Genomic DNA, 461,373 nt, shown 5'->3' on the forward strand with positions numbered 1-461,373 from the left:
GACGTGCCTGCAGGGCTCGGGCTTCATCAGCCTGACCGGCCAAACCCAGACGACACAGCTCTGACATCTCTGCCGGCGCAATGTTCGCCGTGACGGAGATATTTCCGTGACCACCTGCCAGAATCAGCTCAATCGCCGTAGCATCGTCGCCGGAATAGATCGCGAAATCTTTGGGGCAATGTTCAATCAGCCAGCGGGCACGGTCCAGATTGCCGGTGGCTTCCTTAACACCGACGATATTTGGCACAGAACTCAGACGCAGCACTGTTTCCGGCAACATGTCACAGGCGGTGCGGCCAGGTACGTTATACAGGATCTGAGCCACATCCACGGCTTCAGCCACCGCTTTATAATGCTGGTACAAACCTTCCTGAGTTGGTTTGTTGTAATAAGGGGTCACCAGCAGACAGGCATCGGCACCCACTTTTTTAGCTTCTGCCGTCAGCTCAATCGCTTCAGTCGTGGAGTTCGCACCCGTACCAGCGATCACAGGCATACGACCCGCTACACGGTCAACAATACGTTTGATGACTGCACAATGTTCCGAGCAATCCAGCGTGGCGGACTCACCCGTGGTACCCACAGCAACGATAGAATCCGTGCCCTTCTCCAGATGCATATCCACCAGCTTGTCGAGACTGTCCCAGTCGACATCACCGTTCATATGCATTGGGGTAACAAGAGCAACTATGCTGCCAGTAATCATGCTTTTCTCCATCGCGAGAGGAATGGTTTTTAAGGCAAGCGCCAAAAGTACTCTGCCACCGGCGCTATTACAACCTTATCATCCAATCCGGATCTGGTATCGTATATAAGGGACGCTATTTTAACGACTTTCCCCTATATTGAGTAGCCATCAAACACGATCTAAGGAAGCCTTATGAGCAGCATCAGCCTCAACCAACCGGTCCCCGATTTCACCGCACCCGCCACCAGCGGTTCTGAGTTCTCTCTCAGTGCACTGCGCGGTACCCAGGTGGTGATTTATTTCTATCCAAAAGACAGTACGCCGGGCTGTACCACTGAGGGTCAGGAGTTTCGTGATGCTATTGAGGATTTCAAAGCCGCAAATACGGTGATCTACGGCGTCTCCCGTGACAGCCTGAAGTCACACGAAAACTTCAAATCAAAACAGTGTTTTCCGTTTGAACTGATCTCTGATCCGGAAGAAACCGTGTGTAAGCTGTTTGATGTGATCAAACTCAAGAAACTCTACGGCAAAGAATATATGGGCGTGGACCGTTCAACCTTCCTGATTGATGCAAAAGGTAACCTGAGTCAGGAATGGCGCGCGGTGAAGGTTAAAGGCCATGTGGCCGAAGTACTGGCTGCGGCTCAGGCACTCAATAACGCCTGAGCCGACAAGGTCATTACTGAGGCAGCTCTGATGGAACCTGCTCTTCAGTAATGACCTGATGTGCCCTGGGCCAGGCGTTCATCACCGCTTTGAGCAGCGTCGCCAGTGGAATCGCAAAGAACACGCCCCAGAAACCCCAAAGCCCCCCAAAGACCAGTACCGAGACGATAATAGAAACCGGGTGCAGATTGACTGCTTCTGAGAAGAGCAGCGGCACCAGCACGTTGCCATCAAGTGCCTGAATAATTGCGTACGCGATCATCAGATACATAAAGTCGCCGCTCCAGCCCCACTGAAAGAAGGCGATCAGTGCTACTGGCAAGGTTACCAGCGCCGCTCCAATGTAAGGAATCAGCACCGACAGGCCGACCAACAGTGCCAGCAACGCTGCGTAATTAATGCCCAGCAACAAGAAGGTGACATAGGTCACTGAACCCACAATCACGATCTCAATCGCTTTGCCGCGGATGTAATTGGCAATCTGCTGATCCATTTCCAGCCAGACCTGAGTCATCATGACCTTTTTTTCCGGCAGGAATGAGGTCCACCAACGGGCCAGGGATTTCCCATCCTTCAGAAAGAAAAACACCAGGATAGGCACCAGCACCAGATAGATCAGCAACGCGATGATGTTTGTGATGGAGTTAAGCGAGAAGGTCACCAGTAACTGGCCCATTTTTGACAACTCGCTGCCCGCCAGATTGGTTAAATCCTTTACCTGTGCAGCCGTGATAAGCCCCGGGAATCGTTCAGGCAACAGCAGCAACACATTCTGCACTTCCGCCATAATCCTAGGCAGCTCATTAAACAGATTCACCGCCTGTTTCCAGGCCAGCGGCATCACGAACAACATAAAGGCCATCAGAAAACCGACAAAGGCCAGAAACACCAAGATGACCGAGAGGGTATGCGGCACTTTCAGGCTGGAGAGGCGCTCAACGCCACCCTGCATCAGAAACGCCAGGATAATACCCGCAAAAACCGGGGCCAGCGTTTGCCCCAAGGTAAGAATAATAACCAGTGCACCGGCCAGCAGAATAAACAGTAACAAAGCTTCTTCGTCTGAAAAGTAACGATCAATCCATTTGCTGAATATCTTGCGCATGGGCGATTCCCGGATAAATTAACGTTGTTAAAGCCGACCTGACACCCTTAACCCCGACGAATAATATAGGTGTAAGGTTCAGATTCTGTGAACATTTCCAATAACTGATGGTCTGACTGATCGGTATAGGCCTTGATATCACGAATCGACCCCGGATCTGTTGCCAGCACCTTCAGAACTTGACCTGACGCCATGGCATTCAGTGCCTGTTTTGCTTTCAATAGTGGCAATGGGCAACGTAAACCAGAGGCATCAAGTATTTGATCGATTGAATATTCAGACATGTAAAAACACTGGTTGTAGAGAGACTGCAACTTCCGCACTATATACCAGAGCCAAGGGATTAGCACCGGGTATACATTGAATTTATGCTTAAACGGACAGTACAGAACATCGCCCTCTGCCTTATTGCGCTGCTCTCTTCTGCGCATGCAGACACCTCGCTGCCTGAGCTTGGTGGTGGCTACAGTGCTATCAGCAGTGAACAGGAGTATCAGTTAGGTGAAGCCTGGGCACGCATGCTGCGCGGCAATGGTCGCCTGTATGAAGATGCTCAGGTCACCCAGTATCTTGAAGAGCTGACCTGGAAACTGGTGACCTACAGTGAACTCAGCGACAGACGTCTGCAAATTATTGTCGTGGATAATCCAACTCTGAATGCATTTGCCGTCCCCGGCGGGATTATTGGCATCCATGCAGGCCTGTTACTCTATGCCGAAAATGAAGCACAACTGGCATCAGTACTGGCACATGAGCTGGCACACCTGAGCCAACGCCACTTTGCCTCACAGCTTGAAGAGCAACGACGCAATCATCCGGTCATGCTGGCCTCCATTCTGGCCAGCATTCTGGTAGCCGCTGCAGACCCTCAGGCCGGGGTTGCCGCCATACAGTCATCCCTGGCGGCATCCGTCTCTTCCCGTCTGGCATTCAGTCGTCAGAATGAACGTGAAGCCGATTATATTGGCATGCAGACACTGGCGGCATCAGGATATGATCCCAATGCGATGCCAGACATGTTCGCCCAGATTCAGCAGACTACGCGTTTCAGCCGGACACCGCCCGAATTCCTGCTTACGCACCCAATTACCCAGGCCCGAATTGCAGAAAGCCAGAACCGTGCCGCCCGACTGCCCGAAGGCAAACGCAACAGCAACACGCTTGATTTCAATCTGGTTAAAGCCCGGATTCAGGCCCATTACGCCGATAAACCCGAAGAGCTATATGCCCACTACCAGGCCGAAAAAGATCAGGATAATGACAGCTTACGTTATGCTCTGGCCTACTCTGCCATGGAGCTGAAGAAGTTTGACGAAGCCAAACAGTATCAACAGGCCTTCAGCGAACCTTTCAAACAGCAACTGGCCAGTCGTCTGTTGGCAGCTGAGTTGTTGATGCAGCAGGAACAATTCTCTGCTGCCAATGAACAACTGCAATCCTTACATCAGCTCTATCCAGACAGTCAGGCGGTTTCTTTTCTGTACGCAGAAAGCCTGACAAAATCAGGCCAGGCCGCTCAGGCCGTGAAAATTTACCGCAACTATCTGAATAACCACCCCAGAGATTCTCGGGCATGGTATCTGTTGGCCGAAGCTTACGGGTTGGCCGGAGACATTGTCGGTGTACACGAAGCACGCATTGAGTTTTTTCTGCTGACCGCCAACGTTGACCGGGCCCTGCAGCAGATCGATTTTGCCCTGCGGGAACCGCAACTTTCCGACTATGAAAAAGCGCGCTTTGAGCAACAAAAAGAGGAAGCACTACAAGTGAGAGAATCGCTGAAGATGGATTTCTAAACCTCTTCAGCGATCAGGTTCAGCGTTTCAGACTGGCAGAGAAATCCAGCATCCGCTGTAACGGACGTCTTGCATCTACAATCAAAGACTCATCAACCAGAATCTCGTCCTGACCGGTTTTCAAAGCCTGCAGCAAATTATCCAGACCATTCATCGCCATCCAGGGGCAATGCGCGCAGCTTCGACAGGTGGCGCCACTGCCACCGGTGGGTGCCTCAATAAAGGTTTTACCGGGTGCGGCCTGGCGCATTTTGTAGAAAATCGCCTTATCGGTTGCGACGATGAACTGCTCATTTGGCAGATCATGTGCAGCCTGAATAAGCTGGCTAGTAGAACCCACCGCATCAGCAATATCCACGACTGCATCCGGTGATTCCGGGTGCACCAGAATTGCCGCATCGGGGTAAACATTTTTCAGATCAAGGATACCCTTGGCCTTGAACTCTTCATGCACAATGCAGGCACCATCCCACATCAGCATCTCAATGCCGGTTTTACGCTGAACATAGGTACCCAGATGTTTATCCGGTGCCCAGATAATCTTCTTGCCCTGATCCGCCAGATGCTCCACCAGCGGTAGTGCGATACTGGAGGTGACAACCCAGTCAGCACGGGCTTTAACGGCTGCTGATGTATTGGCATACACCACCACTTCATGATCCGGGTGGGCATCACAGAACGCGGAGAATTCATCAATCGGACAACCAATATCCAGAGAACAGGTCGCCTCCAGCGTTGGCATGATCACCTTTTTCTCAGGTGTCAGTATTTTTGCCGTTTCACCCATAAACTTCACCCCCGCCACAATCAAAGTTGTAGCAGGATGCGCGTTACCAAAACGAGCCATCTCCAGAGAATCGGAGACACAACCGCCGGTTTCATCCGCCAGTTCCTGCAACAGCGCATCCGTGTAGTAATGCGCAACAAGGCAGGCGTCTTTCTCTTTCAGCAGTTGTTTAATTTCTGTTTTGTAGACAGCAACCTGAGCCGCTGTCATATCATCTGGCAGGTGTTCTTTGGCAAAATGCTCCTGAACCAGAATGCGGTCGGAGATATCCTGTTTACTTAGCATGGCGGGCCATCATCTTTAGGTTGGCACTCTCCACTGATGGACACTCAGGCTGGCGGGTTGTTCCGGACAGTGAAGCGGATACAGATCGGCAGGTCTTGAGCTTTAAAGCAGCCATCAGCGTCAATGGTGGGTCGTATAGGATTCGAACCTATGACCAATTGGTTAAAAGCCAACTGCTCTACCGACTGAGCTAACGACCCTCGACAAGAGGCGCTATGTTACCGATGCAAGCAGTAAAATCAAGATTAAGCGTAACGTGTGGGGTCTTCCAGGCCTGCGGCAGCAAAGCCCTGGGCACGCAAGCGACAGCTGTCACAACGACCACAGGCACATCCATCCGCATCAGCCTGATAACAGGAGACAGTATCCGCATAATTAAGCCCCAGCTGGGTACCGGTGAGGATAATGTCCTGTTTAGTTAGATGAATCAGGGGCGTTTCAATACGAATCACCTGGCCTTCAACCCCGCGTTTAGTCGCCAGATTGGCCATGGTCTGAAACGCAGCAATGTATTCAGGCCGGCAATCCGGATAGCCGGAGTAATCAACCGCATTGACACCGATAAAAATCGCTTCAGCATCCAGCACTTCAGCCCAACCCAGCGCAAGGGACAAAAATACTGTATTGCGAGCAGGAACATAGGTGACCGGAATCTCTTCGCTGAGCTGATCCGGAACCTCTATGGCATGATCCGTCAGCGCGGAACCACCAAAATCTTCCAGGTGCAGACGTATAACCCTGTGATCGGCAACATGTAGCTGAGCGGCCACGCGGCGGGCAGCATTCAGCTCCGTTACCGAACGCTGGCCATAATCAAAACTCAGCGCGTAACAGGTAAAGCCCTGATCAGTGGCAATTGCCAGTGCAGTGGCGGAATCCAGGCCACCAGACAAAAGCACAACAGCTTTTTTGGGTATCGGTTGGGACATCAAACTATCCGGTTATTGCGTGCGTTGAAACTCTTTAGCCAGACGTGCGGCAGCAGAATCGGGATACTGTTTAAGTACCAGATCCAGATATTGTGAAGAGCGAGCCGGATCCCCAAGCTTTTCATACACGGTCGCCAGCTTGTAGGCTGAATCCGGTGCTTTGCTGCTTTGAGGGAATGAATTCAGCACGGTGGTGAATGCATCCCGGGCAGCTTCAACATTTTGCTGCACCAGATAAACCTCACCCAGCCAGTAATGTGCATTTGCCAGCCTTGGACTCTGAGGATACTGCTGTACAAAGGCATTAAACGCTGCAATAGCAGGGCCATAAGACTTGTCACGCACAAGTGCAAAGGCTTCGCGATAAGCGCGCATATCATCTTCAGTCGGCGCAGGCTGAGCGGCGGTGACTGAAGTGGCATCTGCAGAGGAAGGCGCTGCACTGTTGGCAGATGTTCCGGCAGACTGAGTATCGCTAAAAACCGGCTCTGCCGGTGGGGGCAGACCCGCATCTGCGTTGGCAGACAACAGCACTGAAACCCGACGATCCAGATCACGGTAACGATCCAGCTGTTCCTGCTCCATCTGTTTGAGACGATAGGATTGCTGCTCGACCTGACCACGCAAGCTGCGCACTTCATCCTGCAATTGCTGGATCAGCATAAGCAGCTGGCCGTTCTGAGAGAGGGACTGCTGAGGCGGGGTCGCCACATTAATTGTGTTAGCGCCACGCTCGGCACCCAGCTCAATCACCGGAACGTCTTCCGCGAAGGTATTGGCACTGCAAAGCAGTGCCATACCCGCGTAAGCGAGAGACTTACAATACCGCATCAACAATTACTGCGCGGTGTATTTCAGTTCGACACGACGGTTCTGGCTCCAGCTGGTTTCGCTGTGACCCACAACTGCCGGTTTTTCTTCACCGAAGCTGACAGTTTCAATCTGACCGCCAGAAACACCGTTTACCTGCATGAAGCGGGCAACAGACAGTGCACGACGTTCACCCAGTGCCATGTTGTATTCACGGGTACCGCGCTCATCAGCGTGGCCTTCCAGAACAACACGTGCAGACGGGTGCTGAGCCAGATAAGCAGAGTGCTTTTCAAGATCTGCATAGCTTTCGGCTTTCAATGTCGCCTGGTCAAAATCGAAGTAGAAAACTGTGCGCAAAGTGGCCAGATCTTCGATTGTGACACCGGTAACACCTGAATCAACACCTACACCCTGAGTAGCGCTGCCGTCAGTTTCCGTACCAGTGGTCGCTGTATCGGTTGTAGATGTAGTACTACAACCCGCAGCCCATACAACGCCAAATGCCAGTGCTGCTGCTTTAGTTAAGTTGGATGTACGCATTTATGACTCCCCTGTATCCTACTGATTATTCAGTAGTAAAGTGATTGCAAGCCGCCCATGTCCTAGCAGCTGTTAAATTAAAGTCTTATTGCATTTATTGCAAGTATGAACTCCAGGCCGGCTCACGGACATCACCTGCCGGAGCTGGCAGTAGGAAACGAACCCGTCCATCAAGGGTTACGCCGCCCAGTACACCGCGTGTACCTTTTTGTGTTGCATAGAGGATAATGCTGCCATTGGGTGCAATGGTTGGAGACTCATCCAGCAGCGTATCTGTCAGCACATCTAATCTGCCGGTTTTCATATCCCGAACCGCGATATGAAACTGGTTATCGCCTCCACGATGCACCAATGCCAGAAAACGTCCGTCAGGCGTTAGCTTGGCACTGGCGTTGTAATTACCCTCATAGGTGATTCGTTCTATATCCCGACTGGCCAGTCGAATACGATAAATCTGTGGCTGACCACCCCGATCTGACGTAAAGATGAGAGACTGCCCATCCGGGGTCCAGCTCGGTTCGGTATCAATGCCATAGTGATGTGTGATGCGGTTGAGCTGACGCGACTGCAGATCCAGCACGTAGATCTCAGGGTTGCCATCTTTAGACAGCGTCAGCGCCAGACGGTTACCATCCGGAGACCAAGCCGGAGCGCCATTCAGGCCTCGGAATGACTGCAGCTTCTCACGCTTACCTGTCGACAGATACTGGATATAGATAGCCGGCTTGCCTGACTCGAAGGATACATAGGCTAGCTTGGTGCCATCACGAGACCAGGCGGGCGACATAATCGGCTGACTCTGTTCACGAATAGTGATAGGGCGCGCACCATCTGCATCAGCCATCTGCAGCTGATATTTCACATTACCGTTACCAAACTGCTGCGCCGTGACATAGACAATACGCGTTGAGAATGCACCACGAATGCCGGTCAGCTTCTCATACACTTTGTCAGCGATGTAATGCGCCACATCACGCAGATTATTGTTGTTGCCAGTTACCCGCTCCACCAGAATTCGCTGCTGTTTCAGCACATCATAGAGTTCGAATTCAACCCGCAACTGACCATTTTCAATCGCCTGTTGACGCCCGATGACCAGAAACTCAGTACCCCCTACCCGCCAGTCACGGTAAAACACCTGATTCTGCTGGCTGGGGAAACTCAACATGTTATTGCGTTTCATCATGCTGAACAGGCCGGTACGACCCAGATCATCTGACACAATCTGAGCGACATCCTCTTTCAGTGCAAAACTGCCCCCCCAGGCAAAGGGTACCACCGCAATCGGTGTCGGTTTATCGACACCCTGCGTGATCTCAATTGTCAGTTCTGCATGTGCCATTACTGACATCAGCATCAGGACACAGCTGATTAAGCTCTGTTGAATTCTGTTTACCACCGCAAGTCCTCCGGTCTGAATCGCAGGGTGAATCGTCTGTAATATCGGTCAAACACAACTGGATCAAGCTCCTGAAGCTTGTCGAATCGGTCGACCCGCTGCACCGCTCTGATAGCATCCTGATCAACGCGGCTATCACCACTGCTTCGGGTTACCTGAACATCCACCACCTTACCGGTGGGCAGCAGTGATATAGATAATTCGATCACTATCTCATTACGGGTACCAGGAGAACGGCGCCAGTTTCTTGAGATAAGATCCTTGATGTAACCTTCATAGGAGGCCGCTGCCTGACGTTGTGCTTCAGCCCGACGTGCCGCTTCCTCCCGTTTGGCGGCAAGCTCCCTCGCCTGCCTTTCCTGTTCTTCGCGTTTGCGCTGTTCCGCTTCTGCCTGCTGTCGTTTTTCTTCGGCTAAGCGTTTTTTCTCCGCATCCGCTTTTCGTTTGGCATCAGCTTCTTTCTGCTTACGCTCTGCCTCAGCCTTTTTCTTCGCTTCTGCTTCCGCTTTTTTCTTTAACGCCAGTGCATCATCCTGTTTTTTCTTTTCTGCAAGACGCTGTTTTTCGGCTTCCGCTTTTTTCTTCGCTTCAGCGGCTTTTTTCTCATCAGCCTGACGTTTGGCCTCAGCATCTTTTTTCCGCTGAGCGTCCTGCTGTTTTTTCAGTTCTGCCTGACGCTGAGCTTCTTTTTGACGCTCCAGCTCGCGTTTATCCTGTTCTGCCTTGGCCTTAGCCTTGGCTTGTGACTCTTGAAGTTTTTCAGCCTCGCGTTCGGTGAAGTCCACCAGCTGTGCCTGAACATGACGTGGCACCTGACGATGCTCCGGTTCAGCCATAAACCAGCTTTCAGCCAGCAGCACAATCACCACCATATGCAGCAGTGCGGCAAAAACCGTTGGAATCAGGTAACTCGTACTTTTCACTGTACGGTCCTATTCCGTAACCAGACCGACGCTTGGAGCACCTGCCTGCTGTAACAAGACCATCAACTGAACAACCTTGTTGTAATCAACATTCTTGTCGCCGCGCACCAGTAACATTTTCTCAGGGTTGCTGGATAACACCTTGGCTACGCGATCACTGACAACCTCACCCGAGACCGGTTCATCCGGGTTGCCGCCAATATCGATGTAATACTGACCCTGCGCATCCACCGTAACAATCACAGGTTCATTATCTTTATCGTCAACCGGTTCTGCCGCCGCCTTTGGTAACTCGACATCAACACCCTGAGTCAGCATGGGCGCGGTGATCATAAAAATCACCAGCAACACCAGCATCACATCGATGTAGGGCACCACATTGATGTCCGAATTCAGTTTACGTTTTTTGCGCTGCCGTCTGATCATGACAGACTCCAATTAGTTAGAGCCGTGCAGGCGACGGTGCAAAATGGCAGAGAACTCATCTGCAAAGGTTTCGTAGTTACCCAGCAGGTAATCCACTTTGGCTGAATAACGGTTATAGGCAATCACCGCAGGAATCGCCGCAAACAAACCAATTGCTGTTGCCACCAGTGCTTCAGAGATACCTGGCGCCACTGAGGAGAGGGTTGCCTGATGCACATTCGCCAGTCCGCGGAAGGAGTTCATAATCCCCCACACAGTACCAAACAGACCCACATAGGGGCTGGTTGAGCCGACGGTTGCCAGAAACGGCAGGTGACGTTCCAGCTTGTCCTCTTCGCGGGCAAGCGCAACGCGCATACTGCGCTGGATACCGTCCATCACAGCATCACGGTCATAGCCGGGCTGTTGCGTCAGGCGGGTGTATTCTTTGATGCCGGCCCGGAAAATATTTTCCACGCCACTGTCCGGATTCGGACTCTGATTAATCTCCCGAAACAGCTGACCCAGGTCGACACCGGACCAGAATCGGTCTTCAAACTTGGTCATCGCGCGACGCGCCTGACCCAGCACACGCTGACGCTGAAAAATCATGACCCAGGAAAGAAAAGACGCCAGTAAAAGACTCAACATGACCAACTGGACCACAAAGCTGGCATTCGCAACCAGGCTCCAGATCGACATTTTCTCGACCACTCTATTTCCCTCTCAGTGTCCGAACAGGAGATTATTTTAAAAGGAGTTGGAGTCTTACCAGGAGACAAAGTTCAGCTGATTTTGCACCCCAAAGACCAGCTGCAACAATACCAGCCGCAACAGGATATACAAGCAAAAGAGATATTGCTCAGGCAGGATAACCAGAGAAAAATGAACGGCGTCTGAAGGAACCTGTCGCCATTAGACGACTTTTTTTAAAGACTGGCAGCGCAAGCAGCATGAAGTCACGGGAGAGGCCACCAAACGGCTTAATTCCACCTCTTCGCCACAGGCCACGCAGACACCAAAACAGCCCTGTTCAAGCCGGTAGAGTGCAGCCTCGCAGGCCTCAAGTTCCGCATGCAATGAGGCAATGAACTCACGGCTATCATCCTGACTGATGGGGTTGGCTACTGTTTCATTCACAGTACGACCCACAACTTCAGCCTGCAATTCCAGACGCAGTTGCTGGCGTAGCTCAAGCAACTCGTTTTTAAAATTCTGGAGTTGTTTTAGTGTTAGAAAAGTAGACATGAACAGCGCGGCCGAAGGAAGACTAAAGCATCATATAACCGCGACTGATGAATTAAATTGATCCGCGTCACACTCTGGTGCGGTTCAACCCGATTAGTTGTCGGTGCTGTTTTTTTGCAGGCCGAAATGCCGATAGGCATGATCCGTGACCACACGACCACGTGGTGTGCGCATCACAAAGCCCTGCTGGATCAGGTAAGGCTCAAGTACATCTTCGATAGTGTCCCGTTCCTCACTGAGAGCGGCTGCCAGACTTTCGACGCCGACCGGTCCTCCGGCGAACTTTTCAATCATCGCCAACAACATGCGACGGTCAAGATGGTCAAATCCTAACTGATCCACATTCAGCATATTCAGGGCTTTATCAGCCATTTCACAGGTAATAATGCCATTCCCTTTGACTTCGGCATAATCGCGCGCACGGCGTAACAGACGGTTGGCAATACGCGGCGTACCGCGAGAGCGCTGAGCCACTTCCCGTGCACCAGCAGCTTCAATTTCAGTCCCAGACAAAGCAGCAGACCGGCTGACGATATGTGTCAGGTCTTCGACATTGTAAAACTCCAGGCGCTGCACAATGCCAAATCGATCCCGTAGCGGCGATGTCAGCAAACCTGCGCGGGTGGTCGCACCGACCAGGGTAAACGGCGGCAGATCGAGTTTAATAGAACGCGCGGCAGGCCCCTCGCCGATCATAATATCCAGCTGATAATCCTCCATGGCCGGATAGAGTACCTCTTCCACATTCGGGCTCAGGCGATGGATTTCGTCGATAAACAGCACGTCGTTAGGTTCAAGGTTGGTAAGCAGTGCCGCCAAATCTCCCGCCTTTTCCAGCACAGGGCCCGAGGTGGTTTTGATGTCCGAGCCCATCTCGTTGGCAATGATATTGGCCAGTGTCGTTTTACCCAGCCCCGGTGGGCCAAAAATCAGGGTATGATCCAGTGCTTCACGACGATTTTTAGCCGCCTGAATAAAAATCTCCATCTGCTCACGCACCACGGGCTGGCCAACATAGTCTTCCAGACTTTTCGGCCTGATCGCACGGTCATGCGCTTCCTCAACCGGGTTGCTTGATGGGGAAATAAAACGGTCTGCTTCAATCATCAATCATTCAACTCTTAAACGATTACGCTACCATCGCTTTCAGGGCAGCACGAATCAGTGCCTCACTGGTAGCCTCAGCCCCCAGCAGCTTCTCGGCCTGTGCAATGGCCTTGGTTGCCTGCACCGGTTTGTAGCCCAGTGCTACCAACGCGCTTTCTGCCTCAGTACGGCTATCAACCACGGAACTTATCTGTGGCGGGATATCATCGCCAATGACACCCGACTCCAGCGTAAAGTCAGCCACATCCCCCAGTCCCAGCGCTGACAGCTTGTCCTTCATCTCGACAATCAGACGTTCAGCGGTTTTCTTACCCACCCCCGGCAGGCGTACCAGTGACGCGGTATCCTGCTGCTGAACACAACGCACAAATTCACGGGTTGAGATGCCGGAAAGAATCGTAATCGCCAGCTTGGGACCAACGCCGTTGGCTTTGATCAGGGTTTTGAACAGGCTTCTTTCATCGCGATCATAAAAACCATAGAGCAACTGCGCATCTTCTCTCACCACAAAGTGGGTAAAGAGAGTAACCCGCTGGCCACACTCCGGCAGGCGATAAAAGGTATTCATCGATGCTTCAACTTCATACCCCACCCCGTTCACATCCAGCAGCAACTGAGGGGGATGTTTTTCTACCAACTCGCCGGTTAAACGCCCTATCACGGTAACTTATCCTGTTCCTGTTTTGGCTGTTCATGTCCTGCCATAATAAACTCTGGCAGCCGCAGATTGGCAAATATTGCCGCCAGGCGCAGCAAAAAAACAATCAACGCAGCCAGCGTTAATTGCAGGGTTGTATTCATCCAGCCATCCGCCAGCACATAGAACAGCGCTCCGGCTAGGGCACAGGTAGCATAAAGGGACCCGTCGCGCTGCAATATCAGCGGAATCTGACCGGTCAACAAATCGCGCATCATGCCGCCAGCCGCACCGGTAATGACCCCCATCATCACTACGATGATCGGCGCCAAGCCTGCGGCCTGGGCTTTTTCAGCCCCCAGAGTGGCAAACAGCGCCAGCCCCATCGCATCCAGAATCAGCAAGGTACGTTTAGGGTAATTCAGGTAACGGCAAAAGATGAAAGTGAAGACGGCGGCGGCCACCGCCACCCAGAGGTAATTATTGTCAGCAATCCAGACCAGTGGATAACTGTCCAGACTGATATCACGGATAGTACCGCCCCCCAGTGCAGTGACGATTGCCAATACCACCACACCGAATATATCCAGTCGTTTACCCTGAGCAGACAGGGCTCCGGCAATGGCAAACACGGCTACACCGGTCAGCTCAGCAGCATAAAGCAGATCAATTCCATCCATCAGAGGTTGCGCCATGTATGTTTTCTCGTTTGCGTAGAACCAGATGCCCGAATCAGGCTGGAGCGACTATGCGCATGACAGAGCGCAATGGCCAGCGCATCGGCAGCATCGGCCTGAGGCAGACCCGGTAAACGCAGGATATGCGCCACCATATGCTGTACCTGGACCTTATCGGCAGAGCCTTTACCCACCACAGACTGTTTTACCTTACGGGCAGAGTACTCAAACACCGGCAGTGCTGCATTGGTACCTGCCACTATAGCGACCCCTCGTGCCTGCCCCAGTTTCAGCGCCGAATCGGCATTGCGGGCCATAAACACCTGTTCGATGGCCATCTCCTGTGGGCAGTAACGCTCAATCACCTCAGCCACACCGGCATAGACCTGATGCAACCGATCAGCCAGCTCGTCGCCCTTAATACGTATACAGCCACTGGCAATATATTCATTGCGACTGCCAACACAATTAATGACGCCATATCCGGTAATACGTGAGCCCGGATCTATTCCCAATATGAGCATGACTCTCCAGTCGGTTGTGCCTGAAACGAAAAAGCCGAGGATAACAGCCCCGGCTTTTGATGTCGTTAAGAGACTTGTGCAGTCATCTAATCTTCCATCGACTCTGCCGGAATCACCGCATTATGGAAAACGTTTTGAGTGTCATCCAGATCTTCGAGTGCATCCAGCAGTTTCAGCACTTTTCGGCCACTCTCAGTATCCAACGCCACTTCAGTGGCTGGAATCATCGCAACCTCTGCATTCACCGGCTCAAGACCTGCCTCAAGCAATGCCTGCTTTACATCCAGATAGTCAGTGACATCGGTCAGCACATCCACAGAACCATCATCATGGCTGATAACATCTTCAGCCCCGGCCTCCAGTGCCTGCTCGATGATAAGTTCTTCATCGGCATCCTCAGCAAAGGTGATCTGCCCCTTTTTCTCAAACAGGTAAGCCACCGAACCATTCGTGCCCAGATTACCGTTGTGTTTGTTAAACGCTGCACGAACGCCTGACACCGTGCGATTGACGTTATCGGTCAAACACTCCACCAGAATGGCGACCCCTTTCGGACCGTAGCCCTCATAGGTCAGCTCATTGTAGTTACCACCCTCATTGCCACCCACACCGCGCTGAATCGCTTTTTCAATGGTGTCTTTTTTCATGTTGGCACTGAGCGCTTTATCCATCGCCGCACGCAGACGCGGATTATCTTCCGGCAGGCCGTCGCCCTCTTTGGCTGCAACCACCAGTTCACGAATCAGTTTGGTGAAAATTTTGCCGCGTTTAGCGTCCTGAGCCGCTTTGCGGTGTTTGATATTGGCCCACTTGGAATGACCGGCCATGGCTGACGTCCTCGAATCAAGGCGGGGTAGTTACCCCGCCGAGTCGAATAGTTTTTAGCTTAAGGGGTTTTACGCAGTCTGATGTTCAGTTCGTGCAACTGAGCCGCACTCACTTCGCCCGGCGCTTCGGTCAGCGGGCAGCTTGCAGTCTGAGTTTTCGGGAAGGCAATCACTTCACGAATTGAGTCAGAACCGGTCATCAGCATCACCATGCGGTCCAGACCAAACGCCAGACCACCGTGCGGAGGCGCACCGTACTTCAGTGCGTTCAGCAGGAAGCCAAATTTCTCTTCTGCTTCTTCCTTACCAATGCCCAGTACTTCAAATACGGTACGCTGCATCTCCTGATCGTGGATACGCACAGAACCACCGCCCAACTCAGTACCGTTCAAAACCATGTCATAGGCACGGGACAGACACTCGGTCGGATTCGCTTTCAGCTCTTCAGGTGCACAGCTAGGCGCTGTAAACGGGTGGTGCAATGCGGTCAGTTTGCCACCATCCACTTCTTCAAACATCGGGAAGTCAACGACCCACAGCGGCGCCCATTCGGACTGCAGCAGGTTCATGTCATGGCCGACCTTGATACGCAGCGCGCCCAGGGCTTCATTAACCACCTTCTCTTTATCAGCACCAAAGAACACGATATCGCCATTCTGAGCACCCAGACGCTGCATGATGTTCATGGCAACGTCTTCGCCCAGGAATTTAACGATCGGTGACTGCAGACCTTCTGCGCCTTTTTCCAGTTCGTTAACCTTGATCCAGGCCAGACCTTTAGCACCATACACACCGACAAACTGGGTGTAATCGTCAATGATCTTACGGGACAGTTCAGCACCACCCGGTACCTTCAGCGCCGCAACGCGGCCTTTAGGATCTTTTGCAGGACCAGCGAATACTTTGAATTCAACGCCTTCCATCAGGTCAGCCACATCCACCAGTTCCAGCGGGATACGCAGGTCTGGCTTGTCAGAGCCGTAACGATTCATCGCTTCGGAGTATGGCATCTGTGGGAAGTCACCCAGCTCGACGTTCAGCAGGTCTTTAAACAGTTGGCGAACCATGGTTTCAGCCATGCCCATGATGCCGGCTTCATCCATAAAGGAGGTTTCGATGTCCACCTGGGTAAATTCAGGCTGACGGTCAGCACGCAGGTCTTCATCACGGAAACACTTAGCAATCTGATAGTAACGGTCAAAACCGGACACCATCAGCAGCTGTTTGAAGAGCTGGGGCGACTGAGGCAGCGCAAAGAAGCAGCCTTCATGGGTACGGCTTGGTACCAGATAGTCACGCGCACCTTCCGGAGTAGCTCGGGTCAGGATTGGGGTTTCAATGTCCAGAAAGCCGTTTTCATCCAGAAAATTACGGATCGCGATGGTCACTTTAGAGCGGAAACGCAGTTTAGCCTGCATCTCTGGACGGCGCAGGTCTACAAAGCGGTTTCGCAGACGTACATCTTCACCCACCTGCTGGTGTTCATCCAGCTGGAACGGAGGGGTCGCTGCACGGTTAAGAATCTTGAGTTCTTTACCCAGAATTTCAATTTCACCGGTCGGCATATCGGCATTGGTAGTGCCTTCCGGACGGTTGCGCACCAGACCCTTCAGTTCAATAACAAACTCACTGCGACAGGTATCTGCAAGCTGGAAGCTCTCCTGACGGTCAGGATCAAAGACAACCTGAACCAGGCCCTGACGGTCACGCACGTCCAAAAAGATCACTCCACCGTGGTCACGACGACGATGTACCCAGCCACACAGAGTAACGTCTTCACCAATATGTTCTTTTCGAATGTCGCCGCAATAATGACTGCGCATAATGTCTGGTTCCTGTTGGCTTAAACCGGGCACCTGAGGCCCGGGCATGTAAATCAGTTACGATATCGGCGCAACACATACGATCCGGGCTTGAAAAAAGCCCCGCGCCAATAATAAGAGATCGCGGATTATACCTGATTTGCACGGTGGTAACAGACCCCAGAACAGGGGTCTGCCGATCATTGATCAGTTATGCGGGGCAAACGACAGCTCGCCTTGCAAAAGAAGCTCTAAACGCTGACGAATCGACTCGATTTTCTCATCCGTGTAGGGCTGTGCCGGTACTTTTCCCCAGACCGGACCCGGCCAGGCGGGGTCTTTCTCATAACGCACGATATGATGCACGTGTAGCTGAGGCACCATATTACCCAGTGCAGCAATGTTCATTTTGCGGGCGGCAAAGGCATCCGCCAGTGTTTCCGCCACAAAGGAAGATTCCCGCGTCAACTGAATCTGATCCTTGCCTGACAGATGGTAAATCTCAGTCACCTCTGCCCGCCGGGGTACAAGAATAAACCAGGGATAGTTCGCATCGTTCATCAGCAGTAACCGGCACAGTGGCAGATCACCCAACACAATACAGTCAGCCTGGAGTTGCGGGTGTAGCTCAAATTCTAATTCCAGCTCGTCCATCGGTTTACTCCTGCAAATAGGGACAACTTAAGTTTAGCGTTTCTTAATCCGGCGTGGCATGATCGCAGCATGGAGCTGACCTATCAAATCTGTAATGCAATCGCCGAGATTGAGCCTGAAGAGTGGGCACGGTGCTGCCTCCATGACTACCCTTTCACTCGCTATGAATTTCTGCACGCTCTGGAAGCCTCAGGCGCAGTCAATGCCGAGACAGGCTGGCAGCCTGTGCATCTGAAGATCATGCAGGGCAGTATAACCCTGGCCCTGTTACCTATGTATCTGAAATCACACTCCTACGGTGAGTATGTTTTCGACTGGGCCTGGGCTGACGCCTATCATCGGCACAAACGGCCTTACTATCCGAAACTGGTCACTGCCATTCCGTTTTCTCCAGTTACCGGACCACGCCTGCTGACACAGATGGACCCGGCACAACTTTCACCACTGCTGACGCAAGTCATTCCGAATATCGCGTCCAGACTGGGGGCTCATTCGTGGCACGGTTTATTCTGGGAAACACCGCTTAAGTCAGTGCTGGCTGAGCAGTTCATGATCCGGCAAGGCTGTCAGTATCACTGGTTTAACCGGGGCTATACCAACTTTGATCACTACCTGAGCCATTTTAATTCCCGTAAACGCAAAACCCTCCGCAAGGAACGTGAGAAAGTTCGAGCTCAGGGAATTGAGCTAAGACGGAAAAGTGGGTCACAGATACAGCCAAATGATATAGCCGTGTTTTATCAGTTTTATCAGGCCACCTACTGGAAACGCGGGCAACGCCCCTACCTGCCGCTCAGCTTTTTTCAAATGTTGCTTAACACCATGCCGGAGCAATTACTGCTGATCGAGGCATGTCGTGAAAACCAGCCAGTAGCTGCAGCGCTTTGCTTTGAAGACGCCAATACCCTCTATGGCCGCTACTGGGGCTGTCTGGATGAATATGACAGCCTGCACTTTGAAACCTGTTATTACCAGGGTATCGAATACTGCATTGAGAAAGGTTTGCAGCGCTTTGATCCCGGCGCGCAGGGTGAACATAAAATTCAACGCGGTTTTGAACCGATTGAGACCTACTCTACACACTGGCTTGAAGAGCAGGGTTTTAATCAGGCGATCCGCGACTATCTGGAAGAGGAGCAGGCATTACTGGCAGAAGAGATGGAGCGCCTTAAAGAGCGCCTGCCTTTTAAAAGCACTTTAAACTCCTCTGAATGAACACATTTCAATTTTTGCACCTGCGTAATGATTGATTTTCATTTATGAATAAAAAAAGGTGAAATATCGTCCGACAAAAGTATTAGATAATAAGACCACCCTCGCCTAGACTTGAGCTGCGGTTACGCCATAACCGTGTTAGCTGACATAAAAACAACAAGATCACCATGCTAAAGCCAGAGGGATAAGTAACAATGTTGACGTATGAGGAATGCTTAGAGTTAAGCGATCTGACTGCTGACGAAGTGGACGCGATTGCAGAACATGAACATACCAATGCCATGATTGCCATGGGATTGGGACACTACCTGATCACCCATCAGGGCGAACAAAAAATCAAGAAGATCATTCTGGACGACATTGAAAAAGCTAAGCGCCAGAAAAACTATGCTCATGCAGAGATGCTGCACAAAGTACTGAAACACTTCATAGCTACGCATCCTGAAAATAGATCTACGAAAGCTGCCTGATTGCATCCTGTTTTCAATAAAAAAGACCCAATTTTGGGTCTTTTTTATTGGCCAGCTTTCAGGCGCGTCTTTCCACCACTGTGGTCGGTAAACTTGCAGTCTCAAAAGCAGTTGAACACTGTTTCATCAACAGCAATGTCATTAGCAATGCAACAATAAAGGCAATCACACTGGCCCTGGATAACATGCAAGCACTCCCATGCGGTTTCAATGCTTTGATGAGTGCCAGCGATAAAAATTCAACTTTTCTTGGTGTGCCCTACATCATGCTAAGATGGCCAGCCAACGCTGCATAATTCTGACGCTGAAAGATTTAAATCATGAAGAATGACTATTACCTTGCCCTGGAAAAGTCCGCACAGGGCACCTCCGTTAATCTCGAAGACGCCCTCAACAATCTGAACTTCAATGCAGACGGTCTGGTGCCCGCCATTGCTCAGCAGCATGACACCGGTGAAGTGCTGATGCTGGCCTGGATGAACCGGGACTCTCTGGCAGAAACACTGCGCACCGGACATGTCTGCTACTGGTCTCGTTCCAGACAGAGTTACTGGCGCAAAGGTGAAAGCTCAGGACATGTTCAGCATCTGGTTGAGCTACGAATTGACTGTGATGGTGATGCCATTTTATGTCTGGTTGACCAGTCCGGACCGGCCTGCCATACAGAACGACGCAACTGTTTCTATCTGGCGGTCAAAGATGATCAGCTCACCTTGATTGCTGATCCGCTATAACCCGAGTTCAGACAAGAATTTTTTGCGCTGATGGACGCTGACGCAGCAGCTCGGTATAGCTGACAATATTTGGATATGCCTGAGCAACTGCCTGCGTTTGCGGCCATTTCAGCAGATAATCGAGCATCGGTAACAGCAACAGATCGACCATCGTCAGCTCATCACCCAGCAGATAAGACTTACCATCCAGCTGAGACTCAATAAACTTGAGCATCTTATGTACCTCCGGTAGCGCCCGCTCGACCCTGTCCTCCCGCACTACGCCGCCTTCGCCCTTGGGAAACACAAATTCAAGCAGGTAACGGCGAATCAATGCCTGATCGAGATAGAGGGAAACAAACGAGCACCACTGATCAAGTTGCGCACGTGCCCATGGATCTGAGGGTTGTAGAGGTCTATCTGGACAGAGGGCTTCAAGATAACGCAGGATTGCCGTCGTTTCACACAGAGTTTGCCCCCGGTGCAGCAGCACCGGCACTTTGCCGAAAGGATGGAGTTTCATATGAGGGGCACTGTGCATACCTACCGGAACACCGTCCGCCTCCATATGTTGCCGGTAGGGGATTCCCTTCTCTTCACAGGCCAGCATGACACTGCGAACGAAGGTGCTGAAGTTAGGTCCGAATATTTCCACTTCTGCCATGATCCCCTCTTTTTATTATGTTTATTACCGCATAGGCGCAGCCGGACTAAAACCCAGTTGAGTACCCAGTGCCTTGGCAAAGCTGACACCCAGTTCACCAATAATCTGTTTCCAGGGTTCCGGACGCGGCGTGTAATCCACTATCTGCTCAGCACCAATCCGGTCACGCGCCAAAGCGCTGCTGCTGGATAAACCATCCACCAAACCGAGTTCAACGGCCTGTTCCCCCGTCCAAACCAGGCCCGAGTATAGATTAGGGTCTTCTTTCAGACGCTCGCCCCGCCCCTGCTTCACCTGGTCGATAAACTGCGCATGGGTCGTTTTCAGAACCTCCTGCCACAGCTCAGCCTCCGATTCATCCGCAGGTGAGAAAGGATCAAGAAACGCCTTATGTTCACCGGCAGTGTAAAGGCGGCGTTCAACGCCCAGTTTATTCATCAGTTCGACAAAACCAAAACCACCGGACACCACCCCAATGGAACCAACCAAGCTGGCTTTATCAGCATAGATCTCATCTGCCGCTGCCGCGATATAATAAGCACCTGATGCCCCAATATCTGTGATCACAGCGTACAGCGGTTTTTGCGGATACAGTGCCCGCAGGCGTTTGATCTCATCATAGACATAACCTGCCTGCACCGGACTGCCGCCCGGGCTGTTGATGCGCAAAATAACCGCTTTGGCATTCGGCGCTTCAAATGCATCTCTCAGACCGGTGATGATATTGTCTGCGCTTGCCTCATCATCCGCACTGATAGTGCCTCGAACTTCAATCAGTGCCGTGTGCGCTTGTGGATGAATGCCTGTCTCCAGATCTTTGCCCCCCATCACTATGGCAAGCAGGGCAAACAGGTAAACGAAGGTGAGACCTTTGAAAAAAATGCCCCAGCGACGGGCACGGCGCTGTTCTATAAACAGCCCGTTGAAGGATTTTTCAATCAGTTTCCACTCGCGACTGTCACTGCCTTTCTCCTGCGCTTTTTCGATCAGGGGTTTAGCAGGCGTTTCAGACGCTGAAGTTGCGCCAGTTTCAGGTTCATTCCAGGGATTATCACTCATACGATGTCCTTAATTCGTTACCAGCCCAGTGTAGGCGCCAGCCAGTGTTCCAGCTGAGTAAATTCATCCACTTTCAATAGCGGATTGTAGGGTTCCAACCGATGAACTGCGTGAGCACCATAGCTGACTGCCACCAGCCCGGTACCGGCACGCTGCCCCATCTCAAGATCATATTCGGTATCGCCGATCATCAGCGCTTCATGAGCAGCCACGCCGGTTTCTGCCAGAATTTCATGCAGCATATGCGGGTCCGGCTTGGAGGTTGTTTCATCTGCGCAGCGAGATGTCTCAAACAGGTGGCCCAGTCCGGTCTGCTCGTAACCCCGATTGAGACCTCGGCGGCTTTTACCTGTTGCCACCGCCATGCGCACACCGCGCTGGTGCATCCGTTCCAGCGATTCTCTCACCCCCGGAAACAGCGGCATCGGCGTTGTATTGGTTTCCAGAAAGTGTACGCCGTACCGGGCACGGACAGCCTCAATATCTGTCTGTTTAATCCCCGGAATTAAAATTCTGATCGCTTCCGGCAGGCCTAAACCGATGATATCGCGCACCGCGTCATCCGTAGGTACCGGCAGTGAACAGTCACGAGCAGCCGCTTGCATACTGGCAATAATCTTTGCGGCTGAATCAATCAGCGTGCCATCCCAATCAAAAATCAACAACTTGTACACAATAACAACTTCCTGCACTGCGAAAATGAACTGACCACCGTGTGAACGGAAGATTCAATATGGGGTCACACAACCAATACTCAACTAAAGCTGAGTTGCTTTCAGCTTGGGCAAAACGTATATTCTAATTGCATCTTTATAGCAGATACTCTCATGCAGTTAAGCCGATTTACCGATTATACCCTTCGTGTATTGTTCTTTGTGGCAGCCAACAATGACCGTCTTGTGACGCTGTCTGAAATTGCCACCTACTATGATATCTCTGTCGAACACCTGCGTAAGGTGGTACATGCCCTGTCCAAGTCAGGCCATCTTGCTACTTTCCGCGGCAAACATGGCGGTATTCGCCTTGCCATCGAGCCAGGTAAGATCAATATTGGTCAGGTGGTTGCTCAGGCTGAGGGCAATGAACCCCTGATTGACTGCAGTAAACAGGGTTGCCGTTTAACCGGTTCCTGCTCTTTGCAGGGCGTGCTGGATCGGGCCCAGCAACAGTTCATGCAGGTATTGGAAGAGTACACGCTGGCGGATCTCACCCGGAGTCCGACCATGCGCCAGCAATTGATGCTGAAAGCCGTCTGATCCCCAGACCAGACGGCTCGCCAGATCAGCCTTCAGCCAGTTCCAGCTTCTCTGCAGATACCAGAATACCGTTGTTATCAGCGTATACGTATTCACCCGGACGGAAGGTCACACCACCAAAGGTGACTTCAACGTTCAGATCACCCAGGCCACGTTTATCGGTTTTCATCGGGTGCGCACCCAGTGCCTGAACACCAATATCCAGATCGCTGATCGCGTTAACATCACGGATGCAACCATAGATGATGATGCCTTCCCAGCCGTTTTTAGTGGCTTTTTCCGCCAGCATATCGCCCAGCATTGCCCGGCGCATAGACGCACCACCATCTACCACCAGCACTTTACCTTTGCCGGGCAGCGCAACCTGCTCACGTACCAGTGAATTATCTTCGTACGCTTTCAGGGTGACAATTTCACCACCAAAACGTTCGCGGCCACCGTAGTTGCCAAACATCGGCTCAACCACCTGCACTTTTTCGGGAAACTGATCACACAGTTCTGGCAATAGATCTTCCACGTTCTTCTCCTTACTAGGGGGTTAAACCCCGGGTGTTTATAGCTTAAAAAGTATTACCCATCTGTTTATGGTGCTGCAGTTGTTTCAGCAGCGCCTGCAATGGGTGAGGAATCTGTTGCTGATCAAGCCGCTTCACCTGACTACGACAGGAGTAACCCGTGGCGACTAGTTGCGGGCGCACAGCCTCATCATTCACCAGCGGACTCCAGCTCAGATCATAGATCCGGCGTGAAGTGTCGAGATTGGCTGTTTCATGCCCATAGGTACCAGACATGCCACAGCAGCCCACCGCTTCAACACTCAGGGACAAACCTGCTGCTTCAAATACCTGCTGCCACTGGCGAATGGACGGCGCCGCCGTGGTTTTTTCGGTGCAATGTGCCAGCAGTTTAAAACCCGCACCCTGCGCAATATCGCCCTTAAAAGGTGCCAGACGATCCAGGTGTTCGACCAGCCACTCCTGCAGCAGCTGTACCTGAGCCTGAGCGCCATCTTCAAGTACAGAGGCATACTCCTGACGGTAGGTCAGGGTCATAGAGGGGTCAATCCCGACTAATGGGATACCACTCTGCTGCAAGCGATGTAGCAGGTCAGCGTTACGTTCTGCCGCCCGTTTGAAGGCCGCCATAAAACCATGTACATGCAGCGGTTTGCCATTGGGTCTGAACGGCGCCACCAGCACATGAAAACCAAGTCCGGTCAGCAGATCACACAGATCAAGTACCAGTTGGGTCTCAAAGTAACTGGTAAACGCGTCCTGTACCAGAATCACAGCATTCTCACGCTCTTCCGCTGTCAGTCGCTTTAACACAGCCGGAGTTGCAAAATCGATACCGCGGGCATGCAGGCCAGACACCAGACTGTTCCGACAGATCAGCGGACTGTCCACCATGCCCACCTGGCGTTTGAAGATGCCCTTGATCAAAGACTGACTCATCAGCCAGTTGTAGGGCGCCGGAAAACGCGCCATAAACGGAATCATGTATTCCAGACTGCCGACCAGATAATCTTTTGCCGGCCGCAGATAACGGGCGTAATACAACTCAAGAAACCGCGAACGGAAATCCGGCACATTGACCTTGATAGGACACTGACCGGCACAGGATTTACAGGCCAGACAGGCCATCATCGACTCATGCACTTCGTGGGAGAAGTCATACTCACCCTGACGTTTTTTCAGGGTGTTTTTAATACGTGAAGGTAATGAGACCAAGCCAAAACCGCGTTTGGCCCGTGCACTCTCCTGCGTCAGATCTGTACCCTGCCGCTCCATCAGGCGCAGCCATTCCCGAATCAGAGAGGAGCGGCCTTTGGGCGAATGAATACGCTGCCGGGTGCCTTTCCATGAAGGGCACATGGCATCATTAGGGTCATAGTTGAAACAGGCGCCATTACCGTTACAAAACATGGCCGAATCATAGGTTTTGCGGGTTTCCGCGCTGACCTGACGGTCAAACTGGCCGCGAGTAGGCACCTGATCGATCTTCAGCAGTTCAGCCCCCTCAATCGCCGGCGTTGCAATTTTTCCCGGATTAAACTGATTGCGTGGATCAAAACAGGCTTTGACCCGTTGCAGTTCAGGATACAGCTCGCCAAAAAACGCCGGCGCGTACTCAGAGCGCACACCCTTACCATGCTCACCCCAGAGCAGACCGTGGTATTTCTGGGTCAACGCCACCACTGCATCGGTCACTTCACGAATCAGCGGTTCCTGTGCCTTATCTTTCATATCGATGGCCGGGCGCACATGCAGTACACCGGCATCCACATGGCCGAACATGCCATAGGCCAGATTGCGATCATCCAGTACCTTACGGAACTCCATGATGAAGTCGGCCAGATTTTCAGGTGGTACCGCGGTATCCTCGACAAACGGAATCGGCCGCTCCTCACCTTTGGCATTGCCGAGCAGGCCCACCGCTTTTTTACGCATGGTCCAGACCTTATTGATCTCTCCTGCGCCATAGACCACAGAAAAACCAAAACTTTTGCCCGGCTGACCGGCAACGGCATTCAGGTGCTGTTCCAGCTGCTCTACCCTTGCACGCAGGGCATCGGCATCATCATCGGTGTATTCAACCAGATTGATACCGCGAATCTCAGGCTCACCCTCAGACTGCGGGAAATACTGACTGACGGTATCCCAGACAATATCGCCCATCGCCAGATTCAGCACCTTGGAGTCGATGGTTTCAATGGATGTCGGCCCCCGGGACATAAGATCCTTGGCATCACGCAGGGAGGCTTCAAAGCTGTCGTATTTGATATTGACCAATGCCGCATGCTTGGGAATCGGCAGTACATTGAGCTTGGCCTCTGCCACAAAACCCAACGACCCCTCGGCGCCACAAAGAATATTATTCAGATTGAAGCGGCCCTGCTCATCGCGGATATGAGCCAGGTCGTAACCGGTCAGACAGCGATTCAGTTTCGGGAAACGAGCATCAATCAGCTCTTTTTTCTCAGTGAAGATCTGATCCAGCACGGTATGGATTTCACCGATGCGACCCTCTATCTGTTTGTTTTGCTCAAGCTCATCATCAGACAGCGCTTTGGAGTGCCACAGCTCTCCCCCCAGCAGCACAGTATGCAGCTCCAGCACATGGTCCCGGGTTTTGCCATACAGGACAGAACCCTGCCCACTGGCATCGGTATTGATCATGCCACCAATCGTGGCGCGGTTACTGGTGGACAGTTCCGGTGCAAAAAAAAGCCCGTATGGCTTGAGGGCGCGATTCAGCTGATCCTTGACCACACCGGATTCAACTCTGACCCAGCGCTCTTCCGCGTTGATCTCCAGTACTTTGTTCATGTACTTGGACACATCAACAATCAGGCCATCGGTCAGGGACTGACCATTGGTGCCGGTACCACCGCCACGGGCACTCATTTTCAGGTCGGCAAAACGCGGTTGATCAGCCAGCGTGGCGATCAGCGCCAGGTCTTCGCTGTGACGTGGATAGAGAACCGCCTGCGGCAGCATCTGATAGATACTGTTATCAGTGGACAGCACAATTCGGTTGGCGTAATCCGCATTCAGATCACCGGCAAATCCATCCTTGCGCAGTTCATCAATAAAATTCAGGTACAGGGCTTCGGTGGTTTCCACCTGCGAGAGCCGCGGGATCATGGCAGTGTTCCTCTATTCTTGCGTAAACGCCGAATTGTCAGTCAGCGGGCTATGATGCAAAATTGTTATTTATCAATCAAACGATAAAATTCTATAAATTAATTGATTATGTCGAATAATATCTCTATCCGTCATCTGCGCGCCTTTTCAGCTATTGCTCAGAGTGGCAGCTTTACCCGTGCTGCGGAGAGCCTGCACCTGACCCAGTCCACACTGACTGCGACCATTCAGCAACTTGAGCAGCAGGTCGGGCTAACCCTGTTTGACCGCACCACCCGACGGGTGATGCTGACGCGCGAGGGTGATCAGTTTCTACCAGTGGCCGAAAAACTGCTGTCCGACTTTGATACCGCACTGACTGACCTGCAGGCTATATCAACCCGCCAACGCGGTCAGGTTGCGATTGCAGCCTCTCCTTCTGTCATCAGTTGCCTGATGCCAGAGGTGGTACAGCAGTACAACCGGGCACACCCCAATATCAAACTGCAGCTACGGGATGAGAATGCCGGCGCAATTGAGCAGTGCGTACTGGAGAATAGCGTAGATTTTGGCATTGGTGGCAATCACTCAGATCACCCAGAACTAAGCTATCAGCCGCTGCTGAAGGACCGATATGGAGCCGTTCTGCCTTCGCAGCATCCGCTGGCTCAATCAACACAGCTGAGCTGGCCTGATATTTCGGCCTTGCCTCAACTTCAGCTAACCGCCGACAGCGGCATCCGCAGTGAGCTGCAGCAGTGGTATCCATCAGAGCAACTGACAGCACCAATGATTGAGGTATCCAGTCCTGCAGCACTGGCAGAATTGGTACGCATGGAAATGGGGATATGCCTGTTGCCAGCACTCGCAGCCAGCACCCGTGGCTTTGAAGGGCTGGCATTCAGACCGATAGAACCGATTTTCTATCGCAGTATCTATCTGATCAGCCGTCGCGGCCGGGCTCTGAGCCCCGCCGCTGAGTCGATGCTGCAAACTCTGATGGAGTATTTGCAGCAACAACCCCTGTCGACCTTTGTGGATCTGATCAGGTAAGGCGGTTTATACCTTATCGTTGGCGAGGAAGAACCAGGTATCCAGCACCGAGTCAGGGTTCAGGGACACACTGTTAATGCCCTGCTCCATCAGCCAGCGAGCCAGATCAGGATGATCCGACGGCCCCTGCCCACAGATACCAATGTATTTGCCCTGTGCCCGGCAGGCACTGATCGCCATGGACAGCAACTTCAGTACTGCTTCATTACGTTCATCAAACAGATGCGCAATGACGCCTGAATCACGGTCCAGACCCAGCGTCAGCTGCGTCAGGTCGTTAGAACCAATTGAGAAGCCATCAAAGTGTTCCAGGAACTGCTCTGCCAGCAGTGCATTGGATGGGATCTCACACATCATGATCACCCGCAGGCCATTCTCACCGCGCTTCAGACCATGCGCCGCCAGCAGTTCAACCACCTGCCGCGCTTCGCCCGGTGTGCGCACGAATGGCACCATCACTTCAACATTGGTCAGATGCATCTCATCACGCACCCGTTTCAGGGCACGGCATTCCAGCTCAAAGCAGTCACGAAAACTTTCAGAGATGTATCGTGCGGCGCCCCGGAAACCCAGCATCGGGTTTTCTTCCACAGGTTCGTAGGCATCACCACCAATCAGGTGACTGTACTCATTCGACTTGAAATCCGACATACGCACGATGACCTTCTTCGGATAGAAGGCGGCAGCGAGTGTGGAAATGCCCTCAACCAGACGGTCCACATAGAAATCTACCGGATTACTGTAACCGGCAATACGACGATCAATGGTCTGCTGCAGCATCGGCGGCTGAGTATCGTAATTCAGCAATGCCTTGGGATGGATGCCGATCATGCGGTTGATGATGAACTCCAGTCGCGCCAGACCCACGCCGGCATTTGGCAGCGCCTGAAAATCAAAAGCACGATCGGGGTTACCCACGTTCATCATGATGTCGAAAGGCAATGGCGGCATCGATTCAACACAGCTGGACTGATGTTCAAAATCCAGTTTCCCTTCATAGACACGACCTGTATCCCCCTCGGCGCAGGATACGGTTATCAGCTGACCATCACGCAGACGATCAGTTACATCACCGCAACCCACTATCGCCGGAATACCCAGTTCGCGCGCGATGATCGCAGCATGACAGGTACGGCCGCCGCGGTTGGTGACAATCGCCGCCGCACGTTTCATGACCGGCTCCCAGTCCGGATCGGTCATATCGGTGACCAGTACTTCTCCCGGCTGCAAACGGTCCATCTCACTGATGTCATGCACAATGCGCACCGCACCGGAGCCAATCCGGTGACCGATAGAACGACCTTCTGCCAGGACTGTACTGGTCTCTTTCAGCAGGTAACGTTCAATGACGGTCTGACTGCTGCGGCTTTTGACGGTTTCAGGACGCGCCTGAACCACCAGCAGCTCACCGGTATCGCCGTCTTTGGCCCACTCGATATCCATCGGACGGCCATAGTGTTTTTCAATTTCAATGGCGATGCGGGCCAGTTGCTGCACTTCAGTATCGTTGATAGAGAAACGTTGGCGCTCCTCCATACTGACTGGCACCGTTTCAACGGCATGGGAGCCTTTGGCTTCTTCGGCATACACCATCTTGATCGCTTTGGCGCCCAGCGTCCGGCGAATAATGGCAGGCGCACCCTGCTTAAGGGTGGGCTTGTAAACGTAAAACTCATCCGGGTTTACCGCACCCTGCACCACCGTTTCACCTAAACCGTAAGCAGACGTGATGAACACCACATGGTTGAAACCTGACTCTGTATCCAGCGTAAACATTACCCCGGAGGAACCGGTTTCACTGCGCACCATGCGCTGAATACCCGCCGACAGGGCCACTTCGCTATGCTCAAACCCATGGTGCACGCGGTAGCTGATGGCACGGTCATTATAAAGAGAGGCAAATACTTCGCGGATTGCATGTTTTACCGCGGATAAACCACGAATATTCAGGAAGGTTTCCTGCTGACCCGCAAAGGAGGCATCCGGCAGGTCCTCAGCCGTGGCAGAGGAACGTACCGCCACCGCCAACTGATCATTACCCCCGGCCAATTCCTGCCAGGCCGCAGTAATTGCCTGGTCCAGCTCAGGCTGGAACTCTGCGTCTAGTATCCACTGACGCACCTCTTTACCGGTCTGCGTCAGGGCCTGGATATCGTCTGTGTTCAGCTGGCTCAAAACGTCATGAATACGTTGTTCCAAACCACTGTGCTGCAAAAAGTCACGGAAGGCGTCTGCTGTAGTGGCAAAACCGTTGGGTACCTGTACACCGGCACCACTCAGCTCCTGGATCATCTCGCCAAGAGACGCATTTTTTCCACCAACCTTGTCAACGTCATTCATGCCAACCTGATCAAGGCGTAAAACGTAACTCTGCAAAGTTATTCTCCTACTCTGGACCGTTATTAACTATGCGCAAGACTGCGAAATCGCTACTGCATTTTGTTATAGTGGGCGGTAATAAAGGGCCACCCTTCTGGATGGCAATACTATATCCCATTTAAATGTAACAAAGATGAAACGGACTGCATTTTTTATTTCCGACGGTACTGGTATTACGTCTGAAACCCTTGGCCACAGCCTGCTTGCGCAGTTTGATGGGATTGAATTTGAACAGATCACCCTGCCCTATGTCGACACACTGGAAAAAGCCGATAAGGTGGTTCAGCAGATCGACCAGGCAGCACAGCGTGACAACGAACGTCCTCTGATCTTCGACACCATCGTCAATGAAGATATTCGGGCGCGCATCGCACAGGCGGACGCCTTCCAGATCGATGTATTCTCCTCCTTTCTGAAACCACTGGAGCAAGAGCTGAAGGCGCGTTCGAGCTATTCAGTCGGTAAGTCCCATGCCATTGTAGAACGCCATAAATACAAAGCGCGTATCGACTCAGTCAACTTTGCGATCGATAATGACGACGGTGCACGTATCCGCCAGTACGATCAGGCCGACATCATCCTTGTGGGCGTATCACGCTGCGGCAAGACCCCCACCTGTCTTTATATGGCGATGCAGTTTGGTATCCGTGCCGCCAACTACCCACTGACTGAAGACGATCTTGAATTTGGCCAACTGCCAGAATCCCTGCAGCCACATCGGCATAAACTCTATGGTCTGACCATTGACCCTTTCCAGCTGGCAGCAATCCGTCATGAAAGACGCCCCAACAGTCGTTATGCTTCGCTCGATCAATGTGACTATGAGGTGCGGGAAGTGGAGCGCTTGTTTAAAAAGCTGACCATTCCGTTTATTAACACCACGAATTTCTCCATTGAAGAGATCGCAACCCGCGTGATGGCTGAGGCCGGACTCGAACGACGGATGAGTTGATCGGGAGTTATACAACAATGAAACGGGGCTGAAATCAGCCCCGTTTTTTTAGCACTGTAATGATGGTGGATCAGTTACAGAGCGTACAGGAAGCAGTGTCATTGTCGGATACTGGCGAACCAGACAGAACACCGGTTGCAGCAACATTAGCTGTATTGGTAAATGTTGCAGTCTCCTGGGCCACCAGTGAGCCTGCATCAATACTACTTGGGACATAGGTTGCTTTTACTTTGACCTGATCACCTACTTTCATGACACCGGTACAGGTAGTAGCACCGCAGGTGACATTCGAACCGACGGGTTTATCCAGAATCGTCAGCGAATCTGCTTTGTTGTCAGAAATCACAACATTCAGATTTTCACGGTCTGGATCGGCAGACGCAGGGTTGGTCACGACAATTTCATTCGTGATTCTCACTGCAACCACGCCACCGATGATTTCAAGAGATACACCGTCATCATCGCCGTCTTTACAGACTTTAGTCAGCGTTACATCCTGAGACAGAATCAAAGAACAGCTGGCAGTAGCAATATCCGAAGCAGTTTCTTCAAGTAAACCACCTTCATAGTATTCACCACTGGCTGTGACCTGGTCAGAGTGGCTGGTGACTGCATTACTGGTCACAGTACCGCTGTAACCGACATAGCCACCTACAGACAGATCATCAACACCCAGAGTGAAGCTGAGTTCACCAACCTCTTTAACACCGTCACCATCGTCATACCAGGCATCAAAGCTGGCAGGTACCAGTCCGCTACCATCGGTTGCGATATCAATCAGGCTGATGTTTTCCAGTGTGACGTTACCGGTATTGCTAATAAGCCCGCTCAGGATGCCCTGGAAGGTATCACCACCGGTCAGAGACGCATCACAGTTTTTGGTGACATCAATGGTTGGGTTAGGTGCGAAACAGTTAGCGGTATCGGATTTTGGTTCTCCAATCGGCGAACCGGTCAGAGAGTACGCGGTAGCCTGAACTTCATCCGAGAAATTCAGATCTGCCAGATTCGGATTCGCAACTGTGTAGGAGCCCTCATAGCGTACGGTAGTGTCACCGGGAACAATGATGGTCGCATTGGTAGCCGTACCAGTATTGGTCACCGCGACATCAGTACCCGTGCCACACTCATTATCACCGTCATCAATACAGAAGGCAGTGAAGGTAGCATTACCACCAGGGGTGACATCAACCAGATCAATTTCCAGTGATGCAATGCCGGTATTTTCAACTTCACCCGAGAAGGTGATGGTTGCAAGATCGTCAGCAACATTCAGGTCAGCTTCACAGGATTTACTGACTTCAAAACCACAAAGTGGGAATGAGCCCAGCACAAAATCTTTCAGGGTTGCTGTGAAGGAGTGAGAACTTCGGGTTTCCGCCATAAAGCTGGCAAAACAGCTTTCGGTACCCAGTAACTGACTCAGGTTGATACCCCCTTCGAAGAAGGTTTCATAAGGGAAAGCATCAACGGTTCCATCTTTTGCCACATAAGGCCAGGGAGATGGGGTAGTTGGTGCATTAGGACCGCCTTCTGCGTTAGTAATAGCGCATACTGGCAAATCCGGCACTGTACCGCACACAACACCGGTACCACCTGCATCCATCGCTGCACGTTTGTAAAGCAAACGCAGGTTTTTAGCCGAACATTCACCCTGTAGAGGGTTATTGCTGGTGGATTTTGGGCAACTTGTATCCCACATCACTACTTCAATGTAAGGTACGGCATTGTTGGCCTGTGGAAACTCAACCACTGTCAGCAAGTCACCAGCAAAGTCGATTTCACCGGGGTCCAACCGATCGTTAGCGTTATCATCTGTCCATATCACCGAAGTATGTTGACCCGTGAAAACACCACCGCTGGGGTCTGGGTCTCCCGGGTCTCCCGGGGAGGGGTCAAGTCCAACTTCGGACACGAAGAACCACCAGCCAAAAAACGCATCACCCTCGTTGGTGATACGGTCAGCGCCAAAATAGACAATCAAATCATCATCTGAGTTGTTATAAGCCGCCGCATAGGCATTGGTGATATCGTTTTTATCCGGGCCATTACCAAATTTGCTCCAGCTCCAGTTGGTAATATCCTGAATATCTTTTTTACCGCCATCAAACACTGTGTAGTTATCCGGCTCAGTTGCAAAAGCAAAGACTGACTGACCACCGGACGCGGGATTGTTGTATAACGTTTCCCAGTCATCTCCTGCCAGCCCTTCTTCAAGCGCGTTACCGTCCAGTTCAAACAGGCCCTCTTCAGCGACCCCAACTGACCAGGCGGGTAGCCCCAAACTGAGTAAACCGCTAAACAACCCAATTTGGAGCCACGTACATGGTTTTACCTTTAACATGATCCACCTCCTGCATCCCTGTATTTATTGCCAAGCACAGAGACTCCCTTTTCGATTAACTCAACACAGCGGGTGTGACGTTCAATCCTCGTAACATCCGTGCTGAGCCCTGACATTTCATCGTCCTGTTACCTGAACATTCGCCCATTGAAATGTTCAGACAGCATCAGGGGGAGCAACGCAATATGCGTACCATGTAATTAAACCTATGTTTTTTATGGCTTTTTTTAGATAGCTCTGCATGCAGGCTAAACAAAGTGTTAACAAGAGCTAACGCTCAGAAAAATGCGCGGGTAGAAAGTTGACCTTAGGTGTTAAGAAAGCCGGTAGAAGAAAAGAAGTAAGACTTTGATTAAACGTTATTTTTAGTGCTGATTCTGACAACAACACCAGAGTGACACCTGATTATTAATCTAGCTGTTAAGGCAGCGATACAACTGAGCAGAACCACAAAAAAAGAACCCATAAGGGTTCTTTTTGAGGATCGAAATAGAGAATCGACTAGGGTTTATTTTTCACACCTGTCAGATCAATATCCCGCAGCTTCTGCTGATATTCACGTGTGACATCCCGAGCCTCCTCCTGAGAGGTTACGGCGGTTGGGGTGATCATGACCACCAGCTCTGTACGGTTAACATTTTTGCCTTCACTGCCAAACAACCAACCCACCACCGGCACATGCCGTAAGCCGGGCAGTCCCTGAGAGCTTCTGTCACGATTTTCTTTAATCAGACCACCCAGCACCAGTGTTTCACCGCTCTGGACGGCAACGCTGGTTTCGATCTGCCGCTGAATAATGGTCGGAGAATCGATACCAGACGACGTGGTCAGATCCACATCATTCACTTCCTGCTTGATATCCAGCACCACCATGCCACCGGCGTTTACACGCGGCGTCACTTCCAGCAACACCCCGGTATCCTTGAATTGAATCGTACTGGTGGTATTCAGATTATCACTGCTGGTTGCCGTTGTTTCTGAAGTACGGACCGGCACCTGATCACCCACCCGGATAGTGGCAGTATGATTGTCCAGCACCATCAGTGAGGGAGAAGACACCACTTTCAAACGCGAGTCCTGCGCAAGGGCATTCAGTAACAGTCGGGTGCCGGTTGCATCAAAGATCTCAAAATTGCCGGTCGGGAAAAATTCACTCGGCGTGGAGATGGGCAACGAACCCAGAGAGCCGATAGCTGTTTTGGAGCCACCATCCAGACTGGATTTAAAGAACCACTGCAAGCCGTAACGCAGTTCATCCTGCAGCGTCACTTCAACAATGGTGGCTTCTACCAATACCTGAAGTGGCAGGACATCCAGCTTCTGGATCGCTTTATGGACTTTATCGTAATCATTGGCAGACGCCATAATCAGCAGCGCGTTGTTTTCTTCATCCGCAATAATACTGACTTCGCCCACATCAAGATTGGAACCATCCCCACCGGAACTGTTCAGGTTTGCCCGGACTGATTGGGCTGGCTGAGCATCTGTGGTTGGCTCCCTACCCTGGTCACGGACGTCCGCAGTACCTGTGGTGCGATTTCGACTCTGATTACGGTTATCCGAGTCTGATGCAGAGGGCGGATTGCCAAACAGCTCACCCAACATGTTTGCCAGATTTTCAGCTTTGCCGTTCTGCACGTAATAGACGTACATGTTCCGGCCACGCACATTCTGGGAACGATCCAGACGTTTGATCCAGACTCTGGCATCACGCAGGTATTTTTTCTGCGGAGTGATCACAAGGATCGCGTTGAGTCGTTCAATCGGCACAAAACGCACCAGCCCTGACAAAGGACCATCGGTTTTATCACCAAAGATCGCTTCCAGCTCTTCAATCATTACTTCAGCTTCGGCAGATTCCAGACGAAACAGACCAACAGACATGCCCTGAAGCTGATCAACGTCGAAAATGCGCACCGTCTCCCGGATATTCACCAGTTCAGATGAACTGCCCGCCACCATCAACAGATTACGGCGGCTGTCCGTTTCAATCACACCCTGTTTGGGTTTAATCGGCTCCAGAATTTTCAGCATTTCGCTGGCCGCAATGTAACGCAACGGCAGGATCAACAGCTGATAACCACTGCCAACCTTCAATCCAGACCCCGGTGCGACACCGCCATTTAACGCACTTTCTGACGGCAGTACTTCATAAAAATTCTCAGTTTTCAGCAACACTGCGCCGTTGATATGCAGCAGCGTTTCCAGGGCGGGAATCAGCTCATCACGGGTCAGCGGGCGACTGGTCTGCAGGTTAACAGCACCCCGCACCCGGTCATCCATGACATAGTTGACCTGTAGAATATCGCCCAACACGGTTTTGATCACTTCCGAGATTTCGGCCCCCTGAAAGTTCAGGGTGATCTCCCCCTGACTGTCAGGCAACGATTTGAGAGTGGGCGAGTTCAGATCCACCATCACACCGGAGGCTTCATAAATCTCTGCTTCTGCCGGAGATGCTGTTGTGCCACCACTGGATTGATTCTGGAAACGCACATTATTGTTCGGGCGTGTTTCTCTGGCTTCACCGTTTTGCGTGGCTGATACCTGCATCTCTTCAGAGGGCGTCCCCCAGGGGTTATCCAATGTTGATCGGCCGCCACCTGGCGATAGGGTACAGGAGGCAATAAAAACACTGCCTAGCAACACCCCGGAGGCTTTAATAAGCATTTTATTTTTCATTTATTTCGTCTCCCGTACTACCGCTGCCGGGTTGCTGTTCCTTTTCTTCGAGCTTCTCATCAAGCGCTTCCCTAATAATTCTTCGCCGGTCTTTTGGCGGTTCAGGCGGGGCCGCTGGACGTGGCTCCCACAGATCAAACCGAACTTCTTCATCGACATTGCTGACCACTACATGATCAGCAGCAATCACACTGACATCCCATCCTGAATCCAAAGGCATGCCCTGCGTCAGACGCAGTTTTTCTTCACCCTGGCGCTGCGCAAAGAGCGCAACAGGTGCCCCTTCGTCATTAAACACCACACCGGTCAGGCGCCAGGTTTCCAGAATTTCAGCATTGTTGCCCGCCTCCGCTTCCTGATCAGCTTTGGGACGACGCGAAGCGTGAAATAAGGGACGCTGAACAATGCCATCAAAGGCATCGATAGCCGGGAATCCGGCTGCATCAATTTCGTTTGCCAACGGAAGATCCTGTTGCGGAGGCGATGTTAATTGCTCATCGGCCCAAACAGTATTGGCCAGCAACGAGAAACATAGGCTGTAAAAAACTTTCCTGATCAGGTTGCGTTGCATGTTAACTGCCCCCCTTCACGGTGTAGGCGACCAGATCAAAACGCAGATCCAAGGAGGGCAAAGCAACGCTGCGTCTTAGTTGAGCCGTGCGCCGTGTAATACGGGCCCGTTGATTATCATTTTGGGCTGATGAAGTCAGCATCAGATTCTCCACAAACATCACGGGTTTATGGGTCTCAACGCTGTACAACAAGGCAACCAGTTCATCTATTTCACAGCGTAGACGAACCTTGATAGCAACTGCAGGCAAAGCCTCGGATTTGGGACTGTCAATAATCTGCGTACTGACCAGTTGCCCGCCGGAGCTGCCAACAAGCCGATTTAATATTTGTTGTAATTCAGCCGCAGCCAGTGTTGGGCGAGACTCTGTCAGATACATGCCGGCAGAAGGGTTGCTGGCACGCAGTTGGCGGAGCTTTTCCTGTTGCTGTTCCAGATCGCCGGAGACACGCTGATAGACAGAAAGCTGATGTTCAAGCCGGTCAATCTGATCAGCATTTTCCAGATATTTGTGCAGCAAAGGGCCCAGCAACACCTGATAGATGACAACCACGACCAGCACCAGAAGCAGCAGAGCCAAAATACGTCGCTGTTTGAGTGTCAATTGCATCACAGCTGCTCCTTGCTCAGATCGGCCACAATCGCAAAACGCTCTTTAGTGGTCCGGGCATTGAGCGTAACCGGAGAGGAGAAACGCACGTTACGCATATACCGTGTGCTCTCCAGTACACTGATCAAAGCAGATGCTTCTCTGGACTCACCCTGCAACCGAACACTGGTATCGTCCACCTGCAGGTTACTGATCCAGGTATGATCAGGCAGCACTTCAGTCAGCTCGTTCAGCAACATCAAATTAGAAACCGAGCTGCTTCTTTTCCTCTCCAGAAACCCCTGGCTCTGGGTCAGTGCATTGATCTGTTCATTGATCGCACGCGCTTTTTCAGCCTGGATACGCGGCTGTTCCATCTCAGCTTCCAGAGATGAAATGGCCTGGGCCTGATAATACAGCGGTAACCAGAACAACAGCGCAACCGCTAGGAGCATTAACAGCATCCGGCCGCGGGCAACCAGTTGCTGCCGATTAGAGCGCGATCCTTGTAATGCTTTGGGCAGCAGATTCATGCTGTACAGGGTGTTGCTGGCTTCAGCCGCAGGTGCGACTACGGTAGGCGACATGCCGAGATTAGCGAAGGTATTGAGAATGGGATCGAGACGCTGACGCGTAATCAATGCAACCCGTACCAGCAGTGTTTGAGCTTTGAGATCACGCTGCAGAATTCTGAATCCGTAATAGACCTGCTCGGCCTTGAAAGGCGTATAGCGGTCCATTTCAAACTGCAGCACGTTATTCAGGTTAGGAGCAGTCGCCAGGGGCAGTGTGATCTCCCGCACCAGTAACAGCCCGGGGGGCAGGAACAGGATCGTTTCATCCGCTTTAGCGGCTTCCTCAGCAAAGCGGCGACGCCACTGTGCCGTCTCCAGAGTATCGAGCTCGAAATCACCTAAAGCATCAAAGTCACCACGCTGGCCAAAGCGGAAGCTGCATTTTATGTCATGCAACTCAGCCAGCAGATAGCGACCCCGACCCTGTATTTTGGAACTCAAAGCCGGAGGCAACATACCCATCAGTTCTGCAACCCACCATTGCCAGAGCTGAGCCAACAGCTCCCGGTAGCCCTGCAGGACCGTTCTTAGATTGGTTTTAACCTGACTCTGCGCGTTATCCATGTGCTTTAATCTTCCTCTGAACAGGGTACTTCATCGCAGTTGTCCTTGATGCTGGATCGTTCATCGACAATCTCCATCACCCTGAAGTAGGCTTCGCTTCCCCGACCACTTCGCTGTAGCAACACCTTTTGCCCTACCCTGGCATGGGGGTAGAGTCTACCCTCTGTTCTCACAGTGTAGTAGACGCCTGAAGTAGAAGAAGAAATAAAGCGTGCATCGGAAACCGGAGGTGTCGGCTCGGGCAAGCCATCAAGACGAAATCGCCGACGTTGTTCAATGTATTGATCAATCAAAGGTTCATTGGCAGCGGGCAGTGACATCAGAACTAATTTGGGTGCTACCAGAGGATTGATCCCCTGACTTCGGGCATAGACACTCAAGGCCGGAGCAATCTTTTCATAGGTCTCAATATCCATGCCCAATACCTGTTTCAATTCATCCACACGTTTGAAGCGATCATCCCGCGCTTCATAATCAAGGCCTGCTGCCCGATAGTCCGCATCTTCGGCTCCGTTAAGCCGTTTCAAATCATCTTTATCACGCCAGTCCAGAATACGGTCGATCAGTATATTGGCTTTTTCTTCATCGATTGTTGCCGCCAGAAACAGCCTTTGAAACTGCTCAGCTTGCAGTGTGTTGAGGTCAAATTTCCCATTTTCATCCTCGACTGAAACCATAACGCTGAGCGCTTCATCCAGTTGCATCTTTTGCCAGCCACCATCTGCAAGCCAGCCCTGCCCCTGCGGCAACGTCAGATTCCAGATAGCCCATTGCACACCCGACTCAGCACCATAACTGGCCTGCGTCGCTGCACGCAGATTCTCCGTCAGCCTGGCTTCGCTGCGACTCACATCTGAAAGGTATAATGCGATCACTGACAGCAAGACCAGAAACCACAACACCATGACCAGTGCTATCCCTCGCTGCCGGGCCTTGTTAGTTAGCACGTTTAGCCACATATGCATCTGCCTTTGGGCGCACCTTCAGAGTCGGCCATGGCGCAACCTCCCCTTCCTTAAACTGAACGCTGATCAGACTGGGCAGGCTGTCCTGATAAACCCATTCCGGTTCCCAGGCTGAAGGCCGATCCGGCTCCGTCTTTAAATATGAAATGCTGAACTCATCAAACTGACCCGCCATAAGTAACGATTTACGGGCATTCAGAATCAACTCATTACGTTTAAGATCCCAGTTAAGTTGCGTACTCGACAGCCCCTGTGTTTGGTTGAGATCCTCTTCCGAGACACCACTGTAAGGCTCATATGCCAAATACAGCCCTTCAGGTTCATCTGGTTGCCGGGAATCAAGTCGACCCAGCCAAATCCAGTAGAGGTCATCACCGCCGCCGTTCTGTTGCAAAGGCGCAACCCAGATCAACTCCTCAGCGGAACCATGAAAGGCCAGTTGCCGCCCCTTATCATCACTGTTTACAACAGACCGGTTGGCAGCGCCCAGCAAGCGTCTCAGTGCCTGCTGAACCAGAAACGCATCGCTTTCCGTCTGCTGATGACGATCCATCCCCTCCCAGCTGCGAATACCCAGATTTAAACCCCCGCCAATAACTACAGTCAGAAGACTAAGCAGCAGCAGAGCCACCAGCATCTCAACCAGGGTAAATCCCCTTAGATAGCGTCGTCCGGTCATAACCCCGACTCTTCAATCAGAAAGAGGGTTGTCAAAGTAACCGGACTTGCTGTTCCCTGCAGGCCTTCAACAGTGACGCTGATTTTGTAGGGTTCAAAACGATAATCGGTGATCCGGTCCTGATCGGGAAAATCCCAGGCATCAATCTCTGCCCGCCAACGCCACTCATCATTAAATGACCCTTGCTCAACACCGGGTCGAATCCGGCTTTCAGCCAGCAGTTCAGAGAGTTTTGACTGCGCCAGTTGCACCGCCATCTGTTGCTGGGTGGCACTGTGGGCTGTTCTGAGAGAAAGTGAAAAAATATGCATAATGACTCCCAGCGATACCGCCAGAATCATAAAAGCAACCAGCACTTCCAACAGGGTAAACCCATTCATTCGCCGGTTTTTCCGGGTATTGTGTCGGGCCGATTCAACAGGATTAGTCATTGCTGCTCACCCGTCCTGTCAGCCAGTCAATCCGGATTTCACCCATTCGTGATCCATCCGAAAGCTGTAACGCCCCACCGGTAGAACTGCCATCAGGGAAAAACAAAATTTTCTTTTCATTTCCAACCTGATGATCCACGGAAACCGTTACATTGATGTTATCGGGTAACTGATAAGGGGTATTTTCAGACGAGAGCCAAAGCAAACCGTCCTCTTCCTGTTTTTCAAAGCTGACAGCCTCACCCCTGACGATCGCAACACTGCGAGCATGGCGCATCATCGCCGCCATTTTGCGTGTTTCAGCTTTAAACTCAGCGCCGGGCACTAATCCCGCAAACTGTGGCACCATCAGCGTCAGTCCCAGACTGGCAATCACCAGCACAACCAGCAGTTCTATCAGGGTAAAACCACGCTGGCAGCGCTTGGGGTGATGGCACACAGCGTTCACGTTGCGACCTTATTGCCAGCTGACCACATCGCGATTTTCACCTTCTCCACCGGGCTGTTTATCTGCGCCTAATGAATACAGATCAAACTCACCATGTTCACCGGGAAAGCGGTAAAGATAAGCATTGCCCCACGGGTCATCTCGAATGACTTTTTTCTTCAGATAAGGCCCGTTCCAATTGTCCACGGCAGGCGGTTTTTCAATGAGTGCACTCAAACCCTGCTCAGAACTCGGATAGCTGCCCACTTCCAATCGGTAAAGGTCCAGCGCCGATGACAATTCACCGATCTGTAGTTCAGCGGTTTTCGACTTGGAGCTCGATAATTGTTTGAAGACCTGTGGTCCAACCAGACTGGCCAACAAGCCCAGAATAACGAGAACCACTAATATTTCGAGCAGGGTGAAACCCTTCTGATTCAGCTGACGATCAGCACCCAAGCCCGTTTTTTGCTCCTGTTTCATAACAACTCCGTATCAGAGGGGAATCTGGTTAATGCTCATAATGGCCACAAGAATGGACATGATGATGCCTGCAATAATGACACCCAGAGTGACAATTAACGCCGGTGTTAAGATCGCCAGCATCCGCTGAATCGCGGTGGCCACTTCCTGGTCATATACATCCGCAACCTTGAGCAACATCTCTTCCAGTTGGCCGGTTTCCTCACCCACCTGGATCATCTGCATTGCCAGGGCAGGAAAGGCTCCGGTCGCTAAAAGCGGCGCCGCAAGGTGGCGCCCTTCCTTAAGACTGCTGGCAGCGCCACCCACCGCTTCACCCAGCCAGCGGTTAGACAGGGTTTCCTGAGCGATACCCAGTGCTCTGAGCAGGGGGACCCCGCCACGGACCAGTGTGCCTAAACTGCGACTGAAACGCGCCGTTTCAATACGCTGGATCAGACCACCCAGCAGGGGCAGGGAAAGCTTTCGTTTATCCCAGCGCAAACTGAAAGCGGGTTGCGTCAGCAGATAACGCCAGTAAAAAAACGCCACCAAAATTAAGACCAGTATCAACGGCAGGTAGTCACGTAAAAATTGTGCCACCCCTATGACCACTTGTGTTGATAACGGGAGCGCGCGGCCCATATCCGAGAACAGCTGCTCAAACTGAGGCACGACATAGGTGAGAATAATGATCAGGGAGAATGCTGAAACCAGCAGCAGGATGACCGGATAGATCAGCGCTGAGGTCACCTGATCACGTAAGCCTTTGCTTCTCTCAAGATAGTTGGCCAGTGTGGTCAGACCCTGCCCAAGATCCCCAGAAACCTCAGCTGCCTGGACCATGCTGATATAAAAACCGCTAAAGCCTACATTCTGTTCATCCAGCACAGCGGACAATGACTGCCCTCGCCGCACACCTTCCTGAATGGGACTGATAACCTCGCGCAATTCCGGATCATCGGTAACGCGATGCATGATCTGCAGCGCCCTGTCCAGTGCGATGCCCGCCTGCATCAAAGCAGCCAGTTGTCGGGTAAATCCGAGTAGACGGGCTTCACTCAAGCCTTGTCCGCCGCCAACTTTCATCTGCAGCAATTGCTGCAGACTGAAACCGCGAATGCCGGATTCAACGGAGAGTGGAATTAAGCCCTGAGCCTGCAGTTGCTTTACCACCGCCTGCTGATCAGGGCCCTCAAGCTGCCCGGTTCGGGTTTCGCCTGAAGCGGCCACTGCCTGGTAATGAAAGACAGGCATCTCAGCTCTCCTGCGTGACGCGAATGACGTCTTCGATACTGGTCAGACCCTGAAGCGCCTTCAGGCAGCCATCCTCATACATGGTCCGCATCCCTGCTTCGCGGGCGGCGGCATGTATGGTGCCCGAATCGGACCGGCTCATGACCAGTTTACGCAGGGTATCGTTCATGATCAGCAGTTCAATAATGGCCACCCTGCCGCGATAACCACTGCCACCGCAGTGCTCACAGCCTTTAGGGCTATAGAGGGTGATCGGCTCACCGCCAGAGAATTTTTTCAGCCCTAGTTCTTCAACAATTTCCGGTAACGGTGTGTAGGGCTCACGGCAATGCATGCACAGGCGTCTGACCAGACGTTGACCAATGGCGGCATTCAGGGTGGAGGTCAGCAGATAATCTTCAACACCCATCTCAAGCAAACGCGTCACACTGCTTGCGGCATCATTGGTATGTAGCGTCGACAGGACAATATGCCCCGTCAAAGCAGATTGCACACAGATACGGGCGGTTTCCAGGTCACGCATCTCACCCACCATGATCACATCCGGGTCCTGACGCACAATGGCCCGCAAGGCACCGGCGAAGTTAAGCCCAATCGAAGGTTTAACCTGAATCTGGTTGATACCCGGCAGCTGATACTCCACTGGATCTTCCACGGTGATCAGCTTGCTCTGTTCTGTATTGAGTTTGCTGAGGGCGGTATAGAGCGTGGTGGTTTTACCGCTACCGGTGGGGCCGGTGACCACCAACATTCCATGGGGAATGCTGAGGACTTCATACAGCTTTTTCAGCAGCGCCTCGTCCAGTCCTAACGCGCGGAAATCGAGACTGACTGTCTCACGATCCAGCAGACGCATCACCACACTCTCACCATGCATAGTGGGTACAGTGGATACACGAATATCGAGGTCTTTACCCTGCAGCCGCATTTCTATTCGTCCGTCCTGAGGCAAACGCCGCTCAGCAATATTCAGACGAGACATGATTTTGATACGCGAAATAACTGCAGGCGACATCTTAACCGGAGGGGCTTCCCCTTCTTGCAGTACACCGTCAATGCGGTAACGGACTTTCAGACAATCCTCAAAAGGCTCAATATGAATATCCGACGCTCGCGATTCAACCGCACGCTGCATAATCAGATTCACCAGTCGGATAACCGGTGCCTCACTGGCCATATCTTTGAGGTGTTCAATGTCCTCTTCATCATCACTGGCTTCAGTTGCCGATACACCTGCCAGGATATTGCCCATCTGGCTGGTACCCTGTCCGTAGAGCTTTTCAATGGCATTATCCAGTTCAGTGGCCAGCGCCACACGCTTTTGTACCCGGTAACCACTGGCAAGCTCCACCGCTTCCACCGCAAACTGGTCCTGAGGATCAGCCATCGCCAGCACCAGCGTCTGATCATCCAGATTCAACGGCAATACGTGGGTATCTTTCAGAAACCGATAAGAGAGCGTATCGGGTAATAGCGCGACAGGAGGGAAATCCTTTGGCTCAACTTTAGGCAGATCAAGCAGCTCGGCCAGATGTGTGGCTATATTCGTCTCGGAAACCAGACCCAGCCGCACCAGCAGATTGGATAGAGAACTGCGTTTCTGTTTGACCTCTTCCATCTGCAGGACACGTTGCAGATCTGTTCCTGACAGGCAACCGGCCTGGACTAACGCCTGTCCTAACTGCTGATACTCAGCAGAGTGAAGCTGCTCAGATGGCTGTTCCATAGATCATTCCTTAACCAATTGGTGATCCGGTGTATCCCACCAGCGTGATACTGAAACTATAGTTGATCACAACCAACCCAACCGGTTTCCAACAAAACGCTAACCATAACTTTCAAGATCAGGTGTCTAAGCCTGTTCGCCTTAAATCAGCAGGCGTTTTGCGACGGAAGTGATACCGTATTTTTTCTGTTTCTCAGATCACAGCCCACCTGAAATATAACAAATAACATTTTATTTTTTCAGTTTATTTTCAATGACAAAAGCGTAGAAAAAGTTTTATGCCTGATACACACAATCATCTCCTTAACAGCACAATCAAGCAGCAAGTAAGCTCACACTGAACCCAGCCGTGACGGTTCTGTCGTAAGAAGAGTGTTGCCATTCATCCGGGTTCTACCAACTCGCGTTCGACTTGGCCTGCCGAGCTGGACTTGGATCACAGCGCTACCTAAAATCGAGAAGCGCCCTCATTCGGGGGCACGGATGCCTCAAGAGTTCTCAACCATGCGTTTACTGTTTATCGCTGTTCTAACAGGCCTGACCTTCCTCAGCGGATGTTCCGACGATCAGCCTGCCAACAAAAAAACCGCAGCTGTTCATCTCGTCGAGGCAGTACCCACCCGACTTGCCAATGTCGCTGTCTTGCGTGAGCGGACAGGTTCACTAAGAGCGTTCAGAGAGATTCAGATCTTCAATCAGGAAGAGGGTCGCATTACTGCATTACCCTATTATGAAGGGGACACAGTACAGGCCGGTGATCTGTTGGCCAGGCTGGATGATCGTCTGTTGTTGGCCGAACGTAACCGCATTAGCGCTGAACGTAAAAAAGCTGAAAAGGATCTGATGCGAATTCGTGATCTGGCAAAACGCAAACTGGCAGCGGAAACGGACCTGACTCGTGCGGAAACCGATCTGGCCGTATTGCGTGCAGATGAACAGATCATCAATACCCGCCTTGAATACACCCAGATAGACTCGCCCATTGATGGCATCATCAGTGCGCGCCTTACAGAGCCTGGCAACATTGCTGAACGTTACACCCACCTGCTGACGGTCTCCGACCAGAGTCGCCTGATCACCGAAGTGCAGGTATCAGAACTGCTGCTGAACAAACTGCATCTTGGCGATCCTGTCACCATGACCATTGATGCGCTGACCGTTGCGGCGCAGGCAGAACCCCTGCAGGCCAGCATTACCCGTATTCACCCCAACCTGAATCCACTGACCCGCACCGGCACCGTCGAAATTGCGCTTAGCCCGGTACCTCCGGGCGCCCGCCCGGGTCAGCTGGCACGCATTACCCTGCAAACCGAAAAATCCGAACGCCTGCTGATTCCATTTGTGGCGCTAAGACGTTCCTCAGAAGGTGAGTTTGTCTACCTGGTGGATGATCAATTCAAAGTTGAATCCAGAGCCGTACGCACCGGATTACGCATTGGTGATGATATTGAAGTACTGGCCGGTCTAAGTGCAGATGAGAAGGTCGTGATTCGTGGCTTCACCGGACTTCGGAACGGTCTGGAAGTCAGCCTGCTGCAACCCGCCGGTGCAGCCGAATGAAGTTTCGCAGCGGCGGCCTGGCGGCCTGGTCAATCCGGCACCCCGTCGGGGTCAGCATGATCGCCCTTGCCGTACTGGTATTGGGTCTGTTTACCTTAAGCCGGCTTGCCATCGATCTGTTGCCGCACATCATCTACCCGGAAATTCGGGTGCGAATCATTGATAGCGGCGTACCGGCCTCCGTTATGGAAGATCAGGTTACCCGACAACTGGAAGAACAGCTGGCCATTACCGAAGATGCTATCAGCGTGCAGTCCAGTACCAACCGCGGCCTGTCCACCGTCGATCTGGCATTCAACTACGGTAAAGATATTGATATCGCCTTGCGGGATGCGAGCACCCGACTTGACCGGGCAAAACGCTTTTTACCCGACACCATTGATCCCCCCGTGATCTATAAACTGGACCCCTCCCAAATTCCGGTGATGGAGTTTGTCATTAGTTCACCCCTGCGCAGCAGCACAGAGCTAAGAACCTGGGTTGATGATATTTTCAGCAAGTGGTTTTTAAACCTGCCAGGCGTTGCCGCCGCAGAAGTGGGCGGCGGGCAACTGCGTGAAATCCAGATCATCCCCGACCAGAATCGTCTGGCAGGGGTGGGCATTACCTACAACGATGTCATAGAAGCACTGCAAACATCCAACAGTGATGAACCGATTGGCCGCCTGCAGATGCCCGCCCATGAAATTACCGGGCGAATCAGCGGACGCCTCACGTCGATTGATGCTATCCGCCAACTGCCGGTTGCCAGCCATCTGGGTAACACCGTCCTTCTGGCCGATGTCGCGGAAGTGATCGACAGTAGCGAAGATGAGCGCATCAAGGTGCGCGCTGACGGCGTGGCCGGCATAAAACTGTCAATTCAGAAACAACCCACCGCCAATACCACAGCCGTGGTTGCAGCGGTTAAAGATCGACTGGACTGGCTGCACGAGCAGAATCTGTTACCCGAGGATATTAATGCAACCGTGGTCGCCGACCAGTCAATCTATGTATTGCAGTCGCTTAAAAATGCCTCTCTGGCGGCAATCAGCGGAGCCTTTCTTGCCATGGCCGTGGTGTATATTTTCCTCGGCAACCTGCGCCGCACTCTGATCATCGGCAGCGCCATTCCCATAGCCATCATGTTTACCTGCGTGCTGATGGGTCTGGGTGGGCTGACACTTAATGTGATGACGCTGGGTGGTTTGGCGCTGGGTATTGGCATGCTGGTCGACAACACCATCGTGATGCTCGAGAACATCTATCGCCACCAGCGCAAACATGAAGCCGCAGAAGCGGGTGCAGTACAGGCAGCCACTGAGGTCAACGGTGCGATTGTCGCAGCCACCTCTACCAACCTGGCGGCTGTTCTGCCCTTTTTGTTTATTGGCGGCTTGGCCGGACTGTTGTTCCGCGAGCTGATTTTCACCATTTCAGCCGCTATTTTTGCCTCCATGATCATCGCTCTGACACTGGTGCCAGCCTATGCTTCGCGCGTGCATCAGATCAGCAAAAACCGCCTGCGCCGGATCGTTGATGGCAGCATCGACTGGCTGCAAGACCGCTATGCCGGATGTATTTCCCGGGCACTGCCGTTTCGCTGGCCATTGATCATTCTGTTCCTGCTAGGGCTCGGCATCAGCGCCCCCGTTTTTCTTAGCGGAAAACAGATTTTTCTGCCCACGCTGGATGACGGTCAGATACGCGTGATCGTATCAGCGGATATCGGTATCTCTTTAGAAGAGATGGATCAGAAGACCGCTCAGATAGAAGCCCTGTTTGCCGCTCAGCCTGAAACGGAATCCGTTTTCACCCTGGTTGGCGGTTCTATTTTTGGCCGCACGCAACGGGAAACACCCAGCCGCTCCACCATCACCGTCCAGCTTAAACCCCTCAGTGAACGTTCTGTGAGCAGCGAGCAGTGGATGCAACGCACACAGACACTGATCAATGATCTGCAACTGGCCGGTTTTAAGGTACGTATGTCACAGCGGGGTATCCGGGGAATTCGCACTAACCGAGGTGATGATGACATCAGTCTGCGACTGCAGGGAAACGACCCTCAGACACTGAAATCAATTGCTGACCAACTGGCCGAAAAAATGCGGACCCTGCCCTCGCTCTCTAACATCACACATTCAGCCGAAGACGAACAGTTGGAAATAGCCATTACTCTGGATCGACAGCGCGCAATACAGCTGGGACTGAATCTGCAGGATCTGGCGCAGGCCGCAAAAATCGCGCTGGAGGGGCAGGTTGTCAGCGACTATATCGACGGTGACCGGGCCTATGATATCCGCCTGAGACTGGCACAGGCGACCATGAGCAGCCCCCAGGATCTGGAATCGATCATTCTATTCCCGGCAACCGATGAGCGTCAGCCGGTCTACCTGGGGACAGTTGCGAAAATTGAACTGCTGGAAACCCCGGCAACCATCAAGCGCGATAACCAGATGCGCATTGTTGAGATCACGGCCAGTCTGAAAGAGAACTTTACGCTTGGCGAGGCGTTACAGGCGCTGGACAGTCTCAGAGAAAATACCGCGTTACCAGAGGGCTATGCGCTCTATGATGGCGGTTCGCGCAAGGCGCTGGAGGAACAACAACAGCTGGCGGATATATTACTCTTGCTGGCCCTGTTTCTGGTGTTTGTGGTGATGGCAATCCAGTATGAGTCACTGCTGAATCCGCTGATCATTATCCTCAGCGTTCCTTTTGCGGCGATTGGTGTGGCCTTGGGCATTGAATGGCTGCAGTTGCCCCTCTCCATGCCGGTCTGGCTGGGCATGATCATGCTGGTCGGCATCGTGGTCAACAATGCGATTTTGCTGGTCGAATACATCGAAATCGAACGTGAGCAGTATCCCGATCTGCATCAGGCCATTATAGAAGCTGCACGCCTGCGTCTGCGGCCTATTCTGATGACCACACTGTCGACCGTGGTTGGCATGCTGCCACTGTCACTCGGCTGGGGTGATGGCGCTGAGATGTTGCAACCCCTTGCCATTACAGTGGTCTGGGGACTCTCTTTCTCAATGCTTGTCAGTTTATTGCTGGTGCCCCTGATGTACCTTACCTTCCACCAATGGCACCTGAAGATCAAAGGATAATATCCTCTGGTTCAACCAGACAAAGCACAGTAAAGTTAGCCCGTTTTTTATTGCTCAGGAATCAACTCAATCCATGAATTTCTCCGCACTCCAGGACCGCTTCTACCAACTGCGCTCCAATAAAATTTTTGAAAGCTTTGTCATTGCGGTGATCATTTTTTCGGCGCTGGTCATCGGGGCCAAAACCTATGATATCCCAACGCCTGTTCTGACACTTATCCGCTGGATCGATCTGTTCATCACACTTTTTTTCCTGGTCGAAATCAGTATCCGCTTTCTGGGAGAACCGGATAAGCGCAATTTCTTCAAAAACGGCTGGAATATTTTTGACACCCTGATTGTTGTGATCAGCCTGATCCCTATCGACGACAGCGAGCTGGCCCTGATTGGCCGACTGGTGCGTATCTTCCGGGTCTTGCGAATGGTGTCGATGGTTCCGGAGCTGCGCAACCTGCTGAACTCACTGCTGATCGCCCTGCCCCGGCTTGGCTACGTCGTGTTGCTGATGTTTATCATCTTCTACATCTATGCCGCGATCGGCGCGTTTTTCTTCGCTGATATCAACACAGAACTTTGGGGAGATATCACCATTGCCATGCTGACTCTGTTCAGGGTGATGACCTTTGAGGACTGGACCGATGTGATGTATGAAACCATGTCGGTGTATGGTTTTAGCTGGATCTATTACCTTAGCTTTATCTTCCTGACCGCCTTTGCTTTCCTTAACATGGTGATCGGGATTGTGGTCAGCGTGATGGAAGAAGAACATGAAAAAGCACGCCATGCTGAAGGTGAACCATCCCGCGAGGAGCTATCTGCCCAGATCAGCGAGCTTAAAGCACTGATTCTTGCGCAACAGGTTTGTCCAAAGTGCCAGGAACATGACAAAAACTGAAACAGAACAGACAGTGACACATCACGCTGCACGGTCTGTTTTTCAGGCCCAGCAGCGCTGGCACCTCTTAAATGAGCCACTGAATAACAACCCGGCAAATGCACTGCACAGAGACACCCTCTTATTAAAAGAGGTCGCCAGTGGTGCCCGTCAAGCCACGGTAAGGATTTGGGAAAATCCGCAGTGCCTGGTCGTGACCCGCAAAGAAACCCGCTTTCCTGCTTTTGCACAGGCAAAACAGCAGCTTGAACAACAGGGGTGGCCGGTGATTGTACGTGACAGTGGTGGCACTGCGGTCCCTCACCACCCGGGCATTCTGAACCTCAGTCTGATCCTGCCCCAGTTTCACGCACCAAAATTTGATCTGGACAGTATCTACCTGGCACTGTGTGAACCGATTATTCAAGCACTAAAATTCTTTGGCTTAAAAGCAGAATATGGCGAAACACCCGGTTCCTATTGTGATGGTCGTTTTAACCTGAACATTGAGGGTTTGAAGATCACAGGCACCGCTCAGCGAATGATGCTGGCAACCGGTAACCAGGACCTGATCAGCCACGGCATTCTGGCACAGGCGATGTTGATGGTTGAGGCCGATGCGGCAGCCGATACTGAGATCGTGAATCAGTTCTACCGTCTGGCCGGAATGGATAGACAGTTTGCGCCTGATGTCGCTACCAGCCTGAATCAGTTGGACATTCCAAATCACTCAGATACCACACTGACCCATTTAATCCGCACTAAACTGATTGATAGCTGCGCCAGCCTCTGCAAAAGCAATGCTGGCGGACCTGAAACCTGACATCGGGTTTACGGTCCAATCCTGCAGAAGGGAGATTGCTATCATGAAAAAACTTGCCTGCCTGATCGCCAGCACAGGGCTGATCGCTGCATGTTCAGTGCAAACCCCTCGTGTGTTACCTCAGGATAGCTATCTGATAGACACACAACTTGGACTGATGTGTCATGTATCCGAATGTTACTACCTGTCGCTGATAGGGCTCTCCTGGCAGGAGATCGATATTGCCCTGGCGTTAGGGTTACCCGCTAAAGCCTACAGCTGGAGTGTGGATGAGTTTGTCAGCCTGCTGGTCACGCCACCAGAAGGACGCTATGGCGTTGAACAACTGTCCGCCACAGAGTTTAAACTGCCGCGAAACCGAGCCACAGAAGCCGCATTTAACGCGCTTGAGCAGGAAGATCTGCAGCTATACCGGATTGGTGGTGAAAGCCATGCGTTTTGATTAGAGATTTCGATTATTCCAGACAAAAAAACGGCCCCAGAGGGGCCGTAACAAAAACGCAAGAAGCTATGCGATAGCTCTTGGAAGGGATACCAGAAGGACAGCAACTGGCACCCTTGGAGGCTCTATTAGAAGAAGCCGAGCGGGCTAGTAGAGTAGCTAACCAGCATGTTTTTGGTCTGCTGGTAGTGATCCAGCATCATTTTGTGAGTCTCACGACCTACACCAGACTTCTTGTAACCACCGAATGCAGCGTGTGCTGGGTACAGGTGGTAGCAGTTCATCCATACACGACCAGCCTGGATGCCGCGACCCATGCGGTAAGCACGGTTAACATCACGGGTCCAAACACCAGAGCCCAGACCGAACTCAGTGTCGTTAGCGATTGCCAGTGCTTCAGCTTCATCTTTGAAAGTAGTAACAGATACTACTGGGCCAAAGATCTCTTCCTGGAAGACACGCATGTCGTTGGTGCCTTTGATCAGGGTAGGCTGAATGTAGTAGCCGCCTTTCAGGTCATCACCAACCTGCTCAACGCCACCACCCATCAGGATCTGAGCGCCTTCTTCACGACCGATGTCCATGTAACCCAGGATCTTGTCGAACTGTTCCTGAGATGCCTGAGCACCAACCATGGTTTCAGTATCCAGCGGGTTACCGCGCTTGATCAGCTTGGCACGCTCGATTACTTTCTCGATGAACTGGTCAGCGATTGATTCGTGAACCAGCAGACGGGAAGGACAAGTACATACTTCGCCCTGGTTGAAGTAAGCCAGAACTGCACCTTCAATACACTTGCTCAGGTAGTCATCTTCGAAGTTCATTACGTCTTCAAAGTAGACGTTTGGAGACTTACCACCCAGCTCAGTAGTGGAAGGAATGATGTTCTCAGCAGCACATTTCATGATGTGAGAACCAACTGGAGTAGAACCAGTGAACGCGATCTTAGCGATACGCTTGCTGCTAGCCAGTGCCTGACCAGCTTCTGCACCGAAACCGTTAACAACGTTCAGCACGCCTGGTGGCAACAGGTCGCCGATACATTCCATCAGAACCAGAATAGACAACGGAGTCTGCTCAGCAGGTTTCAGTACAATAACGTTACCCGCAGCCAGAGCAGGTGCCAGTTTCCAAGCACCCATCAGCAGAGGGAAGTTCCAAGGAATGATCTGACCTACAACACCCAGTGGCTCGTGGAAGTGGTAAGCAACGGTAGTTTCGTCGATTTCACCGATAGTACCTTCCTGCGCACGGATACAGCCAGCAAAGTAACGGAAGTGGTCAGCAGACAGAGGAACGTCAGCAGCCAGAGTTTCACGAACAGCTTTACCGTTATCCCAGGTTTCTGCCACAGCCAGTTTTTCAAGGTTTTCTTCGATACGGTCTGCAATTTTCAGCAGCAGATTGGAGCGTTCTATAGTAGAAGTTTTGCCCCATGCATCTTTAGCAGCATGAGCAGCGTCCAGCGCCAGCTCGATGTCTTCAGCAGTAGAGCGCGGAATTTCGCAGACGGCTTCACCGGTAACAGGGGTGTGGTTGGTAAAATACTGGCCTTTTACAGGCTCAACCCACTGACCATTGATATAGTTGCCATAACGGGATTTGAATGAAACAACAGAGCCTTCTGCACCTGGCTTAGCGTAAATCATCTTCTAATTGCCTCTTTGTTTTTATCAACTCACTCGATAAGGGGAGAGTGACGGTTAGATTACTAGTAGATAGTAGCTACCCACGCCAAAATACAGGAATAATCCATTGGGACTGAAAATTTACTTATTTGGTACTACTTTTAAAATCCTCGCAAAATATCAGTCATTTAGTGGAATAATCTGTACTCAACCAAGGCATAAGAACAGACGATAAACGCCTAATACCAGCGGAATAACACCTTATATAGAACACTGTGTAACAGACCTGTACAGTGGCATATAAAATAAAAGAAGGAACACAGGTGAACCATGAGCCGTATCCACTATGTAAATACCTGGCAGGAATTCCTCGATCTGGTTGAAGCCTCTGACCTGAGAGGTTGGGCATTTCGCGGACAAAAGGACGCCGCCTGGCGGCTGGAAAGCTCCCTCACCCGCTATCTTGGCAAATATGTTCCGGATGGACGCTGGGCGCAGCAGGAAGATCGTGCCATCCGTGTATTCAAGCGCAAAGCACATTATTTCCTGAATGACACTTCCGCCCTTGAAGATGATTTTCGCTGCCTTGCCCTGATGCAGCATCATGGCGCACCTACCCGCCTGCTGGATTTTACCAAGTCGCCCTATGTTGCTGCTTTTTTTGCGCTGGAGTCAGCCACCAAGGAAGCGGCGGTTTTTGCCGTGAACACTCCGGCCCTCTGGCATAAGGCTACGCCACCCGGTGCACCTGAACTCAACCGTGAAGCGATTGACCCCAGACAGGGCAACAACCTGAAAAAATTCTATCTGTCTAACCGCTACCCGGTGGTATGGCCGGGCGAACCCTGGTCAATGGATCGCCGGATCGTGGCGCAGAGCGGTACCTTCATGCTGCCGGGCAAAATCACCGAAACACTGGAAGATCTGCTCGCGACCTATGAATACAACGAGCCACTGGTAGCCAAGATCGTGCTCAATCCTGCTATACGTGCTGACGCCATGGAAGCGCTCTATCGTATGAACATTACCAGCGCTACCCTGTTTCCAGATCTTGACGGCCTTGCCCGCTCAATCGGTTATGAGCTTGAAGTGCGCTGGGTAGGCGCATCCATTAACGGAGGTTAAGAGCACTCCACTTTGTGTAGTTCCGGGATAAACACAACAAAAAAGCCAGCACAAATGTGCTGGCTTTTTGCTGGGACAAAACCGGACTGCTATGCAGTCCGGCGCAAGTCATAAGACTTACTTAGGCAGTTTGAAGGTCCAAACCGCGCCACCCTGGTTCAGGTGTTTAACGCGCTTAGCAACTTCACCACCCCACAGAGGTACTGCACCACCCCAACCGGAAACTACGGAGATGTACTGCTCACCGTCCTGTTCCCAAGTGATTGGAGAGCCTACGATACCAGAACCTGTGTTGAACTGATAAACCTGCTCACCTGTCTTAGCGTTGAAGCCTTTCAGGTAGCCTTCTGGAGTACCGATGAATACCAGGTTACCCGCAGTAGTCATAGCACCACCCCACAGAGGAGCGTAGTTTTTGTAGCTCCATACCTCTTTACCAGTCTTCGGATCCATTGCACGCAGCACACCGATGTACTCATCGTTGGTTGGGTGAATAGTGAAGCCAGCACCTAGGTAAGCTGCGCCTTTTTTGTACGCAGTTGGTTCGTTCCAGATATCCATCTGCCATTCGTTAGAAGGCACGTAGAACAGCTCAGTGTCTTTGCTGTATGCGATAGGCATCCAGTTTTTACCACCCAGGAAGGATGGAGCTGCAACAACTGTCTGGCCTTTTTTGCCATCTTTGGAATCAGCTGGGTTACCTGGACGGTTAGAATCGTCATAGATTGGACGACCAGTTTTTGGATCCAGACCTTTAGCCCAAGTGATCTTGTCTACGAACGGGAAGCCACGGATGAAGCTACCGTTTTCGCGGTTCAGGACGTACATGAAGCCGTTACGGTCAGCAGTCGCAGCTGCTTTGATGGTTTTGCCGCCTTCGTTCAGGTCGAAAGAAACCAGCTCGTTAACACCATCGTAATCCCAGCCATCGTGTGGAGTAGTCTGGAAGTGCCATGCGATTTTACCAGTATCAGGGTCGATCGCTACGCGAGAAGAGGAGAACAGGTTGTCACCAGGACGCAGGTGAGAGTTCCATGGTGCTGGGTTACCAGTACCGAAGAACATCAGATCGGTTTCAGCGTCGTAAGTACCGCCCAACCAAGTTGCTGCACCACCGGATTTCCACAGGTCGCCAGGCCAAGTTTTGCCCGCTGCACCACCGGAAATACCGTTTTCAACTTTCTTGCCGTTTTTCCACATGTAACCCATGTGACCTTCAACGGTTGGACGAGTCCAAACGATGTCACCGGTTTTAGCGTCGTAAGCTTCAACTTTACCTACGATACCGAACTCACCACCGGATACACCAGTGATCACTTTGCCCTTAACGATGATAGGAGCAGCAGTGATGGAGTAACCAGCCTGATAATCTTCAACAGTTTTCTTCCAAACTACTTTACCGGACTTAGCGTCCAGAGCGACCAGTTTAGCGTCCAGGGTACCGAAGATAACCAGATCATCATACAGAGCAACACCACGGTTGATCACGTCACAGCAAGGCATGATGCCGTCTGGCAGACGCGCATTGTATTCCCACAGTTCTTCACCAGTTTTGGTGTCAATAGCGAATACGCGAGAGTAAGACGCAGTAACGTACATTACGCCGTCTTTCACCATTGGCTGGGATTCCTGGCCACGCTGTTTCTCACCACCGAAAGAGAATGCCCATACAGGACGCAGGTCCTTAACAGTGTCTACATTCACTTTGTCCAGGGAGCTGTAACGCTGACCCTGCAGACCCATACCGTTAGTGACTACGTCATCAACGGTTGCGGCGTCATTCATGATATCTTTATCTGTTACACCGGCGTTCGCCAAACCAGCTACAGACATTGCTGCTACCAGGGCTGAAACTGCAAACCCTTTGCTGCGGCCAAATTTTTTCATTGTAGGCTCCTCTACGGATATTTTTATTGGCGTTCAGGAGAGAGCCGGGAATTATTCCCGGATCGTGGATCTCATTGTTTTAGTTTGCCGAATTACCAACAATTAAACGGCAGAACTAGATTTGTTATCACTTGGTAGTAGTACCGGTTTAATTGCAATGCTGCAGGCAAATGACAGAGACATTACATAACCGGCCCAGACCCACTGATAATGGTGATGCGGGCATTTATTAATGCCCGCTAAATCACTGCTTTTTCTACTACCTAGGGTGTAATCCTGAGCTCTAAGAGCTATATCCATGCTGAGGCGCCGAATGCGCTCCAGCAGAGAAAGAATAGACGAGAAAACCAGTTTCGAATCAATTAAATGCAGCTTCTTCATATTTTGGATAGAGGTGCGCAACCGTGCGGACAAATTCCCGCTGGGTCAGCGCAATGCCTTTAAACTGATCCGGAACGGGTAATTCAATCACTTCCGTCATGCTCAAACCGGCATCTGCCGCTTCAGTAAGCGTGTTATCAAGCCAGGTCAAATAGGCTTCCATCTGATCAAATGCCCGCCCATCATTGACCATGGGCCCATGACCAGGCACCAGCAATTTATGCTCGGTCGCCCTCAACTGCTGAATCTCCTTCAGCCATATTTTCAAACCGGGCGTATGGGGCGTGGTAAGTGCTCGCTGGTAAAACACCATATCTGAGGCAAACATCACGCCCGTTGCGTGATCCAGAATCACCAGATCGGAGCCGGTATGCCCGGTTAACGCCATAAAGGTGAGCGTGTGTTTGCCGAGTGAGAGCGGCTTGAGGTTCATCACCTTATTCGGCATTGTGGATTCAGTAGAACGCATCCAGTCACCCACCAGCCTATACATGTTTTCTGCAAACGCATTACCATTTTCTGCAATCTGCCGCCCTGTCTCAGGTAACGCCCAAATGGTGGCATCTTTAAACGCCTGGTTACCCAGATAATGGTCCGGGTGGCTATGGGTAATAAATACGTGTTTTACCGGCTTATCCGTGATCTGCTCAATTGCTTGGCGCATCTCGCGTCCGTAGCGAAAAGACGGTCCAGTATCAATTACGATAACGCCCTCGTCCGTGACGATAAACGCGGTATTAACGATATTACCGCCGTTATGCAGGGTAAAGTCTTCCAGCTTACCCTCGAGCAACCAGGTATCTTCAGCAATCTTTTGCGGTTTGAGGTCATAACTGAGAGGCGCAGCTACTGCAACGGACGTGAAGAGAGCCAGAGTGATAGAGATCAGATTCCGAGTATTAAATATATTCATCATGACCGGTCATCCTTTACAGGGTCTGCTTAAATTCATTGCCACCGTTATCACGCATCCAAATGATATGTTTCTGGCCTGCGTTGCGCACATCAAAAGAGATAACCGGATTTTCACTCACTGGCTGAGATAACTCGAGTCGAGCCAGGTCTTCACCTGCCTCATTACGCAACACCACCTGCTGGATATAAAACTCAGGAATACCATCCGCCAGACCCGTATCCATTGGATGAATCACCTTCAGCTTGTAGCGACCGGTTTCACCACGTTCGAACAGTCGGGTTTGCATCTCCCCGAGGTGACTCTCCCAATAGGGATTGGCATTACCCATGCTCGGCGTCGTACATCCACCACCCGCCGCATCCAGATACTGTCCACCCACATGCCAAACCCCATCACGGGTCTGAACCGCAGCGCGCACAGCGGTGCCCTGCTGCACTTTGATTCGCAGAGAAATACGCGGAATCACATCAGGATGAGGAAAGTAGGTAAAAATATGTTGAATGGGATTCAGGTCAGCCCAGGCAATGATCTTCTGAATTTGACCAGAATAGGCAGACGCATCAACGGTAATGGGTGCCTGGGTTGGGTCTTCAGCAAATACAGGCACATCCACCACCACTTTGTCATCAAAGACAAAGGCGTCTTCACCAATGAAGATATTGCGCATGTAATCCCACATCGGGGAGTTGAGAGGATCATCACTCTGGGCCGCCATCAGCGGAAATGAAACCAGACAAGACACCATCATAGCGATCAATCTACGCTTCATAAGCACTCCTGCATGTGCACCCGGCCTGATTAACCGGTTGTAATTATTTTTAAAGTGTAGCCAGAAACAAAAGCCCCGTTAGAACGGGGCTTGGTTATCGGGATAGAGCGTCTATCAGGGATTAAGTTCCTTATAGAACGCTGGTTTTTCATAGCGCAGACCATACTGCTTGAAAACCTCTTCCATCTGTCCTGAGCGTACCATTTTATCCACGACATCTTCGACGGCATAACCGAGCTGACGGTAACTATGCTGAATCGCCATACCAATATCCCACTGCTGTTTACCCATCGCAGGATAGGAGTTTTCACCCAGTTTATACGCTTCATTCGGACGGCTAAAAAGCAACCAATCCACTTCAGAACGCATTGCCATTACGGCTGAGACTTCACCCTTTTCAAGGCCTTCATATGCAGCAGTTGCATTGACATAGTGATGGGTTTTTTCGCGCATCCGTCCGCCATTGGCAGAGGTCAGATAAAACGCCGGAAGACTGTCGATCTCTACGCCAATCGGATGGTATTGAAACACAGCGACCGTAGTGACATGTTTCATCTTGCGGCTGTCATAAGCAACCTGCCAACTCTCACTCTGATAGGGACCAAACATCACTACCTGTTCGTTAATCATCGCACCGGTAGAGTCACGCATGTAAGAAAACTCACGATCATAGGGCACCCGCATCATGACATCTGCCAGATTTTTAAGTGCCATCGGGTTTTCTTCGTCCTTGTCGAGGTAGTGCCCCTTCCAGACATTGTTTCGCAGATCGTCTTCGAGGTTTTCATCAGGTGTAATCCAGTGGACCTTGAATTTCACACCCAATTCTTCAGCAATCTTTTTGCCGATCTCAATATCCACACCGGCAGGCTGCCCATCCTTTTCAAAGGAAAAAGGCGGAAAGTCTCTATAAACACCGATGTTGATATAACCACTGCTAATAACGTCGTCGTAAGAACGAGAATGCGCCAGGCTGCTGAGCAGGCTGGCGCAAACTAGTAATCCAACGCTAAGGCGTTTATTACTCATCAACAGCTACACTCTCCAGGTATGCACGGATCGCCCACAGTGCTTCCTGACTCAGGTGTTCCGCCATTTTTGGCATGTATACACGGCCATCACGTACCGCACCGTTACGCACGCGGTATACATACCACTCATCACCGTCCAAACCAGGCGCCAGGTAACGCAGGTCTGGTGCAATACCACCAGAGATAGCGTCCAGACCGTGGCAACGCGCACAGTTCTGAGTGTATGCAGAAGAACCGATTGAAATTGCCAGTTCACGGTTTTCGTAATCAGGGCCGTATGGCTGTGATTCCAACCACTCTTCACCAAGAGGTTTAAGGCCAGTTACATCAACGTTCTGAGGTGTCACATCACCGTGCGCCAGCACCTGTGCGGACAGGGTCGCAGTCATGAGACCTGCTACTGTAAGACCAACAATTTTTTTATTAATAGACATTCTTCATCACCACTTAATATTGAATAGACTCTACGAAGCCAGTTTTACCTACCCGCAACTTAACTCTTCCTTAAGCTTCCACTGTAAGTCTGGGCTCGGATTCAGTAGTTCTTATTATGTGTCTTAACTGACCAGATCTGAGATTGGAGCCGCCATGGACTGTGCCGGTATATGATATTGGCTGAGCAAAAAAGGCAAGAATTATACTTTGGCTTCCATAAACTACTCCATTAGTACCCTTTTGATTTGTTACCCCTTTCCTGATGACTCTCCCACAACCGCCACAGGACAATATACAAACCTTTTTTCACACTTTTTATCAGGAGTATTTCCTCCGACTCCGGGGCAATTACACAATTCCGCGAGGAGATACACCGTGTCGCTCGAACTAGGCGGCGATCAAAATGATTCCGCGGTTTTTACCGTTTAAAAGGATAAAAACATAACAGGATCACAACCATGAAAAAAACAATCTCCCTGTCGATCAGCCCGATCTGCCTGGCAATAGCGCTGGGGATTATGACCGGCCCGGCACAGGCAAAACCGGTTACCTGGGAAGACATCAAAAATGATGCCGCCACCCCTGAAGATGTTCTGGGTTATGGCATTGGCCCCAAAGCACAGCGCTGGAGCGATTTGAATGCAATTAATACCAAAACGGTCGGCAAACTGACGCCAGCCTGGTCTTTCTCGTTTGGTGATGAGAAACAGCGCGGCCAGGAGACTCAAGCGCTGGTCCATGACGGCATTTTATATATCACCGGTTCCTATTCGCGATTATTTGCTGTCGATGCACGCACAGGTCAACGCCTCTGGTCCTATTCGCACCGCCTGCCGGAAGATATCCGTCCCTGCTGTGACGTGGTGAACCGGGGGGCTGCGATTTTTGGGGATATGGTCTATTTCGGCACGTTGGATGCAGCCATCGTCGCGCTCGACAAAAAAACCGGCAAAGTGGTCTGGAAGAAAAAGTTTGCAGACCACACCGAAGGCTACACCATGACCGGCGCCCCCACCATTATCAAGGATCAGAAAACCGGCAAGGTTATGTTGATCCACGGCTCATCCGGTGATGAATTCGGCGTCGTTGGCAAACTATTCGCCCGGGATCCGAAAACCGGCGAAGAGATCTGGATGCGTCCCTTTGTGGAGGGCCATTTTGGCCGTCTGAATGGCGAAAAAAGCACGCCTACAGGCGACCCTAAAGCCCCATCATGGCCGGATGATCCAAATTCACCGACCGGCAAGGTAGAAGCCTGGAGTCATGGTGGCGGAGCACCATGGCAGTCCGCCAGTTTTGATGTTGAAACTAACACAATTATTGTAGGCGCCGGCAACCCGGCGCCCTGGAACGGCTGGGCCCGTACCTCTCCGGGTGGTAATCCTGCGGATTATGACAGTCTGTACACCTCAGGCCAGGTGGCGGTCGACCCATCTACCGGGGAAGTGAAATGGTTCTATCAGCACACACCTAACGATGCCTGGGACTTTTCCGGTAATAATGAGCTGGTCCTGTTTGAATATCAGGATCAGGGTAAAACCATCAAAGCCACCGCCCATGCCGACCGCAATGGTTTCTTCTATGTCGTCAACCGTGAAAATGGCCAGTTTATCCGCGGCTTCCCCTTTGTCGATAACATCACCTGGGCAACAGGCATTGACCCTAAGACCGGTCGTCCAATAGAAGTTGAAGGTCAGCGCCCTCCGCTACCTGAACCGGGTCAGAAACACGGCAAATCCATCGAGGTATCACCACCGTTTCTGGGCGGTAAAAACTGGAACCCAATGGCCTACAGTCGTGATACTGGCCTGTTCTATCTGGGTGCCAATCACTGGAAAGAAGATTACTGGACCGAAGAGGTCACCTATACCCGCGGAGCCGCGTATCTCGGGCAGGGATTCAGGATCAAGAAGATGTATGACGACCATGTCGGCGTCCTGCGCGCTGTTGATCCTGGATCAGGCAAAATCGTCTGGTCGCACAAAGAAAAACTCCCCCTCTGGTCGGGCGTACTGGCCACTAAAGGCGGAGTGATTTTCACCGGCACCGGCGACGGCTACTTTAAAGCCTTTGATGCCAGGTCGGGTAAAGAGCTGTGGAAGTTCCAGACCGGCTCCGGCATTGTCTCCTCCCCCATCACCTGGGAGATGGATGGTGAACAGTATGTTGGTATCGCCAGCGGGTATGGTGGCGCCGTGCCACTGTGGGGCGGTGATATGGCGGATCTGACAAAACCGGTACCGCAGGGTGGTTCGTTCTGGGTCTTTAAACTGCCTAAGCACTGATCATTTCAGACCAGAAACCGCGTTCAGGGCGATCCTGTGCGCGGTTTTTTTAGGAGTCATGTATGAAAACACTTTTTGCCACACTGTTACTGTCAACGTCGGCTTATGCGTTTGCCTCTGAGCAGCCCGATCCATCCTGTTTAGTTGCGCCCGACGGCCAATGTCGAAACATAATGATGAGAGGCGTCGATCTTTCCGGGCGAGACCTCAGAGGCATTGACCTCTCAGGTGCGGTGTTAGCCGATGCCGATCTGCGCGGGGCCGATCTCAGACATGCCAGACTCAGACAAATTGATCTCAGTGGCGCTCAGCTGCAGGGAGCCAATCTGACTCTTGCTGATCTGCGACACGCCAATCTAAGGGGTGCCAACCTGACCAATGCATTATTGGATGCCATACAGGGCTGGGCACTGTTTGCACAGGGAGCAACGTTTAACCATGCCAGCCTGCGCGGTGCCAACCTTGAATTTGCCCGTTTCAGCAATGCCAAAATGCGCCACACCAATCTGCAGGCGGCCAATCTGGAGATCGCCTGGATGAACAAAGTCGATCTCAGTGGTGCCAATTTACAAAACGCTAATCTGCAGGAAGCCAAACTCAACGCTGCCAATCTGGAAAATGCGGATTTCCGTGGCGTCAGAAAACACTATGCAACGTTTCAGGCTACCTTTATGGAGGGTTGCCTCGCATGTCCTTTTGACTGGTAATTGCTGTCGCTGCGTTGGACCACAGGGTTCAATGCAGCTGATTACCGACTTTGACCAACCCCGCCTCTATTGCCAGATGCACCAGCTCAGTCAGGCTTGTCACGTCGAGTTTACTTTTAATTGCTGTGGTGTGATTCGCCACGGTTTTGCCACTGATACAGAGCTGCTCTGAAATCTCCTGGGTACAGGCACCCTTGGCTAACTTGATGAAAATTTCCAGTTCCCGCTGGGTTAACTCCTTTAACTTATCATCAACCCGCGCCACCTTGTTCATGGCCAGTTTCATGGCCAGTTCGTGCTCAACATAACAGTGACCGGCCACAACCCGCTTCACCGCATCCACCAGCACTTCAGGGCGACAATTTTTGCTGATATACCCTTTGGCACCGGTTTCGAGTGCTTTTTGCACCAACGGCGTTTCATCATACATGCTGAAAAAAAGCACATTACAATCCGGGTAACGCTGTAGCAGACGTTTGGTCGCTTCAATACCGCTGATGCTTTTCAGGCCGACATCCATAATCACAAGATCAGGCAGTAAACGGGGAAAAAGGCTCAATAACTCCTCACCGCTTTCCGCTTCAGTGACACTACAATCCTCCAGCATACTGCTGAGCAGACTGGTATATCCCTGACGAACAATCGCGTGGTCGTCCACAATCACTATTTTCATGCTGACGCTCCCTGTTTTACCGGCAATGACAGCAATACCTCTGTACCACCCTCAGGCCGATTTCCAATTTCAAACACTGCATCTATGTAAGCTGCACGCTCACGCATAGACCGTATTCCCACACCTACGTTGCGCGCCAGCGGATCAAACCCGACACCGTTGTCACGGATCGACAACGTAAGACCGTTATCATCGCTGCAAAGGGTGATATCAACCCGGTTGGCCTGGGCATGACGGGCAATATTATGCAACGCCTCCTGCACTATCCGGTAAAGGTGTGTATTCACAACATCAGACAATTGCGGCAACACCTTGGTCAGCTCAGTCTCAACCTCGATCTGATGCGTCTCAGACCAGTTCTCAACCAGTGTGTTGATCGCTTCTCTAAGCCCCAACTGTTCCAGGATGACCGGATGCAAGGAGCGGATTAACTGCCGGAAGCTGAGCTGCATCGCTTCACAGTTCTGGATAATCTGCTGGCTCACCCGCTCTATCATGTCCGGCTTATCCTGCAGTTGACTGACCAGATACGCCTGAGCTCTTATCCCGGTCAGGTACTGCCCGAGATCATCATGCAATTCTCTAGCTAAATGTGACCGCTCGGACTCCTGCAGATTCATCAAACGGTTGGTCAGCGCGCGATTTTCCAGCTCAACCGTTTGTAACTCCCCCGCCATCTGATTGAAATGTTCTGCAATCTGATTAACTTCACGCATGGAGTACTGGCCAAGGCGCGCATTATAATGCCCCAGTTTGATCTCACTTAAAGCCGACAGCAGATCAGCTACAGGTTTGAGGCCAAACCGGACCCCCAAAAAGATGGCCAGATTAGACAGCATTGCAGCCACCAGAAACAGGATGAGGATCTGTTTGGTGGACTCCCAGACCTCCCCCACTTCATCTGAAATGTCTGCCCGCAGACGCAGGGCTCGTCCGTCTGGCAGGTAACGGAGGTAATATCGATCTTCCAGGTTTTGAATGCCCGGGATCACACCGGCAAACCAGTCAGGCAGGTCAGGTGCGACCTCTTTCTTGAATCGGCGTTCACGCAGCACATCCGGGTCAATGGTAATGCCCGTGTATTGATCCGGATCTTCAATCACTTCAAGGTGCACATGGCGGATATGGCCTTCCAGAAGGCTGTCGATAAGCTCAGGATAATTAGCTACAACTCCCAGCAATTTCTGGGTAAACCCCACACCTGAGTTGACCTCGCGGGAGATATCTTTTGATGCCTGTTGCAGCATCCCCCAAAGGGTGAACCCAAGTGCCATCGCAAACACCAGAGTGACAATAAGATTCAACCGCAACACCGCACTCATAAACCGTATGCCTTTCTCAGGAGTTGTCCGAGCCAGCAGCACCAAAGCGCGGCGGGAGTTTGATAACGCCGGCATCAATACCAAAGTGCACCAGCGCTGCTGTAGAGCTGATACCTAACTTGGTTTTAAGCAAGGTGATGTAATTGGAAACGGTTTTTGTACTGATATCGAGATGACTGGCGATCTCCTGAGTACTTTCACCTTTGACCAGCATGACAAACACCTCATATTCCCGCTGGGTCAGCTGCCGAAGGCGATCTTCATGCTCTTTATTATTTGAAGAGGCCAGTTTCATAATCAGGTCATACTCAATAAATACTTCACCCCGGGTCAAAGCTGCCACAGCATCCAGCAGCACCTTGGGTGAACCTGATTTACTGATGTATCCCATGCCACCGGCATCCAGTGCATGTTTTACCACCGAGGCTTCATCGTACATCGAAAAAAACAGAATCCGGGCCTGGGGGTTAATCTCACGAATCCTGCCTGCAGCCTCAATACCACTGATGCCCGGCAGGTTTATATCCATAATAACGATGTCAGGCTGTTGCTGAGTGTAAAGCTCAACCGAAGCCTCCCCGGTGTCAGCCTCGGCGATTTCGCATCCTTCCAGCATACCGCTCAACAGGCTAGCATAGCCCTGTCGTACCACCGCATGGTCATCCACTATCAAAATTTTCAATTCACTACTCCTGAAACAGTACGCGATTTTTTATTGTGCGAAAGTATCGCACTTATCATTGCATCAGAGACTCAGTCCACTCAATCCGACACGGGGAACTTAACCCGGAGCATCGACTCTACTGTAGTCAGATTGGCGTAAAACCTGTATTTACAGTGAAAGAACATGCATTTACCCTAGTCGGTCATGCTAGCGCCGGACTCGGGCAAGAGTATAGTACTTAGGAAGTATTTGATTTCTACTTTCTACATATTCCGTACCCCTGAAATGCCCCTTATGCTGGCCAGAATAATAATCACAATTGAAGCGTTACTATGAAATTTATGAGTACCCGACTGGCTGCCACTGTGTTGGCAAGTCACCTGCTGATCGGAACAGCCCACGCTGAACTGGATGTTAAAGTCAGCTACCTTGGGCAGTTTATCGATCAGGGTCCCGTTCTTTCGAATCTGTTTCCAGAACCTGAAGACAGTGGACTTCGCGGCGCCCAACTGGCTGTTGATGACAGCAACACCACCGGTAAATTTCTCAAGCATCATTACAGCTTTACCTCTGCAGTTGAAGAAGATCCTGCCAAACTGATTGAGGCTGCCAAACAGCAGTATGCACAAGGCCTGCGTTACTTTGTTGCCAACATGCCGCGGGCCAGCCTGCTGCAACTACAGGCGGCGCTGGGTAAAGATGCCATTATTTTCAATGCTGGCAGTTATGACGACACCCTCAGAAATCAGGACTGCCGTGCAAACGTACTGCATACCCTGCCCAGCCGGGCAATGCTGACCGATGCACTGGCTCAATGGCTCAAAGCCCGCCGCATCGGCAAAGTGCTGTTAATTACCGGCTCCACCGAGGAAGATGCCGCTTATGCTGCTGCGTTTAAGCGTGCCAGCAAGCGATTCGGTATCAAGATTGTCGATGAAAAATCCTGGACGTTTGAGACCGACATGCGCCGGACCGCGCAACGTGAAATGCCACTGTTCACCCAGGCCAAAGAGTATGACATGGTGATCCTGGCTGACGAACGTGGTGATTTTGGTGAGTATGTCCTCTACAACACCTGGTATCCAAGACCTGTCGGCGGGACACAGGGCCTGAAACCAGCAGCCTGGGATCCGGTGATTGAACAATGGGGGGCAGCTCAGCTGCAAAGCCGGTTTGTCAAACTCACTAACCGCCGCATGAATGCGGTGGATTACGCCGCCTGGGCAGGCGTGCGCAGTATTGCCGAGGCTGTGACCCGAATCAACAAAGCCGACCCGGCGTCTGTTTTTGCTTACATGACAAGCGATCAGTTTGAATTGGCTGCCTTTAAAGGCCGCAAAATGGACTATCGCAGTTGGAATCACCAACTTCGTCAACCCATCCCTCTGGTTCATTCACGCTCAGTAGTCTCCCAGTCGCCTCAGGAGGGTTTTCTTCACCCTACCAACGAGCTGGATACACTGGGTTATGACAAACCTGAAAGCAGCTGCAAATTTTAATGAGGACTACTATGAAGCTTAACAAACTGCTAACACCTATTGCCGCTGCGATGCTGCTGACGACAAGCCTGGCTCAGGCTGAGATCGCTTATGTTTCCAACGAAAAAGACGATTCCCTGTCTCTGATCGATCTCAGTACGCTTGAGGTGATAAAAACAATCTCTGTTGGACAGCGTCCACGCGGGATTATTTTTTCCAAGGATTACAGCAAGCTTTATATCTGCGCCTCCGACTCAGACACTGTTCAGGTGATGGATACCACCACACACAAAATCATTGCCACCCTGCCGTCTGGTGAGGACCCTGAGCAGTTTGCCCTGCACCCGGATGATGTTCATCTCTACATCGCGAACGAAGATGATGCTCTGGTAACGGTCGTTAACACACAAACCCATGAGGTCGAAGCCCAGATCGATGTAGGTGTAGAACCTGAAGGCATGGCTGTCAGCCCGGACGGTGCCTATGCAGTCAACACCAGCGAAACCACCAATATGGTGCACTGGATTGATACCAAAACCCATGAGCTTGTTGACAATACACTGGTCGATCAGCGTCCGCGCCACGTGGAGTTCAATCACGATGGCACCCTGCTTTGGGCCAGTTCCGAGATCGGCGGCACGGTATCCGTCATCGATGTAGCTACCCGTAAGATCGTCAAAAAACTGCGTTTCGAAGTGAAAGGCGTACACCCGGATAAAATTCAGCCGGTCGGCATTAAACTGACCAAGGACGGCAAGTGGGCCTATGTCGCACTAGGACCGTCCAATCACGTTGCCGTTGTTGACGCTAAAACGTTTGAAATCGATGACTACATTCTGGTGGGACGTCGTGCCTGGCATATGACTTTCAACACCGATGAAAGTCTGTTGCTGACTACCAATGGTATCAGCGGCGATGTCTCCGTCATCGATACCAAAGCACACAAAGCGATCAAAACCATCAAAGTAGGTCGTTACCCTTGGGGTGTTGTGGTAAAACCATAATAACTATTTCAGTAAGCACCGGCCTGCACTGCAGGCCGGTATTTTTTTGGGTGCCTTGCCATGAGCATTGAAGTCAACCACATCAGTTTTCGCTACGGTCCGCGGCAGGCGTTAAAAGACGTCAGCTTTAAACTGACCGAAGGCGGATTTCACGGTTTGCTGGGACCAAACGGTGCCGGCAAATCCACCCTGTTTGCATTGATGACACGCCTCTATGCACTGCAACAGGGTGAGATCACCATCCACGATCAGAGCATCCGCAAACAACCGGCGCAGATCATGCGACGCCTGGGTGTTGTATTTCAGCAGAGCACGCTGGATCTCGATCTTACCGTCAAACAGAACCTGCTCTATCACGCCTCCCTGCATGGCATCTCCGCCAGAGAAGCCGCGCCACGAATCGAGCAGGAGCTCACCCGGATGGAGATGATGGATCGCGCCAACGACAAGGTACGCGGCCTCAACGGCGGTCACCGACGCCGGGTAGAAATTGCCCGCGCCCTGCTGCACCAGCCGAATATTCTCTTGCTGGACGAACCCACTGTAGGGCTTGATCCGCAAACCCGCCGGGCCCTTAATCAACACGTGCGCAAACTCTGTGCTGAAGATAATCTCACTGCACTCTGGGCAACCCATCTGATGGAAGAGATTAAACCCGATGATCCGGTGATCCTGCTGCACAAAGGGGAAGTCATGGTCGATGGTCAGGCCAGTCGCCTGCTCGAACTGGCCAATGAAACCGATCTCACTGAAGCGTTTCACAGCCTGACTGGCACCAAGGAGGTAGCATGACGCTGAGTAGCAGCTGGCACTGTTTTAAAGGCATTCTGGTCAGGGAATTTCTGCGGTTTGTTCAGCAGCGCTCCCGATTCCTCAGCGCACTGATCCGCCCCCTGCTCTGGCTGATTGTTTTCGCTGCAGGCTTCCGGGCTGCACTGGGCATCGCCATCATTGAACCTTACGAGACCTATATCACCTATGAGGTCTACATCGCCCCCGGTCTGTGCTGCATGATCTTGCTGTTTAACGGCATGCAGAGCAGCCTTTCGATGGTGTATGACCGCGAGATGGGCAGCATGCGTGTGTTATTGATGAGTCCTCTGCCACGCCCCTACCTGCTGTTATGCAAAATGGTGGCAACCGCACTGATCTCACTGACTCAGGTCTATGCGTTTCTGGTGATTGCACTGCTGGTAGAGGTTGAACCACCGCTGATCGGTTATCTGACGGTGCTGCCTGCGCTGATGCTGGTAGCCATGATGCTCAGCTCGCTGGGGCTGTTGCTCTCAACCCGCATTAAGCAGCTGGAAAACTTCGCAGGCGTGATGAACTTTGTCATCTTCCCGATGTTCTTCCTCTCGTCAGCACTCTATCCGCTGTGGAAGATGCAGGAGGCCAGTGAGTGGCTTTACTGGCTGTGTCAGGTCAATCCGTTCACCCATGCGGTAGAACTGGTGCGTTATGCACTCTACTCACAGCTCAACACTGATGCCCTGATCATTACCGCAGGTGCCACCCTGCTGTTCAGCGCAGTAGCGGTCACCGGCTTCAGCCCACAGAAAGGCAATGGCCGCGGCTGATCATTCAGCCTGCTGACGCGCAAGCCAACGCAGGCTCAACATGCCAAGTACAGGTCCCGGAATAAGCAGCCACATCAGCCAGGCAACCGGGACCTGCGCTAAAAATATCGCACTCAGCTGCACTGAAACGATCGCTATCGAAAAACCAATACAGTTAATCATGGTCAGGGCGCTACCGACGACAGCGGGCGGTGAGGTTTGGGCTGAGAGTGCCGAAAACTGAGGCGAATCCCCGACGATGGTAAAGCCCCAAAACCACCAGAAAATCAGCATCAGCAGCATGGGCCAGTGGAAGGCCAGTGGTGAAAGCAGGCAACACAGCCCCGAACCCAGCAGCATATAAAATGCGACCTTACGACTACCCAGTTTCACTGACCAGCGTCCGCCCATCACGCACCCCAGCAACCCTGCTGCAATCACAGTAAACGACCAGAAGGCAATATTGATGGATACCTGCTGACTCTCGGCCCAGGCTTTCAACCAGAACGGCACCAGCGCCCAGACGGCATACAGCTCCCACATATGGCCAAAATAACCTCCGGCAGATGCACGTAGCGGTTTGTGCTGCAGAGCGATCCACAAATCTCGCAGTGACAACGCTTTACCACGATGCAGGGCCGGTCCATCAGGCACCCCCAGCAGAATCAGCCAGCCGGAGATAAAAGCAGCCAGACTGACGGCATAGATTACCGGTTGCCAGCTGGAAAACTGCAGCGCAGATACGAAATGTGGAGATGCTGTACCCAGCGCAAGAGCACCAACCAGATAACCCAGCGCACGCCCGAGGCCTTCCGGATACCAACCGGTAGCAATTTTCATCCCGACCGGATAGACACCCGCCAGCATCATGCCACCGAGAAAGCGCAGTACCAGGACGTCATTCAGATTATCAGCCCAGAGTGCGATCAGTACATTCGCCAGAGCACTGCCGGTAGCGCAGAGAAAAAACAGCACGCGGGGAGAAAAACGATCAGCCAGTGCCAGAATGGAAAACAGCAGAGCACCGCAGATAAAACCAAATTGTACCGAGTTTGTCAGCGGAGCTACGGCGCTGTCAGGAAGATTCCAGGCAGCCTGCAGTAAAGGCAAAATCGCATTACCGGCAAACCAGGTCGAGGTACCCAGGAACTGCGCCAGTATGATTAACGGAAGAATCCGACGAGGGCGCTGCTCCATACTTGTTCCCCGAGGCCTTTATGCCACTGAATTGAATTGCTCTTGTAGCTTATGCTCCAGAATTTCGCGTGACAACTCACCACTGCGGGCACTGAACACCAGTTGCGCAGGTTTTCCTCCCAGTACGGAGATACGGTCACCCATTTGCAGCGCTTCTTCAAGATCGTGGGTAACGTAGATCAGGCAACGGGTAGGATGATCACAGACCAGCCGTTTAATCAGCCTGCGCATCTGCGCCGCAGTGGGCGTATCCAAAGACACAAGCGGTTCATCCATCAGCACCAAATCAGGCTCCATCAGCAAACAGCGGGCCAGTGCCGCTCTGCGCGCCATGCCGAGTGAGATCCGTGAAGGATAATAGTCGCCATAGCCTTGCAGATTAACCGCTTCCAGCATCTCATCTACGGCTGGAAGGTCATCTTTTACCAGCAATAGATTTTCACGCAGGGTGCGCCAGGGCAATAGCCGCGGTTGCTGGAAAAGATAACCAATATGGGGTTTCCCACTCTTCCAGTTGGCCTTTACACCATCCACATCCAGATCAGCCAGAATATTCAGCAGTGTTGTTTTACCAAAACCAGACGGTCCGATCAGGCAATGACTCTCACCTGGCGCCAAAGACAACGAGATCTCGCCCAACACGGGTTTATCGTTAAAACTGCGACCGGGAATTGACCAACTGATCATGACGATGCCCCTTTTTGCCAGCGACTTGAATACCGCTCTAACGGTTGCAGCACAAACCACTCTATCAGTTGCACCACCGTGATAAAGGCAAAGCTGTATGCCAGAATTGTTGCCACATCAAATAACTGAAACGCCAGATGTAGCTGAAAGCCCACGCCATCCGAGCGCCCCAGCAGCTCAACCACCAACACAATTTTCCAGATCAGGGCCAGACCACTGCGGGTAGCCACCATCACATAAGGGAACAATTGCGGCCACCAGATATGACGAAGACGCTTCTGCCAGGAAAAGTGATAGGCTTTCGCCATCTCCTCCAGCTCAGGATCGAACATACGTGCACCCTCTCGCAGGGTGACCGCCACATTGGGCAATTTATTGATAATCACCGCAGCAACCGCTGCCGCTTCCACCAGACCAAACCAGATATACAGCAGAATGATAACCACCAGCGCCGGAATGTTTAGCAGCATCACCAACAGAGGATCCAGGATCCGGTTACAGAGCGAAAACCGCCCCATCACCACACCCAGTATAATTCCCAGAAACATGGCTGATACAAAGCTGATCACAACACGTTGCAGCGTGATCATCAGATTGGGCAGCAAACGGTCCTGCTGCCATTCAATCAGCAGTTTGTCGGCCACATGATCTGGGCCCGGCAACATCGGATTCTGCAGCCAGGCTGCAGCGAGGTACCAAATAAGGATAAAAACTGCCAGCGCCAGCAGTTGATCTCGCAGGCGACTGGTCGTCATAATTCAGCCCGATAAAACACCACAGGATCGAGTTTTTCGCCAGTTGGATTGGGATCAAGAGAATCAATCAAACTGAAGAACCGCTTGGCATCCTCAATCTGCTGTTCAGAGATCCGCTCAGGAGTACCCTCAAGGTACTTCACTTTAAGCGCGGTAAAAATTTCATCGCTTTCAGCGTTCATCAGCGGGCGTATAGCATTCCAGCCCGCTTCATCAACCGCCAGACGCTGTTTCGCTTCTGCCACGGCAGCGGCAAAGCCTGCCACTGCATCAGGCGACTGCTCGGTTAACTGCGCATGAAACAGATACCCCAGAATCGGGAGACTGCTCTTCATACCCAACTCATGCATCAACTGCTGCATGCTGACCAAAGGCTTAAAACCTTCAGCCTCCAGACGCGCGCCAAAATGCCAGAAAGTTGCCAGCACATCGACCTGGCCGCGCTTAAGTGCCTGACTCAGCAAAGGCGGTGCAGCAAACTGGATAGAGGCTTCTTTTTGCAGATCGATACCTTCAGCCTTGGCTGCTGCCTGCAGCAACACCCAGCTTTTATTCATCGGTCCACCAGCAACTCCGATTTTTTTACCGCGCAGGTCCTGCAGCGTTTTGACTGCACTGTCTGTCGGCACAAGCACACTGCCGATCTGACTGGAAAAGGGGATAAAACGCAGGGTTTCGCCCGCATTGTTGCGTTTGCCAGCCCACAGCCAATCAGACACCATCATATCGGCGCCGCCACTGGTCAGCGCCAGTTTTGCCGCAGGCAAGCTGGCCACTTTAATCATTTCAAGTTTGAAACCGTGAGCCTGATCAAGCTTTTGATCAAGGATATACTGGAGTTCCCAGTTCACAGTACCTGATTGCAAAACGGCAACCCGTAACTGAGGAAGAGTGGTTTCAGCGGAAACCGTCAAGGAAAAGAGCGCAAACATCAGCGCTAAAGCACGTGTAACAAACGTCATAACATACCCGGCAGCAATTATTTTTATTGTGGCTGGATTCGCGTTGCCACGATCCGCCATGAAACTCTGTCAGTTTTACCCTGCGCAAAGTTAATACTCAGGCAGTTAAAACCGACAGATGTTCCGTAAAAACTTCATTACCAAAATACGAGTACGCTAACGGGTCAAAAATACTACTTTTGGTCTTGAGTATTAGTCCATTAGTACTACATGCATTCCCGCTTCGGAATTACAGGTCAGTATTTATTCAGCAGAAGCCTCTAGCTCAGCAATAATCTCTGCATACTGCTCTGAAAAGTCGCGGAAAGACTCATCATGCAAACCGCAGCAGCGGATACTGCCGGATTTGATGTCATAGACCCATCCATGAATGGAAAGCTTGTTGGTCGCAAGTTTGGCCGCCACCACAGGGTGGGTACGCAGATGCTGAACCTGCTGCAACACATTCTGTTCAATGGCTTCGTTGAGATAAGACGCATCAACACACTGATCACCCGGTAGGCTGTTGCGTTCACGCACAATCTCCATTGCAGAGCGACAATGCCCCAGCCACTCCTTAACATGAGGCAACCCTTTCAGACTGCCAAGATCAAGCGCCCCTTTAATCGCGCCACAATCAGTATGGCCACAGACAATCACATGCTGCACTCCCAGCACGGCTACGGCGTATTCAATGGAGGCGGTCATACCGCCCGTTTCATTGCTGTGCGGCGGGATGATATTGCCTGCATTACGACAGATAAACAGATCTCCCGGACTGGAGCCGGTGAGCAAGTTTGGATCAATTCGCGAATCCGAGCAGGTGATAAAAAGCACTTCCGGGCTCTGACCCATATCGGCCAGTACCCCGAAAAGGTCTTTACGCTCCGGGTAAATGTCCTGCTTAAACTTCAAAATACCTTTAACGATCTGTTCCATTACTAAAACCTGTCCTGCATTAAAAAGCGAAGGCACCCCGCTTGGGAGGTGCCGCATACTACTGGGATTTATCCAACGATTTCAATCAATACCTCGCCCGGTGTCACCCGGTCACCTTTTTTCACATGCACAGCCTGAACGGTGCCTGCGATATTGGCGTGGACTTCCATCTCCATTTTCATCGCTTCAATCACCATCACGCCCTGACCGGCAGAGACTGAATCGCCCTCTTTAACCAGTACATCAACCACATTGCCAGGCATTGCTGCACTGACATGGCCCGGATCGGTGGCTTTTTTACGCCCTTTACCGCCCTCTTCTGCCACATATTCATTCAGCGGCTCAAACACCACCTCTTCAGGCATGCCGTCCATCGACAAATACAGCTTGCGCTTGCCGCAACCGGAATCGCCCACACCGGTGATGGCGATTTCATAGGTCTCGCCATGCACATCAATTTTGAATTCAGTTGCAACCGCCTTGCTGGCACCTTTCACAGCAGCGGCGGCCTGATCAACGGGCTGCAGCACTTCCGGCTGTAGGGTTCCATCCTGGCGTTGCTGCAGGAACTCACGGCCCAGATCCGGGAACATGGCAAAGGTCAGCACATCTTCATCAGACTGTGCCAGGGCACCAATATCAGCCCGCAGCTTATTCAGCTCCGGGGATAATTGATCGGCCGGGCGCCCTTCAGTCACCGGTTCGTTGCCAATGGCTTTTTTGCGCAGATCTTCATTCACCGCTGCCGGTGGCTGACCATAGCCCCCCTGCAGGTAACGTTTTACTTCATTGGTGATCGTTTTATAACGCTGACCTGACAACACGTTATACACCGCCTGCGTACCCACAATCTGCGAGGTTGGCGTTACCAGCGGAGGGTAACCCAGGTCTTCACGCACCCGGGGAATTTCGGCAAACACATCACGGATAGAATCCAGTGCATTCTGCTCTTTCAGCTGGTTTGCCAGATTGGACATCATGCCACCCGGTACCTGATTGATCTGAACAGAGACATCTTCACGGGTGAATTCACTTTCAAACTGATGATACTTCTTACGCACATCACGGAAGTAATCCGCAATTTCAGAAAGCAGTTCCAGGTCCAGACCCGTGTCATACGGTGTACCTTTCAGTGCCGCCACCTGAGATTCTGTTGCAGGATGACTGGTACCCGCGGCAAACGAGGAGATCGCCGTATCAATGCGGTCAGCACCGGCTTCGATGGCTTTCATCTGGCACAAAGGTGCCAGACCCGATGTACTGTGACTGTGCACCACCAGCGGCAGGTCAACAGCGCCTTTGATCGCCTGCACCAACTCAAATGTCGCATAGGGTGTCAGCAGGCCTGCCATATCCTTAATGGCGATAGAATCCGCGCCCATTGCCTGCAGGGTTTTGGCCTGCTCAACAAACAGCTCCGGCGTGTGAACCGGGCTGGTGGTGTAACAAATGGTACCCTGGGCATGTTTGCCGGCCTTTTTGACGGCTTTCATGGCACGCTCGACATTACGCAGGTCATTCAGTGCGTCGAAGACACGGAACACATCAATGCCGTTTTCCGCCGCTTTCTGCACAAAACTGTCTACCACATCATCCGCATAGTGGCGGTAACCTAGCAGGTTCTGACCACGCAACAGCATCTGCAGCCGAGTGTTTGGCAGCGCCGCTCGCAACTGACGCAGGCGCTCCCATGGATCTTCCTTCAGAAAACGGATGCAGGCATCAAATGTTGCACCACCCCAAACCTCAAGTGACCAGTACCCGACCTGATCCAGTTTTTCACAGATCGGCAGCATGTCTTCGGTACGCATTCGGGTTGCAATCAGTGACTGGTGCGCATCACGCAGAATGACATCGGTGACTTCAATTTTTTTTGTCTGACTCATGAATAAATCCTCTGCTTGTTACCAACCGGCATGCGCTGCAATCGCACTGGCAATGGCCAGAGCCACTTCGCTGGGGTGACGTTTAACTGAATAATTGAGCAGCTCCGGATGGCTGGGCACGAAACTGGTATTAAAGTTGGCACCCTGAAAATCAGGATGCTTGAGAATCTGCTGATAATACTGCGCCGTCGTTTTGATGCCGTGCAGACGCATATCATCAAGGGCACGCTGGCCACGTTCGATTACGTGATCCCAGTTCAAAGCCCAAACCACCAGCTTCAGACACATGGAATCAAAGTACGGCGGAATCTCGTAGCCGGTATAGATGGCGGTATCAACCCGCACACCCGGGCCGCCCGGAGCATAGTAGTGACTGATACGTCCAAAACTGGGGAGAAAATCGTTTTTAGGGTCTTCGGCGTTGATACGGAACTGCAGCGCAAAACCACGGTAATGAATATCTTTCTGCGCAAAGCTCAACGGCATACCGGATGCAATTTGTAGCTGTTCACGGACGATATCTACGCCAGTAATCTGCTCGGTGATCGTGTGCTCGACCTGAACACGAGTATTCATCTCCATGAAGTACACTTCATTACCCGAAATCAGAAACTCAACGGTACCGGCATTCTCGTAACCCACCGCCTGAGCCGCTTTCACACCCAAACCACCAATATATTGACGCTGTTCCGGCGTCAGTTGCGGGCTGGGCGCAATCTCTATCAGTTTCTGGTTACGACGCTGAATTGAGCAGTCACGCTCATACAGGTGCACTACATTGCCGTGACTGTCCGCCAGAATCTGCACCTCGATATGCAACGGATCGACAATGCACTTCTCCATAAACACTTCGGCGGAACCAAAGGCCTTGGTCGCCTCGGAAATAACACGCGGATACTGCACTTTCAGCTCTTCCGCAGAATCGCAACGACGGATGCCGCGCCCGCCACCCCCTGAAGTCGCCTTAACCATCACCGGATAACCGATCTTCTCTGCCAGCTCCAATGCTTCATTCAGGTCTTTCAGGTTTCCGTCAGAACCGGGCGTAACGGGAACACCCGCAGCGCGCATGCTGTCACGCGCCTGCGTCTTATCACCCATCTTATGAATGACACTGGATTTAGGACCGATAAAAGTGATGCCTTTCTCTTCACACAATTTAGCGAAGTTGGCGTTCTCCGACAGAAACCCATAACCCGGATGGATGGCATCACAGCCGGTTTCCAGAGCCAGATTCACAATGCGCAGCGGATCCAGATAGCCCGCAAGCGGTTCTTCACCCAGAGAATAGGCTTCATCGGCCCGTTTTACATGCAGCGCATATCGGTCAGGTTCTGTGTAGATCGCCACCGAGCGGATATTCATCTCGGCACAGGCCCGCACGATTCGCACCGCAATCTCACCACGGTTAGCAATCAATACTTTTTTCAACATATCCATTCCTCAAACGAGTATGTATACAAGCGTAGATAAGGCTTAGGCAAAGTTAAAATTGATATTACTTAGGTTTTGTATAACCTATTACTTATACATATCTGATTAAGCGTGTAACCAAACATGATTCCCAGACTTGCCAGCCGCCTTACCTTTAGACAATTACAGGTCTTTCAGGCGGTTTACCTGAATAGGAGTTATAGCAAAGCCGGGGCACAACTGGGGCTGACTCAACCGGCTGTCAGCAGTCAGATACGCCAACTGGAAGAGACTCTGGGACTGCCATTGTTTGAGTATGTTGGGCGCCGTCTGTTTGTCACCAGCGCCGGTGAGACACTGGTAAAACATGCCGAACAGATTTTTGGCGAACTTGAGCATCTCCAATCCGACATTAACCGCCAGCGTGGCGTGGTAGCCGGCGAGCTACGTCTGGTCGCCGTGAGCACCGCCCAATATGTCGTGCCCTATCTTTTGCGTGCGTTTCTGAATCTGCATCCCGATGTCAAAACCAGTGTCAGCGTAGTAAACCGGGCCACTGCTTTGCAGCGTCTGGAGGAGAACAAGGACGATCTGGTGATTATGGGTATGGTTCCGGATGACAAACCGCTGGTAGCCCTGCCATTCCTGAACAACGAACTGATACCGGTTGTGCCACCCGGCCATCCCCTGCTGCAGAATCCCTCACCAAAAACTCAGGACTTCCTGAACAGTGAACTTCTGCTTAGAGAACCGGGGTCCGGCTCACGTCTGGCGCTGGATCACCACTGCCAGCTTCACCGTCTGCGCCTTCACAGCGCCATGGAGCTTGGCTCAAATGCAGCGGTTAAACATGCTGTTATGGCCGGGCTTGGGGTTGCGGTACTGCCCCGGCTCAGTGTGATGTCGGAATTAAGATTAGGTGCGCTGGAAATACTTAAACTTCCGGGTTTCCCCCTAAATCGCTCATGGTGCCTCGTCTACCCTCAGGCAAAATACCCAACGCCGACCATGCGTGCTTTTGTTGAATACGTGCAGCAGAACCTTAAACAACTGGAAGATTTCTTTGGGCGGCACGCTGAAATAGCGTCATCCACCCCAAACATGACCGGAAATGTAATAATTCATACTTAAGGTCCCGGCGTTTGACTCGTTAGTAGAATGTTTGACGAACAGCGCTCAGGGTGTAATAAAGCCACAATCGTATAGGCCGGATTGTTATATGTATTTTCTGTTTTTGCTGGTTGCACTGAGCACATGGACAGTGGCGGGGCCCGGTGCAGAGATACAGCCCAGTGGCAATCAATACTGGCCCGGCGTCGCTGAAGATGATTTTGAACTGTTCAGCTATGACGGCTATCGATTGCTGCGCTACCGCAGCCCGACACCGCTTTCAAGCGATTACGCCCAGACGGTGAATACGCAACAACTGATCGACCTGTTGCAGCAAACACCCAAGCCGGCGCTGCTGGATGTACAGCCAATTCCCTGGAATGGGGTGTTCATTGAAAAACAACCCCGCATGCATCTGCCCGGCAGTATGTGGTTGCCTAATGTTGGCCAGGGTGAGCCTGAAGAGCGCTGGCTTATCTATTACCAGAAAAACCTGAATAAATTACTGAAGGGTAACAAAAATGACCCGCTGGTAATTTACTGTACCGCTGATTGCTGGATGTCCTGGAATGCCGTAAAACGGGCGGCTTCATGGGGCTACAGCAATCTATATTGGTTCAGAAATGGCACGGACGGCTGGATTGAACATGACCAGCCACTAGAACAGGGAAAGCCAGAACCCTTCCCACCCTGACGATTTAAAGGTAATGTCAGTGTTTCAAGGGGTTACGGCTCTGAGAATGACAAAACAGCCACAGGCAAGCATAATTAGGCTGTATTACAAAAACCTGCTGGAGAGAGATCGTGTATAAAATCCTCATAGCCGATGATCATCCGCTGTTTCGTGAAGCAATTATCAACGTTATCCAAAACAGTTTTCCAGGCTGTGAGACACTGGACGCAGAAGATCTCGAAAGCGCTCTGGCCATTGCCCAGCAGGAAGAAGAGCTTGATCTGATCCTGCTGGACCTCAACATGCCCGGCATGAACGGCCTGAACGGCCTGATCACCCTGCGCAATGATATGCCGACGGTGCCGGTAGTGATTGTTTCTGCCGAAGAAGACAAGCAGATCGTACTGCAAGCCATTACCTACGGTGCTGTTGGCTTTATTACCAAGTCCTCTCCACGCGAACAGATGACAGAAGCGCTGGAACAGATTCTGGCCGGTAACGTTTATCTTCCCTCGGACATCATTCGCGCCAGCCAGGTTGATAGCCGTCGCACTCAGCGCAAGGATGACAATCAGATCCCTCCAGAGCTACTCTCCTCTCTGACCCGTCGACAGCTGCTGGTACTTGAGCGCATGTCCAAGGGCGAGTCCAACAAACAGATTGCTTACAACCTGAACATTGCTGAAACTACGGTCAAGGCGCACGTCTCTGCTATCCTGCGCAAACTGGGCGTTCACAACCGCATTCAGGCAGTCCTGTCAGCCGGTAATATCGACTTCAACGAATACCTTAAACGCTGATTAGCACACAAAAAAACCGGGCAGTGCCCGGTTTTTTTTGGTTCGCAAATTAACGGTTGAAGCTTTTTTCCAGCATATGCGTCATGGTGGTTTTCAGCTTGAGCGGCTTAACCGGCTTGTTGATCATCAGGAAACCCAGGTCGCGAATCTCCTGATTTAACTCAAGACTGTAATTCGCCGTAATCATCAGTACCGGCAGGTGATCGCCAATCTCGCCCTGCACTTCCCGCGCAGCATCAAGACCATTCTCACCGTCATCCAGATGATAATCTGCAATCAGCAGATCAACCGGATCCTCGGCAAAGTCAACTTTGCTGCGCAGATCCTCAACCGACAAAGCAGTCACTACATTACAGCCCCAGCCTTCAAGCAAAACGCGCATGCCATCACAGATCGCCTGATCATTATCAATCAGCCAGATATTGGCATTCACCAGATGCTCTGCAAGGACTGGCATACGCGGCCCCATCGGCACTGACGGCATAAGCTCGCCGCCCATCGGGACCTCAACCGAGAACATGGATCCCTTACCCTCAATAGAACGAACGGTAATGTTATGGCCCAGTACCCTGGAGATCTTATCGACAATCGCCAGACCCAGCCCCAGACCTTTATCCTGGCCATGCTGAGGTTTTTTAAGGCGCTTAAACTCCTGGAATATCTCAGTCAGTTTTTCCTGCGGAATGCCTGGACCGGTATCCCATACCTGAATAGAAAGCACCCCAGGACGGCGGCGACAACCCAGCAAAATCCGGCCCTCCTGGGTATAACGCATCGCATTGGTCAGGAAGTTACGCAGAATACGCGCCAGTAACTGAGAGTCAGACTTAACAACACAACTGCTACCGACATAATGGAATTTAAGCCCTTCCGCACCCGACAGCCGACTGAACTCTGACGCCATCGTATCCAGCAATCGCTGCACACTGAAGGGCACGATATCCGCTTTTACGACACCGGCATCCAGTTTCGAAATATCCACCAGCGTTCGCAGCAGAGACTCCACATCATCCAGTGAGTTTGAAACCGACTGCACCAGAGGTTCAGCGGTATTTGTGCGCAACTTATCGTGTAATGCAGCCGAAAACAGACGTGCTGCATTCAAAGGCTGCAGCAGGTCGTGACTCACCGCCGCCAGGAATTTGGTCTTGGAGAGGTTGGCAACCTCAGCCTCTTGTTTTGCCTCACGCAGTCGCGCTTCCACTTCGGCACGCTCTTCGATTTCAGAGCGCAGCTGATCATTCAGTGATTGCAGCTCTGCGGTACGCTCCTCTACTCGTTGCTCCAGCAACTGGTGGGACAATTTAAGGGCTTCAGCAGAACGGCGTCGTTCTGTGATATCCCTGATCATAACGAAGAAGCCGTCAGATTCGCCCTGGGCACTCACGTTGGCAACGTAGGATTTGAGCATATAACGCTGCTCTCCACGGGCATTACTCTGCCAGACCTCAAAGGTCTGACTCTCACCGGCAAGGGCTTTTTCTACGTAAGGTGCCAGTTGGGCATATTGCGCATCATCATAGGCATCATGGATGCTTTTACCATTCAGCGCGCCACGTGGCAGACCAAACCATTCGTCATACACTTTATTAGTGAAGCGATAGACAAGATCCGCACTCAGATACGCAATCATCGCCGGAACGTTATCGGTAATCAGGCGTATCCACTGCTCACTTTCACGCAGCGTTTCTGCGTAACGGTGTCGTTCAGTAATATCGGTATAGGTGTTTACAAAGCCACCCTCAGGCATTGGATGGGTTCTGACCTCCACTACCTGCCCTTTCTCACTGCGCTGTTCAGAGGCCAGTACTTCACCCTGCTGAGCAGCCGTCAGCGCATGCTGCAAAATGGTGTGGTTATCCAACATCAGGGCTGCGAACGGAGGACTGTTATCCAGCTGATCGCGAGGCACCCCGGTCAGCTCAATGAAACGATCATTCCACAGCTCTACCGTTCCTTCCGGATTGATCAGCACGACACCTTGCGACAGGTTATCGACGGTTCTCTGCAGCAGCTTGGTTTTCTCAGCCAGGGCATATTCACGTTGTGCCGTTTCACTGGCTTTGAGTGCGGTGATATCGGTATAGAGAATGACCAGGCCCTGATCCTGAGTCTGACGTTCACTCATCTGCACCCAACGGCCATCCGCAAGACGATAAACTTTACTGGCACCGTCAGTCGCCGGGTACTCCTCGACTATCAGCCCGCTCTCTTTTGCAAGGCGGGAAATATCCTGAATTGTGGTACCGGTTTTGATCGCCAACCCGGTGGGACGCCAAACGTCCGCAAACTTACTGTTAAACAGAATGATGCGGCGCTGATCATCGAACAACACAAAGGCATCGGAGATACTTTCAATCGCGTCTACCAGGCGCTGATTTGCCAGTGCAGCCTGCTGATTCGCACTTTTGAGGGCGTAGTGGCTGGTTTTCAGCTCTGACAGTACATGGTTCAGAGCATCGGTACGCTCTCGCACCTGCTCGGCGAGGATCACCGAGTGCTCAAACGCGGAATAAGGGTTTGTTCCCTGTGAACTGCTGGAGGATTCAACACGCTCAATCAACACCTTATTGATTTTGAGCAGTTTGGCATTTTCCTCTTCTAATGCTTTGAGGCGCTGCTGTAACGCCTCCTGAAACTGATCAGTCATGACGACGTTTTCCAATGGCCACTCCGGTGAATGTCTGATTGATGTGCATACCCGCCAGCTGCTCCCCGTAGGTATTGAAGCCGATCACACGGTTACGCACGTAGACCTCACAAACATCCCGATTGAATCCGCCCAGCTGGGCCTCCAGCCTGCGCAAAAAACAATCACAGCCAATAATAATCTGTGGTTCGCCGATCTTTTCCCTGATCTCCACCAACTTCTGCTCCAGATTTTCCAGCATGTCTCGAGGTTCCATGACTGTCAGTACAATGCCATTCTCGACCGCGCAGTAAAATTTAAGACTGAGATCATCCCCCACCTGCTGAATCGAGCGTCCAAAATAGTCATCACTCAACTTAACGGCCAGTGGGTGTAAGGCAAACATATCCGGGGTGAGCTGATCCAGCTCCAGGCCCGTCACCCGGGCATATTCCACTGCAGCGGGTTCTGCATTCAACTCAAAAACACACCGACTGGTGGCATCCGCTCTGGTCACCACCAGCTTTTCAGGAAGACGTTGCAGGTGATGGGTGCTGAACACTTCAAATTCAAAGCAGGTATTCACCAGCATCACTACCGCTGCGTCGGTATGAAAGGCACCATTAAAGAAAACATGGGTTTTTGCCAGATGGACATCATCCCCGGCCGAACCACCAAAGTTAGGAATACTGCCCAGGGCTGAATTCAGATTCATCAGCACCATCTCTTCCTGTATTGATAAGCCGTCCAGCAGGGTCAGCGCAAAGGTGTTGCCTTTTATAGCCGCCACTTCATGTTCATTGCAGCTATGAATTAACTGATCTACCAGTGTTTGAGCATCCGTCAGACTGAAATCATCCAGACACTCAATTGACGCAGCCTCAATTGCAAAATCAGCACGATCAAAACCAATTGCAGTAATACAGCCCTGACCATAACCATCCGGCGTAATCTCCCCTGCCGTAGTACAGCCAACCACCACCATATCGGTAAATTCTGCATTGATCGCATCAGCAAGAGCAGGAAGATCATATTCCGCGGAGCAGAAAAACAGCACAAAAGCGATGCCCGGATCAGTGAACTGCATATGCAATTCTTTTGCTGCCACATCAGGAATACGACTGTAAGAAACAACAGACTTGATTGAGTGGGGGTTATTCACGGCTGGAACTCCGTTTTTTTAATTATTGTTTCAGGCATATCACGTTGCGGCCCGATCTACGCAGTGCCTTAGCATACCACTGCTTTATTGATGAACGGCAACACTTCAGCTCGGTTATATTTCAGACTTTTTCCAACACACTTAGTAAAGGCTAAATTCGTTTTTAACTAAAAATGAACTTTAAAATGCTTACCTTGTCATCTTAAAACAGGTATAAATAGCGCCCCTACCCCATTTGGTGCACTGCACCAAAATACAGCACTTTGGTATCAGTACCAGTACTAGTCACGCCCGACTAATACCTTTCATTATTTCTCTCTAATACAAAACGCCTTAAAGTCTTGTAAACCCAAGGTTTAATCAAATGCCTACTCTGGCTGAATACTTGATTTTGCGTGGGTTTTTGATAATCGACTCCGAACGTTAACAACAAAACCGAACTAATCGGGGGCGACATGAAAAATAACAAGGCTAAATTGCTAGCTGCTGCAGTTGCTATGGGCATCTCTGCTCAGGCAAGCGCTGCAATCGAACTATACAACACCGAAGGCACCACCTTCTCTGTAGACGGTTACTTCAACACTTTCTATGTACATTCAAGCGTTGACGGCGGCCCACAGGGCGACAACGACCAGTCTCGTGTAAAAATGGGCTTCCTGCCAAACTACATCGGTTTTAACTTCAGCAAGAAAATTGACGACCTGACTGTTGGTGGTCGTTCATCTTTCTGGGTTACTATTAACGATTCTGACGCGACTCGTGCGGGTGAAGCTGGCCGCGGCGATAGCCTGGGTACTGATTCCGGTATCGACGTTCGTCAGTTCTACGCAACTGTAGACGGTTCTTTCGGTCAGATTCTGATCGGTAAAGACTTCGGCCTGTTTAACCGCGCTGTAATCCTGGGCGACGAACTGCTGATCGGTTACGGCCAGTCTTCTGACACCTTGGGTCTGGTAGACGGCGGAAACGTATCTTTCGGTAACATCGCTACCGGTTACACTTATCCGTTCCCGAAAGCCCAGATCACTTACCGCACCCCTGCGACTAACGGCTTCCAGTTGGCTGTTGGTCTGATGGACCCTAACAAGAGCGATGTTAATTCTGAAGAAACTGCTCCACGTTTCGAAGCAGAAGTAACTTACGCTGGTGAGATGTTCTCTGCCAACATCAGTACTCTGTATCAGTCTTCTGACTCCACTACTGGCGGTGAAGATGTAGACACTACCGGTGTTGCTGGTGGCGTTAAATTCAAAGCTGCTGGTTTTGCACTGGGCCTGTCTGCATTTAGCGGCGAAGGCATGGGTACCCTTGCTGGCCTGGATACTCTGACTCTGTCTGAAGACAATGAAGTTGAAGGTTACCTGGTACAGGCTTCTTACACAGCTGGCGCTACTCGTTTCGTAGTTTCCTACGGCAACTCCGAAAGCGATGCTGATCCATTGCTGGCGGGTGCTGATGCTGAAACCGAAAATACCGCATTTGGTATCTTCCACTCAGTTAACAGCAACCTGATCCTGATCGGCGAGTACAACATGACTGAAGTTGAAGTCAATGGTGCCGAGTTCGAAGAGAACGATACTATCGCACTGGGTGCTGTAGTACTGTTCTAATCAGTTTCACTTAGAAAGCTGATAGTTGGCCGCGCGCTGCCCCCCTTCGCAGCGACGCGGTCTTCTTTTTTTGTAGCACTCACTTCCTCTGCGATTTCTTATCAATCCAGCCTGTCTTATAAAGCGTGTCGTGATTGATGGGTTTTACCCTTAGCATTGAACACTGACTCATTCTCTCTTCCTGATCCCACCCTCTTTTTTACCACCTCATTTTTCACCACTTTATTTTGCTTAAAAGCGAAACCTTATCTGATTACAGCTATACCTGAATAACAGCCAGTCATAACAATAAGCAGCGGTAGCGGCAGTGGCAGTGGTAAAAGTAGAAACAGAATAATCAGGACAAAAAAAAGCCTGCAATGCAGGCTGTAATATGACGGTTAGAGCTCTTAGATAGATAACTCAAGTGCCAGAGTGGATATCATATGGGCTGGCTGACCCATATGCTCTAATTGTTAAATATGTTACGGCTGAATACGACGCTGCTTGCGAGTGAATTGACCTTATACTTTAGGTCTTAAGCCAAGGACTGAGCCAATTAGTCAGTCAGCACAGGGTCAGCGCAACTGAAAATTAACCGGCACTTCCACCCATGAAGCCACGGGTTTGCCATCCAGCAGGGTTGGCTTAAACAGCCATTTTTCCACGGCCTCCAGCGCTGCCTGATCAAGAATCTCATGGCCACTGCTGCGGTGTACCAGTACCTGCTGGTTAAGACCCTCTGCACTGACCAGCACTCTTAGCAGCACCTCACCTTCAAGCTTACGCCTCAGAGCCTTGCGCGGGTATTCAGGCGCTCTGGGCGATTCTCGATACTGCGGTGAACGCACAACCTCCCTTAGAACGCCTTTAACTAAGGGAGAGGGCCTCTCTATCACCGGTTTGGGCTCCGGCTTTGATTCCGGTTTAGGCTCCGGTTTAGGTTCCGGTTTAGGTTCCGGTTTAGGTTCCGGTTTAGGTTCCGGTTTAGGCTCCGGTTTAGGCTCGGGTTTAGGCTCGGGTTTAGGCTCGGGTTTAGGCTCGGGTTTAGGCTCGGGTTTAGGCTCGGGTTTAGGCTCGGGTTTAGGCTCTTCTATCACCGGCTCAGGAGCAACCTCCTGCTGACGCAGAGTAACATCAACAGTGTACGTGATGATTTCAGGGATGACGGGAGGAATGCTTGGCGTATTAATCCAGTAATACGCCAGAACGGAATGTGCCAGCAACGACAACGTCATTGCTGGCACAAAATTTACTGCAGGTAAAAAGCTGCGTGTCATTCAGATCAGACCCACAGCTTTTTGGCATGAATCAGAAGCGGACCCGCATGCCAACCACACCTGAACGTGGCTTACCGGGGCCAACGAAACGGACTTCATCGTCAAAGTCATCTCCAAGCACTTCTTCCGCTTCGCCATAGACACCAAAGGTTTCATACTCTTTATCAAACAGGTTGTCGATCTTAGCAAAAAACTCAACATTTTCAGAGGCTTTATAGAGACCTCTTAGATTAACAACAGCAAATCCATCCAGCTTGTCGTCATCATTGGACTCGTCACCCCGGAAATACTGACTGCTCTGATAAGAGACTTCCAGCCCCAGGTCAAATGCGGGCGTCACATTCCAGTCTGCAACCAGCTTTACCACATGTTGCGGCAAGCCCGGAATATCATCACCACGCTCAACCTGACGGTCTCCACCCTGTGGATGGTTAGGGCTAAAACTGACATAAGGCGTGCGGAAGGTCGCCTCCAGCCAGGTATATGAAACCCCAAGCGTCACTTTTTCGTATTGCTTCTGCGCTCCCAATTCCAGACCTAAACGGCGGGTTTTACCCACATTGGCAAAGTAACCTTCTGATGGGCTATCACCTGCCTGCTGGAAAATAATGTCATCGTGGTTAATGGTGTGGAAAACACCCGCATTCCACTGATAGTCAGAACCGTTGCCACGTACACCAAACTCAACTGTTTTGGCGACAACCTGCTTTAACGGTGGATCTGATACAAAACCATTTGGTAACTTACATGGGTCATCCGGATCCGCACAGCTCAGCTCAGCCGGAGTTGGTGCACGGGAAGCCTCACTGTAACTGGCATACCAAGAACGCTCATCCGTGGGGTGCCAGGCCAGACCGACAGCCGGATTAAAGCGGTTGAAGCTGTGACTGCCATCCAACGAGCCTTCACCATCTTCAATCAGATCTTCCATCTTCACGCGAGTACGGTTGTAACGGCCTGCAACTGTAAGATCCAGTTCATCGTTCAGAGCCAGCGTGTCGGTAAAGAACAAACCAAAATTAAATTGTTTGGCATGTAGTCGAACCTGTGACTCCGCGTCGTACAGACCAATACCGGTCACGCCTCGGTCGTCAGTAATCACATCGTTACGGAGTTCAGCAAACTGGGTATCAGAACGGAACTTAATATCAGCCGCATCATAGTTAAAACCGACGGTCAGCTGATTTTCACGATCAAACATATCCCCAAGGAAGGTCAACTGCGAAGCCAGACCCAAACTCCGCTGCTTGGTTTCTGAGGTGTTCAGGGTACCGTCAAGTTCATCAGGATCCAGTGAGGGGTCAATTTCCTCAAGCGTCATACCTTCGTAACCAACAAAGGTTACTGGCTCCAGTGACATCGGATCATCTTCATCCCCTTCACACAGGGTCTCCAAGCCACCGTCATCACACTCTTCGTAGTCACTGTCATCGCCATTGAGGGTGTTGATCTTGTTCTTGCGGTAATACACATTACCACTCCACTGAACATCATCAGACACCCAGGTATCGCCCGACAGCGCGAACAGGTTCATCTGCGTTTCAGTACGATCCGGCTGAGTGTAGATGGATTCGCGCCCCTGAGTATCAAGCAGCAGTTCAGGTGCAGCGCCATTACCGATCAGCTCGTTATCATTGGCCGCCATGGTCAGCTCTAATGAACTGTCCTCACCACGCCAGCTCAGATTTGCCAGCCCCTGCCTTACTTCGCTGGGTGAATGATCACGCCAGCCGTCCTCTTCGTAATAATTGCCAATCACGTAATAACCGAACTGACCGTCATTACCCCCCGTCTGGGCCTCAAGGTTGAATCGGCCATCATCGCCAATCGATGTTTCAATCTGACTGCCCGGGTGATCAAAACCATTTTTAACCCGAATTGAGAGCGCGCCACCCAGAGTATTCTGACCAAACACAGGATTGGAACCCGCAAACAGGTTAATAGAGTCGATCGCACCTTCCGGCAAAAGATCCCAGTTAACCGTATCACCGAATGGCTCATTAAACCGGACACCATTCACATAGACAGAGAGTCCCTGCGGCAAACCTAAAAGAGGTGAGGCAGTAAAACCACGGTACTGTACGTCAGGCTGATAAGGGTTACTGACCGCTTCGTTGATCGTAACACTCGAGAAGTTGGCACGCAGGTGCTCAGCAAGGTTCAACGCCTGGCTTTTTTCAATCGCCTCATTATTGGCTGTCTGAACCGCCGCCGCGACCCGTTTCTTTTCCAGTCCGGCACCATGCAAAGGCGTGGTACCAATAACTGTTACACCCTGAAGTCGGGTCACTTCTTCAGCATAAAGACCCGGACTCATAACCAAACAACCTGCCAGCAGGGGCAGTAACACATTCCTGTTGTGATTCATTTTCAATCCGCTAATTTTTATTAGGCTTTTATGTATTGCCATAATCTTGGCATGTTAATGATTTTGTAACTTTTTGAGGAGATGTGAACTTCTGCAGGAGTAGCAAAAACAACTCTATCCTTCCCAGCCAATTTCGGGAATTTTTCCCAATAAATCATGGCTCCATTAGCGACTGATAAAACTGTAATTCAGTTTGTAACACCCGTATCTGGTTATCCAGTTGTCGGAAGCCATGCGCTTCCTCAGAAAAATAAACCGCCTCAACACGCAGACCAGATGCTCTAAGTGAATCCACCATGGATCGGGTTTGTTCCGGCACCACGACCCGATCGAGTTCCCCCTGAAAGAAAATCACAGGCGCGGAAATTTGAGCGATTTTGTTGATTGGCGCTACCGCGTCGTAACGTTCAGGCTCCTTAGCAGGATCAGCGATCAACCAGTCCAGATAATGCGATTCAAACTTATGAGTGGCCTGCCCCAGTGCCATTGGATCTGTTACACCGTAGAGACTGGCACCACCTGCAAAGCAGTCAAGATCGGCAAGGGCGTTAAGCGCACTGAAGCCACCGGAACTGTTCCCCCTGATAAAGACGGCTGCAGGGTTTATTCGATCCAACCGGGCAAGCTCCTGTACTGCCAGATCAATATCTTCAATTTCAACCCGCCCCCAGCTACCGGCCAGTGCCAATCGATAATCGCGACCATAATTGCTGCTGCCCTGGTAGTTGAGATCAAGCACCGCAAAACCACGCTGAGTCCAGTACTGTAACTTGAGATTCAATACAGGATAGGTTGCGGCGGTAGGGCCCCCATGCAGAAACACAACCAAAGGCGGCGCCCTATCAGACTCAGGATATGCGCTGTTCTGCGGCGGATAGAAATAACCGTAACAGGCATGTTGTTTTGTTTTAAAACAGATCGCTTCGGGCACAGCGCACTCAGCAACAGGCAAGGGATACTCACCCCCGACCAGAAGTTTCAACTCGCCCTTCTCATTCAACAGCGCTACCGCTGGCAAACGATCCTCAGCGGCGACAATCAGCAACACCTGATCACCAGAAACAGCTAGATTACGTATCTGGTTAAAGCCCTCGAGGAGGATTGGTGACTGATCGACCGAAAGTTCAACTGACTGATGCTTAAGCGCAAGGCTAACCCAGCTACCATCGTTGCGCTGGCCGAAGTGCCGCAAGCCCCCTTGCCAAGGCGCATTAATACAATCTGCCGCCGTCTTGATCAGCGGTGTATCAACAATTCGATCAGCATCTATGGTGTGGATCTGCCAAAATCCGCTCTGATCACTGACTAAATACAACCGGTTATCCGATGCAAAATAGGGCTGAGATAGTGCAACATCGTTGCATTGACCACTCACTTCGTTAATCGAGCCTATAGCGCCAGACTCAGATACATCTGCAGCAAAACAGCGAGTTTTCAGCCAGGGTTGATAGGGGTGATCCCAACTTATAAATGCGATCTGGCTGGCATCGTCTGACAGGGTTGGATAAGCATAAAAATCATGACCCGCATGCAGGACAGTGACACTGCCTGTTTCCAGACAAACAGAGATCAGGCGGTTTTCAACTTCAGTGGAATGATGAAGTTCTTCAATGCAGATAAGCCGATTTCGTACCGGGTCATAAACGGGCTCAATAAACCGGCTAGCTGGAGCGTTCGTCAGCGCAACCGGTGCTTCTACTACAAGCCCGGTGACTTGAGTATAAAGCTGCTGGTCATCAGCATTCACAAAAGCCAATCGGTCATGGCTGATAAAACACCAGGCCTGCCCGCCATATTCATGGACTTTGCTTCGAACACTGAAACCTTCTGGGGTCAGGTACTGCACCTGATCATTCTGATACCGACACAGAGTGTTTACACCGCCACGTTCTGGCAGAGTCGCAACCCAGTATGGGACACCTTGCGGACTGATCAGCGGCTGAGAAAATTCAACCGAAGCAGCAACAGCGGTGAGCTCGTCCAGTGCGGACTGCCAGAAACCATGTTGTTGAATAGAGTCAGTCATCTGGCATGCATTAGAAAAGGCGGGCTTTAACGCCCGCCAGAGTTAGCCTTTTGCAATGATGCGGGAGTTTTTCTCATTGCGGTAAACAAACTGTTCTGGATTGTTTACCACATGCTCAGCATTTTCCCGCGCCTGAACTATCAGATCGTGATGGGGTGACTTACCACAAACAGGGTCCGCATTATGCGCATCGCCCGTTAGCATATAGGCCTGACAATGACAGCCACCCAGATCTTTCTCGCGCTCATCACAGCTGCGACAAGGCTCTTTCATCCAGTCCAGACCACGGAAATGATTAAACCCAGGACTGTCATCCCAGATCTGCTGCAGTGTCATCTCACGCACATTTGGGAACTCGATCGGCAACATCCGCGCGCTATGGCAAGGCAGTGCTTTGCCATCCGGTGTCACAGTGAGAAACACTTCACCCCAACCATTCATGCAACGTTTTGGACGTTCTTCATAATAATCAGGCGTAACGAAGATCAGCTTGATCGGGTTGCCGGCAGCGGCGAGCTTTTCACGGTATTCATTGGTAATTCGCTCAGCACGTTCCAGTTGCGCCCGGGTCGGCAGCAGCTGCTCAACATTTTCATACGCCCAGCCGTAGTACTGACAGGTAGCGAGCTCAACGTAATCAGCTTCAAGCTCAACACAGAGTTCGATAATACGGTCAATGCGATCAATATTGTGCCGATGGGTGACAAAGTTAAGCACCATCGGGTAACCCTGCGCTTTTACTTCACGCGCCATCTTCAGCTTCTGCTGGAACGCCTTTTCCGAGCCGGAAAGCATGCTGTTGACGGACTCATCACTGGCCTGAAAACTGACCTGAATATGATCCAAGCCCGCCTGATGGAACTCGGCCATCTTACGTTCGTTCAGCCCAACACCGGATGTGATCAGGTTGGTGTAATAGCCCATTTCATGGGCACCACCAATCAGCTGAATCAAGTCCTGACGTACCAGCGGCTCACCACCGGAAAAACCAAGCTGGACTGCTCCGAGATCACGACCCTGTTGGAACACATCAAGCCATTCCTGGGTTGTCAGTTCGCCGGCAAAATCAGCAAAATCCAAGGGATTTGAGCAATAAGGACACTGCAGCGGACATTTATATGTCAGCTCAGCCAGCAACCATAAAGGCTTGCCATGGGTTTTAGTCGATTCAACTGCACCCAGATTGGGCTGGGTGGGTTGACCGTTACAGGGTGATCCAGTGTTGCTCATGGGCATCCCCCAAGAAATCGATAATGTCTGCACTGATATCACCCGCATCAGCAAACTTAGCCTGCAACAACGCGGTTATTTCAGAGACATTTCGTTGACCGTCAACCAGCGCAAGAATTTCACCCGCAGGTCCATTCAGCTGGATCATGCCTTCCGGGTATAACAGCACATAACAATCCTGCGCTTTCTCCCACTGGAAACGGAACATTTTGTTAAGTGCCGGAATTGAATCCGGCACAATCTCAGTCTGTGACGACATTAAAACAGACCTCGGTGATACACTTTTTCATCGGTGACGGTGTGGAATGGAGGACGATTCAGCTCATACGCCATCGTCATTGCATCCAGCATACTCCAGAGCACATCCAGCTTGAACTGGAGAATCTGCAACATGCGTTCCTGCTGTTCACGGGTGGTATAGAAATCCAGCGTGATATCCAGACCGTGTTTCACATCACGTCGAGCTTCGGTCAGACGGTTACGAAAATACTGATAACCCTCTTCCTTGATCCACGGATAGTGAGATGGCCAGCTATCCAGGCGGTTCTGATGAATGGTTGGCGCAAACAGCTCAGTCAGTGAAGAACTGGCCGCTTCCTGCCAGGTAGCACGACGAGCAAAATTGACGTATGCATCAACCGCAAAGCGTACACCCGGTAGCACATGCTCTTGCGACAGGATCTCCTCACGGGTCAAACCCACCGCTTCTCCGAGCTGCAGCCAGGCCTCAATACCACCGACAGCACCATCATATCCATCGTGATCAAGAATGCGCTGTATCCAGTGACGACGAACATCACGGTCCGGGCAATTCGCCATGATAGCGGCATCTTTTACCGGAATGCTGATCTGGTAATAGAAACGGTTGGCGACCCAGCCACGAATTTGTTCCGGGGTACATTTACCCTCGTACATAGCGATGTGATATGGGTGCTGAGTATGATAAAACGCGCCTTTCGCACGCAATGCAGCTTCAAACTCTTCCCGTGACATCGGGGCGCGATCATCGGTTTTGCAATTCATTATTCTGATAGCCTCTATGCAATAACCCTAGTTAGCAGACTGACAGGCGCGCTCAAAGTTCGATGGACATACCATCATAAGCGACATCAATCTGATGCCTGGCAAGTTCAGCGCGTTGCTCTGAGTCTTCATCCAGAATCGGGTTGGTGTTGTTAATGTGGATCAGCACCTTACGTGGTTTTTCCAACGTATCCAGGTACTCAATCATGCCACCCTTTCCTGACTGCGGCAGATGCCCCATAGCTACCCCCAGCTTGTCACCAACACCGGTAACAATCAGTTCATCCTCCTGCCAGATGGTGCCATCCACCAGCAGCAGATCGGAGTCTTCCATAACGGGGCGCAGATGCGGTTCAATCTGACCTAGGCCAGGTGCATAGAACAGTTTTTTGCCGGTCCGGGTATCTTCGATTTGGATACCGATATTATCGCCCGGATGCGGATCATTACGATGCGGTGAGTACGGTGGTGCACTGCTTAGCAGCGGCACCGCCGTCAATTTAAGCTCAGGAACCTGAGGGATCACAAAACTGTTGTCAGCCTGTCCCACAGGAATTCGATTAACGTGATTTCCACCATTCCAGTGCTTCAGCATGTTGAAGACAGGGAAACCCGTGGATAGATCCTGCTCAACCATCTCAGTGCACCAGATATTATGCGGGCACCCTTCACGCAGCATCAGCAGACCTGTGGTGTGGTCAATCTGGCTGTCCATGAACACGATGGCAGAAATACCGGTATCACGTATTGAGCGCGCTGGCTGCATAGGCGAAAAATTTGCCAGCTGCTCACGGATATCCGGTGAAGTATTAAAGAGAATCCAGTGCTCGCCGTCAGCGCTCACAGTGATTGAAGACTGGGTACGGGGTTTGGCATTGATGGTACCGGCACGAACGCCAGCACAATTGCGGCAGTTACAATTCCACTGAGGAAAACCACCACCAGCCGCGGAACCTAAAACTTGTACTTTCATGTTTACGGTATCTGGTTATCTGTCTTATGGAAGGAGCATTCAGAGCTGAAGATTAGAAAAATAAAGGCTCTGACATAAATTACCCCGGCGTACCGGGGTAATTAGGACATACGCGGAAAATCTGGCGTATTAACGGTTAGCGAAGTACATAGTAACTTCGAAGCCGATACGCAGATCTTGGTAAGCAGGCTTAGTCCACATAGCTATTTCCTCTTTTTGTTATTGAAAGACAACCTTTAGGTTGAATCATAGAAAAATGACCCCGCCGGCTAACATGGTACTTTGGGACGAAAAGCATAATCTTTTGGTTAAGATCGCTTCCCGGGAAATTTTCCCGACCTTTCGCATAAGCGAAACCCAGGTACGGCGCGGCCTTGAGCTGAGTTGAACATAACATCTCAGACTCACAATATCTATCATCTATGAACTATTTTTTTACGCAATATAAGATTTTCAATCGGCACTATAGTTTCATTAAATCCAGAATCCGCAGCAACAAAGTAGAGACAGTGTTCACTCCAGTTACCTGCCAGAACTTTCTCGCAAACAAAAAAAGGCAATCCGAAGATCGCCTGCACAGGGCCAAGGGGTAATGAAATTCGGTCTTAAGCGTTACATACCAGACCGTTATTTGACATAATTTCTTCAATTTCCGGCAGGCTGGCCGGATCATCAATCGTAGACGGTACAGTGTAGGCCTGACCGTCGGCTATCTGGCGCAGCAATTTACGCAGGATTTTGCCGGAACGGGTTTTCGGCAGACGCTGCACAACGATGGCACGCTTGAAGCACGCTACCGCACCGATCTCACCTCGCACCATGGCTACCAGCTCCGCCTGCAACTGAGCTTCATCAATATCCACACCGTCTTTAAGCAGAACCAGGCCAATTGGCTCCTGACCCTTCAACGGATCATTGATACCAATCACCGCGCACTCTGCAACCGCAGAATGGCCCGCCACAATCTCTTCCATTTCGCCGGTAGACAGTCGATGACCCGCTACATTGATTACGTCATCGGTACGCCCCATGATAAAGACGTAACCGTCTTCATCCTTGTAACCACCATCACCTGAGCTGTAGTAACCCGGAAACTCGGTTAGGTAGCCGGTACGGAAGCGCTCAAAGTCACCCCAGACGGTAGGCAAACAGCTTGGCGGTAATGGCAACTTGATCGCAATTGCACCCTGCTCACCCGGTGGCAGCTGGTTGCCTTCTGTATCCAGTATCTGCACGTTGAAACCGGTGACAGGCACTGTCGCCGATCCCGCTTTTGGCGGCAGCGTTTCAATACCGGTCATATTGCCGCAGATCGCCCAACCCGTTTCGGTCTGCCACCAGTGATCGATAACCGGCTTACCGGTTTTCTCAATGGTCCAGTGATAGGTTGGCGGATCCAGTCGCTCACCTGCCATAAAGATGGCATCCAGAGATGACAGATCATAATTAGCCAGCAGAGATGCTTCCGGATCTTCTTTTTTGATCGCACGGAACGCGGTGGGCGCAGCAAACAGCACCTTAGCTTTATATTCCTCACACACACGCCAGAAGGCACCTGCATCCGGTGTACGTACCGGTTTGCCTTCATAAACGATCGTGGTACAGCCCGCCAGCAGCGGTCCATAGACAATATAGGAGTGCCCCACAACCCAACCTACGTCAGACGCAGCCCAGAATACATCACCAGGTTTTACGTTGTAGATCGACTGCATGGAGTACTTCATGGCAACAGCATGGCCACCGTTATCACGCACCACACCCTTGGGTTTACCGGTTGTGCCAGAGGTATAAAGGATATAAAGCGGATCTGTACCTTTAACCGGCACGCAATCAGCCGGTTCGGCAGCAGCAACAGCTTCATTCCAGTCCAGATCACGACCCGGTATCAATTCAGCTTTGGCCTGAGGGCGCTGCAGTACAACCACACTGTTTGGCTTGTGGGCCGATTTTTCGATCGCGTTATCAAGCATCGGCTTGTATTCAATCACTTTGGCAATTTCGATACCGCAGGATGCCGTCACAATCACTTTAGGTTCAGCGTCATCGATACGTACTGCCAACTCGTGTGGCGCAAAACCACCAAATACAACAGAGTGGATTGCACCCAGACGAGCAACCGCCAGCATCGCCACCAGCGCTTCAGGCACCATCGGCATATAGATAACCACCCGGTCACCTTTTTCAACGCCCTGTGCTTTCAATACACCAGCGAACTTCGCAACATCATCGCGCAGTTCACGGTAGGTAATTTTGCGTTTCTGATTCGTAACCGGTGAGTCGTAAATGATCGCCAGATTGTCGGCCAGACCATTCTCTACGTGATAGTCCAGTGCCAGATAGGCTGTATTCAGCTCTCCGTCAGCAAACCAACGATAGATGCCATTTTCATCTGTGGACAGGATCTGCTCCGGCTTTTTAAACCAAGCAAGCGCCTCGGCTTTTTCACCCCAGAACAACTCGGGGGTTTCAATGGATCGTGAATACTCTGCTTGATAGGACATGTGCTTAGGCCCTTTGATTCTTATGGTTAACTAAGGCAGGAAGCTATAATTATTGTAGACACTTCCAGGATGTGCCCACACTTTAGCTGAGTTTAAGCGCGAATAAACTACTACATAAGGCGTAATAGTCGCGATAAAAGTGCACATATTAGCCTTTCGTCCAAAAACAAAGCATCAATAATCACACACTTAAAATCAACATTGTCGACAATCTTAAAGTTAACTCACCATTCCCCTGTCACAACACACGTCTCTATGAAGCGACATCAGGAAAGCGATATACTGATTTGCCCGTTAGAGTTCATTTAGGGCGACAGCGCCGAAAATAACAGGCACTAAGGAATTCTGATGCACCCTGCTCATACTGAAGCCCCCCAGCCCCACCCGGTCATCCGCGAAGCGCAAAAACAGGATGCCGAATCACTCTGGATGCTTGAGCAGTCTGTATTCGAAATAGACCGACTCTCAAAACGTCGGATAAAGTTCTGGATCGAAGCTTCGCACCGGATATTCCTGGTCGCCGAACAACATCAGCAAATCTGCGGTTACGTCCTGGTCTTACTACACCGCGGTACCCGCCTGGCCCGACTTTACTCAGTTGCAGTCATACCCGAATACCGCAACAAAGGCATCGCAAAAGCGCTGCTCAACCAGGCCGAACACAAAGTTGCGGAACGAAATCGTTTTTTTATGCGGCTAGAGGTTGCGCGCAACAACCACCCCGCCCTGAGCCTCTATCAGCAGATAGGCTACAAAGTCTTTGGAGAGCTTGAGGATTATTATGAGGACCATCAGGACGCTCTTCGCATGCAGAAAAAGGTGCGCACCCTGTCTGAATCCCCCCTTCACAGAGCGATCCCCTGGTATCAGCAGACCACTGACTTCACCTGTGGCCCGGCATCATTAATGATGGCAATGGCCAGCCTGAGCAGCCAACCGACGATGAGCCAAGCCACCGAATTAGCAATCTGGCGTGAAGCAACCACGATTTTCATGACGTCTGGCCATGGTGGCTGCCATCCCATCGGCCTCGCTCTGGCTGCGCATCATCGAGACTTTAAAGCGGATGTATATCTGAATATAAAAGACACGCTTTTTGTGAACGGCGTACGCGACCCCGCTAAAAAAGAGATCATTCGCTCGGTTGACCAACAGTTTCACCTGGATGCCGCAGAGACAGGCGTCGCAATTCATTATCAGGACGTAACGCAAAACGATATTGCCAACTGGCTTGAGAACGATTGTGCCGTGATTATTCTGATCAGCACCTATCGGATGGATGGGCGCAAAGCACCCCATTGGGTAACCGTTTCAGGCTTTGACGAGAGCTGCCTGTATGTCCATGACCCTGACCCGGAGGAAGGCAAACAGGACGCTGTTGACTGTCAGTACATGCCTATAGCACGGGAAGATTTTGCTCGGATGTCGAGCTTTGGCGCGGAAAAATTACGTACCTGCGTGGTAATCTCAAAGCCGAAAAATAAAACGCACTCACTGAATTGAAGAACATTTTCTCTTTCGCGGCTTACTGAGCACCATTTTTATCACCGCCAGTCTGCCGCTGCTGCCACTCTTCCAGTGCTTCATAATAGGTATCCCAGACACAGGGTGAACAACCACTCTCGCAGCAGTCGTGATCGCCCGGCGGAGTCGGTTTTTTGTGCGCGTCTTGCACAGATTCAGTTCTGGAATCATCGGCCACAGCTACCTGAACCCGCACACCTTTAAATTCAGCCCACGAATCTGAACTCATACCCACACCTTTATTCTGAAAACACCTGACAAACCAAACACACTCTTTTAATCCACCAGCTGCAGACAACGATAGGCTGCACCCTCACCCTGGGCCAGCACCCGGGTCAACTCAGGCAACAGCTCAGACATAAATTCAAACAATTTCCAGGGCGGATTCACTACAATCATACCCGATCCGGTCATACCACGACCTTCAGTATCTGCTTTTACAGAAAGTTCAAACAATTGAATCTGCCCTATTCCACTCTCAAGCAGCGCTTTTTCAATTTGATCAATCCGAGACCGCTCAACCACCGGATACCAGATCGCGTACACCCCGGTTGCAAAACGCCGGTGCAACTGCTGCAGCGTTTTCACCACCCGATCATAATCTTCCTTTAGCTCATACGGGGGATCAATTAAGACCAGACCTCTGCGACTGACTGGAGGCACCTGCGCCAGCGCACCTTTAAAACCATCCGCCTGCTGGACGACAACCCGCGCATCCCCCGCAGCAAACTGCCTTAGGATATTTACTTCATTTGAGTGCAGCTCAAATAACCAGCTTCGATCCTGAGGACGCAGAAAATACTGCGCAAATGCCGGGGAACCGGGATAAAGCGTGGACTCTTCGGCATTAAAGGCGTCAATCGCTGCAAAATAGTCAGCCAACTGCGGGAATTGTGTCAGCGACAGACGCGCAACCCCATCCAGATATTCAGCCCTGCGGTTCTCAGAAGACTTAAGGGTATACAGCCCGCCACCGGCATGGGTATCAATATAATGGAAAGCTTTGTCTTTCTGCGTCAGGTAGTAAAGAATCTCAACCTCAACAATATGTTTCAGGACATCTGCAAAGTTGCCCGCATGATACGCATGTCGATAACTCAGCATGCAGCTCCTCCAATGACCCTAAAACCGGAAAGAATCGTAAAGGTGCGGATCATTCCACACCCTCAGGCCAAGGTCCATGACTTTGTTCAGACCACTTTAGACCAAAGTTAGAGCCCTATTGACCCTGTTATTTGTAGTAACTTGTAGTGAATTCCAGCCTACAATTGCCCAAAAGTGGCACAACACACCACTCCAAAGCGGTCAGAAGCGGAAAAAGTTGTAAAAACACAACAGATATTAGCCTTAAGTGCATAGTCCTGACGTATGACCATCGGGGCTTTTTCTGTATACTGATGCGCCGAAACACGACCATCTGGCTCGCTAAAGTAGAGACAGGCGACCAAAAGTTGCCTTGACCCGAGCCCTTGGCCTAACGCCATAAATTATTTGGGGAATACAATGACTACAAATAAGCAAACCATCTATTACACCCTGACCGACGAAGCTCCATCTCTCGCTACCTGCTCACTTCTGCCGATTGTACGCACCTTCACTTCCCGTGCTGACATCAATGTAACCATCACCGACATCTCTCTTGCAGGTCGCGTTCTTTCCGCATTCCCCGAAAACCTGAGCGATTCCCAGCGTGTTGAAGATGGTCTGGCGTTTCTGGGTGACCTGACTCAGGACCCGAATGCCAATATCGTAAAGTTGCCAAACATCAGTGCTTCTGTACCTCAGTTAAAAGCCTGTATCACCGAGCTTAAAGCGCAGGGTTATGATATTCCTGACTTCCCGGAAGACCCTCAGACTGATGAAGCCAAATCCATCCGTGACCGTTATGCGAAAATTCTGGGCAGTGCTGTAAACCCAGTTCTGCGTGAAGGCAACTCTGACCGTCGCGCGCCCGCAGCCGTTAAAGCCTATGCCCGCAAGTTCCCTCATTCCATGGGCGAGTGGAGCAAAGCATCCCGCACCCACGCTGACTGGATGCGTGGCGGTGATTTCTTCTCTGCAGAAAAATCCATCACCATGGAAGAAGCTGGCGATGTTCGCATTGAATTTGTTAACGCCAGCGGCAATGTCGAAGTAAAAAAAGAGCTGTCCCTTGAAAAAGGCGAAGTGCTCGACAGCATGCGTATGAGCTGCCAGGCACTGCGTGAGTTCTTTGAAGAGTCTCTGAATGACGCTAAAGAAACCGGCGTAATGTGGTCGCTGCACGTAAAAGCCACCATGATGAAAGTCTCTCACCCGATCGTATTCGGACATGCGGTCACTGTGTTCTATAAAGAAGTGTTTGAAAAACACGGTGAGCTGTTTAAAGAACTGGGCGTCAATCCGAACAACGGTCTTGGCAGCGTGTACGACAAAATTGCTGACCTTCCACGCTCCAAGCGCGAAGAGATCGAAGAAGATATTCACGCCTGCTACGAACACCGCCCTGAACTGGCGATGGTAGATTCCGTTAAAGGCGTCACCAACCTGCACGTACCTTCTGACGTAATCGTCGATGCCTCCATGCCTGCCATGATCCGTAACGGCGGCAAAATGTGGGGTCCTGATGGTAAGCCAAAAGACACCAAGGCTGTAATGCCAGAATCCACCTATGCCCGTATGTACCAGGAGATGATCAACTTCTGCAAAACCAACGGTGCATTTGATCCGACCACCATGGGTTCAGTCCCTAACGTTGGTCTGATGGCGAAAAAAGCCGAAGAATACGGCTCACACGACAAGACCTTTGAACTGAAAGAATCCGGCACCATGCGTGTAGTGGCAGCAGACGGCACCGTTCTGATGCAGCACGAAGTGGATAAAGGCGATATCTGGCGCGCCTGCCAGACCAAAGATGAAGCGGTACGTGACTGGGTTAAACTGGCAGTCAACCGTTCACGTCAGTCCAACACGCCAGCAGTATTCTGGCTGGATCAGGAACGTGCGCACGATCTGGAACTGACCAAAAAAGTTCAGAACTACCTGAAAGAGCACGATACCGAAGGCCTTGAGATCTACATCAAATCCTACAACCAGGCGATGCGCTACTCTCTGGACCGCCTGATCCGCGGCAAGGACACCATCTCCGTTACCGGTAACGTGCTGCGTGACTATCTGACCGACCTGTTCCCAATCATGGAACTGGGTACCTCCGCCAAAATGCTGTCCATCGTACCAATGCTGAACGGCGGTGGCATGTATGAAACCGGCGCCGGCGGTTCTGCACCTAAACACGTGCAGCAGGTCCAGGAAGAAAACCATCTGCGTTGGGACTCTCTGGGAGAGTTTCTGGCACTGGCGGTATCTCTGGAAGATATGGGCATCAAAAACGATAATGCCCGCGCCAAGATTCTGGCTAAAACACTGGATCAGGCAACAGGCAAACTGCTGGAAAACAACAAGTCACCTTCTCGTAAAACCGGTGAACTGGATAACCGTGGCAGCCACTTCTATCTGGGCATGTACTGGGCAGAAGCCGTGGCCAACCAGAGCGAAGATCCTGAACTGGCAGCTCAGTTTGCGCCTCTGGCCAAAACACTGGCTGAAAACGAGCAGAAAATTCTGGACGAACTGGCAGCGGTTCAGGGTCAGCCAGCCGAGCTGGATGGCTACTACCACGCCAACCGCGATACTGTGAAGAAAGTCATGCGCCCAAGCGCGACACTGAACAACATTCTGGCAGCGGCAAACGCCTGAGCCTGAATGATCGCACAAAAAACCCGGCAGATGCCGGGTTTTTTGTGAGCTGATGACCGGGACAGAACAGCCCGGCCTTAGGGTTTTAAGCTAAATTACTTCCAGCTGTCCCGAAGTGTAACGGTGCGGTTAAACACCAGTTTTTCGGCAGTACTGTCAGCATCAACAGCAAAGTAACCTGTGCGCTCAAACTGGAAACGACTCTCAACCGCCGCACCCTGCAAGCCAATTTCACAACGACTGTTATTCAAAACAACCAGTGAATCCGGATTAATACATTCCAGGAAATCCCGTTCCTTATCACCCGCTGGGTTTTCAACCGTAAACAAACGATCATATTCGCGCACTTCGCAGGGTACGGAATGCTGTGCACAGACCCAGTGAATCACCCCATTCGGCTTGTACCCCTCAGGATTACTGCCTTTAGTGTCAGGATCATAGCTGCATTTCAGCTCAACCACGTTACCCTCGGCATCCTTGATCACCTCATTACAGGTAATCACATAAGCACCGCGAAGACGTACCGCTTCACCCGGCGCCAGACGCTTCCATTTACGTGGTGGTTCTTCCGCGAAATCTTCCTCTTCAATCAGCAGATTCGCGCTGAAAGGCACCTGTCGCTGCCCCATGGTTTCATCCTTTGGATGATTTGGCAGCTCAAACCACTCCTGCTGATCTGCGGGATAATTAGTCAAGGTCACCTTGATTGGACGCACCACACACATTGCACGCGGTGCAGTTTTATCCAGATCATCGCGAATGGCCGCTTCCAGCATACCCATATCCACAACCCCGTTAGAACGGGTCACGCCGACGCGATCACAAAATTCACGTAGCGCGGCAGGTGTGTAACCACGACGACGCAGGCCGGAAATGGTTGGCATGCGCGGATCATCCCAGCCAGCCACATGCGCTTCATCCACCAGCTGTTTCAGACGACGTTTGCTGGTGATGGTGTAATTCAGCTCAAGGCGGGAAAATTCATATTGTTTCGGCGCACAGGGAACCGGAAGATTTTCAATGAACCATTCGTACAGCGGACGGTGATCTTCAAATTCAAGGGTACAGATTGAGTGGGTGACACCCTCAATTGCATCAGATTGCCCATGGGCAAAATCATACATTGGGTAGATGCACCACTGATCACCGGTCTGGTGATGACGGGTATGCATGATACGGTAGATCATCGGATCACGCAGGTTCATATTCGGCGACTGCATGTCGATCTTAGCGCGAAGTGAACAACTGCCTTCGGCAAACTCACCGTTTTTCATTCGGGCAAACAGCGCCAGATTTTCCTCAACAGAACGATCACGGAACGGACTGTTACGACCCGGGGTGGTAAAGTTACCGCGGTACTCTTTCGCCTGTTCCGGTGACAGATCACAGACGTAGGCCTTGCCCTGCTCAATCAGGTAGACCGCCCAGTCATGTAGCTGCTGAAAATAATCAGAGGTGTAACGCACCTCGCCCTGCCACTGATACCCCAACCAGTTCACATCACGAATAATCGAATCAATATACTCCTGACTCTCTTTTTCCGGATTGGTATCGTCAAAACGCAGATTGCAGGCACCCTGATATTTTTCAGCGGTACCAAAATTAAGACAGATCGACTTTGCGTGACCAATGTGCAGGTATCCGTTGGGTTCTGGCGGGAATCGTGTAACAACCCGACCGTCGTGAGTGCCCTGCTGCAGATCCTTTTCTACGATCTGATGAATAAAATTAACCGGTTTACTGCTCTCTGCTGTACTCATAGGTTGGTATCTTGTATCCCGCAACTGTCAGATATCATGGCCAGCACTGGCCGATAGCGGACCACATTATAAACGGATGCCCGCCCTAATTGGCAGTTAAATCAGGCGTATTATCTTCACACAGGCAATCGTACTCATTCTTAGGAAGTACAATTTCAACCCCAAAGAATAAAGGGGTAGTGCTTTCAGCTAAGACTTGAGTATAATGGCGCGGACGAGTGCGAAGAAAATGGACATTACAACAATGATTATTCTCCATACCAATTTTGGCGATATCAGTATTGAACTCGATCACAAGAAAGCTCCTGTCACCGCTAAAAACTTTGAACAATATGTCAGTGACGGCTTCTACAACAATGTGATCTTCCACCGTGTCATCAACGGCTTCATGATTCAGGGCGGCGGTTTTGAACCAGGCATGGTTCAGAAAGAAACCGGCGAACCGATCAAGAACGAAGCCGATAATGGCCTATCCAATCTAACCGGCACCATCGCCATGGCTCGCACCATGGACCCACACAGTGCTTCAGCACAATTTTTCATCAACGTTTCCGACAATACCTTCCTGGACCATACAGCTAAAACCACTGAAGGCTGGGGTTATGCGGTATTCGGCAAGGTAGTGGATGGCATGGACATCGTTAATCGTATTAAAGTGGTACCAACCACCATGCGTGCAGGCCACCAGGATGTACCTGCCGAAGATGTGATTATCGAATCCGCCGAGATCATTGAAGAACAGGTCGCAGAAGCTGCCAATAACTGATCTTCGATGGCTATCTACTTCATTTCAGATCTGCATCTGAAACCACAGCGCCCGGACCTGAACCGGGCGCTTCTGTGTTTTCTGGATCAAATAACGCCTGATGCAGAAGCATTGTATCTGCTGGGCGATATATTTGAGGCCTGGATTGGCGATGACGCCCCCGATCCTGCGCTTGAAGAAATCTACAACCGCCTTGCAAGACTAAGTCAGAATTGCCAACTGTATTTTCAGCATGGTAATCGCGATTTTCTGGTCGGAAATACATTCTGCCAACAGATCGGCGCCTCTTTACTGCCCGAATATGCGGAGATTGATTTACCCTTCGCGAAAGCCCTTGTTCTGCACGGCGACCAACTCTGCACCGATGATACAGACTACATGGCATTTCGCGCGATGGTGCGTAACCCCGAGTGGCAGCAGGCATTCTTATCTAAACCGGTTACCGAGCGACTGGCCATTGCCAAACAGCTCCGGGATGCAAGCCAGGCTCAGGGTGCCATGAAATCCTCGGATATCACCGATGTGAATAGTGCGACGGTACTGGCGACCTTTGCAGAACATCAGGTGAGAGTGATGATTCATGGCCACACACACCGGCCAAAAATCCATCACCACACCCTGCCCTCAGGCGATACAGCTGAGCGCATTGTACTGGGTGACTGGGATCAGCTCGGTTGGTACCTGCGTGCAGACAAACAGGGATATAGCCTGGAAAGCTTTCCGATCAAGCCGGACTGACAGGGCTCGCTACAGAGGCGAGTGGACCACTATGGAAACGGAAGCAGTCATCTTCTCTCTGAATGAGCTCAACTTCCTGCTGTCTGAAAAACTCAATCCGTTCATCAATCGGCTCACCCGCATAAGTCTCTGCCAGCCCCAGGTAATCCTGATAGTGACGCGCTTCTGACTTAAGCAGCGAACGATAAAATTTTGCCAGCTCTTCATCCAGATAGGGTGCCAGCTTGGCAAAACGTTCACAGGAGCGTGCCTCAATAAAAGCACCAATAATCAGCACATCAATCAGATGCCCCGGCTCCGACGTTCTGACAAACTGCCGCAAACCCTGCGCATAACGCGAGGGAGAAAGATGATCATAGACCACCCCCCGGCGCTGCATAATATCGAGTACTTGCTCAAAGTGGATAAGTTCTTCCCGGGCCAGGCGGGACATTTTATTCAACAGATCAATCCGCTCAACATAACGAAACATCAGACGCATCGCCGTTGAAGCTGCTTTTTTTTCGCAATGAGCATGATCAATCAGCAAGATAGCCTGATTTTGCAGGGCCGCCTCAATCCACTCAGATGGTGTTTCGCAGCCAAGAAATGCATGGATTTGATCTAATTCGCGCACAAAAAAAGCCCCCTGTTTGAAGGGGGCCATTATACGCATCGGACCTGAAAAGGTAAGCCACCTCATGCCGTGCAGTTGGTGGCCCTGAAACCTTTAAATCAGAGCAATTTGCCGATTGCCTGAGAAGCGCGTTTCACATCCAACAGAATCAGGCCTAGACGCACACTGGGTTTGGCAACCACTGTCAAAACGGAATCCCGGTTAGCATGGGTCATCAGAATATAACCATGCTCCCCCTTGATGAGCACCTGCTCAAGTTCGCCTTTCGCCAATTCCTGCGCAGTACGTTCACCCAAAGACAACATCGCAGCACTCATAGCACCAATACGATCTTCATCCATTCCGGATGGCAGCAATGCAGCAATCATCAAACCGTCTGTCGAAATTACCGCAGATGCTTCAATGTCCGTTGACGCGCCATTCAAGTCACTCAAAATCGAGGTCAACATTTCTGAGCGCATTAGTACTCTCCTATCATTTTTTCTTGTTCCGGCTCACTTGAACCGGAATGTAAAATTCTTGCTTAATAATTCAGGTATCGTCTAGCCAGGATACTGAGCAAGTCCACATAAACCTGCTGGTTCAACCGGGGCATTTTTTCGATGACCAACACAAAACGCTGCTTCCCGAGATACAGCATCCAAAAACCTACCTGACTGAGACCCACAGGATCCAGCAGGCCCCAACTCTCGCCCATCAACGACAAATCACCATTGAGCAGGCTATTGTGTCGTCCATGGAGTGAACTTATATCCGCAGCCAGAGCCGCCAGCTCTTCGCTGTGACTCTCTTCATAGCCACTCGACGCCAGACAAAAACCTAGATCGTCAGCCAGAACCACCTTCCCTGCACTGGAAAGATCCGGCAGCAGCGTAGGCAGCACCGACTCAAGATTGTCATTAATCATCTCTGGCGGCGTCGGTTTTAACTCAGCAAAGCCACGGTCCAGAAGTTTCTGAAACATTGCTTCAGCCTCTTCTTTGGACAGACCCGTTAATTTGCTGATTAAAAGCGGGGTATACGGAATCGGCACATCGGCACTCAGCAGTTGCAGCAAAAAAGCACGCGCGCTGTCTGGCTCCGGACAGACCGTTGCAAAAAACGCCCCCGCTGGCGTTATCTGGATAAATTGATTTGACTTAATTTCTTCTGTCACACGACAACTCCCGCAACCTTAGCCGGCTCGGCCCTCAGCATCTAACCAACCCAGAAAAAATGCTGCAGAGGAAAATGCAAACACCTGACGCTGAGGAAGATCCAATATTCTTATGATATCGACCACTGATAAGGAATGGTTAAACCATATGTCAGCTATCTGATGAAAACAATCCAAACTGAGAAATTGGCCGCTTTCAGGCTGATGCCGCAACGCATACGGTTTGTACGGATCCAACCCAACTAACAAACGGCCCCGGGCGCTCCACAAAGCCAGCAACCAGAGAAAAGCAATTTTCTTAACCTGATGGCCCGACGCAATATAAGGATCCAGCGAACCTTCTGCAGGCGTCTCAATCAGCAGTTCACCAAAACGAAAACGTCGCTGCGCGATTTCGGACAGTTCTGTATCCGAGTAGGTATGAACAAATTCAGCAGAATCAGGCAGATAGACAATCTGAACCTGATCACCTTTCAAGAGTACTGCACTGCCCATCTCCTCACCTTTACTCACCAGATGCTTGAGCAGATTGAGGATATAACCATCCGGGTTAAAAGTGATTTGCTGGCGTGTTTTCAGATTATCCAGATCGACATCTTCCAGATTACCGCAGCAAAGCAACTCCAGTTCAGCCTGCGGAATACCCGCCGGTACCACCGGTGCCTCGACCGCAACATCCTCAATCACCACGGATGCGACCATTTCAGCCAGGGCCGATTTTTTCTGTCCACCCAACTGCGCCAACAACCTGTCAGCTGCATTGACGGTAAGATCGCCGACTTCTAACTGCGCCTTAAGCGCTTCGTTCTGCTTATCAATCGAAAACTCAGAGGGGTCATACACCTGCCCCTCTGAGCGGGATTGGATACCTGTAGCGACAGCCTCTAAAGCCTGCTGCAATGTTTCACTTGTGTACGGCTTACAAACCCAGTGATAACCAACCCACTGATGTTTGGATAACCCCAGCACAACACCCTGAGGTGCCTTTGGATAATCATTCTTGAGCTGAGTCAGGGAACTGTAGCGATCACCATTGACGATGAAACAATTAGCCTGATCAGCCGGAACAGGTTTCTTGCCCAGTTTACGCTGTAAAAAATACTCAATCGCCGCCGACTCGCTGACGGAGAAACCCACCAAAGCAGGATTAATTTTTCTAAGCAGTAATTTAGCGTCTGAGCTCATGGGCGGGGTTCCATCCTTAGCGCCACGGATTAGATTATAAGCTGTTTAGGAAAGTTGCCGCGGGATAACACCGAGTGCTGCTGCGACAGGGCAAGCAGCTTATCTAATGAATCCTCAGACTGAGCAGACATAATCAAATTAAAATGCGACTCACCAATGACTGGCTTGGCCTGCTCCAGCAATCGGTGAAACAGAGGATCACCTTTACCTGATAACGTGATTAACAGATCAGCAAACGCACCCATCACCTCATCACTGTCATAAGACGCCACGGCCAGATAAATTCGCTTCACGTGGTATCTCAATGATTTTGGGTCTGATGCAACCATACGGGCAAAGTGGTAGAGCAAACGCTTACCCTGTCGACCCCGATAGATAAGATATCGCGAGTGCTGAGCGTCAAAGGCAGCCTGAATCCTGTCCGTATTAAAACTGTACAATCCCGTGCCTTTAACAGGGCTAGTGTGTTCAGTCAGTTCCACTTTCCATCACCGAGCGTTTATATCGTTATTTGAGACCGCTGTGAGAGTAACCTATCGGCCAGCCAGGATAGATCTTGAAGCAGTTTAACCCGCCATTTCTGCAGCGTCACATCACATTTTATTAAAACTGGGACAAATCGGAGTTGGATTATCCGGCCAGAACACCCGAACTTGTTTATTTTTCAACTCCGTTTTCAGCAACCACGGGGCTCGCCATAAAAGATTATCTAACACCCTGTTTTTAATATATTTAAAGCCTTTTTTTTGAAGAGCCGCCTAAAGTCTCTGGTTTTCATCAGAAAGTATTACTCCCACGCGCCGTGCTGAACTTAACTTTACCTGCTATCTTCGGTAGAATTCGGTTCCGCCAATCAATATTCGACTCCTTTCGATAAGCCACCGGCACACTATCCTGTTCACGATCGGTGGTACCACAATGATGAGGGCTCTAACGTGCTTGAAGCTTACCGTAAACATGTAGAAGAACGCGCCGCTGAAGGCGTGCCACCAAAGCCACTGGACGCAGAACAGACCGCTGCGCTGGTTGAGCTGCTGAAGAACCCGCCTGCTGGCGAAGAAGCTTTTCTGGTTGACCTGCTATCTAACCGCGTACCTGCGGGCGTAGACCAGGCTGCTTACGTTAAAGCCGGCTTCCTGGCTGCTGTAGCCAAGGGTGAAGCAACCTCTCCACTGGTTTCCAAAGTTAAAGCAGTTGAACTGCTGGGCACCATGCTGGGCGGTTACAACATTCAGCCTCTGATCGAAGCACTGGACGACGCAGAGCTGTCTGCTACGGCTGCTAAGGCACTGTCTCACACCCTGCTGATGTTCGACGCGTTCTACGACGTTAAAGACAAAGCTGACGCAGGCAACGCTGCCGCTAAACAGGTTATGCAGTCCTGGGCTGACGCTGAGTGGTTTACTTCCAAACCAGCCGTTGCTGAAAAAATCACCGTTACCGTATTCAAGGTTCCTGGCGAAACCAACACCGACGACCTGTCACCTGCACCGGACGCCTTTACCCGCCCAGACATCCCGCTGCACGCCAATGCCATGCTGAAAATGGCCCGTGAAGGCATTGAACCTGAAGTACCAGGTGTAAAAGGCCCGATCGCTCAGATCGAAGCTGTTAAAGCCAAAGGCCACCCTGTTGCTTACGTTGGTGACGTTGTAGGTACCGGTTCTTCCCGTAAGTCCGCTACCAACTCCGTACTGTGGTTCTTCGGCGATGATATCCCAGCCGTACCAAACAAACGTGCTGGCGGTTACTGCTTCGGTGGCAAAATTGCACCTATCTTCTTCAACACTATGGAAGATGCAGGCGCTCTGCCAATCGAAATGGACGTTTCCAAAATGAACATGGGTGATGTCATCGACGTTTACCCATACGAAGGCAAAGCAGTTAACGCTGAAACTGGCGAAGAACTGTGCACTTTCGGTCTGAAAACTCCTGTTATTCTGGACGAAGTTCGTGCTGGCGGCCGTATCCCGCTGATCATCGGCCGTGGTTTGACTGCCAAGGCACGTGAAGCAATGGGCCTGGGCGAATCTGATCTGTTCCGTAAGCCAGAACAGCCTGCCGACACTGGCAAAGGCTTCACCCTGGCTCAGAAAATGGTTGGTAAAGCCTGCGGTCTGGAAGGCGTGCGTCCTGGCATGTACTGCGAACCCAAGATGACCACTGTAGGTTCTCAGGACACTACCGGTCCTATGACCCGTGACGAACTGAAAGACCTGGCATGCCTGGGCTTCTCTGCTGATCTGACCATGCAGTCTTTCTGTCACACTGCTGCGTATCCAAAGCCAGTTGACGTTGAAACTCACCACACCCTGCCTGACTTCATCATGACCCGTGGTGGTGTTTCCCTGCGTCCAGGCGACGGTGTAATCCACTCCTGGCTGAACCGTATGCTGCTGCCTGATACCGTAGGTACCGGTGGTGACTCTCACACCCGTTTCCCAATCGGCATCTCTTTCCCAGCCGGTTCTGGTCTGGTTGCATTCGCAGCTGCCACTGGCGTAATGCCACTGGATATGCCTGAGTCTGTTCTGGTTCGCTTTAAAGGCAAACGTAACCCTGGTATCACCCTGCGTGACCTGGTACATGCGATTCCTTACTACGCGATTCAGGCAGGTCTGCTGACTGTTGAAAAAGCCGGTAAGAAAAACATCTTCTCTGGTCGCGTACTGGAGATCGAAGGCCTTAACGACCTGACCGTTGAACAGGCTTTCGAACTGTCAGACGCCTCTGCAGAACGCTCTGCTGCAGGTTGTACTATCACCCTGAGCGAAGACTCCGTTGCTGAGTACCTGCGTTCTAACATCGTAATGCTGAAGTGGATGATCGCTGAAGGTTACGGCGACCCACGCACCATCGAACGTCGTATCATTGCGATGGAAGAATGGCTGGCTAACCCAAGCCTGATGCGCGCTGACGCTGACGCTGAATACGCTGCAGTCATCGAAATCGACCTGGCCGACATCAAAGAACCTGTTCTTTGTGCACCTAACGACCCGGATGATGCCCGTCTGCTGTCTACTGTTGCAGGTGAGAAGATTGATGAAGTGTTCATCGGTTCCTGTATGACCAACATCGGTCACTTCCGTGCGGCAGGTAAACTGCTGGATGCGGCAGGTGGTTCTGTACCTACCCGCATGTGGATTGCACCACCAACCAAAATGGACGCAGCTCAGCTGAGCGACGAAGGTTACTACAACATCTTCGGTAAAGCCGGTGCGCGCATGGAGATGCCAGGTTGCTCTCTGTGTATGGGTAACCAGGCACGTGTAAATGACAACAGCACTGTTGTTTCAACCTCTACACGTAACTTCCCGAACCGTCTGGGTACCGGTGCAAACGTTTACCTGGCATCTGCAGAGCTGGCCTCTGTAGCTGCAGTAACAGGCAAACTGCCGACGGTTGCCGAGTACATGGAATACGCGAAGAACATCGACAGCATGGCTGGCGAAGTTTACCGCTATCTGAACTTCGATCAGATGGAAAACTACGTTGAGAAAGCTGCAGGTGTAAACCTGTCCGCCTAATCTCTTAACGTTGAAAAAACCCCGCTCTGCGGGGTTTTTTTTGGCCTGAAGCCTGAGCAACCCTGCTATCAGGTCGAAAAGCAAGCCAGTTCCAGTGCATGAAATTAATTTTGAAAAAAACAGACTTATTGAATAAGATAAATTTTCGTCTTACGCCATGGCACTGGTTTACCGAGAACAAAAGGCACCAGCCCGGATCTTCTCAACATTGCAGTAATTAGCAACAACAAAGCCATCAAAGTGCAGACGGGCTTAAAACTCGAAAAAACAGATAACTGTCACAACGAGCATTAGCCGATACATACCCCGGTAATCGGGTAAGCCCACATCACTTCAGGATACACATATGGCCATTTTGCCCCGAGGCGCAGAAGCAATCTGTGATTTGCTCGAGTGTGAAATCATTACAAAACATGAAGTGTGCCCGATCACGCTGAGTGTGGTCAGGGTCTATGCGCTGGGCATGCATCCCGATTCGGCAGTTGGCGAAACCGGCTACGTTCTGACAGACTTTTTCAAAAGTGAAGCCGGTTTGCTGGCATTCTGCATGACGGATGCAGGCCTTGAGGCAATAGCGGAATCAGTTAGCCAGATATTCCCCGACTGGGATCTCGATTCAGACAGCTTCACGCAGCTAGCCTGATATCCAAGACAAACGCCCTGCTTAAAAAACCTCTATCATCAGCCAGGCATTGCCGACTCAACCAGAGATTCAACCCACGCTAGCGGGCGATGCCCAAACCACTGATCAACAATCTCCATCTGATCATCAAACAGTACCCAGCTGGGCGTACCCTGAAACTGGTTATTGAGAAAGGTCCTGCCTGAACACAATACAGACTGCAATCGTTGCGAGATAAGCTGCCGGGTCTGATCTGTGACGGACTGATTCAATCCGGTGTCAGACAGTGTTTTTGTGATCGCTTGATACAAATCGTCTATCTGATCTGGACCTGCAAACCGGTCCATCAGCACGGGGACATTAATACTGTAAGGCAGCACAGCATGACCCAGGCGGGAAAAATAGCGGGCCGATGCCAAGGGCAAACGCCCTTCATGCAGCAGCTTTTGAGTATTTTCCAGAGTATTCAGCGCAAAATCTTCAAACGCCGTCGATAAACCAAAACAATTCAGTTCCGGGAACTGTGTCTGTAACGCATCGAGCTGAGGCAGTGCCTGGCTCAGACACCCGGGGCAGTTGACCTGAAACACGAGCATAAGGTTCAGCGCTCTGATTTCAGCCCTACCCTGAAGCACCGACCCCATAGATAGCTGCAATAACGCCATAAGCTATAGCAACCCTCAGAGGTCCGGTAATTCCTGCCCGGCAAAAAGTTCATCAATCTCCTGCCGGGTGCTGCAGGCTAATACCTTCTGAACCACATCCGGTGTCAGGTGAGGTGCAAACCGCTGGATAAAGTCATACATATAGCCACGCAGAAAAGTCCCTTTGCGAAAGCCAATTTTTGTCGTGCTGGGCTCAAACAGATGACTTGCATCCAATGCCACCAGATCCTGATCTACCTCGGGTTCAAACGCCATGGTGGCAATGATCCCCACGCCCAGACCCAGACGGACATAAGCCTTGATGACATCTGAGTCCACCGCGGTGAAAACGACCTTGGGAGAAAGGCCTTCACGACGAAACGCCTCATCCAGCTTGGACCGCCCGGTGAAACCGAATACATAGGTGACAATCGGATGCGCCGCCACATCGGCCAGCGTAAGACGGGAAACCTGAGCCAGAGGATGGTCCTTTGGTACCACCACTGAACGGTTCCAGCGATAGCAGGGCATCATGATCAGGTCTGAAAAGTGTGACATCGCTTCAGTGGCAATCGCAAAGTCCACCGTGCCATCCGCCGCCATTTCAGAAATCTGCATCGGGGTACCCTGATGCATATGCAGAGAAACATCCGGATATTCCTGAATAAAACCGGTAATGGTTTTAGGCAGCGCATAACGCGCCTGTGTATGGGTTGTTGCCACATCGAGACTGCCCTTACGTTCATCACTGAACTCCTGAGCAACCTGCTTAATATTCTCAACCTTTTTTAGAATCTCACCCGCAACATCCAGAATGGCCTGCCCAGCCGGTGTCACACGCGTGAGGTGCTTGCCACTACGGGCAAAAACCTCTACGCCCAGCTCATCTTCAAGTAAACGAATCTGCTTGCTGATGCCGGGTTGAGAGGTGTACAGACTCTGAGCCGTGGCCGAGACATTCAGGTCATGCCTGGCAACTTCCCAAATGTATCGCAACTGTTGCAATTTCATTATTGACTCCGTAGAGGCAGCTGAACCATCAGAGACAACCCAGCAACCCCGGGAAATGTTTTTTTATCGTTATCACCTGTCACAAAACACAGGCGTCTTATAAATTAGCGCTGTTCAAAGCGTTCTTATAATAACAGCATAGAATAAGAACGCCGGAGAGAAGGCAGTTTTGCCCGTTTATGCGTCCCGGGATTTCAGGCGACGTATCTCTTCATCCTGAACGATCAGTTTTTTCTCCAGCGCCGCGAGCTTACCAAGGGTACGCCCCAGCTCTTCATCTTTATCTTTGTACTGAATCCGCACGGAGTTTTCACGACGCACATGTTCATTGCTGGCGGCCATCTGCTTTTGCCGCTGCATTTTCATCTCTTCTTCCAAGCCCTTGATTCTATCTTCTAAGCGCTTGTTTTTATTAATCTCTGCAAGCAACTGACTGTTAAGCTTTGAGATCTCACGGACATGCGTACCGTGATCATGTTTCACATGTTTGAGGTGCTCATCCAGATTTTTGATCTGGGTTTTCTGCATATCCTGCTTCACATCCTTGCGCGCAATTTCCGCCTGAAGCTCCTGAATATTACGCGTCAGCGCGGCTTCTTTTTTACCCGCTTCTTCTCTCAGCTTATCCAGAGCCATCCGATAATGACGTGCATCGGCTTCTGCTTTGCCAATGCTGTCCATGGTATGGCGCTGCTCATCCTTGATACGCATATCAAATTTGCGTTTATGCTCTTCATGCACTTTACGCAGATGACTCAGTTCCTGCTCCATCGCACTGTATTTTTGCGAATCTTTATTTCGCAAAATCGTCTCATTATCGAGACTGTCCTTGAGCACTTTTTTCTCGGCCTCAAGCGCCTTGATCAGCGTTCTGAACTCTTCATTCAAAGCCGTTTCGGTGCGAAGCTGCTCCTCAAGATTCAGTACTTTATCGCGCGCTTCAGCAAGCTGGCGGTCAGATTCACGGGCCAGACTATCAATTTCCAGGCTACCATCATGATGAAACTGATTATGAATGGAGTTGGTCGCCTCCTGCACAGCGAGCTGCCACAAACGACTGAAAGACTGGTGCAGAGTGTCGGGCACCTCAGGAAAGGCCATATCAACCGGTGTCAGCGCCAATCGCTCGGGTGCCATTTTCCACCAGGACCGGAAACCTTCGGCCACAGCAGCTTCCGGCAGACCCATTGACTCAGCGATCAGGCTTTGTGTAGGTTGCAAACCAGCCAGCAATAGGCGGTCTGCTGTCGAATAGATAACTTCGATATCCACTGAATCATTCATGCTTACTTAATCCCTTACTCACTACTTTCCAAACGCGCCAGTGCATCTGTCAGCCCTGACTCCAATGGCGCCTTAATAATTTCCCGCCCCCCTTCCGGCAGAGGAAACCGCAGTTCAGCTGCATGCAAAAACAACCGGTTAAAACCCAGACTTTTCATCTCGTTGTTTACCCCGTCTATACCATACTTGGGGTCACCAATAATCGGGTATCCGGCAAATTGACAATGTACCCTGATCTGATGGGTACGACCGGTAATGGGTCTTGCCTCAATCAGGGTGGCAATCGCGCCAAAACGCTGCAGTACCCTGAACTCAGTTAAAGAAGGTTTACCATCAGGCGCGACCTTAACGACCCGCTCACCGGATTTAAGTTCGTTTTTTCGCAGCGGTGCATCTACCTTGTCGCGGCGCTGCGGCCAGCGGCCATCAACCAGCGCATGATAAATTTTAGTCACCTGTTTGCGCTGCAGCGCTTCATGCATAAATTTCAGCGCACTGCGTTTTTTGGCCAACAGAATACAGCCAGAGGTATCACGATCCAGACGATGCACCAATTCCAGAAACTTAAGCTGAGGGCGCATCTGACGGAAACACTCGATCAGACCCAGGCTGACACCACTGCCACCATGGACTGCCAAACCCGATGGTTTGTTCACTGCAATATAGTCACGATTTTCAAACAGAATTGCCTGCTCCAGCAACGTTGTCAGTTGCTCACTGACTTTTGGAGCTTCAGCCCGCTCAGCTACCCGAAGCGGCGGCACACGCACTAAATCATCGGCTTGCAGGCGATATTCAGGTTTGACGCGTTTTTTGTTAACCCGCACCTCACCCTTGCGCAAAATACGATATACCAGGCTTTTTGGCACACCTTTAAGCGCGGTAATCAAAAAATTATCGATGCGCTGACCGGCCTGCTCTGGCTCAATTTCTAGAAAACGCACCTGCTCAGATACAGGTTTTGAAGTGACCGACATAAATCCCGACTAAATAGGGTTAACGAATTGATGCATATGGGGTTTGCTGCTATATTCTACCGCTGCCGTGATGCGATGGCTTTACTTTTTTCGAATCCCGCTTCAAGGCATGTCTGCCGCACAGGATACAGATAGCAGGCCAGACAGCAAAGAAACCTGAATTAACACAGCTTTTCACCCAGCCGGACACGTGTCGGTTGGCGGTGGAGATGCACCCGAACCAGGAACCTGCCCCTGATAAGTGGCAGCCACAACCAGTTAGAAGAAAAACTTTGGTTCGGGATTCCTCCATCAGGACATCCAGCCTGCCAGTTGCAGGGGGTCCCTCTAAATCCGCTAGCAGCATCTAGCACCGTTGAATGGTCTCCAGCCAAATATGCCCGAGATCCACTCCGGTTCTGTCGTCTGCCGCTAGCCCTGGATCGGTCCAGAAACCGAACACGGGCAATGTTGCTCGTTCGATGAGTGAAAAGCGTTCACAAGAGAACGCTATGAAAAGAATGCTGATTAACGCAACCCAGCCAGAAGAGTTGCGTGTAGCACTGGTTGATGGCCAGCGCCTGTATGATCTGGATATCGAATCCGATTCCAGAGAACAGAAAAAAGCCAATATATACAAAGGCAAAATCACCCGTATTGAACCCAGCCTTGAAGCTGCATTCGTTGACTATGGCTCTGAACGTCATGGTTTTCTGCCGCTGAAAGAGATTGCGCGCGAATACTTCTCACAAAAACCGAGCCGTGGCAGCCGCCCCAACATCAAAGAGGTGCTGAAAGAAGGCACTGAAGTGATTGTGCAGGTTGATAAAGAAGAGCGTGGCAACAAAGGCGCTGCACTGACCACCTTTATCAGTCTGGCCGGCCGTTATCTGGTTCTGATGCCAAACAACCCGCGTGCCGGCGGTATCTCCCGTCGCATTGAAGGTGACGAACGCACTCAGTTAAAAGATGCTCTGGCGGGTGTAAATATCCCTAACCAGATGGGCATTATCATCCGTACTGCGGGTGTAGGCCGTTCCTCTGAAGAGCTGCAATGGGATCTGGATTACCTCAATACCCTGTGGGAAGCGATTACTCAGGCCTCTAATGAGCGTTCCGCTCCGTTCCTGATCTATCAGGAAAGCAACGTGGTAATTCGTGCCGTGCGCGATTACCTGCGTGCCGATATCGGTGAAGTCCTGATTGATGATGCTCAGGTATTCGAAGAGGCTAAAACCTTCGTTAAGCAGGTGATGCCAACCTACGAGCACAAAATCAAGCTCTACTCTGAAAAGACGCCGTTATTCAACCGCTTCCAGATTGAGACTCAGATCGAAACAGCATTCCAGCGCGAAGTGACCCTGCCCTCTGGCGGTTCCATCGTAATTGATCCAACTGAAGCACTGGTATCGATCGATATCAACTCCGCCCGCGCAACCCGCGGTGGCGATATTGAAGAAACCGCTCTGCAGACCAACCTGGAAGCTGCGGAAGAGATCGCTCGCCAGCTACGCCTGCGTGATATTGGTGGCCTGATCGTTATCGACTTTATCGATATGACACCGATTAAAAACCAGCGCGAAGTGGAAAAACGTCTGCAGGACGTTTTGAAGATGGACCGTGCCCGGGTACAGATGGGCCGTATCTCCCGCTTTGGCCTGCTGGAGATGTCACGTCAGCGTCTGCGTCCTTCACTGGCTGAAACCCGCGGTGTGGTCTGCCCACGCTGTAATGGCCAGGGTACGATTCGTGACACTGAATCTCTGGCGCTTTCTATTCTGCGTCTGATTGAAGAAGAGTCCGGTAAAGAGCGCACCTCACAGATTCGCGCAATTCTGCCGGTCACTGTGGCGACCTATCTGTTGAATGAAAAGCGTAAGGCTGTTCATGATATTGAGCTGCGCCAGAAAGTCCGGGTTGTCATCGTACCGAACCCGAACATGGAAACACCGCATTATGAAGTCGTTCGCCTGCGTGATGACCACACAGTATCTACCACCAACGACGCCAGCTACACCCTGCAGCCTGAGGCTGAAGAAACCGATCTGGTTCAGGTTGCTACCACACCGGCCAGCACTGGCCGTGAGCAGGCGGCCGTGCGCAGCGTCGCTCCGACTGCACCCGCTCCTGCAAGCACTGTATCTGTAGCGCCGGCTGCGACTGCTCCAGAAACCAGCAAGCCCGATCCGAAAAGCTCTCTGGGCCACAAGGTACTGAAGGTCTTCAAAGGCCTGTTTGGTTCACCTGCACCGGTTAAACCGGCTGAAGAGAAAGAGGATAAACCACAGCCAAAACGTGCACGCAGTGAGCGTTCGTCCTCTAACAACCAGGGCAACAGCAATCGTCGTAACCGCCGTCGCGATAATGACCGTCGTAACAAGTCTGATCGCCAGAATGATGAAATCATCACCCTGGAACCGGAAACCAACCTGCCACCGCTGGGTGAACAGGAAGAAAAAACCAAACGCCGTCGCCGTCGTCGTCGCGGAGAGCGCCAGGGTGAAAACGAAAACACCCCGGTGACTGAAACGCAGGACAAAAACAGCAGCGAAAATAAAGCAGCTGAAAGTGAAACTGATGAACGCAATCCACGTCGTCGCGGTCGTCGCCGTCGCGGAGGCGAACGTCAGGCAGAGCGTTCCGGTCCGGCTCCGGTAATTGAAGTTGAATCCACTCAGTCTGAATCAAACAGCGAAACACCTGTATCTGAGACTACTGAGAGCACTACTACCGAAAGCCAGCAGACTCAAAAACCTGTTGCTGAGATGCCTTCAACCGAGCAGGTTGCTGATACGGATACAGTAGCTGCAGAGCAGGAACAGACCCCGGCGGAAGCTGTGGACCTGAATACTGATGCTGCTGAATCGGTGAAAGCCGTTGAAGCTGAAGCGACAACGCCAGAAACCGACACTTCAGAACAGACTGAACTGACGCAGTCCAGTGAAACGCAAACAGGTGATGAACCGGTTGCTGCCGACAACACTGCAGAGCCTGAAGCTGTTTCAAGCCCTGAAAGCGTTGCTGAAGAGAACGTACCTGCTGAAACACCTGAACCACAGCAGTCGCTGCCGTTGACGTCTGAAGAGGTCGAAGCCCCTCAGGCCAATGAAGCTGACAGCCAGGAAGTAACGGCCACTGCAGAGGTTGAAGCACCTGAAGCAATCGTGACACAGGAAACCGTTGAAGCTGTACCTGAAACCAATGTTACCGAAGCTGAAACCACCGCCGAAGTGACTCCGACTGAAACAGTTCAGGAAACTGCTGAAGAGGCTCCACAGTCTGAGGCCGAGGCACCCCGCGTACGTAAACGTCGCAGCCGAGCCCCGAATGACCCTCGTGTCAAACGTCAGGTTGGGGAAACAGAAACAACCTCGGATGAAAGCAGCTCCAGCTGATTCGGAGGACAAAAAAAAGCCGGCATCGCCGGCTTTTTTATTATCTATTCAAAGGGGAGGATAAATTCTCGGCTCCATCTCCAGCGACACACCAAATCGACTGTAAACCGATGCCCTGATCTCCTCTGCCAGTTCCAGCAGCGCCTCAAATGATCCTTCAGCATAATTGACCAGCACCAGGGCCTGTTTATCGTACACACCCACATTTCCTTTACGCTGACCTTTCCAACCCGCCTGATCGATCAACCAACCCGCCGCCAGTTTGTATTTTCCGTCGGGCTCAGGATAGGCCACCAGATCAGTAAACGCCTGCTTCAAAGCAATATATTGTTCGGCCGATACACGGGGATTTTCAAAAAAACTCCCGGCATTACCCAACTGATCCGGGTCTGGCAACTTGGAACGTCGGACAGCACAAACCGCAGCAACCAGCTGAACCGGTGTAGGTGACGACTGCCCCTGCGCGTCCAGATACTCCTGTAATGCTCCATAATGCAGTTTTGGCGCAAAACATGTACTCAGCCTGAAACGCACTCGCCAAATGACATAGCGTCCCGGCTCGATTGACTTAAACAGGCTGTTCCGATAACTCAGCTGACACTCCTCTGCCATCAACTGCACCACCGTTTTTTCCTGCCTGTCATAGGCGATAACACTGTGCAGGCAATCCGAGACTTCTACCCCATATGCACCGATATTCTGCACCGGCGCAGCCCCTACGGTACCGGGAATCAGCGCCAGGTTCTCCAGTCCATGCAAACCCAGCGTCAGCAGATGACAGACAAACTGATGCCAGTTTTCTCCGGCACCGACTTCCACAATGGCGTTTTCGTTATCGTCAGCCAACAAATGCACACCTGCAGCAGCGATCCGGATCACAGCCCCCGGCAAAGATGGCTGCAACACCAGGTTGCTGCCCCCACCGAGAATCAGGAGTGGCCACTGTTTGGCTTCAACCTCATTCAGCGCTTCAACCAATTCAGTGAGCTGGTTCACTTCAATAAGACGCTCAGCGGTAACCTTTAGACCCAGGCTATTGGCATTGCTTAAATCCGCATGGTTAATCCACTGAGTCATGAACGTGGCAACTCCTGTTGCAGGTGATGTATCAACCCTCTGGATGCATCAATCACCAGATTAAGCACCTTTTCAAAACCATCAGCGCCGCCATAATAGGGGTCCGGCACCTCAGATTCGGGGGCCTGACAAAAATCGAGAAACAATCCCAGGTGCCCCTGAAAACCCGCCGGGCATCCTCGCTTAAGCTCTGCAAGATTCTGTTTATCCATCGTGAGAATGTAATCAAACTGCTGATAGTCATCGGGACTGACCTGCCGCGCTCTCAAATGATCAAGCGGAAAACCGCGCTGCTTGGCTACCCGGGCCGAACGACTGTCTGGCGGATTACCGATGTGATAAGCCGCCGTTCCGGCAGAATCAACCTCTACAAACTCCGTCATCCCCTGCTGCCGGATCAGTTCTTCAAATACACCATGCGCAGTCGGTGAGCGGCAGATATTGCCAAGACAGACAAACAGAATCCGCGTCATTCTCAACCCGTGGCCTGTTCGAGAAGCTGCTGCAAACGTGCCAGATCCTCTGGCGTATCGACACCCGTTGGTGGCTGTTCGTCTGCTTCAGCAACGTGAATACGCGCACCGTGCCACATGGCCCGCAACTGCTCGAGGCATTCGGTCTGCTCCAGCGGAGCCGGAGGCCATTTCACAAAGTCATTGAGCAGCTTGACCCGATAGGCATAGATGCCGATGTGTCGCTGCCAGCTATACCCCTGTGGTAACTGCTGGCGACCCTCTGCCGTCGCAAAGGCATCACGTGGCCAGGGCATCGGTGCCCGGCTGAAATACAGTGCAATCCCATTAGCATCAGACACCACCTTCACCACGTTGGGATTAAGCAGAGACTCTACATCCAGAATCGGCTCACTCAGTGTCGCAATGCTGGCGCTTTGTTCAGCCTGCAGGTTATGCGCGACCTGATTGATAATACGGGGCGGAATCAGCGGTTCATCACCCTGCACATTCACTACAATGTCGTCGGCATAAAAACCCTGTTTACTGACCACTTCCTGCAGACGATCAGTACCTGAGGGATGACCCGCAGAGGTCATCACGACCTCAGCACCAAAACCGGCGGCGGCCTCGGCTATACGATCATCGTCGGTAGCAATCATGATCCGCTGCGCTTCGCTTTGGCAGGCCCGCTCATAGACATGCTGCAACATGGGTTTCCCCTGCAGCAAGGCTAATGGTTTACCCGGAAAGCGACTGGATGCATAACGTGCCGGAATGATTACGCTAAAACCCATGATTCTACCCCTGTCAGCTTATTTGGCTTCACGCTCTTCAGCGGTCAGCTCCCGTGCCTCGGATTCCAACAGCACCGGAATATCGTCACGTACAGGATACGCCAGTCCGCTGGCGCGGCAGATCAATTCATTGGTTTCAGCATGATATTCCAGAGGCGCTTTGGTCACCGGACAAACCAGAATATCGAGCAGTTTTTTATCCATGATGTGTTTTACCTTTGCTCTTCAGTGACGCCAGTTGTTCTAACAACTGACGTGTAAAATTATCAGGCAGCCGGGCTGAGACTTCCACATACCAGCTGTCATTCAGATCAAATTGACGCAATTTTACCGCATCTTTTTCCGTCATCAGTAATGGTGCCCGAGGCTCAAACACCAGCTCCTCAGGCTTGAAATGATGATGATCAGAAAATGGATGGCAGTGGGGATGCGCCCCGAGTTGTTCCCTGACCAACTGAAAAAAACGCTCGGGATTACCGATGCCGGCCAAAGCATGCACCGCCTGGCCGCTGAAAGCATCCAAAGACGTCTGCAGATCACCCTGTAGACTGCACAACCGCTGCGGCTGCAGGATCATCGTAAACGCCCGCTGCAGTAGCTCAGCATCAAGACGCTGGGACTCTCCATTGACGACAACAAAATCAACCTGAGACAGGCGACTGGCCGGTTCTCGTAACGGACCGGCGGGTAAACAATGGCCATTACCCAGGCCTCGGGCACCATCCAAAACCGCGATTTCCAGATCACGCCCCAGCGCATAGTGCTGCAGACCATCATCACTGATAATCAGGTCACAGTCCGTATGTTCCAGCAGATATTCAGCCGCCGCGACCCGATCCGGTGCAATCACCACAGGGCAGCCACTGCGTTGCGCCAGCAGTGCCGGTTCATCACCGGCAAGATTTACCGCGGTGTCAGGTGTTACATGAAAAGGAAATGAGGTAACCGCGCTTTTATAGCCACGGCTGATGATACCGGGTTTATATCCCGCTTGAATAAGCTGTTCACACAGAAACAGCACCAGTGGGGTTTTGCCTGTGCCACCGACACTAATATTGCCAACAACGATGACAGGGACTGGTGACTGCCACTGGGATGCCACTAATTTGGACCTGCGCCGAGCGGCAGCACGCTTAAAGAAGCGCTCCAGTGGCAGGAGCCAGCACGGCGCGGGCTGATCCGAGTACCAGCGCCGGAGCAGCCAGTTCATTCAGCCGAGGGTTCCTGTGTCGTGATACTGAGCTTACTGAAGCCAAGTTTGCCAGCCACGTCCATGGCAGTCACCACCGCCTGATGCGGCGTTTGCGCATCGGCCGTGATAATCAGCGGCAGTTCGCGGTTGTCACCGGCCAGTTCACGCAGTGCCCGGCTCAGGGTATCTGCCTGAGTGTTAACCAATACCGCACCGTTAACGCTGTACTGGCCATCGGCAGCAATCAGAATCTCAAGTACCAGATCCTGATCAACCGACTTCTCACCTGTCGCTTCAGGCAGATCGATTTCAAGATGGGTTTCTTTGGTAAATGTGGTCGAGATCATAAAGAAGATCAGCAGCAGGAATACCACATCGATCAAAGGCGTCAGGTTAACACTGACCTCTTCCGGTTTCTGTCGTGGAAACTTCACAGCCTTTCCTCCTACTGCAGATCCACGTCCCGTTCACCGTGCATCACTTCAATCAGCTTGATAGTTTCCTGCTCCATGGTAACAACCAGTGTATCCACACGGCGCTGGAAAAAACGGTGAAACATCAGCGCAGGAATCGCCACCGACAAACCGGCCGCGGTGGTAATCAGCGCCTCGGAGATACCGCCCGCCAGTACATTCGCATTACCGGTTCCCTGAATCATGATCTCAGTGAACACCTTGATCATACCGATAACGGTACCCAGCAGACCCAGCAGCGGGGTGATGGCAGCAATGGTGCCCAGCGCATTCAGAAAACGTTCCAGTTCATGGATCACCTGAGAGGCCGATTCCTGGATACTTTCTTTCATGATTTCACGACCGTGGGCCGCATTATTCAGGCCTGCCGCAATAATCTGTCCCAGGGGGCTGCTCTGTTTCAACTCACGTAAACGATCAGGTGTGACCTGGTGTTTTTTCACCATGGTCCATACTTCTGCCAGCAACCCCGGAGGGGTAACCCGACTGGTACGCAACGTCCATATACGTTCAAGACAGATAGCAAATGCGATAACCGAACAGGCGATGATTGGCACCATCAGCCAACCGCCAGACTGAATGAGTTCAAACACGTTTTATTCTCCTTAACCAGTGCTGCTGTACTCTAACACAGGCTGGATGGCGAAACCTATCGCCAGAACCGAGGTTGTTGATTATTAAACGATTGGGACAGACATTTTCCATCTTTAGCCGTCAGATGAATGGCACCATCCACAGCTGTTGACCACTGAATTGAGCCGATCTCAGCGTACCGTCGAACCACATCCGGGTGTGGGTGATTATAGGGATTACCAAAACCCGCACTATGGATGACAGTTTCAGGCCGCCAGCGTCTTATCACATCCGGCCCATTTGAGTAGCGACTGCCATGATGTGAAGAGAGCAGCCATGTCAGCGGTTTTTCAAACACCGGCAAGCCCAATTCCGTTGTTTGATCGATGTCGCCCGTCAACAGCAGAGAACAGGCGCCATTGGTCACATACAACACACATGAGCGTTGATTATCTTTCACTCCGGTACTGCCAGAGAGAAACCTGAAAAACACGCCGTCCTGTTGCCACTGCATGCCAGCCCTGCAGTGTTGCGATTCCTTTTCTACCAGCGGATAGGAGGCATAAGACTGTTGTACTTCAAGGCTATTTTTCAGGGCTGCATAACCACCGGTGTGATCAGTGTCGTTATGACTGAGCACCAGCGTATCAATCGACTGAATGCCCCTTGCCCTGATGGCGGGCAGAACTGACCATTCAAAAGCACTGCTGCCGCTGCGAAATCCGGGGCCCAGGTCATACAGCAGATTATTGTTGGCAGTATTAATCCAGACCGCAAGCCCCTGCCCTACATCAAATACCCAGACATCAAACGCTCCCTGCGGTTTCACCGTGGGTTTGGAAAACAGTAGAGGCAGTAACATGACAAGGGCCAGCCACTTGAAACGCATGCCTGCGGGTAAAATCAGCAACACTGCACCCAGCATGGCCAGCAGAAGAACTGAAAGGTCAGGCGAAGGAACTGATTGGTAGATGACGGGCCACTGCTCTAGCCACTCCAGCGCAAACCAGAATGCCTGAGCCATCAACTCAACCACAGGCTGGAGCAATTCAATACCCAGTAGATACAGCAACTGATCCAGCAACAGCACTGGCACCAGAATGGAGATCCAGGGTATCGCCAATAAGTTAGCCAGCGGCGAAACCCACGACACTCCGGAAAAAAACATCACGGTCAATGGCATTAGTGCAGGCAATAACAGCAACTGAATCTGCCAGAGTTGGCAACCCGATCGGCTGGACTGATACAGGATGATCAGCACCGCCACCACTATAAACGAAAGCCAGAAGCCAGCATTGTAGATGGCAATGGGTGACAGGGTGAGCACCACCGCCAGTGCCAGCCACCACCGCGTCCAATGCTCCACCTGCTGTAAACGCCACCCGGCGCCTAACAATACTGCCAGCATCAAAAAAGCACGCTGCGCCGGAATGCCAAAACCAGACAAATAAAGATAAAAAGCGGCTGTCACAATGGCCATACAATAGGGAGGCCAGCGTTGTCCCTGCAGCTGAGGCATCAGGCCTATCACTCTGCCCAACCACCAGCCCACCAACGCCAGTAAACCGATGTGCATCCCACTGATCACGGCTAGGTGCAGGGTGCCACTGTGTTGCAGCATTAGCCATTGATCGTCTGACAGCGCGCTGCGTGTACCCGTAGTCAACGCCTGTAACAATCCCACCCACTCTGCCGGATAACGTGCAGCCAGCTGCTGATTCACCTCATGCCTCAGCCCGGTAAAACTGTTTAGACGGGTGGTTGCGACCGACTCCAGAGACAACACATAACCCGTCGCACCGATACCCCGCTCAATCAGCCATTTTTCATAATCAAAACCCTGAGGATTGTACTGGCCATGCGGGCGTTTCAGGCGTGCACGCAGACTCACTCGCATCCCCGCACTGAGAGACCGTTCAGGTTCATACCAGCTCAGACGCACTGTTTGGGGCGTAAAGCTGGCGCTCCCCGAGAGCTGTGTAGCGGATTCAACGCGGAGGTTAAATCGCAGTCCTGATCCGGTCTGCTCGAGCAGACCACTGATCACCCCGGTCAATAGCCAGTCTGTTCGATTGAGTGATTCGGGCAACTGTGCCTGCAGTTGCCCATTGATCCAGAAGGCACCCCATAACAACCCGACTAATCCGGCAGAAAAATAAAACGCCCTGAGCTTGATCCCAAGAACCACGACCAAAAGGGCAATGAAAATGCAACCTGACAGCGGTATAAACTGTGTCAGAGTGAGTGCGCAGATAATTCCGGCCACATAACAGATCATCCATGATCGCATAAGTTGGCTAACCTGAATTGTAAGTGCATAATATGGCCGAGCCGCCAAGGCTTGCCCCTGCCGATGACCAAAACAGCTGATGCCACGTAAATTTTTTAAGAAATACATGCCAGATGGTGAGCAGTTCAAGCGCCACAAACATCTGAGCTGGTTGGGCGATCACCTGCATGACCCAAACCTATGGCATCTTACCCGCCGTTCAGTTTCCAAGGCTTTTCTGATTGGCGTGTTCTGTGCCTTTCTGCCGATTCCACTGCAGATGCTGCTTGCCGCCGTTATTGCGATTATCTTTCGCAGTAACCTGCCGTTTTCCGTCGGGCTGGTCTGGATCACCAATCCATTGACGATTCCACCCATCTTTTACTTCACTTATAAGATAGGCACCTTTTTGCTGGGCGCAAACGCACAGGAAGAGGAGTTTCACCTGTCACTGCAATGGATCACAGAGAGTCTGGCGCATATCTGGTGGCCACTACTGCTGGGTTCGGTGTTGACAGGCGCCGTGCTCGGTATCGCCAGCTACTTTATCATTCAGCTTTTCTGGGCATGGCATGTCGGTAAAAGCTGGCGCCAGCGCCCCAGCAGAAAAGAACGCAAAACGCCCAACAATCCGGACTGAGTGGATTCGCTTAAGCGGATACGACCAGCTGACCTTCCTTCAGCTCCAGTATTCTCGAGGTTCGGGCAGCCAAAGCTGTGTCGTGGGTAACCAGTATAAAAGCGATACCTTTATCCTGATTGAGCCGGTCGATGACCAGCTGAACATCTTCGGCGGTGTGGCGGTCAAGGTTACCGGTGGGTTCATCCATCAGAACACAAGCAGGTTCTCCCACCAGTGCTCTGGCAATGGCGACGCGTTGTCTTTCTCCCCCACTGAGTTGTGCGGGCTTGTGAGTCAGGCGGTGAGCCAGACCTACTTCAGTCAGCAGTTCTGTTGCTTTTGCCCTGACCTGCTCGATGGGCTGTTTTCGCAACAAAAGCGGCATAGCGACATTCTCAAGTGCGCTAAACTCCGGCAATAGATGATGGAACTGATAGACAAAACCCAGCGCCTGATTGCGTAGCGCCGCCCGCTGCTTTTCAGAACAGGCATACAGATCCTGCTGATTGATCATCACCTGACCGGATGACGGAGTATCTAAACCACCCAGCATATTCAGCAGTGTGCTTTTACCGGAGCCGGAGCTGCCAATGATGGCCACCTGCTCCCCTGCCTGCAGGCTGAAATCCAGTTGATCAATCACCGTAATGCTGCGTTCACCATCGCGAAAGGTTTTGTTCAGACCTTTGGCCTGCAGAACGATATTACTCATAGCGCAGCGCCTCTGCCGGTTCAGTTTTGGCTGCCCGCCATGAAGGGTAAAGTGTGGCCAGGAAGCTGATCAGTAGTGACGCCAGCGCAATAACAGTTACATCTCGCCATTGCAGTTCAGACGGCAGGTAGCTGATAAAGTAGACATCGGCGTTCAGAAACTGGATGCCCAGGGTATGTTCAACCCAGGCAATAAGATCAGAGATGGTCAGCCCCAGCGTGACGCCCAGCAGCACACCCAACAAGGTGCCCATCACACCAATCACCGTGCCCTGCACCATGAAAATGCGCATGATCTGTCCGGCCGTAGCCCCCATTGTGCGCAGAATGGCTACATCGGATTTCTTATCGGTCACCACCATTACCAGCGTTGACACAATATTAAAGGCAGCCACCAGAACGATCAGGAACAACAACAGACCGATCATCCGCTTTTCCAGCTGAATGGCATGAAACAGGTTGCCATGGGTCCGCGTCCAGTCACTGATCCGGAACTTCCCGTCCAAGCCGATCGCAATCTCCTTGACCCGTTTAGCCGCCTGGAACAGATCTTCAAACTGCAGACGAATGCCTTCGACTTCACCCTCTTCCATACGTTTTAAGGCGGCGGCATCACGCAGGTGGATATAGGCAAGACTGGCATCCAGTTCTGCCCCTACCTCAAACACTCCGACCACGGTAAAACGCTTCAGACGCGGCACAACCCCGGCCAGACTCACAGAGGCTTCCGGCAGGACCAGTGTTACCTTATCTCCGGGTCTGACGCCCAGATAACGCGCCAGCAGATCACCCAGCACGATGCCAAAACGGGTTTCGTTAAGGGCATCCAATGACCCCAGTTTAATGTGCGCAGGCAATATCGAAATTTTGCTTTCAAGTTCGGGATCAATCCCGTTAATCAGCGCACCACGCACCACCCCTTTGGCGGTGAGCATACCCTGATTCGAAATAAAGGGCGCAGCGCCCAGTACATCCGGCTGTTGCTCGACCTGAGTGACCAGGTCCGGCCAGTTGGTCAGCGGCTGCTGATAACCCGTGATGGTCGCGTGGGGCACCATGCCGAGGATGCGTTGTTTCAATTCACGGTCAAAACCGTTCATGACCGACAGCACCACAATCAGCGCAGCCACACCCAGCATCAATCCCAGCATCGAAGCCAGTGATATAAAGGAGATGAAATGATTGCTCCGCTTGGCAGCGGTGTAACGCAATCCTATATAGAGCGACAAGGGTTTAAACATGGCGGCGATTAAATCACAGTTACTCTGACCTGTAAAAATAAAGCTAAGCGCTTGAGTGTGCTTGGAAACTCAATACGAATCAAACAGATCCTACGCCACAGCAGATGCTTTTCATATCAAATCTCCCTATACTCTTTGGCAGTTTCAAATCAGTTACGAGTATTTGTCATGTCGGGACAGGAACGTCGTCAGTATTTCCGTATTAACCAGAAAATCGCATTGGAACTGAAGCAGGTCGAAGAGGCCGATACCGCTGTTCCTCCGATACCCCGACAGTTTGATGTTTCCCCAAACTTCCTGCTGCTGAGCGAGTTGCAGGAGATGGACACTGAAAGCCAGCTTTTGTTGCGCCGCATTGCTGAAAAAGATGCTCAGCTGGGCAGTTTTCTGACCATTATGCACAACAAGATGGAAAAACTGGCCCAGGCTGTCGCCTCCAGTGAAATGGAGATCAGCCCCTCTGCCATTCAGGAAGTCAGCCTGTCCGAAGGGGGCCTGCAGTTTAATACCCTTACGCCCTATCCGGATGACAGTTACCTGTGTGTCAAACTGGTCTTCCCTGAATCCTGCCTGGGTTTGCTGCTCTATGCTAAATGCCTGCGCTGCACACCCACAGATCCTGAGGGGTATACCATCGCCGCAGAATTTATCAGAATGCCGGAAAACTGCCGCACCCTGCTGGCCAGACAGATACTCGAAAGCCAGGCTCGCGAACGTCAGCAGGCTCAATTAGAACAGAACTCAGCCACAGAGCAGTAACATGTCCTCACCCGAACACACCCCTGCTCAGAAGCAGCGTAAACTCCTGCATCATATCGCCGTCGGTGGCGGTTTTCTGGGCCTGATCCTGTGGTTTTATGTTGGCCGTGAAATTGGGGTTCTTGACTGGGCGACAGCGCTGATGCCCGAACAGCATGCGGGTGCAGGACTGATGCTGGGTATTATGCTGGTGATGACACCCGGCTTTTTTATCTGGGCCCGCTACAATCGCTGGGTGGAACAAAAACTCGCAGTGCGCGGTTTTTATTACGAAACCGCATATGACGCGGAACAGGCAGAGTTGCTGGCCAAAAAAAAGGCTGAAAAATCTGCAGAGCGGCATGAATAACCACCATCAGACCTGCGCTATTCAATCAGATCTGCACATAAGCAGCCCCTTCTAAGACTCAATGTTGAACTAAATTCAAGCAAACCGGCTTGCTTAAACCCTGTACAGCAACTGTACTAAGTGTTACCCGCAGGCAGAATTCCGCCCGAACACTGCAAATCCTTTCTGATACTTCGCAGTCACACGAGAGCCTGCTGGCGCAGCGCCACGCGGAGGCACATCATGCTGAAAAGGAGCACATTAGGTTATCTGATTGCAGTCACTGCTTTGCTCATACCCCACGCACAGGCAGTCGATCTTGCAAATCTGGACAGCCATACCCTTCCATCTACGTTGACCACTGACGAGGTACCTGCACAGCCAATCTCCTTTGAAACAACGCGTAAAACGTCCCTGCTGGATGCCATTCATCAATATGAACAGTGGGTCAATCTGCCCTGGGAAAAATTGCCAAATGGCCGCTCTCTACACGCAGGCGAAACTGCAGCCATCGTGCCACTGGTTAGAGATCGGTTACGGTTACTGGGTGATTTAAAGTCAGTGGAGGCAACACCAGACTCAGATCAGTTTGATAGCGAACTGGAAACCGCGTTAAAACGTTTCCAGGCCCGGCATGGACTCGAGCCAGATGGCATTCTGGGGCGTAAAACACGTATGGCGTTGAACGTATCCCCGACCGAAAGACTTCAGCAACTGGAAGTCAATCTGTTGCGGCAGGAACAGTTCAGCCGCATCACAACCCCACTCTACGTTCAGGTCAATATCCCTGAATACCGCCTGCGCGTGCTAAACCAGGACCAGGTTGCTCTGGAGATGAAAACAATCGTGGGCCGTAAGTCACGTAAGACACCGGTCTTCAGTAGCGAGATCGATACCATGGTGGTAAACCCGTCCTGGTATGTGCCAAAAAGCATCGCCTTCAAGGACATTCTGCCAAAACAGCAGGCAAACCCTGAGTATATGGCACAGCATAACCTGAAAGTAATAACCGGCTGGGGCAATGGCATTCAGGAGATACCGCTGGATCAGGTTGACTGGAATAGCCTGTATACATCACCTCAGGCGCCCCGCTTATGGGAACCCCCCAGTGACGGCAATACGCTCGGACAGGTTAAATTCCTGACCCCTAACCGGTATGCGGTTTATCTCCACGACACATCGGCAAAAGCATTATTTAACAAACCCGACCGTGCGTTCAGCTCAGGCTGCATACGTGTTGAACAACCCCGATTACTGGCGGACCTGCTGATGTCTCTCTCCAATCAGTGGGCACCCGAACAGGTAAACAGCTTATTCGAATCGACTGACACGCAGAGGATTAATCTCGCAAGACCCATCCCATTGCACATTACGTACTGGACCGCCTGGATCGATAATGAACAACAACTGCAATTCAGAGAGGATATCTACCGACGGGACAAAACTGATTTATCCGCCTTACAAATTGATAATCAATCTGCACAAATTTCATCAAATTGATCATTTAGTGTACATCTGTAAATACATTCGGCATAATGCGGCCGTTGTTTTATATTTGTTGTACACCTTATGTCTGAAACTCTTGTATCACGTAGAAAGCTTCTTGGTTACATGGCCGTCGGCGCATCCGGTCTGTTGATTCCACATACGGCGATGGCGGTTGCGGCACCTCAGTCAGAAAAAAAACTGGCACTCCTCAATTTACATACAGGGGAGTCGCTCAGCACCACATTCTGCAGTACTCAGGGATATCAAGCTGAGAGTCTCGCGGAGATCAATCAGTTGCTGCGGGATCACCGCAACAACAAGCAGTGCACCATGAATATTGAGTTACTGGAACTGCTGTTTGACCTGCGTCGGGTGCTGGATACCAACAAACCCTTCCATGTCATCTCTGCTTACCGTTCACCTGAAACCAATAAAATGCTGAGTCAGAAAAGCAGCGGTGTAGCGAAAAAAAGCCTGCATATGCAGGGTATGGCAATTGATATCCGGGTTCCCGGAGTCGACCTGAAAGACCTGCATGCAGCGGCTCTCGCCTTGCAAGGTGGCGGTGTAGGCCTATACAGCAAAAGTAACTTTGTCCACCTTGATGTGGGTCGGGTCAGACGCTGGGGAACCTGATTCAGGTCATCAAGCCCCGCTCAACCAGATCTTCTAATGCTGCAAAACAGGTCTGGTCAATTTGCGTACCCAGATGCTCTCGCATCATCTCCAGCGCCTGCGGCACCGGTATAGCACCTCGGTAAGGTCGTTCTGCCGTAATGGCATCAAAAATATCAGCCGTGGTGATAATCCGGGTTTCCAGAGAGATCTCTGCATCACACAAACCATGCGGATAACCAAAGCCATCCAGCCGTTCATGATGCGCCTGACAGACCTGTGCCAACTCCTGCATCGGGCCTATCCGCGATAAAATTTCTCCGGTATACCGGGCATGCAGTTTAATCGCCTCGTACTCGTCATCTGTTAATTTACCGGGTTTATCGAGAATCGCATTACTGACACCCAGTTTACCCACATCGTGTAACAACGCTCCCCTACGGACCAACTGAGCTGATGCATGACTCAGTCCCAGTGTATTTGCTAGCTGCTCGGCATAAAAGCTGACACGCTCACAATGCCCGGAGGTGTATGGGCTTTTGGCATCGACAACCTGACCAAATGCCAGAGCAATATCGTCAATATAACTTTCAGTGAGCGGTACTCTGTGCTTTGCTGGCTCCATCGCAATGACATATCGGGGCAGTGCGGGGCTGGCCAGATAACGCCAGAAATCAGCCTGCCTGGCAACCTTGTTAAAATGCGAAACCAATTGTGGGTCAAACCATTTTCCAGCGCGTTTATTGATCTCTTGTTCTGCCCTCTCCTGGCCGAACCCTATGAAAAACACATCCGCCACCTGAGCCAACAGGGCGATTCGGGAATAGAGAGGGATCGCCTCGCCTGCAAGCCCATAGGGTTTGCCCCGACCATTCCAGTGTTCATCCAGCCCGCGAATACCCTGCGCAACGTTCTCAGGCAAACGGAGTTGTCGCGCAATTTCAGCGCCACGTTCACAGCGGGTTAACATCAGATCCTGCGCCCACTGTTCCCCGTGCGAAAAAACGTTCAACACTTTACTACAACGGGAGACTAGGTCCTCACCAGCCCCGGTATGCTTCACCACAAAATGCATTACCTGGTGGAGTTGATCATCCACCAGTTTATAATCCCGCTTGAAACTCAGGTCATCAGTGGCATAGAGCTGACTTATGCGAGCAGCATTACTGCTGCAACCCAGGTCTTTAAGAAGCAGAGTGTAGTAAAGCTCCCAGAGCGATTGAGATGGGAGGCCGAGGGATTCGCCGATTTTGAAACCGATCCAGCAGACCCGGATACAATGACCTTTAGGCTGACCTTCAGTCATGTCCAGTGCATGACTTAAAGACCCTAACAGTTCTGACATCAGCAAGGATTCCTGGGCAGACTCCTGCACAGGAAAATGCTTTAAAGCGTAAGCAACCCCCATGGGATCACCTCCTGCAAAACGACTTTGCCAGACTTAAGCAATCCCTTGGCAGCTGACGTTTTACATAAGGACAAAACTTAACCTGATGAATTCAGGGTCATATCCACACGATTTTCATATAGCATCGGTGACATTTGGCCACCTTACATAAAGCTGCATTTTTCAGCCTACGTACTTATACGCAAACGCACAAAGTTTATCGCCCAAAAGAATTAAAACGTAAGTTTTAATTTTGGCCAACTGATATAAAAAATCCCCAAAAAAAAGCGCCCATAAAGGCGCTTTTTTGTATTAAAACAATAAGTTAGTTGAATTTGAACTGTTTGATTTGCTGATGAAGGCGAGATGACATCTGCTTAATTTGTTCACTCGCCGCCACAATCTGACTGGAGTTATCACTGTTCTTACGGGCTGCATCAGCAATACCCACGACATTTGCGTCAAGGCTGGAAGAGACATGCGCCTGTTCATCGGCGGCGTGAGAGATCAAATCCATCTTGTTACTCATGCTTTCAATACCCGCAACAATCTCCATCAATGCCTGTCGGGTCAGTTCACCTTCTTCGACACTGCGGTTCGCTTTTTCATAGCTGGCATTCATCACATCCGTGATGGTGTTAACACGTGACTGCAGGCCTTTGATCATGGAGCTGATCTCCTCAGCAGAAACCTGGGTTCTGCTGGCAAGTGTGCGCACTTCATCTGCTACCACGGCAAAACCCCGTCCCTGTTCACCGGCACGTGCTGCCTCAATCGCCGCATTCAGTGCCAGCAGGTTGGTTTGATCCGCAATATCCGCTATCACCTCGATAACCGAACCAATTTTACGACTGTCATCACTGAGCGAGTTCACAACATCGGTAGCTTTATGAACATCTTCAGCCAATTGCGAAATGCTGTGCAAACCATGGTTCAGCACCTTGGCGCCCTCTTCCGCCCGCGTCGTGGCGGCTTGCGATGTCTCTCGTGTCGACCGAACATTGCCACTCACTTCCTGCGAACTGGCCAGCAATTCGTTCATCGCGGCAGCAACCATCTCGGTATTTTTCAGCTGTTCCTGAATTTCATAATTGGTCTGAGAGGACATAGCCGCCAGATGCTGTGTCGCATCATTGATCTGTTCTGCACTGAGATCAACCGTGTTCATGGTCACCTGCAATTTTTCCAGCAGGGTATTTACTGATGCCGCAATGTGACCAATCTCATCTGCACGGGCGATATTCAGACGGCGGGTCAAATCCCCTTCACCCTTCGCCAGATCAGTCGTCACATGCTCAAGTTGCGCCAGCGGTGAAAAGATAATGGCACGTTGAAACAGCACATACAGAATCAGGCCAACAATAAAAATAAAACTGAAAATCAGTGTCCAGGTATCGATTAACTGAATCTGGCCCTGCTGGGAAGCCAAAGTCGCTGCAGTTTCCGACAGGGTAATGCTCATCAGCTCTGTAATACTGTCCGTAATTGCCGTTGCTGCTGCATCGAATGATGACATGGACTGGTTACCGACCTCCGGGCCGAAGTCCACATAGGCCTGCGCCATGCTTTTACCAGCACTGTAGAACGCTTCAAATTTTGGCAGGATCTGTTGATACAGTTCTTTTTTAGCCGGGTTCAGCGTTATCAGCTTGGTCAGTAAGCTTCGGACCAGTACTGCATTCTCTTCAGCCTGCTGGAAGCCATCATCCAGCCCGTCCATACCCCGGGTGGCACTGATATCCGTCAACCACTGCTGCACCTGAATGACAGCGATCTGCAGTTGATAGGCTGTATCGACGATCTGATTCTGGACCGCAGAGTCATTAATCAGACTGTCTGAGAGCCGGTGGGTTTTGGCCACGATAAATACACCCTGAATGATCAGACCCAGCATGATCAATACAGAAACCAACAGAACTTTGCCTTTGATCGTCTTAAGGAACATCTTTTCTGCCTGTTATCGAAAATGGAGTGTTACGGCGTGTTAGCCGATAAACGTGGTTGATGCTCCTAGCTCCGGAATTTCAGATCCGCAAAACCACATCATGCCTGCCTAGTCTGTTTAAGAAGGCCCGCAAGAAAATTACAACAAAGCCATCCCAAAGGATGGCTCGGTCCAGACTACCTGATTAAAGATTTGCAATCCGGTTCAAACCAGCAATTGCCGCCACCCGGTAGGCTTCTGCCATGGTGGGATAATTAAACGTGGTATTGATGAAGTATTTCAGCGTATTGGCTTCACCTTTCTGGCTCATGATGGCCTGACCGATGTGTACAATCTCTGAAGCATGTTCGCCGAAACAATGAATACCCAGTATTGAGAGTGTTTCACGGTGGAACAGGATTTTCAGCATACCGACTGGCTGACCGTAGATCTGGGCACGGGCGGTGTCTTTGAAGAACGCCTGGCCGACTTCATAAGGTACGCACTCCTCAGTGAGCTGCTCCTCGGTTTTGCCAACAGAGCTGATCTCAGGAATGGTGTAAATACCGGTGGGTACTTCGTTGATGTAACGGAAATCTTCAGCATCCAGCATATCTGCGGCGGCGGCCCGGCCCTGATCCAGTGCGGCCGATGCCAGACTTGGCCAACCCACTACATCGCCTACAGCGTAGATTCCTTCACAGGCGGTACGGTAGTGGTCATCCACCTCAATCTGACCACGGCTGTTGGCGGTCAGACCAATATTGTCCAGCTTCAGGGTTTCTGTATTACCACTGCGGCCATTACACCAGAGGAACGCATCCGCACGGATTTTTTTGCCGGATTTAAGGCTTAAAGTCACGCCCCGGTCATCACCTTCAACCTTGTCATACACTTCGTTATGACGAATTTTGACCGCATTATTGCGCAGGTGATAACTCAAAGAGTCGGAGATTTCTGCATCCAGAAAAGACAGCAAACGACTCTGAGCATCCACCAGATCCACTTTGACCCCCAGACCGCTGAAGATGGAGGCATATTCAGAACCGATAACACCCGCACCGTAGATAATCAGGGTACGTGGCGTGTGACTGAGTTTAAGAATGGTATCGGAGTTATAGATACGAGGATGGTTGAAATCAATATCCGTCGGACAGTAAGGGCGAGACCCTGTGGCAATCACGATATTTTTGGTCCGGAGCGTTTCATCACCCTGCGCGGTACCCCGCACTACAATGGTGTTTTTATCCTCAAATTCAGCCTTACCAAAAAACACATCAATCCGGTTGCGGGCATAAAAATTGGTCCGCAATACCACCTGGCTGGAGATAACTTTTTCCGCCCGCTTCAACACTTTGGGGAAAGAAAACCAGCGCGGTTCACCAATGTCACGGAACATCGGATTGGTGTTAAATTCAATGATCTGTTTAACTGAGTGGCGCAACGCTTTTGAGGGGATAGTGCCCTTATGGGTACAGTTGCCACCCACAAACTCCTGCTCTTCGATGACAGCAACACGGCGGCCTTTCTTGGCTGCATTCATGGCAGCACCTTCACCTGCCGGTCCAGAACCGATCACAATGACATCATAGTCATACACCGCCATCTCTTTCCCCTTACGCTCTTTCTAAATTATTGTTTAAGAAGTCTTTTAGCCAAAAAAGATACCCCTATAAGGGGCATCTGCAATTAGTCTTTGGCCTTAACTTCATACGCCAGATCAGCGTTTACCTTATCGACAGACTGTTTTTCCTGTTCTTCTTCACATTTCTGCCGGTCACCACCACAAATCTCACAGCTGGTATCGATGCCAAGGTTGGCCATCCCACCGCAGGAGCCGGAGATAGGCTTGCGGCCCAAAAGGACCCCGACCGACATGGCAACGACAATCAGCAGTAAGCCGACAAATGCAAAAATCATGGTACTCATAGCAACCTCACTTCACCAGGAACGCTTCAAACCCCGGTGACATACGCTCTTCAAATCCGTTATCTGTTTTAACCAACATAAAGACTTTGATGCCTTTGGCACTGGCAAATTCCATCCCCCGCTCAGGTCCCAACACCATCAAAGTAGTCGCCAAACCATCTGCCTCTGCACAGGTAGGAGCCAGTACAGTAACTGATGCCAGACGATGATGAATCGGCGCAGCCGTCGCAGGATCTATTGTATGTGAAAACCGCACGCCATTTTCTTCGAAATAATTTCGATAGTCTCCGGACGTAGCAATCCCGGTATCACGCACCTCTATAATACGCTGAACTGTTCGCTCTATTTCAGAGGTAGGGGATTCAATGGCGATACGCCAGTGCTGACCATTTGGCTTGACTCCTTTCGCCCTCAGCTCACCACCAATCTCCACCAGATAATTGCTGATACCGGCCTGTTCCAAGACCCCGGCAACCTGATCCACACCATAACCTTTGGCGATGGCTGACAAGTCGATATAACTGGCTGCCTGCTTAGTCAGCATCCGGCTTTCAGCATCATAATCCAGTTTATGATAGCCAACCCGTTCTCTGACCTCTGCAATTTTATCTTCACTCGGCGCATGGGTAACCCGGCCATCGGGCCCAAAACCCCACAAATTCACCAGAGGCCCCACCGTCACATCAAAAGCACCGGAACTGGCATCCGCAATCTGCAAAGCCAGAGCCAATACTTCGCCTAACTCTTCAGAGACCTGAACCGTACTGGCAGCAGGTTGCTTGTTTAGCAACGACAGTTCTGAATCCGGGATGTAGGTTGACATGCTCTGGTTAACTGCCAGCAACATGTTATCAATTTGACGTGCCAGATCTGACTGCACCGTATCAGGCGTTGCGACCCATTTCACAGAAAAGGTCGTACCCATGGTCATGCCAGCGTGGGTCTGGAGTTGCGGACCCGGTTCAGAACAACCGGAAACCACAAAAAAAACAATGGCCAGCAGCAACGCTGCTGACCATTTTTGGCGGTATCTGAAACAATCAGACACCGTGGACTTAGCCACCGAAGTCATCAAGGAAGATGTTATCGCGCTCAACACCAAGATCCAGCAACATCTGAATCACAGCTGAGTTCATCATCGGAGGCCCACACATGTAGTATTCACAATCTTCAGGTGCTTCATGATCCTTCAGATAGTTTTCATACAACACATTGTGAATAAAGCCTGTCATACCCGTCCAGTTATCTTCCGGCAACGGATCTGACAATGCCAGATGCCACTTAAAGTTGTCATTCTCGTCCTGCAGCATGTCGTACTCTTCGTTATAGAAGGACTCACGCAGGGAACGCGCACCATACCAGAAGGTAATCTTACGCTTGGAGTTCAGACGCTTAAGCTGGTCAAAAATATGACTGCGCATTGGCGCCATACCTGCACCACCGCCGATAAACACCATTTCACAGTCGTTTTCAGTGGCAAAGAATTCACCAAACGGTCCGTAAACAGTGATCTTATCGCCCGGTTTCAGGCTGAACACGTAAGAAGACATGATACCCGGCGGGAAATTAGTACCCGGTGGTGGTGACGCGATACGGATGTTGAATTTAACAACACCACGCTCTTCCGGATAGTTCGCCATGGAGTAAGCACGAATCGTCGGTTCAGTCACCTTGGATACGTACTGCCACATGTTGAACTTGTCCCAGTCACCGCGGTAATCGGTATCAATTTCAAAGTCTTTGTAGTGCACTTCGTGTGGCGGACATTCCAGCTGAACGTAACCACCGGCACGGAAGTCAACGTTTTCACCTTCAGGCAGACGCAGGGTCAGCTCTTTGATAAACGTTGCAACGTTGGGGTTTGATTCAACTGTACATTCCCACTTCTTAACACCAAAGACTTCGTCTTCGATTTCCAGTTCCATGTCCTGTTTAACAGCAACCTGACAGGAGAGACGCCAGCCATCCTTCGCTTCACGCATGGTGAAATGTGACTCTTCCGTTGGCAGCATGGAGCCGCCACCGGCAAGTACCTGACATTTACACTGAGCACAGGTACCACCGCCACCACAGGCAGACGGGATAAAGATGCCTTTATCCGCCAGGGTTTGCAGCAGTTTGCCACCCGCAGGCACAGTAATAGTTTTTTCCGGATCTTCATTGATGTGAATAGTCACATCACCTGAACTCACCAGTTTCGAACGCGCCGCCAGAATCACTACGACCAGTGCAAGCACCACCGCAGTAAACATGACAACGCCGAGAATGATTTCAGCATTCATAAGCTAATCCTTCTTCTGTTGACCATGTTGACAGCATTAAAGCTGAACCCCGGAGAACGACATGAAACCCAGAGACATAAGGCCTACAGTGATAAAGGTAATACCCAGACCACGCAGACCCGCAGGCACATCGCTGTATTTCAGTTTTTCACGGATACCCGCCAGTGCAGTGATAGCCAGCGCCCAGCCTACACCCGCGCCTACGCCATACACCACAGACTCACCAAAGGTGTAGTCACGCTCAACCATAAACAGCGCAGCACCCATGATGGCACAGTTCACGGTGATCAGCGGCAGGAATACACCCAGCGCGTTGTACAGAGCAGGCACAAACTTATCCAGGAACATCTCCAGAATCTGCACAATCGCCGCGATTACACCGATGTAAGAGATATAACCCAGGAAGCTCAGATCCACTTCAGGGTAACCGGCCCATGCCAGCGCACCTTCACGTAGCAGGTGGTTATAGATCAGGTTGTTAACCGGGGTTGTGATGGCCAGCACCACAACAACCGCAATACCCAGACCCAAAGCTGTCTGTACTTTCTTGGAGATCGCCAGGAAGGTACACATGCCCAGGAAGAAGGCCAGCGCCATGTTCTCAACAAAAATCGCCTTAACGGCCAGGCTGATATACTGTTCCATTACACAGCCTCCTTGTTGGTGTTGTGAGCCAGTTCAAACTCAGCCACTTCCACCTGGTCTTTGTTGAAGGTACGTACCAGCCAGATAAAGATGCCGATAATAAAGAAGGCACTTGGCGGTAACAGCAGCAGACCGTTGGCCTGATACCAGCCACCATCATTGATCAGTGGCAGTACTTCAACACCAAACAGTTTGCCGGCACCAAACAGTTCACGGATAAAACCAACAAACATCAGTACCACACCGTAACCCAGACCGTTACCGATACCATCCAGGAAAGAGATACCTGGTGGGTTCTTCATGGCAAAGGCCTCGGCACGACCCATTACGATACAGTTGGTAATGATCAGACCAACGAATACGGAAAGCTGTTTTGATACGTCATATGCGTAAGCTTTCAGAATCTGGTCAACCACAATTACCAGCGACGCAATGATGGTCATCTGACAGATGATTCGGATACTGCTTGGCATCTGGTTACGGATAATTGAGATAAACATGTTCGAAAACGCGGTTACCACAGTTACCGCCAGCGTCATTACCAGCGCAGTGTTCAGGTTTGATGTTACCGCCAGAGCAGAACATACACCCAGGATCTGTAGACCGATTGGGTTATTCTTGAAAATCGGGGTAACGAGTACTTGTTTAGCTGCAGACATCGTTTACGCCTCCCCTGCTTTCAGGTTTGCAAGAAATGGGGCAAAGCCATTCTTACCCAGCCAGAAATGCACCAGATTGGTAACACCATTACTGGTCAGCGTGGCACCAGACAGGCCGTCAATCTGATGCATCGCGTTTGGAGATGCCGGATCAACATTGCCTTTAATCAAGCCCAGCGTAGGTTCCATTGAACCTTCAGGGTAGACTTTTTTGCCTGGCCAGATAGCTTTCCAGTTAGGATTATCAACTTCGCCACCCAGACCCGGTGTTTCAGCATGGGAGTAGAAGCCCAAGCCCACAACCGTATTCAAGTCACCTTCCAGTGCCAAAAAGCCATACAGAGTGGACCACAGACCATAACCATGTACGGGCAGTATGATCTTTTCGATATTGCCATCCGCTGTTTCAATCAAATACACAGGCATCACATTTGCCTGGTATTTAATGGATGCGATATCAATATCCTTGCTTAGGCTCTTGCCCAGCTCCTTATCCTTGGCAGCCTTCTTGGCATCGTAACGAGCTGGATCAGCCACTTCAGTGTATTTGCCCGTTTTCAGGTCAACAAACTTCTTGGTGATCGTACTCTCGAATAACTCAGGTATATTCTTACCCTGATAATCAATACCTGCTGCCGCCAGAATATTAGTCTGACGATCCAGATTTTTATTCGCAACCTGCTGTGGTTTTAGAATGACCGCAGCAGCAGACACGATTACCGAGCAAACCACACAAAGAAGAACGGTAACGGTAATCGTTTTTCCGATAGAGTCATTACTCGCTGACATCGCGTTTCATCCTCCGTTTGATATTGGCCTGAATCACAAAGTTATCGATCAACGGCGCAAACAGGTTACCGAACAGGATCGCCAGCATCATCCCTTCCGGGAATGCCGGGTTAACCACACGAATCAGCACCACCATGATGCCGATCAGAGCACCAAAGTACCATTTGCCGATATTGGTCATGGACGCTGACACAGGATCGGTCGCCATAAAGAACATACCGAAAGCAAAGCCACCCAATACCAGATGCCAGTAGAATGGCAGCGAGAACATCGGGTTAGTGTCTGAACCAATCAGGTTAAACAGCGTGGACGTAGCTACCATGCCAAGAAATACACCGGCGACAATACGCCAGGCAGCCAGCTTGGCAATCAGCAGGGCAAAACCACCAATCGCAATCGCGAAAGTTGAAACCTCACCCACAGACCCCTGAATACGACCAATAAAGGCATCAAACCAGGTAATGTTCTGCGCCAGGATGGCATCCACACCACCCGCTGCAGCCAGACCCAGCGGAGTCGCACCGGAGAAACCGTCAACCGCAGTCCAGATAGCATCACCGGACATCTGAGCCGGATAGGCAAAGAACAGGAATGCACGACCGGTGAGCGCAGGGTTCAGGAAGTTTTTGCCGGTACCACCGAACACTTCTTTACCGATAACCACACCAAAACTGATACCCAGTGCAACCTGCCACAATGGAATGGTCGGCGGCAGAATGAGGGAAAACAGAATGGAAGTTACGAAGAAGCCTTCGTTCACTTCGTGGCCACGTTTCATGGCAAACAACACTTCCCAGAAACCGCCCACAATGAAGGTTACGATGTAGATCGGTAACCAGTAGGCCGCACCGTGGATGATATTGTCCCAAAGGCTGTTAGGGTCAAAACCGGTCAAAGCAGCAGCAATCGCACCCTGCCAGGTGGTCGGTTCGGTCACACCCAGGCTGGCCATCGCCGTGTTTGCCTGCAGACCCACGTTGTACATACCAAAGAACACAGCCGGGAAGGTACACATCCAGACCATGATCATCATACGTTTCAGGTCAACACCGTCGCGCACGTGTGCAGCCGTTTTAGTGACCTGACCCGGGGTGTAGAAAATGGTATCTACCGCTTCATACAGCGCGTACCAGTTTTCATACTTACCGCCTTTATGAAAATGCGGCTCCATTTTGTCGAGGATTGTTCTAATGCTCATGCTTAGGCCTCCTTCTCGATACGCGTAAGGTTGTCACGCAGGATCGGCCCGTATTCATATTTACCCGGGCAGGCAAAGGTAAACAGGGCGAGGTCTTCTTCATCCAGTTCCAGACAGCCCAGCTGCATGGCCTGAACAATGTCACCGGTTACCAGCGCACGTAGCAGCTGAGTTGGCAGGATATCCAGCGGCATCAGTTCTTCGAACTGACCTACCGGTACCATGGCGCGCTCAGAGCCGTTAGTGGTGGTAGTGAAGTCAAACAACTTGGAGGAGTTCATGAATGAACTGAACACATTCAGCACAGAGAACTTATTGCTGCCTGGTGTCAGCCAGCCCATAAATTCACGCTTGTCGCCCTCTTCCAGAATGCTCACCTGGTTGGCATAACGTCCCAGATAGCCCATCGGGCCTTTGGCGGTACGGCCATTCCAGACAGAACCACTGATAACGCGGTTATGTGAGCCGTTTTCAGCCCCCTGCAGCAGCTCGACCAGATTAGCGCCGATACGAGTACGCAACAGGCCTGGCTTAGCGGCTTTAGGACCAGCAACAGCCACCACACGATCAGTCGGCAGGCGACCTTCAGTGAACAGCTTACCAAAGGCGATAACGTCCTGATAACCGATGGTCCAGACTGTTTTCTTCTGAGAGACAGGGTCCAGGAAATGGATATGCGTACCTGCGTTACCCGCCGGATGCACACCACCAAACTCTTCTACGGTAACACCATCAACTGTAGGCAGGTCCGCACCCTCTGCTTTACACAGGAATACTTTGCGACTCAGCTGTTTCAGCACCTGCAGGCCATTTTTGAAAGCATCGGCCTGTTCGCTGATGATGACAGCCGGATCAGCCGCCAGCGGATTGGTATCAATCGCGGTTACAAAAATAGAGTTCGGTTCACTGCCGGGCGCAGGGACCTTACTGAAAGGACGGGTACGCAGCGCAGTCCACAGACCGGACTGAACCAGATTATCCTGCACCTGTTCGCGTGTCAGACCGGACAACTGTCCTGCGTCATACTTAGCAAACTCAACAGCTTCATCACCCTCAAGCTGAATCACCACAGATTGCAGAACACGGCGGTCGCCACGGTTGATAGCGGTTACGACACCCGCACCTGGCGCTGTATATTGAACGCCTTCAGTTTTTTTATCGGTAAAGATCACTTGACCGAGTTTTACCCGATCTCCTTCCTTGACGGCCATAGAGGGCTTCATACCCACATAATCAGAGCCGACAATGGCGACTGTGCTCACAGCAGGGCCATCGGTGATGGTTTGCTGTGGTGCACCGGAGATCGGCAGATCCAGACCTTTCTTGATCCTGATCATACGCCTCACCAAATTGCAGTAAACTTTTCCAGGACAGCCAACTCAGTTGGTAAATGTACGCTCTGCCCCCCCAGAACAACACACCCACCTTTTATTATTGGCAAGTTGGCCTACCCCACCAAAAAATCCGACAAAGTATACCCGAGCAAAGACCGTTTTTTCTACTGAACAAAGGGTTATTAAGGGGTTGAGCGAACAAAAAACCCACAACTCAATATAGAATTAATGGTTATTTGCTTATTCCAATAAAAAATATTAAACCTTAGCCAAAAAAAAGCCGCTGTTAAGCGGCTTTTCGAATTTTCTCAGTCAGCTCAAAAGCTTAAACTGATTTTGGGTAGGCTGGCAGTGTGCACTGCACCATTTTCTGAACCATACGCACAACCTGGCAGCTGTAGCCAAACTCGTTGTCATACCACACATACAGAACGCAACGTTTGCCATTGGCAATCGTTGCCAGCGCATCAACCACACCCGCTGCACGAGAGCCGACAAAGTCAGTAGACACCGCTTCAGGAGAGTTGCTGTAGTCGATCTGCTTCTGCATTGGACCAAACAACGCCGCTTCACGCAGGTAGCTGTTCAGCTCTTCCTTATCGGTTTCCTTCTCCAGATTCAGGTTCAGGATCGCCATAGAGACGTTTGGAGTCGGTACACGAATCGCATTACCGGTCAGTTTACCTTCCATTGCCGGCAGCGCCTTGGATACTGCTTTAGCTGCACCGGTTTCGGTGATAACCATGTTCAGGCCAGCCGCGCGGCCACGACGATCACCTTTGTGGTAGTTGTCGATCAGGTTCTGATCGTTGGTATAAGCGTGAACAGTTTCAACGTGACCGTTTTCGATACCAAACTGGTCATACACCGCTTTCAGTACTGGTGTAATCGCGTTGGTAGTACAGGACGCTGCTGACAGGATAGTGTCATCAGATGTGATATCACCATCGTTAACACCCATTACGATGTTCTTAACACCTTTACCCGGCGCAGTCAGAACCACACGGCTAACACCTTTTGATTTCAGGTGCAGAGACAGGCCTGCCTCATCACGCCATTTACCGGTGTTATCGATAACCACCGCGTCGTTAATACCGTATGCAGTGTAATCAACCGCGTCAGGCGCATCCGCGAAGATCACCTGAATCACATTACCGTTGGCAGTAATGGTGTTATTTTCTTCATCGATGGTGATGGTGCCTTTGAAAGAGCCGTGAACAGAGTCACGACGCAGCAGGCTGGCGCGTTTTTCCAGGTCATTGGTTGCGTTACCTTTACGCACAACAATCGCCTTCAGGCGCAGAGACTGGCCACCGCCGGTTTTTTCGATCATCAGACGCGCCAGCAGGCGGCCGATACGACCAAAACCAAACAGAACAACGTCAGTACCACTGCAGGTTTCAGCGCCAATGGCATCGGCCATCTCTTCTTTCAGGAAACCTTCCAGGTCAGCAGCACCGGAATTAGCAAACTTAGCAGCCAGTTTACCGATATCAACATGCGCGTTACGCACATCCAGCTTGTCAACCGCCTGCAATACGGGCAGCGTTTCAAATACAGACAGTTCATTGCCTTCAACCTGACGCACATAACGGTGTGCTTTCAGAATATCGATAACAGAACGTTTGTTGAGAACACGTCCGTAAACAGAGGTTTCAACGTTCTTTTCGCGGTGAAGGGATCCGATCAGCGGCACCATAGCTTCGGCCAGGGCTTCGCGTTCTTTCCAGTCTGTGAAAACTTGATCTTGGTTCACAAGCAGCTCCGAGTCATAAAGTTATTCAAACACTGAAAACAGACAGGTCAGGTGATGCAGATGCGTCCCCCGTGTTGCAATTACCGGCGCGAACGCAGGCAATATGCGGGTTCTGTTCCCAGGTCCTGAAAAAATTTGCGCGCATTATCCCCTTTTCCACACCGTTGGGCAAATGCAGAAAAGTCATAATTTTCTGGTAGTCATCACTGCGTTTTAACATCACCTTGGTTACACTATGCCGCGAACTAAGCACAGCTGGAGTTAAGAGTTTGTTTCAACAGGATTATTCACTGCCCACCAAAGCCGCAGACCGCAAATCACTTGGTCAGGTTCTAGGCGCAGCCCGGGGCCTGGTCATCGCTGATGCGGCGGCACGGCATAACGGGACCACACTGGTGATCTGTAACGATAGCAGTGAAGCCCAGCGTTTGCTGGATGAGATCCGCTTTTTCTCGAGCAATACATTGGAACTGCTCGCGTTTCCCGACTGGGAAACCCTGCCCTATGACTCGTTTTCTCCTCATCAGGACATTATCTCTCAGCGTATTGCTACCCTGGCACGTTTACCCAGCTTAAAACAGGGTGTTCTGGTCGCTCCCATCAGCACTCTGATGCACCGCACTGCACCGGCTGAATTTATTGCCGGACACTGCTTCAATCTTCAAACCGGACATCAGATAGACCCGCAAGTGTTGCGCAAGCAGCTGTCTGATGCGGGTTACCACAGCGTAGACACTGTTATGGAACAGGGGGAATACGCCGTCAGGGGGGCCATCATTGATCTGTTCCCCAGTGGCTGCAGTTTTCCTTTCCGTATTGAGCTGTTTGATGACGAAATAGAAACCCTGCGCACCTTTGATCCTGAAACACAGCGATCCCTGGAGCAAATGGACGCCATTGAGTTGCTCCCCGCCAAAGAGTTTCCACTCGACGCTAAGGCTATTCGTGATTTTAAAAGCCGCTGGCGGGAGCAGTTTGATGTCGACTACCGGCAGTGCCCGATCTATAACGACATCAGTGACGGCCTGGTCTCGCCGGGTATTGAATACTATCTGCCGCTGTTTTTTGATGAACTGAGCACGCTGTTCCATGCTTTGCCTCAGAATACTCAGGTGATCAACGACCACGATCTTGAGCAGTCTGCACAACAGTTTTTGCAGGAAGTCGACAGCCGTTACGAACAGCGTCGTTTTGATGTGCGCCGTCCACTACTGAAGCCTGCACAGCTTTTTATCGGTCTTGATGAGCTCTTCCAGCAACTAAAACAGTATCCGAGAATTCAATTGCACGCGGATACTCTGGACGAAAAAGCCGGTCGCTCCAACCTGCCCTGCCTGACACCTCCAACGCTCACCGTTGATGCCAAGAAAAAACAACCCCTGGCCGAGCTGGAGACATTCCTGCGTAATAGAGATGGCCGGGTACTGTTTTGTGCTGAATCGTCGGGTCGCCGGGAAGCGTTGCTGGAACTGCTGGGCCGTCATCACATCAAGCCAGTTCAGGTGACCAACTGGTCAGATTTCATCGAACAGGAACTGCCACTCGCCATTACTCAGTTCCCTCTGGAACGCGGCCTGTCGCTGCCCGGCCGGGTACATCTGATCACCGAAACCCAGTTGTTTGGCCATCAGGTATTCCAGCGCCGTCGACGCAGCCGCGAACAGGAGCAAAATGAACAGGTTATCCGCAACCTGTCAGAACTGAGTGAAGGCTCACCGGTGGTACATCTGGAGCATGGTGTGGGCCGTTATCTTGGCCTGCAGACCATTGACCTGGATGGCGAAACCAACGAGTTCCTGACCCTGGCGTATGCAGACGGTGCCAAACTCTATGTACCTGTCTCCGCGCTGCACCTGATCAGCCGTTATACCGGCAGCAGCCCTGAAACTGCGCCACTGCACCGCTTAGGCACAGAGCAGTGGAGCAAAGCACGCCAGAAAGCAGCAGAAAAAGCGCGTGATGCTGCCGCCGAGCTTCTGGATATCTATGCCCGCCGTGCCGCCCGTAAAGGATTCAGCTTTAATGATCCCGACGAGGATTACCTGCAATTTACCGCCTCTTTCCCGTTTGAAGAAACGCCGGATCAGGCCGCTGCGATTGCCAGTGTGATTCGGGATATGACAGCCAGTCAGCCTATGGATCGACTGGTCTGTGGCGATGTCGGCTTCGGCAAAACGGAAGTCGCCATGCGCGCCGCCTTTATTGCAGTTCAGAGCGGCAAGCAGGTCGCCATTCTGGTGCCCACCACGCTGCTGGCGCAGCAACACTACCAGAACTTTCTCGACCGTTTTGCCGACTGGCCGGTTACAGTTGAACTGATCTCCCGTTTCCGCAGTGGTAAGCAGCAGGAACAGATTGTTGAAAAACTGGAGTCCGGCCAAGTCGACATCATTGTCGGCACGCATAAATTGATTCAGGGCGGCATCAACTTTAAAAACCTTGGCCTGGTGATCATTGATGAGGAACACCGTTTTGGTGTGCAGCAGAAAGAACGCCTGAAATCCCTGCGTGCCGAGGTGGATATTCTCACACTGACCGCCACACCAATCCCGCGCACCCTGAATATGGCCATGTCAGGCATACGTGATCTGTCCATCATTGCCACTCCACCGGCACGACGGCTCTCTGTCAAAACCTTTGTCCGCCAGCATGATCCCAGTATGGTCAAGGAAGCGATCCTGCGTGAGCTACTGCGTGGCGGACAGGTGTATTACCTGCACAATGAAGTCAAAACCATTGAACAGACCGCTGCCAGCCTGCGCGAGCTGGTACCGGAAGCCCGCATCGGTATTGGCCACGGTCAAATGCGTGAACGCGAGCTGGAACAGGTGATGTCGGACTTCTACCACAAGCGGTTCAATGTACTGTTGTGCACCACCATTATCGAAACCGGTATCGACGTGCCCAATGCCAACACCATTATTATCGACCGGGCGGATAAGTTTGGTCTGGCTCAGTTACACCAGTTACGCGGTCGTGTAGGTCGCTCTCACCATCAGGCCTATGCCTACATGCTGACGCCAGACAGCCGCATCATGACCAAAGACGCGCAGAAACGGCTTGAAGCGATTGAAACCAGTCATGATCTGGGTGCCGGCTTTACCCTTGCCACCCATGATATGGAGATCCGCGGTGCAGGCGAACTGCTCGGTGAAGAACAGAGCGGCCAGATTCAAACGGTAGGTTTCAGTCTCTTTATGGAGATGCTTGAGCAGGCCATTGAAGCAATTAAACAGGGCAAAACACCGAACATTGATCAGCCACTGCATCAGGGCAGCGAAATCAATCTGCGTATCTCAGCCCTGATTCCGGAAGATTACCTGCCCGATGTACATGCACGCCTGATCATGTACAAACGCATCGCCAGCGCGGACTCTGCGCAGGCCCTGAAAGAACTTCAGGTTGAGATGATTGACCGGTTTGGTTTATTACCAGAGCCCCTCAAACACCTGTTCCGTATCACTGAACTGAAATTAACCACTGAGCATCTGGGCATCCGCAAGCTGGATGCCGGGACCGAAAGCGGTCGTCTGGAATTCAGCTCTCAAACACGGATCGATCCACTTACATTGGTTAAAATGGTTCAAAACCAGCCACAAATCTATAAACTGGATGGCGCTGATAAACTGCGTTTTAACCAGCAGATGGACACTGCAGAGCAGCGGTTCAACACGGTAGAACAACTGCTGACACGACTGGCGGGACACGCTTAATGAAATACATAACGAAAATACTGATTTGTCTGGCATGCTTCAGCGCTTCTCTGGCGCAAAGCCAGGAGCTGGATAACTGGTACAGTGTAGAGATCCTGATCTTCAGCAACGAAGACAGTTCAGCGCTGTCGGCCGAAGCTTGGCCACTACTGCCAGAGCCAAATCGACGTGACGCTGTCAGTCTGCAAGCTGCCAGTGATGATGCCGCGCCTTTCAGCCTGATGAAAGCGGACCAGATGGTACTGAAATCACCCAGTGCTCAACTGCAACGCACGGGACAGTACCGCACCCTGCTGCATACCGGTTGGATTCAACCGGTAGCCCGCACCCAAAATCCAACGCCGGTGCGCATTGTTGCGGGTAACATCCTGGATAATGGCCGTTATGAACTGGAAGGTTATATCGGCATTGGCCGGGGTCAGTACCTGCACGTACGCCCGGACCTTTATCTGAACCGACTGCTCACGCCCTCACAGGCCAGCGCCCTGAACCGAGGCTCCCGTACGGATACCAGTTCAGAGGCTGCCAGCAGCTATGATTTTGCGATGCCAGAGATCCTCAGCGTACACCTGGATCAGCCACGCCGCATGCGCTCTGGAGAAATCCACTACATCGACCATCCCCTGTTCGGCATCCTGGTGAGCATTAATCCACTCTAATAAAAACACCGGCTGAGGCCGGTGTTTTTAATTCAATACAGCGCTACCACTTCAACGGAATCATCAGCAGACGATCCTGCTTGAATAGCGGCACCAAGACCCGGCTACGTTTAGTATCCAGATCAATATCTGCCGGAGCATCAAGCCCGGTGACTAAAGGTTGTACCTCACCCGCTGCAGACATCTGATACAGGGTCGATTCACCCCAACCGGTGATCAGACGCTGGCCATCTTTAAGGCCAACCAAACCATCCAGGCCGGGCGCCAGAGCTACCGGGCCGGACTTGAGTTCACCACTCAGGCTGTACTGGTAGATATCGCCGCTGCCAAAGGTCACAACGGTAATGCCGTTTGCGTCTGCCAGCACCCCATTCGGTCCGCCGAAGCCTGACATATCGATCAGTTTTTTATAGTAACCATCCGGCCAGACCTGATAGACCGCATCATTACCGGCCGGTGAAAAATCCGCGTTCACACCAGTATCTGTCACCAGTACGGAACCATCCGGCATGGGGGTAATGCCATTCAGAAAGGAACTGCCTCTCACCTGAATGGATTTAACCATGCCACCTTCTGGTAGCTGGAATATACGCACCGCATCAATATCCGTGACAAAGAGGCGGTTACCGATAATGGTCATCCCTTTCGGGGCATTCAGGATCACACCGTCTTTTTCACCATCGAGCCACTTAAGCTCGATGACTTTACCTTCAGGACTCACCTTTGAGATAAAACCATTACGGTCTTTTTCAGCCGGGTGACCATTGATATTGGTGACCAGAATCAGATCTTCAGCAGCATAATATTCAGCCGACTCCGGTGTCGCGAAACCGACATCCTGCATTTCAATCCGCCGATCAGCAGTCGCATTCTGTGCCAGCAAAAGCGCCATAATCAGCGCTGAGCACTTCAGTCCGTGGTTCATATTTCAACTCCTTGACTTGTCCTGACACGGTTCTGCCAGAACCAGTTCACTTAATCCAGTCATTGATGGTTCAACACAGGGTGCTGCCTTCATAAACAGCGCAAAACGTTCCGCTTCCGGGGGAAAATACACTTTCAACCGACAGTGTAGCTGCCCCTCCGATTCATGCCGCTGCCATAGCCTGACAGAATCATGCGCGCCAAATGCCTGCCATTGCTGCTGCAAACACTCCAAAGCGTCAGCTGCCAGCCACGCATCCCCCAGATCCAGACTCCACCAGGCCACGCATTAAACCTGTGCTTCAGTCGGCTCAGGCATGCTTGCCAGATGCAGAGTGGTGGTCGGAAAGGCAATTTCAGCACCGTGCTGATCAATGATCTTCATAATCTTAACCAGCACATCCTGCTTAATCGCATGAAACGTGGCCCAGTCTGTCGTACGGGTAAATGTGTAGACAAAAAAGTCCAGTGATGACGGCCCGAAACGGTCCAGATTAACCATCAGAATCAGGTCATGGTCGATCGATTCATGTACTGCCAGCATCGCCTTAACATCATCAATAATGCCTTCAACATGAGCGGCATCATCGTAGCGCACACCGATATATTCATAGATGCGCCGGTTGGTCATGCGCGATGGATTTTCTACAGAGATATTGTTGAACGTTGAGTTAGGCACATACAGCGGACGTTTGTCGAAGGTACGGATACGGGTCTGGCGCCAGCCAATCTCCTCTACCACACCCTCGATATTTTTATCCGGCGAACGAATCCAGTCACCGACTTTAAACGGACGGTCCAGATAAATCATCATGCCGCCAAAAAAGTTGGCCAGTAGATCCTTGGCCGCAAAACCTACGGCAATACCACCGATACCACCAAACGCCAGAATACCGGAGATGCTGTAGCCGTAGCTCTGCATCACTATCAGCAGCAGGATAATGCCAATGATGATCCGCAACACCCGACCCAGCGCACTGACGGTGGTTGGGTCCATGGGTTTGCTGACCCTATCCGGTTCCACCAGCACCTCTTCCATGCGCCGCAAAAACCGCAAACAGCCCCAGGCACCAATGATGATAAAACTGAGTCTGGGCAACGGGTTATCCGCAGCCAGCACTTCAATATCAAAATGCTGCTGCAGTATCTGCAACAGGGCAAACGCAGCCACCAGCCAGATGAAGGCCAACACCGGTGCATTCACTGCATGCAGCAGCAGGTCATCCCAGAGCATTTTTGTTTTGTCGGCTTGCCGGATCAGCCTGGTAAAGATGGCGCGCAGCAACACATCCAGAACGACTGCCACACAGGACACCACCGTACATAGAATAAGCCAGGAGGACTCGGCCTGCTCCGGCAGGAGCTGTTCAAGCCAGTTCTGCAGTAATTCAACCATCTGTCAGCTCCAACAACTTAGCTGCAATAAGCCGCGCTTGCTGCAAACGTTCTGTATCATGGCTCCAGCTACGACCCCTCAGCGCCGCAAGATTGTGTCCCGGACGCGCGCCCTGCTGTTTAAGGTACTCAAGCACTTCCAGCGACCCCTGACGGTCATTACAACAGAGCAGGACATCGCAGCCAGCTTCTACCGCTAACGCCGCACGCTGGGTATAATTACCGGCACAATGGGCCGCTTTCATACTCAGGTCATCACTGAAGATTACACCTTGAAAAGCCAGATCACCGCGCAAAATCTGCTTGAGCCAAAAAGCAGAGTAACCCGCGGGCTGCTCATCACAGGCCGAATACAGCACATGTGCCAGCATCATCGCCTCAAGTCCGCGATCAATTGCGGATTTAAAGGGAGAAATATCCAGCTGCATCAGGGTTTCAAAGTCACGTTCGTCGAGGGCATCCGCCAGATGGGTATCCGCATTAACCCAGCCATGGCCCGGGAAATGTTTACCGGTTGCCGCCATACCGGCATCCGACATCCCAGCTATATACGCAGCGGAGAGCGCCGTGACCGATTCAACGTCAGTGCCAAACGCCCGGTCACCAATGACCTCGTTATGGCCATAATCAATATCCAGCACCGGCGCAAAGCTGATATCCACATCCAGCGTCCGCAGCTCCGCGGCCATCAGATAACCCAGTAAACCGGCCTGCTTTAGCGCCTCAGCAGGGTTATGCCGATAAACCGGCAGCAAGGTTTGCACCGCTGGTAACCGGGCAACCCCCTCTTTCAGGCGCTGTACCCGACCACCCTCCTGATCAATGCTGATGATCAAATCAGGATTACAGGCACGTATCTCAGCCGTGAGATCAGCCACCTGCTGGGCATTGATTGTATTTCTGGCAAAAAGAATGACACCACTGATCTCAGGCTGAGCCAGCAGTTGCGCTTCCTCGCTGGTCAGGCAAGTGCCTTCCAGATCAAGGAACAACGACGCTTCAGGCATAGATGAATTCCGTTATTCGAGAATGTCTACCGCAGTTCCAACGGCAATTTTATCAAAGAGTTCGAGAATATCCTGATTACGCATGCGAATACAGCCATGGGAACGTGGCACACCCATCGGTTCTGAGTCCGGCGTGCCATGGATATAGATATAACGACGCATACTGTCTACCCCGCCCAGCCGGTTCCGACCCGGCTCCCGACCACATAACCAGAGGATACGTGTCAGAATCCAGTCCCGATGCGGGAACTGTTCAGCCAGCTGCGGGGAGAAGATTTCACCGGTAGGACGACGGGCTACAAACACCGAGTTAACCGGCAGTCCCGCGCCAATTTTTGCTCTGATGTAGTGAGCACCCCGTGGCGTGCAACCACTGTTATTCTGCTCACCGGGACCATTCAATGCCGTAGAAACTTTGTATTGAGCCAGCGTATCCGGCCCTTCAAACAGGGTGAGAGATTGATCGGCTATGGAAATTTCCAGGCGCTGGGACATCAGATACGACAGAAATAACTCTTGTCGGCACGCGCCTGCAGACCCGCCGCCAACACAGGAATCATGCGATGCATGATTTTTTCCACTTCAGCATCGCTGTGGTACTCAGTTTTTTCAATGGCGCTCAGGGTGTGGAAGTTGGACAGCGTAAAGGTGATTGAGCCAAGCAGGAAATGCAGCCGCCAGAAAAATTCATCCTCTTCCATGGGGGCTGCATTGACACGCAACAGATGAATGTAGGGTTGCAGCTTACTGTGATATCGCTGCATCAGAAAACTGCGCAGCTCTTCCTGGCTTTTCATATAGGCCAGTTCCAGCAACCGCATAAACACCGACAGAGCATGCAGGTTCTCATGGTGCACAGAAAGCAATGCCCGCATCAGTATCTCTAGCAGATCCTCCAGCGAGATCTCCTGGGCTGATTGCATCTGAAAGTCATTCAGCATCCGCTCCAGCGAGTTGCAGAGCGGAGTCAGAAATTTCTCGGCAACGGCCTGAATCAGGCCTTTTTTGGAACCAAAATGGTAATTGATAGAGGCCAGGTTTACACCCGCATGATTTGTGATCTGGCGCACTGTAGTTTCATTGAAGCCCTGTTCAGCGAACAGCTCTTCAGCCGCTTCCACAATACTGGAAGGTGTCCCTTTATACGCCATAGTAATCCCAGCCTGTTGTTTTAAACCTGATTGCCATCAAGCCAAAAAGCGTCACAAATTACAAGCAATTTTAACTAAATCTTATCTTTTCGTGCTTACCGGAACCAATTTCGGGTTTCACCCAACTTGCTAATTGCACGCCAGAATACCCGATCCACGGCCTGCGCGCTGAACTCTGCCAGCCTGTCCTGAAGCGTCTTTTTCTGTTCATAATGAACAATATATATATCAGCATCATCAGCACACTGCATAAGGTATTCATCGGATGTCATCAACTCATCCACCAGCTGTTTATCCAGTGCCTGACTACCAAACCAGATCTCACCTGTGGCGACTTGCTCAATCGCAACCTGAGGCCGATGCTGAGATACGAACGTTTTAAACAATTCGTGGGTTTCTTCCAGCTCTTCAATAAACTTAGCACGACCTTTGTCAGTATTCTCACCAAACACGGTCAACGTTCGTTTATATTCGCCGGCGGTCAGCACTTCAAAATCGATATCGTTCTTGCGTAACAGCCGATGAAAATTAGGCAGCTGGGCGATAACACCGATGGAGCCAACAATGGCAAAGGGAGCCGACAGAATCCGGTTAGCCAGACAGGCCATCATGTAACCACCGCTGGCGGCAACCCGGTCAACACAGATGGTCAGCGGGATATTTTTACGGCGAATACGCTCCAGTTGAGAGGCTGCCAGACCGTACTCATGCACCATCCCCCCCGGGCTTTCCAGACGCAGCACCACCTCATCCTGAGGTTCTGCCAGCATCAATACGGTAGAGATCTCTTCCCGCAGATTTTCAACTTCTGAGGCTTTAACGTCCCCGTCAAAATCGAGAACATAGATGCGTTTACGACGCTCATCGGCATCCTCTTCTGCTTCATCAGTGCGTTTTTTGGCCAGCGCTTTGGCCTGTTTTGCTTCTGCCTTTTCTTTCTTCCGTTCCGCTTTTTGCAGCGCTTTGAATTCAGCCTTATCCAGCACCGCGTGTTCCAATGAGGCCTTCATCTCCTGAAACTCTTCATTAAGATGAACAACTTCGATATTGCCGTGCTGCGCCTCCCGTCGGGATCGCATCGCCACTGCGGCAATACCTATCACCACAAACAGAATTGCAATCACTACGGTGACTGACTTAGCCAGAAACAATCCGTATTCAGATAAAAAGTCGGCCACAAAAACCCCATTCGCTATCAGCAAGAAAGTCGCTAATGTATCATAAAACCCCTGTTATCAAAGCTGGATCTGGAGTCCGATGCTATGAGTGAAGCGCTGACCGTCAGCCGTGTTGTCGAGAAATTACCCAGTCGTTTCATTCCTGAGGCTGCGAATGATCTGGAAGCGGTTTTTCAATTCAAGCTGGAAGACGGAGATGATTTTTATATCGAGATACATGAGAGCAACTGCTCAACCAGTCTTGGCAACCATCCAGACCCCAACGTTACGTTGCTGATGAGCGCAGAGACTATGTTCGCCGTTATCAGCGGTGAGAAAGACGGTATGAGTGCATTTCTGACGGGCAAACTGCGCGCTGAGGGCAACGTGATGCTCGCAACACGACTCGGAAAGTTATTCAGTCGGGAAAAACGGAGCTGATTCCTGCGGCACATGGCCGTACTGTTCCATAAAAAACTGATCCAGTAACTGACGGGCAATTGAAAAATGCGGTGGCAGAATTGGCAAGTCATCAAGGCCAAACCAGTCAGCGTGGGTGATTTCCGTCCCGTCAGGTTGAATCTCCCCACCTGCATAGTCGGCAAAAAAACCTAACATCAGCGAGTGCGGAAACGGCCAGGACTGGCTTTTGATGTACCGCACATTGGTTACCCGAATACCCACCTCTTCCATCACTTCCCGGGCGACCGTGGCCTCTGCACTCTCCCCCGCCTCGATAAATCCGGCCAGCAGACTGTAGCGTCCATCCGCAAAGCGACTGGCATGGGCCAGCAGGCAACGATCACCTTTGCGCACCAGGACAATCACACAGGGATTAATCTTGGGATAATGGCGGTACTGACAGGGTTCACAGACTCTTGCCAGTTCATCCTCGGCACTTTTAAGCGGAGTAGCACAGCGCGGGCAATGCCGAAACTGATCCAGCCATGATACCAGTTGCGCACCGCGCGACAGTGCAAAATAAGTCTCGTCATCTTCAGCCTGAGCCAACAGTTGTCTCAGGTTGGCCGGCTCTGCTGCCGGGTACACCTGTGTTTCGCTCAGGATCGCAATCTGTGGCAACGCAGGATCATCCGTCACTGGAATGATGCTCTCTACAGCAAGCCCTGTCAGCGCTTTTTCTGCAAGGCAGATAATGCCTGCTGAATTCATCAGCAGTTTGCCGCGCTGTGCCAGCCAGAATGTTTTTGTCATATCACACCTTGATTGCGCCCAAAGTACCGGATCTTAAGCCTGACTCAATGCCTTGACGCTGAAACCCTACTCAAGTTCAGGCTTACATCCGTTAATTGCTCAGGTATTCTTCAGCTTTACCTAAGCAACTGATACGCTTGGCTTTAAAAGTCACATAAGAATGGCTCTTATAATAGGAACCTGTCATGAGCAACTCATTACCGCAAGCCTTTGTGAACAACTTTTTGGGAAATTCTCCCGTCTGGTACAAACAGGCTATTATCGGTTTTTTGATCCTGAATCCCATCCTGCTGGCCACACTGGGCCCGGTTGTAACCGGTTGGTTACTGATTTTTGAATTCATCTTTACCCTGGCCCTGGCGCTCAAGTGTTATCCGCTTCAGCCCGGCGGTTTGCTGGCGATTGAAGCCATCATTATGGGTCTGGCCTCTCCGGAAGCGGTTTCACATGAAGTGGAAAGCAATCTGGAGGTCATCCTGCTGCTGATGTTCATGGTGGCAGGCATCTATTTTATGAAAAGCATGCTGCTGTTTGTATTCACCAAAATCCTGTTAAGAGTACGGTCTAAAAAATTACTGGCGTTGCTCTTCTCGATTTCAGCAGCATTTTTGTCAGCATTCCTTGACGCCCTGACAGTCACCGCCGTTTTGATCAGTGTGGGTGTGGGTTTTTATGCTGTCTATCACAAAGTCGCCTCCGGCAAGACTTATCAGCATCCGAATCACGACCATGCGGATGATGCCAGTGTGATGCAAAACCACTCTGCCGACCTGCATCAGTTCCGCGCGTTCCTGCGCAGCCTGTTGATGCACGGCGCAGTGGGCACAGCACTGGGTGGTGTTTGTACGCTTGTGGGGGAACCGCAGAACCTGCTGATCGCTGAGAAAGCAGGCTGGGATTTTGTGGAATTTTTCGTCTACATGGCACCCATTACCATGCCGGTTCTGGCTGCAGGCCTGATTACCTGTCTGTTGCTGGAGCAGTTCAAAGTTTTCGATTACGGTGCCACCCTGCCTGAGAATGTGCGTAATGTCCTGATTGACTTTGACGGTGAAGAAAGCGCCAAACGCACCACAAAAGACAAAGTTGCCTTGGTTGTTCAGGCGATTGTCGCGGTGTATCTGGTATTTGCGTTGGCTTTCCATCTGGCGGCTGTTGGCCTGATCGGTTTGACCATCATCATCATCCTCACCGCAATGAACGGTATCGTTGAAGAACACCAGATCGGTAAAGCCTTTGAAGAGGCTCTGCCCTTCACGGCACTGCTGGTGGTGTTTTTCACAATCGTTGCAGTGATTCATGAACAGCACTTGTTCCAGCCGATCATTCACCATGTATTGCTGATGGACCCGGCACAGCAACCTGGCCTGTTCTTTATCGCCAACGGTCTGCTCTCCGCGATCAGTGACAACGTATTTGTTGCCACCGTCTATATCAATGAGGTATTGGCCGCTCTGGATGCAGGCGAGATTACCCGTCAGCAGTTCGATCATCTGGCCGTTGCCATCAATACCGGCACCAACATTCCGAGTGTGGCTACACCGAATGGTCAGGCAGCCTTCCTGTTCCTGCTAACCTCTGCACTGGCGCCGCTGCTGCGCCTCTCCTATGGCAAGATGGTGCTGATGGCCCTGCCTTACACCGTGGTTATGAGTGTTGTGGGTTACATCGCGGTAGTGGTTGCACTCTGATTCACCCATTTAAATCTGAAGGGCCGGCTTATGCCGGCCTTTTTTGTGCAACAAACTTTTGTGCAACAAACAATTCCGGAGAGATCACTAGAGTCGTTATGATTCTGTCACTACACTGGGTTGACCCTGCGGAGAACATCAGATGACCACTGAAACCACTTATCCAATTGAAGGCAGTTGCCAGTGTGGCAATATACGCTTGCGTTTACTGCGAGCGCCCAAACTGATCGCCTGCTGCCACTGCCGCGAATGCCAGAAGCTATCCACCAGCGCCTTCAGCATTACAGCTGTTGTAGATGCCTGTGATGTTGAGATTGAGGGCGAGTTAAAACATTGGGAGCGGAAGGCGGAGAGTGGGAATACCATTGCGGCGAAATTCTGCCCACACTGTGGAAATCGAATTTACCACTATCATCCGGACAAACCGGATGTTATCCGGCTGAAACCGACTTACCTGGAAGATACCCGGTTTATTCAGCCCACAGCTCATATCTGGGTCAGCGAAAAGCAGGACTGGTTTACTCTGCCCGAAGACGTACCCTGCTATCCGAAACAACCCGGCGGTTAATCATCCACCGGGGCTTGTAGCCAGACGCATTCACCGGATTTGTCCAGCCGTTTGAGAAACGCTGCATGCGCGGTCAGCTCGTCCTGATCAGCGCTGATGACCGGCAGGTCGATGGAGCCTTCCAGACGCCGAATCCGGCTACCGCCCTCTTCATCGGCACCATCACCCGACGCGAGAGACAAGTTGGTCTGACCGCCTGTCAGCGCCAGATACACATCTGCCAGTATTTCAGAGTCGAGCAACGCGCCGTGCAATTCACGATGGCCATTATCAATGCCGTAACGTTTACACAGGGCGTCCAGATTATTTTTCTGGCCCGGATGTTTTTTACGTGCCAGCAGCAGGCTGTCTGTGACCAGACAGATATGCGAGATGCGTTCCGGATGATTGTTGCGCTCCAGCTCTGTATCGATAAAGCCAATATCAAACGCAGCGTTATGAATGATCAGCTCTGCCCCACGGATAAACTCAATAAACTCATCCATCACCTCGGCAAAACGGGGCTTGTCATCCAGAAAATCATTGGTGATACCGTGGACCTGAACCGCTTCTTCATCCACCTCACGGTCCGGCTTAACGTACTGGTGATACGTTTTACCCGTCAAACGACGGTTAAACATCTCAACACAACCAATCTCGATAATATTGTGCCCCTCAGAGGGCTCCAGACCGGTGGTTTCGGTATCCAGTACAATCTGTCTCATGGGTTCAGTTCCTCGGCTCCCCGGTTAGCCAGTTGGTCCGCCAATTCATTTTCCGGATGACCACTGTGCCCTTTGACCCAGCGCCAGTCGATTTTATGTTGCTGTGTGGCAGCGTCCAGCCGTTGCCAAAGGTCAGCATTTTTAACCGGTTTATTGGCCGCAGTTTTCCAGCCTTTGCGTTTCCAGCCGGCAATCCACTCGGTTATGCCCTGGCGTACGTATTGTGAATCTGTGGTTAAAATCACATTGCAGGGCCGGTTAAGAAGCTCCAATGCTCGGATGGCCGCCATCAGCTCCATACGATTATTGGTAGTATCCGGCTCACCACCATAGAGCTGCTTTTCAGCATCACCGTAGCGTAATACCGCACCCCAGCCACCCGGTCCCGGGTTACCCTTACAGGCGCCATCGGTATAAATTTCAACGGTTTTCACGCATCTGTCCCCTTGCGGTCGGTTTGGCCACGGGGATATTGATCAGCCGACGCAAACCCCAGCCTGATCGAATCGGGGTCATGCCTGCAATATCCTTCCGGGCCAGCAGCAGTGAAAAAGCACCGTTGAGTGCTACACCACCACGCTCATAACGTTCCAGCCAGCGGCAGCGTGAGCGCCAGCGCTGATTCTCGAATGGGGGCAGATAATACCCGGAAAGGTGTTTGAGTTCAGTCAATTCAAGTAACTGTAACCAGTCGGACAGACGCCGGTGGCTGATAAAGTGAGCACACCAGGGCAAGCGGGTTCGGCGATCACGACAGATACGGCGTAATCCCCAGAGACTATATGGATTAAAACCAATAATGACCAGATGTCCACCGGGGCGAAGTATACGCGAGGCTTCACGCAGGACCTGATGCGGTGCCTGGGTAAAATCAAGGGCATGATGCAGCAACACCACATCCATCGATTCATGCACTAAAGGCACTTCATGGCTCAGCGCAACCAGATGCGAGGTATCTAACCCAAGCTCAAATTGGGGTGAAATAGAAAAGCAGTGTCGAACCGGACTCGCATCCCAAAGTTTGATACGGCTATCCACCGAAAACTGCACCAGCTCCATGCCGAACAGCCCCGGCAAAACCCGGTCAAGCAGTTCGCGTTCACGCTGCAGCAACTCCTGGCCAAGCTCTGAGTCAAACCAGCTGCGCAAGGCTGGCAGCAATGTCTGCAAAGATGGTTGAACCTGAAAGCTCATATGTTGACCAAACCCCATTATTTTTCTGACACCACAAGCCATTCATCTCGGTGTATGATGAATCCTAACCGTTAAGGTTTTTTAAGACCAGTATTCACATTTGAGGTTAAGCATGTTTCAGGTGAGCCCCATCCCCGCCTTTCAGGACAACTACATCTGGCTGATTAAGTCGCCGGAGAGTCAGCAGGTGGTGGTGGTCGATCCCGGCGATGCAGCTCCCGTAGAAGCCTATCTGAAAGCGCATGACCTGACGCTGGCAGCAATTCTGATCACCCATCACCACCCGGATCATACCGGTGGCGTCGCCGACCTGACGGCTGAGCGCACCATTCCGGTCTATGGCCCTGCCAACTCGCCGTTTAAAGGAATTTCACGTGCGCTGCGGGATGGCGAAACCATCAACCTGTTTGGCCACACGCTTGAGATTAAAGCGACTCCCGGCCACACCCTCGATCATATCTGTTATTTCAAACCGGGCACCCAACCTCAGCTATTCTGTGGCGATACCCTGTTTCTTGCGGGTTGCGGCCGCCTGTTTGAAGGCACTGCGGAACAGATGCTGGACGCCATGAACTATTTCCAGTCACTGCCGGAACAGACCGAGGTGTATTGTACCCATGAGTACTCGCTGGCCAACCTGAAGTTTGCAGCTGCCGTAGAGCCTAACAATCAGGCGATCAGCACCATCACTGCGCAATGCCAAGCACTGCGCAGTGAGAATCAGCCAACCCTTCCTTCCCACCTGATTACAGAACAACAGATCAATCCGTTCATGCGTACCGCGCAAGACGATGTGATTGCGGCCGCTGAAACCTTTTCCGGCAAAACCGGTCTGAGCCAAATTGAAGTTTTAGCAGCGATTCGGGAGTGGAAAAACCAGTTCTGAACAAGGTCTGTTGACCCTTGGCAACTCACTGTTAGAATGGCCGGATAACTCTACTTATAACAGCGAGTCGCATGCTTTCTATACCTTCACGATTTTCTGCCCTGCTTTTGGCGGGTTTCGTTCTTTCCGGTTGCCAGACGATGGTGCTGCAACCGGAACAAACCACCGACGCATCCCATCCGGCTGAGATCGATCCTGAAACATCACAGGTGATTGCAACCCGACCGAATATCAAGAAGGCAAGCCAGCAACCAACCGCAACACTCCCACAAGAAGAAACCACCTCTGACCTGTGGCAATTAACCCGCGCTCGACTGAATCTTGACCCTTCACTCGAGCAATCAAGGGTACAGCAACAACTTAACTGGTACCGCAAACACCCGCAGTATATGCACCGTACCCTCAGCCGTGCGGCACCCTATTATCACTACATACTGGAGCAGACAGCGGCACGAGGATTACCCGCCGAACTGGCTTTGCTGCCGATTGTAGAAAGCGCCTATGACCCATTTGCCTACTCTCATGGGCGTGCCGCCGGGGCCTGGCAATTTATCCCATCCACCGCTGAGCACTTCGGGCTGAAAAAAACCTGGTGGTACGATGGACGGCGCGACATCCTGGAATCCACCGATGCCGCCCTCAACTACCTGGAACAACTGAACCAGCGTTTTGAGGGTGACTGGCTACTGGCGCTGGCCGCTTACAATGCCGGTGGTGGTACCGTGTCACGCGCCATCCGCAAGAATAGTGAAAAAGGTCTGCCGACTGATTTCTGGTCACTCAAGCTACCAAAAGAAACCCAGAAATATGTGCCAAAACTCCTGGCTGTGGCTGAACTGTTACGACATCACGAACAGTACGACCTGACCCTGCCAGAGCTGCCTAACCAGGCCTATTTTGAGGTGGTTGAAACTGAGAGCCAGATCGATCTGGCCTGGGCCGCCAAGCTGGTCGACATGGAACTGGACGACCTTTACCGTTTAAACCCTGGCTTTAATCGCTGGGCCACCGACCCCAGCGGCCCTCATCGGTTGCTGATTCCGGTTGAAAAGTCCGCTCTGCTTAAAGCCGGACTGGCCGAGACTCCGCCAGAAAAACGCTTGAAATGGCAACGCTATACCATCCGTTCCGGTGACTCATTACTGTCCATCGCTAAACGATTCAATACCACGGTGGATGTTCTGCGTACCAGCAACAACCTGACCGGAAGTCGCATCAGAGCAGGCAAAACCCTGCTGATACCTTCCGCCAGTGAGCAGCCTGAAGCCTACGTACTCAGCCAAGTGCAGCGCCAGCAAAGCCGCCAGAACAGTGTTAAAGCCAGTGCCGCGCGGACCCATTATCATACGGTCCAGTCCGGCGATAACCTCTGGCAACTCGCCCGGACCTATAATGTGGATGTGAAATCTCTGGCACGCTGGAACAGCATGGCCCCCGGCGACACCCTTAAACTGGGAACCAAACTGATCATCGTCGCTGACAACAGCAGCCAATCTAGCGCCAGCGATCTGCGGGCCAAAAGCCGCAAGATTGGTTATCAGGTACGTTCAGGTGATTCACTGCATAAGATTGCCGGACGCTATAACGTCGCGGTCAATGATATTCTGCGCTGGAATAAACTGAGCGGGTCAGAGTATCTGCAGCCGGGTCAGCAGCTCACCCTCTATATCGATGTTCGTAAAGCACGTTAATCACAGGTAGATCCGGATGGACGCCCTCAGCATCTTTATCATTGTTGTCTCGGTTGTTCTCGCAATCGCTTTCAAATGGTTTCTGTTCAGCCGCATTCAGCAGTGGATGGATCAGGACCTTATTCGGGGGCTGTCTGAAGGCAATCCCGTCAAACACGAGTATCTACAGCAACACTACAGCCAATTGCGCAGTCGCAAGGTTAAGCGCCGCCAGTTGGCGCAGATACTGACTGACTTAGCCGCAGAATTTGAACAAAAACAGTAACCTGCTGTCTCTTTTCACTGTGGCAGCTGCTGGCGGTTCAGCCCGGCGCCTGATATAACAGTGTTTTCGCTGAAATCTCGAAGATAAGGAATTTCTCGCGATGCAATCGGTTCTCCGTTTTGTTGCCAAATCTGATGCTACCCCTGAAACACCCTGGCCAATGCGGCTCTTTTCAGGTATTTGCCTGCTTCTGATAATGAGCCTGCAGCCGGTCAGTGCAGCAACACCGCAGCATGGCATCGCAATGCACGGTGATCTCAAATACCCTGCCGACTTCACCCATTTCGATTACACCAACCCGGATGCGCCCAAGGGCGGCAAAGTTGTTCAGGCCTCTATTGGCACCTTTGACAGCTTTAACCCCTTTATCATCAAAGGCACGCCTGCGGATGATGTCGGCCTGATCTACGACAGCCTGCTGACCAAAGCGCAGGACGAGCCGTTTTCCCTCTACGGCTTACTGGCACAGTCACTGGAAGTCGCCGAAGACCGCAGCTGGATTATCTTCAACCTGCACAGCGAGGCGCGCTTCTCTGACGGCAAGCCCGTCACCGCAGACGATGTCGTGTTTACGTTCAATTTGCTGCGGGAACAGGGTGCGCCCTTCTATCGCGCTTATTATGCCGATATCGAGACGGTAGAAGCGTTAGCCCCACAACGGGTTAAATTCAGTTTCAAGCACAACCAGAATAAAGAACTGGCGCTGATCGTTGGCGAAGTCGGGATATTGCCCAAACACTATTGGCAGGACCGTGACTTTACCAAACCCGGTCTGGATATCCCTGTGGGATCAGGCCCCTACATTCTGGCCAGCTTTGATGCTGGGCGCAGCGTAACGTTTAAGCGAAACCCGGATTACTGGGGTGCTAACCTGCCTGTAAACCGTGGTCGTTACAACTTCGATACCCTTGTTTATGACTATTACCGCGACGGTACGGTAGCAATGGAAGCCTTTAAGGCCGGTGAATACGACTTCCGTCAGGAAAACAGTGCCAAGCGCTGGGCTACGGATTACACCGGGCAGGCGTTTGATAGCGGTGATATTCTGACTCAGGCCATTGAGCATAAAAATCCCACCGGCATGCAGGCTTTTGTCCTCAATCTTCGGCGCCCGCAGTTTCAGGATGCCCGGGTGCGTGAAGCCCTGAACATGGCATTTGATTTTGAGTGGACCAACAAAAACATTTTCCACGATGCCTATACCCGTACCCACAGCTATTTCTCCAATTCGGAAATGGCCGCCACAGAACTACCCACCCCGGAAGAGCTGAAGATCCTTGAACCTATTCGTGATCAGATCCCTGCCGAGGTATTTACTCAGGTGTATCGGGCTCCTGAAACTGATGGTAGCGGCCGCATCTACAAACAACTCAGAGAAGCGAAACGCCTGTTGCAGCAGGCCGGCTGGGAGTTCCGTGACGGCAAGCTGATCAACACAGAGACCAACGAGCCGTTTATTTTTGAAATGCTGCTGGTGCAGCCTGCATTTGAGCGGGTTGTCGCACCCTTTATCCGCAATCTGGAGCGTCTGGGCATTCAGGCCAGCATCCGGATTATTGACGTGTCTCAGTACATCAACCGACTGCGCAGTTTCGACTTTGATGTGATTGTCAGCAGTTTTGGCCAGTCCACTTCACCCGGCAATGAGCAGCGGGATTACTGGCACTCCTCGCTGGCCGACGAGCCAGGCAGCCGTAACATTATCGGGATTAAAAATCCCGCCGTGGATTATCTGATTGAACAGATCATCTCGGCACCGGATCGCAAACAGCTGGTCCTGCGCACACGCGCCATGGACCGTGTCTTGCAATGGAATCACTATGTGATCCCTCAATACCATATCAACAAATATCGGATCGCCTTCCGCTCCTTTATTCAGATGCCTCAAGTCCGGCCGGACTACAGCATCGGTTTTGATACCTGGTGGGCCGCCCCCACCCTCGGAGGGGACACTCAGTAATCATGACCGCCTACATACTGCGCCGGTTGCTGTTGATTATCCCCACTCTGCTGGGCATTCTGACCATCAACTTCATCATTGTTCAGGCCGCCCCGGGTGGCCCTGTGGAACAGGCAATCGCCCAGCTTGAAGGGCTTGATGTGGGCGCCACCGCACGTATCAGTGGTTCACAAACAGACCTCAGCAGCCAGGGCCCGGGCAGTAACGGTAGTAATGACAGCAATTACCGCGGTGCCCGCGGCCTGGACCCTGCGCTGGTGCAGGAGATAGAGGCGCTTTATGGATTCGACAAACCCGCCCATGAGCGCTTCTGGGATATGCTGAAAAGTTATGCCCAGTTCGATTTTGGCAAGAGCCTGTTCAGTGACAAATCCGTGGTCGAGCTGATCATCGAGAAGATTCCGGTCTCCATCACCCTCGGCTTATGGACCACCCTGATCACCTACATGATCTCGATCCCCTTGGGTATTCGCAAAGCAGTGCGCGACGGCACGCCTTTCGATATCTGGACCAGCAGCGCCATTATTGTCGGTTATGCGATCCCCAACTTCCTGTTCGCGATTCTACTGATTGTGGTGTTTGCAGGCGGTACCTGGCTGGACTGGTTCCCGCTTCGCGGCCTGACCTCGCCGGATTTTGACCAACTCACACTCTGGGGCAAGGTTGTCGATTATTTCTGGCATATCACCCTGCCGGTGCTGGCATCGGTCATCGGCAGTTTTGCCGCCCTGACCATGCTAACCAAAAACTCCTTTCTGGATGAGATCAACAAGCAATATGTACTGACCGCCCGCGCCAAAGGTCTGTCTGAAAATCAGGTGCTTTACGGTCATGTGTTCCGCAATGCCATGCTGATCATCATCGCCGGTATGCCCGCGGCACTGATCTCGATTTTCTTTACCGGCTCCATGCTGATTGAGGTCATTTTCTCGCTGGATGGGATCGGACTGCTGGGCTACGAAGCCGTGATCAACCGTGACTATCCGGTGATATTCGGCACCCTCTATATTTTTACCCTGATCGGCCTGTTGCTCAAACTCATCAGTGACATTACCTATGTCCTGGTAGACCCCCGCATCGATTTTGAGAGTCGGGAGCACTGAGCATGGCCATGAAGATGAGTCCCCTGAATCAACGTCGTATTGCTAATTTTCGTAACAACCGCCGCGGTTACTGGTCGTTGTGGATTTTTCTGGCGCTGTTTCTGCTGTCACTCTTTGCTGAGCTTCTGGCCAATGACCGACCTTTGCTGGTTAAATTTCAGGGCGATCTGTATTACCCGGTACTGACAGATTACACCGAACTCACCTTTGGCGGTGATTTTGAAAGCCCTCCTGATTACAAAGACCCGTATATTCAAGAGCTGATAAAAGAGAAAGGTCAGGGTTGGATTCTCTGGGCACCGATCCCTTTCAGCTATAACACCATCAATTATGATCTACCGATTCCGGCCCCCTCTCCACCGACACTGGAGAATCTGCTGGGTACCGATGATCAGGGCCGGGATGTGCTGGCCCGGGTAATTTATGGCTTTCGGATATCAGTATTGTTTGCAGTGGTGCTGACGCTGGCCAGTTCCGTCATCGGCATCATTGCCGGGGCTGTGCAGGGTTATTACGGCGGCAAGGTCGATCTGCTGTTTCAGCGCTTTATCGAGATCTGGTCCGGCCTGCCAGTGCTGTTCCTGCTGATCATTCTGGCCAGTGTTGTGGAACCAAATTTCTGGTGGCTATTGGGCATCATGCTGCTCTTCTCCTGGATGAATCTGGTGGATGTAGTGCGCGCCGAGTTTCTGCGCGGCCGCAACCTTGAATATGTGCGCGCAGCCCGCGCCCTGGGGTTGGGTAACCGCAGCATCATGTTCCGGCATATTCTGCCGAATGCCATGGTCGCCACCCTGACCTTTATGCCGTTTATTTTTAATGGCTCGCTCGTCACTTTGACTGCACTGGATTTTCTGGGGTTTGGCCTGCCGCCGGGTTCTCCATCACTGGGTGAACTGGTGGCTCAGGGCAAAACCAACCTGCATGCCCCCTGGCTTGGCATCACCGCTTTTGTGGTGCTTTCGCTGATGCTCAGCTTACTTATTTTTATTGGTGAGGCTGTCCGTGACGCCTTCGACCCAAGGAAAGTGCAATGACAGAGCCACTGCTTCAGGTAAATCATCTGGCCGTTGATTTTGTGCAGGGTGAGCGCACGGTGCACGCAGTAAAGGATGTCAGCTTCCAACTGCATAAAGGTGAGACGCTGGCGCTGGTAGGCGAATCAGGCTCCGGCAAATCGGTCACCGCCATGTCGATTCTGAAACTGCTGCCCTACCCAAAAGCACGGCATCCACAGGGCGAGATACTGTTTCAGGGGCAATCACTGCTGCCGCTGGAAGAAGCTCAGATGCGTCAACTGCGTGGGCGGAAAATCAGCGTTATCTTTCAGGAGCCGATGACCTCACTGAATCCGCTGCATACAATTGAAAAACAGATTGGCGAGGTCCTGTTCCTGCATCAGGGTCTGAATGCAAAAGCCGCTCGGGCCCGTATTATTGAACTGCTTGATCTTGTAGGCATTCCCGACCCGGTAAGCCGTCTGGGCAGTTACCCGCATCAACTGTCCGGCGGCCAGCGCCAGCGGGTAATGATCGCCATGGCACTGGCGAATAACCCGGAACTGCTGATTGCAGATGAACCCACCACGGCACTGGATGTGACCATTCAGGAGCAGATCCTGCAACTGCTGCAAGAACTGCAGGCAAAACTGGGCATGGCCGTGCTGCTAATCACCCATGATCTGAACATTGTGCGCCGCTATGCCCATCAGGTGTGCGTGATGTATCAGGGTGAACAGGTTGAATCTGCCGCCACAGCTCAGCTTTTTTCGGCACCACAACACCCCTACACTGTAAAACTGCTGGATGCGGAACCCTCTGGCGAAGCCCCTGCGCTGCCGGAGCAACAATACAGATTACTGCAGACCGAAGCCCTTAAAATCTGGTTCCCGATCAAACAGGGTCTGCTGCAACGAACGGTGGATCACTTCCGCGCGGTTAACCATGCAGACCTGATCCTGCATAAAGGCGAGACACTGGGCATTGTGGGCGAATCTGGCTCCGGCAAGACGACGTTGGCGCTGGCCATCCTGAAACTGATTCGCAGTGAAGGCAGAATTGTACTCGAGCAGACCGACCTGTCCGCCATGAGCCAGCGTGAAGTAAAACCGCTGCGGCGTAAAATGCAGATTGTGTTTCAGGACCCCTTCGGCAGTCTCAGTCCGCGCATGTCCATCGCCGAGATCATTGCAGAGGGCTTGAAATTCATTACCCGGAGCAACAAAGTCAGCATGACAAGATGATCTGCGAGGTACTGGCTGAGGTAGGCATCGACCCGGCAAGCCGATATCGCTACCCCCATGAATTTTCCGGCGGACAGCGCCAGCGTATCGCCATCGCACGGGCACTGGTATTGCAACCGGAACTGATCATTCTGGATGAGCCCACCTCTGCACTGGACAGAACCGTGCAAAAACAGATTATCGACCTGTTACGCCGCCTCCAGCAGACCCATCAGCTGAGTTATCTGTTTATCAGTCATGACCTGGCGGTGGTCCGAGCACTGAGCCATCGAGTCATCGTGATGCATCAGGGGGATGTGGTTGAACAGGGCACCACTGAGCAAATCTTCAATGCGCCACAACAGCCTTACACGCAAAAGCTGCTGCATGCTGCCTTCAGCAACAGCTAAAGCGAGAATTAAGCACCCACTTTAGGCTGTGCACCCATTAGACCGGTGAAGTCATTCTTTAGAGCAAAATTATCTAACAGCTATTTTTTTGCGTTAGAATACCACCTTAGTTTTACCCTGCCCGTTTGTGCGCTTGAGAATTATCGGACTGCCCTCCGCGCAGCTCACTTTGGTGGCCAGTCCCATGATTCTACGAGGTAACATAATGAACAACACGCCACATCACATCGTCGTGGTCGGCGGAGGAGCCGGTGGTCTGGAGCTGGCCACCCAGCTAGGCCATCGCTACCGCAAAAATGACCAGATCAATGTCACCCTGGTCGACAAAAAACGCTTCCATATCTGGAAACCGTTATTGCATGAGGTAGCCACAGGCTCACTGGATACCAACCTTGACGGTGTTGTGTATCACGCCCACGCAGCGAAACATCATTACGAGTTTCAGCTGGGCTGTTTCTGCGACCTCGACACCGATAATCAGACCATTACGCTGGCTGAAACCTTTGATGATCAGGGTGAACCGGTACTGCCTGAGCGCAAGTTGCCTTATGACACTCTGATCATGGCACTTGGCAGTGTCAGCAACGATTTCAATACTCCGGGTGTTAAAGATCACTGCTTCTTCCTGGACACCCCTGAGGAAGCAGAGCGTTTTCGTGAGGCCCTGCTGAATAACTTTATGCGCGTTAATCAACAGGATAACGGTGTACTGGATATTGCCATCGTCGGTGGCGGTGCAACCGGTGTTGAGTTGTCAGCAGAGTTGTACAACGTCACCGATATGCTGAAAGCCTATGGCATGAAACGTATGACTAATGATCAGTTGCGAATTACGCTGATTGAAGCCGGTCCGCGTATCCTGCCTGCGCTGCCTGACAATATCGCGCTGTCTGCCCTTAAAGCACTGGCTGAACTGGGTGTTACCGTCCGCTCGAATACGCTGATTAAATCGTCCACTAAAGATGGTTTTATCACCGCTGATGACGAACTGATCCCGGCTAAAATGCAGATCTGGGCTGCCGGGGTAAAAGCCCCCACCTTCCTTGCAGATCTGTACAAGTTTGAGCTCAACAAAGTTAACCAGATCATGGTTAAGTCGACTCTGCAGAGCACGCTGCATGAGAATATCTTTGTGATTGGCGATTGCTGCGCATGCCTGCAGCCAGACGGTACCTGGGTACCACCACGGGCACAGTCAGCGCACCAGATGGCCTCACTGGTACTGGAAAACATCCGCCGCCGGTTTGAAGACAAACCGCTGAAAGACTACCTGTACAGGGATCATGGCTCTTTGGTGAATCTGAGCCGCTACAGCACTGTAGGCAGCCTGATGGGTAACTTGAGTCGCAGCAGCATGTTTATTGAGGGACGTATTGCCCGCTTTGTGTACCTGTCGCTTTATCGTATGCACCAATTCGCGATACACGGCTGGGCCAAGGCACTGATGGTTATACTGGCCGAAAAAGTCGGCAAGGTAGTTCGGCCAAAGATGAAACTGCACTGAGCATTGCTGATACCGGCGTCCCAGACTACTGACGACGCCGGTCTATTTTGCCGCAGATGACCAGATAAACTCTTCCAGCTTTTTGTCGATCCGCATGATATGGCGGGTCAGCCACTCGGTCAGAAACTCCGATAATAACCGTCTCAGCTCCGCATCATAGGTATGATGCTCCTGCTGCATTCGCTTCAGTTCTTCACGAAATTTATTGTGTGCTGCTGTGTGCTGGTCGCACTCGGGGTATCCCAACTGCTGCATGTAAGCTTCTTCTAACGAGAAGTGGTGCTCAGCATATTCATATAAACGGCTGAATACTTCGGCATCGGCATGGTTGCACTTAATATCATCAATTAAGACAAACAGCCGCTGGTGCTGCTGATCCTGCCAGATCAGTTCACTGGTTTTACTCATTGGCTGCTCCTGTTGTTATTATAAAGCCCCAGTAAAACAGTTTCGCAGATTGTCAGAAATTCATCATTGATCCATATCAAGCAGGCTCGGTTCACTCTGGCGACGGCTGATGCAGTTTAACGACCACTCCGGTAAGCAACATGATCATCAGCACAGCCCCTGCAAAGAGATACAGGCCCGGATGCACTTCGATTGAAGCAAACGCACCGAGTTTGACCATCACCACCAGCACCGCCACTACCAGCACATCCAGCATCGCCCAACGGCCATAGTCATGCATCAGATATAGCAGACGTTTCAGACGTACAGTGCTGAGCCGACCATGATTAACCAGCCTGAAAAGCAAGCCCATCTTCAGCAGCGGCACACATACGCTGAACGCCAGCAATAACAGGCCAAGCAACAGGTTACCCCGCTCAAACAGACCGGAAATACCCGAGATCACCGAAAACGTATTATCAAATATCAGCAGTTGGGTCAGCGTCACCATGGGCAACCAAAGCCCTGCCAGCAACAGGCCCAGTGTCAGCAAAAGCAAAAAATTTAACACCAGCCGACGGCAATTCAGTCGTAGCAGCAACGCTGTAATCAATTGATAACCCTATGTATCAGGGTTCAAAGTGGTAGTAGGCACGGTTCAGATACGCTGCAACGTCCTCAACATCATCAGGAAACCAGCCTGCATCGAGATTGGTATTGCAGCGCTCAACCATTGCGACCAGCGATGGATAGGTTTTAATGATCCGGTTCTCGCGCTGATAAACCTTGGCTGAGTGACAGGTTTCACAGTTGGCATCCTTGAACGTCAAGCCGTTCAGCGTCATTTCAACGGAAACGCTGTTATAGAGTTGCTCGCCGTTATCTGCATCGGCAGCATAAGCCGGACCGCACAATAACGCGATCACCAACCAGGCGTTTTTAATAGATAGTTGCATCTGTAACCTCCGACAGCCTCAGCGCAATACGGCAATATGCTGGGTAAACTCCGCTGGTGACATCACCCCAACCACCGTTAGCTCAGGACGCAACGAGCCCTGTCCGTCATAAAAAATCAGCGCTGGAGGACCGATAACTTTGTATTGTTTGCTCAGCGCTTTCGCTTCCGCATCATTAGCGGTGACATCCACCTTGATCAAAGCATAGTTCTGCAAAGCCTGCTGCACCGAAGGATCGGAAAAAGTAAAGGTATCCAGTTCAACGCAGGCAACACACCAATCTGCATAGAAATCCAGCATCACCGGTTGTCCTGCCTGCTGTGCCTGAGCAAGCGCCTGTTCCAGTTCCGCCTGCGTGGTCAGTTTACGCATCGCCAGATTGCTGGAAGCCTGCGCAGAAACCGATGCAATTCCCTGCAGCGGGTAAAGCAGGTTTCTGCCACCAGACAAAGCCCCTACCATTAGTGCCGCGCCGTACAAAAAAATAACCAGACCAACCCCTTTTGCAAGGTGTTGTATCGCGTGGTCCTGTTTCTCGAGACGGTGAAATGAACCCATAAACACCGCAGTTACAATCAACACAATCGCCAGCAACCACATAGTCACCGCGGTTGGTACGATACGGTCCAGCATCCAGATCGCCAGCAACAGTAACGCCACACCAAAAGCGGCTTTCACCTTCTCCATCCACAACCCTGCATGGGGCAGCAGCTTACCGGCAGAAGCACCGATCAGTAACAACGGTGCCCCCATACCCATGCTCAGGAAAAACAGCGCCAGTCCACCCAGCACCGGGTCAGCCGCTTGTCCGATATAAATCAGCGCACCTGCCAGCGGTGCTGCGACACAGGGGCCCACAATCAAAGCGGACAACAGTCCCATAATAAACACACCGGTCACAGTACCGCCGTGCTGGCTGTTACTCAGGCGGCTCAGGCGACTCTGCAAACTACTCGGTAGCTGCAGTTCATAAAAACCAAACATGGAGAGTGAGAGCAGCACAAACACCAGGCTGAACAGGCTGATCACCCAGGGATTCTGGAACAGTGCCTGAATGTTTTCACCAAACATGCCCGCAACTACACCCGCCAGGGTGTAAGTCAGGGCCATGGCCAGCACATACACCAATGACAACATAAAACCGTGACGACCCGAGAGATGTTTACCCTGGCCGATAATGATGCTGGACAGGATGGGAATCATTGGGAATACGCAGGGGGTCAATGACAGCGCCAGACCCGCCACAAAAAAGGCACCCAGCGTCAGTAGCAGATTGCCGTTTTGAAGCAGAGCGGCAAACTGATCCTGTTCGCTGACAGGGGGCAAAGCAGTTAACGGAGCGCCGGTCTGGGGAGAGGCGACATTGTAGACGGGGCGAGTGGATGCGGCCGGTAAATCCGCAGGAATCTGACTAAGCTGGATCTCTTTGGTCACAGGCGGATAACAGATACCGCCCTCCCAGCATCCCTGATAGGTTACCTGTAACAGATCATCAACGGGCTCACCGGTGGTACTTTTCAGCAGTAACTCTACCTGCGCCCGGTTGTGGTAGACCCAGACCTGCCCAAACAGCGGGTCTTCCTTTAATTCAGCAGGGGCATTGGTTCGTTGCACAATCTCGCTGTGCTGCAAACCCTTGAACTCCATCCGGTCACGATAGAGGTAATAATCTGCCGGCATATCCCAATAAAGCGTCAGTACACCGCCTTCCTGGATGTGATTGAGGGTATAGGCTTTTTCGACTTCCAGCGGACCATCGGCACCCAGCCCACCCTGATCAAACAGACCCGCCGCAGCAGGCAGCACAGAGAAACACAAACACAATGTGATAAAGGCGCGCCAAAGCGGTTGAGTGAAACGATTAAACACTGACATTCCTTATGAAAGATCGGGATAGTTGATTGACCTGCAGTCCGCTCGCAAGTTCGGAACAGCCCCCGATATGATAAAGCAGATTATCCGATGCAGCATCCTGCAGGCTATTTTGCAGCACAGACTGGGGTTCGAAAAGGACGATACCCTACTTTAGTTACGTGCGTGAGCTGACTCGGATCAGACAAAGTGACAGTTTCACTTATGAATAGGGTTTTAGGCTTATAACAGCCGCATGATTGTGGTACAAAAGGCGTCTCCCTGATACAGAGGGATGTGTTCACAGCAGGATTGACAAGATAATGACCGATACACGCGTTGAAGACCTGAATATAGAATCCACCACTGTCCTGATGTCACCGGACACCCTGAAGGCTGAACTGCCCCTGACCGAAGCGGCTGCGGCTGCCGTTATGCAGGGCCGTGCCGTTGTACGTGACATTCTGGATCGCAAAGACCCGCGTCTGCTGGTGGTAATTGGCCCCTGTTCTATCCATGACACCGATGCGGCCATCGAATACGGCAAAAAACTGGCCGCCCTGCAGGAGCAGGTAAAAGACACCCTGTATCTGGTGATGCGCGTCTATTTTGAAAAACCCCGTACCACTGTGGGCTGGAAAGGTCTGATCAACGACCCGCATCTGAATGATTCTTTTGAGATTGAAGAAGGCCTGCACATTGCGCGCAAGCTGCTGATTGATTTGTCTGAGCTGGGCCTGCCTCTGGCCACCGAAGCCCTGGATCCGATCTCCCCGCAGTACATCCAGGACCTGATCTCCTGGTCTGCGATCGGCGCGCGTACCACTGAATCCCAGACTCACCGTGAGATGTCTTCCGGTTTATCCTGCGCTGTCGGCTTCAAAAACGGCACCGACGGTAGCCTGGATGTAGCCGTTAACGCGCTGAAATCTGTCAGCGCGCCCCACCGTTTCCTGGGTATTAACGCTGAAGGACAGGTAGCCATTGTGCATACTCGTGGCAATGCTTATGGCCATGTTGTGCTCCGTGGTGGTGGCGGCAAACCGAATTATGATTCCGTCAACGTTGCACTGTGCGAACAGGCACTGGAAAAAGCCGGTCTGGCGCAGAACATCATGGTGGACTGCAGCCACGCCAACTCCAACAAAGACCCGGGCCTGCAACCATTGGTAGCTGATAACGTGGCCAACCAGATCCTTGAGGGCAACAAGTCCATCGTGGGTCTGATGATCGAGAGCAACCTTGGCTGGGGTAGTCAGTCGATCCCGGCTGATCTTTCCGAGCTGCAGTACGGCGTGTCTGTGACCGACGCCTGTATCGATTGGGCTGCCACAGACAAATGCCTGACAGAGATGCACGAAAAATTGAAACCGGTTCTAGCCAACCGGTAACTGATAAAAAGGATCGCCACGGCGGTCCTTTTTTATGTCAAACGAACCGGTAGAAGAGGTTTTTTAACTGCAAAAGGATTAGCACAACCTATTCAAAAACGCTGCTCATTAGCATTCATTTATGTATATGATATTCTGAAGTACGCCAAGAACCTCCGGGATTAAAATAACAACACTGGGTGCGGATCAACTTTGTAATGTCCACGTCTGATAACACTCATAAGCCCGTTTCAAACCTGACTGATACCTACTGGCACAGTGCTGACTTTCAGCGACGCATCAATATCTCGTTCAAGTTAACCATCGCCCTGTTCGCCATGGGCCTTATCTGGCTATCACTCTGCATTTATTTTTCACTTTTTTACGGCACCATCCTGGCCATCGCAGCCACCTTTTCGTTTTTGCTTAGCATCCTGTTACACCATCTCGGCTTCCATATCAGTGCCCGCAGCATCTGGCTGCTGGTGTTTTCGATCGCCGTTTTTCTGGGGGACTCCATCGGCGGCTTTGAAAACAAAATGAACTCCATGCTGGTAGTGACGCTGGCGATCCCGGTCCTGATCTTTTCCTGGCAGCATGAACGCCGCTTTATCTACTTCTTTGCCTGCCTCTCTCTAACGCTCTGGTTTATCACCATTATTACTGATCATGCGGTACTGCCCATCCGGGAGGTCACCCCGGATGTCGCAAAAAACATTTTTGCCACAGCAGCCGATCTGTCCGTTTTTCTGGCGATTGCAATTGTGCTCTACCACTTTGCAAAACAGTCAGAACTGTATGAAAACTCCTTGGCTGAAGCGGTAGAAACAGCCAAAGCCGCCAATGCAGCCAAATCAGAATTTCTGGCCAACATGAGCCACGAGATCCGCACCCCGATGAACGCTGTCATCGGCATGTCCGAGCTGGCGCTGAAAACACAGTTGGACCCAAAGCAGTTCAATTACATCTCCAAGGTCAATCTCTCAGCCCGCAACCTGCTGGGTATCATTAACGACATCCTCGATTTCTCCAAAATTGAAGCCGGCAAACTGGATATTGAACAGGCGCCTTTCAAACTGAGTGAGGTGCTGGACAACCTGGCCGGTGTCTTTGGCCTGAAAGCGACCGAGAAGTCTATCGAACTGATGTTTGATGTTGCAGCTGACGTACCGGATAACCTCACAGGTGACTCTATCCGGCTCTATCAGGTGTTAACAAATCTGTGTAGTAATGCCCTTAAATTCACACCGGAAAACGGCGAAGTACTGCTCAGCATAAAGCGGCTGCCCGGTGACCGTCAGCATCAGGTAAAACTGCATTTCTCAGTGTCTGACAGCGGTATAGGTATCAATAAAGAACAGCAGGCACGCTTGTTCAAACCCTTTACCCAGGCGGATGAATCCACCACCCGCCAGTTTGGCGGAACCGGACTTGGCCTGGTGATCTGCAAACGACTGGTCTCCATGATGCAGGGCGAAATATGGCTCGAAAGCCAGGTAGACGCCGGAACGACCTTCCACTTCACTGTAGTCCTGACACCGGCTAAGGCCCTTACCAGCGACCAGCACCGCGTGCCTCTTGATCTGAAACACAAGCGAGTGCTGGTAGTTGATGACAATGCCACAGCCCGGGAGGTGGTGCGGAATATGCTCACAGCCCTTGGCATGCGCGTGGACTGCTGCATCAATGGCGAAGATGCACTGCGACGACTGATGCATAAAGAGGTGTTGAACCAGCCCTATGACCTGATCATTTCTGACTGGGTGATGCCGGGTACAAACGGCATCGAAATGATCAAGACGATCCAGCATAAGTTCAGCTTGCAACATCAGCCTGCTGTGATTTTGATGACTGCACATGATACGGATGTAGAAGAGATTGAGGCTCACAAGCTCAACGTCGCCTCAGTCATCTCCAAACCGATCACCAGCGCGTTACTCCACCAGGCCTTGGCGCTGGCACTGGGTGACGAACCATTACCCCAGGCAGAACCGGTATCCCGCACCAGTAAAAAATTGGACAAAACCCTTCAGCTACTTAACGGCGCAAAAATTCTGCTGGTCGAAGACAATCAGATCAATCAGGAGCTGGCGAATGAGATTCTGATCAGTCATGGGATGCAGGTCTGGTGCGCCGAAAATGGCCAGAAAGCGCTGCTGATGCTGGAACACAATCACTTTGATGGTGTGCTGATGGACTGTCAGATGCCCGTGATGGATGGTTATGAAGCGACCCGCCGGATCAGAGCCAACCCCAAATTTAAAGATCTGCCTGTGATTGCACTGACCGCCAATGCGATGGTGGACGATCACAGAAAAGGCCTGGCCTCAGGTATGAACGATTACATCGCTAAGCCGATTAACATTGAAGAGATGCTCACCACCATGGCCAAGTGGATCAAAGGCTCTGGTAGAACGCAGATTCAGCAAACCTCCCGCCACACACCAACAATGGGAGACCTGCCCGGCATTGATATTGAGGCCGGACTGGCAACCGCAATGCAAAATGAAGTTTTTTTCCGTCGCATGCTGATCAAATTTCAGCATAACTATGATGAATTTGAACAGCACTTCCGACAGGCTCAGCGCTCAGGGGACCACGAGACCCTGATCCGTTTAGCCCATACCCTGAAGGGGGTAGCAGGTAGTCTTGGCATGATGGAACTGTTTCAGGTTAGTTCCGCGCTCAATGAGGTCTGTCAGAAAGAGGAGGATCCCGACCTCTGTCTTGGAGCGACGTTACAGGAACTTAATCGCGTGCTTGATGGGTTGAAATCGCTCAGCTAAACGCCCCCCGACAGCGCTGCCCATAAAAAAACCACCCGCAACGGGTGGTTTTTTATGGTTCGGTTGCGAGTTAATCTTTACCCGCCGCCTTTGCCTGTTCAGCATTTTCGTAGATCAGGATTGGATCGTTATCACCGTTCACTACGCCTTCGTCGACCACGACTTTGCTGACGTTGGACATAGAAGGCAGCTGATACATGATATCCAGCAATGCCGCTTCCAGAATGGAGCGCAGACCACGAGCACCTGTTTTACGCTCCATGGCTTTTTTCGCCACAGCGCGCAGGGCTTCATCGCGGAAGCTGACCTCAACCCCTTCCATCTCAAACAGCGCTTCATACTGTTTGGTCAGGCTGTTTTTAGGTTCAGTCAGAATCTGTACCAGTGCCGCTTCATCCAGCTCGGCCAGCGTTGCCACCATCGGCAGACGACCGACAAACTCAGGAATCAGACCAAACTTCACCAGATCTTCTGCTTCCAGATCCTGCAACGTATCGGTGATGGTTTTCTGCTCGTCTTTGCTTTTCACCACAGCACTGAAGCCGATAGAACTCTTTTCAGTACGATCGCGGATGATCTGTTCCAGACCGGCAAACGCACCACCACAGATAAACAGGATATTGCTGGTATCAACCTGCAGAAACTCCTGTTGCGGGTGTTTACGACCACCCTGCGGTGGCACAGATGCCACAGTGCCTTCAATCAGCTTCAGCAGTGCCTGCTGTACACCCTCACCTGACACGTCACGGGTAATGGACGGGTTGTCAGATTTACGTGAGATCTTGTCGATCTCATCGATGTAAACAATACCGAGCTGTGCTTTTTCTACATCGTAATCGCATTTCTGCAGCAACTTCTGGATGATGTTTTCAACATCCTCACCCACATAACCGGCTTCAGTCAGGGTGGTGGCATCAGCGATGGTAAACGGCACATTCAGCAGACGTGCCAGCGTCTGGGCCAGCAGGGTTTTACCGCTACCCGTTGGACCAATCAGCAGAATGTTACTTTTGCCCAGCTCAACGTCGGTTTTGTTGTTTTCCTGAAAACGCAGACGTTTATAGTGGTTGTAAACAGCGACAGCCAGTACCTTTTTGGCGCGTTCCTGCCCGATAACGTACTCTTCCAGCGCGGCACTCAACTCTTCAGGCGTCGGCAGCTTGGCGCCCTGCTCTTTGGGTTCAGCATCCTGAATTTCTTCACGAATGATGTCGTTACACAGGTCGACACATTCATCACAGATAAACACAGAAGGCCCGGCAATCAGCTTGCGGACTTCGTCCTGGCTTTTACCGCAAAAGGAGCAGTACAACAGTTTGCCACTGTCTCCTTTACCTTTAATCTCGTCGGTCATTCGACCTCCTTACAGTCTGACTGGTCACTCGGCGTGCGCGTCAGGCACATTTATCCAGCCACTTTCAGTTTCGTACAATCAACACCTAGAGAGTATAGCCGTTCACTCTGGTGGATGTTCAGTCGGTCTGATTACTCAGCGTCGCGTTTGTCCAGAACCTCATCAATCAGACCATACTCTTTTGCCGCGTAAGGGTCCATGAAGTTATCACGGTCCGTATCACGGGAGATGGTTTCGAGGTCCTGCCCGGTATGTTTCGCCAGCAGCGTATTCAGCTTGTTACGGATGCTGAGAATCTCTTTGGTATGGATCTCGATATCCGTAGCCTGCCCCTGATAACCACCCAGCGGCTGATGGATCATGACGCGGGAATTTGGCAGGGCAAAACGTTTACCTTCAGCACCACCTGCCAGCAGGAAAGCGCCCATACTCGCCGCCTGACCCAGACACATGGTAGACACATCCGGCTTGATAAACTGCATGGTGTCATAAATGGACAAACCTGCAGTCACAGAACCGCCAGGCGAGTTGATATAGAGGTGAATATCCTTGTCCGGGTTTTCCGCTTCGAGGAACAGGAGCTGGGCAACCACCAGATTGGCCATATGATCCTCTACAGGGCCAATCAGAAAGATGACTCGTTCTTTAAGCAGACGGGAATAAATATCATATGCTCGTTCACCACGGGCACTCTGCTCCACCACCATGGGTACCAGGCTGGAGAGAGGACTGAGATCCGTCATTCGGTGCTCCTTATTCGGTATTCTTGGATATTCTTATAGACACTTGATAATACTACGTTGCACCTTCGGCACAAACCCCAGTTGTTATGGATGGGTCGCAAAGACGTGTTTTTCAAGGTGCATCGGGATAAAAAAACGACAGTCAGGTGACTGACTGTCGTTTTCTGTATTACCCCGGATCTGAGCGGAATTATTCGGCCGCTTCAGTCTCTTCTTTGGCTGCTGGTGCAGGCTGTTCTGGTTTGATCGCGTCTTCGTAGCTGACGGTCACTTCAGTCACCTGTGCCTGAGACAGCAGGTGATCAACCACCTGATCTTCCAGTACCAGACCTTTGATCTGATCCAGCATCTCTTTGTTGTTCATGTACCAGTCGATGACCTGCTGAGGATCCTGATACGTTTCAGCCATCTCTTCCAATGTCTCACGCACACGGCTTTCGTCGGCTTCCAGTTTGTTCAGTTTGATCACTTCCTGCAGCAGCAGGCCGATGCTTACACGACGCTCAGCCTGCGCAGAGAACAGCTCTTTAGGCAGACTGTTAGGGTCCATTTTGCTGTTAGCACCACCGAACTGCTCAACCGCCTGACGACGCTGCGCATCAATTTCACGGTCGATCAGGGCAGCAGGAACGTCAACACTGTTAACGTCGATCAGCTTGGAGAACACCTGGTCCTTCAGCTTCATCTTCAGTGCCTGTTTCAGTTCGCGGGACATGTTTTTACGAACTTCAGCGCGGAACGCCTCTTCAGTCAGCTCATCCAGACCGAACTTGCCGAAGAATTCGTCATTCAGTTCAGGCAGCTTCTGTTCAGAAACGGATTTTACAGTCACTTTGAAGGTCGCAGCTTTACCCTGCAGGTGTTCAGCCTGGTACTCTTCAGGGAAGGTCACGTTCACGTCGATCTCAGCACCTGTTGCGGCACCGACGATACCCTCTTCAAAGCCAGGGATCATGCGGCCGGAACCCAGCACCAGATCCATACCTTCAGCTTTGCCGCCTTCAAACGCTTCGCCATCGACAAAACCTTCAAAGTCGATCTTAACGCGGTCGCCATCAGCAGCTGCGCGGTCAGTTTCAACCCAGGTTGCCTGCTGCTTGCGCAGGGTTTCAATCATAGTGTCCAGATCGGCATCAGCGATTTCGGCAGTTTTCTTCTCGATGCTTACTGCAGAGAAGTCAGCCAGGCTGATTTCCGGATAGACTTCAAAAGTAGCGGTGTATTCGAAATCTTCACCTTCTACTTCTTTTTTAACGTCGATGGTTGGACCACCGGCTGGGTTCAGCTGCTCCTGCTGAACTGCGGCATAGAAAGTTTCCTGTACCACCTGGCTCAGAACTTCTTCGCGGATGCCTTTGCCGTAACGCTGTTTGACAACTTTCATCGGTACTTTACCCGGACGGAAGCCATCGATTCGAACGTTGCGAGCAGTCTGCTGGATGCGTTTGTTAACATCCTGATCGATGCGTTCTGCAGGAACAGAAACCGTCATCAGTCGCTCCAGGCCAGAAGTTGTTTCAACGGAAACTTGCATGTAATGCCTCACAAATCTTGTTTTCTTTAATCTTCAACAGACCGGCATAGCTTGATGGGCCGCGAGATCTGCACAGTTGACCGAATATCCGGCCATAAAACGAAAGCGCAAAATTTTCCGGCAAGCCAGTAAATTAGTCAAGGAAGAAAACGTAATAATGGCTGCAGGATGAAAAAACGACAGGAAAGAGTAATACAAGGGGGAATGGGGTGGACAATGGGGCTCGAACCCACGACCGCCGGAATCACAATCCGGAGCTCTACCAACTGAGCTATGCCCACCACAAAAAATGGTGCGGACGGAGAGACTCGAACTCTCACACCGTTAGGCACCAGAACCTAAATCTGGCGTGTCTACCAATTTCACCACGTCCGCATTGCTGAGAGAATGGGGTGGACAATGGGGCTCGAACCCACGACCGCCGGAATCACAATCCGGAGCTCTACCAACTGAGCTATGCCCACCATAATCTCTTTACAGACGGCTGGCGCGCCCACCAGGGTTCGAACCTGGAACCTACGCCTTAGAAGGGCGTTGCTCTATCCAATTGAGCTATAGGCGCCCGACATACCGTCCGGTCTTCCTGAACCACTCAACAGAATAACCGGAAAAGTTAATCCTGCAAGTGCCTCAAAGCGAAGAGGTGCGCATGATATACAGGAGTTTTGGGAGGGTCAACACCTTTTTATTGAGCAAAATAAACGGTTTATTCGTCAAAAAAGAAGCGGATTCAGGTACAGCGTGCTGCCGCTACTTGGCCGTTCATGACAAGCATGAGAGAATTCGCACCAATTGAAATTGATTAAGGATCGCAGCCTACTATGAGCGCAACTATTATCGACGGCAAACAGATTGCCGCAGATGTCCGGCGTCAGGTGGCAGAGGGTGTTCAAGCACGCATTGAAGCGGGTAAATCCGCCCCCTGCCTTGCCGTCATTCTGGTTGGACATGACCCCGCCTCTCAGGTCTATGTTCGCAACAAGAAAAACGCCTGTGTCGAAGTCGGCTTCGAGTCCCGCTCATATGACCTTCCGGCTGAGACCTCTCAGGATGCCCTGCTCTCGCTGGTCGATGAACTGAACCTTGATGAAGGCGTCAACGGTATCTTGCTGCAGTTGCCTTTACCTGCGCACCTGAACAGCGATGAGATTCTGGAACGTATCCGCCCCGAAAAAGACGTGGACGGTTTCCATCCGTTCAATCTGGGTCGTCTGGCTCAGCGTATGCCAGTGCTGCGTCCCTGCACACCCAAAGGGGTGATGACCCTGTTGAAATCCACTGGTCTGCGTTTGCAGGGCATGGAAGCGGTTGTGGTTGGCGCCTCCAATATTGTCGGCCGCCCCATGTCACTGGAGCTTTTGCTGGCGGGTTGCACCGTTACCACCACGCACCGTTTTACCAAGGATCTGGCCGGACATGTGAGTCGTGCTGATATTGTTGTGGTTGGCGTGGGCAAACCCGGACTGGTTAAAGGCGAATGGATCAAACCCGGTGCGATCGTGATAGATGTGGGTATCAACCGTCTGGACGATGGCCGTCTGGTCGGTGATGTTGAATATGCACCGGCTGCAGAGCGTGCAGGCTGGATCACACCAGTGCCCGGTGGCGTGGGTCCCATGACCGTCGCCACCCTGATGGAAAACACCCTCGAAGCGGCTAATATGCAGGACAATTAAAACAGTCTTGCTTAAGAACTGAACACTATAAAAGGGGCAACAGCCCCTTTTTTATTTCATCCCTGCTGCTTAACGGGTCAGGGTATACACCAGCAGCTCAACTACCTGCTCAGGGGTCGTGGCCCAGGCCATGGCCTGGGCATCCACTTCTTTCAGCGGATGAATCAGGGCTTCATCATGCAGCGTGATATAGGGTTTGCCCAGGGCTGCACAGTAACCGGCATCAAACGCCGCATTCCACTGTTTGTATTTATCGCCGAAACGGATTATCGCCACATCGCAGCTTTCAATCTGGGTCTTGATGCGGATCGCATTCACCTTGGCGGATTTGTGATCGCGCCAGAACTGTTTCTCTTCCGCACCCAGCAGATCACCCGCCGCATCACTGGCGTCATGATCGGTCACGGCTGATGTGAAGCAGATATCCAGGTCATGCTTCTGACATCCCTGAATGATTTGTTCGCGCCAGTCGGTATGGATCTCACCGGAAAGATAAACATTCCACTGCATAAGTTACTCACCTTAAAAACTTGGGTTACTAAACACAAAGCCGGTAACTGTATCAGGTCGGATAGCGTCCGCGAAACATGCCGGGCGTTTTCAGGAACCGGTATAGTTTGAAACCTCGATCAGGTTGCCATCCGGATCCCTGAAATAGACCGACAGAATGTTTCCCGCAGCACCGGTCCGGCTGACTGGACCTTCCAGCACGGGAACATGCAGGGATTCCAGATGCTTAATGGCTGACGCCACCGGCTGCTCAATAATAAAACACAGATCCGCGCTGCCGGCGGCAACATTAGCCGCTTTCGGCTCAAACTCACCACCCAGCGGATGCAGATTGATCTTCTGCTGACCAAATACCAGCGCAACACGGCCTTCTCCAAACACGACCTTCTGCATACCCAGCACTTGCGTATAAAAATCCACCGTGGTTTCGATATCCCGTACCGTCAGTACCAGATGATCCAGCCGATTTACCTGCATGTTTATTCCCCAAAAAACTCCAGCAATGCCTGGTATACCTCCTGCGGAGTCTCCTCCGGCAGAAAATGTCCTGAGTCCAGCGCCCTGCCCTGCACCTGATCGGCATAGTCAGACCAGACCCGCAGCACATCATACGTCCGCTGGACAAAACCTTTTGCACCCCAGAGCACCAGCAGCGGACAGTGTACCCGTTCATTCCGGCTGGCCGCATCATGCTGCATATCGATACTGGCCGCCGCGCGATAATCCTCGCAACTGGCATGAATGGCTGCAGGATCACTGAAACAACGCAGATATTCCGCCACCGCTGTTTGGTCATACGCAGCCCCCGGCGCTGCCCAGCGGCGCAGTTTCTCTTTAAGGTAATAGGCAGGATCGGCGCCGATCATCCGCTCTGGCAGACCGTCCGGCTGAATCAGAAAAAACCAGTGATAATAGCCGGTGGCAAAGGCCTGATCCGTATGGCTGAACATATGGTAGGTGGGCGCAATATCCATCACACAGGCTTTTTGGACTTTCTCAGGATAATCCAGTGCCATCCGATGGGTAACCCGCGCCCCGCGATCGTGTCCGGCAACGCAGAACTGTTCATACCCCAGCATCTGCATCACCTCGACCATATCCTGGGCCATGACACGTTTAGAATAGTTACTGTGATCTGGCTCACCCGGTGGTTTTGAACTGTCACCATAACCCCTCAGATCGGGGCAAAGCAGATGAAAATGCTGCGCCAGCATTGGAGCTACCCGATGCCACATCACATGGGTCTGCGGATAACCATGCAGCAACAGCAATGGCGGGCCGGAACCACCGTGCACCAGATTGATTTCAGCGTCTCTGGTGTTGATTTTTATCTGGGTGAAAGTATCGGGAAATAGCATGTAAACGGACCCTTAACCGATGGCATATAACTAAGGGTAGAAGAATTTCAGAAAATTCCGTTGAATGAGGGTTATGCCTGCTTCTCTTCCGCTTTTTTGACGCGTATTTTGTTTCTGCCAAGCAGCGTATTGTTCAGATTTTTCATCGCAGCTTTGGCTTCACCAGCCTTGGGCATTTCAACAAATCCAAATCCCTTGGATGTCCCGCCCACGGGATCAAGCACCAGCTTGCAGGACTGAACACTGCCAAACCCCTCAAACAGTTCTTTCAATTCAGCTTCAGTGGTTGAGCGATCCAAATTACGTACTAATAGTTTCATGTTGTTAACTCGACTGCCTATTTGGAATGTCCCCAAGGGGATGGTGGTGCAAATGTCGAGATATACAAACGCTCGACCTTGTCTCTGGCCCACGGAGTTTTACGCAGGAATTTCAGCGAAGACTTGATGGACGGGTCACTCTTGAAGCAATTGATGTCGATGCGCTCCGCCAACCCACTCCAACCGTAACGCTGTTCCAGCTTGGTAATGATCTGCTCAAGCGTTACACCGTGCAATGGATTGTTGGGCTGTGTCTGGCTCATATTGTGTTAACACCCTCATGCTTCTTGGTTTTACCGGCAATAAGGTTTTGCCGAGGAACTGATGCTTAGCAGTCAGCTCAGGTTGGCCCGGAAAACCCGGCGTAACTCAGCGGCGGATTATGAGGCTTTCGTGAGGCTAGAACAAAGCAGCGATTAAAACTATTTCGTACAACCCAAACGAAAAACAGCAAGAGTGAGTTCAGAAGCGTCCGAAAACCTCACCTATCGGCAATGATGCCAAATAGACAACTTATCTCTACCTGTCAGATCAACACAACAATAGTATCCGCAGTTAACCCGCCATCTCCCCCGCCATCTGCACCTGATTCCGGCCCAGTTTTTTCGCCCGGTACAGCGCCATATCCGCTTTATGCACCAGATATTCAGCCCCCCGCACGACTTCCGGCACCATCGTGGCGATACCGGCACTGATAGTCACAACTTGGCCTGTGGGTGAATATGCGTGTGGAATTGCCCGCTGTTCAATTGCATCTCGCACTTTTTCGGCCACCTGTTCAGCGCCCTCCTGCCCCGTGTCCGGCAGAATCAGCATAAACTCTTCACCGCCATAACGTGCAACCAGATCTGCAGGGCGGTGAAGCTGGGCACGGATGGTGTCAGCCACTGCGATCAGACATTTATCCCCGGTCTGATGTCCGTAGTTGTCGTTGTAGGCTTTGAAATGATCGACATCCAGCATGATGACAGACAGTGGCCGTTGTTCCCGCCGCAGACGTATCCAGACCTCCACCAGATAGGCATCACCACGACGACGGTTGGCGACACCGGTCAATCCATCATGATCTACCAGACCCTGCAGCTCTTCGTTTAACTGCTCCAGGCGGGCGGTACGTTCTGCCACCTTATGTTCCAGATTACGGGAGTATTCCTGTAATTGTTCATAGAGTTGGGCATTTTCTATTGCTACCGCTGCCTGAGCGGCCAGCAGCCGGATCACTTCGACTCTGGACTGGGTAAACACTCCGCTGGCGAGGTTATTTTCCATATACAGCACCGTTTCAAAACGGTCCCGCCGGATGGGTACACAGCACACAGACGCGGGCCTGAAACTGAGCATATAAGGATCGTTCACAAACACACCTTCATTGACAGCATCATGCAGTACCACGGCTTCACCGTTGTGTAATACCTGACTGATCAGGGATACCGGCAAAGGCTGTTTGCCTTTAACCGAGTCACAGACCCATGAATAATCGGGCAGACCTTCAACCTGACAATGATCTTCTGGAAACCGCGCCGTTTTAACCTCCAACCGGCCCTCATGTCTGACGACCAGACAACCCCACTGACCACCTGCGTTTTCCAGCAAAATATCCATCGTGGTGTTAAGCAGTTTCTCCAGCACAATCTCACCTGAGATCTGCCGGGATGCCTTCATCACTGAGGCGAGATCAAGATCACCCCGCTCCTGTCGCCCCACCGCCAATTCAATACCACCGGCCAGTTCACGCAATACCGGAAACTCCTGCTCCAGTAGCGCGACCTTGCGATGCGCGCCCCAACGGTCATAAACACGGTATGCCCCGCGCAGATAACCTTCTGCACTACGGCGTCGACCCAGCGCCAGCAGATGGCGCGCAGCACGTTCAAACGCGGTGGCTTCGTCTCTTAAAAATCCGCTGAGACGCGCTGCATCAATGGCCGCGTCATAACGCGACAGCGCCATCTCGCAATCGCCCTCAAGCACGCAGAATTCGGCTTCCATGAGGTACTGCAGATGACGAAAATTGTCTGCACAATTGTCGGCCCAGCGTGTCATGCGAGCCAGATCCCGTTCCAGTCGCTGTCGTGTTTCTGTCTGTTCTGCGGGACTCATCGCCGGATAACGACTGACCAGCGTCAGGTAGGCCACTATATAGAATCGCACCAGTTGGGGCAGTGACATGGCTGACTTGATCAACTTGTCCTGCGCCCTGACATATTCCAGTGCCTGCTCAGTATCACCGTACAGCAGACAGATCTCGGCGTGATAGATCTGGTAATTGGCAATGCCCGTCATGAATTGACGCTGTCGCATCCCCTCAAGACAGGCCTGTTCATCAAAGTTATCGTCGCTCAGACTGAAGGGGGATTTGGTCAATCCAAGCAAGTTTCGTTGCAACTGCAGAAACAGCGTGCCGGAATCCAGAGAGTCCTGATAGGCGCATTCACGTACGATTTCAAGATTTTCCGCATGCAACTGGCTGGCCGTTTCCAGATCCAGAGTCGGATCCCAGATCACACAGTCCTGCGCACTGTAGGCCAGATAGAGCAGATCGCCGGTCTGGTAGCCTGCTTCAATCCCTTTGCGAAACCAGCCGGTCAGACTGGACCAGTGATTACTCCAGTGGTTCACGAACATGGCGTACACGTAGATCACCCGTGCCCGCAGGGCCTGATCGTCAAGACGTTCATTGATGGCCAGCCCGACTTTGGCATATTCATAGCCCAACGCCGGTTCATCCAGTTCCCCACACAGCAGCATGCCGTAAGCGGCATAGGCAAAGGCAGACTCAGGACAGTTGCCATGACGCAGGGACAGATTGACCGACTTCAGCACCAGATAGGGAAACAGATTGCCACTGCCGGAAAGAAACGCCGCCGCAAAAATCTCCATCAGCAGGCGCATGGCGGTCAGGGTCGCTTCATCCTGAACCAGTGGCGCATCCACCAGCCCCGCGATGCTCCGTCCCCCCAGATTAGCCAGCACCTGCTGTTTTTCTTCTGCAATATGTTCGGCGGTGGGGTGATCGGTAAACTGAATACCCAGCAGTTCCAGACCCTGAATCGCGGACTGGATGGAGGCTTCCATCCGGCCAAGGGTGGCGTACTGCCGGGTACGTGTCGCCAGAATATTGCTGCGTTCAAGATCGGTGCGGGCATGCGTCAGCATCAGACCGATCCAGTGATCAGCCTGTTCAGCCTGGCCGGTCAGATAGGCACACTGCTGAAGCTCTGCTGCCAGTACCGGCATCAGTTCAGGTGCTGTTTGCCATGGGTTATCGGGTAAGAGCGTCTGGGCCACCTGCAGGTAACTCAGTGCGTTCTGATAGGCCGACGACTGTTTGGCGCGGACACCCGCCCGCAGGTTGAGTTGCGCCAGTTGATACTGTTCGGCACTGGAGGATATCAGCAACCTGCCTTCATTAAGATGACTGACAATATCGATAACCCGGTCTTCCGGCACCTGATCCCCGACGGACTGCAACATCAGTCGCCCTATCGACAGGTGCACTTCACGCAGCCGCTGTACATCAATCAGGGCATAGGCGGCCTGCTGCACCCGGTCATGCTGAAACCGATAATTGGGATTGAATAGCACCGGCTCGTTGTTTTCTGCGGCCAGATGTTTACCCACCAGCCGGTAATCGCTATGCAATGGCAGCACCGTATGCTGTTTCAGCGCTGGCAGCAGGGCGGCGGCGGTGTCTGTGACCGACTGCTCATAGATGACAGACAAGGTGTGCAGATCGAAGCTACCGCCAATGCAGGCCGCCAGTTGCAGCACCCGCTGAGTTTCAGGGGTAAACTGGCGCAGGTTGTCCACCATGAACGCGACGACGTCATTGCTGACGCCGGACCAGCGGGCTGCATCCAGATCCCACTGCCAGTGGCCAGTGACCGGATCAGGTGCAATGGCGCCCTCTTTATGCAATTGGCGCAGCAACTCATTGGTAAAGAAGGGATTACCCCGCGCCTTATCAAACAGCATATCGCTCAACGGTCGTGTTTCATCCGGTTGGCGGCATAACGCCCCGGCCACCAGCTGAGCCACTGAATCACGATTCAGGGGCCCCAAAGGCAGTTGTCGGATCTCTTTTTTATGCTGCAGGTCCTCCAGCAAAAGCCGTAACGGATGCCCGACACCCACTTCATTACTGCGATAGGCACCGATCAAAAGCAGGTGAGTCAGCTCATGGGAGCTGACCAGCCGGCGCAACAACTCAAGCGTGGGAGCATCGCTCCACTGCAGGTCATCCAGGAACAGCACCACCGGGTGCCCTTCTCCCGCAAAAACGCGCAGAAAAGTTGTCAGCACAATCTGCAAACGGTTACGTGCTTCAGCCGGAGGCAGTGCCACCACAGGGGGTTGCGGACCAATCATCAGCTCCAGCTCGGGCACCAGATCAACCACCAGTTGGGCGTTAGGCACCAGCGCTTCAAGCAGCCGCTCCCGCCACTGGGCAATCAACGCTTCCGGCTCTGCTAATATCTGCTGGACTAATCCGCGAAAGGTGGCCGCCAGTGCAGTGTAGGCATCACCCTGCTGGAACTGATCAAACTTGCCCTGAACCAGAAAACCCCGTTCCCGAACCAAAGGCCGGTCCAGTTCATTCACCAGTGCTGACTTCCCGACGCCGGAATAGCCATGAACCAGACAGAATTCGTTACTGCCAGCCACAGCAGCCTCAAACAAACCCAGCAGCTGATCCAGTTCACGTGCACGACCATAAAGCGTCTGGGGTATCAGGAACTTCTGCACACCATCCTGTTGGCCCAGCGGGAAAGGCTCAGGCTCATGCCCCGCCGCCAGTTGGTCAGCACATCCCGTCAGGTCATGTTTCAGGCCAGATGCACTCTGGTAACGCGCTTCGGGATTTTTTTCCATCAGTTTGAGTACGATGGCAGAGACAATCTCCGGCACATCTGCACGTAACTCATGGGGTGCAGGTGGCAAGCGGCTGATGTGGCTGTGCACCCACTCCAGCAGACTGTCAGCCTGAAAAGGTTGTCTGCCGGTCAGCAGTTCAAACAACAAAACACCCAGCGAATAATAGTCAGAACGGTAATCCAGATCCCGGTTCATGCGCCCGGTCTGTTCCGGTGAGATATAGGGCAGCGGCCCTTCCAGCCGACGCGACATCTGCATCGCCTGACGTTCCTGATCCAGCTCAGAGGCAATACCAAAACCGGCCAGCGCGACATGGCCCGTTGATGGTTTAAACAACACATGATCGGGTGTCAGTGATTTGTGTACCAGATCCCGGGCATGGATTTCACCCAGGGTGTTTACCAATTGCAGGGCTATATCCAACACCTCGGCCAGAGGCATTCCCTGATGACCGGTTTGCTCTAAACAGGCACGTAATGAGCTTTCAACCGGCTCCGCCACCAGCGCCAGATTACCGCTGCCGTGGGGTAACACCTCATAAACCCGACGTACTCCCGGGATATCCGCCAGGCCAATCGCAATAGATCCTTCACGGCGGATTTCTGCCACCTGATAACGTTCGGGGTATTCCACATCCAGGGTTTCCACCACCAGGGGTTGATCATCCACAAGACGCCGGGCACTGTAGATAACCCTGTCACCGGCACGACCCACTGCGGGGCCGATTTCATAACCTGTTAACTGCAAACCGGTGGAATCGATTGTCATTGATGGGCTATCCGCTTCAGACACTGAACATACGTCGGAATGTAGCACTGTAGTCCTCATGTGCGGTATTGCGCAGCGGTTGTCCGTGACCGCACAGGGCATGACTGAACGCCAGCAACTTGAGCCGGGTGAAATCCTCACCAGTGGGGGCTGCGGCCTGCACCCAGACAGGGCCCAGATTAGCCGGAGAGAAAAAGCCCATCTGCTGCATCAATGCAGAGGAATCCTCAGAAAAGAAGTCATCCGGCGCATGCCAGTTCTGCAAGGCATCGCAGGCGATAACAATACCGTCAGAACGATCCAGATGAAGTATCGCTTCAGGGATATGCGTCGTTTGGAAGCTGAACAGACTGGCATCCGAAATCGGCAATTCTGCATCAGGCGTCAGGCGATCTGTCACCTCCAGTCCGGTTTCATGTTCGATGCCGGGCAAGGCCCAATACTTAGCGCCATAGCGGCTGACATAAAAAGGATCATCCCGGCCATGCAGCGCACCCAGCCGGATTACATCGGTCACCCGGCCCAACCGCTCAAGCTCCGCCAGACCAGCATCATCCAGACGTACACTGTTGATAATGATCAGGCGATCAGCGTCGCGTACCACGGTCATATTACGGCTGAAACGCCAGTCCAGCCCCTGTAATACGGTTTCCATCGCTCCGCTGACAAAAAACACATCCGGAAACACCTCTTCGATGGCACCATGGGGCAAAGCCGGTGGATACTGATCCATTATGATTGTCCTCATTCCTCGTTGTACGTGAAGCGACCTACGTAACGATACTCCCGGGCATATTCATTCAGGTAGCTGTTCAGGTAGTGTCGCTGAGCCGGGTTGAGGCGTCCCTGCCGGATATCATCCAGAGATTCTTTTCCATCACTGCTGTCCAGACGCTTGATATGAAACAGTGTCATATCCCGCCCGCCGAAAAACTGCTTCAGATATGCATGTAACGGCCGCGCTGCGGACATATCAAATACCGCACCATACAACGCTGTATACAACGGTTGCTGCGCCAGAGAGTGGCTATCAAACACAGGAAATTCACCGGGCGGTGGTGTAAACACAGGATAGTCTTGCGGGCTATGAACCGGGTGTGACAGCAATTGCTGTATATAGCTATCCTCAATTCCGGCATGGCGGGCCCCGGCGACCAGCAAATTCAGGTAACGCTGACTGGGCAGGCAGGTATTATCAATAAACTCCGGCATGCCGATGTAGGTCAACGCAGAAACCGGTGCTCCGTCTCTGTCCACCTCAACCGTAATCCGGTCGTAACCGTGGCCACAGGCTTCAGCCGCATCCAGTGGCACCAGTGCGGTTTCCGGGCAGTCATACAGCACACCCCGTACCCGGTCGCCGGGCTGGCCAGTGTATTCAATATTGCCCACGCCACCTTCATGCCGGAAGAAATGCTGCACATTAAAACGCAGCCGCCAACCAGGCAGGACTGCAGTGCACGCTGACAACGGTTCCACCCCTTTCGCACGAAGCGAAATGATGTTCATATTGGAACCAAAGCCAAAATAGCGAATCATCTTAAAATCAAACACCGTTTGGAGTGCTGTGCAGTTCAAAGCGCGTTTGAAACAATAACACTACCCAGGTCAGGCACAAAACCCATCCGGCATTTTTTCTGGCCAGCGCGCACCCGTCAAAGCCTAATTCTACAGACCTCAGAACCGGTTAACGTTTGCCATCGCTACCCGCTTTCAACAATACATAGTCCAGCCAGCGGCCGGGCAATAAGCGTTTTAAAACAGCAAATAAGCGAGTCGGGAAGGTCACCCGGTAACGTATCCGGGATTTGGGACTTTGCAGGGCATGCAGCAGTGCTTTTTCCACCGCCCCCGGCCCCAGCGTGAAGGGAGCGGCGGGGCCTTCCATCTCAAGCCGGTCGATAATGGCCTGATACTGGGCCTGATGCACACTGCCCTTTAGTGGTATCCACTGTTTGAACTGGGTAAAGGCATTCTTGCGAAAATCTGACAGGATCGGGCCAGGCTCAATCAGACTGACCTGAATATTATCCTGACGCAGTTCCAGACGCAGGGTATCGGCAAAGCCTTCCAGTGCGAATTTGCTGGCATTGTATGCACCACGATACTGCATGGCGGCAAATCCCAGAATGGAGCTGTTGTAGATAATCCGGCCATAACCCTGTGCGCGCATAATCGGCACCAGCCGGTTGGTCAGCTCCTGGGTACCAAACACATTGGTATTGAACTGATGCTGCATCGCTGCACGGCTCAGGTCTTCCACCGCACCCGGCAAGCCAAAGGCACCGTTATTAAAAAGGGCATCCAATTTGCCGCCGGTGAGCTTCAGGGTCTGCTCGATGGCATGACTGATTGAGTCACTATCCGCCAGATCCAGCACAATGGCGGTCAGTCCCTCGGCTTGCAGCCGGGTTACATCTGACAGGGTACGGGCGGTGGCAATGACTTTGTAGCCCTGTTTTTGCAGAGCATGCGCACAGTGATGGCCAATACCAGAGGAGCAGCCGGTAATCAGAATAGAACTTGGAGGTAAGAGTCGTTGTTTCATAAAAGCAATCATAGTGAAGCGGTGATGAGAAGATCACCGCTTCAGGTAGTTAATTACCGGTCGTCATTTTTTTCAGGGTACGGTCGCCCAACACCCGGTGGTGATAAAGCGCTGCACCGGCATGACCCAGAATCAGCATCCACAACAGAAATTCACCCAGAATCGCCTTGTGAATCAGATCAAACGGTTTCTCAAATTCTTTAAAGGTCATTGTCGGGGCAAACTGCTGGGCAAACAGTGCAGTATCTTTGAAGCTGGGGATCTCAAACAGAAAGAAGAAGTTGGTTGGCGCTCCGGTGCCCAGATAACCGGTGATCGGCATGACTATCATCAGCAGATAAAGCAGACCGTGTCCGATTTTGGCGGCCCGCTGCTGCAGTGGTGTACCCTCAGTTGCAGGCGCCGGATTGGTGAGTTTCCAGATAATCCGCAAAATCACCAGTACCGCCACTGTGACCCCAATGGAAAAGTGCAGCTGGATAGCAGTGATATTCTCAGGTGTTTTCGGCTCTGTGAAGAACTCCCGGTAGTAAACCGTGATGTAAGAACCCAGAAACAGCAGTGCAGTCGACCAGTGAATCCATTTGGCAATGCTGCCGTAATTTCGAGCGGTGTTGCGTAAACTCATTATGACTCCTTTCAATAAGCAGATGGGCAAACGCCATCTAAGCACAGCCGAATAAATTCCATAAGCACTTTTACGCCATCAACGCTGTGTTGCTATTTTTATAACAATATCAGTCGATTAACAGCTGCACTCAGCAGCTGTACTAATAACTGTCATTTTCTGTGAGCACCACCAGCTCCGGTTCCCCACTCGGTGATGGGGTGACGTGAAACACAATCGGCCGACAACAGACCTGGCAGTCTTCGATATACTCCTGCGCCTCATCCAGCGCCTCTATCAGCACGGTGATGCTCTCGCCACAGTAAGGACAGTCGATCAGCCTTTCACAGAGTCCATACATGCCATTGCCTCCGATTATTTAAAAAGACAGTGCTGAGCGGCTTTTGTATAAAGAGGGAATCGCCACTGTAACACCCGTCAACGGGACAGTTTCATTGTTAGCTTCAGTTTATGTTAATTCCTACACAGGCCTTTCCAAACAGCAGGACCAACCTGTACAAAAAACTGCCCAACGTGCTGCTTTGGCCACATAAAAAAGCCACCGACATGACTGAGGGTGGCTTTAAGTGGCATGCGGAACTGCTGACTCAGCTTTCGCGGTACCAGCTAGTACCTTCGCGGCTGTCTTTCAGCACCACGCCCTGATCCAGCAGGGACTGACGAATTCGATCCGCCTCGGCATAATCTTTATTGGCCTTGGCACTGGCGCGGTCAGCAATCAGCGTTTCAATCTGCTCCGCCGTCAGTTCACCCTCTTTCGCCTCACCCTGCAGGAAGCTGGCAGGATCCTGCTGCAGCAATCCGAGAATAGCGCCCAACTGAATCAGACGGGTAGCCAGCACACCGGCTTCCGGGCTTTGTTCTCGCTTGACGCGGTTCAGCTCGTTCACCAGATCGAACAGCACAGCAACCGCTTTCGGGGTATTGAAGTCATCGTCCATCGCGTCATAAAAACGCTGTTCAAACTCACCTTCAGACTCAACTGCAGTCGCCTGCACACCTTCCAGTGCCTGATAGAAACGTTCCAGCATGGTGCGGGCTTCCCGCAGGCTGTCTTCGCTGTAGTCGATGTAGGTACGGTAATGCACGCGGGCCAGGAAAAAGCGCACCACTTCGGGGTCATACTCTTTCAGTACGTCGCGAATGGTGAAGAAGTTACCCAAAGACTTGGACATCTTTTCTGAATTCACCCGCACCGGACCGGCATGCATCCAGGTGTTGACGTACTTCACGCCATTGGCCGCTTCGGACTGCGCGATTTCGTTTTCATGGTGCGGGAATGGCAGATCCGGTCCACCCCCGTGGATATCAAAGGTATCGCCCAGACAGCATTTAGACATGGCGGAACATTCAATGTGCCAGCCAGGACGGCCTGGTCCCCAGGGAGACTCCCAGCTTATTTCACCGGCTTTGGCCGCTTTCCAGAGCACAAAGTCCAGTGGGCTCTCTTTGGCTTCACCCACTTCAACCCGGGCACCGGAGCGCAGCTCATCAACATTTTTGTTGGTCAGGCGACCATATTCCGCAAACTTCTCCACCCGGTAATAGACATCACCGTTACTGGCAGCATAGGCAAACCCTTTTTCGATCAGGGTTTCCACCAGCGCAATAATATCCTGCATATGGCCGGTAGCACGGGGTTCCTGGTCCGGGCGCAGCACATTCAGAGCGGTTTCATCTTCATGCATCGCTGCAATCATGCGTTCGGTCAGCTGCGCAGGTGCTTCACCATTCTCAGCCGCACGTTTGATGATCTTGTCATCCACATCGGTGATATTGCGCACATAATTCACATCCCAGCCACGGGCGCGCAGGTAACGGGTGATCACATCAAACGCCACCATGACCCGGGCGTGACCGATATGACAGAAGTCATACACGGTAACGCCACAGACATACATCTTGATTTTGCCCGCTTCCAGGGGAGTAAACGGCGCCTTGCTTTTGGTCAGGGTGTTATAAATCTGCAGCATAGTGGGTCAGTAAGATGGCTAGCGAAAACAAAGGCGGCATTATAGAGGAATTCATTCCGGCTGTCGGCAGGCAATCACAGTTCATCATTGGCCAGACGCGGGGTCATAATGCCCCGGCTGACGCCGAGCAGCGGGCTGTCCTCACAGCTCAGCAGCAGGCGACCATCCTCAAGCCATTTGACCGCCTCCCACTGCGCATAGATCTGCAGCGTGATCCGTAGGGCACGGCTCCAGTCCGGCAAACCATCAACCGGCACCAGCCAGATAAATGAATAGCCCAGCAGACGTTGTCTTGAATAGCCCAACAGCACCAGCTGTTGAGTCTGTGGATTATAATCAGCACCGGTGATCAGCCCCGCCACCGGGTATGATGCAACCGGTTCGACGGTCTGTTCTGGTTGATGTTTATCGAGGCGATACAGCCGGGTCTGACCATCGCCACGGTTTTTGCTGAACAACCAGAGTTCATTGCCAACAACCGTTAGCCCCTCGCAATCAAAATTGTGCAGCCGGTTCTCCGGCGGCTGATAATCCGCCAGCCGTACCTGCAGCCTGGTCACTGCCACCTCCCCGCCAGAGGGAGCCTGCTGCAGTGCCGCCCAGCTCACCCGGTAAAGGGTAAACCGCTCGCGCTTACCCCGATTGTTGCCACAGTCAGCCACATAAAGAGCTTCTTCATCCTGCGCCATCGCTTCCCAATCGATATTTTCAGCACCGGTCAGAAAAACCTGTTTAATCAGCCCACCTGCATCATCAATCGCTAACAGGCTGGCAGGGTTACCACTGTCATTCAGTGTCCAGTTGAGTCCCTCATAACGGGCAAGTCCCGACGTTTCTCTAACCTCGCCAGGCCAGCGCTGAAGTTCAACATCGCCCTGAAAATCCGGTTTTTCCGGCAGGACGGCCACCTGCGCGCAACCGGCAAATAACAAAATCAGCAAGAGCATAGCCAACCGGCCAACAACAGCATGAGTGATTTTCACGATCAAAATGAACTCCTTTTTTACGACCGACGACCCCGGTAATTCCCTCTTTAATACGTAAACTTTGTGAGGTAATTGAACAAAATCTGACCTATCAGCGCCGCAGTTGAATAAATATCAACATATCAGCAACACCTTCAACAATACTGTATGAAGAACAACATAATAAAAACAGAACACCGTGGAGGCATTAATGGAAGCAGCACGTCCAGGCCAGAGTCTCCATACTTTGGCAAAACATGATTTAGCCCAAGATGCCGCAGCACAGAGTATCGCCGTGAGCAGTCTGATTTTTCAACGCAAAGTAACCCATGAGTTCGACCTGTTGCAGCAGGTCTGTCAAAGCACATCCAATCATGTCAGTCAGGCACTGATTCTGGTCTATAAAACCACGCTGGATGAAATCAACGAACTCCTTTGTCAGGAGTTGGAAGAACGCTTACTGGATAACACTCTGGATGCCGGCTGGGAGCCCACCGCAGAGATGGTGGCCGACCGGCTCGTTAACATGGCAATTGAAATTTTTAGTTTTTATCTCTCTGCTCACCCTGAGCTCAACGAAGATGTTGTACTTGAACGTTTTATGAATCAAATAACGGAAGGCGTCGTGCAGGGGGTCGCAGAAGCCCGCGAAATCCTGGATGGTGTTAACAGCCTGGATGAGGAAACCGAAAGTCAGATCGATCAGGCCTTTGACCTGACGCTGGAGGGTCTGGAGAATTTCCGGGAGAGTTTCAGCTTTGACAGCATCGACCCCGAGGAGGCGCTCTTCAATGAGCTGGGGGATGCAGAGGACTATGAGGGTACGCTTTCTCTGGATGAAATGATGGCGGATTATTAAGCAGCCTGGCTGCTGTCCACAAAAAACGCCGCATTGCGGCGTTTTTCATTCCCATCAACGCTTAGTGCAGTTCATCGTACTTGCGACGAATCGCCACCAGTTTGGGCTGAATGTCCAGTGGAGCATAATTCATGGCCTGTTCAAACAGATCCTTGTTTTTATCAGACAGGCGCTCCTCCTCTGTCATTGCTGACAGCTTCTCCATTGCTTCGAGGAATTTTGGGTGGATCTTTTCATGCTGAGACATTATGTGCCCTCCTCGGTTGATACTGCCATGCGTGAATAAACCTTTGCCTCACTGATAGACAGTTTTTATGGCAGAGGTTCAGTGACAGGGACAGAACACTCCTGTCTGCACCATCATAACAATGCAGTTAACGAGTGCCAGTAAAAAATTTCATATCCGGATAAAGTCACTGCAATTCCCTTCAGTCACCTGCAACTACAGGTAAACGATACCGTATCTTTAATTACCTTTACGTAACTATTTAAGAGCCTTTTTTGGCTTAATATATCTATATTGACTATATTTTATTTACGTTTAAGTAAACTTATTTTGCGATGTCAAATCAAACATATACCACACGGTCGCTCTGTAAAGAGTTTGCAATTACCAGCCGCAGCATCCGCTTTTATGAGGATCAGGGTTTACTGTTTCCAACCCGCGACGGCCAGAACCGCGTTTTCAGTCGGCAGGACCGGGTGAGATTAATCCTGATTCTGCGCGGCAAACGGCTTGGCTTTACGATCGCGGAGATTCGGGAGTTACTCTCCCTGTGGGACGACACACCGGCCGGAAGTCGCTTACAACTGGAAGAAACCCTGCGTCGGATTGCCACCAAAAAGACCCAGCTGGATCAGCAGTTGAGAGACATTGCCATATTGCAACTGGAACTGGAGCAGGCCGAGACCCGCTGCAGGGAAGCTCTGCTTCAGTATTGATTCCTCATCAGCCCAGTGCTGAAAACCGGAGGAAACAGTCATGTTTTATACCGAACCCGATTTCGGACTGGATGAAACTCACCGCCTGCTGGCCGAGCAGGTAACGCAGTTCGCCCGGCGCGAAATCGCCCCGCTGGCGGCACAAATCGATTTGGATAATCAGTTTCCTCAACCGCTCTGGCGCGCCATGGGCGCACTGGGTTTGCTGGGCGTCACCGCACCAGAGGAGTATGGCGGTGCGGGCCTGGGATATCTGGCACAATCGCTGATCATGGAAGCGTTAAGCCGTGCCAGCGGTTCAGTGGCACTTTCCTATGGTGCCCATGCCAATCTCTGCGTTAATCAGCTTGTCCGCAACGGTTCCGACATTCAAAAACAGCAGTTTCTGCCCGACCTGATCAGCGGCAAAACGGTCGGCGCACTCGCCATGTCTGAACCCAATGCAGGGTCTGACGTCATGTCGATGCAACTGAAAGCCACCCCAGAGGGCAGCGGCTACCGACTGAATGGCCATAAGATGTGGATCACCAACGGACCAGATGCCGATCTGCTGATTGTGTATGCCAAAACCAGCACCTCACCTGATCATCCCGCCATCACCGCGTTTCTGGTAGAGGGCAACAACCCGGGGCTGACCCGCCTGAATAAGCTGGATAAGCTGGGAATGCGTGGCTCCAATACCTGCGAACTCTGCTTTGATGACTGTTATGTAGCGGAAACCGCGATACTCGGTGCGCGCGATAAAGGCACTGAAGTCCTGATGAGCGGGCTGGACTATGAACGTCTGGTGCTGGCTGCTGGCCCGGTTGGACTGATGCAGGCAGCACTGGATACCTGTCTGCCCTACTGCCGGGAACGACACCAGTTCGGCAAACCGATTGGCGAGTTTGAACTGGTTCAGGGCAAACTTGCGGATATGTACAGTCGCACCACAGCTGCACGCGCTTATCTCTATACCCTTGCCCGTGCCGCAGACACTGGCCCACTGCAACGTAAGGATGCCGCCGGTGTAATTCTCTACTGCGCTGAACTGGCCACACAGATAGCACTGGATGCAATTCAGTTGCTCGGAGCCAACGGCTACATGAATGAGTACCCCTGTGGACGAATACTGCGCGATGCGAAACTCTATGAAATTGGCGCCGGCACTTCTGAAATTCGTCGCATGCTGATTGGCCGTGAGTTGATGCTTGGGCATTAACAGGAGGTTGATATGCTTCCCCTTGAAACGCCTTTAAACCCCAACAACCCAGGTACTGCTGAAAATGAAATCTGGTTACGGGGCCTGACCGATGCGTTGCATCAGACCCTGAAGGAGATTGAAAGCGGCGGCGGTGACCTTTATCAGAAACGCCATTGCCAACGTGGACGCCTGTTACCCCGCGACCGGATAAGAGCAGTGCTGGATGAGGGCAGCCCCTTTATTGAACTCTCCTCCCTGGCGGCCTATCAGGTCTATCCGGAACCCGTCGCTGCGGCAGGCATCATCAGCGGGATCGGTTATATCCACCAATTCCCCTGTATGATCGTGGCCAATGACCCCACGGTTAAGGGCGGCAGCTACTACCCCCTGACTGTTAAAAAACACCTGCGCGCCCAGGCCATCGCGATGAAAAACCGCCTGCCCTGCGTCTATCTGGTGGATTCCGGCGGCGCCAACCTGCCTTATCAGGCAGAGGTTTTTCCCGACCGAGATCATTTCGGCCGCATCTTTTACAATCAGGCGCGCATGTCCGCTGAAGGAATTCCCCAGATTGCTGTGGTGATGGGACCCTGCACCGCCGGTGGTGCTTATATCCCCGCCATGGCGGATCAGACCATCATGGTCAAACAGCAGGGCACCATCTATTTGGGTGGACCTCCACTGGTAAAAGCCGCCACCGGTGAAAGGGTCACCGCCGAGGAGTTGGGCGGTGCAGAACTGCACTGTCAGCACTCGGGTGTGGCGGATTATCTGGCTGAGAATGATCTTGACGCCCTGCAACAGGCAAGGGATTGTCTCCAACCCCTGCTCTCCCCCGTGCCGCCCTTGCACGATACTCACCCGCCCCGCTATGCAATCAGTGAGCTCTACAGCCTGATACCCAGAGATATGCGCCAGCCCGTGGATATGCGTTCGCTGATTGCACGGCTGGTAGATGATTCAGAGTTTGACGAATTTAAGCGCCTGTTCGGACGCACCCTGATCACCGGTTTCGCCTCGCTCTATGGACAGCCGGTGGGCATCATCGCCAACAACGGTATTCTTTTCAGCGACAGCGCCCAAAAGGGTTGTCAGTTTGTCCAACTGTGTTGCCAACGTCAGATTCCCCTGCTGTTTATCCAGAACATCACCGGCTTTATGGTGGGCCGTAAATACGAGCAGGAAGGGATCGCCAAACATGGCGCCAAGATGGTGACCGCTGTTGCCTGTGCTGAAGTGCCTAAGCTTACCCTGATTGTGGGTGGCAGCTACGGTGCCGGTAACTATGCCATGTGTGGCCGTGCCTATGACCCTGACTTTCTCTTCACCTGGCCAAGCGCCCGAATCGCCGTTATGGGTGGCCAACAGGCCGCATCAGTCCTCAGCGATGTCCGTCGTGAGCGTCTCAAACAGCAAAACCTGCATGAGGACCAGGCGACCACAGATGCCTATCATCAACAGATCAGTGACCGCTTTGATGAGCAGAGTCACCCCTACTATGCCTCCGCACGACTCTGGGATGACGGAATTATCGATCCGGCAGCAACCCGCTTTGTGCTGGGCCACTGCCTGCATATCTGCATGCTTTCACCACGACCTCAAAGCCGCTTTGGCATCTTTCGAATTTAAGGAGGTAATGATGCAGAACTGGATTACACAATCAGAACCCCAGCCAGGCCGGGTAATCCTCAGGCTCAACCGTCCTGAAAAACGCAACGCACTCACTGGTGACATGGTTCAGCAACTTCTGGGGTATCTGGAACAGCTTACCCAGCGTTCTGACCTCTGGCTGCTGCAACTTGAGGGTGCAGGTCACTGGTTTTGCAGTGGTGTTGACCTGAACTGGATGCAGCAGATGGGACAGGCTGAATGGTCAGAAAACCTGAAAGATGCGGAATTACTGGCCAATGTACTGGACCGCTTATGGCATTTCCCCTGTCCAACCCTTTGCAAAGTGCAGGGCGGCGCCATGGGTGGTGGCCTGGGACTGCTGGCCTGCTGTGATACGGTGCTGGCCACTAGCGCCAGCCGTTTTGCCTGCAGCGAAGTGCGTCTGGGGCTGATTCCAGCGGTTATCGCCCCCTATCTGATGCACAGCATGGGCGGGCGGCAGTCCATGCAGCATATGCTCTCGGGAGAACCCTTTTCAGCCGCCGAAGCTTTCAGAGCCGGGCTGGTGAGTGAGCTGTGTAGAGATAACGATGCGCTGGAACAACAAACCCAACTGCGCATTAAACAGCTACAACAGGGCCACCCTCAGGCATTGCGCCAGTGCAAACAGCTGATCCGTCAGTTACAACCGCTTTCACTGCCGTTGGCTACCGGTCAGTGGCTGGCCGAGATACGCCGTTCAGTACCCGCCCTTGAAGGTGTCGCAGCTTTTCTGGCAAAACGCCGGCCAAACTGGTCCAATTGAGCCAGCCTCTGGAGAATCATATGGCACACAATGCACTCCCCAAGCGGGTCAGACTGGTGGAAGTAGGCCCACGGGACGGCCTGCAAAATGAACCGGCTCTGCACTTGAATACCGCCCTCAAGGTAAAACTGATTGAGCGGCTGGCCGCCTGTGGGCTAACCCATATTGAATGCGGAAGTTTTGTTTCTGCCAGCAAAGTACCGCAAATGGCCGATTCTGCCGGGGTTTTTCAGCAGATCCGACGGCATAACGGTGTGCGTTATGCCGCATTGACGCCCAACCTCAGGGCCGTTCAGGACGCCATCAACACAGGTGTCAGCGAGGTCGCGGTATTCACTGCAGCATCAGATGCCTTTAACCAGCACAACATTCACTGCACCACCGATGAAAGCCTGCAGCGCTTTGCTCCGGCGATTGAATTAGCACAGCAGCATCAGTTACCCGTGCGGGCCTACATCTCAACGGTGATCGAGTGCCCCTACAGTGGACCAACAGATCCCGTGACTGTTGCCAACCTGGCAGAGCAACTGACAGCCATGGGCTGCTATGAGATTTCACTGGGCGATACCATTGGCACAGGCACTCCATTGCAAACGGCAAGACTGCTTGAAACGGTTACGCAGCAGGTACCCGTTGAGCGCATTGCGGTGCATTTTCATAACACCTACGGTCAGGCATTGGCCAACATTCTGACCGCTTTGCAGTTTGGTGTCAGTGTGATTGATACCTCAATTGCAGGTCTGGGTGGCTGCCCCTACGCCCCCGGCGCCAGCGGCAATATCGCCACTGAAGATGTACTCTACATGTTACAGGGTATGGGCATTGAAACCGGCGTGTCACTGGAAAAACTGGTAAGCACCAGTCACTGGATCTGTCAGCAACTGGCAAAAGAAAACGACTCCAGAGTCAGTCAGGCTCTGAAGCCGTTAGCGGGGGTCAAAACCTTTACTCAGAGACAATGACGTTCAGCCATCGTCCCGGTTTTCATAAATACAAACCGATCCAGATCTGACTGGCGATAGAGACGCTGCTCACGGGCAGTCCGCAGATCATTCGGGTCGGGAACAGCGGCATACTGTCGGATGCGCTTGATGTACTGCTGCGGTAGACCTGCGGCCTGTGCACCGTACAATACATGGGTCATATACCAGTCATACGGCTGCAGACTGCAATCGATCTGCAGTGCTACATAGGTGCAGGCCCGGCATTTACGCCCAAACTTATCCAGCACCGTCACCGGAACCGTTTCATAACCCACACCGGCATCTTCAATACCATCCAGACGGCTTTTCAACTGCGGGGACAACTCATACAGCACACCGTAGACCCTGTCCTGTTTGTTCCCGGTATACAGGGCATCGCCTTTAGCAGAACCATCGGTGCCTTTTTTATGGAAACGCAACTGGTAGCCTTGTAACTCGGCCGGGCCGAGATAATTCACTTCTGGCAGACGTGCCAGCAATCGCGGCAGGCTCATGTTTGAGCCATAAGCAAAATACAGCATATCAGCCTCTCTTGATCTTATTTTTTAAGGGGTCAGAAAATTATAGATCGGTGCGGAGGGAGCGAAAGTTTATTTTTATTCGTTTTTGTTATAACTGATCAAAAACTGAACATAGCATGAATAAGAGAAGCCATAAAAAAAGCGGAGCAAGGCTCCGCTTTTTTCAAGAAATGCTTGATCAGATATCGATCACTTCGAATGACACATCCGGATTTACATCAGCGTCATAGTCAACGCCGTCAATGCCAAAACCAAACAGCTTCAGGAACTCATCCTTGTAAAGCTGATAATCGGTCAGATCAAACAGGTTCTCGGAGGTCACCTGAGGCCAGATCTCGCGGCAGGCATTCTGCACGTCTTCACGCAGTTCCCAGTCATCCATACGGAAACGGTTTTTCTCATCCATTTCAGCAGAAGCACCATACAAACCGGTACTGAACAGACGATAGACCTGCTCCATACAGCCCTCATGCACGCCCTTTTCACGCATCACTTTGAAGCACATGGCCAGATACAGTGGCATCACGGGAATGGCAGAGCTGGCCTGAGTGACAACGGATTTCAGCACACCAATGTTGGCCTGACCGCCGGTGGTTGCCAGCTTGCTGTTAATAGCCGCCGCCGCACGGTCCAGATCCTGCTTGGCTTTACCCAGAGCACCATCCCAGTAGATTGGCCAGGTGATATCAGAGCCAATGTAAGAGTAGGCAACTGATTTACAACCCTCAGCCAGTACACCTGCGTCTTCCAGAGCGTTCATCCAGAGTTCCCAGTCTTCGCCACCCATTACAGTGACGGTAGCCTGAATCTCTTCTTCAGTCGCCGGTTCAACTTCAGCGTTGATGATGACATCCTTATTGGTGTCAATCGCAGTTGAGCGATACGGCTGACCAATCGGTTTCAGACAGGAGCGAATCACTTCACCGGTATCCGGCATTTTACGGACCGGAGAGGCCAGCGAGTAAACCACCAGATCTACCTGACCCAGGTCTTCACGAATCAGATCGACGACTTTCTGTTTAGCTTCATTGGAAAACGCATCGCCATTCAGGCTCTTGGCATACAACCCCTCTTCGTGGGCTGCTTTTTCAAAGGCCGCTGAGTTGTACCAGCCAGCAGTACCGGGTTTGCGTTCTGTGCCGGGCTTCTCAAAAAACACACCGATAGTCGCCGCACCACTGCCGAATGCAGCAGCAATACGAGAAGACAGGCCGTAACCACTGGATGCACCAATTACCAACACCCGTTTGGGTCCATTTTCGATAACACCCTTCTGACGGGTATATTCGATCTGTTCACGAACATTGGCTTCACACCCGGTTGGATGGGTGGTGGTGCAGATAAAACCGCGGATTTTTGGCTGGATAATCATGGCAACGGAGATCTCAATTCCAATAGTCAAATCGCCCCGTAAGATACAGGATTTGACCTCAAGTTGACAGACAATCGCACCCACCCCTTGACAGAGGATGAGGTTTTGCGGTTTTTTGCCACACTGACGGCAGTGCAATCATCCCGTATCGATGACAATGAGGATTATTTTTTATGCAAACGATTCACGGTTATTACCTTGAAGATCTCGAAGTGGGCATGAGCGACAGCTTTGCCAAAACGATTACAGAAGCGGATGTCTGCCTGTTTGCCGGAATCTCCGGCGACACCAATCCAATTCATATCAATGCTGACTATGCGGCCACCACGCAGTTTGGTCAGCGCATTGTGCACGGCATGTTCAGCGCCGCCCTGATCTCAACCGTGGCTGGCACCAAACTGCCGGGACCCGGAGCCATCTATGTGGACCAGCAGGTGAAATTCCGTGCTCCGGTATTTATCGGAGACACCGCAACCGCCTCAGTAACGGTCACTGAAATTGATGAGCGCCGCCGTCGCGTCAAATGCCGCACTGATGTGCATGTCGGCGAGAAGCTGGTCGCCACCGGCGAAGCGACCTTTATGGTCGACAAACGGGAAAGTTAATATCTCTTTTAAATGGCAGGCAGCACTCGCTAACCTGCCATTTTTTCTCACCTTTTCGCACTTTTACCCCCCTTTTAGTGACAGAATACGACTTTTGCAGATTTGCCTTGTCCTTCAGGATGAGTAAAATGCCGCAAAAAATAACAACTGTTCACGCCATGAAAAAAATTCTTATCAGTGCCTGCATGCTGGGTGAAAAGGTCCGCTACGATGGCAAACACCAGCTACTGGAGCACCCGATTCTGCAGTTATGGAACGCTCAGGGGCGATTGGTTTCAGTCTGCCCGGAAGTCTCCGGTGGCCTTGGCGTTCCGCGCCTGCCTGCTGAGGCTCAGTGCAAACACCCTATCCTGGTCGTTAACTGTGAGGGTGAAGATGTCACTCCGGAATTTCTGACCGGTGCGGAAAAAACCCTCGAAACTGCGCAAAAAGAGCATGTGTGCTGTGCGCTGATGAAATCGAAAAGTCCCTCCTGTGGTAATCAGCAGATCTACGATGGCAGTTTCAGTGGCCAGCTAACCTCAGGACAAGGGATTGCCGCCGCTGAACTGATGCGTCACGGCTATCCGGTTTTCAATGAACACCAGCTGGATCAGCTGTTCGACTTTGTCGAGAACTACGATCACTGAGTCCCCGCCGGGATAAATTCCCGGCATCACACTTGGCAGCTCCGCCAGTGCCCCCTACAATGTGGCGGTTTTCCGTCTCCATTCTCGTTTTCAGGTTTAACTTATTATGCGCGCCAGTCAGTTTCTGATCTCTACCGTAAAAGAAACCCCGTCCGATGCCGAGGTGATCAGCCATCAGCTGATGATCCGTGCGGGTCTGATTCGAAAGGTCGCGTCTGGCCTCTATAACTGGCTGCCACTGGGCCTGCGGACCCTGCGCAAGGTAGAGCGCATTGTGCGTGAAGAGATGGATAACGCTGGCGCCATGGAAGTATTAATGCCCGCGATCCAACCTGCTGAACTGTGGCAGGAATCAGGCCGCTGGGAGCAGTACGGTCCTGAACTGCTGCGCGTGAATGACCGCCACAACCGCGAGTTCTGCGTGGGTCCCACCCATGAAGAGGTTATCACCGACCTGATTCGCCGTGAGATTAAAAGCTACAAACAGCTGCCGGCCAACTTTTACCAGATTCAGACCAAATTCCGCGACGAAATCCGTCCCCGTTTTGGTGTAATGCGCTCCCGCGAGTTCATCATGAAGGATGCATACTCTTTCCACGTAGGTCAGGAAAGTCTGCAGCAAACCTATGATGTTATGCACACCGCCTACAGCAATATCTTCAACCGTCTGGGTCTGGACTTCCGCCCAGTACTGGCAGATACCGGCTCCATTGGTGGCGCCAAGTCCCATGAGTTCCACGTGCTGGCGTCCTCCGGTGAAGACGATATCGCCTTCTCCAACAGCAGTGACTATGCCGCCAACGTGGAACTGGCCGAAGCGCTGGCTCCGGCTGGTGAGCTGGCTGCACCCACGCAGGAGATGGTCACCGTTGATACCCCGAATGCAAAAACCATTGAAGAGCTGGTAAACGGCTACAATCAGCCGATCGAAAAAACCGTCAAAACCCTGATTGTGGTGGCCGCCGAAGAGTGCGAGGCTGAGTTTATCGCGCTGCTGGTACGTGGTGATCATGAATTGAATGAGATCAAAGCCGAGAAGCTGCCCCAGGTGGCTTCACCGCTGCAGTTTGCTACAGAAGAGCAGATTCGCGCCGTGGTTGGCGCAGGCCCCGGCTCTCTGGGTCCTGTTAACCTGCCAATCCCCTGTATCGCAGACCGTACCGTAGCGAAAACCTCGGATTTCAGCGCCGGTGCCAACATTGATGGCAAACACCTGTTTGGCATCAACTGGGGCCGCGACGTCGAACTGCCGGAAGTTGCGGATATCCGCAACGTAGTTGAGGGCGACCCAAGTCCGGACGGACAGGGTGAACTGGTTATCAAACGCGGCATTGAGGTGGGTCATATCTTCCAGCTTGGTCAGAAATACTCTGCCGCGCTGAATGCCGAAGTGTTGGACCAGAACGGTAAAACCGTGGTGATGGATATGGGTTGTTATGGCATCGGTGTCACCCGTGTTGTGGCGGCCGCGATTGAACAGAACCACGATGAGGGTGGCATCATCTGGCCGGAATCCATTGCACCCTTTAATGTTGCGCTGATCCCGCTGAACTATGACAAATCAGAAGAAGTGAAAACGCTGGCTGACCAGCTGTATCAGGATCTGCGCGCCGCTGGCTACGATGTCATCATGGATGACCGGGATAAGAAAACCAGCCCCGGTGTGAAATTTGCTGATATGGACCTGATGGGCATTCCCCACCGTGTAGTGGTATCCCCCCGTGGCATTGAAGCAGGCACCTTGGAATACAAAGGCCGCCGTGATAGCGAAAAGCAGGATGTGGCCATCGCTGACCTGCTGCAGGTTCTGGCAGAAAAAAGCAGCCGCTAAGTGTGACCTCTTACAAAAAGCGATCACCAAAGTGATCGCTTTTTTATTTGCACCTCAGGCCACAAGCAGGAATACTGACAGCGTCAGCAAACGATCTTAACCGTATGAACCGACGCCAATTTATCTGCCTCACCGGCGCCCATCTTTTGCTTCTGCCCTGCACTCATGTGCAGGCCGTCGCTGCTGTTCCCGAGCAAATAGATCCGGAGATACTCTCCGCTCTTAAAGAGCGTTTCGCCACAGCGGAAAGCTTCACCGACCGGTTTGAAGCCGAAGTCTGGCTGACCGATATCTCCGGACGTATCCAGCGTTATGTGAAAAATGACCTGAAACGAATTGAGTTGCTGAAAAAGATCCATGCTGAAGCGACTCAACAGTCACTGCCGGTTGATCTGGTATTAGGTGTGATTCATACCGAAAGCCTGTTTGACCGCTTTGCCATTTCGTCTGTTGGCGCGCAGGGACTGATGCAGGTAATGCCCTTCTGGAAGAATGAGATTGGTCGCCCTGACGACAACCTGATGAATATCGACACCAATCTGCGCTATGGCTGTACTATTCTCAACCACTACCTGAAACGCGCCAAAGGGAATCTAACTGAAGCACTGGCGCGCTACAATGGCTCCTACGGCAAAACCTGGTATCCGGAAAAGGTGTATCGCAATCAGCGCCGCTATAAAAGCTAGCGCCTGACTTCAAATGGGAATGAGCAATCATCAACCTCTTCCCTGACAACACTCTCTACATCTGCCACCAGCGCCAGTTCAGGCCCCTGCCACAACCAGGCTTCCAGATGACGCACCGCTATTTCATCACCGCAGATCAAAGCCTCGACCCGACCATCATCCAGATTACGCACCCAGCCTTTTAATCCAAGTCTCTGTGCTTCATCACAGGTGCTTTGTCGATACCAGACTCCCTGTACCCGACCACTGACCCAGACCTGAAGACATAGCTCCGACATCACTGTTTCCTTTCTTTCTGTTCCGGTGACTCGACAGTGTCGGCTGTTTTCTGACCCACCTCAAACAATTGCTCCAGCGACACTGAAAACTGATCCGCTTTAGCCGCTGACACGCTTTCAAGTCGCCGATTCAGCTCACGCTGCCAGGGCTGCAGGCTGGTAATATCCAGCGGTGCAGGCACCGGCCAGGGCAAGGCACGGTCCAACTGGGCGATGGACAACTTGCTCAGATCACGACAAAGCAAATACTCGCCTTTGTCGCTGCGCGTGATAATGCCAGCCTGCTGCAGCAACACCTGATACTGATCCCAGCGCCCCTGATCCAGCCCATCTACCTGCTTTAACAAAATACGATCACGCACCGCATGACCGTTGGCCTGAGCCTTCCATAACCTGTTCAACACATCGAGAATGACAACCAGGTGTGGCACCTTATCGGATTCATCCTCCAGCCGGTAAATCGCCAATGCCCGGGTCAGCTCACAACCCATCAAAATGATGACCCAACTGATAAATATCCACATCAGGAACAGCGGCACTGCGGCAAACGCACCGTAGATCAGTTCATAGGAGGGGAACTGGGTCACAAACGCCGCAAAACTTCGTTTCGCGGTCTCGAACAACAGTGCCACCACAACACCACCCACCAGGGCACTTTTAAACGGCACCCGACAATTGGGGACCGCCACGTAGAGTAGCGTAAAGGCCGCCGCCGAAAGGAGCATCGGCAATAAAGCCAGCAGGCGCCCACGTCCAACCAGCTCAGTCGCGCTGGTAAAAACCGACAATGACGCCAGATAAGAGGTTAGCAACAGACCCAGACCGATCAAAATCGGCCCCAGACTCAGCACCGCCCAGTACAACAGAAAACTCGATAACCCCTTACGCGGTTCACTCACCCGCCAGACCCGGTTAAACGCGGCTTCTATATTTTTCATCATCATGATGGAGGTAATCGCCAGCACCGCCACACCGATGCCGGTTAGCTTGCGAGCCTGACTGGAAAAGTCCGCCAGATAGTCCTGCACCACCTGCCCCGTCGCCGGGACAAAATTCTGGAAGATCCAGCCCTGCAACTCCTGCCCGACATCCTGAAACGAAGGAATTGCCGCCAGCATGGCGTAAGACACCGTCATCAACGGCACCACCGCAAACAGCGTGGTGTAGGTCAGCGCTGCTGCGTTCAGAATCCCCTTGTTGGCGATGAACTGCCTGAACAGGTACAGCACAAACAGCAGTGAACGGTGATCCAGCAACTTTCTCATCGGGGTTCCTTTTATCAGATGCATGCGCGGTTCCGCCATGGGCCTCAGATGTATACAATATCGCTAAACCGCAGCCATCTCCATTTGCGACTGCTTTCAAATAATTAGGGGACTGGCTGCCCTATTCAGCATAAGTGAAAAACCGATGACTGACATTACCATCTACCATAATCCACGTTGTTCCAAATCCCGCCAGACCTTGGCATTGCTGGAAGAACAGGGCATCACCCCAACGGTGCGCAAATATCTGGAAGATATTCTCACCGCTGCAGAGATCAAAGAGCTCACCGGTTTTCTGGGTATCAGCCCGCGGGAACTGTTACGGACCAAAGAAGCTGAATACAGCGAGCTTGGTCTGGATAATCCTGCCCTGAGTGATGACGAAATTATCGCTGCCATGGTGAGCTGCCCGAAACTGATCGAGCGTCCTATCGTGATTAAGAACGGTCAGGCGCGGATTGGCCGTCCACCTAAAGCTGTACTGGACATCCTTTAAGTGAGCACGCCCTACGTTCTGGTCCTCTATTACAGCCGCCACGGGGGAACCCGGGCGCTGGCACAGCATATTGCCCGCGGCGTGGAACAGGCGGGGATCGAGGCACGCCTGCGTACAGTGCCGCCAGTCTCCACTACCTGTGAAGCCGTAGACCCTGCAATTCCGGAGGAAGGTGCGCTCTATTGCACACCGGAAGAACTGGCAAACTGTGCTGGCCTGGCCATGGGCAGCCCAACACGGTTTGGCAATATGGCCGCCCCGCTGAAATACTTTCTGGACGGCACCAGTAGCTTGTGGGTGTCAGGGGCGCTGATTGATAAACCCGCCTGTGTATTTACCAGCAGCACCAGCTTGCATGGGGGGCAGGAAACCACTCTGCTGAGTATGATGCTACCCTTGATCCATCACGGCATGGTGATTGCTGGTTTGCCCTACAGTGAAAAGGGCTTACACACCACAACCGGCGGCGGTTCGCCTTATGGTGCCAGTCTGGTATCCGGTGAAACCCGTCGTATGCCGGATGCCACCGAGCTTGAACTCTGTCGGGCACAGGGCAAACGCCTGGGACAGTTGGCGCTGGCGCTTATGAACACTCAACGATAAAAGATCAACGACCTTGAAACCCTATATCCCTGACGACCACGACTATCAAAGCAAAGCCCGCCTCGGGCGCGTAGTAGTTGTAACCTCATATCTGCTGTTGCTGTTCTGGTTTACGCTCTGGCATCTTTATCTTGGGCCTGCACCGACAGCAAACCCCTGGGTAATCTGGCTGGTGCATATGGTGCCGTTTTTGCTGTTTGCCCCCACCATCATCAATGGCAACCCGCGGGGACATGCCTGGTTCTGTTTCTTCCTGCTGCTGTTTTTTATTCAGGCGGTTCTCAGTGCCAGCAACCCCAATACTGCCAGTTACGGTCTGGGTTACACTCTGCTGATCAGTGTGCTGTTCAGTAGCGCCATGATGTATGCGCGCTGGCAAAGCCGTTACCTCAAACAGCAGGCTCATCAGGCCGCTCAATCCGGCGCCGACCCTGAAGATGACCTCGCTACCCGCTGATCCTGAACAGTATCTGGCACGGCTGCGCAACAGTTTTCCTGTGCTCAGCCAGCAGGTCCGACAACAGCCGCTGGTGTATCTGGATAATGCTGCTACCACGCAAAAACCAGAGTGCGTGATCCGCGCTATCGAACAGTTTTACCGCCAAAGCAATGCCAATGTACACCGCGCCAGTCACCACTTGAGTGCTCAGGCCACTCACCTGTTCGAACAGGCACGCAAAGATGTTGCCCGTTATCTGAATGCCGCCAGCCCCAATGAGATCATCTGGACCCGGGGCACCACCGAAGGCATCAACCTGGTAGCCAACAGCTGGGGACAGCGCCTGCGGCCCGGTGATGAGATCCTGATCAGTGCGTTGGAACATCATGCCAACATTGTGCCCTGGCAGCTGCTGGCACAACGCTCCGGGGCAGCAATCAAAGTCATTCCGCTGCTGGAATCAGGTGATCTGGATCTTGAGGCCTACCAAACTCTGTTGAATGACCGCACCCGTCTGGTCGCCATTACCCACGTATCGAATGCACTGGGGACCATCAATCCGCTGGCACAGATCATCCCCCTCGCCCATCAGGCGGGAGCCAAGGTACTGATAGACGGAGCCCAGGCCCTTCCTCATCTGAAGGTTGACGTGCAAACGCTGGGGGCTGACTTTTATCTGTTTTCAGGCCACAAGGTGTTTGGCCCCACTGGCATCGGCGCCCTCTGGGCCAAACAGCGTATTCTCGAAGAGATGCCACCCTGGCAGGCCGGGGGTGAAATGATCACCCATGTCAGCTTCACCGAGAGCCAGTTCCAGCCACCACCGTTCCGGTTTGAAGCTGGCACACCCAACATCGCCGGCGCTATCGGGCTGGCGGCAGGCTTAAACTGGCTGGCGAACCAACCCCATACTGTGCTGGCGGATCATGAGCAGAAACTTCTGCAACGAGCCCTGCAGGGCATGGAACAGATCAAGGGGCTGACACGGATCGGTCAACCGGCAGCCAGTGTCAGTCTGGTTTCCTTCACCCTGCAGCAACAGCATCAACAGGATATCGGCATCTTGCTGGACCAACAGGGCATTGCCGTACGCAGCGGTCATCACTGTGCGATGCCGCTGATGCATTGCCTTGGTCTGAGCGGCACAACCCGGGCATCCTTCGCGTTCTACAATACGGAAACCGAAGTCGATCTACTGTTGAGCGCGCTGGACCAGATCAGTCGCCCGGTACAATCGGCCCAGCGCCATACTGAACAACCCAGCGCATCGCTTTACACCCAACTGAAAGCGCAACCGGACTGGAACAACCGCTACCGTCTGCTGTTACTGGCCGGTAAAGCACTGCCTGGCCTGCCAGAATCCGATAAAATCGACCAGAACAGAGTGCTGGGCTGTGAAAGCCATACCTGGCTGGTGCAACGCTCGGGATCAAGTGAAGCACTCCAGTTTCAGGCGGACTCAGAAGCCAAGATTATTCGTGGGTTGATCGCCCTGTTACAGGAACGTTTTAACGGGCAATCAGCGCAATCGATTATTGATACCGATATTGATACCCTGTTCCATTCGCTGGGTCTTGAGCAACACCTCAGCCCCTCCCGCAGCAATGGATTACATGCCTTGATAGAAGGCATTAAAGCTCTGGCCCAGGCCAGTGTTCAGCAGGCAAACCCTTAACTGGAGAGAGCATGAGCAATTTCACCGATGTATCCTATCTGAACAGTGTTTTCGGCAACCCACGGGGTGAACAAAACGCGCCTGACTGGAAAAAAGCCAGCAAGCAGTTGCACCTGATTCAGGAAGAGCTGGCCGAACTGGTGGAAGGGATTGAAAACCACGATGTTCAGGAAGTGCGTGATGCGATTGCCGATGTGCTGGTGACCACCTACGGTATGGCACATATTCTCGGCATTGATGCGGATGAAGATATGGCCGCCGTGCAGGCCAGCAACCTGTCAAAACTGTGCAAAACGACCTCTGAAATTGAAGAAACCATCCGTTTTTATGAGCAGGAGAAGGGGCTTCAGGTCTATGCCGGCGGTGAACTGCCTGAGGCCTACATTAAATCAGCCTGCGATCAGACCGGTTCTGACGGAAAATTCTATCCGGCACATAAGTTTCTCAAGTCGATTAACTGGCACGAACCTAAATTCCGTTAAAGCCGGACTCGCAAAGGCCGAAGCATTAAGGATTAACAGCAATCTTGGGCGCCCCCGGCTTTGCGTCGGGGGAAATATGCCTTAGACTGCAGACAGGCTGCAAAGTAAAAGGAATACAACGATGCGCAACTCCATACTGTTGGCTCTGGCCTTCGGACTTACACTTCCCCTGACGGCTGCGGCCGAGATGCTCAACTACACCTGCAGTTATACAGAGGCCAGCTACACCGCTCCATTTCAGTCTGCTGCATCCATACGTAAGTGCCCTGAAGGCAAATGCACCTATGCCATCAGCATTGATGGCGGTGTAGGCAGCGTCAATGGCGTAAGCGGTTTCTCCGTCGACAGCAACGAACAAAGCATTACTCTGCAACGTACGGCAAAAGACCCGGTCATGGGTGGTCTGGATACCACAGTGATTACCATATCCAAATCAGACATGAGCTTTGAAAGCCGCAAAACCACGACCCCTTCCGTCACCTTGACCACCCGGGGACAGTGCCAATAAACATCTCAGGACAACGGGGCACACGCCTGCTCCGTTCCACCTGCCAGAACTGACTGTACTCGATGAATCTGAATGATATCCGACTGTTTATTCATGTCATTGAACAAAACAGTTTTACAGCAGCCGCAGAACAGTTAAATCTGCAAAAATCCACTATCAGTCGTCGTATCGCCCAGCTGGAAGATGAACTGGGTGTTCGACTGCTACAGCGCACAACCCGTAAGCTGAGCCTGACCGAAGAGGGGCATGATCTCTACCATCGGTGCTTACCGCTGTTTAATGAGCTGTCCCATATCACCGATCAGGTTGCTGCGCGGCGACATGAACCCAAAGGGCGTCTGAGAATCACCATGCCTCCAGAGATGGGCATCTTCATCATGAATGATGTGATCGGCTCGTTTATGGAACAACATCCCGGTATTCAGCTGGATGTTGAGCTCAGCGCACGTCTGGTAGATCTGGTGGAAGAAGGGATCGATTTGGCACTGCGGGTTGGCGAGCTGGTTGATTCCAGCCTGATCGGCCGCAAACTGGCTGAATCAGAGATTGCCCTGTATGCCAGTCCTGCTTACCTGATGCGCCATGGCACACCGGAAACTCCCGCCGACCTGCAACAACACAGCTGTATCGCTGGCCTGCTAAACCACACTGGCTGGGCATTTACCAACTGGAACGACGGTAAACAGGTCAATCTGGATTTCAGAATGCGGGCCAACAGTCTGAGTTTTTGTCGCGAGATGATACTGCAGAACATTGGCATCGGCCGGATGCCGAAAGCGTTCTGCGAAGAAATGGTCAAAGACGGCAAGCTGGTCCATTTACTGGAAAACTATCACCTGCAGCCGGTGCAGATTCATGCGCTTTACCCCAGCCGCCGCCATCTGAACCCCAGAGTGCGACTCTTTATTGATCACATGCTGAGCATGATCAAAGATCATCCCTGGCTGATTGCGCAGTAACAAAAACGCCCCTGACGGGGCGTTTTTTATGGGCGTTTATATCAGGTCGTATGACGCTTCCAGCGCAATTTGCGCTCGATCGCTTCCAGCATCATCCCGGCGATGTCCTTACCGGTGGCGCCTTCAATCCCTTCCAGACCGGGCGACGAGTTAACTTCAAGTAGCAACGGTCCCTTGCTGGAGCGGATAATATCCACACCGGCAACACTCAGACCCATGCACTTGGCAGCCTGCACCGCGATGCGTTTTTCCTCGGCGGTGGGCCGGATCACACTGGCGGTACCGCCCTGATGGATGTTAGCGCGGAACTCGCCCGGTTCTGCCTCTCGCTGAATTGCAGAGACCACCTTATTACCCACCACAAAACAGCGTATATCTTTGCCATCGGCCTCTTTGATAAATTCCTGCACCAGTATATTGGCTTTCAGGCTTTTGAAAGCGTTCACCACACTCTCTGCTGCCTTATTGGTTTCAGCCAGAACCACGCCTTTACCCTGGGTGCCTTCCAGCAGCTTAACGATCAACGGCGCACCACCCACCATGCTGATCAACTCATCGGTCTCCAGCGGGGAGTTGGCAAAACCGGTGATTGGGATCTGAATGCCACTTTCCAGCAACAGTTGCAGAGAGTGCAGTTTATCGCGGGACTGGGTGATTGCCGCCGCCGTATTCAGACAGTAGACCCCCATCGACTCGAACTGGCGTACCAGCGCACAGCCATAAAAAGTCATGCTGGGACGGATGCGTGGAATGACGGCATCCAGGGTGTCCAGTACTTTACCACCGCGGTAGTGAACCTCGGGCTGAGTAGCATCCATTTTCATGTAGCAGTGTTTAATGTTCAGAAACACCATCTCATGGCCACGCTGCTCGCCCGCTTCAATCAATCGACGGTTGCTGTACAGGTTAGGATCACTGGCCAGCAAAGCGATACGCAGCCCACTGGGTGGCTGCTTCTTGATCAGATACATGCCTTTCAGAGCTTCATCAGAGATCTGTCCGGTGCAAAAGCTGGCGCTGGGGTCCACTACAATACGTCCTGCCATCGCCTCACGCCCCAGCAGCATGCGATACCCCATGGCATCACGGTCAGTCAGGGTCAGTTCAATCTCCCAACTGGAATCCGCCACCCCAAGGGTGGTTCTGATCACATAACGTTTTTCAGAGATAGCACTGGAGCTTTTAACCCGGCGCTGGTCAACGATAGGCGCTTCGCAATGCACGACGGTTTTGCGGTTGTGTTGCAATGGGCAGACATCAAATCTGACCCAGGGCACACCTGCCCGTTTGAAGGGTTCAATGTTGATGGCGTGCAGGGATGAGGTTTTAGCACCTGAGTCCACCCGGGCCTTGACCGCAGGGATGGTCAAGTCAGGAAATCGACACCACTCCTCAGCGCCCACCAGCATTTTGTTAGAACTCATATCCGACCCTCAAACCGAAAAAATTTGGCGCAATTGAATACATTTTCAAGATGACAAACAAGTGAAATTTGCGTTTTTTACAACAGCCTTTTTGACCCACTCAGGCTACGCTCTCCCATACTGGCAAGGTCCGCCCGATCAGGCTTTTCAGGCTTTCGACCCCCATCAACGCAATTGAATCACGGTGTGTTATGAGCACCGTAGGTACTTCACTGAAACGTGGCGGCAACGGTTCCAGCTTCAGCGCTGAAAAATAGGGGGACTGTTCAGCCACATGCCGAGGTAAGAGTGTGACCCCAAGGCCCACGGCAACACAACCCAATATACCTTCCTGGGTACCCATTTCCAGCATCTGGGTGCCAACCTTACCCCGCTCCTGCAGCCATGCCTTGGCCCGCTGACGGTAGGCACAGCCCTCTTTAAACATAATAAAGGTGTTCTCTACCACACCCTCTTTGGCCGAAACTAACACCAGGGTTTCTGTTACCACCGGAGTCGAGTGCAATAACGGGTGATCCACGGGACCGCCGACAAAGGCGCAATCCAGCCTATGTTCCAGCACCGCATCAATCAACTCAGCACTGGTATCACTGCTAATACGCGGGTGCAGCTTAGGGTGGCGACGGCGCAGGGCCTGCAACAGTCCCGGCAATCGTCCGGCAGCAAAGGATTCCATTGCCCCGATCCTGAGTTCACCACTGGCTGAACCCATCTGATGCAGCGCCTGAATGGTCTGCTGCTCCAGATGCAACAGCTTCTCAGCATAGTCGAGTAACAGACTGCCTGCCGGGGTGAGCTTCAGCGAGCGACCTGAACGGTAAAACAGACTGACCTCCAGCTCCTCTTCCAGTCGTCGGATACGAGCAGTGACATTCGACTGTACCGTATGCAGTACGCGTGAAGCCGCCTGAACGCCACCCGCTTCCACCACAGTTTTAAAGGTTTTCAGATTAATCAGTTCCATACGACTCACCCGCATCGAAGATTGTTCTATTTTAAAGATCAATCGTTCTTTTTTAATCAATTGTAGAGAATCAATAACCCCTTATAATCTGTTTATCTGTTTTTCTCAAACCGGAACCCCGCATGTCCCAGCCACATAGCCCAGCCAATGCTCTCGAAAAAGCCCGCGTCCTGACCGCAGGTCTGCTCAGTCTGATTCTGATGCTGGGTATTGCGCGTTTTGCCTATACCCCTCTGCTTCCGATCATGATGGATCAAACCGCTCTGGGTGATGCCATGGGTGGCTGGCTGGCCACCATCAACTATATGGGTTACATGAGCGGCGCCCTGATTGCCGCCAGCATCAGCAACCTGCAACTGAAAGACACTCTCTACCGCATTGGTCTGGTGGTGGCCCTGGTCACCACCGCCGGTATGGCGTTGAGTGAAAACCTGGTTCTCTGGTCAGTGATGCGTTTTCTGGCCGGTCTGAGCAGTGCTGCGGGTCTGCTGATTGGATCAGGACTGGTGCTGAACTGGTTGATGCGCAACCACTACCGCAGTGAACTGGGTCTGCACTTCTCCGGTGTGGGACTGGGTATCGCTTTTGTTTCTGTCGCAGTCATGCTGATGTCTGCCCATTTTAACTGGGCTGAACAATGGTGGTGGCTGACCGCCATCGGCGTGCTGCTGGCTATTCCCGCCTGGCGCTGGCTGCCACGCCCGCCCAACCACCACATGACTACATCGGGTCAGGCGATGGTGGATACCCCGCCCAGTAAACGTTTTATGCGCCTGATGCTGGCCGCCTATTTTTGTGCCGGCTATGGCTACGTGATCAGTGCCACCTTTATTGTGGCGATTGTCGAGCGTCAGCCTGCCCTGCAAGGTCAGGGTGAATGGGTCTTTCTGTTGCTGGGTCTGGCGGCCGCCCCGGCCTGTATTTTCTGGGATCACGTCGCCCGCCGCATTGGAGAACTAAGCGCCCTGCTGATCGCTTATGTAGTTCAGGTGGCAGGCATTCTGTTACCGGCACTGGATGACAGTCTGACCACCGCCATTCTGAGTGCAGTGCTGTTTGGCGGTACGTTTATCGGTATTGTGAGTCTGGTGCTGACCATGGCCGGGCGTTTCTACCCCACCAAACCGGCGAAACTGATGGGCAAGATGACCCTGTCCTACGGCGTTGCCCAGATCCTGGGGCCATTCTTCACCGGCATACTGGCAGAACAGCTGGGCAGTTATAATCTGGGGCTCTGGCTGGCGGCTGGCTTCACTGTGATGGGCAGCGGCCTGATTCTAGTGCTGAAAGTGACCAGTGAGCGTGAAAAAGCGGTACTGAACCCCGTCAGTTAACATCATCTTCAAGAGGTCAGGGTAAATTCGCAACTGGCTTTTTCGCTGCCATTCACCCGGATATGCAGCCGATGCAGACCGGGATAATGGCGGCGGGTGGTCATCTCCCGAAAGCTCTGCTGACAACTGAAGAGTACCTGCGATTCCCGAACCTCTTTCGCCCGAATCTGGAAGGTTTTGGCCCGGTGCTGCCCATTGGCTTTCATATATTCGATGATATATTCCAGCCGCAGCCTGCCCAGCTCGTCGGCATTGGTCTTGAGCGAAAAGCTGAAAGCGAGTGTCTCGCCGATGGCGATTGTCTGCTGACTTAAAACCAGCTCACTGACCTGAATATGCTCGGCATCCGCCCAGCCAAACAGGTTTAACGCAGCAGGTTCTGCACGTTTGAGCAATGTCCGACAGGCATGACGCAGCAGCCAATCGGTATCTGAATGCTGACCCAACCGGGGTTCGACCCATGCCAGTACCTTTTGCGGATGATCCTTGGAAATATCATTCAGATTATTCGCCACACTGCGCCTTACATACAGACTCGGATCCTGCTTCAGACGATCCAGCAGCGGCAATATCGGTTCAGGATCTTGCCGGAACAGCTTCAGTTCACTGGCCCAGGGCAAACGGGGGCGACAACCCTCGGATGCCAGTCGCCGCACATGTTCATTCTCATCCTCACTCCAGTCATGCAACACCGAAAGCATGGCGTGTGGGTTTTGTTCCAGAAACGGACGCACCGCAAATTCAGCGGTCGAAAAGCGGGTCATCCAGTGCAACGCAGGAAGCGAGGTCTCCCAGTCATCCAGGCCATAACACTGTACATAGTCGGGAAAGATCACTGCCGTGTAGCCAGAAAACTTCGGCGCGACCTGATTCAGCAGCGCAATGGCCTGAGGATAGTCTGCCGGTAAAAACTGATGCAGCGCCTGTGTAATACAACGCATCCGGGCTTTCAGCTCCAGCGCGTCCCAGCCCGATGACAGCACCGCCTGCTGAAATGCCTCAGCCGGAAATGCGGTCCAGACCCGTTTCAGTTCGGTCGCCACTTGTTCGATAAAGTCAGGGGTAAAGAGGTATTTGAGCGGCTCAGCCATTTTTAACCTACATCAACCTGAGACAGGGTTCATCCAGCGCAGCCAGCTGCTCGCGCAGTTCCAGAATATGGGTACTCCAGTAACGTACCGAGTTAAACCAGGGGAATGCCATAGGAAACGCCGGATCCTCCCAACGCCGTGCCAGCCAAGCCGAATAATGCAGCATGCGCAGAGTACGCAGCACTTCCACCAGATTCAGCTCCCGCGGATTGAAATCATGGAACTCGTTATAGCCATCCACAATTTCCGAAAGCTGCAGTGTTTGCTCCTGACGGTCGCCTGACAATAACATCCAGATGTCCTGAATCGCCGGGGCCATGCGACTGTCATCCATATCAACAAAGTTGACCTGATCATCCCGCCAGAGAATGTTGCCACCATGACAGTCTCCATGCACCCGGATCAAATCCAGGGCACCAAATTCAGCCAGTCGCCTGTCGATCCGTGCCAGCAGGTCCTGCGCCAGAGAGTCATAGGCCGGTTTCAGCTCACGCGGAATAAACTGCTCGCTGATCAGGGCCACACTGTCATGACCGAAACTTTGCGCATCCAGTGCTGGCCGATGTGTGTAGGGTTTACTCGCACCAACCCGGTGGATTCGGCCCAGTACCCGACCCAGATGCAGCAGATGATCCGGGTTAGAGAGTTCCGGCGCATGACCACCGCGGCGCGTAAACAGCGCAAACCGCATACCCTGATAGTGAAACAGGCTTGCACCTGAATCATCCCGCAGGGGAGCAACCACAGGCAGCTCCTGTTCCTCAAGTTCAAAACAGAAATCGTGCTCTTCCTGTATCTGAGCATCACTCCAGCGCTCTGGCCGGTAAAACTTGGCAATCAGCGGTAGTGATTCTTCGATGCCGACCTGATAAACCCGGTTTTCATAACTGTTAAGCGCCAGAAAGCGGCCATCAGACAGATAACCTTTACTTTCTACCGCATCAAGCAGAAACGAAGGGGACAAGACTTCAAAGGGGTGCGCATTGTCGGACATTTTGTTTTCCATAGATGATCTGAGGCAAGCCTACGTGGAGAGACTGCGCCCTGCAAGTAGAGTCATTTCTCAGGGCTTGGTATAGTGAACCCTTCTAAAAACAGCCATCTAGAGAAGATACATGGCCGGTTCACTCAAAGATCAGCTGCTCAAAGCAGGCCTGGCTGACCAAAAAAAAGCCAAACAGATCGACACCGAAAAACGCAAACAGAAAAAACAGCAAACCAAAGCCCGCAAGTCAGGTCTGGCACTGGATAACCAGCACGCTGATCTGCAGGCTAAATTGCAGCAGGAACGGGAAGAAAAACGCGAAAAAGACCGCCTGTTGAACCAGCAACGCGAAGCCGAAAAGCGGGAACGTGAAATCACCGCTCAGTGCCGCCAGATGATTCAGCAGCAACAGGTTGTGGTGCCAGACAATGCCGAAGTGGGCTACAACTTTGTCTATGATAAAAAAATTAAAAAAATCTATGTCACCGATACACTGCAGCAGCAGCTAAGCCGGGGGCAACTGGCGATTGGTGTTCTGGATGAGAAGTTTTATCTGGTGCCAGACAAGTTTGCCGACAAAATCGAACAACGTCGTCCTGAGATGGTGATTCGGATTGAAGCCGAAGAAACCGACGAAGACGATCCTTATGCGGATTTCAAAATCCCTGATGACCTGATGTGGTAATCACGCCATCTGACCGGAAGTAGGTGACCATGGGCTTCACAATTTTTGAGCAGTTTCTTGTTGTACTCTGTGGAGCCATCGTCGCTACAACCCTGTTCAGGCGTCTCAAACAGCCGCCTCTTCTGGCCTACCTGTTTATCGGTTTGCTGGTCGGCCCCTATAGCTTCGGCCTGATTCAGGACGTGCACAGCATCGAGTTACTGAGTGAGCTGGGCGTAGTCTTCCTGTTGTTCATGCTGGGGCTGGAGTTCTCGTTTGGCCGCATGGTCAGTATGGGCAAAACCGTGTTTGGCCTGGGCAGTGCCCAGGTGCTGATCACCTCGCTGATGCTGATCGGTCTGTCACTGGCGGCAGGCTTGCCACTGGCATCCGCGCTGGTGCTCGCCGGTGCCCTCTCCCTCTCCTCCACGGCGGTTGTCAGCCGGGAATTGATTCGCCGCAATCAGCTGGATACCCCCCATGGTGAACTCTCCATCGGCACCCTGATCTTTCAGGATCTGGCCGCTGTGGTGTTTCTGATTCTGGTACCTGCACTGGGCAGTACCGACGCCCAGATGAACGGTGCCGCCCTGACCCTGAAACTGCTGGAAGGCTCGCTGCTTCTGGTGGTGCTGTTGGTCGTGGGCCGGATTGTGATGCCGCTTTTACTGCATGAGTCAGCGCGCTCTGCCTCAAGTGATGTGTTTGTTCTGACCTCACTGGCCGCGGCCCTGTTGGCGGCCTGGATCACCCATGCCGCCGGATTGTCGATGGCACTGGGGGGCTTTCTGGCCGGGATGATGCTGGGTGAAAGCCACTACCGTTATCAGCTTGAAGCCGATATACGGCCCTTCCGTGACCTTTTACTGGGTCTGTTTTTTGTCTCCGTAGGTATGCAGCTGGATCTGTCCAGCCTGCAGCAGCACTGGTATTGGGTCCTGATTCTCACGGCCGGGCTGATCATCTCCAAAACCCTGCTGATCAGTATCCTGGGCCGCTTACTTAAGATGGACCCGGTTTCATCGCTCAAAGCCGGACTCTGTCTCAGTCAGGGCGGGGAATTCGGTTTTGCCCTGCTGGCGCTGGCACTGGGCAATCAGGTGATTGATCCTCAGCTCAACGCACTGGCCACCGGTGTGATTGTCTTGAGCATGATGCTCACGCCAATTCTGATGAATCATACGGATCGGCTGGCGTACTGGCTGCACCCTAAAACGATGACTGAGGTCCGTGAAGAGTTTTCGGTTAACAACCTGCATCAGGCCGGTGAAGGCCTCAGCAGTCATGTGATTATTTGTGGCTTTGGTCGTGTCGGTCAGGTCATCACCCGTTTTCTGGGGCCGCTGAACATCCCTTATATTGTTATCGATAATGACCCTTTGCGCGTCAGCGAGGCGTCCACCGCCGGTGAAAAGGTCTGTTACGGCGATGCGCAAAGGGCCGATATTATTGCCGCCGTCGGTGGCGACCGTGCCCGTATGCTGATCCTGACCTTCCCGGAACATGATATCTCCCTGCATGCGCTCAAACACCTGCGACCACGCTTTCCGGAACTGCCGATTCTGGTACGTACCCGGGATGACAGCCCGCTGGACCTGTTCCAGAGACAGGGAGCAACAGAAGTGATACCGGAAGCCCTCGAAGGCAGTCTGATGCTGGTTTCACATATTCTTTCGATACTGGGCGTACCACCGGATAGAATCGCCCGACAAATCGATCAGGTACGTTCTGAGCGCTATCAATTACTGCATGGTTTTTATCATGGCGGGCATTCACAAAAAACCGATGATGAAGGGCAGATGAAAGAGGTGCTGCACCCGGTTCCGATCTCATCTTTAAGTTATGCCTGTAATAAGACCCTGGCGGACATGAATCTGGGGGTGCTGGAAGTCTCCGTTGCCATGATCCGGCGCCATGATGATCTCTCGGAACATGCCCCCACTGAGTCAACCCAGCTGTGCGAGGGTGATATTGTCATCCTGCAGGGTCCTGCGGATGCCATTGAAGCCGCTGAAGACAGGTTACTCAGCGGTTAATTTGAGCGTTTTTAACCCTCTGTAACTAAATTCATACTCTTTTCACCGGGTAATTGCGTCCTGACGGTGTTTTTTACCGGCTATCAAACAGTTGAGAACAACTGATTAAAATGCAATCTGAAACTGATTCATAACGCATCAAATACACTGTTATGACGCCGACAACCTCTCTTACAGTGAAACAGAGAGGGATTTCAGGTGGAAATTTCATGGGCAGGCAGCCCTCCGGTTCTGCATAAATCAGACACCTACCCAGCTGCCGACAGACAATCAGACAAAACATCTGAAAACACACAGAAGACTGAAACTGATCGCTTAACTGACCTATCAGCCCGATTAGCTGAAGAAAGTGCCTTCAAACCGGGCGGACAATTAAATGCGATCAGTCACGCCGAGCGTTTTTCGAGTGCTCAGGCATTTTCGATGGAGATCATGACCCGGGACGGGGATCGCATCACCATCGATTTCAGCCATCAACAGAGTCAAACCCAGATTGTTGAAGCGGTCAGCAGTAACGGTTATCAGATTGAAGCTGCTGGCATCGAAATCACCGCGGGTAGCCAGTTCAGTTATTCGGTTACCGGCAACCTGAGCGTAAAAGAACGCCAGGCGATTCAGGCATTGGTCAATGAGATCGGTTTGATTGCCGATGATTTCTTTAACGGCAACATCCAGAATGCGCTGCAACAGGCTGCCGAAATCGACATGGACAAATCTCAATTGATGGACTTGAATGTAAATATGCGTCAATCACTGACTTACGCTGTCTCAACCGCGTACACAAGTGTTCAACAATTAGAACAGCCCCCCGGTCATCCCGGCAGACATCTGGGGCAGATAAAAAACAATCTGGAACGCTTCATCAACCGCCCGCAATTCGATTTTTTAGAGGAACTGAATCGCTTTACCACTGAACTGATTGACCAACTGGTCCGTCAGGACAGCCGATTCCTGAACAGTGATGCACCGGAGCAACAAGTCTTGAGTCAAAACCTTGAGCGACTCGCATCACTGCTTACTCATCAGGAGAGCGCGAACGTTTAGCCCCCTTCAAAACGTTCGTCTGTCTTTCAAACCGGCCCACTGGCCGGTTTTTTTTACAACCTTGAAAACAGATACTTTTCGCGCTTCAGATTGGCCGGTGTAAATCCGGATGGGGTGAGTAACTTGACGGTATCATCCACCATGGCGGGATTGCCGCACAGGTAGATCCGATCCTGCTCAGGATCGGGGGACAGGGCTTGTAGCTGAGTCTGGACATAACCCGCGTATTCATCTGCCTGCTGAGGCTCAGCCCGACTGTAACAGGCCCTGAAAACAAATCCCGGATGCTCTGCCGCCATGGCACGAAACTCATCCTCATACAGCAGCTCAGCGGGCGTCTGCACACCCAGAATAAGCTCAACCGTAAGGTCGCTGTTAGACCTCAGGCGCTCAGCAAGCTGGGATAGCATCGCCCGATAAGGCGCCACTCCGGCCCCGGTTGCGACCAGAATGTAACGGTGGGGATCAGCCGCAGGTAATATCAGATTACCGAAGGGGCCACTGGCTTCTACCTCAGCCCCCGGTTCAGCTGTGCGAAAAAACTCACTGGCCGAGCCATCGGGTATCAGGGTAGCCGTGATCCGAAGTTCGCGGTTTTCACGAATATTGTCGCACCGGTTGGCAACACTGTAGCTGCGGGTTTTGCCACCGGAGGACTCCGGTAGATGGAAAGAGAAAAACTGACCAGGAACATAGGTTACAGGGCTGCCATCAGGTCGCTCAAAGCAGAGTTCCATGCTGGTAGAAGAGACAAAATGTTTTTCGACCAGACGCAATGGAAACTGATTTTTTTGCAACATGCAGAACCCTCCTTCACTGGACACTATGCTGTTTGGTCAGCAGCGGCAAAGGCAAGTTCCCGTAATAACGAGGCCGTTAGTAACCCAGTTCACTCGGATCGATCACCACGCCCAGTGAGCGTTTTTCGATCATGCGGCCTTTGCTGGTTTCCTTGAAACGAAAGGCGACTTTTTTACCCAGCGGTATTTCCAGTGTTTTATCTGCCGACAGGTAAGTATATTCCTCGCCTTCGATCATCACATGGTGCAGATAGTAGGGCGGCATGCCAACCCACTCATTGAAAGGCCCTTCTGTTCGTACACTCTCTAACACCCCCCGACCTGCGATGGCTGCAGGTTTTTTAAAACCACGACGGGAACCACGAAACTGACCGGCCATAAGATATCCTGTGAATCCTGAAATCTGCGCCCATTGTAACCAGCGGGCGGGCAATTGCCAGTGAAACACTTTCTCTTTAAGCTCTGTACTGATTTTTTATCAAACCGAAGCCCATGTCCGCCCTGCCCGTCGAAACAATTTTACCTGACCTTATCCAGGCCCTGACTACGGCTGGTGATGCTATTCTGCAGGCTCCACCCGGATCCGGCAAAACCACCTTTATCCCACTGGCCCTGCTCCGATCCGAAAACACCGTAACGGGTAAAATACTGCTGCTGGAACCCCGACGGCTCGCTGTTAAAAACGTAGCCAGTTATATGGCTCAGCAACTGTGCGAACAGCCGGGTGAAACGGTGGGTTACCGGATGCGGCTGGAAAGCCGGGTCAGTGCCAAAACCCGGATTGAAGTCGTCACTGAAGGCGTTTTGCTGCGCTTATTGCAGGCTGATCCCAGTCTTGAGGGGTATTCGCTGCTGATTTTTGATGAGTTTCATGAGCGCAGTCTTGAGTCCGATCTCGGATTGGCCATGGCGCTCTATGCCCGGGCTCTGTTTCGTGACCATCCCCCGCTCAAACTGCTGCTGATGTCAGCCACATTAGAGAACAGCGCCCTGCAGTCATTGTTACCCCAGGCGCCACTGATCACCGCCACAGGCCAGCTTTTTCCGGTTGATATTAAGTATGCAGCACTGGATCTGAGCAAACGCCCGCTGGGTGAAGCCATCGCACTGCAATTACTTGATATTCTGGCTGAAACTCAGGGCAGCCTGCTGGTGTTTCTGCCAGGTCAGGCAGAAATACGTGCCGTAGAGTCTTTATTACAAAGCCAGCCCAACCGGTTACAGGGTTGCCTGATAACGCCATTGTATGGCGACATGGATCTGGCGGCTCAGCAAACAGCGATTGCACCGCCGCCCAAAGGCACGCGCAAACTGGTGCTGGCCACCAACATTGCCGAAACCAGTCTGACCATTGAGGGGATCCGGGTGGTGGTCGATGCAGGTTTATGCAAGGTGGCCCGGTTTGACCCCAATACCGCCATGACCCGTTTACATACCCAGCGCATATCCAAAGCTTCAGCCACGCAGCGCGCCGGCCGGGCTGGACGCCTGGAACCCGGCATCTGCTACCGTCTCTGGTCTACTGCGCAACAGGCTGAGCTGGCCGCACATTTGCCACCCGCCATCACGCAGGCGGACCTGGCACCCATGGTCCTGCTGCTGGCTAACTGGGGCATTAGCCGGGCGGATGAACTGGTTTGGCTGGATAAACCCACCCAAGGTGCCTGGTCTCAGGCACAAAGCCTGCTGAAAATGTTAGCAGCGCTTGACCCCGATGGGCAGATTACTCCGCTGGGTGAAGCAATGCTCACCCTGCCCTGCCACCCCCGTTTGGCCCATCTATTGTTGCGCGTCGACGGAGAGGTGAATCTGTCGCAAGCCTGTTCACTGGCCGCACTGTTGTCGGACCGCGACCCGCTGCGGCTTGAATCGGTCGATATTGAAACGCGACTGGAATGGCTACAACAACCCTCACCCCGTCACCACAAAAGCAGTTGGCACAGAATGCGGCAGCAGGCCCGTCAGTTTCGTCAGATTCGGGAGAAGATCGAATCTCATGGATTAGCTGTGGTTTCTGAGCCCCTGTCTGCAGGCCTTTTGATCACACTGGCCTACCCGGACCGCATTGCCAGTCAGCGGCAACCGCAGGGCACAGACTACAGACTGAGTAATGGCCGCGCTGTTCGACTGGAAGCCGGTGATCCCTTGCGACAGCATGGCTGGCTGGCGGTTGCGGCAACCCGGGGCCTGGCCGGGCAAAGGCAGGATCAGATAACGCTGGCAGCACCACTTAATATCAACACCTTGCGTAGCGTATTCCCGGAATACGTCTCGATCAGCGCTGAGGTCTACTGGGACCGTGACCTGAAAAAAGTCATGGCGCAGGAGCTTCATACCTCAGGTGCTCTGACCCTGTTCAGCAAACCCCTGGAACAACCCGATCCTGATCAGGTACATCGGACTCTGATCGATCAACTGCGACGGGACGGGCTTGATCAACTCAGCTGGACGCCAACCCACCATTTGTGGCGCCAGCGGGTTATGTTTTTACGCAACAGTGCACCGGAGTCAGAACAGCACCTGTGGCCAGATCTGAGTGATGCTGCATTACTGAACACACTGGAGGACTGGCTGCTGCCTTTTTTACAGGGCGAGAGACGGTTTGAGCAACTAACCGGGCAGACATTGGCTACAGCCCTGCACACGCTGCTGCCCTGGTCTTCGCAGCAGCAGCTGGATCAACTGGCACCCACCCATCTCACTTTACCCTCAGGCAGTCGTGTAGCCATCGATTATTCAGAAGTACCACCGGTGTTGGCAGCGAAGCTACAAGAGTTATTTGGTTGGCAGCAGACACCGCAGATCGGCTATGGCACGGGTTTAAAACTGCATCTGCTGTCACCGGCCAGAAGACCGGTACAGATCACAATGGACCTGGCCAATTTTTGGCACACCACCTATGCGGACGTCAAAAAAGATCTGAAAGGCCGTTACCCAAAACACGACTGGCCGGATGATCCGACTCAGGCCATCGCCAGCCGGGGCGTCAAACGGCGGACTTCCCACTGAAGCAGGCCTGAAGCTGTGCCACCGCTTCACGGCAATCATCTGCAGCAGGATTCGTATCCAGCCAGCTGGCATAGATATCACGTTCGATAGGGGGTACGCCCTCTACGGCGAACAAGGTCTGACCCACCTGTGGTATCGCTTTGGGCAGCAGTGCGACGCCACCGTTGCGGGTCAGGAAATCCACCGCCAGACTCATCTGTCCGGTGTGCAGAATGGGCGCTACCGGTGGCAACCACCACTGTTCACTGGGCAGGTTGAACGCTGTATCCCAATCCAAATGCACATAGTTAAGCTCAGTGAGCTCGGTTAAAGCACGATGGCGTTGGTCTGTTGCCAACTGAAGCACCAACTGGCCCACCACAGCATTATGAATATCAGGTAACTTGGGCGGCGTGAAAGAGAAGACAATATCCAGCCGGGATTCTAGCAGCCCACGCAGCAGGCTTTTGCGTTGATCTACCTCAGTCCGCCAGCAAAACTCAGGGCTATGCCTGATCACGTGCTGAATGGGTACACTCAGAAAACTCTCCCAGAGTATCGCTGCTGCCCCGAGGGAGAGCTGTCGTCGCTGACCCACAACACCGCTTTCCTGCAGCGCACTCTGCCAGGTAGAAAGGATCGATTCAGCATAGGGCTGCAGCCGTTCCCCCGCCGCCGTCAACATGATGTTACCCCGCTTGCGTGAGAACAATTCAGTGCCCACCAGCGACTCAAGCTGGCGAATACGAAAACTCACCGCCGACTGAGTCAGACAGAGGTTATCAGAGGCCCGACCAAAATGCCGGGTATTGGCGACCTCAAGAAAGGTGCGTAACAGCTCGGTATCCAAAGGCTAATCCATCAAAAAAACTTATCATCACAACAAAAAAGCTTTGTTTTACTCACCCGCATCCCCTAACCATAATTCGCGAAAAAGCGGATCTAAATGCTGTGAACGCTCTTGCCTTTGAAGCTTAACATCGGCGTTCCGCAATTAGCGTCTATTTGATTCTTATCTCTTTTTTGCCGTAACAGGTAGCAAGATGCAACAGGATAAAGAACAAGTTTCCAGCTTTTCTGCTGCCACCGAGTTTAAGGACCCTAAAAACTTTCCTTACGGGTTTAAACGCAGTGGTGAATTTACCCAGCAACAAGCTGAATTACTGGCACGCCACGGTCATGCTTATCATGCGCTGCATGCGGGTGATCGTGCACCCCTAACTGCTGAAGAGGAGGCATTTATCCTTTTCTGTAACGGCGAACATGACGCGCAAACCGGGCATGAAAAAGCCTGGAAGCGTTACCTGACACTCTGCGACAAGCGCGCCCACCGGCCAGCTGTCAGTCTGAGTTCCGCTGCCCGGGAAAACTCCACATCCAATATGGATTCGGACTGGGATAGCCTCTAACAAAAAGACCAGCCTAAGCTGGTCTTTTTTTCGTCTCCTGAAACATCTATCAGCAGGCTGCGAGATTAGCTTTGCTGTACGACAGATGATTCACCTCTTCGATCAAACGACGCACTTCATCCACAGCATCTTCAAGAAGGCGTATATATTCCACATCGGCTTCTTTCAAATAGGGACGACTACGCGTCTGAACAAGGGGGTTGGAGCTCAGGGTGTTGCTGATTGGACCGTCAAATGTTGAGAATTGAACAAAGGATTGAGTTGGATATAACGGAGCTGTAATCACACTCATCAATGGTCTACTCGAGTTAGTTATTATGTATTCCATTCGCCACTAAAGACGGAAGTGGCATGCCTTTGGCGCTAAGTACTTTAGTACAATTACCCCCCGCTGCAAAGATCAAAATAACAAATCAGACCTTTGTCTAATAACCTCACCTGAATATTAAAAATTTAACGAATATAACAACGACATAAGCCGATTGTTATGACCGGCTTCGGGGGTTAGGATAGGGTCTTTATCTTCATGCAGGCTCGAGAACTCTTCAGATGCAGTTGAGCAATCTTTACGTCATCATTATTGAACCCTCCAAAGTACAACGTCATATCATCATGGATCAGCTCCATCTGATTGGCGTCACCCAGATTGAAGAGTTTGATTCCGCTGAACCTGCCCTGGAACGGATGCAACAAATCACCCCTGACCTGGTTCTTTCTGCCATGCATCTACCCGGCATTTCGGGCACGGATCTGGTAGCAGAGATGCGCAGGCAAGCGGCACTTGAGATGGTTACCTTTATTCTGGTCTCAAGTGAAACCCACTACCGCTACCTTGAGCCGATACGTCAGGCCGGTGCTATCGCCATTCTTCCCAAACCCTTCACTGCAGACGATCTGGCGACTGCTCTGCGCAGCACGCTGGAATACCTCGCTGACAGCGAAGATGAAGGTGAAAGTGAAGAGTACGAACATCTGCGGGTACTCATTGTGGATGACAGTGCCATGGCACTTCGCTACGTCCGACAGATGCTGGACGGTCTGGGCATTGGCACGATCGATACAGCCGGTGACGGCTCGGAAGCGCTGGACCTACTGGAAAAAGGCCACAGCTATGATCTGATCATCACCGACTACAATATGCCCAATGTTGATGGCAAAGAGCTGACTGAACACATCCGACAGTACGGTGACCAGCCCACTATTCCTATCCTGATGCTGACCAGTGAGCAGAATGAAAGTCGGCTTGCCGCCGTGCAAAGTGCAGGCGTTTCTGCAATCTGCAACAAACCTTTCTCGTATGGCACTGTGAAATCGTTGATTGAACAGCTGATCAACGAACGGGATATCTGAGACCGCTACCAGTACATCCAGGCTGTTCTCTGCTTCAGTTGCTCACGGCTGACTCGCCACTCCGGACAATGCTGTGCCACCGCCCGCCAAAATTTGGGTGAGTGATCAAAGTGCTCCAGATGGCAGAGTTCATGAATCATCACATAATCCTGCAGCGTGGGTGAGGCCATCAATAATCGCCAGTTAAGCGCAATTTCTCCCTGACTGCTGCAGCTGCCCCACCGCCGCTTATAATCACGCACTTTCAGGCCAGTGATCTCTTTCTGCAGCTTCTGTCGCCAGAACTCGAGCCTCTGAGGAAGAATACTGAGCGCCTGTTTCTTATACCAGCGTTTCACAATCCCACGGACCTGGTCGGCTTCAGTCTGATCCGTCTTGGCAGCTACAGTGACCAGCAATTGCTGACCCTGCAATACCACGCGTGAGCGCTGACCGTGCACCCAACTCAGCACAAGAAATGCGCCCTTATATGGCAGCAGAGCACCCTGCTCTATCTCTACCACAAACTGCTGTACCCGAGCATATTGCTGCTCAATCCAGCTTTGTTTGCTCGCGAGCCACTGGTCAACCCACTGCTGAGTGACCTGATAAGGTACGCGTACCTGCACGCCAGAGGCCGTCACCTGCAGGCTTGCGGTTTTTCGGCGGCTTCTGATCACGGTGCAGGCTATAGATTTCAAGTCAGCTATCGGTTTATGGTGAGACATTATGTTCACATCGGTCATCTGACGGATGAGTATGACAAATGGCTTCAGGTCAGAGCAATGGATCAGATCAACCAACTGCTGAAAAAAATCCGTGACTGCCGTGAGTGCGCTGCACACCTGCCACTGGGCCCCAATCCTGTGGTCTATGCCAGCGCTACAGCGCGGCTGTTGATCATTGGTCAGGCACCGGGCACCCGTGTTCATGCTACAGGCATCCCCTGGAATGACGCCAGCGGCAACCGCCTGCGGGATTGGCTGCAGCTGGACGCCTCAACATTTTACGATACCCACCGGATCGCGATTATGCCGATGGGGTTTTGTTATCCGGGGAAAGGCCAATCAGGCGATCTGCCGCCACGCCCTGAATGTGCACCCTTATGGCATGCCAGGCTGCTTGCGCAGATGCCACAGATTCAGCTGACCCTGTTGATTGGTGATTACGCTCAGAAATATTATCTGGCCGGAACGCCATTTCTTCAGTCGGCCAAAACCCTGACTGAACGGGTCAAACATTTTAACGAGGCACCCAGCGGGTTTTTCCCTCTGCCCCACCCCTCACCACGTAACCAGCTTTGGCTGAAAAAGAATCCCTGGTTTGAAAGCACAGTGATCCCGGCACTCAGGACGCAGATTGCAACGGTGATGGGTTAAACCCTTTGTCTGCAGACGCGGCAGATATCAGCAAGGTTTTTCTGCTCCAACTTATCAACATGCCCTGCATAGCGCAGTCGCTCATACTGATCTGCGACGGACAGCAGTTCATCCTGCAAATCGGTCAGTACCCCGGATAGACGCTGACAATAGTGCCGCACCGTTTCACCGGGAGCACGGGCTAACCCCTTTGGAGCAAAATGGTCGGATAACAGCCGTACCTGACGATCAGCAAAGTCCTCCTTAGGTAGCCGGCTACGCAACTTCTGCCGCAGCATTATAAAACCAATCACCAATGCAAAAGGCCCAAACAGCAGCAGCGCTATGCGCATCACCGAAACCTGACCCAGCAGTCCCTGTAATAAACCCGCTTGCTGATGATGGTAATTCAGCACCCAGCGCTGCCAGCCATAATTGATCGCCTCCCAGCGTAATCTGATAACCCCCAGCAGACTGCCCTGCCCTGACAACGCGGACAAAGGCCTTTCAGCCAGAAAACCGGGTTGTCCGGCAAACGCCTGATCCGCGGATTGCTCCACCCGTTCAGGTGCAACGGCAGCGGTTGGATCAATACGAACCCAGCCGCGACCTTCAATCCAGGCCTCAAGCCAGGCATGCGCATCATACTGCCTGACGGTGTAGTAGCTCTCGAATGGGTTGTACTCCCCCCCCTGATAACCGGTTACCACGCGGGCGGGGATCCCGGCCAGCCTCAACAGATAGGTGGTGGCCGAGGCAAAATGGCCACAGAAACCCTTCTGGGTCTCAAACAGAAAGTCATCAATGCTGTTATTGCTCAGTGCAGGAGGCTCAAGTGTGTAGATAAAACTGGCTGTATAGCGTTGCAGAATCTGCTCAATGATCGCTTCGGCAGAGAGGTTGCTGCTACGCCACTGCGCAGCCAGCGCGCGTGCTTTTGGATTGCCATCTGGCAGAGAGAGGTAGCGTTCAGGCGAATCCAGGCGCTGCGGATTCAGCATCAGAGCGGGAGATGATTGAAGAGTATACTGCTGACGTAACAATTGCTTCTGACCTGCCATTAACGTCGCATCAGGCAACCGACTTAACGCGGCGGGATAACCCACCACGGTCTCCAGTACAGGTACCCATTTTTTCTGATTGGGCTCCAGAATCAGCTCATAACTGAGCACCGTGGAGGTTTGTAACTCAGTTCGTGATACCTGTTCAGCGGTGGACTGACGCGAAGCGTTATACCAGCGCCGCCCATCAAAATCCGGCAACACAATGGCACGCCAGTAGAGAGAGTTCTGGGCAGGCTGCGCTTCAGCAAAACTGACCCTGAATGCAACCTGGGCCGAACGCAGCAACTTGGTAATATCCCCCGGTGACATTGAATCAGATAACCCGGTGCGCGCAGTGGCCGGATCCAGCCTTACCTCCCAAAACGCGCCGAGTCGCGGCATAACCAGAAACAACAGCACCATCAACGGCAGTGCCGGTAGGACAAACCCGCCTGCTTTTTTGAGAGGCTGCCAGAATGAGCCCTCGGCGTTGCTGTAGAGGGTCAGCAGTGTGGTCATGATCACCAGTAAAGTGAAGATGACATAAAGCGCAGTCCAGATACTCTGGTCAAACAGAAAGGTCGTCGCTGTTACCATAATGGCAACATAGAGCATCACCAGTGCATCCCGACGCCGGTGCAGCTCAATCAATTTAAGACTGAAACCGGCTATCAACAGACCCACCGTAGTACTGATCCCGGCCCCAGACCGATAGCCCGTGAGCACCACCACCAACGCAATCAAAACCAGCACCGCTCTGATGGCCCAGTGAGGGAACCGGCCACGACCGCGCCATACCCAGAAACGCCATACTGCACATACAACAACCAAGCCGGTGATGGATAGGGAGAGGTGTGTCAGGTGCGGCAATACCACCAGTGCCACACACACTAGCTGCCATAACAGACCGTTACGGCTGATCTGCTGACTGGCAGTGCTCATACTGCGCCTCCTGCCGCCGGGAAAGACGCCAACCGCTCCAGCACCTGTTGCAGATGCAACGGACCGGAACCTGGTTCGAGCTGCTGTCCCGGAAGGGATAACCCATACTCCAATCCCGCGCGATGCCACTGCAAAGCCCAGTAACAGATCACAGACAGCCGCTGTTCCACGCCCAGCTCCGGCCAGTCCTGCCAGTTAAGCCATAAGCGTTTATCCTGATGTTCCGGGTATTGTTTCAGCAACAGCTCACCCCGTCGGGCGTATTGTTTCCAGTCAATCTGACTCAGAGGCGCACCCGGCTGATACAGTGCATAACCCGTAAAGTCTGCACCTCCCTGCTGCGGTATCTCCGGCCCCTCCTCACCCACACCACCCGCTGTGGGTGCCCGGCCTTTCAAAGGTTGCGGGTACACATAGATTTCAACCGGCGGCTCAAGCCAGCTCCAGGCCCGCAGCAAACCAAAGGGGTATACCGTCGACACACAGAGTAAACCGGGGCGATAGATGCCCCTGTGTTGGGTCTGACTATACAGAGTCACACTGGTTTCACCCTGTTCAAGGCTGACCACACTGCTCTGATGTCCACGCCAGTTAAGCTGGATAGTGTCAGCGGGGCGTCCATTGCGCACCAGTTGAAACGCTGTTTCAGCCAGCTCACCGGCGTAACAGGCATGAGCTTTGATAAAACGTATTTGCAGACCGGAGAGGTTCAAAAAGGTGTAATGAATGGTCAGAATACCCAACGCAAGCAGGAAGTAGACCACTGCATGAATCAGGTTGTTCTGGTAGTTGGTCGCAATCAGAAACAACAACACGCAAAGCAGAAGGTAAAACCAGCCGGCCAGGGTTGGAAAAATAAAAATATTCTTATGGGTGAGTGTCACATTGCGGGATTTTGGTCGCCGGCGCGCCATCCATCGGCTGAGAAATGTGCCGTCCCCTGCAGTGGGTAACATTACTTCAGCCCACGACATCAACTTCAGTGAGCAGTCGGCGAATGAGGGCATGGCCACCGTGTTCCGCGTAATCCTCTGCCGCTCTTAACCGATGACCACAGACAGGCCCCAGCAGCTGTTGCAGATCCTCGGGTACCACATAGTTACGGCCATGCATAAGTGCCCAGGTTTTGGCACAGGTTAACAGGGCCAGACTGCCTCGGGGCGAGATACCAAAATCAAAACCGGGTGTCTCCCGACTAAAACGCACCAGACGCTGCAAATAATCCAGCAGACTGTCTGATGCTTGTACCTGTGAGCATTCCGCTCTGATCTCATTCAGTTTTTCCGGCCCAAGACAGATTGGCAGGTCAGAGATTTTGCGCCGCGCATCCCCCCCTTTCAGCAGAACTCGTTCAGCTTTTGCATCGGGGTAACCCAGTTGAATGCGCATCAGAAACCGGTCCAACTGCGACTCTGGCAGAGGGTAAGTACCATACTGACTGACCGGGTTCTGGGTAGCGATAACAAAAAACGGCTCCGGCAGGAGATAAGTCTTCCGGTCAACCGTGACCTGTGCCTCTTCCATCGCTTCAAGCAATGCACTTTGGGTTTTAGGGGTGGTACGGTTGATCTCATCAGCCAGCAGTAACTGTGTAAACAGTGGACCCTGATGGAATTCAAACTGTTTGGTGGCAGGATCAAAAACTGAAACACCAATAATATCGGCTGGCAGCATATCGCTGGTGAACTGCACACGCTGATAATCCAGCCCCAGCACCCGGGATAGCGCATGTGCTAACGTGGTTTTACCCATGCCCGGCAGGTCTTCAATCAGCAGGTGTCCCCCACTGATCAGGCATGTGATTGCAAGTCGGATTTGTGCTTCTTTCCCATAAAGCACACTGCTGACCGCGCGTACTACTGAATCAATATCGTGCGTAATCACCGGCTACATTCCTTGCTGTCGTCAATGCAATGAGAGCATAGAGACTTTACGAAGTACAGGTAGCCGGCAGATCAAAATCAGACTGGAAAAATCAGAAACTTAATGGAATCGCTTCGCGGTGATAATCTGCATAATCTGAATAACAGGCTTCATCATGTGGAATGATCTGAACCAGATTTGCATGATGAATACCTGCTCGGTGGCAGATATCGTAACCCTGGGTGATATTGGTGCAGGTGACAACCTGACCACTTTCATCCTTGATCAGCTCCCTGAGGTAACCTTTATCGCGCTGGAACTCTATTTCAATCACCATTGGGCCACAGCCGGACTCAATAAAGTTGACCGCTTTAAGCTGCCGGGATTTTTGCAGGTCACTCAATTGACTGATGTTCATGAGTCGCTCCTTTGCGTTTATTTCAGGCACATTGACAGTCATTTTAATAAAAATGGACTGCTTAGATTGAGTGTAGCCAATCTGATAAGGCCGGACAGGCGAAACCCAAAAATCCTAAAATCAAATTCAGCTAACAACCGCGCTATTAAGATTTGATGGTTATAAGAGTGTCAGATTCAGTTCAACCCACCATAAACCATCTTTCAGCCACAAAAAAACCGGCATCTGCCGGTTTTTTTTTATTTCAGGCTGCTGTATCAGTGATGGCAACCTTCACCATGAACATGACCATGCGACAGTTCATCTTCAGTTGCAGCACGCACTTCGGCCACTTCAACCGCAAAATGCAGAACCTGACCTGCCAGCGGGTGGTTGCCATCCAATGTGATGCCATCATCTTCAACCGCAACAACTGTTACAGGCTGCTGGCCCCAAGGAGCTTCTGCCATAAACTGCATGCCAACAGAGATCTGATCAACGCCCTGAAAATTGGCACGATCAACTTTCTGAATCAGATCTTCACGTACCTGACCGTAGCCCTCTTCAGGCTCAACACGTACATCCAGTTTATCGCCAGCCACTTTGCCAATCAGCGCATTTTCCAGACCCGGAATGATATTCTGCGCGCCACAAATGAATGGCAGTGGTTCCTGACCCTGGGAAGAATCGAGCACTTCGCCAGCATCATTTTTAAGAGTGTAGTGGATCAGCGCGACGTGATTCTGAGCAATTTGCATGATGTTATTCCATATTTTTATAGAAGACGCGCCGAAGAGATCTAACAGGTAATTGTTGCCAGCCTGTAACCTTGTATCGCTACGCCAGGTTAAAAAGAATATTTATTTTAACGTATTGGCCAAAAGAACCAAACCCGCCCCGGCTACGTAAAATCAACGAGTTGGCAGCAGGCGCAACAAAAATCAGTTTTTTTCCTAGATCAAAATTGCCGCCGCTGTGCTAAATATAAGCAATATCGGTAAGGAGTACCCCCTGTAAAAGGGATTTTTACTTGGTGTTTTGGCAGGCCAAATCATGGCCAGAAAGTTGCCAGAACCAATGGAGGATAGAATGGAAGACGCTTGCACACTTTGCTACAACCTTGTGCTTCAGGACCAGCCTCATCCCGCGTTGAAGAAAATCAGCCAGCTGAACGATAGTACGCTTTATAAGTGCTGTTGTTGTTATGCCTACCTGCATCATTACGGTAATCAGTGGGAAATTATGAGCGCTGGTAACTATCGCGGCTCAGGAACCGACAGTTCCTCTATTTTGAAAACCGGCTAATCCGCAAATTATTATATTCGCGGATTAGCAATCGCCTTCGGGTTAATCCTCAAACTCATCAGACTCAACCCGGTTACCACCACTTTCCTGCGCCACAAACAGATTTTGCCCTGCCCGACCCAGTAGTGTATCCGCCGTTTCAGCCTGATCACCCGTCATAGTGGCAACACCGATACTGACCGTGAAATTGACGGCACGCCCTTCGTGTTTCACCTGCAAACTTTCAAGTAACTTACGCACCCGCTCACCAGCGGAGATCGCATTGTTAAGCGGCGTTTCCGGCATCAGCATAATGAACTCATCTTCATTGTATCGGGCCAGAAAATCCGAAGTACGTTTGGTTGCCTCAAGCGCTGTTACCAGCTGTTGCAGCACCTTATCACCCATGTCCATGGAATGTTCATCGTTGATCTGCCCCATCCTGTCGATATCAATCAACATGACGCTGAACGGTGCATCGTATCGCATTCCGAGAGCAACGCTCTGCTCCAGCACCGGACGGAACGCACGGCGGTTAAAACAACCGGTTAAGGTGTCGCGCTGAGTTTGTCCGGACGACATGCGACGCAGGCTTTTCAGTTCGGTAATGTCCTGCAAGGCAACGATAATCTCGTCTTCAGCAGACAAACAACGGACACGGTATGACGTGATCTGGTTTAGACCAAGCTGTTCCAGCACTGCAGTGCCCTTGGGATTAAGCTCGAGCTCTTTGGTGATCACTTCACCACGACTGGAGGCCTGAACTGCCATGCTGACCAGCTCTGCGGCAAAGGATTCGGGGAAGATAGCGTCCAGTTGCCGCCCAATCAGCGCATCTGGTTTCAGCCATTGGCTGTCACCAGCTGAACACCCCAGAATGGTACTTGGCATCTCAAGAATCAGGATGCTCTCACCGCAGGCACCCAGTAAACCTTCATAACGACATTGAAGTTGCGACATTCAACACTCCCTATAACAAGTCGTTTATTCAACAGCTTAACAGGAAGTAGAGCAATGAAAAGTAGTTTGTGCCCACGTTCGACAATCTATCGAACGTGGGCTGACGGGGATCAAAGCACGTAGTATTTCAGCGGAGGAAAGCCGTTGAACTCGATTGAACTGTAGCTGGTGGTATAAGCACCGGTTGAATACCAGTAGATATGGTCACCAATTTCCAGAGACAACGGCAGCGGGTACATGTGATTTTCGTACATGATGTCCATGCTGTCACAGGTTGGCCCAGCCAGAATCACCTCTTCTTCTTCGCCACTACGCGACGTGCCAATAGGGTATTTAATCGACTCTCCAACAGTTTCGATCAAACCGTTAAACATGCCGATATCGGTATACACCCAACGCTCCAGCGCGGTCGAAGACTTACGTGAAATCAATACCACTTCAGACACGATTACACCCGCATCACCCACCAGAGAACGGCCCGGCTCCAGAATGATACGCGGTACCTCTTCAGTGAAATCTTCCTGCAGGAATCGGCTGATCTCCTGTGCATAGACAGAAAATTCGTTGGTTTTCTGCAGGTAATTTGCAGGGAAACCGCCGCCCATATTGACCATTTTCAGACGGATATCATGCTCGCTGTTCAAACGGTCGAAGATAACTTTTACCTTGGCAATCGCACCGTCCCACACGTCAATATCACGCTGCTGAGAACCGACATGGAAAGATACCCCGTAAGGGTTCAATCCCAGATCACGCGCCATAACATGCAGTTCTACTGCCATTTCAGGGTTGCAGCCAAATTTCCGCGACAACGGCCAGTCCGCACCTTCAGAGCCATCCGTCAGCACACGCACGTATACATCAGAACCCGGTGCATACTTGGCGATGTTTTGCAGGTCTGCCTCAGAATCCGTAGCAAACAAACGCACGCCACGCTCATAAAAGTACTGAATAGCGGAACGTTTTTTGATGGTATTACCATAGCTGATGCGGTCGGGGCTCACACCAAACTTCAGTACCTTGTCCAGCTCCTGCGGAGAGGCAATATCAAAGTTTGAACCCAATGCCGCTAAACGCTCAATTACCTCGTTGGCGGGGTTTGCTTTAACCGCATAAAAAATTTCTGCATGGGGAAATCCAGCATTCAGTTCCTGGTATTTGCCTTCAACAACACTAAGATCCAACGCCAGAAATGGCGTTTCATGGGTCTCGGCCAGTTCAGCAATACGTTGCACAGCATCAGGACTGAAATAATCCGGTAATTTCATCAGCGCGTTACCACTTGAGTAATAAATTGGGACAGAGAAAACCGTAGGAGAAACCCACGGAGAGAGAGGTTAATTATGTGGCGAAGTATATTAAAAACATCACCCAACGCAATAATTTTTTCCTGCATCTTTTTATAAAAAAAGTAAAAATTTTCAAATAGAATTCATCTACAAATTGTCAGAATCCTTTCCCTGCCGAAAAGTATAGCGTTCTCAAAAAATCCCGCATGCTCCCAGGATAAAAACCTTACAGATCATCAAGGTTTTGATTAAGAATCAGTGGTTAATTAAGCATCAATCACGCTGGCGATCGGCGTTTAAAGTGGATAAAATACGACACCTTTCAGGCCATCCTACGGCCACCGATCAAGCATGATTGACTTCCAACGGCGGAGAGCAGCTTAACCTTTATGACCGAAGAACAACTTCTGTCCCGACTGTCAGATCTATCCCTGGAACAACTGGATGAACTTGAACAGCAGCTGCTGCGCAAAGTAGAAGCAAAAAAACATCAGAAACAATCGCTGTCCCGATTACCGCCCCGATCGGGCACTGATCTTGAAGCGATGGCTTCTGAGCTGGGTTTGGATATCAGCCGTTTAATGAAAGATGCCAAAAAGCACAGCCGTTAAACCTGATTAAGCACTCACACATGCCGGTCCTTTAAAGGAAAACCGGTGAATATTCCAAGACAAAGGACACAGGATTCCCTTATGAGCCTTGCAGATAAAGTTCTCGCTGTTAACAACGACCTGCCTATCCGGACAGACAAACCTGTTCACAGCGGCAAAGTTCGTTCCGTTTACTGGCTCACTGAAGCTGACAGCCGTCGCCTGATTAAAGAGAAAGCCTACAATGTGGCTGAAGATGCGCCGCTGGCAATCATGGTGATCAGTGATCGCATCTCTGCGTTTGACTGCATCTGGCACGGTGAAGGTGGCATGAACGGTGTACCAGGCAAGGGTGCTGCGCTGAACGCCATCTCTAACCACTGGTTCAAACTGTTCCGGGAAAATGGCCTGGCCGACAGCCACATTCTGGATATTCCCCATCCCTTTGTCTGGATCGTTCAGAAAGCGCGTCCGGTGATGATTGAAGCGATCTGCCGTCAGTACATCACTGGCTCCATGTGGCGCAGCTACTCTAAGGGTGAGCGTGAATTCTGCGGTATCCATATCCCTGATGGTCTGGAAAAAGATCAGAAATTGCCTGAGCTGTTAATCACTCCATCGACTAAAGGCATTCTGAAAGGCATTCCGGGCGTACCTGAAGTGGATGATGTCAACATCACCCGCCAGGACATTGAAAATAATTTCGCTGCGTTTAACTTCCGCAACGCCGACGACATTAACCTGTATGAGAAGCTGCTGCGTGATGGTTTTGACCTGATCAGTGATGCCCTGTCAGGATTGGATCAGATTTTTGTCGATACAAAATTTGAGTTTGGCTATGTCACTGATGCTTCCGGTCAGGAAAAACTGATCTATATGGATGAAGTGGGCACACCTGACTCTTCCCGTATCTGGGACGGTACGGCGTACCGCGATGGCAAGATTATCGAAAACTCCAAAGAAGGTTTCCGTCAGTTACTGCTGAACCACTTCCCGGACCCCGATATCCTGCTGAACAAGGACCGCATGCCAGAACGTCAGGCTCTGGCGCGTGATAATGCTCTGCCAGAATCCGTTTTGCTGGATGTATCGGCCACCTATATTGGCATCGCGGAAAAGATCACCGGCGCCAAGATCCCATTGTCGGATAATCCGAAAGCAGAAATTATTGAAATTCTGCGTCACGATTACGGCCTGATTGATTAATGCATATCAACACCCGGCTGCGCCGGGTGTTGTTTTTCTGGCATACCGTGCCTGTTACTGGCACTCTGATACAGCTTTTTTGTACCCGCGAGGACTGCGGAGCATCCATGAGCCGAGCCGCAACAGCCATCATTCATCTTGATGCCATTCGTCAGAACTATCGTCTGGCAAAAAACCTGGGACACAACCGGGGCACTCTCGCTGTAGTCAAAGCGAACGCCTACGGACATGGTGCTGTTCAGGTCGCGCAGGCACTGGAGCATGAAGCCGATGCTTTTGCCGTCGCCTGTATTGAAGAAGCCATTGAGCTGCGGACAGCCGGCATTCAAAAACCGATTCTGCTGCTTGAAGGTTTTTTCACCCCGGATGAACTGCCCATTATCGCTGACATGGATTTCTGGTGCGCCCTGCACTGCCGGGAACAGGTCGAAATCCTCTCCGGTACAACATTATCCAGACCCTTACATGCCTGGCTGAAACTGGACAGCGGCATGCACCGTCTGGGCTTTAACGCAGCAGAGCTGACATCACTTTTCCCCCGTTTGCAAAAATTGCCTCAGATTGCTGAGATGACATTGATGACCCATCTTGCCTGTGCAGATGAGCCATCAAGCCCAATGAATGCACAACAGATAACAGCGGCCCGTCAGTTGGCTGCCACTCTGCAACTGCCGATTAGCATCGCTAACTCAGCAGCCGTCCTGGCACATCCGGCCAGCCACGGTGACTGGCAGCGTCCGGGCATTATGCTCTATGGTGCCAGCCCATTTGCCATGTCAGAGCCGCTGTCGCAGCCATTGCAGACCACCATGACCCTGCAGTCTGAAGTGATCGCCATCCACGATCTGGAACCTGGCGACAGCGTAGGGTATGGCGCTACCTGGGTATGTGATAAACCGATGCGTATTGGCACTGTAGCGATGGGGTATGCTGATGGCTACCCGCGACATGCCGGTAACGGCACTCCAGTCTGGGTTGATAGTAAACCCTCACAACTGGTGGGCAGGGTCTCAATGGATATGCTGACCGTCGACCTGACAGACCGACCAGATGTTGGTTTAGGTGCCAAAGTAGAGCTTTGGGGTGAAAACCTGAATGCAGGCATTGTGGCAGAACATGCAGGGACCATTCCCTACACGCTGTTTACCGGGATTACTCAGCGGGTTAAAAAAATCTACGCTTAATCGGTGTCAGGCATATCGCGAGATATGCTGCTCACGACGCTGCTCCGCGCGCAGCACAATCGCCTGACGAGTGGTTTGATCCGCCTCCCACCAGCCGGTGATCTCGTCCAGTGACCGGAAACAACCCAGACAGATATCCGCTTCATCCAAACAGCAGTGGCGGATACAGGGGGATTTAACTTCATCCATTTCACCGGTGACTCGTTCATTCATCTGAGTTGCTCTATCGATTCCTGGGCATCTGAATAGCCGTATTGTACTGCATCCTGATATGCCAGTAATGCCAACACCCTGCTGTCCGGAGGGGTTGGTTTCAGCATCCCCTCCTCATAACACTGCCCCATATAGAACGCGGCACGCGAGACATTCGCAACCCGTAAACTCGACTCAAAATGGCGACAGGCAGCACGGATATTCTGCTCCTGCAGCAGAATCAGCGCGAGCGGGAAACTGGCATAGGCTTCACCTGCCTCAACCCTTGCTCGGTACGCATTCTCAGCTTTTTCGGTTGATGAATAGTTATCAACATTCGCATTCAATTCGCTGCAGAAGGCCAGGGTATCGATCTGTTCCGCATCTTCACACTGGGCATAGGCATTATCAACCACCCACTCCAGTAAACGAGGGTGGTAGCCATCATCCGCCAAACGAGACCAGCGATCACGCTCAAAGATAAAACCAATACTGAGCAGACGACCCAATTCAGATTCATCTGGCAGATAATTGGCTCTGAACTGGCGCGCCCAACGATCCGCCTGCTCCTCTTTTTCCTGTTTCATATATTGAGAAGCACGGTAGTGATAGAACGCATCTTTGGCGTGATGTCCGATTTCATGCAGCAGCAGATCCAGCACCGCGTTTGCCAATAACTGATCACGCGCTTCAAGAAAATCAATGCGATCGGCTGGCTGAAAACCGGCCCAGGTCATCGGCGCTTTGGGTACCGGACCGTCAAACACCGGATGGGTGTGCCAGAAATAATAATTCATATACTGCTCTGGCAGGTGAGGTTGCTGGGTGTAACGCCCTATCAGATAAGCTTCAACATAATTTTCCAGACCCTGGAAATATTCAGCATTGATCATGATCTCGGGTTTATCTTCGGCCAGCGACAGCGCCATGCCAGATAACCGTAGCTGGGTAGACACAGTAATCTCTACATGTTCCAGACGTTTTTGCTCATCCGGAGGCAGGTGAATCAGGTTGGGTTTGATCTGATCATTCAATACGTGCGCAACATGCTGCTCACCTGCTACACCCTGTGGTGTAAAGGTAAGGGCCTGAGCGGTCTGTAAAAAAAATACAGTCCCGAGTATCGCGCCAGACTTTAAGAGCTCCCGCATAGTCAACCTCCTCCCCCTGATCATCTAGTAAAGATGCTCTGGTGATGTTGCTTTGACCAAAAATTAACCAACAATTTCACTATAGGCTGTTTTTTGCTCTAAAGCACTAGTTTTATGCTACGAAGGTCGCATCAGTTCAGATCAATTATTTATCAAAAATTAAATATCCTTTTCAAAACACGTAGTTAAATTACAAAAAACAACTAAAAAAAATGCTGCAAAGCAGCATTTTTATATCTTAATTCTCACGATTCTTTTTCTTTTTGGCTGTCTCAGCTTTCAACTGACCGTTTTAGCTGCCTTTGTCTGAGTCAGACCGATATGAACTTCATCCCGTTCTGCAGCCAGTTTGACCTGCTTTTCACGGTCCCGAAAACGTTTACGCTGCTCATCGGTCAATTCATCATGACACTGATGACAGGAAACACCTTCCTCATAAAACGGCGACTGTTTATCGGCTTCAGTAATGGGTCGACGGCAACCATGGCAGAGATCATAGCGACCCGACTCCAGGGTATGATCCACCGCTACACGGTTATCAAAGACAAAACACTCGCCCTGCCAAAGACTCTGCTCAGCCGGCACCTCTTCCAGGTATTTCAGAATGCCGCCTTCCAGGTGATACACCTCTTCAAACCCTTCATGCAGCATAAACGCTGAGGCTTTTTCACAGCGAATACCGCCGGTGCAGAACATGGCAACTTTCTTGTGTTTGGCCGGATCATAGTTCTCACGCACAAACTCAGGAAACTCGCGGAAGGATTTGGTATCCGGGTCCACGGCATGGGCAAAGGTACCGATCTGGACTTCGTAATCGTTGCGTGTGTCCAGTACCAGAACATCAGGGTCACTGATCAACGCATTCCAGTCATGGGGCTTAACATAACGGCCCACGACTTTATTGGGATCAATGCCATCAACTCCCATGGTCACAATCTCTTTCTTGAGCTTGACCTTCATGCGGTAGAAAGGCTGTGCATCCGTGAAGGACTCTTTATGCTCCAGCGCACTGAAACGCTCATCAGATTTCAGATAAACCAGCAGATTATCAATGGCTTCACGAGTACCAGCTACCGTGCCATTGATACCTTCATAGGCCAGCAACAGACTGCCCCGGATCTCATTCGCAAGGCAGAAATCCAGCAATGGCTGACGCATGGCCTGATAATCTTCCAGCGTCACAAATTTATACAGGGCGGCAACAACAATATTGGACATGAGAACCACTGATCAAAAATAAAACAGGTCGCGCAGTCTACCCGCAGTTAAAACCTCAGGCAAGCAGAGCGGAGTAACCGAGGCGGATAACCCATGGGGTTAACCTGACAGAGCGATGCAATGAAGACCGGGCAGGTAACGTCTGCCCGGTTGGGTCTGGTTTCAGGCAGCGGATGTAATACCGCGGCTGCCGTTTTCAATCAACGCAGAGTGCAGAGCAATCACGGCTTTTTCGTAGTCTTCTTCGCTGACCACACACTGCATCTCAACCTGACGAATTGACTGATGCAGCGCCATCACGTTGATATCAGCCTCGGCCAGCGCAGTCACTGTACGTGCCAGAATACCTTTTACCTTCATATGAGAACCGATGGCAGAGACAATCGCCAGGTTGTGCAGGCGAATCTGGCCTTCCGGATACATCTCTTCCATCAGGCGTGCAGCGCGATTCACCATCTTGCGCGAACCCGCCACGTAGTAGGTGATACTGTTGGCGTCAGCGTCTTTATTCACCACATAGAGTTTCAGACGGGCCAGCAATTTGGAGATTTCGATATCATATTTGGCATCACCCAGCATCTCCTGATCAAAGATCTCAATGCCGAAAACATCCTTGCGGCCGGCAATGATCTCAACGCGTGGCGTAACACTGTGGTAGTCCTGCGTGATGGTGGTACCTTCATGCTCAGGCTCAAACGCATTTTTAATGCGCAGCACCACACCCTGACGGCGCAGACCTTTGGCTGCTTTTGGATGAATCGCTTCCATGCCCAGATTGGAGAGCTGATCGGCAACGTCATAGTTGGTCGCGCCAATGGTAACAACATTGTCAGAGCCCACCAGCATCGGATCGGCCGAACTCAGGTGATACTCCTTGTGGATAATCGCTTCAGCCGCACCGGTCACAGTGGCAATCATGCTGAAGGTCATTTCACTGTAACCACGGTCAAAGGACTTCATCAGACCTTCGGCACAATGGGTGTAACCGGTGGCAATCACCAGCTCTGAACTGATATCTACATCTGCAAAGTTTTTAGCGATCATCTCTTCAAACGGCAATGGCTGTTCCATGTGCCATCCGGTCAGATCAACAAAACGGGCATTAATGCCGGCCTTGCGCAGCGCCAGTACAGAGTTGTAAGCACTGTGTGCTTCACCGATGGATGCCAGCATTTCGCGCACCTTCATCAGGTGCTCTTCCAACTGGAAGTGGCCATAGGTACAGAGGTGCTGCAGGCTCTTCATACAGTCGCGTACATCATTCAAGCGCTGGATGATAAAGCTGTCTGCTGCATTGCGTTCAAACTCAGCATCCGGAAACAGTTCCGCATTGATCTCTTCCATGCGCACCTGAACTTTGTTCAGTTCTTCTGCCCAGGCCTCTTCGCTTTCAGCGTTGGCGAAACGGGCGTAGACCCCGGGTTCACCCGATTTTTTATGCTCAAGAAGATTGTTGGTAATACCACTGTAGGCTGACACCACAAAAATTCGGTTGTACAGCTCTTCAGGCGTTTGACGTTTGCCCACCAGAATGGTGTTCATCAACTCTTCGAAGCGGCTCATAGAGGTGCCGCCAATCTTCTCAACTGTATGCATCAGTTTTCGCAACCAGACTTGTTCGCAGGATGAAAATTTGGCTGGCAATTCTAGCGCAATGTGACGAAATTGTGAGCAAAAAGTTACGCTTTTCAGCACTAAAACTGCAATAAAAAAGCCCCCGGATTGAAAATCACGGGGGCTTGTTGTTTTTCAGGTCTGCGATCAGGTAAACATGCCTTTAAACATGAAAAAGAAGATGATCGCCAGACCGGCACCCGCGGGCAGTGTCACAATCCAGGAGATAAAGATTGTACCGACGATTCGCAGGTTCAGAGCCGCAATACCCCGCGCCATACCCACACCCAGCACCGCACCAACAAGCGTATGCGTGGTGGAGATCGGCAGACCGGTACCGGACGCTACCACCACGGTCGCTGCTGCAGCCAAAGTCGCTGCAAAACCACGACTGGGAGTCAGTTCAGTAATGTTACTGCCTACCGTGGCAATAACCTTATGACCATACATCACCAGACCCGCCACAATGCCCGCACCACCCAACAGCAGGATCCAGGAAGGCATTGCGCTTTTCTGCACGACTTCGCCACCCGCGCTGACAACACCCACCACGGCAGCAATCGGGCCTACCGCGTTCGCCACATCATTGGAACCATGGGCAAATGCCATGGCACAGGCGGTGAACATCATCAGAATGCCGAACAGTTTTTCCACACTGGCATAGTGGTAATCGCGGTCCGCTTCAGGATCAGGCGTAATGCGGCGCTGCATCTGGATGCCAATCACCATCACCACAATGCCGATACCGATTGAAGCCAGCGCGCTTTCACCCCAGCTCAGATGCAGGCCAACGTGTTTGAGGCCTTTGGTGAAAGTCACCATCGCCACGATGAAACCCACCAGGAAGATATAACCCGGAATATACTTTTTAGCGTTGGCAAAAGGGTTATCCGTATCCATGATCAGGCGTTGCACACTCCTGAAGATGAAAAAGGCGATCACCCCTGCCGTCACCGGCGAGACAACCCAGCTGGCGACGATTTTACTGACCTTGTTCCAATGCACGGCATCCGCAGATATACCTACAGCTGCGAAGCCCACAATCGCACCCACAATGGAATGGGTGGTGGAAACAGGCCAACCAAAGTGTGTTGCTATCAGCAGCCACAGGCCGGCCGCCAGCAGAGAAGCCATCATGCCGAAGACCAGCAGTTCTGGTGTTCCGGAGAGAATTTCAGGATCAATGATGCCTTTTCGAATGGTTGCCGTTACAGCGCCACCGGCAAGATAAGCACCGGCAAATTCGAAGATGATGGCAATAATAATTGCCTGTTTCAGCGTCAGGGCCTTGGATCCCACAGAAGTGCCCATGGCGTTTGCCACGTCGTTGGCGCCCACACCCCAGGCCATGAAAAATCCAAAAACACAGGCTAGGATGACGATGATATGGCCATACTGAGCGATGATTTCCATTGTCTGTACCCCTTAGCTTATCGAGCGAGCAGCAGCTGTAAACGACTGCCAACCTGTTGTGCACGGTCAGCCAGATCACCGATCTGACTGATGATCTGATAGAGGAACATCACCTCTACCGGATCCAGGGTTTTTTCAATAGCAAACAAGTTTGACCGCACCTGGCGTTCACACTTGTCTGTTTCATGCTCGAGCTTGTCCAGTTCATCCAGTAAACGTTCAACCGCATTGATCTCATGGCCACCAAAACCACTGTTGATCAATTCATCCAGCTCGTTCAGAGCGACCAGCGCCTGCTCTGAAGTACTGAGTGCCGCGCGGACAAACAGACGCATACCGTCCTGCAGGCTGGCAGGCACCTTCATCTGGCGGCCCAGCATCAGGCCGGCTATATCCTTGGCCCGGTTGGCAATCTTGTCCTGCATGCGAACGATATCCAGCAGATCCGTACGCGGTACTGGCAGAAATATGCTCTTGGGCAGATGCTGACGAATTTTTTTCTTCATCGCATCGGCCTGACCTTCCAGTTCAGCAATTTTTTGCTGAATCTCTGCAGCCTGTTCCCAGTTTTCCGCAATCACCGCTTCAAAGAAGGGCACCAACTCAGCCGCACACTCCTGCGCCTTGTGGATATGATCCTGCATCGGCTTAAAGGGTGATTTGGCAAACATCTGGAGGAATGGGTTATTGGTCGGCACCATAACACTCACCTTTGTTTTTACTTGGCTAATTTAAGTTGGGGCGAATTATGACGGAATTATTAAGGAAATTAACCCTGAAGCTGAGATAAATAATGATTTTTTGACCAAGTTGGTTGGCTGAGTACACTCCATATTCAACCCGTCTGCTCTCTAATTGATTGTTATTGATAATGTTTTATTGGCAAGTCGACGACGCCCGAACGTCACCTGAGCAGACGAACGTTTTCAAAGAAGCTGGGATGTAGAGGGTGCTCTGCTTGCATCAATCAGTCATAACGACGCAAAAAAGTGACCAGATCTGCATAGCTGTTGTTGATAAATCGCAGTGGCATGGCTAACCCGGCAAGAATTGAGACGTGGGCAACATCATCATAGAGTTTTGTTTCAACCTCTCCCCCAGCCTGCTGCAGGACATCAGCAAAGTGCCGGGTATGAAACGGTTTTACCCGATCATCTTTTAAGCCGTGCAGCAACAACACAGGCGGCATAGCGGTGCCGACCTGACGCACCGGATTAACCTCATCGGGGGAGAAACCCTCGAATACCGGCACCACTTCGGGATCCTGCATCGGTAAGTCATAAGGCCCGGCGAGACCGACCAAGCCTGCCACCTGCACCTCCGGCAGACTCCGCTGGAGATATGCCTGATCCGTCATCAGCAGTGCAGCCGTGTGTGCGCCGGATGAATGTCCCATCAGAATTACTCTGTTTTGGGCACGTTTCAGCAACTCCGGCCGGCGTTGATTCACTGAGCTCAAGGCACTGACGACATCTTCAACAAAGGCCGGGAATTTCACCTCAGGATAAACCCGGTATTCCGGAATGATTACGACATAACCCAGCTGGGTCAGCGCCTGTGCTACAAACTTATACTCAGCTTTACCACTGGTCCGCCAGGCGCCGCCATGAATAAACACAACCACCGGTTTGCCGCTCTGCACAGTCTTACGCGGTTCATATATATCCACGGCCTGACGCGGATGCTCACCATAGGATTGTGTGATGAGCCGGTAATCGGTGTCAGAGATAACACTGTTCAGAAGGCGACTGGGAGAACTGCAGGCATACAACACCAGACCTGGTACAGCAACGACCAACACGATAAGCAGGGTTTTAACCACCGAAAAATAACCTTTTCTTTGTGTTTCATATAGATACGGTTTTCAGCACAAGGCAGATCAGCCCGACAATCCCTAAGAGGGATCTTTTTAAGCCGGGCCGCGGTCTGTTATTATTGGCAGCTTGCTGAATCAGGTAAATCAGCCTGAGCCACCCTATCCAATCGCCCATCGGACACTGATCAATGAGTAAATTCTGGAGTGATGCCATCCGTAATCTGGAACCCTATGTTCCCGGTGAACAACCCAAGCAGGGCGGCATTACTAAACTCAATACCAATGAAAATCCATTTCCACCCTCACCTGCGGTGAATCAGGTGTTGCATGATTTTCAGGTTGATCGGTTACGGCTCTACCCTGACCCGGATTGTAGCCGACTGAAACAGTCTCTGGCGGACCACTTTGCACTTAACGTCGATCAGGTGTTTGTCGGCAATGGCTCTGACGAAGTGCTGGCGCATACCTTTATGGCTTTTTTCCGTCAGCCCCTGCCGCTGTTGATGCCCCAGTTCACCTACAGTTTTTATCAGGTTTACTGCGATCTCTACGGTATTGATGCGCGGTTAATGCCTTTGGGCGACGGATTCAGCATCGATCTGGATACCTACCCCACCGAAAACGGTGGCGTGATTTTTGCGAACCCTAACGCGCCAACCAGCCGCGCATTAACACTTGCAGAGATTGAACCACTGCTGAAACGTAATACGGAATCAGTCGTAGTGGTGGATGAGGCCTATGTTGACTTTGGTGCCGAATCCGCCGTATCGCTGATCAACCAGTACCCTAACCTGCTGGTCATTCAAACCTTCTCTAAATCCCGCTCACTGGCGGGGATGCGCGTCGGTTACGCGTTAGGGCATCCTGAGCTGATTGCCGGGCTGGAGCGGGTCAAAAACAGTTTTAACTCCTACCCTCTGGATATGCTGGCGATTGAAACCGCCGTCGCCGCGCTGGAAGATACCGCCTATTTTGAGACAACGACTCAGCAGATTATCGATACCCGTGAGTGGACCATTGAGCAACTGAATCAGCTTGGCTTTGAAAGTTTGCCTTCCAAGACCAACTTCCTGTTTACACAACACCGGTCAGAACCCGCAGCCGACCTGATGCAGTTCCTGCGCAGCCAGAACATTCTGGTACGTTATTTCAGTAAACCCGGAATTGATAACTACCTGCGAATTACCATCGGTACTCAGGTTGAGATGCAACTGTTAGTTGAAGCCCTGAAAAAACATCCGGCTCTGGCATAAAAAAACGCTTCTGCTAAGCAGAAGCGTTTTAATCACACCCATTTCAAGGCGGGTCATTTGCTGTGTAACTGGATATTACCTTGGGTCATCCAGCCCACAAAACTGTCACTGCTATAGCCCGGCCAACTGACCACAAAACTATCAATGCCATCTTTGCCCGGTTCGCCGTTGTCACAGGTTTCAACGCTGACATCGACCGGGCTACCGTTCAGGTCTCCCACCGCATCAAACAGCGCACAGTTGTCCATAATCGTGACTGGGCCTTCGCTGTTAACGTGCAGCTTATAACCATTCAGGTGATCATTGTATTGCAGATGAATGCTGGATTTACCACCCCTTTTTCCGGCATTGAAACCAAAGGTGGCAAAGCCATGCTGATCACCAAGACGTCCACCCCCGGTGACAAACCCATCATCGATATTCACTTCACCGTCCGGATCACCGTCATCATTCACCTCGGTCAGTGTCAGATTTTGTTGGCAGGTGGCCGAAGAGATAATGATGTCGCCACCCACAATGCTACCCAGCAATGCACCCAGAAGATTATCCCTGTCCCGCAGCAGCTTCACATGAATCAGGTTGACAGTACCTTCACCGGGACCGGTAATGACCTGCTCATTCAGAATGACCTGCGCCAGATCCAGATTAATCACGGTGTTGGGTGCTGGCACAGCCGTGATGGCAATGCCACCCACCTGCAGATTGGCAAGCAATGAACCGGACATATCGATGCGCGCGCCATTTTCATCAAACGCACTGTCACACATCGCCAGCACAGCATCCGCGGTAATCAGACCTTCAAGAATATTCAGATCTTCAACCACGCTGTAACTGACCACGCCGCCTTTTTCCGGGCCCACACCGCCGATCACGGCCGATTCAAGTGTGGCGGAGTTGAGAATGTTGCTGAGAATAACCGATAAGGTGGTTTGGCTTTCAGCCGCATGTGTGTCGGTAGTCAACGCGACATAGGGCGTTTTGGCAATTTCGACGGTGGTCTTTAAGCCTAGTAAAGCGAGTAAATCCACCTGAGCCCAGGCACCATAAGCTTCTCCGGAAACCGTGCCACTCACCACCGTGGTTGTCGTGACAGTTCCACCACCATCACCTTTGCCACCTTTACCGCCACCGCCTTTGCCACCGCCGGTATCCGTTCCTCCACCTTTTCCGCCCTTGGCCGCAACTGCAACCGGCGCTACCAGCGCTAATACCAGCAGACATACCATCAAACCTATCACCCAGCCTTTGAACATGGCTGATGTTCTATTCCAGGTCAACATGATTCCTTCTCCATTTGCCGTGTTTCACGACAAGAGTCCTTGTTATTTAATCGATGTCCTTAAATCCATTCGGAATACAGCCACCGTTACTTACAGCCGGTTCAAGTGCATCGGTTTATAAGGGTGATGATTCACCCGAAAGTACAGGCGATGGTTCTCTGCAGGCAGGGCTAAACCGTAACTTGACTATAGCTGACAGGTAGCATTAGACGTTAATTTAATTAAAATTTAAATTATATTTTACGAACGCTTGTATGAGAGTTTCAGGCTATCAGGAGTAACCTTCTGACTTTGTTAATAAAATGGATGCATTTCAGACATGAATTTAGCCCTGACACGCCAGCTTACGTCGAACCCAGGCCACAACACGGCCCAATAACGGCAGCGTTTGCATCAGCCGGGAGCCATCCCAGTAGTCCTCATGTAATCTGATTTTTCCTGCCTCATTCACTTCAACCCGACTGACGCCCTGAATTGAAAACCAACCGGTGACAGAACTGGACGCCGAATAGGTCCAGTACAGGTAGCCCTGTTGTTGTTGCTCAATGACTGAGTGCACTTTAAACCCGACCTCATCCAGACGGGCATACATATCATCCATCAGGGCGATAAAGGCATCTCGGGTGTGCAGATGATTAAAGGGATCGGAAAACTGCAGATCATCAGCCAGATACTGTTCCAGATCGTTGAGCCGATCGGGACTGAGATTTTCCAACGCTGAAGCATAGTGCTGTAACCAGCCGGGTTGAGCCATCTGTTGAAACTCCGACATAACTTTCCAGAACTTCAGCTTACGGAAAAACCGCGGTAAAAGACCAGTTTTTAACAGATACGCGGTAACTGCTCGCCATTCAGGGTATCCAGAATACGGGTGCCGCCAAACCCGGTTTCGATAAATACCCGACCCACCGCATCTGCCTGTACCTCACCGATCATGGCAGCGTCCCTCCCCGCCGGGTGCGCCTGCATCGCTTTTAGAACCGATGCTGCAGCTTCTGCGGGGACCACGGCCACCAGCTTGCCTTCATTGGCAAAATGCAGCGGGTCGAGGCCCAGGATTTCACAGACACCACGCACCTCCGGGCGTAATGGGATCGCTGATTCCCAGAGCTTGACCGACACCTTTGACTGCTCAGCAAACTCATTCAGCACCGCCGCCAAGCCACCCCGCGTGGCATCCCGCATCGCATGTACCTCAGGACATACATGTAACAGACACTCAACCAGTTCATGCAGCGGCTGACAATCAGACTCCAGTTCAACATCCAGAGCCAGCTCGCCTCTGGCATTGAGGATGGTGGCACCATGGTCACCGATAAAACCGTTCACCAGAATTTTATCGCCGGGCCGACAGCCAGAGGCCTGCGGATTAATACCCGCTGGTATTACCCCCAGCCCACTGGTGTTAATAAACAACTTGTCGGCTTTCCCCCGAGGCACCACTTTCGTGTCTCCGGTCACAATCTGCATATTCGCGGCGTCAGCGGCCTGTTTCATGGAACACACAATACGTTTCAGTTGATCCAGTTCCAGACCCTCTTCAATGATCATGCTACAGGAGAGATATAAAGGCCGGGCACCGGACACGGCCAGGTCATTCAGGGTGCCATTCACCGCCAGTGTGCCAATATTGCCACCGGGAAACTCTATCGGATCGACCACATAGCTGTCAGTGGTAAATGCCAGGCGATCGCCGCATGACTGCAAGTCACTGAGGATAATCCGTGCCTGATCCTCAAGGCTGCTCAGCTGGAAATTATCAAAAATCTCAACAAAGACACCTTCAATCAGATCCCGCATCGCCCTGCCACCTGAGCCGTGGGCCAGTGTAATGGTGTCGGCTTTGAAACCGGTTTCAGGCTTATTCATGCGTTAACCTTCACCACCTGCGGTGGCAATCAGCTGCGGAGCACCGTATTTAAAATAAGCCGCACAGGCCCCCTCCGAAGAAACCATCAAGGCACCCATTGGCTTATCGGGTGTACAGGTTTTGCCAAACAATCTGCAATTCACAGGTTTTAGCTGGCCCTTCAGCACTTCACCGCACTGGCACTCGGCCGGATCAACGATCGACTGATTCGGCAGAGCAAACTCCCGCTCTGCATCAAACCGGGCAAAGCGCTCCCGGATACGGACACCAGAGTGATCAATGCTGCCTAACCCACGCCATTCAAAATGCTCCCGTAATTCAAACACCGCCTCAACCGCCCGCTGTGCCGGGTCATTTCCGGCACTGTTCACAATTCGGCGGTACTGGTTTTCAATCCTGGCCTCACCTCGGCTGATCTGCTGTAACACCATCAGTAATGACTGCAGCATGTCCAAGGGTTCAAAACCGGAGATCACCAGCGGGCGATTAAACTCACTGGCAATAAAATCATAGGGCGCTTCACCAATCACCATACTGACATGGCCCGGGCCGAGAAAACCATCAATCGACATATCGGGTTCTTCCAGCATCGCTCTGAGGGTTGGAATAATCGTGATGTGATTGGAAAACAGATAAAAATTACTCAGCCCTTCCTGCTCTGCCTGCAGCAGAGTCAGCGCTGTGCTGGGCATGGTGGTCTCGAACCCCAGCCCAAAAAACACCACGCGTTTAAGTGGGTTCTGTCGGGCCAGTTCCAGCGCATCCATGGGGGAATACACAATGCGGATATCACAACCTTCCGCTTTTGCCTGCAGCAGTGATTTTTTTGAACCCGGTACCCGCATTGCATCGCCAAAGGTCGCCAGAATCAGATCAGGCTGTTCGGCGATTGCAATACAGTCATCCACCCGCCCCATGGGTAACACACAGACCGGGCAACCCGGACCATGCACCAGTTCGATGTTAGGGGGTAATAACTGCTCAATACCGTAACGAAAGATCGCATGGGTATGGCCGCCGCACACTTCCATGATCTGCAGAGGCCGATTGGCCGGTCGGGAGATCTGCGCCGCCACGCGCGCGATCTGTTTCAGCAATGACTTTGCTAACGCCGGGTCGCGAAATTCATCGACATATTGCATTGCGGTTTCCTTCTGCTCGACAGGCGTCATCAACATCCACAATCATCATTGCAACGGCTGCAGCGCATCTTTCAGCTCATCCAGTTCAGCCAGTAACTGCAGCGTCTTGTTCGCCTCATCTTCGTCAATCAGACTCATGGCGAACCCCACATGTACCAGCACCCAGCTGCCCACCAGTGCAGATGGCTGAACCCCCTCCGTGATCACGCAGGTCAGATTTACCTGCCTGCGCACGCCTGACACAGCAATCAGCGCTGTATTTAACTGCGGATCAAGAATTTCGATAATCTGGCCGGGTACACCTAAACACATACAGGGATCACACACTCGGTTGAAAGATCAAACATGGCTGGCAACCCGTACTGAGTTCGTGTTCTCACTGCCTGTAACTCCCTTCTGGTTTTTCAATAACCAGTCTATCCATTGTTCCATCCCCTCTCCGGTTCGGGCCGAGAGTTGTAAAACCTCAATCTCAGGATGAATCCGCCGGGCGTATTCGATACATCGCTGCACGTCAAAATCCACATAGGGCAACAGGTCAGTTTTGTTCAGTATCATCAGGTCAGCGGCGTGAAACATGTCGGGATATTTCAGGGGTTTATCTTCCCCTTCGGTCACTGACAAAATCACCACCTTATGCCGTTCACCCAGATCAAACCCTGCCGGGCATACCAGATTGCCTACATTTTCGATAAACAGCATACCGTCCTGCAACGCAGGTAGCTGCTGCAACGCATGGCCAATCATATGTGCGTCCAGATGACAGCCCTTACCGGTATTGACCTGAACTGCAGGCACACCGGTTTGCCGAATACGCTCAGCATCATTGGTGGTTTGCTGATCACCCTCAATGACCGCGAGGTTGTGCTGGGAAGTTAGCTGTTTCAGGGTTTCGGTCAGGAGCGAGGTTTTACCGGAACCGGGGCTGGATACCATATTCAGCACAAACAGCTGACGCTGTGCAAACTCAGCCCGGTTTTTGTCAGCATACTGGTTATTCAAACCCAGAATATCCTGTTCAACCTGTACTCTGCGCACACCCTGCCTCAGCGGGGCATGCGCATGGGTGTGTGTGACCGCATCAGCTGTCTGGATCACAAAACCGACTGCTGGAGTGTGAACGGGGTCTTTATGATCAGCATCTTCATTAGCTACTGTCTGATGAGCACCACAGCCGCATACCGTGCACATTTATGCCACCTCCAATTCTTTGATGCGCATCTCTTCGCCACATACCACCTGTAGGGAGTAATCCTTGCAATGGGGACAGGGGGTATAGCGCTGCTGAATCTCAAGCCTGAGTCCGCATTGACGACAGACCGCTTTTCCCGGCAGATCAATGATGGTCAACTCGGCACCCGCCGCACATGAATGACCAATAATGGCGTTGAAACTGAAACGCAAAGCCTGTTTATCGATCATGGCAAGCGGACCAATTTCCAGCCACACCTGAGTCACCCGGTTGAACCCCTGCACTAAGGCCTGTTCTTCTATAACGTCCAGAACCCTTTGAGCAATCGACATTTCGTGCATCACTACCGATCCGCTAAGCAAGAAACCTGTCTTAACTATACACAAACCCCTGCAATGGGGAGGCATCCAGATCAAAAGAAGGGTTATTTATTGATTTGCCTGCCTATTCAGGTAACGCCTGAGCCACCGCCACCAGCGCCTGACCAAATGACAAACCGGCATCATTGGCGGGCAGCTTTTTGTGGATTAACACATCGTAGCCAAGCCCGACCAGTGCATCCTGCAGCGCAGACTGAACCAGCATGTTTTGCATCACCCCGCCGCTCAGGGCAATGGTCTTAAACGCAAACTGTTCCGCCAATTGTTGTGTCATGGCCATAAGCGCCATCACAAAACCACGATGAAATGCCCGGGCCATATCGGGGTAAGATCTCTCGCCAACCTGCAGATCATGGATGAGACAGCGCCACATCGGTGCCGGGTCGATAACACCTTCCTCCACTGAGAATGGATAAGGCAAAACATCGTCAGCTCCTTTGTGCGCGAGGCTTTCAAGCTCCATCGCCGCCTGACCTTCATAACTGATCTGTTCTGCATGACAGCCCAGCGCAGCCGCGACAGCATCAAATAAACGCCCTGCTGAAGAGGTTAGCGGGGTATTTAACTGCTGCTGCAACATCTTCTCAAACAGATCGCAGGACGGCTGCTTCAGCAGTGGAAACAGCTCAAATAAAACAGGCCAGATCTCAAGTGAAAATGCCTGTCGCAACTGGGCGTAAAGTAGCCGCCAGGGTTGGAGTATGGCCTGCGTTCCACCCAGCAGCGGGAAAGGTTTCAGATGCGCCACCCGATTAAACATCCGGTAATCGCCCAGTAAAAACTCGCCACCCCAAATCGAGCCATCAGAGCCGAAACCTGAACCGTCGAGACAGATGCCAAGCACCCGTTCTCCATCCATAGGGTAGGCATTTTCACCCAGACAGGCAGCCAGATGCGCATGATGGTGCTGCACACGCACCGATCGATCACCCTGCTGCGTCAACGTTTCTGCCAGCTTGCTGGAGTGGTATTCCGGGTGCAGATCACAAGCCAGCCGGTTCGTCTCAATGTGATAAAGCTGCCTGAAGTGATCGAGATTCTGTAAATAGCTCTCATAGCCCTGATGTGATCCCAGATCACCGAGATGCTGACTGATGATTGCATTACCGGCATGGACAAGGCAGAGGGTATTCTTGAGTTCTCCCCCCAGTGCTATCAGGTCCGGGGCACCCTCAAAACCGGGCGGCAAGGGCAGCGCCACCGGTGAATGACCCCGACCCAGCCGGATTGGATATCGCCCTCGTGGTGCCAAACGCACGACCGAATCATCCACTCGGGTAACAATCTCCCGGTTATGCATTAAAAACAGGTCGGCAATCTCTGACAACTGGGCTCTGGCTTCTGCATTGGTTATCGCCTGCGGCAGACCAACCCGATTACCGCTGGTCATCACCAGAGGCCGGTCGATCTGTTCAAACAGCAATTGATGAATCGGGCTGTAAGGCAGCATACAGCCCAGCTGATACTGGCCCGGTGCAATATTCGGCGCAATGGCCAGTGTCGGCTGCTCACAAGGCTCCAGCAACACCACCGGTGCCTGAACACTCTGCAGCGACTGCGCGGCCGTACCCTCCACCATTGCAAACTGTTTGAGAATCGTTAAATTCCTGACCATCAACGCGAACGGTTTGGCTGGCCGATGTTTTCTTTCACGCAGCAAGGCAACCGCCGATTCGTTGGTAGCATCACACACCAGATAGAAACCACCGACGCCTTTCAGCGCAATTATTCTGCCCGCTTCCAGAGCTGTTCTGAGCGACTGAAAAGGTTGATCAGCAGCAATCACATTGCCCCGGTTATCTTCCAACCAGACGCTTGGGCCACATTCCGGGCAGGAGATCCCCTGATCATGAAACCGGCGATTTTCCGGATCACGATACTCCACCTGACAGGTGCTGCAATTCTCAAACGGCTGCATGGATGTGGACGCCCTGTCATAGGGCAACTGATGAATGACGCTCAACCGGGGGCCACATTGAGTACAGGTAATAAAGGGGTAGCGGAAACGGCGGTTGGCAGGATCAAACAGTTCTGCAGTACACCCAGGGCAGATCGCCGCATCCGGCGGGCAGCCAGTGGTTATATGGGACTTTGCGGACGGCAGGATTGCAAAGCCATCAAACGGCTCAGCCTGAAGTAGCTGGATATCAATCTGCTGAATCTCTGCCAAAGACGGCAGCTCTGATTGCAGACGATGCAAAAAGTGCTGCAACAGCACAGGGTCAGCCTGAATCTGGAGATTAACCGCATCACCCTGATTAAAAACGCTGCCAGCAAGCCCCATATCATTGGCCAGATGCCAGATATAAGGTCTGAAACCTACGCCCTGAACGCGGCCGGAGATCCTGATCTCAAATCCATTGATCATTTGTGTCATGAAAAAACGCCTGAGCAGACACAGAAAGAAAGCTGAATACCTGAAGTCATCATAACGGCGATCAGGCAACGCCCACAATCACCCGTACCTCTTAGGGGCTTGATTGACTTTTGCTGACCCTGAGCTGAAATCAGTCTCATGACACCGGCGTCAGCGCTGATTTCTTGCGGAACTGGCGGGGGTCAATCTGTAGTTTTTTGATTCTGGATGCGAGGGTTGTCGGTTTAAGTGCCAGAATCTCTGCCGCCCCGCCAGCGCCGGAGATACGCCCGCCGCTTTGTTCCAGTGCCAGAATGATCGCCCGCCTGCCCTGCTCTCTGAGGTCGGTGGCGGTTGGAATCTGCTTGCCGGATGAGGTCACTGATGTCGGGTTACTGTCCGTGAGTGCACTGTCGAGATGCCCAAACCGCACCACATCCCCCTGACACAAAATCACCTGACGTTCGATCACGTTTTCCAGCTCTCGGATATTGCCGGGCCAGTGATACTGCTGCAGTTTTTCCAGTTCGGACAGCGGGATTTTCAACGCCATCTTATTGGCCCGGGTGCAGGCTTTCTGCAAAAAATGCTGCGTCAGCAGAGGTATGTCCTGCAATCGTTCCCGCAACGGCGGCGACACAATCGGAAATACATTCAGCCGGAAATAGAGATCCTCCCGAAACCGTCCCTCTTTTACCAGTTGCAGCAGATTTCGGTTGGTGGCGGTGATAATCCGCACATTCACATGGCGGGTGCGTGTTTCGCCCACCCGCTCAAACTGCTGTTCCTGCAGCACCCGCAACAGCTTACCCTGCAAGTGCAACGGGATCTCCCCCACCTCATCGAGAAACAGCGTGCCACCGTCGGCCAGCTCGAAACGGCCGGGCCGGTCTTTAATCGCCCCGGTAAACGCACCTTTAACATGACCAAAAAACTCACTCTCAAACAGCTCTTCAGGAATGGCTGCACAGTTCACCCTGATCAGCGCTCTGGACGAACGGGGGCTAAGCTCATGAATTGCCCTGGCCACTAGCTCTTTGCCTGTGCCGGATTCGCCATTGATTAACACCGTCGATGCTGTCGGTGCCACCAGTTGGATCTGCTCTAAAATCCGCTGTACTGGTTGGCTTTTACCAATAATCTGATGCTGGTTAAACTCAGACTTAATCTCTTCCTGCAGATAGGCCTTTTCCATCTCAAGCCGGTTTTTCAGGCTTTCCACCTCTTTCAGTGCTTCCAGCAAACGTCTTTGATCCGCTTTTTTCTGGGAGACATCCCGAAACACCACCACCGCGCCAACAATAAAACCGTTATCGGTCACCGGGGTACTGGTGTATTCAACATCAATCGGTGTGCCCTGCTTGGTCCAGAACACATCATCTTCAACGGTATGCACTGCACCGTCATGAAACGCGGCAAAGATCGGACATTGTTTGACACTGAAATGACTGCCATCAGAATGGGAATGATGCACCGTGGTATGCATATTCCGGCCCGCCAGTTCGGCGGCGGTATAACCCAGAATTCGTTCTGCTGCCGGATTCAGAAAGGTCGTGATGCCATTAACATCCACACCATAAATACCTTCACCCGCAGCATCGAGTAACAACTGATTTTCCCGTTCAAACTCCTGAAAAACACGGGACACCTGATTCCAGTGACCAATACCAGAGAGATAGTGCTGCTGGGCATCTGACTGCTCCCGCATGCGGGCCAGTTGTTCTGCCGGTTGCAGGCTCAGAAACAACAGCACTTCATCTCCGGCTTCAGTGCACCGCCCGGTGACCTCCACCCGTATTTCATCCTGTGCAGATTTGATCAACAGGTTATTACACCAGCCGCGTCCGTTTTCCAGCAGCTCCTGAGTAAACACCACCAGGTGTGGCAGACTGGGGGAAAATAGCTGACTGCAGGGCATCGCCAGCACCTGCAGGGTATCCATCTGCAATAACCGGCAAACCTCCTGATTGGCACCAACCACCTTGTTTTCCAGGGGATTGAGTACCAGCTGCGGGGTAGCAGCATAGTTGAAGTAACGATCCCAGCTCATCAAACGTCTCCATTGCACCTGCGTAATCTGCGCAACGATTGATCATTCAACAAACAGGCCAAAAATAACGAAATATCGTAAGAATGATTACGAAAAATCGTTAATAACGAAATTTCGTAATTTTATATCCGCATCAAGCTCACATATAACCAAATACAAAACAATAACTTATAAGAAAAAACAAACTTGGCCTCCCTTTTGCTCTATTAGACGTAACGGTCGGCAATGAAGCAGGCTTCGTCAGAATTCCATGCTCTGCCACCCGGAGGTTTAGATCTGAACTGCACCATTGCTGTGCAGCAAACCACGTAAAATGAGGAAGGTTGAGTCATGACGACGAAAAGTCTAGGAAATCCGTATGATGCACAAAGCACCCTCACCCATACCCGCGGCTGTGAGTGCACTGCATGTAAGGCCGAACACCAGTCTGCGACAGGTTTAAGCGACTACCAGCGACAGGCACTTCTCGAAAAACAGATCGAAACCCAGTCACAACAGCCACAGATTGCTACGGCTACCACAATGCCACGTTTTGACAGCGCCGAAGATATGCTGGACCGGGCAGTAGAAAGCGCCATTGTCCGCGGTGTATTCGGGCACAGTGATGCCAGCCGTCGTGATTTTATCAAGCTGGTGGGTGGCGGTACGCTGGCAGCCGTGCTTGGCAGCATGATTCCAATGGACAAGGTAAAAGCCGCCGTCAAAGACTCCATCGGCCCGCTGGAAAAATCCAAACTTAAAGTTGGCTTTGTACCGATTACCTGCGCCACTCCGATCATCATGGCCCAGCCGATGGGCTTCTATGCCAAATACGGCCTGGATGTGGATGTGATCAAAACTGCCGGCTGGGCAGTCGCACGTGACAAATCCCTGAACGGGGAATATGACGCTTCGCATATGCTCACCCCAATGCCTCTGGCCATGAGCATGGGTGCAGGCTCAACCGCAACACCTTATATCATGCCAGCAGTAGAGAACATTAACGGTCAGGCGATCGTTTTACATAATAAACATATCGACAAACGCGACCCGAAACAGTGGAAAGGTTTCAAGTTTGGCGTGCCTTTTGATTACTCCATGCACAACTTCCTGCTGCGCTACTACGTGGCAGAACACGGTCTGGACCCCGATAAAGATATTCAGATCCGAGTAGTACCACCACCAGAGATGGTTGCCAACCTGCGGGCCGGTAACCTGGACGGTTACCTGTCTCCGGATCCGTTCAACCAGCGTGCGGTGTATGAGAAGGTCGGCTTCCTGCATACCCTCACTAAAGATATCTGGGAAGGTCATCCCTGCTGTGCATTCGCCTGCAGCGAGAAGTTTGCCACCGAGATGCCAAACACCTATGCCGCGCTGTTCAAATCCATCGTCGATGCGACCCACTACTCTGCGAAAGCGGAAAACCGGGCCGAAATTGCCAAGGCGATTTCACCGAAAAACTACCTCAACCAGCCCGAGATTGTCGTGCGACAGGTGTTGACAGGGCGTTATGTGGATGGCCTGGAACAGAAAGTACACGATGTACCTGACCGCATCGACTTTGATCCCTTCCCATGGCACTCCATGGCGGTATGGATCCTGACCCAGATGAAACGCTGGGGTTATGTCGAAGGAAACATTGATTACAAAGGCATTGCCGAACGGGTGTATGTGGCAGCCGAAACCGGCAAGGTGATGAAAGAGCTGGGCTATGAACCGCCCAGCACCACCTACCAGAACTACACCATCATGGGTAAAGAGTTTGATCCCAGCAAACCCGAAGAATATATCCAGAGCTTCCCGATTCGGAGGTCTTGATGCTGAACACACTGAACGGACGCGCAATACTGCTCTCTATGGTTCTGCTGGCAATTTCGCTGGGCATCTGGGAGGCCCTGAATCAGCCGCCGGAAGCTTCGGCGGCGATGTCAGAGTTTGAAATGCTCATGGGTGGTGCCGATCAGGAGGCGCGGGTTCCCCCGCCCTCCCAGGTACTGGAACATGCATGGACCGAGCTGAGTAATCCTTTTTATGACGCCGGCCCAAATGACAAAGGGATCGGCATTCAGCTGGCGTATTCGATCTATCGGGTACTCACTGGCTACTTTGCCGCAGCGCTGGTCGCCATTCCACTGGGGTTTGTCATTGGCATGTCGCCACTGATGCACAAGGCGCTGACGCCGTTTATCCAGGTGTTGCGCCCCATCTCCCCCCTGGCCTGGATGCCACTGGCGCTGTTTATCATCAAGGACTCGGAGCAATCGGCAATCTTCGTGATTTTCATCTGTTCCATCTGGCCGATGTTGATTAACACCGCCTTTGGTGTCGCCAACGTGCGCAAGGACTGGATCAGAGTTGCGCAAACCCATGAGCTGGGTGCGCTGAAAACCGCCTGGAAAGTCATCCTGCCAGCCGCTGCACCCACTATTCTCACCGGGATGCGGATTTCTATCGGGATCGCCTGGCTGGTGATTGTGGCGGCAGAGATGCTGGTCGGCGGCACCGGGATTGGCTACTACGTCTGGAACGAGTGGAACAACCTGGATCTGAACAGTGTGATCTTCTCCATCCTGATGATTGGCATTGTCGGCATGCTGCTGGACATGGCACTGGCCACTGTCGCCAAACTTGTGCAGTACGAGGAGTAAACAATGAACAAACACTTTGTCAGCGTTGAAAACCTCAGCAAACGATTCCCCACCAAAAGCGAAGATCTGGTTGTCTTTGACGAGGTCAATATTGGGTTCGATAAGGGTGAGTTTGTCTGCATTATCGGCCATTCCGGTTGCGGCAAGTCCACCATCCTGAATGTGCTCGCCGGACTCGATACCCCTTCAGGCGGCGCGGTGATCATGGACGGAACTGAAGTCTCTGGCCCCAGCCTCGACCGGGGGGTGGTGTTCCAGAACTACAGTCTGCTGCCCTGGCTTACCACCCTGCAGAATGTGAGTTTTGGCGTGCAGGCACGCTGGCCCAAATGGGACAAAAAGAAAGTGGATGAACACAGCAAACACTTTCTTGAAATGGTGGGTCTCAGTGCCTCACTCAACAAAAAACCGGCTCAGTTGTCCGGCGGTATGCGCCAGCGCGTGAGTATTGCACGGGCCTTTGCCACCAGCCCTAAGCTGCTGTTGCTGGATGAACCCTTTGGTGCTCTGGATGCCCTGACCCGTGGTGTCATTCAGGACGAGTTGCTCAAAATCTGGAATGCCACTCAACAGACCGTTTTCATGATCACCCACGATGTGGATGAAGCCATTCTGTTAGCGGATCGCATTCTGCTGATGACCAACGGCCCCAACGCCCGTATCGCCGAGTCAGTCAAAGTCTCGATCCCACGGCCTCGGGATCGATCCGACATCATTGAGCACCCGGCCTACTACAAAATCCGTAACCACCTGGTGAATTTCCTGGTCAAGCGCTCCGGCGAAATGTCGGGTGCCGCCGCCCCCACAGGAAACACCCTGGAAGTTGACCCTGCCGAACCAGACGCGACAGCAGCGGCCACTTCAGTACCTATTAAAAAAGCTGCGGCTTATACCGCTTAAGGAGATGCATGATGGATAAGCTAACCATGACTGAAACCCTGATTAGCAAAAAAGTGGAGAAAGGCCTGACCTGGGAACAGATGGGCAAGGACCTGGGCATGTCCCCCGTCTGGCTGACCTCTGCCTGCCTGGGCATGAACAGCGCACCTGCAGAGAAAGCGGCTGCCATCGCTGAATATCTGGGGCTGGGTGCCGATGTGGTCACCGCCCTCGAAGCCTACCCCACCAAAATCTGGGATCAGGCGGTACCAACAGATCCTTTGATCTATCGTCTGTATGAAATTGTCGGCGTTTACGGCCCTACGCTGAAAGAGGTGATTCAGGAGAAATTTGGTGACGGCATCATGAGCGCCATCGACTTTTCCATGGAGATCGACAAGATCGAAGACCCTAAAGGTGATCGGGTGTTGCTAACCCTGAATGGCAAATTCCTGCCTTACAAATCCTGGTAAATAACCTGTTACAGCCGCCCCCTGCGGGCGGCTTATTGAGGGACCTGTTATGTCATCTGCTGCTGAATCCCGACCACCCTTCCCCCCCTTCACCGCTGAGACTGCTGCACAGAAAGTACAGGCTGCAGAAGATGCCTGGAATACCCGCGACCCTGAACGGGTCAGTCTGGCCTATACCCCGGATACGGTTTGGCGTAATCGCGCAGAATTTCTGATCGGACGGGATGAAGTGAAGGCCTTTTTGAAACGCAAGTGGGACAAAGAACTCAACTACAAGCTGAAAAAAGAGCTCTGGGCGTTTACCGCCAACCGTATCGCGGTCACCTTCAAATACGAGTGGCATGATGATTCAGGCCAGTGGTATCGCTCATATGGCAATGAACTGTGGGAGTTTGCCGACAACGGTCTGATGCAACGTAGGATTGCCAGTATCAACGACATGCCTATTCTGGCAGAGGCACGCGAGCTGTAACTGACAGAACAGATCAAAGGCAGTACTTCAGGAATCTACCGCTGCCAGAGCCAGTCGATCACGCCCTGTATCCTTGGCCTGAAACAGGGCTTTATCCGCCGCATCCAGTACAGATTTAAAATCCATTGAGGGTCCCTTGAAATTGACCAGGCCGATACTGACCGTCAGCCTCCCCCCTCTAGGCATAAATTCGGCCGACTCCTGCCTGACACTCAACAACAAACGCTCTGCAATCAATTGCGCCTGTTCAGGCAAGGTGCCGGGCAACAGAATAGCAAACTCCTCACCACCGATACGCCCCACCAGATCGGTGGAGCGCAGGTGTTTCTGAAACACCCTGGCCACCCGTGCCAGCGCCAGATCCCCGACAGCATGGCCATAACGATCATTCACCTGTTTGAAGTGGTCCACATCAATCATCATCACGGACACGGGTTCAACCAGTGGCCGGGAGCGCCAATAGGCCTCGGCTGAGGAGAAAAAATGTCTCCGATTCGAGAGATGGGTTAAAGGGTCCTGTTCGGCAGAAGCCTTTAGATCAGCTTCATGTCGCAGAAAGGACATCAGTGGTAACAACAATGCAGTCAGAGTAGTCAGAAAGATATGGCTGAGCAGGATATAGAACAGATTTTCGGGCAGCTCCACCGGATGGCCGTTGTCCCAGTTATTCACCAGCATTACCACCTCAACCGCCATCAGGCAGGCATGAAGCATAAACACCTGCTGCATTAAAAAACGCAGCCAGGGCATCGTCAGCAGATATTTATAGACCAGATAAGCACTGGTCATAAAACAGAGCATCACCACGCTGGCAGTCAGCACACCGGCACAGTATGAATGCTCATAAAACAGTAGCATCAGCAAAAGATAAGCAATGGCCAGCGTCAGAGCAAAACGTTCCTGGCCCCGGCTGACCTCAACCGCAAAAAAACGGAGTAGACCTAACACAAGAAACGCGGGTGCCAGCGCCAATAGCAGGTCTGCCACAAGCACACTGAGAACAATGGGGACATTCAACTCGCGAGAAGCTGCCAATGCACCACCCAATACAAAGACCAAGCAGGAGATTCCCCAGTAGGAGAAGCAGCCATGCTCTTTCCGCAACCGATACAGTATGAGCATGTATGCACACACCATAGAGTTCAGAGCCAAAGTAACCACAATAAGCGTGGGCAAATGCATCAAAACATCCTTTTAGGCAAGTCACCAGGCAGTGAAATTTAATCTTGCCATCACCCCACGCATAATCAAATGTTTATTTTTTAAACAACTGAATGAATTTTTTTATAAAAAAGAACAAACCGATGGACATAAACTTGAAAATAATTTTTCCCTTTCGAAATCAGATTGTTACTAAGCCCCTGTAGAAGAAGATAAATCCTCCCCCCTATCGGTCCAGATAAAAAAAGGCACCACCCTGAGGTGATGCCTGTTGTGTTGCAACAGCTAGTTAGGGCGCTTGCTGCTTGTCCGCGCCTTTCTTCGCATAGTCTGCAAAGGCCTTATCCTCATGGGCCTTTATCGATAGGATCAGAAAGATGCAGATCACTGCCACTAACGCTGCCAATAGGACTAACACTGCAGGTTGATCAGCAAATACGAAATACGCTGCAACCTCTTTCCAGTTTACAAATGAGGTTCCCATCACCGTTCTCCTCTCTTAAACGTTTGCCAATTTGTTTGGTACTTCACTCTGTACAGTCGCGGGCACGTTAGCCTCCGGATAAGGCTTGGACAGCAGCTCTACTTCGTCAATGCCGAGATCTTCTACTGCATCAGGCACACGCAGAACATTCAGTTTTTTCAGGGCATAAGAAACCAGATAACCCGGGACAAAACCGACAATTGCAATCAACACCGCCGACAGAGCCTGACCGGTAAACGAGATACTTGGCAGCCCTTCTGCATTTGGTGTACCTGCAGCAAAGACACCGACAAAGAGAAGGGAAAGAAAACCCGCAAAGCCATGTACTGAAACAGCACCAACCGCATCATCAATACCACGACGTTCCAAGAACTGAGCACATTTGACTGTGGCAATACCGGAGCCCACCGCCAACACAAACGCCAGCGCCGGGTCATACAGGTCCAACCCTGCCGCCACTGAGATAATGCCGACCAAACCACCTGACATCGCCCAAAATGGATCTCGGGTCGCAAAGTAACAACCCAGAATCCCACCGGCAAAGCCCATCAGTGTATTAAAAGCAAAAGCAGACAGGTTAGTGGGTGTGCCATAAATCGTGGTCCAACCCGTATCACCGGTATTAAAGATGATGCAACCACCTAGGAAGCCAAAGAAGCCGAAGATAATCATCATCAGACCAATCAAGGTCATCGGCAGACTGTGCGGTGCAATTGTCTGGGCAATGCCCTGGATAAACTTACCTTTACGTGCACCCAGATTGATGAGCACACCCAGGGTAAAGAAGCCAGCAACAGCATGGACTACACCCGCAGCACCAACATCATGGTATCCCAGTTTTGTTAGCAACCAGCCTTCCGGATGCCAGCCCCAGGAGGCCGCCAGAATCCAGATAACACTGCCAACCAGCACCGTCAAAATCAGGAATGCACTCACCCGAATCCGCTCTATCACCGCACCTGACAGGATAGAACCGGTCGTTGCCCCGAACAGAGCAAAGGCCGCCCAGAATACGCCCGTCCCCATCTCATCGAGCTTTGGTCCCATGCTCTGAGACCAGGGAAGAGCATCAGCAACAGACGACGGGATAATACCCGCCGGAAACGAAAGGTAGATCCACCAGCCGACGAGGTAAAATGCCGGAATAATCATTGCCAGTGCGAGGATATTCTTAATCCCTGCGGCTAATGCATTTTTACTGCGTGATGCCCCCATTTCGTAGGCCAGGAAACCGGCATGAATCATCAGCATCAGTGCCGTACACCACCAGTAGTACACCTCCATATTCATGGTCTGATGCATCTCTACCAGAGCCTGCTGCGCTTTCAGCGCAGCATCAAGACTTTCTAGACTTAACGTTTCAGTGCTCATATTACTTTCTCCTCCATACCCTGCTGGGTATTGATTAGATTTAACCAGCGATCGACCACAGCCTGCCCAAATGCCTGTTGTTGAGTTTGGTGACGGGGAAAGTCCTGATCAGCTTTCGCAATCAACGCATCAATCTGCGCCGGATCTTTGGACGGGTTACCAATTAACTCACGCCTGTTCCAGGTATCCACAATCTCTGGATTAATCTCAAAGTGACATTGAAAACCGTAAATATGGTGGCCCAGGCGATATACCTGATTCTGAATGGCATCTCCCGTCATCAGTAAGGTCGCACCCACCGGCAGTTCAAAGGTGTCACTGTGCAACTCAAACAGATGGATATTCTGCGGCAGGCCATGTAACAGTGGGTCTTGCAAGCCCTCTTTTGTCATCGATAATTTTGTGAAGCCATATTCCAGAAAACCCTGAGGTTTCACTGTGGCGTTAAACGCATAGGCAATAGCTTGAGAACCAAGACAAGACCCCAAAATCGGTTTGCGCTGGTCAGAAAATTTGTGAATCAATGCAGACAGCTCATCAAAATAGTCCTTTAAGCTCGGATCATGCACACTGACCTCACCCCCAAAGATGATCAACGCATCAAATCTATCCAGCACCTCTGGAAAGCGATCGCCCTTGCGGCGGTAAAACCATTCACAGGTGCCACCCCGTTCGGCGATAACTTCGCAGATCTGCCCGGATTCAACGGGACCATCCATGCCTCCGGCCATAATGGCTGCTATGTGCATCAGATCACCCCTCGCTGAATAAACTCATCCAGACCCGGGGTCCGATAGCCATCATCCCGGTAGGTAATCGGGAAATAGCTTTCATCAACCTCATTGGAACCAAAGCGTTTGTACTTGCCGTAAATAGGGCCATTGCCGATCTTCATAAGATCAGGATTGAACTCGATATCATGCTGAAAGAAGTGCGCAGCCAGTGCCTTGCGCGAGTTTTCAGTTTTATTAATTCTGGAACCGTGCCATAACCAGCCATCATGGAACGCTCCACCACCCGGAGGCACAACAACCGGCACCAGCTCAATTTCAAGATCATTCGCTTCAGCCCATTCCCGTACCTCTTTGAGGTCATCATCCGGGCCATGGAACTGCATAATCGGTTTAGCCTGGCCCCACTTATGGGAACCTTTTATGTACACCAGCGTGCCGCCTTCTGCGGTGGTCTGCCCCAAAGCAACCCAACAACTCACCAGAGCGGGTTTATCGATCCACAGGGAGTACATGCTGTCCTGATGGAAACCGATTGAACGACCTGCCGGGGGTTTCCATAACAGGTTATCAATCATCAACCGGGTGCCATCCCAACCCGCTAACTGAGCACAGGCACGTCCCAGGTTTTCCGACAGAATATGCCGCGCCACTGTCAGATCAGACTTCCAGGCATTACATATCTGTTTCGTGTACGGCGGATCACCCACGGGCAGGTTAACCTCATCCGGCTTCACCCCCGTTTCATAACTGCCGTCGAACACCGCTTCAAATTTTTCCAATATGTCAGCCGCGGCTTCAGGCTCAATAATTTTGTCGACGATGAGGAATCCATCTTCGTGATACTGCGCAATCTGTGCTGGAGTTAATTCAATCATGCTAACGAATCCTTATAGTCAGTCGGCCAATCAATAGAATGTGAGGTAGCGATTCACTTCCCAGTCGGAAACAACGTGGTGATATTCCGTCCACTCCTGGCGTTTAAGTCTGATAAAACTGGAAATTAAGCGTTGTCCCAGCGCATGCTCAAAGAAGGTGTCGTTCTCAAGCGCATCCAGAGCTTCACTGAGGTTTTTAGGCAGACAGGAGACATTCAGCTCCTCTAACTGGGCCTTGCTGAGATCATAGAAATTCACAGCATGAGCTTCAGGTGCTTCGAGATTACGAGCGATGCCATCCATACCTGCAGCGATCACCGCTGCCGTTGCCAGATAGGGATTCATGCTGCCATCACCAATTCGGATCTCGATCCGGCCATACGGAATACGCACCATCGCTGAACGGTTGTTATCCCCATAGGCGATAAACACAGGTGCCCAACTCGGGCTACCTGGGGTACCCAAAACCAGTCGTTTGTATGAATTTACAGAAGGGCAAAGCAGCGCGGTCAGTGCCGGTGCATGCTCAATAATGCCGGCAATAAACTGATAGGCCGTTTTGGATAAGCCCATCCCGCTCGGATCACTTGCATCATGGAAGATGTTGTTGTCCGCTTCATCCACAAGCGAACAGTGCATGTGCATGCCATTGCCTGTGGTGGTAGATGACAGTTTTGGCAGGAAGCTGCAGATCGCCCCCATGTTGTTGGCCACTTCCTTCGCGGCCATCTTGAAGAACTGAATATTGTCCGCTGACTTAAGCGCTTCATCGAAATCAAAATTCATCTCAAACTGACCATTCGCATCCTCATGATCAATTTGATAAACCTTCAGACCCACACAGGAGAGCGCCTCATACATTTGTTCCAGGAACTTGGCGTTGCGGGTAATGCCCTGATAATCGTAGGCGGGCTTGGCCAGCGTATCGGTTGAATCGAAGGGTACGACCTTACCGTTCTCATCCCGTTTGAGCAGATATAACTCCGGCTCCAGACCCGTCATAAAACGCAGGCCCTGCTCTTTCAGCTTCGCCGTTTGTGCTGCCAGCACATTACGCGGATCAAGCGGATAAGGGGTATCCGCGACCATACCGGTACCGCGAATGCATGCATATCCCGGCAACCAGGGCAGCAACGTCAACGTTTTTAAATCCGCCACCATAAGGTATTCAGGATCTTGTGGGGTCATATCAAAGCCAAGAATCGCTGCACCGGCAAAACCGGCACCCGATGTAGTCAGGCTTTTCAAACAATGAACGGGCGCCGCTTTACTTTTGATCCCACCGTGCAGATCAACAAACTGGGCAAGTATGTATTTGATTTTGTGGCGTTCTAAAAACAGGTGCGCCTCTTCCAGCGCATTCTCTTTTGGACAAACCCATATGGAGGGTTCAACAGACAGCATTTGAGTCATGGGTAGCATCCTCGTTTAGAGTAGATACCTACAGTGTCTCAAAGCAATGGATGGAACCGTTTGACCCCAGAACCCTATGTTTTGACAGTAGATGCCAAAACCGTGAAATTTTCCGTCACACAAGCATCACTGCATACGCCAGTCGCTGGGGCTGACATTTTTCCAACGCATAAAGGCGCGGGTAAACGCACTGATCTCTGAGTAACCAAGACGGTACGCCACCTCAGAAATACTCAGACGTTCATAAGAGAGATAGCAAGTGGCCAACTCCTCCCGAACCTCATCCACCAGACCCTTGAATGAGTGCTTTTCAGCCGATAACTGACGCTGAAGAGTCCGGGAAGAAAGGTTGAAACCTTTAGCCACTTGTTCAAGACACAGCTCACCATCTGGCAGCAGCTCAATGATTTCGCATTTGACCCGTTGTGCCAGGTTCATTTCCGGTTGTTTGATACCGGCCAATTCCAGCATGGAGCCCTGAGTGATACTGTTAAGCATCGGATTAGCATCCGGCATCACGGCATCCAGACAGGTGTCACGAAACAAAATGGCGTTACGCTCCTGGCGAAAACGCGTCTCACATTGAAACGCAGCGCGGTGCTGCACAGCATCGACCAGAGCCGGATGCTGAAAATGGACTTCCAACGGGGCCCATTGACTGCCCATCGCCCGACGTAACACATTGTTGAGCATACCCAGGGTTAATTCAGCATCCTGGCGGCGATCCATTATCTCGCCATCCAATAACCTGTATTCCAGATAACAAATACCATCAGCCCTATGCAGTTGCAGATAACTGTTTCTCTGAAAAACCAAAAAATGATCCTGCATACCCTGAATCGCCGACCTTAGATCAGCAGAAGTCGTGGCATGGAAGCCGAGCAAACCTAACCCTTCGGGCTGGAACTGCTCACCAAACCAAAGACCGAAATGCTCGTTTCCTGTCGCGCGGGCAGCTTCATGAATAGAATTGATATAGTTTTTAAGGGAAATATGCCGGTTCGGGTTTTTATATAAACCAGACTGCAGGCCTGATCGAGACAGTACTAAATTACTGCTGGCCCCCTGTGCTTCTATAAACTCTTCCAGTCCGATGGTGACGGACGCGAGCACGCCGGACGATGAGTTCTGACCAGGATAGTAGTGTGGATTGCTATGCATAGCCTCTCCCCCCGATTCACATTAAAAACAACTAAACTGATTAGTAAGCAAATACCTCGCCATCAGAAAAAATCTCTAAAGAAAACAATTTACAAGAAAAAATCAAACTGGAAAGTTTTAAGATTTTCGCCCTAAATTTGCACATTATTCGAACATTTGCTGTAACGCGATGCAGCATGTTCAACCGGTGAAATGTTGCAGCCCTGAAATACAGGAAGGTGACTGATTACGGGCAGGTTCCAGTCCAGATTCGAAGCTGTTTGGTCAACTGGATAGCGGATGGTAGGGCTGATATGAAGGGCAAGCGCTTGGTTTAGGAGAGGTATCCCGCCAAAAACAGCCTATTGCCTTTAGCGGCTGTTCGGACCAAGCCTTTGCTGCATTAGAAGCTCACGCTGTACAACTATCACGAGAAGCCACCCCGCATCATTCCCCCCAGCTAGCAAGCACCCTGAAGCTGGGGGAATTGATATATCTAGATGGTGGTGTCGCTGTAGACACACTCCTCCAGAGCATTCAGGCGCTGGCTAAGTCGAAGCGCATCCTGATCCTGCAAATTCAGATGGCCAACTTTCCGGCGTGGCCTGATTTGCTTGTTATAAACATGCAGCTGCAACTCACCACTGGCAGCAATGCTCGCAGGCGGCATCACCCCCAGGAGATTGAGCATACCGGCATTCTGCAACGGCTGGGTATTGCCCAGTCCCAGACCGCAAATAGCACGAAGATGGTTTTCAAACTGGGAGCAGACGCCAGCACCCTGGGTCCAGTGTCCACTGTTATGCACCCGTGGCGCCAATTCATTTACTACAAGCTGATCACCGACGACAAAACACTCTACCGTCAGAACACCAACGTAACCCCAGTGACCCAGTAGACGCTGCACAATCTGCTGCGCCTGCTGCTCAAGTGCGGGGGTCAGATTCGGTGCTGGCGCCTGAGAGCGGATCAGAATCCCGCTCTTATGCGCATTTTCAGTCACTGGATAACAGACTTGAGAACCATCCGCAGACTGCGCGGCAATGATCGACACTTCACGCTCAAACGACACCTTCGCCTCGACCACCATGGCGGGCCATGAATCCCGTTCCGCAAGCAGTGCGGAAAGTTGATCCGGGGTAGTTAGACGCCATTGATTCTGGCCATCATAACCCTCCTCACAGGATTTGATGAAAACCGGATAACCCAGATCGTCGACTGCGGCTTTCAGCGTTTCGGCAGAATCGGCCAGGCGGTACGGCGCGATAGGAATGCCCAGTTTTTCTAATGTCGCTTTCTCACGACCGCGATGCTGACAGACCTGAATGGCTTCTGGCTGCGGGTACACAGGGCAAGAGGGTTGTAACGAAACCAGCAGCGAAGTGTCCACCTGCTCTCTTTCAACGGTGATCAGATCCGGACAACCCAGTGCCTGATACAGTTCTGCACCTTCCAGGCCGTCCTGCCCGCGAACAACTGTACCCAACCCTTCCACACAATCGATATTTTCATCGGGATTAGCCAGAAATGAGAACCGTATTCCCATCGGCCAGCCAGCCAGGGCCATCATCCGAGCCAGTTGCCCGCAACCAATGATCGCAACGTGCATCAGGCTACCTCGTTCGGAACATTATCAGTTTGATTCGCCCGCCAGGTCTGTAAACGTTGTGAAAGATCACTGTTACCTAGCGCCAGCATCTGGGCAGCGATCAGCCCTGCGTTGTATGCACCCGCTTCACCAACCGCCTGACAGGCTACAGCAACCCCACGGGGCATCTGTACCATCGACATCAGACTGTCCATACCATTGAAATGTTTGCTCGGCACTGGCACTGCAACTACCGGAAGGTGGGTCATTGCCGCAGCCATCCCTGCCAAATGGGCAGAACCACCCGCGCCGGCAATAATCACTTCAATGCCCTTCTCGTGAGCCGTTGATGCAAACTCATACAGTCGCTGAGGTGTGCGATGGGCCGATACGACACGCGTTTCATATGCAATTTCAAGTTGATCAAGGACCGTAGTGGCAGCTTGCATCGTGGCCCAGTCAGACTGGGAGCCCATAATGATGCTGACGCGTGGCTGGTTCATTTATTTCTCCGTTTTAAATAGCTTAAGCCATGATATAGCTAATCAGTGCACTGTAGAGCGGTATACCCACCAGCACGTTGAATGGAAAGGTCACAGACAATGATGCCGTGATCGACAGGCTTTGATTGGCAGCGGGCATAGCGACGGCCATGGCTGCCGGTACTGCGATATAAGAAGCACTGCCACCGAGCGTAGCCAATAATATCATGCCTCCGGCTGAGAGACCCAGTAGTGCGGCCAGGAAGGCGCCCAGCGTAGCACCGATCAGGGGCATAATTACGCCAAAGCAGCTAATAAAGGATCCATACTCACGTAAGGAATTCATCCGGGAAGCCGCGACACGACCCATTTCCAGCAGAAACAGTGCCAGAACGCCGTGAAACAGGGTGCCAAAAAATGGCAATAACTTATCGGCGCCTGAACCGGCAATAAAACCGATCATCAAGGAACCGACCAACAGCAACACGCCCTGATTGAGAAAGATCTCACGCACGACCTCACGCCGGTCATTTGCGGTGTTATGACGTCTGGCAAGCCAAAGTCCCACCGCAATTGCCGGGATCTCCAGCAGCGCAACAAATAATGCGAAGTAAGGCTCATACGGAATTCCATTGGCCTCAAGCAATGCCAGCGCAACAGCAAACGTGGCAACGCTGACCGAGCCGTAATGAGCCGCCATCGATGCCGAATCGACTAGCGATAATCCGCCCACATGACGCAAAAGCGGGAACGCCAGAAACGGCAACAGGGCACCAAAAGCGATAATCGCGAGTGATTGCCATAACAGTGCCAGGCTCGCATAGCTGGACAGCGCAATGCCGCCCTTAAGACCAATTGCCACCAACAGAAACAGTGTCAGGCTCTGGTAAAGCCCTTTCGGCATTTTGATCGGCGCATTCAGCAACTGAGCCAGTGCGCCGAACAGGAAAAATGCGACAACAACATCAATCTGCATAATCGCTTCCTCAACCGTTACTGACCTGCATGCTGCTCTGGCCAGCGTTGATCAATCTGAGACTGACACTGCTGACCGTCAGCAGGGCTGAAACGGCCAATAAGCCCCAGCCTGGCAGGCTGTGTGCGAGTAAGGCCAGGCCAAGTACCACTAACAAAAAGATAATACTGATTTCGAATATCAGGGTTCTGTTCATCGTAGCCTCCTCTGAATCCCTCGATTGTGCGGCTGCAATAATGCGCTAAAATTTAAATAGAAAAAAATCGATTATTCTTATATTTTTAATAGACATTAATCTATGGAATATCGCCATGACTCGGGTCGGCACGCTGCGTCAATTTGAAATTTTGCTCGCGGTCTATCAGCAGGGGTCAATCACTGCGGCCTCACAAACCCTGCACCTGACTCAACCCACCGTATCAATGCAGCTGAAAAAGCTGTCCGATAGTGTGGGTGCTCCACTGTATGACACCATTGGCAAAAAGCTGGTATTCACCGAAGTCGGTTTGGCTCTTGTCGCCACTGCTCGTGAGGTGCTGGCCAGTATTGATCGCCTGGGCATGACGTTGGCCGATCTGCAGGGCATGAAAGCCGGTACATTAAAACTGGCGGTAGTCACGACAGCCAAGTACTTCATTCCCCACCTGCTGGGTAATTTTCTGCAGCATTACCCCAAGGTAGACGTCGACTTCAAAGTGGGTAACCGTCAACAGATCATCGAAAGTTTACATGCTGGCGAGCATGACTTTTATGTCTTCAGTCATCCACCAGAGGATCAGGAGCTTGCACTGCACCAGTTCGTACCAAACCCGCTGGTGGCGATTGCTCCTCAAGATCATCCGCTCGCCAATCAGGGAATTCTGTCTCTTGAACGCTTTGCCCAGGAACCTTTTCTTATGCGAGAACTGGGCTCTGGCACGCGGCATGCAATCGAGAGGCACCTGCAAAAGAGAGGCATTGCGCTCAATGTCAAAATGACCATTGAAAGTAATGAGGCAATCAAACATTCGGTTATGTCAGGCCTAGGGGTTTCAATCCTATCCCAACATACCCTCAGTTTTGGTGGCAGCCAGGGGCTGGTAGCCCTGCCTGTCAGTGAACTGCCAATCAACACACAGTGGTTTTTGGCTCGGTTGCCAAATAAACAACTCTCTGTGGTTGCTAACACCTTCCTTGACTATGTGGAACAGCAGGGACGCCGCCAACTGATTGCAGAGATGGCATCACAGAATGCCTAGGACTCAGTTAGCTTTTGGCCATGAGCTCGATGAAATAACCCTGCTTCGTTTAGTTATCGCTGGAATACCTGATGCAACGATGAATCTTCAAGTCGGAGCAGGTGCAGGGTTAAGGCCATACTGAAATTCTAAAAACCCTGTCTGGTCTGGGTACTTTTTTGCGAGTTTGCTGTTACCCGAAGACACTTTCAGCGAGATAGTTATCAATAAAGCACAACAAACACTTGAAAAATCTGGTCCGAACCCAGATTCAAAGAAAGCTGAGGCGGTATTTAAAGCTGGTGAGGCTGTATATGTTTGCCTTTAATAGCATTGGCAAATCGCCTCAAAGCAAACATTATCGAAATATACTGGTGCTACCAACGTTCGCCTGAACGATGATTACACAGAGAGAGATACATGAAGCCGATCCGTCAGATATCAGGCATTGAGCAAAGCGGTCTTTGGGAAAGAGTGTTTAACAACCGTCTGAATCCTATAGAATAAATCTTCCATCCTCTCAGCATCGGTGGTTCATTACTGATGTGATGTGGAAGATATACAGAAATCTGAAGTTATTAATTTTGGTCTCAGGATCAACTGACACCCTCTGCAAAGGATAGAGATGACCGCCCTTTTCTGGATCCCGTTACTGACGACTATTGGTGCATTTGTTCCGCTGTTCACCCGCGGTAAACCACGGTCACTCTGTGCTGCTATAACGGCATTTCTTCCCGCAGTTTCACTGTTGCTGCTATTGCTCCATGCCCCGGCAGTTTTTGAGGGTGAAACCCTGATCGAGCGGTTCCAGTGGGTGCCCTCAATCGGTCTTGAGATTGCTTTCCGGCTGGATGGTTATGCCCTGCTTTTCTCCCTGTTGATCCTCTGTATAGGTCTGCTGATCATTCTGTACGCCCGCTACTATCTGGCAGCACATGAGGATATGGGGCGCTTTTATGCCTACCTGGTGCTGTTTATGACTGCGATGCTGGGTATCGTGCTGTCAGAAAACCTGCTCCAGCTCTGGCTGTTCTGGGAGCTGACCAGTATCAGCTCTTTTCTGCTGATCAGCTTCTGGTCTCATAAGAGTGAAGCCCGCAAAGGCGCGCGTATGGCGCTTACCGTGACAGGCATGGGTGGACTGGCACTGCTTGCCGGTTTTGTGTTGATCGCTAAAACCATTGGCAGCTATGACTTAAGTGATGTGCTGGCCAATGCCGATCTCATCAAAGAATCCGGCAACTACACGACCATACTGCTGCTGATTCTGCTCGGCGCATTTACAAAATCGGCCCAGTTTCCTTTCCATTTCTGGCTGCCCCATGCCATGGCGGCCCCGACACCGGTCTCGGCCTATCTGCACTCAGCCACCATGGTTAAAGCAGGCATTTTTCTGCTTGGGCGCTTTTATCCGGCGCTGTCCGGTACTGAGCTCTGGTTCTATCTGGTGACATTTACCGGTCTGGCAACCTTACTGGTGGGTGCTTACATGGCACTGTTTAAGCACGACCTGAAAGGTTTGCTTGCCTATTCCACCATCAGTCACCTGGGCCTGATTGTGTTACTGCTTGGGTTGAATTCAGATCTGGCTGCTGTGGCGGCAATTTTCCATATTATCAACCATGCCACTTTCAAGGCTTCCCTGTTTATGGCGGCTGGCATTATCGACCATGAGACGGGCTCGCGGGATATGCGGCAGTTGAATGGTTTGTGGAAATACATGCCGCATACCGCATCCCTTGCCATCGTAGCTGCGTTGTCGATGGCCGGTGTGCCCCTGCTCAACGGCTTCATCTCGAAAGAGATGTTTTTTGCCGAGACCGTAGTACAGAACTCTCTTGGGGCACTTTCCTGGACGATTCCTGTACTGGCTACCGTGGGTGCGACCTTCTCGGTGGCCTACTCTCTGCGGTTTATTCACGATGTGTTCTTTAACGGTGAACCGCGCAACCTGCCAAAAACGCCTCATGAACCACCACGTTACATGAAGTTGCCTGTGGAGATTCTGGTCGCTCTCTGCCTTATTCTCGGCATTGCACCCGCCTGGGTTGTGTCTGGCCTGTTGACCTCCGCATCTGCCGGATTACTGCAGGGGGCGGTACCCGAGTTTAGTCTTTCACTCTGGCACGGACTGAATATGCCGCTGCTGATGAGTATTATCGCACTCTCAGCAGGGGCGTTTATCTACTATAACCGCGAGCGGCTGTTTGCCTTTCAGGCACAATTTCCGCCACGTGATGCCAAGCTTGAGTTTGAGCGCATTCTGCAGCAGTTAATTAACGGCTGTAATACCCTGTACGCCCGCCTGGAAACAGGATCTTTGCAGCACTACATTCTGCTGTTGCTGATGTTATCTGTGGTGGTAGCGGGATTGCCCCTGTTGTCGCTGACGGATACAACGGAGCAACAAGCTAATCTGCCGATTGATAACCTCACGTTGACCGGCGCTGTGCTGCTGACGCTGGCCTCTGTCGTGACTGTTGTGTGGCACCGAAGCCGGATGATTGCCCTGATCGGCGCATCGGTTGTTGGCTTGATAGTGTCTCTGTTGTTTGCCCGTTTTTCAGCACCGGATCTGGCTCTGACGCAACTGGCGGTAGAAGTCGTCACCGTGATATTGCTGATGCTGGCACTGTTCTTTTTGCCACAGAAGACCCCCAAAGAATCACCGCCGGCCCGGGTGGTCCGTGACATGGGCATCTCAGCTATTTTTGGTGGCCTAATGGCGACCATTGTTTACGCGATGATGACCCGGCCTCTGGAGAGCATTTCCGATTACTTTATTGCCAATGCCAAAACGGGCGGCGGCGGTACCAACATTGTTAACGTCATCCTGGTTGATTTCCGTGGTTTTGATACCTGGGGTGAAATAACCGTACTGGGTATCGCAGGGCTGGGTATTTATAAACTGATCCTGAGTATGCGGCTTTATATGCCATCAACAGATTCCAACGGACGTCCGTGGAACCCGGATGTGCACCCAGTCATGTTAAGTACCATCTCTCAGGCCTTACTGCCTCTGGCGTTGCTGGTTTCCGCGTATATCTTCCTGCGTGGGCATAACCTGCCGGGTGGTGGCTTTATCGCCGGCCTGGTGACTGCGGTAGCGATCATCCTGCAGTACATCGCCAATGGCGTGCAGTTTATGAAAGAACGTGCCGGCATAAACTATCAGGCGCTGATCGGCTCTGGGCTGTTGATTGCAACATTGACCGGTCTGGGAAGCTGGCTGTTTGGCCGTCCATTCCTGACTTCATGGTTTGATTACTTCTCTTGGCCGCTGGTGGGTAAATTCGAACTGGCCAGCGCCTTGCTATTTGACCTCGGCGTGTATCTGACTGTAATCGGTGCCACGCTGCTGATCCTGGCAAACCTCGGTAAGCTGACAACGCCTGAACGTGCTCAAATGGAGGAAGAACGCTAGTGGAAATGCTGGTTGCTTTTATTATTGGTGTGCTGACTACCTGCGGCGTGTTTCTGGTACTGCGTGGCAGGACTTTTCCCGTTGTGGTCGGGCTTACCTTGCTGGGTTATGCAGTCAACCTGTTTATTTTTGCTTCCGGGGGGCTGGTACTTGATGGCGCTGCCGTGCTTAAGCAGGGGCTGGAAATACCTGATCCCCTGCCACAGGCTCTGGTACTGACCGCTATCGTCATCGGTTTTGCCATGATTGCTTTTGCGGTGATTCTGGCGATGCGGGCCAGAGCAGATCTGGGTAATGATCATGTGGACGGCCAGCTACCTGAGCCACCTAAAAACCCACGTCGCACGGTGGTGGGTAAGCTATGAACCATTTACCCGCACTACCAATATTGCTGCCTATGCTGGCGGGCGTTTTGCTTCTGCTGCCACCGCTGACAACAACACTGGACCGCCAACGGCTGGGGTCGCTTATCTTAGCCGGCGTTAACGTGCTGGTAGCGATCCTTCTGCTGGTACAGAGCAATGAAGGGGGCTTTCATCTCTATGCCCTTGGAGACTGGCAGCCACCTTTTGGTATTGTTCTGTTGCTGGATCGGCTCTCTGCTTTACTGGTTTTTGTCACCGCTGTCCTGCTGTTTGCGGCACTTTTATACGCCAGTGCGGGAGAAGACCGGACCGGTCCCTATTTTTATCCCCTGATGATGTTTCAGGTGATGGGGATCAACGGTGCTTTTCTCACCGGTGATCTGTTTAACCTGTTTGTGTTCTTTGAAATTCTGCTCATCGCCTCGTACTCGCTGCTGATCCATGGTGGTGGCAAGCACAAAACCCAGGCATCGGTGCATTATGTGTTGCTCAACCTGGTGGGTTCTTCTGTTTTCCTGTTCGGTATTGCGATTCTTTACGGCGCGGTTGGTTCTCTGAATATGGCCGATATGGCCCTGCGGATTCGCGAGCTGGAGGGCACCAACCTCAGGCTGGCTGAAGTCGGTGGCATGTTGCTGATGGTCGTGTTTGGTCTTAAGGCGGCCATGCTGCCACTGCAGTTCTGGTTACCGAGAACCTACACGGTTGCGGTAGGCCCGGTTGCGGCTTTGTTCGCAATTATGACAAAAATCGGCGTCTACTCGATGATTCGGGTGCATGGCATGCTGTTCGGCGATGATGCCGGTGAGCTGGCTGGCATGATCCTGCCCTGGCTCTGGGCACTGGGGTTACTGACGCTGATTATTGGCGCGATTGGTGCGATATCCAGCCCCAGTCTGAAACGTACAACCGGCCATCTGGTGATTGTTTCTGTTGGGACGCTGCTGATTGCTTTGGCGGTCAATTCCGAGCAGTCAATTTCTGCCGCCGTCTATTACGCCGTACATTCCACATTTGCCGCCGCAGCCCTGTTTCTGATTGCTGATTTGATTGCAGAGCAGCGCGGTAAAACCTATGACCGGATCGTACGCTCCCGCGCATTAGCTCAGCCTGTGGCGATCGGCATTGCGTTTTTTATCGCGGCGCTTTCGCTAATCGGCATGCCGCCATTATCAGGCTTTATTGGCAAACTGATGGTGCTGGCATCGATGGAAAGCACTTCTCAGATGGGCTGGGGCTGGTCGGTACTGTTGCTTTCCAGCCTGGCGGCGTTGGTTGCTTTTTCACGCGCCGGGAGCACGCTGTTCTGGCGCACCTCGGGCGAGTCAACAGACCGAAAACCTGCAGAGCCCGCTAAGTTTGTTGCCATCTGGTTATTGCTGGCGGCGGCACCTTTGATGTCTTTGTTTGCAGGGCCGGTGGTCGATTTCAGCAATGCTACTGCCCTTCAGCTGTTTGATTTATCAAGCAATCCAGCGCTGTTATTACCGGGAAGCGGGGAATGAGCCGTATGAGTCTGACCTATTGGTTCCCAATGCCGATACACAGTATTGTTATTTTTGCTGTTTGGCTGTTACTGAATAACTCGGCGGTACCCGGGCATATTCTGCTGGCACTGTTGTTTGCCATCGCCATCCCAAAAATCTGTTATCCACTGCAATCTGATCAGCCGCGGGTGCATAAGCCGTTAAAAATTTTTCGTTACTTCAGCATCCTGATCTGGGATATCGTGATTGCCAACCTGCGTGTGGCACGGCTTATTATCAGCCCCAACGCCAAACTCCGGCCTGCGTTTATTGCAGTCCCTCTGGACATTGAGGGGGCGCTCCCAATTACGCTGCTGGCATCAACCATCTCGCTGACTCCCGGCACGGTAAGCGCCGACGTCAGCGAGGATCAACACTGGCTGTATGTGCATGTTCTGGATATGGATGATGAGCAGGCCCTGATCAAAGAGATCAAAACCCGTTATGAAGCGCCACTTATGGAGATATTCGAATGTTAACCAACGCACTCTATATCGCCTTTGGCCTGGTGGCACTCGCACTGGCGTTGAATATGGTAAGCATCCTGCGCGGTCCTAGCTTGCCTGATCGGATCCTCGGTCTGGATACCCTCTACATAAACAGCATCGCCCTTATCCTCCTCTACGGCATGCTTGAACTGACATCGATCCATTTCGAGGCTTCATTACTGATAGCCATGCTCGGCTTTGTCGGTACGGCTGCGCTTTGTAAATACCTGTTACGCGGAGACATCATAGAATGAACGGTATCTTAGAGATCATTCTTTCAGTACTGGTGCTGATCGGGGCGCTGCTGGTATTGCTGGGATCAATCGGGCTGGTCAAACTGCCGGATTTTTACACGCGCTTACATGCCCCCACTAAAGCGACGACCCTCGGCCTTGGATGCCTGTTAATCGCCTCTATGATTATCCATACTGCAGCGAACGGCTCACTGAGTGTGCATGAACTGCTGATTACGGTGTTTCTGTTCATCACCGCACCAATTACCGCCCACATGCTGGCAAAATCCGCCCTGCACCTTGAGCTCGATATTGCCAAAGGCACAACAAACCGCTGCCCGGAAGACGTGGTAAAGAAATCAGTGTAACCCGGGAAACCATGGCATTCGGCTCCCTGAATTCGGTGGGTAAAGATTAGATTGGAGTGAACTACCCTAGCGATCCTAGACAATCCTCGGTTATTCTTTGGACTACTCCCCCAGTGGTGTCACCATCAAATTATGGCTCGGCTGGCTGGGTCAGCTTGAATACAAACGCCAATTTGAGGTTGACGAAATCACCCACACAGGCAACCCTGCGGTGTTATCTATCACCGCCCGCAGTGCCGACTTCAAAGGCGACCTGAAGAAGAAGCGCGAACAAAGCTACCACCTGGTTAAACTCGGCGACCTGTTGACCACCCTGGCCAAGCGCAACAACCTGGTACCAGCCATCGAGCAACAACTGGCCGACAAGTTCATTGATCACCTGGACCAGACCAACGAGAGCGATCTGAATCTGATCACCCGCCTGGGCCAGCGTTACGGCGCCCTGCACTCAATCAAAGCCGGTCGGTTGCTGTTCAAACTGGCGGGCCGGGGCGATACCGTAGGCGGTAGCGAGATCCCCGCAGTCACCCTCAAGCGCAGCCATGGTGATAACCACACATTTACCCAGACCGACCGCGCGAAACCGACTACACCGGCGTTCAGGCAAACTGGAACCGCATCAGCGACGCAACACAGCAAAAGGTGATCATCGGCGACAGCACCCGCCTGAAAGTTCTGCGTGATACCCTGCCCACAGAAGCCGAAGCCAAAGCGGCAGCCGAGGCCGAATACCGCAAGCTGCAGCGCGGTGGATCCACCCTCAACGTCACCCTGGCCGAAGGTGATGCCCGCCTCTATCCGGAAACCCCCATCATCGCCAGCGGCTACAAGCCCGAGATCGATGCGATCGCCTGGGCACCAAACGTGTAGTGCACAGCCTGAACGACAATGGCTTTACCACCCGGGTCGAGTGTGAGGTGTTGGGGCCCTGACCCATATACACATCGTGTGTATGAAATTTGCCTTAATACACATCGTGTGTATAATGCAAAGGGTTAGCATCTTGTGTCAGGAGATCCGGATGAACTCTCGGGAGCTACTCAAGGTGCTTGAACTTGACGGTTGGTACATACATAAGGTCAAAGGGTCGCATCACCACCTGAAGCACCCGGATAAATTAGGTAAGGTCACGCTACCCCACCCTAAAAAAGATCTGCCAACCAAAACAGTAGATAGCATCTTAAAGCAGGCCGGGCTGAAATAAGCCCGGGCCTGCCCTTCTAGAGATGCCTACTGACAAATAGTTAATATAGAAAACATTTATTTTATGGAGAAAGGCAATGCTATACCCCGTAGTAATCCATCAGGATGGGGCAAGCGCTTTCGGTGTAACTGTGCCAGACCTGCCTGGTTGCTTTTCAGCGGGTGATACCCTTGAAGAAGCCATCAGCAATGTCAGAGAGGCCATCGATCTACATATGGAATGTATGGTCGAGGACGGGGAGACAATCCCACAGCCAAGCCATATGGAAGACTTGACCCAAATTGAAGAACTAAGTGGCGGAGTATGGATTCTTGTCGATATTGATATCACTAAATATCTAGGAGGAGTAGATAGACTCAATATCACCCTGCCACATTTGCTGGTAACTAAAATCGACAGAATGGTCGAAGGAAACAAACTTTACAAAAGTAGATCGCAATTTCTGGCCGAAGCATCAATGAGACTGCTGGCAGCCAGTCACTAACAAAAAGCCCCGGATTACCGGGGCTTTTTTTTGCACTGCATGTAGTAAGACAAGGAAGATCCTCTGTGCTACTATTGTTGTCAAAATCATGTATAAACATACAGCAAAACATTGTCGATGGATCAACAATCAATAAAAAATATACCTTTTCTGAAATGGGCTGGCGGGAAACGCTGGTTCACAGAATATACCAATGAGATGATCCCTCCTTTCTCAGGACGATACATTGAGCCCTTTCTGGGCAGTGGCGCCGTTTACTTCCACTTATCACCAGATAGAGCATTGTTGTCGGACTCGAATAAAGAGTTAATAGAGACTTATCAGGCAATAAAAGAGAGCTGGGAATCCGTTCAGGAAATACTTCAAATTCATCACAGTAAACACTGCAAAGAATATTACTACGCCATCAGGTCAAGTCAGCCCGGTTCTATCATAGAATCTGCAGCAAAGTTCATTTACCTTAATCGAACCTGTTGGAACGGCTTATATAGAGTTAACCTTAAAGGCGAATTTAATGTTCCTATAGGCACTAAAACAAATGTTCTGTTGTCCACGGACAACTTCGCAAATATATCCTCCATGCTGAAAACAGCAGAAATTAGAGTTTCTGACTTCGAAGACACAATAGAAACCGCAAAAGCAGATGACTTTATCTTTGTAGACCCACCATATACTGTCAAACACAACCATAATGGCTTCATAAAATACAACGAAAACTTATTCTCGTGGGATGATCAAGTAAGGTTAAAAGAGTCCATAGACAGAGCGACTGCACGAGGGGTTAAAGTATTAGTAACAAATGCAGCTCACGCATCGATAGAAGAGCTTTACCAAGATTATTCTCAACGACTGTTAAATAGAAACAACGTTTTATCTGGTAAAGCCCAATTTCGAGGAAAATACGAAGAGCTTATAATTCAGTGCTGGTAGTCACCAACCAGCACGCTCTTTGAGATCTCTATATAGCTGTCCTTCACCAGTTGAGCCTGGTTTATATTTATCAACTGTAAAATCATCATCAGGAATATTAATTCCATCAAAAAATTGCTTGAATCGATCCTCGGTAATCACAGTACCTATAGCGTCTTCTTGTAAGACAAAGTCTTTCAGAAGCCTCATTAACGCCATAAAACCATTTGTTTTACTCAGCATAAGAACCGGATCATCCCAAGCTTTTGGCCATCTTGATTTAACTGCCGAAAAATAATTCCAAATAATATCTGTTAAATCAAAATCCCTTTCATCGATCATAAAAGAACGAAATATTAACCGCTCCCTATCTCTCTCTTCTAGAACAGGAGTCTTACCTCGCAAATATATATCCCGATCCTTTTGTTCTTCTCTCGAAATGTATTTCATCAATGCCTTAACAAAAGCAGCCTGAGTAATACTTGAAGAATGGCTGTCTTTGACCGCAGTGCCAAGCCTTTTGATACGTTTATAAAATGGACTATCTTCTTCTTTATTCAGAACAACCGCTATATTGTGGCAAAGTTTTTGGGGACTACGAGATTTAGCCAAGTCGTATAAATCATATACCAAGCTTCTGTTAACCTTGGTTTGCGCCAAATTAACAGTAGAAAATATGTAGGCTTCAGAAGAGACATCTAAGTCAATAAAGATGCTGACATTTATATCAAAGTCATCACCCTTAAAACCATTTAAACCCTCTATGCGATGCTGTCCATCAATAACCTTAGCTATTTCTGAATAAGGAATATTATCACCATCATCTCCAAAGTATGGCGCTAATGTCATCATACCAGTGGATTCATCATAGTTAGCGCAAGCCGATGGAATAGACAAAATAACAGAGGTTGGAAAACTGGCATCTAGAGTATTGGTATAGTCAGCAATTTCATTAACACGTTTGCGGCTGAGTGGCCTTTGTATACCTAAATATCTTTCAAACCCTCTTTCTTCAGCCTCAATACGACGAACATCACTATAAGTAATATTTATTAAATCTTTACTAGAGATAGAACCAATATAAAATGGACCTATTGGTTGCCGAACCTCAAGACACTTAAAGCTAACAACTTCTTCTCCATTCAAAAGAGTCATATCTTTTGTACTCATGATTATGCTCCCCTATGGTTTTTATAACCGGAAGAGAAGTCTGCTTCGCTTTCTTTAAACTTACCGGCCGGATCAGCCATATAATTCTTATATGCCTGCGAAACAACCAACAAAGAAACAGAGATAACAAAAACAATAAAAGCAAATATCCTAGTATTATCAATATCATGCTCATTTACTAATGACATAGCATAAAACACAGCAGCTATTACCAAGATCACAAAAACAATCAGAAAATGAGATATTCTAGATGGAAACCTTTTATAATTCGGCTTATCTACCAACAAAACATATAGTACAGGAGAGAGCAATGATGAACTGTATAAAATAAGCTCACCTTTTTTTGTAAGCTCCAAAATACCACCCCAATAAAAACTTGGGCTTATATTCCCATCAACCGAGGCCAATACAAAAGCACCAACCCAAATAGGCATGGTTGAGATTATAATGGTAACCATCGTTTCTCTAACTGATTCAATAAAATCATCACTATTGATATCAGGCAGACCAGATATTATTGGTGTTTTCCTAACTAAATTGAGAAATTTCTCAATTATTGTTTTTTTAATTTCCATATATATTATTCTCATTTTAAATTTCCATATACAATCCATTAATATTTTAATTCTGCGCATGCGCATTTTTTGGCTCAGGTATAATTACTGACCTCACACCAAGTAGAATATATCTGATATCCATACCAAGACTGGCCAAAGCAGCAAAATCCACACCGCTCCATTCTGAAACAATATTCACCCTATCTTCTTCGGCATCAATGTATTGATCCAGACCGATAGACATACGGTTCGTCGATATAATCTGCTCGGCAGTTAACCCAAGGCGTTTTCGTTCTATGTTCAGTCTCAGATGTGCATGTCCATCATTCTGAGTATTGAATTGAGTGCCAGGCTTAGAGTGTTCACTTTCATATTTCGCAGCTATCGCTTCACAAACCTGCAGAATCACAGCCCGCTGTTCGACGGTTGTTCTGCGATAACTGCTGATCAACTCTGCTTCAGCCTCACTCAGATAGTCATCCATGAGTGAACCCGTTCGGATACCTTTGATCAGGTAACCAATATCAACTTCTAGACTAGCAATTGCTTGCAGATAATCAGTATCTGGCGCCCTTTTGCCGCTCTCATAGTTTGATTGCGCATTCCTTGCGACACCTCCTACAGCACCAAAATCCTCTTGGCTGTAACCCAAACGGATACGTTCACTTTTCAGTCTGGCGCCAAATCCACTCATACAGATACAGAATTGCCTTGGCATGCACTCAATCGAGTGCAAATATTTTAAATAGATTTAAACTAGTTTAAAGGATTTTAAAGCATGGCACGTAAAACCAACAGCACAATGCTGGGTGTAGTTCTCCCCACCAATGAGCGGAAACGTATTAAAGAAATTGCACAAACAGAACTTCGCTCTGAGTCAACCATGGCTCGCATCCTCATTAATGAGGCCCTTCAGGCCCGTCAGTTATCTGATTCAGAAAATACGCTAAACCAGCAAGCCTCCTGACACTACGCCTTAAACCAAGGGAAACGGACATGAGCAGACGCACACTGCCCAGCCACGGCGGCATTCATACCCCGCAAATGGCATGCTACCTGGCCGCACATGACTATCAGGATGGCGTACCGGCTCTGGCCGCCATATTGCAGGTAACGCCTGACACCCTGAACAAAAAACTCTCTCCCAAAAACACCAGCCACATCCTGTCCCTGCAGGATGCCATGCACATTCTCCGCATCACCCACGACACCCGCATTCTGGATGCCATCTGTGCCCAGGTCAGCGCTATCTGGGCCCGGCCAGAAGATGTTTCCGACTGTCCCGGTGATCTGGATCTGCTAAAGACCAGCAACGGGTTAATGGCCCGCGCCGTGGCCGTTATCGAAGAGCTGGAACTGGCCCTGGAAGATGGCGCAATCGATGCCGAGGAACGCGCCCGGCTTGACCAATGTTTTATGCGTCTGAGCCAAGAGGCCCACCACGTTTCGGAAACCGCACGCCGTTTCGAGGAAGAATAAATGTCAGGCAGCGTCTACAAAATCCGATGCCCACACTGCCGCCACGCCATACGTGTGCGCAACAGTGTCGAGCAGCACCCTTTACTCAGATCGATGTACCTCCAATGTACAAACGTCAACTGCGGTGCCACGTACCGTGCAGGCATGGAAATCACGCACCTTATGAGTCCGGCGGCAGACCCAAACCCAGCCATTGAACTGCCCATGGCTGATGCAGCCATCAGACGCGCAGCGGTAGAACGGGAAAACGCCAAACAGGTTGATATCGACGACATTCTTCAGGATGAGCTGGCAGTAGAATGAATCCCCAACTAAAACACGACATCACAGAAGCCCTGAAGCGTGACTATAAAGCCGTACAAAAGGGCCAGTACCTGAACCGGGTGGAATGCCCCAGCTGCCACAAGCGGGAAGCCTTCACCAGCACAGACAAACCCTGGGTCATTAAATGCGGGCGGTCCAATAAGTGCGGCGACAGCTGGCACGTTAAAGAGCTGTTCCCTGAATTTTTTGAAACCTGGACAGAACGCTATCAGCCAAAAACCGAGCAGGAGCGCAATGAAAACCCCACCGCAGTGGCGGATGGATACCTGCGCGACGGTCGCGGTTTTGATCTGATTAAAATCAGAGGCTGGTACACCCAGGAGTATTACCACGACCACGAACTGAACGAAGGCACCACCACCGTTCGTTTTAAGATGCCAAACGGTTTTAACGAACGATTCCTGGACAAACCTCAACGCTTTGGCAAACAAAAAAGCCGCACCGTAGGTGATTACAAAGGCCGCGCCTGGGTGCCGCCAGTATTCACCCTGCAGGATCTGGCCACCGCTGAGGAAATCTGGGTGGTCGAGGGCATCTTCGACGCAATCGCGCACTACCATGCTGGCAACATTGCCGTGTCTAACATCAGCAGCAGCAACTACCCGTCCCTACTTCTGCAGGAGATCCAGAAGCAATGCGCCCAGGGCAAACGCCCACGGATCATATGGGCGCAGGACAGCGACCGGGCAGGCCGCACCGCCATTCTCAAGTTCCGCGATCGCGCAGAACGTGACGGCTGGAAGTGCGGTGCTGCCCAGCCGCCATCCGAACAGTACGACTGGAACGACCTGCTGCAGCGCGACCAGCTCACCGACAAAGACATTGAAAAGTACCTGCACTATGGTGATCTGCTGCTGGCCAAAACCGCCAGTGCAAAAGCCCTGCTGATGTATAACCATCGGCCCAGCCGTGAATTCTGGTTTACCTATGAAGCCGGAATTTGGTGGTGGAAGCTGGACATGGACGCGTACGACAAAGAGGTACGCAGCTATGAGAAAGAGGGCGGCGAACCACTCACAGCCGAACAACGTGACCTGGCCCTCAAGTCCGCTGGCTGTGTCACCCAGATCTGTACCGCCCTGCCCCGACCGCTGTATTTCCAGGCCAATCAGAGAACCTGATTGGCTTTTTTGTGCCCCGCATCTGGGGTCGACATTCCCAAAGCATTCCCAAAACAGTTCCCAGGAATATTTCAGCAATGATATCTGAATTGTAACTTATTGATTTATCATCAAAAGTAAATGGCGGTCAGGGAGGGATTCGAACCCTCGATGCCTTTCGACATACACACTTTCCAGGCGTGCTCCTTCGGCCACTCGGACACCTGACCCTACCATGCGATCTGAGTTATCAGAGGCCTGGGAGGCCAACTCGTCAACGCGGCGCGAATTGTAACATACCGCCTTGCAAGGGCAAGATTTTTCAGCAAAAAAAAGCCCGGTAAGAACCGGGCAAGATAATACCTGGAAGGTATTTAGAAGATTGCTGTCATCAATCTGCCTGACGACGCAGGAATGCCGGAATATCCAGAAATTCCATATCATCAGTACCGGTACGCTGTAGCAATGGAGGCTCAACGTCCTGGGTCTTTTTCTCAACCAGAGGTTTGTTTTTCTGCTCTTCTGTACGGCGCATGACGGCGGGCAGCTCCATCTGGCTGAAATCGCCGGAGCGTGGTGCCGCAGTTGTGGCTCGCGTCGTACCGCCATTGACGGTCTTAAGCTCCTGCATCTGCGCACGTTCAAGGCCGGTGGCAACAACGGTTACGGTAATCGTGTCGGACAGCTCCGGATCGATTACGGTACCGACGACGATAGTGGCGTTCTCGGAAGCGTACTCCTCAACAATACTACCCACTTCCGAGAACTCGCCCAGGCTGAGATCAAGACCAGCAGTGATATTCACCAGAATGCCACTTGCCCCCTTCAGGTCTACATCTTCAAGCAATGGACTGTTAATCGCGGCGCGGGTGGCTTCTGCTGCCCTCTCCTCACCGCGGCCACTACCGCTACCCATCATCGCCATGCCCATTTCAGACATGACGGTTCTGACATCTGCAAAGTCGACGTTAATCATGCCGGGACGAATGATCAGATCGGCAATGCCCTGAACAGCGCCTTTAAGCACATCGTTTGCAGTGTTGAATGCATTCATCAGGCTGGTGTTTTTACCCAGCACTGGCAACAACTTTTCATTCGGGATAATAATCAGGGAATCGACGTTCTCTTTCAGTTCTTTGATGCCCTGCTCGGCAATTGAAAGACGCTTACGCCCCTCGAAACTGAAAGGTTTGGTTACAACAGCAACGGTCAGAATACCCAGCTCTTTTGCGACTTCAGCCACAATCGGCGCGGCACCAGTGCCGGTACCACCACCCATGCCTGCTGTGATGAATACCATGTCGGACCCTTCCAGCATCTGCGCGATGCGTTCGCGGTCTTCCTGCGCCGCCTGACGACCGACTTCAGGATTGGCACCGGCGCCAAGTCCCTTGGTCAATGCACCACCAAGCTGCAACACAGTGCGTGAAGCCATGTTATTAAGTGCCTGTGCATCTGTATTGGCGCAGATAAAATCCACCCCTTCCAGATCACAGCTCACCATATGCTGTACGGCGTTACCACCGCCCCCGCCAACACCGATAACTTTTATTACGGCGCTTTGAGGGATACTGTCTACCAACTCAAACATACCGATCTCCTTCCAGATTCCTTTGCGCTTTTATTCTTAAAGTGAGCGCTTATGGGCCTTTCTTTAAACGTTTAAAAATTACTCTGTATCCAGTGTTTAACCTTGTGCAGCATATTCACGCGCACCGGCAAATCGACCTCTACAGGGCCTGACACGGACTCACCACCCCGGTCCTGCTTGGCATATTGCAGCAGTCCCAGGCCAGTGGCATAAATCGGGTTACGCAGAATATCTTCCATCCCCCGCACGCCGTGCGGATTGGCCAGACGCACTGGCATGTGGAAGATCTCTTCTGCCAGCTCTACAGCACCTTCCATTTTTGAGGTACCACCTGTCAGGACAATGCCTGCCGCGATCAGATCTTCATAACCACTGCGACGCAGCTCCGCCTGTACCAGGCTGAACAGTTCTTCATAGCGAGGCTCAACCACCTCAGCCAGTGCCTGACGTGACAGGGTCCGGGCCGGACGGTCGCCTACACCGGGTACCTGAATGGTTTCATCGGCACGGGCCAGCTGCGCCAGGGCACAGGCGTATTTAATCTTGATCTCTTCCGCATGCTGAGTTGGCGTACGCAGCGCCATGGCGATGTCATTGGTGACCTGATCACCGGCAATCGGAATCACTGCGGTATGACGGATAGCACCACCGGTGAAGATGGAGATATCTGAGGTACCGCCCCCGATATCCACCATGCAGACACCCAGTTCTTTTTCATCATCGGTCAGCACGGAGTAGCTGGAGGCCAGTTGCTCCAGCACCACATGGTCTACTTCCAGACCACAGCGGCGAATACATTTTTCGATGTTCTGATGCGCATTCACGGAGGCGGTCACCAGATGCACCTTGGCTTCCAGACGCACACCGGACATGCCAAGTGGCTCTTTAATGCCTTCCTGACTATCGATCTCATATTCCTGCGGCAGGATATGCAGAATTTTCTGATCTGCCGGGATGGCCACGGCACGGGCCGCATCAATGACGCGGTCCAGATCATAATCGGACACTTCACGGTCACGTACAGCGACGATGCCGTGTGAGTTCAGGCTGCTGATATGGCTACCGGCAATGCCCACAGTAACCGAATGAATTTTGCAACCGGCCATCAGTTCAGCTTCTTCCACCGCACGCTGGATTGAACCGACGGTGGATTCAATATTCACCACCACGCCGCGTTTCATACCGTTGGAAGGGTGCGATCCAATGCCCACCAGCTCAATGCTGCCATCCGGGTTTACTTCCGCTACCAGACACACCACCTTGGAGGTGCCGATATCGAGAGCAACAATCATGTTCGAATGCATGGACATACTTTTTCGCCGAAATGATAAAACTTGCCTTCATTTTACTTAAAGATAAGCAGAAACCAAGGGGCAAGTTATGAATAATTCTGCACCAAAACCAGCCAAACTGGCTTTTTAAACACATACAAACCTTCCTAAATTATTAAGTCGGCAATATCAGCCACCTCTTTAATACTTTTCTTCATGATTTCAATAAGATAGAGACCTTCAAAATATAACAAAAACCAGCTTATCTATTATAAACAAACAGTTAAAACTGATATTTTATTTAGACAAAAAATCAATATTTAATTTTGATTTATACTAAAAAATCAAAATTAAATATTGAAATATCTTAAAAATATCAAAACTTGATTTTGACATTTAAAATAAAATCAATTTGTCATTTTGATTTTAGCAAGATGAAAAAACGTACATAAATTCACCAGCCGATAACCCCAAAAAGCTGAAATCGATTAAAAAACGTTCATATCGAAGGTTGGATTACGCGGCTCACGCAACATCTGAACAGACCTTTAGCGTTGTCATAAAGACTCAGACAGGTGGGATCAAAAAAGAGGTAACTGAGAGGCAATACTGATACGGTCCCGCCGCGATCTTATCCAGCCTATAGCACTTCAGGCCATACAAAAAACAGACTCTCAGATATTAAAGAGGGACGTAGAAATCACAGGAGGGGCTTTGTCAAACCACTTTAAACAGGCTCACCCCAGGAAAATTGAGGTGAGCACGTCAGCACTAATCATCGTTTTTTACTGATTAATCAGATTCTGAGTCTGTATCTGAGGCACTTTCTATCAGACTGGGCGCCAGTTTTTTCTTACCGTCTGCGCCAAGCTTCCTCAGCATATGCACCTGATTTATCAGGTTGCCACGGCCACTGCTCAGGCGTTTGTGGGCATCATCGTAGGCTTTCTGACTGCGACCCAGGTGTCTGCCAATCTCTTCCACAGATTCAACAAAGCCGACAAACTTATCATGCAGCTCGCCGCCACGGCGGGCGATCTCACGGGCATTCTGATTCTGATACTCATAGCGCCAGATATTATGAATGGTACGCAGGGTCACCATCAGGGTTGCCGGACTGACCAGCATGATATTGCGGTCAAAGGCTTCCCTGAACAGACTGGGTTCGCGCTCCAGCGCCAGCAGGAAAGCACCTTCCACCGGCACAAACATCAGCACAAAATCCAGTGTGCGGATCTCTTCCAGTGACTGATAGGCTTTTTCACTCAGACCTTTAATATGGCCACGCAGTGACTGAACATGCTCCCGCAACAGCCGTTCACGGACGGCCTCATCATCACTGGAACAATACTGCTCGTATGCCTTCAAAGAGACCTTGGCATCAATGATCACATCTTTATTATCCGGCAGACGGACAATGGCATCCGGCTGATAGCGGCGACTGTCTTCGGTGACTGAGACCTGCAATTCAAACTCATGCCCCTTGCGCAGGCCGGATTCTTCCAGCGCCCGCTCAAGCACCACTTCACCCCAGTTACCCTGCGTTTTGCTCTCCCCTTTCAGGGCATTGGTCAGGTTAATCGCATCCTGACTCATCTGCTGGTTCAGCTGTCTCAGGTTCTGGATCTGTTCAAACAGCGAACGGCGGTCCTTGGCTTCTTTGTCGTAGACATCCTCTACCCGGCGTTTAAAGTCCCCCAGCTGCTCGCGCAGGGGGTTCAGCAACTGCCCCATGTTTTCTTTGTTGCTTTCGGTAAAGCGCTGGGATTTTTCTTCAAAGATGCGGTTTGCCAGATTCTGAAATTCCTGCTTCAGCTGCTCCCGTGCCTGCTCCAGTGATTTCAGCTTATCGGCGCTGGCTTCACGTTCGGCGTTAAGGCGGGTCTCAAGCTCCGTAAAAAGTTCGTTGCGCTGAGCCAGTTCCGCCCTGACGGCTGTAAGTTGCTGCTCCAGTCCAGCCAGACGCTGTTCAGTCTTGGCCAGCTGTGTTTCCCGCTCCTGCTGGCGGGCCTCTATATCAGCATACGCCGCCTGTTTGTCTGCCAGCAGCTGCTGTAGCTGTTCAGCACGACTTTGTACCTTAAGCTGCTCGGATTCCAGCGCCTGTAGCTGAGCAATCCGCTCCTGCAGACGTGTCATCTGCAGTTCTGACTGATGCAACTGCGCCTGATACTGTTGTGCCTCTTCCTGTTTGGTTTGAGCTACACCCATCTGCCATTGTTTGCGCAGCAGGAATATTGCCACCAGCGCCGCCAAACCGCAGAGAATCAGGCCCGCGAAAAACGAGATCAGATCAAGCGCCATTCAGATCACCAGTAGTAATAAAGAACGGGCATCGCTGCGATAACCAGCGGTAGCATCAGCACCAGTGCTTTTAAGTCACCCAGCACACGCTGGATTACCAGCACATGCACTACCGGGAAAGAGATAAACATACAGATCAGCGGAATCCACCAGTCCAGTTTCAGGAATCCATAGGCCATGGCAAACAGCAGCGTGATCGCTGAAATATTACCCGCCATGATCACTGCGACCATGCCATTGCGAGTACTGGCAAAAGAGGGCTTCTGATCTTCAGGCAGTTTATTGATCGCTCCGGCACTGAGCGCAGCCGACATGGTGACCATTCCGGTGGCCAGAAAAATAATCAGCGGATCCACGTTATCTTCTCCAAACAAGATTGATTGCCGCATTGTATGTCAGGGGACTCCGTTACCCAACCGCTTATGCGTTCTTCTTTATAGACTCCGGTGAAGCGCATAACCTGCCCATAGCATCAGATACTGGTATAATCGCCGCCCGGCTTAACACAGCCCTGTTTACAATCTACATGAGAATCTGACGTGGAATTTCTGGTCAACGAAGCGGTTGAAGACTACGCCTTTCTCAGCACCACTCCAGAACCGGAACTGCTGCAGGAACTGATCGACGAAACCAACAAAAACATGGGCTGGCCGCAAAAGCTTTCGGGCCGACTGGTCGGGCGCACCCTGAAGTTTCTGGCGCAACTGCATCAGCCCAAAACGGTGCTGGAAATTGGTATGTTCACCGGTTATTCCGCCCTGTCGATTGCCGAAGGTATGCCGCAGGACGGCCGCATTATCTGCTGCGAAACCAACCCGCGTGCCATCGAGTTTGCCAAGACCTTTTTTGCCCGCAGCCCCTATGGCCACAAAATCGAAGTCATCTTTGGTCGCGCACTGGATACCCTGCAGACGCTGGATGAAGCGCTGGATTTCACGTTTATCGATGCCGACAAACGTAACTACCTGCACTATTACGAACAGGTTCTGGAAAAAACCCGTCCGGGCGGACTGATTGTGCTGGATAACATGCTCTGGTCCGGCAAGGTACTACAGCCGGAATCCGAGATTGACGATGTACTGGTCGAACTTAACCAGCGGATTGCAGCCGATCCACGGGTCGAAAATATATTCCTCACGGTACGTGACGGGATCAACGTGGTGAGAAAACTGCCCTGATGCCTTTTTTGATTCGCAACTACCGCAGTGAGCAACTGGAGCTGGTTAAGCTTTCAGCTCAGCAGACGCAGGCAGATCAGACCACCAATGACCTGCTGATCCCCTCAGCACACCACTTGCTACTCTGTTATGTGGATTGTGAAGAAGACAGCCCAATCTATGCTCAGCTGTGTGAAATACGGGATTACTGGCTCACTCATCTGTCAGAGGTCGGGCACAGCACCGAAGTGTATGGCCTGATTTACTGGCTGCTGCGCGACCTGGGCATTGATCATCGCGGCGAACCGCTTGAAGATACGGTTGAACGTCTGACCGAACTGGAGATCGAAGTGTCAGGCCCTGATAACCGGGACCTGATCTACTGCTTACAGGCGGCCGTGGAAAGGATTGACGAGTTAAGCCTGAACGAATAACCCCCGCACCGGCCAGACAGGAGGGATGAGTGCGCGTTCGACGAATCATCAGCCTCAGTCTGTTGCTTCTGCTGCTTGCAGTCGTTCCGCTGAGTTATCTGCTCTCGCCCATGCTGGGCCGCTATTTGATTGAGCAGTGGTTCCAGCAGCGCGGATTTACCGATGTTCAGTTCCAGATTAATCACCCGGGCTGGGGCCAACTCGACATTCCCGGCATATCGCTGGGTTACCAGACCCCCGACTTCAGCCTGAAGCTCGACACCGGCGCCATCCGAATCAGCTATGACCCCTATCGTTTACTACTCAGCCGACAGCTCACCTCCGTAGCACTGGATGAAGCATCGGTCACACTTAACCTCACGGATAATGCTACCCAGCCAGCCCCCGTGACGCTGGCACAGTTCAGCACCCTGCTTCCAGCTGTGTGGCTGCCGGAGCTACCCGCAGACCAGATCCGGCTGGACCAGTTGATGACTCAGGTCAGCGACACACAGGGACAACGCTGGCAGGGAACCCATCAGATCCGGCTGGACCCCGAACAGGCACAGGTAAACAGCCAAATTTCATCTGCACAACTACCCGAACTGACCAGCCACTTATCCGTCACGCCGGATAACCATTTTATCTGGCAGCTGGAACAGAACACTCAGCCCCTGACCCGTCTTGAGGGGCAGCTGACCGGCCCCAACGAATTACAGACTAGGCTCACGCTTCAGCTCGAACAATCCATGCCGCTGTTGAAGCGATTCCTGCCGGATCTCACCAACACAGCATCGGTTCAGGGGACCCTCAATAGTCAGGGTAGAATTCATCTGCCGGAAGTATTAGACCTGTCAGCAAACCCATTGAACGGCATTGAAACAGAGCAGCAATTTGAACTCAGCGTCCAGGTCAAACCTCAAACTGGCGAGCTAACCACTCAACTGTCGGGCAAGTTGCAGCTAAAACAGCAGAGAGTGCATCTTACACTGGCTGAAAACTCCAAACTGCAGCTCAACAACTGGCCCCTCGAGGGTTTAAGCCGTCCCCTCGGCCCTGTTTCTGTGGCATTACGCAAGACATTAGAGTTTCAGGCGCCACTCAATGCGGACCTGTTGGTTAAACAACTCTCCGTCAGTCCGGCCTCATTTAACCTGAGTTCGGTCAGTCTTGAGTTCAACGACCTCCACCTGACAACAACTTCAACTCAACTGGATCTGATCAAGATCGATCCTGCGACTGGTGCCTTTGAAGGTGTCCTGTCGCCGACTCTGGTCACCGTTAAAAACCGGACCCAGACCTTTCCGGCCGTAACCTTAAAAACCGAATTCGAGTCACTGAACAAAACGCTGCAGCAGCAATTTTCACTGAGCGCAGATCAACCCAGAACCCGGATAACCGGCAGTGCCAACACAGATCTGGACAGCATGAACAGTCAGATCCGCTGGCAGACAGCCCCAATCAATCTGCGCACACTGGCCACCGGCCTGAAACCCTGGCTGCCGCAAAACAGTTGGCCAAAATCCCTGGTGTTAAAACAGGGCACACTTCAGCATCAGGGCAGTGCAAACATTCGTAACAGCGCCTTGAGAGCAACCTTCAGCAACCGCATTTCCGATGCAGAGATAGAGTGGCAACAAAACCAGCTTTCAGGCCTCAACTGGACCTCTACGACCCACCTCAACCCGGATAACCGCTGGCATGATACAGGCGAGGTTAAGCTGGCCCGGTTTAAAAAGGGAGTAGAGCTGAATAACCTTGATCTGGCCTATCGTTATGAGGGCGGCCGTAACCAGGACAGCCTGCGGGTTGAAAAAGCAGCCGCTGATTTTCTGGCCGGACACCTGTCGCTGCAACCCTTTACTACCCGCTTGCAGGCACCTGATTTTGAAACACAGCTCAGGGTAAACAACATCAGTCTTGAGCAGTTATTAGCGCTGGAGCAACAACGTGGTCTATCCGGCAACGGTGTGCTGAATGGAACGGTACCTCTCACTTTCAGCGAAGGCGCCCTGACCATCGCGGGAGGCAAACTGGTGAGCGAGGCCCCAGGCGGCACCTTAAGATTCCAGCCGGATCAAAACGTCCTGGCTTACGCCGCAGCCAATAAAGGTTTATCCATGGCGCTGGAACTGCTGCAGAACTTCCACTACCAACAGTTGTCGGTAGATCTGAGTTATGCTGCCGATGGTAACGCGCTACTGAAAACACGCTTACAGGGGTTTAACCCGGACTGGTCGAATGGCCAGCCAATCGACTTTAATATCAACATTGAGGAAAACATCCTCCAGTTGATTCGGGCGCTGCAACTGGCAGAACAGCTGACCGAGCAGATAGAACAACACTACAGCCAGTAGGAATAAACGCATGAAACGCACAGCATGCATAACCATGATCGCCGGTGGCACGCTCCTGTTGAGCCTGGCCGGTTGCTCACCCCGGGTTGAAGTCGCGGTACCGAGCGAGCCGATCACGATCAACCTGAATGTCAAAATAGAGCATGAGATCCTGGTCAAGGTCGACCGTGAGATCGACACGCTCTTGAATAAAAACAGCGACCTGTTTTAAGGGAGGCACCTGATGAACCGACTGATTAAACCGTTTCTGGCGTCATTTCTGCTGATCATCAGTTGTTTGAGTATGCCAGCCTGGGCACTCTCGCTGGATGAAGCAAAAGCCGCCGGTCTGGTTGGCGAGCAGAGCAACGGCTATCTGGGTGTTGTGCAGTCAGGCTCAGCCGACGCTAAAGCACTGGTCAGTGACATTAACAGTAAACGTAAAGCTGCCTATATTGATGGTGCAAAAAGTGCCGGGGTTGAACTGCAGGTATTCGAAGTACGCATGGGACAACGGCTGCAACAACGCACCCCTGCCGGTGAATATATTCAGCAACCGGATGGTCGCTGGCTGAAAAAATAATGTGGCACAGATCAAGGATTGAATATGCCCCGTAACGGATCACCCGCCTACCGATGGCTCAACCTGCTGGGTTTATTACTCAGCGGGGGCGGCCTGGTTTACGCCATAGCCATTCTGGAACCGATGCTTTCCGGCAACAGCTGCCTGTTTTGCTCCTTAACCCGGGCGCTGCTGCTCTGCCTGAGCCTGATCTATTTGCTGGCACTGCTGCATAATCCGGCCAGTGCCGGTCAGCGTTTTTATGCCTTTATGGGTTTTGCCCTGATCAGCGCCGGCCTGTTTACGCTGGGCTATCATGGTTGGCTGCAGACAACTCAACCAGAATTAACCGACGCCCAGCGCCTCACCTGCCAGATGTCGCTGGAACAGCTGAGTCTCAAGGGCTCGCTGTTTGAACGGATACAAAGCTGGTTTGACCTTGCAACCCTGTGTCCAATGCCACGGCCGGAAGGGATAAACCTGTCTGTTAATGTGCAGGCCCTCATCGCATTCACACTTTTAATGCTGATCAATTTGAGAATCCTGCTGTTGCAACCACGCCGCGAAGGATATTTTGTATGACCAGTCGCCTGGGCTTAACACTGCTATGTGCCCTCCTGCTATCGGGCCTGTCGCTAAAGACCATGGCTCAGGATGCACCCTGGACGGTAAACCTGTATTTCGAAAATGATTTGTTCACAGAAACCGATCAGAACTACACCAATGGAGTGCGTATCTCGTGGGTATCGCCCAACGTTGAGGATTACCTGCACGACCCCCGTATCCCGACCTGGCTAAGAGGCGTTAACCGTTACCTGCCGTTGTTTGACCCCGAGCCGGTCAGCGATCAGCGAAAAGTGCAGCGCAATCTGGTGGTCAGTCTGGGTCAGCAGATCTACACCCCGCAGGACATCGACCGCTACACGGTGGACCCGAACGACCGCCCCTATGCCGGCTGGTTATACGGCGCCATCGCATACCATAGCCGCACCGCCCGCAAAATGAACACCGCTGAACTGAATCTGGGTATTGTCGGGCCTTGGGCGCTGGGTGAACAGGCGCAGGACACGATTCACCAACTGCGTGGGTTTGAAAAATTCAACGGCTGGGACAACCAGCTGAAGAATGAGCTGGGCATTCAACTGGTTTACGAACACAAAAACCGCTTCAGCAAAGGATACCTGCTGCCCTGGCTGGAGTATGACGCCATCGCCCACGCCGGTGCCAGTCTCGGCAATGTGGCGACCTATCTCAATGGCGGTGCCGAGTTTCGCATTGGCTGGAACCTGCCAGAGGACTTCGGCACTTCAGCCCTGCGCAGCGGCGGTGATAACAGCGCGCCTGGTCGCGGTGATGAACGTTATCAACGCGGCAGCCGCAATGAAAACCTGGGTCTGCACGCGTTTATCTCCACCGATGGCCGCTGGGTTTTACATGATATCTTTTTGGATGGAAATACCTTCCGGGACAGCCACTCCATCGACAAAGAACCTCTGGTGGGCGAAACCGCGATTGGTATCGCCGCCCTGTATCATGGCTGGAAAGTCTCCTTTGCCCGCATTCACCGCAGCCGGGAATTCAAAAAGCAGGATGAAGGCCATTCCTTTGGCTCGCTGAGTATCTCTTACAGCTTCTGAGTCAGCTCAAAACGTCAGCCTGAAATTCATCCACAGGCTGCGGCCGGGTTCCATCACCTGTATCGGATCAGACTCCAGCACCGAGTCCTTACTTTCATGCAGGCTGTAGGCCTTATCAAAGAGATTATCCATGCCCAGACTCAGCTGGCTATCCTGAGTCAGACTGTATTCCGCATGCAGATTCACCACACCATAGCCCGGTGTTTGCCTCACATCCTGCCCACCACAGACCGGATCCGAGCTGAGACAGACCTCTTTTTGCGCGGCGACCAGTTGCCATTCGCCCTGATAACGCCAGTCTCCCTGTCGAAAGCTCAGTTGCGTTGTCCAGGACAGCGGCGCGATACGCGACAACGCCTGACCGTTGTCACGGTTATTGCCACGTAACCAGGCCAACTGCGTATCAAGCTGCCAACCCTGACGGAACACCCAGTTTAGCTCAGCCTCTGCGCCATAGAGTTCAGCAGCAATATTACGGTAGTACTCGTTGTTCGCAGAACGGTATCTCAGGATGTAATCATCCACCCGGTTATACCAGCCACTCAGCTGCCAGTGGCTATTCGGCCCGCCGCGGGACAAGACCAGTTCCAGTTGGTGGTGTTTCTCCGGTTCCAGCTGCGGGTTACCGATCCAGTCCCCGCTCATCGTGTGTCTGGCCATATAACGTTCGGTAGCGTCCGCCGTGCGCACACTGCGTGACAGGGTTGTGTCCAGCTGATAATCCGAAGCAAAACGATGCTGCCAGGTTAAGAAACCGCCCAGATTGTCTTCTGCGCTATGTGTGTTGGTCTCACCATAAGCACTGTTATAGAGAGAGGCCGGGGTTGCCGCTCCCATTCCCATGCCATAGCTGCGGTCAACCTTGTCAGCATCTGCCCTCACATGGTCATAACGCAGACCCGCCTGCACTCTATTCTGGGTATCCAGTGCGCGGTCTCCTTCAAGAAAAATACCCTGCTGCTCAATCACCACCCCCGGCCACTGGCTAAACGCAGGCATCCCGCTCATCAACATATAAGCCAATGCATCGCGCTCATTCTTTTGCAGATCAACACCAAATTGCCACGCCGTCTGCCACAGATCAGCCGTCACTAGCAGCCGACCCCCTGTGGTATCCGAGGTAGAGGGGCTGCTCATCAGGGTATTTTCCATCAGGTGAACGACATCTGAGCGATAGAGATCAAATCTCGCGGTTTTTAACACAGCCGAGTGAAAATCATGTTCCAGACGAACACGACTGTTTTTGGCATCCGCATAGGGACTGTCCATCTGGGCGCCCGGAAAATCGATATCCTCTTCATCCACACGTTCATGGCTGATTTGCAGTCGGGTATTGTCACCCAGCTTAATACCCGCCATCAGGGTATTGGAGGCACTTTGCCAGCCAGCGGCAACAGACTCGCCATGGCCATCTTCATAATCCTGCGCTTCACCGGCGTGAGTGATAAAACGCAGATAACCCCTATCCGAACCCGCCGCCAGATCAGCCGTCAGATCCCATTGCCGGTTATTTTCACGCCAGCCACCGGACAGCTCAGCCAGAGACCCCCGCGCTGAGAAAATCGGCCAGTCACGCTCAAACAGCACCGTGCCACCCGAGCCACCGGCGCCATACACAACCGTGCGATTGCCTTTGATCACTGTCACTTTGTCGTAGGTATCAGCAGCGGTATAGGCGGTTGGCGGGTCCATTCGATTGGGACAGGCACCGTGCAGATAGCTGCCATCAAGCAGGATATTCAGCTGGGTTTCTTTCTGACCCCGAATAATCGGATCAATGGCTCTGCCACCCATGCGGCTGCCGGAAATTCCATTCACCTGTAGCAGCAGTTCAGCGCCATCCGCCACCGGTGAAGGTGCAAGGCTTTCAGGTATGAATGAGTATTCACCTACCTCTGGCATCACACCTTCAGTAATCTCAATCAACAATGGAGACTCGGCCGCCATGACCACCGAATGACCCAAGATTCCCCATACACTACAGATAGCCCCTGCCGCCTTCATCCAACACCCTCCTCACTCAGATGGCGGTGGATTTTACAAACGCAGGCTCGAATAAGGGATGTGACACAGCGTCGCGCGACAACTTGCCGCAGTCATATAACCAATGAAAGCCCGTTTTCCTGACTCCCTAAATCCATGAAAAAAAGGTATGATTAGCGCCTTTCTTGCCCCTGCCAAAAATGGTCCAGCAGATCCTGTCTGGCAGGGCTTAATTTTTTGCCACGGGTTTGCTCATGACTCAATCAAACGCCTCATTGCCACTGTCTGCTCTAGAGCAGAAAGATGACTTTATCTCACGCCATATCGGACCCTCTCCGGATGAGCAGCAAGCCATGCTGGCCGCGCTGGGCGTTGATTCCCTGGATACCCTGATTGAACAGACCGTACCGGGCAGCATTCTGCTGAAGGATGAGCTGGCGCTGAGCGACAGCCGCACTGAGCAGGATGTATTAACCGAACTCAAAACCATCGCCCGTAAGAACACCATCAACCGTTCCATGATCGGCATGGGTTACACCGACACCATCGTGCCGAATGTTATCCTGCGCAATGTGCTGGAAAATCCGGGTTGGTATACCGCCTATACCCCGTATCAGCCGGAAGTGTCTCAGGGCCGTCTGGAAGCGATTCTGAACTTCCAGCAGATGGTGCTGGACCTGACCGGTCTGGATCTGGCGAACGCTTCACTGCTGGATGAGGCCACCGCCGCCGCAGAAGCGATGACACTGTGTAAGCGCATGTCCAAGGCGAAAAAAGCCAACGTTTTCCTGGTGGACGAAAATCTGCACCCACAGAATATCAGCGTGATTCAGACCCGTGCTGAACCACTTGGTTATGACGTTGTGGTCGGCGATGTCAGCAGCCTGATCGATGAATACGACGCCTTCGGTGTGGTAGTGCAGTATCCGGGCACCTACGGTCATGTCACCGACTACTCTGCCCTGATCGAAAAGGTCCACGACAAAAAAGCCCTGTTCTGTGCAGCGGCAGACATCATGAGCCTGGTACTGCTGAAATCACCGGGCGAACTGGGGGCTGATGTAGTGTTCGGTTCCGCCCAGCGTTTTGGTGTGCCGATGGGCTACGGTGGCCCGCATGCAGCATTCTTTGCCACCCGTGATGACTACAAACGTTCGGTACCGGGCCGCATTATTGGTGTATCCATTGATGCGCGTGGCAATAAAGCACTGCGTATGGCGATGCAGACCCGCGAACAGCATATCCGTCGTGAGAAAGCGACCTCGAACATCTGTACCGCGCAGGTGCTGCTGGCGAATATGGCCTCTTTCTACGCGGTGTATCACGGCCCTGACGGCCTGAAAACTATTGCCTCCCGCATCCACCGCCTGACCAGTATTCTGGCGAAAGGTCTGCAGCAGAAAGGTGTTTCCCTGGTCAATGGCACCTGGTTTGACACCCTGACAATTGAACTGTCTGATGCCGACAACGCTTACCAGAACGCACTGAATGCAGGCATCAACCTGCGTCCTATAACTGCTCACCGTCTGGGCATCACGCTGGATGAATGCACTGACCGCAGCGTAATCACGAAGCTGTGGGACTGCATTCTGGGCGAAGGCCACGGCCTGTCTGTTGAAAGCCTGGATGCGGAACTGAGTAATAGCGATGACACCGCAATTCCTGCAGCACTGAAACGTGAATCTGCAATTCTGCAGCACCCGGTATTCAACAGCTATCACAGTGAAACCGAGATGCTGCGTTACCTGAAGCAGCTGGAAAACAAGGATATTTCGCTGGCACACAGCATGATCGCGCTGGGTTCCTGCACCATGAAGCTGAATGCAACCGCTGAGATGATCCCGGTAACCTGGCCTGAGTTTGGCCAGCTGCATCCGTTTGCGCCGCTGGATCAGGCGAAGGGTTACCAGCTACTGCTGAACGGCCTTACTGAACAACTGAAAGCGATCACCGGCTTTGATGATATCTGCATCCAGCCAAACTCCGGTGCGCAGGGTGAATACGCTGGCCTGCTGGCGATTCGTAACTACCACCTGGCCAACGGTGATACCGAACGTACCATCTGCCTGATTCCAGCTTCTGCCCACGGTACCAACCCGGCTTCAGCCGCACTGGCAGACATGAAAGTAGTGGTGGTGAAGTGTGACGATAAAGGCAACGTGGATATCAACGATCTGCGTAGCAAGGCCGAGCAATACAGTGCCCAGCTCTCCTGCCTGATGATCACCTACCCGTCTACCCACGGTGTATTTGAAGAAGGTATTCGTGAGATCTGTGACATCATCCACGCCAACGGTGGACAGGTGTATATGGACGGTGCCAACCTGAATGCTCAGGTAGCGGTCAGTAAACCGGCCGATATCGGTGCCGACGTATCACACATGAACCTGCACAAGACCTTCTGTATCCCGCACGGTGGCGGCGGTCCCGGCATGGGCCCGATTGGTGTCAAAGCGCATCTGGCGCCGTTTGTCGCCAACCACCCGGTGGTGACAATTGAAGGTCCAAACCCGGCTAACGGTGCTGTCTCTGCCGCGCCTTGGGGCAGTGCCTCTATTCTGCCGATCTCCTGGGTCTATATCGCCCTGATGGGTGCAAAAGGCCTGCGTGCGGCAACCGAAAATGCCATTCTGAATGCCAACTATCTGGCACACGAACTGGCCAAGGATTACCCTGTGCTCTACACCGGCCGTAATGACCGGGTTGCACATGAATGTATTATCGACCTGCGCCCGCTGAAAGAGATTTCAGGCATCACTGAAGAAGATGTGGCCAAGCGTCTGATGGACTTTGGTTTCCATGCACCCACCATGTCTTTCCCGGTGCCTGGCACCCTGATGATCGAACCAACTGAGTCCGAATCCAAAGCGGAGCTGGATCGCTTTATCGAAGCGATGCAGGTGATTCGCAACGAGATTCGTCAGGTGGAATCCGGCCAGATCGATGCCGAAAACAACCCGCTGAAACATGCGCCACACACTGTGGCAGATCTGATCGACCCTCAGTGGGACCGTCCATACAGCCGCGAACAGGGTGCTTTCCCGGTTGCACGTCTGTTGACCAGCAAAGTCTGGCCAACCGTGAACAGGATCGATAACGTCTATGGCGACCGCAACCTGTTCTGTGCCTGTGTGCCGATGGATGCGTACACTGAGAACTAAGGGTGTAACCCTTTCTCTTGATAAAAAGCCCTCACTCTGAGGGCTTTTTTATATCTCGATTCAGCAGATAGTAGGCGATGGCCCTTAAGTCATCCGGCCGCATAAAAGACGTCCCGTCCCGAACAACCTCGCCCATGCCGCCACCAAACACATCACCGTCATGTTTGATGCCGGTTTTAAGCGCATATGAAAGGTCTTCAAGGGTCCAGCCTTTTTCCTTGAGTGCTTCCGCGGTGATTGACGGCACCCTGCTGTCTTCTTCAGTCCAGGAAACTGAACCACTGAAAGGTGCATCCGGATCCAGTGCGCCCAATAAACTGCGGGGGCTGTGACAGGCACCACAGTGCGCCACACTTTCTGTCAGATAAGCACCCCGATTAAATTCTGCCCCCTGATCCGGAACAGGCGTAAACGGAGCAGCTTCGAAGAACAACCCCTGCCATAACAACAGCCCTTCCCGCAGGTTGAAGGGAAACTTCAGATCATGTGGAGTTGATGCAACGGCAGCGGGTCTGACGGTGCGAAACGCCGCCCAGAGGTCAGCAACATCCTGATCCGTCAGACCTGTATAGAATGTGTAGGGGAAAGCCGGATAATAATGGTCGCCATCAGGGCGCTGTCCCAGTCGCAGTGCTGTTGCAAAATCGTCCACCGACCAGTTGCCGATACCATAGGTTTTATCAGTCGTAAGGTTGGGTCCGTAGAAAGTACCGAAGGGTGTTGCAAGCGCCGGCCCACCCGCCAGAGGCGCACCACCCCCGACAATATCGGTATGACAGGCGATACAACCACCGGCGCGGGCAAGGTAGGCACCGCGCGCAACATCGCCAGTCAGATGCGCCAGCGAGGCTGCTGGTTCAGCAGCCGGAGTCACGATATACCAGCCAACTGCAAAGGCGCTCAGGCCAAGTGTTACAGCGCGCAGAGAGCGTTTCACTTGTCTTGTTCCACCCGGAATCGCGTATGACAGGCTGAACAATTATCCGTCAGGGCTTTAAACACCTGTTCCGCAGGCATGGCACCATATTCCTCTGCAGTCAGATCGACCTGAGTCTCTGCGCTATTTACACCCATCATATCGCTGCTGCCCATCATCGCATCAGCCATCATAGGGTCCGCAGCCTGCACTGCGCCTGTATTTTCAGCCGCCAGTGCAAGTCCCTGACTGATAACGCTGAGTCGCTCTGACAGATGTGAAAAACGTGTCCATTCCTGCCAGATCTCCGCTTTGGCTTCAGATGGGTGATGCAAACTGCCCTCGGGGAAGAGTTGGGTTATCTTTTTCCCGGCATGGGAATCGATTACTTTGGCGGCAGCCTTCACCCCGTTGGCATCATAAGGGATCTTGCCTTTAAACATGTCAGACACTGTTTTTATCGCCTGTTTCATCTCTTTCATTGCTTCCATACGTTCCTTCACAATGCCGGTGGCACCACTGTGAGCAATCACCACAGAAGACAGACTGGCCAGAAGGCCAGCCAAAACAACAACCTGTACTTTTACAAGCGACATAAAAAATCCTGTTAAAAGAGCAAAGTGAATTCAGAGATGGAGGTCTTGCGCGGGCCCAGTTATCAGGCAGAAGGATCATCTCAAGAAAATCAGAGATAGAGACTATCAAAAATTACCCTTGTTCCCTATTCAACTCATGGTTCCAATGACGTTTTTTCCCAGTTCAGAGCAGGAGGCGAGCGTCATTTAGAACACCCGCCTGCATCATACAAACCACTATTTATGCATGGGCATATCCTGAACGGATTGATGTTCCATCATCTGACGCATCATTTTATGCATCATATCCATCTGCTCTTCCATCATCTCCATGCGGTCATCCATGTATGGACAAGGCTGGTCTTGTTTTGCATATCCCGCTTTTTCATCACCGTGCATGTCCATCATATCCATGCCCATGCGCATATGATGCATGTGCTGCATCATCATCTCCTGCCGCTTGGCGGGTTGTTTATTGCCATGGATCTCCTCCATGATTTTTTCTGTTTTATCCATCTGTTCCCGCATCTGCATCATGCGTGAATTCTGCATTCTATGCTGATCATCTGACGCCTGATTCTGATGCGCGATTCCCGGTACGGCTGCAGTCAAAAGTACGGCACTCATCAGACCGATCAAAATAGGTTTCATGATTTGCTCCCAGGGCCAGGCCACATGTTAGGGTTAAAATTATTAGATGTAAGGGAGTTTTAAGAGGAGAAACTCTCATTGATCAGAATAGACCCGGATGCTTAAGGACTGGGGCGCCATGCCCCACAATATGGACTTTTATTGACTTTGCTCAGGAAAAAAAAGCGTTTGCTAGCCTCCCCCCCACTCCCTGAGTTTCCCATGCCCCCGGCTCAGACACGGGAGCTGAGTTCCCTGAGTAGCATGGGTTTTACGCTGGCCTGATTTGCCGTAATGGGACTAAGGGCCGACGACTGAAATGGCCTCGTAGATTCTGCTGACATACCGATATCTCTGATAATGACAGCGCTCATTGCCTGTTGCCTTATCTGATCGGCCCATTGGCTTTAATACCTTTAAAGACCGCCTGAAGGTGAAAGAAGGCCAGTCACAACAGGGCTAGCCCCTCTCACTCGGCTAGATCAGGCCTCTAGCGAACCACGACATAAAACAACGTCCCATTGCGGCTGACCTGCAGGAGCAACGAACGTGGTTCCCGATCAAGTGCCGCACTTAACAGCTCCAGATTGGGCGTCCGACGTTTATTGGCACCCACTATCAGATCACCGGGCCGTAACCCGCTGTAGGCGGCGGTTGAATTAGGCTGCAAGGTAACGACCCTCACTCCCCCTTCGGGATCATCGGCCAGTTCGACCCCGGCCAGCAGTGGATGCAACGGCTGACCTGATGCGGCTGTCCGGTAGGGTTCTATCTCAACTTTACTGGTCAACTGCTGGCCCTGCCGCAGATAACGCAGCTCAAGGGTCTGACCTATGGCTCGGGTGCCAATACGACTGCGCAACTGAGCACTGTTAAGTACCGGGGTTCCATTCAGATGCGTGATCACATCCCCGGGATTCAAACCCGCTTTCTGTGCAGAAGAGTCCGCTGCAACACCAGTGATCAGGACACCCTGCTGACCGTTGGGCAATTCAAGCGCCTCGCGTAATTCCGGATTCAGTTCCTGCACAGCGATGCCAATCTGGCCCCGTTTCACCTCACCATACTGGAGTATCTGCTCCATGCTGGCTTTGGCCATATTGATGGGAATCGCAAAACCGATGCCGATATTACCGCCAGACGGTGCCAGAATCGCCGTATTGATACCCACCAGCTCACCGCGCAGGTTTACCAGTGCACCGCCTGAGTTACCCGGGTTGATTGATGCATCGGTCTGAATGAAATCCTCGAAACCTTCAATACCCAGGCCACTGCGACCCAGCGCACTGACCACACCCGTGGTAACGGTCTGACCCAGACCAAACGGGTTACCAATGGCCACTACAAAATCTCCCACCCGGATATGTGAGGAATTTGCCAGCTTCACTTCAGTCAGATTGTCCGCAGCAATTTTCAGGACGGCAATATCCAGTTCCACATCATGGCCAAGCACATCAGCTCTGAACTGACGGCCATCTACCAACGACACATGGACTTCATCAGCCCCTTTAATCACGTGATAGTTGGTGATGACCACACCTGAACCGGCATCCACAATAACCCCGGAGCCGGCACTCTGCTGACGCTTTTGCGGCATCTGTGGCTGAACCTGATCAGGTATCGCAAAAAAACGTCTGAAAAACGGATCATTCAGTAACGGATTGTAGCGATATTGCAGGGTTGAATAGGTGGCAATATTCACCACAGCAGGATTCACCTTCTCCAGCATGGGTGCCAGTGATGGCAACGGTTCACCCTGGGGATCAACGCTTGGCAGGACGGCATGACTCAGGGGTGAGCACGCCAGTATCAGCATGGTTAAGAGAGATCCTACAAACTGTTTCATGCGGCTTGTTCCTCCTTCGTTCAAGTGCACGTCAGTAGTGATGTGGCTGATCGCTGGCAGCCGGAATGATGCTTGAAGCTGGCATATGCGCAGCGAAAAATATGACCGGCTTGTACCCGATTTGTTTCATTGTTGGTTTACAGAAACAGCTTGGTATCTTATTCAGCAAACGAATGAGGCGAGAGAGGTCAATTATAAAGGGATTAGTCTGAGAAGAAGGGAGTTAAAAAAAGGTGCCGGGCACCACACCAGCATCCTTGCTGGAAAGCCCTCAATGGTGCCCGGCATAAAAGTAGCCCACAATGCAGGCTGTCATCAATTAAGCATTTGCCACCATTTTCAGGCGGTACTCGTTGGCCAGCATCCGCCATTGCGGCACTTCAGATGCAACACCAATTTGTTCCAGATAACGTGTACAGAGCTCACTGGCCATATTGCACTGACCAATGGCATCAATGGATGGCAACAGCGCATCCGCCACATGCACGGCCGTCAGAGCGGTAAAGCCTGTGTCTGCCGATAGGTGGGGTACATGGTGCAGCATCACCGACTCGACGACCGATTCAGGCAAGCGCCACATCGCCAGCAGGGCAGCACCCACTTCACCATGGAAGAAGCTGTAGACCGCTTTTTCCACTAGGTAGAGTGGTTTCTGTTTTTTCGCGGAGTAGCGCAGCACCTTGCGATACTGTTCAGGATCATGGGACGCCAGAATCAGAACGCCCAGATCGTGCAGCAATCCACCCAGAAATGCGTGATCCTGCGTGGTTTTACTCGCGCCTGCTTTGCGGCTTATCGCCTGCGCCAGACGCGCCACCAGCAGCGAGCGTTCATGCATGCGCTCGAACGAAAAATCTTTCCAGTCTGCCGACTGTTTAAACTGAGAGTTGAGATGGCTGCTCAGCGCCAGTCCTCTCAGGTTACGCAGACCCAACAACGTGACCGCCTCACGCAGATTGGTAATCTCGCGCTGAAAGCCAAAGTACGCAGAATTAACCTGACGCATCACCTGAGCCGCAACACCAGGGTCACGCTCAATGATCTTACTGATGGCCATTGCGTCAGCTACTTCCGAGTGGATCGCTTCGGTAAGTTCGCGATACACACCGGGAGGCGTCGGCAGGCAGTTCAGGTTGCCGATATACTCGTGCAGAGACGAACGGTTCAGCAGTCGGGTGATCTTGCACAGGTAGTTAAGTCTACTGGCAAGCTCAGGCATCTTGACCTGTTCCGGAAAGATCCGGTGTGAGATATCGCTGGCTTTGGCGCGCTGTTCCTGATTCCAGTACTGGCCACCTATAAAGATACGTATGGCTTTTGGCTGAATATAGGCAACCTTCTGCATCAAACTGATGTCAGCGGCCGCTCTGAGCGAGCAACTTAGCAAAACAGCATCACAGTGACCCTGTTTCAGCAACTCAAGCAGCGCATCTCCGTTATCCAAACGCGTCAGTTCCCAATCCTCGGCAACTGAACTTACATTGGTACCCCAGTTGTAATAACCACCGGTGGTATCCAGCATCAGGACCTTAAGAGGTCGCGTCGTTTTTTTCTCCTTGTCCGCCATAGCGCTCACCCACGTAATTAGGATCAGCAAAGAACCGGATGTCCGGGTTGCTGATCTGCCATGAAGCTCAATTTAGCGAGTGCAAGGAGATATAAAAGTCAGTTTTTACTAAAAACTAGTTCATATTGTTGGCATGAATTAAACGTTTGTTTGAACCCACCCCAGAACCTAGTAAATACGGTAACTTGAGGAAATGCTTTATGTTTTTCTGAAAATTTTCATCTAAGTTTTATGAGAAAATTTCAAATTAAACGCATAGAAAGATTGGAAAAAACGTCATTTTTTTTGCGGTTCAAGGCGGCTGGGACAGAGCACAGCATGCGGTTCTGATGGTCGGGACCAGATATAACACATTGATGCTACTACGGTTGCCACCACAGCCATTTTTAAACCTAAGTGAAACTCTCTGAATACCAGAGGGTAACTGACCATCACAATCATCATGCTGCTGGCCAGACATTTCGCCCTTAAAGGAATCACTCCGTAAGCTTCCCAGTCACGGATCAGTTTGCCAAATAGACGATGGTTTAAAAGGTATTGATGCAGACGCTCTGAACTGCGGGAAAAACAAAACGCAGCCAGCAGGATAAACGGCGTGGTTGGCAGCAGCGGAACAACAATGCCGATGATACCCACCAGCAGACATAACATGCCGCACAACCAATAGATGCTTCGGCCAATCTGTTCTGACATTTCAGCCCCTCACACTCGGATACTGATATTAGGATAGAACAGCCTGCCCGGTTCCGGCAGCCTTTTGTGATTGAAACTTTTGATAGCAATCACTGTTTTTTTAAATCAGCGTTCGATATTCAAAGCTTCTATAAGACTGATGCTGGTTCAATAAAAAGGGATGCCTTCGCATCCCTTTTTAACCTGCTCAGTGCAGCTGTCAGTGTTTCTGCAGCAGCGCTGCCAGTTCCGGGATACAGGAACCACAGTTGGTACCGCATTTCAGCTTTTCACCCAGTGCTTCGACTGAACGGCAGCCCATGCTGATGGCATCCTCAATGGCATTGCTGCCCACCTGATAGCAGCTGCAGATAATCTGACCCGGATCTTCAAGCTCACAGCCCGTCACGCTTAACAGGTAGCGGCGCTGATCCATCGCCAGATCAGTTTCAGCAAACATATCCTCCAGCCACATCGTGGATGGGATCTGACCATAGGGCATGACAAAAAAGGCCCACTCCAGTTGCTCACCGTTCAAACCGGCGGCACGGAAGCTGCCCATGCCTTTATCTTCCAGCCAGATATCCGCAGTACCAAAATGCTCCCGGCACCAGGCCAGACCATCTGTCAGTGCGGTATCGTCAGCCAGATAATAGAGGGTCGCATTGTCTTTTGGCACCCGTGACCAGTAAGTCACCGGCAGAGATTTATCAAGCGGTTCCCGGACCATCAGCCAGCCTTCCCAGACTGGCTGCAGAGCTTCAATCTTAACCGCGGCATGTTTCGCTTCCGGCTGACCGGACACGGGGTCTGTCACCGGTGCAACCAGCGTCCCCATGCGGGCCTGAGCGCTGAACAGACCGTTCCAGTGCATCGGTACAAAGATCTCCCCTTTGCGCTGCCCGGCTTCAGGTACACGTGCCCGCCCAATAAACTCACCCAGCGTATTGGTGACTTTAACCAAAGCACCTTCAGTAATGCCGTAGGTTTTTGCATCCTCAGGGTGCAGCTCGACAAAGGGCTCAGCGCGATGCTGGAACAACAGCGGTGCACGACCGGTAATCGCCATGGTGTGCCACTGATCGCGGATACGGCCCGTATTCATAATTAAAGGCTGTTCAGCGGTGGGCTGCTGCACCGGCGCACGGGTAATGATCGGGATAAACCGCGCCCGGCCCGACGGCGTAAAGAACTTACCATCGGCAAACATACGTGCCGTGCCGTAAGGTGCGGCATCGTTGACCGGCCACTGGACCGGTGCGAGATTATCGTAGGCTTTTTCATCAATGTTCTGCAGCAGACTGATATCAAAATCACGGCTGCCGTTGTTTTCAAAGCCGGAGAGCGCGGCATGTTCGGCAAAAATCTGCGCCGGATGCTCATAAGCGAATGCCTCGCCATAACCCATACGTTTAGCCACTTCAGACACAATCCACCAATCATGACGGGCTTCACCGCTTGGCGGCAGCAGGCTGCGCTGACGGGAGATCCGACGTTCTGAATTGGTGACGGTACCGTTTTTCTCGCTCCAGCCGGTCGCAGGCAGGCAGACGTTGGCCACTTTCAGGGTATCGGTATTGGCAATACATTCAGATACCACCACCAGAGGACAAGCCTCCAGCGCACGTTTCACCTGATCGGCATTTGGCAGGCTGACCACCGGGTTCGTGCCCATGATCCAGATCGCTTTGACTTTGCCAGCTTCCACCGCTTCAAACAGATCAACCGCTTTCAGGCCGTCACTGCGTGCCATGTTAGGTGCATTCCAGAAGCGCCCTACCCGGTTAATCATCTCTTCCGAGCTGTAATCCATGTGTGCGGCCAGCTGGTTAGCCAGCCCACCTACTTCACGTCCACCCATGGCATTGGGCTGCCCTGTGATAGAGAACGGACCGGCACCGGGCTTACCGATACGTGCAGTCGCCAGATGGCAGTTAATGATGGCATTGGAGTTGTCGGTCCCGCTGGATGACTGGTTAACCCCCTGCGAATAGAAGGTCACCGTCTTTGCTTCAGCGGTAAACCACTCAAAAAACTGAGTCAGCCGCGACAGGTCGATATCGCAGGCTTTTGCAGCCGAACTCAAATCCGGGAATTCGGCCTGAGAAGCGGCAACTGCATCTTCAAACCCCTCAGTACACTGCTCAATCCAGCACTGATCTATAGCACCACTGCGTGCAAGATGGGCCAGCAACGCAGAAAACAGTGACGTATCCGAGCCCGGTTTAATCGGCAGATGAAGATCAGCCAGATCACAGGTAGCCGTCTCACGCGGATCAACCACCACGACTTTCATGTCCGGATTTTTTTGCTTCGCGGCCTTCATCCGCTGGAACAGAATCGGATGGTTCCACGCTGCATTGGAGCCTACCAGCACCAGTAGGTTGGCCAGCTCTAAATCTTCGTAGCAGCAGGGCACCGTATCGGTGCCAAATGCACGCTTATAGCCCGCAACAGCAGACGACATACAAAGCCGTGAGTTGGTGTCCACATTTGAGGTGCCCACAAATCCTTTGAGCAGTTTATTGGCCACATAATAGTCTTCAGTCAACAACTGGCCGGAAAGATAAAAAGCAACCGAATCCGGCCCGTGCTCTTTAATGGTGCCTAAAAATCCACTTGCGACCTTATTTAGCGCATCTTCCCAGGAGGCGGCCTGCCCATCAATCAGGGGGGAAAGCAGACGGCCATCCGTACCCAGAACTTTATCCAACGCAGAGCCTTTGACACAGAGACGACCAAAATTTGCAGGATGCCCGGCGTCTCCTTTCACTCCTGTCACCTGGTTATTGTTAACCTCGGCATCTACTCCGCAGCCCACGCCGCAGTAAGGACAGGTAGTTTGTTTTTGCATTGATTTCTCCACCTAAAAGGCGCAACGATTGCCTTTTATTCACTACACTTTATAAACACATACATCCACATTTGCGATGCCACTATGGCGCCCGCTCTATAACCTCGTTGTCATTTTCAGGCTTATCTAGGGTGCAAACGGAACGCAATAAATATGCCACTAAATTGGAATGGTTCTTGCTGCATTATTGGGCATCCAATTCGGGAAATGGATAGATGACCAAAGAAACACAACTCAAGGTCTTGCTGATAGATGATGAACCGGACCGCGTTAAAGCGCTCGAGGATGCGCTGAATGCTCTGGGTCACAATGTCGTATGTCACCTGACCCAACCCAATGAACTGAACAGACATGTCGAGCAGACAGAGCCCGACATCGTCATTATAGACATGGATTCGCCTAACCGAGATACCTTGGAAAGCATGGCAACCATGAGTCGACAGAATCCGCGACCGATCATCTTTTTTGCCGAACAGCAGAATGATCGGGCTGCCATGGCTGCCGCCATTAATGCCGGCGTCAGTGCCTATGTGGCAGACGGCCTTCAGCCTGATCGGGTGAAGACCATTATGGATACCGCCATTGCCCAGTTCGACGCGTATAACTCGCTCCGTCAGGAACTGGATAAGGCCAAAACCCAACTGGCTGATCGCAAGATCATTGAGAAAGCCAAGGGCATGCTGATGAAACACCAGGGCTGCGACGAGGAGCAGGCATACAGCACCCTGAGAAAACTGGCCATGGATCGGGGTCAGAAATTGATTGATGTTGCGCGCAATGTAATTGATGTACTTGAACTCGCCAGCGGCGCAAGTCGGTAAGAATAAAGAGGATTCCCTATGTCAGAACAACTGACACCGGAAAAAACAGATCTCAAGCTTGGTTTTGTTGCCTTGCTCGACTGTGCTCCCCTGGTGGTTGCAAGGGAGAAAGGTTTTTTCAACGATCACGGTTTGAATGTCATTCTATGTAAAGAAGCGTCCTGGGCCTCCATCCGCGATAAGGTAAGCTTCGGTCTGTATGATGGCGCGCACATGCTGGCGCCCATGCCTCTGGCTTCAACGCTGGGCATGAACGGTAACCAGACCAATATGCTGACAGCTCTGACCCTGAGTCAGAATGGCACCGCCATTACCCTGGCGCGCAAGCCTTATCTGGAACTGTCAGAACAGATCAACGACTGGAGTGATACAGACGCCGTCGGTAAAGCATTTCATGACTGGGTCAAACAGACAGATAAACGGCCGGTACTGGCTACGGTTTACCCCTACTCCAACCATCACTACCAGTTGCTCTACTGGCTGAAGCAATATCAGATTGACGTTGATCAGGACATAAACCTGGTCGCCGTACCGCCTGTGCAGATGGTGGGTAGCCTGGCCGACGGTCTGATTGATGGTTTCTGTGTCGGAGAACCCTGGAACAGCCTGGCTTTGCTGCGCAATATTGGCGGCATCCTGACAACCGGCTTCCAGATCTGGGGATCCCATATGGAGAAAGTGCTGGGCGTTACCCAGGAATGGGCTGAAAAATACCCCAACACCCACCGTGCACTGGTCAGCGCATTGATGGAGGGCTGCCACTGGGCAGAGGCACCTGAAAACCGGGAAGAGCTGATGCAAATGCTGGCCCTGCCACCCTACCTTGATCAATCTGCACGCCAACTGACAGGATTCCATTCACCCTTCCCGATGCATCAGCGCATGTACGGTGAGAACGTCAACCGCCCTGATCCGGAATATGGCCGGTTCCTGCTGCAACAGATGCTGGCCTGCGGACAACTGAATGAAGTAGATGCTGAAACCTGCAGCCTGGTTGATCAGGTCTATCGCCGGGACCTGTTCACGGCCTGGCAGTAAACACCTATCCGATCCTCAACAAGCCGGTCTTCTATGACCGGCTTTTTTGTGGCTGAAACCGCGTGCACAAACAGGATGCACCGACATAGAACCCTGCACTCTAAAGATGTTTCAGGAATGCACCATTAAAAACCATCCTGCACCATGCTGCAGCGCAAAAAAACATCAAAGCCAATCTCTGATCACTAAAAAATAATATAAGTAATTGTTTTTAAATTATTTTATAAAAATGGCACACCCTATGCATTTCATCTAACAAGAGTTCACCAACGCTGGTTAACTTGTAGGATCTATCCGGCTTCCCGAAAGCCCCCGAACAGATATGGCAAAGGCGCCTTACAGGTTGTGATTATTTTCGCAACGCTGTTGGCGCCTTTTTATTTTTTATGAACTGGAGGAAACTTCCATGCTCAAGAATAAAAAGGCGTTGCTTAGCAAGCTTATCGGCACTGCGGTTCTCGCAGCCAGCCTGTCCACAGGCGCGGCCTGGGCAGAGATTGGCGCGCCCGAGAAAGAGGACCTGAAATTCGGTTTTATCAAACTGACCGATATGGCCCCATTGGCAATCGCCTATGAGAAAGGCTATTTCGAGGATGAAGGACTGTACGTCACCCTTGAAGCTCAGGCCAACTGGAAAGTTCTTCTGGACCGTGTAATCGACGGTCAGCTGGACGGTGCACACATGCTTGCCGGTCAGCCGCTGGGCGCCACCATCGGTTTTGGTACTCAGGCACATATCATCACCGCGTTCAGCATGGACCTTAACGGTAACGGCATCACTGTTTCCAACGAAATTTGGGAACAGATGAAACCCAATATTCCAAAACAGGCAGATGGCAAACCGGTTCACCCGATCAAAGCTGACTACCTGAAGCCAGTAGTAGAGAAATACAAAAAAGAGGGCAAACCCTTCAAAATGGGCATGGTATTCCCAGTCTCAACCCATAACTATGAACTGCGTTATTGGTTGGCTGCTGGCGGTATCCACCCGGGTTTCTATGCCCCACATAAAGGCGACACCTCCGGCAACATCCAGGCAGACGCATTGCTGTCTGTCACCCCACCACCACAGATGCCCGCAACACTGGAAGCTGGCACTATCTATGGCTACTGCGTAGGCGAGCCATGGAACCAGCAGGCTGTATTCAAAGGCATCGGCGTACCGGTCATCACTGACTACGAGATCTGGAAAGACAACCCAGAGAAAGTATTCGGTGTATCCAAAGAGTGGGCTGACAAGTATCCAAACACCAACCTGCGTGTGATCAAAGCGATGATCCGTGCGGCGAAATGGCTGGATGACAACAACAACGCCAACCGTCCTGAAGCTGTGAAAATCCTGTCTCAGCCTAACTACGTAGGCGCAGACTACGACGTTATCGCTAACTCCATGACCGGCACCTTCGAGTACGAAAAAGGCGACAAGCGTGATGTACCGGACTTCAACGTATTCTTCCGTTACAACGCAACCTATCCGTACTACTCAGACGCTATCTGGTACCTGACGCAGATGCGTCGCTGGGGTCAGATTGCTGATGCCAAACCAGACAGCTGGTACATGGACATCGCTAAAAAGGTATACCGTCCAGACCTCTACGCGCTGGCTGCTAAAGAACTGATCGCAGAAGGCAAAATGAGTGCTGATATGTTCCCGGACTTCACAACCGAAGACGGCTTCCGTGAACCACAGACGCACTTCATCGACAACATCACCTATGACGGCAGCAAGCCGAACGAATACCTGACCAAGTTCAAAATTGGTCTGAAAGGTGACGAGAAAATCTGATCTGACTGCCACTAAAGCCCCTCCGCGCTGCGGAGGGGCCCAGATCACCGAGGGAGTATCCTGTTATGAGTCAAATGATCGCTACTTTGGGCTTGGGCGCCCTGTTTGAAAACCCCCGCGCTAGCCTGGCCAAGCTGAGCAAAGCCGTGCTTTTACCTCTGGTTGGTCTGCTGGTATTTCTGTTTATCTGGGAAGTTGGTGCAAAAAGCATCAACACCTCACTGGGTGTTTTTCCTGGACCCAAAGCAGTCTACGAACAGTCAGTAAACCTGATTAATGAACACCGCGCTGAACGTACGCGCGAACAGGAATTTTACGACCGTCAGGAAGAACGCAACGCCAAAAAACTGGCCAAGAACCCTGATGCCGAAGTGAAAATCCGCCCCTATACCGGTGCGCCAACTTTCTTTGATCAGATTGGCACCAGTCTGATCACTGTGATGAGCGGCTTTATTCTGGCTTCGCTGATTGCCATTCCCGGTGGCATCATGATCGGCCTGAATCAGCAGCTTTACTCTGCGCTGAATCCTTTGATTCAGTTGTTTAAACCAATCTCTCCACTGGCATGGCTGCCGCTGGTCACCATGGTGGTGAGTGCGGTCTACGTAAGTGATGATCCAATGTTTGCCAAGTCCTTCATCACTTCACTGATTACGGTATCCCTGTGCAGCCTGTGGCCAACACTGCTGAATACTGCGGTGGGTGTATCCAGCATCAGTAAAGATCTGCAGAACGTCTCTCAGGTACTGCGCCTGAGCTGGATGACACACATCATCAAAATTGTACTGCCCTCTTCCATCCCAATGATGTTTACCGGTCTGCGTTTGTCACTGGGTATCGCATGGATGGTTTTGATTGCCGCTGAGATGCTGGCGCAGAACCCTGGCTTGGGCAAATTTGTCTGGGATGAGTTCCAGAACGGCAGCTCCCAGTCCCTGAGCCGTATCATGGTCGCGGTGCTGGTCATCGGTCTGATCGGGTTCCTGCTGGACCGCTGCATGTTGCTGCTGCAGCGCAAAGTGTCCTGGGATAAAAACGCGGTAACCCGTTAATTCGGCTTTGAGGAGAACAGATTATGAGCATACCTCCAAATCATCTTGAACTGACTAAAGTCGAGATTGAATTCCCAACCCCTCATGGCCCTTTTAAAGCCCTGCAGGATGTAAACCTGACCATCAACAAAGGTGAGTTTGTCTCCCTGATCGGTCACTCTGGTTGCGGTAAATCGACGGTACTGAACATTGTTGCCGGTCTGTATCAGGCCACCGCTGGCGGTGTCTTGCTGGACGGTAAAGAAGTGAACGCACCGGGTCCGGAACGGGCCGTTGTGTTCCAGAATCATTCACTGCTGCCCTGGCTGACCGCCTATGAAAACGTTGAGCTGGCGGTTAAGCAGGTGTTTGGCAAATCCAAGACTAAAGCCGAGATGCGTGACTGGATTATCCACAATCTGTCTCTGGTCCACATGGAACATGCCATGCACAAACGTCCGGATGAAATTTCCGGCGGTATGAAACAACGGGTTGGCATCGCCCGAGCTCTGGCGATGGAACCTACTGTCCTGCTGATGGATGAGCCGTTTGGTGCACTGGACGCACTCACTCGCGCTCATCTGCAGGACTCACTCATGGAGATCCAAAAAGAGCTCAACAACACTGTGATCATGATTACCCACGATGTCGACGAAGCCGTACTGCTCTCCGACCGTATCGTCATGATGACCAATGGCCCGGCAGCCACCGTGGGAGAGATTCTCTCCATCGACCTGCCACGTCCACGTAACCGTATCCAACTGGCTGATGACGCGCAGTACAACCACTACCGACATGAAGTATTGAGCTTCCTCTATGAGAAGCAACGCAAGCCGGTAGATGCTGAAGAAGCGAAGGAAACGGCGGTGACCGAAAAAAAGCTGGCACAGGAACTGCATAGTTCTTCTTCAGAGGAAAAGACAAAATCAGCTGAAGCAGCTGCATAACCTCAGCCAGCCCCGGTATCAAAGGCGAATCACCGGACTGGCCAGGATGCTGACCAGCCTGGTTTGATGTAACTCCCGGTGCAAAGATGCACTAAAAAGTTGCATAACAGGTCTTTTTGATACATTTTTGAGCAAAGGCGTTCAATTCACACACTAGTGCAACTAGCCTGTGGATTGAGCGCCTTTTTATTTGCAAGAAAAATTTGAGGCCATACACATGAACACAAGCGGAAACTTTAATCTGCTCTCATTCAGCGGGAAGATGAAAATCCTGCACATGAGCTGGATCGCATTCTTCATCACCTTTTTTGTCTGGTTCAACCATGCTCCTCTGCTGGGTGCGATTGCTGAATCTCTGGGCCTCACCAAACCACAGGTCAAAACCCTGCTGATTCTGAACGTCGCGCTGACCATTCCGGCGCGTATCATCATCGGCATGCTGACTGACAAATACGGTCCTCGTATTACCTATGCGGCCCTGTTGTTCCTGGCCAGTATCCCGTGTTTCATGTTTGCCCTGTCAACCGACTTCGTTCAGGCTGCTGTGTCCCGTTTCATGCTGGGCTTCATTGGTGCCGGTTTTGTGATCGGTATCCGCATGGTGTCTGAATGGTTCCCTGCCAACGAGCTGGGTACTGCAGAAGGCATCTACGGCGGCTGGGGTAACTTTGGTTCTGCTGCCGGCGCAATGCTGCTGCCAACCATCGCCCTGCTGTTTGGCGGTGAAGACGGCTGGCGTTATGCCATCGGCATTACCGGTGCCATGAGCCTGGTATTCAGCTTTATCTGGTACAAAAACGTCAGCGATACACCTAAGGGCAGCACCTACTTCAGACCAAAACGCATCGGTGGTATGGAAGTGACCAGCAAGAACGATTTCTTCTTCATGCTGTTCATGAAACTGCCAATGTACGGTGCGCTGTCACTGCTGACCTGGAAACTCTCACCTGCAGGCGTGTCCATTCTGTCCGATCTGGCTGCCACCATTATTTATATTGTGTTGGCCGCTATCTTTGTCTACGACTGCTACGGTGCCTATCAGGTTAACAAAGAGATCTTTAAAAAGCCGGTTGCTGAAATTGAACAGTACAAGTTCAAACAGGTTGCTGTGCTGAACGTGCTGTATTTTGCGACCTTTGGTTCTGAACTGGCGGTGGTTTCCATGCTGCCACTGTTCTTTGCTGAGACCTTCAGCCTGGACCCTGTGTATGCCGGTCTTGTGGCTTCTGCTTATGCGTTCATGAACCTGATGTCCCGCCCGGGTGGTGGTTATATCAGTGACCGTTTTGGCCGTAAGAAAACCCTGTTGATCCTGACTGCAGGTCTGGCTGTGGGTTACGCGGTGATGTCCCTGATCGACAGCAGCTGGCCGCTGATTCTGGCCGTTGTCGCTGCCATGGCATGTTCTTTCTTCGTACAGGCCGGTGAAGGCGCCGTATTTGCTGTTGTGCCACTGATCAAACGCCGTCTGACCGGCCAGATCGCAGGTATGACCGGTGCCTACGGTAACGTGGGTGCGGTGTTCTACCTGACTGTACTGTCTATGGTGGATTACAGTGTATTCTTCTCCGTGATTGCCGGTACTGCCGTACTGGGCTTTGTTACCCTGCTGTTCCTTGAAGAGCCTAAAGGCCACATGGCAGAAGTAAATGAAGATGGTACCGTTGAGCTGATCAAGGTAACCTGATCCCTGCTTACCCGGCAGCCAGCAGGTTGCCGGGTTCTATTTTTTCAGATCTGATTGGTAAGGTTTCAGATGAGCAAGCAAGCCCTGAAAGTGCGTTTTGGCGGGCGTTCAAGCCCGGGCGTCAAACCGATTAATCAGGATGCATTTGCAGCCCACCTTCCCAAAGGAAGCGATCTGGAGTTCAAAGGCGCGGCGGCTGCCATCGCCGATGGTGTCAGTAACTGTCAGGACTCGCATATTGCCAGCCAGACCAGTGTCACCAGTTTTCTGCAGGATTATTTCTGCACGCCACACAGCTGGAGTGTCAGCAATTCCGTCAGCCGTGTACTCACCGGGTTGAACAGCTGGCTGCACCGAAATAACCAGCAACACACACGCGAACAGGACAGCATGCTCTGTACCTTTTCTGCCACTGTCATCAAATCAAACACACTGCACTGGTTCCATGTGGGGGACTCACGCATCTACCTGCTGCAGGATGGGTCTCTGGAACAGTTGACCCGCGATCATGTCCGCCTGTCGGCAGGACGCACCATTCTGACCCGTGCCATGGGTGGTGATCAGCATCTGGAGGTAGATTACGCTACCCGTCTGTTGCAACAGGACGATATTCTGCTGCTCAGCACCGATGGCATTCATGAATACCTGAGCCAGAAACAGCTCAAACAGATCCTCGCCAGTGCTAAAGACGATCCAGAAAAAACGGCTCAGGAGCTGATCGACACCGCATTGCAAAACGGTAGTCAAGATAATCTGACCGCGCTGGTAGTGGTCGTGGATCAGCTACCACTGGAAACTCTGGATGAGAGCCACAACCGCCTGCTGCAACTACCGATCCCTCCGGTACTGAGCGTGGGCAACAAGATTGACGACTATGAGGTGCTGGAGGTCATTTTCAGCGGCACCCGCAGCCATATGTATCTGGTCAAAGACCTGCACAGTGCAGAAAAGTTTGTACTCAAAGCCCCCTCAAGCAATTTTGCCGAGGACCCGCTCTATCTGGATGGTTTTATTCGTGAGGAGTGGGTAGGTCAGCATCTGGATAATCCCAATGTCATGAAAACCTATGCGTCAAGACGTGAAAAACGTTTCATGTATTATCTGGGCGAGCATATTCAGGGCATGAACCTGCGGCAGTGGATGGACGACAATCCAAACCCGCCACTGGACGAAGTGCGCAGCCTGACCCGCCAGATCATTCATGGCCTGCGCGCATTTCAGCGAGCCGATATGGTGCATCAGGACCTGAAGCCCGAAAACATCATGATCAATCAGGATGGCCGAGTCAAAATTCTGGACTTTGGCACCGTAAAAATTGCCGGTGTCGAAGAGATGAACTCACCTTTGGACAAGTCCATTCCACAGGGCTCAGTCAATTACGTAGCACCTGAATACCTGCTGGGTGAAACCGGCAGCTACCGCTCAGACCTTTTCTCCCTGGCGGTGATTGTCTACGAGATGATGACGGGCAAGCTGCCTTACAGCGAAATGGCGACCAATCAGGCACGCATCAGCAGCTACAGTGAGCTGAACTATACGCCGGCCCTGCAGCACCGCAAAAACCTGCCACTCTGGGTCGAAGGCTGCCTGCGCAAAGCCTTACAACCTAATCCGCGGTTTCGGTACGACGCATTTTCAGAATTTTTACAGGATTTGACCAAACCCAATCAGGGTCTGTCAGACAAGGTGATGCGCCAGCCACTGATTGAGCGCAAACCGGTTCTGGTATGGCAACTGCTGGCGCTGGCACTGTTTATACTGAATTTGATTCAGCTGAACCTATGACTGCTGACTGGGTCGCTGTACTTGCCCAACCAGAGGTTTGAGAATTTTACAGATCGACTCCAGCTGATCAATCAGATGAGTGATATCCACATCTTCACCGCGGGACAGACGTTCATCACACTGCGTCGCCAACGCCTGCAACCTGAAGGCGCCAATATTGCCCGCCGCACTTTTCAGCTGATGGATGAAATGACGTTTACGCCCGCTGGGCTGATCCCCCCCGGCAACCTGCCAGTAATCAAGTTGCGGTAGAACATCCTGCAAAAACCCTTCTGTCACCCGCTGATAAGCTTCAAAACCGAGCCACTGGTAAACGGTATTATCCAGTGCAAAATCCGGTGAACACTGCAGCAGTTGTCGGGCAGACTCTTCATCGAGTGCCGGGGCAGAGTCAATACTATTCGACACTACATTGACCTGGTGATCCTGCGGCAGATCTTTCAACTCAGGTTGCCAGAACTGCAGGATGACATTTAACAGTTTCAGCACATCCAGCGGTTTAGCCAGATGGGCATTAACCCCCGCCTCCTCTGCGGCAATCACATCATCGTCCAGCGTTGCCGCTGAAAGCGCCACAATCGGCAGTTCACGGTGTGAGTAACGCAGTCTCAGCTCACGGGTCGCGGTCAGCCCATCCATCACCGGCATCTGAATATCCATCAGCACCAGATCATATTTTATACCGGTGGTCATCAGCAGAGCCTGCTCACCATTTTCCGCTATATCACACCCCAGACCAAAGCTACTGATCAGTTCCTTCACCACCAGCTGATTGGTTTTATTGTCCTCAACCAGCAGGATCCGCGGGGGTTTGCTGTAAATTAACTGTTCATTCAGTCGACTGATTAATTTCTCGCGAATCTGTTCACGGCTTTCACGTTTTTTATCGCTCACAACCACCAGCCAACCCAGATCCTGCATCATCTGTTGCAGCCCGGTGAAAGTGATCGGTTTATTCAGCACCCTAATGCCCGCCAGCCCGGGCAGGTTGACTTCAATTTCCGGCTGCGCCGAGTGCGTACTCAGAATAACCAATGTCGCCGCTTTATCAGGTTCCTCCAGCAGGTCGTTACTCAACTTGATCTGTTCAAGTAGATCAACGCCGCGGCCACCCGGCAACTTCCAGTCAACGAGAACAAGTTCGTACGGCTGTCCTTCGCTCTGGGCTTTGCGGTACATATCCAATGCCACCATGGCATCAAATGCGACCTGAGAAGCAATGCCCCAGTTATCCAGCATATGACTCAGATTCTTCGCCACCAACGGCTGATCATCCACGATCAATACCCGGTGGATACTGGGTTTTCCATCCTGCAAAGGCGCCAGTCGAAGCGTCTGCTTATACGGCAACTGCAGGGAAAAACTGAAACTGCTGCCCTTTTTCGGAACACTCTCCGCCTCCAGATGTGAGCCAAAAAGTGCCAGCAGATAGTTAACAATGGCCAGTCCAAATCCGGTTCCGCTCATCGGCTGCGTCAGACTCATATCAGCCTGACCAAATGGCAGCGTCAGCTGTGCCAGGGACGATTGATCAAGGCCCACGCCGGTATCGATCACTTCAAACAACAGGCGCACTTCAGTGTCATTGCGGGAGAGAATTCTTACCTTAAGCCTTACCGAACCCGCTGGTGTGTATTTGATCGCATTGCTGAGCAGGTTATTCAGTACCTGAGCGAGCCGGAAGCCATCCGTATAGACATCCAGATTGACCAGTTCAGTATCATGCTCCAGCAGCAACTCGAGATTTTTCGTCTCGGCCGAGGCTGAATAGAGTTCAACCGATTTTTCAAGGCTCTCGGTCAAGTTCAGATAACGTGGATGCAGCGTGATCCGGCCCGTCTCAATGCTGTTGAAGTCCATCAACTCATTGACAACCTCGCGTAAGTCTTCCGCTGAGGCCGCAATATAGTCCAGTCGCTGCTGCTGCTCCGGCTTCAGCGAGCTGATCTGCAACAACTCCAGCATGCCCAGCATAGAGGTAATTGGCGTTCGGATCTCGTGGCTCAGGTTCGCCAGAAAACGGGATTTGTAGGCATTGGCAGACTCGGTGTGGCGTAACTGCTCCTCGAGTCTCTTTAACAGTTCCGAACGCTGGTTTTCGCTGCGCTGCAGCCACACCACAAAAACACCGGAGATAAATAACATCACACCCAGCACCCAGAAGGCACGGTAGAAGAGATCCGTCTCAAGCGACTTCAGTGCAGCCGGATCGACCGAAGAGAGAAGAAACAGCTGATGCTGGGTGGAAAACAGCGAGTTGAGGGGCAACTCCTGAACTCTCAAGAACGGCTGTTGCAGGTAATTATCACCCTCTCTCTGATAGGCTCTGAGCTGAGCGAACAGATGAGGGGCTTCCGTTGCGATTGAATGACCGGGGCTTTCAAGCTGATCACTCCAGTTCAGCCCCGGTTTTAATGTGTGGAGTTTCCAGTGCCCGCTTTCATCAACAATTTCGAGTATCAGGCGACTATCTTTGCTCTCAGCCAGGCTTTGCAGAAGGTCACTCAGATTAAAATTAAGCACCAGTAAACCGGTGACCTCTTCATTGAGATTACGGGTCGGTATTGCCAGCCGCAATGTCGGTTCCAGCGGTTTCACGACCTTGCCGAATTCAATATTCAGATCCAGATTTGAGGCGTATATCTGGCCAGGCTCAAGGCCGATGGCTTCTTTAAAGTAATATCGACTGGACTTGTCCTGCAGCAACTGTGAGACCACTACCTGCGGTTCTTCGCCGACGAAAACACGGTCCAGCCGCAGTATCTCCTGACCATTTTTATTGAGCCAACGCACCTGGGCAAGATCGGGAAAATCAGCAAAAGACGATCTGAAAACAGGCTCTGCCCGAGCCACATCAATCGTTTCATCCGAGATGATTGCATTATTCTGCAAGGTACTCAGTGTCAGACTGACAGCGCTTTTTGAGTAGCGCAGCAGTCGCTCACTGACCGCCATATAGTCACGTTCCGCTTCGAGCTGAAGCGTACTTTCGAGTTGTTCGTGCGCCAGTTGCAGCTCGGACCGGTACAGCATCCATACCGTCACCAGCGATACCGTGAACAGAATAACCCCTAAAACCAGACCTGGGGCGCGACGAAGAGCATCCATTATCATTCGTAAAATCCCTCAGGAGCGCCCGTCAGGCGCCTTCAGTCGGGTTTTGTTTAGCGTTAACAACCTTTTCTACGTAAGATTTCACCAATGGCGCAATCTCACCAAATTTCAGAGACTGACCATTCTTAATATGCGCCCTGACCCGCATCAGAATCCGGATTGGGCTGACATTTTTCACCACATAGTCAACGGCGCCTGCTTCAAACGCCTGAATCTCAAATAACAGATCATCATACCCCGTCAGGAAAATCACCGGGATTGAAGCTGTATCTGGATCTGCTTTCAAACGCCGGCACACTTCAAAACCGGAAAAGTCCGGCAGGTCGGCATCCAGCAGGATCAGGTCTGGTTGGTCATGCTTAGCTGATTTAACCCCTTCACCACCCGTGGCTGCAGTGAGCACAGCGACCCCTTCAGCCAACACCGAGGTCAGCAAAGCCAGGCTCGACAGTTCATCATCAACCAGCAGTACTTTTGGTTTCATTACAGTTTATCTCTAGGATGCATGTGTTATTCAGCAGCGTTGTTTGACGCTGCCTGTTTTGTTAACCGTGCCCTGAACACTGACTGCTCTAACAGCTTCTGCGAATCGGGATAAGCCCAACATCTATTTCCAACCGTTGTCGCCTCCGCCTGGAGGGCAGCAGGCAACAACACGGGGACCTGAAGTTCTTTCAACATCGCCAGTATCGCTCTGAACCAATAAGCCGACAACGTTTCTGACTCCAGTGTACCGGGTAAAATACCGGCATCAAAACTGACCAGATCCACCGACACCCGCCGAAGTAGATCCAGCGCCTGCAGGTCGCGACCCAGCTTGGTCAGAGCAAGGCCATACCCCAGACCCTTCAGATAACGCAGTTGCTCAAGCAACTGGTGATCAATCTGTCCAATTTCCTCAGCTGAAAGGGCCAGATAGATCAATGGCGCCACTTCAGGGTATGCCTCCTGACGACGCTTTAGCAAGTAAATCAATTCAGGGGCGATCAGGTTTTCAGCGCTGACCGGGACTATCAGCGGTACTCTTGGCTGGGTTTGATCCAGCCCATTGATAAAATCATAGGTCAGACTCAGCGTTGTGATCGTCTGCTCGAGTGTCTCAGCCTGACGGCGGTCGGGTAACATGCTTGGCAACGGATAGCGTTTACCGTTTTCTATCTGATCCAGCCGGACTGAAACCCAGGCAGCGCCTATCTCAGCTGAACCAGAGATCGTTAACGGATCAAACAGCAACGCCGAAACCGTGGCGATCTCAGATGAGCCTGATACGCAGGGAGTGGCCGATAAACGATTGTCCGTTGTCGCCAATCCGTTGCTGTAGACCCAGAACCGGTTACGCCCGGCATATTTGGCCTGATACATCGCCTCGTCAGCGGCTTTGATAAGTGCTTCAGCACTGATTGCGTCATCGGGATAGCTGGCAACACCAATGCTCACAGAGCTAGTATAGGTCAGGTCATTCAGACTGTAGGGAGCGCACAAAGTCTGGATCAGTTTATTCGCGACTGTCGACCGGGCCGAAACCGGCAGACTGCCCTTAAGCAACACGACAAACTCATCGCCTCCAATCCGTGCCAGAAAGTCACCCTGTTTCAGATTGTGTCGCAGGCGTTTACCGATATGTAGCAGCAACTCATCGCCCTTAGCGTGACCATGGTTATCATTAAGCTGTTTAAAGTTATCCAGATCAATGAATAGCAGCGTAAGCTCCTCGCCTGTCCGCTGCGCGGCCTGGAAACAATCGCTGAAAACACGGTTGAAACCAGCCCGGTTAAACAGGCCGGTGAGACTGTCGGTTTCCGCCGAGCGCTGAAGTGCCCGCTCTCGCTCCAATTGGTCTTCAATATTTTCCAGAATGTAGACCCGAATAACTTCATGCTCAGTCAGGTAGCCAGCACGGGTATCCACCACTTTAAGCTGGGTATTGATCAGAGCGCCGGACGCATCCAGCAGTTCAGCCCGCCCCTCCCAGAAGGGGGCGTCCTCCAGTGTATCTTCAATGCTGCTGACGAAGCTGTCACCCTCTTCAAACAGAGCCTGCACCGAACGCCAGACCACCTCACGACTGGCATAGCCAGACAATTCACAGAACGCAGGATTAACCGTGATGACCCGGCCGCTATCATCGGTGATCACAATCGCCTGACGGGCATACTGGAAAACCGCCTGGTAGATATTGAGTTCCTGACTCAGGAAGAACAGATTGTCGCGTGGACAAAAACTGATGGCGTAATAGGTTCTGTCACCCCGTTCAAAAACCCGTTTATGGGCGACATAATCACTGGGGCTGGAGATGAAAAGCCGCACCTCCAAACCACTGGTGGTTTCACCCTGTAACCAGCGGATAAAGTTGCCAAAGGGACTGGCAATCGCTTTGGCCAGACTCAGACTGGCCGAGGGGCGGTCACCACGCATCATCACCAGCAAAGGCGTGGCCGCACTGTTGGCATAACAGACCATCAGTTTTTCATCGGTCACCACCAGCGGCAGCGGTGAAAACTTCAGACTGTCGAGCAGTGCATCCGACTCAAGTGGCCAGATGATATCAGTCAGCCAGTCACCGCTGTCAGCAGTGTCGCGCTCTGTCTCATCCAACGCTTTTGAGCCAGACGCCATCTCAGGTCGCCTCGTTGCGCTCAGCCGCAAAGAAGGTGACCAGAATCTGCTGAGCCTGGCCGGTGATTGGGTCAATTTCGTAGATGGTATGGTTGGCGTGTATCTTCAGATACTCCTGCGAACCTTTCATTTGTAAACGATAGGTCAGAGGATAGGTTTCCCCCGCGCGGGCAGACGTTTCCAGCTTATGAAACAGCTGCGCCATCTGCTTACGTTCTTCGCTGTGACACAGGTTGAAGAAGTCGCCCCGATTGATTTCAGCGATATCCTCAAGGTCAAAACCGAGCAATTGTGTGAATCGGGGATTCACATACTCCAGCTGATGATCGCTGAGATCATAAATAAAGGCCGCATTAAGACTGCTGTTCAGAATAAAATTGATCTTGTCTTTGTGCGCACTGTCATTACGCTCGTAATAAACCTTTTCGGTGATGTCAGTCATGCTGCCCATCACTTTTACCGCCTGTTTCAGGTCATTGAATGACACCAATGCTTCCAGCGAGATCACTTTAAGACCGCTCTCACCCACCGGGGACTTAAACACGAAAGGCTGTTTTACCTGGTTCAGCAACAAACCTTTGAGATGTTGTTCCAGCCGATTGCGATCTTCAGCATGGGCAAGACCGATAAAGGCCTCAAACGAAGGATGGAAAAACTTTTCATCCAGACCAAAGATGCGATAGCAGCCTTTACTCCAGGTCAGTTTGCGATTATTGACCTCCCACAGCCAGGAACCGGTGCGACCGATACGCTCTGCCTCTTCCAGCAGGCTATTGGACTGTTCAAGTTCGTTCCTCAGCTTGAGCAATTCTGCTTGCTGCTGCTCTTTATCCTCGTACGCAACACGCAGCTCTGAGTAAGCAGTCTGCAACTCTTCGTTGGTTGACTGCAGCTCCTCATTGGTGGTCTCCAGCTCTTCATTTGAGCTTTGTAACTCTTCATTGGAGCTTTGCAGCTCCTCGTTCATGGACTGCATCTCTTCGTTGGAGGTTTCCAACTCTTCGATCACATCCTGCAACTGCTCTTTGGTTTTATTGAGCAGGCGCTGCTGTTCCAGCATCACCGCTTCGTTATTCAGATCCCCATCCTGATTTACCATCGGGATGTTCATCGGGTTTTCTACCTGAGTAAAAATCAGGGTCAGGTTACCCAGCGGATTCTCTTTAACAATCCGCACCAGAATCAGTTTTACCCAGGCTTCCTTACCGTCAATTTCAAGACTCTGGAAACCGGTATCTGACATCTCCTTGCCGCTTTCAATGGCATGCAGCGCCGAACGAAGATCCACACTCAACTGCGGATGAATGTTGCGGTAGATATTGTTGGTGGGCAGACCTTCCGGACGCACCAACAGCGGGTTTTTACCCTCAGTGAAAATGATGTCCTGATTTTCATTAATCAGAATGGCGTTCGGCAGCAGGACGTTACGCAGTTTCTCAACAATCAGCTCAACAAACTGTTCATCGAGTTTCTTGGTACCTGTTTTACTGCGGGTCGAAGGATGCTCGGTGATATCGATGTAGTCATCCACCGGTGGGCGACGGCGTAACGTCCGCTCAGGCGGCAGCTTTTTACCGATATACACACTTTCATAGATCTTGCCGGATTTAACCAGTGGCCGGAAATGCTCCTGAAACACCCCAATGGACTCTGACTGGCCCAGCATCATCAGCCCCTTGGGATTCAGGGCATAATGGAAGGTCGGCATCAACTGGCGCTGCAGCTCCACGGTGAAATAGATCATCAGGTTACGGCAGCAGATAAGATCCAGACGCAGGAACGGTGGATCACGGTTTACGTCATGAATCGAGAAGATCACCATCGCCTTAATCGGTTTGATCACCTCAAACTGATCGCCCTTCACCAGCAGGTATTTCTGCTTCATGTACTTCGGCAGGTTCTGAATCGCCGTTTCCGGATACACGCCATTTCGAGCGTAATCTATGGCCTGTTTGTCGATATCGGTGGCAAAAATCTGAATTTTGTATTCCGATATCTTGTCACCCAAAATCTCACTGATCATCATGGCGACTGAGTAGGCTTCCTCGCCGGTGGAACACCCCACCGACCAGACCCGCAGGTTTTTGTCCGGTTTATTGTGCAGATAATGGGTCAGTTCATTGTTGAGTTGTTCAAACGCACGACCATCACGGAAAAACGAGGTTACCCCGATCAGCATGTCCTGAAACAGAAAGGTGACTTCATCGAGGTTAGTACTCAGGTATTTAAGGTACTCTTCCGGCTTGCGAATCTTCAGGGTCGTCATACGACGCTCAATACGCCGCAGGATGGTGTTTTCTTTATAGAGGCCAAAATCCACATTACAGTGTTTTTTCAGTAATCGGATAATGTTGTTGTAGATATCACGCGGCATCGCCTGTTCACTGTCCACCGCTTTAGCACGGGGGAACAGCATGAAGTTCATCAACTCTTCACCAATCTGACTGGCTGTCACAATCAGATCAACGTTACCTGAGTTGATCGCCGCATTCGGCATACCATCGTATTTAGCGCTGGAGGGTTCCTGGACAATACCCAGGCCGTTTTCACCCTTGATCGCCCTAATACCCCGGGCACCATCACTGCCGGTACCTGACAGGATAATGCCAATGGCATTTTCGCCTTTCGCCAGGGCAATCGATTCAAACAGCATATCAACCGAAGGGCGTGGCGTATGCCGCACATCCGGATAGCTGGTGAGTTTGATCATATCACCGGGATAAAGCTCTATATTGTGGTTGGGTGGACAAATATAGATCTGCCCGGCACGCAACACATCACCGTCCTGCGCAGCACAGATGGGGAGCGTGGAATCTTTCTCCAACAGGTCAACCATCATACTTTTGTAAGAAGGCGAGAGGTGCTGCGCCACTACAAAACTCATTTTGAGTTCGTTTGGCAGGTTTGAGACCATCGCCTGCAGCGCTTCCAGTCCCCCGGCACTGGCACCCACACCCACAACAATCAGGGCCTTATCTCCTTCCGGGGTGACAGAACTGAGTTTGAGATCAGACTCCGTATCGAGAGCCTGAGCAACTTCCTGCGAATCAAGAGGCACATCAAGTTCCACCTGATGCACTGCTGAAGAGTTTGCTTCCACAGTCTCAGTGTTTGAACTGCCTTTTTGATTATCTGCCATTGAACTGTCTCTTTTTAACAACCCTGTTGGAGGCAATCCGAATATCGCCTGCATAAAAAAGCTGAAGCCGCAGTTTATGCCCAGACTCCAGAAAAACTATGATCGAAAGTATATGCTATGGCTTTCTTATATATAAGCAGTCCTGAGACTGCAAGCGCCCTCCGGACGCCATCATAAGACGATCCGCACCAAAAAAGAGCATTTATTGTGCGCCTGCATCATAAACTGGCTTACACCACCCCCAAAAACAGCATTCAAACCCTCTTAAAAATACTTATATTGTTGGTTTATAAGAATAAATTATAAGTGGCACGCTGCGTGCTTTAACAAAACCAGTATATTTACTTCCAATGTCGGAAGCCGCTTTACCCTAAGACAGTATTGAGAACAAAGGCGTTCTACTCCAGCAGGTCACTGCTGAGGGAAGAACGCCTTTTTTTATTTTCGGGATCTGACATTACATGAGAAAACATCTGGTCATTATTGGAAACGGCATGGCGACTGGCCGACTGCTGCAGCTCTTGGTAGAGCGCAGCCCGGGTCTGTTCGACGTGACCGTTTTTGGTGAAGAACCAGGTGGCAGCTACAACCGGGTACTGCTCTCACCTTTGCTCGGGGGCGAAAAAACCCTGGATCAGGTAATGACGCTACCCGCGTCCTGGTATGCCGACCACGGTATTGCACTGCACTGCGGTGATCCGATTGTACGTATCGATCGTGCCCACAAGCAGGTGATCAGTGAAAAAGGTCTGCACATTCCTTATGACCAGTTGATTATCGCCACAGGTTCTAAACCCTTTCAGGTCCCTATCAAGGGCCTGGATAAAGAGAATGTTATTAATTTCCGCACCCTGCAGGATGTGGACAAAATGCAGGCAATTGCTGCTACCAGAAAAAACGCCGTGGTCATCGGTGGTGGTTTTCTGGGTCTGGAAGCAGCGGAAGGTCTGCGCCGCCTGGGCATGCAGGTCACTGTACTGCAGCGTGCATCCTGGCTGCTGAACAACCAGCTGGACGAAACCGCAGCCAGTCTGTTGCAAGCGGCACTTGAAGAGCGCGGCATGAGTTTCCGCCTGGATGCCATCACTGAAGAGATTCAGGGTGAAGCGGCGGTTGATTCTGTCCGTCTCTCCGATGGTGAAATTATTCCTGCCGATCTGGTGGTGACCGCCATCGGCATTACTCCGAATACAGCACTGGCCAGGGACGCCGGTCTGGAATGTCAGCGGGGCATTATGGTCGATGCGAAGATGCAGACCAGCGATGCTGACATCTTTGCTCTGGGTGAATGTTGTCAATACCTGGAGCATATCTACGGTTTGGTCGCACCGATCTGGCAACAGGCCGATGTGTTGACTCAAAACTTCGCGGGCAACGACGTCCATTACCGTGAAGAGGCAGTGGCTACTCAGCTCAAGGTGAGCGGTGTAGAGCTCTTCTCCTGCGGATCACTGACAGATACCGAAGACACAGAAACACTGGTCTACCGGGATCTGCAACACAACGAATATCGCAGACTCTGGCTGCGCAATAACCGACTGGTCGGTGCCGTACTCTACGGCGATGTTCGGGAAGGACAGTGGTACTTCGACCAGCTGAAACAAAACAACGACCTGAGTGCCGACAGAGCCCAGCTACTCTTTGGTAGCCCATTCTGTACACCGGAAACTCAGGCAGAAAATCTGGGTATAAACATGAGCAAACGTCAATTAGTTGTTATCGGTAATGGCATGGTTGGCCACCACTTTGTGGAAAACTTCGTTTCCAGTGGTGTCGCCGCCAACTACGAAATTCATATCCTGGCAGAGGAAGACCGCGCTGCGTATGACCGCGTGCACCTGTCTGAGTACTTCGGTGGTTCCACCTACGAAGACCTCTGTCTGGTTGAAGGCAATTTTTATGAAGAACACGGTGTTCACCTTCACCTGAATGAAGGTGCTACACAGATCGATCGCGATGCAAAGCAGGTCTTCACCGAGCAAGGCACCTACCCTTACGACACACTCGTTCTTGCAACAGGTTCTTACCCGTTTGTCCCCCCAATACCGGGTAATGATGGTGAGGCCTGCTTTGTCTATCGCACCCTGGAAGATTTGGACAAAATCAGAGCATCTGCTGAAGCGTCCAAAGTGGGTGTGGTTGTTGGCGGCGGCCTGCTGGGCCTTGAAGCAGCCAACGCATTGAAATCCCTGGGCCTGAAAGCCCATGTCGTTGAGTTTGCACCTCGTCTGATGCCGGTACAGCTGGATGAAGACGGCGGCGAACTGCTGAAACAGAAAATCGAAGCGCTGGATGTAGACGTTCACTGCAACAAGGCCACCACTGAAATCGTCGCCGGCGAAGAATGCCGTTACCGCATGAACTTCAGCGATGGTTCTTTCCTGGAAACCGACCTGATCCTGTTCTCTGCCGGTATCCGTCCGCAGGACACGCTGGCACGCAGTTCTGAACTGACCATCGGCGAACGTGGCGGCATCATGGTCAACGACCAGTGCCTGACCTCCGATGCAAACATTTACGCCATTGGTGAGTGTGCCCTGTGGAACAACCAGATCTTTGGTCTGGTAGCGCCCGGCTACACCATGGCTAAAGTGGCTGTATCAGCCATCAATGGCGACAGCGATAACCTGTTTACCGGTGCCGACATGAGCACCAAGCTGAAACTGCTAGGTGTGGATGTAGGTTCCATTGGTGATGCCCATGGCCGTACGCCAGGCAGCATCAGCTACCGTTACCTGGACGAAGACGAGCAGACCTACTACCGCATCATCGTCTCTGAAGACCGCAAAAAGCTGCTGGGCGCCGTACTGGTGGGTGATAACAGCAAATATGACACCCTGCTGCAGTACGCCCTGAACGGTATCGACCTGCCGGCAAAACCGCAGGCACTGATTCTGCCATCCATGGATGGCGCTGCAGCACCAACTCTGGGCCCGGATGCGCTGCCGGATACCGCTACCATCTGCTCATGTCTGAACGTGACCAAAGGTCAGATCTGCTGCTCCATCGACAACGGCGCCAGCTCGGTTGCTGACGTTAAAGCAGAAACCAAAGCCACCACCGGTTGTGGCGGTTGTGCTGCCATGCTGAAAAACCTGGTGGATCACGAACTGGAAAAACGTGGTGTTGAGGTCTGCAAGGATATCTGTGAACACTTCCCCTACACCCGTGAAGAGCTGTATCACATCGTGCGTGTTGAAGGCATCCGCAGCTTCCACGACCTGATCCATAAACACGGTAAAGGTCTGGGTTGTGATATCTGTAAACCTGCTACTGCGTCCATTCTGGCCTCCTGCTGGAACGATCACATTATGGAAGAGCCGCTGGTTGCCCTGCAGGATACCAACGATACCTTCATGGCCAACATGCAGAAAAACGGTACCTACTCCATCGTGCCCCGTGTTGCCGGCGGTGAAATCACCCCGGACAAACTGATCGTGCTGGGTGAAGTGGCCAAGAAATACAATCTGTACACCAAGATCACCGGCGGTCAGCGTATCGACCTGTTTGGTGCCCAGCTGCACGAACTGCCGCTGATCTGGAAAGAACTGGTCGATGCAGGCTTCGAAACCGGTCACGCCTACGGTAAATCCGTACGTACCGTTAAATCCTGTGTCGGCAGCACCTGGTGCCGTTACGGCGTTCAGGACAGTGTTGGCATGGCGATCGGTATCGAAGAGCGCTACAAAGGCCTGCGTTCACCACACAAGCTGAAGTTTGCTGTTTCCGGCTGTACCCGTGAGTGTGCTGAAGCTCAGAGCAAGGATATCGGTGTCATTGCCACCGAAAAAGGCTGGAACCTCTACGTGTGCGGTAACGGCGGTATGAAACCACGTCATGCGGATCTGTTCGCCACCGATCTGGATGATGAAACCCTGATCAAATACATCGATCGCGTACTGATGTTCTACATCAAAACCGCTGATCGACTGCAGCGTACCTCTGTCTGGATGGACAATCTCGAAGGTGGCCTCGACTACCTGCGTGAAGTTGTGATCGAAGACAAACTGGGCATTGCTGCTGAACTTGAAAGCCAGATGGACCATGTTGTGGGCACTTATCAGTGCGAGTGGAAGACTGCGATTGAAGATCCGGAAAAACTGAAACGTTTCCGTACCTTTGTGAACGATGAAGAACGCGCAGATCCACAGATCATCAACATCATTGAACGTGACCAGATCCGTCCGGCCTGAGAGTGAGGAAAGAAACAATGACTGCAAACCCGAATACTGTTTGGAAAAAACTCTGCAACAAGGCCGACCTGATCCCGTTTTCCGGTGTGGCTGCCTGGCATGAAGGCCAGCAGGTTGCCCTGTTTTATCTGCCGGGCAATGGCAACGAAGTGTTCGCCATTGGTAATAACGACCCGTTCAGCGGCGCCAACGTACTGGCCCGCGGCATTGTCGGCGACCTGAAAGGGGAACTGGTAGTGGCGTCTCCGCTGTACAAACAACATTTTTCCCTGACCTCAGGCATCTGTCAGGAGGATGCCGAGAAACAGGTACCGGTCTGGCCGGTACGTCTGAAGGGTGACGATGTCGAGATTGTGGTCGCCTGAGGCGATCACTTCATGATACTACCCGCTCAGGGATGAGCTTCCTGCCTCAAAGATAGTCATACCCCTATCTTTGGGTCTCTTGCCCACTTTCTGACATTGCTGGGCTTTTTTGACCGCTACCTTCGGGTAGCGGTTTTTTTATCTGTGCGGCAATCAGATTTATCACATTAATATTATTCACTTTATTTTCAAAAAGTTTCATCAGCCTCATACAGTAACTGCCCATCGATTACTGGTAGAATGGCGGGGTTTTCAACGCACATAGATAAGTACGGATAATGAATACGGAACTCAGAGACAAATTTGCCGACCCTCAGCGTGGCGTTTACCTGTTTGGCACCACACCACCCAAGCTGGACACCACTGAGGAAAAGATGACCGAGATAGCTGACAAGCTGCTCGCACGTCTGCAGTCTCTGGAATATGACGGCCTGATTGTGTACGACATTCAGGACGAAAGCAGCCGGATTGATACGCCACGTCCGTTTCCCTTTATGCACACCCTTGATCCACGGGTGTATTCCCGTCTGATGCGTGAAAAATCAGGTCGTCCTGTCATCACCTACAAAAGTGTCTCTCAGCGCGACCGTGCCGCCTTCACTGAATGGCTGAATGAAGCCTGGGAAGCATACGGTGTGCGCGATATCGTTCTGGTAGGCAGCCCCTCTTCTGAGGGTGAGATCAAACTCAGCCTGAATGATGCCTACGAAACCCTGAGCGAACAGACACATCCCTATCAACTGGGGGGTGTCACCATCGCGGAACGCCACGCGAAAAAAGGCAACGAACATCAGCGCCTGATCAGCAAAGCTAAACAGGGCTGCGAGTTCTTTATCTCTCAGGCGGTGTATAACCCGCAGGCGACCATTGATATGCTGGCCAGCTATGCCCGTCAGTGCCGTGAACAGGGCCTGACACCCAAGCGTGTCATTCTGACCTTCACCCCCTGTGGCAGCGCTAAAACCCTCTCCTTTATGGAGTGGCTGGGCATTTCCGTGCCGCAGGCCACCCATATACGTATTATGGATGCAGAGAACCCTCTGCAGGAATCAATCCGTATCTGCCGCAGCAATCTGGAGCAGATTCTGGAAGCGATTCTGCCGCTGGGCATTCCGCTGGGCCTGAACATTGAAAGCCTGACCAATCGGAAAGAAGAGATTGAAGCCTCAGTTCAGTTGTTCAAGCTGCTGAAATCCATCGTGGATCTGCGTCTGGCCGAAGCCCAGCTCTGATCGGATTGTGCGACGCACAAAAAACAGTAGTTTTTTTGGCACAGCTCGGATAGATTGATTGCATAGTCTTTAACCAATGGAGTCGGTTATGAACATCGTCAATCTGATCTGTGCCATTCTTCTGCCCCCGCTGGGCGCATTCCTGCAGGTCGGCACCACCAAACATCTGGTGCTGAATATTATCCTGACCTTCCTTGGCTGGCTGCCTGGCATCGCCCATGCTGTCTGGCTGGTTGTTACCAAACAAAAAGGTTAAGCCCCCCAGCCGTGACGGGCAGAGCCCTGCCCGTCAACATTATCTCTTCGATTGCAACAGTTTGTTGTTGGATGAAATTTGCCAAACCTATTTATTCAGACTATTTTTGACGGATCGTCATTATAAGATCTCAGTAATATGAGCCCGAAAATTCTAGATTCAGCCGAGTTGGATGCACGCGAACAGGTCATGCTCCGATCAGCATTCCAGCTCATCGCCGAAGAAGGTGTCAGCGGACTTACCATCGACAAACTGGTGAATCGTATCCCCTATTCCAAAGGCACGGTTTACAACCATTTTTCTGGCAAAGAGGACCTGCTGACCGGGCTGTGCATTGAAGCACTCGAACACCTGTCACACCTGTTCCAGCGCGCCGCCGCCTATCCCGGCAACAGCCGCGAAAGGATTACCGCCATTGGTTTTGCTTACATGCTGCACGCTCAGATAAATCCCGTCGCTTTTATGCTGGTGATTACCGCGAAAACCCCTTCCATCTGGGAAAAAACCAGTGATAAACGCCAGCAAGCCTATCAGCAGAAGGAAGACCAGCTACTACAGGTCTTTCTGCAAGTCATCTGCGATGCCATCAGTGTCGGGGATCTGAGCTTACCAGCCTCTTTCAGTGAATCGGACGTGGCATTTGCGCTCTGGGCCAACTGTTTTGGCACCATCGCCCTGCTGCAGGAAGATCTTGAGCGCTGTGCTGTGCGGCAGAACATAGAGATGGAACCAGCCGTACTGCGCCACTGCAGCCTGTTACTGAACAGTTTTGGCTGGCTACCACTGCATCAGAACCCTGAACCTACCATCGAACAACTAAAAACCGGCCTGTTTAAAGCAGAAATTGAACAGCTCGAACAACGCTTAACCGCCAAAGGACAACCACTATGAAGGAGCAACTATTTCGATTTGTACTCAGGCATCCGGTCTGGGTGGTTGTCATCAGCCTGACGCTGGCCATTCTCAGTGCGGCCGGAGCACAATTTCTGGTATTCAAAAGTGATTACCGGGTGTTTTTCAGCGATGCCAACCCGCAACTGACCGCCTTTGAACAGATGCAGAAACGCTACAGTAAAAGTGACAATGTCTCTTTTATTGTCTCCCCTGCTGATGGTCAGATCTTTACACCCCGCACCCTGACGGCATTGCAGACCCTGACAGATGAAGCCTGGCAACTGCCGTACTCGACCCGGGTCGATTCCATCACCAATTTCCAGTACACCTGGGCTGAAGATGATGACATGGTGGTCGAAGATCTGATCAGCGACCCTCAGTCTCTGACACCGGACCAACTGGCAGAGCGCCTTCAGATTGCCCTGAATGAACCCCTGCTGCTCAACAAACTGATCTCAGAGCAGGCCCATGTCAGCGTGGTGAATGTCACCATCCAGCTACCAGGTCAGAATCTGGTGGTTGAAGTGCCCGAAGTGGTCACTAAGGCACGTGAAATTCAGGCCTCGCTGATGGCTGAATATCCAGAGATCAATATTCAGCTCAGTGGCATGGTGGTGATGAACAACAGTTTTGCGGAAGCGTCCCTGCACGATAACGCAACCCTGGTCCCACTGATGTTTGCCGTGGTCATTCTGAGCATGATTGTGTTGTTGCGCACCTTCAGCGGCACCTTCGCAACGGTAGTCATTATCCTGCTCTCGATTACCGCCACCATGGGGCTGGCAGGCTGGGCCGGTTATTACCTGACGGGGCCTTCGGCAACCACACCGATTATGGTGTTGACGCTGGTTGTCGCGGATTGTGTGCATATTCTCAGCAGTGTTTATTACGATATGCGTCAGGGCAAAAGCAAAGAGGACGCGATTTACAACAGTCTGCGCATTAATTTTCAGCCGGTCTTCCTCACCAGCATCACCACCGCGATCGGTTTTCTGAGTCTCAATTTTTCCGACTCACCCCCGTTCCGCGACCTTGGTACCATGGTCGCCACCGGCGTGATGCTTGCCTTCGTGCTGTCCGTCACGCTGTTCCCGGCACTGCTGAAACTACTGCCACTACGGGTCAGTGTAAAAACAGACGACTCTCTTACCGCCATGCAACGGCTGGGGGACTGGGTAATCCGTCAGCGCCGTCTGCTGTTACCGGTCACGGCTGTGATGATGGGGGGGCTGATCTTCTTTATGCCGCAGAACGAAATCAACGATGATTTTGTGAAGTATTTTGATGAATCTGTGCCCTTCCGTCAGGCCACTGATTATCTGCAGGAAAACCTGTCCGGCATGACCTATCTGGAAATTTCGCTGGAAAGCGGCGAAAGCAGCGGCATCAACCAGCCGCGCTTTCTGCACCTGATGGGTGATCTGACCGAATGGTTGCGTCAGCAACCGGAGGTGGATCACGTGCAGAGCCTCAGCGATATTCTCAAGCGTCTGAACAAGAATATGCACGGCGATGATGCCAGTTATTATCGTTTGCCGGATGAGCGTGAACTCAGCGCCCAGTATCTGCTGCTGTACGAGATGTCACTGCCCTACGGGCTTGATCTCAATAATCAGCTCAATGTGGACAAATCTTCCACCCGTCTGATTGTGACCACCCATAACCTGACCAGCCAGGAGCTGATCGATCTGGAACAACGGGTTAAAGACTGGGTCACCGCACAGGACACACCCTACAGCCTGCAGATTGCCAGCCCGAGCATCATGTTTGCTCATATTGGCCAGCGCAATGTACACAGCATGCTGCTGGGCGTGGTATTTGCCCTGATTCTGATCTCCCTGCTGCTGGGTATCGCGCTTAAATCCGTGCGTTTTGGTCTGATCAGTCTGCTGCCAAACATCACCCCTGCCGCCATGGGTTTTGGTGTCTGGTATCTGCTGGATGGCCGGGTTGGTCTGGGTCTCTCGGTCGTCGCCGGAATGACCATGGGGATTGTGGTGGATGATACGGTGCACTTTCTCAGCAAATACCTGCGCGCCCGCCGGGAACATGGTTATAACAGTCAGGAAGCGGTGGCTTATGCCTTCAGCAGTGTAGGTAAAGCCCTCTGGGTCACCACCGCCGTGTTGATTGCCGGTTTTATGGTGCTGGCCCAGTCCACGTTCAAAGTGAATGCAGATATGGGCTTGCTCACTGCAATCACCATCTTTATAGCCCTGGTGGTGGACTTTTTGTTCCTGCCACCGCTGCTGATGCTGCTTGACCGTTCACCCGTAAAAGCCCACAGCACTCAGCCCTCTGCAACTTCAGGAGAAAACAATGCTACGCAACAACCACTCTAAAGTGATTTTGCTGATGGCGCTTTGCCTCAGCGCCAGCCAGGTGATGGCCGAAACCGCCGAAGAAAAAGGACTGCGCATTGCCAAAGCAGCCAAAGCCCGTGATCAGGGGTGGCAGAGCAGTCAGGCTGATATGGCGATGATTCTGCGCAACAGTGAAGGTCAGGAAAGTCGCCGTGCGCTGCGCATCAAAACCCTGGAAATCCAGAATGATGGTGACAAAAGTCTGACCATCTTTGACCACCCGGCAGATGTGAAGGGCACCGCGTTTCTGAGTTTCTCCCATCCGATTGAAGCCGATGAGCAGTGGCTTTACCTGCCAGCACTGAAACGGGTGAAACGGATCGCCTCACGTAACAAATCCGGTCCGTTTATGGGTTCCGAATTTGCCTACGAAGATCTGGCCTCCTTTGAAGTGGAAAAATACCGCTACCGCTACCTGCGTGATGAAAACTGCCCGGAGCAGACGCTAGAGTGTTATGTGGCAGAGTACTATCCGAATGACCCTAACTCAGGTTATACGCGGCAGATTGTCTGGCTGGATAAAACCGAATACCGGCCCTGGAAGATCGAGTTTTATGACCGCAAAGATGCCTTGCTGAAAACCCTGACACACCATGATTATAAGCAATACCTGAACCATTACTGGCGTCCAGACAGTATGCTGATGGAAAACCATCAGACCGGCAAAAGCACCGAACTGACATGGGAAAACTACCGTTTTCAGTCCGGCCTGACGGAAGACGACTTTAATCAGAACAGTCTGAAACGGGCACGCTAAACCATGTTAAAACCGCTTCTCAGTGTACTCACCTGCACCAGCCTGCTCTGGTCTATCACCGGACAGGCTGTGTCTCTGTCTGGCAGTATTGCGGGTGAATTACGTTATTACCCCGATCAGGGTCTGTATACCGATCAGGATTATCAGACCGGTTTGTCTCTGTCTGCTCAGCCTGAGTTTTACTGGGCATCTGAATCTGGCAATGACAGCCTGTTGTTCACCCCCTTTATCCGACTTGACCAGTGGGATGCAGAACGCAGCCATGCTGATATTCGCGATCTGAGCTGGATTCATGTAGGCGATGACTGGGAGCTGCGCACCGGTATTCGACGGGTGTTCTGGGGTGTCACAGAATTTCAGCATCTGGTCGATGTCATCAATCAGACCGATGCAGTGGAAGATCTGGACGGAGAAGACAAGCTGGGCCAGCCGATGCTTAACCTGTCGCTGGTCAATGACTGGGGCATCGTGGATCTGTTCCTGCTGACAGGTTTTCGGGAGCGCACCTTTGCCGGCTCTGAGGGTCGGCTGCGCCCGGCCCTGCCTGTTATCGAAAAACGGGCTGAGTATGAATCTGCGGCAGAAGAGAAACATCTGGATACCGCCCTGCGCTGGAGCAACAGCTATGATCTGGTGGATCTGGGACTGTACTGGTTTCATGGTACGCAACGTGATCCGGAGCTACAGCTGACACTGGAAGAGGGTGTACCTGTATTGACCCCGTATTACCCGCAAATGGACCAGTTTGGGCTTGATCTTCAAGCCACACTGGACAGTTGGCTGTGGAAACTGGAACTGCTTTACCGTGACAGCCGCGCGGATGATTTCTGGGCGCTGCAGGGGGGCTTTGAGTACACCCTGTATGGCATTGCGGACTCTGCTGCCGACCTGGGTTTACTGATGGAATATGGCTGGGATCAGCGCGGTACTAGGGCCAGCTCAACCTTCCAGCGGGATCTGTTTGTCGGTGCCCGACTGGCTCTGAATGATGCCGCCAGCAGCGAGCTGCTGTTTGGTGTTGGCCATGACCTGGATTACCAGAGCCAGTCCGTGGTGTTTGAAGCCAGCCGTCGGTTGGGAGGGTACTGGAGAATCAGTCTGGATGGACGTTTCTTCAGTGCCGATGAGCCAGTGGACCCACTCTATCAACTGCGCCGTGACGATCATCTGCAACTGACGCTGGAACGTTACTTCTGAGGTTTATCAACCTCTTGTGCCTGTTGCTGTTCCAGCATCTGCGCTTCAATCTCATCCAGGCGTTTCAGCTCATCCTGCAGCGCCTGGTATTTTTCTGGTTCCCAGATAATCTGACGGTTGTCCCGGTCAAGCTCATAGCGGGCATGGTAAAGAAAATCCATGCCCAGCAGGCCATTGGTACTCTGTGAGCCACCTTTGAAATCAATCACGCCGGCCCGAACATTCTTGATCTTGTAAGGCCCGATCTCGATCCGATCCAGATTGATCGCTTCGGTCTGCACCCGACGGCCATCCGCCACCCGGGCATAACCCGATGGCAGATACTGCGCCCGCAGACCACTGATCGCTTCCTTGTGCAGTACCGTGGAGGTCGCTCCGGTATCCATCACCAGCTGCAATGTCAGATTACGTGAGCCATACACCACCTTTACCGGCACTGTGATCCGGTTATGGTGCATACCCACCGGGGTGATCCAGTCCTGCATGACATTAATGATCTGCTGGCGGTTATATTTCAGCTGTTGCTGCCAGTCCTGGTACTGCCGTCGTTGCTGCAGCGCCTGCCGTGATTGAGCATCAAGCCGGTCCCCCTCTTCCTCACGCACATCCAGTTGATCTCTGAAGCGCGGTGGCACCTTGCTGTACTGATCAACAAACACCTTACGGCCATTGTCATCCACATACTGATAGATTTTGGCTTCTGCCGACAACGGCAGGACCAATAACATCAGAGAAAAAAGGCATACACGCATCACAACCTCCCAAGCGGGATCTCATTGACCTTGAGCTCACCCTGTTCAAGTTGCAGATGGCTGATCAGACGACCACCCTGCTCAATCAGATAACCCTGCGCTTTCAGGTTATCAAGCTGTTCGGTCAGTTGCTCATCCTGAACCGTTTCCACCATTTCCGGATCAAACGTCAGCTCAACATTCATCAGCAGACGCCGTTTTAACAGATCCGGATCTTTCATCAACTCTTCCAACGCCAACGCAGCCAGCGTCAGATGCCCGGTAGCATCCAGTGCACCTTTATCAGAGACAAGCTGGAACTGATTCAGTTGCAGATTGATACCTTCCTGCGTCAGTGCATCCAGCAGCGGCAGTAATACCATGGGATTGGCCATTTGTCGGGTTCGCATCTGTGCGAGTGTCCCGGTCAGATCCATGGCAGCCGCCAGGTCCATATCCAGCTGGCTATCCAGTACCAGAGACTGGAAGTCAAACACCTTGCCACTGCCTTTGTCCTGCAGATGGATATCTTTCAGTTGGGTTAGATTATCAAATAACAGTCTGGGCGCCGCCGCTTCCTGTTTCAACTCCATACTCAGGGACTCAAACTGCAGTTGGCTGCGTTGTGCATCCAGATTTAGCGGCTCAAGATTCAAACTCACATGGACAAATTCATACAATCCACTGTGCAGATCGGCACCCGGCTGCAGCCGTGCGTGCTGAGTCAGTGACAACCCCTGCAGACTCAGTTGCGCTTGTGCCTGCTGCAGCTCAAAGCCATCGAAATCCAGCGCCAGATTCAGCTCCTGCTGATGAAAACGGCCATCAGCCTGAAGCGCTCCCAACTGGAGAGAGCCCTGTTGCAGGGGCAGGTTCAGGGCAGGCATCTGCAGCGCAAAGGTGTGGCTGATCGCCTGATGAAAAGGATCAAGGGTCAGTTCGAGTGTAAACAGAGGCAGCGAGTGGTTTGGGTTAACCTGCCATTGTTGCAAATGGTCCTGCAAGCGGCCCGGCGCAACGGTCATTCGATAGTCGGCGGTAAAAAAGCCGTTCTGCACCACCAGATCAAACGGAATCAGATCGCTGTCCAGCAGCGCCCTTAATTCGGTTAAGCTCTGGTCCAGTTCAACTTCAAGCCGATAGTGAGAAGAGAGAAAACCGCGCGACCCGATCAGATTCAGCGCCAGTGGATAGGGGCTTTCACGTTCCAGGCGATCAAGCTCATGCTCCAATGCCTGTTCAGCCTGCTGGCCGGTGTAGGAAACCCCGGCAGCATACCCGGCCAGTGCGATGACCACCAAAACCAACAGCGAAAATCGTTTCATCGCTACCTCAATACTGCATCCTGCAGAACCTGTTCAAAGCGTTTACTGGCTCAGGCAAGGAAACCGGCCAGCCCTTTCAGCATAAATAGCATTACTACCAGCATAAATACCAGTGCCAGGCGCAGCATCCAGCAACGCATACAGGGTTGTTTACCTGCCATTTCAGCCACCTGCCAGCTTCACAGTGAAACCCTCGTTTTCAAGCAACTGTTTCAGCTTGTCACGATGATCACCCTGAATTTCGATCACGCCGGCTTTCAGAGCGCCTCCTGTGCCGCAGCTCTTTTTCAGCCTGGCTGTCAGCTGTTTAAGTTGGGCATCGGGCAGTGGCACCCCGCTGATCGTGGTCACACCTTTACCCTTGCGGCCCGCGGTTTCCCGACGAATACGTACAATGCCGTCCAGTTTGCTCAGGCGCGCTTCATCCTCAAGCTGCGCGCAGCAACATTCCGCTACAGGTTCGCCACAACCGGGACAGAGATCGCCCTTTTCGGTGGAGTACACAAGCCCTTTTAACTGATCTGATAGTGACGCCAAAATACTGTCCTGCTGAAACATTTAACGCTTTGCTGATGATAACATGCGGCGCATCAGGTTCAGAATCTCATCACGTTTTGCATAGATCTCTTCCAAACGCAGTTTTACCCGCTCAGGGTTGGGCTGGGACCTGTTCACAGCCATTAATTCCGCAGCCATCTGATGCAACTCCCGGTGTAAACGGTCCACCGTGGAGAGTAAGGGGTTGTACTGGTAGTGCTCCGCCGCCTGATTACTGAGCCAGCGACCAAAATTGCAATGCATCGGATCGAGCTCCAGGATTTCTGCAATATCCAGTACCCCGTTAAGCGCGGTTTCAAGGGTACGAATCCATGCCCGGTGTTCAGTACAGGCAAAGAGCAGAGGGATATCCTCCCGACTGACCCTGGCGGTACGCTGCCATAATTCTGGCGGCTGCCAGCTCCTCACCCAGGTATTGATCTGCTCAGCGGGCATCGGTTTGGCTATAAAGTACCCCTGTGCCACCTCACACCCCAGTTGCAGTAACAGCTCACCCTGGGATTCATTTTCAACACCTTCAGCCACCACATCCCGACGGAAGGCCTGTGCCAGACCCAGTACACCTTCCAGAATCGCCAGATCTTCCGGGTCATCCAGCATGTCGCGCACAAACGACTGATCAATCTTAAGCTGTTGTGCCGGCAACCGCTTCAGGTAGGTCAGGGAAGAATATCCGGTGCCGAAGTCGTCCATGGCAAAACGCACACCGAACTGGCTGCAGGCTCTGATCACTCTGGAGACATGTTCGATATCTTCAAGTGCACTGGTTTCAAGCACTTCCAGCATCAGACAATCGGGTGACAACAGTGCATGTTGTTCCAGTTGTTGTTTTAACCACTCAACAAAATCGAGCTGCTGAATCTGATAGGCACTGACATTGACACTGACCGGCAGCACCAGTCCTTCCGAGCGCCAGCGCTGATGCTGCTGCAACGCTTCCTGCACCACCCAGGCACTCAGCTCAATCGACAGGGGATGGTTTTCAATCACCGGCAGGAAGTTCGCAGGTGACAACAGACCACGCTCCGGATGTTGCCAGCGGATCAGCGCTTCTACCCCTTCAATCACACCGCTGCGCATTCTGACCTTGGGCTGGTAGTGCAGTACAAATTCGCCCTCGGCCAATGCATTCGCGATCCGATCGAGGGATTCGTGGTGACCGCGCAGGCTTCGGTCCTGTTCTGAGTCGAACCGGTGATAGCGGTTTTTACCGGCCAGTTTGGCCTGATACATCGCCTGATCTGCCTGTCGCAGCAGTTGATCCGCGTCCACCTCCTCCAGCTGCGGATAAAAAGTCACCCCGGCGCTGGCTGATACCTGAAGCAGGTTATCCTCAACCTTTATGGGTTTAGACGCTGCATCGAGCAAACGCTCCAGCACCGGGACACTGGCGTCTTCACTATCCAGATCCTCCAGCACAGCGACAAACTCATCGCCCCCCAGGCGGGCGAGCGTATCACTTTCTCGCAGTGCTTCTCGCATCCTGGTGGAGATATTCATCAGCAACTGGTCACCGCTATCATGACCAAAGGTGTCGTTGACCTCTTTGAATCCATCAAGGTCCAGATAGACCACCGCGAGACGGTTATCCCGACGCTTAACCTTCTGAATGGCGTGACGGATGCGATCCCCCATGAGCAGACGGTTTGGCAACCCTGTCAACGCATCGAAATGGGCGATATGTTCCAGACGACGCTGATGCTCTTTGAGTTCAGTAATATCCGCCAGCAGCGCCACATAGTGCTGTACCTGACCATGTTCATCTTTTACGGCGGTGATGGTCAGGCGCTCAAGAAATACCTGACCATCTTTTTTGCGGTTCCAGATCTCCCCGGACCAGTAACCGTTTTCAGCCAGTTTCACCCACATCTGGCGATAATAAGAGGCATCCTGCTCACCGGACTGCAGGATGCTGGGGTTTTTACCCAGCACCTCATCACGCTGGTAGCCGGTAATCTCAGTGAAAGCTTTGTTCACATCCAGAATCAGCCCATCGCGGCTGGTGATCATGATGCCTTCAAGTGCATGACTGAACACGTTCGCCGCCAGACGCAGTTCCTCTTCAGAACGTTTCTGGTCAGTGATGTCCTGAACCGTACCAAAACCACGCTGAAGTTTACCGTTCGTCTGGCGCCAGAACTGCCCTTTGGACAACACATAACGTACCGCACCACCGTCTTGTTTAATGCGGTGCACCAGCTCATACGCCAAACCATTTTTACGGGCATGCAGCAATGTATGCAGTACTGCCTGACGATCATCCGGATGCACCATACGGATAAAGGACACAAAGTTAGGGGGTTGTAATCTTATGTGCAGATTCATCAGGTGGTACATCTCATCTGACCAGAACATCTTCCGGTCGGAGACGTTGTACTCCCAGCTCCCCAAACGGGCGATGCGCTGAGCTTCCAGCAAACGGTCCTTATGCTCGCGCAGATCCCGTTCAATCTGCTTGATGGTGGTGATCTCCTTGGCAATGCCATAGATCCCTATCACGCGGCCATGTTCATCCCTCAGCGGTCCTTTATTAGACAGGAATATATGTTTACCGGTGGGCGTATCCACCTCGGTTTCAAAGGTGCGTTCAGTCTGACGCGAAATAATCAGCTGATCATTCAGTCGCAGCTGCGCTGCCTGAGTGGCAGGGAACAACGCCCGGTCATCCTTGCCCAGAATTTCCGCGACCGGCATCGCCAGAATCCGCGCCAGGGCTTCATTACACATGGTGTAACGGCCTTGCAGATCCTTGGCAAAAATTGGCTCGGTCGAGCTGTCAGCAATCGCTGAAAGGAGTCGTTGCGTCCTTAGCCGGTTTGCCTGAAGCGCCTGTATCGAACGCCCAACAGACAGTTTCTGGATCTGATAGAGATATACCAGACCAAAAAACAGCACGATCAGCATCAGAAGGGCCATGGCGTTGATCAGCCAGACCTCATACTTCATCCCCGCATAGACTTCCTGCAGGTCAAGTTTTACCAGCAGATACCATGCCGTGTCGGGTATCTGACGCGAGACCCCCAGACTGGGTTTGAGTTGATAATCCAGACCCCGGACGACTTCACCCAGACGCACCCTGCCCCGCAACACCTGAGCCTCAAGCAGATCGGGCGTGACCAGGGTAAAGCGGTTTTCCAGTTGGGGCGGATTCAGAAAACGCACATGGTTCAGGTAGACCACATGTTGATCTTCCTGTTTGAACAACACCACATCACCACTCGTGTTAGGTACCGGCCACTGCAACAGGTCAGGCCATAACCCTTTGGCAGGATTCGCACGAAACACCACAACCGGATTCCCCCCCTGCGGATTGACAGGCAGTGGAACCATGAAGTCGATCAGGCTACGGGAAGGATCAAGTAGATAGGGCATCAAAAGCTGATGCGCAGGCTGGTTTGAAACATCGTAGAGGGTTTCTCTGAACAGCGCGCTTTCCTGCTGTTGACTTGCTGGCGGATCGCCCCAGATACGCTGCAGATGCTGGTCATACAGCGTCACCTGCTGGTACTGGTCGGTTTTTTTGATCTGGTAGAGCCGGTCCTGCAGCATTCGACTGGCTGTTTGTTTGCCAGAGCGCTGCCACTCGCTGTATTGCATCCGCAGCTCGTCACTGTCCTTAAGGTACTCAAGGGACTTTAAACGGTTGGTGATCCAGTTCGTCACCTCAGCCTGTTTCAGATCAGCAATGGATTGCAGCCGGGCGATTTCATTGCTCTCACGCTGCTGAATGCTGTAGCCCGTTGCCAGCGCCGCTGCCAGTAAGCAGACCCCTGCCAATACCGCAAATATCCAGCTCAGACGGAAGCGGTAATTTTTCAGAATCCGGCTGTCGCTATGCTTATCCTGCCGTTTCAGCAGCAAGCCAAACACCACAGTTGTCAGGAACAACATGATCCCATCCAGCAAAAAGCCGGTGAGGATCTGCTGGTAGGGATCGGCTATCAGCCAGGTTAATAAAGTATCCGAAAGCAGCCAGAAAATAAGTGCCGCTGCGCCATAGAGCAACAGCGGTCCCATCAGCTCCTGATAGGAGTTAAGTAAAGAACCCTGATCCGGGTTTGATTCGGTAACAGACAGATCATTAAGCGCCCCGGCGTCAGGCGTCGACTTTTCCATATCGTTCACCTACCAGAGAAATATGCCGTTTTACGACGCAGTAAACCAACAAACACCAGCATCAATTCAGCCCGCCTATCTGCCGGGCCAGGTAAGTCGCATAGTTGTCGGTCATACCACTGATAAAATCCAGCGCCCGCATATACGCAGGATAAAGTTGCATACCGGGGTCAGGCGCATGAATGCCCATCAGACTGATAATCCGTTCACTGCGATAGCTGAGCTCCTGACCGGCAAGACTATGGTTTTCATACACCGCATGACAGAAAGCCTCCAGCAGGATGCCAAGAATGGTATAGGCCCCCACCTCCAGTTCGGTTTTACGGGTGTCGGGAAAGACCTGTTCACGCGCCAGTGTTTTTGCCCGCCGGATACCTGCAGCGACATCAGGGTCTCCATCCAGCAACAGTTCACCAGTGTAGTCACCCGCCATAATGGCAGACTGATTGCTCAGATAGGCTCTGACCGTCGAGTTCACCATATGTTCCATCGCCTTGCCGCGCAGAGCAGAGATCTTGCGACGGGCAGACGCCTGAGAGGAAAGAATGTCATCATCAAAGGTTTCAACACCACAGAGCTGCAGCAGAATCGGACGAATCTCTTCAAAATGCAGAATACTCAGCTCCACCGCATCTTCAAGATCGACGATGGCATAACAGATATCATCGGCGGCTTCCATCAGATAGGTCAGTGGATGGCGGCACCAGCGATTTTCACCCTTGGGGATCAGACCCAGCTCTTCACCCAGATGATTTAAGACCTCAAGTTCGGTCAGGTAGGCACTGAATTTACCCCGACTGCCAGCATCTGCAGCACCCCAAGGGTATTTCAGTAAGGTACCCAAGGTTGGATAGGTCAGGCGAAGGCCGCCGTCAAACAGATGGTTTTCAATGCGTGTCACTACCCGGAATCCCTGCGCATTACCTTCAAAGGTCATCAGGTCTTTGCGTTCCAGATCCGTCAGGTCCTGCAGAAAGACGCTGTGCTGTTGACGTTTAAACCAGTCACGAATTGCGTATTCGCCCGCATGACCAAAAGGCGGATTACCGATGTCGTGGGCCAGACAGGCAGACTGCACAATCATGCCAATATCGTAAGCACTGGCCCAGTCAGGCAGCTGATCCTGAATGGCCTCACCTACACGAATACCGAGACTGCGGCCCAAACTTCCGACCTCGATGGAATGTGTCAGCCGGGTATGAATATGATCATTCAGCGACATCGGATGCACCTGGGTTTTGCGCCCAAGCCGTCTGAAGGCACTGGAAAAGATGATGCGATCCTGATCCTTGTGGAAATGGCTGCGCCCTGCTTCCTCCGCTGGCAGTTCGGCATGACCATAACGGCGGGTAGTGAGCAGACGGTGCCACTGCATTGACATTTATACGGTTCCTTCGTAATTCAACATTCGTAGATGACTATTGTTATCGGCCAAGTGCAAGAGTTCCACTGCAAAAACATTCATCTACAGGAGAGCTATGCTTAATATGAGGTGATGTTATGAAAACAACACGAACCGAAACCGATAGCATGGGGCCGCTTGAAGTCCCTGCAGATGCCCTCTATGGCGCCCAAACCCAGCGCGCAGTCGACAACTTTACGATCAGTGGTCAAACAATGCCAGTCAGCTTTATCAAGGCATTGATCCTGATCAAAGCCGCCGCGGCTCGCACGCATATCTCACTGGGCACCCTACCGGAAAACGTCGGTGAAGCCATTGTTAATGCAGCAGATACGTTGCTGGAAACACCTGAACTGATGCAGCACTTCCCGGTGGATGTTTACCAGACCGGCTCCGGTACCAGCAGTAATATGAACGCCAATGAAGTCCTCGCAACCATGGCCAGTGCAACATTGGGCGAGACCGTTTCGCCCAACGATCAGGTCAATCTGGGACAGAGCAGTAATGATGTGATCCCAAGCGCGATCCATGTCAGCGCAGCCATGGTACTGGATCAGGCACTGCTGCCCGCCCTGTCCCATCTGAGCAGTGTACTGAGTCATAAAGGTGAACAGCTCAACGGTATGATTAAAACCGGCCGCACTCACCTGATGGATGCCATGCCGGTACAGATGACACAGGTGCTGGATGGCTGGGCCTGTCAGATCGACCAGAACCGCGAGCAGCTCATTGCCCTGCAGCCGCTACTCCACACATTGGCCCAAGGCGGGACAGCGGTGGGGACCGGAGTCAATGCGCCGGCGGGTTTTCCAGCGCTCTTCTGTGAACAGCTCAGCGCAGCAACCGGCATTACCTTTCAGCCTGCGCGTAGCTATTTTGCCCATATGGGTTCGCAGGATATTGCCGTGGCCCTGTCTGGCCAGCTGAAAACACTGGCGGTCAGCCTGATGAAAATTGCCAATGACCTGCGCTGGATGAATTCAGGCCCGTTGGCCGGGCTGGCCGAGATAGAACTGGAAGCACTGCAACCCGGCTCTTCAATTATGCCCGGCAAGGTCAATCCGGTGATTCCGGAAGCGGTTACCATGGTAGCAGCCCGGGTGATGGGCAATGACACCAGCATCACCGTGGCAGGACAGTCCGGCAACTTTGAACTCAATGTCATGCTGCCGTTGATCGCCCATTGCCTGCTCGACAGTCTGCAGATTCTCGCTCAGGCCTGCACTGCGCTGGCAGACAAGGCCATTGCGAGTTTTAAGGTCAATCAGCATCAGCTGGAAAAAGCCCTGAACCGCAATCCGATTCTGGTCACGGCGCTGAATCCGGTGATTGGCTATATGAAAGCGGCTGAGATTGCGAAAAAAGCCTGTCAGCAACAACGGCCAATCATTGACGTTGCTTTGGAAGAAACCGATCTGGATCGGGCTACGCTCACTGCATTGCTGGACCCAGAGAAACTGACCCGCGGGCAATAGCTCAGACGTCATCGGACTCGGCTTTCAGCTCGATACAGTTACCGTCCGGATCTTCCAGATACAGTGAGTCGCCAAAACCAGTAGCACCATAGCGGCGCTCAACATTACCCAGCAGGGTTACATTTTCGCTTTCGAGCCAGGCGCGAATCCGTTCGCCATCAAACGCCCGAATCCGCAGGCATAGGTGGTCCATATTCTGCCCGGAAGCAGCGGGCTCGCCAGGGCGAAGGTCGATCAGACTGTGACCGGCTCGCAACTGATACAGGGGTATCGACTCCACTGTACGCTCCAACCGACAACCCAGAATACGGCAGTAAAAATCCAGGCTGCGCGTGATGTCGCGACACCGGATAACCACATGATCAATGCCAATGATAGAAAGCATAACAAACCTGCTTCAGGTTAATGGACTGAGTTTCGCACACTGTTTCAGAATACTTTAGAATGCTCCCGGAACTTTTGCCCAGCCACGCGACTCAGTAACGGGGTGTGGGTAACCTGCCCTATCAACAACAATAACGTCAAGGACAACAGACTATGCGACATATCCTTCTTTCTCTGTGCTTGTTGCTGAGCGCAGCCTTCAGTCATGCAGAGGCAGAACAGGACAATCCCCATGTGATTCTGCAGACCAACCACGGTGTAATCGAGCTGGAGCTTTTCCAGGACCAGGCACCTGAAACCGTGAAAAATTTCCTGACCTATGTCGATGATGGCTTTTACAACAACACCGTGTTTCATCGTGTGATCAGAGGTTTCATGATTCAGGGCGGCGGCTTTACCGCAGACCTGAACCGCAAAACCACCCGCGGTCCGGTCCGTAACGAATCCCATAATGGTCTGAGCAACCTGCAGGGCACCATCGCAATGGCACGCACCAGCAATCCTGACAGTGCCACAGCGCAGTTCTTTATCAATGCGGTAGATAACCCGATGCTGGATATGCGTCCGGGCCGAATGGGCTACACCGTATTTGGCCGCGTGGTAACAGGCATGGATGTGGTCACCGCGATCAACAACGTGCCAACCACCATGAAAGGCAGTCACCGTGATGTTCCGGAACAGGACGTGACGCTGGAAAAAGCCTTCAGAAAAGGCGCGCAGTAATCACTGCTAAGGCAGCGCCCGTTGGGTGCTGCCTTCTGATCTAAGCGGGTTAAGGCTCAAAAGCAACATACTGACCCTGCAAACGCAACGCCACTGTCTCTCCCTGACGTACACGCACTTCAAGATTCAGCCGTGTTCTGCCCCGATCCCTGTAGCGACTCAGTGCCTCATCCAGCACTGCTTGCGTTGGAAGCTCCGTCTCAACCACAAAATCGCCAGTGACCGGTTTCAGGTATTCAACCTGGCTCTCTTTCACCACCACCGATGCTTTAATGCCAGCCTCTTCCAGCCAGAGAGTGGTGATACTCCAGCCGCAGAGGGTGGCCAGTGCTACCTGAGAGCCGCCAAACCCGGTGCCTTTATCATTCACATTCGGTGCAAGTGCAGCTGGCATCTGTAACTGCTGGCCATTCCAGTTGGGCGTGCTCAATCCCATATGACAGGTCAGCGGAATTTCCCGCTTGAGACGGGCGAGAAACGCTTCACCGCTGACACGTTCAGCCATCATTTGGCTCCGGCCAGCGCGTGATATAGGCATCTGTTTCGACCTTAGGTATGCGACGCTCTCGCACCGGGGTACCCAGGTAGATAAAACCGATGATGCTTTCATCGGCACTCAGGCCGAGCCCTGTGTGTACAACCGGATGGTACGCCATACCACCCGTACGCCACATGGCACCCAGCCCCAGCGCATGGGCCGCCAGAATCATATTCTGAGCACTGCAGCCCGCGGAGATCTGTTGTTCCAGTACCGGTACCTTCGGGTGTTCAAGCCCTTTGGCAATCACCACAACAATCGTGGGAGCCCGTAGTGGTTTACCGGCGGTTTTCTGTACCTTCTCTTCCGCCAACTCCGGGTCATCACTTAACGCCGCCCGGGTAAACAACTTACCCAGTGCAAGCCGGTCATCCCCTTCAATCAGCAGAAAGCGCCAGGGTTTTAGCGCACCGTGATCAGGTGCTCTGACTGCGGCAGTAAAGATCTGATTTAGTTGCTCTGCAGTCGGACCAGGGGCTTCCAGCAGGGGCATTGAAACCCGTTCATGTAACAGTGTCAGTGCATCCACAACGATCCCCCCGCTTACTGCCGGCTGAGCCGCAGGTTATCAATATCATCCATCTCCGAGCTGCGGAAAGGATTGATATCCAGCCCGCCACGGCGCACATAACGCGCGTAGACACTGAGGTTTTCCGGCTGACACTGCTGCCAGATATCCATAAAGATGTTTTCGACACACTGCTCATGGAAATCGCCATGCTCCCGGTAGGAGATGATGTACTTCAGCAACCCTTCCCGGTCGATATCCTTGCCTTTGTAACTGATACCGATGGTGGCCCAGTCCGGCTGGCCGGTCACGGGACAATTGGATTTAAGCAGGTGACTGTAGAGCACCTCTTCAACCTCATCCTCACCGGTGGTCAACAAGGCGGGCGTTGGTTGATAGTGTTCTATCTCGACATCCTGATTATCGATACAAAAACCGGTGAACTGGCCAAAGGCAGGCGCCTGATCCGGATGATAAAGCCGCACCGTCACCTCGCCCTCAGCCGCAACCGACAGATCGTTGGTCAGCTGTTTGACCACCTGCTGCTGGCTGTCAAAGCGGGTCAGATTGTAAGAGTTCAGGTAGAGCTTTAAGGATTTGGATTCAATGATGTTCACTGAATCCGCGGACACCTTGATCTCTGCCAGCCGCACTTCAGGTTTACCCCGGGGGTTGAGCCAGGAGAGTTCATAGGCATTCCAGATATCCACCCCTCTGAACGGTAATGAACTGCGATCAATGCCTTTTTCCGCCCAGTTAATATGCCGCGGAATCGGATGCAGCAGGTCAGGCGAATACTGGTTGATATAGTCCGTCTGCTGCCCTAAAGGCGAGCTGTGCAGGGGGTTGGATGGTTTCATCAGTTACGAATTCCTTTGCCGGTATTCAGCAAATGCAGTGAGTAGGTAAAGAGGCCCCCAATAAATAGCAAAATCATGCCAAAAGCAAATCCGACATGAATATCGCTGACACCCAGAATGCCATAGCGGAAGCTGTTTACCATATACAGAATCGGATTGAGCTGAGAGACCCCCTGCCAAAACTCGGGCAGCAGGTTGATCGAATAGAATACACCGCCCAGATACGTCAGGGGTGTCAGCACAAAGGTCGGGATGATTGAAATATCATCAAAGGTGGTGGCGTAAACCGCATTGATAAAACCACCCAGCGAAAACAGCACCGCGGTCATCAGCACAATACCCACCGTTACCCCCAGATGGTGAATCTGCAGATCGGTAAAAAACAGCGACAACAGGGTCACAATTAAACCGACTGCCAATCCGCGGCAGACGCCTCCAATCACATAACCACTCAGGATCACCCAGTTAGGTACCGGTGCCACCAGCAACTCTTCGATGCTGTGCTGAAACTTGGTACCAAAAAAGGAGGACACCACGTTGCCATAAGAGTTGGTGATCACCGACATCATGATCAAACCGGGTACGATGTACTCCATGTAGCCAAAGCCACCCATATCCCCGATCCGACTGCCAATCAGGTTGCCGAAAATAATGAAATACAGGGTCATGGTAATGGCAGGTGGCAGCAGAGTCTGGGCCCAGATCCGTGTAAAGCGCCGGATCTCCTTCACCACAATCGTCGTGAAGGCGGTCCAGAGCAGCTGGCGATAACGGGCTGAACTAAAGTCTTCAGGTGTGCTTGAATTCATACCAGACTCACTTTTTCTTTAGGCAGGTTTTTATCGACCAGTGACACAAACAGCTCTTCCAGCCGGTTGGCTTTATTACGCATACTGCTGACCACAATCCCCTGCTCCGAGAGCTGGGCAAACAAGGGGTTAATACCCTGAGATTTTTCAATATCAACCTCCAGCGTGTGTTCATCCACCCATTTCAGGGCGTACTTTTCCACCACCGGTAACGCATGGATATCCTGCTCCAGATCGAGAATAAAGGTCTCGGTATTCAGTTTGGCCAGCAGGGACTTCATCGAACTGTTCTGAATGATCTGGCCATGATCAATGATCGCGATGTTACGACAGAGACTTTCAGCCTCTTCAAGGTAATGGGTGGTCAGAATGATGGTGGTGCCCGCCGCGTTGATCTCCTTGAGAAACTCCCACATGGAACGGCGCAGCTCAATATCCACCCCGGCGGTGGGTTCATCCAGAATAAGCAGACGCGGTTCATGCACCAGCGCCCGGGCAATCATCAAGCGGCGTTTCATACCCCCGGAAAGCATCCGCGCACGCTCAAACCGTTTCTCCCAGAGACCTAACTTACGCAGGTAGTGTTCTGCTCTTTCTGCGGCCTGTTTTTTCGGAATGCCATAAAACCCGGCTTGAGTGACCACAATATCAATCACCCGCTCAAACGGGTTGAAGTTAAACTCCTGCGGCACCACCCCCAGACAGAGTTTTGCCCGGGTTACCGCCACATCGATATCATGACCAAACACGGTGACACGGCCGCGGGTTTTATTCACCAGTGACGAGACAATGCCCAGCGTTGTGGATTTGCCTGCCCCGTTGGGTCCCAGCAGAGCAAAAAAATCACCCTGTTTAACTTCAAGAGAAATCCCTTTCAGGGCTTCAAATTGATTGTCATAGATCTTGTGCAGATCTTCGATCAGTAAGGCTGCGGTCATCCGTCACATCCGGTCGGCTGAGTGTAGGGCTGTAAGGTGAGGCCTGACAGGCCAGATTTCAAGTTCAGGTCGTGCAACAGAGTGTTACGCACAGGACAGCCGAGCAGCTAAGCGTTAAAATGCCGCCCAGAATCGACTGTTGAAATCAAAGGATCCCAGCATGCAACAAGCCTATCAGGACTTTCATCTGAATCTGCTGAAACTGGCCTATAACAACCTGTCGCGACATGCGCCCTTTGATGACCCGCAAGACAGCACAGCGGCAGAACTGCTGGAGCAGTGGCAGCAACTGATCGACAGCTTTGCACAGCAGTTTGACCTTGGGCTTGGACAGACACTGCTGGAACGGATCGCCATCACCTACACTGACCTGATGCCTCTGGTACCCCGGGACCTGTTCTGGTTTTTTGGTGGTAGCTGTCTGCACTTTATGCCGGATGATGAGATTGAGCGCTATCAGCAACTGGATGAACTGCGTTTCGAAGCCGAAGAACAGAACGATACGACGTTCAACTATGAACAGGCGCGCGCCCGCATTCTCGGCCTGCACTGATCATTTTTTCAGTTGCAGGCTCTGGCGCATCTGCTGACGCACATAATCCGGCAGCTCGTCTGGACTCAGTGGTTTACTGTAGTAATACCCCTGAATCAGGTAACAGCCGTGGTTGATCAGATAGGTAAGCTGACGCGGCGTTTCAACACCTTCAGCAATACACTCCATACCCAGACCCTGAGCAAGACCGATGATCGCTTTGATAATGGTTTCACCCTCGCCGCGATCCCCAATATCATTGATAAAGCTTTTATCTATTTTCAGGGTATTCAAAGGTAATTTTTTCAAATAACTCAAGGAAGAATAACCGGTACCAAAATCATCCATTGACAGACGAATACCCATCTCCCTGAGCTGACGCAACTTTGGCAGCGTCACTTCGGGCTGGCGCAGCAGGAAGTTCTCAGTCACCTCCAGGTCCAGCAACTCAGGTGCCAGCCCGGTGTCATTCAATACCTGCTCTACGCTCTCCAGCAGGGAAGCATGCAAGATCTGCTGACCCGCCAGATTTACACCCACCTGGAAATGCATACCCTGCTGATTCCAGTCCTGCGTTCTGCGACAGGCTTCCTGCAACACCCAATGGCCAATATCCACAATCAGACCGCTCTCTTCCGCCAGCGGGATAAATTTATCCGGCGGAATCATGCCATGCACCGGGTGCTGCCAACGCAACAGGGCTTCAACCCCGATCACCTGACCATTGCGGGCATCCACCTGTGGCTGATAGACAAGCCTGAACTCATTGCGCTCCAGAGCCTTCCGCAGATCATTGGTGAGGGAAAAACGCTCATAGCGCGCGTTGCTTTTTGCCCCTTCAAAGAAGCAATACTGATTTTTACCGCGATCCTTGGCCTCAAACATCGCCACATCGGCATGTTTCACCAGATTAATCCGGTCAGTCCCGTGGTCAGGATAGACCGCGATACCGATACTGAGACTGGAGAAGATCTCATAACCGGAGATCGAAAACGGATGACGAAACGCTTCCAAAATGGCATCGGCCACCACTGCTATCTGATCAAAGTCTTCACAGCTGCTCAAAATCACCGAAAACTCATCACCGCCCTGCCGGGCCAGCATCCCTTTTCCATCTACCACATTAGCGATGCGTTTCGCCGCCAGTTGAAGCAGTTCATCACCGACAGGGTGTCCCAGAGAATCGTTAACATCCTTAAAACCATCAAAATCACAGAACAGGATACCTACCCGCTGCGCGGTTGGGCTGCCGGGTTGCTGTAAGCGCAATATCTGCTCAAGACTGGCGTTAAACATCACCTGATTTGGCAGCTTGGTCAGAACATCGTGATTCGCCAGCCAGGACACCTGCTGCTCTGCCTGTGTCCGTTCTGTGATATCCATGCCGATCGAAAGAATCACCGCCTCGGAATTGGACAGCTCGAGCTTGCTGTGCAGCCATGAGATGTGCACCTGATGCCCGTCGCCGTCCAGCAGGGAGGACTCCAGCTGGAGTTTGCTTTTTTGTCCGGATAACACCAGTTTCATAGCCTGCAGATGTTTCTCATGACCATCAGCCTGATGCGCCAGTTGCAGAAAACTGAGATCCAGAGGGGCATCAGCCAGACGGAACAGCTGTCGGCCATAACGGTTGATGCTGACCACCCGCCCTTCAGCACTCATGGTCAGAATCAGGGTTTCTGCGGTATCCATCAGGCGCGTCACGAAGTCGCGCTCGGCCTTTAGCTGTTCAGAACGTTGCTGCAAATTTTGCGCACGTTGCACCAAGGAGGCTTCCAGGTGTTCCAGCTGGACAGTCAGGTCACCCGTGGAGTCCTGTAACAGATCCAGTTCATCGCTGTAAAATTTGGATTCTCTGAATTGATTCAGGCCAAGCCTTACTTCGCGGTAACTACTACTGGCCAATAACGGAAGTAACTGGGCAATTCGACTCAGCGTGCGCAGTGGACGACGTAACACCAATAACTGCACCAGGCCGGCAAAAAACAACCCGAAACCCGCAATCATCAGATGATTAAACAGATCCGAACGCACTTTTGCATGCAGTTCAGTGCGGTCATACAGGAGAATCCAGTAAGCTTTTTGGGTAACTCCCGCCACCCGCTTCAGTACGACCTGATAAGCACGAGTATCGGTTTGTACCGCAAATACGCCACCCTCATCAGCAACAGTCTGTTCACCCAGCAAACGATTGATCACATCCAGGTTATCATCTCGCTTCGTCAGGTATTGCAGCTCAAACTGTTTGTTACCGTCGCCTACCATCGCCAGACCAATATCACGGCCATATTGTGTTTTAAATTCCAGCACAATATCCCTTAGCTCACGACTGACAACCAATACACCGGTCGTTTGTCCACCGAATAACACCGGCATTGCAACTGAACGCACACAGGTCTTGCCACAGTGTAACTGGCGCTGAGGAGTTTCAGTGGTCAGGACTTCATTAATCAGTTTTGAGGATAAAGCGGAGAGGTTGCCCTGCCGTTCAAGCAGTCGCTGACGGTTGTCGTAAAGAAACGCACCATCCAGCGCACCGGAGATCATCATATCCGGCAAATATTCCCGTATTGCTCTGACATAGTCATCTGCATCGGGTTGCTGATTCGTGACCATTGCCAGTAGCGGAATAACCTCACCCACCTCCAGCAAACGATCAAAGGAATTCTGAATCAGCCCATCCAGTGTTGCGCTATCACGCTGAATTGAAAAATCCTGCACTTCCTCCAGGTTCTGGAGCTGTTGCTGATAGGCATAAATCGCATAAATAATCTGGGTGCTCAGCAATACCAGTGCCAGGTACCAGATAACCTTCCACTTAAGACTTAAAAACCGCTTGGTAGTCGCAGTATCAGACATCATCAAAACCGGTAGGTCGCTTGCAGAATGAAAAGGTGCCAGTCAGGTTCAACAGCGGAACGGTCCGGGTTCTCAAGCGGAGAAAGTGCAGAAGTACCTTTCAATTTATGGATTTCAGCTCTGAGCAACCAATCCTGACGCGGGGTCCAGCCGATACCCAGTGTCCAGTCCCGATGGTAAAAGCGATCTGGCTCAGCGCCGGATAAGGCCGCCGCCGTTTTACCGTTACGGTCATGCTTGTTGGAATAACTCAGCTCACGGCGCAGAAAGGTGGACACTGTGGGCGAGAGTCGATACTCCAACTGACCATAGATCGCATCACCCTGATTGGGTTTTCGGTCCGCATAAACGCCACCAAAACCGCTCAGTTCAGATTCCATGAACAGATACTCACTGGTGAAGGTCCACCGATTCCAGCTGTACTGATACGACAACAAAAGCTGATCAACAGTGATCTCGCCATCCGCCGGGAAAATATCAGCGCCGCCTACCGCATCATACCGAATTTTGGCATGTACCAGCGTCAGACCATACTGCAGCGACTGATCGAAACTTCGATACATCACCCGCCAGAAGGTAGCCGGACTGTCATCAAGCCGGCCCGGGGCGTTAAAACCCATCAGCCCCTGTTCCAGCTCGGTATCTACGATCAGAAAACCGGCCAGCAATTCAGAGTCAATCGACCCTTTCTCCATGCCATAGCTGCCATAAAGCATCACACCATCCGAGGAAAGCAAAATATTACGGGTGTTTTCCAGATAGATGGAGGTGGGCAAAACCGCTGAAGGACGCGTAAACGCCACATCGCGGGTCTCGTTATAAAGTCCATACGGGTTTTTCACACGACCCGCACGGACGCCGAAATAGCCACTGGTCAGATCGGAAAAACGGTAATCGGCCTGGGCAAAATCAACCCGGATATTGCCATCGTTCACTTTGCCCATCCGCCGGGACATTAACTGCGCAGACAGAAGCCAGTTTTGTGCGGGACGCCAGCTGCCATTCAGACCCAACTCTCTGAAATCGAAACTACCATCTTCACTGTCACCACTGACATTGTTGTGGTCACTCAGAAAATATCCCTGGGTGATAAAACCATTGATCGAAAAATGATCATGAGCCGCAGCATGACCAGACAACCCTAAAGGCCCGAGTACCACCAGGCACAGCCAGTTAGTCCACGTGCAAAACTTTAACATCCTGCTCCCCCTTGGTGTTTTCTACGATATAGCCGATTGCACCCGGCACAGAACTGACTTTTTGCAGCATTTCCTGTGGTGAGGACACGATAACAGGTGCCTGACCGGCACCTGAAAACACCAGACGATCCCAAATATTTTTGAGTTGATAAGGAAAGATACCCAACTCTTGTTTGATAAAACTGTCGTTGGCGGGATATTGATCGGGAAGAACAAATACCCGTATTTCCTGACCGTCAGGCCAGGAACGAAGACGCATGGAGAAAATGGATAAAAGAGTGTAACGACTGACTGATGATTCAATATTGACGTTGGCATTCACAATGATGCCAGCCAGCCCGGACTCCGGTCGGCACAAAAATAGAAACATCAATAAAATCAGGACTTTTTTCATGCCTGTCACAATCATCCTTGTCAGGCTACAGCGTAGACAATAAATGACTTTAATTTCAAGCGGGCAAGAGTCTTAATTATGAAGAAAAGAGTCTTAGAGATGGCGTCCCATAGGGGGTTCGAACCCCTGTTACCGCCGTGAAAGGGCGGTGTCCTAGGCCACTAGACGAATGGGACACATAAAAAACTGGAGCGGGAAACGAGGTTCGAACTCGCGACCCCAACCTTGGCAAGGTTGTGCTCTACCACTGAGCTATTCCCGCTTTAGGTGGCGTCCCATAGGGGGTTCGAACCCCTGTTACCGCCGTGAAAGGGCGGTGTCCTAGGCCACTAGACGAATGGGACACACGATCTCTGACATCCTGTCAGATGGAGCGGGAAACGAGGTTCGAACTCGCGACCCCAACCTTGGCAAGGTTGTGCTCTACCACTGAGCTATTCCCGCTTTAATGGCGTCCCATAGGGGGTTCGAACCCCTGTTACCGCCGTGAAAGGGCGGTGTCCTAGGCCACTAGACGAATGGGACGCAACACTTCCAGACAAGCTATGCTTGCGAGGAGGCGCGTATATTAAATAACAGTTTCGGGAGGGTCAAGCCTGAGATCAGGAAAAAAGCGAAAGTTTTATAGTCGTCCGATTAGCAATGTCTTAGCATCAGAAAAACAGGCACACAGCCGTTTCTTCAACACCCGGCTTACGGCTGAAATCATTGTAAAAAAGGACAGTGAAGATAAAAAAGACAGGAGATGGAGCGGGAAACGAGGTTCGAACTCGCGACCCCAACCTTGGCAAGGTTGTGCTCTACCACTGAGCTATTCCCGCTTGAGATGGCGTCCCATAGGGGGTTCGAACCCCTGTTACCGCCGTGAAAGGGCGGTGTCCTAGGCCACTAGACGAATGGGACGCAGCCGCTGTCAGAACAGGTCTGAAAGCGGAGCCAATGGTATTGAGCCGTTGATTTCAGGTCAAGCACTTTTTTACAGTTTTATGTATAAAATCAATACCTTTTTGGTTACTGTACAAATCATGATCCGGACAGATTAAGGCCCGTAAAATGTCACCGCTCAAAATTGCATTGTTCATTCTGCTTGGCGTCGGTCTAATGGCGATCCTGGGCGTGTTGATTCAGGATCATGAGAACCGCAAACGTGAGCGAAAACTCAAACTGATGCGGCTGAAAAACGCCATTCGCCGTGCCAGTCACCTGTTAGAAAATCTGCCGCAACTACTGATCACTCCTGACCTGCGCGCCATGCTTAAAGCTTATCTGGTGTCGCGCTGGGATGCGGTATTACAGATGGAACCCAGCCAGATCAACCGCGATCAGAAAACCGCCATCCTGCAGCACCTGGACGCCTTGCCTGAAGCGGTACCCCATCCTGAAGGGCAGATCACCCTGTTCCAGAACCGGGATGAATCAGGCCGTGCGCTGGCAATCGTGAGGGAGCTTGGGCAGTTTATCGCTGATATCCAACAGCAGGGTAATCTCTCAAAAGAGGTCGCGGACCGTCTAATGCTTCAGGCAAAACGCAGTTACAAACGTCTGGAGGTCGATATTGATCTGCTGATGGCGCTGGAGGTTGAGCAGCACCAGGGGCCCGAAGTGGTGATTCACCAGTACCGTAACTGCTACAGCAAACTGCAAAATCTCAACCACGATCATTTTCTGGATCGGCAGTTATTTGAGATCCGCAACCATCTGGAACATCTGTCAGTGCAGATTGAAGCCCTGCAGGAAGAGAAACAAAAACAGAAAGATCAGGAGAAATCAGAGGGCCGGAAATTCAATTTCTAGCCTTTACCTCTTGTGGCCTGAGACACAACTCAATCCGCAGGCCTGTCGTCGACAGGTTGGAATCCAGCAGCTCAATCTGATAACCGAAATGTTCACAGATTTCACTGACGATCGACAAGCCGATGCCACAGCCATCACTGCCCTGCCCTGACGCACGATAAAAACGGTCAAACACCAGTTTTTTCTGCTCCATCGTCAGACCGGGTCCGGTGTCGCTGATTACCAGCCCAAGTCCTTTGTCTACCGGCAACGATTCAATCCTTATCTGGCCCTGTTCAGGGGTATAACGCACCGCGTTACCGACCAGATTACGCAGCAAGATATGCAACACATCCCGGTTCGCCTCCAGACTCAGACTGTCCTGCAGCTCCAGTGTTATCTGCTGCTGTTTTTTCTGCGCTTCGGGCTGCAGTTCCTGCAATACCTCCTGCACCAAAGGCCGGAGCATAACCGGCTGCAGCAGATAATCACGGTCTACCGCTTCCATTCGGCTCAGAGTAATAAGCTGATTAAACATATGCGCCAGACGATCAATGCCCTGCACAATATTCTGCTGTATTTTCAGGGTGCGCTCATCTTCAGGAAACAGGTTCTGGGCGTGCACTTTAATCGCTGCCAGCGGAGTTCTGAGTTCATGCGCGGCATTACTGGTGAAACGTTTTTGTCGCTCCAGCGAGATCGACAGTTCAGCCATCAGCCGGTTGATTTCGTTCACCAGCGGTTTCAGTTCCGCCGGTACACTGGTGAAAGAGAGGTGGTCCAGATTATGGGCACCACGGTTTGCCACCTCATTACTGATATGCAAGACCGGCTTGAAGCCCCAACGCACTATCAGATACACCAGCAACACCATAAACGGCATCACTAAAAGCAGTGCCGATGTATTCAGCACGGCGATTTTGTGGGTCAGCTCCTCGCGAATTTCGAGGCGGTGAGCCACCTTAATCCAGAGGGCCAGTGGCTCACTGAACAGCGTAAAAGTGCGCCAGGTATCACCACCCGCTTCCTCATAGGCAAAACCGCGCTGCGGGGCATATTCCAGCATGCCCGACTTTTCGCCGCTGCCAAGCAGCAGGGTGCCCTTTCGACTCCAGACTCTGAAGGCCAGTTTTTTCTCATACTTGTGGCCAAATTGGTCATATTCCTCAATCGAAGACACATTCGGTGCCGTGATCACCCGCTCTTCGGGGCTGATTTCACCGGGTCGCACCGGACCGGCAAAATCCAGTTCAATACTGAGCAGTGACTCCAGCACCCGCGCACTTTGCGCCAGCTCGGCATCATAGAGCTCTTCCGTTTCGTAGGAGACACTCTGATAACTCATGACCACCGCCGCCGCCATCAGCAGAGCGATCGCAACCATTAACGCCAGCAGCAACTGGGTGCGCACAGAATTCATTCAATCTCTCCGATCTGATAGCCGACACCCCGTACGGTGCGGATACTGTCCTTACCCAGTTTTTTACGCAGGTGATGGATATACACCTCCACGGTGTTGCTGCCGATCTCATCACTCCAGCTATAGAGCTGTTCAACCAAAGCTTCACGGGTAAATACCCGGTTGGGGTGGGTCACCAGATGCAGCAGCAGGTCAAATTCCAGACGGGAGAGTTTGAGGGTGTCATCGCCAATGCGGGCGGCATAGGCAGCCGGATCAATTTCCAGTCGGCCATGCTGAATCAACGGCGACTGTATGCCCTGACTGCGCCTGACCAGCGCCCGCAGACGCGCCATCATCTCCGGCACATCAAAGGGTTTGGCCATGTAATCATCGGCGCCACTGTCGAGGCCACTGACCTTGTCCTGGCTCGAGTCGAGCGCGGTCAGAATCAGCACGGGTATGGCAACACCCTGACGACGCCACTGTTGCAGCACCTCCAGGCCAGACATATCAGGCAGACCGATATCCAGTACCGCCACATCAAATACCGTGGACGTCATCTGTTGCAGCGCAGACTTGCCCGTCTGCGCCCACTCGACAATGTATTTATGGTATTTCAGGGCATCAACAATGCCCTGACCCAAAAGCGGGTCATCCTCAACCAGTAGTACTTTCATGTATTACCCTGAAATACCTCAGGCAACCTTAAAGGGTTTTCAGCAGCGCTTCGATCTCTTCCCGACGGCCTTTATCGGCCAACGCTCGACCGGGGCGTGCTGGCGCTTCCAACGCATGTTGCAACACTTTACGGGCCTGCTCACGGTCATTCTGCTGCAGCAGAAAATCACCGTAGAAATAGTTACTGTCAATCCCGTCCGGGTTAATCTCAATCGCCCGCATCAGGTGCTCTCTGGCTTTTTTATCACTGCCAAAGCCGATTGGCCAGCCGGGTACCTGGTAGTAGAGACTGCCCAGGCTGGTAAAAGCCGAACCCTGCAGGGCATTTGGGTCGTACTTGATAGCGGTTTCAAACAGCTCTTTTGCCTGCTTAACCAGTTTAAGGGCACCCAATCCGCCTTTCTCTCCGGCATAACTGCTCAGGATAATGCCATCCCAGATCAGAATTTCAGGCGAATGCGCGTGTTCAGCCGCGGCTTTATCGGCTTCCTGCACCAGCTGTTCAAACGCCTTTTCCCGTTTGTCCTTTTCTATTTCATATTTGATATGCGCCCATTGGCCCTGCAGATGGCTCAACACGTCCTGATCAACGTCAGCAGCCAGCAGGGAGGAACTGGCAAACATCGCCAGCAGGCTCAGCACAATAGCTCTCATGGAGAAAACTCCTGTCAGTTTAAAAATTGTTTAATGATGGGAAGCTGTTTTGCCAGACTGCGACTGACCAGTCCCGGTGCAATCGCATTGACCCGGACAAACAGTTTTTCCGGCCAGCCCAGATAAGTTTGTGGCTGCCGGGCCGCTATAGCCGCCAACAGCGCTTCGGCGACGGTTTCAGCACTGTCCACGGCTGAACCGAGTTGCGCATTCATCGCCATCACGGCATCCGTATTGAGCGATGTACGTGCCGCACGCGGCGCAAAATAAAGGACCTGCACCGCCGTATCCGACAGTTCCCTTGCCAGCGCCTCGGAAAAGCCCCGCAGGGCGAACTTGGTCGCACAGTAGGTGGCATAACCGGGAAAGCCAATCGAACCCAGGATAGAGCCCACATTGACAACCAGGGACTCTGGTTGCTGCTTCAGCAAAGGTAAAAACCGACGGGTCAACTGCAGTGTCGCCGTCAGGTTGGTCTGCACCAGCTCAGCGATGGCATCATCCTGCTGGTTCTCAAAGGTGACAAACTGGTTACTGCCCGCCAGATTAATCAGACCATTAATGCCTTGTGCCGCCGCCACACACGCCAGACTGTCACGCGATTCAGGTTGGGTGATATCGCAGGCCACCACCCAATGCTCCTGGTCCTGCGTCCTGGGCAGCTTTGCTTTTAGTGCTTCAAGCTTTTCTTCAGAACGACCCACCAGCATCAGTGAACAGCCCTGACCCGCCAGCGACAGCGCAATTGCCTGTCCCAGGCCACCGCTGGCGCCGGTCAGCACCAGCCGCATCTCTGACCACTGCATCAGCAGTCCTCCTCAGCGGCGGATAACACATCGCCATACAGCCGGTAGAATACTTGCGTGGCATGGATGATCTCATCCTGATCAGCCCGGTTTTCAATCTTGTTCATCAGTAATTCGAAGAACTTCACATGCTCCAGATCCAGCGCACCGTGTGAGCGCAGATAACTGAACGCAGTATCCGGCAGGCCCAGCCTGCCCTGCACCACTTCGGCCACCGCACTGGCAAGCTGGGTACTGGTGCCCTCCAGCACATGCACCATGCCAAAAAAAGCCAGCGGATTGCCGCGGTCAATCTGGTGATAGGCATAGCTGACCAGCAGTTCGGTGGCGGCATGCGGACGTGCGTTCGCCACGGCATCCGCATCCCCGCCCGCAGCGCGGATATCATTCAGAATCCACTGCTCATGCCCGATCTCTTCTTCGATATATTCAGCCACCGCTTTCTGCAGCCACTGATAGTCGGCAGGCAACCGTGAGCCGCAGGCCATCAGCAAGGGCACCGTGTGTTTCACATGGTGGTAGGCCTGACTCAGAAAATTCAGATAGAGCGCCTGCGACACATCACCCTGCTGACTGCGGCGGATAATATTACGGGCTCTGAATTCGGCCTGTGCCGCTTCGGTTTCTGAAACTAAACGCTGAAAAAATGACATCACTGACTCCTGCTCAGGCATGGATCGGATAAAATTCGGAGAGTCGCTGAGCATAATGCTGCTCAATCTCAACACGGCGGATGCGACCGTTATTGGTCAGCTCGCCGTTCATCGGTGAAAACGGTTCATCGGCCCTCAGCCAGGCCTTCACCCGGGCGTAATCAGGCAGTTGTGCATTCATCAGGTTGATCAGCCCCTGTACCTGCTCATCACTGAGTTGCGGCATCGGCTGTACCACCGCGCTGATAAAGGGTTTCTGATCACCAAACACGGCGCACTGCATCACGCCCGGCAGGGCTTTGAGTTCGGACTCAATCCACTCCGGATTAAAGTTGCGGCCAAAGCTGTTGATCTGCACATTTTTGCTACGACCGCTGATATGCAGAAAACCATCCGCATCCAGATACCCCAGATCACCGGTGGCAAATTCAGACGCGGCAAACGCGGGCTCTCCCAGATAACCCAGCATGGTAGGACCAGACACCAGAATCTCTCCCTGGGCATTAACCTGGATCGAGGTATGCCCCAGCGGTTTGCCTGCTGTGCCCTGCTTAACCGCACAGGGCAGGTTCAGACAGACCACAGAGCCACACTCGCTCAGGCCATAACCTTCATACACCGGGATCCCTTCCATCCAGGCCTGCTCCAGCAGGGTCTGGGAGACTTTACCGCCACCTACAGCCACAAACTTCAGGCTGGACAGGTCCGCACCCTGAGCGTTGATCATGCGTAACAGTTGCAATAACTCCGGCGTCAGGATCAGGCTCTCAGGCTGCGCCTGCTGCAGATACGCAGCCAGCTGCACAGGGTTGAGCGTGCCCGACCCGGTTAATCCGGTCGTCTCTGCCCGGTCAACGATCACTTCGGCCCCGCTATAAAGTGGCAGCAAAACACCGGCAAAATGTTCCAGCATCACCGCCAGCGGCAGCAGACACAGATGACGCTTAACAGCCAGCGACGCGGTGGCCGCATGCAGGCTGTCGCAGATCTGATCAATCAGGGACTGGCCGATACACACCCCTTTAGGCTGACCAGTGGTGCCTGAGGTATAGGTCACCAGCACCGTGCCCTGATGCAAGGGTTCAGCCTGAGTTGAAGGGGTCAAGCGATAGAGTTTATAACCCTCGGCATTGGGCAACTGCCGGTATTTCAGCGAGGTTTTTTCAAGCCCCTCCAACTGATCACAGAACAGCAGATCACAGCCGCTACGCTGCAGCACATGCCGTACCTGCTGCGGGCTGAAAAACGTCGGAATGGGTGTCACCGGAATCTGCAATTTCATGGCCGCCAACTGGAGCAACACCCACTCCACACCATTCTCCAGCCAGAGTCCGATATGTGTCGGTTGCAACTCAGCCAGACGGGAGCAGAGCTGATCGACCTGTTCAGCTACTTCGACATAACTCAGTGACTGACCATTGCCGGTCAGGGCAAGTGTCTCAGGCTGCTGCTCAACATGCTGATTAAACGCCGCAAAGAAACCCTGCATCAGGCGCTCTCCTGCAGACCGATGCGGGTCATCATGTCACTGCGGGGCGGGACAATACGTTGCAACAGACGCGACATCACCGGATCGGCCATCATCTCGGTCATGGCTGTCCACATATCGATGGCATACACTTTGGGCTGCTGCTCGTAATAGCTGCCCCAGTCGGACTGCCCTGCGCTGACAGCCGCAGGGGTTGCTTCAGCCAGCCGGTGCAGCACCACTTTGCCGCCCAGCTTGTCAAAGCTGTTTTTAACGCGCGGTGTTGCGGTGATCACCAGCCAGCGGAAACCCTGCTGGAGAAAATAACAGGAGAGGTTCAGGATCAGTCGACGGGTAGAACCGGGACTCTGGGACGCCAGATTGCCCATCTCCAGAATGCGCTGACGGGCAGGTGCAGCAATGCCCAGCTCACGAGCGATCATCTGCTCCACCGGCAGGTCCAGATAATGTTCCAGATAGAGGTGATGATCTTTGGCCGGCTGATAACCCATGGAGGCACGGATCTGCATGGCACCATCAATCAAGGCCAGTTGATAGGGCAAAAAATCCCGCACCTGAGCATTGTATTGACGGGCAAACGCCGCCTGAGCAAACAGCTTCACCCGCTGCAGATTTTCGGGGTGATCAACCAGCAACACTTCACTGGTGGTTTCAGCTATCTCAGTACATGAAAGGCTCGCAGTCATCGCCATTCTCCTCTATGAATGGCCTGACTTTAAAAACCTTTTCTTAAAGCTGTCTTAAGATGCGAAAAGGTGAGTGTATATTTTCAAAAGACGCCGCCACCGAATGGTGACGGCAGAACAGTGTCAGGCCAGTGTCAGCAGCAGGCCAGCACCCGCAACCAGCGCACCCATACCCTGCACCAGTGAACGCGGTGCAAACTTGACCAGTGCCAGGCCACACCCGACCAACATCAAAGAGGCTGCAATAAAGCCGGACAGATAGACCGCCGGTGAGGCTGCCAGTGGCATCTCCAGGCCATGCACCCAACCATGCATCAACAGCACGCTGCCCACCATAGCGATCAACTGACTTGATTTGAGTCGTTGCACCAGCACCACAGCCAGTCCCATCAGCATCACAGACAGCAGCACCCACTGCTCAACCTGCGGTACCACCCAGCCAACCAGACCGGCCATTGCGCCGAGTAGCAGTACAACAGCAAACGCGCCTGCGCCGGTCATTGCCTGATGAAGGTTACGGCCCGCCAGCAACACACCCGCACAGATAAACGCCAGCAGATGATCCAGACCCGACAACGGGTGTAATACACCCGCCATGAATCCACTCAGTTCATGCCCCGTATGTGCCTGCGCCACAACCGGCATCAGTGCCGCCAAGCCAACTAAAATCTGTTTACGCATCGTTGTTATCTCCTTGAATTCGCGTCTTAAACCACTGCAACCGCTGGCGGCAGCTGTTTCACTTCCAGCATGCCTTCATGAATGATGAACTGGATAATGTCATCAATGCCCTGCCCGGATTTCAGGTTGGAAAAGATAAAAGGTTTATCGCCCCGCATGGTTTTGGCATCCTGGTCCATCACTTCCAGCGATGCCCCCACCAGCGGTGCCAGATCAGTTTTATTGATAATCAGCAGATCAGATTTGGTGATACCGGGGCCACCCTTGCGGGGAATCTTGTCGCCGGCAGACACATCAATCACGTAGATGGTCAGATCTGACAGCTCCGGGCTGAAGGTGGCACTGAGGTTATCGCCGCCGCTCTCGACAAACACCAGATCCAGCGCACCGTGCCGGGCAATCAACTGATCGATGGCAGCCAGATTCATGGAGGCATCTTCGCGAATGGCGGTATGTGGGCAGCCACCGGTTTCGACACCCAGAATCCGGTCTGCCGACAGGGCTTCATGCCGGGTCAGAAACTTGGCGTCTTCCTGGGTGTAAATATCGTTGGTCACCACCGCGATATCATAATAATCACGCATGGCAGAACAGAGGGAACGCAACAGCGCGGTTTTGCCTGACCCTACCGGTCCGCCAACGCCCACGCGCAGGGTTTGTTTTCTCTGACTCATAAACAGATCCTTTTAAGAACGAAACAATCGTGTGTATTGGATTTCATGCCGGGCACTGGCCAGCGCAAGCCCCGGCATACTGGCACCTACCTGATCCAGCTCTACCTGAGCCGAACGGGTAAGTACCTCGGATAACGTCGGTTGCAACCGGATCAGCAACTGCTGCGCCTGGGTCTGGCCCAGTGGCACCAGTTTGGTGGCAGCGGCCACCTGATTTTCCAGCCATGACCAGAGCAACCCCAGTCCGGCTGCCTGCCCGGAGATCTGCCAGCGACTGGCCACCCAGGCAAACAGCACCACAAAACTCACCGGCTGCCCGACATGCCAAGGCGGGGTTTCATCCAGCTGGCGTAACAACCGGGCCAGCGCTTCACCCATAGCGGTGTCGGTCAGGTGCAATTCTTTGGTTTCGCGGCAGGCCAGCGCTATCTCATTCAGCGCGTGAATCTGAGTCAGATCCCCTTCGGCTTCCGCTGCCATGCAGAAGCGCAGCAGCGGCAGATCGGTACTGGCCAGACTGAAACAGAGCTGATCTTCAATCCAGTTTGCGGTGGATTCCGCATCGCTGACCCAGCCTGCTTCAATGGCGTATTCCAGACCCTGTGAGAAAGCAAAGCCACCCACCGGCAGACTGACACTGCTCAGTTGCAGCAGCCGCAGCAGGCTGTGATCAGTGGTGGTGATGTCCATGGGCATAAGCACCTGATTCCGGCATAAATACCTGTTCCTGATGCGCAAGCTGCAGACCCAGCAGTTCCAGCATCTCTTCCAGCACATGGTCGGGTTTAATCCGCAACCAGCGCTCCCCCACCTGTATCCGCACATGGCGGTTACCCAGGTGGTAACAGGCCCGGGCAAAGGTCTGCCAGTCATCACACCAGGCGTGGGTCACCTCTTCCACCGCCCCGGCCACCAGCAGATAACGACCACAGGTGGTTTTCAGATACTCACCCACCTGCAGCGGTTTACCCCGGTCGAGAAACACACGTACCTCACTGCCCTGCTCGCTCTGCAGGCGCAGACGGCCGCGGTCACGTTGTTCATAGGTGAGGATTACCCGATCAGACACCGGTTGATGACAATGGGTACCCAGGCGTTCGTAAACTTCCAGCATAAGCACTCCTAAAACAGGCAATATAACTGCGCCAATGGCAGTTCTGTGGCGGGTTCACAGGTAAGCAACACGCCGTCTGCCCGCACTTCATAGGTCTGTGGATCTACCGTGATATCCGGCTGCCAGTCATTCAGCAACATATCGGCTTTGGTCAGGTTGCGGGTATTGCGACAGGCAACCAGGCGACGTTTCAGCCCCAGTTGTTCGCCCACACCGGCATCCAGCGCCGCCTGCGAGGTAATGGTGAAACTGGTGGCCGCTGCGGCCAGACCCTGAGCACCAAACATCGGCCGGTAGTGCACCGGTTGCGGGGTCGGGATTGACGCATTGGGATCACCCATCGGCGCGGCGGCGATCATGCCGCCCTTGATTATCATGGCCGGTTTGATGCCAAAAAAAGCCGGTTTCCAGAGCACCAGATCCGCTAGTTTGCCTGCCTCAATGGAGCCGACTTCATGGCCAATACCGTGAGTGATGGCCGGGTTGATGGTGTATTTGGCAATGTAACGTTTGGCACGGAAGTTATCGCAGCCGATGCCCTCATCTTCTGGCAGCAGGCCACGCTGCACCTTCATCTTGTGGGCAGTCTGCCAGGTGCGGGTCACCACCTCACCTACCCGGCCCATGGCCTGGGAGTCGGAGGCGATCATGCTGAAGGCACCCAGATCGTGCAGAATATCCTCGGCGGCGATGGTCTCTTTACGAATTCGGGAATCGGCAAAGGCCACATCTTCCGGGATGGAGCTGTCCAGATGGTGACACACCATCAGCATATCCAGATGTTCATCTACCGTATTGACGGTATACGGCCGAGTCGGATTGGTCGAAGATGGCAACACGTTGGGGGCCGAACAGGCCTTGATAATGTCCGGCGCGTGGCCACCGCCCGCGCCTTCGGTGTGGTAGGTGTGAATCACCCGGCCATCGAACGCCGCCAGGGTATCATCGACAAAACCGGACTCATTCAGGGTGTCGGTGTGAATCGCCACCTGCACATCATATTTATCCGCCACGCTCAGGCAGTTATCAATCGAAGCGGGGGTGGTGCCCCAGTCTTCATGCAGTTTCAGACCACAGGCACCGGCCTTGAGCTGCTCTTCCAGCGACTCAGGCAGACTGGCATTGCCCTTGCCCAAAAAGCCGAGATTCATCGGCATCTCATCGGTTGCCTGCAGCATCTTGCCTATATACCAAGGGCCCGGTGTACAGGTGGTGGCATTGGTGCCCGTTGCCGGACCGGTGCCGCCACCGATCATAGTGGTCACGCCCGACATCAGGGCTTCTTCGATCTGCTGCGGACAGATAAAGTGGATATGCGCATCAATGCCGCCCGCCGTGAGGATGGAGCCTTCACCGGCAATGACTTCGGTGCCGGGACCGATCACAATATCCACCCCATCCTGGGTATCCGGATTACCGGCTTTGCCGATCCGTTCAATACGGCCGGCGCGCACCGCCACATCGGCTTTGACGATGCCCCAGTAATCCAGAATCAGGGCATTGGTAATCACCAGATCCACCGCAATATCATTGCCACACTGGCTCTGACCCATGCCATCCCGGATCACCTTGCCGCCGCCAAACTTCACCTCATCGCCGTAGCGGGTGAAGTCTTTTTCAACCTGAATCCAGAGTTCTGTATCCCCCAGACGCACCCGGTCTCCGGTGGTAGGGCCAAACATTTGGGCATAGGTGGTACGATCCATCTTGCTCATGGTTTACCTCCCAGCGGACCCATCACCGCACCACGAAATCCATACACCACACGCTCACCTGCATATTCCACCAGCTCCACCTCACGGGACTGACCGGGTTCGAAACGCACGGCAGTACCGGACGCAATATTCAGCCGGAAACCACGGGCGGACAGACGGTCAAACTGCAGCGCCGGATTCACCTCGTAAAAATGGTAATGGGAACCCACCTGCACCGGCCGGTCGCCGCTGTTTTCCACTTGCAGGGTCACCGTTTTACGGCCACTGTTCAGTTCGATCTCACCCTCGGCGACCTGAATCTCTCCTGGAATCATTGTCTGCTCCTCAGCTGATGGGGTTATGTACGGTGACCAGTTTGGTACCGTCCGGGAAGGTGGCTTCTACCTGCACTTCATGGATCAGTTCAGGTACACCGTCCATCACCTGATCGGCACTCAGCAAGGTTTTGCCGAAGCTCATCAGCTCAGCCACGGTTTTACCGTCCCGTGCACCTTCGATGATCTCCATGGTGATATAGGCCACCGCCTCCGGATAATTCAGCTTTAAACCGCGATTGAGCCGTCGCTCGGCTAACAGGGCTGCGGTAAACACCAGCAACTTGTCTTTTTCTCTGGGTAACAGTTCCATCCACTCTACCTCAAGGCTGATAACAGGGGCTCAGGTCGCCCAGATTCTGGGCTGACAGGCCTGCCGTTCTAATAATTCGGGGCGCAGCTGCTGCCAGCAGTCGGTAAACAGGCGCCGCGCCTGCTCGGCACTGGGACCGAGATAGCGCACGACCAGACAGTGATGCAGCTCAGTCACAGCGGCCATGGCCGGATCAGCCACGGCGCTGCAACGCTGGCGCAGACCGTCCAGTAGTTCCGTTGATATTTCTCTGAAAGGACCGGCAAACATCAGACCCGTCACCGGTTGCCCCGCCAGTCCGGCTGGGCTGGTGAGCAGGCGCATCCGGTCCTGATCAAGATGCAGCGACTCCCGCAGCAGCGGCCGCCCCCCCAGACGGCACTCAAGCTGCTGCAGGAGGGCACCTTCCCTAAATGGCGCCTGGCTGGCCGGCAGACCCAGACAGGTCACCTCCCAGCTGACACACTGCGCGCCTTCTTCCAGTTCAATTTGGGTTTTCAGGTGCGTATGGGCACCGGAATAGATAATGGTTTCCTGCGGTAGCCATTCCAGCGAAGCACCGGCCGCCACCTGCAAATGAATATGCTGCTGTTGCAAGCTTTTATCTGCGCGGGCACGGTAGACCCGACCCGCGCCCGGCGTGGTGATCAATGCCCGGCTCTGTGGCTCCAGTTCAATGCTGATCTGCAAATGATCACCCGAGACAATACCGCCTGGCGGGTGCAGCAGGTAGACATGTGCCAGATCCCGCCCTTCGGGATAAAACGGTTTTTGCACATACAACGGCCCTTTATGGCGGTTACGGTGCAATACCACACCCCGCGGGGTAGAACGGAAACCCAGCGCAAGTTCAGCCAGCCAGGTGGCCGGTGCCGGTTCGGTTATAGGCATAACCCGGCTATTCATAATGCATCCTTAGACAGCGAGGTACTGTCGAATCAGCTGATCACTGAGGTTGTCCATCGTGTCGCTTGCCACTACCCGCCCTTTTTCCATAAGGCGAAACTCCTGCCCAACACGACGGGCAAAGCCCAGTTTCTGTTCAACCAGTACCACCGTCAGCCCCTCTTCCTGATTCAGTTTCAGAATCACATCGCCAATCTGTTTAACAATGTTAGGCTGAATTCCCTCATTCGGCTCATCCAGAATGAGCACTTTAGGTTCAATCACCAGCGCACGACCAATGGCCAGCTGTTGTTGCTGACCACCGGACAGATCGCCCCCACGCCGGTGCAGCATGTCATGCAACACCGGGAACAGTTCAAACACCTTGTCCGGTATGGTTTTACTGCCATCCTTGCGGATCGGCAGGCCAATGCGCAGGTTTTCCTCTACTGTCAGCAGCGGAAAGATGTCCCGGCCCTGTGGCACATACCCAATGCCCAGACGGGGACGGCTCTCTGCCGACAGTGTATGCAGGGAGTTACCTTCATAGATAATCTCCCCGCTGTTGATGGGCAGCAGGCCCATCAGACATTTCAGCAGGGTGGTTTTACCCACCCCGTTGCGTCCCATGATGCAGGTACAACTGCCCTGCTCGATCTGCAGATCCAGATCCCAGAGTATCTGGGTACCGCCATACAGCTGATTAACCTTGTTGATGGCTATCAATGTTCTTCCCCCAAATACACTTCGATCACATCCGGATGATTCTGCACCTGATCCATGGTGCCCTCCGCCAGCACACTGCCCTGATGCAGCACGGTGACAGTGCGGGCGATACTGCGCACAAACTCCATATCATGCTCCACCACGATCACAGTATGGTCACCGGCCAGCGAGGTGAGCAGTTCAGCGGTGCGTTCGGTTTCCTGTGCGGTCATGCCCGCCACCGGCTCATCCACCAGCAGCAGGCGCGGGTTGGACATCAGCAACATGCCGATCTCCAGCCACTGTTTCTGACCATGGGAGAGTGCCCCGGCCAGCATAAAACGCTGCTCTTTCAGGCCGACGATCTCCAGCACCTCTTCGATGCGGACCACCTGAGCAGGGGTCAGGCGCGCGGTCAAATTAAACAGAATCTGTTTACTGGCCTTAAGCGCCAGCTCCAGATTGTCCATAACGGTATGGGCTTCAAATACCGTGGGTTTCTGGAATTTGCGGCCGATGCCCAACTGCGCAATCTCGGCTTCATCTTTTTCCAGCAGGTTGATGGTCTGACCAAAATAAACCGTACCGGAATCACAGCGTGTTTTGCCGGTGATCACATCCATCAGGGTGGTTTTACCCGCACCGTTGGCGCCGATCAGACAGCGCAACTCACCGTCGTTGATATACAGGTTCAGGTCATTCAGTGCCTTGAAGCCATCAAAACTCAGGCTCAGCCCTTCCACATAGAGCAACACCTGTTTGGAAACATCGATCTCCGGCGCTTTGGGCATCAGAAACGGCCAGACATGCTCCCGGTCGAATATTTCACGTGCGGTATCCAGCGTACTCATGCGCGTTCCTCCTTCGCCGGTTCAGCCGTGATCGGTTTTGCTTTACCCGGACGACGACTGAACAGCCCCACCAGCCCTTTCGGCAGGAACAGGGTCACCAGCACAAACAACGCACCCAGCGCAAACAGCCAGCCTTCCGGCATGATGGCGGTGAAACGGGTCTTGGCGTAGTTCACCAGCAGCGCACCAATCACTGCACCAATCAGCGTGCCACGACCACCCACGGCCACCCAGACCACCACTTCAATGGAGTTCAGCGGGGAAAACTCACCGGGATTGATAATGCCCACCTGAGGCACATAGAGCGCACCGGCCACCGCCGCAATCATGGCGGAGTAAACAAAGAGCCAGACCTTGTAGCGTTCAGTGTGATAACCAATAAAACGCGCTCTGGACTCACCGTCACGGATCGCCACAATCACCTTGCCGAAGCGCGAGCGCAGGATCAGTTTGCTGAGAATAAAGATCAGCCCCAGCATCAGCGCAGTGGTCAGAAACAGCACCACACGGGTGGTGTCCGACTGCAGATCAAAACCCATCAAGTCTTTAAAATCGGTCAGGCCGTTGTTGCCACCAAAACCCATCTCGTTGCGGAAGAATGCCAGCATCAGTGCATAGGTCATCGCCTGGGTCATGATCGACAGATACACGCCGGTCACCCGGGAGCGGAACGCCAGCCAGCCAAACACAAAGGCCAGCAGACCCGGGATCAGCAATACCATTAGCATGGCAAACCAGAACTGATCCATGCCCTGCCAGTACCAGGGCAGTTCCGTCCAGTTCAGGAACACCATGAAATCCGGCAGTTCCGGGTTACCGTACACACCCCGGTCGCCGATCTGACGCATCAGGTACATGCCCATGGCATAGCCACCCAGCGCAAAAAACGCGCCGTGACCCAGACTCAGAATGCCGCAGTAACCCCAGATAATATCCACCGCCAGTGCCAGCATCGCATAACACAGGTACTTGCCCAGCAGGGTGATGGTGTAGGTACTGACATGCAGCGGTGAATCCACCGGCACCAGCAGATTGGCGGCGGAGGCCAGAATACACAGGGCACCCAGAATCACCACAAACGGCATGGTTGAACTGCCCGGCTGTTCGCGGCCAATAGAGAATATTTTTTCGATCAGATTCATTCTGCGGCTCTCCCTTTCTGCGGGAACAATCCTTTAGGCCGTTTCTGGATAAACAGGATAATGAACACCAGTACCAGAATGCTGGCCAGCACCGCACCGGTGACCGGCTCAAGGAATTTATTGGCAATACCCAGTGAGAAGGCCGCCACCAGTGTACCCAGCAGGTTACCCACGCCACCAAACACCACCACCATAAAAGAATCGATGATGTAGGCCTGTCCCAGATTCGGGCCAACGTTGGTGAGCTGACTCAGGGCAACACCGGCAATACCGGCAATCCCGGAACCCAGACCAAAGGTCAGCGCGTCCACCCAGTCGGTGCGGATACCCATGGCTTTAGCCATATCACGGTTTTGCGAGACGGCGCGGACATTCAGACCCAGATTGGTTTTTTTCAGGATCAGTTGCAGGGCAAAAAACACCAGCAGCGCAAACGCCAGAATGTAGAGCCGGTTGAGGGTCAGCGACAGCACCGGGTTGATCTCAAGCGAACCGCTCATCCATTCCGGTGTTGCCACCTGACGGTTCAGCGGCGAAAAGATGGTGCGTACCAGTTGCTGCAACACCAGGCTGATCCCAAAGGTGGCCAGCAGGGTTTCCAATGGTCGCCCATGCAGATAGCGGATGACAAACCGCTGAATCAGCATACCGACACTGCCGGAGACGATAAACGCCAGCGGAATCGCCACCCAGAGGGAATAATCGATCAACTCCGGCATCAGCAGCTGCACCACATAGGTGGTGTAAGCGCCCAGCATGATCATCTCGCCGTGGGCCATATTGATCACCCCCATCACGCCGAAGGTGATGGCCAGGCCAATTGCCGCCAGCAGCAGGACTGAACCCAGACTCAGGCCAAAAAACAGCTGGTCAATAAAGGCAAACATTTCTACCCGCTGCTCGATTGCAGCCAGGGCTTTTTTCGCCGCCGCCTGCACCTGTTTATCACTGTCTGTGACAGCCTGATTCAGGACAATGCGTACTTCACTTTCCAGACTGTCCTGCATAATTTGGATGGCAGAGAGGCGTGAAGCGGTGTCAGTCTGGGTACGCACAACATCCAGTGCCAGCGCCAGATCCATGATCGACTGCACATCAGCATCTGTTTCCTGCTGGCGCAGATTGGCAATCAGCTCAACCGTTGGGGCATCCAACTCAGATAACAGTGAACGTACCGCCTGCAGACGCCTTTCGGGATTAGTCGCGGTCAGCTGAATACGCGCAATGGCGCCACGCAGATAACTGCGCAGCGTATTGTTAACGCGAATCTTCTTGAGTTCGCTGCTGGGCACAGCGGCCATGGCATTGCCGGTCAGGGCATCCAGCAGGCTGTCATCATCATTCACAATGACCACCTGGGCACTCTCTTTCACATAGTAGAGATTGCCGTTCAGCAGACTGCGAAAGAGCGGCAATAACTGCTCACCTGCTTTGGCCTCAAGCTGTTCCAGTATATCTTGCGTGTCTTTCAGCTTGGCCTCGGTTAACTGCTGTAACAACACTTCGGTGGTGATTTCTACCGGCGCGGTGATCTCTGTTGCTTCGATCTCACCGGGCAGCGGTTCAGCAACCGCCGCAGTTGTCAGCAGCCACAGGCAGCAAAAGAGAGAAGTTAATGTTCTCACCCAATCACTCCATTTGACTGATGTAGGAAGCGGCCGGCTGACCGCTCAGAGGATAGGCTGGGGGTCCCCCCGGAACCCCAGCCAACGATCAGTAGTTCTGACCGGAACAGGTTTTGGTTTTGGTGTTGTAGTTGCCGCACTTAACCGGCGCGGTCCAGTCGGAGATCAGATCTTTAGAACCCGGCAGGAAGTCAGACCAGGCATCACCCGGTACCACACCGTCGGTTTCCCAGACGACTTCAAACTGACCATCTTCCTGAATTTCGCCAATCAGCACCGGCTTGCTCAGGTGGTGGTTTTTGTTCATCACCGCCATACCGCCGGTCAGGTTAGGTGTGGTCTGACCGATCATCGCCTGCTCAACGGCATCAACCGAGGTCGTACCCGCCTGTTTCACCGCATTCACCCACATATTGAAGCCGATGAAGGTCGCTTCCATTGGGTCGTTGGTGACGCGCGCAGGGTTTTTGGTGAAGGCTTTCCACTGAGTAATGAACTCAGCATTAGCCGGCGTTTCAACGCTCTGGAAGTAGTTCCAGGCAGCCAGATGGCCAACCAGTGGTTTGGTATCGATACCGGACAGCTCTTCTTCACCAACAGAGAAGGCAACTACCGGGATATCTTCAGAGGAAACGCCCTGGTTACCCAGTTCTTTGTAGAACGGTACGTTGGCATCGCCGTTGATGGTGGAAACCACCGCGGTTTTCTTGCCGGCACTGCCGAACTTCTTGATCTCTGACACAATAGACTGCCAGTCAGAGTGACCAAACGGGGTGTAATTAATCATGATGTCTGCTTCAGCCACACCCTTGGCTTTCAGGTACGCTTCCAGAATCTTGTTGGTGGTACGTGGGTAAACATAATCGGTACCCGCCAGTACCCAGCGCTCAACACCCAGATCGTTCATCAGGTAGTCCACCGCAGGAATGGCCTGCTGGTTTGGCGCTGCGCCAGTGTAAAACACGTTTTTGGACGACTCTTCACCTTCATACTGCACCGGATAGAACAACAGGCCGTTCAGCTCTTCGATTACCGGCAGTACGGATTTACGGGACACTGACGTCCAGCAACCAAAGATCACATCGACCTTGTCCTTGGTCAGCAACTCACGGGTTTTTTCAGCAAACAATGGCCAGTTAGAGGCCGGGTCAACCACAACCGCTTCCAGTTGTTTGCCCAGCAGACCGCCTTTCTTGTTCTGCGCTTCCACCATCATCAATACGGTGTCTTTCAGTGTGGTTTCACTGATCGCCATGGTGCCGGACAGGGAGTGCAGGACACCCACCTTGATGGTATCTGCCGCCATCACACTGAAGCTGATGACTGATGCACCTGCCGCCAGCGCGACACCTTTTGCCAGTTGCTTGATCTTCATATCCGTCGAGTCCTTTGAGTTGTTGTGTTCCGGGGGCGAAACCGGATTGCAGTTCATTTACCTCTGGAATTATTGAGCAAAGAACGCCTGGGCGGTATGCGCCGATTACCCCAGCGTACCTACGTCATTTAACGTACTTGAAAGATGCGGACCGGCGTACTGAACCAAGGTCTGGCTTTTAAACACAGCCTGACATGCTATAGATGGAGCCAAACCACCCTTGGGGAAGCCCGATGATAAAAACACTCAAAACCAGTGCAGCCGAGCTGGTTGCAGCGGCTAAAAAAGAGATAACAGAATATCTGGCCGTCGAAACCATTCCCTTGTTAGAGGATGATTCAGTGGTGATTGTCGATCTGAGGGATGTGCGGGAACGTGAACGCAGTGGTTTTATTCCCGGCAGCTTTCACTGCCCAAGGGGTATGGCAGAGTTCTGGGTGGACCCGCAGAGCCCCTACTACAAACCGATCTTCGGCGAAGATCGGCAGTTTATCTTTCATTGTGCCTCGGGCTGGCGATCAGCCCTGACGGTTAAGACACTGCAGGATATGGGGATGCAGAACATCGCCCATATCAGTGATGGTTTTACCGGCTGGCAGGCGGCTGATGGGCCGGTTGAGCACTATCAGTCAAAGAACTGAAAAAGCTCTCAGTCGCCTGCGCTTAATAAAACTCAGAGCTCACGCATAATGGCGCGGACTTTTTCCAGATAAACTGATTCCGGCAAGGTACCGTTGTCATAGAGTGCCTGCAGTTTTTTCAGGCGACTCTCAAGATCACCGCTGGCAGCTGGTGCGGCTGCAACCGGTTGCTGAGCCTGCTCCAGTTTACGAATGCGCTCTTCTAGCACGTCATTGCTCGCTTCCTGCTGCTCTTCCGTCAGGTATTTTTTATCCAGCCGCTCTACCTGCTGGGTGCTGACGGCATACTCGTAGGACTGGCTCATATCGACCGACAGCCAGTCGCTGCGCCCGTTAACGGCTTCAGCACCGTCAAACAGGGGTAAGGTCCACTCATGGGCAGTCGCCTGTTGCAGGTTGCCGGTATTCAGACCATTACGCAGAATCTCGGCTTTGGTGGCATTTTTGCCATAGGTACCGGTCACACCAGAGCGAAGTTGCTTAAGCTGCACATCCACATGCATCTCGCCAAGCAATAAATAGAACCGATTATCGCGCACGTAAGCGGTACCGCTCACAGACAGGCGCTGACGGCCAATGTAGGAGGGACGGAAATCCGATATGGTAAACACAACTGCTTCATCGGTTTTCGCCTGCTGCAGAGCCTGGTTCACTTTATGCGCCAGCAGATCGATTTCGCGGTCTGTAAAAACACGCTGACGGCGAACCACTTCATCAGCCAGTAGTGATTCACTGGGATTGTATTGGCTGTTTTCAACCTGCACCTGACTCAGCAGGCGGGCCAGTGAATCAACCGGAACTGTTTGCGGATGGCTGAAGGCACTCTGACCTGAGACGTCACGCAGAGCGATATAGTCCGCCTGTTTTTGCCAGAGAATATTGAGATCTGCTCTAGCGCCGATCGAAACCAGCATCAGCAACGGAATTAAACCCAGAACATGGAGAGTTGAATAACGCACAGTGGCATTCCTTCTTATTGTTTTATGAATAACGAAGGAGACACAGCAAGAAATAGGCCTGTTTTACCATGGATTTTGGGGTGCAAAATCAGGCCTTATCGCAGGATTTTATAGAAATAGGCAAATTGACTGCGACACTCTGTCTCAATCGCTGCACCAGTTCGTCAAACAACAGGGTCACACTTCGGTCGCCGCCATCAGCCGCAGGGCAATACCCGCAGCGGCAGTACGGTTCTCGACACCCAGTTTGGGAAACACCTGTTCCAGATGTTTATTCACTGTGCGCGGACTCATATCCAGTATCTCACCAATTTCCCGGTTGGTTTTGCCGTTGGCGATCCAGTAAAGCACTTCTGATTCGCGCTCGGTCAGCGACAGTTGCTGTTTCAGCATTGCAGCGCCGGATAGACGTTCACCGTCCAGCAGTTTCAGCAAAGCGGTATCTTCCTGAAACCCCAGATACTTAACCGACAGAGCATACTCGAGACCCGCCAGTGCCAGAGCATCACCCACCGCAGGAGACAGTGCCAGCCACTGCGCCACCTGAGCCGAAAACTGCTGCTCCAGCCAGGGCTGTTCTGCCTTGGCCCGACCAAACAGAGCCCGGGTTTGCGGCGTCGCCCAGACCAGCACCCCTTCCCCTGTAACCGTCAGCAGATGCTGACCCGTACTGTCGAGGGCGGACTGGGCACTGGAAGTCAGGCGGGCATTGCTCAGGTGCACCCGCATCCGGGCCAGCAACTCATCGGGGCGGATCGGTTTGGTCAGATAATCCACCCCACCGCACTCCAGTCCACGCACAATGTCCTGGGTATCGGTCAGGCCGGTCATAAAGATCACCGGAATAGACGCCAGATTACTGTCAGCCTTAAGCCGCTGACAGGTTTCAAAGCCGTCCATATTGGGCATGATGGCGTCCAGCAGAATGATGTCGGGCCGAATCTGCCGGGCGATGGTCAGGGCCTGTTTTCCCTCCAGCGCCACCAGTACATCCATACCGGCCTGTTCCAGCGCATCATTGATCAGACTCAGCGCGTCCGGGGAATCATCCACCACCAGCACAATATCAGGGCCTGTATGCGCTCCGTTCACTGTTCAATCTCCAACCGTTCTGCCAGTTGCGCCAGCTGAAAGCCACGCACCATCTGTTGTACCTGGGTTAAGGTGTTCTCCGGGAGCAGGCTTTCTGCTTCCAGTTGAACCAGCACCTGTTTCACGCCCTTACTATACCCCATCCGGGCACAGGTCCTTAGCTCCTGAATCAATGGATGATCCGGAACAGAGATTGGCCCGGTAGCCGAATGCACCACAGGCAGGGGTTTGTGTTCCGGTTGCCGATAGGTCCACTCCAGTTTGAGATGCTGCGCCAGACTCTCAAGCAGATTCCGGTTGCTGATCGGTTTGACCAGATAAGCATCGTAGGCCGCCTTTTCATCCGGTTCACGCTGATGCTCCTGGGCATCGGCAGAAAGCATCACAATGGGGGCAGAACAGCCCTTCTGGCGCAGCTTTTGCGCCAATTGCAGACCGCTGATACCGGGCATGGACACATCCAGTAAAAACAGGTCAGGCTGACACTGATCCAGTTGCGCCAGACAGCTTTCTGCATCCATCGCTTCGACGACTCTGAAACCCAGCGGCGCCAGCAGGTCCGCCAGCATACCCCGCAGTACCGGGTCATCATCTACCAGCATCAGGCAACGTTCATAGCCCATATAGCCGACAATCGGCAGGCTCTCATCCGTATCAACCTCAGACTGTACCCAGGGCAGCATTAAGCGGACCCTGAAACAACTGCCGCGCCCGGGTTCACTTTCCACTTCAAGATCGCCACCAATAATATCGGTCAGCAGCTTAACAATGGTCAGCCCTAATCCAGTGCCGGGCAGATTACGGGTGGAGTGATTACGTACCCGCTCAAATGGTTCAAAAATACGCTGCAACTGATCCGGTGGAATACCACTACCGGTATCTTTCACAATCAGTTCTGCCACCTGATTGCGATACCCAACCGAAAACGTCACCTGACCCGAGGCGGTGTACTTCACTGCATTGGAGAGCAGGTTGATCAGAATCTGGCGCAGGCGTTTTTCGTCGGTCATGACAAACTGAGGCAGGGTATTTTTGATCTGATACTCAAAGCCGATCCCCTTCTCCTGCGCCTGCATGCTGAACATATTCACCAGCTGCTGCAGCAGCTCCGGCAGCGCTACCCGGCTGCGGTACAGCTCCAGACGACCGGCTTCGATTTTGGAAACATCCAGCAGACCTTCAATCAGATCCGTCAGATACTGGCCGCTGCGGTGGATTACCTCCAGACCATGCCGATGCCGGTCGGGTGTTTCAGTATGTTCTGACAACAGTTGGGCATAACCCAGAATCGACTGCAGCGGCGTGCGTAACTCATGGCTGATCCCGGTGAGATACCGGCTTTTCGCCGCATTCGCCCGCTCTGCCAGCTCTTTGGCCTGTTGCAGTTCGCGGTCGGTTTTTTCATGGGCCTCGATCTCCAGCATCAGCTTGCGGGTCTGCCGGTTAGACTCTTTCTGTGCCACCACCCGGCTCTCATGGGCCAGCAGGAACAGCCAGGCGATCACACCCGATGCGATCAGCAGGGTAAAAAACAGCGTCCAGAGCGTGTCCTGCAACAGCAGTTGTTCACTGGGGCTTTCAGGTTGCATCTGGCGGTAGATCACCGCCAGCAACGCCGCATTCAGCAAGTTAACCGACAGCAGTACCGCGATAAAACGGCCCATCCGAGAACTGAACAGACGAACCACACGGCTGGGCAGAAACAGCCGCAGAAACGCCGTAATCTGTTGTGACAGGCGACCATGGGGTTTACAGCTGTCGAGACAGCGCACATCCAGTGAACAGCAGAGTGAACAGATCGGCTCGGCGTAGGCGGGACAATAACTCATATCCTCCGGCTCGAACGGGTTTTCACAGATCACACAACTGACCGTGCCACGACGGCCACCCTCCCGTGCCAGAATATAGGGTTCCAGCTCAACCGAGGGTCGGGCCAGATAAAAACGCCCGCCAGTGATCCAGGCAATCAGCGGCACCGCAATAAAACAGGTTGCCAGACTGACAAAGTGACAGAGGTTTTTGGCCACCTCACCAAACATGCCCAGATAACAGACCATGCCCAGCACTGTGGCCAGAATCATCGAGCCAGTGCCCACCGGATTAATATCAAACAGGTGGCCACGCTTGAATTCAACGTAGGAGGGGCTGAGTCCCAGCGGTTTGTTGATCATCAGGTCCGCTGAGAGCGACGCCAGCCAACTGACCGCCACAATCGCAAACACACTGAGGATCGCTTCCAGCACCTGATAGATGCCCAGCTCCATCAGAATCAGCGCCAGCGCAACATTAAACACCAGCCAGACCACCCGCCCCGGGTGGCTGTGGGTCAGCCGCGAAAAGAAGTTCGACCAGGCAATGGAGCCAGCATAGGCGTTGGTCACGTTGATTTTCATCTGCGAGATAATCACCATCAGTGCCGCCAGCACCAGCGAGATCGAGGGTGACTGGGTCAGATAGGTGAATACCGCCTGATACATGTAGGTTGGGTCTGTGGCCTGAACCAGCGCTTCACCCCGGGTGATCGCCAGATAGGCCAGAAACGAACCCAGCAACATTTTGATAACGCCAATAAAGATCCAGCCAGGACCGGCCAGGGTCAGCCAGAACCACCAGCGTTTTTTATTCTGCGCGGTTTTTTCCGGCATAAAACGCAGATAATCCACCTGCTCACCAATCTGCGCTACCAGGGCAAAAAATACAGAGGCCGCTGCCCCAAACAGCAGAATATCAAAACCCGTGGTACCCGCCTGTGAAGGTGGTACATACTGGGTCCAGCCCTCAATTTGCTGATACTCGTGCACCACCACCACACCCAGCGCCGTACACTGCAGCAATACCCAGAGAGTTTGTGTGCCAAGCTGGAAACGACTGATGGCTTTGATGCCATGGGTCACTATCGGGATCACCGCCACAGCGCAGATCACATAACCGATACTCAACGGAATACCAAACAGCGCATTCAGTGCTGAGGCGAGAATCGCCGCCTCGATGGCAAAAAAGATAAAGGTAAAAGAAGCGTAAATCAGTGAGGTGATGGTTGAGCCAAGATAACCAAACCCGGCGCCACGGGTCAGCAGGTCAATATCAAGGCCATGTTTGGCAGAATAATAGGCGATTGGCAGACCGGTAATAAAAAACACCAGCGATACCGCCAGCATCGCGGCCACCGTATTGGTAAAGCCGTAACTCAGGGTCACTGCCGCGGCAATCCCCTCCAGAGCGAGAAACGCAGTCGCACCCAGGGCAGTTTTGGCAACCCGCTCGATGCTCATATTACGGCCGTTTTTAGCCGTAAAACGCAGGGCGTAATCTTCCAGCGTCTGGTTGGCGACCCATTTGTTGTACTGGCGTCGTACCTTGAAAATTTTCTGTGCTGCTGGCATGCCCTTGTCCCGTCAAGCTCAGGGATTAGCATACTGGAATTTTGCGCGGGAAACAGTCTGCAATCAGACCGTGGGAACAGGAGAAACAGACAAAAAAATTGGGCAACGTGTTGTCACGTTGCCCACCGAAGTTAAGGGGGGGATGGAGAAAAACCTCAATGATTGAACGTATGAGTTTCGTCCATCGGATTAGTTCCGCCCTTAACCAGATTTTTTTCATTTTTTTCGCAACGACGCCCCGTCCACATCTGCCGAATCAGATTGCTGGGACCCAGCAGACTGAACAACAGCACCGCGGCCACATGCATGAAGACCAGCATCAGTGTGGCATTGGCGAAAAATTCATGGATCTCTTCCAGCCATGATTCGCCCCAGAACATATCTGTCGTGGTCAGCCATCCGGTGAGTCCAACCAGCAACAAACCGCTCATCAGGGCGATAATCATCAGGCCACCCAAAGCGCTGTGGCCATCATGTTTTTTGATCTCTCCGTGGGCGAGTTCGCCCAGGTGTGCTTTTACAGCTGCCTTGCGCGGAAAGAAATCACTAAAACGTGCATTTCTGGGTCCGATAAACCCCCAGCAGACTCGCACCAGCAGCGCAGCCAGAATGTAATACCCTATCCATTCATGCAGGGTTTCACCCTCTTCAGCCAGGGTAAAATTCAACAGAAACCCTGCTGCCACACTCCAGTGAAAGATTCTTATCAGTGGGTCCCAGATTCTAGGCTGCGTCTGCATAGCAAAACCTCTCAGTCTTCCATTTTAGCTTTGACGACTTCACCGGTTTCCGGGTGGAAGTAAATCTCTACACGACGCTGTTCCTGATCGTAGCCATAGATTTCATAGCAGCCACCGGAGGTGACCTTGAATTTTTTGATGCTATAGCCCTGATCCAGAATCTGCTGTTGCATGGTGTCTTCAGGGATCCAGTTGGTTTTGTCACCATCGGTACATTTTGGGCCGGCCAATGCAGTGCCGGCAGCAGTCATCATTACGGTGGCAATCATAAGAGATTTCATTGTCATAAGCTCCTTGTGTTACTGACCTGATCAGTATGCAAATCGAAGCTTAAAGTAATCTTAGGAAGTTGCAGTTTTGCTACGTCGCGCTGAAAGTGAACCGCTACCTTCAGGCAATGCTAACGCGGCCAATCCACCGTCACGGTCAGTCCGCCTCCCGGCGTGTCCGAAAGCACGAGTCTGGCACCCTGCAATTGCGCCACCAGAGACACAATCGACAGCCCCAGCCCGGCACCTTTACCATCTGATTTATCCAGACGATAAAACCGTTCAAATACCGCCTCACGTGCTGTCGCCGGAATGCCGGGGCCATGATCAACAATCTGCAGTTGCACCGCTTCAGGCAGCGACATAAGACTGACGTTGACCAGGGTACCTGCCGGACTGTAACGGATGGCATTCTCAACCAGATTGCGCACCAGCATGGCGGACAGCGTAGGATCAATATCAACCGTCGGGACCGGTTGCTCCGACAGGGCCAGCTCCACCTGAGCCGCATCCGCCAGCGGTATCAGATCAGCCATTACCTCACCGCAGAGCTCATGCAGATCGGCTGGCTGGCGTTGTAACTGATACTCTTTGGGTTCAAGGCGGCTCAGAGCAAGCAGCTGTGTAACCAGTCGCTCCATCCGCTCCACAGCCTGCAGCAGTGCGTCTGACAGCTCAGGTCTGAGGTCACCCGTTTCCAGGTGGACACGCAGTGCTGCCAGCGGGGTACGCAACTCATGCGCCGCATCATCGGTAAACCGTTTTTCACGTTCCAGTCCGGCCTGCAGTCGCACAAACAAGTGATTTACGGCTTCAACCATCCGCTTCAGTTCATCCGGCAGATTCTGATCAGGCAGCGGCTCCAGATCATTGCTGCCACGGCTATCCAACTGCCGGGTAATGGCACGTAAAGGTCCAAGTCCCCACTGAATCACTAACGCTATCAGCACAACCAGAACCGGCAGCGTTAACAGCAGGGGAAGAATCAGTTTACCGGTTATCTGGCCGGTTAACTCCTCACGCACCACATTGTTCTGGCCGGTGCGAATCCACACCCCATGATCAGGGTCATACAGGGTATAGACCCGCCAGAGCCGCCCTTCGAGTTCCAGCAGATCGAAACCGGCTTGAGTCGGCATGTGCGCTTTAAAGTGTTCAGGGACGTTGAGCAGTAATGTGCCGTTATCCAGCCAGGCCTCAAAGGCAATTTTGCTTTCGTAGGGGTGTCCGGGATTCAGTTGGGCGGCATCAGGAAAATCCCAATGACCCGCTTCACTGTTGAGTTGCTGCAGGGATTCGCGCAGCTCCTCTATCGTTTCACGTTCCTGATGATCCACCACCAGCCCGTGAAAAAAACGGGCCGACTGCACCAGCGACGCATCAAACAGCTCCTCGACCTCATGGGAGCTGTGCCAGGAGGTCCACAGACTGGAAATCGCACTGCTGAGTACCAGCATCAGGAGAGTGCCGATGATGAGAAAGGTACGTATTGACCTCATGCTGGCTTTTCCACCCGATAACCAACGCCCCGGATGGTTCTGATCAGGTCATGGCCGCACTTTTTACGCAAATTATGAATATGCACCTCAAGCGCGTTACTTTCCGGATCGTCTTCACCATAGAGTTGTTCTTCCAGCCGGCGGCGGGTCAGCACCTCACCCGGACGCTCCAGCAGTAAGGTCAGCAGATCAAATTCCCGTTTGCTTAAGGACACCGGGAGCTGGTCAATAAAAGCCTCGCGAGCCCTGAGGTCAAGCCGGATATTTCTGAACTCAATAGATTCATCCTGACGACCGATGGAGCGCCGGTATAACGCCCGGATTCTGGCTTCCAGTTCCGCCAGAGAGAAGGGTTTGACCAGATAGTCATCCGCGCCGCTGTCCAGACCCGCAATACGATCTTCAACGCTATCACGTGCAGTCAGCAGCAAAACCGGTATCGGGTGCTGTGCCTGCCGTAGCCGTCGCAGCACTGAAAGTCCATCAAGTTTAGGCAGGTTGATATCAAGGATAATCAGGTCCGGGGACAGATCGGCATGTGCCGCCAGTGCGGCTTCACCGTCCGTCACCCAGTCAACCTGATAACCTTTATCACGCAGACCCAGTTGAATCCCCTGCCCCAGCAGGTTGTCATCCTCGACCAACAACAGCTGCATAGAATGCGTCCAGCCTGATCAGATATCCTGAGGTTTCAGTTCATTGCCCGGAATAAACTGGCGGTAACGGATCACCATTTCATGGCCACCGTTACCGTTAGGACGCTCTTTGTAATAACGACCGTTCTTGAGAACAATGGTACGGCATTTGGCCGCTTTATCATCGATCTGCAAACAGATCTCTCCGTTTTCATTCACCTCCCAGCGGCCATCTTTTTTGGTCCAGTACCGTTCATGCACCAGTTCACCATTGGGGTTGTAATAGATAAAGCTGGTAGAGCCCGTAAACAGGTTATAGGCCTCCACTGTTTTCCCGCTAAACAGCGCCTTGACCTCAGCTGCATTCAGGGTACGTGTTTCTTCAATACCGGGTTTCACCTGACACGCGGTCAATAACATCAGCATTAATCCGGTACAGGTCATTTTTAACCACATGCGGGTTCTCCTTTTCACATTGTCTCCAGAATACAAAAATACGTTCTAACATATCGCTTTGCCGTGCATTTTGCAGAAAATCGTGGCCCTGATCCGGCAAAATCTGCAGCTGCACAGGTCGAGTTGCCCCCTGCAGTTGCTGCCGTTCAGCGATAGCCGCCACCCAGGTTCTGGCACGGACCAAACGATTCGGACCTTGCTGCCTGTCGAGCCGTTTGCCCTTACGTAAACTGCTATCGCGCTGGGTATCCTGCTCGCCAACCATCACCAGAATGGGCAGATCAAGGAACCCGCTGAGGTTGGGTTGGCCCAGACATACTGGCCAGTCTTTCAGACCATAGGGATAGGCCGCGCGATCCGGACAGGTATACCAGCCGGGACTGGTAATGGCGAGCGAAAGCACGCGTGCCGGATACAGCAGCGCGTAACGGTGTGCAAATTGAGCACCACCGGAATAACCGTAGAGATGAGATCTGACTGCGACCTGCTGGCGGGCATCCTGCCAGGCTGTTATAAATGCATTCAATGCCAGATCTGAACGGGAAAACGCATCCCGCTGCCCCAGTGTCTGGTAGGCGGGGAACTCATCCGGACTGAATTCAGGCGCCAGCAACGTACACCCCATCCGATCCGCCAGTCCTTTAAACTGCTCAAACAGGTGATGGCTCGCTCTGGATATGCCATGCACAACCACAATGACCCGGTCAGCCGATATTTCATGACGGGGCCGGTAGATCCAGACCGGCAAATTTGGCGCGGCCGCACAGACACAACGCTGACTCTCACCGGGCGACGGTACCCTTAATCCGGTTTGATCAGCGTTCATGTCGGACACTCACATCTGAAACCCCGCTTGACTGAGGGGCAGGATGAATCACCGCCGCATCGTCGCCTGACAACTGCCAGACCTCAGCACTGGCGTGCAGTAACTGTGGCGGTCTGACCACGATTAATGCACCCGGAAACCACTTCCAGAGGCGGATCAGTAACTGTTCAATTGACGGATCGAGAAACGCCGGGTGTTGATCAATCATCAGCAATGCCGGACGTCGCAACAACGCTCTGGCCAGCATCAATCTGAACTGCAGGGTGGATGAAAGGTTGCGTCCACCCTCCTCTATCGCGCTCTTTAAACCCTCCGCCTGATCTCCAATCCAGTCATTCAGGCCACACAACCTGAGCACCTCTTCGGTATAAGCGGGTTCCTCTTTGCGCAAACCGTAAAACAGATTTTTTTTGCCGGTACCGCGCAACAGTGGCAATTGCTGTGAGACCAGCGCGACCTGTCGCGCCAGCGTGCTGTGGCTGACTTGACTGAGGGAACGACCATTCAACAATAATTGTCCCGAGGTCTGCGAAACCAGACCGCAGAGCGCCTCCAGTAAAGAGGTTTTACCGGATTCACGCGGTCCTTCAAGCCGAATGCGGGCACCGGGGCTGATCTGGGCGGTGACTGAATTGAACCGACCCGCTGATGAAAACGCCTTCAAACGCATGGAAAAATCGGCCGACATTTTTCGCTCACGTTTTCCCACAACGATCGTTTTCTGGTGGAAAAACTGCAGCAGCTTATCCACCGCAACCTGCCTCAGGGTCCAGAATTCATAAAGACGACCCAAGCGACGCAGGTGAGTGAGTTGATAGAGTGATGCCGCTAACAGGAGTGAAAGCTCAGATAAAGCCAAAGCTTCAACGGATACCAGATACAGACCCATAACCAGCAGAGCCAGCAGGGACAGACCTAACATGGCTTCATTAAAACCACGCAGCAGGCCAGACAGACGTGCCCGATCCAGCTGTGCCTGGTAAAGCCGTTTACCTTGCCGCTGAAAGCGTCTTGCTTCACGCCCCTGCTGATTATAAGACTGTACCAGTTCGACAGTTCTCAGCTTTTCGGTGGCATTTCGGATCAGCTGGGTCTTGCGCTTACGGGCTGTTTCAGAACAGCTATACAGCTTTCGGCCAAGCAGATAATTACCGCACAGGGAGAGTAAAAACACCGGCATCAAGCTAAACAGCAACCACGGGTTAAGCCATGCCAGTGCCAGCATTGAAACAGCCAGCCAACTGCCCAGGACCAGCAAAGGCGCAGCACCCTGTACAATCCAGTTGCGTATTGCACTCATGTCACCGGTCAGCCGCAGCAATGCGCCACCGCGTACCAGACCTTTACGACCGGCATCACCAAGCACCAGCGCATGCTGAAACACCTGTTGCCGCAGCGACATGATGTAATGATTGGCCATTTTTTCAGCAACAAAACGCTCACTGAAACGTCCCAGCGCCAACAAACTGATACCGGCTAACGCAAGCCAAAGGGAGGTCAGACTGTGTATGGTCTGAGCCTGTTCAATCACGTTACGTGCCAGAGCAATCAGCGAAAGCAGCGCCACTGACTGGCCAATACCTGTCAGGACCAGCAGCAGATAGAGTCCGCGGCGTTTAGGGTCAGCCAGCACTGACGGCAGCATGTTTCACCGGACGAATAAGCGTGGCATGAAGATACTCAGCCATTGGGGCGCTGATAAGCTGTTCCTCGGTATAAACCGGCAATCCTGACTGCTGCCTAACCTCATCACAGGCCACTGGCGAGCTGGTAATAACACCGCTGATACCACAGACAGGGACACCACTGCGAAGCAATTGCTGACTGACCATTGCCGCAGCGGTAGCACTGTCAGCGGCAACCAGGCAGGTGGTCACGCGCGCTTTGAACTCCGGGTTTTGAATGAGTTTTGCTGTTTCCGGCTGGAAGATACCATCGGCCAACTCGACAACCATCAGATCGGCGCCGGATCTGACCGCCGCATCGGTCAACCGACTGTGCAGTGCTAACAACTCAGCCGTGGTACGCCCAACCGTTGAGGGCCAGCCAGCATCGACAAAGTCCATCACCGAATAACTGCCTGCATCCTGCATTCTCCAAAAATCCGGACCCGCACCGGTGCCGGTCAGTTTTGCGGCAAAGACTTTGTAGCCCAACCCTGACAGACCATTAATCACAGCAGCCGCCGACGTGGTTTTACCTGCATCCATATCGCTGCCCACCACAACCAGTTGGGGCATGGAAGCCACTGTTTTTCTACTGCCAGACAGGGGCGCAAAGTCAGCCAGATTGAGCGGTGCGCCCTGTTTATTGGCAATCAGACCCAGCAGCGTTATTTCAGTCGCCGGTTTAATGCGGTTGCAACGCGCCGTTACCTGAGCGGCAATACCACCGGCAGCAACCAGATGGGCAGGGCCCAGAGCCTGTGGCAATTCAGCCTTGAATTGCGCGGTCGAATATCTGCGTCCGGCCACCAGAATAATTTCATCACCCGGATAAAGATGTTCCCGGCGCCCGTGAATATTCTCAAGCCGGGTATGTTGTCGCACACGGTCAACCCGGGCAAGCAACAGGTCTCCTTCAGCAGGAACCCCCTGCGTTAGTTGTTCATCACCTGCAAAAAGAACATTACGCGTAATAAAACTGCGTTTGGCCTTGGTTAATCGCCCCTGACTCATGATTTATCTCCATGAATCCGTTTAACCAGTTTGAGAATCTTCTGCTCCGACACCTGTTCAGGTGCAAGAAGGGATACCAGCTTACGTCGGGTCTTTTTAGTTTGGGTTTTCCTGACTTTCTCAACCACCATAGACAGGTCCGGAGAATAAGCCAGATCTACAGATTCTCTGAACATTGAATACATTGATTTTTTATGCGGCACATAACGTTCACAATGATACTGCTCAGTCGTCAGGGTTCGTTCGCCCAACTGATACTGGCCCTGGCCTTTGTGAGCACATTGCCAGTACCGCATCGTATGCCCGCCTTCGGAGAACTCACGTCTGAGGGTGAAAATCACCGAATCAGCAGTGCCAAACGGTATAATTTCAGCCGGTACGCCAAACGCGATATGTTCCTGATAGGACTCAGTTGCTGGGAATTTAGTGAATGATCTGCGTTGCAGAATAGGCACATTAGCGTATTCAAGGATACGTTTTCTGCCATCCTGCCAGGTTGTTGACTGGGCATTAATCTGAATCAGTTTTTCCACACTGCCATCAGAATAAACCGCCACTGATCCGACGGGCTGGGGCTGAGCCCACAGTGTCACGGGAATAAGAAGCAACCAGGTTGCTGACAGAATTTTTTTCACCTTACTCTCCCTCAGAATCTTGCTGAATCAGGATGGCATTCAGAACTTAAGGAAACCTTAAGAAACGTAAAAGGTCTGCGAAGGGCTTATATATCAATGTGTTAAAAACACAAAAAATTAACAGCCATAACATCCATGACGGCCATTATTGTAAAAGTCAGGAGTTTTCCTGATCGTATTATCAACAAGGTAGATCAGATTGCCGGAATTACGATTGATGCAAATCAAGTTAAATGCCGTTTAGAGCTACCAGTTGTTATTCCGCCGGGCTATCCAAATCAATTTTTTGCGGGATTTTCATCGCCACCTGAAAAGCCTCTGCAGCAGGTAAAGGTCGGTTAAACAGATAACCCTGACCGAGATCACTGCGGAACGCCTGTAACAGATGCAGTTGAGCTCCAGTTTCAATGCCCTCTGCCACCACACTGATTTGCAGGGTATGGGCCATGGTAATCACACCCTGGACAATTTTTCGATCCGCCAGATTCGACACCAGATCGGTAATAAAACTGCGGTCAATTTTGAGCTTACTGACCGGCAGGTGCTTCAGCATCGACAGCGATGAATAACCGGTACCAAAATCATCAATGGCAATACTGATACCCAGTTGACTCAGTTCGGTCAGGGTTTCAATCGCACTGTCCACATCGTCCATCAGACAGGACTCGGTAATCTCAAATTCAAGCATGGTCGCATCAACCTGATGACGCTGAAGTATTGCCTGAATCGCCTCCAATAACAGGGGATCCTTAAACTGCCGTTGAGACAGGTTAACCGCAACACGAATACTATTAGGATACTGATTTTCTAGCATTTTTATCTGGCGACAGGCCTGCTCAAGAATCACATACCCCATTTCAATTATTTTGCCACTCTCTTCAGCAACCGAGATGAAACTGTCCGGATACAACAAACCCCGTTCCGGATGCTGCCAGCGAACAAGTGCTTCAAATCCGCGCAGCACACCCGAATCCAGCGCATAAAAGGGCTGATAGTGCAGAACAAATTCATCACGACTCAGGGCCAGGATCAGGTCCTGCTCAAGTTCCATTTTTTCCAGCGCAGTGGCCTGCAGTTTGGTATCAAAAAACTGATAGTGACCTTTACCCAAACGTTTACTGGCATACATCGCCAGATCGGCGTTGCGCAGCAGGGTCGTCACATCATTGCCATCCTGTGGCAGCAGCGTAATACCGATCGACGCCGACAGGGTGAAGGTACGGTTGTTGGAATGTATAGGCTGTCGAACCTGTTCCAGCAGTTTGTCTGCCACCTTGGCAATGTCACTGACAGACTGGGTGTTTTGCAGCAAGATACCAAACTCATCTCCACCTAAACGCGCCACAATATCTCCCTGCCGGACGGTACTGTGAATACGCTGGGCAATATTCAGCAGAAACTGATCACCCACGGAGTGACCAAAGCTGTCATTGATCCGTTTAAAATCATCCAGATCCAGATACAGCAGCACTGCATTGCGCTGGTTGCGTTCACAATCCCGCAGAATGCGCTCGAGCTGATCGGTCAGAAAACGCCGATTCGACAAACCGGTAAGATGATCCTGGTGCGCCATCACCTTCAGTTCACGGGTTTTTTGCGCGACAACCGTGCGCAGAACCTCAGGCTGGCGGACAATATACCAGGCCATTAATGCGGCAATCATGGTTGCCAGAATGGTTAGCAGATAACCGTAGTAGGTTGTATTCACCAACACAGGCGGACCACTCATGGTCAGGTGCCATTCGCCATTGGGAATCTGGATTGTGACAGTATGGGCACCGGGTCCGATCGGACGTGCAGAATAGGCAAAAACTTCCCAGGTTTTACCATCGTCCAGCAGGTGACTGAGGGTGTATCGATAGCCCCGCGATTCCCATTGCGACAGTTCAGTGAACTCCAGCAGGTCATCCACAAAAATCAGTGCCGATGCAAACCCCCAGAACTTATCCCCGTCATCCGTGGGCAAAAAAATGGGGTTGCGGCCAATCAGGCCAACACCGCCCTGCACCAGCTGGAAAGGCCCGGCAACCGTCATACGGCGGTCTTTTATTGCTTTAAAGGCGTCGACCTTACGGGCATCTACCTTAAGAATATTGTGACCAATGGCCTTTTCGTTACCCGCCAGAGGATAGATATAAGTGACGATTCCATCGGGTGCCAGCTGCAGATTGGAAATACCGCCAATGGTATTGATCACCTCCCGGGCATAACCGTCAAAGTCGTCAAACAGTCCCCGGTTCTGCATCACTTCCTGCGCCAGAATTCGCGTTGCAGAAAAAGAGCGCTCCAGACGCCGTTCGATCGCCGACGCCTGAGTTGCTACCAGCTCACTCAGCAGAAACCGCTGTTCATTTTCATGAATGGTATTGGTCGTGTGGGTCAGGTAGATTCCCAACCCGGCGACAACAACTGCTGTGGCCAGAATCACTGCTAACTGTTTGAAAAACTTCACGTTAAAAAGCCTTTAATAGCAGGATACAACTTGAAGCGAACTGGCTAATGACACGGTTTAACGTTTAAACCCGTCGACCAGTTCGCCCATATCCACTGAAACATCCTTCAGTTCAGCCACCACGCCCGTGGTCTGGTCCGCTTTATTCAGGCTTTCGGTAGAAAGATCAAAAATACGGGATACCTGACGGTTAATTTCTTCAGATACCTGAGCCTGCTCTTCAACTGCAGCAGACATCTGAATGGCCATACTCGCGATGGTGTTCATGGCGGAAGAAATCGTGCCCAGCATATCTTCACTTTTTACCACATTGGCCAGACCTTCGTCTGCTTTGGCCATGCCCTGATTGGCAATCTGGACTGAACGATCTGCACTGCCGGTTAGTGCTTCGACAATGTGATGGATCTCCTGCGTTGACTCGCGGGTTTTCTGCGCCAGATTTCTGACCTCGTCTGCAACCACCGCAAAGCCGCGGCCATGTTCACCTGCCCGTGCGGCCTCGATCGCCGCGTTCAACGCCAAGAGATTGGTTTGTTCTGCAATCTGTTCGATCAGCCCTGCGGCCTGAGTAATATTTTCAGTCTGGGCATCCAGATCCCTTACCGCAGCCGCAATGTTGCTGACGGTATCGCGCAGCTGTTCAATCGACGCACGGGTCTCACGGGACAGGGTCAGACCGGATTCAGCGAGCCTGTTGGAATCCCCTGCCTGTTGCGCGGTGTGCTGCACATTGGTAGAGACCTCACCTATGGTGGCGGTCATCTCATGCATCGCCGTGGCCACCTGTTCAGTTTCCCTTTGCTGCTGCTCATTAGCGCGGCGGCACTCCTGCGACGCAGCCATACCGACCTGAGCTTTCTCTGAAACCCGGCGGGCAACTTCATCAATTCTGGAAAGAACGGTATTCAAATGAGACTGATCACTCATCACCCCAACCCGCGCCAACCCCAGCAACAGGTCATCATCGGTGTAGGTGAGCGCTGTCACCGGATGGCGGTAAGCCAGCGGGGACTCGTCCATGACCTTCTGCAGATTTTGTCGATTCTGTTGCTGACCCAGCACCAACAGAGATACCGCCGTAATGGCAAGTACCACCTGAGAAATCAACGATTGACCCACAACACCTAAACCGATGCCAGCAAGCAATCCAATCAGTAAAACCGCCCACAGCATCAGGCCCGCGGGTTTCGGTTTAACGTTTTTACCCGCCATTAACTGCTTGTAAACACGCTCAGCCCGCGCCACATCCTCACGCTTGGGACAGACCCGCACTGACTCATAGCCAATCACCCGACCATTGTCGGTAATGGGTGTTACATAGGCATTCACCCAGTAATAATCACCATTTTTAGAGCGGTTTTTTACCAGCCCCATCCAGGGTTTGCCCGCTTTCAGATGCGTCCACATCAGCTCAAAAGCCGCCGGTGGCATATCCGGGTGGCGGATCAGATTATGCGGCTGACCAATCAGCTCTTCACGGGTGTAGCCACTGATCTGAATGAACGCCTCGTTGCAGTCAGTGATAATGCCTTTGGTATCAGTTGAAGAGGTCAGCTGAGTGGTTTCGGAAAAACGTTTTTCGGTCTGGGTAACAGGTAGATTTTTTCTCATCCCGGGCGTTCCACAGCAGTCACCAGCAGACCTGGGGGTCTATGGCGAGAAAATATTATTGTTATTCAGCGGGCTTGAGGGCAACTTGCAGCACCGCAAGCCCATATAATCATAGTCATTTAAGGAATAATTACCCTTATTTTCAAACGACTTTCGGCAACGATGATCCAAGACCCTGCGCATTAACCAGCTATCGGCGCATCAAGAGCAAGCTTGAATCATCAGGTTATTTGAATAACAAAATAAAAACATCTTAAAATATTGAATTTTAATATATTTATATTTCATCACTTGAATCAAGCTGTTTGATTCAAGCTACATAAATCAACCCTTTCTAAAGTAGTAGATCAATTATCAGCTTATAACCTTTTAATAAATCCGAGTATTTGCTGGGATAAGCACCGTTCAGCAACTCTCCAATCAGCTACGCAGTGCTGGATCTGCAGATCCAAGCCAAAGAATACCAGAGCAGTGAAATAAAATGTTTGTCCTCAGGGTGTGAAAGCTGAGATTGCAATGCCCACCGCTCTGTTTGCATACTGACAATCCCCCCTTCAAAAGGCACAGCATAAATACAAGGAGATACTCAATGCCTTTGGTTAATATCTCGATTCTTAAAGGAAAGTCACCGGAGTACATCAAAGCAGTGGCTGACGGTATCAACTCAGCGGTGATTGAAACCATGGGGTTTCCGGATGATGACCGTTATCAGATCATCCATGAACTGGAGCCGCATTGCCTGCAGCTACAGACACGCGAGGGGGACCGGGTGATGATGCATCTGGTCATGCGCACGGGGCGCTCGAATAAATCAAAGCAGGCATTTTACAAAAAGGCGGTGGAAAATCTCGCGGCTAATCCGGGTATACCGCCCGAAAATGTGCTGATTACCATCACGGAAAATCACGATATTGACTGGTCTTTCCGCGACGGTATTGCGCAGTTTGTGGTGTAAACCAGTGACAGACAGCGGCCGTGTGCCGCTGTCTTAACAGATCAGATCTTTTTCTCCATGGTGAGAACCACGGTGTTGCCACAGCCAACATACTCGACCCGATCAAAACTCGCCTGACGGGTCATGGCAATGCCTCGACCATGGGGGTCCAGTGCGCGTTCTACCGAAAACTCAAGATAGTTCTGCCAGTCAAATCCATCACCCTGATCGGTAATAGTAATACGGGTAAAATCCGCTTTTCGCACCACCTCAACATCCACATAGGCCTGCATCAGGCGCGGATCCTTCTGCCGACGTTGAATCTCGTCCTGATATTCTCCGGCCAGCATCAAACGGGTTTTGTCATCGTAGGTGATTTTGAGGTTACCGTGTTCCACCGCATTCAGCAGCATTTCGCTCAGGCCCAGCCAGGCTCGATCAGGATCAGGGCAGAGCAAGGATAAACCTTCAGCCATCTGCCGGGCTTCCTCTACGGTATGAATGCGGTATTTTCCCTCAAGCAGAAATTGGTTGGTGCGCAGGGCACGATTTAAATTTTTTGAGGCTTCGCGAGCTAAGAGGTAGTGCTCCATGGCGGCTTTGACCACGGATAGCATCATTTTTGGATCGATCGGTTTAGTCAGATACCAGTATGCACCCGCATCCACCCCCTGCCTCACCTCTTCAGGTCGTTCCAGCGCCGTATTAAAAATCACCGGAACCTGTTTCAGGGTGGGATGTTTTTGCAGTTCATGCAGCAACTCAATACCATCACCGTCCGGCAACTGCCGATCCAGAATAATGGCTGCATAATCATCAGGTGTGATGAGCTTTTCCCTGGCACCCGCAAGGTCGTTGACTTCATCGGCCGCAATGTCAGCCTTGGTTAAAAGGCGCATAATAAGGCTTGCTACAATTGCCTCATCCTCAATGACCAGCACTTTAGCCATCAATACCCGCTCCCTCATCATAATCTACTTTGATCTGCTCAAGTTCTGTTCGCAGTTGCGTGAAGCAATCTACCAACTCTGGATCAAAATGCTTACCCCTTTCAGACACTATATGTTCAAACGCCTGTTCGTTTGTCCAGGCCGTTTTATAGGGCCGGACCATTGTCAGGGCATCATAGACATCTGCCACAGCGATAATGCGCGCACTCAGGGGGATTTGCTTGCCTTTAAGGCCCGCGGGGTAACCAGAACCATCCCATTTTTCATGGTGATTCAGTGCGATTTCCGCCGCCATCTGGAACACCGGCGCATCACTTCGGGATAAAATTTCATAACCAATCTGGGTATGCGTTTTCATCACCACCCACTCGTCTGCATCGAGTTTGGCAGGTTTGCGCAGAATATGGTCGGGAATACCGATTTTGCCGGTATCATGCATGGGTGCTGCCAGCTGGATCAGCTCGCAGGTGCGCTCATCAAGTCCCACCGCCTGAGCCAGGCGTTTTGCGTAAGCGGCCATCCGCCAGATATGCTCGCCAGTGTCGGTGTCATTGTAGTGCCCTGCTTCACCGAGCATCTGGATCGCATCATGGTAGGCCCGTTCGAGTGATGCTGCCCGCACCAGCGACAGATGGTTTGCGACCCTTAATTTTACAATTTCCGGGGTTATAGGTTTAACAATGTAATCCGCCGCGCCCGCCTCAAAACCCTCAGCCTCATGCTGCATATCTGCATGGCTGCTGACAAAAATAACGGGAATGTGGGAGGTTTTGGGTTGTGCTTTAAGACGACGGCAAACTTCATATCCGTCAATATCTGGCAGCTGAACATCCAACAGGATCAGGGAGGGATTGTGCTTTTGCACAGCCTTCAGCGCGCCTTCGCCGGTTTTAGCGAAAGAGAGTCTATACAGGGGCTGCAGAATCTGTTGCATCAATGCCAGATTCTGCGCTTCATCATCGACCACCAGAATGGTGCCAACAGGCATCAGTTTCGCTCCAAATCCAGTTGCAGCTCACTTGCGATGGCCCTCAGACAGGTTTCCGCTTGTCTGAATTCGAAATCATCCAGAGCCTGAAAGACAGGTCTGAGAACACGGTCGCCCAACAGTGCTGTTAACTGACTTAATACCGGCATTACATCCGCAGGATTATCATGATCGAGCAAAGTGATCGCCTGACTGATCAGCGGCTCGATCTGCTCTTTAGTATAGGCTGAGGTCGAAACACTGAGCGCTTCGGCGGAAGGTTTTTCTTCTGCCAGACACAGTCCTGGGATTGCTTCAATCTCCTGTATGGTACGTTGCAGGCAGCTTTCCAGATCAGCCATCACTTCGGCTCTGTTGAGTGCCTCCTCACCCAGGCGCTGAGCGATACTGGCAACCTCGACCAGGGTATCCATACAGAGAGAACCGGCGGCGCCTTTGAGTTTATGTGCTAAACGTCCGGCATCTGTGCCATCCAGGTCAGCCATCTGACTAATCACATCACCATAGTCATCCAGAAACTTGGTCAGATAGTGTTGCAATGTTTCATCATCACCCCAGAAACTGATCGCCCGGGAATAATCAAAATACTCAGTCTGATTCAGTGCTGCCGAGACGGTTCCAGCCTCCGTCACGTTATCTGCTACAACATTGCGGGCTGGCTCCTCTTTGAGGGGGAGCCGTTCTCTGGTTTCAACCTGCGATTCCTTCAGACAGGCAAGAATCGCTTTAACCGCGTCTTGTACATCGAATGGTTTGCTGATAAAGCCATTCATGCTGGCTTCCATCGCTGCTTTGCGGTCCGAGTCAAATGCGCCAGCAGTCAGCGCGATGACAGGCAAATGCCTCAGAGCAGGATCCTGCCGTATCTGCTGTGTAGCCTGATAACCATCCATAACTGGCATCTGGATATCCATCAACACCAGATCCACCGCGTCTGAGTGTTGTTTCAACCAGTCCAGAGCCTGTTGCCCGTCATGTGCCAGAGCAGTAACAGCGCCCAATCCACCAAAAATGCGCTCCGCCACATCACGGTTAAATTCGTTATCATCCACAATCAGCAAGCGCACGCCTGCCAGACTTTGCGCATCTGCTTGCTCCTGACTCCCCCCCTCCGGCTGCAGGATATTCATCAACGTATCGTAGAGCACAGAAGCGGTAACCGGTTTTTCCAGCACCGCATCTACATACTGTGCATCCGGGGATGCCAGAATCTGCTGCCGGGAATAAGCGCTCACCATAATTACCACCGGCGCATTTTTTTGGTTGACCGAGGTTTTAATCTTTTTGGCGGCGGTAAGCCCATCCATCTCTGGCATATGCCAGTCAAGCAGCACCATATCCAGCGGATGGTGTTCAGCAATTTCAGACAGGGTACAGTTCACTGCCTGCTGACCGTTTTCCACACAGGTGGTATGCCAACCCAGTGACTGGGCAATCCGATTCAGTGCTTCCCTAGCAATCTCATGGTCTTCAGCAATCAGGATATTCTGCTCGGTAATCTGAGACCTGATTTCATCCAGCGAAGCCTCCCGCTCAAGACTCAGTTCACAACTGAAGCGTGATCCCACCCCAGGGGTACTTTCCACTGTCAGTTTGCTGTCCATGAGTTCCAGCAGTCGGGTGGTGATGGTTAAACCCAGCCCGGTGCCACCATAACGGCGTGTTGTCGACGCATCCGCCTGTTCAAAGGCTTGTAAAATACGCGCCTGGGTCGCCTCATCCATACCGATGCCGGTATCCTCGACAGCGATTTCAATCGTTACATTGGGGCCATGAGACGCCAGTTGCCTGACACTCAACATCACGTGACCAGATTCGGTGAACTTGACGGCATTACCCACCAGATTGATCATGATCTGCTCAATACGGGTGGCATCACCTTTTAGCAGCAGCCCCCTTTCCAGTTCAGGCTGAATCACCAGTTCCAGATTTTTGTGCGCAGCGTTGGCCGACATAATGACCGAAACATTATTCAGCAGATCCTGCATGCTGAAGGTGGTGGCTGAGAGTTCAATTTTGCCGGCTTCAATCTTGGAGAAATCCAGCACATCATTCAGGATCTGTTGCAATGATTTACCGGCACGCTGGATTTTAGCCGCTACCATACGCACTTCAGGTGTCTGTTCAGGCTTGTCCAGCAGATGGGTTAAACCCAATACTGCATTCATCGGGGTACGGATCTCATGGCTCATATTGGCGATAAACTCACTTTTCGCCTGCGCCGCCTGAACAGCGATATCCTTCGCGTGTTCCAGAGCCTGAGTCGCTGCAATTTCCGGCGTAATGTCACGCATGATCCCAATCATGCGTTGGGAGTGATCGTCAAAACACACCGAGGCCATGGCCCTGACGGTGCGGGTTTCGCCGGTAGGCCTCTCTATTCTGAACTGTTCATCCAGTAAGCTGCCGTGTTTTATGGCCTTGCCCAGCGCTCTCTCGACAGCAAAACGATCATCCGGATGCACGCGTGCTTTCCACTCTTCATAACGCCCCTCAAAACTACTGGCGGTAAGGCCATGAATGCGGAACATCCAGATATTCCAGATCAGCTTGCCGTCGTCCGGGTTATACTCCCAGACGCCAATCTCACCGTTATCGACTGCCAGCTCCATACGCTGGTTCAGCAGGTTCAGGTCCTGGGTGCGCTCAGCAATCTCGCGTTCCAGCCGGGCGTTGTAATTTTTGCGTTCAATTTCGATCTGTTTGCGTTCGGTGATATCCAGCACACTGCCCACAAAGTAGATTTCGTCGTCCACGATCATTTCAGATACGGCGAGCTGAATATCAATTTTTCGGCCATCCTTGTGCTGGGCAACCACCTCGCGGTACTGATCCAGCACTCGAGACTCCCGATGTTCCACATACCGATTCAGATAACCATCATGTTCTGTTCGCACCGGCTCGGGGGTCAGCATCTTGATATTGCGCCCCACCACCTCATCCCGGGTGTAGCCAAAAATCTTCTCTGCCGCCGGGTTGTATTCAATTACCTGCCCCCGGCGGGAGATTACAATCAGGCCATCCAGCGCAGTGGCCAGGGTTTTTTCCAGCCGCAGCGATTCCCGCTGCGCATTTTCCTGACTGGTCTTGGCATCGAGTGTGGAGCGCGCCCAGAAAAAAGCCACCAGCCAGGCGCCAGAGAGCAGGAAAATCAAACCAATTGCGAGGGCCCAGCTCAGGCGCCGGATAAATGCCGCTTGTATATCCAGCATATCCACCAGATAGACGGCACGGTGGGAGGCCGCTACCGAAGGAATATTGGCCGGATAACGAATTTTTTTGAAGGTATAGAGTTTGCCACCTAGTACTTCCTGACCTTTGATCTGGTCTTTCACTTTGGCCCAAAACAGAGGATTCTGATCCGCAAAATGTGCCGCAATCCCCCGCTGTCGACTCCATGAATAAGTACCCTGAGAATCAAATACCCATTTACCCTGCTCATCGACAATGGCCAGCCTGTTATCAATTCCCTGATCCGGTAAGACCGCCAGCACAGGATCCAGCACCCGATTTCCTTCAAAATTAAGCACCAGTACACCGGTTAATTTGCCAGCAGTGGAATAGAGCTTATGTGCCATACGGATGGTCGGACGCCAGGGTACGTCGATCTGTCCATGTTCCTCATTCAACTCAAAGTCGGAGATATAGGTAATTTCCGGTGCCAATTCCATTGCACCAACAAAATAGCTACGGTTTGCTTTATTTTGTAATTCACTGCTGGGAACTGAGATTGCCCGGCCGTGACGAAAGTTGACCCGGATCGTCTCCATACCATCAGGGGAGATCACTCTTATCTGATGATATCGCCGGTTTGTGTTCACAAAGGTAAGCAGATAATTCACAAGTTGAGTTCGATTAAACTCAGAGGGGTTTTCACTGAACGCGGAAACTCTGGACTCGGACAGAAGCAGTGTCAGATCGCTGGATAGGCTGGCCAGTCGCTGATTGATCAGGCTACTGATGGCTTCAATCGATTGACCATGCAACAACTTCTCTTCAGCAATGTACTGCCTTTCCTCAACCACCAGCACCGGCACTACAATCATTAGAGTCGCCAGCAGCAGGTAGACAAAACGCTGAATAAATAGACGTGTGAATGTTTGAGGCATGAATCCTCTGTCTCTGTCGATGCAGATTGCCAGCGCATCATCCGTCAGATGTGCAGTCCGTCAGCTAACAATCAACCTGCAGCCCCCGTAAGATGGTATACCCGATCCCTGAAGGTATCACCGACATAGTGTGGTAAAAATTATTTTTTTGCCGTGCAAAAGAATATTCAAAAGAGAGTAAACTGACAAAGGTATGCAGCCAAGCACGGAGATATTCGACTATAGTCTGAACGCCAAATACTCAATCCGTGCCGGGTTGCGATTATCAATCAGGCAGAGCGCCTTTTGACCGAAATTGCTGTGGCAGAACCGGGCATACCCAGCTCTACCGGAGAAAGAATCATCTCCCAGCGGCCGCCATCTTCCATCCAGAAAGCACCGCAGGCGCCGCAGCGACAAATCCGGCTGCCGCTGATCGCACTGATCACTTTGATATTTGAGGCACTTGGCCCGCCCGAACATTCCGCACAAACCGATTCCATGGTGTCTTCCCTGTGCAAAGTAAATAAGTAAACACTGATACAGTTTAATCACAGATCAGTACTTTAGCGTTAAGAATATTTCCTATTTCTTATCGGTTCAGGAGGCTGCTGCCAAGCCATACCTACGCTGCTTTTCAGGTCAACTTTCTGTTGGCAGACCCGCAACAATCGCAGCCCCCACTGTTGTTCTGCTGCTACAAACGCCGCACCCGAATAGCACCCGGTTTTCAACTCCCTATAACCAAACCCATTTCTTATTCAAGATAAACCATTGTTTTTAATTAATAAAAACAACCTTAAAACTGTGTCTTCGCCTACAGAACACTCAACAACGCATTTGGCACCACACCTGCAAAACAGGAACGGAAGGGGTTTACAGCTGACCTGAAAGGGCAATGGCAACACCTGGGCACAGTCGCTGAACAGGTTGATCAGTTGGCTGACATAACAAACAAACCATAAGGTGATTTTATGAAGCGGCAATCCAGACACTTGATCGGCTCAGCCTTGCTCATGGCGATTGCAGCCAGCAGCAATGTTCAGGCTGGCAACGCACACAATGAAATACGCGGCGGCGCATTTGATATGACACCCTACACCCATAAAATGAGAGGAGACCTGTCATCTAAACAACCTCAACAATCGATCATCCGAGGTGGCACCTTTGATATGTCATCTCTGACTACCTCAGCCAGCAAAAACCACGCTAAGCGCGCTCAAAAGGACTCTATGGTGGTGTCACTGCTGCATGCAAATCCTAATCTGTTGTTTATGACAGACCGTATCAAGGCTACTTATTGAGCCTATTCCCGGAATGTATGCTGTTTGATGGTCTGCAGTTCATCACGGTATTTGGCTGCCTGCTCAAACTCCAGGTTTTTGGCGGCTTCATACATCAGATCTTCCAGGCGAGTGATCGCTTTGGCCAGCTCTTTAGGTGACAGGGTGGCAGTATCCACTGCATAGTCTGCAGCGGGTTCTGCCACTTTTTTGGTGCCACGGCCGACCTTACGGCCCGGGATGGCACCCGCACCCTCAAGAATGTCAGCCACGGATTTAAGAATGGTGCGTGGCGTAATGCCATGTTCCGCATTAAATTCAATCTGTTTGTTACGGCGTCGCTCTGTTTCATCCATCGCCCGCTGCATGGAACCGGTAATACGATCAGCATACAGGATGGCACGGCCTGAAGCGTTTCGGGCGGCACGGCCAATGGTCTGAATCAGTGAGGTTTCAGAACGCAGAAAACCTTCTTTATCTGCATCCAGAATAGCGACCAGCGACACTTCCGGCATGTCGATACCCTCACGCAACAGGTTGATGCCCACCAGCACATCAAATTCACCGATACGCAGATCACGGATAATCTCGACCCGTTCAACCGTATCGATATCGGAGTGCAGATACCGCACCCGCACCCCGTGCTCATCCAGATATTCGGTCAGGTCTTCAGCCATCCGTTTGGTGAGCGTGGTGACCACCACCCGCTCCTGTTTCGCGACGGTTTTGTGGATCTCTGACAGCAGATCATCCACCTGCGTCATGGCCGGACGCACTTCAACCTGAGGGTCAACCAAACCGGTAGGCCTGACCACCTGTTCCACCACCTGTTGCTGAGTTGCTGCCTCATACCGGCTGGGCGTGGCCGAGACAAAAATCATCTGCGGGGAGTTCTGTTCCCACTCTTCAAACTTCATCGGTCGGTTATCCAGCGCCGACGGCAACCGGAAGCCATACTCCACCAGCGTCTCTTTGCGGGAGCGGTCACCCCGGTACATGGCACCAATCTGCGTTACTGTCACGTGTGACTCATCAATGACCAGCAAGGCATTATCCGGCAGGTAATCAAACAGGGTGGGCGGTGCTTCACCCGGATTGCGACCGGAAAGATAACGGGAGTAGTTCTCGATACCGGTGCAGTAGCCCAGCTCCATGATCATCTCCATATCATAGAGCGTGCGTTGTTCCAGCCGCTGCGCCTCAACCAGCTTGTCGTTGGCGCGTAACTGCTCCAACCGCTCACGGAGTTCATCCTTAATTTTATCCACCGCGCCAAGCAGCACATCCCGCGGCGTCACGTAATGGGTTTTCGGATAGATAGTCGCTCTGGGAACCCGACGCAGCACCTCACCGGTAAGAGGATCGAAATAGCTGAGCTCTTCAACCTCTTCATCAAACAACTCAATGCGCAGGGCTTCCTTTTCTGAGTCCGCCGGGAAGATATCGATCACATCACCGCGCACCCGGTAGGTGCCTCGATGCAGTTCAACATCGTTGCGGGTGTATTGCAGTTCTGCCAGTCGTCTGAGCACAGCGCGCTGATCGATGGTGTCACCACGATCAAGATGCAGCATCATGCCAAGGTAAAGCTTGGGATCACCCAGACCGTAGATGGCAGAGACCGTGGCTACAATGATGGCATCTTCTCGCTCAAGCAGTGCCTTGGTGGCAGATAGCCGCATCTGCTCGATATGCTCATTTATTGAGGCGTCTTTCTCAATAAAGGTATCGGAAGAAGGCACATAGGCTTCAGGCTGGTAATAGTCGTAATAGGAAACGAAATACTCGACCGCGTTGTTAGGGAAGAACTCCTTGAACTCACCATACAGCTGCGCCGCCAGCGTCTTGTTATGCGCCATGATGATGGTGGGACGCTGCACCTGGGCGATCACGTTGGCGATGGTAAACGTCTTGCCGGAACCGGTTACCCCCAACAGGGTTTGAGCCGCCAGACCTGATTCAATCCCATCCACCAGAGAAGCAATCGCCTTAGGCTGATCACCGGCCGGTTCAAATTTTGAGCTGACACTGAAGCGCTGTTTCATGAGATACAACAGAACAAAAAAGACAATCGGCAAGTATACGCTGATTGAGGGCCAAGTGTTCAGCTCTCCCGGGGAGAAATAAGACTAAAAAATTGCAAAATCGAGCCGCCAATTTAATTTTGCATATGCAAGAAACCCTTTATTTACGCTATGATATCGGGTTGCAGGGTGCCCACTACCTAACTGAGGCGTTTTGCAAAATTACCCTTGTCGGAACCTATATTGCAGGTACATTTTTGAGGAACTTGGCTTGAACGTTGAACTGTCAAACCGCGTTAATAATATCAAACCCTCTCCTACGCTGGCGGTTACCAACCGTGCAGCCGAACTGCGCGCTGAAGGTAAAAACATTATCGGCCTGGGCGCAGGTGAACCCGATTTCGACACTCCGGAGCACATTAAACAAGCTGCGATTGAAGCCCTGAACAATGGCTTCACCAAGTACACGGCTGTTGATGGCACTCCGGCGCTGAAAAAAGCGATTATTAACAAGTTCAAGCAGGATAACGGCCTGGACTATGAAGCCAACCAGATTCTGGTTTCCTGCGGCGGTAAACAAAGTTTCTTCAACCTGGCCCTGGCCCTGCTGAACCCGGGTGACGAGGTTGTTATTCCGGCGCCATATTGGGTGTCTTACCCTGATATGGTCAAAATTGCCGATGCCGAGCCTGTGATCATCACCACTACCCAGGCCCAGCGTTTCAAAATTACCCCGGCTCAGCTGGATGAAGCGATCACTGACAAAACCCGTCTGGTGGTGCTGAACAGCCCCTCCAACCCAACCGGTGTCTCTTATTCACTGGAAGAGCTGCAGGCGCTGGGTGAAGTATTGAAAAAATACCCGAATGTACTGATCGCTACCGATGATATGTATGAACATATCCGTCTGAATGATGCACCGTTCGTTAACATTCTGAACGCCTGCCCGGATCTGTATGAGCGTACCATCGTGCTGAACGGTGTATCCAAGGCCTACTCAATGACAGGCTGGCGTATTGGTTATGCCGCAGGTCCTGCCAAGCTGATCGGCGCCATGAAAAAGATTCAGTCCCAGAGCACCTCTAACCCAACCTCCATTGCTCAGGTTGCGGCGCAGGCAGCACTGGAAGGTTCTCAGGAGTGTGTAGCTGAGATGGTGGCAGCGTTCCGTGAGCGTCACACCTATGTGGTCAACACCCTGAACACCATTCCCGGCGTTGAGTGCATCGAGGCAGACGGTACCTTTTATGCGTTCCCAAGCTTCCAGCAGATCATCGATAACGACAGCCGTTTTGAAGATGACATCGCCCTGGCGGAATTCCTGTTGAATGAAGCAGGCGTCGCGCTGGTGCCGGGTTCTGCCTTTGGCGCCCCGGGCAATATGCGTCTGTCATTTGCCACCAGTCTGGATGTTCTGAAAGACGCCCTGAGCCGCATCAAGCAGGCACTGGTCTGATCTGAGATCTCCCGCTAAGCTGAAGCCGGGCCTGTCCCGGCTTTTTTATTCCTGTTGAATGCCAAGGAGTCCTGATGGCTCATCTGTTACTGTTTCTGACCGTGCTGTTCTGGTCCGGTAACTTTATTCTGGCCCGGGCAATTCATCTGGATATCCCCCCTATTACCCTGGCCTTCAGCCGCTGGTTACTGGCTCTGTTACTGATTTTGCCCTGGTTATTGCCACGTCTGATCCGGCAGTGGTCCACTATTCGCCAGCATGCAAAATCACTCTGCTTTTTCGGCATCGTCGGGGTCGCAGGGTTTAACACTCAGGTTTATCTTGGCTTGCAGAACACCACCGCCAGTAATGCCGTGTTGCTGCAATCCATGGTACCCATCCTGATTGTACTGATCAGCGCCGTACTGCTGGGTGAAAAGGGCCACCCCAGGCAGTGGCTGGGTATTCTGTTGTCGTTTATGGGCGTCACTGTTCTGATCAGCCAAGGCCAAATGGCCAGCCTGGCCGATCTGCACTTTAACCCCGGAGATCTCTGGATACTGGGCGCTGTAACCGTCTGGGCGATCTACTCTATCGGCCTGCGCTGGAAACCTAAAGACTTAGACGGTTTCACCTTTTTTGGCGCTACCGTGGTGATCGCCGTCGTGTTTCTACTGCCGTTCACTCTGTGGGAGCTACAGGATCATCCCACCGCAAACTGGCCCCCATCGGTATGGGGCAGCATTGCCTATATGGCCGTGTTCCCCTCGATTCTCTCCTATCTGTTCTGGAATAAAGGCGTCGAACTGCTCGGAGCCGCCAAATCCGGTTTATATATCCATCTGATGCCAGTACTGGGGATCAGCCTGTCGATACTGCTGCTGGATGAAAAACTCTACCACTTCCATCTGTGGGGCACTTTGCTGATTTTCAGCGGTCTCTATCTGGCGGTTATCTCCAGTCAGAGCAAGTCACTTCGCTCTGGACGCTAAGCCGTAGGATTTCAACCTGCTTACCGATATACTTTCCAGATCAACAGGATAGGGACATAACAATGCTGCAAAAACTACAGACACTGAGTCACCATGCGGGTTACTGGCTGCTGCTGATCGTGCTCTGTGTAGCCATGGAAGGTGTTGCACTCTACTATCAATATGGACTGGACTATGGCCCCTGCGTGCTCTGCATCCATATTCGTATCTGGATCGCGGCTCTGTTACTGATCTCTGTAGTCGGCCTGTTTTTAAGACATTGCCCAGTCGCACAACGGATTCTGCATCCGTTAACTGCGCTTGTGGCTCTGGGCTTGGCCGAACGTTCCTACCAGACACTTGGCGTGGAGCGGGGCTGGATAGAAGGCAGTTGCAGCTTCGACACCGGCCTGCCCGCCTGGTTTGCCCTGGACAAGTGGTGGCCTCAGGTGTTTGAACCCTGGGAGACCTGTGGTTATACCCCTGAGCTACTGTTCGGCATCACCATGGCTGAAGCCCTGATGGCTTTCTCAGTGGTCTTGATGATCATCAGCCTGACACTGAGCGCAGTACAGTTTCGCTGCAACAAACTGTCACAGTAAAACCGCGACACTTGTACTCTTTTTGCAACAATAGCGCGACATAATGTCCATTATTGGCTTATTTATAAACAAGCTGTTGCAAAACTTTACATAATCACGGATTGAGGCAATACCTGTAACAGGTAAAATAAACTGTTCTATTCCATCAATCGGAATGGTCATCTTATACCTGTTCATACCACCTGCCCTCTAACAGCAAGGATTTTGCTATGAAACATCTGCCGCTCTCTTCTATGCGCCCCGCAATGGCTGCATTAATCCTAAGTGTCGTACCCGTTATATCACTGCCTGTATGGGCACAGGGTCTGCCGGCAGAAGTGGTTCATGTCAAAAAACAGCCACTGGAGCGTCAGATTCGGTCAGTGGGTAACCTGCGTGCCAATGAAGCCATCCTGTTGCGCCCGGAACAGAGCGGACGTATTGAAAAAGTACTGTTTTCAGAAGGTGAGCCGGTTAAACAGGGTACCGCTCTGTTCCAGCTCGATACCGCGCTATATGAAGCAGAATATCGCGAAGCGGCCGCCCGTGTTGCACTCAGTAAAACCGATTATGAACGCGCCAGCAGCCTGCTGAAAAAAGGTGTTGGCTCGGTACAGCAACGTGACAGCTCACTGGCCCAACTGCGGGTCGATGAAGCCCAACTGGCGCTGGCCAAAACCCGTCTTGACAAAATGTCTGTTCAGGCTCCGTTTGACGGTATTGCCGGTCTGCGTCTGGTCAGTCCCGGCGATTATGTCAACGTCGGGCAGGATCTGGTGCAACTGACCGACAACAGCACCATGAAAGTCGATTTTAAGGTCGCTGAAATCTTTCTCGCCGAGCTGCAACCGGATGCGCCGATTGAAGTTGAGGTTGACGCTCTGCCAGGCCGTATTCTGGCCGGCAAAATCTATGCAGTCGCGCCTGCTGCCGATGCCAGTGCTCATAACATTGAAGTACGCGCCACGCTCCCAAATAAAGATGGCATTCTGCGGCCCGGCCTGTTTGCGCAGATCTCTATTCTGGTCGAGAAAACCGACAGTCTGACCATTCCCGAGCAGGCCATTGTACCGCAGGGCAAAGCCTTTTTTGTGATGCGGGTAGTTGGCGAAGAACACAAAATCGAGATGGTGCCTGTCGAACTGGGACAGCGCCGTCCGGGCATTGTGGAGATCAAATCCGGCCTGAATGAGGGCGACATTATCGTTACGGCCGGTCAGCTTAAACTGCAGCCGGGTATGCCGATCACACCGATTTTTGTTGATGGCAGCCAGACCGAAGCTAAACCCCAGCCCGCCGCTGAGGAGAAATAAACATGGTTCTGTCTGAAATCAGCATCAAGCGCCCGGTACTGGCAACGGTGATGAGCCTGCTGGTGCTGCTGCTTGGCATTATCGGTTACGACCGGCTCACCGTGCGCGAATACCCCAAAATTGACCTGCCGGTGGTTACGGTAGAAACCACCTACCCGGGTGCCAGTGCGTCAATTATAGAAACACAGGTTACGCAGGTAATCGAAGACTCCCTGTCCGGCATTGAAGGCATCGACTTCATGACTTCGATCAGCCGTTCAGAGCAGTCTCAGATCTCCATCACCTTCAAAATTGAACGTGATCCGGATTCGGCCGCCGCCGATGTGCGTGACCGCGTCAGCCGTGTACAGGGCCAGTTGCCGGACGATGCGGACGTACCCGTGGTGGCCAAGACGGAAGCGGATGCCCAGCCGATTATCTGGCTGGCCTTCTCATCTGATCGCCACAGCACCATGGAGGTCACCGAAATTGCCGACCAGCGGGTGAAAGATCAGCTGCAGACCGCCACGGGTGTGGCCAACGTACTGATCTTTGGTGAACGTAAATACGCCATGCGTATCTGGCTGAATCCAGCCCGGATGGCAGCTTACAACGTGATCCCCGGTGATATTGAAGCGGCACTGAAAAACCAGAACGTCGAGATTCCAGCGGGCCGTATTGAGTCCAAAGAGCGTGAATTCAGCCTGCTGGCGAAAACCGATGTCAACGACATCGAGGCCTTCAAAAAGATCATCATCCGTAATCAGGATGGCTACCCGGTCCGGATTGAAGACGTTGCCCGGGTCGAAATTGCGCCTGAAAGTGAGCGCAAGCTGACCCGTTATAAAGGCACCACCGCGGTTGCCCTGGGGGTTGTCAAACAATCCACGGCCAACCCGCTGGAGGTTTCCTCCAGCATCCGTGAAAAGCTGGATCGGGTTATTCCGACCCTGCCGGAAGGGGTGATTGTAGAGGTTGCCTATGATTCATCGATCTTTATCGATGAGTCGATCAAATCGGTCTACCGTACCCTGATTGAAGCCGGTGTACTGGTGGTGCTGGTGCTGTTTTTCTTCCTGCGCAACGTGCGCGCCACCCTGATACCGGTGCTGACGATTCCGCTGTCGCTGGTCGGTGCATTTTTTATGATGTATCTGATGAATTTCAGCGTGAACACCCTCACCCTGCTGGCGCTGGTACTGGCGATAGGTCTGGTGGTGGATGATGCGATCATCATGCTGGAAAACATCTATCGCCACGTTGAAGAGGGCCAGAATCCAATTCAGGCCGCCTTCAAAGGTGCCAAGGAGATCGGCTTTGCAGTATTAGCCACCACTGCAGTACTGGTGGCGGTGTTTGTACCGCTCTCCTTTGCCGAAGGCCGCACCGGAAAACTGTTTACCGAGTTTGCCCTGACCCTGGCTGGCGCTGTGGTCGTCTCGGCGTTTGTCGCCCTGAGCCTTTCGCCAATGATGTGCTCACGCCTGCTGAAACATGAAAAACGCCACAGCTGGATCTTCAACGTAATTGAGCGTTTCCTGCATGGCGTGACTGACGGTTATAAATCCCTGCTGGGTAAACTCCTCAGCTCACGGATGCTGGCGCTGGGTCTGATGGCTGTCAGCCTGGTGGGTGGCACCTATTTTTATACCCAGCTGCCGCAGGAGCTGGCACCCTATGAAGACAGGGGCACCATCCTTAACTTCGCGCTAGCACCGGATGGTTCATCGGTAGACTTTATCGACCGCTATACCCGCCAGATAGAGGGCATTGTCAGCCAGACACCGGAAACTGACCGTTACTTTGCGGTAGTGGGTTTCCCGTCTGAAACCAATGCGCTGGTGTTTCAGGGACTGGATCGCTGGGAAGAGCGTACCCGCAAACAGCAGGATATCTCCGCCGAGCAGACACCTAAACTGTACGGCGGCATTCCTGGCATCATGAGTTTTTCGCTTAACCTGCCATCGCTGGGGCAGAGTTTTATCTCCCGACCGGTGGAGTTTATCGTCAAGTCCAACGGCACCTACGATGATCTCAAGCGGATCTCGGATGAACTGATGCAGCGCATCCTGCAAAATCCGGGTTTTCAGCAGCCGGACACTGATCTGAAACTCAACAAACCCGAGCTGCAGATTGAGGTTAAACGCGACAAGCTGTCCGATATGGGCATCGATGTCGCGGAACTGGGTCGCACCGTTGAATCCTATATGGCCGGCCGTGAAGTGACGCGCTTCAAACGGGCAGGCGAGCAATATGAAGTTATCGTCAAGGTTGAAGAGAATCAGCGTCGCGACCCCAGCGATCTGACCGACATCTACGTCCGTAATGATCAGGGCAACATGGTGCAGCTCTCCAACCTGGTCAGCCTGAATGAAACCGTCGCCCCAAGGGAACTGAACCACTTTGATAAAGTGAAAGCTGTGAAATTTCAGACTCAGCTGGCCCCGGATTACAGCCTGGATCAGGCACTGAACTTCCTGGAAACCAATCTGGCAGAGATTGCGCCACAGGCCAGCTTTGACTACAGCGGCAACTCCCGTGAGTTCAAGCAATCCAGCAACAGTATGCAGGTCACCTTTGGCCTGGCACTGGTGGTGGTGTTTCTGGTACTGGCGGCGCAGTTCGAGAGTTTCCGTAACCCGATGATCATCATGCTGTCCGTGCCACCGGCAATTTTTGGTGCACTGATCGCTTTGCATTTCAGTGGCAGCAGCCTGAACGTGTACAGCCAGATTGGTCTGGTGACACTGGTAGGTCTGATCACCAAACACGGCATTCTGATTGTGGAGTTTGCCAACCAGCTGCAGGATCAGGGCCGCGCTATCCGCGAAGCGGTGATGGAAGCCGCCGTGTTGCGTCTGCGTCCGATTCTGATGACCACCGGCGCCACCGTACTCGGTGCCCTGCCTCTGGCTCTGGCCTACGGTGCCGGTGCCGAGTCCCGTCACCAGATTGGCTGGGTTATTGTAGGCGGCATGATGTTTGGAACCCTGATCACGTTGTTTGTGATCCCCACCGTTTACAGTTACCTTGGTAAACGTTCGCTGCTTAATATCGAACCCGAAAAGGATTAAGGAATACTGAATTATGAAATCACCGTTGATGACATATGCCCTTGTATTGCTGGCCGGTCACAGTGGAACGTCGCTGGCGGGCGATCTGGCGGATATTTACCAGCAGGCGCTGAGAAATGATCCGCAGTTAAAGTCTGCTGAAGCCAACTATCGGGCCGGCAGTGAAGCCCTGCCGCAGGCACGTGCCGGATTGCTGCCACAGGCCAGCCTGACGGCCGACACCCGTAAAATTGATACGGACACCACCGAATATAACAACCACGGTTACACGGTATCCCTGACCCAGCCGGTATTTGATGCCTCTTCCTGGTTTACCTTCAAGCAGGGCCAGATCCTGACAGAGCAGGCCCTGACGCAGTTTGAACTGGCGCAGCAGAGTCTGATCCAGAGAACCGTCGAAGCCTATCTGGGTGTACTCAATGCCGACAGTCAGCTGGAAACAGCATTGGCGCAGGAGCGCGCCATTAAACGCCGTCTGGATCAGGTCAACGCTCAGTTTGAAGTCGGTCTGATCGCCAGCACCGATGTTCAGGAAGCCCAGGCGACCTATGATAATGCACTGGTCACCCGTATTTCAGCTCAGGGCGATCTGGATAACAGCTATGAAGCACTGGAACGACTCAGCGGTGAAAGCTATCAGCGGGTTGCATCCCTGAGCCCCGATTACCCGATTGCGGCACCGGTACCCGCAGCACCTGAGGAATGGCTGGAAAAAGCCTGGCAGGGTAACCTGTCACTGAAAATTGCCCGCTATGGCAGTGAATCGGCCCGCCGTGCCGCTCAGGCCGCTCGTTCTGACCATTTGCCGGTATTAAGCCTGACCGCCGGTCATGACTACGACAGTGGCAATCTGAGCTTTGATGATCAAAGCAAAACCGACTCCATCGGCCTGACCCTGAGTGTACCGCTCTATTCCGGGGGTGCCACCGAGTCACGTAGCCGTCAGTTGCAGTACAGCCTGCAGCAGGCGCAGTTTGATGAAGAGGACGCACTGCGCAATGTCACCCAGACTACCCGCAGCCTGCTGCGTAACCTGAATACCAATGCCCTGCGGGTTGATGCACTGAAACAGAGTATCCGTTCCAGCGAACTGGCGCTGAAAGCGACTGAAGAAGGCTACCGGGTGGGTACACGTAACGTAGTGGATGTGCTGCAAGCGGAACAGCAGCTTTATTCTGCCAAGCGTGACTATGCTTCAGCACGGTTTGAATTTGTCTCCAACCTGATCAGCTTCAAACTGCAGTTGGGCACCCTTTCACCCGAAGATATCAACACCCTGGATGGCTGGCTGGAAAGCCCGACTCAGTGAATGATCGGCGGGTCCTCCGGCTCGTCCGGAGGAATGATATGCCCGCTGCTGTCCAGATCGAACACACCGTGTTCGGCCCCCAGCTCCAGCATCTGCTGGAGCAGCATCCGGGTCAGATGAGCACTGATGATCAACCCGGCTGGCGGATCACCCTCAAACAGGTCTTCATCGATCAGATCGTCTTTTCTTAATCCCAGTAACAACGGGTTTTCTGCCACCAGCGGCGCAATATCATCCGGCGCAAATACCGAATGATTTGAGGAGATATCCAGCGCGGTCTGATAGGCATTGCGCACATGTTGCTCGATGGCATCCAGAAATTCAGCCTCGGCCGCTGCAAAAATATGAGACAGTTCGCTGCTGCCCCGCAGCAGGTTGCGTTTTGCAGTTTCTGAAGTGCTGTAATCGACACTGATGGGGTACTGGCTGTTCTGCTGCAGTTCCTCTTCATCGACCAGAATCTGGCCCTGATCATCCACATCCACCCAGTCACGCTCTGCCGCCACCGCCAGCAGCCCTTCCAGCGCCGCTGCAAGAATATTGCTGCAGATAATAATGCCTACTGAGGGGTTCTCATTTTCCTGCTGGTTCATGATCAGATCACCGGCCCGGGCGGCCAGCAAAGAGGGGTCCTGCTCAATGATTTCGGCCAGCAGGTCACCGTCAAGGAACAAGCGTTCGTGACAGAGGCGCTCCGCCGTCAGGTAGGGTTCGATAAAACCATTTGTCCGCATCCGCTCGATGTATTCAATGCGAATCTCTTCAAGCAGGGTGGTGAGTAATCCACTCATCGGCGGTCCTTCCAGTCACTGAGAAATAAGACACTACAAGAGCTCATCAGGTAGCTTACAGATCAGTTGCTACCACAATGGTTGAATTTACCGTGCGGCGCAAGCCTAAAGCCCCGATGAACAGGAAAATCCGGCGTGCAAAATCAGTGCAGAACGATACCCAGCGGCTTGACCTGATGTTTTTTACGGTCAAATTCCCGGCGCAGACGTCGCAGTGGTATCAAACCGTAATCTTCAGGTTCTGTGGGCAGATCGAACCACTCCAGCGCTGAGATACGGGTCATCAACTCATATTCACCGATCAGCGCATCCAGGAAGATCATCACAGCCTCAACGCGGGGGTCCATTTCCAGCACTTCCGGCGCATCTTCCAGATAGATTTCCAGACGCAGGGCATCGCCCATCTCAACCAGCCGACACCAGAAATCCCGGATGCGGCAGACTTCATCGCCCATGTTGACCTGAAGCGGGATCGGGTCATAACGATGATTAAACGCCTTGAAGCGGATGCCCGAGACCTCGGGTGCAGCACCAATCAGGCTTAGCACGGAGGGGATTGATTCCGGGAAACCGTCACAACCAAAGATCATATCCACCCGATCATCGGTATCCTCATCGTGTTCGAAGTGGAACGTCAGGTTGTCATCGATCTGCTTCAGCGAATCCCGGTACTCCTTGAGCAGGGTTTCAGCATCAAAGCGGTCATCGTTACGGCTGGAAAGCAGCAGGTCTATGGTTTCCTGCAGCTGCTCCCAGAATGTAGCAATCTGTTTATGGTAATTCATTCAGTGTCCGAGTGATCAGGTGCGTGGAACAACCACACCGGTTTGCCCCTGATACTTGCCGCTGCGGTCCGCATAGGAGGTTTCACACACCTCATCGCCACCAAAGAACAGCATCTGCGCCACCCCTTCATTGGCGTAAATCTTCGCCGGCAGAGGTGTGGTGTTGGAAAATTCGAGGGTCACGTGCCCTTCCCACTCAGGCTCCAGTGGAGTCACGTTCACAATTATGCCACAGCGGGCGTAGGTGCTTTTACCCAGACAGATCGTCAGCACGTCACGCGGGATACGGAAGTACTCCACTGTACGCGCCAGTGCAAAGGAGTTGGGCGGAATAATACAGACATCCGATTCAACATCCACAAAGCTGCCATCATCGAAGTTTTTCGGGTCAACAATGGAAGAGTTGATGTTGGTAAAGATTTTGAACTCATTCGCGCAGCGCACATCATAGCCATAGCTGGAGGTACCGTAGGAGATGATCGGCGCGCCATCGACCCGGCGGACCTGATTCGGCTCAAACGGAGAGATCATATGTTTCTCTTCCGCCATACGACGGATCCAGCTATCGGCTTTAATTCCCATGGAGGTTGTAGTCCGCTGTCGATTAAAAATAATCGGCTATTGTACCTCTTAGCGGTGGTATGAAAAAGGGCCACCCTCCTTTAACCACGTTTTATATCATGCTGCTTCAAGCTATCACGCAATTGACAGGAGGACCGTAAACCATGGCACTCACACCGTCTAATATGATCGATCTGGGCAGCCCTGCGGCACCCTTCAGCCTGCCGGACCCACGCACCGGTAAACAGGTAGACCTCAATGAGCTGAACCCGGCAAAAGGCCTGCTGGTGATGTTCATCTGCAACCATTGCCCCTTTGTGAAACATATCGAAGCCGGGCTGATACAACTGGGAGAGGACTTCCGGGATAGCGGCATCCGCATCATTGCCATCAGCAGCAATGATGCCATCGCGCATCCGGCAGATGGTCCCGGAGAAATGGCACTCAAAAACTACCCTTTCCCCTACCTCTATGACGAGACTCAGTCCGTCGCCAAAGCCTATGGTGCCGCCTGCACACCGGATTTTTTCCTGTTTGATGCAGCGCTCAAACTGGTTTATCGGGGCCAGTTTGATGACTCTCGTCCCTCAAATGGACTGCCTGTCACCGGTGCTGACCTGCGCGCAGCCATGGACCTGCTGCTGACCGGCGGTGCGCCTCTGGCCGAACAGAAACCGAGCATTGGCTGCAATATCAAATGGCGTGCTTGATCGCCGCAAACCGTCCGGTACAAGTCATTTAACTCACGCCAAAGTCAGGTACACTATCGCCCCATGATCCTGGCTACAGACAGGGCGGCCGTCGTTTACTCATCCAGCGCCGCCTTTTCTGCGTAGATATGTCGAGTTTTTTCAGAGAGACGGATATGCAGTATCAAAATCAAGCCGCTTTCAGCCATCAGCAAGATGATAAAGTCGGGGTGTTAATCACCAATCTGGGTACCCCTGATGCACCGGATACCCCCTCCCTGCGGCGTTATCTCAAACAATTCCTGTCTGATCCTCGCGTGGTAGAGGTTCCCCGTGTGCTCTGGTGGCTGATCCTGAATGGCGTCATCCTGCGCATTCGCCCCAAACGGTCGGCTCATGCTTACCAGCAGGTCTGGACCGAAGACGGTTCACCCTTATTGCTGCATACCCGGGCGCAGGCAGAAAAGCTGGAGCGCACCCTGAAAGAGCAGTGGGGCAACAATCTGGTGGTCGACTATGCCATGCGCTACGGCAACCCTTCCATCACATCGGTGGTGGACCGGATGCTGAATGAAGGCGTACGCAAACTGCTGGTTTTACCGCTCTATCCCCAGTATTCAGCCTCAACCACTGCATCCACCTTTGATGCGCTGGCAGCCGACTTTACTCAGCGCCGCTGGATGCCTGAACTGCGTTTTATCACCAGTTACATGGATAACGATGCCTATCTTGAGGCCATGACCGCCTCCATAGAGGAACACTGGCGGGAGCATGGCCGGGCCGAAAAACTGATCTTTTCCTACCACGGTGTGCCGCTGCGTTACCTGCACAATGGCGACCCCTATCATTGCCAGTGTCTGAAAACCACGCGTTTACTGGCCGAGCGACTTGGCCTGCAGACGGATCAGTATCTGACCACTTTTCAGTCCCGATTTGGGCGTGAGCCATGGCTGCAGCCCTACACCGATGAAACCCTGAAGGCCCTGCCCTCTCAGGGCGTGAAGTCGGTGCAGGTGGTGTGTCCCGGTTTTTCGGCAGACTGTCTGGAAACCATTGAAGAGATCGGTATCGAAAACCGGGGCTATTTTATGGACGCCGGTGGCGAACGCTATGAGTACATCCCGGCCCTGAATGATCAACCAGTGCATATCGATGCGCTGAGCCGGATTATCAACCAGCACCTGTCCGGCTGGGAGATTCCTCAGACTGACATCGAAGCGCGTCAGCAGCGTTTCAGCGCCTGCCCGCATAACCGGAAGGCTTAATTCAACAACGCCAGCAAAGGCGCGGGTCAAGCGAGGGAACGCATGAAAAAACTGATTTGGATTTTGCTGCTGGGCGCAGTTCTGGTGGGTTATCTCAAGCAGGGCCACTCCCTGCTGCCCGCCAGCCCGGTTGCAACCACCGGCCAGCAGGATGAGCCATTCGAACGGGCCTTTCGTGAACAGATCAGTAACCTGCAACTGAGAGGCGAAGGCCGTGTCACCCGGCTCTTGCCCGACGATACCGATGGCAGCCGCCATCAGAAATTTATCCTGCAGTTAACCTCAGGCCAGACGCTACTGGTTTCACACAATATTGATCTGGCACCGCGTATCCCGGATCTGAGTCCGGGCGACACTGTCGAGTTTTATGGCGAGTACGAATGGAATGCCAAAGGCGGCGTGATCCACTGGACCCATCATGATCCGGGCAATCGCCACCCGGATGGCTGGTTAAAACACCGGGGCACGCTATACCAGTAGCTGATAATCTCACCGGATCGGGCTGATTTACCTCACTGCGACTTTAGGTTAATGTTAACAACTACTGTGTAAAGTTTGAGCTCCAATTCAAGACATATTATCAATTCGCACTGGACAGGGAGGCACGCGTGAATACGGATTTTCAGTCAGATGAGCAGGCCTCATCTAACTCTCTTCTCTGGCTCGCTCTGCTTATTGTGATTGCCAACCTGATTGCCGGCTACCTGTTTCCGGAATACCCGATGGGGTTTGTGTTTATCAGCCTGATCTTTGTATTTGCCATCGCTCTGAACCTGAACCTGCTCCGACGTCACAACGCTGATGATGCAAGCGTCGAATTTTCTGATCGGGGCCTGTTCCGGCTTAAAGTTGAACTGACCACTTACTGCACAGTGCTGGCCATCCTTTGGTTCAGTTATTTTCTGACCCTGCCTGATTAAGATGCGCATCACTCCCAAGCTGTTGCAAAAGGCCGTCGATCAGCAGATTCTCAGCGCCGGTCAGGCAGAACAGCTACGCCTGTTTCTTGAACATGAACAACCCGGACCACACTTCGATTTCACCCACGTACTTTATTACCTGGGTGGATTGCTGGCGATCAGCGCCATGACTCTGTTTATGACGCTGGGCTGGGAAACGTTTGGCGGCTGGGGCATCTTGACCCTGTCGTTGATCTATGCCGCTGCAGGTATTGCGTTGCTGCACCGGTTTCGGAATCGGGGTTATGCGATTCCGGCAGCGCTGTGCGGCGCTTTTGTTGTCGCCCTGACACCACTAGCCGTCTATGGACTGCAGCAGGGGCTGGGGCTCTGGCCTGACGATGACAGCCCGTACCGTGATTATCACCGCTGGATCCGCTGGCACTGGCTCTATATGGAACTGGCAACACTGGCCGTAGGCGCCATCATGCTCTGGCGCTATCGCTATCCCTTTATGATCCTGCCGGTGGCTGTCACTTTGTGGTATCTGACCATGGATCTGGCAGTCATGCTGACCGGGGGAGATTATGACTGGGAGCTGCGTAAGCTGGTCTCACTGTATACCGGCCTGCTGATGATCGGACTGGCCGTGTGGGTAGATATCCGTTCGCGCTTCAGCGGAGATTATGCCTTCTGGCTCTATCTGTTTGGCGTGATTGCATTCTGGGGTGGTCTCAGCCTGCAGCATTCCGACAGCGAGCTGGCCAAGCTGGGTTATTTCAGCATTAACCTGCTGATGATTGGCGTTGGCGTTGTGTTAATGCGCCGGGTATTCGTGGTATTCGGCGTATTGGGCAGTTTAGGTTATCTTGGATATCTGGCGGCCCATGTCTTCAAAGACAGCTGGTTATTCCCTATTTCACTGACGCTGATCGGATTGCTGGTGATCTATCTGGGGATTCTCTGGCAAAAACATGAACACCATCTCAGCCAGCGCTTGCGTAACAGACTGCCTCAGGCTCTGCGTGAACTGCTTGAAAACCGGCATGGGTAAAATCCTCGCTGACTCATACATACATCTGACGGAAACAGGAGAGAAACATGGAATGGTATCTTGAGGTATTAAGAAAATATGCCGTATTTTCAGGGCGCGCCCGGCGCAAGGAATACTGGATGTTCATCCTGATCAATATGCTGATTGCGCTGGCACTGGGCGTGATAGAGGGTATTCTGGGCGGTGGTGGTTTACTGGGAGGGCTCTACAGTTTGGCAATACTGATTCCCAGCTTGGCAGTTGCGGTTCGACGGTTACATGATACCGGTCGCAGCGGCTGGTGGATTCTGATCTGTCTGATTCCACTGCTGGGCGCTATTGTGTTACTGATTTTCATGCTGATCGACAGCGATCCGGGAGCCAACGAGTTTGGTCAGAATCCCAAAACATTGGGCGGTTTAATAACCTGACTCCGTTCCTTTCATCAGACGATCTCTTCACAGACGGTGCAACGTCAGCTGATTCAGTTTGAGCCGCTGTTCGCTAAGTAAAAAACGCACCAGAATATGGTAGATATCGATATCAAAATCCGCAGCTTGCGGCGCTTCCATCAATTGTTCCAACGCATCTTGATCAGTGGCACAGCCCTGATAGCGCCACTGGTCAATGCGATGATAACAACGCTGCTCACCCCGCCCCTCCTCTACCAGAATCGGGCCTGACCAGGGCCAGACTTTGAGCCGATAGCTCGACAAAGCCTGTTCAATACGTGTGTTGTAATCGTATATCGCATCCTGCTCACAACAGGCTCCGGAGCAGCGTTTCAACTGATAGGCAAAGCAGGCTCTGCCCGTCACAGGCTCCAACCCATTCAGCTGGGGGCAGAGCCGATGTTCGCCGACCAGCTGCTCCAGTTTTGCCCGGGCCTGACGTCGACTACGAAAGAGACCATAGCCACTGTCAAAATCCGCTGACGCCAACTCTGTCAGAGCCACAATGCTCAGTTGCGTATAGGCATTTTCCGTGCGGATTTGCCGCAACACGTAGCAGGTACGATTACGGCGTAACTGACGATTTAACAATGGCGACTCGGTTTTGATCGTCTGCGCTTCCAGTAATTGGGCACTGAAATCCCCCGCTGTGACCTGATAATCGACGTGTCGTATACGCTGGCTGATTTTCATCGCCTTGGGTTGTTGATGATCCGCCTGAAAATGACTCATCACCCGTTGCCGTATATTCACCGACTTGCCCACATAAAGCAGCTGGTCGCCTTCTCCATAGAAGCGATATATGCCCGGCTGTGTCGGTAACGAGGTTTTGAGCCTCAGGGGTAACTGACTGGGCCAGCTGCACTGTTTCAGCAATAGGTCACAGGCCGCCTGCAACTCGGCAGCATCAAACTGATCGGTATAACTGTTCAATAACCACAGTAATGCTTCACAGTCATCCTCAGCACGATGGCGGTTGTTTACCGGAATCTGCAACCGACGGATGATCGCTTCCAGTGAATGACTGCGTAACTGGGGTAGCAGGTATTGATCGAGCTTAACCGTACAGAGGGTTTTCGCCTGATAACTGATGCCAGCCCGATTAAAAGACTGGCGTAAAAAGCTGTAATCGAAACGGGCATTGTGCGCAACCAGGACCCGGTCTTTGAGCAGGGCATGCACAAAGCTGGCGACAGACTCAAAATCCGGTGCCTCGGCCACCATCTCATCAGAAATACCGGTCAGACGGACAATGCTAGGCGGGATCGCTTTGCCCGGATTAAACAGACTCTGCCAGCGGTAACTGACTTGCCCATGATCCAGCAGAATGATCGCCAGTTCTGTGATCGCCTCAGACTGGGCTTTGCCGCCGGTGGTCTCACAATCCACCAGCGCCAGCCTGTCAGGCCAGACCTCCGGCAGATTGATTGACATCTTCTGCATGAACGATGCTCAGTTAAAGTCCCACATCAAGGGACAGGTTGTATTTAAAGTCGTTATGTTTCGCATCCTGCGCCACCTCTGACTCATACTCGTTGATCATACCCAGTTTCAGCGCCACGCCTTTATACAGGTCAGACAGCTTCCAGGCCCAGTCGAAACGGGTGATATTGCGATACTCCCCGGTTTCTTCAAGGCTGGGGTACAGCGTATTGCTCACTGACACTGACTGGAACTCACTGATCCGCCAGCCTGCTTCAGCGCCGATCAGCAGTTCAGGACTGAAGCCCTCCTCTTCGCCACCCCAGGTTTGGGTACCACCAATACCCAGACGGCCACTGGTGGTTAGCTGGTCCGTATTGATAAAGTCATAACCGGCACCAATGTGCCCCCCCAGTCGGTAATCCCAGGCCTCAAATTTATCCCAGTCGATCCGCTCCCGGTGGAACCAGAACCACTGAGAACCCGGTAGCAGGTAGTCATTATCCAGCTCCATCACCAGATCATTCTCAGTCTGCTCACCATCTTCCTGTTTAAGATCGTAGTTCAGGCTGAACTGCTTACGCTTATCTTCACTGGCCCGGCCGAGATTAAGCCCCACGTGTAGGTTATGATTTTCAGAGTTGCCGGTTGCACCGTTCAGACCCACGGCGAGACTGCGTTTCCAGCCTGCCAGAAAACCACTCCCCAACAGGCCATTATCAGCCGATTTTTGGGCCGCACTCTGCGCCTCAACAACCGGATCAGCCTGCGCAACAGCAGTCACGGGCACAAGTTGGTCACGGGGAATGGTCATGACACCCAGCGTAGGATGCTTAAACTCGATATGGGTTTCTGATTCGCTGATTAACTCACCATTCAGACTGTCGCCATTTTTCAGGGTGATGGTGTCAGCCCAGCAGGCAGAAGACAAAACAGTGGAGGCGATAACAACGTTAACGATTTGAGTGTAATTCATAGGTCCAATAAAAAACTGAATGGTAAAAACGTATAGAAGCTTTGTAACGCAGCCATAAGGGCTGATGAGAAAGAACAGATATGCCTGTCAGTCAGGCAACACAACTACCCTACCCCATCTGGGATACGGTTTACAGGACAGATCCGATCAGAGAACTAAAGACTTTGGCTGAGATGCGCTTAAAGATCTTGAAACATCAGTGGGTCTTCAGCCCAGTTTTTAAGTTAAAAACCGGGCTGAATTAAGTGATCAGTCCTCTTCAACCAGTATCAGGGGCATCTCATCCGCAGACTGATTCAGTCCGGCCAGTGTGACTGCCAGCTTGAGCGCAACCTCACGGTAGATTCTGGCATAGGTACTGTCTGCATCCGCTGCTACCGTGGGCAGACCGGAATCGGCCTGTTCCCGGATAGTCAGGGCCAGCGGAAGCTGCCCCAGCAGCTGTGTTTCATACTCAGTGGCAATCCGATCTCCACCGCCGCTGCCAAAAATGGTTTCGGCGTGGCCACAGTTGCTGCAGACATGCACACTCATGTTTTCCACCACACCCAGCACCGGAATATCCACTTTACGGAACATTTCGATCCCTTTTTTGGCATCCAGCAGGGCGATGTCCTGCGGCGTGGTAACAATCACGGCGCCCGATACCGGCACTTTCTGCGACAAGGTCAGCTGGACATCACCGGTACCCGGTGGCATGTCGATAAAAAGGTAATCCAGATCCTGCCAGAAGGTCTGTGTCAGCAACTGCTGTAACGCACCACTGACCATCGGCCCACGCCAGACCATGGGTGTATTTTCATCAATCAGGTAAGCCATCGACATGGACTGCAAACCCAGTGCTTCAACCGGCAGAAAATGTTTTTCGTCGTGCGTGTCGGGTTTGGTACCAGCCGGTACACCCAGCATTTTGCCCTGACTCGGACCATAGATATCGGCGTCCAGAATACCCACCCGGGCGCCCTCTGCGGCCATCGCCAGTGCCAGGTTCACAGCGGTGGTGGATTTGCCTACCCCACCCTTGCCTGAGGCCACGGCAATAATGTTTTTGACCCCCTGCATCGCCGGTAACTGATGCTGTCCGTGTCCGGCGCTGATCTCCTGTTCAATCAAAACTTCAGCACTGTCTGCACCTTCAAGGCCCAAAAGCGCTGTTTCCAATTCGGTCTTAAGCTGATCCACCACAGAACGGCAGGGATAAGGCAAGGCGATCTCAACCCGGATATTACCACCCGATTCCTGAGCAAGTCTGACCACACCGGCACTGGCAAGAGGCTGCTGGAGCATAGGTTCAGGAAAGCTGGCAAGAAGAGAATCAATCTGATGCTGAAGAGTAGACACGGGGTAATCACCTTAAAAACATAATTTCCGGGACAGTTATCTGTCCCAGAGAACATCTTACGCAACCTGCGTTGGGGAATGAAGTGTCCCGGGCCTGAACCTGTACTGCAGCAGGTCAGACCGGGCTAATTATCGTTTGCCAGCCAGGCCTCCAACCAACGTTCGGCCTGCTCTGGCCTGCTGTAAAGGAACCCTTGTTGCACAAGTCCACTGTACCGGCTCAGTAAATCCGCATGGCGTTCAGTTTCAACACCTTCAGCGACCACACGCAGATTCAGCAATGAGGCGATGTTATAAACCAGCTCAACCAGTTGTGCATCGTTAATATCATCCGGCGCATCCAGCACAAAGGCTTTATCCAGTTTAACCTCGGAGATAGGCAATTTTTTCAGATAGGAAAGCGAAGAGTAACCGGTGCCAAAATCATCTATCGAAAAGCTGACGCCACTCTCTTTGAGTGCTTCCATTTTTGCAATCCCCCGGTCTACATCGCTGATCATCGAGCTTTCCGTCAGCTCGAAGGTCAGACACTTGGCCGCATCGGGATGATCGGTCAGCAGAGCCTTTATATCTTCGACAAAGTGGGACTGGTTGAAATGCAACGTACTGATGTTGACCGAGACCTGTAGGGTTTTGCCCTGTGCCAGAATCCCATCCAGCAGCAACAGCACGCGTTTAAGCATCCAGCGATCCAGATCAACAATCAGGAATGAGCTTTCCGCCAGAGGAATAAAATGATCCGGCGGCACCAGCCCGCGTTCCGGGTGCAGCCAGCGTACCAGGCTTTCAACACCGACCACATTGCCAGCATGATCCACCTGACTCTGGAAATAGACCTGCATCTGGTCCTGATCAATGGCAACCGCCAGCTCCCGTTCAAGGTCAAAATTGTACTGACTGACGGTGCCCATATTGTCATCGTAATAGATATACCCTTCGTGCTCACGCTGACTGGCGCTTTGCTGGGCAATCACCGCCTGCTGAATAATCGCGGGGGCAGCGAGGGCATGGTGCAGCTGGAACACGTTAATTCCGGAGATACAGCTGAAGGTGACCCCGCCACTGTCCTGTGGCTCGAGTGAACCCTCCATCATCCGCTGCAGCGCTTTGCAGAACTGTTCAGCCGCACGTATGGCGGCTTTACGCTCTGCATAGGAACCCAGTAACACCACAAACTCATCACTGGCGCCTGACATCCGCGACAGGGTTTCCGCATCCGTGGTGATGGATTCAACCCGGTTGGCAAACTCTTTGATAAACTGATCCAGCTTCAGCAAACCATGGAACTGGCTGAGCCGTTTGTAGTTGTCGATGCTGATCACAACCACCGCACTGAACAGCCCCTGAGAATGAGGGTTAGTCAGCAGGGTTTCCAGCCGGTTCTGCAGCAGTTTCTGGTTAGGCAGACCGGTCAGGGGGTCATACCAGGTCAGAAAGTGAATCTGATTTTCCTGTGCCTTGATGGAGCTGATATCACTGAACACCATCAGGTAATGGGTGACTTCGCCATCCTCATTTTTGATGCTCGATACCGTGCGCATTTCGGGATAACTTTCACCGTTTTTGCGCCGACTGTAGAGTTCACCATGCCAGTGCCCTTCATGGGACAGCGCACTCTCCACTTCCTGCATAAAACTGATGCCACTGAAACCTGAATGCAGCAAATCCGGGCTATGGCCTAAGGTTTCTGCCTCGCTGTAACCCGTGATGCGGGTAAACGCTTTATTGACTGCACAGATCTTGTATTCGGTATCGGTGATCACAATCCCTTCAGACGCTTCCAAAAAGACATGTGACAACAGATTCTTTTCCGACAGGGCCTCTTCCAGCGCCTTGTTCTGCTCCGTCACCACCTCACGCACACTTTCCAGCTCACGGATTTTCTCGCGTAGATAGCGACTAAGGTGTTCAAGCCGGGTGATCAGGTGCGAGTTTTCAAGGTGCACCCTCAAACGGGCTTTGGTGACTGGAATCTGGATTGGTTTATAGATGTAATCGATGGCGCCCAGATTAAAACCGGACTCTTCAGACACCGGATCGGTCATTGCCGTGATAAAGATCACCGGTACCAGCGCCATCTCCGGACGCTGCTTGATACGACGGCAGAGTTCAAAGCCATCCATACCCGGCATCATCACATCCAGCAGAATCAGATCCGGGCGGATCTCATCCAGCAGCTTCAGCGCATTCTCACCACTGGTGGCAATGCGAATGTCGTAATCCTCTTTCAGCGCTTCAACCAGCAGACGCAGGTTGACAGGCTCATCATCCACCAACAAAACGGTCGCCTGTGGCGCACCCGCTTCACGTGCTGGCATATTCGAAATCAGGTCAGTCAAAAGATTCTCCCGGCTATAGCAGTCGGTTACTGGGCATACAGCATCGTGCAGTATAGATCAGTGCTTCAAATCGCCACTGATCCCAATTTAATATCAACGTGTTACACGCTGTCTTCTTGAGCAACCAAGGCTTCGAAATATTCTCTGGCTTTTACAAAATCGAACTGTTCCAGGGCGAGGTAAAAACGCGTCAACTGGACAGGGTCGGCCGGTTGCGGCAATTGCTGCAACACGGATTTAACCCGTTCAAGCGGGATATAACGCTGTTTCAGCAGACCTTCATGGATCTCCTCAAGTGCCTGCTGCAAAGCCATATCATCCAGCAGTTCACCGGATTCCTCCCTGACCTGTTCAGGCGTGGAAACTGCAGCAATATCCTCTATAAAACGCCGCAACAAGCGACATGTGGTTTCAGGTGCGGGTTCAGAGCCCGAATCCGCCTGCTGTTGCAATGACTTGGCCACGGCAGCCAGTTCGAAGGCTGCCGCATTAGATGCCGCACCTTTGAGTTTATGAGCAAGCTCTGAAACCTTAGCCCAGTCGCGGGCTTCAAGCGCTGCCTGTACCTCGGTTTCCCATCCGGAAAACTCAGCAACAAAGGCCTGCAGACAGTCATAAAATAGTTGTGGGCGTAATAAAAAATGTTCCGGCAGATCTTCCAGTTCCATCCCACGCGGTAACTGATCTGCCGAAAGCTGCAGCCCTGATCCCGGCGCAACTGCAGCCGTTAAGCTCGTTGCTGCGTCGGTTTTAGCCGGTATCTGTTCTACCAGTTTCTCGGCCAGCTCCAGAATGTTCACTGGTTTGGCAATATGGGCATTCATGCCCGCATCCAACGCTTTTTGTACATCCTGTTCAAAGGCAGCAGCGGTCATTGCAATAATCGGTAATTGGTAGCCTTGCTCAAGCTGACGAATCGAAAGACTGGCCGCCAGTCCGTTCATCACCGGCATATGGAAGTCCATCAGCACCGCATCGAAGGTTTCCTGTTTCACCCTCTCAACCGCCTCTGCGCCGTTTTCGACCACCACCGCTTTCATCCCCAGTTTTTCCAGGAAATCCACCGCAATCAACTGGTTGGTCAGGACATCTTCGGCCACCAGAATGCGGCTGCCTTTTATCGGCCTGGAGATGGAGACCGCCCGATCCAGATCGCTGACACCGGTAGCTAGAAGACTGCCAGAGCGTTTGTTACTGATCGCATCAAACAGGCGGGATGGGGTTAAGGGTTTACACAACGCAATCGGTTTGAACTTTTCCAGGATCGCCGTTGGAATTACGTAGGTAGGATCATCCACCAGCAACAGAATGTTGGACATAAACGCCGGACTGGTGCTGTTCTCCCAGAATTCACAGACCTGTTGAAGTTCGGCCACAATGCCCGCCTGGCTCAAATCCGCGATCAGCAGTTCACAATCCTTCAGTTCTCCGGCACTGGCGGCCTGTTGAGCAACTTCGAACTGATCGAAGATACGCAGATGTTTACGCCAGGCAGTGAAATATTCGCCGATCATCTCCCGGGTGTGCTGATCACTACTGGAGAGCAGCACGGTATGATATTGGATCGCCCGATCTGAATACTGTTTGGCACCGGGCTGCAGTGGCAGATCAATTTCAAAGGAAAACTCAGAACCCACATCCAGCTCACTGCGGATTTCAAGCTGCGAATCCATCAGATGCAGGATGCCGTTAACAATGCTCAGCCCCAAACCGGTACCCCCATACTGACGGGTCGTGGACATATCGGCCTGAGTAAAGGGCTGGGTAATTTTTTCAATCTGTTCCGGCAATAAACCGATGCCGCTGTCCTGCACCGTGAAACGCAACCGGCATAACTTGCTATTGGCGTTAACGGTTGCCACTTTAACCTTCACGCTTCCCCGTGAGGTGAACTTGATCGCATTACTGACCAGGTTATTCAACACCTGACCCAGACGCATCGAATCACCCGTTAACTGACAGTAAACATTAGGTTTTACATCCATCAGCAGATCGATGCTCTTAACCGCTGCCACCACGTTGAACAGGTCTACCGTGCCATGCAGCACCTCATCCAGTTCAAACGGCACAGCATGCAGGGTCATTTTGCCCGCTTCGAGTTTGGAAAAATCCAGTATATCGTTCAGGATATCAAGCAATGAACGTGCAGCCGTATGGGCCGACTGCAGGCAGTGTTGCTGGCGCGAATCCAACTGGGTGTCCTGCATCAGGGTCAGCATACCCAGCACTGCATTCATCGGCGTGCGGATCTCATGGCTCATATTGGCAAGGAACTGGCTTTTCGCCTGCGCGGCGTATTCTGCATCCTCTTTTGCCCGCAGCAGCTCCTGCTCTGCTTTTTTACGGTGGGTGATATCGTTATTGAGGCCAATCATCCGGATAATATGATCGTCTCCATCGCGCAACATCGCCGCTGCAGCTTCAATATAACGAACCTGACCGTTGGGTCTGACAATTCTGAATTCCGATGTCCAGTCCCGCTCTTCATCAACAGCTTTTTGCAACTGTTGCTCAGCCCGCTGGCGATCTTCAGGATGCAGGTGATCGCTCCAGTCCGTATATTCACCGCGAAATTCATTCCGGGTCATACCATAGATGGACAACATGGCGTCATCCCAGATCAGCTCACCCGACACCACATCCCAGTCCCAGACCCCAAAGCTCATGGACTGGGTTGCCAGCGTCATACGCTTCTCTGATTGCTGCAAAGCCAGCAGCATTTTTTTCTGTTCGGTCACATCACGGATACTGATCACGCTGAACGCACCGGTATCAATGTCGGCATATCCAAGCTCCACCGATACATCCCGTTCTGAGCCATCCGCCAGCAGTGCGATCACACGGCGATCAGGTGCCATAGAACGGCGCCCCGGATCTTTGAAAAACATATTCCGCTGACCTACATGATCCGCTCTGAAACGTTCAGGTATCAGGCTTTCAATCCGCATGCCCAGCAGCGCATCGCCATAACCAAAATAGTCAATGGCGGTTTTATTGGCTTTTATAATGGTACCGCTGGTATCCACCGCCAACACGGAATCCGGCGTGGTTTGCAACAGGGTATCAGTCTCTTTGCGGGCGATTTCAAGACGCTCATTGCTGCGGGCAACGCGCAACAGGTTTTTAACAAAAAACAGACTGACCAGGATGATCGGGAATAATATCAGAGCACCGAAGACCAGCTGCCGCTTGATGTTGTTCAGCTGTTTCTCTGAGGCCGCACGGACCCGGTCATGCCGGTCATTAAACATCTGCAGCAGGGCACTACGCGCAGCAATTGCCGGCCGGTCGTCAATTTTGACCCGGGCATCCAGTTCAGCAGTGGTCATGCCCTGGTCTACCAGTCGCTGCATCAGCCGGTAATTCTCGATGTACTGATTAATGGTGTAGGCAAAGGTATCGAGCGCCGCCTTCTCTGCATCACCCTCAATCAGATTCCGCAGCCGAGCCTCAGCTGCTTTGATTTCTGGGACATAGGCTTCAATACGTTCGAAGTAGCGACGGTCCTGACGCAAGACGAGATTTTTAAAATCGTGGATAAGGGCGCCGTAGCCGATCAGCTCAATATAATCAGCATAAGCTTCGTAAGTATGCTGCATACGGATATCATTAATCCGCCACTGCCGGTCAAACTCAGTATAGTTTTGGTATGCAAAGATCCCCCACAACACCGCTGAGACCAACATCGCTACCACCGCCAGGGTGATCACGCCAACATTTAACTTTTGTTGCCTGTACATACATGGCCCTTTGGCATACCTGTCGAATCAGTCTAGACATTACCATAGAGCTTTTCCAGAACTAACAACTACCTGAAATATGGCGATTTTATGTCTATTCAGGAATTCAATCGGCCACTAAACTCATTTCTGCATGGCGGGGCATTGAGGTAGGTTTTCAATTCGGATGCTGGCACCGGACGACTGTAGAAAAACCCCTGTACAAGGTCACAACCCAGCCGTTGCAGCAACTGTTCCTGTAACTCGGTTTCTACCCCTTCTGCCAGTACTTTAATGCCCAGGGCTCGGGCCATGACCACGGTCGCATTGACCAGCGCACAGTCACCGCTGTCTTCCGTCATATCCTGAATAAAACTGCGGTCAATTTTCAGCAGATCAAAGGGGTAGTTACGCAGGTAACTCAGAGAGGAGTAACCTACGCCAAAATCATCCAGCGCCAGACTGATGCCTTTCTGGTGCAGGGTATTCAGCACACTCAGGGTCAGTTTATCCGCGGTCATCAATACCCCTTCGGTGATTTCCAGCTCCAGTCGCCGGGGATCAATATGGCATAACTGCAATGCATCCTGAATAAACTCCACCAGGTGCTCATCGCGGAACTGACGTGGTGACAGGTTGATCGCCAGGCGGAAGTCTGCGGCAGCGGTCAGCCAGTCCTGCAAACTGCTCAAGCTTTCCTTAATAACAAAACGACCCAGCGCCACTATCTGACCGGTCTGCTCTGCCACACTGATAAATTCATCAGGTCGCACCGGACCAAGCAACGGTGAATCCCAGCGCAGTAACGCTTCAACGCCCTGTACCTGAGTCGTTTTCAGGTTGATCTGAGGCTGGAAAACGACATAAATTTCGCCACGTTCGATGGCCCCGCCCAACAGTTCCTCAATCTGCAACCGCCGCGCCACCTCAAGATTCATACGCGATTCAAAGAACGCAAATCGGTCTCGTCCCTTTTCCTTGGCAACATACATGGCTGAGTCTGCGTTTTTAAGCAGTTCGCTGGGTGTCTGTCCGTCATCCGGATAGAGTGCTACCCCAACACTGGCGGTAAGGCTAATAGCGCGCCCATCCAGATTAAAAGGTTCCTGAAAACCCTGCAGGATATGTGACGCAATAACCGGTACTCCATCTGCGCTGTTCATGCGGTTAGCCAGCACAATAAATTCATCACCACCCAGACGACCCACGGTATCGCCAGCCCGCACCGCCGCTCGGAGTCGGCTAGCCGCTTCACGCAGGGCCTTATCACCTACATCATGCCCCATGGAGTCGTTGATCTTTTTAAAGTCATCCATATCCAGAAACAGTACGGCAATCTGCTCCTGAGTACGTTCTCCCTCTTTAATCATCTGCTGCAGACGATCCAGCACCAGCATCCGGTTGGGCAATCCAGTCAGCTCATCATAATGCGCCTGAAACCAGAGTCGGTCCTCCTGCCGTTTGCGCAACGTGATATCTTCCATCACCGCCAGGTAATGTGTCAGGGTGCCGTCATCATCCTGGACCGGTGAGACAATCAGATACTCCCAGACCACTGCTCCTTCCCGGCTCTGACTACTAATCTCACCTGACCAGGATTGACCCGCTGAGACCGCGTCCTGAATGGGTTCTGCAATATCGCCATTGTCGTCAAACATAAACGCCGGGGTGTCCCCCAGAATCAGCTCCGGATCGTAGCCTGACTGGCGAGTGTATGCAGAGTTCACATAGGTCACCCGACAGTTGCTGTCCATTAGAATCACCGCCACCGGACTCTGTTCCAGTGCCTCTTTGAGCAGTCTGACCTCCTGCTCATTCTGACGCCTGAGGGTAATATCCCGGCCCACACCTAACACGCCTATCAGCTTACCTTTACTGTCGACCATCGGAGTTTTAATGGTTTCAACCAGCTCAGTGTGGCCATCATCGACGTAGGTCAGTTCCTCTTCATTGGCACAGGGCCCGCCGGCTGCCATGGCTGCCAGATCGTTGGCGCGAAAAAAATCACTCAGCTCAGAATCGACAAAGTCATAATCCGTGCGACCGACAATTTGATGCTCCTGAGCACCAAAAAACCGCTCAAACTTGCGGTTACAGCTGAGGTAGACACCCTCTTTATCCTTGAGCCAGACCAGATCCGGCAGGGTATCCACCAACGTGCGCAGGTGTGATTCTTTTTCCCGCAATATTTTGGCGTAACGGTTAACCAGCGCAAAAATCAGCACGGCGGAGATCAGGACAAACAGCAGCCCTTTGATGGTCTGAATATAGGAGAGCAGGCTCACATCTCTGACGATATATTCCAGCGCCGAATCTGACGCCACAATCCAGGAGACCGCAAACACAAAATAAAAAAACGCCACCTTGGCCGCCACGTTTAACTCTGCAGTGAAAAAAACAGCGCGGGGCTGGTGTAGCGCTTTATTCTTGTTATCCATTAAATAACTCTGAGAACGTGAGACCGGGTATATCTGAGTTTAGACCCGTGGGCATAGTTTAAACCTTAACCAGTATGCAATTTTCAAACACTGCGCCAAATCAATACAGAACCAGTATCAAACGCTCGTTTATCAAAACAAATAAAACCGGGCCTTACGGTCCGATTGCTTTAGACCATTAGATCAAAAAGTCACAATTTCAAACAAAAATAATCTATCCAATCTGCTCAATCACCGCCTGACGCGCAGCACTGAAATCCGGTTTACCGCTGCCAAGGTAGGGCACAGTATCCGTAAGCAGAATCTGGGCGGGCAACATCAGCGGAGGCATCCCGCCCTCTACCAGCCGACTGCGCAGATGCTCAGCATCGGTGTCATCCTCTGCCTGTATCAGGAGCACCACTTTTTCGCCCTTCCGCTCATCAGGCAGGTTGACGGCTACCAGCGGCCGTTCTGGCTGATCGAGTATCTCCCGGACTTTACGCTCTACCGCACCCAGGCTGATCATCTCGCCACCCAGTTTAGCAAAGCGGCTGTAGCGGTCGATGATGGTCAGAAATCCATCCTCATCCAGGTGACCTTTATCACCCGATTTGTACCAGCGCAGACCATCCTGCTCGACAATTGCCGCCGCGGTTTTATCCGGCTGATTCAGATAGCCCAGCATGATCTGAGTACCGCCGATCAGGATCAAACCATCTTCACCCACCGGCAGTTCCTCCAGTGTATCCGGGTCCACAATGCGGAAGGTGGAACCCGGCAGCGCCATGCCCACAGTGCCATCGCGGCTGCCGGTTTGCACCGTCAGCGTTTCCGGCACCAGATAATCCGGCAGGTTAACGCCGGCCACCGGGGTCGTTTCGGTACAGCCATAACCTTCCAGAATCGGCACTTTAAAGCGTGACTCAAAGGCCTTACGCACCTGCGGGTCCAGCTTTTCAGCCCCGGCCACTACCGCCCGCAGAGAATTCAGCATCAGTGGATGCAGTTTGCGGTTTCGGGTGTACAACCGCAGGAAAGTGGAGGTGGCACACATCAAGGTGGCCTGATACCGGGCGACACCTCGGCCAATATTAAAAGCATCCGTCGGATCGGGGTGACAGATCACCTGAATCCCCTCTATCAGCGGCAACATGCAGGTCACTGTCAGGCCAAAGGCATGGAACAGCGGCAAAGTCGCCATGATCCGCTCTTCATCATGCACGTTGAGCACATCCGCCGTTTGTTTCAGGTTGCCAATCATATTGCGGTGACTGAGCAGCACACCCTTGGGGTCTCCTTCACTGCCAGAAGAGAACAGAATCGCAGCCGGGTCTTCCAGATCGACCCGATGACATAACCAGGCCACCACCAGCCGTGTCGGCAGCAGTGCAATCAGTGCCAGTGTGCTCAGCGCCTCAGCTTTACCGATGCCCGCCTTGATATCTTCCATAAACAACACAGTTCGGTTGGCAAACAAAGGCTCTACATCAATGCCCCGAGTCGCCAGTTTGCTAACAAACTGACGCGCTGTAACGATGGTTTCGACGTCTGCCTGCTGCAGGGCCGAAAGCTGACACGCCAATGACGCGGTGAAGTTAATGTTCACCAGCGTTCGACCGGCCATCAAACCCGCCATATTGGCAATGCAACCCGCGCTGGATGTCGGCATCAGCAGACCCAGATTCTGCCCCGATGTTTTGCGAATACGCCGGGAAAACAAAGCACAGGCGGTAAGCAGACGCCGGTGAGTCAGGGGCTCACCCTTCACATCGGTAATAGCCCAATCGGTAGGTGCCGCTTTAGCCGTACGCACAAAAGCAGGCGCCAGAGGCTCAAGGGTGCGGGTGTGTTCTTCCCAGGCGCGAATCGACAATTCAAGCACCTGTTTTTTCACCTCGGCTGCAGTGCTTTCGATCGGCATCGGTTTACCAAAGGCGGCAATCACATCCCGTTTCAGGCCCGTGGCTCGCAGTGCTTTGAGACGATCACTGGAGCGGGAAAAGCGGCTGCCCCACAACCCGCGGAGATAAAATGGAACCACCACGCCGGTTGCCCCCTGACAGGCTTTTTCAAAGCCTTTTTTGAACTCGGCCACCTGGCCGGTGTAGCTGATCGCCCCTTCCGGGAACAGGCAGACAACTTTGCCCTGATTGAGCAACTCACGCACCTGGTCCAGTGCCGTGCGGCTCTGGCCACCGGAGATTGGAATCACGCCATAACGACGCATAAACCAATTCAAATACCAACGGTTGTAGATCTCTTTATCCATCACAAAATGGATATGGCGGGGGCAGGCCATCTGCAGAATCGCCCAGTCCAGCCAGCTGACATGGTTACCCAGCAACAAAGTGCCTTTACCGTCCTCCGGCAGATGTTCAAACCCCAGCACCTGCAGGCGATATTTGCGTTTTAGCAGTGACAACACCAGCAGACGGACAAAAGCCTGCGGCACCGTATTCAATGCCAGCAGCGTTCCGCCCACCGCAATGATCGCCAGCAGGATCAACAACCAGAGGCTGTCTACGCCCAGATAGGCACACACCACCGTGAGTACCAGAAAGCTAAACATGGCGATGTTCTGGATAAAGTTGTTACCCGCCAGCACCCGTCCGGTTTCGTTTTCATCCGCATGAAACTGAATCAGGGCATTCAGTGGTACATTCATCAGCGCGCCGCTCAGACCAATGCCCAGAAATACCACCCCCTGCAGGGCCATGCTGTCCAGTTGCGGCAGCAAAATCAGGCCGATGGCCACACCACCCGCACCTAATGGAATCAAACCCAGATTGATATGATGCCGCGACCAGCGGGCCGCCAGCATCGAGCCGATCATAATGCCGATCCCCGCCAGTGCCATAACGCCCTGAATAACAAAGGTATTGTGTTGATCCAGATGGGTTTCTGCAAAGGCCGGATATACCGCCAGCATCACCTGTGAAATCGACCAGAAGATCGACAGGCCAATGATGGAGAGCCAGATAGGACGATGGGAAAAAATCAGGCCCAGATTTTTAGACAGGGTTTTACCATGGCGGTAAGCCGGCCAGTCAAACCGGGTTTGCTCATTCACTTCCTGAGTTTGTGGCAGACGCCAGGCCAGTGCCAGCTCAATCAATGAACCGAAGACCAGCACCCAACCCAGAGGTGCTACCCGTTGCAGGCTTTGCTCCGGGGTCATCTGCTCCGCGCCTTCGAGACGCAGTTCAAACATCAGTGAAAACACCATAATGCCGGACAGAATCGCCACCATACTGGCCGCCTGAACCCAGCCGTTGCCTTCACTCAGATTGTCCACACCCAACAGCTCTTTGATGTAGCCGTATTTGGCAGGTGAATAGAAGGCACTCTGCACCGCGATGATAAAGGTCAAACCAAACGCAGCAATAAACCAGCCTTGGTAATAACAAAAGGTGATCAGCAGACAGATTGCAACGGCTGCCACTGCAGCCTGTCGCATCACGCGGTTTTTAGGATACTTATCCGCAATAAAGCCACAGGGGGTAAACAACAGAATAAAAGGCAGCAGAATCAGGCCGTTCACAATGGCAGTGAGCAAGATCTGAAGTTCACCATCATACGCCTTGAACAGGGTATTCTGGATGATGATCTTGTGGCCGGAATCAACAAAAGCGTTGATAAACGCCATCAGGATAAAGGGCATAAATCCGGCAAATCGAATCAGTTTTTGCATCTCACATACTCCCTTTCACGGATGCCCCGCGCACATAAGTTTCGACCAGATCATCCAGCATCTGTCTGGGGTCTGCCTGCTGATTGAGAAACAGTTTGTCCCGCAGGCTCAGAATCGTCACACCGTGAACCCCACCCCACAGTGTACGCGCCATCTGGCTGATTGCAGCCTGATCCAGTTGCGGAAAACACTGTGCCAAGGGCTGCTCCAATTTACGGAACAACTCATCAATGCGATTACTCAGCCACTGCGGGGCATCAACATCATCAGCAGAGCGATGCTCAAACAACAAACTCCAGCGAGGTGTCCAGACCGTCGCAAAGGTGAGGTAGATTTCAGCAAACTGTTTCAGACATTCGATGGGGTCTTCACAATTGACATGCTCCAGCGCAGTCAGCAGTTTCTGCAACGTACGGCCGTTCAACTGCCAGCACAGGTCATCACGATTCTGAAACACCAGATAGAGCGCCCCGGCCGAGTAACCTATTTCTGTGGCCACTTTACGGGCAGACAATGCCGCTTCCCCCTGGGTGTCCAGAATACGTTCTGCCGCCTCCAGCGCCATCTCCTGAAGTTCTTCTCTGGAATGATCACTGCGTCGCGCCATCACTCACCTCACCAAAAACTAAACACTGTTCAATTATTTTCTAAGCAATATATTGAACAGTGTTCAGAATGTAAAGCGGGATTCTAAATTTTTACTGAATCAGCGCCGGGTCAGATATACACCGCACTCAAGGTGTTCGGTGTAGGGGAACTGATCAAACAACGCAAACCGCTCAATACGGTGGGTCTTACAGATCTGTTCAAGGTTCTGAAACAGGGTATCCGGATTACAGGAGATGTAGATGATATTCTGGTAGGACTGAACCTGCTGCACCGTATTATCATCCAGACCCGACCGCGGAGGGTCGACCAGCACCGTGGTGAAATTGCATTCGTCGAGTTTCAGATCGCGGGTACGGCGTTTTTCAAGGCTGCCATTCAGCACCAGTGAAAACTCTTCAGAACTGATCCGCACCACATCCACGTTGTCGATCTGATTAGCCGCTATGTTGAACTGCGCGGCATGCACGGAGGTTTTGGAGATCTCAGTTGCCACCACCCGGTTGAAGTTCTGCGCCAGCGGCAAGGTAAAATTGCCATTACCGCAATACAGTTCAACCAGATCGCCCCCGGCATGCTGACTGGCGTCCAACGCCCACTCAATCATGTGGCGGCAGACCTCGGCGTTAGGCTGACTGAAACTGTTTTCAACCTGTTTGTAGCTATAGTCGCGGCCGTTGATGTTGAGCTTTTCGATCACAAAATCCTGATCCAGCAAAATCCGGCTTTTGCGGGAACGACCAATCAACTGAATACCCAGCGTTTCCTTCAACTGGCGGGCAGCACTTTCCCAGCCCTCATCCAGCGGACGATGGTAAAGCAGGGTAACCAGCAACTCACCACTGAGCGTGCTGAGAAAATCCACCTGAAACAGACGATGCCGCAGCACCGGCTCGGGACGGATCAGATCAAGCAGGCGGAACATGGTGTTTTCGATGGTCGCAGACACCATCGGACAGGCTTCAACCTTATAGCGGGTATTTTTGTCGCCCGGCGCAAACATCACATAATAGAGGTCGTCTTCATCGTGCCAGACCCTGAATTCAGCCCGCATCCGATAATGCGTTTCCGGTGAGGCAAACACCTCCATCTGCGGCGGATTAAACACAGCAAACTGTTCAGCTATACGCTGCTGTTTGACCTGCAACTGGCGCTCATAGTCGGCGGGATTTACGCGGGGTAAAGCCATGGGATTCTCGTAGCTTTGAAATCAGGAGCGGCATTCTAACAAATTGCGCAGACAAGTACTGCGCTTACTGCATACCCAGCATCACTTCTTCCTGGAAGTCGGCAATCAAGATCTGCCAGGCCATCAGCGGTTTTTCCATGCCTTCTCGGTTGATGTAAGCATTGTTCAGCTTGCTGGCGAGGGAACAGCCCATGGTGTTATCCATGGAGCGCACCAGCGCATCCGCTACGTGCACCGCCATCAGTACCGAGAACCCGGGGGTCTGACTGGCATTGGGGAAGTGATGAAACAGCACCGCTTCGATCACCGAAGTCGGCATATGCCAGCCATACATCAAATGCGCACCCACTTCAGCATGAGTGACACCAAATTCAAGTTTTTCCAGCGCATAGAGCGGCTGATCCAGCGACACCGCCTCGGACATAATCTCCTGATAGACACCGGCACTACGCGCTGCCAGAACCTGAATGCCGATATCATGCAGCAACCCTGCTACAAACGCCTGATTCTGCACATAAGGCCGGGCTTTCACCGCGCGACAGAGGTGCTGCGCGGCCTTGCCCACCAGCATGCTGCGCTGTTGCAGGGTCGAAAACGGGAAGCTTTTCCAGCGTTCATTTTCCGGGAAAGAGGCAAACAGATGGGCTGCCAGCAACAGGTCACGCAGCGTGCGGGCATCCAGCAGACTGGCAGCTTCCAGCGGGGATTCAATTTCTCGGTGGTAGCCGTACCAGGCGGAATTGACCAGCTCCATCAGCCTGGCAGTGACATCGGGTTCGGAATTCAATAGATCGGAGATAGCTTTCGGCGTCAGTGCTTCACGCCGCATCTGTTTGCGTATCTGCAGATAGGAACGTGGCAACTCAACCTGCATATTCAGCACGGACATGTAACGCAGGATATCCTGCTTAAACAGAATCTGGGTCAGACGCTGCCCGGTTTCGATAGCCTGGATCAACGTTTCGATCGGACAGGTGTCCAGCAGGGCATGATGGGTCACTTCTGAAGCAAAAAATGCCTGACGCATGGTGAGGTGGCTGGTCAGCACAATCCGGATTACATCCGGAAAACGCTCCTGCACCGCTTCCATCAGCCCCAGTTCCAGATCAGGATGATCACTCAGCATGGCCAGAAATACCTGAACCTGCTGTTCTTCGACCACCTGCAGGGTTTCATCAACTTCAATGGATTTCAAGTAGATCAGCTCGGCACCCTGCTCACGCTCCAGCGCATTGCACTGTACGCGCAGGTAGCCCGTCGGATCGAGAACCAGAACTCGGACACCCTGTAATTTGTCTGTTTCTTGCTGAGCCATGCAGTTCCTGTTCTGTCTCGAAAGAGGCGATATTATACAACCGGGATTAGGCTATCGGCATCCGCTTTGCAAGCTTAACACGCGGTCGTAATTCTGTGAGCTATCCGCTGCAACGGATTCGTAATCGTTGATAAAAAAGCGTAAAATCGCCGCTTTCCTGAGGAAGGTGCGAAAAAGTCCTATAGATTCTCAGCGGATCGTTAAGCCTGCAGATGCAAGGCGTAGTTTGCAGACAATGGCCGTAGCCCTTGGCAAAAACTGCAACATCGCAGATGCAGGCTTAACGGCCCGCCTTTATGCCCTTTGGGTACTTCGGGGCTTTCAGTCCGATGCGTACTCTGTGTTGCTTCTTTTTGACAGGTCCCGACATGCCTGCAAAGAAGCGCCTTGATTCCACATCGGACTAAAAGCCTGAGAGACCATAGGACTTTGTCGCACCTTCCCTAAACGCTTAAGTTTTGCAGGTTTTCTTCACGTCATGACTGACAGTTCACGCAAAATTCTGGTTACCAGCGCCCTGCCCTACGCCAACGGCCCGATTCACCTGGGTCACCTCGTAGAATACATCCAAACCGACATCTGGGTTCGCTTTCAGCAGCAGCGCGGCCATCAGTGCACCTATGTGTGTGCCGACGATGCTCACGGTACGCCAATCATGCTTAAAGCAGATCAGCTTGGCATCAGCCCACAGGCATTGATTGATCAGGTGAGTCAGGAGCACCAGCGGGATTTTGCCGGTTTTCTGGTCAACTTTGACAACTACTACAGCACTCACTCTGAAGAAAACCGTCACTTTGCATCGCTGATCTATACCGCGCTGCGCGATGGTGGTCATATTGAACGCAAGACCATTACTCAGGCCTACGACCCGGTCAAAGAGATGTTCCTGCCGGACCGTTTTGTGAAGGGCGAGTGTCCCAAGTGCGGTGCCGCTGACCAGTATGGGGACTCCTGTGAGAAGTGCGGCGCCACTTACAGCCCAACCGAATTGAAAAATCCCTACTCTGCTGTTTCCGGTGCCACACCGGTGGAACGCGAGTCTGAGCACTATTTCTTCAAGCTGGGCAACTTTGAAGCCTTCCTGCGCACCTGGGTTGATAACCATGTGCAGGAGCAGATGATCCACAAACTCAATGAGTGGTTTGAAGCAGGTCTGCACAACTGGGATATCTCCCGCGACGCACCCTACTGGGGCTTTGAGATTCCGGACGCACCCGGCAAATATTTCTACGTCTGGCTGGATGCGCCTATCGGCTATATGGCCAGCTTTAAAAACTGGTGCGACAAGCAGGGCGTAGATTTTAATGCCTACTGGGGTGCTGATTCCGATGCCGAGCTGTACCACTTTATTGGTAAAGATATCGCCTATTTCCATACCCTGTTCTGGCCAGCCATGCTGGAAGGTGCCGGTTTCCGCAAACCGAATGGTGTGTTCTGCCACGGTTTCCTGACTGTGGATGGCCAGAAGATGTCCAAGTCACGCGGTACCTTCATCATGGCGGAAACCTATCTGCAGCACCTGCGCCCTGAATACCTGCGCTACTACTTTGCCGCCAAGCTCGGCTCCGGCATTGATGATATCGACCTGAATCTGGACGATTTCCGCATGCGGGTGAATGCCGACCTGGTGAACAAGGTGATCAATATCGCCTCCCGCTGCGCCGGTTTCATTAAAAAATTCAGCGGCGGCGAACTGGCTGCGGCTCTGACTGAACCGGCGTTGTATGCAGATGCCGTGGCAGCCGGTGAGCAGATTGCCAATTGCTACGAAAAGCGCGAATACAGTCGGGCGATGCGTGAAATCATGGCGCTGGCCGACCGTGCCAATCAGTACATTGATGCCGCCGAGCCTTGGGTCCTGGCGAAACAGGAAGGTCAGGAACAGGCCGTAATCGATTGCTGCACCATGGGCATCAACCTGTTCCGTGTGATCATGACCTACCTTGCGCCGGTACTACCGCAGGTGGCTGAGGATGCAAAAACCTTCCTGAATGTTGAGAGCCTTGGCTGGAATCAGATCCAACAGCCGCTGCTGTCGCACAGCATTAACAAATTCAAACCGATGATGCAGCGGGTAGAAGCCGATCAGGTAAATGCCATGATCGAAGCCAGCAAGGCAACGCTGGCGGCGACCGAAAGTCAGATCACTCCGGCAGCAGGCCCATTGGCAGACGAACCGGTTCAGGATACGATTGAATTTGCTGATTTTGCCAAAGTGGACCTGCGTGTGGTCCGCATTGCCAAAGCAGAACATGTTGAGGGGGCCGATAAACTGCTGCGCCTGACACTGGATCTGGGTGGCGAAACCCGTCAGGTATTTGCGGGCATCAAATCCGCCTATGCACCGGAACAACTGGAAGGCAAACTGACGGTCATGGTTGCCAACCTGGCACCACGCAAAATGAAATTTGGTGTGTCTGAAGGCATGGTATTGGCAGCCGGCCCGGGTGGACAGGACCTGTGGATCCTGAGCCCGGATGACGGCGCTCAGCCAGGCATGCGCATCAAGTAATCACCGTCAGTCACACACTCAGCGTTTAACGAACGGACTTCGTTGATACAGCACTGCCTGATCTATCAGGCAGTGCCCTACTGAACAGGGATTTTTCAAATTTGGCCAACGCAGCGAACAGGTCGATGCTACGCAAAGCCGGCTGGAGGCAGATGCCTCTGACGATCGTTCTGTTATTGCTTGTTATCTTTCCCCTGCCCCTGTCCGCCGCCACGCTGGCCGTGCTCTACCCAAAAACTGAACCCGTCTATCAGGAAGTCTTCGATCAGATCATTACAGGCATCCAAACCGCACATCCTGAACCAGTGCTGCATTACCCCCTTGATACCGAATTCAATAAGGCTGATCTGCTGGAAAAATTAAAACGGGATCAGGCCGAGATGGTGATTAGTCTGGGGCGAAGCGGATTGACACTGGTACCCGAATTGCGCAAAACCTACCCGGTTGTGGCCGGCGCCCTGCCCCTCACTCCCGCCCTGAATATTTCAGGTGTAAGCTTGATTGAGGAGCCTGCCAGTCTGTTCCGCCAGTTACAGCAACTGTCACCGGCGACCAAACGGGTGGTGACTGTGTTCAGCCCCGGCAATCGCTGGTTAATGCGCCGTGCCATGGAAGCCGCCCAGCAGTTCAACCTTGAACTGATCCCGATTGAAGTCACCAATCTGACCGAAGCCGTCACCCGATACCGGCAGATATTGCCGCGTCTGAATAACCAGACAGATGCCATCTGGCTGCCGGTTGACCGCATTTCGGTCAACGAGCAGGCACTATTGCCACTGCTGTTGCAATCCTGCTGGAAACTTAAGCTACTGGTTTTTTCCAGCCGCCCCTCACATGTAAAACGCGGCATTCTGTTTTCGATCTATCCTGACAGTCGCGCCTCTGGTATACGCATGACCGAGATGGTCAAGCAACTGAACAACACTGGAGAACAACCCGGCATTGAGCTTTCAAACTCCAATCTGGTCGCGGTGAACCTGCTGACCGCAGAGCATTTAGGGTATAGTTTCGATGAAACCCTGAAGCAATCCTTTTATGTGACAGTACCGGTTAAAGAAAATTGATGAATGCATCGAACCCACTCCCGCCGCAGAAAACGGTCAGCCTGAAGCGACATCTGCATCTTTTTGTTGTGGGTTTTATTTGTCTGATTGCTCTGTCCAGCGTGCTGGTTTCAGCTTGGGTCGCCGGCAGCCAGTCCAGTCAGGTACTGCAACGCCACTCACTGCAGATTGCCAGCAACCTGGCAGAATTGAGCGTTTTACCGCTGATCACCGGCAGCGAAGAAAACGCCCGACTGGCGATTCAGCAGGTACAGGGATTTGACGATATTGTCGGCGTCAGCATCTTCAACACTAACATGACGCCACTGGTCCAACGTGGCGAGTTTATTGGCCAGCAGACCTCACCTGGGCAGATGTTCAATCTGAGTCTGCCCACGGTAGTAGAAGATACGACAAAGCACTGGTTGATCTGGGCACCTGTCACGTTGAAAAACCCTGAAGATCAGATCAGCGAACTCAGCCTGGAGGATACGGCTCCTCAGTTGCTGGGTTATGTCGCCATCAAGGTGTCCAAACACTCCCTACTTAATCTGATTCAGCAAATCCTGTTTTACAGCGTGGTCACCGCTATCGTCTTTACCCTGCTGATGTCGCTGCTGATGAATCGGGTGCTGCAGCGTCTGACCCGGCCACTCTATAACCTCTCAAATACCATGAAACTGGCCAGAACCTCAGGGCAATACCCCTCTGCCCGACTGGAAGGACCCAAAGAGATACAGCGCATGGCCGTCAGCTTCAACGAGATGATGGATGTCCTGAAAAAACAGGAGCAACAACTACTGGCCCTCAATGCCGGACTGGAAACCGAAGTCGAAATCCGCACTGAGGAGTTACGTCATGCCCGTGATGCCGCGTTGATTGCCGTGCGGACCCAGTCCGAGTTTCTGGCCAATATCAGCCATGAGCTCAGAACGCCGCTGCAGGCGAATATCGGCTATATCGAACTGGTGCGGGAAGAGCTCAGTTATGCGGGCATGACCGACCTGACATCCGATCTGGATGAAGCCCTCAAGTCCGCAGAACGACTACTGGCGATGATCAATATCATTCTGGATCTGGCGAAATGTGAATCCGGCAGGATGGACGTACAGGCGCAATCCACCAGCCTAGCAACCATCCTGAGCGAAGTGGAAGGCATTATCCGGCCACTGGCGCAGAAGAATCAGAACACGCTGATTATTCAGCCACCGCCACTTGAGCATGCCATTACGCTGGATAAGGACAAGGTACAGCAGGTATTGATTAACCTGCTTTCAAATGCCTGTAAGTTCACTGACCAGGGTGAAATCGAGCTAGTCTGTTCAGCAGAGGATCATCAATTGATCTTCAGTGTACGGGACACCGGGATCGGTATCGCTGCAGACCAACAGGCATTGATATTTGAAAAATTCCGTCAGGCCGATGGCAGCATCAAACGCCGTTTTGATGGCACCGGTCTGGGTCTGGCGATTTCCCGGCATTTTGCCGAGCTGATGGGTGGCAGTATTGAGGTTGAAAGTGAGCCTGGGCAGGGTGCCGTATTTACCTTCAGCCTGCCTCTGCAGCCACGCTAGACTCCAGTCCCAACGCTTCAATAGGCTGGGGACGACCCAGATAATAACCCTGCGCAAAATCAACACCGATATCACAGAGGATTTTCAGGGTTTCAGCGTCTTCTACAAATTCGGCCACAGTGTGCTTACCCAGCGCGTGTGCCACATCCCGAATAGACTTCACCAATGCCAGATCAATACTGCTGTGTTTAAGTTCTTTGATGAACGAGCCATCAATCTTGACCGTCTCGGCTGGCAGGTTCTTCAGGTAGGCAAAGGTACTGAAACCGGTACCAAAGTCATCAATGGAAAAACCACAACCCATGGCTGAAAGCGCTTCCACCATCCCCTGCGTTGCAGTCAAGTTCGACAGGCTGGCATTTTCTGTCAGCTCAAAGATGATCCGGTTTGGATCGACTGCATACTCTTTCAGTTTTTCCTGCACAAAGGGAACCAGTCGCTCATTCTGAAACGCATGCGCTGACAGATTGATCGACACCTTTTTCAGATTTGGCGTAATTGACAGTGTGTAGATGGATTTAGCCACCACATGCAGGTCCAGCAACCCCATGTCTTCAAAGCGCTCAAGCGCCGGAATAAACTGGCCGGGATAGATAATTTCGTCGTCAATTACCAGTCGCACCAGCGCTTCATAATACGCCACCTGATCAAAGGGCGCGCTGTACACCGGCTGAAAATGCAGTACCAGATTGTCCTGCTCTATCGCCCGTTGCACAGCATGCAGCCACAACATACTGCTGCGTACATCTCCGCTGGCCTCATCTTCTTCGGTGTAGACATGCACCCGGTTCCGCCCCCGGCGTTTAGCCACATACAGGGCGATATCCGCTTGCTGCAGATAATCCTGGGGTTTACTGCCACGGCCATCGATCAGGCTGATGCCGATACTGCAACTTACTTTGAGCACCTGACCACCAAAGATAAATTGCTCTGACGCCATCATCTCGCACAGACCACCAGCAATTTCCCGAGCCTGATCCAGTTCGGTATTGCTGAGCAGCACCGCAAACTCATCCCCACCAATACGGCACAGGCGGTCTGAATCACGCAACATCCGATGCAACCTTTCGGATGCTTCTTTCAGCACAAAGTCACCACGATGATGACCCAGGGTATCGTTGATCGCTTTGAAATGGTCCAGATTGATATAGAGCAGCGCGTGATTGATTTTACTGCGACGGGCCAGCGCTGCTACCTGCATCAGCTCGGTATCAAAATAGTGGCGGTTATAGAGTCCGGTCAGAGAGTCATGAATGGCCAGATGTTCCAGTCGCTGTTCGGCACGTTTGCGGGCGGAGATATCATCAATGGCAACTGTGATTGCCATCTGGCTACTGCCGCGACGAATAGTATTCAGTCGCGCCTCGACCCAGCTACCGTGGTTAAAGCGGTCGCGCAGTTTAAATTCAATATGCAGGCTGAATCCCTGCCCACTGCGTAAATTTTTCAGAGCCCGTTTGATGACATTGACTGAACTGTTGGAGTCCGGGTAGACAAAATCGAGCAACTCTTTTCCCAGCGATTGCTGGAAACTCATGCCGGTCAGCTGACTCCAGGTTTCATTGGCAAATACCACACAACCATGACTGTCGAGTTCCAGCACCGCTGTGGCCAGATTATCCAGAATTACCCGGTGCTCCCGGGCCTGGGATGCCAGTGCATGCTCGTTGCGCTGTACGGTCAGAATCGCATCGGCAAACTGTTCGTTACTGATGATAAAGTCTTTACGACGGGCGGCTATTTCACACACCCGGCGCAACTGTTCGGTAGAGAAAGGCTTACTGATAAAGTCAGCCGCCCCTTTCATCATCATCTCTTCAGCCAGCTCCATTGAGCCGTGTGCTGTCATTAAAACAACGGTCTGGTCCGGTTTTTCGAGCAGCATCTGCTGCATGATCTCCGGGCCTGAGATACCCGGCAGCATCACATCCAGCAATACCAGGTCATAATCACCACGCCGCCACTCCCTCAGACCGGCATCGCCATCCGCCAGCAGTTCCACATCAAAACGTGAACGTAATACTCGGGAGATCAGTGCGGCGGTTTGTGCAGCATCCTCGATCACCAGTAACCGGGGTTTGCGGCTGATCTGTTCGCGATGTTTAGCGGCGGTAATTTTCTCTGCCAGCGACTGATGGTCACTGAAAGGAAGCAGGTAATCGATGTCAAACTCACGTGCCGTCGTTTCGGCAATGCGTTTACACCAGATGGAGGTCACAATGATAAACGGAATATCTTCGGGGCAGTTAAATACGCCTGAACGCACCATGCGCGCCAACCGCCAGCCATCAAGACCCTGCACTGTAACGTCACTTACAACACAGCTAATATCCTGTTGTTTGAGGCTACGCAATGCGTCGCGTGCGTCTGTGGCTTCTATGACGTCGTAGTCGGTCTTAGTGCGCAAATACCTTGTAAGCACTTCGCGTTGCGCACTATCGCCGTTAACCAGCAGGAGCTTCTCTTGGCGATACATCCTAATCATCCAGAACTGTTCGGCCCGGGCAACTTCCCTGCAGGCTCGTTATTATATTGGTCTAATGCCCATTGAATCGCACAATAACGCCACTATGCGTTAGCATCAAGTTGCATTTTATCTAATATAGGAAACCGATTCCATGTTGCACAATTACAGTGAAGCCTGCGAACGTAATCAGCAACCCATTCTGGATGTGCTGCAGCATTATCTCCAGCCAAGTCATCGGGTGCTTGAAATCGGCAGCGGCTCGGGACAACACGCCCTGTTCTGTGTTGAACAATTGCAACATAATCACTGGCAACCTTCTGAACTACCCGGCAACCTGGCAGCACTGCAGCACAACCTGTCACTGTTTAATCTGTCCGGCATCCGCAGCCCTATCCCGCTGGATGTTAGTATGCCACCCCGATTCAGCCACGCCTACGATCTGCTCTTTACGGCGAACACGCTGCATATTATGAGCTGGTCCTCTGTACAGGATTTAATCAGGCTGGCAGGAGAGATTATCGCACCGGAAGGATTTATGGTTGTATACGGACCTTTCCGGTACCAGAATGCATATACCAGTCCCAGCAACGCCGCCTTTGACCAGTGGTTAAAACAGCGAGACCCCCAAAGCGGGATCCGTGATTTTGAAGCACTGGAATCGCTGGCAAACGATGCCAACCATTTTTTGCTGAAAGACTGGACGATGCCTGCCAACAATCAGTGTCTGGTCTGGCAAAAACAGGGCTAACCAACCCCGGTCCCCTGCTGATCTGGAGATCCATGCATGCGTTACACCACTGACCATCTGGAAGAGTTAAATGTATTGAGTCTGTTCACTCTGGAAACCACTCAGGAAGGTATCAAGGTCCATTCTAATGCACGACCGGAAGTGATTGCTGCCACTCAGCGTCTGTTCGATAAAGGCCTGATCACTCAAGCTGATGGCGGCTACCTGACGCCGTTGGGGCATGATGCTGCAGAGCACAGTCAGGTGTTGCTGACCATTCTCTGCAGCGAAAGCAGAGTTACACTTTAATTCTCATGCATGCCTGTTCGCTTAGCCTTCAGCCATGTCTGAATTGAGTGCACGGTACTGCTGATCCAACAATAACAGCCCCGCTTCGGTAATGCGTGACAACGCCACTTCGGGGCTGTTCAGATAACGCAGAGTATGTTCTGCCAGCGCCATTAACTGCGGCTGCCGTGTTACGGTGAACAGGTCCAGCAGCAGTTGCGCTGCCGCGATATTTTCATCCAGCTGCGGAAGCGGTTTTAGCGGTGTACCATTATCAGCCGCGCTGACTAATCCTGCTCTGGGATGCTTCAGGTAACGATCAATAAAACCAGCAGTGGCAACAGCACGCTGCAGAGCCTGCTGGTCATTGGTGATCTGATAATAGGTCAGCAGTGCACGTGCCATCACCAGATTATCCATCAGGTAGGGTCCAGCGGTATCAACACGGTCATGCCGAAAACCGGCCTGTCCCAGACGACGTTCCGTAAATACCCAGACCATCGCCTGCTCAGCCCGCTGCAACAAGGCGGGCGATTGTGTCACCTGATAGAGTTGTAGCAAGGCATCAATAGCGTACCCTGTCGCAGAGGCATAAACTTGCGGCGCAATTCTGGGCAGCCCTTTCTCTAACCGGGCTTTGCGGTCCAGAGCATAATAAGCGTGAGCTTTTTTACCCGGTTCCAGATCCGCATCCTGTGAATTATAAAAGCCGCCACCGGGAGCCGACATAAACTCCAGCAGATAGGACACAATAGACTCGGCCGCTTTCAGATAGCGCGGCTCTTTAAACTGCCGGTATGCCTGCAGGTAGAGATCAACATAACGGGACTGGACGCGCATGATTTTTTCGTAATGGGGATGCTGCCAGTCACCATGGGTGGAATACTGATAGGCCCCGCCAAACACCGGGTCAATCAGATTAAGCGCCCCATCAAGGGTAAGTCTGGCCCGCTGCTCGGCCTGAGTATCGCCCTGCGCTGCCAGTTTTAGATCCCATACCATCGAATCGCGCTCGATAAACTTCTGGCCTATGTCCAGACCGCCGCGCTGGTAATCAAACCGCTTGGCATGACGCTCTTCCAGCCGGGTTTTAATTTCAGGATCAAGCAGCGGGTCCTCATTAATGTTTTCAGGGTAAGCCAGATGACTGCCCTGAGGTGAAGGGTCATCAATAATGCCCTGCAATATAACCCGCATCTCCTCGGGTGATATGTAGCCGGCACGTTTCAGTAATTCCGTACCGTCAGGCGCATAGATAATCGTCGCAGGCCACCCCCAGTCGCGATATCGTTCAGCCAGATCCGGACGGGCATCATGGTCTGCTTTCATCACAATGAAGTGCTCGCGCAGTAAAGCGATGACAGCTGGATCCTCGTATGTCGATGCTTCCATAACATGACACCAGTGACACCACACCGCCAACAGATCCAGCAACATGAATTTGTCCTGCTGCCGAGCCTGTTCGAAGCTGGTTTTATCATGCTCGCGCCAGGTCAATGCCGGGTCGTCTGCTGCAGCAACCTGAGTGCTGATCATGACCAGCCCGCAGAAGAGGCTGATCGCAAGGTGCTTCCTTATAGACAGGTTCATTCTTTTCACATCTCCATTGATTTACTCTGTCTACGCAGTAAAGGGACTAATGGATGCGAAAACGCTGAACCTAAAAAAGGGCCATCCGGCCCTTTCAGAAAAATGCGTTATGCATTCTCAACGATGTTCACGCACGAATTGCGCTAAAACATGATTTAATTCAGCAGCATGAAAGCGGTCACCCCGCCGGTCTGCACATTTCAGATCGTCCAGTATCATGCTCCTGATAATCTGCTCCTCATGACGCTCCAGCAGCTCATGGCCCACCGCCATCGCAATCATGTTATCCACATGTTCATGCTCAGCAATGGCTGCCACCTCCCCTGCGGTGAGGTCGCTCAGATCCAGACACTCTCTGTAAGTCAACATAACCCATACCTCCCTCAACCGTTTGCCTTTCACTCTTATTTACAGTGTAGAAGGTCAAACGCGGCAATCTGGCTGCGCAAGCCTTACTGACAGGCAGAACTGAGCAACAGATGATTCAGATCAATCCGCCTGAAACGGACGCATTTAAGGGCCTGTTACTTGCAAGCAGAACCTGCTGCTTTATCATGCCGCTTCAATCAGAAAAAAGGATCTAGGGATGACACCTGAAGCTTTGACCGATGCGTTGAGAAGTGGCGCGTCACTCGACTTTGAAGACACCATCAATGTGATTACGGAACATTTTGACTACACCGCTACCGATTTTAAAAACGGGGATGTGGAAAATGCCGCCGGCCAAAACGAAGGCAGCTGCAAAATCTTTGCCTTTGCCCAGTTGATGGGTCTGGATGAAGAAACCACCCTGAAATGTTTTGGCCGCTTCTATCAGGATGTACTCAACACACCTGAAGGCAGCGACCATGGCAATATTCGTAATTTCATGCAAAACGGCTGGAGCGGCATCCAGTTCAGCGGCACCGCCCTCACCCGAAAAGCCTGAGTGGATCAGGCCAGACGATCATCTGCCACATGGTAGCGGGGGTCTTCGATCACGTTGACCTCCACCAATGAACCTGCCCGTTCCAGCAGCGCCAGACACTCAGGACTCAGGTGGCGAATCTTCAGCTCCTTGCCAGCCTTGTCATAACGCACAGCCAGGGCATCAATCGCTTCAAGCCCGGAGTGGTCCATAACCCGACAGTTGGCAAAGTCCACAATCACTTCCGGCGGATCATAACGCGGGTTAAAACGATCGCGAAACGCCTGCACAGAACCAAAAAACAGCGGCCCGTTAGGCAGATAAATTTTGGTATCGAATTCATCTCGAATTTCAAAGTGCATGGAACGGGCATGTTTCCATGCAAACACCAGTGCAGAGATAATTACCCCGACTATCACCGCAATCGCCAGATCGGTCAGCACGGTCACCACCGCCACACTGATCCCGACAATGGTATCGGACAATGGAATCTTGCCCAGCAATCGGAAACTGGCCCATTCAAAAGTACCAATCACCACAATAAACATCACACCCACCAGGGCCGCTACCGGGATCTGCTCGATCAGGCTGGAGCCGACCAGAATAAACGCCAGCAGGAACAGGGCCGCAGAGATGCCTGAAGTACGGCCACGGCCACCGGAGTTGATATTGATCATGCTCTGACCAATCATCGCGCAGCCACCCATACCACCAAAAAAGCCTGTCACCACATTAGCCGTGCCCTGACCAATACACTCTTTGTTACCCCGGCCACGGGTTTCGGTCATCTCGTCAATCAGGGTCAGTGTCAGCAGGGATTCAATCAGACCAATCGCCGCCAGAATAAGGGCGTAAGGCACAATAATACGCAGCGTCTCAAGCGAGAAAGGCACTTCAGGCAGGGCAAACACCGGCAGTCCGCCAGCGATTGTCGCCGCCGGATTACCGGTCATATCGGCCAGTACATCCTGTACGGTGCGAGCATCCAGATCCAGTCCGATCACCAGCAGGCTGACGGTGAGAATCGCCGCCAGAGAAGAAGGAATGAGGCGTGTAATCTTAGGTAAAAAATGAATAATGGCCATGGTCAGGGCAATCAGACCCAGCATCATCCAGAGATCAGCACCCTGCAGCCACTGCATCACACCCATTTCATCGCTGTACTGGAACTGCTTCAGCTGGGCGAGAAAAATAACAATCGCCAGGCCATTCACAAAGCCAAGCATCACCGGATGGGGCACCAGCCGGATAAATTTCCCCAACCTG

At 52.2% G+C, this 461,373-nt stretch carries 416 protein-coding genes, 13 tRNA genes and 2 pseudogenes (2 of these 431 only partly in view); 152 read left to right on the plus strand and 279 right to left on the minus strand.

The genetic code is table 11. From position 1 onward, the window contains the following. Positions 1-706, minus strand: partial view of a 4-hydroxy-tetrahydrodipicolinate synthase gene (gene dapA / locus P2G53_RS01345; RefSeq protein ID WP_275812616.1) — the 5' portion only. It extends 170 nt beyond the left edge of the window; the window shows 706 of its 876 coding nt (coding positions 1-706); the start codon lies at positions 704-706; its stop codon lies beyond the left edge, outside the window. Between the two features lie 174 nt (positions 707-880). Here dapA and P2G53_RS01350 point away from each other — a divergent pair, with 174 nt between their 5' ends. Continuing rightward, positions 881-1,357 (plus strand): peroxiredoxin, encoded by a 477-nt coding sequence (locus tag P2G53_RS01350; protein ID WP_275812619.1) that lies wholly within the window; start codon positions 881-883, stop codon positions 1,355-1,357. A 13-nt stretch (positions 1,358-1,370) separates the two neighbouring features. Here P2G53_RS01350 and P2G53_RS01355 read toward each other — a convergent pair whose 3' ends face one another. Further along, positions 1,371-2,462, minus strand: a complete 1,092-nt coding sequence (locus P2G53_RS01355; protein WP_275812622.1) for an AI-2E family transporter — start codon at positions 2,460-2,462, stop codon at positions 1,371-1,373. A gap of 47 nt (positions 2,463-2,509) precedes the next feature. After that, entirely contained in the window at positions 2,510-2,746 is a 237-nt protein-coding gene (locus P2G53_RS01360; RefSeq protein WP_275812625.1) for a sulfurtransferase TusA family protein, read from the minus strand. An 84-nt stretch (positions 2,747-2,830) separates the two neighbouring features. Here P2G53_RS01360 and P2G53_RS01365 point away from each other — a divergent pair, with 84 nt between their 5' ends. Beyond that, positions 2,831-4,258, plus strand: a complete 1,428-nt coding sequence (locus tag P2G53_RS01365) for a M48 family metalloprotease (protein WP_275812628.1) — start codon at positions 2,831-2,833, stop codon at positions 4,256-4,258. 19 nt (positions 4,259-4,277) lie between these two features. On the opposite strand, the gene nadA is transcribed toward P2G53_RS01365, so the two are convergent. The 17 genes from nadA to P2G53_RS01450 all read right to left on the minus strand — a co-directional run bounded on the left by nadA (position 4,278) and on the right by P2G53_RS01450 (position 17,815). Beyond that, positions 4,278-5,330, minus strand: a complete 1,053-nt coding sequence (nadA, locus tag P2G53_RS01370) for a quinolinate synthase NadA (protein ID WP_275812631.1) — start codon at positions 5,328-5,330, stop codon at positions 4,278-4,280. 124 nt (positions 5,331-5,454) lie between these two features. After that, positions 5,455-5,530 (minus strand) — tRNA-Lys (locus P2G53_RS01375). Positions 5,531-5,575: 45 nt separating this feature from the next. Next, complete coding sequence (gene queC / locus P2G53_RS01380; protein ID WP_275812633.1) at positions 5,576-6,259, minus strand: 7-cyano-7-deazaguanine synthase QueC; 684 nt, start codon at positions 6,257-6,259, stop codon at positions 5,576-5,578. A gap of 12 nt (positions 6,260-6,271) precedes the next feature. Beyond that, positions 6,272-7,090, minus strand: a complete 819-nt coding sequence (gene ybgF, locus P2G53_RS01385) for a tol-pal system protein YbgF (RefSeq protein ID WP_275812636.1) — start codon at positions 7,088-7,090, stop codon at positions 6,272-6,274. Between the two features lie 6 nt (positions 7,091-7,096). Then, entirely contained in the window at positions 7,097-7,612 is a 516-nt protein-coding gene (gene pal / locus P2G53_RS01390) for a peptidoglycan-associated lipoprotein Pal (RefSeq protein ID WP_275812639.1), read from the minus strand. 94 nt (positions 7,613-7,706) lie between these two features. Next, entirely contained in the window at positions 7,707-8,969 is a 1,263-nt protein-coding gene (tolB, locus tag P2G53_RS01395; protein ID WP_275812642.1) for a Tol-Pal system beta propeller repeat protein TolB, read from the minus strand. 35 nt (positions 8,970-9,004) lie between these two features. After that, positions 9,005-9,934, minus strand: a complete 930-nt coding sequence (gene tolA, locus P2G53_RS01400; protein WP_275812645.1) for a cell envelope integrity protein TolA — start codon at positions 9,932-9,934, stop codon at positions 9,005-9,007. Between the two features lie 9 nt (positions 9,935-9,943). After that, positions 9,944-10,360 carry a protein TolR gene (gene tolR / locus P2G53_RS01405; RefSeq protein ID WP_275812648.1) on the minus strand — a complete coding sequence of 139 codons (417 nt, stop codon included), beginning with the start codon at positions 10,358-10,360 and terminating at the stop codon, positions 9,944-9,946. Positions 10,361-10,372: 12 nt separating this feature from the next. After that, a complete protein-coding gene (gene tolQ / locus P2G53_RS01410; protein ID WP_275812650.1) occupies positions 10,373-11,041 on the minus strand; it encodes a protein TolQ in 669 nt (222 codons plus the stop codon). A 213-nt stretch (positions 11,042-11,254) separates the two neighbouring features. Then, positions 11,255-11,587 (minus strand): TraR/DksA C4-type zinc finger protein, encoded by a 333-nt coding sequence (locus P2G53_RS01415; protein WP_275812653.1) that lies wholly within the window; start codon positions 11,585-11,587, stop codon positions 11,255-11,257. Positions 11,588-11,680: 93 nt separating this feature from the next. Continuing rightward, complete coding sequence (gene ruvB, locus P2G53_RS01420) at positions 11,681-12,694, minus strand: Holliday junction branch migration DNA helicase RuvB (RefSeq protein ID WP_275812656.1); 1,014 nt, start codon at positions 12,692-12,694, stop codon at positions 11,681-11,683. A gap of 22 nt (positions 12,695-12,716) precedes the next feature. Continuing rightward, entirely contained in the window at positions 12,717-13,355 is a 639-nt protein-coding gene (gene ruvA / locus P2G53_RS01425) for a Holliday junction branch migration protein RuvA (protein WP_275812658.1), read from the minus strand. Continuing rightward, positions 13,352-14,026, minus strand: coding sequence for a trimeric intracellular cation channel family protein (locus P2G53_RS01430; RefSeq protein ID WP_275812661.1), 675 nt, complete (start codon positions 14,024-14,026; stop codon positions 13,352-13,354). Before P2G53_RS01430 ends, ruvA begins: the two co-directional genes overlap by 4 nt. Next, positions 14,011-14,532 carry a crossover junction endodeoxyribonuclease RuvC gene (gene ruvC / locus P2G53_RS01435; RefSeq protein ID WP_275812664.1) on the minus strand — a complete coding sequence of 174 codons (522 nt, stop codon included), beginning with the start codon at positions 14,530-14,532 and terminating at the stop codon, positions 14,011-14,013. Before ruvC ends, P2G53_RS01430 begins: the two co-directional genes overlap by 16 nt. Before the next feature lie 86 nt (positions 14,533-14,618). Further along, a complete protein-coding gene (locus P2G53_RS01440) occupies positions 14,619-15,359 on the minus strand; it encodes a YebC/PmpR family DNA-binding transcriptional regulator (RefSeq protein WP_275812667.1) in 741 nt (246 codons plus the stop codon). Between the two features lie 59 nt (positions 15,360-15,418). Further along, positions 15,419-17,182 carry an aspartate--tRNA ligase gene (aspS, locus tag P2G53_RS01445; protein WP_275812670.1) on the minus strand — a complete coding sequence of 588 codons (1,764 nt, stop codon included), beginning with the start codon at positions 17,180-17,182 and terminating at the stop codon, positions 15,419-15,421. A gap of 186 nt (positions 17,183-17,368) precedes the next feature. Next, the gene (locus tag P2G53_RS01450; RefSeq protein WP_275812673.1) at positions 17,369-17,815 is read right to left on the minus strand and encodes an HIT domain-containing protein; all 447 of its coding nucleotides are present in this window, start codon (positions 17,813-17,815) and stop codon (positions 17,369-17,371) included. Between the two features lie 69 nt (positions 17,816-17,884). On the opposite strand from P2G53_RS01450, the gene P2G53_RS01455 reads away from it, so the two are divergent. From P2G53_RS01455 to hisI, 3 genes are all read left to right on the plus strand, one after another. Beyond that, positions 17,885-19,030: a GNAT family N-acetyltransferase gene (locus tag P2G53_RS01455; RefSeq protein ID WP_275812676.1), complete on the plus strand. Its 1,146-nt coding sequence runs from the start codon at positions 17,885-17,887 to the stop codon at positions 19,028-19,030. 194 nt (positions 19,031-19,224) lie between these two features. Further along, entirely contained in the window at positions 19,225-19,500 is a 276-nt protein-coding gene (locus tag P2G53_RS01460; protein WP_275812679.1) for a hypothetical protein, read from the plus strand. Between the two features lie 320 nt (positions 19,501-19,820). Then, positions 19,821-20,234 carry a phosphoribosyl-AMP cyclohydrolase gene (gene hisI / locus P2G53_RS01465; protein ID WP_275812683.1) on the plus strand — a complete coding sequence of 138 codons (414 nt, stop codon included), beginning with the start codon at positions 19,821-19,823 and terminating at the stop codon, positions 20,232-20,234. A gap of 7 nt (positions 20,235-20,241) precedes the next feature. Here hisI and P2G53_RS01470 read toward each other — a convergent pair whose 3' ends face one another. From P2G53_RS01470 to P2G53_RS01480, 3 genes are read right to left on the minus strand one after another with little or no spacing between them, the layout of a single operon-like run. Beyond that, a complete protein-coding gene (locus tag P2G53_RS01470; protein ID WP_275812686.1) occupies positions 20,242-20,877 on the minus strand; it encodes a glutathione S-transferase family protein in 636 nt (211 codons plus the stop codon). 24 nt (positions 20,878-20,901) lie between these two features. Then, positions 20,902-21,936 carry a S49 family peptidase gene (locus P2G53_RS01475; RefSeq protein ID WP_275812689.1) on the minus strand — a complete coding sequence of 345 codons (1,035 nt, stop codon included), beginning with the start codon at positions 21,934-21,936 and terminating at the stop codon, positions 20,902-20,904. A 17-nt stretch (positions 21,937-21,953) separates the two neighbouring features. Continuing rightward, positions 21,954-22,610: an HAD-IA family hydrolase gene (locus tag P2G53_RS01480; protein ID WP_275812692.1), complete on the minus strand. Its 657-nt coding sequence runs from the start codon at positions 22,608-22,610 to the stop codon at positions 21,954-21,956. 153 nt (positions 22,611-22,763) lie between these two features. Here P2G53_RS01480 and P2G53_RS01485 point away from each other — a divergent pair, with 153 nt between their 5' ends. Then, the gene (locus P2G53_RS01485; RefSeq protein ID WP_275812694.1) at positions 22,764-23,192 is read left to right on the plus strand and encodes an Rrf2 family transcriptional regulator; all 429 of its coding nucleotides are present in this window, start codon (positions 22,764-22,766) and stop codon (positions 23,190-23,192) included. 25 nt (positions 23,193-23,217) lie between these two features. On the opposite strand, the gene P2G53_RS01490 is transcribed toward P2G53_RS01485, so the two are convergent. Further along, on the minus strand, positions 23,218-23,709 hold the full coding sequence (locus P2G53_RS01490; RefSeq protein WP_275812697.1) for a putative 4-hydroxy-4-methyl-2-oxoglutarate aldolase: 492 nt from the start codon (positions 23,707-23,709) through the stop codon (positions 23,218-23,220). A gap of 43 nt (positions 23,710-23,752) precedes the next feature. Continuing rightward, complete coding sequence (locus tag P2G53_RS01495; RefSeq protein WP_275812700.1) at positions 23,753-26,839, minus strand: FAD-binding and (Fe-S)-binding domain-containing protein; 3,087 nt, start codon at positions 26,837-26,839, stop codon at positions 23,753-23,755. Positions 26,840-26,947: 108 nt separating this feature from the next. On the opposite strand from P2G53_RS01495, the gene P2G53_RS01500 reads away from it, so the two are divergent. Next, on the plus strand, positions 26,948-27,871 hold the full coding sequence (locus P2G53_RS01500) for a LysR family transcriptional regulator (protein ID WP_275812703.1): 924 nt from the start codon (positions 26,948-26,950) through the stop codon (positions 27,869-27,871). Positions 27,872-27,877: 6 nt separating this feature from the next. On the opposite strand, the gene ppsA is transcribed toward P2G53_RS01500, so the two are convergent. Continuing rightward, on the minus strand, positions 27,878-30,247 hold the full coding sequence (ppsA, locus tag P2G53_RS01505; protein ID WP_275812706.1) for a phosphoenolpyruvate synthase: 2,370 nt from the start codon (positions 30,245-30,247) through the stop codon (positions 27,878-27,880). Positions 30,248-30,383: 136 nt separating this feature from the next. Here ppsA and P2G53_RS01510 point away from each other — a divergent pair, with 136 nt between their 5' ends. Beyond that, complete coding sequence (locus P2G53_RS01510; protein ID WP_275812708.1) at positions 30,384-31,202, plus strand: pyruvate, water dikinase regulatory protein; 819 nt, start codon at positions 30,384-30,386, stop codon at positions 31,200-31,202. A gap of 70 nt (positions 31,203-31,272) precedes the next feature. On the opposite strand, the gene P2G53_RS01515 is transcribed toward P2G53_RS01510, so the two are convergent. The 12 genes from P2G53_RS01515 to gspE form a co-directional block, all read right to left on the minus strand. Beyond that, positions 31,273-33,546 (minus strand): hypothetical protein, encoded by a 2,274-nt coding sequence (locus P2G53_RS01515; RefSeq protein ID WP_275812711.1) that lies wholly within the window; start codon positions 33,544-33,546, stop codon positions 31,273-31,275. A gap of 501 nt (positions 33,547-34,047) precedes the next feature. Then, positions 34,048-36,228, minus strand: a complete 2,181-nt coding sequence (gene gspD / locus P2G53_RS01520; RefSeq protein WP_275812714.1) for a type II secretion system secretin GspD — start codon at positions 36,226-36,228, stop codon at positions 34,048-34,050. Further along, positions 36,218-36,688, minus strand: a complete 471-nt coding sequence (locus P2G53_RS01525) for a hypothetical protein (RefSeq protein WP_275812717.1) — start codon at positions 36,686-36,688, stop codon at positions 36,218-36,220. The genes gspD and P2G53_RS01525 overlap by 11 nt, the downstream gene beginning before the upstream one ends. Before the next feature lie 112 nt (positions 36,689-36,800). After that, positions 36,801-37,409, minus strand: coding sequence for a type II secretion system protein GspM (gene gspM, locus P2G53_RS01530; RefSeq protein WP_275812720.1), 609 nt, complete (start codon positions 37,407-37,409; stop codon positions 36,801-36,803). Next, positions 37,409-38,527 carry a PilN domain-containing protein gene (locus P2G53_RS01535; RefSeq protein ID WP_275812723.1) on the minus strand — a complete coding sequence of 373 codons (1,119 nt, stop codon included), beginning with the start codon at positions 38,525-38,527 and terminating at the stop codon, positions 37,409-37,411. The genes gspM and P2G53_RS01535 overlap by 1 nt, the downstream gene beginning before the upstream one ends. A gap of 5 nt (positions 38,528-38,532) precedes the next feature. Continuing rightward, positions 38,533-39,474, minus strand: coding sequence for a PilX N-terminal domain-containing pilus assembly protein (locus P2G53_RS01540; RefSeq protein WP_275812726.1), 942 nt, complete (start codon positions 39,472-39,474; stop codon positions 38,533-38,535). Next, on the minus strand, positions 39,464-40,171 hold the full coding sequence (locus tag P2G53_RS01545) for a prepilin-type N-terminal cleavage/methylation domain-containing protein (protein ID WP_275812729.1): 708 nt from the start codon (positions 40,169-40,171) through the stop codon (positions 39,464-39,466). The genes P2G53_RS01540 and P2G53_RS01545 overlap by 11 nt, the downstream gene beginning before the upstream one ends. Beyond that, positions 40,168-40,602, minus strand: a complete 435-nt coding sequence (locus tag P2G53_RS01550; RefSeq protein ID WP_275812732.1) for a type II secretion system protein — start codon at positions 40,600-40,602, stop codon at positions 40,168-40,170. Before P2G53_RS01550 ends, P2G53_RS01545 begins: the two co-directional genes overlap by 4 nt. Next, complete coding sequence (locus P2G53_RS01555; protein ID WP_275812735.1) at positions 40,595-41,050, minus strand: GspH/FimT family pseudopilin; 456 nt, start codon at positions 41,048-41,050, stop codon at positions 40,595-40,597. The genes P2G53_RS01550 and P2G53_RS01555 overlap by 8 nt, the downstream gene beginning before the upstream one ends. A 9-nt stretch (positions 41,051-41,059) precedes the next feature. Next, the gene (gene gspG, locus P2G53_RS01560; protein ID WP_275812738.1) at positions 41,060-41,512 is read right to left on the minus strand and encodes a type II secretion system major pseudopilin GspG; all 453 of its coding nucleotides are present in this window, start codon (positions 41,510-41,512) and stop codon (positions 41,060-41,062) included. A 12-nt stretch (positions 41,513-41,524) separates the two neighbouring features. Then, entirely contained in the window at positions 41,525-42,748 is a 1,224-nt protein-coding gene (locus P2G53_RS01565; RefSeq protein ID WP_275812741.1) for a type II secretion system F family protein, read from the minus strand. Between the two features lies 1 nt (position 42,749). Beyond that, the gene (gene gspE, locus P2G53_RS01570; RefSeq protein WP_275812743.1) at positions 42,750-44,474 is read right to left on the minus strand and encodes a type II secretion system ATPase GspE; all 1,725 of its coding nucleotides are present in this window, start codon (positions 44,472-44,474) and stop codon (positions 42,750-42,752) included. A 504-nt stretch (positions 44,475-44,978) separates the two neighbouring features. Between gspE and P2G53_RS01575 the strand changes: the two genes are divergently transcribed. The 5 genes from P2G53_RS01575 to P2G53_RS01595 all read left to right on the plus strand — a co-directional run bounded on the left by P2G53_RS01575 (position 44,979) and on the right by P2G53_RS01595 (position 51,265). After that, on the plus strand, positions 44,979-46,034 hold the full coding sequence (locus P2G53_RS01575) for an efflux RND transporter periplasmic adaptor subunit (RefSeq protein WP_275812746.1): 1,056 nt from the start codon (positions 44,979-44,981) through the stop codon (positions 46,032-46,034). Continuing rightward, positions 46,031-49,126, plus strand: a complete 3,096-nt coding sequence (locus tag P2G53_RS01580; protein ID WP_275812749.1) for an efflux RND transporter permease subunit — start codon at positions 46,031-46,033, stop codon at positions 49,124-49,126. The genes P2G53_RS01575 and P2G53_RS01580 overlap by 4 nt, the downstream gene beginning before the upstream one ends. Before the next feature lie 73 nt (positions 49,127-49,199). Further along, positions 49,200-50,021 (plus strand): ion transporter, encoded by an 822-nt coding sequence (locus tag P2G53_RS01585; RefSeq protein WP_275812752.1) that lies wholly within the window; start codon positions 49,200-49,202, stop codon positions 50,019-50,021. After that, complete coding sequence (locus tag P2G53_RS01590) at positions 50,008-50,823, plus strand: hypothetical protein (protein ID WP_275812755.1); 816 nt, start codon at positions 50,008-50,010, stop codon at positions 50,821-50,823. Before P2G53_RS01585 ends, P2G53_RS01590 begins: the two co-directional genes overlap by 14 nt. A 43-nt stretch (positions 50,824-50,866) precedes the next feature. Next, a complete protein-coding gene (locus P2G53_RS01595; RefSeq protein ID WP_275812758.1) occupies positions 50,867-51,265 on the plus strand; it encodes a hypothetical protein in 399 nt (132 codons plus the stop codon). Between the two features lie 128 nt (positions 51,266-51,393). On the opposite strand, the gene P2G53_RS01600 is transcribed toward P2G53_RS01595, so the two are convergent. Next, positions 51,394-52,914 (minus strand): aldehyde dehydrogenase family protein, encoded by a 1,521-nt coding sequence (locus P2G53_RS01600; RefSeq protein WP_275812761.1) that lies wholly within the window; start codon positions 52,912-52,914, stop codon positions 51,394-51,396. Positions 52,915-53,223: 309 nt separating this feature from the next. On the opposite strand from P2G53_RS01600, the gene P2G53_RS01605 reads away from it, so the two are divergent. Then, positions 53,224-54,018 carry an FRG domain-containing protein gene (locus P2G53_RS01605; RefSeq protein WP_275812764.1) on the plus strand — a complete coding sequence of 265 codons (795 nt, stop codon included), beginning with the start codon at positions 53,224-53,226 and terminating at the stop codon, positions 54,016-54,018. Between the two features lie 117 nt (positions 54,019-54,135). On the opposite strand, the gene P2G53_RS01610 is transcribed toward P2G53_RS01605, so the two are convergent. The 5 genes from P2G53_RS01610 to pedF all read right to left on the minus strand — a co-directional run bounded on the left by P2G53_RS01610 (position 54,136) and on the right by pedF (position 59,436). Next, positions 54,136-55,905, minus strand: a complete 1,770-nt coding sequence (locus P2G53_RS01610) for a PQQ-dependent methanol/ethanol family dehydrogenase (protein WP_275812766.1) — start codon at positions 55,903-55,905, stop codon at positions 54,136-54,138. Positions 55,906-56,263: 358 nt separating this feature from the next. Then, a complete protein-coding gene (locus tag P2G53_RS01615) occupies positions 56,264-57,202 on the minus strand; it encodes a quinoprotein relay system zinc metallohydrolase 1 (protein WP_275812769.1) in 939 nt (312 codons plus the stop codon). A gap of 13 nt (positions 57,203-57,215) precedes the next feature. Beyond that, positions 57,216-57,971: a quinoprotein dehydrogenase-associated SoxYZ-like carrier gene (locus P2G53_RS01620; protein ID WP_275812772.1), complete on the minus strand. Its 756-nt coding sequence runs from the start codon at positions 57,969-57,971 to the stop codon at positions 57,216-57,218. A 114-nt stretch (positions 57,972-58,085) separates the two neighbouring features. After that, the gene (locus P2G53_RS01625; RefSeq protein WP_275812775.1) at positions 58,086-59,000 is read right to left on the minus strand and encodes a transporter substrate-binding domain-containing protein; all 915 of its coding nucleotides are present in this window, start codon (positions 58,998-59,000) and stop codon (positions 58,086-58,088) included. Next, positions 58,993-59,436: a cytochrome c-550 PedF gene (pedF, locus tag P2G53_RS01630; RefSeq protein ID WP_275812778.1), complete on the minus strand. Its 444-nt coding sequence runs from the start codon at positions 59,434-59,436 to the stop codon at positions 58,993-58,995. Before pedF ends, P2G53_RS01625 begins: the two co-directional genes overlap by 8 nt. Before the next feature lie 459 nt (positions 59,437-59,895). On the opposite strand from pedF, the gene P2G53_RS01635 reads away from it, so the two are divergent. Both P2G53_RS01635 and P2G53_RS01640 read left to right on the plus strand, forming a co-directional pair. Then, positions 59,896-61,722, plus strand: a complete 1,827-nt coding sequence (locus tag P2G53_RS01635; RefSeq protein WP_275812781.1) for a PQQ-dependent methanol/ethanol family dehydrogenase — start codon at positions 59,896-59,898, stop codon at positions 61,720-61,722. Between the two features lie 62 nt (positions 61,723-61,784). Further along, positions 61,785-62,429, plus strand: a complete 645-nt coding sequence (locus P2G53_RS01640; RefSeq protein ID WP_275812784.1) for a pentapeptide repeat-containing protein — start codon at positions 61,785-61,787, stop codon at positions 62,427-62,429. A 28-nt stretch (positions 62,430-62,457) separates the two neighbouring features. Here the strand turns inward: P2G53_RS01640 and P2G53_RS01645 are convergent, their stop codons facing one another. Genes P2G53_RS01645 through P2G53_RS01655 form a run of 3 tightly spaced genes read right to left on the minus strand, consistent with a single transcriptional unit; the run spans position 62,458 to position 65,106 of the window. Continuing rightward, complete coding sequence (locus P2G53_RS01645; RefSeq protein WP_275812787.1) at positions 62,458-63,102, minus strand: response regulator transcription factor; 645 nt, start codon at positions 63,100-63,102, stop codon at positions 62,458-62,460. Further along, complete coding sequence (locus P2G53_RS01650) at positions 63,099-64,424, minus strand: sensor histidine kinase (RefSeq protein WP_275812790.1); 1,326 nt, start codon at positions 64,422-64,424, stop codon at positions 63,099-63,101. The genes P2G53_RS01645 and P2G53_RS01650 overlap by 4 nt, the downstream gene beginning before the upstream one ends. Positions 64,425-64,440: 16 nt before the next feature. Next, positions 64,441-65,106: a response regulator transcription factor gene (locus tag P2G53_RS01655; protein ID WP_275812793.1), complete on the minus strand. Its 666-nt coding sequence runs from the start codon at positions 65,104-65,106 to the stop codon at positions 64,441-64,443. Positions 65,107-65,420: 314 nt separating this feature from the next. Between P2G53_RS01655 and P2G53_RS01660 the strand changes: the two genes are divergently transcribed. The 4 genes from P2G53_RS01660 to P2G53_RS01675 are packed head-to-tail and all read left to right on the plus strand — an operon-like array spanning position 65,421 to position 69,150. Continuing rightward, the gene (locus P2G53_RS01660; RefSeq protein WP_275812797.1) at positions 65,421-66,587 is read left to right on the plus strand and encodes an ABC transporter substrate-binding protein; all 1,167 of its coding nucleotides are present in this window, start codon (positions 65,421-65,423) and stop codon (positions 66,585-66,587) included. 11 nt (positions 66,588-66,598) lie between these two features. Then, entirely contained in the window at positions 66,599-67,570 is a 972-nt protein-coding gene (locus tag P2G53_RS01665; protein ID WP_275812799.1) for a YVTN family beta-propeller repeat protein, read from the plus strand. Positions 67,571-67,630: 60 nt separating this feature from the next. Beyond that, positions 67,631-68,362 (plus strand): ABC transporter ATP-binding protein, encoded by a 732-nt coding sequence (locus P2G53_RS01670; RefSeq protein WP_275812802.1) that lies wholly within the window; start codon positions 67,631-67,633, stop codon positions 68,360-68,362. Next, positions 68,359-69,150, plus strand: coding sequence for an ABC transporter permease (locus tag P2G53_RS01675; RefSeq protein WP_275812805.1), 792 nt, complete (start codon positions 68,359-68,361; stop codon positions 69,148-69,150). Before P2G53_RS01670 ends, P2G53_RS01675 begins: the two co-directional genes overlap by 4 nt. On the opposite strand, the gene P2G53_RS01680 is transcribed toward P2G53_RS01675, so the two are convergent. From P2G53_RS01680 to P2G53_RS01710, 7 genes are all read right to left on the minus strand, one after another. Then, positions 69,151-70,326, minus strand: a complete 1,176-nt coding sequence (locus tag P2G53_RS01680; protein WP_275812807.1) for an MFS transporter — start codon at positions 70,324-70,326, stop codon at positions 69,151-69,153. An 18-nt stretch (positions 70,327-70,344) separates the two neighbouring features. Then, the gene (locus P2G53_RS01685; protein ID WP_275812810.1) at positions 70,345-71,013 is read right to left on the minus strand and encodes an ATP-binding cassette domain-containing protein; all 669 of its coding nucleotides are present in this window, start codon (positions 71,011-71,013) and stop codon (positions 70,345-70,347) included. Further along, positions 71,010-71,768 carry an ABC transporter permease gene (locus P2G53_RS01690; RefSeq protein WP_275812813.1) on the minus strand — a complete coding sequence of 253 codons (759 nt, stop codon included), beginning with the start codon at positions 71,766-71,768 and terminating at the stop codon, positions 71,010-71,012. Before P2G53_RS01690 ends, P2G53_RS01685 begins: the two co-directional genes overlap by 4 nt. Next, the gene (locus P2G53_RS01695; protein WP_275812816.1) at positions 71,765-72,730 is read right to left on the minus strand and encodes an ABC transporter substrate-binding protein; all 966 of its coding nucleotides are present in this window, start codon (positions 72,728-72,730) and stop codon (positions 71,765-71,767) included. The genes P2G53_RS01690 and P2G53_RS01695 overlap by 4 nt, the downstream gene beginning before the upstream one ends. A gap of 243 nt (positions 72,731-72,973) precedes the next feature. Further along, positions 72,974-73,648 carry a carbonic anhydrase gene (locus P2G53_RS01700; protein WP_275812819.1) on the minus strand — a complete coding sequence of 225 codons (675 nt, stop codon included), beginning with the start codon at positions 73,646-73,648 and terminating at the stop codon, positions 72,974-72,976. Between the two features lie 68 nt (positions 73,649-73,716). Next, positions 73,717-75,534 (minus strand): sodium-extruding oxaloacetate decarboxylase subunit alpha, encoded by a 1,818-nt coding sequence (gene oadA / locus P2G53_RS01705; protein ID WP_275812824.1) that lies wholly within the window; start codon positions 75,532-75,534, stop codon positions 73,717-73,719. Positions 75,535-75,552: 18 nt separating this feature from the next. Further along, entirely contained in the window at positions 75,553-76,968 is a 1,416-nt protein-coding gene (locus P2G53_RS01710; RefSeq protein WP_275812827.1) for an acetyl-CoA carboxylase biotin carboxylase subunit, read from the minus strand. Positions 76,969-77,091: 123 nt separating this feature from the next. Between P2G53_RS01710 and P2G53_RS01715 the strand changes: the two genes are divergently transcribed. The 3 genes from P2G53_RS01715 to P2G53_RS01725 all read left to right on the plus strand — a co-directional run bounded on the left by P2G53_RS01715 (position 77,092) and on the right by P2G53_RS01725 (position 79,530). Then, complete coding sequence (locus P2G53_RS01715) at positions 77,092-78,078, plus strand: LysR family transcriptional regulator (protein WP_275812831.1); 987 nt, start codon at positions 77,092-77,094, stop codon at positions 78,076-78,078. Between the two features lie 88 nt (positions 78,079-78,166). Further along, positions 78,167-78,751, plus strand: a complete 585-nt coding sequence (locus P2G53_RS01720) for a rhodanese-like domain-containing protein (RefSeq protein ID WP_275812833.1) — start codon at positions 78,167-78,169, stop codon at positions 78,749-78,751. Between the two features lie 110 nt (positions 78,752-78,861). Continuing rightward, entirely contained in the window at positions 78,862-79,530 is a 669-nt protein-coding gene (locus P2G53_RS01725) for a response regulator transcription factor (protein ID WP_275812836.1), read from the plus strand. A gap of 49 nt (positions 79,531-79,579) precedes the next feature. Here the strand turns inward: P2G53_RS01725 and P2G53_RS01730 are convergent, their stop codons facing one another. Further along, complete coding sequence (locus P2G53_RS01730; protein ID WP_275812839.1) at positions 79,580-82,180, minus strand: PAS domain-containing hybrid sensor histidine kinase/response regulator; 2,601 nt, start codon at positions 82,178-82,180, stop codon at positions 79,580-79,582. Further along, on the minus strand, positions 82,173-83,321 hold the full coding sequence (nosP, locus tag P2G53_RS01735) for a nitric oxide-sensing protein NosP (RefSeq protein WP_275812842.1): 1,149 nt from the start codon (positions 83,319-83,321) through the stop codon (positions 82,173-82,175). The genes P2G53_RS01730 and nosP overlap by 8 nt, the downstream gene beginning before the upstream one ends. Positions 83,322-83,776: 455 nt before the next feature. Here nosP and P2G53_RS01740 point away from each other — a divergent pair, with 455 nt between their 5' ends. Next, positions 83,777-84,931, plus strand: coding sequence for a porin (locus P2G53_RS01740; protein WP_275812844.1), 1,155 nt, complete (start codon positions 83,777-83,779; stop codon positions 84,929-84,931). Positions 84,932-85,488: 557 nt separating this feature from the next. Here the strand turns inward: P2G53_RS01740 and P2G53_RS01745 are convergent. From P2G53_RS01745 to P2G53_RS01785, 9 genes are all read right to left on the minus strand, one after another. After that, entirely contained in the window at positions 85,489-86,190 is a 702-nt protein-coding gene (locus tag P2G53_RS01745; protein WP_275812847.1) for an energy transducer TonB, read from the minus strand. Positions 86,191-86,221: 31 nt separating this feature from the next. Then, complete coding sequence (locus P2G53_RS01750) at positions 86,222-88,558, minus strand: TonB-dependent receptor (RefSeq protein ID WP_275812851.1); 2,337 nt, start codon at positions 88,556-88,558, stop codon at positions 86,222-86,224. Positions 88,559-88,712: 154 nt separating this feature from the next. After that, positions 88,713-90,584 carry a prolyl oligopeptidase family serine peptidase gene (locus tag P2G53_RS01755; protein ID WP_275812854.1) on the minus strand — a complete coding sequence of 624 codons (1,872 nt, stop codon included), beginning with the start codon at positions 90,582-90,584 and terminating at the stop codon, positions 88,713-88,715. Positions 90,585-90,626: 42 nt separating this feature from the next. Then, complete coding sequence (gene pqqE / locus P2G53_RS01760) at positions 90,627-91,814, minus strand: pyrroloquinoline quinone biosynthesis protein PqqE (RefSeq protein WP_275812857.1); 1,188 nt, start codon at positions 91,812-91,814, stop codon at positions 90,627-90,629. Then, positions 91,789-92,073 (minus strand): pyrroloquinoline quinone biosynthesis peptide chaperone PqqD, encoded by a 285-nt coding sequence (gene pqqD, locus P2G53_RS01765; RefSeq protein WP_275812859.1) that lies wholly within the window; start codon positions 92,071-92,073, stop codon positions 91,789-91,791. Before pqqD ends, pqqE begins: the two co-directional genes overlap by 26 nt. Next, the gene (pqqC, locus tag P2G53_RS01770; RefSeq protein ID WP_275812862.1) at positions 92,073-92,837 is read right to left on the minus strand and encodes a pyrroloquinoline-quinone synthase PqqC; all 765 of its coding nucleotides are present in this window, start codon (positions 92,835-92,837) and stop codon (positions 92,073-92,075) included. Before pqqC ends, pqqD begins: the two co-directional genes overlap by 1 nt. A gap of 52 nt (positions 92,838-92,889) precedes the next feature. Continuing rightward, positions 92,890-93,810, minus strand: coding sequence for a pyrroloquinoline quinone biosynthesis protein PqqB (gene pqqB / locus P2G53_RS01775; RefSeq protein ID WP_275812865.1), 921 nt, complete (start codon positions 93,808-93,810; stop codon positions 92,890-92,892). Between the two features lie 129 nt (positions 93,811-93,939). Next, positions 93,940-94,011 carry a pyrroloquinoline quinone precursor peptide PqqA gene (gene pqqA / locus P2G53_RS01780; RefSeq protein ID WP_084332595.1) on the minus strand — a complete coding sequence of 24 codons (72 nt, stop codon included), beginning with the start codon at positions 94,009-94,011 and terminating at the stop codon, positions 93,940-93,942. A 404-nt stretch (positions 94,012-94,415) separates the two neighbouring features. Next, positions 94,416-96,311, minus strand: a complete 1,896-nt coding sequence (locus tag P2G53_RS01785; protein WP_275812868.1) for a propionyl-CoA synthetase — start codon at positions 96,309-96,311, stop codon at positions 94,416-94,418. A gap of 348 nt (positions 96,312-96,659) precedes the next feature. On the opposite strand from P2G53_RS01785, the gene P2G53_RS01790 reads away from it, so the two are divergent. Beyond that, positions 96,660-97,814, plus strand: coding sequence for a GNAT family N-acetyltransferase/peptidase C39 family protein (locus P2G53_RS01790; protein WP_275812870.1), 1,155 nt, complete (start codon positions 96,660-96,662; stop codon positions 97,812-97,814). 22 nt (positions 97,815-97,836) lie between these two features. On the opposite strand, the gene P2G53_RS01795 is transcribed toward P2G53_RS01790, so the two are convergent. Together P2G53_RS01795 and rlmJ are read right to left on the minus strand one after the other, a co-directional pair. Further along, positions 97,837-98,064, minus strand: a complete 228-nt coding sequence (locus P2G53_RS01795; RefSeq protein ID WP_275812873.1) for an oxidoreductase-like domain-containing protein — start codon at positions 98,062-98,064, stop codon at positions 97,837-97,839. 47 nt (positions 98,065-98,111) lie between these two features. Then, positions 98,112-98,939: a 23S rRNA (adenine(2030)-N(6))-methyltransferase RlmJ gene (gene rlmJ, locus P2G53_RS01800; RefSeq protein WP_275812876.1), complete on the minus strand. Its 828-nt coding sequence runs from the start codon at positions 98,937-98,939 to the stop codon at positions 98,112-98,114. A 399-nt stretch (positions 98,940-99,338) separates the two neighbouring features. On the opposite strand from rlmJ, the gene P2G53_RS01805 reads away from it, so the two are divergent. Then, positions 99,339-101,570 carry an NADP-dependent isocitrate dehydrogenase gene (locus tag P2G53_RS01805; protein WP_275812879.1) on the plus strand — a complete coding sequence of 744 codons (2,232 nt, stop codon included), beginning with the start codon at positions 99,339-99,341 and terminating at the stop codon, positions 101,568-101,570. Between the two features lie 95 nt (positions 101,571-101,665). On the opposite strand, the gene P2G53_RS01810 is transcribed toward P2G53_RS01805, so the two are convergent. Continuing rightward, positions 101,666-103,330, minus strand: a complete 1,665-nt coding sequence (locus P2G53_RS01810; RefSeq protein WP_275812882.1) for a glutamine--tRNA ligase/YqeY domain fusion protein — start codon at positions 103,328-103,330, stop codon at positions 101,666-101,668. Positions 103,331-103,574: 244 nt separating this feature from the next. Here P2G53_RS01810 and P2G53_RS01815 point away from each other — a divergent pair, with 244 nt between their 5' ends. Both P2G53_RS01815 and P2G53_RS01820 read left to right on the plus strand, forming a co-directional pair. Continuing rightward, positions 103,575-104,096 (plus strand): peptidylprolyl isomerase, encoded by a 522-nt coding sequence (locus P2G53_RS01815; RefSeq protein ID WP_275814074.1) that lies wholly within the window; start codon positions 103,575-103,577, stop codon positions 104,094-104,096. 6 nt (positions 104,097-104,102) lie between these two features. Beyond that, a complete protein-coding gene (locus P2G53_RS01820; protein ID WP_275812885.1) occupies positions 104,103-104,834 on the plus strand; it encodes a UDP-2,3-diacylglucosamine diphosphatase in 732 nt (243 codons plus the stop codon). Here the strand turns inward: P2G53_RS01820 and P2G53_RS01825 are convergent. The 5 genes from P2G53_RS01825 to P2G53_RS01845 all read right to left on the minus strand — a co-directional run bounded on the left by P2G53_RS01825 (position 104,821) and on the right by P2G53_RS01845 (position 108,084). After that, complete coding sequence (locus P2G53_RS01825; protein WP_275812888.1) at positions 104,821-105,450, minus strand: tRNA-(ms[2]io[6]A)-hydroxylase; 630 nt, start codon at positions 105,448-105,450, stop codon at positions 104,821-104,823. The genes P2G53_RS01820 and P2G53_RS01825 overlap by 14 nt on opposite strands. A 98-nt stretch (positions 105,451-105,548) precedes the next feature. Beyond that, positions 105,549-105,911, minus strand: coding sequence for a roadblock/LC7 domain-containing protein (locus P2G53_RS01830; RefSeq protein WP_275812892.1), 363 nt, complete (start codon positions 105,909-105,911; stop codon positions 105,549-105,551). A gap of 62 nt (positions 105,912-105,973) precedes the next feature. Further along, the gene (locus tag P2G53_RS01835) at positions 105,974-106,606 is read right to left on the minus strand and encodes a hypothetical protein (RefSeq protein ID WP_275812895.1); all 633 of its coding nucleotides are present in this window, start codon (positions 106,604-106,606) and stop codon (positions 105,974-105,976) included. A gap of 18 nt (positions 106,607-106,624) precedes the next feature. Then, a complete protein-coding gene (locus tag P2G53_RS01840; protein WP_275812897.1) occupies positions 106,625-107,791 on the minus strand; it encodes a hypothetical protein in 1,167 nt (388 codons plus the stop codon). A gap of 29 nt (positions 107,792-107,820) precedes the next feature. Then, entirely contained in the window at positions 107,821-108,084 is a 264-nt protein-coding gene (locus tag P2G53_RS01845) for a hypothetical protein (protein ID WP_275812900.1), read from the minus strand. 642 nt (positions 108,085-108,726) lie between these two features. On the opposite strand from P2G53_RS01845, the gene acnB reads away from it, so the two are divergent. Then, positions 108,727-111,318, plus strand: coding sequence for a bifunctional aconitate hydratase 2/2-methylisocitrate dehydratase (acnB, locus tag P2G53_RS01850; protein WP_275812903.1), 2,592 nt, complete (start codon positions 108,727-108,729; stop codon positions 111,316-111,318). Positions 111,319-111,664: 346 nt separating this feature from the next. Further along, positions 111,665-111,961 (plus strand): hypothetical protein, encoded by a 297-nt coding sequence (locus tag P2G53_RS01855; protein ID WP_275812905.1) that lies wholly within the window; start codon positions 111,665-111,667, stop codon positions 111,959-111,961. A gap of 38 nt (positions 111,962-111,999) precedes the next feature. Here P2G53_RS01855 and P2G53_RS01860 read toward each other — a convergent pair whose 3' ends face one another. The 4 genes from P2G53_RS01860 to rluC all read right to left on the minus strand — a co-directional run bounded on the left by P2G53_RS01860 (position 112,000) and on the right by rluC (position 115,856). Continuing rightward, complete coding sequence (locus P2G53_RS01860; RefSeq protein WP_275812908.1) at positions 112,000-112,536, minus strand: hypothetical protein; 537 nt, start codon at positions 112,534-112,536, stop codon at positions 112,000-112,002. 84 nt (positions 112,537-112,620) lie between these two features. Continuing rightward, complete coding sequence (gene cysB / locus P2G53_RS01865; RefSeq protein ID WP_275812911.1) at positions 112,621-113,595, minus strand: HTH-type transcriptional regulator CysB; 975 nt, start codon at positions 113,593-113,595, stop codon at positions 112,621-112,623. Positions 113,596-113,772: 177 nt separating this feature from the next. Next, positions 113,773-114,879, minus strand: coding sequence for a DNA-binding protein (locus tag P2G53_RS01870; RefSeq protein WP_275812915.1), 1,107 nt, complete (start codon positions 114,877-114,879; stop codon positions 113,773-113,775). A gap of 14 nt (positions 114,880-114,893) precedes the next feature. Next, entirely contained in the window at positions 114,894-115,856 is a 963-nt protein-coding gene (gene rluC / locus P2G53_RS01875) for a 23S rRNA pseudouridine(955/2504/2580) synthase RluC (protein ID WP_275812918.1), read from the minus strand. Positions 115,857-116,347: 491 nt separating this feature from the next. Between rluC and rne the strand changes: the two genes are divergently transcribed. Further along, positions 116,348-119,230, plus strand: coding sequence for a ribonuclease E (gene rne, locus P2G53_RS01880; RefSeq protein WP_275812921.1), 2,883 nt, complete (start codon positions 116,348-116,350; stop codon positions 119,228-119,230). A gap of 48 nt (positions 119,231-119,278) precedes the next feature. Here rne and murB read toward each other — a convergent pair whose 3' ends face one another. Genes murB through P2G53_RS01920 form a run of 8 tightly spaced genes read right to left on the minus strand, consistent with a single transcriptional unit; the run spans position 119,279 to position 126,084 of the window. After that, on the minus strand, positions 119,279-120,307 hold the full coding sequence (murB, locus tag P2G53_RS01885; protein WP_275812924.1) for a UDP-N-acetylmuramate dehydrogenase: 1,029 nt from the start codon (positions 120,305-120,307) through the stop codon (positions 119,279-119,281). After that, the gene (locus tag P2G53_RS01890; RefSeq protein WP_275812927.1) at positions 120,304-120,780 is read right to left on the minus strand and encodes a low molecular weight protein-tyrosine-phosphatase; all 477 of its coding nucleotides are present in this window, start codon (positions 120,778-120,780) and stop codon (positions 120,304-120,306) included. Before P2G53_RS01890 ends, murB begins: the two co-directional genes overlap by 4 nt. Positions 120,781-120,782: 2 nt before the next feature. Next, complete coding sequence (gene kdsB, locus P2G53_RS01895) at positions 120,783-121,556, minus strand: 3-deoxy-manno-octulosonate cytidylyltransferase (protein WP_275812929.1); 774 nt, start codon at positions 121,554-121,556, stop codon at positions 120,783-120,785. Between the two features lie 18 nt (positions 121,557-121,574). Then, positions 121,575-121,760: a Trm112 family protein gene (locus tag P2G53_RS01900; RefSeq protein WP_275812932.1), complete on the minus strand. Its 186-nt coding sequence runs from the start codon at positions 121,758-121,760 to the stop codon at positions 121,575-121,577. Then, on the minus strand, positions 121,753-122,766 hold the full coding sequence (lpxK, locus tag P2G53_RS01905; protein WP_275812936.1) for a tetraacyldisaccharide 4'-kinase: 1,014 nt from the start codon (positions 122,764-122,766) through the stop codon (positions 121,753-121,755). Before lpxK ends, P2G53_RS01900 begins: the two co-directional genes overlap by 8 nt. Further along, positions 122,763-123,182 carry a biopolymer transporter ExbD gene (locus P2G53_RS01910; protein WP_275812939.1) on the minus strand — a complete coding sequence of 140 codons (420 nt, stop codon included), beginning with the start codon at positions 123,180-123,182 and terminating at the stop codon, positions 122,763-122,765. The genes lpxK and P2G53_RS01910 overlap by 4 nt, the downstream gene beginning before the upstream one ends. 11 nt (positions 123,183-123,193) lie before the next feature. After that, the gene (locus tag P2G53_RS01915) at positions 123,194-123,814 is read right to left on the minus strand and encodes a MotA/TolQ/ExbB proton channel family protein (protein ID WP_275812942.1); all 621 of its coding nucleotides are present in this window, start codon (positions 123,812-123,814) and stop codon (positions 123,194-123,196) included. A gap of 56 nt (positions 123,815-123,870) precedes the next feature. Next, a complete protein-coding gene (locus P2G53_RS01920) occupies positions 123,871-126,084 on the minus strand; it encodes a DNA internalization-related competence protein ComEC/Rec2 (protein ID WP_275812945.1) in 2,214 nt (737 codons plus the stop codon). A gap of 79 nt (positions 126,085-126,163) precedes the next feature. On the opposite strand from P2G53_RS01920, the gene P2G53_RS01925 reads away from it, so the two are divergent. Further along, entirely contained in the window at positions 126,164-126,703 is a 540-nt protein-coding gene (locus tag P2G53_RS01925; protein WP_275812947.1) for a DUF2062 domain-containing protein, read from the plus strand. A gap of 10 nt (positions 126,704-126,713) precedes the next feature. Here P2G53_RS01925 and lolD read toward each other — a convergent pair whose 3' ends face one another. Both lolD and P2G53_RS01935 read right to left on the minus strand, forming a co-directional pair. Further along, positions 126,714-127,397 carry a lipoprotein-releasing ABC transporter ATP-binding protein LolD gene (gene lolD / locus P2G53_RS01930; protein WP_275812949.1) on the minus strand — a complete coding sequence of 228 codons (684 nt, stop codon included), beginning with the start codon at positions 127,395-127,397 and terminating at the stop codon, positions 126,714-126,716. Continuing rightward, positions 127,390-128,637, minus strand: a complete 1,248-nt coding sequence (locus tag P2G53_RS01935; protein ID WP_275812952.1) for a lipoprotein-releasing ABC transporter permease subunit — start codon at positions 128,635-128,637, stop codon at positions 127,390-127,392. Before P2G53_RS01935 ends, lolD begins: the two co-directional genes overlap by 8 nt. 168 nt (positions 128,638-128,805) lie before the next feature. On the opposite strand from P2G53_RS01935, the gene P2G53_RS01940 reads away from it, so the two are divergent. The 4 genes from P2G53_RS01940 (at position 128,806) to P2G53_RS01955 (ending at position 131,848) form a co-directional block, all read left to right on the plus strand. Next, complete coding sequence (locus P2G53_RS01940; protein ID WP_275812955.1) at positions 128,806-129,396, plus strand: hypothetical protein; 591 nt, start codon at positions 128,806-128,808, stop codon at positions 129,394-129,396. Between the two features lies 1 nt (position 129,397). After that, entirely contained in the window at positions 129,398-129,745 is a 348-nt protein-coding gene (locus P2G53_RS01945; protein ID WP_275812957.1) for a hypothetical protein, read from the plus strand. Positions 129,746-129,967: 222 nt separating this feature from the next. Beyond that, a complete protein-coding gene (locus tag P2G53_RS01950) occupies positions 129,968-131,224 on the plus strand; it encodes a L,D-transpeptidase family protein (RefSeq protein ID WP_275812960.1) in 1,257 nt (418 codons plus the stop codon). A gap of 111 nt (positions 131,225-131,335) precedes the next feature. Next, complete coding sequence (locus tag P2G53_RS01955; RefSeq protein WP_275812963.1) at positions 131,336-131,848, plus strand: DUF882 domain-containing protein; 513 nt, start codon at positions 131,336-131,338, stop codon at positions 131,846-131,848. Between the two features lies 1 nt (position 131,849). Here P2G53_RS01955 and P2G53_RS01960 read toward each other — a convergent pair whose 3' ends face one another. The 12 genes from P2G53_RS01960 to P2G53_RS02015 all read right to left on the minus strand — a co-directional run bounded on the left by P2G53_RS01960 (position 131,850) and on the right by P2G53_RS02015 (position 145,730). Continuing rightward, positions 131,850-133,172 (minus strand): HD-GYP domain-containing protein, encoded by a 1,323-nt coding sequence (locus P2G53_RS01960; RefSeq protein WP_275812965.1) that lies wholly within the window; start codon positions 133,170-133,172, stop codon positions 131,850-131,852. A 367-nt stretch (positions 133,173-133,539) separates the two neighbouring features. Continuing rightward, on the minus strand, positions 133,540-135,159 hold the full coding sequence (locus tag P2G53_RS01965; RefSeq protein ID WP_275812967.1) for a methyl-accepting chemotaxis protein: 1,620 nt from the start codon (positions 135,157-135,159) through the stop codon (positions 133,540-133,542). Positions 135,160-135,343: 184 nt separating this feature from the next. Beyond that, positions 135,344-136,744, minus strand: a complete 1,401-nt coding sequence (gene sthA / locus P2G53_RS01970) for a Si-specific NAD(P)(+) transhydrogenase (RefSeq protein WP_275812969.1) — start codon at positions 136,742-136,744, stop codon at positions 135,344-135,346. A gap of 83 nt (positions 136,745-136,827) precedes the next feature. Beyond that, positions 136,828-137,067: a (Na+)-NQR maturation NqrM gene (gene nqrM / locus P2G53_RS01975; RefSeq protein WP_275812971.1), complete on the minus strand. Its 240-nt coding sequence runs from the start codon at positions 137,065-137,067 to the stop codon at positions 136,828-136,830. Positions 137,068-137,074: 7 nt separating this feature from the next. Next, the gene (locus tag P2G53_RS01980; RefSeq protein WP_275812973.1) at positions 137,075-138,130 is read right to left on the minus strand and encodes an FAD:protein FMN transferase; all 1,056 of its coding nucleotides are present in this window, start codon (positions 138,128-138,130) and stop codon (positions 137,075-137,077) included. After that, positions 138,123-139,349, minus strand: a complete 1,227-nt coding sequence (gene nqrF, locus P2G53_RS01985) for an NADH:ubiquinone reductase (Na(+)-transporting) subunit F (RefSeq protein WP_275812975.1) — start codon at positions 139,347-139,349, stop codon at positions 138,123-138,125. The genes P2G53_RS01980 and nqrF overlap by 8 nt, the downstream gene beginning before the upstream one ends. A 36-nt stretch (positions 139,350-139,385) precedes the next feature. After that, a complete protein-coding gene (gene nqrE / locus P2G53_RS01990; protein ID WP_275812978.1) occupies positions 139,386-139,994 on the minus strand; it encodes an NADH:ubiquinone reductase (Na(+)-transporting) subunit E in 609 nt (202 codons plus the stop codon). Further along, positions 139,994-140,653, minus strand: coding sequence for an NADH:ubiquinone reductase (Na(+)-transporting) subunit D (locus P2G53_RS01995; protein WP_275812981.1), 660 nt, complete (start codon positions 140,651-140,653; stop codon positions 139,994-139,996). Before P2G53_RS01995 ends, nqrE begins: the two co-directional genes overlap by 1 nt. A gap of 3 nt (positions 140,654-140,656) precedes the next feature. Further along, on the minus strand, positions 140,657-141,442 hold the full coding sequence (locus P2G53_RS02000) for a Na(+)-translocating NADH-quinone reductase subunit C (protein WP_275812983.1): 786 nt from the start codon (positions 141,440-141,442) through the stop codon (positions 140,657-140,659). Continuing rightward, entirely contained in the window at positions 141,429-142,640 is a 1,212-nt protein-coding gene (locus P2G53_RS02005; RefSeq protein ID WP_275812986.1) for an NADH:ubiquinone reductase (Na(+)-transporting) subunit B, read from the minus strand. Before P2G53_RS02005 ends, P2G53_RS02000 begins: the two co-directional genes overlap by 14 nt. A 2-nt stretch (positions 142,641-142,642) precedes the next feature. Beyond that, positions 142,643-143,977, minus strand: coding sequence for a Na(+)-translocating NADH-quinone reductase subunit A (locus tag P2G53_RS02010; RefSeq protein ID WP_275812989.1), 1,335 nt, complete (start codon positions 143,975-143,977; stop codon positions 142,643-142,645). Positions 143,978-144,299: 322 nt separating this feature from the next. Then, positions 144,300-145,730 (minus strand): glyceraldehyde-3-phosphate dehydrogenase, encoded by a 1,431-nt coding sequence (locus P2G53_RS02015; RefSeq protein WP_275812992.1) that lies wholly within the window; start codon positions 145,728-145,730, stop codon positions 144,300-144,302. A 269-nt stretch (positions 145,731-145,999) separates the two neighbouring features. Here P2G53_RS02015 and mfd point away from each other — a divergent pair, with 269 nt between their 5' ends. Further along, positions 146,000-149,443, plus strand: a complete 3,444-nt coding sequence (gene mfd, locus P2G53_RS02020; protein ID WP_275812996.1) for a transcription-repair coupling factor — start codon at positions 146,000-146,002, stop codon at positions 149,441-149,443. Next, the gene (locus P2G53_RS02025) at positions 149,443-150,102 is read left to right on the plus strand and encodes a peptidoglycan binding protein CsiV (protein WP_275812999.1); all 660 of its coding nucleotides are present in this window, start codon (positions 149,443-149,445) and stop codon (positions 150,100-150,102) included. The genes mfd and P2G53_RS02025 overlap by 1 nt, the downstream gene beginning before the upstream one ends. Before the next feature lie 43 nt (positions 150,103-150,145). Here P2G53_RS02025 and P2G53_RS02030 read toward each other — a convergent pair whose 3' ends face one another. The 7 genes from P2G53_RS02030 to sohB form a co-directional block, all read right to left on the minus strand. Next, complete coding sequence (locus P2G53_RS02030) at positions 150,146-151,027, minus strand: hypothetical protein (protein WP_275813001.1); 882 nt, start codon at positions 151,025-151,027, stop codon at positions 150,146-150,148. 3 nt (positions 151,028-151,030) lie between these two features. Further along, the gene (locus tag P2G53_RS02035) at positions 151,031-151,312 is read right to left on the minus strand and encodes a hypothetical protein (RefSeq protein ID WP_275813004.1); all 282 of its coding nucleotides are present in this window, start codon (positions 151,310-151,312) and stop codon (positions 151,031-151,033) included. A 3-nt stretch (positions 151,313-151,315) separates the two neighbouring features. After that, entirely contained in the window at positions 151,316-152,422 is a 1,107-nt protein-coding gene (locus tag P2G53_RS02040; protein WP_275813007.1) for a mechanosensitive ion channel family protein, read from the minus strand. Beyond that, positions 152,415-153,428, minus strand: a complete 1,014-nt coding sequence (gene nagZ / locus P2G53_RS02045; protein ID WP_275813009.1) for a beta-N-acetylhexosaminidase — start codon at positions 153,426-153,428, stop codon at positions 152,415-152,417. The genes P2G53_RS02040 and nagZ overlap by 8 nt, the downstream gene beginning before the upstream one ends. Positions 153,429-153,440: 12 nt before the next feature. Continuing rightward, positions 153,441-153,923, minus strand: coding sequence for a L,D-transpeptidase (locus P2G53_RS02050; RefSeq protein WP_275813012.1), 483 nt, complete (start codon positions 153,921-153,923; stop codon positions 153,441-153,443). Next, positions 153,923-154,579, minus strand: a complete 657-nt coding sequence (locus P2G53_RS02055) for a TetR/AcrR family transcriptional regulator (RefSeq protein ID WP_275813015.1) — start codon at positions 154,577-154,579, stop codon at positions 153,923-153,925. Before P2G53_RS02055 ends, P2G53_RS02050 begins: the two co-directional genes overlap by 1 nt. Positions 154,580-154,674: 95 nt before the next feature. Next, positions 154,675-155,757, minus strand: a complete 1,083-nt coding sequence (gene sohB, locus P2G53_RS02060) for a protease SohB (protein WP_275813018.1) — start codon at positions 155,755-155,757, stop codon at positions 154,675-154,677. A gap of 84 nt (positions 155,758-155,841) precedes the next feature. Here sohB and P2G53_RS02065 point away from each other — a divergent pair, with 84 nt between their 5' ends. Then, positions 155,842-156,177, plus strand: coding sequence for an SCP2 sterol-binding domain-containing protein (locus P2G53_RS02065; protein ID WP_275813021.1), 336 nt, complete (start codon positions 155,842-155,844; stop codon positions 156,175-156,177). Here P2G53_RS02065 and nudC read toward each other — a convergent pair. Beyond that, entirely contained in the window at positions 156,151-156,951 is an 801-nt protein-coding gene (gene nudC, locus P2G53_RS02070; protein WP_275813024.1) for an NAD(+) diphosphatase, read from the minus strand. The genes P2G53_RS02065 and nudC overlap by 27 nt on opposite strands. Before the next feature lie 185 nt (positions 156,952-157,136). On the opposite strand from nudC, the gene nhaB reads away from it, so the two are divergent. Both nhaB and P2G53_RS02080 read left to right on the plus strand, forming a co-directional pair. Further along, positions 157,137-158,642, plus strand: a complete 1,506-nt coding sequence (gene nhaB, locus P2G53_RS02075) for a sodium/proton antiporter NhaB (RefSeq protein ID WP_275813027.1) — start codon at positions 157,137-157,139, stop codon at positions 158,640-158,642. Positions 158,643-158,784: 142 nt separating this feature from the next. Continuing rightward, entirely contained in the window at positions 158,785-159,210 is a 426-nt protein-coding gene (locus P2G53_RS02080) for a GFA family protein (protein WP_275813030.1), read from the plus strand. On the opposite strand, the gene dnaQ is transcribed toward P2G53_RS02080, so the two are convergent. The 3 genes from dnaQ to P2G53_RS02095 are packed head-to-tail and all read right to left on the minus strand — an operon-like array spanning position 159,207 to position 161,108. Further along, positions 159,207-159,914, minus strand: a complete 708-nt coding sequence (gene dnaQ / locus P2G53_RS02085; protein WP_275813033.1) for a DNA polymerase III subunit epsilon — start codon at positions 159,912-159,914, stop codon at positions 159,207-159,209. The genes P2G53_RS02080 and dnaQ overlap by 4 nt on opposite strands. Beyond that, positions 159,911-160,348: a ribonuclease HI gene (gene rnhA / locus P2G53_RS02090; RefSeq protein WP_275813036.1), complete on the minus strand. Its 438-nt coding sequence runs from the start codon at positions 160,346-160,348 to the stop codon at positions 159,911-159,913. The genes dnaQ and rnhA overlap by 4 nt, the downstream gene beginning before the upstream one ends. Further along, entirely contained in the window at positions 160,335-161,108 is a 774-nt protein-coding gene (locus P2G53_RS02095) for a methyltransferase domain-containing protein (protein ID WP_275813039.1), read from the minus strand. Before P2G53_RS02095 ends, rnhA begins: the two co-directional genes overlap by 14 nt. Positions 161,109-161,220: 112 nt before the next feature. Here P2G53_RS02095 and gloB point away from each other — a divergent pair, with 112 nt between their 5' ends. The 9 genes from gloB (at position 161,221) to P2G53_RS02135 (ending at position 171,148) form a co-directional block, all read left to right on the plus strand. Beyond that, positions 161,221-161,994, plus strand: coding sequence for a hydroxyacylglutathione hydrolase (gene gloB / locus P2G53_RS02100; RefSeq protein WP_275813042.1), 774 nt, complete (start codon positions 161,221-161,223; stop codon positions 161,992-161,994). Positions 161,995-162,134: 140 nt separating this feature from the next. After that, positions 162,135-163,685, plus strand: coding sequence for a LysM peptidoglycan-binding domain-containing protein (locus tag P2G53_RS02105; protein WP_275813046.1), 1,551 nt, complete (start codon positions 162,135-162,137; stop codon positions 163,683-163,685). Between the two features lie 16 nt (positions 163,686-163,701). Beyond that, entirely contained in the window at positions 163,702-163,950 is a 249-nt protein-coding gene (locus P2G53_RS02110; RefSeq protein WP_275813049.1) for a hypothetical protein, read from the plus strand. 100 nt (positions 163,951-164,050) lie between these two features. Beyond that, a complete protein-coding gene (locus tag P2G53_RS02115; protein WP_275813052.1) occupies positions 164,051-165,910 on the plus strand; it encodes an extracellular solute-binding protein in 1,860 nt (619 codons plus the stop codon). A 2-nt stretch (positions 165,911-165,912) separates the two neighbouring features. After that, positions 165,913-167,013: a microcin C ABC transporter permease YejB gene (locus P2G53_RS02120; RefSeq protein ID WP_275813055.1), complete on the plus strand. Its 1,101-nt coding sequence runs from the start codon at positions 165,913-165,915 to the stop codon at positions 167,011-167,013. 8 nt (positions 167,014-167,021) lie between these two features. Then, the gene (locus P2G53_RS02125; RefSeq protein ID WP_275814077.1) at positions 167,022-168,050 is read left to right on the plus strand and encodes an ABC transporter permease; all 1,029 of its coding nucleotides are present in this window, start codon (positions 167,022-167,024) and stop codon (positions 168,048-168,050) included. Further along, the gene (locus P2G53_RS02130; RefSeq protein WP_345799191.1) at positions 168,047-169,255 is read left to right on the plus strand and encodes an ATP-binding cassette domain-containing protein; all 1,209 of its coding nucleotides are present in this window, start codon (positions 168,047-168,049) and stop codon (positions 169,253-169,255) included. Before P2G53_RS02125 ends, P2G53_RS02130 begins: the two co-directional genes overlap by 4 nt. Then, positions 169,252-169,644 carry an ATP-binding cassette domain-containing protein gene (locus P2G53_RS14090; RefSeq protein ID WP_345799192.1) on the plus strand — a complete coding sequence of 131 codons (393 nt, stop codon included), beginning with the start codon at positions 169,252-169,254 and terminating at the stop codon, positions 169,642-169,644. Before P2G53_RS02130 ends, P2G53_RS14090 begins: the two co-directional genes overlap by 4 nt. 205 nt (positions 169,645-169,849) lie before the next feature. Beyond that, positions 169,850-171,148 (plus strand): NAD(P)/FAD-dependent oxidoreductase, encoded by a 1,299-nt coding sequence (locus P2G53_RS02135; RefSeq protein WP_275813058.1) that lies wholly within the window; start codon positions 169,850-169,852, stop codon positions 171,146-171,148. A 42-nt stretch (positions 171,149-171,190) separates the two neighbouring features. On the opposite strand, the gene P2G53_RS02140 is transcribed toward P2G53_RS02135, so the two are convergent. The 4 genes from P2G53_RS02140 to dsbD all read right to left on the minus strand — a co-directional run bounded on the left by P2G53_RS02140 (position 171,191) and on the right by dsbD (position 174,360). Then, positions 171,191-171,556, minus strand: a complete 366-nt coding sequence (locus tag P2G53_RS02140) for a hemerythrin domain-containing protein (protein ID WP_275813061.1) — start codon at positions 171,554-171,556, stop codon at positions 171,191-171,193. A gap of 91 nt (positions 171,557-171,647) precedes the next feature. Beyond that, a complete protein-coding gene (locus P2G53_RS02145) occupies positions 171,648-172,094 on the minus strand; it encodes a paraquat-inducible protein A (protein ID WP_275813064.1) in 447 nt (148 codons plus the stop codon). A 70-nt stretch (positions 172,095-172,164) separates the two neighbouring features. After that, a complete protein-coding gene (locus P2G53_RS02150) occupies positions 172,165-172,491 on the minus strand; it encodes a hypothetical protein (protein WP_275813067.1) in 327 nt (108 codons plus the stop codon). Between the two features lie 18 nt (positions 172,492-172,509). Further along, complete coding sequence (gene dsbD / locus P2G53_RS02155; protein WP_275813070.1) at positions 172,510-174,360, minus strand: protein-disulfide reductase DsbD; 1,851 nt, start codon at positions 174,358-174,360, stop codon at positions 172,510-172,512. A 305-nt stretch (positions 174,361-174,665) separates the two neighbouring features. On the opposite strand from dsbD, the gene P2G53_RS02160 reads away from it, so the two are divergent. Together P2G53_RS02160 and P2G53_RS02165 are read left to right on the plus strand one after the other, a co-directional pair. After that, complete coding sequence (locus tag P2G53_RS02160) at positions 174,666-175,733, plus strand: 3-deoxy-7-phosphoheptulonate synthase (RefSeq protein WP_275813072.1); 1,068 nt, start codon at positions 174,666-174,668, stop codon at positions 175,731-175,733. A 197-nt stretch (positions 175,734-175,930) separates the two neighbouring features. Then, the gene (locus tag P2G53_RS02165; RefSeq protein ID WP_275813075.1) at positions 175,931-178,498 is read left to right on the plus strand and encodes a response regulator; all 2,568 of its coding nucleotides are present in this window, start codon (positions 175,931-175,933) and stop codon (positions 178,496-178,498) included. Between the two features lie 70 nt (positions 178,499-178,568). On the opposite strand, the gene clpX is transcribed toward P2G53_RS02165, so the two are convergent. The 7 genes from clpX to P2G53_RS02200 form a co-directional block, all read right to left on the minus strand. Further along, positions 178,569-179,852 (minus strand): ATP-dependent Clp protease ATP-binding subunit ClpX, encoded by a 1,284-nt coding sequence (clpX, locus tag P2G53_RS02170; protein ID WP_275813078.1) that lies wholly within the window; start codon positions 179,850-179,852, stop codon positions 178,569-178,571. Positions 179,853-179,983: 131 nt separating this feature from the next. Beyond that, on the minus strand, positions 179,984-180,595 hold the full coding sequence (gene clpP, locus P2G53_RS02175; RefSeq protein ID WP_275813081.1) for an ATP-dependent Clp endopeptidase proteolytic subunit ClpP: 612 nt from the start codon (positions 180,593-180,595) through the stop codon (positions 179,984-179,986). Between the two features lie 190 nt (positions 180,596-180,785). After that, positions 180,786-182,129 (minus strand): trigger factor, encoded by a 1,344-nt coding sequence (gene tig / locus P2G53_RS02180; RefSeq protein WP_275813085.1) that lies wholly within the window; start codon positions 182,127-182,129, stop codon positions 180,786-180,788. Between the two features lie 205 nt (positions 182,130-182,334). Beyond that, positions 182,335-182,410, minus strand: a tRNA-His gene (locus P2G53_RS02185). A 9-nt stretch (positions 182,411-182,419) separates the two neighbouring features. Then, a tRNA-Leu gene (locus P2G53_RS02190) sits at positions 182,420-182,504 on the minus strand. Positions 182,505-182,517: 13 nt separating this feature from the next. Continuing rightward, positions 182,518-182,593 (minus strand) — tRNA-His (locus tag P2G53_RS02195). A 21-nt stretch (positions 182,594-182,614) separates the two neighbouring features. After that, positions 182,615-182,691, minus strand: a tRNA-Arg gene (locus tag P2G53_RS02200). Positions 182,692-182,950: 259 nt separating this feature from the next. Here P2G53_RS02200 and folD point away from each other — a divergent pair. Beyond that, positions 182,951-183,805: a bifunctional methylenetetrahydrofolate dehydrogenase/methenyltetrahydrofolate cyclohydrolase FolD gene (folD, locus tag P2G53_RS02205; RefSeq protein ID WP_275813087.1), complete on the plus strand. Its 855-nt coding sequence runs from the start codon at positions 182,951-182,953 to the stop codon at positions 183,803-183,805. Positions 183,806-183,874: 69 nt separating this feature from the next. On the opposite strand, the gene P2G53_RS02210 is transcribed toward folD, so the two are convergent. From P2G53_RS02210 to P2G53_RS02270, 13 genes are all read right to left on the minus strand, one after another. Continuing rightward, positions 183,875-184,315, minus strand: coding sequence for a YtoQ family protein (locus tag P2G53_RS02210; RefSeq protein WP_275813089.1), 441 nt, complete (start codon positions 184,313-184,315; stop codon positions 183,875-183,877). Positions 184,316-184,405: 90 nt separating this feature from the next. Beyond that, the gene (locus P2G53_RS02215; protein ID WP_275813091.1) at positions 184,406-184,792 is read right to left on the minus strand and encodes a VOC family protein; all 387 of its coding nucleotides are present in this window, start codon (positions 184,790-184,792) and stop codon (positions 184,406-184,408) included. A gap of 2 nt (positions 184,793-184,794) precedes the next feature. Next, the gene (locus tag P2G53_RS02220) at positions 184,795-185,673 is read right to left on the minus strand and encodes an alpha/beta hydrolase (RefSeq protein WP_275813093.1); all 879 of its coding nucleotides are present in this window, start codon (positions 185,671-185,673) and stop codon (positions 184,795-184,797) included. A gap of 71 nt (positions 185,674-185,744) precedes the next feature. Next, complete coding sequence (locus tag P2G53_RS02225; protein ID WP_275813095.1) at positions 185,745-185,993, minus strand: RNA-binding protein; 249 nt, start codon at positions 185,991-185,993, stop codon at positions 185,745-185,747. Positions 185,994-186,010: 17 nt separating this feature from the next. Further along, positions 186,011-186,256 carry a VF530 family protein gene (locus P2G53_RS02230; RefSeq protein WP_275813097.1) on the minus strand — a complete coding sequence of 82 codons (246 nt, stop codon included), beginning with the start codon at positions 186,254-186,256 and terminating at the stop codon, positions 186,011-186,013. 292 nt (positions 186,257-186,548) lie between these two features. Beyond that, positions 186,549-191,636, minus strand: coding sequence for a diguanylate cyclase (locus P2G53_RS02235; protein ID WP_275813099.1), 5,088 nt, complete (start codon positions 191,634-191,636; stop codon positions 186,549-186,551). Positions 191,637-191,652: 16 nt separating this feature from the next. After that, complete coding sequence (locus P2G53_RS02240; RefSeq protein ID WP_275813101.1) at positions 191,653-192,369, minus strand: hypothetical protein; 717 nt, start codon at positions 192,367-192,369, stop codon at positions 191,653-191,655. A gap of 11 nt (positions 192,370-192,380) precedes the next feature. Continuing rightward, positions 192,381-193,175, minus strand: a complete 795-nt coding sequence (locus P2G53_RS02245) for a gamma-glutamylcyclotransferase family protein (RefSeq protein WP_275813103.1) — start codon at positions 193,173-193,175, stop codon at positions 192,381-192,383. Positions 193,176-193,323: 148 nt separating this feature from the next. Continuing rightward, a complete protein-coding gene (locus P2G53_RS02250) occupies positions 193,324-194,184 on the minus strand; it encodes an SDR family oxidoreductase (protein WP_275813105.1) in 861 nt (286 codons plus the stop codon). A 49-nt stretch (positions 194,185-194,233) separates the two neighbouring features. Then, on the minus strand, positions 194,234-194,812 hold the full coding sequence (locus tag P2G53_RS02255; RefSeq protein WP_275813107.1) for a cytochrome b: 579 nt from the start codon (positions 194,810-194,812) through the stop codon (positions 194,234-194,236). 142 nt (positions 194,813-194,954) lie between these two features. After that, positions 194,955-195,152 (minus strand): CPXCG motif-containing cysteine-rich protein, encoded by a 198-nt coding sequence (locus tag P2G53_RS02260; protein ID WP_275813109.1) that lies wholly within the window; start codon positions 195,150-195,152, stop codon positions 194,955-194,957. 247 nt (positions 195,153-195,399) lie between these two features. After that, the gene (cysS, locus tag P2G53_RS02265) at positions 195,400-196,785 is read right to left on the minus strand and encodes a cysteine--tRNA ligase (protein WP_275813111.1); all 1,386 of its coding nucleotides are present in this window, start codon (positions 196,783-196,785) and stop codon (positions 195,400-195,402) included. 74 nt (positions 196,786-196,859) lie between these two features. Further along, the gene (locus P2G53_RS02270) at positions 196,860-197,768 is read right to left on the minus strand and encodes a hypothetical protein (protein ID WP_275813113.1); all 909 of its coding nucleotides are present in this window, start codon (positions 197,766-197,768) and stop codon (positions 196,860-196,862) included. 277 nt (positions 197,769-198,045) lie between these two features. Between P2G53_RS02270 and P2G53_RS02275 the strand changes: the two genes are divergently transcribed. Then, positions 198,046-198,609, plus strand: coding sequence for a DUF5610 domain-containing protein (locus P2G53_RS02275; protein ID WP_275813115.1), 564 nt, complete (start codon positions 198,046-198,048; stop codon positions 198,607-198,609). Between the two features lie 61 nt (positions 198,610-198,670). Here the strand turns inward: P2G53_RS02275 and P2G53_RS02280 are convergent, their stop codons facing one another. After that, a complete protein-coding gene (locus tag P2G53_RS02280) occupies positions 198,671-198,856 on the minus strand; it encodes a hypothetical protein (RefSeq protein ID WP_275813117.1) in 186 nt (61 codons plus the stop codon). Between the two features lie 314 nt (positions 198,857-199,170). Between P2G53_RS02280 and P2G53_RS02285 the strand changes: the two genes are divergently transcribed. The 5 genes from P2G53_RS02285 to P2G53_RS02305 are packed head-to-tail and all read left to right on the plus strand — an operon-like array spanning position 199,171 to position 204,112. Beyond that, positions 199,171-199,551: a MerR family DNA-binding transcriptional regulator gene (locus P2G53_RS02285; protein WP_275813119.1), complete on the plus strand. Its 381-nt coding sequence runs from the start codon at positions 199,171-199,173 to the stop codon at positions 199,549-199,551. Between the two features lie 40 nt (positions 199,552-199,591). Then, on the plus strand, positions 199,592-200,752 hold the full coding sequence (locus tag P2G53_RS02290; protein WP_275813122.1) for an isovaleryl-CoA dehydrogenase: 1,161 nt from the start codon (positions 199,592-199,594) through the stop codon (positions 200,750-200,752). A 12-nt stretch (positions 200,753-200,764) separates the two neighbouring features. Further along, positions 200,765-202,363 carry a carboxyl transferase domain-containing protein gene (locus P2G53_RS02295; protein ID WP_275813125.1) on the plus strand — a complete coding sequence of 533 codons (1,599 nt, stop codon included), beginning with the start codon at positions 200,765-200,767 and terminating at the stop codon, positions 202,361-202,363. 10 nt (positions 202,364-202,373) lie between these two features. Further along, positions 202,374-203,150, plus strand: coding sequence for an enoyl-CoA hydratase-related protein (locus P2G53_RS02300; protein ID WP_275813128.1), 777 nt, complete (start codon positions 202,374-202,376; stop codon positions 203,148-203,150). A 20-nt stretch (positions 203,151-203,170) separates the two neighbouring features. Next, positions 203,171-204,112, plus strand: a complete 942-nt coding sequence (locus P2G53_RS02305; RefSeq protein WP_275813131.1) for a hydroxymethylglutaryl-CoA lyase — start codon at positions 203,171-203,173, stop codon at positions 204,110-204,112. Here P2G53_RS02305 and P2G53_RS02310 read toward each other — a convergent pair. Then, entirely contained in the window at positions 204,100-204,654 is a 555-nt protein-coding gene (locus tag P2G53_RS02310) for a gamma-glutamylcyclotransferase family protein (RefSeq protein ID WP_275813135.1), read from the minus strand. The genes P2G53_RS02305 and P2G53_RS02310 overlap by 13 nt on opposite strands. A gap of 178 nt (positions 204,655-204,832) precedes the next feature. Continuing rightward, positions 204,833-206,026 carry an enoyl-ACP reductase FabV gene (gene fabV / locus P2G53_RS02315; protein ID WP_275814080.1) on the minus strand — a complete coding sequence of 398 codons (1,194 nt, stop codon included), beginning with the start codon at positions 206,024-206,026 and terminating at the stop codon, positions 204,833-204,835. A gap of 173 nt (positions 206,027-206,199) precedes the next feature. Here fabV and P2G53_RS02320 point away from each other — a divergent pair, with 173 nt between their 5' ends. The 4 genes from P2G53_RS02320 to P2G53_RS02335 all read left to right on the plus strand — a co-directional run bounded on the left by P2G53_RS02320 (position 206,200) and on the right by P2G53_RS02335 (position 209,777). Beyond that, complete coding sequence (locus P2G53_RS02320; protein ID WP_275813138.1) at positions 206,200-206,631, plus strand: MaoC family dehydratase; 432 nt, start codon at positions 206,200-206,202, stop codon at positions 206,629-206,631. 158 nt (positions 206,632-206,789) lie between these two features. Further along, on the plus strand, positions 206,790-207,260 hold the full coding sequence (locus P2G53_RS02325) for a DUF523 domain-containing protein (protein ID WP_275813141.1): 471 nt from the start codon (positions 206,790-206,792) through the stop codon (positions 207,258-207,260). A gap of 106 nt (positions 207,261-207,366) precedes the next feature. Next, on the plus strand, positions 207,367-209,091 hold the full coding sequence (locus tag P2G53_RS02330; RefSeq protein ID WP_275813144.1) for a proline--tRNA ligase: 1,725 nt from the start codon (positions 207,367-207,369) through the stop codon (positions 209,089-209,091). 104 nt (positions 209,092-209,195) lie between these two features. Further along, the gene (locus P2G53_RS02335) at positions 209,196-209,777 is read left to right on the plus strand and encodes a lytic transglycosylase domain-containing protein (RefSeq protein WP_275813147.1); all 582 of its coding nucleotides are present in this window, start codon (positions 209,196-209,198) and stop codon (positions 209,775-209,777) included. Here the strand turns inward: P2G53_RS02335 and P2G53_RS02340 are convergent. Together P2G53_RS02340 and P2G53_RS02345 are read right to left on the minus strand one after the other, a co-directional pair. Then, positions 209,774-210,055, minus strand: a complete 282-nt coding sequence (locus P2G53_RS02340) for an acylphosphatase (protein ID WP_275813149.1) — start codon at positions 210,053-210,055, stop codon at positions 209,774-209,776. The genes P2G53_RS02335 and P2G53_RS02340 overlap by 4 nt on opposite strands. After that, positions 210,055-211,320: a YihY family inner membrane protein gene (locus tag P2G53_RS02345; RefSeq protein WP_275813152.1), complete on the minus strand. Its 1,266-nt coding sequence runs from the start codon at positions 211,318-211,320 to the stop codon at positions 210,055-210,057. The genes P2G53_RS02340 and P2G53_RS02345 overlap by 1 nt, the downstream gene beginning before the upstream one ends. A 145-nt stretch (positions 211,321-211,465) precedes the next feature. On the opposite strand from P2G53_RS02345, the gene arsC reads away from it, so the two are divergent. The 7 genes from arsC (at position 211,466) to P2G53_RS02380 (ending at position 216,482) form a co-directional block, all read left to right on the plus strand. Then, on the plus strand, positions 211,466-211,816 hold the full coding sequence (gene arsC, locus P2G53_RS02350) for an arsenate reductase (glutaredoxin) (RefSeq protein WP_275813155.1): 351 nt from the start codon (positions 211,466-211,468) through the stop codon (positions 211,814-211,816). Next, the gene (wrbA, locus tag P2G53_RS02355) at positions 211,817-212,419 is read left to right on the plus strand and encodes an NAD(P)H:quinone oxidoreductase (RefSeq protein ID WP_275813158.1); all 603 of its coding nucleotides are present in this window, start codon (positions 211,817-211,819) and stop codon (positions 212,417-212,419) included. A gap of 13 nt (positions 212,420-212,432) precedes the next feature. Further along, on the plus strand, positions 212,433-212,876 hold the full coding sequence (locus P2G53_RS02360; protein WP_275813160.1) for a DUF2069 domain-containing protein: 444 nt from the start codon (positions 212,433-212,435) through the stop codon (positions 212,874-212,876). Beyond that, on the plus strand, positions 212,857-214,533 hold the full coding sequence (locus P2G53_RS02365; protein ID WP_275813163.1) for a SufS family cysteine desulfurase: 1,677 nt from the start codon (positions 212,857-212,859) through the stop codon (positions 214,531-214,533). Before P2G53_RS02360 ends, P2G53_RS02365 begins: the two co-directional genes overlap by 20 nt. Positions 214,534-214,544: 11 nt before the next feature. Continuing rightward, positions 214,545-215,015, plus strand: coding sequence for a nucleoside triphosphate pyrophosphohydrolase family protein (locus P2G53_RS02370; protein ID WP_275813166.1), 471 nt, complete (start codon positions 214,545-214,547; stop codon positions 215,013-215,015). A gap of 121 nt (positions 215,016-215,136) precedes the next feature. Then, positions 215,137-215,523 carry a hypothetical protein gene (locus P2G53_RS02375; RefSeq protein ID WP_275813169.1) on the plus strand — a complete coding sequence of 129 codons (387 nt, stop codon included), beginning with the start codon at positions 215,137-215,139 and terminating at the stop codon, positions 215,521-215,523. Positions 215,524-215,585: 62 nt separating this feature from the next. Further along, complete coding sequence (locus P2G53_RS02380; protein ID WP_275813171.1) at positions 215,586-216,482, plus strand: LysR family transcriptional regulator; 897 nt, start codon at positions 215,586-215,588, stop codon at positions 216,480-216,482. Between the two features lie 41 nt (positions 216,483-216,523). Here the strand turns inward: P2G53_RS02380 and rimK are convergent, their stop codons facing one another. The 3 genes and pseudogenes from rimK to P2G53_RS02395 form a co-directional block, all read right to left on the minus strand. Beyond that, entirely contained in the window at positions 216,524-217,420 is an 897-nt protein-coding gene (gene rimK, locus P2G53_RS02385) for a 30S ribosomal protein S6--L-glutamate ligase (RefSeq protein ID WP_275814082.1), read from the minus strand. 78 nt (positions 217,421-217,498) lie between these two features. Next, positions 217,499-217,906 (minus strand): annotated as a pseudogene (locus tag P2G53_RS02390) (ATP-dependent zinc protease); the annotation flags it as partial. A gap of 100 nt (positions 217,907-218,006) precedes the next feature. Further along, positions 218,007-218,870: a LysR substrate-binding domain-containing protein gene (locus P2G53_RS02395; RefSeq protein ID WP_275813173.1), complete on the minus strand. Its 864-nt coding sequence runs from the start codon at positions 218,868-218,870 to the stop codon at positions 218,007-218,009. A 122-nt stretch (positions 218,871-218,992) separates the two neighbouring features. Here P2G53_RS02395 and P2G53_RS02400 point away from each other — a divergent pair, with 122 nt between their 5' ends. Then, on the plus strand, positions 218,993-220,204 hold the full coding sequence (locus P2G53_RS02400) for a YbfB/YjiJ family MFS transporter (RefSeq protein ID WP_275813176.1): 1,212 nt from the start codon (positions 218,993-218,995) through the stop codon (positions 220,202-220,204). A gap of 8 nt (positions 220,205-220,212) precedes the next feature. Here P2G53_RS02400 and P2G53_RS02405 read toward each other — a convergent pair whose 3' ends face one another. After that, entirely contained in the window at positions 220,213-221,295 is a 1,083-nt protein-coding gene (locus P2G53_RS02405; RefSeq protein ID WP_275813179.1) for a DNA alkylation repair protein, read from the minus strand. A gap of 7 nt (positions 221,296-221,302) precedes the next feature. Further along, on the minus strand, positions 221,303-222,289 hold the full coding sequence (locus tag P2G53_RS02410; RefSeq protein ID WP_275813181.1) for a serine/threonine protein kinase: 987 nt from the start codon (positions 222,287-222,289) through the stop codon (positions 221,303-221,305). Positions 222,290-222,410: 121 nt separating this feature from the next. Between P2G53_RS02410 and P2G53_RS02415 the strand changes: the two genes are divergently transcribed. The 3 genes from P2G53_RS02415 to P2G53_RS02425 all read left to right on the plus strand — a co-directional run bounded on the left by P2G53_RS02415 (position 222,411) and on the right by P2G53_RS02425 (position 226,024). Then, a complete protein-coding gene (locus tag P2G53_RS02415) occupies positions 222,411-222,965 on the plus strand; it encodes a DUF2058 domain-containing protein (protein ID WP_275813185.1) in 555 nt (184 codons plus the stop codon). A 29-nt stretch (positions 222,966-222,994) separates the two neighbouring features. Then, a complete protein-coding gene (locus P2G53_RS02420; protein ID WP_275813188.1) occupies positions 222,995-224,980 on the plus strand; it encodes a cation:proton antiporter in 1,986 nt (661 codons plus the stop codon). Between the two features lie 198 nt (positions 224,981-225,178). After that, positions 225,179-226,024 carry a hypothetical protein gene (locus P2G53_RS02425; RefSeq protein WP_275813191.1) on the plus strand — a complete coding sequence of 282 codons (846 nt, stop codon included), beginning with the start codon at positions 225,179-225,181 and terminating at the stop codon, positions 226,022-226,024. Between the two features lie 53 nt (positions 226,025-226,077). Here the strand turns inward: P2G53_RS02425 and P2G53_RS02430 are convergent, their stop codons facing one another. Next, complete coding sequence (locus P2G53_RS02430; RefSeq protein WP_275813194.1) at positions 226,078-226,824, minus strand: FAD-binding oxidoreductase; 747 nt, start codon at positions 226,822-226,824, stop codon at positions 226,078-226,080. A 76-nt stretch (positions 226,825-226,900) separates the two neighbouring features. Further along, a complete protein-coding gene (locus P2G53_RS02435) occupies positions 226,901-227,203 on the minus strand; it encodes a hypothetical protein (protein ID WP_275813197.1) in 303 nt (100 codons plus the stop codon). 113 nt (positions 227,204-227,316) lie between these two features. Here P2G53_RS02435 and hrpB point away from each other — a divergent pair, with 113 nt between their 5' ends. Beyond that, positions 227,317-229,833 carry an ATP-dependent helicase HrpB gene (gene hrpB / locus P2G53_RS02440; RefSeq protein WP_275813200.1) on the plus strand — a complete coding sequence of 839 codons (2,517 nt, stop codon included), beginning with the start codon at positions 227,317-227,319 and terminating at the stop codon, positions 229,831-229,833. Here the strand turns inward: hrpB and P2G53_RS02445 are convergent. After that, the gene (locus P2G53_RS02445; RefSeq protein ID WP_275813203.1) at positions 229,811-230,662 is read right to left on the minus strand and encodes a LysR family transcriptional regulator; all 852 of its coding nucleotides are present in this window, start codon (positions 230,660-230,662) and stop codon (positions 229,811-229,813) included. The genes hrpB and P2G53_RS02445 overlap by 23 nt on opposite strands. A 193-nt stretch (positions 230,663-230,855) precedes the next feature. On the opposite strand from P2G53_RS02445, the gene maoP reads away from it, so the two are divergent. Continuing rightward, positions 230,856-231,221, plus strand: a complete 366-nt coding sequence (gene maoP, locus P2G53_RS02450) for a DUF413 domain-containing protein (protein WP_275813206.1) — start codon at positions 230,856-230,858, stop codon at positions 231,219-231,221. A 549-nt stretch (positions 231,222-231,770) separates the two neighbouring features. Next, a complete protein-coding gene (locus P2G53_RS02455) occupies positions 231,771-232,571 on the plus strand; it encodes a response regulator (RefSeq protein ID WP_275813209.1) in 801 nt (266 codons plus the stop codon). A 5-nt stretch (positions 232,572-232,576) separates the two neighbouring features. Here P2G53_RS02455 and P2G53_RS02460 read toward each other — a convergent pair whose 3' ends face one another. After that, positions 232,577-233,296, minus strand: a complete 720-nt coding sequence (locus tag P2G53_RS02460) for a SprT family zinc-dependent metalloprotease (protein WP_345799193.1) — start codon at positions 233,294-233,296, stop codon at positions 232,577-232,579. Here P2G53_RS02460 and P2G53_RS02465 point away from each other — a divergent pair. Then, complete coding sequence (locus tag P2G53_RS02465; protein ID WP_345799194.1) at positions 233,267-233,929, plus strand: uracil-DNA glycosylase family protein; 663 nt, start codon at positions 233,267-233,269, stop codon at positions 233,927-233,929. The genes P2G53_RS02460 and P2G53_RS02465 overlap by 30 nt on opposite strands. Here the strand turns inward: P2G53_RS02465 and P2G53_RS02470 are convergent. From P2G53_RS02470 to P2G53_RS02500, 7 genes are all read right to left on the minus strand, one after another. Further along, on the minus strand, positions 233,926-235,893 hold the full coding sequence (locus tag P2G53_RS02470) for a DUF3488 and transglutaminase-like domain-containing protein (protein ID WP_275813215.1): 1,968 nt from the start codon (positions 235,891-235,893) through the stop codon (positions 233,926-233,928). The genes P2G53_RS02465 and P2G53_RS02470 overlap by 4 nt on opposite strands. Beyond that, positions 235,890-236,900: a DUF58 domain-containing protein gene (locus P2G53_RS02475; protein ID WP_275813217.1), complete on the minus strand. Its 1,011-nt coding sequence runs from the start codon at positions 236,898-236,900 to the stop codon at positions 235,890-235,892. The genes P2G53_RS02470 and P2G53_RS02475 overlap by 4 nt, the downstream gene beginning before the upstream one ends. Next, positions 236,854-237,774 carry an AAA family ATPase gene (locus P2G53_RS02480; RefSeq protein ID WP_275814088.1) on the minus strand — a complete coding sequence of 307 codons (921 nt, stop codon included), beginning with the start codon at positions 237,772-237,774 and terminating at the stop codon, positions 236,854-236,856. The genes P2G53_RS02475 and P2G53_RS02480 overlap by 47 nt, the downstream gene beginning before the upstream one ends. A 94-nt stretch (positions 237,775-237,868) precedes the next feature. Beyond that, entirely contained in the window at positions 237,869-238,174 is a 306-nt protein-coding gene (locus tag P2G53_RS02485) for a hypothetical protein (protein WP_275813220.1), read from the minus strand. A gap of 257 nt (positions 238,175-238,431) precedes the next feature. Beyond that, complete coding sequence (locus P2G53_RS02490; RefSeq protein ID WP_275813223.1) at positions 238,432-238,911, minus strand: peptidylprolyl isomerase; 480 nt, start codon at positions 238,909-238,911, stop codon at positions 238,432-238,434. A gap of 589 nt (positions 238,912-239,500) precedes the next feature. Continuing rightward, on the minus strand, positions 239,501-240,397 hold the full coding sequence (locus tag P2G53_RS02495) for a GGDEF domain-containing protein (RefSeq protein WP_275813226.1): 897 nt from the start codon (positions 240,395-240,397) through the stop codon (positions 239,501-239,503). 110 nt (positions 240,398-240,507) lie between these two features. Next, positions 240,508-241,665 carry a type III PLP-dependent enzyme gene (locus tag P2G53_RS02500; RefSeq protein ID WP_275813229.1) on the minus strand — a complete coding sequence of 386 codons (1,158 nt, stop codon included), beginning with the start codon at positions 241,663-241,665 and terminating at the stop codon, positions 240,508-240,510. Positions 241,666-242,075: 410 nt separating this feature from the next. Between P2G53_RS02500 and P2G53_RS02505 the strand changes: the two genes are divergently transcribed. The 3 genes from P2G53_RS02505 to alr all read left to right on the plus strand — a co-directional run bounded on the left by P2G53_RS02505 (position 242,076) and on the right by alr (position 244,666). After that, positions 242,076-242,297: a hypothetical protein gene (locus P2G53_RS02505; protein WP_275813231.1), complete on the plus strand. Its 222-nt coding sequence runs from the start codon at positions 242,076-242,078 to the stop codon at positions 242,295-242,297. An 81-nt stretch (positions 242,298-242,378) separates the two neighbouring features. After that, a complete protein-coding gene (locus P2G53_RS02510) occupies positions 242,379-243,482 on the plus strand; it encodes a phosphoribosylaminoimidazolesuccinocarboxamide synthase (protein ID WP_275813234.1) in 1,104 nt (367 codons plus the stop codon). 107 nt (positions 243,483-243,589) lie between these two features. Beyond that, positions 243,590-244,666 (plus strand): alanine racemase, encoded by a 1,077-nt coding sequence (gene alr, locus P2G53_RS02515; RefSeq protein ID WP_275813237.1) that lies wholly within the window; start codon positions 243,590-243,592, stop codon positions 244,664-244,666. A gap of 6 nt (positions 244,667-244,672) precedes the next feature. On the opposite strand, the gene P2G53_RS02520 is transcribed toward alr, so the two are convergent. The 7 genes from P2G53_RS02520 to P2G53_RS02550 all read right to left on the minus strand — a co-directional run bounded on the left by P2G53_RS02520 (position 244,673) and on the right by P2G53_RS02550 (position 252,076). Beyond that, on the minus strand, positions 244,673-244,879 hold the full coding sequence (locus P2G53_RS02520; RefSeq protein WP_275813240.1) for a DUF1289 domain-containing protein: 207 nt from the start codon (positions 244,877-244,879) through the stop codon (positions 244,673-244,675). Next, positions 244,876-246,009: a hypothetical protein gene (locus P2G53_RS02525; protein WP_275813242.1), complete on the minus strand. Its 1,134-nt coding sequence runs from the start codon at positions 246,007-246,009 to the stop codon at positions 244,876-244,878. Before P2G53_RS02525 ends, P2G53_RS02520 begins: the two co-directional genes overlap by 4 nt. Before the next feature lie 279 nt (positions 246,010-246,288). Beyond that, entirely contained in the window at positions 246,289-247,227 is a 939-nt protein-coding gene (locus P2G53_RS02530) for a rhodanese-related sulfurtransferase (protein ID WP_275813244.1), read from the minus strand. 162 nt (positions 247,228-247,389) lie between these two features. After that, entirely contained in the window at positions 247,390-248,823 is a 1,434-nt protein-coding gene (locus P2G53_RS02535; protein ID WP_275813247.1) for an aspartate kinase, read from the minus strand. 165 nt (positions 248,824-248,988) lie between these two features. Beyond that, entirely contained in the window at positions 248,989-250,254 is a 1,266-nt protein-coding gene (locus P2G53_RS02540) for an inorganic phosphate transporter (RefSeq protein ID WP_275813250.1), read from the minus strand. A 17-nt stretch (positions 250,255-250,271) separates the two neighbouring features. Then, positions 250,272-250,955, minus strand: coding sequence for a TIGR00153 family protein (locus tag P2G53_RS02545; RefSeq protein ID WP_275813253.1), 684 nt, complete (start codon positions 250,953-250,955; stop codon positions 250,272-250,274). Positions 250,956-251,221: 266 nt separating this feature from the next. After that, entirely contained in the window at positions 251,222-252,076 is an 855-nt protein-coding gene (locus P2G53_RS02550) for an alpha/beta hydrolase (RefSeq protein ID WP_275813255.1), read from the minus strand. A 182-nt stretch (positions 252,077-252,258) separates the two neighbouring features. On the opposite strand from P2G53_RS02550, the gene hisC reads away from it, so the two are divergent. Continuing rightward, the gene (gene hisC, locus P2G53_RS02555) at positions 252,259-253,323 is read left to right on the plus strand and encodes a histidinol-phosphate transaminase (protein WP_275813258.1); all 1,065 of its coding nucleotides are present in this window, start codon (positions 252,259-252,261) and stop codon (positions 253,321-253,323) included. 53 nt (positions 253,324-253,376) lie between these two features. Here the strand turns inward: hisC and P2G53_RS02560 are convergent, their stop codons facing one another. The 9 genes from P2G53_RS02560 to P2G53_RS02600 all read right to left on the minus strand — a co-directional run bounded on the left by P2G53_RS02560 (position 253,377) and on the right by P2G53_RS02600 (position 263,593). Next, positions 253,377-254,603: a choice-of-anchor P family protein gene (locus P2G53_RS02560; RefSeq protein ID WP_275813260.1), complete on the minus strand. Its 1,227-nt coding sequence runs from the start codon at positions 254,601-254,603 to the stop codon at positions 253,377-253,379. Positions 254,604-254,928: 325 nt separating this feature from the next. Continuing rightward, positions 254,929-255,375: a nuclear transport factor 2 family protein gene (locus P2G53_RS02565; protein ID WP_275813263.1), complete on the minus strand. Its 447-nt coding sequence runs from the start codon at positions 255,373-255,375 to the stop codon at positions 254,929-254,931. A 50-nt stretch (positions 255,376-255,425) separates the two neighbouring features. Further along, positions 255,426-256,472, minus strand: a complete 1,047-nt coding sequence (gene hypE, locus P2G53_RS02570; protein ID WP_275813265.1) for a hydrogenase expression/formation protein HypE — start codon at positions 256,470-256,472, stop codon at positions 255,426-255,428. A 3-nt stretch (positions 256,473-256,475) separates the two neighbouring features. After that, entirely contained in the window at positions 256,476-257,615 is a 1,140-nt protein-coding gene (hypD, locus tag P2G53_RS02575; protein ID WP_275813268.1) for a hydrogenase formation protein HypD, read from the minus strand. A 45-nt stretch (positions 257,616-257,660) separates the two neighbouring features. After that, positions 257,661-257,927 (minus strand): HypC/HybG/HupF family hydrogenase formation chaperone, encoded by a 267-nt coding sequence (locus tag P2G53_RS02580; RefSeq protein ID WP_275813272.1) that lies wholly within the window; start codon positions 257,925-257,927, stop codon positions 257,661-257,663. 27 nt (positions 257,928-257,954) lie between these two features. Further along, positions 257,955-258,806 (minus strand): hydrogenase nickel incorporation protein HypB, encoded by an 852-nt coding sequence (hypB, locus tag P2G53_RS02585; protein ID WP_275813275.1) that lies wholly within the window; start codon positions 258,804-258,806, stop codon positions 257,955-257,957. Beyond that, the gene (hypA, locus tag P2G53_RS02590) at positions 258,807-259,148 is read right to left on the minus strand and encodes a hydrogenase maturation nickel metallochaperone HypA (protein ID WP_275813278.1); all 342 of its coding nucleotides are present in this window, start codon (positions 259,146-259,148) and stop codon (positions 258,807-258,809) included. Positions 259,149-259,251: 103 nt separating this feature from the next. Further along, positions 259,252-261,564 carry a carbamoyltransferase HypF gene (gene hypF, locus P2G53_RS02595; RefSeq protein ID WP_275813281.1) on the minus strand — a complete coding sequence of 771 codons (2,313 nt, stop codon included), beginning with the start codon at positions 261,562-261,564 and terminating at the stop codon, positions 259,252-259,254. 136 nt (positions 261,565-261,700) lie between these two features. Then, on the minus strand, positions 261,701-263,593 hold the full coding sequence (locus P2G53_RS02600; RefSeq protein ID WP_275813284.1) for a sigma 54-interacting transcriptional regulator: 1,893 nt from the start codon (positions 263,591-263,593) through the stop codon (positions 261,701-261,703). 330 nt (positions 263,594-263,923) lie between these two features. Here P2G53_RS02600 and P2G53_RS02605 point away from each other — a divergent pair, with 330 nt between their 5' ends. From P2G53_RS02605 to P2G53_RS02625, 5 genes are read left to right on the plus strand one after another with little or no spacing between them, the layout of a single operon-like run. Next, positions 263,924-265,393, plus strand: a complete 1,470-nt coding sequence (locus P2G53_RS02605) for a CmpA/NrtA family ABC transporter substrate-binding protein (RefSeq protein ID WP_275813286.1) — start codon at positions 263,924-263,926, stop codon at positions 265,391-265,393. Continuing rightward, the gene (gene ntrB / locus P2G53_RS02610) at positions 265,393-266,223 is read left to right on the plus strand and encodes a nitrate ABC transporter permease (RefSeq protein WP_275813289.1); all 831 of its coding nucleotides are present in this window, start codon (positions 265,393-265,395) and stop codon (positions 266,221-266,223) included. Before P2G53_RS02605 ends, ntrB begins: the two co-directional genes overlap by 1 nt. Before the next feature lie 3 nt (positions 266,224-266,226). Next, positions 266,227-267,123 (plus strand): ABC transporter ATP-binding protein, encoded by an 897-nt coding sequence (locus tag P2G53_RS02615; RefSeq protein ID WP_275813293.1) that lies wholly within the window; start codon positions 266,227-266,229, stop codon positions 267,121-267,123. A gap of 11 nt (positions 267,124-267,134) precedes the next feature. Then, positions 267,135-267,575, plus strand: a complete 441-nt coding sequence (gene cynS, locus P2G53_RS02620) for a cyanase (RefSeq protein ID WP_275813296.1) — start codon at positions 267,135-267,137, stop codon at positions 267,573-267,575. Positions 267,576-267,624: 49 nt separating this feature from the next. Beyond that, positions 267,625-268,047 (plus strand): nuclear transport factor 2 family protein, encoded by a 423-nt coding sequence (locus P2G53_RS02625; protein WP_275813299.1) that lies wholly within the window; start codon positions 267,625-267,627, stop codon positions 268,045-268,047. A 27-nt stretch (positions 268,048-268,074) separates the two neighbouring features. Here P2G53_RS02625 and P2G53_RS02630 read toward each other — a convergent pair whose 3' ends face one another. The 11 genes from P2G53_RS02630 to P2G53_RS02680 form a co-directional block, all read right to left on the minus strand. Then, complete coding sequence (locus tag P2G53_RS02630; RefSeq protein WP_275813302.1) at positions 268,075-269,169, minus strand: GGDEF domain-containing protein; 1,095 nt, start codon at positions 269,167-269,169, stop codon at positions 268,075-268,077. 328 nt (positions 269,170-269,497) lie between these two features. Further along, positions 269,498-269,692: a hypothetical protein gene (locus P2G53_RS02635; RefSeq protein WP_275813305.1), complete on the minus strand. Its 195-nt coding sequence runs from the start codon at positions 269,690-269,692 to the stop codon at positions 269,498-269,500. Positions 269,693-269,707: 15 nt separating this feature from the next. Then, positions 269,708-271,063: an ammonium transporter gene (locus tag P2G53_RS02640; protein ID WP_275813308.1), complete on the minus strand. Its 1,356-nt coding sequence runs from the start codon at positions 271,061-271,063 to the stop codon at positions 269,708-269,710. Beyond that, positions 271,060-271,812, minus strand: coding sequence for a type 1 glutamine amidotransferase (locus P2G53_RS02645; protein ID WP_275813310.1), 753 nt, complete (start codon positions 271,810-271,812; stop codon positions 271,060-271,062). Before P2G53_RS02645 ends, P2G53_RS02640 begins: the two co-directional genes overlap by 4 nt. After that, a complete protein-coding gene (locus P2G53_RS02650) occupies positions 271,812-272,672 on the minus strand; it encodes a phytanoyl-CoA dioxygenase family protein (protein WP_275813313.1) in 861 nt (286 codons plus the stop codon). Before P2G53_RS02650 ends, P2G53_RS02645 begins: the two co-directional genes overlap by 1 nt. A 30-nt stretch (positions 272,673-272,702) precedes the next feature. Next, entirely contained in the window at positions 272,703-274,085 is a 1,383-nt protein-coding gene (glnT, locus tag P2G53_RS02655) for a type III glutamate--ammonia ligase (RefSeq protein ID WP_275813316.1), read from the minus strand. A 126-nt stretch (positions 274,086-274,211) separates the two neighbouring features. Further along, positions 274,212-275,246 (minus strand): AraC family transcriptional regulator, encoded by a 1,035-nt coding sequence (locus tag P2G53_RS02660; RefSeq protein ID WP_275813319.1) that lies wholly within the window; start codon positions 275,244-275,246, stop codon positions 274,212-274,214. A 475-nt stretch (positions 275,247-275,721) separates the two neighbouring features. Continuing rightward, the gene (locus P2G53_RS02665) at positions 275,722-276,834 is read right to left on the minus strand and encodes a 5-(carboxyamino)imidazole ribonucleotide synthase (RefSeq protein ID WP_275813322.1); all 1,113 of its coding nucleotides are present in this window, start codon (positions 276,832-276,834) and stop codon (positions 275,722-275,724) included. Beyond that, the gene (gene purE / locus P2G53_RS02670) at positions 276,834-277,316 is read right to left on the minus strand and encodes a 5-(carboxyamino)imidazole ribonucleotide mutase (RefSeq protein ID WP_275813324.1); all 483 of its coding nucleotides are present in this window, start codon (positions 277,314-277,316) and stop codon (positions 276,834-276,836) included. The genes P2G53_RS02665 and purE overlap by 1 nt, the downstream gene beginning before the upstream one ends. Before the next feature lie 22 nt (positions 277,317-277,338). Then, positions 277,339-278,271: a sodium-dependent bicarbonate transport family permease gene (locus P2G53_RS02675; RefSeq protein WP_275813326.1), complete on the minus strand. Its 933-nt coding sequence runs from the start codon at positions 278,269-278,271 to the stop codon at positions 277,339-277,341. Between the two features lie 10 nt (positions 278,272-278,281). Beyond that, positions 278,282-278,467: a hypothetical protein gene (locus P2G53_RS02680; protein ID WP_275813328.1), complete on the minus strand. Its 186-nt coding sequence runs from the start codon at positions 278,465-278,467 to the stop codon at positions 278,282-278,284. 115 nt (positions 278,468-278,582) lie between these two features. Between P2G53_RS02680 and P2G53_RS02685 the strand changes: the two genes are divergently transcribed. The 12 genes from P2G53_RS02685 to P2G53_RS02740 all read left to right on the plus strand — a co-directional run bounded on the left by P2G53_RS02685 (position 278,583) and on the right by P2G53_RS02740 (position 288,510). Then, on the plus strand, positions 278,583-279,509 hold the full coding sequence (locus tag P2G53_RS02685; protein WP_275813331.1) for a LysR family transcriptional regulator: 927 nt from the start codon (positions 278,583-278,585) through the stop codon (positions 279,507-279,509). A 604-nt stretch (positions 279,510-280,113) separates the two neighbouring features. Continuing rightward, positions 280,114-282,912, plus strand: coding sequence for a monovalent cation/H+ antiporter subunit A (locus P2G53_RS02690; protein ID WP_275813334.1), 2,799 nt, complete (start codon positions 280,114-280,116; stop codon positions 282,910-282,912). Then, positions 282,912-283,277 carry a Na+/H+ antiporter subunit C gene (locus P2G53_RS02695; protein ID WP_275813337.1) on the plus strand — a complete coding sequence of 122 codons (366 nt, stop codon included), beginning with the start codon at positions 282,912-282,914 and terminating at the stop codon, positions 283,275-283,277. Before P2G53_RS02690 ends, P2G53_RS02695 begins: the two co-directional genes overlap by 1 nt. After that, positions 283,274-284,782 (plus strand): monovalent cation/H+ antiporter subunit D, encoded by a 1,509-nt coding sequence (locus P2G53_RS02700; protein ID WP_275813340.1) that lies wholly within the window; start codon positions 283,274-283,276, stop codon positions 284,780-284,782. Before P2G53_RS02695 ends, P2G53_RS02700 begins: the two co-directional genes overlap by 4 nt. A gap of 5 nt (positions 284,783-284,787) precedes the next feature. Further along, positions 284,788-285,282, plus strand: coding sequence for a Na+/H+ antiporter subunit E (locus tag P2G53_RS02705; RefSeq protein WP_275813343.1), 495 nt, complete (start codon positions 284,788-284,790; stop codon positions 285,280-285,282). Next, positions 285,276-285,545, plus strand: a complete 270-nt coding sequence (locus tag P2G53_RS02710; RefSeq protein ID WP_275813346.1) for a K+/H+ antiporter subunit F — start codon at positions 285,276-285,278, stop codon at positions 285,543-285,545. The genes P2G53_RS02705 and P2G53_RS02710 overlap by 7 nt, the downstream gene beginning before the upstream one ends. Further along, positions 285,542-285,892: a Na+/H+ antiporter subunit G gene (locus tag P2G53_RS02715; RefSeq protein WP_275813349.1), complete on the plus strand. Its 351-nt coding sequence runs from the start codon at positions 285,542-285,544 to the stop codon at positions 285,890-285,892. The genes P2G53_RS02710 and P2G53_RS02715 overlap by 4 nt, the downstream gene beginning before the upstream one ends. A gap of 97 nt (positions 285,893-285,989) precedes the next feature. Then, positions 285,990-286,538 carry a contractile injection system protein, VgrG/Pvc8 family gene (locus tag P2G53_RS02720; RefSeq protein WP_275813351.1) on the plus strand — a complete coding sequence of 183 codons (549 nt, stop codon included), beginning with the start codon at positions 285,990-285,992 and terminating at the stop codon, positions 286,536-286,538. Beyond that, the gene (locus P2G53_RS02725) at positions 286,535-286,762 is read left to right on the plus strand and encodes a hypothetical protein (RefSeq protein ID WP_275813353.1); all 228 of its coding nucleotides are present in this window, start codon (positions 286,535-286,537) and stop codon (positions 286,760-286,762) included. Before P2G53_RS02720 ends, P2G53_RS02725 begins: the two co-directional genes overlap by 4 nt. Positions 286,763-286,913: 151 nt before the next feature. Further along, complete coding sequence (locus P2G53_RS02730) at positions 286,914-287,096, plus strand: type II toxin-antitoxin system HicA family toxin (RefSeq protein ID WP_275813355.1); 183 nt, start codon at positions 286,914-286,916, stop codon at positions 287,094-287,096. A gap of 76 nt (positions 287,097-287,172) precedes the next feature. Further along, on the plus strand, positions 287,173-287,580 hold the full coding sequence (locus tag P2G53_RS02735) for a type II toxin-antitoxin system HicB family antitoxin (protein WP_275813356.1): 408 nt from the start codon (positions 287,173-287,175) through the stop codon (positions 287,578-287,580). A gap of 117 nt (positions 287,581-287,697) precedes the next feature. Continuing rightward, a complete protein-coding gene (locus tag P2G53_RS02740; RefSeq protein ID WP_275813357.1) occupies positions 287,698-288,510 on the plus strand; it encodes a Dam family site-specific DNA-(adenine-N6)-methyltransferase in 813 nt (270 codons plus the stop codon). Here the strand turns inward: P2G53_RS02740 and P2G53_RS02745 are convergent, their stop codons facing one another. The 3 genes from P2G53_RS02745 to P2G53_RS02755 are packed head-to-tail and all read right to left on the minus strand — an operon-like array spanning position 288,511 to position 290,910. Continuing rightward, complete coding sequence (locus tag P2G53_RS02745; RefSeq protein WP_275813359.1) at positions 288,511-289,659, minus strand: DGQHR domain-containing protein; 1,149 nt, start codon at positions 289,657-289,659, stop codon at positions 288,511-288,513. 2 nt (positions 289,660-289,661) lie between these two features. Further along, positions 289,662-290,234 carry a hypothetical protein gene (locus P2G53_RS02750; protein WP_275813362.1) on the minus strand — a complete coding sequence of 191 codons (573 nt, stop codon included), beginning with the start codon at positions 290,232-290,234 and terminating at the stop codon, positions 289,662-289,664. Positions 290,235-290,280: 46 nt separating this feature from the next. Continuing rightward, complete coding sequence (locus P2G53_RS02755; protein WP_275813365.1) at positions 290,281-290,910, minus strand: helix-turn-helix transcriptional regulator; 630 nt, start codon at positions 290,908-290,910, stop codon at positions 290,281-290,283. 84 nt (positions 290,911-290,994) lie between these two features. Here P2G53_RS02755 and P2G53_RS02760 point away from each other — a divergent pair, with 84 nt between their 5' ends. The 4 genes from P2G53_RS02760 to P2G53_RS02775 are packed head-to-tail and all read left to right on the plus strand — an operon-like array spanning position 290,995 to position 293,140. Next, entirely contained in the window at positions 290,995-291,183 is a 189-nt protein-coding gene (locus P2G53_RS02760; RefSeq protein ID WP_275813368.1) for a hypothetical protein, read from the plus strand. A gap of 29 nt (positions 291,184-291,212) precedes the next feature. After that, positions 291,213-291,695 carry a phage regulatory CII family protein gene (locus tag P2G53_RS02765; protein WP_275813371.1) on the plus strand — a complete coding sequence of 161 codons (483 nt, stop codon included), beginning with the start codon at positions 291,213-291,215 and terminating at the stop codon, positions 291,693-291,695. After that, positions 291,696-291,998: an ogr/Delta-like zinc finger family protein gene (locus tag P2G53_RS02770; RefSeq protein WP_275813374.1), complete on the plus strand. Its 303-nt coding sequence runs from the start codon at positions 291,696-291,698 to the stop codon at positions 291,996-291,998. Next, on the plus strand, positions 291,995-293,140 hold the full coding sequence (locus P2G53_RS02775) for a toprim domain-containing protein (RefSeq protein WP_275813377.1): 1,146 nt from the start codon (positions 291,995-291,997) through the stop codon (positions 293,138-293,140). Before P2G53_RS02770 ends, P2G53_RS02775 begins: the two co-directional genes overlap by 4 nt. A 121-nt stretch (positions 293,141-293,261) precedes the next feature. Here P2G53_RS02775 and P2G53_RS02780 read toward each other — a convergent pair. From P2G53_RS02780 to P2G53_RS02800, 5 genes are all read right to left on the minus strand, one after another. Continuing rightward, a tRNA-Ser gene (locus tag P2G53_RS02780) sits at positions 293,262-293,349 on the minus strand. Between the two features lie 161 nt (positions 293,350-293,510). Beyond that, positions 293,511-294,710: a cell division protein FtsZ gene (gene ftsZ, locus P2G53_RS02785; RefSeq protein WP_275813380.1), complete on the minus strand. Its 1,200-nt coding sequence runs from the start codon at positions 294,708-294,710 to the stop codon at positions 293,511-293,513. Positions 294,711-294,781: 71 nt separating this feature from the next. After that, the gene (ftsA, locus tag P2G53_RS02790) at positions 294,782-296,020 is read right to left on the minus strand and encodes a cell division protein FtsA (protein ID WP_275813383.1); all 1,239 of its coding nucleotides are present in this window, start codon (positions 296,018-296,020) and stop codon (positions 294,782-294,784) included. 753 nt (positions 296,021-296,773) lie between these two features. Next, a complete protein-coding gene (gene rmuC / locus P2G53_RS02795) occupies positions 296,774-298,285 on the minus strand; it encodes a DNA recombination protein RmuC (protein ID WP_275813386.1) in 1,512 nt (503 codons plus the stop codon). A 5-nt stretch (positions 298,286-298,290) separates the two neighbouring features. Next, positions 298,291-298,674, minus strand: a complete 384-nt coding sequence (locus P2G53_RS02800; protein ID WP_275813389.1) for a hypothetical protein — start codon at positions 298,672-298,674, stop codon at positions 298,291-298,293. A gap of 150 nt (positions 298,675-298,824) precedes the next feature. Here P2G53_RS02800 and P2G53_RS02805 point away from each other — a divergent pair, with 150 nt between their 5' ends. Genes P2G53_RS02805 through P2G53_RS02835 form a run of 7 tightly spaced genes read left to right on the plus strand, consistent with a single transcriptional unit; the run spans position 298,825 to position 304,390 of the window. Next, complete coding sequence (locus P2G53_RS02805) at positions 298,825-299,463, plus strand: class I SAM-dependent methyltransferase (RefSeq protein ID WP_275813392.1); 639 nt, start codon at positions 298,825-298,827, stop codon at positions 299,461-299,463. Continuing rightward, a complete protein-coding gene (locus P2G53_RS02810; RefSeq protein WP_275813395.1) occupies positions 299,463-299,876 on the plus strand; it encodes a hypothetical protein in 414 nt (137 codons plus the stop codon). The genes P2G53_RS02805 and P2G53_RS02810 overlap by 1 nt, the downstream gene beginning before the upstream one ends. A gap of 29 nt (positions 299,877-299,905) precedes the next feature. Next, the gene (locus P2G53_RS02815) at positions 299,906-302,212 is read left to right on the plus strand and encodes a YdbH domain-containing protein (RefSeq protein ID WP_275813397.1); all 2,307 of its coding nucleotides are present in this window, start codon (positions 299,906-299,908) and stop codon (positions 302,210-302,212) included. Between the two features lie 10 nt (positions 302,213-302,222). Then, complete coding sequence (locus P2G53_RS02820; RefSeq protein WP_275813400.1) at positions 302,223-302,423, plus strand: YnbE family lipoprotein; 201 nt, start codon at positions 302,223-302,225, stop codon at positions 302,421-302,423. Between the two features lie 12 nt (positions 302,424-302,435). Continuing rightward, on the plus strand, positions 302,436-302,774 hold the full coding sequence (locus P2G53_RS02825) for a YdbL family protein (protein ID WP_275813403.1): 339 nt from the start codon (positions 302,436-302,438) through the stop codon (positions 302,772-302,774). Positions 302,775-302,798: 24 nt separating this feature from the next. After that, positions 302,799-303,335: a disulfide bond formation protein B gene (locus P2G53_RS02830; RefSeq protein ID WP_275813405.1), complete on the plus strand. Its 537-nt coding sequence runs from the start codon at positions 302,799-302,801 to the stop codon at positions 303,333-303,335. Next, positions 303,332-304,390, plus strand: coding sequence for a lipid A deacylase LpxR family protein (locus P2G53_RS02835; RefSeq protein WP_275813408.1), 1,059 nt, complete (start codon positions 303,332-303,334; stop codon positions 304,388-304,390). The genes P2G53_RS02830 and P2G53_RS02835 overlap by 4 nt, the downstream gene beginning before the upstream one ends. Positions 304,391-304,396: 6 nt before the next feature. Here P2G53_RS02835 and P2G53_RS02840 read toward each other — a convergent pair whose 3' ends face one another. Then, entirely contained in the window at positions 304,397-306,394 is a 1,998-nt protein-coding gene (locus P2G53_RS02840; protein WP_275813411.1) for a TonB-dependent copper receptor, read from the minus strand. Positions 306,395-306,627: 233 nt separating this feature from the next. Here P2G53_RS02840 and gcvP point away from each other — a divergent pair, with 233 nt between their 5' ends. Continuing rightward, positions 306,628-309,534, plus strand: a complete 2,907-nt coding sequence (gene gcvP, locus P2G53_RS02845) for an aminomethyl-transferring glycine dehydrogenase (RefSeq protein WP_275813414.1) — start codon at positions 306,628-306,630, stop codon at positions 309,532-309,534. A 31-nt stretch (positions 309,535-309,565) separates the two neighbouring features. Here the strand turns inward: gcvP and P2G53_RS02850 are convergent, their stop codons facing one another. From P2G53_RS02850 to P2G53_RS02880, 7 genes are all read right to left on the minus strand, one after another. Further along, on the minus strand, positions 309,566-310,471 hold the full coding sequence (locus P2G53_RS02850) for a cytochrome c (RefSeq protein ID WP_275813417.1): 906 nt from the start codon (positions 310,469-310,471) through the stop codon (positions 309,566-309,568). Then, complete coding sequence (locus P2G53_RS02855; protein ID WP_275813420.1) at positions 310,468-311,046, minus strand: cytochrome c; 579 nt, start codon at positions 311,044-311,046, stop codon at positions 310,468-310,470. The genes P2G53_RS02850 and P2G53_RS02855 overlap by 4 nt, the downstream gene beginning before the upstream one ends. Before the next feature lie 216 nt (positions 311,047-311,262). Beyond that, positions 311,263-311,676, minus strand: coding sequence for a hypothetical protein (locus P2G53_RS02860; protein ID WP_275813423.1), 414 nt, complete (start codon positions 311,674-311,676; stop codon positions 311,263-311,265). A 469-nt stretch (positions 311,677-312,145) separates the two neighbouring features. Further along, entirely contained in the window at positions 312,146-313,501 is a 1,356-nt protein-coding gene (locus tag P2G53_RS02865; RefSeq protein ID WP_275813425.1) for a DegQ family serine endoprotease, read from the minus strand. Positions 313,502-313,820: 319 nt separating this feature from the next. Then, positions 313,821-315,068 carry an HDOD domain-containing protein gene (locus P2G53_RS02870; protein ID WP_275813428.1) on the minus strand — a complete coding sequence of 416 codons (1,248 nt, stop codon included), beginning with the start codon at positions 315,066-315,068 and terminating at the stop codon, positions 313,821-313,823. A 276-nt stretch (positions 315,069-315,344) separates the two neighbouring features. Then, positions 315,345-315,761, minus strand: a complete 417-nt coding sequence (locus P2G53_RS02875) for a YbaN family protein (RefSeq protein ID WP_275813430.1) — start codon at positions 315,759-315,761, stop codon at positions 315,345-315,347. A gap of 199 nt (positions 315,762-315,960) precedes the next feature. Beyond that, positions 315,961-318,594, minus strand: a complete 2,634-nt coding sequence (locus P2G53_RS02880) for a nitrate reductase (RefSeq protein WP_275813433.1) — start codon at positions 318,592-318,594, stop codon at positions 315,961-315,963. 215 nt (positions 318,595-318,809) lie between these two features. Between P2G53_RS02880 and P2G53_RS02885 the strand changes: the two genes are divergently transcribed. The 7 genes from P2G53_RS02885 (at position 318,810) to P2G53_RS02915 (ending at position 327,689) form a co-directional block, all read left to right on the plus strand. After that, on the plus strand, positions 318,810-319,415 hold the full coding sequence (locus P2G53_RS02885) for an ANTAR domain-containing protein (protein ID WP_275813436.1): 606 nt from the start codon (positions 318,810-318,812) through the stop codon (positions 319,413-319,415). 18 nt (positions 319,416-319,433) lie between these two features. Next, positions 319,434-320,453 carry a CmpA/NrtA family ABC transporter substrate-binding protein gene (locus P2G53_RS02890; protein ID WP_275813438.1) on the plus strand — a complete coding sequence of 340 codons (1,020 nt, stop codon included), beginning with the start codon at positions 319,434-319,436 and terminating at the stop codon, positions 320,451-320,453. Positions 320,454-320,859: 406 nt separating this feature from the next. Further along, positions 320,860-322,239 (plus strand): CmpA/NrtA family ABC transporter substrate-binding protein, encoded by a 1,380-nt coding sequence (locus P2G53_RS02895; protein WP_275813441.1) that lies wholly within the window; start codon positions 320,860-320,862, stop codon positions 322,237-322,239. A 65-nt stretch (positions 322,240-322,304) separates the two neighbouring features. Further along, entirely contained in the window at positions 322,305-323,291 is a 987-nt protein-coding gene (locus P2G53_RS02900) for an ABC transporter permease (protein ID WP_275813444.1), read from the plus strand. 23 nt (positions 323,292-323,314) lie between these two features. Then, on the plus strand, positions 323,315-324,217 hold the full coding sequence (locus P2G53_RS02905; RefSeq protein WP_275813447.1) for an ABC transporter ATP-binding protein: 903 nt from the start codon (positions 323,315-323,317) through the stop codon (positions 324,215-324,217). 217 nt (positions 324,218-324,434) lie between these two features. After that, positions 324,435-325,904, plus strand: a complete 1,470-nt coding sequence (locus P2G53_RS02910) for a NarK family nitrate/nitrite MFS transporter (RefSeq protein ID WP_275813450.1) — start codon at positions 324,435-324,437, stop codon at positions 325,902-325,904. Positions 325,905-325,973: 69 nt separating this feature from the next. After that, positions 325,974-327,689: a bifunctional protein-serine/threonine kinase/phosphatase gene (locus tag P2G53_RS02915; RefSeq protein WP_275813453.1), complete on the plus strand. Its 1,716-nt coding sequence runs from the start codon at positions 325,974-325,976 to the stop codon at positions 327,687-327,689. On the opposite strand, the gene P2G53_RS02920 is transcribed toward P2G53_RS02915, so the two are convergent. From P2G53_RS02920 to P2G53_RS02935, 4 genes are read right to left on the minus strand one after another with little or no spacing between them, the layout of a single operon-like run. After that, complete coding sequence (locus P2G53_RS02920) at positions 327,684-330,803, minus strand: response regulator (RefSeq protein WP_275813456.1); 3,120 nt, start codon at positions 330,801-330,803, stop codon at positions 327,684-327,686. The genes P2G53_RS02915 and P2G53_RS02920 overlap by 6 nt on opposite strands. 25 nt (positions 330,804-330,828) lie before the next feature. Beyond that, positions 330,829-331,287, minus strand: a complete 459-nt coding sequence (locus tag P2G53_RS02925; RefSeq protein WP_275813458.1) for a response regulator — start codon at positions 331,285-331,287, stop codon at positions 330,829-330,831. A 26-nt stretch (positions 331,288-331,313) separates the two neighbouring features. Further along, positions 331,314-333,419 (minus strand): diguanylate cyclase, encoded by a 2,106-nt coding sequence (locus P2G53_RS02930; protein ID WP_275813461.1) that lies wholly within the window; start codon positions 333,417-333,419, stop codon positions 331,314-331,316. A gap of 1 nt (position 333,420) precedes the next feature. Further along, on the minus strand, positions 333,421-336,558 hold the full coding sequence (locus P2G53_RS02935; protein ID WP_275813464.1) for a chemotaxis protein CheB: 3,138 nt from the start codon (positions 336,556-336,558) through the stop codon (positions 333,421-333,423). 461 nt (positions 336,559-337,019) lie between these two features. Here P2G53_RS02935 and P2G53_RS02940 point away from each other — a divergent pair. From P2G53_RS02940 to P2G53_RS02980, 9 genes and pseudogenes are all read left to right on the plus strand, one after another. Beyond that, positions 337,020-338,150, plus strand: a pseudogene (locus P2G53_RS02940) (FAD-dependent oxidoreductase); the annotation flags it as partial. A 102-nt stretch (positions 338,151-338,252) separates the two neighbouring features. Next, complete coding sequence (nirB, locus tag P2G53_RS02945; protein WP_275814091.1) at positions 338,253-340,751, plus strand: nitrite reductase large subunit NirB; 2,499 nt, start codon at positions 338,253-338,255, stop codon at positions 340,749-340,751. A 17-nt stretch (positions 340,752-340,768) separates the two neighbouring features. Then, complete coding sequence (gene nirD, locus P2G53_RS02950) at positions 340,769-341,116, plus strand: nitrite reductase small subunit NirD (RefSeq protein ID WP_275813467.1); 348 nt, start codon at positions 340,769-340,771, stop codon at positions 341,114-341,116. A 278-nt stretch (positions 341,117-341,394) separates the two neighbouring features. Continuing rightward, complete coding sequence (locus tag P2G53_RS02955) at positions 341,395-342,348, plus strand: methylenetetrahydrofolate reductase (RefSeq protein ID WP_275813470.1); 954 nt, start codon at positions 341,395-341,397, stop codon at positions 342,346-342,348. An 88-nt stretch (positions 342,349-342,436) separates the two neighbouring features. Continuing rightward, on the plus strand, positions 342,437-342,604 hold the full coding sequence (locus P2G53_RS02960; protein WP_275813473.1) for a YqaE/Pmp3 family membrane protein: 168 nt from the start codon (positions 342,437-342,439) through the stop codon (positions 342,602-342,604). Between the two features lie 138 nt (positions 342,605-342,742). Next, positions 342,743-343,495: a TetR/AcrR family transcriptional regulator gene (locus P2G53_RS02965; protein WP_275813476.1), complete on the plus strand. Its 753-nt coding sequence runs from the start codon at positions 342,743-342,745 to the stop codon at positions 343,493-343,495. After that, positions 343,492-345,840, plus strand: a complete 2,349-nt coding sequence (locus P2G53_RS02970; protein WP_275813479.1) for an MMPL family transporter — start codon at positions 343,492-343,494, stop codon at positions 345,838-345,840. Before P2G53_RS02965 ends, P2G53_RS02970 begins: the two co-directional genes overlap by 4 nt. Next, positions 345,818-346,618, plus strand: a complete 801-nt coding sequence (locus P2G53_RS02975; protein ID WP_275813482.1) for an outer membrane lipoprotein-sorting protein — start codon at positions 345,818-345,820, stop codon at positions 346,616-346,618. Before P2G53_RS02970 ends, P2G53_RS02975 begins: the two co-directional genes overlap by 23 nt. 3 nt (positions 346,619-346,621) lie before the next feature. Further along, positions 346,622-347,815 carry a hypothetical protein gene (locus P2G53_RS02980; RefSeq protein ID WP_275813485.1) on the plus strand — a complete coding sequence of 398 codons (1,194 nt, stop codon included), beginning with the start codon at positions 346,622-346,624 and terminating at the stop codon, positions 347,813-347,815. Here P2G53_RS02980 and P2G53_RS02985 read toward each other — a convergent pair. From P2G53_RS02985 to P2G53_RS03005, 5 genes are all read right to left on the minus strand, one after another. After that, positions 347,806-348,567 (minus strand): aspartyl protease family protein, encoded by a 762-nt coding sequence (locus P2G53_RS02985; RefSeq protein ID WP_275813488.1) that lies wholly within the window; start codon positions 348,565-348,567, stop codon positions 347,806-347,808. The two genes, P2G53_RS02980 and P2G53_RS02985, sit on opposite strands and share 10 nt — an antisense overlap. Further along, positions 348,567-349,871 carry a DUF945 family protein gene (locus P2G53_RS02990; protein WP_275813491.1) on the minus strand — a complete coding sequence of 435 codons (1,305 nt, stop codon included), beginning with the start codon at positions 349,869-349,871 and terminating at the stop codon, positions 348,567-348,569. The genes P2G53_RS02985 and P2G53_RS02990 overlap by 1 nt, the downstream gene beginning before the upstream one ends. Before the next feature lie 162 nt (positions 349,872-350,033). Further along, positions 350,034-350,408, minus strand: coding sequence for a translation initiation factor Sui1 (locus tag P2G53_RS02995; RefSeq protein ID WP_275813494.1), 375 nt, complete (start codon positions 350,406-350,408; stop codon positions 350,034-350,036). A 21-nt stretch (positions 350,409-350,429) separates the two neighbouring features. Next, positions 350,430-354,545, minus strand: a complete 4,116-nt coding sequence (locus P2G53_RS03000; protein WP_275813497.1) for an EAL domain-containing protein — start codon at positions 354,543-354,545, stop codon at positions 350,430-350,432. Between the two features lie 61 nt (positions 354,546-354,606). Next, a complete protein-coding gene (locus P2G53_RS03005) occupies positions 354,607-355,926 on the minus strand; it encodes a deoxyguanosinetriphosphate triphosphohydrolase (RefSeq protein WP_275813500.1) in 1,320 nt (439 codons plus the stop codon). Between the two features lie 119 nt (positions 355,927-356,045). On the opposite strand from P2G53_RS03005, the gene P2G53_RS03010 reads away from it, so the two are divergent. Then, complete coding sequence (locus P2G53_RS03010) at positions 356,046-357,422, plus strand: class II fumarate hydratase (RefSeq protein ID WP_275813503.1); 1,377 nt, start codon at positions 356,046-356,048, stop codon at positions 357,420-357,422. Between the two features lies 1 nt (position 357,423). On the opposite strand, the gene P2G53_RS03015 is transcribed toward P2G53_RS03010, so the two are convergent. Beyond that, a complete protein-coding gene (locus tag P2G53_RS03015; protein ID WP_275813506.1) occupies positions 357,424-357,807 on the minus strand; it encodes a VOC family protein in 384 nt (127 codons plus the stop codon). Between the two features lie 152 nt (positions 357,808-357,959). On the opposite strand from P2G53_RS03015, the gene P2G53_RS03020 reads away from it, so the two are divergent. Beyond that, positions 357,960-358,529 carry a peptidylprolyl isomerase gene (locus P2G53_RS03020; RefSeq protein WP_275813508.1) on the plus strand — a complete coding sequence of 190 codons (570 nt, stop codon included), beginning with the start codon at positions 357,960-357,962 and terminating at the stop codon, positions 358,527-358,529. Positions 358,530-358,578: 49 nt separating this feature from the next. Here the strand turns inward: P2G53_RS03020 and P2G53_RS03025 are convergent, their stop codons facing one another. The 5 genes from P2G53_RS03025 to P2G53_RS03045 are packed head-to-tail and all read right to left on the minus strand — an operon-like array spanning position 358,579 to position 362,182. Further along, the gene (locus P2G53_RS03025; protein WP_275813511.1) at positions 358,579-359,034 is read right to left on the minus strand and encodes a YiiD C-terminal domain-containing protein; all 456 of its coding nucleotides are present in this window, start codon (positions 359,032-359,034) and stop codon (positions 358,579-358,581) included. Continuing rightward, entirely contained in the window at positions 359,027-359,596 is a 570-nt protein-coding gene (locus P2G53_RS03030; RefSeq protein ID WP_275813514.1) for a nitroreductase, read from the minus strand. Before P2G53_RS03030 ends, P2G53_RS03025 begins: the two co-directional genes overlap by 8 nt. Before the next feature lie 14 nt (positions 359,597-359,610). Further along, entirely contained in the window at positions 359,611-360,435 is an 825-nt protein-coding gene (gene queF / locus P2G53_RS03035) for an NADPH-dependent 7-cyano-7-deazaguanine reductase QueF (RefSeq protein ID WP_275813517.1), read from the minus strand. Further along, positions 360,435-361,244 (minus strand): ABC transporter permease, encoded by an 810-nt coding sequence (locus P2G53_RS03040; RefSeq protein WP_275813519.1) that lies wholly within the window; start codon positions 361,242-361,244, stop codon positions 360,435-360,437. The genes queF and P2G53_RS03040 overlap by 1 nt, the downstream gene beginning before the upstream one ends. Next, the gene (locus P2G53_RS03045; protein ID WP_275813522.1) at positions 361,241-362,182 is read right to left on the minus strand and encodes an ABC transporter ATP-binding protein; all 942 of its coding nucleotides are present in this window, start codon (positions 362,180-362,182) and stop codon (positions 361,241-361,243) included. Before P2G53_RS03045 ends, P2G53_RS03040 begins: the two co-directional genes overlap by 4 nt. A gap of 160 nt (positions 362,183-362,342) precedes the next feature. On the opposite strand from P2G53_RS03045, the gene P2G53_RS03050 reads away from it, so the two are divergent. Next, a complete protein-coding gene (locus tag P2G53_RS03050) occupies positions 362,343-362,735 on the plus strand; it encodes a PA2817 family protein (protein WP_275813525.1) in 393 nt (130 codons plus the stop codon). On the opposite strand, the gene P2G53_RS03055 is transcribed toward P2G53_RS03050, so the two are convergent. The 10 genes from P2G53_RS03055 to P2G53_RS03100 form a co-directional block, all read right to left on the minus strand. Beyond that, a complete protein-coding gene (locus P2G53_RS03055) occupies positions 362,736-365,573 on the minus strand; it encodes an EAL domain-containing protein (protein ID WP_275813528.1) in 2,838 nt (945 codons plus the stop codon). A 2-nt stretch (positions 365,574-365,575) separates the two neighbouring features. Beyond that, positions 365,576-366,772 (minus strand): hypothetical protein, encoded by a 1,197-nt coding sequence (locus tag P2G53_RS03060; protein ID WP_275813531.1) that lies wholly within the window; start codon positions 366,770-366,772, stop codon positions 365,576-365,578. Further along, a complete protein-coding gene (locus tag P2G53_RS03065; RefSeq protein ID WP_275813534.1) occupies positions 366,747-367,166 on the minus strand; it encodes a hypothetical protein in 420 nt (139 codons plus the stop codon). The genes P2G53_RS03060 and P2G53_RS03065 overlap by 26 nt, the downstream gene beginning before the upstream one ends. A gap of 100 nt (positions 367,167-367,266) precedes the next feature. Then, positions 367,267-367,342: transfer RNA gene (locus P2G53_RS03070), tRNA-Glu, on the minus strand. An 11-nt stretch (positions 367,343-367,353) separates the two neighbouring features. After that, positions 367,354-367,428: transfer RNA gene (locus P2G53_RS03075), tRNA-Gly, on the minus strand. 6 nt (positions 367,429-367,434) lie between these two features. Continuing rightward, a tRNA-Glu gene (locus P2G53_RS03080) sits at positions 367,435-367,510 on the minus strand. A gap of 25 nt (positions 367,511-367,535) precedes the next feature. Next, positions 367,536-367,610, minus strand: a tRNA-Gly gene (locus P2G53_RS03085). A 5-nt stretch (positions 367,611-367,615) separates the two neighbouring features. Continuing rightward, a tRNA-Glu gene (locus P2G53_RS03090) sits at positions 367,616-367,691 on the minus strand. A gap of 221 nt (positions 367,692-367,912) precedes the next feature. Beyond that, positions 367,913-367,987 (minus strand) — tRNA-Gly (locus tag P2G53_RS03095). Positions 367,988-367,993: 6 nt separating this feature from the next. Next, positions 367,994-368,069: transfer RNA gene (locus tag P2G53_RS03100), tRNA-Glu, on the minus strand. A gap of 150 nt (positions 368,070-368,219) precedes the next feature. Here P2G53_RS03100 and P2G53_RS03105 point away from each other — a divergent pair. Next, entirely contained in the window at positions 368,220-368,960 is a 741-nt protein-coding gene (locus P2G53_RS03105) for a hypothetical protein (RefSeq protein ID WP_275813537.1), read from the plus strand. On the opposite strand, the gene P2G53_RS03110 is transcribed toward P2G53_RS03105, so the two are convergent. The 20 genes from P2G53_RS03110 to urtA all read right to left on the minus strand — a co-directional run bounded on the left by P2G53_RS03110 (position 368,950) and on the right by urtA (position 386,701). Next, entirely contained in the window at positions 368,950-370,359 is a 1,410-nt protein-coding gene (locus P2G53_RS03110) for an ATP-binding protein (protein WP_275813540.1), read from the minus strand. The genes P2G53_RS03105 and P2G53_RS03110 overlap by 11 nt on opposite strands. Beyond that, complete coding sequence (locus tag P2G53_RS03115; protein WP_275813543.1) at positions 370,356-371,018, minus strand: response regulator transcription factor; 663 nt, start codon at positions 371,016-371,018, stop codon at positions 370,356-370,358. The genes P2G53_RS03110 and P2G53_RS03115 overlap by 4 nt, the downstream gene beginning before the upstream one ends. 28 nt (positions 371,019-371,046) lie before the next feature. Further along, the gene (locus tag P2G53_RS03120; RefSeq protein ID WP_275813546.1) at positions 371,047-371,673 is read right to left on the minus strand and encodes a TRAP transporter TatT component family protein; all 627 of its coding nucleotides are present in this window, start codon (positions 371,671-371,673) and stop codon (positions 371,047-371,049) included. A 14-nt stretch (positions 371,674-371,687) separates the two neighbouring features. Beyond that, complete coding sequence (locus tag P2G53_RS03125; protein ID WP_275813549.1) at positions 371,688-372,479, minus strand: SDR family oxidoreductase; 792 nt, start codon at positions 372,477-372,479, stop codon at positions 371,688-371,690. Then, entirely contained in the window at positions 372,479-373,132 is a 654-nt protein-coding gene (locus tag P2G53_RS03130; RefSeq protein WP_275813552.1) for an iron-containing redox enzyme family protein, read from the minus strand. Before P2G53_RS03130 ends, P2G53_RS03125 begins: the two co-directional genes overlap by 1 nt. A gap of 13 nt (positions 373,133-373,145) precedes the next feature. Further along, entirely contained in the window at positions 373,146-374,621 is a 1,476-nt protein-coding gene (locus tag P2G53_RS03135) for an AMP-binding protein (RefSeq protein WP_275813555.1), read from the minus strand. Next, positions 374,621-375,307 carry a thermostable hemolysin gene (locus P2G53_RS03140; protein ID WP_275813557.1) on the minus strand — a complete coding sequence of 229 codons (687 nt, stop codon included), beginning with the start codon at positions 375,305-375,307 and terminating at the stop codon, positions 374,621-374,623. Before P2G53_RS03140 ends, P2G53_RS03135 begins: the two co-directional genes overlap by 1 nt. Before the next feature lie 123 nt (positions 375,308-375,430). Continuing rightward, entirely contained in the window at positions 375,431-375,988 is a 558-nt protein-coding gene (locus tag P2G53_RS03145; RefSeq protein ID WP_275813559.1) for a HupE/UreJ family protein, read from the minus strand. A gap of 26 nt (positions 375,989-376,014) precedes the next feature. Beyond that, positions 376,015-376,662 carry an urease accessory protein UreG gene (gene ureG, locus P2G53_RS03150; RefSeq protein ID WP_275813561.1) on the minus strand — a complete coding sequence of 216 codons (648 nt, stop codon included), beginning with the start codon at positions 376,660-376,662 and terminating at the stop codon, positions 376,015-376,017. Between the two features lie 12 nt (positions 376,663-376,674). Next, positions 376,675-377,352 carry an urease accessory UreF family protein gene (locus P2G53_RS03155; RefSeq protein ID WP_275813564.1) on the minus strand — a complete coding sequence of 226 codons (678 nt, stop codon included), beginning with the start codon at positions 377,350-377,352 and terminating at the stop codon, positions 376,675-376,677. After that, positions 377,333-377,776, minus strand: coding sequence for an urease accessory protein UreE (gene ureE / locus P2G53_RS03160; protein ID WP_275813567.1), 444 nt, complete (start codon positions 377,774-377,776; stop codon positions 377,333-377,335). The genes P2G53_RS03155 and ureE overlap by 20 nt, the downstream gene beginning before the upstream one ends. An 8-nt stretch (positions 377,777-377,784) precedes the next feature. After that, a complete protein-coding gene (ureC, locus tag P2G53_RS03165) occupies positions 377,785-379,491 on the minus strand; it encodes an urease subunit alpha (protein ID WP_275813570.1) in 1,707 nt (568 codons plus the stop codon). After that, positions 379,488-379,805: an urease subunit beta gene (locus P2G53_RS03170; RefSeq protein ID WP_275813573.1), complete on the minus strand. Its 318-nt coding sequence runs from the start codon at positions 379,803-379,805 to the stop codon at positions 379,488-379,490. The genes ureC and P2G53_RS03170 overlap by 4 nt, the downstream gene beginning before the upstream one ends. Positions 379,806-379,815: 10 nt before the next feature. Continuing rightward, positions 379,816-380,118, minus strand: coding sequence for an urease subunit gamma (locus tag P2G53_RS03175; RefSeq protein ID WP_275813576.1), 303 nt, complete (start codon positions 380,116-380,118; stop codon positions 379,816-379,818). Positions 380,119-380,148: 30 nt separating this feature from the next. Next, the gene (locus P2G53_RS03180; protein WP_275813578.1) at positions 380,149-381,024 is read right to left on the minus strand and encodes an urease accessory protein UreD; all 876 of its coding nucleotides are present in this window, start codon (positions 381,022-381,024) and stop codon (positions 380,149-380,151) included. A 9-nt stretch (positions 381,025-381,033) separates the two neighbouring features. Further along, entirely contained in the window at positions 381,034-381,729 is a 696-nt protein-coding gene (gene urtE / locus P2G53_RS03185; protein WP_275813581.1) for an urea ABC transporter ATP-binding subunit UrtE, read from the minus strand. Beyond that, positions 381,726-382,559, minus strand: coding sequence for an urea ABC transporter ATP-binding protein UrtD (urtD, locus tag P2G53_RS03190; RefSeq protein ID WP_275813584.1), 834 nt, complete (start codon positions 382,557-382,559; stop codon positions 381,726-381,728). Before urtD ends, urtE begins: the two co-directional genes overlap by 4 nt. Further along, positions 382,556-383,701: an urea ABC transporter permease subunit UrtC gene (gene urtC / locus P2G53_RS03195; RefSeq protein ID WP_275813587.1), complete on the minus strand. Its 1,146-nt coding sequence runs from the start codon at positions 383,699-383,701 to the stop codon at positions 382,556-382,558. The genes urtD and urtC overlap by 4 nt, the downstream gene beginning before the upstream one ends. Then, on the minus strand, positions 383,698-385,326 hold the full coding sequence (urtB, locus tag P2G53_RS03200; RefSeq protein WP_275813590.1) for an urea ABC transporter permease subunit UrtB: 1,629 nt from the start codon (positions 385,324-385,326) through the stop codon (positions 383,698-383,700). Before urtB ends, urtC begins: the two co-directional genes overlap by 4 nt. An 88-nt stretch (positions 385,327-385,414) precedes the next feature. Further along, the gene (gene urtA, locus P2G53_RS03205) at positions 385,415-386,701 is read right to left on the minus strand and encodes an urea ABC transporter substrate-binding protein (protein WP_275813593.1); all 1,287 of its coding nucleotides are present in this window, start codon (positions 386,699-386,701) and stop codon (positions 385,415-385,417) included. A 233-nt stretch (positions 386,702-386,934) separates the two neighbouring features. On the opposite strand from urtA, the gene P2G53_RS03210 reads away from it, so the two are divergent. After that, positions 386,935-387,342, plus strand: a complete 408-nt coding sequence (locus tag P2G53_RS03210) for a rhodanese-like domain-containing protein (RefSeq protein WP_275813596.1) — start codon at positions 386,935-386,937, stop codon at positions 387,340-387,342. 32 nt (positions 387,343-387,374) lie between these two features. Here the strand turns inward: P2G53_RS03210 and P2G53_RS03215 are convergent, their stop codons facing one another. From P2G53_RS03215 to P2G53_RS03280, 14 genes are all read right to left on the minus strand, one after another. Beyond that, complete coding sequence (locus P2G53_RS03215) at positions 387,375-388,301, minus strand: hypothetical protein (protein WP_275813599.1); 927 nt, start codon at positions 388,299-388,301, stop codon at positions 387,375-387,377. Between the two features lie 177 nt (positions 388,302-388,478). Beyond that, positions 388,479-389,393 (minus strand): response regulator transcription factor, encoded by a 915-nt coding sequence (locus P2G53_RS03220; RefSeq protein WP_275813601.1) that lies wholly within the window; start codon positions 389,391-389,393, stop codon positions 388,479-388,481. After that, positions 389,390-392,776, minus strand: coding sequence for an ATP-binding protein (locus P2G53_RS03225; protein WP_275813604.1), 3,387 nt, complete (start codon positions 392,774-392,776; stop codon positions 389,390-389,392). Before P2G53_RS03225 ends, P2G53_RS03220 begins: the two co-directional genes overlap by 4 nt. Before the next feature lie 155 nt (positions 392,777-392,931). Continuing rightward, positions 392,932-393,516 (minus strand): cytochrome b/b6 domain-containing protein, encoded by a 585-nt coding sequence (locus P2G53_RS03230; protein WP_275813608.1) that lies wholly within the window; start codon positions 393,514-393,516, stop codon positions 392,932-392,934. Positions 393,517-393,527: 11 nt separating this feature from the next. Then, the gene (locus P2G53_RS03235) at positions 393,528-393,797 is read right to left on the minus strand and encodes a PepSY domain-containing protein (RefSeq protein WP_275813611.1); all 270 of its coding nucleotides are present in this window, start codon (positions 393,795-393,797) and stop codon (positions 393,528-393,530) included. Positions 393,798-393,916: 119 nt separating this feature from the next. After that, on the minus strand, positions 393,917-395,284 hold the full coding sequence (locus P2G53_RS03240; protein WP_275813614.1) for an ATP-binding protein: 1,368 nt from the start codon (positions 395,282-395,284) through the stop codon (positions 393,917-393,919). Beyond that, positions 395,281-395,940, minus strand: coding sequence for a response regulator transcription factor (locus tag P2G53_RS03245; protein ID WP_275813617.1), 660 nt, complete (start codon positions 395,938-395,940; stop codon positions 395,281-395,283). The genes P2G53_RS03240 and P2G53_RS03245 overlap by 4 nt, the downstream gene beginning before the upstream one ends. Before the next feature lie 18 nt (positions 395,941-395,958). Beyond that, positions 395,959-396,339 (minus strand): DUF995 domain-containing protein, encoded by a 381-nt coding sequence (locus tag P2G53_RS03250; RefSeq protein WP_275813621.1) that lies wholly within the window; start codon positions 396,337-396,339, stop codon positions 395,959-395,961. Then, positions 396,302-397,201, minus strand: coding sequence for an alpha/beta hydrolase (locus P2G53_RS03255; RefSeq protein ID WP_275813624.1), 900 nt, complete (start codon positions 397,199-397,201; stop codon positions 396,302-396,304). Before P2G53_RS03255 ends, P2G53_RS03250 begins: the two co-directional genes overlap by 38 nt. Next, positions 397,191-398,846, minus strand: coding sequence for an ABC transporter ATP-binding protein (locus tag P2G53_RS03260; protein ID WP_275813627.1), 1,656 nt, complete (start codon positions 398,844-398,846; stop codon positions 397,191-397,193). The genes P2G53_RS03255 and P2G53_RS03260 overlap by 11 nt, the downstream gene beginning before the upstream one ends. Next, positions 398,824-399,879, minus strand: a complete 1,056-nt coding sequence (locus P2G53_RS03265) for a hypothetical protein (RefSeq protein ID WP_275813629.1) — start codon at positions 399,877-399,879, stop codon at positions 398,824-398,826. The genes P2G53_RS03260 and P2G53_RS03265 overlap by 23 nt, the downstream gene beginning before the upstream one ends. After that, complete coding sequence (locus P2G53_RS03270; RefSeq protein WP_275813632.1) at positions 399,876-400,514, minus strand: hypothetical protein; 639 nt, start codon at positions 400,512-400,514, stop codon at positions 399,876-399,878. Before P2G53_RS03270 ends, P2G53_RS03265 begins: the two co-directional genes overlap by 4 nt. 256 nt (positions 400,515-400,770) lie before the next feature. Continuing rightward, complete coding sequence (locus P2G53_RS03275) at positions 400,771-402,966, minus strand: EAL domain-containing protein (protein ID WP_275813682.1); 2,196 nt, start codon at positions 402,964-402,966, stop codon at positions 400,771-400,773. A 57-nt stretch (positions 402,967-403,023) separates the two neighbouring features. Then, positions 403,024-404,577, minus strand: coding sequence for a PAS domain-containing methyl-accepting chemotaxis protein (locus tag P2G53_RS03280; RefSeq protein ID WP_275813685.1), 1,554 nt, complete (start codon positions 404,575-404,577; stop codon positions 403,024-403,026). A gap of 589 nt (positions 404,578-405,166) precedes the next feature. On the opposite strand from P2G53_RS03280, the gene P2G53_RS03285 reads away from it, so the two are divergent. Next, positions 405,167-405,532 carry a tautomerase family protein gene (locus tag P2G53_RS03285; protein ID WP_275813688.1) on the plus strand — a complete coding sequence of 122 codons (366 nt, stop codon included), beginning with the start codon at positions 405,167-405,169 and terminating at the stop codon, positions 405,530-405,532. 41 nt (positions 405,533-405,573) lie between these two features. Here the strand turns inward: P2G53_RS03285 and P2G53_RS03290 are convergent, their stop codons facing one another. The 4 genes from P2G53_RS03290 to P2G53_RS03305 all read right to left on the minus strand — a co-directional run bounded on the left by P2G53_RS03290 (position 405,574) and on the right by P2G53_RS03305 (position 412,040). Further along, on the minus strand, positions 405,574-406,461 hold the full coding sequence (locus tag P2G53_RS03290; protein WP_275813690.1) for a response regulator: 888 nt from the start codon (positions 406,459-406,461) through the stop codon (positions 405,574-405,576). Continuing rightward, positions 406,454-407,449, minus strand: a complete 996-nt coding sequence (locus P2G53_RS03295; protein ID WP_275813693.1) for an HD domain-containing phosphohydrolase — start codon at positions 407,447-407,449, stop codon at positions 406,454-406,456. The genes P2G53_RS03290 and P2G53_RS03295 overlap by 8 nt, the downstream gene beginning before the upstream one ends. Continuing rightward, entirely contained in the window at positions 407,449-411,558 is a 4,110-nt protein-coding gene (locus P2G53_RS03300) for a response regulator (protein ID WP_275813696.1), read from the minus strand. The genes P2G53_RS03295 and P2G53_RS03300 overlap by 1 nt, the downstream gene beginning before the upstream one ends. A 269-nt stretch (positions 411,559-411,827) precedes the next feature. Next, a complete protein-coding gene (locus tag P2G53_RS03305) occupies positions 411,828-412,040 on the minus strand; it encodes a hypothetical protein (protein ID WP_275813699.1) in 213 nt (70 codons plus the stop codon). 471 nt (positions 412,041-412,511) lie between these two features. Here P2G53_RS03305 and P2G53_RS03310 point away from each other — a divergent pair, with 471 nt between their 5' ends. Next, entirely contained in the window at positions 412,512-412,841 is a 330-nt protein-coding gene (locus P2G53_RS03310; RefSeq protein WP_275813702.1) for a hypothetical protein, read from the plus strand. 2 nt (positions 412,842-412,843) lie between these two features. Here the strand turns inward: P2G53_RS03310 and uvrB are convergent, their stop codons facing one another. Continuing rightward, positions 412,844-414,865: an excinuclease ABC subunit UvrB gene (gene uvrB / locus P2G53_RS03315; RefSeq protein WP_275813705.1), complete on the minus strand. Its 2,022-nt coding sequence runs from the start codon at positions 414,863-414,865 to the stop codon at positions 412,844-412,846. Between the two features lie 250 nt (positions 414,866-415,115). Here uvrB and P2G53_RS03320 point away from each other — a divergent pair, with 250 nt between their 5' ends. From P2G53_RS03320 to P2G53_RS03345, 6 genes are all read left to right on the plus strand, one after another. Beyond that, on the plus strand, positions 415,116-416,300 hold the full coding sequence (locus P2G53_RS03320; protein ID WP_275813708.1) for a pyridoxal phosphate-dependent aminotransferase: 1,185 nt from the start codon (positions 415,116-415,118) through the stop codon (positions 416,298-416,300). A gap of 74 nt (positions 416,301-416,374) precedes the next feature. Next, positions 416,375-417,271 carry a DMT family transporter gene (locus P2G53_RS03325; RefSeq protein WP_275813711.1) on the plus strand — a complete coding sequence of 299 codons (897 nt, stop codon included), beginning with the start codon at positions 416,375-416,377 and terminating at the stop codon, positions 417,269-417,271. A 62-nt stretch (positions 417,272-417,333) separates the two neighbouring features. Next, positions 417,334-417,852: a disulfide bond formation protein B gene (locus tag P2G53_RS03330; RefSeq protein WP_275813714.1), complete on the plus strand. Its 519-nt coding sequence runs from the start codon at positions 417,334-417,336 to the stop codon at positions 417,850-417,852. 209 nt (positions 417,853-418,061) lie between these two features. After that, positions 418,062-419,144, plus strand: a complete 1,083-nt coding sequence (locus P2G53_RS03335; protein WP_275813717.1) for an efflux RND transporter periplasmic adaptor subunit — start codon at positions 418,062-418,064, stop codon at positions 419,142-419,144. 2 nt (positions 419,145-419,146) lie between these two features. Further along, complete coding sequence (locus P2G53_RS03340) at positions 419,147-422,197, plus strand: efflux RND transporter permease subunit (RefSeq protein ID WP_275813720.1); 3,051 nt, start codon at positions 419,147-419,149, stop codon at positions 422,195-422,197. A 13-nt stretch (positions 422,198-422,210) separates the two neighbouring features. Continuing rightward, positions 422,211-423,506 (plus strand): TolC family outer membrane protein, encoded by a 1,296-nt coding sequence (locus tag P2G53_RS03345; protein WP_275813723.1) that lies wholly within the window; start codon positions 422,211-422,213, stop codon positions 423,504-423,506. Here P2G53_RS03345 and P2G53_RS03350 read toward each other — a convergent pair. The 3 genes from P2G53_RS03350 to dcd form a co-directional block, all read right to left on the minus strand. Beyond that, positions 423,500-424,297, minus strand: a complete 798-nt coding sequence (locus P2G53_RS03350; RefSeq protein ID WP_275813725.1) for a hypothetical protein — start codon at positions 424,295-424,297, stop codon at positions 423,500-423,502. The two genes, P2G53_RS03345 and P2G53_RS03350, sit on opposite strands and share 7 nt — an antisense overlap. Positions 424,298-424,440: 143 nt before the next feature. Next, positions 424,441-425,082, minus strand: coding sequence for a hypothetical protein (locus P2G53_RS03355; protein ID WP_275813728.1), 642 nt, complete (start codon positions 425,080-425,082; stop codon positions 424,441-424,443). A gap of 15 nt (positions 425,083-425,097) precedes the next feature. Next, positions 425,098-425,664 carry a dCTP deaminase gene (dcd, locus tag P2G53_RS03360; RefSeq protein WP_275813731.1) on the minus strand — a complete coding sequence of 189 codons (567 nt, stop codon included), beginning with the start codon at positions 425,662-425,664 and terminating at the stop codon, positions 425,098-425,100. A gap of 143 nt (positions 425,665-425,807) precedes the next feature. On the opposite strand from dcd, the gene P2G53_RS03365 reads away from it, so the two are divergent. From P2G53_RS03365 to P2G53_RS03390, 6 genes are all read left to right on the plus strand, one after another. Beyond that, a complete protein-coding gene (locus P2G53_RS03365; protein ID WP_275813734.1) occupies positions 425,808-426,353 on the plus strand; it encodes a thioredoxin family protein in 546 nt (181 codons plus the stop codon). 155 nt (positions 426,354-426,508) lie between these two features. Beyond that, the gene (gene hemH, locus P2G53_RS03370) at positions 426,509-427,597 is read left to right on the plus strand and encodes a ferrochelatase (protein WP_275813738.1); all 1,089 of its coding nucleotides are present in this window, start codon (positions 426,509-426,511) and stop codon (positions 427,595-427,597) included. Positions 427,598-427,639: 42 nt separating this feature from the next. Beyond that, on the plus strand, positions 427,640-428,077 hold the full coding sequence (locus tag P2G53_RS03375) for a DUF3465 domain-containing protein (protein WP_275813741.1): 438 nt from the start codon (positions 427,640-427,642) through the stop codon (positions 428,075-428,077). A gap of 128 nt (positions 428,078-428,205) precedes the next feature. Further along, complete coding sequence (locus P2G53_RS03380; RefSeq protein ID WP_275813744.1) at positions 428,206-428,517, plus strand: hypothetical protein; 312 nt, start codon at positions 428,206-428,208, stop codon at positions 428,515-428,517. Between the two features lies 1 nt (position 428,518). Beyond that, complete coding sequence (locus tag P2G53_RS03385) at positions 428,519-429,550, plus strand: DUF2157 domain-containing protein (RefSeq protein WP_275813747.1); 1,032 nt, start codon at positions 428,519-428,521, stop codon at positions 429,548-429,550. Positions 429,551-429,597: 47 nt separating this feature from the next. Then, positions 429,598-429,960 (plus strand): DUF805 domain-containing protein, encoded by a 363-nt coding sequence (locus tag P2G53_RS03390; RefSeq protein ID WP_275813751.1) that lies wholly within the window; start codon positions 429,598-429,600, stop codon positions 429,958-429,960. Positions 429,961-429,987: 27 nt separating this feature from the next. Here P2G53_RS03390 and P2G53_RS03395 read toward each other — a convergent pair whose 3' ends face one another. From P2G53_RS03395 to P2G53_RS03440, 10 genes are all read right to left on the minus strand, one after another. Continuing rightward, complete coding sequence (locus P2G53_RS03395; protein WP_275813754.1) at positions 429,988-431,424, minus strand: exonuclease domain-containing protein; 1,437 nt, start codon at positions 431,422-431,424, stop codon at positions 429,988-429,990. 13 nt (positions 431,425-431,437) lie between these two features. Beyond that, a complete protein-coding gene (locus P2G53_RS03400; RefSeq protein WP_275813757.1) occupies positions 431,438-432,379 on the minus strand; it encodes a DUF481 domain-containing protein in 942 nt (313 codons plus the stop codon). Between the two features lie 249 nt (positions 432,380-432,628). Further along, on the minus strand, positions 432,629-433,720 hold the full coding sequence (gene apbC / locus P2G53_RS03405) for an iron-sulfur cluster carrier protein ApbC (RefSeq protein ID WP_275813760.1): 1,092 nt from the start codon (positions 433,718-433,720) through the stop codon (positions 432,629-432,631). Between the two features lie 125 nt (positions 433,721-433,845). Continuing rightward, positions 433,846-436,059, minus strand: coding sequence for an EAL domain-containing protein (locus tag P2G53_RS03410; RefSeq protein WP_275813763.1), 2,214 nt, complete (start codon positions 436,057-436,059; stop codon positions 433,846-433,848). Between the two features lie 101 nt (positions 436,060-436,160). After that, positions 436,161-439,799, minus strand: coding sequence for an ATP-binding protein (locus P2G53_RS03415; RefSeq protein ID WP_275813766.1), 3,639 nt, complete (start codon positions 439,797-439,799; stop codon positions 436,161-436,163). Between the two features lie 98 nt (positions 439,800-439,897). Further along, positions 439,898-442,216: an EAL domain-containing protein gene (locus P2G53_RS03420; RefSeq protein WP_275813769.1), complete on the minus strand. Its 2,319-nt coding sequence runs from the start codon at positions 442,214-442,216 to the stop codon at positions 439,898-439,900. Positions 442,217-442,430: 214 nt separating this feature from the next. After that, a complete protein-coding gene (locus P2G53_RS03425) occupies positions 442,431-445,889 on the minus strand; it encodes an acyl-[ACP]--phospholipid O-acyltransferase (protein ID WP_275813772.1) in 3,459 nt (1,152 codons plus the stop codon). Position 445,890: 1 nt separating this feature from the next. Continuing rightward, on the minus strand, positions 445,891-446,496 hold the full coding sequence (locus tag P2G53_RS03430; protein WP_275813776.1) for a WHG domain-containing protein: 606 nt from the start codon (positions 446,494-446,496) through the stop codon (positions 445,891-445,893). A 99-nt stretch (positions 446,497-446,595) separates the two neighbouring features. Further along, on the minus strand, positions 446,596-447,684 hold the full coding sequence (gene trmA, locus P2G53_RS03435) for a tRNA (uridine(54)-C5)-methyltransferase TrmA (RefSeq protein WP_275813778.1): 1,089 nt from the start codon (positions 447,682-447,684) through the stop codon (positions 446,596-446,598). Between the two features lie 64 nt (positions 447,685-447,748). Then, the gene (locus P2G53_RS03440; protein ID WP_275813781.1) at positions 447,749-448,999 is read right to left on the minus strand and encodes an HDOD domain-containing protein; all 1,251 of its coding nucleotides are present in this window, start codon (positions 448,997-448,999) and stop codon (positions 447,749-447,751) included. A gap of 478 nt (positions 449,000-449,477) precedes the next feature. On the opposite strand from P2G53_RS03440, the gene metG reads away from it, so the two are divergent. The 3 genes from metG to P2G53_RS03455 all read left to right on the plus strand — a co-directional run bounded on the left by metG (position 449,478) and on the right by P2G53_RS03455 (position 454,128). After that, positions 449,478-451,511 carry a methionine--tRNA ligase gene (metG, locus tag P2G53_RS03445; RefSeq protein ID WP_275813784.1) on the plus strand — a complete coding sequence of 678 codons (2,034 nt, stop codon included), beginning with the start codon at positions 449,478-449,480 and terminating at the stop codon, positions 451,509-451,511. Positions 451,512-451,663: 152 nt separating this feature from the next. After that, on the plus strand, positions 451,664-452,575 hold the full coding sequence (locus P2G53_RS03450; RefSeq protein ID WP_275813787.1) for an ABC transporter substrate binding protein: 912 nt from the start codon (positions 451,664-451,666) through the stop codon (positions 452,573-452,575). Further along, positions 452,575-454,128 (plus strand): ATP-binding protein, encoded by a 1,554-nt coding sequence (locus tag P2G53_RS03455; protein ID WP_275813789.1) that lies wholly within the window; start codon positions 452,575-452,577, stop codon positions 454,126-454,128. Before P2G53_RS03450 ends, P2G53_RS03455 begins: the two co-directional genes overlap by 1 nt. Here P2G53_RS03455 and P2G53_RS03460 read toward each other — a convergent pair. Beyond that, the gene (locus P2G53_RS03460) at positions 454,103-456,604 is read right to left on the minus strand and encodes an EAL domain-containing protein (RefSeq protein ID WP_275813791.1); all 2,502 of its coding nucleotides are present in this window, start codon (positions 456,602-456,604) and stop codon (positions 454,103-454,105) included. The genes P2G53_RS03455 and P2G53_RS03460 overlap by 26 nt on opposite strands. A gap of 142 nt (positions 456,605-456,746) precedes the next feature. Here P2G53_RS03460 and P2G53_RS03465 point away from each other — a divergent pair, with 142 nt between their 5' ends. Together P2G53_RS03465 and P2G53_RS03470 are read left to right on the plus strand one after the other, a co-directional pair. After that, positions 456,747-457,343, plus strand: coding sequence for a DUF938 domain-containing protein (locus P2G53_RS03465; protein ID WP_275813793.1), 597 nt, complete (start codon positions 456,747-456,749; stop codon positions 457,341-457,343). A gap of 36 nt (positions 457,344-457,379) precedes the next feature. Beyond that, a complete protein-coding gene (locus tag P2G53_RS03470) occupies positions 457,380-457,631 on the plus strand; it encodes a TIGR02647 family protein (protein WP_275813795.1) in 252 nt (83 codons plus the stop codon). A 21-nt stretch (positions 457,632-457,652) separates the two neighbouring features. Here P2G53_RS03470 and P2G53_RS03475 read toward each other — a convergent pair whose 3' ends face one another. Together P2G53_RS03475 and P2G53_RS03480 are read right to left on the minus strand one after the other, a co-directional pair. Continuing rightward, positions 457,653-459,146, minus strand: coding sequence for a DUF255 domain-containing protein (locus tag P2G53_RS03475; protein ID WP_275813798.1), 1,494 nt, complete (start codon positions 459,144-459,146; stop codon positions 457,653-457,655). 171 nt (positions 459,147-459,317) lie between these two features. After that, the gene (locus P2G53_RS03480; RefSeq protein ID WP_275813800.1) at positions 459,318-459,569 is read right to left on the minus strand and encodes a hypothetical protein; all 252 of its coding nucleotides are present in this window, start codon (positions 459,567-459,569) and stop codon (positions 459,318-459,320) included. 217 nt (positions 459,570-459,786) lie between these two features. Here P2G53_RS03480 and P2G53_RS03485 point away from each other — a divergent pair, with 217 nt between their 5' ends. Then, positions 459,787-460,128 (plus strand): HopJ type III effector protein, encoded by a 342-nt coding sequence (locus P2G53_RS03485; RefSeq protein WP_275813803.1) that lies wholly within the window; start codon positions 459,787-459,789, stop codon positions 460,126-460,128. Positions 460,129-460,133: 5 nt separating this feature from the next. Here the strand turns inward: P2G53_RS03485 and P2G53_RS03490 are convergent, their stop codons facing one another. Then, a protein-coding gene (locus P2G53_RS03490; RefSeq protein WP_275813806.1) for a SulP family inorganic anion transporter crosses the window boundary here: on the minus strand, positions 460,134-461,373 show its 3' portion. The gene runs 314 nt beyond the window's last position; only the last 1,240 of its 1,554 coding nucleotides appear in the window; its start codon lies off the right edge, out of view — the gene reads right to left on this strand; its stop codon occupies positions 460,134-460,136.

The sequence above is a fragment of the Neptuniibacter sp. CAU 1671 genome, from assembly GCF_029222905.1.
Lineage (GTDB): Bacteria > Pseudomonadota > Gammaproteobacteria > Pseudomonadales > Balneatricaceae > Neptuniibacter.

Bases quoted from the DNA above. Each gene is read 5' to 3' on its own strand.
- P2G53_RS01365 (WP_275812628.1), top strand. From the start codon at position 2,831: ATGCTTAAACGGACAGTACAGAACATCGCCCTCTGCCTTATTGCGCTG.
- P2G53_RS03375 (WP_275813741.1), top strand. From the start codon at position 427,640: ATGAAAAAACTGATTTGGATTTTGCTGCTGGGCGCAGTTCTGGTGGGT.
- P2G53_RS03015 (WP_275813506.1), bottom strand. From the start codon at position 357,807: ATGCTTTCTATCATTGGCATTGATCATGTGGTTATCCGGTGTCGCGAC.
- P2G53_RS02500 (WP_275813229.1), bottom strand. From the start codon at position 241,665: ATGAAATTACCGGATTATTTCAGTCCTGATGCTGTGCAACGTATTGCT.
- P2G53_RS01995 (WP_275812981.1), bottom strand. From the start codon at position 140,653: ATGTCTGCAGCTAAACAAGTACTCGTTACCCCGATTTTCAAGAATAAC.
- P2G53_RS02640 (WP_275813308.1), bottom strand. From the start codon at position 271,063: ATGAGCACTGAAACGTTAAGTCTAGAAAGTCTTGATGCTGCGCTGAAA.
- P2G53_RS01710 (WP_275812827.1), bottom strand. From the start codon at position 76,968: ATGTTGAAAAAAGTATTGATTGCTAACCGTGGTGAGATTGCGGTGCGA.
- P2G53_RS02915 (WP_275813453.1), top strand. From the start codon at position 325,974: ATGAGCAAGCAAGCCCTGAAAGTGCGTTTTGGCGGGCGTTCAAGCCCG.
- P2G53_RS03045 (WP_275813522.1), bottom strand. From the start codon at position 362,182: ATGACCGCAGCCTTACTGATCGAAGATCTGCACAAGATCTATGACAAT.
- P2G53_RS03280 (WP_275813685.1), bottom strand. From the start codon at position 404,577: ATGAGAAAAAATCTACCTGTTACCCAGACCGAAAAACGTTTTTCCGAA.
- P2G53_RS02430 (WP_275813194.1), bottom strand. From the start codon at position 226,824: ATGTTGCAAAAAAATCAGTTTCCATTGCGTCTGGTCGAAAAACATTTT.
- P2G53_RS02290 (WP_275813122.1), top strand. From the start codon at position 199,592: ATGTTTTATACCGAACCCGATTTCGGACTGGATGAAACTCACCGCCTG.
- P2G53_RS02000 (WP_275812983.1), bottom strand. From the start codon at position 141,442: ATGTCAGCGAGTAATGACTCTATCGGAAAAACGATTACCGTTACCGTT.
- P2G53_RS02305 (WP_275813131.1), top strand. From the start codon at position 203,171: ATGGCACACAATGCACTCCCCAAGCGGGTCAGACTGGTGGAAGTAGGC.
- P2G53_RS02930 (WP_275813461.1), bottom strand. From the start codon at position 333,419: ATGGCGTCTGGCTCAAAAGCGTTGGATGAGACAGAGCGCGACACTGCT.
- P2G53_RS02925 (WP_275813458.1), bottom strand. From the start codon at position 331,287: ATGAAACCAAAAGTACTGCTGGTTGATGATGAACTGTCGAGCCTGGCT.
- P2G53_RS03390 (WP_275813751.1), top strand. From the start codon at position 429,598: ATGGAATGGTATCTTGAGGTATTAAGAAAATATGCCGTATTTTCAGGG.
- P2G53_RS01610 (WP_275812766.1), bottom strand. From the start codon at position 55,905: ATGAAAAAATTTGGCCGCAGCAAAGGGTTTGCAGTTTCAGCCCTGGTA.
- P2G53_RS01810 (WP_275812882.1), bottom strand. From the start codon at position 103,330: ATGAGTACAGCAGAGAGCAGTAAACCGGTTAATTTTATTCATCAGATC.
- P2G53_RS03245 (WP_275813617.1), bottom strand. From the start codon at position 395,940: ATGCAGCTGTTGTTGGTCGAGGATGACAACCTGCTGGGGCAGGGGATT.
- P2G53_RS02410 (WP_275813181.1), bottom strand. From the start codon at position 222,289: ATGTCCGACAATGCGCACCCCTTTGAAGTCTTGTCCCCTTCGTTTCTG.
- hisC (WP_275813258.1), top strand. From the start codon at position 252,259: ATGAGTAAATTCTGGAGTGATGCCATCCGTAATCTGGAACCCTATGTT.
- P2G53_RS01685 (WP_275812810.1), bottom strand. From the start codon at position 71,013: ATGATCAGTTGGTCAATTCCCGGTCGCAGTTTTAACGATAAACCCGTG.
- P2G53_RS02565 (WP_275813263.1), bottom strand. From the start codon at position 255,375: ATGTCGGAGTTTCAACAGATGGCTCAACCCGGCTGGTTACAGCACTAT.
- P2G53_RS03310 (WP_275813702.1), top strand. From the start codon at position 412,512: ATGAAGCGGCAATCCAGACACTTGATCGGCTCAGCCTTGCTCATGGCG.
- urtC (WP_275813587.1), bottom strand. From the start codon at position 383,701: ATGAATCTGATCGAAAAAATATTCTCTATTGGCCGCGAACAGCCGGGC.
- P2G53_RS02530 (WP_275813244.1), bottom strand. From the start codon at position 247,227: ATGTCCAATATTGTTGTTGCCGCCCTGTATAAATTTGTGACGCTGGAA.
- P2G53_RS02495 (WP_275813226.1), bottom strand. From the start codon at position 240,397: ATGTCGCAACTTCAATGTCGTTATGAAGGTTTACTGGGTGCCTGCGGT.
- P2G53_RS02870 (WP_275813428.1), bottom strand. From the start codon at position 315,068: ATGGCGGACAAGGAGAAAAAAACGACGCGACCTCTTAAGGTCCTGATG.
- P2G53_RS02255 (WP_275813107.1), bottom strand. From the start codon at position 194,812: ATGAGTTTACGCAACACCGCTCGAAATTACGGCAGCATTGCCAAATGG.
- dnaQ (WP_275813033.1), bottom strand. From the start codon at position 159,914: ATGAGACAGATTGTACTGGATACCGAAACCACCGGTCTGGAGCCCTCT.
- P2G53_RS01750 (WP_275812851.1), bottom strand. From the start codon at position 88,558: ATGAATCACAACAGGAATGTGTTACTGCCCCTGCTGGCAGGTTGTTTG.
- P2G53_RS02860 (WP_275813423.1), bottom strand. From the start codon at position 311,676: ATGAAACCTATTTTGATCGGTCTGATGAGTGCCGTACTTTTGACTGCA.
- hypE (WP_275813265.1), bottom strand. From the start codon at position 256,472: ATGAATAAGCCTGAAACCGGTTTCAAAGCCGACACCATTACACTGGCC.
- P2G53_RS01600 (WP_275812761.1), bottom strand. From the start codon at position 52,914: ATGATTTACGCTAAGCCAGGTGCAGAAGGCTCTGTTGTTTCATTCAAA.
- P2G53_RS02630 (WP_275813302.1), bottom strand. From the start codon at position 269,169: ATGCTCATACTGTATCGGTTGCGGAAAGAGCATGGCTGCTTCTCCTAC.
- P2G53_RS02465 (WP_345799194.1), top strand. From the start codon at position 233,267: ATGGTGAGACATTATGTTCACATCGGTCATCTGACGGATGAGTATGAC.
- P2G53_RS03145 (WP_275813559.1), bottom strand. From the start codon at position 375,988: ATGCGTAAACAGATTTTAGTTGGCTTGGCGGCACTGATGCCGGTTGTG.
- P2G53_RS03485 (WP_275813803.1), top strand. From the start codon at position 459,787: ATGACACCTGAAGCTTTGACCGATGCGTTGAGAAGTGGCGCGTCACTC.
- P2G53_RS01840 (WP_275812897.1), bottom strand. From the start codon at position 107,791: ATGAGCTCAGACGCTAAATTACTGCTTAGAAAAATTAATCCTGCTTTG.
- P2G53_RS14090 (WP_345799192.1), top strand. From the start codon at position 169,252: ATGATCTGCGAGGTACTGGCTGAGGTAGGCATCGACCCGGCAAGCCGA.
- P2G53_RS03425 (WP_275813772.1), bottom strand. From the start codon at position 445,889: ATGCAAAAACTGATTCGATTTGCCGGATTTATGCCCTTTATCCTGATG.
- P2G53_RS01585 (WP_275812752.1), top strand. From the start codon at position 49,200: ATGAATTTCTCCGCACTCCAGGACCGCTTCTACCAACTGCGCTCCAAT.
- P2G53_RS01715 (WP_275812831.1), top strand. From the start codon at position 77,092: ATGATTCCCAGACTTGCCAGCCGCCTTACCTTTAGACAATTACAGGTC.
- P2G53_RS03025 (WP_275813511.1), bottom strand. From the start codon at position 359,034: ATGGCTGAACGTGTCAGCGGTGAAGCGTTTCTCGCCCGTCTCAAGCGG.
- P2G53_RS02745 (WP_275813359.1), bottom strand. From the start codon at position 289,659: ATGAGTACAAAAGATATGACTCTTTTGAATGGAGAAGAAGTTGTTAGC.
- P2G53_RS03105 (WP_275813537.1), top strand. From the start codon at position 368,220: ATGTCACCGCTCAAAATTGCATTGTTCATTCTGCTTGGCGTCGGTCTA.
- P2G53_RS02130 (WP_345799191.1), top strand. From the start codon at position 168,047: ATGACAGAGCCACTGCTTCAGGTAAATCATCTGGCCGTTGATTTTGTG.
- cynS (WP_275813296.1), top strand. From the start codon at position 267,135: ATGGATAAGCTAACCATGACTGAAACCCTGATTAGCAAAAAAGTGGAG.
- P2G53_RS02370 (WP_275813166.1), top strand. From the start codon at position 214,545: ATGAGCAATTTCACCGATGTATCCTATCTGAACAGTGTTTTCGGCAAC.
- P2G53_RS03060 (WP_275813531.1), bottom strand. From the start codon at position 366,772: ATGTTAAAGTTTTGCACGTGGACTAACTGGCTGTGCCTGGTGGTACTC.
- P2G53_RS02325 (WP_275813141.1), top strand. From the start codon at position 206,790: ATGAAAAAAATTCTTATCAGTGCCTGCATGCTGGGTGAAAAGGTCCGC.
- P2G53_RS02975 (WP_275813482.1), top strand. From the start codon at position 345,818: ATGCTACGCAACAACCACTCTAAAGTGATTTTGCTGATGGCGCTTTGC.
- P2G53_RS02165 (WP_275813075.1), top strand. From the start codon at position 175,931: ATGTCCACGTCTGATAACACTCATAAGCCCGTTTCAAACCTGACTGAT.
- P2G53_RS03235 (WP_275813611.1), bottom strand. From the start codon at position 393,797: ATGAAATCTCTTATGATTGCCACCGTAATGATGACTGCTGCCGGCACT.
- P2G53_RS02405 (WP_275813179.1), bottom strand. From the start codon at position 221,295: ATGGCTGAGCCGCTCAAATACCTCTTTACCCCTGACTTTATCGAACAA.
- P2G53_RS02855 (WP_275813420.1), bottom strand. From the start codon at position 311,046: ATGTCGCTTGTAAAAGTACAGGTTGTTGTTTTGGCTGGCCTTCTGGCC.
- uvrB (WP_275813705.1), bottom strand. From the start codon at position 414,865: ATGAAACAGCGCTTCAGTGTCAGCTCAAAATTTGAACCGGCCGGTGAT.
- P2G53_RS02675 (WP_275813326.1), bottom strand. From the start codon at position 278,271: ATGCAGATTGATGTTGTTGTCGCATTTTTCCTGTTCGGCGCACTGGCT.
- P2G53_RS02395 (WP_275813173.1), bottom strand. From the start codon at position 218,870: ATGGAACTGATTAATCTGAAAACCTTTAAAACTGTGGTGGAAGCGGGT.
- clpX (WP_275813078.1), bottom strand. From the start codon at position 179,852: ATGACCGACGAGATTAAAGGTAAAGGAGACAGTGGCAAACTGTTGTAC.
- pal (WP_275812639.1), bottom strand. From the start codon at position 7,612: ATGCGTACATCCAACTTAACTAAAGCAGCAGCACTGGCATTTGGCGTT.
- P2G53_RS02105 (WP_275813046.1), top strand. From the start codon at position 162,135: ATGGTGCTGCAACCGGAACAAACCACCGACGCATCCCATCCGGCTGAG.
- P2G53_RS01700 (WP_275812819.1), bottom strand. From the start codon at position 73,648: ATGGAACAGATCGTTAAAGGTATTTTGAAGTTTAAGCAGGACATTTAC.
- gspG (WP_275812738.1), bottom strand. From the start codon at position 41,512: ATGAAACAGGAGCAAAAAACGGGCTTGGGTGCTGATCGTCAGCTGAAT.
- P2G53_RS02470 (WP_275813215.1), bottom strand. From the start codon at position 235,893: ATGAGCACTGCCAGTCAGCAGATCAGCCGTAACGGTCTGTTATGGCAG.
- P2G53_RS01965 (WP_275812967.1), bottom strand. From the start codon at position 135,159: ATGTTCCTTAAGACGATCAAAGGCAAAGTTCTGTTGGTTTCTGTATTG.
- P2G53_RS03295 (WP_275813693.1), bottom strand. From the start codon at position 407,449: ATGCCTGTTGGCACCATTCTGGTGGTCGATGATGAAGCGCAGAATCTG.
- P2G53_RS02280 (WP_275813117.1), bottom strand. From the start codon at position 198,856: ATGTCTCAGCATGAAAAGATCCACCCAAAATTCCTCGAAGCAATGGAG.
- P2G53_RS02320 (WP_275813138.1), top strand. From the start codon at position 206,200: ATGCAAACGATTCACGGTTATTACCTTGAAGATCTCGAAGTGGGCATG.
- P2G53_RS02375 (WP_275813169.1), top strand. From the start codon at position 215,137: ATGCGCAACTCCATACTGTTGGCTCTGGCCTTCGGACTTACACTTCCC.
- alr (WP_275813237.1), top strand. From the start codon at position 243,590: ATGAGCCGAGCCGCAACAGCCATCATTCATCTTGATGCCATTCGTCAG.
- P2G53_RS02800 (WP_275813389.1), bottom strand. From the start codon at position 298,674: ATGCGGCAATCAATCTTGTTTGGAGAAGATAACGTGGATCCGCTGATT.
- P2G53_RS02865 (WP_275813425.1), bottom strand. From the start codon at position 313,501: ATGAAACAGTTTGTAGGATCTCTCTTAACCATGCTGATACTGGCGTGC.
- rmuC (WP_275813386.1), bottom strand. From the start codon at position 298,285: ATGGCGCTTGATCTGATCTCGTTTTTCGCGGGCCTGATTCTCTGCGGT.
- P2G53_RS03175 (WP_275813576.1), bottom strand. From the start codon at position 380,118: ATGGAACTGTTACCCAGAGAAAAAGACAAGTTGCTGGTGTTTACCGCA.
- P2G53_RS03155 (WP_275813564.1), bottom strand. From the start codon at position 377,352: ATGGACATCACCACCACTGATCACAGCCTGCTGCGGCTGCTGCAACTG.
- P2G53_RS02225 (WP_275813095.1), bottom strand. From the start codon at position 185,993: ATGAAACTATTAGTACGTAATTTGGATCGCTCAACCACTGAAGCTGAA.
- P2G53_RS02160 (WP_275813072.1), top strand. From the start codon at position 174,666: ATGACCGATACACGCGTTGAAGACCTGAATATAGAATCCACCACTGTC.
- P2G53_RS02650 (WP_275813313.1), bottom strand. From the start codon at position 272,672: ATGATTGAATTAACTCCAGCACAGATTGCGCAGTATCACGAAGATGGA.
- P2G53_RS02680 (WP_275813328.1), bottom strand. From the start codon at position 278,467: ATGAACAGAACCCTGATATTCGAAATCAGTATTATCTTTTTGTTAGTG.
- P2G53_RS02740 (WP_275813357.1), top strand. From the start codon at position 287,698: ATGGATCAACAATCAATAAAAAATATACCTTTTCTGAAATGGGCTGGC.
- P2G53_RS03350 (WP_275813725.1), bottom strand. From the start codon at position 424,297: ATGAGTGGATTACTCACCACCCTGCTTGAAGAGATTCGCATTGAATAC.
- folD (WP_275813087.1), top strand. From the start codon at position 182,951: ATGAGCGCAACTATTATCGACGGCAAACAGATTGCCGCAGATGTCCGG.
- P2G53_RS03335 (WP_275813717.1), top strand. From the start codon at position 418,062: ATGAAACATCTGCCGCTCTCTTCTATGCGCCCCGCAATGGCTGCATTA.
- P2G53_RS02505 (WP_275813231.1), top strand. From the start codon at position 242,076: ATGACCGAAGAACAACTTCTGTCCCGACTGTCAGATCTATCCCTGGAA.
- pedF (WP_275812778.1), bottom strand. From the start codon at position 59,436: ATGTCTATTAATAAAAAAATTGTTGGTCTTACAGTAGCAGGTCTCATG.
- purE (WP_275813324.1), bottom strand. From the start codon at position 277,316: ATGAACCAGCCACGCGTCAGCATCATTATGGGCTCCCAGTCTGACTGG.
- oadA (WP_275812824.1), bottom strand. From the start codon at position 75,534: ATGAGTCAGACAAAAAAAATTGAAGTCACCGATGTCATTCTGCGTGAT.
- nqrF (WP_275812975.1), bottom strand. From the start codon at position 139,349: ATGAATGCTGAAATCATTCTCGGCGTTGTCATGTTTACTGCGGTGGTG.
- ntrB (WP_275813289.1), top strand. From the start codon at position 265,393: ATGCTGAACACACTGAACGGACGCGCAATACTGCTCTCTATGGTTCTG.
- P2G53_RS02715 (WP_275813349.1), top strand. From the start codon at position 285,542: ATGAACGGTATCTTAGAGATCATTCTTTCAGTACTGGTGCTGATCGGG.
- hrpB (WP_275813200.1), top strand. From the start codon at position 227,317: ATGTCCGCCCTGCCCGTCGAAACAATTTTACCTGACCTTATCCAGGCC.
- P2G53_RS01925 (WP_275812947.1), top strand. From the start codon at position 126,164: ATGCCACGTAAATTTTTTAAGAAATACATGCCAGATGGTGAGCAGTTC.
- P2G53_RS02765 (WP_275813371.1), top strand. From the start codon at position 291,213: ATGAGCAGACGCACACTGCCCAGCCACGGCGGCATTCATACCCCGCAA.
- rlmJ (WP_275812876.1), bottom strand. From the start codon at position 98,939: ATGCTGAGTTATCGACATGCGTATCATGCGGGCAACTTTGCAGATGTC.
- P2G53_RS02380 (WP_275813171.1), top strand. From the start codon at position 215,586: ATGAATCTGAATGATATCCGACTGTTTATTCATGTCATTGAACAAAAC.
- ruvB (WP_275812656.1), bottom strand. From the start codon at position 12,694: ATGATTGAAGCAGACCGTTTTATTTCCCCATCAAGCAACCCGGTTGAG.
- P2G53_RS03290 (WP_275813690.1), bottom strand. From the start codon at position 406,461: ATGGCTAAAGTGCTGGTCATTGAGGATGAGGCAATTGTAGCAAGCCTT.
- P2G53_RS02890 (WP_275813438.1), top strand. From the start codon at position 319,434: ATGTCAGAACAACTGACACCGGAAAAAACAGATCTCAAGCTTGGTTTT.
- hypA (WP_275813278.1), bottom strand. From the start codon at position 259,148: ATGCACGAAATGTCGATTGCTCAAAGGGTTCTGGACGTTATAGAAGAA.
- P2G53_RS02435 (WP_275813197.1), bottom strand. From the start codon at position 227,203: ATGGCCGGTCAGTTTCGTGGTTCCCGTCGTGGTTTTAAAAAACCTGCA.
- P2G53_RS02705 (WP_275813343.1), top strand. From the start codon at position 284,788: ATGAGTCTGACCTATTGGTTCCCAATGCCGATACACAGTATTGTTATT.
- P2G53_RS02635 (WP_275813305.1), bottom strand. From the start codon at position 269,692: ATGGGAACCTCATTTGTAAACTGGAAAGAGGTTGCAGCGTATTTCGTA.
- P2G53_RS01745 (WP_275812847.1), bottom strand. From the start codon at position 86,190: ATGACACGCAGCTTTTTACCTGCAGTAAATTTTGTGCCAGCAATGACG.
- ureC (WP_275813570.1), bottom strand. From the start codon at position 379,491: ATGAGCAAGATGGATCGTACCACCTATGCCCAAATGTTTGGCCCTACC.
- P2G53_RS02615 (WP_275813293.1), top strand. From the start codon at position 266,227: ATGAACAAACACTTTGTCAGCGTTGAAAACCTCAGCAAACGATTCCCC.
- P2G53_RS02935 (WP_275813464.1), bottom strand. From the start codon at position 336,558: ATGGCAGATAATCAAAAAGGCAGTTCAAACACTGAGACTGTGGAAGCA.
- P2G53_RS02665 (WP_275813322.1), bottom strand. From the start codon at position 276,834: ATGCACGTTGCGATCATTGGTTGCGGGCAACTGGCTCGGATGATGGCC.
- ureE (WP_275813567.1), bottom strand. From the start codon at position 377,776: ATGCTGGAAGTTTACGAACGCCTGGGTACCCATTGTCATCAACCGGTG.
- nudC (WP_275813024.1), bottom strand. From the start codon at position 156,951: ATGACAAAAACATTCTGGCTGGCACAGCGCGGCAAACTGCTGATGAAT.
- lpxK (WP_275812936.1), bottom strand. From the start codon at position 122,766: ATGAACTGGCTGCTCCGGCGCTGGTACTCGGATCAGCCCGCGCCGTGC.
- P2G53_RS03300 (WP_275813696.1), bottom strand. From the start codon at position 411,558: ATGCCTCAAACATTCACACGTCTATTTATTCAGCGTTTTGTCTACCTG.
- ybgF (WP_275812636.1), bottom strand. From the start codon at position 7,090: ATGCGGTATTGTAAGTCTCTCGCTTACGCGGGTATGGCACTGCTTTGC.
- P2G53_RS03325 (WP_275813711.1), top strand. From the start codon at position 416,375: ATGGCTCATCTGTTACTGTTTCTGACCGTGCTGTTCTGGTCCGGTAAC.
- P2G53_RS03395 (WP_275813754.1), bottom strand. From the start codon at position 431,424: ATGCAGAAGATGTCAATCAATCTGCCGGAGGTCTGGCCTGACAGGCTG.
- ureG (WP_275813561.1), bottom strand. From the start codon at position 376,662: ATGAGTCAGAGAAAACAAACCCTGCGCGTGGGCGTTGGCGGACCGGTA.
- tolR (WP_275812648.1), bottom strand. From the start codon at position 10,360: ATGATCAGACGGCAGCGCAAAAAACGTAAACTGAATTCGGACATCAAT.
- ftsZ (WP_275813380.1), bottom strand. From the start codon at position 294,710: ATGTTTGAGTTGGTAGACAGTATCCCTCAAAGCGCCGTAATAAAAGTT.
- P2G53_RS01940 (WP_275812955.1), top strand. From the start codon at position 128,806: ATGTCGGGACAGGAACGTCGTCAGTATTTCCGTATTAACCAGAAAATC.
- P2G53_RS02240 (WP_275813101.1), bottom strand. From the start codon at position 192,369: ATGGATCAGTATCCACCGGCTTTGCCCCATGGTGCCATCGAAGAGGTG.
- P2G53_RS03460 (WP_275813791.1), bottom strand. From the start codon at position 456,604: ATGTATCGCCAAGAGAAGCTCCTGCTGGTTAACGGCGATAGTGCGCAA.
- P2G53_RS03250 (WP_275813621.1), bottom strand. From the start codon at position 396,339: ATGTTATTGACCGCGTGTCAGGTGAAACCCGGTATTGAAGAAACACGT.
- cysB (WP_275812911.1), bottom strand. From the start codon at position 113,595: ATGAAATTGCAACAGTTGCGATACATTTGGGAAGTTGCCAGGCATGAC.
- P2G53_RS02460 (WP_345799193.1), bottom strand. From the start codon at position 233,296: ATGACCGATGTGAACATAATGTCTCACCATAAACCGATAGCTGACTTG.
- urtD (WP_275813584.1), bottom strand. From the start codon at position 382,559: ATGAGTACGCTGGATACCGCACGTGAAATATTCGACCGGGAGCATGTC.
- rluC (WP_275812918.1), bottom strand. From the start codon at position 115,856: ATGTCGGTCACTTCAAAACCTGTATCTGAGCAGGTGCGTTTTCTAGAA.
- P2G53_RS02235 (WP_275813099.1), bottom strand. From the start codon at position 191,636: ATGACAATCGATTCCACCGGTTTGCAGTTAACAGGTTATGAAATCGGC.
- P2G53_RS01615 (WP_275812769.1), bottom strand. From the start codon at position 57,202: ATGATGAATATATTTAATACTCGGAATCTGATCTCTATCACTCTGGCT.
- P2G53_RS03470 (WP_275813795.1), top strand. From the start codon at position 457,380: ATGCGTTACACCACTGACCATCTGGAAGAGTTAAATGTATTGAGTCTG.
- aspS (WP_275812670.1), bottom strand. From the start codon at position 17,182: ATGCGCAGTCATTATTGCGGCGACATTCGAAAAGAACATATTGGTGAA.
- P2G53_RS01815 (WP_275814074.1), top strand. From the start codon at position 103,575: ATGATTATTCTCCATACCAATTTTGGCGATATCAGTATTGAACTCGAT.
- P2G53_RS01430 (WP_275812661.1), bottom strand. From the start codon at position 14,026: ATGGCGCAACCTCTGATGGATGGAATTGATCTGCTTTATGCTGCTGAG.
- P2G53_RS02050 (WP_275813012.1), bottom strand. From the start codon at position 153,923: ATGTCCCAGCGCCTGGAAATTTCCATAGCCGATCAATCTCTCACCCTG.
- nadA (WP_275812631.1), bottom strand. From the start codon at position 5,330: ATGCTAAGTAAACAGGATATCTCCGACCGCATTCTGGTTCAGGAGCAT.
- P2G53_RS01550 (WP_275812732.1), bottom strand. From the start codon at position 40,602: ATGACTAATCCTGTTGAATCGGCCCGACACAATACCCGGAAAAACCGG.
- P2G53_RS02110 (WP_275813049.1), top strand. From the start codon at position 163,702: ATGGACGCCCTCAGCATCTTTATCATTGTTGTCTCGGTTGTTCTCGCA.
- P2G53_RS02875 (WP_275813430.1), bottom strand. From the start codon at position 315,761: ATGTCAGAACAGATTGGCCGAAGCATCTATTGGTTGTGCGGCATGTTA.
- P2G53_RS03110 (WP_275813540.1), bottom strand. From the start codon at position 370,359: ATGAATTCTGTGCGCACCCAGTTGCTGCTGGCGTTAATGGTTGCGATC.
- P2G53_RS02735 (WP_275813356.1), top strand. From the start codon at position 287,173: ATGCTATACCCCGTAGTAATCCATCAGGATGGGGCAAGCGCTTTCGGT.
- P2G53_RS01830 (WP_275812892.1), bottom strand. From the start codon at position 105,911: ATGCGCTCAGAAATGTTGACCTCGATTTTGAGTGACTTGAATGGCGCG.
- P2G53_RS03415 (WP_275813766.1), bottom strand. From the start codon at position 439,799: ATGTACAGGCAACAAAAGTTAAATGTTGGCGTGATCACCCTGGCGGTG.
- P2G53_RS01805 (WP_275812879.1), top strand. From the start codon at position 99,339: ATGACTACAAATAAGCAAACCATCTATTACACCCTGACCGACGAAGCT.
- queC (WP_275812633.1), bottom strand. From the start codon at position 6,259: ATGTCCCAACCGATACCCAAAAAAGCTGTTGTGCTTTTGTCTGGTGGC.
- P2G53_RS02520 (WP_275813240.1), bottom strand. From the start codon at position 244,879: ATGAATGAACGAGTCACCGGTGAAATGGATGAAGTTAAATCCCCCTGT.
- P2G53_RS01475 (WP_275812689.1), bottom strand. From the start codon at position 21,936: ATGAGTGATAATCCCTGGAATGAACCTGAAACTGGCGCAACTTCAGCG.
- P2G53_RS02645 (WP_275813310.1), bottom strand. From the start codon at position 271,812: ATGCACATAGCAGCCATTATGGCCGGAGGCATGGATGGTCCCGTTGAA.
- P2G53_RS02125 (WP_275814077.1), top strand. From the start codon at position 167,022: ATGAAGATGAGTCCCCTGAATCAACGTCGTATTGCTAATTTTCGTAAC.
- hypB (WP_275813275.1), bottom strand. From the start codon at position 258,806: ATGTGCACGGTATGCGGCTGTGGTGCTCATCAGACAGTAGCTAATGAA.
- P2G53_RS03355 (WP_275813728.1), bottom strand. From the start codon at position 425,082: ATGAATTACCATAAACAGATTGCTACATTCTGGGAGCAGCTGCAGGAA.
- P2G53_RS01620 (WP_275812772.1), bottom strand. From the start codon at position 57,971: ATGAAGCGTAGATTGATCGCTATGATGGTGTCTTGTCTGGTTTCATTT.
- P2G53_RS03330 (WP_275813714.1), top strand. From the start codon at position 417,334: ATGCTGCAAAAACTACAGACACTGAGTCACCATGCGGGTTACTGGCTG.
- P2G53_RS02825 (WP_275813403.1), top strand. From the start codon at position 302,436: ATGAACCGACTGATTAAACCGTTTCTGGCGTCATTTCTGCTGATCATC.
- tolB (WP_275812642.1), bottom strand. From the start codon at position 8,969: ATGCTGATGTCAGTAATGGCACATGCAGAACTGACAATTGAGATCACG.
- P2G53_RS02220 (WP_275813093.1), bottom strand. From the start codon at position 185,673: ATGCTATTTCCCGATACTTTCACCCAGATAAAAATCAACACCAGAGAC.
- P2G53_RS03210 (WP_275813596.1), top strand. From the start codon at position 386,935: ATGATAAAAACACTCAAAACCAGTGCAGCCGAGCTGGTTGCAGCGGCT.
- P2G53_RS01960 (WP_275812965.1), bottom strand. From the start codon at position 133,172: ATGTCAGAACTGTTAGGGTCTTTAAGTCATGCACTGGACATGACTGAA.
- P2G53_RS03420 (WP_275813769.1), bottom strand. From the start codon at position 442,216: ATGGATAACAAGAATAAAGCGCTACACCAGCCCCGCGCTGTTTTTTTC.
- nqrM (WP_275812971.1), bottom strand. From the start codon at position 137,067: ATGAGTACCATGATTTTTGCATTTGTCGGCTTACTGCTGATTGTCGTT.
- P2G53_RS02335 (WP_275813147.1), top strand. From the start codon at position 209,196: ATGAACCGACGCCAATTTATCTGCCTCACCGGCGCCCATCTTTTGCTT.
- P2G53_RS02135 (WP_275813058.1), top strand. From the start codon at position 169,850: ATGAACAACACGCCACATCACATCGTCGTGGTCGGCGGAGGAGCCGGT.
- P2G53_RS03260 (WP_275813627.1), bottom strand. From the start codon at position 398,846: ATGCTGCCGTCAGTGCTGGCTGACCCTAAACGCCGCGGACTCTATCTG.
- P2G53_RS01860 (WP_275812908.1), bottom strand. From the start codon at position 112,536: ATGCTCGTGTTTCAGGTCAACTGCCCCGGGTGTCTGAGCCAGGCACTG.
- P2G53_RS03170 (WP_275813573.1), bottom strand. From the start codon at position 379,805: ATGATTCCAGGAGAGATTCAGGTCGCCGAGGGTGAGATCGAACTGAAC.
- P2G53_RS02080 (WP_275813030.1), top strand. From the start codon at position 158,785: ATGACCACTGAAACCACTTATCCAATTGAAGGCAGTTGCCAGTGTGGC.
- trmA (WP_275813778.1), bottom strand. From the start codon at position 447,684: ATGGCTTTACCCCGCGTAAATCCCGCCGACTATGAGCGCCAGTTGCAG.
- P2G53_RS01545 (WP_275812729.1), bottom strand. From the start codon at position 40,171: ATGACCGGACGACGCTATCTAAGGGGATTTACCCTGGTTGAGATGCTG.
- P2G53_RS03340 (WP_275813720.1), top strand. From the start codon at position 419,147: ATGGTTCTGTCTGAAATCAGCATCAAGCGCCCGGTACTGGCAACGGTG.
- P2G53_RS02475 (WP_275813217.1), bottom strand. From the start codon at position 236,900: ATGCCCTCATTCGCCGACTGCTCACTGAAGTTGATGTCGTGGGCTGAA.
- P2G53_RS01755 (WP_275812854.1), bottom strand. From the start codon at position 90,584: ATGACTGACTCTATTCAACAACATGGTTTCTGGCAGTCCGCACTGGAC.
- P2G53_RS02285 (WP_275813119.1), top strand. From the start codon at position 199,171: ATGTCAAATCAAACATATACCACACGGTCGCTCTGTAAAGAGTTTGCA.
- P2G53_RS01900 (WP_275812932.1), bottom strand. From the start codon at position 121,760: ATGGATAAAAAACTGCTCGATATTCTGGTTTGTCCGGTGACCAAAGCG.
- P2G53_RS01720 (WP_275812833.1), top strand. From the start codon at position 78,167: ATGTATTTTCTGTTTTTGCTGGTTGCACTGAGCACATGGACAGTGGCG.
- P2G53_RS02330 (WP_275813144.1), top strand. From the start codon at position 207,367: ATGCGCGCCAGTCAGTTTCTGATCTCTACCGTAAAAGAAACCCCGTCC.
- P2G53_RS03140 (WP_275813557.1), bottom strand. From the start codon at position 375,307: ATGACTGCGAGCCTTTCATGTACTGAGATAGCTGAAACCACCAGTGAA.
- P2G53_RS02010 (WP_275812989.1), bottom strand. From the start codon at position 143,977: ATGATCAGGATCAAGAAAGGTCTGGATCTGCCGATCTCCGGTGCACCA.
- P2G53_RS01575 (WP_275812746.1), top strand. From the start codon at position 44,979: ATGCGTTTACTGTTTATCGCTGTTCTAACAGGCCTGACCTTCCTCAGC.
- nqrE (WP_275812978.1), bottom strand. From the start codon at position 139,994: ATGGAACAGTATATCAGCCTGGCCGTTAAGGCGATTTTTGTTGAGAAC.
- P2G53_RS01955 (WP_275812963.1), top strand. From the start codon at position 131,336: ATGGCCGTCGGCGCATCCGGTCTGTTGATTCCACATACGGCGATGGCG.
- nagZ (WP_275813009.1), bottom strand. From the start codon at position 153,428: ATGCCTGAAGCGTCGTTGTTCCTTGATCTGGAAGGCACTTGCCTGACC.
- P2G53_RS02510 (WP_275813234.1), top strand. From the start codon at position 242,379: ATGAGCCTTGCAGATAAAGTTCTCGCTGTTAACAACGACCTGCCTATC.
- P2G53_RS02030 (WP_275813001.1), bottom strand. From the start codon at position 151,027: ATGAACCACGGACTGAAGTGCTCAGCGCTGATTATGGCGCTTTTGCTG.
- P2G53_RS01890 (WP_275812927.1), bottom strand. From the start codon at position 120,780: ATGACGCGGATTCTGTTTGTCTGTCTTGGCAATATCTGCCGCTCACCG.
- P2G53_RS02120 (WP_275813055.1), top strand. From the start codon at position 165,913: ATGACCGCCTACATACTGCGCCGGTTGCTGTTGATTATCCCCACTCTG.
- P2G53_RS02830 (WP_275813405.1), top strand. From the start codon at position 302,799: ATGCCCCGTAACGGATCACCCGCCTACCGATGGCTCAACCTGCTGGGT.
- P2G53_RS01450 (WP_275812673.1), bottom strand. From the start codon at position 17,815: ATGGACGAGCTGGAATTAGAATTTGAGCTACACCCGCAACTCCAGGCT.
- P2G53_RS03055 (WP_275813528.1), bottom strand. From the start codon at position 365,573: ATGTCTGATACTGCGACTACCAAGCGGTTTTTAAGTCTTAAGTGGAAG.
- P2G53_RS02300 (WP_275813128.1), top strand. From the start codon at position 202,374: ATGCAGAACTGGATTACACAATCAGAACCCCAGCCAGGCCGGGTAATC.
- P2G53_RS02310 (WP_275813135.1), bottom strand. From the start codon at position 204,654: ATGCTGTATTTTGCTTATGGCTCAAACATGAGCCTGCCGCGATTGCTG.
- hypD (WP_275813268.1), bottom strand. From the start codon at position 257,615: ATGCAATATGTCGATGAATTTCGCGACCCGGCGTTAGCAAAGTCATTG.
- P2G53_RS01650 (WP_275812790.1), bottom strand. From the start codon at position 64,424: ATGAGTGCGGTGTTGCGGTTGAATCTTATTGTCACTCTGGTGTTTGCG.
- P2G53_RS01440 (WP_275812667.1), bottom strand. From the start codon at position 15,359: ATGGCCGGTCATTCCAAGTGGGCCAATATCAAACACCGCAAAGCGGCT.
- P2G53_RS02540 (WP_275813250.1), bottom strand. From the start codon at position 250,254: ATGGAAATCATCGCTCAGTATGGCCATATCATCGTCATCCTAGCCTGT.
- P2G53_RS01665 (WP_275812799.1), top strand. From the start codon at position 66,599: ATGAAGCTTAACAAACTGCTAACACCTATTGCCGCTGCGATGCTGCTG.
- P2G53_RS01500 (WP_275812703.1), top strand. From the start codon at position 26,948: ATGTCGAATAATATCTCTATCCGTCATCTGCGCGCCTTTTCAGCTATT.
- P2G53_RS01855 (WP_275812905.1), top strand. From the start codon at position 111,665: ATGGCCATTTTGCCCCGAGGCGCAGAAGCAATCTGTGATTTGCTCGAG.
- P2G53_RS01645 (WP_275812787.1), bottom strand. From the start codon at position 63,102: ATGAAAATAGTGATTGTGGACGACCACGCGATTGTTCGTCAGGGATAT.
- P2G53_RS03265 (WP_275813629.1), bottom strand. From the start codon at position 399,879: ATGAGTCAGGGGCGATTAACCAAGGCCAAACGCAGTTTTATTACGCGT.
- P2G53_RS01535 (WP_275812723.1), bottom strand. From the start codon at position 38,527: ATGGATAACGCGCAGAGTCAGGTTAAAACCAATCTAAGAACGGTCCTG.
- P2G53_RS02115 (WP_275813052.1), top strand. From the start codon at position 164,051: ATGCAATCGGTTCTCCGTTTTGTTGCCAAATCTGATGCTACCCCTGAA.
- ruvC (WP_275812664.1), bottom strand. From the start codon at position 14,532: ATGCTCATATTGGGAATAGATCCGGGCTCACGTATTACCGGATATGGC.
- gloB (WP_275813042.1), top strand. From the start codon at position 161,221: ATGTTTCAGGTGAGCCCCATCCCCGCCTTTCAGGACAACTACATCTGG.
- glnT (WP_275813316.1), bottom strand. From the start codon at position 274,085: ATGACTCAAATGCTGTCTGTTGAACCCTCCATATGGGTTTGTCCAAAA.
- P2G53_RS02760 (WP_275813368.1), top strand. From the start codon at position 290,995: ATGGCACGTAAAACCAACAGCACAATGCTGGGTGTAGTTCTCCCCACC.
- P2G53_RS01515 (WP_275812711.1), bottom strand. From the start codon at position 33,546: ATGTTAAAGGTAAAACCATGTACGTGGCTCCAAATTGGGTTGTTTAGC.
- P2G53_RS02455 (WP_275813209.1), top strand. From the start codon at position 231,771: ATGCAGTTGAGCAATCTTTACGTCATCATTATTGAACCCTCCAAAGTA.
- P2G53_RS02685 (WP_275813331.1), top strand. From the start codon at position 278,583: ATGACTCGGGTCGGCACGCTGCGTCAATTTGAAATTTTGCTCGCGGTC.
- P2G53_RS02040 (WP_275813007.1), bottom strand. From the start codon at position 152,422: ATGGTTGAATTACTGCAGAACTGGCTTGAACAGCTCCTGCCGGAGCAG.
- P2G53_RS01350 (WP_275812619.1), top strand. From the start codon at position 881: ATGAGCAGCATCAGCCTCAACCAACCGGTCCCCGATTTCACCGCACCC.
- P2G53_RS01695 (WP_275812816.1), bottom strand. From the start codon at position 72,730: ATGACGTTTGTTACACGTGCTTTAGCGCTGATGTTTGCGCTCTTTTCC.
- pqqD (WP_275812859.1), bottom strand. From the start codon at position 92,073: ATGTCGTCACAGACTGAGATTGTGCCGGATTCAATTCCGGCACTTAAC.
- P2G53_RS03480 (WP_275813800.1), bottom strand. From the start codon at position 459,569: ATGTTGACTTACAGAGAGTGTCTGGATCTGAGCGACCTCACCGCAGGG.
- P2G53_RS02490 (WP_275813223.1), bottom strand. From the start codon at position 238,911: ATGCAAATTGCTCAGAATCACGTCGCGCTGATCCACTACACTCTTAAA.
- P2G53_RS03180 (WP_275813578.1), bottom strand. From the start codon at position 381,024: ATGAATAGCCGGGTTATGCCTATAACCGAACCGGCACCGGCCACCTGG.
- kdsB (WP_275812929.1), bottom strand. From the start codon at position 121,556: ATGGGTTTTAGCGTAATCATTCCGGCACGTTATGCATCCAGTCGCTTT.
- P2G53_RS01660 (WP_275812797.1), top strand. From the start codon at position 65,421: ATGAAATTTATGAGTACCCGACTGGCTGCCACTGTGTTGGCAAGTCAC.
- P2G53_RS01680 (WP_275812807.1), bottom strand. From the start codon at position 70,326: ATGGAGCAGCGCCCTCGTCGGATTCTTCCGTTAATCATACTGGCGCAG.
- P2G53_RS01565 (WP_275812741.1), bottom strand. From the start codon at position 42,748: ATGCCTGTCTTTCATTACCAGGCAGTGGCCGCTTCAGGCGAAACCCGA.
- P2G53_RS02905 (WP_275813447.1), top strand. From the start codon at position 323,315: ATGAGCATACCTCCAAATCATCTTGAACTGACTAAAGTCGAGATTGAA.
- P2G53_RS02065 (WP_275813021.1), top strand. From the start codon at position 155,842: ATGAGTGAAGCGCTGACCGTCAGCCGTGTTGTCGAGAAATTACCCAGT.
- P2G53_RS03440 (WP_275813781.1), bottom strand. From the start codon at position 448,999: ATGGCTCAGCAAGAAACAGACAAATTACAGGGTGTCCGAGTTCTGGTT.
- P2G53_RS03285 (WP_275813688.1), top strand. From the start codon at position 405,167: ATGCCTTTGGTTAATATCTCGATTCTTAAAGGAAAGTCACCGGAGTAC.
- P2G53_RS03430 (WP_275813776.1), bottom strand. From the start codon at position 446,496: ATGGCGCGACGCAGTGATCATTCCAGAGAAGAACTTCAGGAGATGGCG.
- P2G53_RS02990 (WP_275813491.1), bottom strand. From the start codon at position 349,871: ATGAAACGATTTTCGCTGTTGGTTTTGGTGGTCATCGCACTGGCCGGG.
- P2G53_RS02095 (WP_275813039.1), bottom strand. From the start codon at position 161,108: ATGAGCTTTCAGGTTCAACCATCTTTGCAGACATTGCTGCCAGCCTTG.
- P2G53_RS03065 (WP_275813534.1), bottom strand. From the start codon at position 367,166: ATGAAAAAAGTCCTGATTTTATTGATGTTTCTATTTTTGTGCCGACCG.
- P2G53_RS02245 (WP_275813103.1), bottom strand. From the start codon at position 193,175: ATGATTCGCTATTTTGGCTTTGGTTCCAATATGAACATCATTTCGCTT.
- P2G53_RS02525 (WP_275813242.1), bottom strand. From the start codon at position 246,009: ATGCGGGAGCTCTTAAAGTCTGGCGCGATACTCGGGACTGTATTTTTT.
- P2G53_RS01485 (WP_275812694.1), top strand. From the start codon at position 22,764: ATGCAGTTAAGCCGATTTACCGATTATACCCTTCGTGTATTGTTCTTT.
- P2G53_RS03465 (WP_275813793.1), top strand. From the start codon at position 456,747: ATGTTGCACAATTACAGTGAAGCCTGCGAACGTAATCAGCAACCCATT.
- P2G53_RS02215 (WP_275813091.1), bottom strand. From the start codon at position 184,792: ATGCAGGTAAATCGGCTGGATCATCTGGTACTGACGGTACGGGATATC.
- metG (WP_275813784.1), top strand. From the start codon at position 449,478: ATGACTGACAGTTCACGCAAAATTCTGGTTACCAGCGCCCTGCCCTAC.
- tig (WP_275813085.1), bottom strand. From the start codon at position 182,129: ATGCAAGTTTCCGTTGAAACAACTTCTGGCCTGGAGCGACTGATGACG.
- P2G53_RS03345 (WP_275813723.1), top strand. From the start codon at position 422,211: ATGAAATCACCGTTGATGACATATGCCCTTGTATTGCTGGCCGGTCAC.
- P2G53_RS02955 (WP_275813470.1), top strand. From the start codon at position 341,395: ATGAATACGGAACTCAGAGACAAATTTGCCGACCCTCAGCGTGGCGTT.
- P2G53_RS01820 (WP_275812885.1), top strand. From the start codon at position 104,103: ATGGCTATCTACTTCATTTCAGATCTGCATCTGAAACCACAGCGCCCG.
- cysS (WP_275813111.1), bottom strand. From the start codon at position 196,785: ATGCTGCAGATTTATAACACCCTGACCAAAAGCAAGGCGCCGTTTACT.
- P2G53_RS02150 (WP_275813067.1), bottom strand. From the start codon at position 172,491: ATGCAACTATCTATTAAAAACGCCTGGTTGGTGATCGCGTTATTGTGC.
- P2G53_RS03365 (WP_275813734.1), top strand. From the start codon at position 425,808: ATGGCACTCACACCGTCTAATATGATCGATCTGGGCAGCCCTGCGGCA.
- P2G53_RS03385 (WP_275813747.1), top strand. From the start codon at position 428,519: ATGCGCATCACTCCCAAGCTGTTGCAAAAGGCCGTCGATCAGCAGATT.
- P2G53_RS02840 (WP_275813411.1), bottom strand. From the start codon at position 306,394: ATGAAGGCGGCAGGGGCTATCTGTAGTGTATGGGGAATCTTGGGTCAT.
- gspE (WP_275812743.1), bottom strand. From the start codon at position 44,474: ATGGAACAGCCATCTGAGCAGCTTCACTCTGCTGAGTATCAGCAGTTA.
- sthA (WP_275812969.1), bottom strand. From the start codon at position 136,744: ATGGCGGTGTATGACTATGATGTCATTGTGATCGGTTCTGGACCGGCA.
- P2G53_RS01740 (WP_275812844.1), top strand. From the start codon at position 83,777: ATGAAAAATAACAAGGCTAAATTGCTAGCTGCTGCAGTTGCTATGGGC.
- P2G53_RS03475 (WP_275813798.1), bottom strand. From the start codon at position 459,146: ATGATCAGCACTCAGGTTGCTGCAGCAGACGACCCGGCATTGACCTGG.
- P2G53_RS01675 (WP_275812805.1), top strand. From the start codon at position 68,359: ATGACGCTGAGTAGCAGCTGGCACTGTTTTAAAGGCATTCTGGTCAGG.
- P2G53_RS02600 (WP_275813284.1), bottom strand. From the start codon at position 263,593: ATGAGCTGGGATCGTTACTTCAACTATGCTGCTACCCCGCAGCTGGTA.
- P2G53_RS02750 (WP_275813362.1), bottom strand. From the start codon at position 290,234: ATGGAAATTAAAAAAACAATAATTGAGAAATTTCTCAATTTAGTTAGG.
- P2G53_RS02820 (WP_275813400.1), top strand. From the start codon at position 302,223: ATGAAACGCACAGCATGCATAACCATGATCGCCGGTGGCACGCTCCTG.
- P2G53_RS01360 (WP_275812625.1), bottom strand. From the start codon at position 2,746: ATGTCTGAATATTCAATCGATCAAATACTTGATGCCTCTGGTTTACGT.
- arsC (WP_275813155.1), top strand. From the start codon at position 211,466: ATGACTGACATTACCATCTACCATAATCCACGTTGTTCCAAATCCCGC.
- rne (WP_275812921.1), top strand. From the start codon at position 116,348: ATGAAAAGAATGCTGATTAACGCAACCCAGCCAGAAGAGTTGCGTGTA.
- P2G53_RS02415 (WP_275813185.1), top strand. From the start codon at position 222,411: ATGGCCGGTTCACTCAAAGATCAGCTGCTCAAAGCAGGCCTGGCTGAC.
- P2G53_RS01355 (WP_275812622.1), bottom strand. From the start codon at position 2,462: ATGCGCAAGATATTCAGCAAATGGATTGATCGTTACTTTTCAGACGAA.
- nirB (WP_275814091.1), top strand. From the start codon at position 338,253: ATGAGCAAACGTCAATTAGTTGTTATCGGTAATGGCATGGTTGGCCAC.
- P2G53_RS01495 (WP_275812700.1), bottom strand. From the start codon at position 26,839: ATGATCCCGCGGCTCTCGCAGGTGGAAACCACCGAAGCCCTGTACCTG.
- P2G53_RS02710 (WP_275813346.1), top strand. From the start codon at position 285,276: ATGTTAACCAACGCACTCTATATCGCCTTTGGCCTGGTGGCACTCGCA.
- P2G53_RS01950 (WP_275812960.1), top strand. From the start codon at position 129,968: ATGCTGAAAAGGAGCACATTAGGTTATCTGATTGCAGTCACTGCTTTG.
- tolQ (WP_275812650.1), bottom strand. From the start codon at position 11,041: ATGTCGATCTGGAGCCTGGTTGCGAATGCCAGCTTTGTGGTCCAGTTG.
- P2G53_RS02775 (WP_275813377.1), top strand. From the start codon at position 291,995: ATGAATCCCCAACTAAAACACGACATCACAGAAGCCCTGAAGCGTGAC.
- P2G53_RS03240 (WP_275813614.1), bottom strand. From the start codon at position 395,284: ATGAGGTCAATACGTACCTTTCTCATCATCGGCACTCTCCTGATGCTG.
- P2G53_RS02400 (WP_275813176.1), top strand. From the start codon at position 218,993: ATGTCCCAGCCACATAGCCCAGCCAATGCTCTCGAAAAAGCCCGCGTC.
- gspD (WP_275812714.1), bottom strand. From the start codon at position 36,228: ATGAAAAATAAAATGCTTATTAAAGCCTCCGGGGTGTTGCTAGGCAGT.
- P2G53_RS03400 (WP_275813757.1), bottom strand. From the start codon at position 432,379: ATGAATTACACTCAAATCGTTAACGTTGTTATCGCCTCCACTGTTTTG.
- P2G53_RS02210 (WP_275813089.1), bottom strand. From the start codon at position 184,315: ATGCAGTGGAATGTTTATCTTTCCGGTGAGATCCATACCGACTGGCGC.
- fabV (WP_275814080.1), bottom strand. From the start codon at position 206,026: ATGATTATCCAGCCAAAAATCCGCGGTTTTATCTGCACCACCACCCAT.
- P2G53_RS02910 (WP_275813450.1), top strand. From the start codon at position 324,435: ATGAACACAAGCGGAAACTTTAATCTGCTCTCATTCAGCGGGAAGATG.
- pqqC (WP_275812862.1), bottom strand. From the start codon at position 92,837: ATGAATTGCAAAACCGATGATCGCGCCCCGATGTCACGGGAAGAGTTT.
- P2G53_RS01785 (WP_275812868.1), bottom strand. From the start codon at position 96,311: ATGTCCTATCAAGCAGAGTATTCACGATCCATTGAAACCCCCGAGTTG.
- gcvP (WP_275813414.1), top strand. From the start codon at position 306,628: ATGACTCAATCAAACGCCTCATTGCCACTGTCTGCTCTAGAGCAGAAA.
- P2G53_RS03010 (WP_275813503.1), top strand. From the start codon at position 356,046: ATGAAAACAACACGAACCGAAACCGATAGCATGGGGCCGCTTGAAGTC.
- P2G53_RS02345 (WP_275813152.1), bottom strand. From the start codon at position 211,320: ATGAGAAAGTTGCTGGATCACCGTTCACTGCTGTTTGTGCTGTACCTG.
- P2G53_RS03000 (WP_275813497.1), bottom strand. From the start codon at position 354,545: ATGGAAAAGTCGACGCCTGACGCCGGGGCGCTTAATGATCTGTCTGTT.
- P2G53_RS02055 (WP_275813015.1), bottom strand. From the start codon at position 154,579: ATGGCGTATAAAGGGACACCTTCCAGTATTGTGGAAGCGGCTGAAGAG.
- P2G53_RS02730 (WP_275813355.1), top strand. From the start codon at position 286,914: ATGAACTCTCGGGAGCTACTCAAGGTGCTTGAACTTGACGGTTGGTAC.
- P2G53_RS02230 (WP_275813097.1), bottom strand. From the start codon at position 186,256: ATGAGCCAGACACAGCCCAACAATCCATTGCACGGTGTAACGCTTGAG.
- P2G53_RS01510 (WP_275812708.1), top strand. From the start codon at position 30,384: ATGAAACGGACTGCATTTTTTATTTCCGACGGTACTGGTATTACGTCT.
- P2G53_RS03255 (WP_275813624.1), bottom strand. From the start codon at position 397,201: ATGAACGCTGATCAAACCGGATTAAGGGTACCGTCGCCCGGTGAGAGT.
- P2G53_RS01580 (WP_275812749.1), top strand. From the start codon at position 46,031: ATGAAGTTTCGCAGCGGCGGCCTGGCGGCCTGGTCAATCCGGCACCCC.
- P2G53_RS02535 (WP_275813247.1), bottom strand. From the start codon at position 248,823: ATGCATACAGTTGAGAAGATTGGCGGCACCTCTATGAGCCGCTTCGAA.
- P2G53_RS01460 (WP_275812679.1), top strand. From the start codon at position 19,225: ATGTTGACGTATGAGGAATGCTTAGAGTTAAGCGATCTGACTGCTGAC.
- P2G53_RS02770 (WP_275813374.1), top strand. From the start codon at position 291,696: ATGTCAGGCAGCGTCTACAAAATCCGATGCCCACACTGCCGCCACGCC.
- murB (WP_275812924.1), bottom strand. From the start codon at position 120,307: ATGACTCAGTGGATTAACCATGCGGATTTAAGCAATGCCAATAGCCTG.
- P2G53_RS02340 (WP_275813149.1), bottom strand. From the start codon at position 210,055: ATGTCGGAGCTATGTCTTCAGGTCTGGGTCAGTGGTCGGGTACAGGGA.
- P2G53_RS02980 (WP_275813485.1), top strand. From the start codon at position 346,622: ATGTTAAAACCGCTTCTCAGTGTACTCACCTGCACCAGCCTGCTCTGG.
- nhaB (WP_275813027.1), top strand. From the start codon at position 157,137: ATGAGCAACTCATTACCGCAAGCCTTTGTGAACAACTTTTTGGGAAAT.
- P2G53_RS01870 (WP_275812915.1), bottom strand. From the start codon at position 114,879: ATGAATGATTCAGTGGATATCGAAGTTATCTATTCGACAGCAGACCGC.
- P2G53_RS01605 (WP_275812764.1), top strand. From the start codon at position 53,224: ATGAGCCGTATCCACTATGTAAATACCTGGCAGGAATTCCTCGATCTG.
- pqqE (WP_275812857.1), bottom strand. From the start codon at position 91,814: ATGAGCAACACTGGATCACCCTGTAACGGTCAACCCACCCAGCCCAAT.
- P2G53_RS02880 (WP_275813433.1), bottom strand. From the start codon at position 318,594: ATGCAAAAACAAACTACCTGTCCTTACTGCGGCGTGGGCTGCGGAGTA.
- P2G53_RS02835 (WP_275813408.1), top strand. From the start codon at position 303,332: ATGACCAGTCGCCTGGGCTTAACACTGCTATGTGCCCTCCTGCTATCG.
- P2G53_RS01935 (WP_275812952.1), bottom strand. From the start codon at position 128,637: ATGTTTAAACCCTTGTCGCTCTATATAGGATTGCGTTACACCGCTGCC.
- P2G53_RS02545 (WP_275813253.1), bottom strand. From the start codon at position 250,955: ATGGTGCCGACCAATAACCCATTCCTCCAGATGTTTGCCAAATCACCC.
- P2G53_RS02755 (WP_275813365.1), bottom strand. From the start codon at position 290,910: ATGAGTGGATTTGGCGCCAGACTGAAAAGTGAACGTATCCGTTTGGGT.
- P2G53_RS02420 (WP_275813188.1), top strand. From the start codon at position 222,995: ATGGGCTTCACAATTTTTGAGCAGTTTCTTGTTGTACTCTGTGGAGCC.
- P2G53_RS03020 (WP_275813508.1), top strand. From the start codon at position 357,960: ATGCGACATATCCTTCTTTCTCTGTGCTTGTTGCTGAGCGCAGCCTTC.
- hisI (WP_275812683.1), top strand. From the start codon at position 19,821: ATGAAGAATGACTATTACCTTGCCCTGGAAAAGTCCGCACAGGGCACC.
- P2G53_RS03115 (WP_275813543.1), bottom strand. From the start codon at position 371,018: ATGAAAGTACTACTGGTTGAGGATGACCCGCTTTTGGGTCAGGGCATT.
- gspM (WP_275812720.1), bottom strand. From the start codon at position 37,409: ATGCAATTGACACTCAAACAGCGACGTATTTTGGCTCTGCTGCTTCTG.
- hemH (WP_275813738.1), top strand. From the start codon at position 426,509: ATGCAGTATCAAAATCAAGCCGCTTTCAGCCATCAGCAAGATGATAAA.
- P2G53_RS02885 (WP_275813436.1), top strand. From the start codon at position 318,810: ATGACCAAAGAAACACAACTCAAGGTCTTGCTGATAGATGATGAACCG.
- P2G53_RS02900 (WP_275813444.1), top strand. From the start codon at position 322,305: ATGAGTCAAATGATCGCTACTTTGGGCTTGGGCGCCCTGTTTGAAAAC.
- P2G53_RS01640 (WP_275812784.1), top strand. From the start codon at position 61,785: ATGAAAACACTTTTTGCCACACTGTTACTGTCAACGTCGGCTTATGCG.
- P2G53_RS02985 (WP_275813488.1), bottom strand. From the start codon at position 348,567: ATGCGTGTATGCCTTTTTTCTCTGATGTTATTGGTCCTGCCGTTGTCG.
- P2G53_RS02260 (WP_275813109.1), bottom strand. From the start codon at position 195,152: ATGTATGGACTCTGTGAAAGGCTGATCGACTGTCCTTACTGTGGCGAG.
- P2G53_RS03230 (WP_275813608.1), bottom strand. From the start codon at position 393,516: ATGCAGACGCAGCCTAGAATCTGGGACCCACTGATAAGAATCTTTCAC.
- P2G53_RS01690 (WP_275812813.1), bottom strand. From the start codon at position 71,768: ATGACGACCAGTCGCCTGCGAGATCAACTGCTGGCGCTGGCAGTTTTT.
- P2G53_RS03135 (WP_275813555.1), bottom strand. From the start codon at position 374,621: ATGCAGGGTTTCTTTGCGGCGTTTAATCAGCATGTTGAGCAGCAGCCT.
- P2G53_RS01795 (WP_275812873.1), bottom strand. From the start codon at position 98,064: ATGAGTTCAGATTCGTGGGCTGAATTTAAAGGTGTGCGGGTTCAGGTA.
- P2G53_RS01625 (WP_275812775.1), bottom strand. From the start codon at position 59,000: ATGAGTAATAAACGCCTTAGCGTTGGATTACTAGTTTGCGCCAGCCTG.
- P2G53_RS01790 (WP_275812870.1), top strand. From the start codon at position 96,660: ATGCACCCTGCTCATACTGAAGCCCCCCAGCCCCACCCGGTCATCCGC.
- P2G53_RS01730 (WP_275812839.1), bottom strand. From the start codon at position 82,180: ATGACTGATCAGTTTCAGGAGGCGTTACAGCAGCGCCTCAAAGCATTA.
- P2G53_RS02700 (WP_275813340.1), top strand. From the start codon at position 283,274: ATGAACCATTTACCCGCACTACCAATATTGCTGCCTATGCTGGCGGGC.
- dcd (WP_275813731.1), bottom strand. From the start codon at position 425,664: ATGGGAATTAAAGCCGATAGCTGGATCCGTCGTATGGCGGAAGAGAAA.
- P2G53_RS02250 (WP_275813105.1), bottom strand. From the start codon at position 194,184: ATGAAACAACGACTCTTACCTCCAAGTTCTATTCTGATTACCGGCTGC.
- P2G53_RS02920 (WP_275813456.1), bottom strand. From the start codon at position 330,803: ATGATAATGGATGCTCTTCGTCGCGCCCCAGGTCTGGTTTTAGGGGTT.
- ftsA (WP_275813383.1), bottom strand. From the start codon at position 296,020: ATGTCCATGCATTCGAACATGATTGTTGCTCTCGATATCGGCACCTCC.
- P2G53_RS03225 (WP_275813604.1), bottom strand. From the start codon at position 392,776: ATGCCAGCAGCACAGAAAATTTTCAAGGTACGACGCCAGTACAACAAA.
- P2G53_RS03040 (WP_275813519.1), bottom strand. From the start codon at position 361,244: ATGAATTCAAGCACACCTGAAGACTTTAGTTCAGCCCGTTATCGCCAG.
- P2G53_RS03050 (WP_275813525.1), top strand. From the start codon at position 362,343: ATGCAACAAGCCTATCAGGACTTTCATCTGAATCTGCTGAAACTGGCC.
- P2G53_RS01415 (WP_275812653.1), bottom strand. From the start codon at position 11,587: ATGTCTACTTTTCTAACACTAAAACAACTCCAGAATTTTAAAAACGAG.
- P2G53_RS01455 (WP_275812676.1), top strand. From the start codon at position 17,885: ATGGAGCTGACCTATCAAATCTGTAATGCAATCGCCGAGATTGAGCCT.
- P2G53_RS02295 (WP_275813125.1), top strand. From the start codon at position 200,765: ATGCTTCCCCTTGAAACGCCTTTAAACCCCAACAACCCAGGTACTGCT.
- P2G53_RS02690 (WP_275813334.1), top strand. From the start codon at position 280,114: ATGACCGCCCTTTTCTGGATCCCGTTACTGACGACTATTGGTGCATTT.
- urtA (WP_275813593.1), bottom strand. From the start codon at position 386,701: ATGAAGATCAAGCAACTGGCAAAAGGTGTCGCGCTGGCGGCAGGTGCA.
- P2G53_RS03305 (WP_275813699.1), bottom strand. From the start codon at position 412,040: ATGGAATCGGTTTGTGCGGAATGTTCGGGCGGGCCAAGTGCCTCAAAT.
- P2G53_RS02970 (WP_275813479.1), top strand. From the start codon at position 343,492: ATGAAGGAGCAACTATTTCGATTTGTACTCAGGCATCCGGTCTGGGTG.
- P2G53_RS03125 (WP_275813549.1), bottom strand. From the start codon at position 372,479: ATGCAGTGGTCAGAGATGCGGCTGGTGCTGACCGGCGCCAGCGGTGGC.
- P2G53_RS02140 (WP_275813061.1), bottom strand. From the start codon at position 171,556: ATGAGTAAAACCAGTGAACTGATCTGGCAGGATCAGCAGCACCAGCGG.
- P2G53_RS02560 (WP_275813260.1), bottom strand. From the start codon at position 254,603: ATGTTGACCTGGAATAGAACATCAGCCATGTTCAAAGGCTGGGTGATA.
- P2G53_RS01595 (WP_275812758.1), top strand. From the start codon at position 50,867: ATGAAAAAACTTGCCTGCCTGATCGCCAGCACAGGGCTGATCGCTGCA.
- maoP (WP_275813206.1), top strand. From the start codon at position 230,856: ATGCAACAGGATAAAGAACAAGTTTCCAGCTTTTCTGCTGCCACCGAG.
- nirD (WP_275813467.1), top strand. From the start codon at position 340,769: ATGACTGCAAACCCGAATACTGTTTGGAAAAAACTCTGCAACAAGGCC.
- P2G53_RS03450 (WP_275813787.1), top strand. From the start codon at position 451,664: ATGCCTCTGACGATCGTTCTGTTATTGCTTGTTATCTTTCCCCTGCCC.
- P2G53_RS02810 (WP_275813395.1), top strand. From the start codon at position 299,463: ATGCCTTTTTTGATTCGCAACTACCGCAGTGAGCAACTGGAGCTGGTT.
- P2G53_RS02485 (WP_275813220.1), bottom strand. From the start codon at position 238,174: ATGAACATCAGTCAATTGAGTGACCTGCAAAAATCCCGGCAGCTTAAA.
- P2G53_RS02025 (WP_275812999.1), top strand. From the start codon at position 149,443: ATGAAATACATAACGAAAATACTGATTTGTCTGGCATGCTTCAGCGCT.
- P2G53_RS02005 (WP_275812986.1), bottom strand. From the start codon at position 142,640: ATGAGCATTAGAACAATCCTCGACAAAATGGAGCCGCATTTTCATAAA.
- P2G53_RS02895 (WP_275813441.1), top strand. From the start codon at position 320,860: ATGCTCAAGAATAAAAAGGCGTTGCTTAGCAAGCTTATCGGCACTGCG.
- clpP (WP_275813081.1), bottom strand. From the start codon at position 180,595: ATGACGGATCTCAGTCCTCTCTCCAGCCTGGTACCCATGGTGGTGGAG.
- P2G53_RS02625 (WP_275813299.1), top strand. From the start codon at position 267,625: ATGTCATCTGCTGCTGAATCCCGACCACCCTTCCCCCCCTTCACCGCT.
- P2G53_RS02660 (WP_275813319.1), bottom strand. From the start codon at position 275,246: ATGCATAGCAATCCACACTACTATCCTGGTCAGAACTCATCGTCCGGC.
- P2G53_RS01920 (WP_275812945.1), bottom strand. From the start codon at position 126,084: ATGCGATCATGGATGATCTGTTATGTGGCCGGAATTATCTGCGCACTC.
- P2G53_RS02580 (WP_275813272.1), bottom strand. From the start codon at position 257,927: ATGTGTTTAGGTGTACCCGGCCAGATTATCGAAATTCTTGATCCGCAG.
- P2G53_RS01945 (WP_275812957.1), top strand. From the start codon at position 129,398: ATGTCCTCACCCGAACACACCCCTGCTCAGAAGCAGCGTAAACTCCTG.
- P2G53_RS01470 (WP_275812686.1), bottom strand. From the start codon at position 20,877: ATGGCAGAAGTGGAAATATTCGGACCTAACTTCAGCACCTTCGTTCGC.
- P2G53_RS01635 (WP_275812781.1), top strand. From the start codon at position 59,896: ATGAAAAAAACAATCTCCCTGTCGATCAGCCCGATCTGCCTGGCAATA.
- P2G53_RS03130 (WP_275813552.1), bottom strand. From the start codon at position 373,132: ATGTCATTTTTTCAGCGTTTAGTTTCAGAAACCGAAGCGGCACAGGCC.
- queF (WP_275813517.1), bottom strand. From the start codon at position 360,435: ATGAAACCATCCAACCCCCTGCACAGCTCGCCTTTAGGGCAGCAGACG.
- P2G53_RS03455 (WP_275813789.1), top strand. From the start codon at position 452,575: ATGAATGCATCGAACCCACTCCCGCCGCAGAAAACGGTCAGCCTGAAG.
- P2G53_RS02960 (WP_275813473.1), top strand. From the start codon at position 342,437: ATGAACATCGTCAATCTGATCTGTGCCATTCTTCTGCCCCCGCTGGGC.
- P2G53_RS01590 (WP_275812755.1), top strand. From the start codon at position 50,008: ATGACAAAAACTGAAACAGAACAGACAGTGACACATCACGCTGCACGG.
- P2G53_RS03005 (WP_275813500.1), bottom strand. From the start codon at position 355,926: ATGTCAATGCAGTGGCACCGTCTGCTCACTACCCGCCGTTATGGTCAT.
- P2G53_RS01670 (WP_275812802.1), top strand. From the start codon at position 67,631: ATGAGCATTGAAGTCAACCACATCAGTTTTCGCTACGGTCCGCGGCAG.
- P2G53_RS02365 (WP_275813163.1), top strand. From the start codon at position 212,857: ATGACCTCGCTACCCGCTGATCCTGAACAGTATCTGGCACGGCTGCGC.
- lolD (WP_275812949.1), bottom strand. From the start codon at position 127,397: ATGAGTAATATCGTTCTGCAGGCCAAAGGTCTGAACAAAACCTTTCGC.
- P2G53_RS02965 (WP_275813476.1), top strand. From the start codon at position 342,743: ATGAGCCCGAAAATTCTAGATTCAGCCGAGTTGGATGCACGCGAACAG.
- pqqB (WP_275812865.1), bottom strand. From the start codon at position 93,810: ATGAAAGTACAAGTTTTAGGTTCCGCGGCTGGTGGTGGTTTTCCTCAG.
- P2G53_RS03120 (WP_275813546.1), bottom strand. From the start codon at position 371,673: ATGAGAGCTATTGTGCTGAGCCTGCTGGCGATGTTTGCCAGTTCCTCC.
- hypF (WP_275813281.1), bottom strand. From the start codon at position 261,564: ATGACACAAATGATCAATGGATTTGAGATCAGGATCTCCGGCCGCGTT.
- P2G53_RS02605 (WP_275813286.1), top strand. From the start codon at position 263,924: ATGACGACGAAAAGTCTAGGAAATCCGTATGATGCACAAAGCACCCTC.